420 protein-coding genes, 4 tRNA genes, 4 pseudogenes and 3 riboswitches (2 of these 431 running past the window's edge) are annotated in these 453,502 nt (G+C 61.2%); of the genes and pseudogenes, 222 read left to right on the top strand and 206 right to left on the bottom strand.

Annotation, left to right across the window (positions count from 1 at the left end; all coding sequences use genetic code 11):
- Positions 1-790, bottom strand: partial view of a D-xylose ABC transporter substrate-binding protein gene (gene xylF / locus RC54_RS23290; RefSeq protein ID WP_017449923.1) — the 5' portion only. The gene continues 227 nt to the left of window position 1, outside the view; only the first 790 of its 1,017 coding nucleotides appear in the window; the start codon lies at positions 788-790; the stop codon falls past the left edge of the window.
- A 332-nt stretch (positions 791-1,122) separates the two neighbouring features.
- Between xylF and RC54_RS23285 the strand changes: the two genes are divergently transcribed.
- The 6 genes from RC54_RS23285 (at position 1,123) to RC54_RS23255 (ending at position 8,192) form a co-directional block, all read left to right on the top strand.
- The gene (locus RC54_RS23285; protein ID WP_058897173.1) at positions 1,123-2,379 is read left to right on the top strand and encodes a XylR family transcriptional regulator; all 1,257 of its coding nucleotides are present in this window, start codon (positions 1,123-1,125) and stop codon (positions 2,377-2,379) included.
- Positions 2,376-3,440: an aldose epimerase family protein gene (locus RC54_RS23280; protein WP_061788507.1), complete on the top strand. Its 1,065-nt coding sequence runs from the start codon at positions 2,376-2,378 to the stop codon at positions 3,438-3,440. Before RC54_RS23285 ends, RC54_RS23280 begins: the two co-directional genes overlap by 4 nt.
- A 239-nt stretch (positions 3,441-3,679) precedes the next feature.
- Positions 3,680-4,081, top strand: coding sequence for a DUF4160 domain-containing protein (locus RC54_RS23275; RefSeq protein ID WP_244216498.1), 402 nt, complete (start codon positions 3,680-3,682; stop codon positions 4,079-4,081).
- Positions 4,078-4,560, top strand: a complete 483-nt coding sequence (locus RC54_RS23270; protein ID WP_061788506.1) for a DUF2442 domain-containing protein — start codon at positions 4,078-4,080, stop codon at positions 4,558-4,560. The genes RC54_RS23275 and RC54_RS23270 overlap by 4 nt, the downstream gene beginning before the upstream one ends.
- 290 nt (positions 4,561-4,850) lie before the next feature.
- Positions 4,851-5,900, top strand: a complete 1,050-nt coding sequence (locus RC54_RS23260) for an NAD(P)-dependent alcohol dehydrogenase (protein WP_058897169.1) — start codon at positions 4,851-4,853, stop codon at positions 5,898-5,900.
- Between the two features lie 216 nt (positions 5,901-6,116).
- Complete coding sequence (locus tag RC54_RS23255; RefSeq protein WP_231738826.1) at positions 6,117-8,192, top strand: TonB-dependent receptor; 2,076 nt, start codon at positions 6,117-6,119, stop codon at positions 8,190-8,192.
- Positions 8,193-8,286: 94 nt separating this feature from the next.
- On the opposite strand, the gene RC54_RS23250 is transcribed toward RC54_RS23255, so the two are convergent.
- Positions 8,287-9,867 carry a methyl-accepting chemotaxis protein gene (locus tag RC54_RS23250; protein ID WP_058897168.1) on the bottom strand — a complete coding sequence of 527 codons (1,581 nt, stop codon included), beginning with the start codon at positions 9,865-9,867 and terminating at the stop codon, positions 8,287-8,289.
- A gap of 101 nt (positions 9,868-9,968) precedes the next feature.
- Positions 9,969-10,880 carry a SphA family protein gene (locus RC54_RS23245; protein WP_061788505.1) on the bottom strand — a complete coding sequence of 304 codons (912 nt, stop codon included), beginning with the start codon at positions 10,878-10,880 and terminating at the stop codon, positions 9,969-9,971.
- Between the two features lie 421 nt (positions 10,881-11,301).
- Between RC54_RS23245 and RC54_RS23240 the strand changes: the two genes are divergently transcribed.
- The 5 genes from RC54_RS23240 (at position 11,302) to RC54_RS23220 (ending at position 16,413) form a co-directional block, all read left to right on the top strand.
- Positions 11,302-12,090, top strand: coding sequence for an SDR family oxidoreductase (locus tag RC54_RS23240; protein ID WP_058897166.1), 789 nt, complete (start codon positions 11,302-11,304; stop codon positions 12,088-12,090).
- 63 nt (positions 12,091-12,153) lie between these two features.
- Positions 12,154-13,404, top strand: a complete 1,251-nt coding sequence (locus RC54_RS23235) for a styrene monooxygenase/indole monooxygenase family protein (protein WP_058897165.1) — start codon at positions 12,154-12,156, stop codon at positions 13,402-13,404.
- Between the two features lie 9 nt (positions 13,405-13,413).
- Positions 13,414-13,962, top strand: a complete 549-nt coding sequence (locus RC54_RS23230) for a flavin reductase family protein (RefSeq protein ID WP_058897164.1) — start codon at positions 13,414-13,416, stop codon at positions 13,960-13,962.
- Between the two features lie 23 nt (positions 13,963-13,985).
- Positions 13,986-14,783: a cyclase family protein gene (locus RC54_RS23225; protein ID WP_082803042.1), complete on the top strand. Its 798-nt coding sequence runs from the start codon at positions 13,986-13,988 to the stop codon at positions 14,781-14,783.
- A gap of 4 nt (positions 14,784-14,787) precedes the next feature.
- Positions 14,788-16,413: a phytoene desaturase family protein gene (locus tag RC54_RS23220; protein WP_061788504.1), complete on the top strand. Its 1,626-nt coding sequence runs from the start codon at positions 14,788-14,790 to the stop codon at positions 16,411-16,413.
- A 78-nt stretch (positions 16,414-16,491) separates the two neighbouring features.
- On the opposite strand, the gene RC54_RS23215 is transcribed toward RC54_RS23220, so the two are convergent.
- Positions 16,492-17,517: an AraC family transcriptional regulator gene (locus RC54_RS23215; RefSeq protein ID WP_058897162.1), complete on the bottom strand. Its 1,026-nt coding sequence runs from the start codon at positions 17,515-17,517 to the stop codon at positions 16,492-16,494.
- A 470-nt stretch (positions 17,518-17,987) separates the two neighbouring features.
- On the opposite strand from RC54_RS23215, the gene RC54_RS23210 reads away from it, so the two are divergent.
- The 9 genes from RC54_RS23210 to RC54_RS23170 all read left to right on the top strand — a co-directional run bounded on the left by RC54_RS23210 (position 17,988) and on the right by RC54_RS23170 (position 29,136).
- On the top strand, positions 17,988-20,186 hold the full coding sequence (locus RC54_RS23210) for a thiamine pyrophosphate-dependent enzyme (RefSeq protein ID WP_061788503.1): 2,199 nt from the start codon (positions 17,988-17,990) through the stop codon (positions 20,184-20,186).
- Positions 20,187-20,244: 58 nt separating this feature from the next.
- Positions 20,245-21,762, top strand: coding sequence for an indolepyruvate oxidoreductase subunit beta family protein (locus RC54_RS23205; protein ID WP_061788502.1), 1,518 nt, complete (start codon positions 20,245-20,247; stop codon positions 21,760-21,762).
- Positions 21,763-21,772: 10 nt separating this feature from the next.
- Positions 21,773-22,216, top strand: a complete 444-nt coding sequence (locus RC54_RS23200; RefSeq protein WP_058897159.1) for an acyl-CoA thioesterase — start codon at positions 21,773-21,775, stop codon at positions 22,214-22,216.
- The gene (locus RC54_RS23195; protein ID WP_061788501.1) at positions 22,213-24,534 is read left to right on the top strand and encodes a bifunctional salicylyl-CoA 5-hydroxylase/oxidoreductase; all 2,322 of its coding nucleotides are present in this window, start codon (positions 22,213-22,215) and stop codon (positions 24,532-24,534) included. The genes RC54_RS23200 and RC54_RS23195 overlap by 4 nt, the downstream gene beginning before the upstream one ends.
- 34 nt (positions 24,535-24,568) lie before the next feature.
- Complete coding sequence (locus RC54_RS23190; protein ID WP_061788500.1) at positions 24,569-25,714, top strand: cupin domain-containing protein; 1,146 nt, start codon at positions 24,569-24,571, stop codon at positions 25,712-25,714.
- Between the two features lie 121 nt (positions 25,715-25,835).
- Positions 25,836-26,771, top strand: a complete 936-nt coding sequence (locus RC54_RS23185; protein WP_058897156.1) for a fumarylacetoacetate hydrolase family protein — start codon at positions 25,836-25,838, stop codon at positions 26,769-26,771.
- 39 nt (positions 26,772-26,810) lie between these two features.
- A complete protein-coding gene (locus tag RC54_RS23180) occupies positions 26,811-27,836 on the top strand; it encodes a carbon-nitrogen hydrolase family protein (protein WP_061788499.1) in 1,026 nt (341 codons plus the stop codon).
- Entirely contained in the window at positions 27,833-28,591 is a 759-nt protein-coding gene (locus RC54_RS23175; protein ID WP_058897154.1) for a maleate cis-trans isomerase family protein, read from the top strand. Before RC54_RS23180 ends, RC54_RS23175 begins: the two co-directional genes overlap by 4 nt.
- A gap of 101 nt (positions 28,592-28,692) precedes the next feature.
- A complete protein-coding gene (locus tag RC54_RS23170; RefSeq protein WP_058897153.1) occupies positions 28,693-29,136 on the top strand; it encodes a MarR family winged helix-turn-helix transcriptional regulator in 444 nt (147 codons plus the stop codon).
- Positions 29,137-29,146: 10 nt separating this feature from the next.
- On the opposite strand, the gene RC54_RS23165 is transcribed toward RC54_RS23170, so the two are convergent.
- From RC54_RS23165 to RC54_RS25530, 4 genes are all read right to left on the bottom strand, one after another.
- Entirely contained in the window at positions 29,147-29,764 is a 618-nt protein-coding gene (locus tag RC54_RS23165; RefSeq protein ID WP_058897152.1) for a flavin reductase family protein, read from the bottom strand.
- A 155-nt stretch (positions 29,765-29,919) separates the two neighbouring features.
- Positions 29,920-30,855 carry a TorF family putative porin gene (locus RC54_RS23160; RefSeq protein WP_061788498.1) on the bottom strand — a complete coding sequence of 312 codons (936 nt, stop codon included), beginning with the start codon at positions 30,853-30,855 and terminating at the stop codon, positions 29,920-29,922.
- 155 nt (positions 30,856-31,010) lie between these two features.
- Positions 31,011-32,087, bottom strand: coding sequence for a putative urea ABC transporter substrate-binding protein (locus tag RC54_RS23155; RefSeq protein WP_061788497.1), 1,077 nt, complete (start codon positions 32,085-32,087; stop codon positions 31,011-31,013).
- Positions 32,088-32,155: 68 nt separating this feature from the next.
- A riboswitch (guanidine-I (ykkC/yxkD leader) is annotated at positions 32,156-32,255 on the bottom strand.
- Between the two features lie 109 nt (positions 32,256-32,364).
- Positions 32,365-32,532 (bottom strand): hypothetical protein, encoded by a 168-nt coding sequence (locus RC54_RS25530; protein ID WP_164471237.1) that lies wholly within the window; start codon positions 32,530-32,532, stop codon positions 32,365-32,367.
- 151 nt (positions 32,533-32,683) lie between these two features.
- Between RC54_RS25530 and RC54_RS25525 the strand changes: the two genes are divergently transcribed.
- The 8 genes from RC54_RS25525 to RC54_RS23120 all read left to right on the top strand — a co-directional run bounded on the left by RC54_RS25525 (position 32,684) and on the right by RC54_RS23120 (position 42,986).
- The gene (locus RC54_RS25525) at positions 32,684-32,851 is read left to right on the top strand and encodes a hypothetical protein (RefSeq protein WP_164471236.1); all 168 of its coding nucleotides are present in this window, start codon (positions 32,684-32,686) and stop codon (positions 32,849-32,851) included.
- Between the two features lie 87 nt (positions 32,852-32,938).
- Positions 32,939-33,039: riboswitch (guanidine-I (ykkC/yxkD leader) on the top strand.
- A 136-nt stretch (positions 33,040-33,175) separates the two neighbouring features.
- Complete coding sequence (locus RC54_RS23150; RefSeq protein WP_061788496.1) at positions 33,176-33,991, top strand: ABC transporter permease; 816 nt, start codon at positions 33,176-33,178, stop codon at positions 33,989-33,991.
- Positions 33,988-34,764, top strand: coding sequence for an ABC transporter ATP-binding protein (locus RC54_RS23145; protein WP_044531063.1), 777 nt, complete (start codon positions 33,988-33,990; stop codon positions 34,762-34,764). The genes RC54_RS23150 and RC54_RS23145 overlap by 4 nt, the downstream gene beginning before the upstream one ends.
- A 1-nt stretch (position 34,765) precedes the next feature.
- Positions 34,766-35,497 carry an urea amidolyase associated protein UAAP1 gene (locus tag RC54_RS23140; RefSeq protein WP_058897148.1) on the top strand — a complete coding sequence of 244 codons (732 nt, stop codon included), beginning with the start codon at positions 34,766-34,768 and terminating at the stop codon, positions 35,495-35,497.
- Positions 35,498-35,512: 15 nt separating this feature from the next.
- Entirely contained in the window at positions 35,513-36,148 is a 636-nt protein-coding gene (locus tag RC54_RS23135; protein WP_017449888.1) for an urea amidolyase associated protein UAAP2, read from the top strand.
- A 99-nt stretch (positions 36,149-36,247) separates the two neighbouring features.
- Positions 36,248-39,871 carry an urea carboxylase gene (gene uca, locus RC54_RS23130; protein ID WP_061788495.1) on the top strand — a complete coding sequence of 1,208 codons (3,624 nt, stop codon included), beginning with the start codon at positions 36,248-36,250 and terminating at the stop codon, positions 39,869-39,871.
- Complete coding sequence (gene atzF, locus RC54_RS23125; RefSeq protein WP_061788494.1) at positions 39,868-41,259, top strand: allophanate hydrolase; 1,392 nt, start codon at positions 39,868-39,870, stop codon at positions 41,257-41,259. The genes uca and atzF overlap by 4 nt, the downstream gene beginning before the upstream one ends.
- Positions 41,260-41,270: 11 nt before the next feature.
- On the top strand, positions 41,271-42,986 hold the full coding sequence (locus RC54_RS23120; RefSeq protein ID WP_061788493.1) for an alpha/beta hydrolase family protein: 1,716 nt from the start codon (positions 41,271-41,273) through the stop codon (positions 42,984-42,986).
- 17 nt (positions 42,987-43,003) lie between these two features.
- Here RC54_RS23120 and RC54_RS23115 read toward each other — a convergent pair whose 3' ends face one another.
- Positions 43,004-44,263, bottom strand: a complete 1,260-nt coding sequence (locus RC54_RS23115) for a nitrate regulatory protein (RefSeq protein WP_061788492.1) — start codon at positions 44,261-44,263, stop codon at positions 43,004-43,006.
- A gap of 115 nt (positions 44,264-44,378) precedes the next feature.
- Positions 44,379-45,047 (bottom strand): YitT family protein, encoded by a 669-nt coding sequence (locus RC54_RS23110; protein ID WP_244216407.1) that lies wholly within the window; start codon positions 45,045-45,047, stop codon positions 44,379-44,381.
- Positions 45,048-45,511: 464 nt separating this feature from the next.
- On the opposite strand from RC54_RS23110, the gene RC54_RS23105 reads away from it, so the two are divergent.
- The 4 genes from RC54_RS23105 to RC54_RS23090 all read left to right on the top strand — a co-directional run bounded on the left by RC54_RS23105 (position 45,512) and on the right by RC54_RS23090 (position 51,677).
- Positions 45,512-45,865: a hypothetical protein gene (locus RC54_RS23105; protein WP_058897142.1), complete on the top strand. Its 354-nt coding sequence runs from the start codon at positions 45,512-45,514 to the stop codon at positions 45,863-45,865.
- 69 nt (positions 45,866-45,934) lie between these two features.
- A complete protein-coding gene (locus RC54_RS23100; protein ID WP_061788490.1) occupies positions 45,935-47,221 on the top strand; it encodes a TolC family protein in 1,287 nt (428 codons plus the stop codon).
- Positions 47,222-47,229: 8 nt separating this feature from the next.
- Positions 47,230-48,444, top strand: coding sequence for an efflux RND transporter periplasmic adaptor subunit (locus tag RC54_RS23095; RefSeq protein ID WP_061788489.1), 1,215 nt, complete (start codon positions 47,230-47,232; stop codon positions 48,442-48,444).
- Between the two features lie 29 nt (positions 48,445-48,473).
- Positions 48,474-51,677, top strand: a complete 3,204-nt coding sequence (locus RC54_RS23090) for a CusA/CzcA family heavy metal efflux RND transporter (protein WP_061788488.1) — start codon at positions 48,474-48,476, stop codon at positions 51,675-51,677.
- 150 nt (positions 51,678-51,827) lie between these two features.
- On the opposite strand, the gene RC54_RS23085 is transcribed toward RC54_RS23090, so the two are convergent.
- From RC54_RS23085 to RC54_RS23075, 3 genes are all read right to left on the bottom strand, one after another.
- Positions 51,828-52,229 carry a hypothetical protein gene (locus RC54_RS23085; RefSeq protein WP_058897673.1) on the bottom strand — a complete coding sequence of 134 codons (402 nt, stop codon included), beginning with the start codon at positions 52,227-52,229 and terminating at the stop codon, positions 51,828-51,830.
- Positions 52,216-52,671, bottom strand: coding sequence for a hypothetical protein (locus tag RC54_RS23080; protein ID WP_058897138.1), 456 nt, complete (start codon positions 52,669-52,671; stop codon positions 52,216-52,218). Before RC54_RS23080 ends, RC54_RS23085 begins: the two co-directional genes overlap by 14 nt.
- Positions 52,672-52,746: 75 nt before the next feature.
- Positions 52,747-55,059: a TonB-dependent siderophore receptor gene (locus RC54_RS23075; protein WP_061788487.1), complete on the bottom strand. Its 2,313-nt coding sequence runs from the start codon at positions 55,057-55,059 to the stop codon at positions 52,747-52,749.
- A gap of 620 nt (positions 55,060-55,679) precedes the next feature.
- On the opposite strand from RC54_RS23075, the gene RC54_RS23070 reads away from it, so the two are divergent.
- The 4 genes from RC54_RS23070 to RC54_RS23055 all read left to right on the top strand — a co-directional run bounded on the left by RC54_RS23070 (position 55,680) and on the right by RC54_RS23055 (position 62,046).
- The gene (locus RC54_RS23070) at positions 55,680-56,795 is read left to right on the top strand and encodes an efflux RND transporter periplasmic adaptor subunit (protein ID WP_058897136.1); all 1,116 of its coding nucleotides are present in this window, start codon (positions 55,680-55,682) and stop codon (positions 56,793-56,795) included.
- An 11-nt stretch (positions 56,796-56,806) separates the two neighbouring features.
- Positions 56,807-59,899, top strand: coding sequence for an efflux RND transporter permease subunit (locus RC54_RS23065; protein ID WP_058897135.1), 3,093 nt, complete (start codon positions 56,807-56,809; stop codon positions 59,897-59,899).
- 13 nt (positions 59,900-59,912) lie between these two features.
- The gene (locus tag RC54_RS23060; RefSeq protein WP_061788486.1) at positions 59,913-61,340 is read left to right on the top strand and encodes an efflux transporter outer membrane subunit; all 1,428 of its coding nucleotides are present in this window, start codon (positions 59,913-59,915) and stop codon (positions 61,338-61,340) included.
- Between the two features lie 136 nt (positions 61,341-61,476).
- Complete coding sequence (locus RC54_RS23055; RefSeq protein ID WP_058897133.1) at positions 61,477-62,046, top strand: Fur family transcriptional regulator; 570 nt, start codon at positions 61,477-61,479, stop codon at positions 62,044-62,046.
- A gap of 49 nt (positions 62,047-62,095) precedes the next feature.
- On the opposite strand, the gene RC54_RS23050 is transcribed toward RC54_RS23055, so the two are convergent.
- Positions 62,096-62,950 carry an AraC family transcriptional regulator gene (locus tag RC54_RS23050; protein WP_058897132.1) on the bottom strand — a complete coding sequence of 285 codons (855 nt, stop codon included), beginning with the start codon at positions 62,948-62,950 and terminating at the stop codon, positions 62,096-62,098.
- Between the two features lie 178 nt (positions 62,951-63,128).
- Between RC54_RS23050 and mdlC the strand changes: the two are divergent.
- The 3 genes and pseudogenes from mdlC to RC54_RS23035 all read left to right on the top strand — a co-directional run.
- Positions 63,129-64,256 (top strand): annotated as a pseudogene (gene mdlC, locus RC54_RS23045) (benzoylformate decarboxylase); the annotation flags it as partial.
- Positions 64,257-64,341: 85 nt separating this feature from the next.
- Complete coding sequence (locus tag RC54_RS23040; protein WP_061788485.1) at positions 64,342-65,793, top strand: aldehyde dehydrogenase; 1,452 nt, start codon at positions 64,342-64,344, stop codon at positions 65,791-65,793.
- A gap of 202 nt (positions 65,794-65,995) precedes the next feature.
- A pseudogene (locus RC54_RS23035) lies at positions 65,996-66,622 on the top strand (MFS transporter); the annotation flags it as partial.
- Here the strand turns inward: RC54_RS23035 and RC54_RS26025 are convergent.
- Both RC54_RS26025 and glmS read right to left on the bottom strand, forming a co-directional pair.
- A complete protein-coding gene (locus RC54_RS26025; protein ID WP_164471235.1) occupies positions 66,593-67,936 on the bottom strand; it encodes a TniQ family protein in 1,344 nt (447 codons plus the stop codon). The pseudogene RC54_RS23035 and the gene RC54_RS26025 overlap by 30 nt on opposite strands.
- A gap of 221 nt (positions 67,937-68,157) precedes the next feature.
- Complete coding sequence (glmS, locus tag RC54_RS23025) at positions 68,158-69,975, bottom strand: glutamine--fructose-6-phosphate transaminase (isomerizing) (protein ID WP_061788484.1); 1,818 nt, start codon at positions 69,973-69,975, stop codon at positions 68,158-68,160.
- Positions 69,976-70,174: 199 nt separating this feature from the next.
- On the opposite strand from glmS, the gene RC54_RS23020 reads away from it, so the two are divergent.
- Complete coding sequence (locus tag RC54_RS23020; protein ID WP_058897086.1) at positions 70,175-70,663, top strand: Lrp/AsnC family transcriptional regulator; 489 nt, start codon at positions 70,175-70,177, stop codon at positions 70,661-70,663.
- 84 nt (positions 70,664-70,747) lie between these two features.
- A complete protein-coding gene (locus RC54_RS23015) occupies positions 70,748-72,214 on the top strand; it encodes an IS1182 family transposase (RefSeq protein WP_244216356.1) in 1,467 nt (488 codons plus the stop codon).
- 185 nt (positions 72,215-72,399) lie between these two features.
- Here RC54_RS23015 and glmU read toward each other — a convergent pair whose 3' ends face one another.
- Complete coding sequence (gene glmU / locus RC54_RS23010) at positions 72,400-73,758, bottom strand: bifunctional UDP-N-acetylglucosamine diphosphorylase/glucosamine-1-phosphate N-acetyltransferase GlmU (RefSeq protein WP_061789383.1); 1,359 nt, start codon at positions 73,756-73,758, stop codon at positions 72,400-72,402.
- 224 nt (positions 73,759-73,982) lie between these two features.
- Between glmU and RC54_RS23005 the strand changes: the two genes are divergently transcribed.
- Entirely contained in the window at positions 73,983-75,032 is a 1,050-nt protein-coding gene (locus RC54_RS23005) for a glycosyltransferase family 4 protein (protein ID WP_058897084.1), read from the top strand.
- Between the two features lie 54 nt (positions 75,033-75,086).
- Here the strand turns inward: RC54_RS23005 and rfbG (RC54_RS23000) are convergent, their stop codons facing one another.
- The gene (gene rfbG, locus RC54_RS23000) at positions 75,087-76,163 is read right to left on the bottom strand and encodes a CDP-glucose 4,6-dehydratase (protein ID WP_174526088.1); all 1,077 of its coding nucleotides are present in this window, start codon (positions 76,161-76,163) and stop codon (positions 75,087-75,089) included.
- Positions 76,164-76,599: 436 nt separating this feature from the next.
- Positions 76,600-77,556: a tRNA 2-thiocytidine(32) synthetase TtcA gene (gene ttcA / locus RC54_RS22995; RefSeq protein WP_123020492.1), complete on the bottom strand. Its 957-nt coding sequence runs from the start codon at positions 77,554-77,556 to the stop codon at positions 76,600-76,602.
- A 325-nt stretch (positions 77,557-77,881) separates the two neighbouring features.
- On the opposite strand from ttcA, the gene RC54_RS22990 reads away from it, so the two are divergent.
- Both RC54_RS22990 and RC54_RS22985 read left to right on the top strand, forming a co-directional pair.
- Positions 77,882-79,072 carry an amino acid aminotransferase gene (locus RC54_RS22990; RefSeq protein WP_061789384.1) on the top strand — a complete coding sequence of 397 codons (1,191 nt, stop codon included), beginning with the start codon at positions 77,882-77,884 and terminating at the stop codon, positions 79,070-79,072.
- Complete coding sequence (locus RC54_RS22985; RefSeq protein ID WP_058897081.1) at positions 79,065-79,697, top strand: YitT family protein; 633 nt, start codon at positions 79,065-79,067, stop codon at positions 79,695-79,697. Before RC54_RS22990 ends, RC54_RS22985 begins: the two co-directional genes overlap by 8 nt.
- A 75-nt stretch (positions 79,698-79,772) precedes the next feature.
- Here the strand turns inward: RC54_RS22985 and RC54_RS22980 are convergent, their stop codons facing one another.
- From RC54_RS22980 to RC54_RS22965, 4 genes are all read right to left on the bottom strand, one after another.
- Complete coding sequence (locus tag RC54_RS22980) at positions 79,773-80,165, bottom strand: helix-turn-helix domain-containing protein (protein WP_017449861.1); 393 nt, start codon at positions 80,163-80,165, stop codon at positions 79,773-79,775.
- A gap of 11 nt (positions 80,166-80,176) precedes the next feature.
- Complete coding sequence (locus RC54_RS22975) at positions 80,177-80,470, bottom strand: type II toxin-antitoxin system HigB family toxin (RefSeq protein ID WP_017449860.1); 294 nt, start codon at positions 80,468-80,470, stop codon at positions 80,177-80,179.
- A 126-nt stretch (positions 80,471-80,596) separates the two neighbouring features.
- Positions 80,597-80,986 (bottom strand): dihydroneopterin aldolase, encoded by a 390-nt coding sequence (locus RC54_RS22970; RefSeq protein ID WP_008333021.1) that lies wholly within the window; start codon positions 80,984-80,986, stop codon positions 80,597-80,599.
- 17 nt (positions 80,987-81,003) lie between these two features.
- A complete protein-coding gene (locus RC54_RS22965; RefSeq protein ID WP_061789385.1) occupies positions 81,004-81,771 on the bottom strand; it encodes an SDR family oxidoreductase in 768 nt (255 codons plus the stop codon).
- 36 nt (positions 81,772-81,807) lie between these two features.
- Here RC54_RS22965 and RC54_RS22960 point away from each other — a divergent pair, with 36 nt between their 5' ends.
- From RC54_RS22960 to RC54_RS22940, 5 genes are all read left to right on the top strand, one after another.
- Complete coding sequence (locus RC54_RS22960; protein ID WP_061789386.1) at positions 81,808-82,968, top strand: class I SAM-dependent methyltransferase; 1,161 nt, start codon at positions 81,808-81,810, stop codon at positions 82,966-82,968.
- 10 nt (positions 82,969-82,978) lie between these two features.
- Positions 82,979-83,173: a DUF2905 domain-containing protein gene (locus tag RC54_RS22955; RefSeq protein WP_017449856.1), complete on the top strand. Its 195-nt coding sequence runs from the start codon at positions 82,979-82,981 to the stop codon at positions 83,171-83,173.
- Positions 83,174-83,194: 21 nt separating this feature from the next.
- Complete coding sequence (locus RC54_RS22950) at positions 83,195-83,851, top strand: response regulator (RefSeq protein ID WP_017449855.1); 657 nt, start codon at positions 83,195-83,197, stop codon at positions 83,849-83,851.
- Positions 83,848-85,203, top strand: a complete 1,356-nt coding sequence (locus RC54_RS22945; RefSeq protein WP_061789387.1) for an ATP-binding protein — start codon at positions 83,848-83,850, stop codon at positions 85,201-85,203. Before RC54_RS22950 ends, RC54_RS22945 begins: the two co-directional genes overlap by 4 nt.
- A 147-nt stretch (positions 85,204-85,350) precedes the next feature.
- On the top strand, positions 85,351-86,835 hold the full coding sequence (locus RC54_RS22940; RefSeq protein WP_058897076.1) for a DegQ family serine endoprotease: 1,485 nt from the start codon (positions 85,351-85,353) through the stop codon (positions 86,833-86,835).
- Between the two features lie 142 nt (positions 86,836-86,977).
- On the opposite strand, the gene kefC is transcribed toward RC54_RS22940, so the two are convergent.
- Positions 86,978-88,828 (bottom strand): glutathione-regulated potassium-efflux system protein KefC, encoded by a 1,851-nt coding sequence (gene kefC, locus RC54_RS22935; protein WP_061789388.1) that lies wholly within the window; start codon positions 88,826-88,828, stop codon positions 86,978-86,980.
- Between the two features lie 54 nt (positions 88,829-88,882).
- Positions 88,883-89,404: a glutathione-regulated potassium-efflux system oxidoreductase KefF gene (kefF, locus tag RC54_RS22930; protein WP_058897074.1), complete on the bottom strand. Its 522-nt coding sequence runs from the start codon at positions 89,402-89,404 to the stop codon at positions 88,883-88,885.
- 309 nt (positions 89,405-89,713) lie between these two features.
- Between kefF and RC54_RS22925 the strand changes: the two genes are divergently transcribed.
- The 5 genes from RC54_RS22925 to RC54_RS22905 all read left to right on the top strand — a co-directional run bounded on the left by RC54_RS22925 (position 89,714) and on the right by RC54_RS22905 (position 93,162).
- Positions 89,714-90,859 (top strand): gamma-glutamyl-gamma-aminobutyrate hydrolase family protein, encoded by a 1,146-nt coding sequence (locus tag RC54_RS22925; RefSeq protein ID WP_061789389.1) that lies wholly within the window; start codon positions 89,714-89,716, stop codon positions 90,857-90,859.
- Between the two features lie 226 nt (positions 90,860-91,085).
- Positions 91,086-91,394 carry an ElaB/YgaM/YqjD family protein gene (locus RC54_RS22920; protein WP_013236311.1) on the top strand — a complete coding sequence of 103 codons (309 nt, stop codon included), beginning with the start codon at positions 91,086-91,088 and terminating at the stop codon, positions 91,392-91,394.
- Positions 91,395-91,405: 11 nt separating this feature from the next.
- A complete protein-coding gene (locus RC54_RS22915) occupies positions 91,406-91,813 on the top strand; it encodes a phage holin family protein (RefSeq protein ID WP_044529420.1) in 408 nt (135 codons plus the stop codon).
- 23 nt (positions 91,814-91,836) lie between these two features.
- Positions 91,837-92,262 carry a hypothetical protein gene (locus RC54_RS22910; protein ID WP_231738816.1) on the top strand — a complete coding sequence of 142 codons (426 nt, stop codon included), beginning with the start codon at positions 91,837-91,839 and terminating at the stop codon, positions 92,260-92,262.
- Positions 92,263-92,442: 180 nt separating this feature from the next.
- On the top strand, positions 92,443-93,162 hold the full coding sequence (locus RC54_RS22905; RefSeq protein WP_058897071.1) for a YiaD family glycine zipper/OmpA-like lipoprotein: 720 nt from the start codon (positions 92,443-92,445) through the stop codon (positions 93,160-93,162).
- A 91-nt stretch (positions 93,163-93,253) separates the two neighbouring features.
- Here RC54_RS22905 and RC54_RS22900 read toward each other — a convergent pair whose 3' ends face one another.
- Entirely contained in the window at positions 93,254-93,790 is a 537-nt protein-coding gene (locus RC54_RS22900) for a c-type cytochrome (protein ID WP_017449845.1), read from the bottom strand.
- Between the two features lie 240 nt (positions 93,791-94,030).
- Here RC54_RS22900 and RC54_RS22895 point away from each other — a divergent pair.
- Positions 94,031-94,106 (top strand) — tRNA-Arg (locus RC54_RS22895).
- Positions 94,107-94,434: 328 nt separating this feature from the next.
- Here the strand turns inward: RC54_RS22895 and RC54_RS22890 are convergent.
- The 16 genes from RC54_RS22890 to RC54_RS22815 form a co-directional block, all read right to left on the bottom strand.
- Positions 94,435-95,880, bottom strand: a complete 1,446-nt coding sequence (locus RC54_RS22890) for a PfkB family carbohydrate kinase (RefSeq protein ID WP_231738814.1) — start codon at positions 95,878-95,880, stop codon at positions 94,435-94,437.
- Positions 95,881-95,997: 117 nt separating this feature from the next.
- A complete protein-coding gene (locus RC54_RS22885; protein WP_058897069.1) occupies positions 95,998-96,747 on the bottom strand; it encodes an SDR family NAD(P)-dependent oxidoreductase in 750 nt (249 codons plus the stop codon).
- Position 96,748: 1 nt separating this feature from the next.
- A complete protein-coding gene (locus tag RC54_RS22880; protein ID WP_058897068.1) occupies positions 96,749-97,990 on the bottom strand; it encodes a class I SAM-dependent methyltransferase in 1,242 nt (413 codons plus the stop codon).
- Positions 97,987-98,538 (bottom strand): WbuC family cupin fold metalloprotein, encoded by a 552-nt coding sequence (locus RC54_RS22875; protein ID WP_044530486.1) that lies wholly within the window; start codon positions 98,536-98,538, stop codon positions 97,987-97,989. The genes RC54_RS22880 and RC54_RS22875 overlap by 4 nt, the downstream gene beginning before the upstream one ends.
- A 161-nt stretch (positions 98,539-98,699) precedes the next feature.
- Positions 98,700-99,494, bottom strand: a complete 795-nt coding sequence (locus RC54_RS22870) for a nucleotidyltransferase family protein (protein ID WP_058897067.1) — start codon at positions 99,492-99,494, stop codon at positions 98,700-98,702.
- A 7-nt stretch (positions 99,495-99,501) separates the two neighbouring features.
- Complete coding sequence (locus RC54_RS22865) at positions 99,502-100,557, bottom strand: zinc-binding dehydrogenase (RefSeq protein WP_058897066.1); 1,056 nt, start codon at positions 100,555-100,557, stop codon at positions 99,502-99,504.
- Positions 100,558-100,562: 5 nt separating this feature from the next.
- Positions 100,563-101,231 carry a class I SAM-dependent methyltransferase gene (locus RC54_RS22860; protein WP_058897065.1) on the bottom strand — a complete coding sequence of 223 codons (669 nt, stop codon included), beginning with the start codon at positions 101,229-101,231 and terminating at the stop codon, positions 100,563-100,565.
- A gap of 3 nt (positions 101,232-101,234) precedes the next feature.
- Positions 101,235-102,233 (bottom strand): aminoglycoside phosphotransferase family protein, encoded by a 999-nt coding sequence (locus RC54_RS22855; protein WP_058897064.1) that lies wholly within the window; start codon positions 102,231-102,233, stop codon positions 101,235-101,237.
- Positions 102,227-102,832, bottom strand: coding sequence for an HAD family hydrolase (locus RC54_RS22850; RefSeq protein WP_061789390.1), 606 nt, complete (start codon positions 102,830-102,832; stop codon positions 102,227-102,229). The genes RC54_RS22855 and RC54_RS22850 overlap by 7 nt, the downstream gene beginning before the upstream one ends.
- A 1-nt stretch (position 102,833) precedes the next feature.
- Positions 102,834-103,766 (bottom strand): transketolase family protein, encoded by a 933-nt coding sequence (locus RC54_RS22845; RefSeq protein ID WP_017454923.1) that lies wholly within the window; start codon positions 103,764-103,766, stop codon positions 102,834-102,836.
- Complete coding sequence (locus RC54_RS22840; protein WP_044530483.1) at positions 103,763-104,590, bottom strand: transketolase; 828 nt, start codon at positions 104,588-104,590, stop codon at positions 103,763-103,765. The genes RC54_RS22845 and RC54_RS22840 overlap by 4 nt, the downstream gene beginning before the upstream one ends.
- Before the next feature lie 95 nt (positions 104,591-104,685).
- Positions 104,686-105,678 (bottom strand): GDP-mannose 4,6-dehydratase, encoded by a 993-nt coding sequence (locus RC54_RS22835; RefSeq protein ID WP_082803093.1) that lies wholly within the window; start codon positions 105,676-105,678, stop codon positions 104,686-104,688.
- 2 nt (positions 105,679-105,680) lie between these two features.
- Positions 105,681-106,268 (bottom strand): SIS domain-containing protein, encoded by a 588-nt coding sequence (locus RC54_RS22830; protein ID WP_017449831.1) that lies wholly within the window; start codon positions 106,266-106,268, stop codon positions 105,681-105,683.
- Positions 106,265-107,215, bottom strand: a complete 951-nt coding sequence (locus tag RC54_RS22825; protein ID WP_017449830.1) for an NAD-dependent epimerase/dehydratase family protein — start codon at positions 107,213-107,215, stop codon at positions 106,265-106,267. The genes RC54_RS22830 and RC54_RS22825 overlap by 4 nt, the downstream gene beginning before the upstream one ends.
- Before the next feature lie 360 nt (positions 107,216-107,575).
- On the bottom strand, positions 107,576-108,418 hold the full coding sequence (locus tag RC54_RS22820; RefSeq protein ID WP_058897059.1) for a hypothetical protein: 843 nt from the start codon (positions 108,416-108,418) through the stop codon (positions 107,576-107,578).
- A gap of 5 nt (positions 108,419-108,423) precedes the next feature.
- Entirely contained in the window at positions 108,424-109,986 is a 1,563-nt protein-coding gene (locus RC54_RS22815) for a glycosyltransferase family 4 protein (protein ID WP_244216404.1), read from the bottom strand.
- Between the two features lie 363 nt (positions 109,987-110,349).
- Between RC54_RS22815 and rfbF the strand changes: the two genes are divergently transcribed.
- Genes rfbF through RC54_RS22795 form a run of 4 tightly spaced genes read left to right on the top strand, consistent with a single transcriptional unit; the run spans position 110,350 to position 114,658 of the window.
- On the top strand, positions 110,350-111,129 hold the full coding sequence (gene rfbF / locus RC54_RS22810; RefSeq protein WP_061789393.1) for a glucose-1-phosphate cytidylyltransferase: 780 nt from the start codon (positions 110,350-110,352) through the stop codon (positions 111,127-111,129).
- Between the two features lie 28 nt (positions 111,130-111,157).
- Entirely contained in the window at positions 111,158-111,715 is a 558-nt protein-coding gene (locus RC54_RS22805; protein WP_058897055.1) for a dTDP-4-dehydrorhamnose 3,5-epimerase family protein, read from the top strand.
- Entirely contained in the window at positions 111,712-112,935 is a 1,224-nt protein-coding gene (locus RC54_RS22800; protein ID WP_061789394.1) for a class I SAM-dependent methyltransferase, read from the top strand. The genes RC54_RS22805 and RC54_RS22800 overlap by 4 nt, the downstream gene beginning before the upstream one ends.
- Before the next feature lie 10 nt (positions 112,936-112,945).
- Positions 112,946-114,658: a hypothetical protein gene (locus tag RC54_RS22795; RefSeq protein WP_058897053.1), complete on the top strand. Its 1,713-nt coding sequence runs from the start codon at positions 112,946-112,948 to the stop codon at positions 114,656-114,658.
- 28 nt (positions 114,659-114,686) lie between these two features.
- Here the strand turns inward: RC54_RS22795 and rfbD are convergent, their stop codons facing one another.
- The 5 genes from rfbD to rfbG (RC54_RS22770) all read right to left on the bottom strand — a co-directional run bounded on the left by rfbD (position 114,687) and on the right by rfbG (RC54_RS22770) (position 119,384).
- Positions 114,687-115,637: a dTDP-4-dehydrorhamnose reductase gene (rfbD, locus tag RC54_RS22790; protein WP_061789395.1), complete on the bottom strand. Its 951-nt coding sequence runs from the start codon at positions 115,635-115,637 to the stop codon at positions 114,687-114,689.
- A 28-nt stretch (positions 115,638-115,665) separates the two neighbouring features.
- Complete coding sequence (gene rfbC, locus RC54_RS22785; RefSeq protein ID WP_061789396.1) at positions 115,666-116,217, bottom strand: dTDP-4-dehydrorhamnose 3,5-epimerase; 552 nt, start codon at positions 116,215-116,217, stop codon at positions 115,666-115,668.
- A gap of 43 nt (positions 116,218-116,260) precedes the next feature.
- The gene (rfbA, locus tag RC54_RS22780; protein ID WP_061789397.1) at positions 116,261-117,163 is read right to left on the bottom strand and encodes a glucose-1-phosphate thymidylyltransferase RfbA; all 903 of its coding nucleotides are present in this window, start codon (positions 117,161-117,163) and stop codon (positions 116,261-116,263) included.
- A gap of 99 nt (positions 117,164-117,262) precedes the next feature.
- Positions 117,263-118,273, bottom strand: a complete 1,011-nt coding sequence (gene galE, locus RC54_RS22775) for a UDP-glucose 4-epimerase GalE (RefSeq protein ID WP_061789398.1) — start codon at positions 118,271-118,273, stop codon at positions 117,263-117,265.
- A gap of 34 nt (positions 118,274-118,307) precedes the next feature.
- Complete coding sequence (rfbG, locus tag RC54_RS22770; protein WP_174526092.1) at positions 118,308-119,384, bottom strand: CDP-glucose 4,6-dehydratase; 1,077 nt, start codon at positions 119,382-119,384, stop codon at positions 118,308-118,310.
- 693 nt (positions 119,385-120,077) lie between these two features.
- Between rfbG (RC54_RS22770) and RC54_RS22765 the strand changes: the two genes are divergently transcribed.
- The 12 genes from RC54_RS22765 (at position 120,078) to RC54_RS22715 (ending at position 128,933) form a co-directional block, all read left to right on the top strand.
- Positions 120,078-120,422 carry an ATP synthase subunit I gene (locus RC54_RS22765; RefSeq protein ID WP_044528640.1) on the top strand — a complete coding sequence of 115 codons (345 nt, stop codon included), beginning with the start codon at positions 120,078-120,080 and terminating at the stop codon, positions 120,420-120,422.
- On the top strand, positions 120,419-121,240 hold the full coding sequence (gene atpB / locus RC54_RS22760) for a F0F1 ATP synthase subunit A (protein WP_044528639.1): 822 nt from the start codon (positions 120,419-120,421) through the stop codon (positions 121,238-121,240). The genes RC54_RS22765 and atpB overlap by 4 nt, the downstream gene beginning before the upstream one ends.
- Before the next feature lie 76 nt (positions 121,241-121,316).
- On the top strand, positions 121,317-121,562 hold the full coding sequence (gene atpE, locus RC54_RS22755; protein ID WP_006461334.1) for a F0F1 ATP synthase subunit C: 246 nt from the start codon (positions 121,317-121,319) through the stop codon (positions 121,560-121,562).
- A 74-nt stretch (positions 121,563-121,636) separates the two neighbouring features.
- Positions 121,637-122,107 (top strand): F0F1 ATP synthase subunit B, encoded by a 471-nt coding sequence (locus RC54_RS22750; protein WP_008332985.1) that lies wholly within the window; start codon positions 121,637-121,639, stop codon positions 122,105-122,107.
- A gap of 1 nt (position 122,108) precedes the next feature.
- Positions 122,109-122,642, top strand: coding sequence for a F0F1 ATP synthase subunit delta (locus RC54_RS22745; protein ID WP_017449814.1), 534 nt, complete (start codon positions 122,109-122,111; stop codon positions 122,640-122,642).
- 45 nt (positions 122,643-122,687) lie between these two features.
- Positions 122,688-124,229, top strand: a complete 1,542-nt coding sequence (atpA, locus tag RC54_RS22740; RefSeq protein ID WP_008332982.1) for a F0F1 ATP synthase subunit alpha — start codon at positions 122,688-122,690, stop codon at positions 124,227-124,229.
- Positions 124,230-124,259: 30 nt separating this feature from the next.
- A complete protein-coding gene (atpG, locus tag RC54_RS22735; protein WP_017449812.1) occupies positions 124,260-125,132 on the top strand; it encodes a F0F1 ATP synthase subunit gamma in 873 nt (290 codons plus the stop codon).
- Between the two features lie 57 nt (positions 125,133-125,189).
- Positions 125,190-126,590, top strand: a complete 1,401-nt coding sequence (gene atpD, locus RC54_RS22730) for a F0F1 ATP synthase subunit beta (protein WP_008332979.1) — start codon at positions 125,190-125,192, stop codon at positions 126,588-126,590.
- A gap of 121 nt (positions 126,591-126,711) precedes the next feature.
- The gene (locus RC54_RS22725) at positions 126,712-127,134 is read left to right on the top strand and encodes a F0F1 ATP synthase subunit epsilon (RefSeq protein ID WP_058897046.1); all 423 of its coding nucleotides are present in this window, start codon (positions 126,712-126,714) and stop codon (positions 127,132-127,134) included.
- 105 nt (positions 127,135-127,239) lie between these two features.
- Entirely contained in the window at positions 127,240-127,404 is a 165-nt protein-coding gene (locus RC54_RS25520; RefSeq protein WP_156481282.1) for a hypothetical protein, read from the top strand.
- A gap of 186 nt (positions 127,405-127,590) precedes the next feature.
- The gene (locus RC54_RS22720) at positions 127,591-128,052 is read left to right on the top strand and encodes a CoA-binding protein (protein WP_058897045.1); all 462 of its coding nucleotides are present in this window, start codon (positions 127,591-127,593) and stop codon (positions 128,050-128,052) included.
- Between the two features lie 68 nt (positions 128,053-128,120).
- Positions 128,121-128,933, top strand: a complete 813-nt coding sequence (locus RC54_RS22715; RefSeq protein WP_058897044.1) for a polyphosphate kinase 2 family protein — start codon at positions 128,121-128,123, stop codon at positions 128,931-128,933.
- A gap of 36 nt (positions 128,934-128,969) precedes the next feature.
- Here RC54_RS22715 and RC54_RS22710 read toward each other — a convergent pair whose 3' ends face one another.
- Complete coding sequence (locus tag RC54_RS22710) at positions 128,970-129,767, bottom strand: transporter substrate-binding domain-containing protein (RefSeq protein ID WP_058897043.1); 798 nt, start codon at positions 129,765-129,767, stop codon at positions 128,970-128,972.
- 229 nt (positions 129,768-129,996) lie between these two features.
- Here RC54_RS22710 and hemE point away from each other — a divergent pair, with 229 nt between their 5' ends.
- The 7 genes from hemE to fmt all read left to right on the top strand — a co-directional run bounded on the left by hemE (position 129,997) and on the right by fmt (position 139,367).
- Complete coding sequence (gene hemE / locus RC54_RS22705; protein ID WP_061789400.1) at positions 129,997-131,094, top strand: uroporphyrinogen decarboxylase; 1,098 nt, start codon at positions 129,997-129,999, stop codon at positions 131,092-131,094.
- 716 nt (positions 131,095-131,810) lie between these two features.
- Positions 131,811-133,952, top strand: a complete 2,142-nt coding sequence (locus RC54_RS22700) for a primosomal protein N' (protein ID WP_061789401.1) — start codon at positions 131,811-131,813, stop codon at positions 133,950-133,952.
- A 277-nt stretch (positions 133,953-134,229) separates the two neighbouring features.
- The gene (gene argS, locus RC54_RS22695; RefSeq protein ID WP_061789402.1) at positions 134,230-135,963 is read left to right on the top strand and encodes an arginine--tRNA ligase; all 1,734 of its coding nucleotides are present in this window, start codon (positions 134,230-134,232) and stop codon (positions 135,961-135,963) included.
- Between the two features lie 31 nt (positions 135,964-135,994).
- On the top strand, positions 135,995-136,660 hold the full coding sequence (locus RC54_RS22690) for an SPOR domain-containing protein (protein WP_061789403.1): 666 nt from the start codon (positions 135,995-135,997) through the stop codon (positions 136,658-136,660).
- Positions 136,661-136,768: 108 nt separating this feature from the next.
- Positions 136,769-137,476, top strand: a complete 708-nt coding sequence (locus RC54_RS22685) for a thiol:disulfide interchange protein DsbA/DsbL (RefSeq protein ID WP_058897039.1) — start codon at positions 136,769-136,771, stop codon at positions 137,474-137,476.
- A gap of 97 nt (positions 137,477-137,573) precedes the next feature.
- Positions 137,574-138,380 carry an SDR family oxidoreductase gene (locus RC54_RS22680; protein ID WP_058897038.1) on the top strand — a complete coding sequence of 269 codons (807 nt, stop codon included), beginning with the start codon at positions 137,574-137,576 and terminating at the stop codon, positions 138,378-138,380.
- Positions 138,381-138,413: 33 nt separating this feature from the next.
- Positions 138,414-139,367: a methionyl-tRNA formyltransferase gene (fmt, locus tag RC54_RS22675; RefSeq protein WP_061789404.1), complete on the top strand. Its 954-nt coding sequence runs from the start codon at positions 138,414-138,416 to the stop codon at positions 139,365-139,367.
- 19 nt (positions 139,368-139,386) lie between these two features.
- Here the strand turns inward: fmt and RC54_RS22670 are convergent, their stop codons facing one another.
- The gene (locus tag RC54_RS22670) at positions 139,387-139,971 is read right to left on the bottom strand and encodes a phosphorylase family protein (protein ID WP_061789405.1); all 585 of its coding nucleotides are present in this window, start codon (positions 139,969-139,971) and stop codon (positions 139,387-139,389) included.
- A gap of 202 nt (positions 139,972-140,173) precedes the next feature.
- Here RC54_RS22670 and metH point away from each other — a divergent pair, with 202 nt between their 5' ends.
- The 4 genes from metH (at position 140,174) to RC54_RS22655 (ending at position 145,945) form a co-directional block, all read left to right on the top strand.
- Complete coding sequence (gene metH / locus RC54_RS22665) at positions 140,174-143,917, top strand: methionine synthase (RefSeq protein ID WP_061789406.1); 3,744 nt, start codon at positions 140,174-140,176, stop codon at positions 143,915-143,917.
- 144 nt (positions 143,918-144,061) lie between these two features.
- Positions 144,062-144,358, top strand: a complete 297-nt coding sequence (locus RC54_RS22660) for a hypothetical protein (protein WP_061789407.1) — start codon at positions 144,062-144,064, stop codon at positions 144,356-144,358.
- 138 nt (positions 144,359-144,496) lie between these two features.
- Positions 144,497-145,057 carry a hypothetical protein gene (locus RC54_RS25515; RefSeq protein WP_156481283.1) on the top strand — a complete coding sequence of 187 codons (561 nt, stop codon included), beginning with the start codon at positions 144,497-144,499 and terminating at the stop codon, positions 145,055-145,057.
- 198 nt (positions 145,058-145,255) lie between these two features.
- Positions 145,256-145,945 (top strand): MarC family protein, encoded by a 690-nt coding sequence (locus tag RC54_RS22655; RefSeq protein WP_044530983.1) that lies wholly within the window; start codon positions 145,256-145,258, stop codon positions 145,943-145,945.
- 59 nt (positions 145,946-146,004) lie between these two features.
- Here the strand turns inward: RC54_RS22655 and RC54_RS22650 are convergent, their stop codons facing one another.
- The 5 genes from RC54_RS22650 to RC54_RS25510 all read right to left on the bottom strand — a co-directional run bounded on the left by RC54_RS22650 (position 146,005) and on the right by RC54_RS25510 (position 152,228).
- Positions 146,005-146,658 (bottom strand): LON peptidase substrate-binding domain-containing protein, encoded by a 654-nt coding sequence (locus RC54_RS22650; protein WP_061789408.1) that lies wholly within the window; start codon positions 146,656-146,658, stop codon positions 146,005-146,007.
- A gap of 22 nt (positions 146,659-146,680) precedes the next feature.
- The gene (locus RC54_RS22645) at positions 146,681-148,210 is read right to left on the bottom strand and encodes a SpoVR family protein (protein ID WP_061789409.1); all 1,530 of its coding nucleotides are present in this window, start codon (positions 148,208-148,210) and stop codon (positions 146,681-146,683) included.
- On the bottom strand, positions 148,207-149,475 hold the full coding sequence (locus RC54_RS22640; protein WP_061789410.1) for a YeaH/YhbH family protein: 1,269 nt from the start codon (positions 149,473-149,475) through the stop codon (positions 148,207-148,209). The genes RC54_RS22645 and RC54_RS22640 overlap by 4 nt, the downstream gene beginning before the upstream one ends.
- A 102-nt stretch (positions 149,476-149,577) precedes the next feature.
- Positions 149,578-151,500, bottom strand: coding sequence for a PrkA family serine protein kinase (locus RC54_RS22635; protein WP_008332931.1), 1,923 nt, complete (start codon positions 151,498-151,500; stop codon positions 149,578-149,580).
- Positions 151,501-151,856: 356 nt separating this feature from the next.
- The gene (locus RC54_RS25510) at positions 151,857-152,228 is read right to left on the bottom strand and encodes a hypothetical protein (protein WP_156481284.1); all 372 of its coding nucleotides are present in this window, start codon (positions 152,226-152,228) and stop codon (positions 151,857-151,859) included.
- A gap of 492 nt (positions 152,229-152,720) precedes the next feature.
- Here RC54_RS25510 and rpmH point away from each other — a divergent pair, with 492 nt between their 5' ends.
- From rpmH to RC54_RS22600, 7 genes and pseudogenes are all read left to right on the top strand, one after another.
- Positions 152,721-152,858 carry a 50S ribosomal protein L34 gene (gene rpmH / locus RC54_RS22630; RefSeq protein WP_006461360.1) on the top strand — a complete coding sequence of 46 codons (138 nt, stop codon included), beginning with the start codon at positions 152,721-152,723 and terminating at the stop codon, positions 152,856-152,858.
- 26 nt (positions 152,859-152,884) lie between these two features.
- Positions 152,885-153,298: a ribonuclease P protein component gene (gene rnpA, locus RC54_RS22625; protein WP_082686117.1), complete on the top strand. Its 414-nt coding sequence runs from the start codon at positions 152,885-152,887 to the stop codon at positions 153,296-153,298.
- 18 nt (positions 153,299-153,316) lie between these two features.
- Positions 153,317-153,550 (top strand): annotated as a pseudogene (gene yidD, locus RC54_RS26020) (membrane protein insertion efficiency factor YidD); the annotation flags it as partial.
- A gap of 148 nt (positions 153,551-153,698) precedes the next feature.
- A complete protein-coding gene (yidC, locus tag RC54_RS22615; protein WP_058897023.1) occupies positions 153,699-155,399 on the top strand; it encodes a membrane protein insertase YidC in 1,701 nt (566 codons plus the stop codon).
- Positions 155,400-155,548: 149 nt separating this feature from the next.
- Positions 155,549-156,949, top strand: coding sequence for a tRNA uridine-5-carboxymethylaminomethyl(34) synthesis GTPase MnmE (gene mnmE, locus RC54_RS22610; RefSeq protein ID WP_058897022.1), 1,401 nt, complete (start codon positions 155,549-155,551; stop codon positions 156,947-156,949).
- 306 nt (positions 156,950-157,255) lie between these two features.
- A complete protein-coding gene (locus RC54_RS22605) occupies positions 157,256-157,849 on the top strand; it encodes a nitroreductase family protein (RefSeq protein ID WP_058897019.1) in 594 nt (197 codons plus the stop codon).
- A 110-nt stretch (positions 157,850-157,959) separates the two neighbouring features.
- Positions 157,960-158,036 (top strand) — tRNA-Asp (locus RC54_RS22600).
- A gap of 130 nt (positions 158,037-158,166) precedes the next feature.
- On the opposite strand, the gene fusA is transcribed toward RC54_RS22600, so the two are convergent.
- Positions 158,167-160,272 (bottom strand): elongation factor G, encoded by a 2,106-nt coding sequence (gene fusA / locus RC54_RS22595; RefSeq protein WP_061789411.1) that lies wholly within the window; start codon positions 160,270-160,272, stop codon positions 158,167-158,169.
- 230 nt (positions 160,273-160,502) lie between these two features.
- Here fusA and RC54_RS22590 point away from each other — a divergent pair, with 230 nt between their 5' ends.
- Entirely contained in the window at positions 160,503-161,144 is a 642-nt protein-coding gene (locus tag RC54_RS22590; protein WP_058897017.1) for a TetR/AcrR family transcriptional regulator, read from the top strand.
- The gene (gene lhgO / locus RC54_RS22585; protein ID WP_061789412.1) at positions 161,141-162,349 is read left to right on the top strand and encodes an L-2-hydroxyglutarate oxidase; all 1,209 of its coding nucleotides are present in this window, start codon (positions 161,141-161,143) and stop codon (positions 162,347-162,349) included. Before RC54_RS22590 ends, lhgO begins: the two co-directional genes overlap by 4 nt.
- A gap of 67 nt (positions 162,350-162,416) precedes the next feature.
- On the opposite strand, the gene RC54_RS22580 is transcribed toward lhgO, so the two are convergent.
- A complete protein-coding gene (locus tag RC54_RS22580; protein ID WP_058897015.1) occupies positions 162,417-163,343 on the bottom strand; it encodes a recombination-associated protein RdgC in 927 nt (308 codons plus the stop codon).
- Between the two features lie 129 nt (positions 163,344-163,472).
- Positions 163,473-164,228 (bottom strand): FadR/GntR family transcriptional regulator, encoded by a 756-nt coding sequence (locus RC54_RS22575; protein WP_061789413.1) that lies wholly within the window; start codon positions 164,226-164,228, stop codon positions 163,473-163,475.
- Between the two features lie 438 nt (positions 164,229-164,666).
- Between RC54_RS22575 and RC54_RS22570 the strand changes: the two genes are divergently transcribed.
- From RC54_RS22570 to RC54_RS22555, 4 genes are all read left to right on the top strand, one after another.
- Positions 164,667-165,359 (top strand): hypothetical protein, encoded by a 693-nt coding sequence (locus RC54_RS22570; protein WP_058897013.1) that lies wholly within the window; start codon positions 164,667-164,669, stop codon positions 165,357-165,359.
- Positions 165,360-165,454: 95 nt separating this feature from the next.
- Positions 165,455-166,156 (top strand): translesion DNA synthesis-associated protein ImuA, encoded by a 702-nt coding sequence (gene imuA / locus RC54_RS22565; RefSeq protein ID WP_061789414.1) that lies wholly within the window; start codon positions 165,455-165,457, stop codon positions 166,154-166,156.
- The gene (locus RC54_RS22560) at positions 166,086-167,561 is read left to right on the top strand and encodes a Y-family DNA polymerase (protein ID WP_061789415.1); all 1,476 of its coding nucleotides are present in this window, start codon (positions 166,086-166,088) and stop codon (positions 167,559-167,561) included. Before imuA ends, RC54_RS22560 begins: the two co-directional genes overlap by 71 nt.
- A 17-nt stretch (positions 167,562-167,578) precedes the next feature.
- Positions 167,579-170,746, top strand: coding sequence for an error-prone DNA polymerase (locus tag RC54_RS22555; protein ID WP_061789416.1), 3,168 nt, complete (start codon positions 167,579-167,581; stop codon positions 170,744-170,746).
- A gap of 4 nt (positions 170,747-170,750) precedes the next feature.
- Here the strand turns inward: RC54_RS22555 and dinB are convergent, their stop codons facing one another.
- From dinB to RC54_RS22530, 5 genes are all read right to left on the bottom strand, one after another.
- Positions 170,751-171,905, bottom strand: coding sequence for a DNA polymerase IV (gene dinB / locus RC54_RS22550; RefSeq protein ID WP_061789417.1), 1,155 nt, complete (start codon positions 171,903-171,905; stop codon positions 170,751-170,753).
- 31 nt (positions 171,906-171,936) lie between these two features.
- Entirely contained in the window at positions 171,937-172,146 is a 210-nt protein-coding gene (locus RC54_RS22545; RefSeq protein WP_017449764.1) for a SlyX family protein, read from the bottom strand.
- On the bottom strand, positions 172,143-173,441 hold the full coding sequence (locus RC54_RS22540) for a TIGR03862 family flavoprotein (protein ID WP_061789418.1): 1,299 nt from the start codon (positions 173,439-173,441) through the stop codon (positions 172,143-172,145). Before RC54_RS22540 ends, RC54_RS22545 begins: the two co-directional genes overlap by 4 nt.
- An 87-nt stretch (positions 173,442-173,528) precedes the next feature.
- Entirely contained in the window at positions 173,529-174,272 is a 744-nt protein-coding gene (locus RC54_RS22535) for an amino acid ABC transporter permease (protein WP_017449762.1), read from the bottom strand.
- A 136-nt stretch (positions 174,273-174,408) separates the two neighbouring features.
- Positions 174,409-175,215: a basic amino acid ABC transporter substrate-binding protein gene (locus tag RC54_RS22530; protein WP_061789419.1), complete on the bottom strand. Its 807-nt coding sequence runs from the start codon at positions 175,213-175,215 to the stop codon at positions 174,409-174,411.
- A gap of 502 nt (positions 175,216-175,717) precedes the next feature.
- On the opposite strand from RC54_RS22530, the gene RC54_RS22520 reads away from it, so the two are divergent.
- From RC54_RS22520 to RC54_RS22495, 6 genes are all read left to right on the top strand, one after another.
- Positions 175,718-176,695 (top strand): DUF4123 domain-containing protein, encoded by a 978-nt coding sequence (locus RC54_RS22520; protein WP_174526089.1) that lies wholly within the window; start codon positions 175,718-175,720, stop codon positions 176,693-176,695.
- A 9-nt stretch (positions 176,696-176,704) separates the two neighbouring features.
- Positions 176,705-179,512 (top strand): T6SS effector BTH_I2691 family protein, encoded by a 2,808-nt coding sequence (locus tag RC54_RS22515; protein ID WP_061789421.1) that lies wholly within the window; start codon positions 176,705-176,707, stop codon positions 179,510-179,512.
- Entirely contained in the window at positions 179,509-180,246 is a 738-nt protein-coding gene (locus RC54_RS22510; RefSeq protein WP_061789422.1) for a putative type VI secretion system effector, read from the top strand. The genes RC54_RS22515 and RC54_RS22510 overlap by 4 nt, the downstream gene beginning before the upstream one ends.
- Before the next feature lie 20 nt (positions 180,247-180,266).
- Positions 180,267-181,016: a putative type VI secretion system effector gene (locus RC54_RS22505; protein WP_061789423.1), complete on the top strand. Its 750-nt coding sequence runs from the start codon at positions 180,267-180,269 to the stop codon at positions 181,014-181,016.
- A gap of 161 nt (positions 181,017-181,177) precedes the next feature.
- Entirely contained in the window at positions 181,178-181,915 is a 738-nt protein-coding gene (locus RC54_RS22500) for a putative type VI secretion system effector (RefSeq protein WP_061789424.1), read from the top strand.
- A gap of 11 nt (positions 181,916-181,926) precedes the next feature.
- Positions 181,927-182,685, top strand: coding sequence for a putative type VI secretion system effector (locus RC54_RS22495; protein ID WP_244216403.1), 759 nt, complete (start codon positions 181,927-181,929; stop codon positions 182,683-182,685).
- An 86-nt stretch (positions 182,686-182,771) separates the two neighbouring features.
- Here the strand turns inward: RC54_RS22495 and RC54_RS22490 are convergent, their stop codons facing one another.
- Positions 182,772-184,844 (bottom strand): UvrD-helicase domain-containing protein, encoded by a 2,073-nt coding sequence (locus RC54_RS22490; protein WP_061789425.1) that lies wholly within the window; start codon positions 184,842-184,844, stop codon positions 182,772-182,774.
- Between the two features lie 125 nt (positions 184,845-184,969).
- Here RC54_RS22490 and RC54_RS22485 point away from each other — a divergent pair, with 125 nt between their 5' ends.
- Entirely contained in the window at positions 184,970-185,440 is a 471-nt protein-coding gene (locus RC54_RS22485; protein WP_061789426.1) for an SRPBCC family protein, read from the top strand.
- A gap of 106 nt (positions 185,441-185,546) precedes the next feature.
- On the opposite strand, the gene RC54_RS22480 is transcribed toward RC54_RS22485, so the two are convergent.
- Complete coding sequence (locus RC54_RS22480; protein WP_044530783.1) at positions 185,547-186,596, bottom strand: YeiH family protein; 1,050 nt, start codon at positions 186,594-186,596, stop codon at positions 185,547-185,549.
- 162 nt (positions 186,597-186,758) lie between these two features.
- On the opposite strand from RC54_RS22480, the gene RC54_RS22475 reads away from it, so the two are divergent.
- Positions 186,759-187,664: a LysR family transcriptional regulator gene (locus RC54_RS22475; protein ID WP_058897004.1), complete on the top strand. Its 906-nt coding sequence runs from the start codon at positions 186,759-186,761 to the stop codon at positions 187,662-187,664.
- 7 nt (positions 187,665-187,671) lie between these two features.
- On the opposite strand, the gene RC54_RS22470 is transcribed toward RC54_RS22475, so the two are convergent.
- Positions 187,672-188,157: an asparaginase domain-containing protein gene (locus RC54_RS22470; RefSeq protein ID WP_017449749.1), complete on the bottom strand. Its 486-nt coding sequence runs from the start codon at positions 188,155-188,157 to the stop codon at positions 187,672-187,674.
- 184 nt (positions 188,158-188,341) lie between these two features.
- Between RC54_RS22470 and RC54_RS22465 the strand changes: the two genes are divergently transcribed.
- Positions 188,342-189,106: a hypothetical protein gene (locus RC54_RS22465; RefSeq protein WP_017449748.1), complete on the top strand. Its 765-nt coding sequence runs from the start codon at positions 188,342-188,344 to the stop codon at positions 189,104-189,106.
- Here the strand turns inward: RC54_RS22465 and RC54_RS22460 are convergent.
- Positions 189,084-190,070 carry a D-2-hydroxyacid dehydrogenase family protein gene (locus RC54_RS22460; protein WP_058897002.1) on the bottom strand — a complete coding sequence of 329 codons (987 nt, stop codon included), beginning with the start codon at positions 190,068-190,070 and terminating at the stop codon, positions 189,084-189,086. The two genes, RC54_RS22465 and RC54_RS22460, sit on opposite strands and share 23 nt — an antisense overlap.
- Before the next feature lie 190 nt (positions 190,071-190,260).
- A complete protein-coding gene (locus RC54_RS25505; protein WP_156481285.1) occupies positions 190,261-190,707 on the bottom strand; it encodes a hypothetical protein in 447 nt (148 codons plus the stop codon).
- 25 nt (positions 190,708-190,732) lie between these two features.
- On the opposite strand from RC54_RS25505, the gene RC54_RS22455 reads away from it, so the two are divergent.
- A complete protein-coding gene (locus RC54_RS22455; RefSeq protein ID WP_061789427.1) occupies positions 190,733-192,601 on the top strand; it encodes a phosphoenolpyruvate carboxykinase (GTP) in 1,869 nt (622 codons plus the stop codon).
- Positions 192,602-192,691: 90 nt separating this feature from the next.
- Here RC54_RS22455 and RC54_RS22450 read toward each other — a convergent pair whose 3' ends face one another.
- The gene (locus RC54_RS22450; protein ID WP_061789428.1) at positions 192,692-193,144 is read right to left on the bottom strand and encodes an acyl-CoA thioesterase; all 453 of its coding nucleotides are present in this window, start codon (positions 193,142-193,144) and stop codon (positions 192,692-192,694) included.
- Between the two features lie 354 nt (positions 193,145-193,498).
- Here RC54_RS22450 and ahpC point away from each other — a divergent pair, with 354 nt between their 5' ends.
- A complete protein-coding gene (gene ahpC / locus RC54_RS22445) occupies positions 193,499-194,062 on the top strand; it encodes an alkyl hydroperoxide reductase subunit C (protein ID WP_008332872.1) in 564 nt (187 codons plus the stop codon).
- A gap of 146 nt (positions 194,063-194,208) precedes the next feature.
- Positions 194,209-195,810 (top strand): alkyl hydroperoxide reductase subunit F, encoded by a 1,602-nt coding sequence (ahpF, locus tag RC54_RS22440; RefSeq protein WP_058896999.1) that lies wholly within the window; start codon positions 194,209-194,211, stop codon positions 195,808-195,810.
- 106 nt (positions 195,811-195,916) lie between these two features.
- On the opposite strand, the gene RC54_RS22435 is transcribed toward ahpF, so the two are convergent.
- The 4 genes from RC54_RS22435 to RC54_RS22420 all read right to left on the bottom strand — a co-directional run bounded on the left by RC54_RS22435 (position 195,917) and on the right by RC54_RS22420 (position 199,665).
- Positions 195,917-197,071, bottom strand: a complete 1,155-nt coding sequence (locus RC54_RS22435; RefSeq protein WP_017449738.1) for a D-alanyl-D-alanine carboxypeptidase family protein — start codon at positions 197,069-197,071, stop codon at positions 195,917-195,919.
- A 298-nt stretch (positions 197,072-197,369) separates the two neighbouring features.
- On the bottom strand, positions 197,370-198,032 hold the full coding sequence (locus RC54_RS22430; RefSeq protein WP_058896998.1) for an alpha/beta hydrolase: 663 nt from the start codon (positions 198,030-198,032) through the stop codon (positions 197,370-197,372).
- A 77-nt stretch (positions 198,033-198,109) separates the two neighbouring features.
- A complete protein-coding gene (locus tag RC54_RS22425) occupies positions 198,110-198,436 on the bottom strand; it encodes a (2Fe-2S) ferredoxin domain-containing protein (protein ID WP_017449736.1) in 327 nt (108 codons plus the stop codon).
- A 77-nt stretch (positions 198,437-198,513) separates the two neighbouring features.
- Positions 198,514-199,665, bottom strand: a complete 1,152-nt coding sequence (locus RC54_RS22420; RefSeq protein WP_061789429.1) for a VanZ family protein — start codon at positions 199,663-199,665, stop codon at positions 198,514-198,516.
- 83 nt (positions 199,666-199,748) lie between these two features.
- On the opposite strand from RC54_RS22420, the gene RC54_RS22415 reads away from it, so the two are divergent.
- The 4 genes from RC54_RS22415 to argB all read left to right on the top strand — a co-directional run bounded on the left by RC54_RS22415 (position 199,749) and on the right by argB (position 203,259).
- The gene (locus tag RC54_RS22415) at positions 199,749-200,600 is read left to right on the top strand and encodes a biotin--[acetyl-CoA-carboxylase] ligase (protein WP_058896996.1); all 852 of its coding nucleotides are present in this window, start codon (positions 199,749-199,751) and stop codon (positions 200,598-200,600) included.
- Entirely contained in the window at positions 200,597-201,382 is a 786-nt protein-coding gene (locus RC54_RS22410) for a type III pantothenate kinase (RefSeq protein ID WP_061789430.1), read from the top strand. Before RC54_RS22415 ends, RC54_RS22410 begins: the two co-directional genes overlap by 4 nt.
- A 58-nt stretch (positions 201,383-201,440) precedes the next feature.
- Positions 201,441-202,244, top strand: a complete 804-nt coding sequence (locus RC54_RS22405) for an SPOR domain-containing protein (RefSeq protein ID WP_058896994.1) — start codon at positions 201,441-201,443, stop codon at positions 202,242-202,244.
- A gap of 121 nt (positions 202,245-202,365) precedes the next feature.
- Positions 202,366-203,259, top strand: coding sequence for an acetylglutamate kinase (gene argB / locus RC54_RS22400; RefSeq protein WP_017449731.1), 894 nt, complete (start codon positions 202,366-202,368; stop codon positions 203,257-203,259).
- A 96-nt stretch (positions 203,260-203,355) separates the two neighbouring features.
- Here argB and RC54_RS22395 read toward each other — a convergent pair whose 3' ends face one another.
- Positions 203,356-204,276, bottom strand: coding sequence for a TraB/GumN family protein (locus RC54_RS22395; RefSeq protein ID WP_058896993.1), 921 nt, complete (start codon positions 204,274-204,276; stop codon positions 203,356-203,358).
- A gap of 80 nt (positions 204,277-204,356) precedes the next feature.
- Between RC54_RS22395 and RC54_RS22390 the strand changes: the two genes are divergently transcribed.
- A complete protein-coding gene (locus RC54_RS22390; protein WP_061789446.1) occupies positions 204,357-205,094 on the top strand; it encodes an HAD-IA family hydrolase in 738 nt (245 codons plus the stop codon).
- 20 nt (positions 205,095-205,114) lie between these two features.
- Here RC54_RS22390 and RC54_RS22385 read toward each other — a convergent pair whose 3' ends face one another.
- The 4 genes from RC54_RS22385 to RC54_RS22370 form a co-directional block, all read right to left on the bottom strand.
- Positions 205,115-205,687: a Fur family transcriptional regulator gene (locus RC54_RS22385; RefSeq protein WP_058897665.1), complete on the bottom strand. Its 573-nt coding sequence runs from the start codon at positions 205,685-205,687 to the stop codon at positions 205,115-205,117.
- 117 nt (positions 205,688-205,804) lie between these two features.
- Positions 205,805-206,806, bottom strand: coding sequence for a tyrosine recombinase XerC (locus RC54_RS22380; RefSeq protein ID WP_061789431.1), 1,002 nt, complete (start codon positions 206,804-206,806; stop codon positions 205,805-205,807).
- A 51-nt stretch (positions 206,807-206,857) separates the two neighbouring features.
- Positions 206,858-207,526 carry a DUF484 family protein gene (locus RC54_RS22375; protein WP_058896991.1) on the bottom strand — a complete coding sequence of 223 codons (669 nt, stop codon included), beginning with the start codon at positions 207,524-207,526 and terminating at the stop codon, positions 206,858-206,860.
- A gap of 222 nt (positions 207,527-207,748) precedes the next feature.
- Entirely contained in the window at positions 207,749-209,011 is a 1,263-nt protein-coding gene (locus tag RC54_RS22370) for a porin (RefSeq protein WP_061789432.1), read from the bottom strand.
- A gap of 367 nt (positions 209,012-209,378) precedes the next feature.
- Between RC54_RS22370 and RC54_RS22365 the strand changes: the two genes are divergently transcribed.
- On the top strand, positions 209,379-210,983 hold the full coding sequence (locus RC54_RS22365) for a tetratricopeptide repeat protein (RefSeq protein WP_061789433.1): 1,605 nt from the start codon (positions 209,379-209,381) through the stop codon (positions 210,981-210,983).
- A 141-nt stretch (positions 210,984-211,124) separates the two neighbouring features.
- Here RC54_RS22365 and dapF read toward each other — a convergent pair whose 3' ends face one another.
- The 3 genes from dapF to RC54_RS22350 are packed head-to-tail and all read right to left on the bottom strand — an operon-like array spanning position 211,125 to position 213,763.
- Positions 211,125-211,988, bottom strand: coding sequence for a diaminopimelate epimerase (gene dapF / locus RC54_RS22360; RefSeq protein ID WP_058896988.1), 864 nt, complete (start codon positions 211,986-211,988; stop codon positions 211,125-211,127).
- A gap of 48 nt (positions 211,989-212,036) precedes the next feature.
- Positions 212,037-212,921 carry an LpxL/LpxP family acyltransferase gene (locus tag RC54_RS22355; protein WP_061789434.1) on the bottom strand — a complete coding sequence of 295 codons (885 nt, stop codon included), beginning with the start codon at positions 212,919-212,921 and terminating at the stop codon, positions 212,037-212,039.
- Positions 212,918-213,763, bottom strand: a complete 846-nt coding sequence (locus RC54_RS22350) for a lysophospholipid acyltransferase family protein (protein ID WP_058896986.1) — start codon at positions 213,761-213,763, stop codon at positions 212,918-212,920. The genes RC54_RS22355 and RC54_RS22350 overlap by 4 nt, the downstream gene beginning before the upstream one ends.
- 190 nt (positions 213,764-213,953) lie before the next feature.
- Between RC54_RS22350 and metK the strand changes: the two genes are divergently transcribed.
- The 4 genes from metK to metF all read left to right on the top strand — a co-directional run bounded on the left by metK (position 213,954) and on the right by metF (position 218,170).
- Positions 213,954-215,117, top strand: a complete 1,164-nt coding sequence (gene metK / locus RC54_RS22345; RefSeq protein WP_044529591.1) for a methionine adenosyltransferase — start codon at positions 213,954-213,956, stop codon at positions 215,115-215,117.
- 162 nt (positions 215,118-215,279) lie between these two features.
- Positions 215,280-215,368, top strand: a riboswitch (S-adenosyl-L-homocysteine riboswitch).
- Between the two features lie 49 nt (positions 215,369-215,417).
- Complete coding sequence (ahcY, locus tag RC54_RS22340; protein ID WP_373281441.1) at positions 215,418-216,827, top strand: adenosylhomocysteinase; 1,410 nt, start codon at positions 215,418-215,420, stop codon at positions 216,825-216,827.
- A 150-nt stretch (positions 216,828-216,977) separates the two neighbouring features.
- Positions 216,978-217,331, top strand: coding sequence for a phage holin family protein (locus RC54_RS22335; RefSeq protein WP_017449718.1), 354 nt, complete (start codon positions 216,978-216,980; stop codon positions 217,329-217,331).
- The gene (metF, locus tag RC54_RS22330; RefSeq protein ID WP_058896984.1) at positions 217,328-218,170 is read left to right on the top strand and encodes a methylenetetrahydrofolate reductase [NAD(P)H]; all 843 of its coding nucleotides are present in this window, start codon (positions 217,328-217,330) and stop codon (positions 218,168-218,170) included. Before RC54_RS22335 ends, metF begins: the two co-directional genes overlap by 4 nt.
- Positions 218,171-218,217: 47 nt before the next feature.
- On the opposite strand, the gene RC54_RS22325 is transcribed toward metF, so the two are convergent.
- Complete coding sequence (locus RC54_RS22325) at positions 218,218-218,850, bottom strand: 5-formyltetrahydrofolate cyclo-ligase (protein WP_061789436.1); 633 nt, start codon at positions 218,848-218,850, stop codon at positions 218,218-218,220.
- Between RC54_RS22325 and RC54_RS22320 the strand changes: the two genes are divergently transcribed.
- From RC54_RS22320 to RC54_RS22290, 7 genes are all read left to right on the top strand, one after another.
- Entirely contained in the window at positions 218,849-220,846 is a 1,998-nt protein-coding gene (locus RC54_RS22320) for a lytic transglycosylase domain-containing protein (protein WP_061789437.1), read from the top strand. The genes RC54_RS22325 and RC54_RS22320 overlap by 2 nt on opposite strands.
- Positions 220,847-220,905: 59 nt before the next feature.
- Positions 220,906-221,874: a complex I NDUFA9 subunit family protein gene (locus tag RC54_RS22315; protein ID WP_058896981.1), complete on the top strand. Its 969-nt coding sequence runs from the start codon at positions 220,906-220,908 to the stop codon at positions 221,872-221,874.
- 44 nt (positions 221,875-221,918) lie between these two features.
- Positions 221,919-222,620 (top strand): glutathione S-transferase family protein, encoded by a 702-nt coding sequence (locus RC54_RS22310; RefSeq protein ID WP_058896980.1) that lies wholly within the window; start codon positions 221,919-221,921, stop codon positions 222,618-222,620.
- Positions 222,621-222,630: 10 nt separating this feature from the next.
- Positions 222,631-223,863, top strand: a complete 1,233-nt coding sequence (locus RC54_RS22305; protein WP_061789438.1) for a multifunctional CCA addition/repair protein — start codon at positions 222,631-222,633, stop codon at positions 223,861-223,863.
- Positions 223,864-223,873: 10 nt separating this feature from the next.
- Positions 223,874-224,617: a GNAT family N-acetyltransferase gene (locus RC54_RS22300; protein ID WP_058896978.1), complete on the top strand. Its 744-nt coding sequence runs from the start codon at positions 223,874-223,876 to the stop codon at positions 224,615-224,617.
- An 80-nt stretch (positions 224,618-224,697) separates the two neighbouring features.
- Positions 224,698-225,579, top strand: a complete 882-nt coding sequence (gene phhA, locus RC54_RS22295; protein WP_058896977.1) for a phenylalanine 4-monooxygenase — start codon at positions 224,698-224,700, stop codon at positions 225,577-225,579.
- Positions 225,580-226,139: 560 nt separating this feature from the next.
- Complete coding sequence (locus tag RC54_RS22290; protein WP_061789439.1) at positions 226,140-229,727, top strand: indolepyruvate ferredoxin oxidoreductase family protein; 3,588 nt, start codon at positions 226,140-226,142, stop codon at positions 229,725-229,727.
- A 25-nt stretch (positions 229,728-229,752) separates the two neighbouring features.
- Here RC54_RS22290 and prmC read toward each other — a convergent pair whose 3' ends face one another.
- From prmC to minC, 8 genes are all read right to left on the bottom strand, one after another.
- On the bottom strand, positions 229,753-230,586 hold the full coding sequence (prmC, locus tag RC54_RS22285) for a peptide chain release factor N(5)-glutamine methyltransferase (RefSeq protein WP_058896975.1): 834 nt from the start codon (positions 230,584-230,586) through the stop codon (positions 229,753-229,755).
- Positions 230,586-231,080 (bottom strand): disulfide bond formation protein B, encoded by a 495-nt coding sequence (locus RC54_RS22280; RefSeq protein WP_058896974.1) that lies wholly within the window; start codon positions 231,078-231,080, stop codon positions 230,586-230,588. Before RC54_RS22280 ends, prmC begins: the two co-directional genes overlap by 1 nt.
- Positions 231,081-231,265: 185 nt before the next feature.
- On the bottom strand, positions 231,266-232,345 hold the full coding sequence (prfA, locus tag RC54_RS22275; protein ID WP_082686115.1) for a peptide chain release factor 1: 1,080 nt from the start codon (positions 232,343-232,345) through the stop codon (positions 231,266-231,268).
- Positions 232,346-232,443: 98 nt separating this feature from the next.
- Positions 232,444-233,736 (bottom strand): glutamyl-tRNA reductase, encoded by a 1,293-nt coding sequence (gene hemA / locus RC54_RS22270; protein WP_058896972.1) that lies wholly within the window; start codon positions 233,734-233,736, stop codon positions 232,444-232,446.
- 254 nt (positions 233,737-233,990) lie between these two features.
- Positions 233,991-234,692: a response regulator transcription factor gene (locus RC54_RS22265; RefSeq protein ID WP_058896971.1), complete on the bottom strand. Its 702-nt coding sequence runs from the start codon at positions 234,690-234,692 to the stop codon at positions 233,991-233,993.
- Between the two features lie 86 nt (positions 234,693-234,778).
- Positions 234,779-235,048 (bottom strand): cell division topological specificity factor MinE, encoded by a 270-nt coding sequence (minE, locus tag RC54_RS22260; RefSeq protein ID WP_017449702.1) that lies wholly within the window; start codon positions 235,046-235,048, stop codon positions 234,779-234,781.
- A gap of 1 nt (position 235,049) precedes the next feature.
- Positions 235,050-235,865, bottom strand: coding sequence for a septum site-determining protein MinD (gene minD, locus RC54_RS22255; protein ID WP_058896970.1), 816 nt, complete (start codon positions 235,863-235,865; stop codon positions 235,050-235,052).
- Positions 235,866-235,938: 73 nt separating this feature from the next.
- Complete coding sequence (gene minC, locus RC54_RS22250; RefSeq protein ID WP_061789440.1) at positions 235,939-236,724, bottom strand: septum site-determining protein MinC; 786 nt, start codon at positions 236,722-236,724, stop codon at positions 235,939-235,941.
- Between the two features lie 158 nt (positions 236,725-236,882).
- Here minC and RC54_RS22245 point away from each other — a divergent pair, with 158 nt between their 5' ends.
- From RC54_RS22245 to RC54_RS22230, 4 genes are all read left to right on the top strand, one after another.
- On the top strand, positions 236,883-237,287 hold the full coding sequence (locus RC54_RS22245) for a HigA family addiction module antitoxin (RefSeq protein ID WP_425269510.1): 405 nt from the start codon (positions 236,883-236,885) through the stop codon (positions 237,285-237,287).
- A gap of 176 nt (positions 237,288-237,463) precedes the next feature.
- A complete protein-coding gene (locus RC54_RS22240; RefSeq protein WP_123020512.1) occupies positions 237,464-237,667 on the top strand; it encodes a ribbon-helix-helix domain-containing protein in 204 nt (67 codons plus the stop codon).
- Positions 237,664-240,336: a TrlF family AAA-like ATPase gene (locus RC54_RS22235; RefSeq protein WP_061789443.1), complete on the top strand. Its 2,673-nt coding sequence runs from the start codon at positions 237,664-237,666 to the stop codon at positions 240,334-240,336. The genes RC54_RS22240 and RC54_RS22235 overlap by 4 nt, the downstream gene beginning before the upstream one ends.
- Before the next feature lie 12 nt (positions 240,337-240,348).
- The gene (locus tag RC54_RS22230; protein WP_123020491.1) at positions 240,349-241,590 is read left to right on the top strand and encodes an RNA-binding domain-containing protein; all 1,242 of its coding nucleotides are present in this window, start codon (positions 240,349-240,351) and stop codon (positions 241,588-241,590) included.
- A gap of 231 nt (positions 241,591-241,821) precedes the next feature.
- Here the strand turns inward: RC54_RS22230 and RC54_RS22225 are convergent, their stop codons facing one another.
- The 7 genes from RC54_RS22225 to RC54_RS22195 form a co-directional block, all read right to left on the bottom strand.
- Positions 241,822-242,961 (bottom strand): BMP family ABC transporter substrate-binding protein, encoded by a 1,140-nt coding sequence (locus RC54_RS22225; RefSeq protein WP_058896968.1) that lies wholly within the window; start codon positions 242,959-242,961, stop codon positions 241,822-241,824.
- A gap of 62 nt (positions 242,962-243,023) precedes the next feature.
- Positions 243,024-243,944 carry an ABC transporter permease gene (locus tag RC54_RS22220; protein WP_058896967.1) on the bottom strand — a complete coding sequence of 307 codons (921 nt, stop codon included), beginning with the start codon at positions 243,942-243,944 and terminating at the stop codon, positions 243,024-243,026.
- Between the two features lie 16 nt (positions 243,945-243,960).
- The gene (locus tag RC54_RS22215) at positions 243,961-245,055 is read right to left on the bottom strand and encodes an ABC transporter permease (protein ID WP_061790670.1); all 1,095 of its coding nucleotides are present in this window, start codon (positions 245,053-245,055) and stop codon (positions 243,961-243,963) included.
- A complete protein-coding gene (locus RC54_RS22210) occupies positions 245,048-246,598 on the bottom strand; it encodes an ABC transporter ATP-binding protein (RefSeq protein WP_061790669.1) in 1,551 nt (516 codons plus the stop codon). The genes RC54_RS22215 and RC54_RS22210 overlap by 8 nt, the downstream gene beginning before the upstream one ends.
- 148 nt (positions 246,599-246,746) lie before the next feature.
- Entirely contained in the window at positions 246,747-247,526 is a 780-nt protein-coding gene (locus RC54_RS22205; RefSeq protein WP_058896964.1) for an ABC transporter permease, read from the bottom strand.
- 28 nt (positions 247,527-247,554) lie between these two features.
- Positions 247,555-248,340 carry an ABC transporter ATP-binding protein gene (locus RC54_RS22200; RefSeq protein ID WP_017449693.1) on the bottom strand — a complete coding sequence of 262 codons (786 nt, stop codon included), beginning with the start codon at positions 248,338-248,340 and terminating at the stop codon, positions 247,555-247,557.
- A gap of 82 nt (positions 248,341-248,422) precedes the next feature.
- A complete protein-coding gene (locus tag RC54_RS22195; RefSeq protein WP_058897664.1) occupies positions 248,423-249,454 on the bottom strand; it encodes an ABC transporter substrate-binding protein in 1,032 nt (343 codons plus the stop codon).
- A 727-nt stretch (positions 249,455-250,181) separates the two neighbouring features.
- Here RC54_RS22195 and RC54_RS22190 point away from each other — a divergent pair.
- Positions 250,182-251,006, top strand: coding sequence for a hypothetical protein (locus tag RC54_RS22190; protein WP_058896962.1), 825 nt, complete (start codon positions 250,182-250,184; stop codon positions 251,004-251,006).
- A 159-nt stretch (positions 251,007-251,165) separates the two neighbouring features.
- Positions 251,166-252,392, top strand: a complete 1,227-nt coding sequence (locus RC54_RS22185) for a urate hydroxylase PuuD (RefSeq protein ID WP_061790668.1) — start codon at positions 251,166-251,168, stop codon at positions 252,390-252,392.
- A 911-nt stretch (positions 252,393-253,303) separates the two neighbouring features.
- Here the strand turns inward: RC54_RS22185 and puuE are convergent.
- The 5 genes from puuE to RC54_RS22160 all read right to left on the bottom strand — a co-directional run bounded on the left by puuE (position 253,304) and on the right by RC54_RS22160 (position 258,985).
- Positions 253,304-254,236 carry an allantoinase PuuE gene (gene puuE, locus RC54_RS22180; RefSeq protein WP_017449689.1) on the bottom strand — a complete coding sequence of 311 codons (933 nt, stop codon included), beginning with the start codon at positions 254,234-254,236 and terminating at the stop codon, positions 253,304-253,306.
- A 70-nt stretch (positions 254,237-254,306) separates the two neighbouring features.
- The gene (locus tag RC54_RS22175) at positions 254,307-255,041 is read right to left on the bottom strand and encodes an aspartate/glutamate racemase family protein (protein WP_044529911.1); all 735 of its coding nucleotides are present in this window, start codon (positions 255,039-255,041) and stop codon (positions 254,307-254,309) included.
- A gap of 38 nt (positions 255,042-255,079) precedes the next feature.
- Positions 255,080-256,525 carry an NCS1 family nucleobase:cation symporter-1 gene (locus tag RC54_RS22170; protein WP_061790358.1) on the bottom strand — a complete coding sequence of 482 codons (1,446 nt, stop codon included), beginning with the start codon at positions 256,523-256,525 and terminating at the stop codon, positions 255,080-255,082.
- Positions 256,526-256,742: 217 nt separating this feature from the next.
- Positions 256,743-257,483, bottom strand: a complete 741-nt coding sequence (locus RC54_RS22165) for a GntR family transcriptional regulator (protein WP_058896959.1) — start codon at positions 257,481-257,483, stop codon at positions 256,743-256,745.
- A 443-nt stretch (positions 257,484-257,926) separates the two neighbouring features.
- Positions 257,927-258,985 (bottom strand): adenosine deaminase, encoded by a 1,059-nt coding sequence (locus RC54_RS22160; RefSeq protein ID WP_061790359.1) that lies wholly within the window; start codon positions 258,983-258,985, stop codon positions 257,927-257,929.
- 300 nt (positions 258,986-259,285) lie between these two features.
- On the opposite strand from RC54_RS22160, the gene RC54_RS22155 reads away from it, so the two are divergent.
- The 4 genes from RC54_RS22155 (at position 259,286) to RC54_RS22140 (ending at position 262,745) form a co-directional block, all read left to right on the top strand.
- Positions 259,286-259,831, top strand: a complete 546-nt coding sequence (locus tag RC54_RS22155) for a hypothetical protein (RefSeq protein ID WP_058896957.1) — start codon at positions 259,286-259,288, stop codon at positions 259,829-259,831.
- Between the two features lie 242 nt (positions 259,832-260,073).
- Positions 260,074-260,889 carry an AraC family transcriptional regulator gene (locus RC54_RS22150; RefSeq protein ID WP_373281458.1) on the top strand — a complete coding sequence of 272 codons (816 nt, stop codon included), beginning with the start codon at positions 260,074-260,076 and terminating at the stop codon, positions 260,887-260,889.
- Positions 260,874-261,566, top strand: a complete 693-nt coding sequence (locus RC54_RS22145) for a LysE family translocator (RefSeq protein ID WP_231738809.1) — start codon at positions 260,874-260,876, stop codon at positions 261,564-261,566. The genes RC54_RS22150 and RC54_RS22145 overlap by 16 nt, the downstream gene beginning before the upstream one ends.
- Positions 261,567-261,614: 48 nt before the next feature.
- Positions 261,615-262,745, top strand: coding sequence for an alpha/beta hydrolase (locus RC54_RS22140; RefSeq protein ID WP_061790360.1), 1,131 nt, complete (start codon positions 261,615-261,617; stop codon positions 262,743-262,745).
- A gap of 110 nt (positions 262,746-262,855) precedes the next feature.
- On the opposite strand, the gene RC54_RS22135 is transcribed toward RC54_RS22140, so the two are convergent.
- The 7 genes from RC54_RS22135 to RC54_RS22105 form a co-directional block, all read right to left on the bottom strand.
- Positions 262,856-263,590 (bottom strand): amino acid ABC transporter ATP-binding protein, encoded by a 735-nt coding sequence (locus RC54_RS22135; RefSeq protein WP_058896954.1) that lies wholly within the window; start codon positions 263,588-263,590, stop codon positions 262,856-262,858.
- Positions 263,571-264,227 carry an amino acid ABC transporter permease gene (locus RC54_RS22130; protein WP_017449677.1) on the bottom strand — a complete coding sequence of 219 codons (657 nt, stop codon included), beginning with the start codon at positions 264,225-264,227 and terminating at the stop codon, positions 263,571-263,573. The genes RC54_RS22135 and RC54_RS22130 overlap by 20 nt, the downstream gene beginning before the upstream one ends.
- Positions 264,224-264,895 (bottom strand): amino acid ABC transporter permease, encoded by a 672-nt coding sequence (locus RC54_RS22125; RefSeq protein ID WP_044529904.1) that lies wholly within the window; start codon positions 264,893-264,895, stop codon positions 264,224-264,226. Before RC54_RS22125 ends, RC54_RS22130 begins: the two co-directional genes overlap by 4 nt.
- A gap of 169 nt (positions 264,896-265,064) precedes the next feature.
- Positions 265,065-265,847, bottom strand: coding sequence for a transporter substrate-binding domain-containing protein (locus RC54_RS22120; protein ID WP_061790361.1), 783 nt, complete (start codon positions 265,845-265,847; stop codon positions 265,065-265,067).
- 56 nt (positions 265,848-265,903) lie between these two features.
- Positions 265,904-266,653 (bottom strand): GntR family transcriptional regulator, encoded by a 750-nt coding sequence (locus tag RC54_RS22115; RefSeq protein WP_061790362.1) that lies wholly within the window; start codon positions 266,651-266,653, stop codon positions 265,904-265,906.
- Positions 266,654-267,005: 352 nt separating this feature from the next.
- The gene (locus RC54_RS22110; RefSeq protein ID WP_061790363.1) at positions 267,006-268,556 is read right to left on the bottom strand and encodes a CYTH and CHAD domain-containing protein; all 1,551 of its coding nucleotides are present in this window, start codon (positions 268,554-268,556) and stop codon (positions 267,006-267,008) included.
- On the bottom strand, positions 268,541-269,413 hold the full coding sequence (locus RC54_RS22105) for an AraC family transcriptional regulator (RefSeq protein WP_058896950.1): 873 nt from the start codon (positions 269,411-269,413) through the stop codon (positions 268,541-268,543). The genes RC54_RS22110 and RC54_RS22105 overlap by 16 nt, the downstream gene beginning before the upstream one ends.
- A 117-nt stretch (positions 269,414-269,530) precedes the next feature.
- Between RC54_RS22105 and RC54_RS22100 the strand changes: the two genes are divergently transcribed.
- Together RC54_RS22100 and RC54_RS22095 are read left to right on the top strand one after the other, a co-directional pair.
- Positions 269,531-270,748 carry an MFS transporter gene (locus RC54_RS22100; protein WP_061790364.1) on the top strand — a complete coding sequence of 406 codons (1,218 nt, stop codon included), beginning with the start codon at positions 269,531-269,533 and terminating at the stop codon, positions 270,746-270,748.
- A 70-nt stretch (positions 270,749-270,818) separates the two neighbouring features.
- Positions 270,819-271,535 (top strand): ceramidase domain-containing protein, encoded by a 717-nt coding sequence (locus RC54_RS22095; RefSeq protein ID WP_058896948.1) that lies wholly within the window; start codon positions 270,819-270,821, stop codon positions 271,533-271,535.
- Here the strand turns inward: RC54_RS22095 and RC54_RS22090 are convergent.
- On the bottom strand, positions 271,492-272,247 hold the full coding sequence (locus RC54_RS22090) for a hypothetical protein (RefSeq protein ID WP_244216402.1): 756 nt from the start codon (positions 272,245-272,247) through the stop codon (positions 271,492-271,494). The genes RC54_RS22095 and RC54_RS22090 overlap by 44 nt on opposite strands.
- 12 nt (positions 272,248-272,259) lie before the next feature.
- Positions 272,260-273,204, bottom strand: coding sequence for a 5'-nucleotidase (locus RC54_RS22085; RefSeq protein WP_058896946.1), 945 nt, complete (start codon positions 273,202-273,204; stop codon positions 272,260-272,262).
- 262 nt (positions 273,205-273,466) lie between these two features.
- Here RC54_RS22085 and RC54_RS22080 point away from each other — a divergent pair, with 262 nt between their 5' ends.
- The 6 genes from RC54_RS22080 to otnI all read left to right on the top strand — a co-directional run bounded on the left by RC54_RS22080 (position 273,467) and on the right by otnI (position 279,700).
- Positions 273,467-274,168: a FadR/GntR family transcriptional regulator gene (locus tag RC54_RS22080; RefSeq protein ID WP_058896945.1), complete on the top strand. Its 702-nt coding sequence runs from the start codon at positions 273,467-273,469 to the stop codon at positions 274,166-274,168.
- 117 nt (positions 274,169-274,285) lie between these two features.
- Positions 274,286-275,233: an L-threonate dehydrogenase gene (gene ltnD / locus RC54_RS22075; RefSeq protein ID WP_082803184.1), complete on the top strand. Its 948-nt coding sequence runs from the start codon at positions 274,286-274,288 to the stop codon at positions 275,231-275,233.
- A 32-nt stretch (positions 275,234-275,265) separates the two neighbouring features.
- Positions 275,266-276,552, top strand: a complete 1,287-nt coding sequence (gene otnK, locus RC54_RS22070; protein ID WP_058896943.1) for a 3-oxo-tetronate kinase — start codon at positions 275,266-275,268, stop codon at positions 276,550-276,552.
- Entirely contained in the window at positions 276,549-277,196 is a 648-nt protein-coding gene (gene otnC, locus RC54_RS22065) for a 3-oxo-tetronate 4-phosphate decarboxylase (RefSeq protein ID WP_061790366.1), read from the top strand. The genes otnK and otnC overlap by 4 nt, the downstream gene beginning before the upstream one ends.
- Positions 277,197-277,464: 268 nt before the next feature.
- Entirely contained in the window at positions 277,465-278,778 is a 1,314-nt protein-coding gene (locus RC54_RS22060; protein ID WP_058896941.1) for an MFS transporter, read from the top strand.
- A gap of 118 nt (positions 278,779-278,896) precedes the next feature.
- Entirely contained in the window at positions 278,897-279,700 is an 804-nt protein-coding gene (gene otnI, locus RC54_RS22055; protein WP_058896940.1) for a 2-oxo-tetronate isomerase, read from the top strand.
- A gap of 91 nt (positions 279,701-279,791) precedes the next feature.
- Here the strand turns inward: otnI and cheD are convergent, their stop codons facing one another.
- Positions 279,792-280,403 (bottom strand): chemoreceptor glutamine deamidase CheD, encoded by a 612-nt coding sequence (gene cheD, locus RC54_RS22050; protein WP_058896939.1) that lies wholly within the window; start codon positions 280,401-280,403, stop codon positions 279,792-279,794.
- A gap of 517 nt (positions 280,404-280,920) precedes the next feature.
- Here cheD and mqo point away from each other — a divergent pair.
- Positions 280,921-282,543 (top strand): malate dehydrogenase (quinone), encoded by a 1,623-nt coding sequence (mqo, locus tag RC54_RS22045; protein WP_373281459.1) that lies wholly within the window; start codon positions 280,921-280,923, stop codon positions 282,541-282,543.
- Positions 282,544-282,617: 74 nt separating this feature from the next.
- Here the strand turns inward: mqo and RC54_RS22040 are convergent, their stop codons facing one another.
- The gene (locus tag RC54_RS22040; RefSeq protein WP_061790368.1) at positions 282,618-283,475 is read right to left on the bottom strand and encodes an alpha/beta hydrolase family protein; all 858 of its coding nucleotides are present in this window, start codon (positions 283,473-283,475) and stop codon (positions 282,618-282,620) included.
- A gap of 220 nt (positions 283,476-283,695) precedes the next feature.
- Here RC54_RS22040 and RC54_RS22035 point away from each other — a divergent pair, with 220 nt between their 5' ends.
- Positions 283,696-284,379, top strand: a complete 684-nt coding sequence (locus tag RC54_RS22035) for a hypothetical protein (protein WP_061790369.1) — start codon at positions 283,696-283,698, stop codon at positions 284,377-284,379.
- A complete protein-coding gene (locus RC54_RS22030; RefSeq protein WP_244216401.1) occupies positions 284,345-285,082 on the top strand; it encodes an OmpA/MotB family protein in 738 nt (245 codons plus the stop codon). The genes RC54_RS22035 and RC54_RS22030 overlap by 35 nt, the downstream gene beginning before the upstream one ends.
- A gap of 10 nt (positions 285,083-285,092) precedes the next feature.
- On the opposite strand, the gene RC54_RS22025 is transcribed toward RC54_RS22030, so the two are convergent.
- The 28 genes from RC54_RS22025 to RC54_RS25490 form a co-directional block, all read right to left on the bottom strand.
- Complete coding sequence (locus RC54_RS22025) at positions 285,093-286,886, bottom strand: methyl-accepting chemotaxis protein (RefSeq protein ID WP_061790371.1); 1,794 nt, start codon at positions 286,884-286,886, stop codon at positions 285,093-285,095.
- Positions 286,887-287,222: 336 nt separating this feature from the next.
- Positions 287,223-288,752 (bottom strand): LTA synthase family protein, encoded by a 1,530-nt coding sequence (locus RC54_RS22020; protein WP_244216400.1) that lies wholly within the window; start codon positions 288,750-288,752, stop codon positions 287,223-287,225.
- Entirely contained in the window at positions 288,733-289,509 is a 777-nt protein-coding gene (locus RC54_RS22015; RefSeq protein ID WP_058896932.1) for an SDR family NAD(P)-dependent oxidoreductase, read from the bottom strand. Before RC54_RS22015 ends, RC54_RS22020 begins: the two co-directional genes overlap by 20 nt.
- The gene (locus RC54_RS22010) at positions 289,506-290,729 is read right to left on the bottom strand and encodes a capsule biosynthesis protein (RefSeq protein ID WP_174526143.1); all 1,224 of its coding nucleotides are present in this window, start codon (positions 290,727-290,729) and stop codon (positions 289,506-289,508) included. Before RC54_RS22010 ends, RC54_RS22015 begins: the two co-directional genes overlap by 4 nt.
- Positions 290,726-291,742 carry a capsular polysaccharide export protein, LipB/KpsS family gene (locus tag RC54_RS22005; RefSeq protein ID WP_058896931.1) on the bottom strand — a complete coding sequence of 339 codons (1,017 nt, stop codon included), beginning with the start codon at positions 291,740-291,742 and terminating at the stop codon, positions 290,726-290,728. Before RC54_RS22005 ends, RC54_RS22010 begins: the two co-directional genes overlap by 4 nt.
- 8 nt (positions 291,743-291,750) lie before the next feature.
- Positions 291,751-292,950 (bottom strand): polysaccharide biosynthesis/export family protein, encoded by a 1,200-nt coding sequence (locus RC54_RS22000; protein WP_061790373.1) that lies wholly within the window; start codon positions 292,948-292,950, stop codon positions 291,751-291,753.
- Positions 292,951-292,973: 23 nt separating this feature from the next.
- Positions 292,974-293,813 carry a UTP--glucose-1-phosphate uridylyltransferase GalU gene (galU, locus tag RC54_RS21995; RefSeq protein ID WP_058896929.1) on the bottom strand — a complete coding sequence of 280 codons (840 nt, stop codon included), beginning with the start codon at positions 293,811-293,813 and terminating at the stop codon, positions 292,974-292,976.
- Positions 293,797-294,924, bottom strand: coding sequence for a UDP-galactopyranose mutase (gene glf / locus RC54_RS21990; protein WP_061790374.1), 1,128 nt, complete (start codon positions 294,922-294,924; stop codon positions 293,797-293,799). Before glf ends, galU begins: the two co-directional genes overlap by 17 nt.
- A gap of 10 nt (positions 294,925-294,934) precedes the next feature.
- The gene (locus RC54_RS21985; protein ID WP_058896927.1) at positions 294,935-295,807 is read right to left on the bottom strand and encodes a DUF707 domain-containing protein; all 873 of its coding nucleotides are present in this window, start codon (positions 295,805-295,807) and stop codon (positions 294,935-294,937) included.
- Entirely contained in the window at positions 295,804-297,657 is a 1,854-nt protein-coding gene (locus RC54_RS21980) for a glycosyltransferase (RefSeq protein WP_164471233.1), read from the bottom strand. Before RC54_RS21980 ends, RC54_RS21985 begins: the two co-directional genes overlap by 4 nt.
- A gap of 15 nt (positions 297,658-297,672) precedes the next feature.
- The gene (locus RC54_RS21975) at positions 297,673-298,323 is read right to left on the bottom strand and encodes an ABC transporter ATP-binding protein (RefSeq protein ID WP_058896925.1); all 651 of its coding nucleotides are present in this window, start codon (positions 298,321-298,323) and stop codon (positions 297,673-297,675) included.
- On the bottom strand, positions 298,320-298,763 hold the full coding sequence (locus RC54_RS25580) for an ABC transporter permease (RefSeq protein WP_341867355.1): 444 nt from the start codon (positions 298,761-298,763) through the stop codon (positions 298,320-298,322). The genes RC54_RS21975 and RC54_RS25580 overlap by 4 nt, the downstream gene beginning before the upstream one ends.
- A 14-nt stretch (positions 298,764-298,777) precedes the next feature.
- Positions 298,778-301,921, bottom strand: coding sequence for a type I polyketide synthase (locus RC54_RS21965; protein ID WP_061790376.1), 3,144 nt, complete (start codon positions 301,919-301,921; stop codon positions 298,778-298,780).
- Between the two features lie 806 nt (positions 301,922-302,727).
- Entirely contained in the window at positions 302,728-302,949 is a 222-nt protein-coding gene (locus RC54_RS25500) for a hypothetical protein (RefSeq protein ID WP_156425878.1), read from the bottom strand.
- A 560-nt stretch (positions 302,950-303,509) separates the two neighbouring features.
- Positions 303,510-304,232: an immunity 52 family protein gene (locus RC54_RS21955; protein WP_061790377.1), complete on the bottom strand. Its 723-nt coding sequence runs from the start codon at positions 304,230-304,232 to the stop codon at positions 303,510-303,512.
- A gap of 5 nt (positions 304,233-304,237) precedes the next feature.
- The gene (locus RC54_RS25820) at positions 304,238-304,816 is read right to left on the bottom strand and encodes a Tox-REase-5 domain-containing protein (protein WP_244216399.1); all 579 of its coding nucleotides are present in this window, start codon (positions 304,814-304,816) and stop codon (positions 304,238-304,240) included.
- On the bottom strand, positions 304,810-305,184 hold the full coding sequence (locus RC54_RS21945) for a hypothetical protein (RefSeq protein ID WP_241821224.1): 375 nt from the start codon (positions 305,182-305,184) through the stop codon (positions 304,810-304,812). Before RC54_RS21945 ends, RC54_RS25820 begins: the two co-directional genes overlap by 7 nt.
- Positions 305,168-305,671 carry a DUF4123 domain-containing protein gene (locus tag RC54_RS21940; RefSeq protein WP_061790380.1) on the bottom strand — a complete coding sequence of 168 codons (504 nt, stop codon included), beginning with the start codon at positions 305,669-305,671 and terminating at the stop codon, positions 305,168-305,170. The genes RC54_RS21945 and RC54_RS21940 overlap by 17 nt, the downstream gene beginning before the upstream one ends.
- Positions 305,668-306,075, bottom strand: a complete 408-nt coding sequence (locus tag RC54_RS21935; protein WP_082803186.1) for a PAAR domain-containing protein — start codon at positions 306,073-306,075, stop codon at positions 305,668-305,670. Before RC54_RS21935 ends, RC54_RS21940 begins: the two co-directional genes overlap by 4 nt.
- Positions 306,076-306,422: 347 nt before the next feature.
- Positions 306,423-306,965, bottom strand: coding sequence for an RloB family protein (locus tag RC54_RS21930; protein WP_123020489.1), 543 nt, complete (start codon positions 306,963-306,965; stop codon positions 306,423-306,425).
- A 2-nt stretch (positions 306,966-306,967) separates the two neighbouring features.
- Positions 306,968-308,202 (bottom strand): IS3 family transposase gene (locus RC54_RS21925; RefSeq protein ID WP_123020437.1). Its coding sequence is split into 2 segments (ribosomal slippage): positions 306,968-307,842 and positions 307,842-308,202, totalling 1,236 coding nucleotides; the frame shifts between segments, so codons are not numbered across the junction.
- Positions 308,203-308,371: 169 nt separating this feature from the next.
- A complete protein-coding gene (locus RC54_RS21920) occupies positions 308,372-309,619 on the bottom strand; it encodes an AAA family ATPase (protein ID WP_061790576.1) in 1,248 nt (415 codons plus the stop codon).
- Positions 309,620-310,717: 1,098 nt separating this feature from the next.
- Positions 310,718-311,383 (bottom strand): hypothetical protein, encoded by a 666-nt coding sequence (locus RC54_RS25495; RefSeq protein WP_156481348.1) that lies wholly within the window; start codon positions 311,381-311,383, stop codon positions 310,718-310,720.
- Between the two features lies 1 nt (position 311,384).
- A complete protein-coding gene (locus RC54_RS21910; protein WP_255221016.1) occupies positions 311,385-312,170 on the bottom strand; it encodes a caspase family protein in 786 nt (261 codons plus the stop codon).
- A complete protein-coding gene (locus RC54_RS25930; protein ID WP_255221015.1) occupies positions 312,094-312,375 on the bottom strand; it encodes a caspase family protein in 282 nt (93 codons plus the stop codon). The genes RC54_RS21910 and RC54_RS25930 overlap by 77 nt, the downstream gene beginning before the upstream one ends.
- Before the next feature lie 2 nt (positions 312,376-312,377).
- On the bottom strand, positions 312,378-312,767 hold the full coding sequence (locus RC54_RS21905; RefSeq protein WP_061790574.1) for a TIR domain-containing protein: 390 nt from the start codon (positions 312,765-312,767) through the stop codon (positions 312,378-312,380).
- 186 nt (positions 312,768-312,953) lie between these two features.
- The gene (locus tag RC54_RS21900) at positions 312,954-313,823 is read right to left on the bottom strand and encodes a tyrosine-type recombinase/integrase (RefSeq protein ID WP_082803207.1); all 870 of its coding nucleotides are present in this window, start codon (positions 313,821-313,823) and stop codon (positions 312,954-312,956) included.
- A gap of 132 nt (positions 313,824-313,955) precedes the next feature.
- Positions 313,956-314,819, bottom strand: coding sequence for a rolling circle replication-associated protein (locus RC54_RS25490; RefSeq protein WP_061790573.1), 864 nt, complete (start codon positions 314,817-314,819; stop codon positions 313,956-313,958).
- 610 nt (positions 314,820-315,429) lie between these two features.
- On the opposite strand from RC54_RS25490, the gene RC54_RS21890 reads away from it, so the two are divergent.
- Positions 315,430-315,729: a hypothetical protein gene (locus RC54_RS21890; protein WP_061790572.1), complete on the top strand. Its 300-nt coding sequence runs from the start codon at positions 315,430-315,432 to the stop codon at positions 315,727-315,729.
- Between the two features lies 1 nt (position 315,730).
- On the opposite strand, the gene RC54_RS21885 is transcribed toward RC54_RS21890, so the two are convergent.
- The 7 genes from RC54_RS21885 to RC54_RS21865 all read right to left on the bottom strand — a co-directional run bounded on the left by RC54_RS21885 (position 315,731) and on the right by RC54_RS21865 (position 320,950).
- The gene (locus RC54_RS21885; RefSeq protein WP_244216398.1) at positions 315,731-317,038 is read right to left on the bottom strand and encodes a type II secretion system protein GspD; all 1,308 of its coding nucleotides are present in this window, start codon (positions 317,036-317,038) and stop codon (positions 315,731-315,733) included.
- Positions 317,035-318,102, bottom strand: a complete 1,068-nt coding sequence (locus RC54_RS21880) for a zonular occludens toxin domain-containing protein (RefSeq protein ID WP_061790571.1) — start codon at positions 318,100-318,102, stop codon at positions 317,035-317,037. Before RC54_RS21880 ends, RC54_RS21885 begins: the two co-directional genes overlap by 4 nt.
- Positions 318,103-318,104: 2 nt before the next feature.
- The gene (locus RC54_RS21875; protein WP_017453338.1) at positions 318,105-318,392 is read right to left on the bottom strand and encodes a DUF2523 family protein; all 288 of its coding nucleotides are present in this window, start codon (positions 318,390-318,392) and stop codon (positions 318,105-318,107) included.
- 12 nt (positions 318,393-318,404) lie between these two features.
- Positions 318,405-319,853, bottom strand: a complete 1,449-nt coding sequence (locus RC54_RS25485; RefSeq protein ID WP_156481347.1) for a hypothetical protein — start codon at positions 319,851-319,853, stop codon at positions 318,405-318,407.
- Positions 319,854-319,862: 9 nt separating this feature from the next.
- Positions 319,863-320,066: a hypothetical protein gene (locus RC54_RS25480; protein WP_156481346.1), complete on the bottom strand. Its 204-nt coding sequence runs from the start codon at positions 320,064-320,066 to the stop codon at positions 319,863-319,865.
- 2 nt (positions 320,067-320,068) lie between these two features.
- Complete coding sequence (locus RC54_RS21870) at positions 320,069-320,392, bottom strand: hypothetical protein (protein ID WP_061790570.1); 324 nt, start codon at positions 320,390-320,392, stop codon at positions 320,069-320,071.
- Positions 320,393-320,874: 482 nt separating this feature from the next.
- A tRNA-Phe gene (locus RC54_RS21865) sits at positions 320,875-320,950 on the bottom strand.
- Positions 320,951-321,035: 85 nt separating this feature from the next.
- Here RC54_RS21865 and RC54_RS21860 point away from each other — a divergent pair.
- Positions 321,036-322,268 carry a UbiH/UbiF family hydroxylase gene (locus tag RC54_RS21860; protein WP_061790569.1) on the top strand — a complete coding sequence of 411 codons (1,233 nt, stop codon included), beginning with the start codon at positions 321,036-321,038 and terminating at the stop codon, positions 322,266-322,268.
- A 182-nt stretch (positions 322,269-322,450) separates the two neighbouring features.
- Positions 322,451-323,218, top strand: a complete 768-nt coding sequence (locus RC54_RS21855; RefSeq protein WP_058896914.1) for a DsbC family protein — start codon at positions 322,451-322,453, stop codon at positions 323,216-323,218.
- Between the two features lie 63 nt (positions 323,219-323,281).
- On the opposite strand, the gene pth is transcribed toward RC54_RS21855, so the two are convergent.
- The gene (gene pth, locus RC54_RS21850; protein ID WP_017453680.1) at positions 323,282-323,860 is read right to left on the bottom strand and encodes an aminoacyl-tRNA hydrolase; all 579 of its coding nucleotides are present in this window, start codon (positions 323,858-323,860) and stop codon (positions 323,282-323,284) included.
- 225 nt (positions 323,861-324,085) lie between these two features.
- Here pth and RC54_RS21845 point away from each other — a divergent pair, with 225 nt between their 5' ends.
- Positions 324,086-326,437, top strand: coding sequence for a Tex family protein (locus tag RC54_RS21845; RefSeq protein WP_061790568.1), 2,352 nt, complete (start codon positions 324,086-324,088; stop codon positions 326,435-326,437).
- 140 nt (positions 326,438-326,577) lie between these two features.
- Here RC54_RS21845 and RC54_RS21840 read toward each other — a convergent pair whose 3' ends face one another.
- The 8 genes from RC54_RS21840 to pilM all read right to left on the bottom strand — a co-directional run bounded on the left by RC54_RS21840 (position 326,578) and on the right by pilM (position 335,680).
- On the bottom strand, positions 326,578-327,330 hold the full coding sequence (locus RC54_RS21840) for a DUF5610 domain-containing protein (protein ID WP_058896912.1): 753 nt from the start codon (positions 327,328-327,330) through the stop codon (positions 326,578-326,580).
- A gap of 422 nt (positions 327,331-327,752) precedes the next feature.
- Positions 327,753-328,904: a deoxyguanosinetriphosphate triphosphohydrolase gene (locus tag RC54_RS21835; RefSeq protein ID WP_061790567.1), complete on the bottom strand. Its 1,152-nt coding sequence runs from the start codon at positions 328,902-328,904 to the stop codon at positions 327,753-327,755.
- Between the two features lie 2 nt (positions 328,905-328,906).
- Entirely contained in the window at positions 328,907-330,697 is a 1,791-nt protein-coding gene (aroKB, locus tag RC54_RS21830) for a bifunctional shikimate kinase/3-dehydroquinate synthase AroKB (protein ID WP_061790566.1), read from the bottom strand.
- Positions 330,698-330,896: 199 nt separating this feature from the next.
- Complete coding sequence (locus RC54_RS21825) at positions 330,897-332,963, bottom strand: type IV pilus secretin PilQ (protein WP_061790565.1); 2,067 nt, start codon at positions 332,961-332,963, stop codon at positions 330,897-330,899.
- Positions 332,960-333,634, bottom strand: coding sequence for a hypothetical protein (locus RC54_RS21820; RefSeq protein ID WP_061790564.1), 675 nt, complete (start codon positions 333,632-333,634; stop codon positions 332,960-332,962). Before RC54_RS21820 ends, RC54_RS21825 begins: the two co-directional genes overlap by 4 nt.
- Entirely contained in the window at positions 333,631-334,221 is a 591-nt protein-coding gene (gene pilO, locus RC54_RS21815) for a type 4a pilus biogenesis protein PilO (RefSeq protein WP_061790563.1), read from the bottom strand. The genes RC54_RS21820 and pilO overlap by 4 nt, the downstream gene beginning before the upstream one ends.
- A complete protein-coding gene (locus tag RC54_RS21810; RefSeq protein ID WP_061790562.1) occupies positions 334,218-334,784 on the bottom strand; it encodes a hypothetical protein in 567 nt (188 codons plus the stop codon). Before RC54_RS21810 ends, pilO begins: the two co-directional genes overlap by 4 nt.
- A complete protein-coding gene (gene pilM / locus RC54_RS21805) occupies positions 334,781-335,680 on the bottom strand; it encodes a pilus assembly protein PilM (protein ID WP_061790561.1) in 900 nt (299 codons plus the stop codon). Before pilM ends, RC54_RS21810 begins: the two co-directional genes overlap by 4 nt.
- Before the next feature lie 366 nt (positions 335,681-336,046).
- Here pilM and RC54_RS21800 point away from each other — a divergent pair, with 366 nt between their 5' ends.
- Positions 336,047-338,362, top strand: a complete 2,316-nt coding sequence (locus tag RC54_RS21800; protein ID WP_082686110.1) for a penicillin-binding protein 1A — start codon at positions 336,047-336,049, stop codon at positions 338,360-338,362.
- 148 nt (positions 338,363-338,510) lie between these two features.
- The gene (locus RC54_RS21795) at positions 338,511-339,977 is read left to right on the top strand and encodes an IS1182 family transposase (protein ID WP_244216397.1); all 1,467 of its coding nucleotides are present in this window, start codon (positions 338,511-338,513) and stop codon (positions 339,975-339,977) included.
- A 105-nt stretch (positions 339,978-340,082) separates the two neighbouring features.
- Here the strand turns inward: RC54_RS21795 and RC54_RS21790 are convergent, their stop codons facing one another.
- The 4 genes from RC54_RS21790 to RC54_RS21775 form a co-directional block, all read right to left on the bottom strand.
- Entirely contained in the window at positions 340,083-341,267 is a 1,185-nt protein-coding gene (locus RC54_RS21790; protein WP_061789959.1) for a serine hydrolase domain-containing protein, read from the bottom strand.
- A 38-nt stretch (positions 341,268-341,305) separates the two neighbouring features.
- Entirely contained in the window at positions 341,306-342,046 is a 741-nt protein-coding gene (gene queC / locus RC54_RS21785; protein WP_061789958.1) for a 7-cyano-7-deazaguanine synthase QueC, read from the bottom strand.
- Positions 342,047-342,142: 96 nt separating this feature from the next.
- Positions 342,143-342,925 (bottom strand): DUF3108 domain-containing protein, encoded by a 783-nt coding sequence (locus RC54_RS21780; RefSeq protein ID WP_058896902.1) that lies wholly within the window; start codon positions 342,923-342,925, stop codon positions 342,143-342,145.
- A gap of 163 nt (positions 342,926-343,088) precedes the next feature.
- Complete coding sequence (locus RC54_RS21775; protein ID WP_061789957.1) at positions 343,089-344,231, bottom strand: DUF3108 domain-containing protein; 1,143 nt, start codon at positions 344,229-344,231, stop codon at positions 343,089-343,091.
- Between the two features lie 97 nt (positions 344,232-344,328).
- Between RC54_RS21775 and RC54_RS21770 the strand changes: the two genes are divergently transcribed.
- The 4 genes from RC54_RS21770 to rfaE2 all read left to right on the top strand — a co-directional run bounded on the left by RC54_RS21770 (position 344,329) and on the right by rfaE2 (position 348,128).
- The gene (locus RC54_RS21770; RefSeq protein WP_082686109.1) at positions 344,329-345,624 is read left to right on the top strand and encodes a branched-chain amino acid ABC transporter substrate-binding protein; all 1,296 of its coding nucleotides are present in this window, start codon (positions 344,329-344,331) and stop codon (positions 345,622-345,624) included.
- A gap of 48 nt (positions 345,625-345,672) precedes the next feature.
- Positions 345,673-346,530, top strand: a complete 858-nt coding sequence (locus RC54_RS21765) for a PhaM family polyhydroxyalkanoate granule multifunctional regulatory protein (protein WP_061789956.1) — start codon at positions 345,673-345,675, stop codon at positions 346,528-346,530.
- Positions 346,531-346,667: 137 nt separating this feature from the next.
- Positions 346,668-347,522: a ferritin family protein gene (locus RC54_RS21760; RefSeq protein ID WP_058896899.1), complete on the top strand. Its 855-nt coding sequence runs from the start codon at positions 346,668-346,670 to the stop codon at positions 347,520-347,522.
- 123 nt (positions 347,523-347,645) lie between these two features.
- Positions 347,646-348,128, top strand: a complete 483-nt coding sequence (gene rfaE2, locus RC54_RS21755; protein ID WP_017453698.1) for a D-glycero-beta-D-manno-heptose 1-phosphate adenylyltransferase — start codon at positions 347,646-347,648, stop codon at positions 348,126-348,128.
- Between the two features lie 94 nt (positions 348,129-348,222).
- On the opposite strand, the gene RC54_RS21750 is transcribed toward rfaE2, so the two are convergent.
- Together RC54_RS21750 and RC54_RS21745 are read right to left on the bottom strand one after the other, a co-directional pair.
- Entirely contained in the window at positions 348,223-348,759 is a 537-nt protein-coding gene (locus tag RC54_RS21750) for a copper chaperone PCu(A)C (RefSeq protein WP_061789955.1), read from the bottom strand.
- 89 nt (positions 348,760-348,848) lie between these two features.
- The gene (locus RC54_RS21745) at positions 348,849-349,229 is read right to left on the bottom strand and encodes a DUF2946 family protein (protein ID WP_058896897.1); all 381 of its coding nucleotides are present in this window, start codon (positions 349,227-349,229) and stop codon (positions 348,849-348,851) included.
- 222 nt (positions 349,230-349,451) lie between these two features.
- On the opposite strand from RC54_RS21745, the gene RC54_RS21740 reads away from it, so the two are divergent.
- The 4 genes from RC54_RS21740 (at position 349,452) to RC54_RS21725 (ending at position 353,379) form a co-directional block, all read left to right on the top strand.
- Positions 349,452-350,432: an ABC transporter substrate-binding protein gene (locus RC54_RS21740; protein ID WP_058896896.1), complete on the top strand. Its 981-nt coding sequence runs from the start codon at positions 349,452-349,454 to the stop codon at positions 350,430-350,432.
- 144 nt (positions 350,433-350,576) lie between these two features.
- Positions 350,577-351,548 carry an ABC transporter substrate-binding protein gene (locus tag RC54_RS21735; RefSeq protein ID WP_174526112.1) on the top strand — a complete coding sequence of 324 codons (972 nt, stop codon included), beginning with the start codon at positions 350,577-350,579 and terminating at the stop codon, positions 351,546-351,548.
- A gap of 141 nt (positions 351,549-351,689) precedes the next feature.
- Positions 351,690-352,583 carry an ABC transporter permease gene (locus RC54_RS21730; RefSeq protein WP_058896894.1) on the top strand — a complete coding sequence of 298 codons (894 nt, stop codon included), beginning with the start codon at positions 351,690-351,692 and terminating at the stop codon, positions 352,581-352,583.
- A gap of 1 nt (position 352,584) precedes the next feature.
- Positions 352,585-353,379, top strand: coding sequence for an ABC transporter ATP-binding protein (locus RC54_RS21725; RefSeq protein WP_061789953.1), 795 nt, complete (start codon positions 352,585-352,587; stop codon positions 353,377-353,379).
- A gap of 70 nt (positions 353,380-353,449) precedes the next feature.
- On the opposite strand, the gene RC54_RS21720 is transcribed toward RC54_RS21725, so the two are convergent.
- Both RC54_RS21720 and RC54_RS21715 read right to left on the bottom strand, forming a co-directional pair.
- Entirely contained in the window at positions 353,450-353,932 is a 483-nt protein-coding gene (locus tag RC54_RS21720; protein WP_061789952.1) for a tRNA (cytidine(34)-2'-O)-methyltransferase, read from the bottom strand.
- A 36-nt stretch (positions 353,933-353,968) separates the two neighbouring features.
- Complete coding sequence (locus RC54_RS21715; protein ID WP_058896891.1) at positions 353,969-354,820, bottom strand: ComF family protein; 852 nt, start codon at positions 354,818-354,820, stop codon at positions 353,969-353,971.
- A 115-nt stretch (positions 354,821-354,935) separates the two neighbouring features.
- Between RC54_RS21715 and RC54_RS21710 the strand changes: the two genes are divergently transcribed.
- Positions 354,936-355,880 (top strand): methyltransferase domain-containing protein, encoded by a 945-nt coding sequence (locus RC54_RS21710; protein WP_061789951.1) that lies wholly within the window; start codon positions 354,936-354,938, stop codon positions 355,878-355,880.
- A 221-nt stretch (positions 355,881-356,101) separates the two neighbouring features.
- Here RC54_RS21710 and RC54_RS26015 read toward each other — a convergent pair whose 3' ends face one another.
- Positions 356,102-356,485, bottom strand: coding sequence for a hypothetical protein (locus RC54_RS26015; RefSeq protein ID WP_373281450.1), 384 nt, complete (start codon positions 356,483-356,485; stop codon positions 356,102-356,104).
- On the opposite strand from RC54_RS26015, the gene RC54_RS21705 reads away from it, so the two are divergent.
- From RC54_RS21705 to RC54_RS21680, 7 genes are all read left to right on the top strand, one after another.
- Positions 356,388-356,690, top strand: a complete 303-nt coding sequence (locus tag RC54_RS21705) for a DUF2244 domain-containing protein (protein ID WP_373281449.1) — start codon at positions 356,388-356,390, stop codon at positions 356,688-356,690. The two genes, RC54_RS26015 and RC54_RS21705, sit on opposite strands and share 98 nt — an antisense overlap.
- A complete protein-coding gene (gene coxB, locus RC54_RS21700; RefSeq protein WP_058896888.1) occupies positions 356,687-357,847 on the top strand; it encodes a cytochrome c oxidase subunit II in 1,161 nt (386 codons plus the stop codon). Before RC54_RS21705 ends, coxB begins: the two co-directional genes overlap by 4 nt.
- Positions 357,848-357,865: 18 nt before the next feature.
- Positions 357,866-359,485, top strand: coding sequence for a cytochrome c oxidase subunit I (ctaD, locus tag RC54_RS21695; RefSeq protein ID WP_058896887.1), 1,620 nt, complete (start codon positions 357,866-357,868; stop codon positions 359,483-359,485).
- 6 nt (positions 359,486-359,491) lie between these two features.
- Positions 359,492-359,641, top strand: a complete 150-nt coding sequence (locus RC54_RS25475) for a cytochrome oxidase small assembly protein (protein WP_156425875.1) — start codon at positions 359,492-359,494, stop codon at positions 359,639-359,641.
- Positions 359,638-360,237, top strand: a complete 600-nt coding sequence (locus tag RC54_RS21690; RefSeq protein ID WP_061789949.1) for a cytochrome c oxidase assembly protein — start codon at positions 359,638-359,640, stop codon at positions 360,235-360,237. Before RC54_RS25475 ends, RC54_RS21690 begins: the two co-directional genes overlap by 4 nt.
- 9 nt (positions 360,238-360,246) lie before the next feature.
- Positions 360,247-360,480 (top strand): DUF2970 domain-containing protein, encoded by a 234-nt coding sequence (locus RC54_RS21685; protein ID WP_058896885.1) that lies wholly within the window; start codon positions 360,247-360,249, stop codon positions 360,478-360,480.
- A gap of 128 nt (positions 360,481-360,608) precedes the next feature.
- Positions 360,609-361,469 (top strand): cytochrome c oxidase subunit 3, encoded by an 861-nt coding sequence (locus RC54_RS21680; RefSeq protein ID WP_061789948.1) that lies wholly within the window; start codon positions 360,609-360,611, stop codon positions 361,467-361,469.
- Positions 361,470-361,557: 88 nt separating this feature from the next.
- Here RC54_RS21680 and RC54_RS21675 read toward each other — a convergent pair whose 3' ends face one another.
- Positions 361,558-361,758, bottom strand: coding sequence for a twin transmembrane helix small protein (locus RC54_RS21675; RefSeq protein WP_017453715.1), 201 nt, complete (start codon positions 361,756-361,758; stop codon positions 361,558-361,560).
- Between the two features lie 105 nt (positions 361,759-361,863).
- On the opposite strand from RC54_RS21675, the gene RC54_RS21670 reads away from it, so the two are divergent.
- From RC54_RS21670 to RC54_RS21650, 5 genes are read left to right on the top strand one after another with little or no spacing between them, the layout of a single operon-like run.
- Positions 361,864-362,583: an SURF1 family protein gene (locus RC54_RS21670; RefSeq protein WP_061789947.1), complete on the top strand. Its 720-nt coding sequence runs from the start codon at positions 361,864-361,866 to the stop codon at positions 362,581-362,583.
- Positions 362,570-363,196 carry an SCO family protein gene (locus tag RC54_RS21665; RefSeq protein ID WP_058896882.1) on the top strand — a complete coding sequence of 209 codons (627 nt, stop codon included), beginning with the start codon at positions 362,570-362,572 and terminating at the stop codon, positions 363,194-363,196. The genes RC54_RS21670 and RC54_RS21665 overlap by 14 nt, the downstream gene beginning before the upstream one ends.
- A 42-nt stretch (positions 363,197-363,238) precedes the next feature.
- Positions 363,239-364,375, top strand: coding sequence for a COX15/CtaA family protein (locus RC54_RS21660; RefSeq protein ID WP_058896881.1), 1,137 nt, complete (start codon positions 363,239-363,241; stop codon positions 364,373-364,375).
- Positions 364,372-365,265, top strand: a complete 894-nt coding sequence (gene cyoE / locus RC54_RS21655) for a heme o synthase (protein WP_058896880.1) — start codon at positions 364,372-364,374, stop codon at positions 365,263-365,265. Before RC54_RS21660 ends, cyoE begins: the two co-directional genes overlap by 4 nt.
- Positions 365,266-365,269: 4 nt before the next feature.
- Entirely contained in the window at positions 365,270-365,860 is a 591-nt protein-coding gene (locus RC54_RS21650) for an SCO family protein (protein WP_061789946.1), read from the top strand.
- 103 nt (positions 365,861-365,963) lie between these two features.
- Here RC54_RS21650 and rpoH read toward each other — a convergent pair whose 3' ends face one another.
- Positions 365,964-366,863, bottom strand: coding sequence for an RNA polymerase sigma factor RpoH (gene rpoH / locus RC54_RS21645; protein ID WP_061789945.1), 900 nt, complete (start codon positions 366,861-366,863; stop codon positions 365,964-365,966).
- Between the two features lie 620 nt (positions 366,864-367,483).
- Between rpoH and RC54_RS21640 the strand changes: the two genes are divergently transcribed.
- A complete protein-coding gene (locus RC54_RS21640) occupies positions 367,484-368,425 on the top strand; it encodes an Abi family protein (protein WP_231738802.1) in 942 nt (313 codons plus the stop codon).
- Positions 368,426-368,456: 31 nt separating this feature from the next.
- On the opposite strand, the gene ftsX is transcribed toward RC54_RS21640, so the two are convergent.
- The 3 genes from ftsX to ftsY are packed head-to-tail and all read right to left on the bottom strand — an operon-like array spanning position 368,457 to position 371,234.
- Positions 368,457-369,380 (bottom strand): permease-like cell division protein FtsX, encoded by a 924-nt coding sequence (gene ftsX, locus RC54_RS21635; RefSeq protein WP_058896876.1) that lies wholly within the window; start codon positions 369,378-369,380, stop codon positions 368,457-368,459.
- Positions 369,377-370,069, bottom strand: a complete 693-nt coding sequence (locus RC54_RS21630; protein ID WP_017453724.1) for a cell division ATP-binding protein FtsE — start codon at positions 370,067-370,069, stop codon at positions 369,377-369,379. Before RC54_RS21630 ends, ftsX begins: the two co-directional genes overlap by 4 nt.
- Before the next feature lie 4 nt (positions 370,070-370,073).
- Positions 370,074-371,234, bottom strand: coding sequence for a signal recognition particle-docking protein FtsY (gene ftsY / locus RC54_RS21625; protein ID WP_082803155.1), 1,161 nt, complete (start codon positions 371,232-371,234; stop codon positions 370,074-370,076).
- Between the two features lie 183 nt (positions 371,235-371,417).
- Here ftsY and RC54_RS21620 point away from each other — a divergent pair, with 183 nt between their 5' ends.
- The 7 genes from RC54_RS21620 to RC54_RS21590 all read left to right on the top strand — a co-directional run bounded on the left by RC54_RS21620 (position 371,418) and on the right by RC54_RS21590 (position 377,553).
- Entirely contained in the window at positions 371,418-372,797 is a 1,380-nt protein-coding gene (locus tag RC54_RS21620; RefSeq protein WP_061789943.1) for a M16 family metallopeptidase, read from the top strand.
- A 76-nt stretch (positions 372,798-372,873) separates the two neighbouring features.
- Complete coding sequence (locus RC54_RS21615) at positions 372,874-373,533, top strand: ParA family protein (protein ID WP_061789942.1); 660 nt, start codon at positions 372,874-372,876, stop codon at positions 373,531-373,533.
- Positions 373,530-374,894, top strand: a complete 1,365-nt coding sequence (locus tag RC54_RS21610) for a M16 family metallopeptidase (protein ID WP_061789941.1) — start codon at positions 373,530-373,532, stop codon at positions 374,892-374,894. The genes RC54_RS21615 and RC54_RS21610 overlap by 4 nt, the downstream gene beginning before the upstream one ends.
- A gap of 76 nt (positions 374,895-374,970) precedes the next feature.
- Positions 374,971-375,648: a 16S rRNA (guanine(966)-N(2))-methyltransferase RsmD gene (gene rsmD / locus RC54_RS21605; protein WP_058896872.1), complete on the top strand. Its 678-nt coding sequence runs from the start codon at positions 374,971-374,973 to the stop codon at positions 375,646-375,648.
- 36 nt (positions 375,649-375,684) lie between these two features.
- On the top strand, positions 375,685-376,167 hold the full coding sequence (gene coaD, locus RC54_RS21600) for a pantetheine-phosphate adenylyltransferase (protein WP_006461533.1): 483 nt from the start codon (positions 375,685-375,687) through the stop codon (positions 376,165-376,167).
- A gap of 62 nt (positions 376,168-376,229) precedes the next feature.
- Complete coding sequence (locus RC54_RS21595) at positions 376,230-376,490, top strand: YfhL family 4Fe-4S dicluster ferredoxin (RefSeq protein WP_058896871.1); 261 nt, start codon at positions 376,230-376,232, stop codon at positions 376,488-376,490.
- A gap of 172 nt (positions 376,491-376,662) precedes the next feature.
- Complete coding sequence (locus tag RC54_RS21590; protein ID WP_058896870.1) at positions 376,663-377,553, top strand: DMT family transporter; 891 nt, start codon at positions 376,663-376,665, stop codon at positions 377,551-377,553.
- A 19-nt stretch (positions 377,554-377,572) separates the two neighbouring features.
- Here RC54_RS21590 and RC54_RS21585 read toward each other — a convergent pair whose 3' ends face one another.
- The 14 genes from RC54_RS21585 to RC54_RS21520 all read right to left on the bottom strand — a co-directional run bounded on the left by RC54_RS21585 (position 377,573) and on the right by RC54_RS21520 (position 390,795).
- Positions 377,573-378,691 carry a sensor domain-containing diguanylate cyclase gene (locus RC54_RS21585; protein ID WP_058896869.1) on the bottom strand — a complete coding sequence of 373 codons (1,119 nt, stop codon included), beginning with the start codon at positions 378,689-378,691 and terminating at the stop codon, positions 377,573-377,575.
- Positions 378,692-378,913: 222 nt separating this feature from the next.
- Positions 378,914-379,813, bottom strand: coding sequence for a class I SAM-dependent methyltransferase (locus tag RC54_RS21580; RefSeq protein WP_061789940.1), 900 nt, complete (start codon positions 379,811-379,813; stop codon positions 378,914-378,916).
- 246 nt (positions 379,814-380,059) lie between these two features.
- Entirely contained in the window at positions 380,060-380,848 is a 789-nt protein-coding gene (locus tag RC54_RS21575; RefSeq protein WP_123020488.1) for an enoyl-CoA hydratase-related protein, read from the bottom strand.
- The gene (gene pcaF / locus RC54_RS21570) at positions 380,848-382,053 is read right to left on the bottom strand and encodes a 3-oxoadipyl-CoA thiolase (protein ID WP_061789939.1); all 1,206 of its coding nucleotides are present in this window, start codon (positions 382,051-382,053) and stop codon (positions 380,848-380,850) included. Before pcaF ends, RC54_RS21575 begins: the two co-directional genes overlap by 1 nt.
- Positions 382,054-382,094: 41 nt before the next feature.
- A complete protein-coding gene (paaK, locus tag RC54_RS21565) occupies positions 382,095-383,435 on the bottom strand; it encodes a phenylacetate--CoA ligase PaaK (RefSeq protein ID WP_061789938.1) in 1,341 nt (446 codons plus the stop codon).
- Between the two features lie 49 nt (positions 383,436-383,484).
- Entirely contained in the window at positions 383,485-383,961 is a 477-nt protein-coding gene (gene paaI / locus RC54_RS21560) for a hydroxyphenylacetyl-CoA thioesterase PaaI (protein WP_061789937.1), read from the bottom strand.
- A complete protein-coding gene (locus tag RC54_RS21555; RefSeq protein ID WP_061789936.1) occupies positions 383,954-385,492 on the bottom strand; it encodes a 3-hydroxyacyl-CoA dehydrogenase in 1,539 nt (512 codons plus the stop codon). Before RC54_RS21555 ends, paaI begins: the two co-directional genes overlap by 8 nt.
- A gap of 1 nt (position 385,493) precedes the next feature.
- Positions 385,494-386,285, bottom strand: a complete 792-nt coding sequence (gene paaG / locus RC54_RS21550; protein ID WP_061789935.1) for a 2-(1,2-epoxy-1,2-dihydrophenyl)acetyl-CoA isomerase PaaG — start codon at positions 386,283-386,285, stop codon at positions 385,494-385,496.
- Between the two features lie 2 nt (positions 386,286-386,287).
- On the bottom strand, positions 386,288-387,358 hold the full coding sequence (gene paaE / locus RC54_RS21545; protein WP_061789934.1) for a 1,2-phenylacetyl-CoA epoxidase subunit PaaE: 1,071 nt from the start codon (positions 387,356-387,358) through the stop codon (positions 386,288-386,290).
- 50 nt (positions 387,359-387,408) lie between these two features.
- Positions 387,409-388,044 (bottom strand): 1,2-phenylacetyl-CoA epoxidase subunit PaaD, encoded by a 636-nt coding sequence (gene paaD / locus RC54_RS21540; RefSeq protein WP_373281448.1) that lies wholly within the window; start codon positions 388,042-388,044, stop codon positions 387,409-387,411.
- Positions 387,939-388,691 (bottom strand): 1,2-phenylacetyl-CoA epoxidase subunit PaaC, encoded by a 753-nt coding sequence (gene paaC / locus RC54_RS21535; RefSeq protein WP_044527982.1) that lies wholly within the window; start codon positions 388,689-388,691, stop codon positions 387,939-387,941. Before paaC ends, paaD begins: the two co-directional genes overlap by 106 nt.
- 10 nt (positions 388,692-388,701) lie before the next feature.
- Complete coding sequence (gene paaB, locus RC54_RS21530; protein ID WP_006461548.1) at positions 388,702-388,986, bottom strand: 1,2-phenylacetyl-CoA epoxidase subunit PaaB; 285 nt, start codon at positions 388,984-388,986, stop codon at positions 388,702-388,704.
- Between the two features lie 95 nt (positions 388,987-389,081).
- Positions 389,082-390,068, bottom strand: a complete 987-nt coding sequence (gene paaA / locus RC54_RS21525) for a 1,2-phenylacetyl-CoA epoxidase subunit PaaA (RefSeq protein WP_017453743.1) — start codon at positions 390,066-390,068, stop codon at positions 389,082-389,084.
- Between the two features lie 124 nt (positions 390,069-390,192).
- Complete coding sequence (locus RC54_RS21520; protein ID WP_061789932.1) at positions 390,193-390,795, bottom strand: phenylacetic acid degradation protein PaaY; 603 nt, start codon at positions 390,793-390,795, stop codon at positions 390,193-390,195.
- 252 nt (positions 390,796-391,047) lie between these two features.
- Between RC54_RS21520 and RC54_RS21515 the strand changes: the two genes are divergently transcribed.
- From RC54_RS21515 to RC54_RS21490, 6 genes are all read left to right on the top strand, one after another.
- Positions 391,048-391,668: a TetR/AcrR family transcriptional regulator gene (locus RC54_RS21515; protein ID WP_061789931.1), complete on the top strand. Its 621-nt coding sequence runs from the start codon at positions 391,048-391,050 to the stop codon at positions 391,666-391,668.
- A gap of 71 nt (positions 391,669-391,739) precedes the next feature.
- Positions 391,740-392,885: an ABC transporter substrate-binding protein gene (locus tag RC54_RS21510; protein WP_061789930.1), complete on the top strand. Its 1,146-nt coding sequence runs from the start codon at positions 391,740-391,742 to the stop codon at positions 392,883-392,885.
- 113 nt (positions 392,886-392,998) lie between these two features.
- The gene (gene paaZ / locus RC54_RS21505) at positions 392,999-395,056 is read left to right on the top strand and encodes a phenylacetic acid degradation bifunctional protein PaaZ (protein ID WP_061789929.1); all 2,058 of its coding nucleotides are present in this window, start codon (positions 392,999-393,001) and stop codon (positions 395,054-395,056) included.
- Positions 395,057-395,204: 148 nt separating this feature from the next.
- Entirely contained in the window at positions 395,205-396,257 is a 1,053-nt protein-coding gene (locus tag RC54_RS21500; RefSeq protein ID WP_061789928.1) for a branched-chain amino acid ABC transporter permease, read from the top strand.
- Positions 396,258-396,267: 10 nt separating this feature from the next.
- On the top strand, positions 396,268-398,058 hold the full coding sequence (locus tag RC54_RS21495) for a branched-chain amino acid ABC transporter ATP-binding protein/permease (RefSeq protein ID WP_058896855.1): 1,791 nt from the start codon (positions 396,268-396,270) through the stop codon (positions 398,056-398,058).
- Positions 398,058-398,891: an ABC transporter ATP-binding protein gene (locus RC54_RS21490; RefSeq protein WP_082803154.1), complete on the top strand. Its 834-nt coding sequence runs from the start codon at positions 398,058-398,060 to the stop codon at positions 398,889-398,891. Before RC54_RS21495 ends, RC54_RS21490 begins: the two co-directional genes overlap by 1 nt.
- A 115-nt stretch (positions 398,892-399,006) precedes the next feature.
- Here the strand turns inward: RC54_RS21490 and RC54_RS21485 are convergent, their stop codons facing one another.
- The 9 genes from RC54_RS21485 to RC54_RS21445 all read right to left on the bottom strand — a co-directional run bounded on the left by RC54_RS21485 (position 399,007) and on the right by RC54_RS21445 (position 407,762).
- Complete coding sequence (locus RC54_RS21485; protein ID WP_061789927.1) at positions 399,007-400,158, bottom strand: type VI immunity family protein; 1,152 nt, start codon at positions 400,156-400,158, stop codon at positions 399,007-399,009.
- 50 nt (positions 400,159-400,208) lie between these two features.
- The gene (locus RC54_RS21480) at positions 400,209-401,126 is read right to left on the bottom strand and encodes a VRR-NUC domain-containing protein (RefSeq protein WP_156481314.1); all 918 of its coding nucleotides are present in this window, start codon (positions 401,124-401,126) and stop codon (positions 400,209-400,211) included.
- A gap of 71 nt (positions 401,127-401,197) precedes the next feature.
- The gene (locus RC54_RS21475) at positions 401,198-401,767 is read right to left on the bottom strand and encodes a PAAR domain-containing protein (protein WP_058896852.1); all 570 of its coding nucleotides are present in this window, start codon (positions 401,765-401,767) and stop codon (positions 401,198-401,200) included.
- A 213-nt stretch (positions 401,768-401,980) separates the two neighbouring features.
- Entirely contained in the window at positions 401,981-403,312 is a 1,332-nt protein-coding gene (locus RC54_RS21470; RefSeq protein ID WP_061789925.1) for a purine-cytosine permease family protein, read from the bottom strand.
- A 122-nt stretch (positions 403,313-403,434) separates the two neighbouring features.
- The gene (locus RC54_RS21465) at positions 403,435-404,415 is read right to left on the bottom strand and encodes a 5-oxoprolinase subunit C family protein (protein WP_061789924.1); all 981 of its coding nucleotides are present in this window, start codon (positions 404,413-404,415) and stop codon (positions 403,435-403,437) included.
- Complete coding sequence (locus tag RC54_RS21460; RefSeq protein ID WP_061789923.1) at positions 404,405-405,304, bottom strand: 5-oxoprolinase subunit B family protein; 900 nt, start codon at positions 405,302-405,304, stop codon at positions 404,405-404,407. The genes RC54_RS21465 and RC54_RS21460 overlap by 11 nt, the downstream gene beginning before the upstream one ends.
- 1 nt (position 405,305) lies before the next feature.
- A complete protein-coding gene (locus RC54_RS21455) occupies positions 405,306-406,694 on the bottom strand; it encodes an acetyl-CoA carboxylase biotin carboxylase subunit (RefSeq protein WP_061789922.1) in 1,389 nt (462 codons plus the stop codon).
- 10 nt (positions 406,695-406,704) lie between these two features.
- A complete protein-coding gene (locus tag RC54_RS21450; RefSeq protein WP_017453755.1) occupies positions 406,705-406,953 on the bottom strand; it encodes an acetyl-CoA carboxylase in 249 nt (82 codons plus the stop codon).
- Positions 406,954-407,003: 50 nt separating this feature from the next.
- The gene (locus RC54_RS21445; RefSeq protein ID WP_061789921.1) at positions 407,004-407,762 is read right to left on the bottom strand and encodes a 5-oxoprolinase subunit PxpA; all 759 of its coding nucleotides are present in this window, start codon (positions 407,760-407,762) and stop codon (positions 407,004-407,006) included.
- 130 nt (positions 407,763-407,892) lie between these two features.
- Here RC54_RS21445 and RC54_RS21440 point away from each other — a divergent pair, with 130 nt between their 5' ends.
- A complete protein-coding gene (locus RC54_RS21440; protein ID WP_058896846.1) occupies positions 407,893-408,810 on the top strand; it encodes a LysR family transcriptional regulator in 918 nt (305 codons plus the stop codon).
- A 40-nt stretch (positions 408,811-408,850) separates the two neighbouring features.
- Here RC54_RS21440 and RC54_RS21435 read toward each other — a convergent pair whose 3' ends face one another.
- The 3 genes from RC54_RS21435 to ychF form a co-directional block, all read right to left on the bottom strand.
- Entirely contained in the window at positions 408,851-409,450 is a 600-nt protein-coding gene (locus RC54_RS21435; protein WP_082803153.1) for a DUF4276 family protein, read from the bottom strand.
- Positions 409,447-410,658, bottom strand: a complete 1,212-nt coding sequence (locus tag RC54_RS21430; protein WP_061789920.1) for an AAA family ATPase — start codon at positions 410,656-410,658, stop codon at positions 409,447-409,449. Before RC54_RS21430 ends, RC54_RS21435 begins: the two co-directional genes overlap by 4 nt.
- A 278-nt stretch (positions 410,659-410,936) precedes the next feature.
- Entirely contained in the window at positions 410,937-412,028 is a 1,092-nt protein-coding gene (gene ychF / locus RC54_RS21425; RefSeq protein WP_017453759.1) for a redox-regulated ATPase YchF, read from the bottom strand.
- A 399-nt stretch (positions 412,029-412,427) separates the two neighbouring features.
- On the opposite strand from ychF, the gene RC54_RS21420 reads away from it, so the two are divergent.
- The 24 genes and pseudogenes from RC54_RS21420 to tatC all read left to right on the top strand — a co-directional run bounded on the left by RC54_RS21420 (position 412,428) and on the right by tatC (position 430,022).
- A complete protein-coding gene (locus RC54_RS21420; RefSeq protein ID WP_026052193.1) occupies positions 412,428-413,231 on the top strand; it encodes an ABC transporter ATP-binding protein in 804 nt (267 codons plus the stop codon).
- The gene (gene mlaE / locus RC54_RS21415; RefSeq protein WP_061789919.1) at positions 413,228-414,007 is read left to right on the top strand and encodes a lipid asymmetry maintenance ABC transporter permease subunit MlaE; all 780 of its coding nucleotides are present in this window, start codon (positions 413,228-413,230) and stop codon (positions 414,005-414,007) included. Before RC54_RS21420 ends, mlaE begins: the two co-directional genes overlap by 4 nt.
- Before the next feature lie 63 nt (positions 414,008-414,070).
- Positions 414,071-414,547: an outer membrane lipid asymmetry maintenance protein MlaD gene (gene mlaD, locus RC54_RS21410; protein WP_017453762.1), complete on the top strand. Its 477-nt coding sequence runs from the start codon at positions 414,071-414,073 to the stop codon at positions 414,545-414,547.
- A 5-nt stretch (positions 414,548-414,552) separates the two neighbouring features.
- A complete protein-coding gene (locus tag RC54_RS21405) occupies positions 414,553-415,293 on the top strand; it encodes an MlaA family lipoprotein (RefSeq protein ID WP_058896842.1) in 741 nt (246 codons plus the stop codon).
- A 251-nt stretch (positions 415,294-415,544) separates the two neighbouring features.
- Entirely contained in the window at positions 415,545-416,186 is a 642-nt protein-coding gene (locus RC54_RS21400) for an MlaC/ttg2D family ABC transporter substrate-binding protein (RefSeq protein WP_058896841.1), read from the top strand.
- Between the two features lie 33 nt (positions 416,187-416,219).
- Positions 416,220-416,513, top strand: a complete 294-nt coding sequence (locus RC54_RS21395) for an STAS domain-containing protein (protein ID WP_058896840.1) — start codon at positions 416,220-416,222, stop codon at positions 416,511-416,513.
- 317 nt (positions 416,514-416,830) lie between these two features.
- Entirely contained in the window at positions 416,831-417,742 is a 912-nt protein-coding gene (locus RC54_RS21390) for an ABC transporter ATP-binding protein (RefSeq protein WP_061789918.1), read from the top strand.
- Complete coding sequence (locus tag RC54_RS21385; protein ID WP_058896838.1) at positions 417,739-418,503, top strand: ABC transporter permease; 765 nt, start codon at positions 417,739-417,741, stop codon at positions 418,501-418,503. Before RC54_RS21390 ends, RC54_RS21385 begins: the two co-directional genes overlap by 4 nt.
- 55 nt (positions 418,504-418,558) lie before the next feature.
- Positions 418,559-418,795 (top strand): BolA family protein, encoded by a 237-nt coding sequence (locus tag RC54_RS21380; protein WP_017453768.1) that lies wholly within the window; start codon positions 418,559-418,561, stop codon positions 418,793-418,795.
- A 9-nt stretch (positions 418,796-418,804) separates the two neighbouring features.
- Complete coding sequence (gene murA, locus RC54_RS21375; protein WP_061789917.1) at positions 418,805-420,055, top strand: UDP-N-acetylglucosamine 1-carboxyvinyltransferase; 1,251 nt, start codon at positions 418,805-418,807, stop codon at positions 420,053-420,055.
- A gap of 30 nt (positions 420,056-420,085) precedes the next feature.
- Complete coding sequence (gene hisG, locus RC54_RS21370; protein ID WP_058896836.1) at positions 420,086-420,736, top strand: ATP phosphoribosyltransferase; 651 nt, start codon at positions 420,086-420,088, stop codon at positions 420,734-420,736.
- Between the two features lie 39 nt (positions 420,737-420,775).
- A complete protein-coding gene (hisD, locus tag RC54_RS21365; protein ID WP_061789916.1) occupies positions 420,776-422,092 on the top strand; it encodes a histidinol dehydrogenase in 1,317 nt (438 codons plus the stop codon).
- Between the two features lies 1 nt (position 422,093).
- Positions 422,094-422,930 (top strand): DNA-methyltransferase, encoded by an 837-nt coding sequence (locus tag RC54_RS21360; RefSeq protein ID WP_061789915.1) that lies wholly within the window; start codon positions 422,094-422,096, stop codon positions 422,928-422,930.
- The gene (hisC, locus tag RC54_RS21355; RefSeq protein ID WP_061789914.1) at positions 422,911-424,017 is read left to right on the top strand and encodes a histidinol-phosphate transaminase; all 1,107 of its coding nucleotides are present in this window, start codon (positions 422,911-422,913) and stop codon (positions 424,015-424,017) included. The genes RC54_RS21360 and hisC overlap by 20 nt, the downstream gene beginning before the upstream one ends.
- A 67-nt stretch (positions 424,018-424,084) precedes the next feature.
- Positions 424,085-424,681 carry an imidazoleglycerol-phosphate dehydratase HisB gene (hisB, locus tag RC54_RS21350; RefSeq protein WP_017453774.1) on the top strand — a complete coding sequence of 199 codons (597 nt, stop codon included), beginning with the start codon at positions 424,085-424,087 and terminating at the stop codon, positions 424,679-424,681.
- Positions 424,682-424,740: 59 nt separating this feature from the next.
- Positions 424,741-425,379, top strand: coding sequence for an imidazole glycerol phosphate synthase subunit HisH (hisH, locus tag RC54_RS21345; protein WP_058896832.1), 639 nt, complete (start codon positions 424,741-424,743; stop codon positions 425,377-425,379).
- A gap of 78 nt (positions 425,380-425,457) precedes the next feature.
- Entirely contained in the window at positions 425,458-426,255 is a 798-nt protein-coding gene (gene hisA, locus RC54_RS21340; protein ID WP_008332447.1) for a 1-(5-phosphoribosyl)-5-[(5-phosphoribosylamino)methylideneamino]imidazole-4-carboxamide isomerase, read from the top strand.
- 1 nt (position 426,256) lies between these two features.
- A complete protein-coding gene (gene hisF / locus RC54_RS21335) occupies positions 426,257-427,021 on the top strand; it encodes an imidazole glycerol phosphate synthase subunit HisF (RefSeq protein ID WP_017453776.1) in 765 nt (254 codons plus the stop codon).
- Positions 427,018-427,401: pseudogene (gene hisI, locus RC54_RS21330) on the top strand (phosphoribosyl-AMP cyclohydrolase); the annotation flags it as partial. The gene hisF and the pseudogene hisI, both read left to right, overlap by 4 nt.
- A gap of 116 nt (positions 427,402-427,517) precedes the next feature.
- A complete protein-coding gene (locus RC54_RS21325) occupies positions 427,518-427,856 on the top strand; it encodes a phosphoribosyl-ATP diphosphatase (protein WP_017453778.1) in 339 nt (112 codons plus the stop codon).
- 47 nt (positions 427,857-427,903) lie between these two features.
- A complete protein-coding gene (locus RC54_RS21320) occupies positions 427,904-428,284 on the top strand; it encodes a histidine triad nucleotide-binding protein (protein ID WP_058896831.1) in 381 nt (126 codons plus the stop codon).
- Positions 428,285-428,355: 71 nt separating this feature from the next.
- A complete protein-coding gene (gene tatA / locus RC54_RS21315) occupies positions 428,356-428,559 on the top strand; it encodes a Sec-independent protein translocase subunit TatA (protein WP_017453780.1) in 204 nt (67 codons plus the stop codon).
- 124 nt (positions 428,560-428,683) lie between these two features.
- Complete coding sequence (gene tatB, locus RC54_RS21310; RefSeq protein WP_017453781.1) at positions 428,684-429,208, top strand: Sec-independent protein translocase protein TatB; 525 nt, start codon at positions 428,684-428,686, stop codon at positions 429,206-429,208.
- Positions 429,209-429,248: 40 nt separating this feature from the next.
- A complete protein-coding gene (gene tatC, locus RC54_RS21305) occupies positions 429,249-430,022 on the top strand; it encodes a twin-arginine translocase subunit TatC (protein WP_058896830.1) in 774 nt (257 codons plus the stop codon).
- A gap of 87 nt (positions 430,023-430,109) precedes the next feature.
- Here tatC and RC54_RS21300 read toward each other — a convergent pair whose 3' ends face one another.
- Positions 430,110-430,799, bottom strand: coding sequence for a DUF2461 domain-containing protein (locus RC54_RS21300; protein WP_058896829.1), 690 nt, complete (start codon positions 430,797-430,799; stop codon positions 430,110-430,112).
- A gap of 17 nt (positions 430,800-430,816) precedes the next feature.
- Complete coding sequence (locus tag RC54_RS21295) at positions 430,817-431,998, bottom strand: Do family serine endopeptidase (RefSeq protein ID WP_058896828.1); 1,182 nt, start codon at positions 431,996-431,998, stop codon at positions 430,817-430,819.
- Positions 431,999-432,040: 42 nt separating this feature from the next.
- Here RC54_RS21295 and RC54_RS21290 point away from each other — a divergent pair, with 42 nt between their 5' ends.
- On the top strand, positions 432,041-432,805 hold the full coding sequence (locus RC54_RS21290) for a Nif3-like dinuclear metal center hexameric protein (protein WP_061789913.1): 765 nt from the start codon (positions 432,041-432,043) through the stop codon (positions 432,803-432,805).
- A 71-nt stretch (positions 432,806-432,876) separates the two neighbouring features.
- On the opposite strand, the gene mscL is transcribed toward RC54_RS21290, so the two are convergent.
- On the bottom strand, positions 432,877-433,317 hold the full coding sequence (gene mscL, locus RC54_RS21285; RefSeq protein ID WP_061789912.1) for a large conductance mechanosensitive channel protein MscL: 441 nt from the start codon (positions 433,315-433,317) through the stop codon (positions 432,877-432,879).
- A 292-nt stretch (positions 433,318-433,609) separates the two neighbouring features.
- Between mscL and petA the strand changes: the two genes are divergently transcribed.
- From petA to RC54_RS21235, 10 genes are all read left to right on the top strand, one after another.
- Complete coding sequence (petA, locus tag RC54_RS21280; RefSeq protein WP_017453787.1) at positions 433,610-434,218, top strand: ubiquinol-cytochrome c reductase iron-sulfur subunit; 609 nt, start codon at positions 433,610-433,612, stop codon at positions 434,216-434,218.
- 2 nt (positions 434,219-434,220) lie between these two features.
- Complete coding sequence (locus RC54_RS21275; RefSeq protein WP_058896826.1) at positions 434,221-435,627, top strand: cytochrome b; 1,407 nt, start codon at positions 434,221-434,223, stop codon at positions 435,625-435,627.
- 23 nt (positions 435,628-435,650) lie between these two features.
- Positions 435,651-436,415, top strand: a complete 765-nt coding sequence (locus RC54_RS21270; RefSeq protein ID WP_058896825.1) for a cytochrome c1 — start codon at positions 435,651-435,653, stop codon at positions 436,413-436,415.
- Positions 436,416-436,513: 98 nt separating this feature from the next.
- Positions 436,514-437,125: a glutathione S-transferase N-terminal domain-containing protein gene (locus RC54_RS21265; protein ID WP_017453790.1), complete on the top strand. Its 612-nt coding sequence runs from the start codon at positions 436,514-436,516 to the stop codon at positions 437,123-437,125.
- Positions 437,126-437,245: 120 nt separating this feature from the next.
- A complete protein-coding gene (locus RC54_RS21260; RefSeq protein WP_061789911.1) occupies positions 437,246-437,734 on the top strand; it encodes a ClpXP protease specificity-enhancing factor in 489 nt (162 codons plus the stop codon).
- A 24-nt stretch (positions 437,735-437,758) separates the two neighbouring features.
- Positions 437,759-437,834 (top strand) — tRNA-Thr (locus RC54_RS21255).
- Positions 437,835-438,331: 497 nt separating this feature from the next.
- Complete coding sequence (locus RC54_RS21250; protein WP_061789910.1) at positions 438,332-439,954, top strand: ABC transporter substrate-binding protein; 1,623 nt, start codon at positions 438,332-438,334, stop codon at positions 439,952-439,954.
- Positions 439,955-440,067: 113 nt separating this feature from the next.
- Positions 440,068-441,060 (top strand): ornithine cyclodeaminase family protein, encoded by a 993-nt coding sequence (locus RC54_RS21245; RefSeq protein ID WP_058896822.1) that lies wholly within the window; start codon positions 440,068-440,070, stop codon positions 441,058-441,060.
- A 45-nt stretch (positions 441,061-441,105) separates the two neighbouring features.
- Positions 441,106-442,077 (top strand): threonine/serine dehydratase family protein, encoded by a 972-nt coding sequence (locus RC54_RS21240; protein WP_058896821.1) that lies wholly within the window; start codon positions 441,106-441,108, stop codon positions 442,075-442,077.
- Positions 442,078-442,365: 288 nt separating this feature from the next.
- Positions 442,366-444,576 (top strand): OsmC domain/YcaO domain-containing protein, encoded by a 2,211-nt coding sequence (locus tag RC54_RS21235; RefSeq protein WP_061789909.1) that lies wholly within the window; start codon positions 442,366-442,368, stop codon positions 444,574-444,576.
- 271 nt (positions 444,577-444,847) lie between these two features.
- Here the strand turns inward: RC54_RS21235 and RC54_RS21230 are convergent, their stop codons facing one another.
- From RC54_RS21230 to tssK, 7 genes are all read right to left on the bottom strand, one after another.
- Positions 444,848-445,426, bottom strand: a complete 579-nt coding sequence (locus tag RC54_RS21230) for a hypothetical protein (RefSeq protein WP_244216395.1) — start codon at positions 445,424-445,426, stop codon at positions 444,848-444,850.
- Between the two features lie 5 nt (positions 445,427-445,431).
- Positions 445,432-446,142: a hypothetical protein gene (locus RC54_RS25815; protein WP_244216394.1), complete on the bottom strand. Its 711-nt coding sequence runs from the start codon at positions 446,140-446,142 to the stop codon at positions 445,432-445,434.
- Between the two features lie 64 nt (positions 446,143-446,206).
- A complete protein-coding gene (locus tag RC54_RS21225) occupies positions 446,207-446,680 on the bottom strand; it encodes a YncE family protein (RefSeq protein ID WP_061789908.1) in 474 nt (157 codons plus the stop codon).
- Positions 446,670-448,856: a peptidoglycan DD-metalloendopeptidase family protein gene (locus tag RC54_RS21220; protein WP_123020487.1), complete on the bottom strand. Its 2,187-nt coding sequence runs from the start codon at positions 448,854-448,856 to the stop codon at positions 446,670-446,672. The genes RC54_RS21225 and RC54_RS21220 overlap by 11 nt, the downstream gene beginning before the upstream one ends.
- A 9-nt stretch (positions 448,857-448,865) precedes the next feature.
- Positions 448,866-451,580 carry a type VI secretion system Vgr family protein gene (locus RC54_RS21215; protein ID WP_123020486.1) on the bottom strand — a complete coding sequence of 905 codons (2,715 nt, stop codon included), beginning with the start codon at positions 451,578-451,580 and terminating at the stop codon, positions 448,866-448,868.
- 30 nt (positions 451,581-451,610) lie between these two features.
- On the bottom strand, positions 451,611-452,390 hold the full coding sequence (icmH, locus tag RC54_RS21210; RefSeq protein ID WP_058896814.1) for a type IVB secretion system protein IcmH/DotU: 780 nt from the start codon (positions 452,388-452,390) through the stop codon (positions 451,611-451,613).
- Positions 452,387-453,502, bottom strand: partial view of a type VI secretion system baseplate subunit TssK gene (gene tssK / locus RC54_RS21205; protein ID WP_061789962.1) — the 3' portion only. Its footprint extends 231 nt past the window's final position; only the last 1,116 of its 1,347 coding nucleotides appear in the window; its start codon lies off the right edge, out of view; its stop codon occupies positions 452,387-452,389. Before tssK ends, icmH begins: the two co-directional genes overlap by 4 nt.

The following is a 453,502-nucleotide window of genomic DNA, read 5'->3' as shown; positions in this document are numbered from 1 at the left end:
TACCGGCCACCACACGCTTGACTGCGGCCAGGTCGGCATCCTGACCCGAGACCGGCACCTTGCCGGCCAGCTTCTGTGCGGCCAGGGCCTGGATGGCGCCACCGGCGGTGCCATCGTTTGAGGCGACGATGGCGTCGATCTTGTTGTTGTTGGCCGTCAACGCATTCTCAACGATGGACAGCGCTTCGGTCGGGTTCCATTCCTTGACCCATTGCTGGCCGACGATCTTGATGTCGCCCTTGTCGATGTAGGGCTTCAAGGCCTTCATCTGGCCTTCGCGGAACATCTTGGCGTTGTTGTCGGTGGGCGAGCCGCCCAAGAGGAAGAAGTTGCCCTTGTTCTTGACCTTGAGGATGCCCTCGGCCTGCATTTCACCGACCTTCTCGTTATCGAAGGAGATGTAGGCATCCACATCGGCGTTCAGAATCAGGCGGTCATAGGACAGCACCTTGATGCCAGCCTTCTTGGCTTCCTTGATGGTGTTGGTCAGGACCGTGGCATTGAAGGGGACGATCACGATCACGTCCACGCCGCGCGAGATCAGGTTTTCGATCTGCGAGATCTGACGTTGCTCGCTGGCATCGGCCGATTGCACGTAGACCTTGGCGCCCAGCTTTTCGGCGGCGGCGGTGAAGAAATCGCGGTCGCGCGCCCAGCGCTCCACGCGCAGGTCATCGATGGAAAAACCGATCTTGGGGTTCTTGGCGTCGGCCATGGCGCTGCCAGCCACCATGGACAGGGTGGTCACAGTCATGAGCGCCAGCACGGTCTTCTTCAGGATTGCCTTCATAGTCCAGTCTCCGAATGAAATTTGAATTGATTATGATTTTTGAAGCGGCATGGTCCGGTGGAAAGGGTGGCCCGTTTTGGGGCATTCGCTGCCGGGGGCGCGTGGGGCCGAGCTTGTCAGGATATGTCCACGCCGCATGATGGTGCGAGGGGGATACTAGCCCCGCGTCAATCCACTCTACAATTACGAAATTGACCAAATGGCTTAGTGATTCTTTTTATTGCAACAGCACATATCGGTCAGGGCGGGCATGGCTCGCTACAATCGTTCACCAGATAAAAAACGGCGCGCTAGCGAAGTCAGCATCGACGCCGCCAGACAGGAGACACAGCGTGGCAAAAGCACCCACGGTGCACCGGATTGCGTTGCTCTTCAACGGCAACAAGATATTCGACCGCGAAATCATTGCCGGCATCGGCGAATACATCAGCAGCACCCGCGCCTCCTGGGACCTGTACCTGGAGGAGGACTTCCGTTGCCGTCCGCAAGGCATCGAGCGCTGGGCCGGGCATGGCATCATTGCCGACTTCGACGATCCCGTTACCACGGCCGCGCTGGAAGGCGTGCAACTGCCGGTGGTGGCCATCGGTGGCTCTTACGCCGATCCCTCGCAATATCCGGCCAACCGGCCTTATGTGGCCACCGACAACTACAAGATGGTCAAGCTGGCCTACGACCACCTGATCGAGGCCGGTCTGCAGCATTTCGCCCTGTTCAGCTTGCCGGAGTCGCCCTGCAACCGCTGGGCCCAGGAGCGCGAGCGCATCTTCACCGACCTGACCGGCGCTGACGGCATCACCGGCCACATCTATCGCGGCGTGGGCACCAGTGCGCAGTCCTGGGATACCGCCGTGGAGCAGCAGATTGCCTGGGTGCGCAGCCTGCCCAAGCCGGTGGGCATCATCGCCGTGACCGACGCGCGGGCGCGCCAGTTGCTGCAGGCCTGTCTGTTTGCCGGCATTGCGGTGCCGGAGCAGGTGGCCTTGATCGGCATCGACAACGATCCGCTGGCGCGGGTGTTGACGCGCATCCCATTGAGTTCGGTGATCCAGGGCAGCGTCGAGATGGGGCGCACCGCCGCCCACCTGTTGCACCAGATGCTGCATGGGGCGCGCTTTCCCGATACCCGCATCATGGTGCCGCCGGTGGGCATCAACGTGCTGGCTTCCAGCCGCCACGAGGTGCGCAACCACCCGCACGTGATGCAGGCGCTGCACTTCATTCGCCAGTATGCCTGCCAGGGCATCAAGACCGATCAGGTGGCCGATTACGTGGGCATCTCGCGCTCCTCGCTGGAGTGGTATTTCCGGCGCGAGCTGGGCCGTAGCGTCCATGACGAAATCCTGCGTTTCAAGCTCGATGCCGCCAAGCGCATGTTGGAACAGGCCGGTAGCCACGCGGCCGAGATCGCGGTGAGCTGTGGCTTTACCACCGTGCAATACCTGCACGCTGTCTTCAAACGCGAACTGGGCTGCACCCCCAGGGAGTACCAGGAACAATTCGCCGCCGGGCTGGAGCGTTCGCCCGCCCCCGCGCCGCGGCCCAAAAAGAAAACCGCAGGGCCATCCCTCCTCACCACGACAAAATGACGCACTTCACCCTCTCCCACACCACTGCCGCCGACGGCATCCGTCTCTACACCCTGCGCAACCACACCGGAATGCGCGTGACCATCAGTGACCTGGGCGCCACCCTGGTCAATTGGTGGGCGCCCGACCGTTATGGTCGTCAGGCCGATATCCTGCTGGGCTTGGACCGCGTCGAGCAGTACCAGCACAATCCGGCCTACTTCGGCGCCATCGTCGGCCGCTGGGGCAACCGCATCGCGGCAGGGCGCTTCGAGCTCGATGGCGTGGCGCACCAGCTCGACTGCAACGAAGGCCAGAACCACCTGCACGGTGGCAGCGCGGGCTTCCACACCCAGCGCTGGCAGGTCCAGCCGGACCCGGAAGGCTTGCGCCTGATGCTGGTCTCGCCGGCCGGGCAAGCCGGGTTTCCCGGCACGGTGATGGCTTCGGTGCTGTATCGCCTGGATGATGACGGCCAGTTGCGCATCGACTACACCGCCACCAGCGACGCCGCCACCCCGATCAACCTGACCTCGCACGCCTACTTCAATCTCAACGGTGGCGCCGGTGACATTCGCGACCACATCATCGCCATCGATGCCGATGCCTATCTGCAGGTCGATGCCAAGCTTATTCCGCAAGGTCGCGCCGAGGTCGCCGGCAGCGCCTTCGACTTCCGCCAGCCGGCCCCCATCGGCCCGCGCCTGGATTGGCCGGACCCGCAACTGAAGTTGGCCGGGGGCTTCGACCACTGCTATTGCCTGCGCAGCGAGCATGAGCCGGCTCCCGGCCAGAGCCGCGTGGCGCAGAGCTTGCGCGAGGTGGCCAGTGTCTACGAACCGGCCTCCGGGCGCGAGCTGCGCGTCTCGACTACCGAGATCGGCCTGCAGTTCTACAGCGGCAATTTCCTCTCCGGCGTGCAGGGGCGGGGCGAGCAGCCTTATGCCATCCATGATGGCTTCTGCCTGGAGGCCCAGTCCTATCCAGACCAGGTCAACAGCCCCTTGCGCGAGGCGGTGATCCTGCGACCCGGGCAGGTGTATCGGCAGACCACGGCGTATCGCCTAGGTGTGCGTGACTGAAAAAATTGAATAAAACAGCGCTATATGCGTAGCGCTGCTGACATCTCCCTGTTCCCTCCTTAGCCTGCTCCGAATGCGGTCCGTCCCGTCTGGCACGGTGCCGCATTCGCTCCCCCTTGCCCATCCCTCTGTTTGTTGTATCGGCGCGCCAGCTTGCCTACGCGCAGGACTTGCATCGGGGCCTTTGTTCCAATAACCTAACGGTTAGGTTTATGAGAATTTGCACGCATCAAGGCTTGGTGGTTTCCGTGTTTACTCGGAATGAGCATTGCCCGCCGCATGTCCATGTCGGCAACGAGCGCTGGGATGCACGTTACCGGTTCAGCTTCTGGCATGGCGGCGTGGCCCTGTGGGATGTCACGCCGATACGCCACTGCCCCGGCAGCGCGCTGCTGGAGGAGTTGCGGCAAGTGATCGAGCAGCCGGTCAACTTGCGGTACGCCCGTCAATGCTGGTGGCAAAGTCGCCGCTCGGTCTGCATGGATCACCAGCATTGGGATCCGCATCGTGAAGAGGTGGTCCGCCCGAGCGTATTCAGAAGCCACACCATTGAGATCGAATGGGCGCGCTACATCCCCTGGCGCGACCGAACGATAGTCCAACTCGCAGGGCAATCCAGCCAACTGGAGATCGAGCTATGAGCACCATCAAAGCGAAAAAACGGGACAATGCGCCCGTCACCGAGGAAGTCCTTGAGCAGGCCCTGGAACTTGGGCGCAAGCGTCGCAATACGACGCCGCAAGCTACACAGGTCAGCTATCTTGCCAAGCTGGGCGCCCTGGCAGTGGGCTTTGCCGACAAGACGGCAATCCTGCTACCCATCGGCAATTACCCCGAACTGGCCGAACTGAGCGCGACCGAACTGGCGCGCATCAAGCTCGGCTACGCCGGCAGTGCCTTGTGCCTGGAAGAGCGTGACTGGCATGTGTCCATCGTGGGGCTGGTCGCGGCCAGCCCATCGTTGATGAAACTGGCTTCCACGCTTGTGGCCAAGCGCAACGGCAGCCGCAGCAGCGCCGCCAAGGTGCTGGCCGTGCGCGAAAATGGCAAGAAGGGCGGCCGTCCGCGCAAGCCGATCAGCGCGGATATGGATCGCAGTCCGTCATCGAAGAAACGGTGAATCATCCCCAGAGCTCTGATGTCAGAGGTAAGAGCTCTGCGGTGTCTTGCATTGTCCAGCCGTCGCTCTGCCAATGCGTCGATGGCGGAACCAATCGTCCACTCCGATAGCCCAATGAAGCCCGGGCTCGTCACGGAAATGCAGCATTTCTCCCCGGAATTTTAGGCAAGAATCGTAGTGGAATAGGTCTGTTTTCCCCTGTTGCTTCACGCCACAATGTCCTATTTTCATAGCAGGCTTCCTACCCCCCAGCCTGTGCATCTCAACGCCAGCCTACTCAAGGAGATCCCATGCAAGTACACGCATATGGCGCCCACGCGGCCGACAAGCCGCTCGAACACCTGCACATTACCCGCCGCGCTACCGGTGCACACGACGTCCAGATCGACATCGCCTACTGCGGCATCTGCCACTCCGACCTGCACCAGGTCCGTTCCGAATGGGCCGGGACCCAATATCCCTGCGTGCCCGGCCACGAGATCGTCGGCCGCGTAGCCGCCGTGGGCGCGCACGTCAGCAAGTTCAAGGTTGGTGACCTGGTCGGCGTGGGCTGTATCGTCGATAGCTGCCAGAGCTGCCCCGACTGTGAAGAAGGTCTGGAAAACTATTGCGACAACATGGTCGGCACCTATAACGGCAAGACCGACGACGCTCCCGGCTGGACCATGGGTGGCTACTCGCAGCAGATCGTGGTGCATGAGCGCTACGTGTTGACCATCCGCCACCCCGAAGCCGACCTGGCGGCCGTCGCGCCGCTGCTGTGCGCCGGCATCACCACCTATTCGCCGCTGCGCCACTGGGGCGCCGGTCCCGGCAAGAAGGTCGGCGTGGTCGGCATCGGTGGCCTCGGCCATATGGGGATCAAGATCGCCCACGCCATGGGCGCGCACGTGGTGGCCTTCACCACCTCGGATTCCAAGCGCGCCGCTGCCAAGGCCCTGGGCGCCGATGAAGTGGTGGTCTCGCGCAATGCCGAGGAGATGGCTGCGCACGCCAAGAGCTTCGACTTCATCCTCAACACGGTCGCCGCCCCGCACGACCTCGACGCTTTCCTTTCGCTGTTGAAGCGCGAAGGCACCATGACCCTGGTCGGTGCTCCGGCCACGCCGCACCCGTCGCCGAATGTCTTCAACCTCATCCTGAAGCGGCGCTCGCTGGCCGGCTCCCTGATCGGCGGCATCCCCGAGACGCAAGAGATGCTGGACTTCTGCGCCCAGCACGGCATCGTCGCCGACATCGAACTGATCCGTGCCGAGGAGATCAACAGCGCCTACGAGCGTATGCTCAAGGGTGATATCAAGTATCGCTTCGTGATCGACAACGCCAGCCTGGCGGCCTAAAAGCGGCACGCGAAAACAGAAGAACCGGATCGGTGCGATATACACCGATCCGGTTTTTTATTGGCGGCGTTGCTCCAGGCCTGCGACAAATTGCCACATTCTCCTGGTCGTCACCCCAGCTTATCCTTGCCGCTCCTGATTTTTCCACGCGGCTTCCAGGGGACAGCAGCCTATGCTGCTGGGCGAGGCCGTGTGTCCTTTACGACTACAAGACCAATGAGCAAACTTTCCGGCCGCAGGCCCAGGCATCTGCATCGCGTTCGTCCCATCGTCAAACTCACCGCCCTGTCCGGCTTGCTGGCACTGGGTGCAGCACCCTGGGCGCTGGCCCAGTCGGCCAGCGCGGCCGAGGATTCCTCGCTCTCGCTGGGCACGGTGGAAGTCAATGCGCGCCGCAGCGGCCCGCTACAACTCAACAATGTGCTGACCTCGGTGGACCTGATCGGTGCCGATCACATCCAGCAACAACAGGTGCAATACAACTGGGAACTGTTTGCGCAATCGCCGGGCGTGATGCTGACCCAGTTCCGCCAGGGCAACGAGTCGGGCAAGCTATCCTTGCGTGGCTTCAATGGCGAAGGTGAGGTCAATGCGGTCAAGCTGCTCATCGATGGCGTCCCCAGCAATGACAATGCGGGCGGAATGCCCTTCCTGGGGACGCTGCTTCCGCTGAACATAGAACGCATCGAAGTCGTGCGCGGCACTAATGATGCGCGCTACGGCCTGCACAACATCGCCGGCAACATCAACATCCTGACCCGCGAGGGTGGCAACTATGATGAGGCCAGGCTGACCTATGGCAGCTTCAACACGCGCCAGCTGCAGGTGGTCAAGGGCGTGGAGAACGGTAACTGGTCGCAGAACTATTTCCTCGGTTATGAAAAGTCCGATGGCTATCGCCAGCACGCGCAAGGCGAGAACATCGCCTTTTCCGGCAAGTGGTTCTACACCAGCGACGACGGACGTTACCGCACCGGTCTGAGCATCCGCCACGCCAATGGCTATGCTCAGGAACCGGGTTACCTGACCGCCCAGGATGCACGCCGTGATCCCACTGCGTCCTATGCCTATGCCCAGTCCGACGGCGGCAACCGCCAGATGGACCAGGTCAGCCTGCATTTCGATGCCGAGGTCGATGCGCAATTGTCGCTGGCCACCAAGCTCTACCTGAACCGCGTGCGTGACCAGCGCTGGCTGCGCTATTCCTCCACCACCTCGCAGCAGGAACGCATCATCGATGAAACCCACTATGGTCTGTTGAGCACGGCCACCTATCGTCCCCAGTGGAAGGCACTGGCGGGCCTGAACGACCTGGCGCTGGAGGGTGGCTTCAACCTGGAGCGCCAGGAGGACCAGAGCCCACGCTACAGCACCGTCAACAAGGTCCGCGTGGTGCAGACGCGTGATCATCATTTCGTCTTCGATACCGTGGGCGCGTATGTGCAGGCGGTGATCACGCCAGTCTCCTCCCTGCGTATCATTCCCGGCTATCGGGTCGATCATGTGGGGGGCCGCTTCAACGATCCTTCGCGCGGGGTGAGCTATGGTATCCAGGACTACGGCATCATCAAGCAACCCAAGCTGAGCTTGGTGTATTCCCCCTTCCAGCAAGCCAGCCTGTATGCCAACTGGGGGCGTACCTTCCAGGTCGGTGCCGGCGCGGCCGCCTACAAGTCCAATAACAATGACCTGCGTCCTTCCATCAATGATGGCTGGGAAACCGGTATCAAGTTCACGCCCGCCGACTGGCTGGATGGGCGCGTGGCCGTTTGGGAGCAACGCGCCTCCGATGAAGTCAAGCGACGTCTCAACGACCCCACCGGCGACTCCGAAAACGTCGGTCGCACCAAGCGCAGTGGCGTCGATCTGCAACTCAACCTGCGCGCCGGCAAGCGCACCACCGTATGGTTGGCCTATTCACGCCAGAAGTCCGAGATCGTCACGCCCGACCCCAGCGCCCCCGATACCATGGGCAAGGAAATCGACCACGTGCCGCGTGCCGTCTATTCCGGTGGCGTCGATTACCAGGCCAGCGCCGCTCTGAAGCTCTCAGCCTCGGTCAATGGACAGGGCAGTTACTACCTCACCACCGCCAACACAGGCGGCAAGTTCGGCGGCTATACGCTGTTCAATGCGAGCGCCACCTATCAGGTCACGCCTAGCTTGAGCCTGGAGTTGCAGCTCAAGAACCTGGCTAATCGCTACTATGAATATGTGTGGATCAATGACCAGACCCGTCATGCTCCCGGGGATGGTCGGGCGGTGTATGTCTCGGCCAATGTGAAGTATTGAGTCAGCCGAGGGCTACCATGACAAGCTCTCTTGCCAGCGGTGGCGGTAGCTCAGATTGAACACAGCACCGGTTGCGGCCCGCTTGCAGCGCGCTTCAGACGATGAGCGGTAACTGGAAAGTCAATACCGAACGTTTCAGTTCACTCGCCTTGTCCTTGAGGAAGATCGAGGCCGCCGTCGCTTCTTCCACCAGGGCGGCATTCTTCTGCGTGAGATCGTCGAGCTGGATCAGCGCCTGGTTCACTTCGCCAATACCGGTACTCTGTTCCTGGTTGGCCGAGGAAATATCGTTCATCACCGCACTCACGCGGTCGATGCTCTGCACCACCTGCTGCATGGCCGCGCCCGCTTCGCGCGAGAGCTTGCTGGCCGCAGCACTGCTGTCCACCGAGGCCAGGATCAGTTGCTTGATCTCGCGCGAGGCTGCCGCCGACCGTTGCGCCAACGTGCGCACTTCGGTGGCCACCACCGCAAAGCCGCGGCCCTGCTCGCCGGCACGGGCTGCTTCCACGGCTGCATTGAGCGCTAGTATATTGGTCTGGAAGGCTAGGCCTTCGATCACCGAGATGATGTCCACGATCTTGCCCGAACTGGTATCGATATCCTGCATCTGCGTGATGACCCGTTCCACCACTTCACGCCCGCTGCGGGTGGCATCGGCGGCTTGCTCCGAGAGCCGGCAGGCCAGCGCCGATTGCTCGGCCGTGTAGCGCACCTTGCTGCTCAATTCCCCCATCGAAGCGGTGGTCTGCTGCAGCGAACTGGCCTGGATCTCGGTGCGCTCGGACAGATCATGGTGGCCATGTGCAATTTCCTGGCTGGCCGCGGCCACTGCCTGTGCGTTGTGGTTGACTACGCCGACCACCTCGATCAACTTGTCGCGCATCTCGCGCATGGCCGCCATCATGCTGGCCTGGTCGTGACCGGCTACCGGCACGCGCACCATCAGATTGCCATCGGCGATCTCGCGCGCCACCTGCAGTGCATCGTGCGGCTCGCCACCCAGGCTCTTGCGCATGGTGCGCATCAGGCCATACCCGGCGCCACCTGCAAAGAGGATGCACGCCAAGAAGCAGGCCGCCATCAGCCAGCGCCCACGCGTGCTGTCGCGCTGGCTTTGTTGCTGCAGTTGCTGGTTGCGCGCGGTCTGGAAATCGATCAACGCCTTGATGGCCGCCTGCAATTGCGACAACGCCGGATTCAATTGCGTGGCCAGCCAGGCACCGGCCTCTTCACGCTGGCCCGTCATGCTCAGTTGCACGAAGCGACCAAAGGCCGGTTCGGCCCGCTGGTCATTGATGGCGAAGATGGTCTCCACCAGGCCTCGGGTCTGTTGGTCGGAAACGGCTTCCAGCAAGGCCTTGCGCTGGGTGATGAAACGTTCATGTGCGGCGCCGCCGCGTTGCATGGCTGCCTCGGCGGCCGCCTTGTCGCTGATGATGATGACGCTCTGAAAGGATTCCACACCGATGTGTACCTGCTGTGAAAGATCCTGCGCCAGTGCCAGATTGCGGTTGCCGTCATTGACCACGGCATCGAGCTTGCTGCCGACCAGGTGCAACTGCCACAGGCCGATGGCGCCGGCCAGCACGCACAGTAGCAACAAAGTGCCGAAGGTCAGCGCAATGCGCAGCGCCAGGGGGAGCGGTCGGGATGCGGAGTGGTGAGTCTTCATGGGCCAGGTCTCCAGAGCGAAGCATCCCGGCCGCAGCCGGGAGCAGGAAGCGCCATCGGCAAGCAGCGTCGATGGCGGGGTGAGCCAGGGCGGCGGTTGCTTTAGAACGGCAGTATGGCCTTGACGTAGAACTGCTTGCCTTCGGGACGATTGCGGGCGTCGTATTCCTGCTGGAACTTGGCGGTGATGATGAAGTCCTTGCCGTTGTCGTACTTCAGGTTGGGGCCGATAGCCAGCGCCTGTGACTTGCCGGCAGCGGCATTGGCGCCGCTGTCGTTGGTCACTTGCTGGTAGAGGTAACCGCCGACCCCGGCCACCAAGCCATTGCCAAAGCCCCAGCCCAGCGCATAGTCGGCGTGGATGGCCTGGCCCGAGCGGGTCTGGGTGGCGCCATTGCGGCCGTTGAAGTCATACATCAACTTGATGTCGGCGTTGACGCCTTCGGGCTGGATGTAGCTCAAGGCTACCAAGGGCTGGTAGACCCAGATGTTCTTGCCCAGGCTGGAGGGATTGGTGAGGCTGTACTGGCCGCTGGGCATGGTGATGTCCAAGCCCAGCGCATAGTGCAGGGCTGGCGAGGCGTGATAGGCCAGGGCCGGGCCGACCGTGATGTCGCCCAGGCCACGGCTATGGAAGCTGCGGCCTGCCACAGGCGCATCCACATCCAGTAGCGGCGCCAGCGCATGGAAGGCCAACTGGCCGCCCAGGATGCTCTGCTGCGTCACCCATACCACGCGCGGCGCCAGCACGCCCACCTTCACGCGGAAGTCCGGCGGGCCGATGTCCTGGCCGTGGTCGCCGCGGATCTTGTCGTATTGCGCATAGCCGGTATAGACCATGCCATAGATGCCCGGCGGCGGTAGGGCGCCCGAGCCGAAGTTTTCCAGACCATCTGGATAGGACGGCAGGCCGCTGCCTTCGGTGGCGTGGGCCGGCACACAGGCGATGGCCAGGCCCAGGCTGCAGCCCAGTCCCAGGGCGCGTGCCAGGGTGTTGCGTTTGGCTTTCTTCATGATTTCCCTCTGTGTATGAAATGGTGGGTGTCAGGTCAGACGTCAACGACGCGCTCGCTTCAGCACTTGCCGGTCCGCCGTGCGCGACATCCCGCATGGCTGGTGGAGTGGCCTGGCGTGTTGGTGAATTGAGGCAGATCAATCATCAAGCTATCGATGCCAAAGCGATGATCCAGATCCGGTCATCGCTATCCCCTGGCTGCAAAAAGTTGCGGCTGCGCTGAACTCCTGCTTGCCCTGTGGCAAGCAGGCAGCCACCGCAGCGCGCCATCCTCAAATTGCCGCAAATGATGGATAGCCCGTGCGCGTGGCGGATAGGGTGTTGCGCCGTGCTGCGTCCATTATTCATTGCAGGCGCAGCGACGGCGTAGCAACAAGCTCCGTCCTGCTTCACCACAACAGACAACAGAGGGTTAGCGCAATGAAAGATCTCGAAGGCAAAGTGGCTGTCGTCACCGGCGGCGCCACCCTGATCGGTGCAGGCGTGGTTGCGCGCCTGCGCAGTTATGGCGTCAAGGTCGCGCTGTTCGACATCGATGCCGATGGCGGCCAGCGGGTTGCGGGCGAAGACCGCAGCGCCTGTCGCTTCTGGCGCGTGGACATCACCGATGACGCCCAGGTGAGCCACGCCGTGGAAGAAGTGGCCGCGCATTTCGGCCGGCTCGACTTCCTGGTCAACCTGGCGGCGTCCTACCTGGACGATGGCGCCGCCTCTTCGCGTCAGGACTGGCTCAAGACCCTGGACGTGAACCTGGTCAGCGCGGTGATGGCCGCCCATGCTGTGCGGCCCTACCTGGTCAAGGGTGGGGGCGGCGCCATCGTCAACTTCACCAGCATCTCTTCCAAGGTGGCACAGACCGGGCGCTGGCTCTACCCGGTTTCCAAGGCGGCGCTGGTGCAGGTCACGCGCAACATGGCCATGGACTTTGCTGGCGATGCCATCCGCGTCAATTCGGTCTCGCCCGGTTGGACCTGGTCGCGCGTGATGGATGAGTTGACCGGTGGCGACCGCGCCAAGACCGACCGCGTGGCTGCGGACTTCCATCTGCTCAAGCGCGTGGGCAATCCCGAAGAGGTGGCCGACGTGGTGGCCTTCCTGCTCTCCGGCCATGCGTCCTTCGTCACCGGCGCCGACTATGCAGTCGATGGCGGCTATTCGGCGATGGGGCCGGAGCAGGCGGTGCCAGCCATTCCACGTTTGGCGCAATGAAACGATAAATGATTTATACGATTTATAACAATTTAGTCGATTGACATCGAGAGGAGAAATATCATGCGTAGCATCGCTATCGTAGGTGGTGGTCAAGCCGGTCTACCGCTGGCTTTTGGTTTGCTCAAGCAAGGTTACCAGGTCACCGTGGTGACCAATCGCACGCCTGATGACCTGCGCGGTGGCAAGGTCATGTCCAGCCAGTGTATGTTCGATCCATCGCTGCAGATTGAACGCGACCTGGGTATCAATGACTGGGAAGCCCTGTGTCCGCCGGTGCAGGGCATCAGCTTTGCCGTGCCACATCCCGAAGTGGCCGGTGCCAAGGCCATCGATTGGAGCGCACGCCTGGACCGCCCGGCCCAGGCGGTGGATCAGCGTCTGAAGATGTCGTCCTGGCTGGAGCAGGTCGAGGTGCGCGGCGGCAAGGTCTTGATCCAGGATGCCGGCGTGGCCGAACTGGAAACCCTGGCCGAGCAACATGACCTGGTGATCCTGGCCGCCGGCAAGGGCGAAGTGGTCAAGCTGTTCGAACGCGATGCCACCCGTTCTCCCTTCGACAAGCCGCAGCGTTCGCTGGCGCTGACCTACGTGCATGGCCTTAAGCCCCAGCCGGAGTATTCCAGCGTGGCCTTCAACCTGATCCCCGGCGTGGGCGAATATTTCGTCTTCCCGGCCCTGACCCTCTCCGGTCCCTGCGACATCATGGTCTTCGAAGGCATCCCCGGCGGCCCGCTGGATTGCTGGCGCGAAGTGCGCACGCCGCAGGAGCACCTGGAAACCTCCAAGCGTTTCTTGCAGACCTACCTGCCCTGGGAAGCCTCGCGCGCAGAACAGATCGAACTGACCGACGACAAGGGCATCCTCGCAGGTTCCTTTGCGCCCACCGTGCGCAAGCCGGTGTTGACGCTACCATCGGGCCGCCTGGTGTTCGGCCTGGGCGATGCCGTGGCCACCAACGACCCCATCACGGGGCAGGGTGCCAACAATGCCACCAAGGCCGCCAAGGTCTACCTGGATGCGATCCTGGCCCACGGCGACAAGCCCTATACCCGCGATTGGATGGAACAGACCTTCGAACAATTCTGGGACTACGCCCAGTGGGTGGTGCAATGGACCAATTCGCTGCTGACCCCGCCGCCGCCGCATATCCTGGGTTTACTGGGCGCCGCCGGCCAGATGCCGTCGCTGGCCAAGCAAATCGCCGAAGGCTTCAATCACCCGCCGCGCTACTTCCCCTGGTGGGCCGATGCCCAGGCCTGTGATGAACTGGTGGCCGGCCACCAGGCCAAGGCCCTTGCGGTTGCGGCTTGAGGAGCGATCATGTCCACCACCGCCACCCTGCTCGCCGCCGACCCCGCTCCGGTCCTGGCTCCCTGGGGCCAGACCGACCTCGCCCCACGCACCCTGCGCAACCTGATGGGCGCCTATCCCACAGGCGTGGCCATCGTGACCATGCGCACCGCCAGCGGACGCCCGGTGGGCTTGACCATCAATTCCTTTGCCTCGCTCTCGCTGGATCCGCCACTGGTGCTGTGGAGCCTGGTCAATCACTCGCCCAACCTGGAAGCCTTCCGCGACTGTTCGCACTTCGCCATCAACGTCTTGGCTGATGGTCAGGAAGAACTGGCGCGCCGCTTTGCCAGCCCGGCCATCGTCGACAAGTTCGAGGGTGTGTCCCTGGCGCACGCACCGGAAGGCTTACCCGTCGTTGAGGATGCTTTGACGGTGCTGGTGTGCGAGCATGACCATTGCCGTACCGTAGGTGACCACCTGCTGATGGTCGGGCGCATCGTGCGCACCAACCACCAGCCGGCCGCACCGCTGGTATTCCATGCCGGGCGCTTTACGGCGCTGCAGGCCTCGTCCTGACCGATCCCCACAAGGAGCCCTCCATGGCATCCCCCGCCACATCCACTGCACTGTTGCCCGCCCTGGCTGCCGGTCTGTCCGATGGCCGCCTGCGCGTGGTCGACCTGACCCAGACCCTCTCGCCGTCCTTCCCCGCGCTGCAACTGCCGCCGCAATTCGGTCAGGTGCAGGGCTTCAAGATCGAACGCATCTCGCACTACGATGAAGCCGGCCCGGCCTGGTACTGGAACAACTTCTCCTGCGGCGAGCACACCGGAACCCACTTCGATGCGCCGGTACACTGGATCAGCGGGCGCGACCATCCCGGCAACAGTGTAGACACCATCGCCCCCGGCAACTTCGTCGCGCCAGCGGTGGTGATCGATGCCAGCGCCGCAGTGGCGGCCAATGAAGACTGGCTGCTCGATGTGCCTTTCCTGGAGCAATGGGAAGCGCGCCACGGCGCCATTGCCGCCGGTGCCTGGGTCTTGTTGCGCACCGACTGGTCGCACCGTGTGAATGATGCTGCTGCCTTCCTCAACCTGCGTGAAGATGGCGCCCACACTCCAGGCCCCACCCAGGCTGCGGTAGAGTGGCTGATCCACCAGCGCCGTGTGCATGGCTTCGGCGTGGAAACCATCAATACCGATGCCGGCCAGTCCTATGCCTGGCCGCTGCCCTATCCCTGCCATACCCTGATGCATGGCGCCAATCGCTATGGCCTGCAATGCCTGTGCAACCTGGACCAGTTGCCGCCGCAAGGCGCGCTGATCTTCTCGGCGCCGCTGAAGATCGAAGGCGGCTCTGGCAGTCCCTTGCGCGTGCTGGCGCTGGTGGAGTGAGGGTATGACCAGCGTACCTTCCTCTTCTGCTGTGGATGCGGCCGATGTGATCTTCGTCGGCAGCGGCATCAATTCGCTGGTCGGCGCGGCCTTGCTGGCCAAGCGCGGCAAGCGCGTGCTGGTGCTGGAACGCAATGACCGCGCCGGTGGCTGCATCCGCACCGAGACCTTGTTTTCCGGCTATACCCACGAGGTCTTGTCGTCCTGGTATCCGCTCTTCATGGGCAGTCCCGGCTATGCCGAACTGGCCGATGACCTCAAGACAGCCGGCCTGGAATTCTTGCAGTCGGCCTATGCCACCGGCCTGGTCACCCCCGATGGTCAAGGTCTGGCACTGCGTCAGGACCTGGCCGACGCCGCCGCGCGCATCGATGCGCTGGCGCCGGGCGATGGCGCGGCCCTGCTGGCCATGGCCAATCGCCTGTTCGGCCAGGACGCGGCCTTGACTTTCGGCTTGCTGGGCAGCGACCCGTATGGCTGGAAGCTGCTGCGGCTATTGTTTTCCCAGTGGCGCCAGCGTGGGCTGGATGGCTTGCTGGCCTTCGGCGGCGAGTCGATGGAAAGTTTCCGGCGTTGGGCGCAGCGTAACCTGAAGTCCGACCTGGCGCGCGCCATGATTGCGCCCTGGGTACTGCATTCGGGCCTGGGCCCGGATGACGCCACCTCGGCCCTGATCGGCAAGCTCACCTTTGCTGCCGTGGTCAGTGGCGGAATGCCGGTGGTCAAGGGCGGCGGCAGCCAGTTGGTGGCGGCGCTGTCACAGGTGATCACCGCGCATGGCGGCACCTTGCGCACCCAGGCCGAGGTGGCGCGCATTCTCACTACCGGCCAGGGTCGCCAGCAGCGCGCGACCGGTGTGCAATTGGCCGATGGCACGCAGCTCCAAGCGCGTCAGGCCGTGGTGTGCAATGTCACGCCGCCCCAGTTATATGGCCGTCTGCTGCAAGACGTGCCGGCCCAGCTGCGCCAGCGCGCCGAGGGCTACCAGTTCGGGCGTGGAGCCATGCAGATTCACTTCGCGCTCAATGCGCCTCCGGCCTGGCGCACGCCGGAACTGCTGCAGGTGCCGCTGGTACACCTCACCGAAAGCATAGAGCAGGTCTGCGCCAATGTCACAGAAGCCTGCAATGGTTGGCTGCCGGCCCGCCCGACCCTGGCCATCGGTCAGCCGACTGTGGTCGATCCGGGACGGGCGCCAGCGGGCGGCTGGATCCTGTGGATACAGATGCAGGAACTGCCCAGCCGCATCAAGGGCGATGGCGCCGGCCAGATTGCCGTTCCTGCCGATGGGCGCTGGAACGAGGCCGTGCGTGAAGCCTTCGCCGACCGCGTGCAGGCGCGGCTGGAACAGGTCATGCCGGGACTGGGGCAGCGCGTCGTGGGCCGGCGCGCGTATTCACCTGCGGATCTTGAAGCGCTCAATTGCAATCTGGTCGGTGGCGACCCCTATTCGGGGGTGTGTTCGCCGGACCAGTTCTTCTGGCTGCGGCCCTTCGCCGGCAGTCACGGTGCGCGCGGGCATCAGACCAGCGTGGCCAATGTCTTCCAGATTGGTGCCAGTACCCATCCGGGGCCGGGCCTGGGAGCCGGGTCCGGGTATCTGGTGGCGCAACGGCTGGCGCCGCGCTGAAAACGGTCTTCTCTCTGGTCTGGAGGGTTTGGGGCGCCGGTTTTTTTCGGCGTCCTTTTTTATGTGCGCAGAGTCGGTTTAGTGGGTGCGCAGCGTCTTGCTGGGCGACTCGCCATAGCGCTGCTTGTATTCATTGCTGAAGCGTCCCATATGCGCGAAACCCCAGCGCAAGGCCACCCCGGCTACGTGATTGGCGTCGCCACTCATGAGCTCGGCACGCGCCCGTTCCATGCGCAGGTCGCGCAGGTAATGCATGGGGCTCACGCCGAGGAAGTCCTTGAAGCCGGCATAGAGGCTGCGCACGCTCACCCCCGCTGCCTGCGCCAGTTGCTCGGCCGAGACCGGTTCGTGGGCATGGGCTTCCAGATAATCCTGGGCGCGCCGCACGTGGCGCGGCAGGATGGTGCTGCGCCGCGCCGGCGTGTCCTGGCAATGGTTGTGACGATGCGAGGTGACCAGGATCGAGGCGGCCAGTTGCTCGATCTGCGAGACCACGATCTTGTGCATGGCCAGGTCGGGATGCTGGATGGTGCAATCGAGCAGGTAGGACAACATACATTGCCAGGGTGCACAGTCGCGCCAGCGAAAGCCCAGTTCGAAGCGTAGCGGTTCGTTCAGCGGATGGCCCAGGTAACCCACCAGGGTGCGCTCCACCAACGAGCGCGACAGTCGCAGCATCAACTGGTCGGTACCGGCCATCCAGGTCATGCGGGTGGTTTCTTCGGGGCTGAGCACCGAGGCCAGTTCGACCGAGGAATCGATGCGCTGCGCACCGCTTTCGATGCTGGCCATCCCAAAAAGAGGCATCTGCACCAGAAAGAAGCTATCCAGTGCGCCCGGTTCGATCTGCACCGCCGAGCCATAGCGCAGGCGGCTCACTGACAGGTCGCCCAGGGCGGTGTAGTGCATCCGGGCGTCCAGCCGTTCACCGTGTCCGGTCAGGTCCAGTCGATGTGGTTTCATCACGCGGCCGACCATGGAGCGGACTTCGTCCAGGTCGGAGGAGGCAAACAACAGCTTGTTGGAGCCGTTGAGCAGGCGTTCGACCGAAGTCGGCATGGCCATGCGCGGCGCGCGGGATTCGGAGTGGAGTGCATTCATCATGGCTGCTACCTCTGCAGAGCTAGTCTGGCGATCGTGTCTCTTGTCGTAATGGCGGAAGGCAAGAGGGCGGAATGACTTCCTTTCCCTAACAAGTTCCGTGCCAATGTGCATGAATAATCATGCTTTAGTTCTTGTATTGCCTTTATCTCATTGCCAGGCCCATGGGCGCAATATGCGCTGCAACATGAAGTCACTGGATCTCCACAGAAAAGTTGTCGGGCAACAATCAACTGGAATAAACCATTTACTTTCCGCTCTGTTAAAGGCCAGTAGGGAAACTGACAGAACCCCATAGGCGACGGTGGCAGACAGGCAACTTCCTGCATTTCTATCCCCGTAATGCGCCTTTTATCCAGCCTCTGCCAAAACTCATAATGCATGATTAATCATGTATTGACGCAAGCGTCCCGAGAAACGAAAGTGCAATCCATAGACGTTTCATGCCGTATTCACTGCACACGGGGACCACGATGGCCGAGCGATCATTCGTAGAAGAAGTCAAGAAACTGCGCCTGGGCGCAGGAGAAGTATTCAGTGGCGAGGGCATTCTCGCCGTCACCAAGGCTTTGCTGGAATCCGGCGTGGCCTACGTGGCCGGTTACCAGGGCGCGCCGATTTCGCACCTGATGGATGTGCTGGCCGATGCCCAGGACATCCTGGCCGAACATGGCATCCGTTTCGAAAACAGCGCCAGCGAAGCCACTGCTGCGGCCACCCTGGCCGCCTCGGTCAACTATCCGCTGCGCGGCGCGGTCACCTTCAAGGCCACCGTGGGCACCAACGTGGCGTCGGACGCCCTGGCCAACCTGGCCTCGGGCGGGGTGCTGGGCGGCGCGCTCATCATCGTCGGCGAGGACTATGGCGAGGGTTCCTCCATCATGCAGGAACGCAGCCATGCCTTTGCCATGAAGTCGCAGATGTGGCTGCTCGATCCGCGTCCCAACCTGCCTTGCATCGTGCAGGCGGTCAAGGATGGCTTCGATCTGTCCGAAGCCAGCAGCACGCCGGTGATGTTGCAGATGCGTATCCGCTCCTGCCACGTACATGGCCAGTTCGTCACCTCGGCCAACCGCCGTCCGGCCTTCACCGTCAAGGATGCGCTGGAAAACCCGACGCGCGACCTGAGTCGCATCGTCTTGCCACCGGCCAGCTTCCTGCATGAAAAGGAAAAGGTGGAACAGCGCTGGCCGGCTGCCATCGAGTTCATTCGCTCCCGCCAGCTCAACGAGTTCTTCTCGGAAGATGCCGCCGACGTCGGCATCGCCTTGCAGGGTGGCAACTACAACACCCTGATCCGCGCCCTGGAACAGCTGGGCCTGGCCGACGTGTTCGGTGAATCGAAGATCCCGCTGTATGTGATGAACGTGGCCTATCCCCTGGTGGATGCTGAGTTCGAGCGTTTCTGCCAGAGCAAGCGCGCCATCCTGGTCCTGGAAGAAGGCCAGCCCAACTTCGTCGAGCAGAACGTGGCCAACATCCTGCGCCAGCTTGGTTCCAGTACGCTGCTGCACGGCAAGGACCTGCTGCCCCTGGCCGGTGAATACAACACCGCCACCGTGCTGGCCGGGGTGCGCGAATTCCTGGAGCGTTACCAGATCATCGCGGCGCAGCCGGCATCGGTACCGGCCACCGTGGCCGCCGCCGCGCGCGTCATTCCCATCGCCGATGCAAATGCCACCAGCAAGACCATCACCGAGGCCAAGCTGCCCACGCTGGACCAGTCGGTCCATGCGCGGCCACCGGGATTTTGCACCGGCTGTCCCGAGCGTCCCATCTTCACCGCCATGAAACTGGTGGAGCGCGAACTGGGCGAGCACCACATCAGCGCCGACATCGGTTGCCACCTGTTCTCCATCCTGCCGCCCTTCAACCTGGGCAACACCACCATGGGTTACGGCCTGGGTGGCGCCGGTGCGGCTGCGCTCAATGCGCCGGCGGGCAAGCGCGCCATCTCGGTGATGGGCGATGGCGGTTTCTGGCACAACGGTTTGACCAGTGGCGTGGCCAACGCGGTCTTCAACCAGAGCGACAACCTCACCATCATCATCGACAACAACTACACCTCGGCCACGGGCGGCCAGGACATCCTGTCCTCGCGCGCCCTCAACGCGACCCGCAGCACCGGTCACGAGATCGAGGCTGCAGTCAAGGGCGTGGGGGTGAAGTGGGTACGCACCATCAAGCGCACCTATGACTTGAAACGCATGACCAGCACCCTGCGCGAAGCTCTTACCACCAGCGAGAAGGGCCCCAAGGTCTTGGTGGCGCAAAGCGAATGTATGCTCAACCTGCAGCGCCGCGAAAAACCCAAGGTGCGCAAGGCCATCGCCGCCGGTCAGCGCGTGGTGCGTGAACGTTTCGGCGTCGATCCCGAGACTTGCACCGGCGACCATTCCTGCATCCGTCTCTCCGGCTGTCCCTCGCTGTCCATCAAGAGCAATCCCGATCCGCTGCGGCGCGACCCGGTGGCCACCGTGGTCGATAGTTGCGTCGGTTGCGGCCTGTGCGGCGAGGTCTCGCACGCGGCAGTGCTGTGCCCCTCTTTCTTCCGCGCCGAGATCATCAGCAACCCGAGCCGTATGGATCGCCTGCGCCAACGCGTGCGCACGCTGGTCATCGGCTGGTTGCAAGACCGCGATGCCAAGCGCCGCGCCCGTTACGCCTTTTGATGCATGTCCACTGCCATGACCCTGATGAACAAGAACCCACCCATGATGGAGCTGCGCCATGTCCCTTAAGCCGATCAAGATTGCCATTCTCGCCATGGGCGGCGAGGGCGGCGGCGTACTGGCCGACTGGATCGTCGATCTGGGCGAAGCCAACGGTTATTTTGCCCAGACCACCTCCGTGCCCGGCGTGGCCCAGCGTACCGGAGCCACCATCTATTACGTGGAGCTGTTCCCCGGCGCCGGCCAAGCCGATGCACGCAGCCCGGTGCTGGCGCTCATGCCCATGCCTGGCGACGTCGATGTGGTGCTGGCCTCCGAACTGATGGAAGCCGGCCGCGCCGTGCAACGTGGACTGGTCACGCCGGATCGCACCAACTTGCTGTGTTCCACCCACCGCGTCTATTCCATCGGCGAACGTACCGCCATGGGTGATGGCCGGGTCGATAGCAGCGCGCTGGTGGAACATGCGCGCAAGGCTGCCAAGCGCTTTGTCAGCTTCGACATGGCCGAGGCCGCCGAACGTGCGGGCAGCGTGATCAGCGCGGTGCTCTTCGGTAGCCTGTGCGGCATTGGCGTGCTGCCCTTCAGTCGCGCCCAGTTCGAAGCCACCATCGAGCGTGGTGGTGTGGGCGTCAAGCCCAGCCTCAAAGCCTTTGCCGTGGGCCACGATCAGGCGCGTCAGGCCGAGCGTGCGGCGCCGGGCACGGCCCAGGACGCGCCGCTGTTCAAGCCAGTCGATGTGGCCGCCATCGCAGACCAGCAAGTGGCGCAACTGGTACGCAAGGCACGAGCCTATCCCCCGGCAGTGGCGCCCATTGCGGTGGAAGGTGTGCGCCGCCTGATCGACTATCAGGATCCCGATTACGCCGCCCTCTATCTGCAGCGCCTGGATGCCTTGGCAGCAGTGGCTGTAGTGCCCGGTGGCCGGGATGACGAACTGCTGGCGGAATCAGCACGCTACCTGGCGCTGTGGATGTCCTATGAAGACACCATCCGCGTGGCCGACATCAAGACCCGTAGCAGCCGTTTTGCCCGGGTGCGCGGCGATGTGCGGGCCAAGCAGGAGCAACTGGTCGATATCAACGAATTCATGCACCCGCGCCTGGAAGAAATCTGCGAAACCCTGCCGGCCGCTCTGGGCCGCTGGCTGGCGCGCCCGCATTGGGCGCATCGCCTGGTGCGTCGCTATACCCAGGAGGGGCGCGTCATCAAGACCAGTTCGCTGCCGGGCTTCCTGTTGCTGTACGGCCTGTCGCGCTGGCGGCGTTGCCGTCGCCTCACCTTGCGCTATGCCCAGGAAACCGAGCGCATCGAACGCTGGTGGCAGCGTGTGGCCAGCATCGCCGCCCTCAACCCCGCCCTGGCGCTGGAAGTGGCGCAGTGCCAGCGATTGGTCAAGGGGTATAGCGATACCCATGCGCGCGGCCTGCGCAACTACGACACCCTGATGCAGGTGGTGGACCGCCATGCCCATACCCTGGCCCCGGCCGTGCTGCGTGAACTGCGCGAGGCAGCCCTGGCCGATGAACACGGCCACAAGCTGCGCGCCAGCCTGCAACAGCACGCCCTGCAATGAGGAAGCTGCCATGACCCTGACTCGATTTGAACGTCCCCACCGCATCCGTTTTTCCGAATGCGATCCGGCCGGCATTGTCTTCTATCCGCAGTACTTCGTGCTCTTCAACGATCTGCTGGAAGCCTGGATCGACAGCCTGTTACCCGAAGTCGGCTTCGCCGGCTACATCGGCCAGTTGCAGTACGGCCTGCCCACCGTGGAGCTGCACGCGCAGTTCGAGGCGGTCAGCCGCATGGGCGACCAGGTCACGCTGGCGCTGGAGGTGGAGCGTCTGGGCGGCAAGTCGATCACGCTGCAACTGTCCTGTACCGGAGCCGATGGGCAACTGCGCATGAAGGTGCGGCAGGTGCTGGTGTGTACCTCGCTGCAGACGCATCGCTCTATCGATATACCCGGCCTGCTGCGCAATGCCCTGGAGACGGGGGCCAACCAACAACCAAGGAGTGCGACATGAACATCGTCTGTATCGGCGGCGGTCCCGCCGGCTTGTATTTCGGTTTGCTGATGAAACTGCAGGACCCGTCTCATCGTGTAGTGGTGGTCGAACGCAACCGCCCCTATGACACCTTCGGCTGGGGAGTGGTGTTCTCGGATGCCACGCTGGACAACCTGCGCGAGGCCGATCCGGTATCGGCCGCCACCATCACCGGCGAGTTCAGCCGCTGGGATGACATCGATGTGCATTTCAAGGGCAGCGTCATCAGCAGCGGCGGTCACGGTTTCATCGGTATCGGCCGCAAGCGCCTGCTCAACATCCTGCAAGCGCGCTGCGAAGAGCTCGGTGTGGAACTGGTCTTTGAAACCCAGGTGCAGGATGACCAGGAGATCGCGCGCCAGTACCAGGCCGACCTGCTTATCGCCAGCGACGGCATCAACAGCGCCGTGCGTACCCGTTATGCCGATACCTTCCGTCCCGACATCGACCAGCGTAACTGTCGCTTCGTCTGGCTGGGCACGCGCAAGGTGTTCGATGCCTTTACCTTCATCTTCGTCCCCACCGAATACGGCTGGTTCCAGGCCCATGCCTACCGCTTCGAAAATGGTCTTTCCACCTTCATCGTCGAGACCACCGATGCCGCCTGGCAAGCCGCTGGCATCGACCAGATGTCGCAGGAAGATGGCGTGGCCTTCTGCGAAAAACTGTTTTCCCCCTGGCTGGATGGCGAACAGCTCATCTCCAACGCCACCCACCTGCGCGGCTCGGCCATTTGGATCCGCTTCCCGCGCGTGATCTGCGACAAGTGGGTGCACTGGACTCGTCCGCATGGCGAGGCGGGTGCAGAAGTGCCGGTGGTGTTGATGGGCGACGCCGCCCACACCGCCCACTTCTCCATCGGCTCCGGTACCAAGCTGGCGCTGGAAGATGCTATCGAACTGTCCAACATGTTCAAGCAGCCGGGCAGCCTGCGCCCGGCTTTGGAGCGATATGAACAAGTGCGAGCAGTGGAAGTGCTGAAGATCCAGAATGCGGCGCGCAACTCCACCGAATGGTTCGAGAACGTGGCCCGCTATGAAGATCTTGAACCGGAACAGTTTGCCTATTCGCTGCTGACCCGCTCGCAGCGCATCTCGCATGAAAACCTGCGCCTGCGTGATCCGCAATGGCTGGAGGGCTACGAGCGCTGGCTGGCGCAGCGCGCCGGCCTGGCCACCGATGGGGCGCGTCCGACGCCGCCGCTGCTGACGCCCTTCCAGGTGCGTGAGATCAAACTGGAGAACCGCGTGGTGGTGTCGCCGACCCTGCTGTATGCAGCCCGCGAGGGCGTGCCGGGCGACTTCCATCTGGTCCATTTGGGCGCACGCGCTCTGGGTGGGGCTGGCCTGCTGCTGACCGAAGCCACCGCCGTCTCGCCCGAGGCCCGCATGACGCCCGGCTGTCCGGGCCTATGGAATGAAGAACAGCAACAGGCCTGGGCCAAGGTGGTTGACTTTGTCCACCGCAACAGTCAAGCGCGCATCGGCATCCAGTTCAATCATGCCGGTCGGCGCGGTTCCACCCAGCTCGGTTGGGAACAGCCCGACCGACCGCTGGCCAGCGGCAACTGGCCGCTGGTCTCGGCCAGCGCACTGCCTTACCTGGAGGGCGTCTCGCAGGTGCCGACCGCCGCCAGCATCGAACAACTGGCGCAGATCCGGGAAGACTTCGTGGCCGCCGCCCGGCGCGCCGCTGCTGCCGGTTTCGATTGGCTGGAATTGCAGGCCGGCCATGGCTGCCTGCTCTCCAGCTTCCTCTCGCCCTTGACCAATGCGCGCCAGGACCAGTACGGCGGGTCGCTGCCAAACCGTCTGCGCTACGTGCTGGAAGTGGTGCAGGCCGTGCGCGCCGTATGGCCGGCGCAGCTGCCGCTGTCGGTACGTATCTCGGCCACCGACTGGGCCGCCGGCGGCACCACCGTCGATGAAGCCGTCGAGATCGCACGCCAGCTCCATGCGCAGGGCGCCGATGTGATCGACGTGTCTTCGGGCGAAGTCACGCCGGCGCAGAAGCCGGTGTATGGCCGCATGTTCCAGACCCCCTTCGCCGATCGCATCCGCAACGAAGCCGGCGTACCCACCATCGCCGTGGGCGCCATCACCGAGGCTGACCAGGTCAATGGCATCGTCGCCTCCGGTCGTGCCGACCTGTGCGCACTGTCGCGGCCCTTCCTGGCCGACCCTGCCTGGTTGCTGCATGAGAGTGCGCGCCAGGGCTGGCGCCAGGTGAGTTGGCCTGCGGCCTACCAGTGGGGCCGTGATCAGCTCGAACGCAGTTTCGCCCCGGCGCGCCAGTAAGCCGGTCGCCGTCATCCAGGAAAGGGAAAGCATCGTGAGCAAGGAAAACTACGATCAGTACCGCGAAAGCGTGGCCGGCCGTGCCGATGTCTCGGACACGCCGGAACTGCTGGCCTACTACCGCCAGTTGGAACAATTGAAGACCGGCGCCCTGTGGACGGTAGCCAACAAGATCGAACCCTGGCAGCCGAAATCGCAATCGGTGCCGGTGCTGTGGCGCTATGCCGAGCTGCGTGAACACGTACTGCGCTCAGTGGCGCTGGTCTCGCCGGAGAAGGCGGGCCGGCGCGTGATCTATCTGGACAATCCAGGGCGGCGCGAGGTCTCGGCGGCGGTCGGCTGGCTGTATTCGGGCCTGCAGGTGATGCATCCGGGCGAGGTCGCCAGCGCCCATGCGCACTCGTCCTCGGCGCTGCGCTTCATCATGGAAGGGCGCGGCGCCTACACCATCGTCGATGGCCACAAGATGACGCTGGAAGCCAACGACTTCGTGCTCACCCCCAATGGCACCTGGCATGAGCATGGGGTGGAAGCCGATGGTCTGCCCTGCATTTGGCAGGATGGCCTGGACATCCCGCTGGTCAATGCCCTGGAAGCTGGCTTCTATGCCGTGCATCCTGAGCTGCACCAAGCCGTGGCCCATGCGGTGGATGATGCCGTAGCTCTGTGGGGCGCGCCGGGCTTGCGTCCGCATGACGTGGGCTGGAACAAGCCTTACTCGCCGCTCTTCAAGTACCAGTGGGGCCCCACCTACGAAGCCCTGCAACGCTATGCACGCGCCGCCGAAGGCAGCCCCTATGATGGCCTGCTGATGCACTACACCAACCCGGTCCACGGCGGCCATGTCATGGCCACCATCGGCGCCAGTATGCAGTTGCTGCGCCCCGGATTTGCCGGCCGCGCCCATCGCCACACCGGCAGCTTCATCTACCAGGTCGCCAAGGGGCAGGGATATTCCATCATCGATGGCCAGCGCTTGGACTGGAAGGAACGCGACATCTTCTGCGTTCCCTCCTGGGCCTGGCACGAGCACGTCAACGGCAGCGCCAGCGAAGACGCCTGCCTGTTCTGCTTCAGCGACCTGCCGGTCATGGAAAAGCTGGGCCTGTATCGCGAAGAAGCCTATGCCGAGCATCACGGACACCAGCCGCTGACTCCAGTCGTTGATCCCAGTCGTTGATCCTAGTCGTTGATCCATTAACGGGCCATTAATCTCCACTTCACATCCATTAATGTCCCATTAACGCCCCATTAGCCCGACCCCGAAACAACCCGTCACAATCGAACAGGAGTGAGATGCAATGAAACTGGTTACCTACCGCGCCAACGTGAGCGCCGCTGCCCGTCTGGGCGCCATCGTCGATGAGCTGGTCGTCGACCTGCAACAACTGGGCCTGCACGCCGGGGAAGCACTGCCCGACAACATGCTGGACTTCATCGATCTGGGCCCGTGTGCCCTCGCCAGCACCACTGCACTGCTGGAACGCTATCGCGGGCAGTGGCCGGTGGGCGTGGCGCGTCCGCTGGTCAACGTCAAGCTGCTGGCGCCCATCCCGCGTCCGCGCAAGAACATCTTCGGCATCGGCCTGAACTACGTGGAACACGTGGAAGAGTCCAGCCGCACCCTGGATACCTCCAAGGACTTGCCCAAGCAGCCGGTGATCTTCTCCAAGCCGCCCACCACCGTGATCGGCCAGGGCGACGCCATCGAGCATAACCAGGCCATTACCCGCCAGATGGACTGGGAAGTGGAACTGGCCGTCATCATCGGCAAGCAGGCCAAGGGCGTGAGCCAGGCTAGCGCCCTGGACTACGTATTCGGCTACAGCGTCATGAACGACATCAGCGCTCGCGACAATCGCCGCGCCGGCCAGTGGATCTATTCCAAGGGCCAGGATACCTACGCGCCCTTCGGCCCGGTCATCGTCACCGCCGATGAGATCCCCGATCCGCACAATCTCGATTTGAGCCTGACCGTCAATGGCGTGACCAAGCAAAGCTCCAATACCCGCCACATGCTCTTCAAGGTCGATACCCTGATCGCCGACATCAGCGCCGGCATCACCCTGGAACCGGGCGACATCATCGCCACCGGCACCCCCGCTGGCGTGGGCGCAGGCCGCTCGCCGCAAGAATGGATGTGGCCGGGCGACGTGGTGGTGGCCACCGTGGAGAAGATCGGCAGCCTGCGCAACCCCATCGTGGCGGTCGGCGAACTGCCGCCGGGCAAGGCCTGAACCCACGCCCATCTGGCTGTTCAATCACAAGGAACTGACATGCTCGAACTTCAACGTTTCAAGGCTGCGGCGGTCCAGGCGGCCCCGGTCTTTCTGAACACCGACGCCACCGTCGACAAGGTGGTGGCGTTGATCGCCGAGGCGGCCAGCCATGGCGCCAGGCTGGTGGCCTTCCCGGAAGTGTTCGTGGCCGGCTATCCCTACTGGAGCTGGATCATGAACCCCATCGAGGGCAGCAGTTGGTTCGAGCGCCTGGCGCGCTCGGCCATTGAGATTCCCGGCCCCGAGATCAGCAAGATCGCGCAAGCCGCTGCGCGCCACCAGGTCAACGTGGTGGTCGGCGTGAACGAGCGCAATCGTCACGGCATTGGCACGATCTATAACACCGTGGTCACCATTGCCGACGATGGCCGTATCATCGGCCGCCATCGCAAGCTGGTGCCGACCTGGGCCGAGAAGCTGACCTGGGCGCCGGGCGACGCCTCCGGCCTGCGCGTGCACCAGACCAGCGTCGGTCCGCTGGGGGCGCTGGCCTGTGGAGAAAACACCAATACTCTGGCGCGCTTCTCGCTGCTGGCGCAAGGTGAGCTGGTCCACGTGGCCAGCTACATTGCGCTGCCGGTGGCGCCGGCCGACTACGACATGGCCGAAGCCATCAAGGTGCGCGCCGCCGCCCACTGCTTCGAGGGCAAGGTGTTCACCATCGTGTCCTGCTCCACCGTCTCGGAAGAAATCATCCAGGCCATGGAAGCCAGCCATCCGCAGGCGCGGGCGCTGCTGTCCCGTCGCAACAGTGCCTTTTCTGGCGTGCTGGGCCCCGATGGCCGCGTGATCGGCACGCCGCTGATCGATGAAGAAGGCATCGTCTATGCCGACATCGACCTCTCGCGCTGCATTCAACCGCGCCAGATGCATGACATCACCGGCCACTACAACCGCTTCGACGTCTTCAATCTCAGCGTCAACCGCAAGCCCTTGCAGGCCGCCCATTTCGCCGGCGGTGAAGGCTATGCGGAAGAGGCCCCGGCCCCGACGCTGACCGACCTGATGGAGGATCACCCATGAGCAGCACCCGCAGTTATCGCATCGGCCAGATCGTGCCGTCCTCCAACACCACGATGGAAACCGAGATCCCGGCCATCCTGCGCGCGCGCGAACTGAACCTGCCGGAACGCTTTACCTTCCACTCCAGCCGGATGCGCATGAAGCATGTCACCAAGGAAGAGCTGGCCGCCATGGATGGCGACAGCGACCGCTGCGCGCTGGAGTTGTCGGACGCGCGGGTGGATGTGCTGGGCTATGCCTGCCTGGTGGCCATCATGAGCATGGGACGTGGTTACCATCGGGTCTCCGAACAGCGCCTGCACCAGCGCACCGTGGACAATGGCGGCGCGGCCCCGGTGGTCACCAGCGCCGGCGCCCTGGTCGATGGCTTGCACGCCATCGGTGCCAGGAAGGTATCCATCCTCACACCCTATATGAAGCCGCTTACGCAATTGGTGATCGACTACATCGAGAACGAGGGCATCGAAGTGGTGGATAGTATCTCGCTGGAAATCCCGGACAACCTGGAAGTCGGTCGCCAGGATCCGCGTGCTCCCATCGAGATCACCAAGCGCCTCAACACTAGCGGGGTCGATGCCATCGTCGCCTCGGCCTGCGTGCAGATGCCTTCGCTGGCCTCGGTGCAGGCCATCGAGGATCGTACCGGGCTGCCGGTCTTGTCCTCTTCGGTGGCGACCACCTACATGATGCTCAAGCGACTGGAATTGGACACTACCGTGCCCGGTTTCGGTTCGCTGCTGTCGGGGCGATATTGAGCGTGGTCAATAAAGGGGCGCCTAAGGAGCCCTCGGGGCTCCCCATCGCGCCCGGGGACGGAGTATCCTTGCTGCTTTCGGAAGAAGAGGCGGCGAGGGGAATGGCAAAGTCCAAGGCATTCGTCGACAACTACCTGCCAGCACTGCTGGGCCAGGCCTGGCAATTGTTGTCGACCCAGTTTCATGCAGTGGTGGAAGCACATGGTCTGTCGGTGCTGGAGTGGCGCGTGCTGTCTATCCTGGCCAGCAATGGCGGCATGAGCATCTCGGCCCTGGCCGATGCCGCCGTGAGCAAGCAGCCCACCGTGACGCGCCTGCTGCTGCGCCTGGAAGCGCAAGGGCATGTGGAACGCACCACCAGCCAGGATGATCGTCGCTTCACGCTGGTGAAGGTCACGCGCAATGGCCGCCGCCTGGTATCGGGCCTGATCGAACTGGCCGAAGCGCATGAGCGCGAAGTGCTGGCGTCGATGAATCCGCAGAAGGTGGAGATGCTCAAGGAGCTATTGCAGGAAATCATCACCCGCTATCGTCCGTTGCGCTAGCCAGTCCTTCTTATTTGGGCCGGCGCATCTGGAACAAGCCTTCCTGCAAGACCTGGAAATAATCCGCCGGGCCGCCGCCGCGCAGGATGGGTTGCGCCGCGGCAGTGGCATAGACGCCATCGACCAGCAGCGTCTGGTCGATATGCACGGCCACCACTTCCCCGAACACCATCCAGGTCTCCAGTGTGCGGCCATCGAGGGCCGTGAGTTGCTGGATCTGGGTCACCTTGCATTCCATCGCCACCGGGCTTTCGCCCACGCGCGGCGCGGCCACGACCATGCCCGGTGCCGGCGTGAGCCGCGCCAGCGCGAACTCATCCACCTCGCTTTGCTCCAGGCTGCTCAGGTTGACTTGCTCAGCCAGTGGCCGGGTGGCCAGGTTGTAGACGAATTCCCCGGTCGCTTCGGCATTGCGCACGCTATCTTTCTTGCCCACGCTGGCAAAGGCCACGATGGGCGGACGATAGTTGAAGATGTTGAAGAAGCTATAGGGCGCGACGTTGGCCCGGCCATTGGCGTTGCAGGTGGAGATCCAGCCGATGGGACGCGGCCCCAGGATGGCGGGAATGGGATCATGCGCCAGGCCGTGGCCGTGGCGTGGTTCATAGCGATGGAAAGACTGGCTCATGGCGACGATGCGGCAGTGAGGTTGGCTCGGGCAGCCATTATGCCGTGCATATGGAGCGTGCGCCGTGCTGCTCGCCGCTCGCGCCATCAATCCTGCAGGATGTGGAGCTTCAATGCGCAGCCTGGATGGTCCGGCTGCGCACCTCTACCCCTTGATCAGAAGCCCCAGCTCAACATGCCCACCAGCTGGTTGCCCTGCTTGACGTCAAAGCGGTTGTAGCCGCCGAGGATGGCTTGCAGCGACCAGGTGATGGAGGAGTTGGGGAAGGGGGCCGACAGACCCAGCGTCAAGTGACGCAAGGCGCCGCTGCTGGGGCCGTTGCCGGCGAAGCAGCCGTTGACCACGAAGGCCTGGCCGGCGCCGCAGGCAGTGCCGGTGGCAGTATCGCGCGTGCCCAGGTACTTGCCTTCGCGGCTATAGGTATAGGCGCCCAGGGTACTGGTGAAGGTGAGGTCATACGGCAGCGGCTTGGTGTAGACCAGGGTCCAGTAGGTGTCGCCCTTGTTGCCCCAGATGACGTCGTTCAACAGCGTCTGCGCATTGAGCGAGAAGGCGCCCCAGGTCAGGCCGGCCTTGGTTTCCAGTGCGTTGGCATGACTGCCGTTGGCATAGTAGTAGCCGGTCATGCCCAGGGTATATCCCAGGTCGCCGCTGATGTTGCCGGCATAGGCGAAGTAGAGATCGTTTTCCACCGAACGCGGTTTCTGGAATTCGGTGATGCTGCGGTCGCTGTAGGAACGGCCCAGCTGCTTGTAGGAATAATTGATGGTGGAGGCCCAGTAGCCGAAGCTCCAGCCGCTGCTGTGCACGAAGTCGATGCCCCACTGCAGCGCCGGCTGGTCGGACTCGGGTGCATCTGCGCCGGCATTGCCCAGCGGCTGGCCATTGCCATAGGTGGTGGTGGCGCCGCGCAGTACATAGCGCGAGGCCAGGTCGATATGCTTGGTAATGGTCCAGGGGCCGGCGGGAGTGGCGCCAGGGGCGGCATCGTCGGCCAGGGCCAGGCCCGGGGCGCCAGCCAGCAGGGCTGTGAGCGAAACGGCGCAGGCCGCCAGGGTAGTGCGCGCACGGGTGGGGATGTGAGTAGTCAAGGTTCTCTCCGTGTTGGTGATTGTTGAGGTCAGCAGGGTGGGGCAAATAAAGCGGTGGGCAGACAGAGGCCCTGCGGGTCCGTTGCCGGACCCGCAAAAAATAAGACTTCTGATATCTGAGCTGTTAGTGTCGGTCGTGTCGGGTGACGAGGAAATCAGAGTTTTCCATCGGCGGCCATCTTCATGTAGCTCGGGTCAAAGCGCAGCTTGACGTTCTTCTTGTCGCCCACGATCACATTGCCGTCGAAGGCGATACCGATGCCATCGGCACTCTTGACGTTGGGGCCGAGGATGCCGTGATCGAAGCTGAACTTGGCGATGCGGCCCATGATGGTAGGCAAGTCCTTCTTGGTGGCGAACTCCAGCGCGGCCTTGGGCTGGTAGAACATGGCGGTGGCCGCCAGTTGCGACTGGAAGCCGGCCAGGTCGGTGCCGGAGGCCTTGCCCATGGCGCTCAGTGCCCGGGTGGCGCGCTCATCCTTGGCGGTCATGATGGACATCATCTCGTACCAGGCACCGGTGAGCGCCTTGCCGAAGGCCGGATTGTCCTGCAGGGTCTTGGTGTTGACCACCATCAGGTCCATGATCTCGCCGGGCAGTTGCTTGGAGGTGTAGACCAGCGAGACATCGGGGGCCGCGGCAATCGACGACAGCATGGGGTTCCAGGTCACGGTGCTGGTCACGGCCGGGGTGGCAAAGGCGGCGGTGATGTCGGCGTCGCTGGTGTTGACCACCTTGACGTCACGCTCGCGCAGGCCGACCGATTCCAGTGCGCGCGCCAGCAGGTAGTGCGATACCGAGAACTCCACCAGTTGCACCGACTGCCCCTTGATGTCGGCCAGCTTCTTGTTCTTCCCCTTGAGCACGATGCCATCGTTGCCGTTGGAATAGTCGCCCACGATGAGGGCGGTGGAGTCCACGCCACCGGCCGCGGGAATGGTCAGCGCATCCATGTTGGTCATGGTGCAGCCGTCGAACTTACCGGCGGTGTACTGGTTGATCGATTCGACGTAGTCGTTCAATTGCACGGCGCTGATGGTGATGCCGTACTTCTTGCCCCACTTGGCCAGGATGCCCTGGGCCTGCGCTTCGCCCCACGGCATCCAGCCGGCATAGATGGAAGTACAGACCTTGAAGTCGGTGCGCGGGGCAGCGTGAGCGGATGAGAGTGCGCCTGCGAAGGCGGCCAGGGCGATGGCGGCGCCACCAAGGATGCGGGAAATGTTGTACACGGCGGATGGTCCTCGAAGGGTTTATTAGGGAAAAAGCCCGGGAGCGGCGCGGTCGTTGCGAACGCGTCATCTCCCGGGCTTTTCTCCCGCCGTGTAACCCCTTGCGAGGTCGACTGCTCTCGGACCAGACATCCGCAACAGCGAACCGGAACCCTAGCTGTCCATTGCAAATTGTGCTTACTCAAGACCGGTATCACCGGCTCCCACTCGCTTTTCAGCAAGGTTCGTGCCAATCCTCACAGAGATCGTGGAGACGCTTTTCGCTATTAATAGCGAATCATCGCCAGCGCATCAGGCGCTCATACATCCAGATGTGCATGAGCAGCGATGGCGCAGTGCGCACGCGCCAAATCGGTGCCACGCTGCACCACACTTGCGCCTGGCTTGCCTGGGCATTGCCGGTGTTGGTACTCACACCCAGTGGTGGCGCGGGTTTGCGCGGCATGGATGGGACGAGAGCGCTTGGCCTGGAACTTGCATACAAGATCGTCGTTCTCGCATAGGGCGAGCCAAGACGACTTGGGTCGGAGCACGGACAGTAGCGCAGGCTTCGACAACCATCCTGGACGGCCAGGCCATGCTCGCAGGAGAAGACCATGCCCATGACCCGATCAACCGACGCCGCCATTTTTTCTATCGCTTTTTCTGCCGATGCCGCACAAGCATTACCGCTGTGCGGACGGATGCGCACTTCGCTGCTGCTCATCGAGGCCCTGATGCTGGCCTGGACGCAGGCCCTGCATTGGCTGCGGCGCAGTCGATGATGGTATGGAATTTGCTGAAATCGTCTTACACGCAGAGCAGTCCGCATCGATGATCTGATTCATCAAAAACGGCTGCACGGAGAAGTTCAAATAGCTGGCTAGGGTTCCGGTCTGCCGCAGGCAGATGACTGGTCCGAGAGCCGGCGACCTCGGTCGAGGTTACACGGCGGGACAAAAGCCCGGGAGAGAGTTGCACTCAAGGTGCCGCGCTGCTCCTGCTTTTGTTCAACCCCGACCGGAGTCTCACGTGATCGCTGCTTGCATCCCCAGGTCCCACCGCCCAGCGTTGCCGCTGGGTCCGTCTCTCGTTCAGGGAGGCGCACCATGCGTTTCCTGAACCGTCATCCGGGCCGCTCCGGGCAATGGCTGCTGACCTTGTTGCCCTTCCTTATCCTGATACTGCTCTATGCCGTGGGCTCGGCCACGCGCCTGGCCGACAATCCCAATGACAAGCTGCTGCCCAGCCTTGCGCAGATGGTCGATGCGATCCGTCACATGGCCTTCATGGAAGACCCGCGTACCGGCGACTACCTGCTCTGGGCCGACACCCTGGCCAGCCTGCAGCGGGTGTTGCTGGGCCTGGGCATCGCCGCGTTGGCCGGGCTGGTGCTGGGCATCGCCAATGGCATCTTCCCGGTACTGCGCGCCGGTTTCTCACCGCTCTTGACGGTGATCTCGATGGTGCCGCCGCTGGCCATCCTGCCGATTCTGTTCATCGTGCTGGGGCTGGATGAATTATCCAAGGTGATGCTCATCGTCATTGGCGTGACCCCCTTGCTGGCGCGCGACCTGGAACATACCGGCCGCGCCATTCCCGCCGAACTACTGATCAAGGCACAGACCCTGGGCGCCAATAGCTGGACCCTGGTATTGCGGGTGGCGCTGCCGCAGATGCTGGCGCGCTTGCTGGTCTCGCTGCGGCTGTCGCTGGGGGCGGCGTGGTTGTTCCTGATTTCCGCAGAAGCGATCTCGGCCACGGCGGGTCTCGGCTATCGCATCTTCCTGGTGCGCCGCTACCTGGCCATGGACGTGATCCTGCCTTACGTGGTCTGGATCACGCTGCTGGCCTGGTTGATGGACTGGCTGCTGCGCGCCGTGCACCGGCGCTTCTTCCCCTGGGCCGAAGGAGGTCGCGCATGAGCTACATCGATATCCGCAACGTCTGGCAACAGTATGACCAGAACGTGGTGCTGGAGCGTCTGAACCTGCGCGTGGAAGAAGGGCAGTTCTGCACCCTGGTGGGCGCTTCCGGTTGTGGCAAGTCCACTTTTCTGCGCTTGCTGCTGGGGCAGGAGCGGCCCAGCAAGGGCCAGTTGCTGCTGCAGGGCCAGCCTTTTCCGGCCGAGCCCGATGCCACGCGCGGCGTGGTGTTCCAGCGCTATTCGGTGTTCCCTCACCTGAATGTGCTGGATAACGTGGCCATCGGCCTGGAGCTTCCGCAAGCCCCGCTGCTGGGGCGCTTGTTCGGCGGTTCCAAGCGCCGCGCGCGCGAGCAGGCGGCGCAACTGCTGCATCGCGTCGGGCTGGGTCATGCACTGAACCTGTATCCCAGCAGCCTCTCGGGCGGAATGCAGCAGCGGCTGGCGATTGCCCAGGCGCTCATTGTGCGCCCGCGCGTGTTGCTGTTGGACGAACCCTTCGGTGCGCTTGACCCCGGCATTCGCAAGGAGATGCATACCCTGCTGCTGGACCTGTGGCAAGACAGCGGCCTGACTGTCTTCATGGTCACGCATGACCTCTCCGAAGGATTCACCCTGGGCACCCGCCTGCTGGTGTTCGACAAGGTGCGCGTCGATCCGCAATACCCGCAGGCCTATGGCGCCCACATCACCTATGACATCGCCCTCAACGAGGCACGCGCCCGCGAACAGGCCGGCAAGCTGGCCTCCCTCATCACTGCAAAGGAAAGCTGACATGAGCAAGCAAGCCTTGGCCCTTCAGGCCAGACTCTACGAAGAACTGCTGCCCGGCGGCGGCCATACGTCCTTCATCCTCAAGCGCGGCCAATCGCTGCGCATCACCGACATCGAAGGCGGGGCCAACGTCAGCATGATGATGTTGAATGCCCAGCAGCCCAGCGAACGCCTGAACCTGCCCGATACCCTGAAGGGCCAGCACACCGCGCGTCTGCAGGCCGGGCATTGCCTGTACTCCGACATGGGACGGGTGCTGGCGGCCATCACCGAAGATACCTGCGGCTGGCATGACAGCTTCGGCGGCGTGCTCAATGCCGAGGAAGTGCAAGAGAAATATGGCCAGGGCCGCTACCAGGAATTGCGCAATGGCTTCTATCGCAATGGCGTGGACAACCTGCTGGTGGAAATGGGCAAGTGGAACCTCGACCTGCAAGACCTGCTGATGGTGGTGAACCTGTTCTCGCGCGTGGCCGTGGATGAGCAGGGCGTGTTCCACTTCGTGCCCGGCAACGCCAAGGCTGGTGACTACATCGAGTTGGCCGCCCCGATGGAAACCCTCATCATCCTGACCGCCCTGCAGCATCCCATGGACCCGCACCCGCACTACGCACCGCGCCCGGTCAGGCTGGAGTGGTTGGACACGCACAGCGACGACAGCACCCATGCCTGCCGCCATTCGCGCCCCGAAAATGAGCGCGCCTTCCACAACACCGAACGCTTCTATCTCTGACATCAGGACCATCCCATGCACATCATCGAAAGCCAGCGCGCACCTGCAGATGCCGTGTTGCGTCACGTGATTCCGGCCGGCGAGCCTTACCTGTTCAATCTCAAGGCCGGCCAGACCGTGCGCCTGCTGGACCTGGAAGGCAACCAGGCCATCGACACCCTGTTCTACAGCGCCGCCAATCCGCGCGAGCGCTACGACCCGCAACGCACCCTGCGACGCCAGAACCGCGCCTACCTGGGGGCGGGCAGCGTGCTCTATTCCAATCTGGGGCGTGCGCTGGCCACCATCGTGGCCGATACCTGCGGTCGCCATGACACCCTGGGCGGGGCCTGCGCGCAGGAGAGCAATACGGTGCGCTATGCGCTGGAGAAGCGTTACATGCATAGCTGCCGCGATAACTTCCTGTGTGCCTGCCTGCATGATGGCCGACTCACCAAGCGCGACATTGGCGCCAACATCAATTTCTTCATGAACGTGCCGGTCACGCCCGAGGGCGGCTTGACCTTCGAGGATGGCATTTCGGCGCCGGGCAAGTACGTGGAGCTGCACGCCGAACAGGACTTGATCGTGCTGATCTCCAACTGTCCGCAATTGAACAACCCCTGCAACGGCTGGAATCCAACCGCTGCTGAAGTGCTGGTGTGGGACTGATCCTGCCTGCTAGCTCCCTGCTTTGCGCTACAACCCTCGCGGACGACCGCGAGCCGGTTTTCCGAATCACGGGACGACCCGGATTTCAAGGCCAACTCAATGTTTGACCATCTGCTCATTGCCAATCGCGGCGCCATCGCCTGCCGCATCCTGCGCACCTTGCGCACGCTGGAGGTGACCGGCGTGTGCGTCTATTCCGAAGCCGATCTCGGCAGCCTGCACGTGTTGCAGGCGGACCGTGCCATCTCGCTGGGGGAAGGCGCGGCCGCCCAGACCTACCTGGCGGTGGACAAGATCCTGGCGGCCGCCCGCGACAGTGGTGCCCAGGCCATCCATCCCGGCTATGGCTTCCTGTCCGAAAATGCCGCTTTTGCCGAAGCCTGCGAAGCAGCCGGGATTGCCTTCGTCGGCCCCACTCCCGCGCAGTTGCGCCTGTTCGGCCTGAAGCATACGGCCCGCGCCCTGGCGCGCGAGCAGGGCGTGCCAATGCTGGAAGGAACGGGCCTGCTGGAGAACCTGCAAGAAGCGCTGGCCGCTGCCGCCCAGGTCGCTTATCCGGTGATGTTGAAGAGCACGGCGGGCGGCGGCGGCATCGGTATGCGCGTCTGTCGCAGCGATGAAGAACTGGTCGATGCCTTCGAGTCGGTGCGCCGACTGGGGCAGAACAATTTCAGCGATGCTGGCGTGTTCATCGAAAAATATATCGAACGCGCGCGTCATCTGGAAGTGCAAGTCTTCGGTGATGGCCAGGGCGAGGTGATCGCACTGGGGGTACGCGACTGCTCGGTGCAGCGGCGCAACCAGAAGGTACTGGAAGAAACGCCCGCCCCCAACCTGCCCGCGGGCATGGCCGATGCCTTGTGCGCAGCGGCCATCAAGCTGGCGCGGGCGGTGAATTATCGTAGCGCCGGCACGGTGGAATTCGTCTACGACAGCCAGGCAGGACAGTTCTACTTCCTGGAGGTCAACACCCGCCTGCAAGTGGAACACGGCGTGACCGAGCAAGTCTGGGGCGTGGACCTGGTGCGCTGGATGATCGAACTGGCGGCCGGCGAACTGCCACCGCTGGCGCAATTGGCCGCCACCCTGCAACCCAGTGGTCATGCGATCCAGGCGCGCCTGTACGCGGAAGATCCGGGCCGTCAGTTCCAGCCTTGCCCGGGACTGTTGACGGCAGTAGCCTTTCCACCCGCCGATGGCCGGGCCTTGCGCATCGATACCTGGGTCGAAGCCGGTTGCGAGATCCCGCCTTACTTCGACCCCATGATCGCCAAGCTGATCAGTTGGCAACCCACCCGCGAAGCCGCCCGGTTGGCGCTCGATGCTGCGCTCGAAGCGACACAACTCTACGGGGTGGAAACCAACCAGCACTACCTGCGCCAGATCCTGGCCGATGCACCTTTCGCCAGCGGCCAGCCATGGACGCGCTGCCTGGAGCACCTGACCTATCATGCCGACACGGTGGAGGTGCTCGCGCCCGGCACCCAAACCACGGTGCAGGACCATCCCGGCCGCATCGGCTATTGGGCGGTGGGAGTACCACCTTCGGGCCCGATGGATGAGCGCGCGCTGCGGCTGGGCAATCGCCTGCTGGGCAACGCGAGCGACGCGGCGGGACTGGAAGTGACCATGAGCGGCCCGACGCTGCGCTTCAACACCGCTGCGGTGGTGGCCGTGACCGGTGCCGACATCGTGGTGCAGATCGACGGCGTGGTCCAGCCCATGCACACCGTCCTGCACATTGCCGCGGGCAGTACGCTCAAGCTCGGTGTCATCCGCGGAGCCGGGGCGCGCAGCTATCTGGCCGTGCGCGGCGGCCTCCAAGTGCCGACCTACCTGGGCAGCCGCAGTACCTTTACGCTGGGACAGTTCGGCGGCCATGGTGGCCGGGCGCTGGCCACCGGCGATATCCTGCACCTGGCGCCGCTGGCCGAGGCGGCTGCGACCAAGGTCGGGCAGGCGCTACCGCCAGGACTGTATCCGCCGCTGGAACCGGTACGCAAAGTGCGCGTGATCTATGGGCCGCATGGCGCACCGGAATATTTCACGCCGGCCTATATCGATACCTTCTTCGCCACCGATTGGGAAGTGCACTTCAATTCCAGTCGTACCGGCGTGCGCCTGATCGGCCCCAAGCCGGAATGGGTACGCGACAGTGGCGGCGAAGCCGGCTTGCATCCCTCCAACATCCATGACAATCCCTATGCCGTGGGTGCGGTCGATTTCACGGGCGACATGCCGGTCATTCTCGGACCGGACGGTCCCAGCCTGGGCGGTTTTGTCTGCCCGGTGACCGTGATCGAAGCCGACCTGTGGCAGATCGGCCAGCTCAAGGCCGGTGACAAGGTCCGCTTCGTGCCGGTGGATGTGGCCGCCGCGCGCCGCATCGCCCTGGCCGCGCACCAGGAAATCACCGCGTTGCAGGTACAGGCGGTGGCGTGGGCGCCGGTCGCGTTGGCCTCGCCCATCGTGCTGGACCTGGGCCACGACGACCGGCGCCTGGTAGCGCGCCTGTCGGGGGATGCCAATCTGCTGCTGGAAGTGGGCAGTCCGCAACTGGATCTGGTGCTGCGTTTCCGCGTCCATGCCCTGATCGCCGCATTGGAAGAACAGGCGTTGCCCGGCGTGATCGACCTCACCCCCGGCATCCGCTCGCTGCAGGTGCATTACCAGCCTGAGGCGCTGCCCTTGCAGCGGTTGCTCGATACCGTAGCCGGGTTGTGGGATGCGGTCTGCGCTCGCCAAAACCTGACGGTTTCGTCGCGTATCGTGCATCTGCCTCTGTCCTGGGACGACCCGGCCTGTCAGCTCGCCATCGAGAAATACATGACCACCGTGCGCAAGGATGCACCCTGGTGTCCCAGCAATCTCGAATTCATCCGCCGCATCAATGATCTCAAGGATCTCGGTGCCGTGCGCCAGACCGTGTTCGATGCCAGTTATCTGGTCATGGGCCTGGGCGATGTCTACCTGGGGGCACCGGTGGCCACGCCGCTGGACCCGCGCCATCGCCTGGTGACCACCAAGTACAACCCGGCGCGCACCTGGACGGCCGAAAATTCGGTGGGCATCGGTGGCGCCTATCTGTGCGTCTATGGCATGGAAGGTCCGGGCGGTTACCAGTTCGTCGGTCGCACCCTGCAGATGTGGAACCGCTATCGCGAGGTCGCGGCCTTTGGTGGCAAGCCCTGGCTGCTGCGCTTCTTTGACCAGATCCGTTTCTACCCGGTCACAGCCGAGGAGTTGCTGACCATCCGCCGCGATTTTCCCTTGGGTCGCTTCGATCTGCAGATCGAACAGACCCAATTGAGTCTCTCGGATTACCAGGCTTTCCTGCAGCAGGAGGCCGCGGGCATCGCCGCCTTCCGCGAGCACCAGCAAGCCGCCTTCGATGCCGAGCGGCAGCGCTGGATCGCCAGTGGCCAGGCCAACTTCGAGATTGAGGAAGCCAGCGCCGCCAGTGATCAGGGGCCGCCTCTGCAAGCGGGGCAGATGGCAGTGGATGCGCCGATTGCCGGCAACCTGTGGCAGGTCAAGGTCAGTCCGGGGCAGCGCGTGGCGCAGGGGGAATTGTTGATGATCCTGGAATCGATGAAGATGGAAATCAATATTGCCGCGCCCGAGGCCGGTATTGTTGCCGAGGTGCGCGTGCAGCCCGGCAGCCCGGTGCGCGCGGGGCAATGCGTGTTGGTGATGGAAGCCAGCGGGCAGGAGCGCGCATGATCCATTCCTTTGACCTGCGCATCGATGCGCTCATCGCCGCCTATCGCGAAGCACGCTTGACGCCGCGCCAGGTGGTCAGTCGTTTGCGCGAGAGCGCCAGCGCCCTCAATGCGCAATATCGGCTCTACATCCACCTGTTGAACGAGCAGGAGAGCGAGCCTTATCTGCAAGCGCTGGAGGCCTGTTCCCCGCACAGCCTGCCTTTGTATGGCGTGCCCTTTTCCATCAAGGACAACATCGATCTGGCAGGCATTGCCACTACTGCTGCCTGCCCGGCCTTCAGTTATGTGCCGCGCGAGAGTGCCACGCTGGTGGAGCGCTTGATCGCGCTGGGCGCCATTCCCATCGGCAAGTGCAACCTCGACCAGTTCGCCACCGGCCTCAATGGTACGCGCTCACCCTATGGCGCGTGCCGCAACAGTGTGCACCCGGACTATCCCTCAGGCGGTTCTTCTTCCGGTTCGTCGTTGGCGGTGGCGCTGGGCCTGAGCAGCTTTGCGCTGGGGACTGACACGGCCGGCAGCGGACGCGTGCCGGCGGCGCTCAACAACCTGGTCGGGCTGAAGGCGACCAAGGGCTTGCTCTCCACGGCCGGGGTGGTGCCGGCCTGTCGCACGCTGGATTGCGTCACGTTCTTCACCGCCACGGCGGCTGAAGCCAGCCAGCTACTGGCACTGTGTGCCCGGCCTGATGAGCGTGATGAATACAGCCGCGGCAATCTGCCGCATAACGATGCCTCGGCCTTCCAGCCACCGCGTCGGGGCTTTCGTTTCGGAGTGCCGCGTCAACTGGAGTTTCTCGGCTGCGCCGAAAGTCCGGTCCTGTTCGTGGAGGCACTGGAACAGATGGAAGCCATCGGCGGCGTGGCCGTGCCCATCGATTTCACACCCTTCCTGGAAGCCGCCCGCCTGCTCTATGAGGGACCGTGGGTCGCCGAGCGTTACAGCACCGTCGAAGCCCTGCTCAAGGAACAGCCCGAAGAAGTCTTGCCGGTCATTCGCGACGTCTTGCGCAAGGCCCCGCAGTACAGCGCCGTCGATACCTTCCGCGCCCAGTATCGGCTGCAGCAGTTGAAGGCCGACTGCGACCGCATCCTGGCTGGACTGGATTGCGTGGTGACCCCGGCCTATCCGCGCCCGGTGACGCTGGAGGAATTGCGCGAGCAGCCCGTGCAGCGCAATTCCGACCTGGGCTGGTACACCAACTTCATGAACATGCTGGACTACGCAGCCGTGGCCACGCCCATGAATTTCATGAAGAATGGCCTGCCCTGGGGCATCACCGTGTTCGGCCCGGCCTTTGCCGACCAGGCCTTGCTGGGCATGGCCGATGCCTTGCAGCGCGCACATGGACGGCCTCTGGTGGGGCGGCGCTCTATCGCGAGCTAGCCGGGCACAGTATGATGCCGGTCACGCCGATCCTGGCGTGGGCCGGCCGGCATGTCGCCTGCACGGTGTTGCTGATGGAGGAGAGTGCAGTGCGCCGTCTGTTCATTGGTCTGATGCATCCCATGCGGGTGATCCTGTGTGCCACGCTGGCCTTGCTGCTGATTTCACCGGCCTCGGGCCAGAGCAGCGACGCGCCTGCGGCGGCTTGGTCAATGCAGACCTTGTCCTATCGCGCCAGCGACGGGCGTGCGGTAAGCCTGACCCTGGCACTGTCGGTGGGCGTGCCTGCGCCGGCTTCGGTGGTACTGGTGGCCGGTTCGGCGGATCAACCCAATATCGTCGCCGGCAAGCTCAATAGTTTCTCGCCCTGGGTACGTGCCGCCGGTCTGCTGGCACAACGGGGTATCGAGGTGGTGTACATGGATGCGGCCAGCGATGCCAATGGCCGCAGTACCATCCAGCGCAGCCAGGAGCTGGCGCGCGATCTGCGCCAGGCCGCAGGCTACCTGCATGAGCGCTTTGCCGGCGTGCCGCTGGCCTACGGCAGCTATGGCAACGCCGGCCAGCCGCTGTTGGATTTTCTTAAGTCCGAATCCGGCACGCCGCAGGCCATCGTCGTCTCGGGCGACTTCCAGAAGGCACGGACCACGAACTGGAGTGCCCTGTCCGGGCGCGTCACGCTGGTGGCCGTGCCCAGCGCCAAATGCACGGCCATTCCCTTCTACGAGCAGCAGTGGGTCGCCAGCCAGCAGCATCTGCGCCTGATCCAAGCCAATTATCCCGAGCCCGAGAAAACCATAGGCTGCGGCAAGGGCAGACAGGCCAGCCTGACTGGATTGGAAGTCCCCTTTGCCGACCTGGTAGCGGACTTGCTGGCCGGACGCACGGTCGCCGATTTCATCGGTAGTCCGACCGCGCAGGTGGCCTGGCGCGAACAGGTGATGCGCTATGCGATCCCGGGCGAAGATATCCACCTGGAGATGACGCTGTTGCTGCCGGATGGGGCGGGGCCGTTTCCGGTGATGATCTTCAGTCATGGTGATGTGGAAATGGACTCTTCTTCCATCCGCTACAAGCAGCGCTTGCGCGACATGACGGTGGCTGCCGAATTCTTGCGCAATGGCGTGGCGGTGGCGTTTCCAGCTCGGCGCGGGGTGGGCATGTCCGAAGGGCTGTACCAGCAGTCGTGGAGTCGGGCCGATGGTGACGCGCTCTATGCGGCACGGCGACACGCGGCCGATGTCCTGCCAGCCATCGAGATGCTGCGCACGCTGCCCCAACTGGATGGCTCGCGCATGATCATCGCCGGTCAATCCGCGGGCGGTTATACCACGATGTACCTGGCCAGCCTGAATCTGCCCGGTGTCATCGGGGCCATCAATTTTTCCGGGGGGCGCAACGACAATGGCGGCTTTGGCTCAAGCGCCCTCATCCCGACCATGATCCGCGGCTTCGGAGAGAGCGGCAAGACCACCCGCACACCCATGCTGTGGATCTTTGCCGAGCAGGATAGTCGTTACCCGGTCACCACGATCAAGGCCTGTCATGACGCCTTCACCGCGGCCGGGGGCCGTGCCACACTGGTCATCGTGCCCTATAACGGCCATGATGGTCATTTCATCTACCACTATCCGGCCGCTTGGCGCGCCAGCCTGGATACGTACCTGGGACAGATCGGCTTGCCCGCGCCGACCGCCACGCCAGCCCGGGCAGCCACGTCTGGCTGAGTCGCCAGCGCAGTGGTTCAGGCCTGCGGCAGGATCTCGGTCAGCGACAGAATGGCCTGGGCCACTTCGGCGATACGCCGGTTCTGGTTCATGGCGTGCTTGCGCAGCAGGCGGTAGGCGTTTTCTTCGTTCAGGCCCTGCTTCATCATCAGCACGCCCTTGGCGCGTTCGATGAGCTTGCGCTCTTCCAGGCTCTCGCGCACGGTGGCCAATTCCTGGGTCAGGTTCTGCAGACGTTCGGACTGGGCGCGCAGGATATCGACGATGGAGTGCGTCAGGTGCGGTCCCACGCCCGAGTGCATCGGTTCGTCCTGTAGCGCCTGGCCCTCCAGGCTGGAAGAAAAGGCGGTCAGTGGTGCTAGCGGGTCCAGTCCCTCGGATTGACTGAAGAGTTGGCCCTGGTCATCCAGTTCCTTTTGCAGCTCGACGATCTTGTCGCGGCATTGTGCCTGCACGTATTGCGCCAGATGGATCTCGACCCGGTGCAGGCCGTCGATGCGCATGGAGCAGCACTGGTACCAAGTCTCGGCCAGTTGCGGATCGAGTGGCCGCTCGTGGGCAGTCAGCAGCTTGCGGCGCAGCCGTTCCAGATCGGCCAGCGGCAGCGTGGCCTGCATGGCGCTCCATTCGTTGCGAAAACCCTCGGCGAAGGATTCGAAACGGCGCAGCGCCTGTTCCTGCATTTCGATCTGGTATTCGATGCTCTGTTCCTGTTCGCGCGTGATCTTGCCCATGGCAAAGGCGGCGGCCCCGGTGGCGCGCTCGCGGCCGGCGAATTCCTTGCCCTGCATCAGATTGAACAAGGCCACCAGCAGGCGCGAGATCTGCGGGTCGACCGCCACGTCGGCGGCCTCGAACACCAGCGCCAGCAATGCGCCCACCAGGGTCTTGAAGCGTTCATAGCTGGTCGCGGGCGAGCAGGCCAGGGCCGCAATGTCCGCACGCAGGCGCGGCAGGCCATCCAGTGCGTGCAGGGCGAAGGCGATGCGGGTGTACAGACGCGCGCCATTGGAGAGCGCGTTGTCGTGCTCGGTCGAATCCAGCCAGGCCGTGAATTCGCGCTGCGCCGCCTGGCTGGCGGCCACACGCGCCTGCCAGGCCTGCGCGTCGCGTTCCCCGCGCGAGCCCAGGTAGAGATTGGAAATGCCGCGCTCCTGCTGCAGGCAATGCACCAGCTTGCCCACGGTCAAGACCAGTTGGCAGGTGCGGGCCAGGCGTTGCAGCTCTTCCACTTCGCAGCGGCGGGCGGTGATCAGGTAGTTGAGGACGTTGCTCATGGGAAGTACATAAAAATCGCAGGGCTAGTCGTATTCACAGGATGCATGAATTTCCCGCGATTGTAATGGAATCGTCCAGGCAGACGGCAGCGCCCTGCGCGCTTTTATGCGGCGCTCATCTGGCGATATACCACTCGTAGCGATGATTCCAGGCCACGAATAGATTCATGGTGATGGCCCCCACCAGCGAATACAGGACCCGCTCCGCCGGCAGGAAGAAGGCGGCCGTGGCAAACAGCACCAGATCGAAACCCATCAGCAGCCAGCCAGCCTTGAAACCGGTGCGCTCCTGGACATATGAGGCCAGGATGCTCATGCCACCGCAACTGGCCTGGTGGCGGAACAGGCCGATCAGGCCGATGCCCACGCACAGGCCTGCCAGCACGGCACCGACGATGGGATCGAGATGGCGGTAGCTGATGTAGTTGCCGGCGATATTGGTCAGCACCGACACCGCCGTGACGGCTGCCAGCGTGCGCCAGGTGAAGGCCGCGCCCATGCGCAGCGCCGCCAGCAGGTAGAAGGGCAGGTTGATGAGGGTGAAGGCCATGCCGAAGCTCATGCCAGTGACATAGGTCACCAGGAAGGCGACCCCTGCTATCTGACCGATGATCAGCCCCAGGCTGTGCAGCATGGACATGCCGAAGGCGATCATGACGACGCCGAAGAGCTGGCCCTGCAGATTGTCGATCCAGTTGTGGCGCACGGTGGTGGCCGGGGTGCTGCGTTCGCCTGCTGACGCAATGGGGGAAGAGGTCGCGGAAGGGGCGGTGGAAGTGGTCATGGCAATACCAATCATCGATCGTGGATAACGAATGCGTCACGTCAATGGCCAGGCCAGCGGGTAAGCCGGTGCAGCCAATGCATTGCGGCTGCCTTCTGTCGTCGACAACCGCTGCTGGGGCGCATGGTAAAGGATTTGTTGCACTGCCGCGACGACTGGTTGAGGCGGCGCGGCAGGAGTGCAACACCTTTCTCTTCTAGCAGGAAATATGCCAATAGTGCGCAGGATGCCGAAATGCCCATGTGATCGTTATTCCGGCGTTGCCGGGTAGGCCTTGGTGGAGCCTATGCTGATGCGCCTGACAGACGCTGCCCGCACTCAGTACGGCATTTCGGCATGACGGCATCGTCCAGATCGGGAATGCCGACAAGACGCAGACCGAGTCAACTCCGGCATTCATTACAAATCAGTAATCACCAGGCAATCTTTTTGTTCGCACCTCTGCCGTAGCATTCGTCCCAACCATGCGCACTCTGATCCTCTTGCTTGCTTTCCTGTTGCCGGTGCAGCTCTCCTGGGCGGCAGTGGGCTCATATTGCCAAGCGGAAAATGATAGGGTTCCGATGCATCTGGGGCATCACGATCATCCTTCCTTGAAGGGGGATGAACAGGCTGATTACCAAAAATCAAAGCCCGGTGACCGCGACATGGACTGTTCCCTGTGCCACTTTTGTGCCATGAAGTCGGTCCAGGCCGGTAGCACCATCGTCATCATTGCACCAGCCACGGCGCAGGCCTCGTCTCCAGCCCACCTTCCCCATCCTGCCTCGCATATCGCCGACGGGCCTGACAAGCCCAATTGGCCGCTCGCCGCTTGACTCGGCGAGGACAATCCCCACACACCAACTGCTCTCGCCGAATTCCCCTTTTCATTACCGGAGAATTCGATGTATCGGCACAGCTTCTTGCTGGGGCTCGCGCTGCTCGCGGCCGGCTCCAGCCAAGCGCAATCCATTGCGCCTTCAACTACGCAATACAATCCGCCCTCCACGGCGTCAGCGTTAGATAAAGAAACTCGACTGCTGTCGCTGCCGGCTGCGATCAGCCTGGCATTCGAGCAGAACAAGACGCTCGCCGCCGCCAGAAAAGAGATCGAGGCGGTCGAGGCGACGATCCTCCAGGCCGGCGCCAGACCCAATCCAGAGTTTTCGGCGTTGATCGAGGATTTCCGCAAGTCCAGCCGGACTACCACCTACCAGATCACGCAGCCCATCGAACTTGGCGGCAAGCGCAGCGTGCGTATTGACGCTGCCCAGCGTGCGCGCGATATGGCATTGCTGGATTATGCCGTCAAGCGTACCGAAATACGCGCCGGCGTAGTGGCTGCGTACTACGACGTCATGGTGGCCGCCGAGCGCCAGCGTCTGGCCAGCGAACTGCTGGGTCTGGCCAACACCTCGGCGCAGATGACGGGACGGCGCGTCATGGCAGGAAAGATTTCTCCCGTCGAGCAAACCAAGGCGCAGGTAGCGCAATCCAGTGCGCGGCTGGAGCTCAATGAAGCCAATAGCGATCTCACTGTCGCGCAGAAGAAATTGGCGACCTTATGGGGCAGCGTCGGCAATGGCTTTGAACTGACCGACCATGGCGTCGAGTCGCTGCCGCCCTTGCCGGCCATTGCGCAACTGACCGAGAAGGTCGCTAGCGGTCCCACCGTCAGGCTGGCCCAGCTGGAAGTGGAGCGTCGGCGTGCGCTGGCCAGTATCGAGACCAGCAAACGCACGCCCGATGTGAGCCTGACCCTGGGCAACAAGCGCGATGAATCAAACGCTCGGAACATGTGGGTGGTCGGCTTTTCGGTTCCCATTCCTGTCTTTGACAGCAACAAAGGCAATGAGCTCGAAGCCCTCAAACGTGTCGATATCGCGCGGGACACGCTGTCAGTCATCGAAGTGCAGATGCAGAGCGAGGCCGCGCAGAGCTTCGAGCGCCTGCGCAATGCCAGGGAAGAGGCCACCGCCTTGCGCGATGAGATCGTCCCCGCAGCGCAATCGGCCTACCAGGCAGCACGCACAGGATTCGAACTGGGGAAGTTCGGATATCTGGATGTCCTTGACGCCCAACGCGCCTATTTCCAAGCCAAAGCGCAGTACTGGAAAGCGCTTTCTACTGCATTCCAAGCAGCCGCAGACCTGGATCGTCTGGCCGGCATCGAGACCTCTCCAGCCGAGTGAGATAAAACATGAGCCAGAAACAGACATTCACCATCGCGACCATCATCGTCATGGCAGCGCTTGTCGCGGGGATCACCCTGATGAAGGGCAACGGTTCGCAAGGGGAGAACGCAAAGCCATCTGCCCATCAGGAAGAGGGCGGCCATCAGGACAACGAACATCCCGGCGAGGACCAGGGCAGCGATCACAAGGAAGAGGGAAAGATCGCACTGGACCAGGAGCAGATGGCCGCTGCTGCCATCGAGCTCAAGACGGCCGGCGCCATGCAGATCACTTCCAGCCTGCAGTTGCCGGGCGAGATTCGCTTCAATGAAGATCGCACCGCCCATGTCGTGCCGCAGGTGGCCGGCATCGTCGAGTCGGTATCGGCCACTCTGGGGCAGAAGGTGAAGAAGGGACAGGTGCTGGCCGTCATCAACAGCAGCGCCATCTCGGAGCTGCGTTCCGAACTGCTCAATGCCGAGCAGCGTCTGTCCCTCGCCCGCACGGCCTATCAGCGCGAAAAGAAGCTGTGGGAACAAAAGATTTCTGCCGAGCAGGATTATCTGCAAGCCCAGAGCGCCTTGCGTGAAGCCGAGGTGGCGGTGCGCAATGCACAGCAGAAGTTGCGCGCCATTGGGGCCAGCGGGTCTTCTGGCAGCCTGAACCGTTATGAAATCCGCGCACCCTTCGATGGGACCGTGGTCGAGAAACATCTCGGCCTGGGCGAGGCCGTGCGTGAAGACGTCAACGCCTTCCTGATTTCCGATCTCTCCAGCGTGTGGGCCGAGATCATTGTGTCGCCCAAGGACATGCAGGTCGTTCGCGTCGGCGAGAAAGTCGTGGTCCAGGCCACCGCGTTGAGCGCTAGTGCCCAAGGCAATATCTCGTATGTGGGTTCCCTGATTGGTGAACAGAGCCGCACGGCCAAGGCCCATGTGGTGTTGCCCAATACCGGCGAGATCTGGCGCCCGGGTCTGTTCGTCAATGTCGAGGTGGTCTCCGATGAGGCGCAGGTGCCGGTCGCGGTGGCAGCCGATGCGATCCAGACCGTTGATGGCAAGAACGTGGTCTTCGTGCGCGTGCCCGGCGGTTTCGCGGCCCAGGAGGTGACCCTCGGGCGCGCCAGTGGAAAGTTCGTTGAAATCAAGTCCGGCATCGATGCCGGTACCGAATATGCCGCTACCGGCAGCTTCGCCATCAAGGCGGAACTGGGTAAGGGTTCCGCCGAGCACAGCCACTGAGAGCGGCGACTTCAAGAGAGACGACAATCATGTTTGAACGCATCATTCGCTTTGCCATCGAGCATCGATGGTTGGTCCTGCTGGCGGTGCTGGGGATGGGCGCATATGGGCTCTACAGCTACCAGAAGCTGCCTATCGACGCCGTCCCCGACATTACCAACGTGCAGGTGCAGATCAATACGGCAGCGCCGGGCTACTCGCCGCTGGAGACCGAACAACGCATCAGTTATCCGATCGAGACGGTCATGTCCGGCTTGCCCCATCTGGAACAGGTGCGCTCGCTGTCGCGCTACGGCCTGTCGCAGGTGACCGTGATCTTCCAGGATGGCACCGATATCTATTTCGCCCGGCAGTTGGTCAATGAGCGCATCCAGCAAGCCAGAAGTCAACTGCCGCCCGGCATCGACCCCGGTATGGGGCCGATATCGACCGGGCTGGGCGAGATCTATCTCTGGACCGTCGAGGCCAAAGACGATGCGCGCAAAGCCGATGGCACACCCTATACCCCGACCGACCTGCGCGAAATCCAGGATTGGGTCATCAAGCCGCAGTTGCGCCTGGTGCCAGGCGTGACCGAGATCAATACCATCGGCGGCTTCGCCAAGGAATATCTGGTGGCGCCGTCCCCGGAAAAGCTGGCTTCCTACGGCATGACGATGGATACGGTCATCAAGGCGCTGGAAAAGAACAACAACAATGTCGGCGCGGGCTATATCGAGCGCCGCGGCGAGCAATACCTCATCCGCGCTCCCGGCCAGGTCGGCTCGACCGAGGATATCGGCAATATCGTGCTGGCCAATGTGAAGGGCGTGCCCATTCGCGTGCGCGACGTCGCGCAAGTCGACATCGGCCGCGAACTGCGCACCGGTGCGGCCACCGAAAATGGTCGCGAAGTGGTGCTGGGCACCGTGTTCATGCTGATCGGCGAAAACAGCCGCAAGGTCTCGCAGGCGGTGGACAAGAAGATGCGCGAGATCAATCGTACCTTGCCCAAGGGAGTGGAGGCGGTCACCGTCTATGACCGCACGGTACTGGTCGACAAGGCCATCGCCACGGTCAAGAAAAACCTGGTCGAAGGCGCATTGCTGGTGGTGGCAGTGCTGTTTGTCTTCCTCGGCAACATCCGTGCTGCCATCATCACGGCGACCGTCATTCCGCTGGCCATGCTCTTTACCTTCACCGGGATGGTGACCAACAAGGTCAGTGCCAACCTGCTCAGTCTTGGTGCGCTCGATTTCGGCATCATCATCGATGGCGCCGTGGTGATCGTGGAAAACTGCGTGCGCCGCCTGGCCCACGCACAGCAGCATCACGGCAGAACGCTAACCCGCAGCGAACGCTTCCATGAAGTATTTGCCGCCGCCAAGGAGGCGCGCCGTCCCCTGCTGTTCGGCCAGTTGATCATCATGATCGTGTATCTGCCGATGTTTGCCTTGACCGGGGTCGAAGGCAAGATGTTTACGCCGATGGCATTTACCGTGGTGGCGGCCCTGATGGGGGCCATGATCCTGTCGGTCACGTTCATTCCGGCGGCCATTGCCCTGTTCATTGGCGAGAAGGTGGCCGAGAAAGAAAACTTCATGGTGGTGTGGGCCAAGCGCATGTATGAGCCCATGCTCAAGCGCATCATGGACAACAAGGCCGTCGTGCTGACCTTTGCTGGCGCGCTTATCGTCGTCTGCGGCGCCGTCGCCACGCGCTTGGGTACCGAATTCGTCCCCAGCCTGAACGAAGGCGACATGGCGATCCAGGCGCTGCGGATTCCGGGCACCAGCCTGAGCCAGTCTCTCGAAATGCAAAAGCAGCTCGAAAAGACGCTGAAACAGAAATTCCCCGAAGTGGAACGGGTGTTCGCCCGTACCGGTACGGCAGAAGTGGCGTCCGATCCGATGCCGCCGAACATCTCCGATGGCTACATCATGCTCAAGCCGCAAGAGCAGTGGCCCAAGCCCAGGAAGACGCATGAGGAGTTGCTGGCAGCGATTCAGGCAGAAGTGGCCAAGATCCCGGGGAATAACTACGAATTCTCGCAGCCCATTCAACTGCGCTTCAACGAGTTGATCTCAGGCGTGCGCAGTGACGTCGCGGTGAAGGTCTTCGGCGATGATATGGACGTGCTCAATGAGACTGCTGGCAAGATTTCGGCCGTGCTGGAGAAGATCCCTGGCGCCACCGAAGTCAAGATTGAGCAGACCACGGGCTTGCCGATGCTGACGGTGGACATCGATCACCAGAAGACGGCGCGTTATGGGCTCAACGTCTCGGACATCCAGGATACGATTGCCACCGCCATCGGCGGCAAGCAAGCTGGCACCCTGTTCCAGGGCGACCGCCGCTTCGGTATCGTGGTGCGCCTGCCCGACGATGCACGTACCGATCTGGAGGCGATCCGTCGCCTGCCGCTCGCATTGCCTTTGCAAGAGGACGCCGCGCGCACCAGCTATATCCCGCTCAGCGAGGTGGCCACGCTCAACATTGCTCCCGGTCCCAATCAGATCAGCCGGGAAGATGGCAAGCGTCGCATCGTGGTCAGTGCCAACGTGCGTGGCCGCGACCTGGGGGGCTTTGTGGCCGATGCCGAGCGCCAGTTGCAGTCCGAAGTGAAGATTCCTTCCGGCTACTGGACTACGTGGGGCGGCCAGTTTGAAAACCTGCAATCGGCGACACAGCGTCTGCAGATCGTCATTCCGGTTGCCTTGTTGATGGTTTTCGTCCTGTTGTTTGCGATGTTTGGCAACGTCAAGGATGGGATGCTGGTGTTTACCGGTATTCCGTTTGCACTGACCGGCGGCATTCTCGCGCTGGCCATGCGCGGCATTCCCATGTCGATCTCGGCCGCTGTGGGTTTCATCGCCTTGTCAGGCGTGGCGGTGCTTAATGGATTGGTGATGATCTCCTTCATCCGTAGTTTGCGCGAGGAAGGGCGTTCGTTGGATGACGCCATTGACGAGGGAGCCATGACCCGTTTGCGTCCGGTCTTGATGACGGCATTGGTGGCCTCCCTCGGTTTTGTCCCCATGGCTCTTGCCACCGGAACCGGTGCGGAAGTCCAGCGCCCCCTGGCGACCGTGGTCATCGGCGGCATCCTGTCCTCGACGGCGCTGACCTTGCTGGTGTTGCCGCTGTTGTACAAGCTGGCGCATGACAAGGACGAAGGGGAAGCGCCAGCGGTTCAGGGGGCAGGTCCGGCCTTCTGGAAGTTCTGGTCGAAGCGGTCATCCATGACGGATTGAGCGCGCGATATGAGACAAGGACACAGGCTGTGGCGAGTGTTCTGATCCAGAACCGGGCGCTGATCGCCGATGCTGCACACGCTGACCGATAGCGTCGCTTCGGCGATCACGTTATTTGCAATCTGGATGATTCCACACGGGCCTGAGTCATCAGGCCGATGATTTCACATTCTCCGCGAGGAGTTCTCTGGCCATCTGCTCGGCCTGCTCACGTGAGCTGGCCAGCAGTAGAGGGTAGCCCCAGAACTTGGCGAAAACTACAGAAAAAGCCTTGAAGCCAAGACGTTTCGCCGAGTTGGGTTCGACCACGACCATTGCCAGAACCAGCTTTCGCAATTGATCCTTGTGCTTTTTCATCCAGAGCGCAGTGCGTTTCTTTTCTTCCGGTGAATGCTCATGGTTTTCTTCAGGGACGGTATCGGTCAGGATGACGAAGGCTTCCTCGCGCTGCAAATTGGCCTCGAAGTCGGCGTAGTCCTGCTCGTGATCATGCCCAGGCTCTCGCGTAAAGCTCATCCATACCAGGGGGAAATCTGAATTATTCATCGACATGGCTGTTTCCTTTGTTGTTGATGTTGCGCCAGGTGACCGCAATGGCGAACACACCGGGCAATGAAATGAAGAATATTGCGGAGAAGGCGACGTGCCAGCCATCGCGCAAGCCGTCGGAGATTCCGCCTAGGGTATTGAGAACGACAAGCAGGGCACCCAGGACCAGGGTAAGCCACTGCGCCTTGCGGGTTCCGGTCAGTGCCAGAAGCACCGTGACGATCCAGCAGCCGTAGTACGCAGAAAACATCCACAGGACATTGGTCTCGAATGTGATGGCCGGTGTTGCTCCATGCGCCCTGACAAAGTCATTGACGTAGAAGAACAACTGGAAGGTCACGAAAAGCACGGCGCCAACGGCTGTGGTCAACCAGAATAAGGCGGTCTTGTTTGGGGGGCTCATGGCCCGGTTGGAGGCGGAGGAAGGTGAGGGCTGTTGGGACATGGAAGTGTTCTCGATAATGAAGAATTCAATGTTGGCGCTTGTCCGATGGGCGACAAGCGCGTGTCTGCGGGAAGATCAATATTTGTAGGCAAGCGTCACCATCGCGTTGCGTGGTGCGCCATACGTCACGGTATCGAAATCACCCTTTTGCAACGCGTATTTCTTGTCGAACAGGTTGTTGACGTTGACCGTCACGGTGGTCTTCGTCGAGACTGCGTAACGCGCCATCAGTGATGCCAGGGCGTAAGCCCCCTGCTCTCCACCCAGCGTACTGGTGCCAGTATTGGCCGCTTCGTAGAAGCGGCTCTGCCATTTGACACCGCCGCCCAGCGTCAGCTTGCTCCACTGTCCGGGCAGTCGGTAAGTAGTGAAAAGTTGCGCCGTGGTGCGCGGGATTTGCGAATTCAAGCGCACGCCATTGCCATCTTGCGCCGCGAAGTGAGAGAGGCCGGCATAAATGTTCCAGTCGCGTGTCAGTTCACCCTGCAGATCCACTTCTATACCGCGCGACTTGGTGCCATCTACGCCTGTGTAGGCTTGGGCGCCACTCGGTGTAAAGGCGCCGGCCACGATTTGGGCCGCGTTGTCCAGCTTGGTCTCGAACACGGCCACCGATGCATTCAGACGCCCGTCCAGATAAGCGCCTTTGAGGCCGATTTCGGTGGTTTTCCCGGTGGCCGGCGTGAGCACGTTGCCCTTGCTATCCTGATAGTCGGTTTGCGGGTTGAAGATGCGCGTGTAGCTGACGTAGGTCGAATAGATGTTGTTGATGTCGTAGACCAATCCCGCATAGGGAGTGAAGACACTGTTCTTCTTGTAGTGCATTGCCGAGCCGCTGACGCTATCGTCGATTTCATAGTTGCTCAAGCGACCGCCAACGATGAGTTTCAAGGGTTGGGCCAGCGAGAACCGGGCTGCGCTATAGACACCGCTCTGTTTGATTTCGGTGCGGGTCGGCGCCCAGTTCATCGCCGCGAAGTCAGGGCGGGCAAAGGGGGTGCTCAGGTCATAGATATTGACTGGGCTAAAACCAGCATAGAACGGTGCAACGTCGTTCTGGTTGGAAGTGCGGCGCGAAGTCGTGGCGCCCACCACCAGCTCATGTTGACGGCCCAGCAGTTCAAAGGGACCGCTGGCCATCACATCGAAGGTATTTTGACGACTGCTACCGTTGGAGGCGAGCCCGACCGGATACGCGCCGTTGGGGAAGAAGCCCAATCCGGTGCTGGCATCGGGACGGCCGACCAGACCGAGCAGTTCGGCGTTGTATTCGGTGCGGTACTGGTTGGCGATGGCACGCAGTTTCCAGCCATTGTCGAATCGGTGATCAATTGCGGCAAACGCCGTCTTGTAGGTGTTGTCCCAATGGCTCCAGTCCTGCGCGTAGCTTTGGGACGGGGAGTAACTGGCTTGCGTACCGTTGCTGAACCACAGCGGCAAACCGCCCCAGGTAGAACCCGTGGACGTCAAGTCCTGGTAGTCAAAGCCCAGGCTCGCCGTCGTTCTCGGGCTCAGATCGGCCTCGACGATGCCGTAAAACGATTTTTTCTCCGGCTTGTAGCCATTGATGTAAGAGTGTCCTTCTTGATCGGTTGCGACCACGCGCGCGCGGATGCGACCGTCCGCAGTCAAGGGCGTCGAGATGTCGGCCGTTGCGCGGTGAGTATCCCAGCTCCCTGCACTGAGCGAGGCCGATGCCGAGAAGTCTTGGGTCGGTCTTTTACGCACAAGATTGATGGCTGCCGAGGGATTGCCGGTTCCGGTGAGTAAGCCAGAACCGCCACGCACCACCTCGACACGGTCATAGAACGAGGTATCGATGGCGCTGATGCCGCTGCCGTTGACGGTGTTGCCGACGACAGTGGGAATGCCATCGTACTGAACGTTGTTGATCAAGAACCCGCGTGAATAGAAACTCGTCCTCTCGCTATCGGACTGGTAAGACGAGATCCCCGGCGTGTTATCCAGTACACCCTGCACCGAATTCAATTGCTGGTCGTCCATGCGCTGGCGCGTGACTACCGTCACCGACTGAGGTGTTTCCTGCAGCGATAGTGGCAGGTGCGTGGCGGCCGCTGTGGTGCCTGTGGTGTAGGAGCCGCTACCTTCGGTGGTTGCCGTATCGGAGCGCCCCGAGACGGTGACGGTCGGCAAGGCTGTCTGCTCTTGAGGCGCCGCATCAGACTTGTTCTGTGTCGGTGACGAGTCGGCGGCGAAGGCGCCCTGCGCGCTCATGAGAACTGCAGCGGCGACGGCCGAGTTCAATACCGTGCGAGGCATATCCCTGACTATGCCCAGGTAGGGCCTATCGACAACAGGATAGGTGAGGAGATTTGCGCGCAGGTCGACTGATCGACGGGATTTCGAAACAGCTTTGAGAGAGGACATAAACGATAATCATTGTTATTTGGACACAGCATTTAACAATGGGGGAAAGAGGGGGGAGTAGCGAAACCAGGCCAGATTGTTATCCGATTAGGCCAATCGTGACGATTGCCGTCGGATGGCCGTATTGAAAAGTATTCTGACCTGATTTCGCAATGCGGAAGTTCCTTGGTATGGGTACGCTATGCGTCATTGTGGTTAGAACTTATTTCATAAATAGGCGTGAGATGCGTTCTGCCCAGAAAGGGCGCTGGCAAGGCGCGCGACGCGTCGTGTGGCGGTGCCACACGCAAGGAGCGCAACGCGGCCAGCGCCCTTTCTGAGCAGAACCCGAAGGGAGCGGCCCGTTTGGGCGAATTGCTGCGTTACGAATTTGGGTCAAGACGCCCAGTCTTGACCCAAATTCGCGCCTTGCACTTCATCCCAAACGGGACGCGCTCGCACTCACGCCTATCTATGAAATGAGTTCTAGTCATGCCTCAACCCGGCGCGCCAAGCCGGTCGCACAAGCACTTTGTTCTATCCCCAGGAAACCAACTGATGCCCCTACCTTGCCTTCGTCTATCGACTCTCCACAGTCGATTCCACTCGTCCTTATCAATGATGGCCGCTTGGGGAGCCATATGATTGCTGCCTCCAGCTTCCGAGCCAAGCCCATTGCCATAAGCGTCGTCGGCCTCGTGGTGGTCTTCGGCGCGCTCTATGCCGTGCGTTCCTTGCGCAGCGGTGGTGCTGAACACTACGCCATGCCCCCGCTGCCGGTTTCGACGATCCGCGCCGAAGCTCGTGCCGTGCCCGAAAACTTGCAGGTCGTCGCCAGTTTGCAAGCCGTGCGGGAAGTGCAGTTGGCTCCGGACACATCCGGCCGTGTGACCGCCATCCATTTCGAGTCCGGCCAGACGGTCAAGCAGGGCGGCTTGCTGGTCGAGCTCTATGACGCTCCCGAACAGGCGGATCGCGCCGCGGCAGTGGCCAAGGCCGATTTCGCCCAGCTCCAGTTGAGACGCTCGCGAGAACTGTCTCCTGCCGGCGCCGAGTCGCGTGAATTGCTGGAGCAACGCCAGGCAGACGCTGATCAGGCCGTCGCCGCCGTCCGGCAGCTGGACGCGCGTATCGAGCAGAAGAACATACGGGCACCGTTCTCCGGCCAGATCGGCATCCGGCATGTCAATCCAGGCCAGTATCTCAATGCCGGTGATGCGATCGCCACGCTGACCCAGGCCGACCCGCTTTACGTGAACTTCCAGCTCCCCCAGCAGGACTTGTCCAGGCTCACGGTAGGCGCATCGGTGCAGGTCTCCGTGGACGCTGTGCCGGGTCGGGTATTCACCGGCAAGATCAGCAGTATCGAACCGCGCATCGACGGTGAAACCCGTAACGTGGCCGTGCAGGCCATCTTGCCCAATGCCGACCGGCTCCTGAAGTCCGGCATGTACGCGACTGCACGCTTGGACTTGCCTGCTGTGGAGGATGGCATCGTGTTGCCCTTGACGGCGATCCAGACATCGGCATCGGGTGACAGCGTGGTGCTCGTGCGCGGGGCTGACGCGCAGGGCATCGGCAAGGCGGTCGCGGTACCGGTCGTGACCGGTCAGCGGCTCAATGAGGAAGTCCTGGTGACGCAGGGCGTCAAGGCCGGCGACATCGTGGTGATGGCCGGTCAGAACCGCCTGCCTCCCGGGGCCGTGGTGAAGATCAATGCCCCCGCGGCGGCCGCGCCCACCGCTGGCGCAAAGTAAGGGACGGCACCATGTATTTCACCGACATCTTCATTCGACGACCCATCCTGGCACTGGTGGTGAGCCTTTTGATCTTGCTGATGGGCGCCACCGCGGTATTCCTGTTGCCCGTACGTCAGTATCCCTATCTGGAAAACGCCACCATCACGATCAGCACCATGCTTCCTGGTGCGACCCAGGACGTGATGCAGGGCTTTGTCACCACGCCGATTTCGCAGTCCATCGCGACGGCCAGTGGTATCGAATACCTCAGTTCGACCACCAAGCAGGGCAGAAGCGAGATCAAGGCACGCCTCGTACTCAATGCCAATGCCGATCGAACGATGACCGAAATCCTCGCGAAGGTGCAGCAGGTCAAGTATCAGTTGCCTGCGGGAGTGACCGATCCCGTCATCAGCAAATCCACCGAAGGTGGCACGGCGGTCCAGTACATCGCGTTCTACAGCAATACCCTGTCTATCCCGCAGGTGACGGATTTCGCCTCACGGGTGGCACAACCCCTGCTGACGAGCATTCCCGGCGTGGCCTCGGCCGATGTATTCGGAGGGCAAGCCCTGGCCATGCGTATATGGATCGACCCGGTGCGATTGGCCGCGCATGGCCTCTCGGCCGGGGAGATATCGGCCGCGCTGCGTGCCAACAACGTCCAGTCGGCACCGGGCCAGCTCAAGAGCTCCTTGACGGTGACCAATATCAGCGCCGCCACCGACCTGCGCGGCGTTGACGATTTCCGTCAAATGGTCGTCAAGTCCAGCCCCGCAGGCGGCATTGTGCGGCTGTCGGATGTAGCCACCATCGAGGTCGGCGGCCAGAACTACAACAACCTGTCTTTCGCAAGCGGAGTGCCCGCCATCTTCGTTGCCCTTCAGCCTACGCCTGATGGCAATCCTCTTGAGATCGTCAAGCGCGCCAATGCACTGCTTCCCAAGATCCGGGCGATGGCGCCGCCGGGACTCACGGTGGCTCCCAATTACGACGTGGCACGTTTCGTCAATGCATCCATCGAGGAAGTGCAGCACACACTGGTCGAAGCCATCGCGATCGTTATCGTGGTGATATTCCTGTTCCTTGGCACATTCCGAGCTGTCATCATTCCGGTGGTCACCATCCCCTTGTCCCTGGTCGGCACGGCGGCATTGATGCTGGCCTGCGGGTTCTCGATCAACTTGCTGACACTGCTGGCCATGGTTCTGGCCATCGGGCTGGTGGTGGACGATGCCATCGTCGTGGTGGAGAACATCCATCGCCACATCGAGGAAGGTCTTTCACCTGTGCGTGCGGCATTGCTCGGTGCGCGCGAAATCGTCGGACCGGTGATTGCCATGACCATCACGCTGGCAGCGGTTTACGCCCCCATCGGTATGATGGGCGGGCTCACCGGAGCACTGTTCAAGGAGTTTGCCTTCACCCTGGCAGGCTCGGTAATCGTCTCGGGAGTCGTCGCACTGACGCTCTCGCCGGTCATGAGCTCGATGCTGCTCAGTTCCAGGCAAGGTGAGGGTCGGCTAGCCAAGCGGATCGAACACTCCATGGAAGCGCTGACGGCAATCTATCAGCGCATCCTTGCCCACACACTGGCCGCTCGCGGCGCGGTCCTTCTGGTCGGTGCAGTCGTGCTGGCCGCCATCGTGGTGTTGTTTGCCGGTACGCGTCGCGAATTGGCGCCCACCGAAGACCAGGGTGCCATCATCGTCGTCACCAAGGCACCGCAATATGCCGGAGTAGGCTACACGGCCCGCTACGCCCAACAGATCGAGAAGCTGTTCGAGTCGATCCCGGAATTCGACAGCAGCTTCATGAACATCGGTGACTATGCCGGTGGCCAGAACATGATGATCGGGGGCGCGATCCTGAAGGATTGGTCGGAACGCAAGCGATCGGCGACTGACATCCAGAGCCAGATTCAGGCGGCCGGCGGCGCCATCGACGGCGAGACCCTGACTGCCGTGCAATTGCCCCCGCTGCCCGGCTCCAGCGGGGGCTTGCCGGTGCAGATGGTGTTGCGTTCACCCGATGACTTCAAGATGCTCTATGAAACCGGTGAGAAGATCAAGAATGCGGCCTATGCCAGTGGCTTGTTCCTCTACGCCCAGAACGACCTGTCTTACGACAGCCCGCAGGCCCATATCACCATCGACAACGCCAAAGCCAGCCAGATGGGCCTGAGCATGCAGTCTATCGCTGACACACTGGCAGTGCTGGTCGGAGAAAACTACGTCAACCGCTTTAATTTCCATGACCGCTCCTACGACGTCATTCCGCAGGTACGTGGTAGCGAACGCATGACGCCGGAAGATATCGGTCGTTTCTACGTAAAGGCAAGCTCCGGTGCAATGGTGCCGCTGTCCACCGTGATCCAGGTGGAAATGCGGCCGCAGGCGAACCAGCTCGCGCAATTCAATCAGATGAACTCGACAACGCTGGAACTGCTACCGGCACCCGGCGTGAGCATGGGCGAAGCGGTTGCCTTCTTGCAATCGCAGCCACTACCGCCTGGCACCAGCGTGGACTGGCTCAGCGACAGCCGCCAGTTCGTGCAGGAAGGCAACCGCCTGCTGGTGTCGTTCTGCTTCGCGCTGGTGGTCATCTTCCTGGTGCTAGCGGCGCAGTTTGAAAGCTTGCGTGATCCGCTGGTGATCCTGGTGACAGTTCCGCTGGCGGTCTGCGGAGCACTCGTGCCGCTCTGGCTAGGCTATGCCACGCTCAACATCTATACCCAGATCGGATTGGTCACGTTGATCGGGCTCATTTCCAAGCACGGCATTCTGATGGTCACGTTTGCGAACCATATCCAGCATCACGAAAACCTGAGCCGCATCGATGCAATCGAGAAGGCTGCCGCCGTGCGGATGCGCCCGGTGTTGATGACCACCGCGGCGATGGTCGCAGGCCTGGTGCCCTTGCTGTTCGCAAACGGCGCGGGCTCGGCCAGCCGCTTCTCCATTGGCATCGTGGTGGTGATGGGCATGATGATCGGTACCTTCTTCACGCTGTTCGTGCTGCCTACCATCTACAGCTTTATCGCCAAAGATCACCGTGCATTAGCGCAAAGCGCCCGTGCCCGCGAACTGGCTACTGCGGAGGCACCTGATGTCGCACTCTAAACTGACCCCTACCATGTCCAATGCTTCCGGTGCGTCGCTGTTCATCTCTCGCCGCGTTGCTTTGATTGTGATTGTCACTGCCATCGCTAACACGGGTTGCGCCAGCGGCCCAGACTATCATCTGCCGGCTTCGCCGAGGGTTGCGGTCGGAACCTTCGTCAGCAAGCCAGCCAATACCGACACCGCTGCACCACTTCCTGCGCACTGGTGGAAGCTGTACAACGATCCCGCGCTCGACCAACTGGTGCAAGAAGCACTGACGGCCAACACCAATCTGCGCGTAACGCTGGCCAACCTCGACCGTGCAAGGGCCGTTTACAAGGAGGCACGTGGCGGCCTCTACCCTTCGAGCAACTTGTCCATCAGCCCCAGCTATGGCCGAGACCAGACCACCTGGACGGGGACCGGTCAAGCACCTACGCAGTTGAGTTACAACGGCGGCATCGACATATCTTACGAAGTCGACCTGTTTGGTCGGGTCAAACGCGATATCGAGGCTGCCCGGGATGATACCGAGGCAGTAGCGGCTGCCCATGATGCTGCCAAGGTGGTCGTCGTCGCCGACACCACAAAGGCCTACCTGGATGCCTGCACGTATGGCGAATCCATTGAGGTTGCTCAGTCCTCCATCGAACTGGCCCAGCGCAGTCTGGATCTGATAAGACGCCAGGAACACGCAGGGGCGGCTTCGCTTCTGGACGTGGAGCGGGCCGGCGTGACCCTGGCCCAGGCCCAGGCGGCGTTGCCGCCGTTGCAAAACCAGAAGGAGGCCGCGCTGTTCGAACTGGCTGCTCTGCTGGGACGCACGCCATCGCAGGTGCCCACGTCTGCGCGCGCCTGCACCAAGGCTCCCGAGGTCGCAGGCGCACTGCCTATCGGTGAAGGCACCGCGCTGCTGCGCCGCCGCCCGGACTTGCGCCAGGCCGAGCGCCAACTGGCCGCCGATACTGCTCGCATTGGCGTGGCGGTGGCCGACCTCTATCCACGGGTCACACTGGGTGCTTCGGCAAGTTACCTGCGCAATGACTTTCTGAATGGCAATCGCACCTGGTCGTTTTCCTTGGGGCCGTTGATTTCCTGGAGCTTTCCCAACACGATGGTTGTACGCAGCCGTATCGTGCAGGCCAAGGCACAAGCCGCAGCATCACTGGCCAGCTTCGATGGCGTAGTACTCAATGCGCTAAAAGAGTCCGAACAATCCTTGAGCGCTTATGGCGCGGCCATGCAGCAGCGGCAGGCACTGATCCAAGCACGTGACCGGGCGGACAAAGCTTTTCAGTTGGCAGGCCAGCGCTACCGTGCCGGATCGATCAGTTACCTTGACGTGATCGTTGCGCAGTCCAGCCTGGTCGATGCGAGATCGCAAGTGGCCGCTGCCGATCAACGGCTAAATTCTGCACAGGTCAGCGTATTCAAGGCGCTGGGTGGCGGATGGGAATAGGCTGTGGTGCGCCCGCGGTGACGGATGCCAGCCAGGTGGTGACAGCACCTCGCGCCGGCAGCAGGACCGCCCATGCGCCATGCTGCTTCGTGTTGCGACCGGCAACCGAGGTCCGGCATCGCTAAGGAACGACAATATGAAGCAATACGATGACTCGGGTGGGATGGTTGACTCGATTGCGCCATTCGGCAGCAAGAAGCTTCCGTCAGTCAAACACAAGCGAAAGTCTGTTGTGACAAGCCGTGCCGAGACGGGATTGCCGACATCGTCACAGCAACAACGTTTGGAAACGAATGGACTGCGGCCGACGAATGCTCGTGCCGGGGTGTTAAGCACCTTGGAAAAGGCTGCTCCCAGCTGTCTTGATGCCAGCCAGATATATCTCCTCCTCAGCACGCAGTTCGACAGCCTTGCGCAAGGATCGGTCTACCGAGCGCTCAACGATCTTTGGGCGGCCGGCCTGCTGGTTCGCACGGCAGGCGCGCGTGGGCGCGCCTTCTATGCGATCAAACCGGAGACGCCAGAGCACCAATACGTCACATTGCGTTGTCATTGTGGTGCGCGTCTGGTTTTCATTGAAGACCTTGCATTCCGCAAACGCCTGCAGTTGCTGGTATTCCAGGAGGGCTTCGTTCCTGATACGGAGCCGGTTTTCATCATTACCACCACGTGTTCCAAATGTCGCAAACTCCGCAAAGGAGCATGATGGAGGATAGAAGCCAGTGGCCGCTTTGGGCCGAGACAGCCTGCTCCATTCAGGTGGAGAATTCATCCGGGAGCATGATTCCGGGCACCGACGTATGCTCCGCGCCGCTCGTGCGATCCGAAAGGTAGCGTGCGGGAGACTTGCCGGTTGCCTTGCGAAACATGGTGATGAACCCACTGGCGTTTTCGTACCCCAGTTCCAATGCCACGCTTTGCACGCTTTCACCCTTGGTCAAACGTTGCAGTGCAAGGATCACATGCAGCTGTCGTCGCCAGCGCCCGAAGCTCATTCCGATTTCCTGCAGCAAGAGGCGACTCATGCTGCGTTCGCTCATGCCAATGCGCATCGCCCAATCGGCTTTCGAGGTCTTGTCCGAGGGATCTGCCAGAATCATTTCTGCGAGCCGGCGTAGTCGGAGGTCGCGCGGCATGGGCAGGTGCAGGTCTTCCACCGGCGCGGTTGCCAATTCATCGAGCAAGGCGGCAATCAAACGGTCTTCCCTTCCCCCCAGCGGATATAACTCAGCAAAGCCAGCCACCTTCAGTATCAGTTCGCGTAGCAATGGCGATACCGAAATCGTGCAACAGGTCTTGGGCAGGTCTGGTGCGGCATCTGGCTCGACGAACAGGCAATAGCATTCGGTTTCGCCGGCACCCCGTGCAGCGTGCGGCAAGTCGCCCGGTATCCATACGGCGCACTGTGGCGGCACGATCCACACACCTTCTTCGATTTCGCAGTTGAGGATGCCGCGTACCGAGTAGATCAGTTGCGCCTTGCGATGCTGATGCCGGGCGTTTTCCCAATCCTTTGCGACAGATGTAGCGCTCAGGGCTAGGACGGGGCGCGAGACGCCATCGACGTCCTTGGGTGCAACAGTTGGATCGGAGATTGCAATGCGTGACATATCGTCTTGTAAAGCCTTGCGAAAGGCGAGGTAAATTGGCCATATTGGAAAATATTATGACCAAATTGCTCAATATCGTCGATCGTCGTCCATGTACTCCGATTTCATGAGCAGCGCGCCTTTCTTCAATTGATATGTTCTGGACTTGAGAAGGCGGGATATCAGGGGAGTATGACAGCGTGGCAGCCTGTTCGTTTCCATTCCCGTGGATGACTGGGATCAGCCTGGGGAGTTGCTCGAGGCCACCGAAGTCACCACGCGCAGCCGCCCCGAGCCGGACGCCATCGCTGCCCTTGCCACCGCCCTACACCGCAGTGAGCGTCCGGCCATCGTCGTCGGTTCGGAACTGGACCGTGCCGGGGCTTGGGATGAGGTGCTTCGTCTGGCCGAGGTCTCCAACGCACGCGTATTTGTTGCGCCCATGTCCTCGCGTTGCAGCTTCCCTGAAGACCATCACCTGTTCGCTGGATTCCTGCCGGCTATGCGCGAGAAGATCGTTCAATTGCTCAATGGCCACGACCTGATTTTCGTAGCCGGCGCTCCGGCCTTCACCTATCACGTCGAAGGCAGTGGGCCGCATCTGCCATCCGGTGCGCAGCTGTACCAATTGATTGATGATCCGGTGACGGCTTCCTGGACGCCGTCCGGGACCGCCATCGTCGGCAATATCCAGCTGGGATTGCAAGACCTGTTGGCGCAGCTGCTGAAGCATCCGCCCGCCGCTCGTCCGCTGCCACCTGCGCGTGCTGCGCGTCCCCGCGCCGAGCCGGAGACACCGATGTCAGCGGCCTTTGCCATGCAGACCCTCGCAGAAGTGCGCGCAGCAGAGGATATCGTCGTCGAGGAAGCGCCAGGATCTCGTCCGACCATGCAGGCCTATCTGCCCTTTACACGCCCGGGAACCTTCTACACCATGGCCAGCGGCGGTCTTGGCTATGGCATGCCGGCGGCGGTGGGGGTTGCCCTGGCCAGGCCGCAGCAACGCGTCATCGGGCTGATCGGGGATGGTTCTGCCATGTACTCGCCGCAAGCCATCTACAGCGCAGTGCAGCTGCGTCTTCCCCTCACCTTCGTGATCATCAACAACAGGCGCTACGCCGCCCTGCAGGACTTCGCGCCGGTTTTCGGCTTCGGTGCCGGCGACGTGGTCCAAGGGACTGATCTTCCCGGCCTCGACTTCGTTGCACTGGCGCAGTCGATGGGATGCCAAGGGGTGCGTGTGAGTGAGCCCGGCGAGCTGGCCGCGGCACTGCAGACGGCGATATCGTCGAATGAACCCCGTCTGGTAGAAGTCGTGGTGCGCTGATTGTTTTCGTTAGGATTCTGCTTGGTTGCAAATGATACTAATGGCCTGGCAGCGAGATAGAAGCTAGAAACAACAGGAGGAGACTATGAAAGAAGTTGACATGCTGATCAACGGCCAGCGCCGTTCAGCCACTGGCGGTGCTTGCTTTGAGCGGCGCAATCCGCTCGATGAGAGCGTTGCCTCGCGAGCACCGGCGGCGACCGTCGCGGATGCACAGTCGGCCGTTCGCGCTGCTGCTGAGGCTTTCCCTGCCTGGGCAGCGATGGGCCCCGGAGAACGCCGCAGCCTGCTTACCCGTGCGGCTGATGCGCTGCAAGCCCGCGCAGACGCCTTTGCGGAGGCCATGGCATCCGAGACTGGTGCGTCTCATCACTGGGCGGCTTTCAACGTGCATCTGGCCGCCGACGGCCTGCGCGAAGCCGCAGCGATGACGACCCAGATCGCGGGGCAGCTCATTCCCTCCGATGTCCCAGGCAACCTCGCCATGGGTGTTCGCCAGGCCGCTGGCGTCGTGTTGGGCATCGCACCCTGGAATGCACCTGTCATCCTGGGCGTGCGTGCCGTCGCACTTCCGCTGGCCTGCGGCAATACCGTGATCTTCAAGGGCTCTGAAATCTGCCCGGCCACGCATGGCCTCATCATTGACGCATTTCAGGATGCCGGATTGCCACCCGGCGTGGTGAACTTCATCACCAATGCGCCGGAAGATGCAGGAAAAATTGTTGAAGCCATCATCGCCGATCCGGCAGTGCGACGTGTCAATTTCACCGGCTCGACCCGTGTAGGCCGCATCATCGCAGGCCAATGCGCCAAGTACCTCAAGCCTTCGGTGCTGGAGCTGGGGGGCAAGGCACCTTTCATCGTCCTGCACGATGCAGACATCGAGGCTGCGGTGCAGGCAGCGGCCTTCGGCGCCTTCGCCAATTCAGGGCAGATCTGCATGTCCACCGAGCGCATTATCGTTGACGAACGTGTGGCGGATGACTTCGTGGCACGCCTGGTGGCCAAAGCTCGTAGCCTGCCGCTGGGTGATCCACGCCAAGGGCCGGTGGTACTGGGTTCGGTCGTCGACCTGGCAACCGTGCAGCGTTGTAACGCGTTGATCGATGATGCCCTTGCCAAGGGCGCACGCCTGGTGTGCGGCGGCAAGGCCGAGAGCACGCTCATGCCAGCGACCCTGCTGGACCATGTCACAGCGCAGATGGACATCTATCACGAGGAGTCTTTCGGCCCGGTCAAGCCCATCGTGCGGGTCAAGGATGACGATGCCGCCATTGCATGTGCCAACGACAATGAATATGGTCTTTCGGCCGCACTGTTCAGCCGTGATATCGCCCGCGCACTGAACCTGGTACGCCGTATCGAGTCCGGGATCTGCCACATCAACGGAGCGACCGTGCATGACGAGGCGCATATGCCCTTCGGCGGAGTGAAGTCCAGTGGCTTCGGTCATTTTGGCGGTAGCGCCGGGGTGGCGGAATTCACTGATCTGCGTTGGATCACGGTTCAAACCTCGCAGCGCCAGTACCCGTTCTGAGGGAGTTCGCTGCACGCGGGGCGGTACGCCGTCCCGCTATAAAAACAATCGCCAATGCGGGCCGGCAATGACCGGACCCGTGCGATACAACCAAGGAGACAGCCATGAAAATGACATCCTGGCACCTGCATCACAAGCACGATCCAATCCGCATCAATGCGTTCGCCCCGGCCATCATCGAAGACACGATCCGGGAGCGCACATGAGCACCTACGGGATCGATCAAGCAAAGGTCGTCGACATCGGGCGCGTGCTGGATGAAGGGACGTTTACCGGCTTCCAGAAGATGGTGGTCATCCTGGCAGCGCTGTCGATCGTCATGGACGGATTCGACGGGCAGCTGATTGGCTTTGCCATTCCCAGCCTGATCAAGGAGTGGGGCGTCACACGCAATGCGTTTGCTCCGGCTGTGGCCGCGGGCCTGGTCGGCATGGGCTTGGGAAGCGCCTTTGCCGGCTTGTTCGCAGATCGCTTCGGTCGCCGCCTGGCCATCATTGGCAGTGTCTTCGTGTTCGGGATCGCTACCAGCCTGATCTCGCTTTCTCCGGATATCACCACGATTGCAATCCTGCGCTTTTTCGCCGGCCTCGGAATCGGCGGTGCCCTGCCTGTCTCTACCACGATTACGGCAGAATTCAGTCCGGCCCGGATACGAACCTTTGCCGTCACCGCGACCATCGTCTGCGTTCCCCTGGGAGGAATGTTGGCCGGTCTCTTCGCCAACCTGGTGCTGCCCCACTATGGCTGGCGTGGCCTCTTCTTGCTGGGTGGCATGCTGCCGGTGGCATTTTCGCTACTGTTATGGTTCTGCATTCCAGAGTCGCCACGATAAGGTACGTGTAGTTATCTTTCTCGGGCGCGTAGAAAGAGTTTCAGACAGGCGGATAGCTTCGATAAGTTCGCTCACCCTGCTTTGAGACTTTTCTTCATACGTTTCATCTTTGGGGCCACTTTTCTTTTTAGCCTTAGCTCGGTAGGCATCAAGCCAAGCAGAATCACGGATTTGCGCTCTAATGTGTTCGGGATAGGTCGTAATGAAGTGCGGTTTTCCAGACTCTGCGCAGCGCTGTATCGTTGAGTGGATTGATTGGCGATCAGAATGAATCGAGGGCAAGCGCCGTGGTCGCTCTGATGGAAAGACTCGGTTAAGCCAATCAAGATCGTGAATGAGCAAGTATTCGTACGCAACCTTATTCATTGCTAAGCGTTTCCCCGGGAAGCGTTCTGAGAAATCACACATAGACCTTTTGGCGTCGTCCAGAGTGGCGGGCATCTTGTTTCGCCTCTTTTCGCCCTGGGTGAGGTATCCATGTGTTGCGGGCGAGGTAATTTTTCCAATTGCCTCATCGTATTTGAGGCCTAGAGCTACTAATGCGGCGGCAATATCGGAGGCGCGCATGTTAGTCAGTGCATGGTCTGTGCTCCAGAATATTTCTACTTCGGGATGTCGCCCCCAAACGTGTTGGAGTAGTTGATGAAGTCCCTGCGCAGATTTGGTTTTCTTCAGAAGAAATGCGATGATTTGGCGCAGATCTAAGGAGCCGCCCTTTTCGCTAAGCGCGTGATAGCTGATCTCTGAGAGTGCGTAGAGCTTATGAGTCGTCGATATCTTCCGCCGCGGCAATGCACGAAGATCAGCTCCACATATGCAGTTATGAGTAAGGGGCTCGACTAGAAACTTATTTTTGGTGGCTAGGATTTTGTCACAGGCGGGACATCTGTCACGTAGGAGAACTGCATGTAGACGGCAGACCAATACGTTGGGTAATTGATGCTCGGTATGCCAGTAGGGCTCTCCGTGTGACTCGATGTCATCTGCGATACATAGGGAGCAGAATCTCGGGAGATGATGGCGCCGGCTAGGCGTCGCTGCGTCAAACGTCCGGCTATATGGCACCGTAGACATGCTCGCCATCGCGTCGTGCAATGTCGTCCCCAAATAGTGAAGTACTAAGCTAAGCGCAACGGGTGGCTGATGTAAGTCAAAAACTCGAAACCGCAGTTCCTGAAAGATGCCGAGACTAGCAAGTACGGAATTCCATATGCCTAGTGTGTTGTGGAATTTGATGCGTGAAAGCCAGGAGCCACAAATTTCGCCAGGGTAAACGGCAGGGTAATACGGTAAATAAACGGGTCTCTTCAACTGGGTATCGACATGATAGATACTCAGCTGAGGTTTTAGCTGAGCATGTATTACGGGGCGGCCGTGGTCTAAAGCATTTGGCCGTTAATATAAAGAGTGCAACGGGCTCTAATTGTAATTAGAAGCCGTAATGTATTTTTATAGTAACAATTGAAAATTACGGCTCAATTTAAGCCGTAATTTTAGTCATAACATGATCATCAACCACCCCTCCCCATCCCTCACTCCACCGTCACCGACTTAGCCAAATTACGCGGCTTATCCACATCCGTCCCCCGCGCCAATGCCGTGTGATAAGACAGCAACTGCAACGGCACCACATGCAGGATCGGTGACAGCGCGCCATAGTGTTCCGGCATCCGGATCACATGCACGCCCTCTGCCGAGGTGATGCGTGAATCGCCATCGGCAAACACATACAACTGGCCACCACGCGCACGCACTTCCTGCATGTTGGACTTGAGCTTTTCCACCAGCGCGTCATTGGGCGCGATGGTGACCACCGGCATCTGCTCGGTCACCAGCGCCAGCGGGCCGTGCTTGAGTTCGCCTGCGGCATAGGCTTCGGCGTGGATGTAGGTGATTTCCTTGAGCTTGAGCGCACCCTCCAGTGCGATCGGGTAGTGCAGGCCGCGGCCCAGGAACAGCGCATTCTCGCGTCGGGCAAAGGCTTCGGCCCAGGCTACGATGGAAGGCTCCAGCGCCAGCACGCCTTGTAGCGCCGCCGGCAGGTGGCGCATGGCCTTGAGGTGTTCGGCTTCCTGTTCTTCGGTCAGCAGGCCGCGGCTCTGCGCCAGAACCAGCGTGAGCAGGAAGAGGGCGGTCAACTGGGTCGTGAAGGCCTTGGTCGAGGCCACGCCCACTTCCACTCCAGCGCGGGTGATGTAGGCCAGTTCGCATTCGCGCACCATGGCGCTGGTGGCGACGTTGCAGATGGTCAGCGTGTGCAACATGCCCAAGCTACGGGCGTGCTTGAGGGCGGCCAGGGTGTCGGCAGTCTCGCCGCTTTGCGAGATGGTGACCACCAGCGACTTGGGATTGGGGACGCTGTCGCGGTAACGGTATTCGCTGGCGATCTCGACGTTGACCGGGATGCGGGCAATCGATTCGAGCCAGTACTTGGCCGTTAGGCCGGCGTAGTAGCTGGTGCCGCAGGCCAGGATCAGGATCGAGTCGATTCCCTTGAAGACCTTGTAGGCCTTGTCGCCGAAGAGCTCGGGCATGATGCCGACCACGCCTTCCAGGGTGTCGGCAATGGCGCGCGGCTGCTCGAAGATTTCCTTTTGCATGTAGTGCTGGTAGGGGCCCAGTTCGACGGCGCTGGTGTAGGCCTGTACGGTGCGCACCTCACGCACGGCGGGCTTGCCGGCGGCGTCGACGATCCAAACTTTCTGTATCTGCAGGTCGACCACGTCGCCTTCTTCCAGATAGATGATCTGGTCGGTGGTGCCGGCCAGGGCCATGGCGTCGGAGGCGACGAAGTTCTGGCCTTCGCCCACGCCCACGATCAGCGGCGAACCCTGGCGTGCGGCCACCACGCGGTGCGGTTCATCGGCGCAGAAGACGGCGATGGCGTAGGCGCCGGTGAGGTGGCGCACGGCTTGCTGTACGGTGTGGAAGAGGTCGCCGTCATACATGTGGTCGATCAGGTGGGCGATCACTTCGGTGTCGGTCTGGCTTTCGAAGACGTAGCCGGCCGCTTGCAGTTCGGCACGCAGTTCGTCGTGGTTCTCGATGATGCCGTTGTGGACTAAGGCGATGCGTTCGCGCGAGAAGTGCGGGTGCGCGTTGTGGGTGGCCGGGGCGCCATGCGTGGCCCAGCGGGTGTGGGCAATGCCGGTGAAACCGGACAGACCGGTCTGCGCCACCTGTTGCTGCAGGTCGGCTACGCGCGAGGTGCTGCGCGAGCGCTGCAATTTGCCATCCACGTGCAGCGCTACGCCGCAGGAATCGTAGCCGCGGTATTCAAGGCGCTTGAGGCCTTCGAGCAGGATGGGGGTGACGTTTTGTTGCGCTACTGCGCCGACGATGCCGCACATGGAATGCCTCACTGGAAAAGATGTGTGAGCATATTAGGGGAGGCGATGTGAAATATGATTTCTAAAAATATGTACTTATGAACTATTATTACTTATATGATAGATTGTGAAATAAAATTTAATAATATGAAGATATTTGATTTTTAATGACAATGCTGCTTGAGCAGATTCAAGCGCTGCCACCTCCCCCTTGCTACCCATGAAACCTTCCATCGCACTGGACGACCTCGATCGTCGCATCCTGCAAGCCTTGCAGACCGATGCCAGTCAGACCAACCAGGAACTGGCCGCACAGGTCCATGCTTCGCCGCCGACCTGTCTGCGGCGGGTCAAGCGGCTGGTGGAGGCGGGCGTGATCGCGCGCCAGGTGGCCTTGCTGGATGCGGCACAGTTGGCGTCGACCTTGACGGCGATTGTCGAGATCACGCTGGATCGGCAAGGGGAAGAAGAGCAGCAGCACTTCGAGGCGCTGGTGGCCGGGGAGGCGGCGGTGCAGCAGTGCTATCGCGTCTCGCCAGGGCCGGATTTCGTGCTGGTGGTGCTGGTGCGGGATATGCCGGCCTATCATGCGTTGGCGCATCGGCTCTTTGCTTCCCAGCGCAATGTGCGCAATGTGCGCAGCTATTTTTCCATCCATCGCAGCAAGTTCGAGACCGCGATCCTTCTCGACACCGACGAAGCCTCATGAAAAACGGCCGATATATTCATATATCGGCCGCCAGATTGATGACAAAGCCTTGGCGAAAGCCAAGGCTTTGTTGTTTAATCGGTCATGCTCAAAAAACCGACAGCCGCCCAGCACGAGTTAGAGATGGTGACCATCGAGATGCTCGTGCCCAAGGACCACCTGCTGCGCAAGATCGACGCGGCGGTGGATTTCGAGTTCATCCGAGAGAAGGTGGCGCATCTGTATTGCGCCGACAATGGCCGCCCGGCACTGGACCCGGTGGTACTCTTCAAGCTCTTGTTCATCGGTTACCTCTTCGGTATCCGCAGCGAGCGCCAGCTCATCCGCGAGGTCCAGGTCAATGTGGCCTATCGCTGGTTTGCCGGATTCCGTCTGACCGACAAGGTACCGGACTCATCCACCTTCTCCCAGAACCGGCGCCGCCGCTTCATTGATACCACCGTCTATCAAGAGATCTTCGACGAGATCGTGCGCCAGGCCATTGGACGCGGCATGGTCGATGGCCGTGTGCTCTACAGCGACAGCACCCACCTCAAGGCCAACGCCAACAAGAACAAGTTCGACTACGTTCAAGTTACCCAGACCCCCTCGGCCTATCTGGCCGAACTGGATGCCGCTGTGGATATCGACCGTGCCGAGCATGGCAAGAAACCGCTCAAGCGTGACGACGATGATGAGCCGCCCACCAAAGAGATCAAGGTCAGTCGCACCGATCCCGAGAGCGGCTACATGGTGCGCGACGACAAGCCCAAGGGCTTCTTCTACCTGGATCACCGCACCGTCGATGCCAAGCATTCCATCATTACCGATACCCATGTCACGCCCGCCTCAGTCCATGACAGTCAGCCTTATCTGGCACGCCTGGATCGTCAGCGCCAGACGTTCGGATTTGATGTACAGGCCGTTGGCCTGGATGCGGGCTACTTCACACCGGCCGTCTGCCAGGGACTGGAGAATCGCGAGATCAGCGGCGTGATGGGCTACCGCACACCCAACCACAAGCCGGGGACATTCTTTAAACGGGCGTATGAGTACGATGCCTACCGTGACGAATACATCTGCCCGCAGGGTCAACCCTTGCGCTACAGCACGACCAATCGACTCGGGTATCGGGAATACAAATCCAACCCTGAGCAATGCCGAGGCTGCAAGGTACGCGAGCAATGCACCAATAGCGCCAATGCGGTCAAGGTGGTGACGCGCCATGTGTGGGAGCGTTCCAAGGAGAAGGTGGATGATCGGCGTCGTACCGAATGGGGCAAGCGCATCTATGCCCGACGCAAGGAAACGGTAGAACGCAGCTTCGCCGACGCCAAGCAATTGCACGGACATCGTTATGCCCGTATGCGGGGATTGCGCAAGGTCGCCGAGCAGTGCTTGTTGGCGGCGGCGGCCCAGAACATGAAGAAGATTGCCCTGTTGGTGGCGCGCTTGCGCGCGCTTTTACACGGTTTGAGCGCCTCTGCCAGCGTACAAAAGTGGCTACAGCGAAAAATGCGCGCCTTGCTTGGCTTCTGCGCCATCGACCATCTGCAAATTACCTGCGCCTGAAAAACAAAACCCCGTGTTCGAAAACACGGGGTTCGTCATCAACCTGACGGCCGATATATTCATATATCGGCCGCTCATGTCTGTGGGTAAGTCGATTGGTAGCGGTAGTAGGTGCTTTTTACTTCATATCACCTCAGAACCACCCCTCCAAGGACTTAAGTTGTCCACAGGGGAAATCCCCATACCTACTTCTTGATCTTGACCGGCCGTTGCCACCCCGGTAGCGACAATTGCTTGGCCCGCGAGAGTGTCAACTGGCCCGCCGGTGCATCCTTGGTCAGCGTGGTACCGGCGCCGATGGTGGCGCCCTTGCCCACGCGCACCGGGGCTACCAGTTGGCTGTCGCTGCCGATGAAGACCTCATCCTCGATGATGGTGCGGAATTTGTTGGCGCCATCGTAGTTGCAGGTGATCACGCCCGCGCCGACGTTGACGCCGCTGCCCACATCCGCATCCCCCACATAGGCCAGGTGGTTGGCCTTGCTGCCCACGCCGACGATGCTGTTCTTGACCTCGACGAAGTTGCCGATGTGGACGTCCTGCGCCAGTTCGGTGCCGGGGCGCAGACGCGCGTAGGGGCCGATCTTGCCGCCGGCACCGACCACCGCGTCGTCGATGTGGGTGAAGGGCTTGATCTCCACGCCGGCAGCGATGCGGGCATTGCGGATGACGCAATGGGCGCCGATGGTGCTGCCTTCGCCGATGCTGACCTGGCCTTCGAAGACGCAGTTGACGTCGATGCTGACGTCGCGTGCGCATTCCAGGCTGCCGCGCACGTCGATGCGGGCCGGGTCGGCCAGGGTGACGCCGGCTTCCAGCAGGCGATGGGCGATGTTGCGCTGGTGGACGCGTTCCAGCTCGGCCAGTTGCACCTTGCTGTTCACGCCCAGGGTTTCGGCCACATCGTCGGGCTGGGCCGAGACCACTTCCACGCCATCGGCGACTGCTGCGGCGATCACATCGGTGAGGTAGTACTCGCCCTGGGCATTGTGGTTGGAGAGCTTGGCCAGCCATTGGCGCAGGCGCGCGGTGGGGGCCACGATGATGCCGGTGTTGACTTCGTCGATGGCCAGCTCGGCCTGGCTGGCGTCCTTCTGTTCGACGATGCGCTTGATCCGCCCGTCTTCGCGCACGATGCGACCATAGCCGGTGGGGTTGTCCAGGGTCACGGTGAGCACGCCCAGCTTGTCCTGGCCGGCGGCCACCAGCAGGCGTTGCAGCGAACTCGCGCTGGTCAGGGGCACGTCGCCGTACAGCACCAGGGTGGGCGCCGCATCGTCCAGGTGCGGCAGGGCTTGCATGACGGCGTGGCCGGTGCCCAGTTGCGGTTCCTGCAGGGCGAAGGACAGACCCTGGCCGGCGAAGGCCTTGGGCACGGCATCACCACCATGGCCATAGATCACGCACAGTTGCGTGGGGGCGAGTTCGCGCGCGGTATCGATGACGTGGCCCAGCAGGGGCTTGCCGGCCAGGGGGTGCAAGACCTTGGGCAGCGAGGATTGCATACGTTTGCCCATGCCGGCAGCGAGGATGACGATGTTCATGAGGTGATGAAGGAATGGATCAGCCAAAGAACAAAAGTCTAGCATGGCGCATCTCCCGATTTGTCTGCTCGCCTGCTCTCGCTGCCAAAATATGAAGCTGAAGGGCCTTTGCCGCTGTAATCCGGTTTTTATGCGCGGCGCCGGCCTTTACCATGAGAAGCTACCGGGACTTTGTCCCATGACAACCACTGCTGCGGCTGTGGCCCAACCCGCTTGGAAAGTGCATGAAGATTCTTCTGTTGAACGATGAGTTCTATACCACCGGCGCCAGCATCGCGATGCTGCGCCTGGCCGAACGTCTGGTGCAGAACCATGAGGTGTCGGTGCTGCCGCGTATCGATGGTCAGGGCGAGGTGCGCAAGCAATTCGAGGCGATGGGCATTCCCATCGTCAGGGATCTGCCTGCGGGGACCGATGTGGTGATCTCCAACTGTATTCTCTCGGGTTCGCTGGTGGGCGAGCTGGGGGCGCGCTGCCCGGTGATCTGGTGGGTCCACGAGGCCGAGATCGGGCGCGATCTGCTGCTGCGTTATCCGCAGATGGCACAGGGTTTCAAGAGCGCTTCGCACATCGTGTTCCAGACCGAATTCCAGCGCCTGGTCTATGGCAGCTTCCTGTTCGACAGCCCGGCCATGGTGCATGTGCTGCCGTTCTGGAATGACGCCATCTATCGCCAGCAGGATCTGCAGGCCAAGCCCAAGGACAAGAAACGTATTGTCTGCATCGGCACCATCGAGCCGCGCAAGCGCATGGAAGATACCATCATGGCCGTCAACGCCATGAGCGCCGAGCAGCGTGCCAACACCGAATGCCTGTTCATCGGCAAGTACCTGCAACTGGGCGAGGGTGCGCGCAAGCTCTCCGAGGCGCTGCCGGAGCGCTATCGCTTCCTGGGCGAGCTGCCCAATGAGGAAGTCCTGCGTTACCTGGCCTCGGCCGATGCCTATGTGCTGGCCAGTTCCAGCGAATCACAGCCGCTGACGATCTGGGAAGCCTTCGAGCTGGATGTGCCGGTCTGCCTGTCGGACCTGGAGACCTATCGCCACATCGGCCTGAAGAATGGGGTCAATGCCCTGATGCACCCGGTGGGCAATATCGAGCTGCTGGCCTCGAACCTGCAGATGGTGCTGCACAACGAAGACGTGCGCCGCCGCGTGACCCGTGCCGGCAAGAGTCTGCTGTTGAAAAATCTCACGCGAGAGTGGTCAGAGGAGTTCGAACGCCTGGTGCTGCGTACCCAGACCATGGCCGAGATCCGCAAGATGGGCTATTGAGCGCTGCAGACCGCCCGTGTGCGTATGCGCCGGGCGGCAATGCAGTGGGCGGCTTCAGTTCAGGCTCTGGTAGAACGCGATCTGGTTTTCCGAGAGCGCGCGCAGATCCTCGTTGTTCAGGTAGCCTGCATACCATTGCGCGGTCAGTTCCAGGGCGGTGTAGAGCTCCATCTTTGGAATCCAGTCCAGGCGCTGGCGGACCTTGGAGATATCCAGGCGCAGCAGTGCCGCTTCGTGCGGGCCGCGGGCCTGGCCTTCCAGGCGTACTTCCACTTGCCCCACATCGTTCTTCTGCAAGGAGTGGTTGAAGGTGGCGCATAGCTGGCTCACGGTCTGCAGGTCGGTATCGGCCGGCCCGAAGTTCCAGCCTTCGGCATAGGCGCCGCCCTGTTCATAGAGCAGTTGCGCGATCTGCAGATAGCCTGACAGCGGCTCCAGGACGAATTGCCAGGGACGGACCGCGTGCGGATTGCGGATCACCACCGGCTCCTCTTTTTCGAGGGCACGGATGAAGTCGGGGATGAGACGGTCAGCGGCGAAGTCGCCCCCGCCGATCACATTACCGGCGCGCACGCTGGCAATGCCCACCTGGTTGTCCGGTTGGTTGGCGAAGAAGGAGCGGCGATAGGCCGAGGTCACCAGTTCGGCGGCGCCCTTGCTGCTGCTGTAGGGGTCGTGCCCGCCCATCGGGTCATCTTCCCGATAGCCCCACAGCCACTCGCGGTTTTCATAGCATTTGTCGCTGGTCACCACCACGACCGAACGCACGCTGGGCGTATGACGCACGGCTTCGAGCAGGTGTACGGTGCCCATCACGTTGGTGGCGTAGGTATCCACGGGCGTGGCATAGGAGTCGCGCACCAACGGCTGGGCCGCCAGGTGGAACACGATGTCCGGTTGCACTGCCGCCAGCGTTTCGGCCAGGTGGCGCGGATCGCGCACGTCGCCCGTGGTGGTCTGCACGCAGTTGTGCAGCCGTGCCAGGTGGAACAGGCTGGGATTGGTCGGAGCCGGCAAGGCGTAGCCGCTCACCCTGGCACCCATCAGGTGCAGCCACAGGGTCAGCCAGCTCCCCTTGAAGCCGGTATGACCGGTGATGAAAACGCGCTTGTCGCGCCAAAAGTTAGCCATCAGGCAGCCTCATACACGTATGGCAGAGAGTCGTTCGGGGGCAGAGGCGCGAAGTCGATCATTGACTCACATGGCGTTACCAGGCGGCCCAACTGATTGATGTTCCTGTCGGGATCACGCTTCCCTGCGAAACCACGACTGCATGGTTATGTTTTTTCTTTCCTGGCGGTGTGGCCTCGCGGCGCTTCACTGCGATGGGACAGATTAGAACATGCGTGTTTTCGCCTTCAAGCGTGGAAGAGGAGGGTATTTGATGCCCAATCCCAGACTATAGCCGTATGACAACAAAAATTTACTTTTGCATCAGTGTTTGAAGACTATCCAGGGCCGCGAAAGCCCCGCTGTAAGCGGGCTTTCGGACTGCTGAGGTGAAACGATGTGTCTCGCCAGACTTAGTTTTTTGAACTGGCGAGAATATGGCATCCGGTTTCGGGAATCAGAGCAGGTTGATTACCGACTGACCCTGGTCCAGCTTGTCATCCCGGTCGAACAGGGTGTCGCCGGTGGCTTCCTTGCCGGCACCCGGCTTGAAGCTGCTGAAGTCGAACAGGCTGCGGTCCAGCATGTGCGAGGGCGCGATGTTGGCCATGGCGGTGAACATGCTCTTGATCCACAGGGGATTGGTCTTTTCCCATTGGTTGAGCATTTCGCGCATGGCCTGACGCTGCAGGTTGGGCTGCGAGCCGCACAGGTTGCAGGGGATGATGGGGAATTGCATGGCCGCCGCGTACTTCTTGATGTCGGGTTCGCGCACGTAGGCCAACGGGCGGATCACCACGTTCTGGCCATCGTCGGCGATCAGCTTGGGCGGCATGGTCTTGATCTTGCCGCCGTAGAACATGTTGAGCATGAAGGTATGCAGGATGTCGTCGCGATGGTGACCCAGGGCGATCTTGGTGGCACCCAGTTCCTTGGCCACCCGGTACAGGATGCCGCGCCGCAGGCGCGAGCACAGCGAGCAGGTGGTCTTGCCGGGGGCGATCTTTTCCTTGACGATGCTGTAGGTGTCTTCCTCGACGATGCGATAGCGCACCCCGATGCGCTCGAAATACTCCGGCAGGATGTGCTCGGGGAAGCCCGGCTGCTTCTGGTCGAGGTTCACGGCGATGATCTCGAACTTCACCGGCGCCACCGTCTGCAGGTAGCGCAGGGTGTCGAGCATGGTGTAGCTGTCGGCGCCGCCCGACATGCAGGCCATGATGACGTCGCCGTCGCGGATCATGTCGAAGTCGGCGATGGCGCGGCCGGTCAGGCGGCGGATGCCTTTTTCCAGGATATCGAAGCGGCGCGAACCGCGGGCGCTCACTTCGGGTTGGCCGCTCTCGCCCTGGGTGGGCAGGTCGTCGAGTTCGGCGAGGTCGGACAGTTGCACTGTGGCCGCAATGTCGTTCATGGGGAATTCCTTCAATCGGTATGCTGTTGCTGCCGGATCAGCAATATTGCCGTGCATCAACAAAAAATAGTTGATGGACGGGAGGCTGCGTGCGGGCGGAGGAGCGGCATTTTCTCATGCAGCGCCGGTTCCCGCCATTTTCGCGTGGGCTGACGGCCTGTCAGCGTGGCATCGACGCCTCATGGTATGGCTCTTCAATCCCCCGTAAAATCCGCGTGCGTGCGCACAGAACAGGAATTTTTCCTCGCGCCGCGCTACCATGGCGGTTTTGCCGGCAAAGCGCGACTGCGCCGGCAGCGGCGTTTCTCCATCCTAAGAGGTCCACATGTTTTCGCATCTCCCGCCGTATGCCGGCGATCCCATCCTGAGCCTGATGGAACAATTCCAGCGCGATGAGCGCAGCAACAAGGTCAACCTGAGCATCGGCATCTACACCGATGGTCGGGGCGTGGTGCCGGTATTGCCCACGGTGCGCACAGCCGCGGCGGCAGTGGCCGAAGCCGGCGCGCCCTATGTCTACCTGCCCATGGAAGGCCATGCCGCCTATCGCCAGGCGGTGGCCAAGCTGCTCTTCGGCGCCGATCTGCCGTCGACCGAGCACCTGGCCATCGTCCAGACCCTGGGTGGTTCGGGGGCCTTGAAGGTGGGCGCCGACCTGATCGCGCGCTTCTTCCCGCAACCCACCATCTGGCTGCCGGATCCGACCTGGGACAACCACGTCGGCATCTTCGAAGGCGCTGGCTTCAAGACCGAGCGTTATCCTTACTACGATGCCCAGACCAAGGGCCTGGACTTCCCGGCCATGCTGGCCAAGCTCGACTCCCTGTCCAAGGGCGCAGTAGTGTTGCTGCACCCGTGCTGCCACAACCCGACCGGGGTCGATCCGACCCGCGCGCAGTGGGAAGAGATCATCGCCGTGGTCGAAAAGCGCGGCCTGTTGCCCTTCTTCGACTTGGCCTACCAGGGCTTTGCCGAAAGCCTGGATGAAGATATCTGGCCGGTGCGTGAAGCGGTGCGTCGCCAGATCCCGTTCTTCCTCTCCAATTCCTTCTCCAAGATCTTCTCGCTCTACAGCGAGCGCATCGGTGCCTTGTCGGTGTTCTGCCCGCAGTCGGGCCAGGCCGCCAACGTACTGGGCCAGTTGAAGCTGACCGTGCGTCGCAACTATTCCAGCCCGGCCCGCAATGGCGCATTGCTGGTGGCGCATGTGCTGGGCGACGACAAGCTGGCCACGCAATGGCGCGCCGAAGTCGAAGAGATGCGCGTGCGGGTGCGCGACATGCGCGTCAAGCTGGCCTCGCAATTGAAGAGCGCGGTGCCGGACCAAGACTTCTCCTTCCTGCTGCGTCAGAACGGCATGTTCGGCTACACCGGCCTGTCCTCGGCCCAGGTGGATCGTCTGCGTGAAGAGTTCGGCGTCTATGCCGTGGGCACCGGTCGCATCTGCGTGGCCGGCCTCAACGACAGCAACGTCGCACGCGTGGCCGAAACCATGGCCGAGGTACTGCGTGGCTGAAGTGGCAAGCAAGGCCGCCGTTTCCGTGGCCGACCTGCGCCACAAGAGCTATGAAGACGTGCTGGCCCTGGTGGCCGGCACGCTCTTCGTCTCGCTGGCGGTGAACATGTATAGCCAGGTGGGGCTATTGACCGGCAGCACCGCCGGTCTGGCCTTCCTGACGCATTACCTCACCGGCCTGCCGTTTGGCGTGGTGTTTTTCACCATCAACATCCCGTTCTACTACTTCGCCTTTCGCCGCATGGGCTTGCGCTTCACCGGCAAGACCTTCTGCGCGGTGGCGTTGGTATCGGGCTTTTCGCTGATGCATCCGCATTTCATCGGCTATGCCAAGCTGGACCTGTTCTACAGCGCCGTGCTGGGCGGCTTGCTGATGGGAGTAGGCTTTGTGATGCTGTTCCGTCACGGCGCCAGCCTGGGCGGCATCAACGTGGTCACGCTGTTCCTGCAGGACCGCTACGGCCTGCGCGCCGGCAAGCTGCAGATGGGCGTGGATGTGGTGATCGTGCTGTGTTCGCTGTTCGTGGTGACGCCGCGCGTGTTGCTGGCCTCGATCCTGGGGGCAGTGACGGCCAATCTGGTGATTGCCTTGAATCACCGGGCCGGAAGGTATATGGGGATGTAGCAGGAGAGACGCTGGGGCGTCTTGGAGAAATGAATGCCGTTCGGTGCAGACTGAACGGCATTTTTCTTGGGGGCTTCAGGCGCTCAGAAGTTCGCTGCTGGCCGTTCTCACGGGATAGGGCTGGATCAGCAGGTCAGCAGGTAGATTCAGGCCTGCACTGAGCTTGCGGATCATGTCGAGGGTCAGCGGACGCACCCGATTGAGGATGTCGGAGACGCGGCTACGTGGGCCCAGATAGGGTTCCAGGTCTTTGCGCGTCATGCCGCGCGCTTGCATCACGTGCAGCAGGAAGTCGATGGGGTCAGGATCATCGATGGCAAAGTGTGCGCGCTCGTAGTGCGCGATCAGCAGGGTGAGTACATCCAGTTGATCGGCTTGCTCCGAGCGGGCAGGGGCATCCCACAGTCTTTCTGCTTCGGCCAGTGCGGCGCGGTAATCCTTGCGGGTGCGTATCAGTTTGAGTTGCATATGAACTTCCTTCAAATCGTTTCCACATCGATGGCGTCGTATTGGCGATGCGTGCCGACGAAGCGGATGTAGATCAATTCCTTGTCGTAGCGCACGGCGACCACCAGCCGGTAGTCGTTGCCTTTGATGTTGAACACCACACGGTTGTTTCTGATGAAACTGGCATTGCGATAGGCCGCCTTGATATCGGCCGGCGTTTTCCAGTTCACCCGGCTGGCCAGCGCGTGCCAGGCACGCAGGGGAGTCTCCGCGGCAGGATGGGCGGTCCAGAAAGTCCGTAGTGTGGAGAGGGCAATGATGCGCATCAACACACCGTAACATGCTACCACCTTGGTAGCAGGATGGAAGGGGAAAACTTCGGCCAGATCTCGAAAAAAGAAAGCCCCGCATGAAGCGGGGCCAGTCGGGCAGAGTGATCTGTCGAATGGAGATCAAGCCTTGATCCGGAAAGTCTCCACCCCCACCGAATCACAATCTGGGTACACATCCGGCTTCTCGGTCGACACCCGCACCGCGCGCACCTTGGGGTGGGCCAGCATGGCCGTCATCACGTCGTCGCACAGGGTTTCCTGCAGATGGATGTGGCCGCGGGCCATGCGTTCGGCGATGGTGGAGCGGATGAAGTCGTAGTCCACCACTTCGTCCAGGTGGTCGGCGGTGGGCGTGGTCTCGGCCAGCGGGACGTAAAGATCGACGTTGATCAGGATGCGCTGCTCACCCTTCTTTTCGAATTCGTGCACGCCGATGTTGATGAACACCTCGTAGTTGCGCAGGAACAGGCGGCGGCAATCTTGCAGGGAAGGATGGGACAGGAAGAGCATGATCAAAAGAGTAAAGGTTATTTCGCCACGAACATGACGTCGCGCGAAAGGGGAAGCAAATGCTGGCCGCCATCGACCAGCAGGGTGGTGCCCGTCACGGCTCGCGCCGAAGCGACGTAGCAGACCGCAGCGGCGATGTCCTCGGGCGTACTGCCACGGCCCAGAGGCGTGACAGTGTGGGCTTTGCCGAACTGTTCCTCGGTCTGGTCGCCCGAGACCATGGTCAGCCCGGGCGCCACGCCCACCACCCGCACCTTGGGCGCCAATGCCTGCGCCAGCAGGGTGGTGGCACTGTGCAGGGCAGCCTTGGAAAGGGTGTAGGACAGGAAGTCGGGATTGGGATTGTACAGTTTCTGGTCCAGCAGGTTCACTACCACCGCTTGCTCACCTGCCGGCGTGATCTCGAAGAGGGCCTGCGCCAGCAGCACCGGGGCGCCAACATTGGCGCTCATGTGGCGCAGCAGGCGGTCGTTGCCGAAGCTGGCGGCGTCATCGTAATCGAACAGCGAAGCGTTGTTGACCACGCAGGAAATGCGTCCCAGCGGCGCGGCTTGCGGCAGCAGCGCACGTACCTGAGCTTGATCGCCCAGCTCGCCCTGCACCGCCAGGGCGCGCCGGCCCAGGGCTGCGATCTCGCGTACCAGCTCTTCGGCCTCCTGGCGCGAGCGGTTGTAGTGGACCGCCACGTCCCAGCCCGCTTGCGCCAGGGCCAGTGCGATGTGACGACCGATACGGCGTGCCGCGCCGGTGACCAGCGCAACGCCTGCAGAAGAGGGTGATGTCATATTCCTGGTTTCCAATACTCCAATACAATACGGCCCATGCAACTGCAACTACCCGAACCAGGCGAGGACGCACAGGCCGCCTCGCAGACCCTCCAGCACCTGATCGCCGGCGAGATCGCCGCGGCCGGCGGCTGGATCTCCTTCGAACGTTACATGGAACTGGCCCTGTATGCGCCGCAAGTGGGCTACTACAGCGGCGGTTCGGCCAAACTGGGCAAAGAGGGGGATTTTACAACCGCGCCGGAAATCTCGCCCTTGTATGGCGCCACGCTGGCCCATCTGGCGGCCGAAGTGATCGCCGCCAGTCCCCAGGTGGCCAACGTATTGCTGGAGTTTGGCGCCGGCACCGGCAAGTTGGCGCATGACATCCTCACCGAATTGCAGGCGCGCGATGCCTTGCCCGAGACTTATTTCATCGTGGAAATCTCGGCGCAACTGCGCGCGCGGCAACAGGAAACCCTGGTGGCCTTCGCACCGAAAGTGCAGTGGCTCGATGCTTTGCCGGAAACTTTTTCCGGCGTGGTGGTGGGCAATGAAGTGCTGGACGCCATGCCGGTGCGCTTGGCCGTGAAGGCCGCCGAGGGCTGGCTGGAACGCGGCGTGGCGCTGGATGGCGCAGGGCAGCTGCGTTTCGAGGATCGCGCCGTGGCCGGGCTGCCACTGGCGCAGATTCCCGATGCCGAGGACTTGCCGTCGGGCTATCTCACCGAACTATCGCCGGTGGCCATCGGTTTCATGCGCACGCTGGGTCGCATGGTGGCCAATGGGCCGGGGGCGCTGGCGATCCTTCCAGATTACGGATTCCCCGCTGCGGAATACTATCTGTACGACCGCGACCAGGGCACGCTGATGTGCCACTACCGTCATCACGCCCATACCGATCCCTTCTACTGGCCGGGGTTGCAGGACATCACCGCCCACGTCGATTTCACGGCCATGGCCGTGGCCGCGGTGGAGCAGGGCGCCGAGGTGCTGGCCTATACCAGCCAGGGCGCCTTCCTGCTCAATGCTGGTATCGGCGAGCTGCTTCTGCGCACCTCGCCCGAGGACAGCGCACGTTACCTGCCGCTGGCCAACGGGATGCAGAAACTGATTTCTCCGGCTGAGATGGGCGAGCTCTTCAAGGTGCTGGCCATCGGCAAGCATGTCCAATGGCCAGCCCGGATGCTGCGCCACGACCGCACCCACAGGCTCTGAGGAGACGCCCTTGATACGCTGGATCATCGTCATCTTCCTGGCCGTCATCGTGTTCTCGACGCTGCTGCCCTGGCTGGAAAAGCTGGGCATCGGTCGCCTGCCGGGAGACTTGCGCTTCCGCCTGTTCGGCCGCATCTTTTCGCTGCCCTTCGCCTCGACCATCCTGATCTCGGTGGTGGTGTTCCTGCTGGCGAAGATTCTCTGAGTCCCACTAGGAGCCTGTGACATGCGCGTATTGCTGGTAGAAGACGATCCCATGGTGGGTGAAGCGGTGCGCAAGGGTTTGCGCCAGGATGGCTTTACCATCGATTGGGTGCAGGATGGCAAGTCGGCCGACGTGGCCTTGCGCACCGAGGACTATGCCATGCTGCTGCTGGACCTGGGCCTACCGCAGAAGGATGGACTGGCGGTGTTGCGCACCTTGCGCGAACGCGGCAACACCATCCCGGTGCTCATCACCACTGCCCGCGATGCGGTGGCAGATCGCGTGGCCGGGCTGGATGCGGGGGCTGACGATTACCTCATCAAGCCGTTCGACCTGGAGGAACTCTCGGCCCGGATGCGTGCCCTCTCGCGGCGCCAGGCCGGGCGTGCGGAAAGCCTGGTGCAGGTGCGCGAGGTGGTGTTGAATCCGGCCACCCATGAGGTCACCGTGGGCGGCAATCCGGTCAACCTGTCGGCGCGCGAGTTCGCCTTGCTGCAGGCCTTCATGGATCGACCTGGGGTAGTGCTCTCGCGCGCGCAACTGGAGGAAAAACTCTACGGTTGGGATGACAGCATCGAGAGCAATGCCGTCGAAGTCCACATCCATGCCCTGCGCAAGAAGGTCGGCAGCGACTTCATCAAGAACGTGCGCGGCGTCGGTTACCTGGTGCCGGCATGAAATCGATCCGCAACAAGCTGCTGTTGTGGCTGGGCCTGGGCTTGTTTTCCATCATCGTGCTGGCCGGTGTGGCGCTGTACTTCCAGGCACGTGGCGAGGCCAACCAGATCTTCGATTACCAGATGCGCCAGATCGCGGCTTCATTGCCACGCCAGGCTTTCTCGCCGATCTCGCCGGGGCAGCAATTCCCGGAACTGGAAGACGAGATCATGATGCAGATCTGGGATAGCCGCGGTGCGGTCATCTATCACTCGCACGCGCGCGGCGCCATGCCGCGCCAGGCTGAACTGGGCTTTGCCAATGTGAGTGGCCCCAATGGCATGTGGCGCGTCTACAGCGCCCAGATCGGCAGTACCGTGGTGCAGGTGGCGCAGCCGCAAAGCGCGCGCGATGAAATTGCGGCGCAGATGGCGGTCAAGACGGTGGTGCCTTTGCTGCTGCTGTTCCCCCTGATCGGCGTGCTGTCCTGGGTGGCCGTCAGCCGTGGCCTGGCGCCGGTGCGCAAGGCCGCCGCCGAAGTGGCCGCGCGTGACATGAATTCGCTGCAACCCCTGTCGGATGTGGGAATGCCGCAGGAAATCCAGCCCCTTACCCACGCCTTGAATGACCTGCTGGCGCGCCTGAAGCATTCCACCGAAACCCAGCGCGCCTTCGTGGCCGATGCTGCGCATGAATTGCGTACGCCGCTCACTGCATTGCGGTTGCAGGCGCAACTGGCCGAACGCGCCACCGATGAAGTCGAGCGCCGAGCCGCCTTTGCCGATCTCAAGAGCGGGCTGGAACGCGCCACTCACCTGGTGCACCAACTGCTCACGCTGGCCCGTCAGGAACCCGATGCCATGAACTTTGCCGAGGTCGATCTGCGTGCGCTGCTGGGCAGCGTGGTCGGCGATCTGTCCTCGGTGGCCGAGCATGGAAGTATCGATCTGGGTCTGTCGGACCAGGGCGACGATGGTCGCCCGCTGCGCGTGCAGGGCAATGCCGATGCCCTGCGCATCCTCTTCAACAACCTGGTGGACAATGCTTTGCGCTATACGCCGGCAGGCGGCGTGGTCGATGTGGGATTCGATTTATCCACACCCGGTGCTTGCACGGTGGTAATCCAGGACAGTGGGCCGGGCATTGCCGAGAGCGAGTTGCCGCGGGTGTTCGACCGCTTCTATCGGGCCCAGCGTGGGCACGACCAGGGCGGCTCGCGCGCCGCCTTCGGCAGCGGCCTGGGGCTGGCCATCGTGCGCCAGATCGCCGACCTGCATCGGGTGCCGGTGGGCTTGCGCAATACCGGTCATGGCTTGCAGGCCAGGGTGGAATTCCCCTTGCTGGCCGCCTCACGCCAGTCTGGACGGGATTAATCCTGGCTAAGTGCTTCTTTTTTTTGCCTTAAGTTTGTCTTAATTTTCACTGCTTAATCTTCACTCCAACGGTTGAGGCCAACAAGCCGCGCAAGCGCTGCAGCAGGGCCCCGACTATCGATATCCCGTTCGATCAAGGAGAAAAAGATGAGCCGTCGCATCATTTTTGTTCGTAACACTTTGGCCGTCATGATTGCCGCAGTGGTCGGCGGCAGCTATGTCTATTTTCGCGGTGCCGACCTGCCGTCGGCGCACGCGGCCGCGCTCAACGCCCCGCTGGTGGCGTCCAACTCCGCGCCCACTGCCCCGGCCGGACCGGTGGTGGCGGCGGCGACCGATTTCTCGGGCATCGTGCAGCGCTACGGCCCGGCCGTGGTCAACATCAGCGTCACCGGCAAGGCCCGCAAGGTGGCCGATGACGACGACAACGGCATGGATCCCAACGATCCCTTCTTCGAATTCTTCAAGCATTTCGGTCCGCAACTGCAGATGCCGCAGCAGCCGCGCATCATGCATGGTCTCGGTTCCGGTTTCATCATCTCCTCCGATGGCCTGATCCTGACCAACGCCCACGTGGTTGATGGCGCCCAGGAAGTGGTGGTCAAGCTGACCGACCGCCGCGAGTTCAAGGCCAAGGTGCTGGGTATCGACAAGCAGAGTGACATCGCCGTCATCCGCATCGATGCCAAGAACCTGCCGACGGTGCAGATTGGCGATCCTTCCAAGGTCAAGGTCGGCCAGCCGGTACTGGCCATCGGTTCGCCCTACGGCTTCGACAACACGGCCACGGCCGGTATCGTCAGCGCCAAGTCGCGCAGCCTGCCGGACGACAACTATGTGCCCTTCATCCAGACCGACGTGGCGGTCAACCCCGGTAACTCCGGTGGTCCGCTGTTCGATCTGAATGGTCAGGTGATCGGCATCAATTCGCAGATCTATAGCCAGACCGGTGGCTTCCAGGGCCTGTCGTTCTCGATCCCGATCGATGTGGCCATGAAGGTGGAGCAGCAACTGGTCACGCATGGCAAGGTGACCCGCGGTCGCCTGGGTGTCTCGGTGCAGGACTTGAACCAGGCCTTGTCCGAATCCTTCGGGTTGAAGAAGGCCGAAGGTGCGCTCGTCAGTTCGGTGGAAAAGGGCAGCCCGGCGGACAAGGCTGGCCTGGAAGCCGGTGACGTGATCCTGAGCTTCGATGGCCACGCCATCGACCATTCGGTCGACCTGCCCACGCTGGTGGGTGATACGGCACCGGGCAGTACCAAGCCGATGCAAGTCATGCGCGCTGGCAAGGTCCGCACCATCAATGTCACCGTGGGTGAGATGAAGCAGGCCAAGAGTGATGCCAAGACGGGCAAGTCCGATGACCAGGGCCGTCTGGGGCTGGCAGTGCGCCCGCTGAACAAGGATGAACAAGCCCAGTTGGGTGGTCAGAAAGGCTTGCTGGTGGAAGACGCCAGTGGTCCGGCAGCCGTGGCTGGCATCCAGAGCGGCGATGTGATCCTGGCACTCAATGGCACACCCGTGACCAGCGTGGCCCAGTTGCGCAAGCTGGCCAGCGAGGCCGGCAAGAACGTGGCGCTGCTGGTGGAACGTGGTGACGAAAAGATCTTCGTGCCGTTGGCGCTGAATTGAGATGCATGATCGACGCCTCAGTACCGTTGAGCAAGGTTTAGCAGTGAGTAGTACCGGTGAGCAGTAAGCAGTGAGTAGTAAGTGGTAAGCAGTAAGCAGTGAGGGATTTGGCCGGATATGCGCAAGCGTGTCCGGCCTTTTTTTATTCTGTCGTGGGTGGTGCAGATGTGGGTGAGGACGGTGGTGGCTCGCCACGCCACTGGTCATGGGCATGATCGCGTTGCATGGCTTCGCGGTCGCCGGCGAACATGGCCTGCAATTCTTCGCGTGCCTGCACGGCCATCGATACCATCTGCGCCTGGTCCTTGTAGTGCGGGTAGAGCGCGGCCAGCGTCTTGAGATTGTGGGCGCGGAATTTCATGGCCGCCTCGCGCGCCCGATAGGCGCCGAAGTCCAGTTGCTGCAAGACCTGGCGCCCCATGTGCAGGGCGCTTTCGAAGGTCTCGCGTTCCAATATCGTCACGCCACGGTCCATCAGGTCGTAGTAGTGCGTGACATTGCGGGCACGCGCGGCGATCTGCAGGTGCGGGAATTCCTCGCGCACCTTGTCCACCATCTCCAGGGCGGCTTGCGCATCATCGATGGCGATCACCAGCACGCGGGCCTTGTCAGCCCCGGCCGTGCGCAACAGATCGATGCGGGTGGCGTCGCCATAGAACACCTTGAAGCCGAACTTGCGCAGGAAATCGATCTGGTCAGGATCGTGATCCAGCACGGTGGCACTGATGTCGTTGGCCGCCAGCAGGCGCCCGATGATCTGGCCGAAGCGGCCGAAGCCGGCGATGATCACGGCATTGTCCTGCGGGCCGATCCGGTCTTCCGGCCGGCGCTTGCCGCCTTCCAGCCAGCGCACCAGCAGGCGGTCATGCACCAGCAACAGCAGCGGCGTGACCAGCATCGACAGGGCCACGACCACCACCAGCAGGGAAGAGATTTCGGGCGTCAAGACCTTGGCCGTGACCGCCGCGCCGAAGACGATGAAGGCGAATTCTCCGCCCTGGGAGAGCAGGAAGGCGAAGAACAATTGCTGCCCGCGCGGGATGCCGAAGCAGCGGCCGAGGAACCACATCACGGTGGTCTTGATGGCCAAAAATCCGATCACCAGCCCGATGATGCGCCACGGCTGCGCCAGGAATACGCCGAAGTCCACCGACATGCCCACGGCAATGAAGAACAATCCCAGCAGCAGGCCCTTGAAGGGTTCCAGGTCGCTTTCCAGGGCGTGGCGATATTCGGAATCGGCCAGCAGTACCCCGGCCAGGAAGGTGCCCAGGGCCATCGACATGCCTACCGATTGCATCAGCAGGCAGGTGGAAATGACCAGCAGCAGCGCGAAGGCGGTGAAGATTTCGCGCATGTCGGTCTTGGCGATGATGCGCAGGATGGGGCGCATCAGTACGCGGCCACCGAAGATCAGCAAGGCGATCACCAGCGCTACCTGGCCCGCATGGAGCCAGCCCTGGCCGCTGCCCTGGCTGGCGGCCACGCCCAGTAGCGGTACGGCGGCCATCATCGGGATGGCGGCAATGTCCTGGAACAGCAGGATGGAGAAGCCCGCCGCCCCGGCCGGGGTGGCCGTGAGCTTGCGCTCGCCCAGTGTGGCCAGGGCGATGGCGGTGGAGGACAGCGACATGCCCAGCGCGGCAATCAAACCGATGCGCCAGGGTACGCCCGCTGCCAGTGCGGCAGCAAACAGTGCCAGCGAGACCGCGCCGACCTGCACGCTGCCCCAGCCGAAGATGGAGCGGCGCAAGGCCCACAGGCGCTTGGGGTCCAGTTCCAGGCCGATCAGGAACAGCAGCAGCACCACGCCGAATTCCGAAAATTCGAGGATGTGCTTGACCTCGGTAATGAGGCCCAGTCCCCACGGCCCGATGACGATGCCGGCCAGCAGGTAGCCCAGCACCGCGCCCAGTCCCAGGCGTTTGGCGAGGGGGACTGCCGCCACTGCGGCGAGCAGGTAGACCAGGGCGATCAGCAGTTGTTCATCCATGGCTCAGTCCAGTGGTGAAGGGGAGACGCGCGGCGCGCTGGTGGAAGTCATGCCTCATGCCTGCAAGCCCTCCAGGTAGCGTTGTACGTGGTGCTGGAACTCCACCGGTGGCACATGATGGGCGCCATGCAGGATCAGTGGTTCCACCCAGCTCATGCCGCACAGGCGCGCGGTCTGCTGGTAGGGTGGCAGGAAGTCGGCGAAGGGATGGCCGTGGCGACCGTCGCTACGGTAGGAGGCATCCTCGCCACCGGTGGAGGCCACCAGCCAGAAGCGCTTGCCGTGCAAGGCATGACCGTCGTGGCCGAAGGCCCAGCCGCGCGCCAGCACCTGATCCAGCCATTGCTTTTGCAGGGCCGGCATGGAGTACCAGTGGATGGGATGCTGCATCACGATCAGTTCGGCCTGGGTGAGCAATTGCTGTTCGTGTTCGACGTCGATGTGGAAATCCGGGTAGCGTTCGTAGAGATCGTGGATCTGCACCTCGGGCAGGCGGGCCGCAGCTTGCAGCATCAGGCGATTGGTGCGCGAGAGCTCGGCGGCGGGATGGGCGTAGAGGATCAAGACCTTGGGCATGGTGGCGGCACGGTTGATGGTGGTGATGGCGGCGCAGGCCGTCGCACGGTCCCGGTGAAATTGCGCGGAACATGCGCGGCATTTGCGTTGTCTGCCTATGCAAGGCAAGGGAGTGTGCCACGAAAGCATCCTGGCGGCTTGGATGAAACTGCTCGCCATCGAGCTACTTGCATGGCCCTGCGGCGGGTGTCCAAAGCTGGGCAATACGCTTATACTCAGCCACTCCCTGGGCCCGTCGCGTCATTGTCGAGTTGCGTGCCGACGCTCACACTCGCCGCAGTTCATCCATCCTCTTCACTTATTGCAGCCATGTCCGACATCCAAGATTCCGAAGCCAACCTGCCGCCAGACCGCACCTCGACGAGTACCGCCTCGGGCGCGGCCAAGCCCGTATCGGCCGACGCCTCCGGGGCAGCGGCGGCCTCCCAGAATCCGGTGCAGCCGCAGGTCAGTACTGACCATGCTGTGACCCCGGTGCAGCCTGGTCCCGGCGCCCAGCCGGCTGGCGAAGCCACCCAGGCACAGGCCCATGCACAGGCCTCCCCTCAGGCACAGCAAAGCCCGTATTCCTCGCTGCCCCCGCCGCCGCATCATGCCGGCGACGCCCCCTGGGCGCAGACCTGGCGCTTCCTCGCTGCGCGCTTACGTCAGATGTCTGACAAGGCCGGGCGTCGGGTCATGCAACGCACCCTGAAGATCGGTGTGTCGGCCCGCATCTTCCACCCGGAAAGCGGGGCCAAGGGCTTGCGCAGCAAGACCCTGCAATACCTGGAAGAATCGATTGCGCAATGGGTCATGTCGCGCGACGTGCTGGTGTTCATGATCCCCACCGTCAATACCAATGGTCTGGTCCACCCCAGCAATATCCGTCTGCGCGACTATGCCAAGCATCTCGATGGCCTGGTGCTGCAGGGTGGGGCCGACGTTTCCCCGCAGAGCTATGCGCAGGCCGCCACCCGTCCCGAATGGAGCGGCGACCGCGTGCGCGACATGTATGAACTGGAACTGCTGCATGAATTCATCGAGGCCGGCAAGCCGGTGCTGGGCATCTGCCGCGGTTGCCAACTGATCAACGTGGCCTTCGGTGGTACGCTCTATCAGGACATCGCCAGCGATGTGCCCACCGCCATCCCGCACGTCAACGAGCAATACGACAGCAATTACCACGCGCTGCATTTCCCGCAGGGTTCGTCGCTGGCGGGCATGGTCAAGACTGAGAATGCCATGGTCAATTCCATCCACCACCAGGCCGTGCGCGACCTGGGGCGGGACTTGTCGGTGGAGGCGGTGTCGGGCCCGGACCAGATCGTGGAAGCCATTCGCTATCGCAAGGCGCCCTTCGTGATGGGCCTGCAATGGCACCCGGAATTCCACCGCGCCGGCGGCGCCGAGCTGCTCGATTGCACGCCCATTCTCGACAGTTTCCTGAGGGCAGCGCGCGAAACCCGCTTCTGATTGGCTGGAACCTAAGGCCGGGAGCGTCATCGAACCCTCTTTGCGCTGGCGCAAGCCAGCTGCAAAGCCCTTGCAGCACGGCTGTATTGCGCTATCCGCCTGGCGGCGGACTCTGTAGAATCAAAAAGTCGTCGCAACGCAGCAAAGACCAGCCCGCACGCTGGGCTGCGTTCAGGGAGCGGCGACTTGCTTGTCTTTTCCATCATCGGCAAAAAGGAGAATTTAAATGCCCCAATCCCCCGCACTGAAGACCGTTCGCAACGATATGAAGACTCTGGTCAAGGACGCCCAGGCATTGTTCGCCGAAGCCGCCGCTGCCACCGGTGAAAAGGCCGATGAGCTGCGCGCACGCGGCCTGACCCTGCTGGAAGCCGCGGCCGAAGCCGCCCAGAGCGCCCAGGCTGCCGCCATCGAAAAGGGCAAGGAAGTGGCCGCCAAGACCGACGACTACGTCCACGAAAACCCGTGGCGCGCCGTGGCCATCTCGGCCGGCCTGGGCCTGCTGGTGGGCCTGGTCATCGGCCGCAGCAAGTAAGCGCCGCGTCGATGGCGACTTCCCGCAAGCAAGACCAGGCCGCGCCTGCCGCCCACGCCAATCCGGGCTTGACGGCGGGCCTGCTGGGCCTGGCCAAGAACCTGCTGGGCTTAATCATCAGCCGCATCGAGCTGGCCTCGCTGGAGATGTCGGAAATCGGTGCCAACCTGGTCCGATTTGCCGTCATCTTCGTGCTGGCGGCGGTGGCGCTGTGGTTTGCCATCGCCTTCTGGTCGGTGTTGATCGTCATGCTGGCCTGGGATACCTGGGGCTGGAAGATCCTGGCCTTGCTGGGTTTCATCTTCAGCGTGGCCACGGCAGGACTGGTGTGGTACGCCCGCTCGGTACTGTTGCAAGGCAAGCTGTCGCTGCCGCAGACCATGGGTGAGCTGCGCAAGGACCGCGATGCGCTGTTGTGATGGACAATTTCAGTGAGGATCGCATGACAGACCCGGATCACGGCATGACCCACGAGGAACGCAAGCGCAAGGTGCTGGCGCAAGGTGCGCTGTACCGGCTGGGCGTGATGGAAGCGCGCGAAGTGGTGCGCGAAAACCTCAGTGCCGAGTCGCTGGCCAAGGGCGCCTTGAGCCGCGTGGGCCATTTTGCGGTCTCGCTGTTCGGTGGCGGCAAGACGGTGCAGTCGATCAAATCCCTCAGCGCCGGCGGCCTGGGCAGCGTCAATCTGCAGACGGTCATGCCGCTGCTGATGACGGGCGCCTCGCTGCTGTCGCGCCGCTGGTTGCGCAAGCCCATGCTGTTGGGTGGCGTGATGGCGGCGGTGGGTGGGTTGGCGTACTACTTCAGCCAGCGTGGTAACGCGCCGGAAGAGGTGGATATGAAGGAAAATTCGCTGCCCCCCGACTGATGGGGGCTGGCGCGGCCGCCGATGGGATCGTATGAAGTTTTCTGCAAAGGCATCCGGGTTCCGGGTGCCTTTGTTGCATATAGACCAAGCGCGACAGGAACATATTGGCCAGATCGCGTTCTCAAGGACACCGGCCCATGGCCTGGACAACAAGACTGACAAGGCAAGAAAGGACATGACATGAAAAAACTCTCCATTGCAGCAATCGCCGGCGTACTGGCGCTCTCCGGCTGTGCCGACATGAGCCCGACGCAACGTGGCACGGCCACCGGCGCCGGTATCGGTGCCGGTATCGGCGGCATCATCGGCGCGGCCACCGGTGGCGGCGGTGGCGGCCGCGCACTGGGAGGTGCGGCCATCGGCGGCGCCATTGGCGCGGTGGCCGGCAACATCTGGTCCAACCGTATGGAAAACCAGAAGCGCGCCATGGAACAGGCGACCCAAGGCACGGGCGTGCAAGTCACCCAGACCGCCGACAACCGCCTGAAGCTGGAAATCCCCAGCGACATTTCCTTCGATACGGGGCGTGCCGACATCAAGCCTGAAATGCGACCGGTGCTGGACCGCTTCGCTGCCACCCTGGTGGAGAATCCGGCCACCACCGTCACCATCGTCGGCCACACCGACAATACCGGCAGCGATGCCATCAACGACCCGCTGTCGCAAGAGCGTGCCGCCCGCACTCGCGATTACCTGACCTCGCGCGGCGTGGCCGCCAACCGCTTCACCATCATGGGTCGTGGCTCGCATGAACCGCTGGTGCCCAACACCAGCGACGCCAACCGCGCCAAGAACCGTCGCGTGGAAATCTTCGTGGCCGAGCAACAGGCAGCAGCGCCGGCCCAGCAGCCTCCGGGTGGCTATGCGCCGGGCGGTTATCCCCCGCCGCAGCGTTATTGAGTTGCGTGTCGCCAGAAATGAAAAAATCCCCGAATCCGATTCGGGGATTTTTTTGTCTGTGCCGCAACAACCGGCCCAGCAATGGCAGCGATTACTTGGCTGCGGCGTCGGCGGCAGGAGCCTTGGCTTCCGGTTCCTTGAAGGAGGCGCCGGACTGGTTGGCCATGTAGGCCACGGTACGCTGGATCTCCACATCGTCCAGGTCAGGGTTGCCGCCCTTGGCCGGCATGGCGCGCAGGCCGTTGATGGCGTGCGAGACCAGGGTGTCATAGCCTTGCGCGATGCGCGCCTGCCAGGCAGCAGCGTCGCCCACCTTGGGGGCGCCGGCTACGCCAGCGCCATGGCAGGCGGCACAGGTGGTCTTGTAGACTTCTTCACCGGAGAGCAGTTGTTTGGGACCGGCGGCATCACGGAAGGTGAAGCCTTCGTCGGAGACGGGTTTGATGCGGGCCGCGATCATCTCGGGCGTCTGGCTATCGGAGCCGGCCCCGGTTTTCTGGCCATTGGTCACGTACTGCACCAGCAGCACGATGCACACGATGGGGACCATAAAACCTGCGACCACGGCTGCGATCAATTGTTTGGGAGTCCTGATTGCTGACTCGTGTTCATGCTGAGCTGAGCTCATTGGCGTCCCTCCGTAATGATTCCTCGAAATTGGGGCGGAAAACGTCGGTTCCCTTTGTATCGCCTTATCGCCTGGCATTGCGTGGACTAGGATCAGGCAGGGCTTTCATTGCGCTCTCTCGCCGAACTCTTGATTATAGTCACAATGCTTTCCGTTTGACACGGAAAAACCGCCGCCACCATGGACGTCCCGCTGGAAAGACGGTATCCTTCAGGCCTTTCCGGGGTTCTCCCCATCAGCGCGGCTGTAGCTCAGTGGATAGAGTATTGGCCTCCGAAGCCAAGGGTCGTGGGTTCGATCCCCGCCAGCCGCGCCACTTCTTACCGACCTACCAATCCAGCGCCACGCCAGATACAAAATTGTAAAAACAGCAACGTATTCTGCTGGGAAACAGTATGGGGGCGTTGTGAGATGGATACTTTGCGCGATATCAATTACGGACGATGGATAGGGTCTTTTGTTCGTGATTCTCTAGGTTCACGACAATGACGAAGGGTCCTATGACCGTGTGGCGGCCTTCAGCCGGCTGTGGAAGGCGGCTCAGTTGGAGAGGGACAAATTAACATTGGTCTAGGCTGCACGTCGAAACAGTGGCTCAGCGGCGCCGACAAACATCCCCTCTGCTGCCCTTGCCACCCGAGGCATCAAATCTGATCAGCCAACTCCTGCATCAGATCACTTGCCGACAAAGGAATATTGCCGACGCGACTGACCTGGCAGGCAGCGGCAATCGATCCCAGATACATGCTTTGCCAGATGTCTGCGCCCACCGTCATGGCCATCGAGGTGCAGGTGAGGAAGCTGTCGCCGGCCCCGGCGGTGTCCTTGGGCGAACTATTGAAGGCCGGCAAGCGGTCGGTGAGCCAAGCCAATTCTCCTTCCGACTGGGCGTGCGCCAGGATACCTTCTGCCCCCAGAGTCAGAATGATGTTTTCTGCCTGCGAACGTTGGCGCAGTTTCTCGGCCAGGACGACCAGGCCGGAACTGTAGTCCCGTACGGCCAATCGTGCTTCGCGTTCGGTTGGGGTGAGCAGCATGGCGCCCTTGAAGCGGGAGACATCGCCCATCTGCGACGATGACTGGCTGTCGGCAACAAAGGGAATCCCGCGTTCGGTGCAGGCAGCAACCAGTTGGTCCACCACCACCTGTGGCAGACAGCCGTAATTGAAATCGGAAAAAATCACCAGGTCGCAGGCATCCAGCTTGGCCTTGACCGCATCGACGAAGCGTTGGGCCAGACGCTGTTCAATGTCGTGCTGGCGCAGGTGACTCACGCGCAGCAGGGTTTTGCCGGCAGCGCGGAAGCGTTGCTTGAGCGTAGTTGGCCGACTCTCATCCTCGAAGATGGTGGCAGTGACCTTATATTCACTGAGTTTTTCGCGAGCGAAGTCGGCGGCGGCATCCTTGCCTGCTACCGAGAAGTAATTGACCTGCGCCCCGAGCGTGCGGGCATGTGAGGCCACGATACCGGCACCGCCGATGAAGCGTTCCAGCAGAATCGGGGTAACCACCAGGGTCGGATCTTCCTGCGACATGCCCAGCGCTTCGCAACTGACATATTCATCCACGATCAGGTCGCCCAGCACCGCCACCCGCAGGCCTTTGAATTTTTCCATGGTCTGGCGCAAATCCTTCATCGTCAACGCATGACGTTCAGGATAATCGCGCGGCAACACGATGGAAGACAGGTTGGGCTCCAGGATGTCGCGCTTGAGCAGATCAATCGAGGAAAAGCGCATCTCGCCGGAACTGAACATGAGCTTGCCGCCATATTCATCCACGGCAGCTTGTTCCGGATTGAATCGGGTTTCATGTTCGTCACCCTTGACCACGATGCTGGGTTTGAGCGCACGAATGATCTCTTCGGGCGACGAGGTCATCACGAAGGCATGATCGACGAAACTGATTGCGGTAATGCCGTCAAAACGTAGTTGGGCCGGAAGCAGAGCACCGGGGACATGGTCGCCCGCTACGCCGACGACCAGGAAATCACCGCACTCGGAGGCGAACTTGAGCAAGCGCAAGTGGCCGGGGTGCACGGTATTGAAGTTGCCCGCAACGAAGACGATGCGCGCGTCCTTGCCTGCCAAGGCCCTGGCCTTATTGATTTCTGCGATGTCAGTGGTAGACGAACTGTCCAATTGATCCTCCGATGCCTTGCCTCATCCGGTCCATTGCCGGGCGGCTTCTGTGTGCTGATGATGCTGTCAGTGTTGAGGGAAATCCCTGATGATCGATTCATGGCTGCGCAAGGTCAGGCCGCCATCGACCACGATGTTCTGGCCGGTGATATAGCTACTCTGCGCCCCGGTCAGGAACAGGATGGCGTTGATGATGTCTTGCGAGGAGCCAGCACGACGTAACGGTATGAAGTGTTCGAAGCGGTCCGTGATCCAGCTGTTCTGGCGGTAATACTCCTGGGCTGCTTCCTTGATGACCACGCAGGGCGACACGACATTGACACGCAACCCCAGCGGCCCCAACTGCAAGGCATAAAAGCGCGCCAGTTGTACCAGTCCGGCCTTGCTGACGTGATAGCCCAGATCCTGCTCGGGGGCGATGTAGTGGTCCGCAATCGAACTGACCATGACGATGCCATTGCCCTGCGCGCTACCGCTGAAATGTTTCCGTGCAACCAGATGGTCAATGGTGGCGCGGGTGGCTGTGAGTGCCACTGCAAGGTCGGTTTCGAAGGCATCGTCACTGGCCCGGTGGCGCTGCATGAAGACGGCACTATCGATCTTGCCCTGGCCGGCTACGCACGCGTCCAGAGCTGTATGCAAGGCGACGGTATCGGTCACATCCACCGGCAGCCATGTCAGCAGCGGTGACGGCGGCAGTGCGCAAGCGCTGCGCGCCAGCACCGAGACGCGCTGCCCGTCTGCCAGCAGATGTTCTACCAATGCCAGGCCGGTCCCTTTGCTGCCGCCGACGACCAGGTAATGTGATTCACCCATTTCAGACGATTCTGAAGGTGGGGACGGGCACGATGAAATGCCCTCCCTGGTCGAGGTAAGCCTGATGTTTCTGGATGAAAGGATCGGCGAAACGCCATGCCAGCACCAGCACGTAATCTGGCTTGCGCTCATAGATCGCTGAGGACGGCAGCACCGGCAGATGCCAGCCAGGGCTATATCGTCCCTGCTTGGCCTGGTTGTCATCGACCAGATAGTCGAGGTATTGCCCCAGCTCGAAATGGTAGATCAGCGTGGTGCCGGTGATGGAGGCGCCGAAGCCCGCCACGGTCTTGTTCTCGGCCTTGGCCTGGCGCAGGAAGGAGAGGGTCTGCTGCTTCAAGCTGTCGATCTTGGCCGCGTAGGCAACATAAGTTTCCTTGCGGTAGATGCCCTTGCTTTGTTCCTCATCCAGCAACTGCTGAACCGAGCCGTCTTTTTGTATCGGGCCATTGGGACGCTGGACGAAATAGCGTAGCGAACCACCCTTGGTGGCCACGCGTTCGATGGCGGTCAGTTCCAGCCCGACCCGTTCGAACAGCGCCTGGATCGGGCGTACCGAGAACGATGACAGATGTTCGTGATAGAGGAAATCGAACACCATGTTCTCGATCAGGTCGGCCAGGTAATAGCTCTCGAAGATGAATACCCCATCCTCGGCCAGCAAGGTGTTGATGCCGTCGACCCAGGAGCCCAGATCATCAATATTGGCAAACACATTGTTGGCCGTAATCACGCGTGCCGGCCCCTGCGAGGCCAGGATCTCCTTGGCCAGATCTCGTTCGAAGAACTTGCCGATGGTCGGGATGCCGCTGGCCGTGGCTTGTTGCGCGATATGCGCGGCAAATTCCACCCCCAGCACATCCATGCCCAGTGCCTGGAACGAGCGCAGCAGGGTGCCGTCATTGGAACCCAGGTCCATCACCCGCGAACCTGGTGCGAGCTTGCAACGCTGCACCACGCTTTGTGCATAGGCGTGGAAGTGGCTATTGAGGCCCACGGAACTTTGGGTCACATAGATATAGTTGTTATAGAGGATTTCCGGATCGATGATGTCGGTAATCTGCGCCAGGCCGCACTGGCCACACATGAACAGATCGATGGGATAGCTGGGCTGAGTCTGGCCCACACGCTCCTGGGTGACATAGTCGTCGCCGATAGGCGTAGGCTTCAAGGCGAACACCAGATCAAGATCGTGGCTGCCGCAGGCACGGCAGGTAGTGCGGCGATGGATGATTTGTTTCATTGCTTTTCCGTGGCAGATTTGATTCTTTGTTCCAGTTCCCCAACGTAACGCTCGGCCAGCGCGGCATCACTGCCATCCGGCGCCCAATCGGGGAAGACAGTGGCATTCGGGAGGAAGGGGCCATTGGTGACTTCGTGGAAGACCAGGACGTCGGAGCGGATGATCAGGGTGTGGAAGATGGGGCGGTCCACGCGCTCATAGAATGGCAGTCCCGAAGCGTAATCGCCCATTTCTATGATCTGCGTGACCGCACCTGCATCGTCCATCATGACCAGATCGACGCGACCGGAGATCACGTGCATCGATTCCGACTTGCCTGGATGCTTGTGGGGGCGCACATAGGCACTGGGCCCCTGGATGACGATGAGCATCTCATGCAGGCTATCCTCAAGACTGTCATGCGCACACAGGCGTACCCGCTGGCGCGCATTGCTGGCAGATAGCTGCTCCAGGTGGAGTATGTCCGCGCGAGAGGCGGTCACGACTTCCATGTCCGAATAGATGACTTCGGGATTCTGGAAGCGATATTGGCGCAGATCCGGATTCATGTCCCTTTCAATACAGCAAAAATGACAGCAAGAAGAGGTGGCTACCCGCCTGCCGGTGTGGCAGGCAATTGGGCAAGAATATCACCCGTTTTTGCCTCGCCATCCGCGAAACGGCCCCGCAAATACCCGCCAAATATTCGTTTTGCAGCACCTGCCTGCGTTCAGGAGGCCGATAGCTGCGCCATCAAGCTGGGCAGGTCTGGCCCCAGTGAGGCGAGCAGTTGCGTCCATGCTTGCTGGTTTTGGGGCTGCGCCGGTGGCATGGCAAAGTCCCGCTGCGCCTGGGCCCAGCTCTGCACGGTACCGATGTCCCGGTGATAGGAAGTGTTGGCAAACGTGGCAATGTGACCAAGGTAGCGCGGAATGACTTCGGTGCTGAAGTCGATCTCGTGCCGGCCCAGACTCGCCAGCCAGGTCAGTACCTCAGGCTCCACGACATAGACGGCGGCATTGGCCAGATTGCCAGGGGGATTGGGCTGCTTTTCGTGGAAGACCTGCACTACGCCGCTGGTATCGAGCTCGACAATGCCGCAGGATTGGGGATCCGGGGTTTCGAAGAGCATCATGGTCAGGGCTGTGCCGTGGGGCCTGTTCCGATGGGTGCTCAGGAAATCGCGACAATCGAAGCGGGTCAGGTTATCGGCGTGGGCCAGCAGGAATGGCTGCTCGCCAAAGAATTGCCGGTGGGTCAGCGCCGTGCCGGCCGTGCCCAGCAATTGCGGTTCATGAACCAGCGTTACGCGGTCGCACCAGGTACTGGCGGCAATATAGCGCTCTACCAGATCGGCACGATAATGGGTGTTGATCAGGATATCCTCCACCCCTTGGCGCAGCAGCGTTTCGATCCAGTAGTCCAGCAATGGCCGACCTGCGATCGGGACCAGGCATTTGGGCAGGAAATCAGTCAGGGGACGCAGCCTGGTTCCCAGGCCGGCAGCCAGCAGAAGTGCGCGCATGGCAGAGTCAGTGGTCCATGCGGATCAGGCAGCGACCGGACATCGCACCGCTACGCATACGCTCGATGGCAACGTTGATGTCGTCCAGCTTGAAGTGTTCGGTAATGAGCGGCTTGAGCTGGATGAGGCCGGCGTCGAGCAGCTTGGTATAGCGTGGGATATCGACGTGCGGCACGGTCTCGCCGCCATGCGAGCCACTGATGGTCTTTTCGAAATGCAGCGGCAGCGAATAGATGCTGATATTGCGCCCCGCACGCGGTACGCCCACCAGTACCACTCGCCCCTGGGCCTTGGTCAGTTCATAGCCCATCTCGATGATGGGAGGCTGCCCGGTGTTGTCGATGAAGACGTCGATGCCCTGCTTGCCCATCAGCTCCACCAGCGCGGTCCTGGCGTCCACCTTGCTGGCATTGATCAGGTGCGTGGCACCGACCTGCTTGGCCAGCTCCAAGCGACCTTCGTGCAGATCCACTGCGATGATGGGATAGGCCGAGCGCAGCGAGGCTGCCTGGATGATGTTGAGGCCCACTCCGCCAGCACCGAAGACCACGACCGATTCACCCAGTCGGATATCGGCATTGTTCTCGGCCACGCCAAAACCGGTGGTGACGGCGCAGCCAAACAGCGCGGCCACATCCATGTCACTGGAGGGATCGATCCGGGTGACGCGGTTCTCCGAAACGATGGCGTACTCGTTGAAGGTGGCAATCAGGCCGGCGTTGAGGGTTTTGCCGCGCCAGGTGTACTTGGGGGGCAGCGACTCGATGCCCTGGCTCTTGCGCCAATGCAGTACCACATGGTCGCCTGGCTTGACGAAACGCACGCCGGGGCCCACTTCCTGCACGATGCCCGAGGCCTCGTGACCCAGCAGGTGTGGCAGGTATTTGTCCTCGCCTTTGGCGCCGTCGATTTCACCCAATTGCGAGCCGCAGACACCGCTCACGCCGATCTTCACCAGTACCTGGCCGACTTCCAGTTGCGGCGGCAATTCGACTTCGTCCACGATCAGGGGCTGTTGCAGTTGCGCCAGGATGGCGGCGCGCATGGTCTTGGGGATGCTCATGGGCTTTACTCGAAATAGATCAGGGAATGGTCGCCGGTGTAACCGGTCTGGCGGAACCACCAGTCCCACTCTTCGGGGGTGCAGAAGGCTTCGCAGGTGACTTGCCAGTACAGCAGGTTAGCCTTTTCGGTTTCGTTGCGATATGACTCGACGCAAACATACTTCTTCTTGCCGACCCGCTCCATCTCACGCAAGGCCTTGTCGAGATCGTAGTTGTGCAGGTTGTGCAGCGTGGTGATGGAAAAGACGAAATCGAAATATTGATCCGGGAACGGCAGGCTGGTGGCGCTGCCCAGTTGCAGGCGGTCGCGGATCTCTTCCTTGGCGTGTTCCAGTGCGTAGGATGAGATATCGATACCATGGATCTCCAGGCCAGGCACCAGCAGCGACATTTCGTAAAGCAGGAAACCCTTGCCGCAGCCGACATCGAGCACCTTGTCGCCGGCCTTGAGGCCATAGTGGTCGATCATGGCCTGCGCCACCGGTGCCCAACGGCCCGGCATGTAACGGTAGCCGCCATAGCAGATGCGACGGTCGCCGTCCCAGTAGTCAACGCCCCATTGCTTGGCCAGTTCGGCCGCCTTGGGCTTGGGGAACTCGGGATCGTTCACGCGCGCCAGGTAGTCGCGCTGGGTGCTTTTGTGAACGGAACTGAGGAAATCGATATAGGCCATGTCTTATACCAGTCTGGATTGGAAAAATTGGCGTGCCTTGTCAAGCTGGCTTCGCTTGCGCTGGGTCACAGAGATCGAGGCGTCGGCAAACTGCCGACGGCGCGCTGCCTCGGGCAGGAATTCATTGAGCATGATGCAGCACCATTTGGCCTGCATGACCGGCAATAGCAAGCTGGCGCGTTCGCGCAAGGCGGCTGCATGATCGGACCAGGCCAGTGCCTGTGCGGCAAATGCGTCAAACTCACTGGCCGGTACCGGGACGGCAGGCTGGCAGAAGAAGTCACCGATCATCTTGGCCGGATCGTCCCAGCCGGCATATTCAAAATCGATGAAGCACAACGTGCCGTCCGGCTTGAGCAGGGCATTGTGAAAGCCGAAGTCCGAGGGGGAGAGGCAACGATCGGCCACCGATAGCGCCGGCAGCCCGCTTGCGGCCAGTCGCCCGCGATGCTGCTGCCAGACTGCCGCGATATCGGCAATGAGCACGCCTGCTTCGGTGGCCAGCGCATCGTCGGGCGTGATGGCCTGCAGACGCGCGATGCGGCGATCTACGGTGGTGAGATGTTGCGTCAGGTCGAAGCAGGCCTCTGACGCCGCTGGCAGGCTGCTGCCGTCACGGGGCGCGGCATTGAGCGCTTGCAGGAAGCTGGCCGCCGCCAGAATGTGGGCAGACTGCAGCTGTGCGGCATCGATCTTTACGCCGTCGATGAATTCGTACAGCCCCACGCGCTGTCCTTGATCGCAGGCAAGGGCGCGCGGCACGCAGCGCAGCCCTAGCGCGCTGGCGTAGCGCAGGAAACCATATTCCGCACCCAAGCGGTCGCGGGTATCGGCGCTATCGCTGAAATAGGCCTTGGCCAGATAACGTCCGGTGGCCGTATCGACGGCATAGACGCGGTTGTTGCCACCGCCGCCGATGGCCGTCAGTGTCAGGCCGCGGGCATCCAGCCCGGCCTGCATCAGCAAGCCTGAGAGGGTGGCGTCCAACCCGGCGTTCACCATCTGCCCTCGAAGAAGGCCTGGATCTCGGCCCATCCTGTTAGCCGGGTAAGATCCGGCGCGGCAGCATGGTTGTTTTCGGGATCGAACAACAGGCGGGTGGTCTGCGGCGGGAAACCAGGCAGACGCAAAATCTCGGGCAGGTCGTCGATGAAGTAATCGCACTGGCACTCTGCGATGCGGGCGATCTTGGCTTCTTTGGTCGGTTCGAAATACACCGCCTGCAGCGCATCGCTACCCGTGGCCGCACGCAGCGTGGCATCAATCCAGCCAGTGGCGGCCGCGTGCAGATCGTATTGCGGTCCCTTGAAGGGGTGGCGCGTCTTGTGGCTCACGATCAGCAGTTCGGCCCCTTGAGCATGGGCGTGGCGGATGAATTCGAAGACGCCCGGATAGGCTTGGGCCTCGCCCATGCGCGCCCCATAGACATAGCCTTGCATTTCGGTGAAGGCGGCATCGTTGCCGGCCTCGCGCAGGTAGTCGCGCACCGCCACCTTGGACACCGGCAGACTGGCCGGTACCAGCCCCTGTTCGCTGGCGACCTTGTGGAACAGCGAGTCGTAGGTGACGATGGTGTTATCGAAATCCAGACCGATGCGCATTTCAGCCCGCCGCTTTCCGGTACGCAGCCTCCACCTTGGCAGCAATGTTGTCGGCAGTCAGACCATACTTGGCACGGGCGTATTCCTGCGAGCCGATTTCGTGCATGAAGCTGTCTTCCACGCCGAAGCCCAGCAGGCGTCCCTTCATCGGCTCCTGCTGTGCCAGCCATTCTGCGATGGCACCGCCGAGGCCGCCGATACGGCTGTGCTCTTCCACGACCGCCACCACTGCGTACCCGGCAAAGGCCTGTTGCAAGTTCGCTTCATCGAGCGGTTTGACGGTATGGAAACTCTCGACGCGCGCCGAGATGCCGCGCGCCTGCAACAATTCGGCGGCGGCCATCACGGTCGGCAGCAAGGTGCCGGCGCCGATCAGGCAGACATCGTCACCGGCGCGCACGTTGATGGCGCGGCCGATCTCGAAGTGCTCATCTTTCTTGGGAACGATCTGCTCCCCCTTCTTGCCGATGCGAATATAGACCGGACCGTTGAGCTTGAGGGCGGCGCGCAGGCACTGGCGCAGCTCGACCTCGTCGGCCGGCGCCAGCACCGTCATGTTGGGCAGCACGCGCATGATGGCCAGGTCTTCGCAGGAATGATGGGTCGGGCCGAGTTCGGCATACGACAGGCCCGAGCCGGTGCCCACGATGATTACCGGCACGTTGTGATAGCAGGCGTCCACCCGGATCTGTTCGAAGCAGCGGGTGGTGGTGAACGGGGTGATGGTATAGATCACCGGGCGCAAGCCGGACAGCGCCATGCCGGCCGCCACTCCCATCATGTTGGCTTCGGCGATGCCGCAGTTGAGGAAGCGCCCGGTATTGGCCGCCTTGAACTTGTCGAACAGCTTGTTGCCGATATCGCCCGACAGCAGTACCACGCGTGGGTCGCTGCTGCCCAGTTTGGTGATTTCGTCTGCAAACGCGTTTCTCATGCCTGTACTCCCAGTTCCTGATAGGCGGCGGCCACTTCGTCTGCGTTGGGAATCCGGTAGTGCCAGTTGTTGTCATCTTCCATGAAGGAGACACCCTTGCCCTTGATGGTATGCGCTACCACGGCGATGGGTTTGCTGTCGGCGGCGCGCGGACGTCCCATGAGCTCGACCAGTGTGCTCATGTCGTGGCCATCGATTTCGGTAGCGTCCCAGCCGAAGGCGCGCCACTTGTCCACCAGGGGATTCAAGGCCAGCACCTCTTCGCTGCGACCGGTGGCTTGCCATTTGTTGAAATCGACCAGCACCATCAGGTTGCCCACGCGTTGGGCTGCTGCCATCATGGCCGCCTCCCATACGGAGCCTTCGTTGCATTCGCCATCGCCGAGCAGCACCGTGACGTCATAGCGCCGTTGCTGAATGCGCCCGGCCAGTGCCATGCCCAGGCCGATCGGCAGGCCATGTCCGAGCGAGCCGGTCGCCGCCTCGATGCCGGGCAGATGGTCGGGCGTCGGCGGGTGTTCGGCGAAGATGCCGCCATCCTTGCCATAGTCATCCAGCAGGGACTGGGGGTAGAAGCCACGCAGCGCCAATACCTGGAACAGGGCCGCAGCACCGTGGCCCTTGCTGAGGATGAAGCGGTCGCGTAACGGGTCAGCCGGCTGCGAGGGATCAATGCGCAGCGTGCTGAAATAGGCGGCGGTGAGGATGTCCACGCAGGAAAGGCAGGAGCCCAGGTGCGGGGTCTGCGTGCGGTGGGCGTTGTCGATGATGCGGCCACGCAACTGGCTGGCGATGGTCTTCAACGAGGTGATGTCTGGAGCCATAAGGATCTATCCAAAAGCAATGCCCGTTTTCTCAAACGGGCAGCAAAAACGATGTGGCATTTGCCGTGGCTGCAACTGAAGGGCGATCAGGGCTATCAGGGCTTATGGACGTAATTCCATTCCATGGCCTTCATCGCGTCCAGGTTCTGCTGCACCCAGTTGACGCATTCATCCAGTCCTTCGTCGAGCGAGATCTTCACGCTCCAGTCCAAGGTCTGGCGCAACTTGCTACTGTCGAGCATGTAGGCGGCATCCTTGCCCAGGCGTTCGCCGACGATCTCGACGTTGGCGGAAAAATCCACTCCCAGCTTGGCGCAGATGCGCTCGACCAGCTCGCGCACACTGACGATTTCGTCGGTGGAGATATGGTAGGTCTGGCCATTGACGCCACGGCTTGCGATGGCATGGGTCGCGCTGGAGACATCACGCATGTGGATGAAGGAGCGACGTGACAGACCGCCGCCGTGCAATTGCAGTTTCTTGCCGGTCAGTACCGACAGGATGGTGCGCGGAATGATGCGGTACAACTGTTGGCCCGGGCCGTAGACGTTGGCGGCCCGGGTGAAGACCACCGGGAAACCGTAGGCCTCGAAATAGGTCTTCAGGCTCATGTCCGCCGCCGCTCGCGACACCGCATAGGGTGTGCTGGGGTTGAAGGGCGTGTCTTCCTTGATGAAACCGTCGGTGCTGCCATAGACCTCGGGCGTGGTGATGTGCACGTACTTGTCCAGGAAGTCGCACTGGCGCAGCACTTCATGCAGGCGGATGGTGGCCATCACATTGGTTTCGAACCAGTGCTCCGGGTTCTTCCAGCTTTCAGCCACCATGCTCTGGGCGGCGAAGTTGACCACGCAGGCGGGCTTTTCGCGATGGATCAACTCGGTGAGGGCCGCCAGATCCTTGTTCAGGTCATAGGGGTAGAACTTGAACGCGGCCTGATGCTCCGACCAGCGATAGGGCAGGAAGGCCTGGTGCGGCTCCTGCGAGCGGCTCGCGCCGATGACGTCATGACCCTGGCGCAGCAGGTAATCGACGAAGCTGGCACCGGAGAAAGAGTTGCTGCCGATGACGAGATATTTTTCCGACATGTTCATTCCACTGCGGGTTTGTTTTCGTAGAGCCACTGCATGACCATATGCCCCACGATCACCTGCATGTCTTCGGCGATCTGCATGTCGTCCACGGCAAAGTGGATGGGGATGTCGCACAGAGCCTTGGCCTTGCCACCACTGTAGCCGAGGATGGCGCAGGAGATCACATCCATTTTCCTGGCCTGTTCCAGCGCGCGCAGGATGTTGGCCGAGTTGCCGCTGCCCGAGAGCGCGATGAGCAAATCCCCCGGCTGTGCCTGTACGGCCAGTTGTTCCGAGTAGATGTGGTCGTAACCGATGTCGTTGGCCAGGCAGGTCAGCACGGCGGCGTTGGCCGACAGTGCCGAGACCCGCATACCGCCGCCGGTACGCTTGGCGATGCCATAAAGGAAATCGTTGGCCAGGTGGATGGCATTGCCGGCACTGCCGCCATTGCCGCACAAGAATACCTGGCGGCCCTGCAGCCAGCATTGCTGCATGTGCTGGGCCAGTCGGCCCACGCCGCTCCAATCCGAACCCGCCAGCACCGCCTGCAGGCGGGCAGCGTAGTCCTGAAAGGCGGTCACCGACAACTGCGCGGAGCTCATGCGGCCTTGGGAGCCAGCACGGTCTGCTCCATCCACTTCAGGTTGTAGTAACGGTCTTCATCCTTGAGCACGCCGCTCTGGAATTTCTCGATGATTTCGGTGATGGCAGTCTCGACCGACTTGGAGGGCTTGAAACCGGTGGCCAGCAGCTTGTCGGAGTTCACGCGGTAGGAGCGCGGGTCGTTGGATTCGGTGACCACGATATCCACCGGAATATGCTTGGCCACCATCTTGGCGATGTCCAGGATGGAGATGTTCTCGAAACCGGCGTTGTAGACACCGGTGATTTCCGGGTGATCGATCAGGTGCAGGTAGACGTCGGTGATGTCGTCGATATGGATATTGGGGCGCACCTGGGTGCCGCCGAATACAGTGATCTTGCCCTTGGCCAAGGCCTGCATGGTCAGCAGATTGACCGATACGTCCAGGCGCATACGCGGTGAGTAACCGCACACGGTGGCCGGGCGCACGATCTGCACGATCATGCGGTCCTTGTAGCTCAGTAGCACCGGCTCGGAGACCATCTTGGTCTTGTTGTATTCGGAAATGGGCTTCAGTTCCAGGTCTTCGGTGACCTGCAGTTCTTCCTTGACGCCATAGACGCTGCCCGAAGATGCGTAGATGAATTGCTTGACGCCCTTGCGCACGGCCTTGTCGGCCAGTTGCATCGTGGCCAGTGCACTGACTTCCCAGGTCAGCTTGGGATCGAGATCGCCACAAGGATCGTTGGCCACCGAGGACAGGTGAATGATGGTGTCCACGCCATCCAGGTTGATCTGGTCGATGTTGCGCACATCGCCGGCGGTCACGGTCAGGTTGGGGTGCGGCGCCAGGTAGTTGCCGAACCACATGATGTCCAGCACATGCACCTTGTAGCCGCGTGCCAGCAGTTTGGGGACGAGAACGCTGCCTTTGTAGCCGCAGCCGCCAGTGACCAGAATATTCATATCTACGCGTGATTCCCTAATATTGAAGACTTGCAGCCTGGATTGTGCTGCGCTCGCCATTGCTGATGCGGTCGGAATGTTCAGAGGCATCTGCATCCACCCCGATCGCTTGCATTAGCACGGATGTTGCTTGGGTGAAATGTCACAGAGAGTCTTGCCCATGCTTGCATCTTGACAGCTTGGGCCGGCCGATGACGGCCACATTAGCGATGCAACTTGCCCCTTATTTCTCGCATGGGCAGCGTTGCCGGAACGCCAACGCGCAGGTGTGCCAGCCCGCACTGATGTGTTCATCTACGGAAAGAAAAGGCAAAACTTGAATTGCCGCCGGGGGGAGTAGGTGCCGACGACCAGTCCTGCTCAGAAGAAGGGACTCGGCCGGTCGCGCCGGTATTCCGGGTCGCAACGGCGCAGCAGGTCGTGGCGCAAGGCGTAGAAACGGTCGAGGTAGGCCTGGTCGGTCGAATGCAGGTAGGCGGTCTTGAGCGCATCCAGCATCACCATCTCATCGCGGCAGGGATAGAACATGGGGTCGCCGAAGCGCATGGCCGCAATGTTCAGATTATTCACCTGCAGTTCAGGCATGAGCGCCATCACCAGCGAACCAATGCGCTCCATGATGAAAACCTTCATCTGGACCGTACTTTTGCCGTAGTCGGTGACCTCGTTGAGCTTGCGCGCCAGGGGCGTGGCATTGGCTTCGGCCAGCGCGAACATGTGCTCGTTGATGGCAAACCATTTGTCCCAGAACACCGGCTTGGCGATGATGTAATTGCAATAGGCGGTGGTGCGGAAATCGTTGACCAGCGATTGCAGATTGACCTCCAGCCCGATGTCGGCCATCAGTGCCTGCGCCACCTGCACGATGCCGGGATGGCGTCGCGCACCCTGTTCGAACACACTCAGGTAGGCCGAGGCGTCCGACATCGAGGGCGAGAAGGTGTAGACATCCGCACCAGGCCGGCTATCCATGAAGTCGCGCACCTGCTGCGCGTTCATCCGGGTCTTGTCGAAGAACAGCGGGGAGAGGAAGCCGTAGTAATGGTCCTCGTTGAGCGAGTTGTTCAGGAAGTAGTTGCGGATGCCCCAGTATTCCCGCCAATCGGGCCGGGGGTTGCCGGTGATCTCAAGCGGGGTGAAGCCGGGGTCGAGCATACGGCGGCTGGCTTCGTCATAGTGGATCTGCAGGATGTGCTTGTTCATGGTCTTCAGGCTTTCAGGCAGCGACTATAGACCTCGTTGTAATGCACCGCCTTGGCGGCCAGGTCGAAACCTTCGCGCACTTCCTGCTGGCCGGCTGCAGCCAGGGCGTGGCGTTTCTCGGGCGACTCGATCAGTTGCGTGATGGCGTCCAGCCATGCCTGGCTGGAATTGGGCATGAGCAGGCCGGTGACATCATGGGTGACGACCTGGTTGTAGACCGAGACATCGCTGAAGATCGAAGCGATGCCGGCGGCCGAGTAATCGAGCCACTTGATGTAGCTCTTGCATTGATTGTATTGGTCGCTGGCCAGCGGGATGAGTGCAATATCCCAGTTCCACTGGCGCAGTTGGGCGGCGTAGTCCACGTACTGATGCACGAAGGTATGGAAGGTGGTCAGCGGATGGCCGGCCCAGCCCTGCGGGCATTCCCAGCCAACGAAGTCGATGTGCAGGCGCGCGCCGTAGCGCTCCACCAGGGCGCGCAGAGCCTGATCGACCAGCGCGAAGTTGGAGGGCTGGATCGAGGAGCCCAGCAGGCCGATGTTGATGCGGCCATCCGGGTTCTGGTGCTGCGGCACCGGGCGGTAGAACAAGTCGAAGTCGATGTAGTTGGGCAGCACGTGGACCTGGGCATTGAGTTCGCGGTACTTGGCTGCCAGGAATTCGGTGGAGACCACTACCGCCTTGGCGTGCTTGACCGAGAATTCGATGCCGCTCTTCCAGGCCGCGCCCTGCTGGGCCTCCGGGTGGTCGGCCGGAATGTCGTTGAGCAGGTCGTCGGACTCATAGATGATGGGGATGCTGGAACTGAAGATGGTGCGCAGCACATCCAGCGACATCAGTCCCGGGGTGTAGCGATGCAGCAGGATCAGGTCGGCGTCGGCCAGGTAGTCGCTTTGCAGCTTGCCGTTCTGGATCCCCCAGACCAGCTCCCATTCATCCTTGAGGTGCGCGAAGGGCCGGATCAGGCGGATCTGCGGGCAGGGGCTCCAGGTCGATTCGACCGAATACACCACCAGTCGCTTCTTGCGCTTGGCAGCTGCGGCAGCAGGTGCAGCAAGAGGCGCCGCCGCAGTCGTCATCGCTGCGGCGGGAGCATTGAAGCGACGCTGGCTGGCCAGGATGAAATCGTCGAGCTGGCGCGCCAACTGATCACGGCGGGCAGCAAAGGTGGCGTCGGGCACCAGCGGCAATTCCAATAGGGGCACGCCGGCATCGGCCAGGTCGGCCCGCCAGGCCAGCGGGAACTCGCCCGCCCGCGCGGTTTGGCCGGGTTGGAGCTGATAGCGCACCACGTTGAGGGCCGATAGCGGATTGCCGTCTACGCTGCCGGCATAGATCACGATGGGATTACGCCCAGCGGCCAGGTGGGCATTGATCAGTTCCTGCGTCAGGCGCGGCGTGCGCAGGGCAGTACTGCCTTCATCGGTCACATAGGCTTCTTCCCCCCACAGGTTCAACGCATGGCACAGCCGGTGCAGCAGCAGGGCTTCTTCCGTGTGGGTGGCGTAGGCGGGAGCGAAGATGTAATACGGGGAGTGAAGCCGGGCGAACAAATCTGGTCTCATATGCTACTCGGTGGTCTGTCTCTGGGGTCTCGATGATCTGCGCAAGTGACAGCGCCGCGTCGTCTTGCTCCCGGCCGTGCGGCTCTTGCCGCACTGTCTGCACGGCCGGCCTTATGCAATCGGGGCAGTATAGCAGCGCCCTTTTTGGCGGAATGAGCTGAATTGGCGGCAAAGAGGGTGACAAATCCTCGAATGAACGGGTCGCCAGGACGCTGCAAAAAGCCAAATTGGCGCCGATAAACCGCCCAGACCCACGGTTGTTCCCAATGGCAAAGCCGGTAACATAGGCATCTTTGGTGAAAACCTTGCTTTCATTGCAATGTTTTCCTGGCTCACGGAACATCAATCAGCTAGGGGTAGAAATTGAAAGTCGTCATTCTCGCCGGCGGCCTGGGTACGCGGCTTGGGGAAGAAACCGATGTGCGCCCGAAACCCATGGTGGAGATCGGCGGCAAGCCCATCCTGTGGCACATCATGAAGGGTTATTCACAGCACGGCTTCAATGAATTCGTGATCCTGCTGGGCTACAAGGGTTACCTGATCAAGGAATTCTTCGCCAATTATTTCCTGCACCAGGGCGATGTCACCATCGATCTGGCTGACAACCGGGTGGAGGTCCACCGCAACAAGTCCGAGCCTTGGAAGGTCACTCTGGTGGAGACCGGCCTGCACACCCAGACCGGTGGTCGGCTGTTGGCCGCGCGTGACTATCTCAAGGAAGACGATTTCATGCTGACCTACGGGGATGGCGTCTCCGATGTCGATGTGAGCGCACTGGTGGCCCACCACCAAGCTCATCCGCAGACCCTGGTGACCATGACCACGGTGCAGCCTGAAGCGCGTTTCGGCATGGTGCAGACCGATGAGGCCGGCTTCATTCGCGATTTCCGCGAAAAGCCGCCCGGTGACCTGGGCTGGATCAACGGTGGCTTCATGGTCTGCCGCCAGGGCGTGTTCGACTATCTGCAGGATGGCGAAGCCACCATCTTCGAGCGCGCACCGCTGGAACAGATCGCCGGCGATGGCAGGCTGCTGAACTGGCCGCATCACGGCTTCTGGAAATGCATGGATACCCTGCGCGACAAGATCCAGCTCAACCAGATGTGGGAGCAGGGCCAGGCACGATGGAAGACCTGGAACTGAGGCCGCCGTCGCAGCGTCGGGAGCGCAGATGAACCTGCAGATCATGCCAACCGGCATCGACGGGGCGGTGCTGATATCGAGCCGGCGTCGGGGCGACGCGCGTGGCAGTTTCGCGCGCTGGTTCTGCGAGGAAGAGTTGGCACCGGTACTGGGCACCAGTCACATCGTGCAGATCAATCATTCCTTTACCGAAGAAGTCGGTAGCGTGCGCGGAATGCATTTCCAGTACGCGCCCATGGCAGAGAAGAAATTGATCCGCTGCCTGGCCGGACGTGTCTTCGATGTAGTGCTGGACCTGCGCGCCGGCTCGCCCACCTTCCTGCAATGGCGCGGTATCGAGCTGGCTGCCGGGGATGACCGCGCGCTGCTGATCCCGGAGGGCTGCGCGCACGGCTTCCAGGTGCTGCAAGGCGGTGCCGCGCTGCTGTACCTGCATACTGCTCCCTATGCACCGCACGCCGAAGGCGGCGTGCGCCATGATGATCCGCGCGTGGCCATCGCCTGGCCGCTGCCGCCGTGCAACCTGTCGCCGCGCGACCTCCAGCATCCCTTGCTGGCTCCCGATTTCGATGGAATCAAGCTATGAAATGCCGCCACTGCCAGACTGAACTGCATGACACCTTCATCGACCTGGGCTTCTCGCCGCCCTCCAACGCCTATCTCAAGGCCGAGGATCTGCGCCGCCCTGAGACTACCTATCCGCTCAAGGTGATGGTGTGCCGCCAATGCTGGCTGGTGCAGACCGAGGATTACACGCATTACGACCAGCTCTTTGCCAACGACTACGCTTATTTCTCCTCGACTTCCAGCACCTGGTTGCAACATGCCGCGCGCTATGTGGACATGATTGCCGCACGTCTGGCCTTGGGCAGCCAATCCCTGGTTGTGGAACTGGCGGCCAATGACGGTTACCTGCTGCAATACGTGCAGCAGAAGGGGATACCCTGCCTGGGGGTGGAGCCCACCACCAGCACGGCCAATGCGGCGCGTGCCAAGGGCATTCCCATCGTCGAGGAATTCTTCGGTGTGGCGCTGGGCCAGCGCCTGCGCGCCAGCCACGGCGCGGCCGATTTGATCGCGGCCAATAACGTGCTGGCCCACGTGCCGGACATCAATGATTTCGTCGGCGGCATGACCGCCCTGCTGGCACCGCAAGGTACCGTCACGGTGGAATGCCCGCACCTGTTGAACCTGATCGAACAATCGCAGTTCGATACCATTTACCACGAGCATTTTTCCTACCTCTCGCTGGTGGCCGTGCAGCGCGTGATGCAGGCCCAGGGGCTGCGCGTGTATGACGTGGAGGCATTGCCGACCCATGGCGGCAGCCTGCGCATCTACGCCTGTCACGCCGATGCGGCCATCGCCACCACGCCAGCGGTAGCGGCCATGCTGGCGCGCGAGCGTGACTTCGGGCTGGAGCGCATCGAGGGCTATGCCGGTTTCCAGGCGCGTGCCGAAGAGATCAAGCTGCAGTTGCTGTCCTTCCTGCTGGAACAGAAACGCGCCGGCAAGAAGGTGCTGGCCTATGGGGCGGCGGCCAAGGGCAATACGCTGCTCAATTATTCGGGTGTGCATCCCGACCTGTTGCCCATGGTCGCCGATGCCGCTCTTTCCAAGCAGGGAAAATACATGCCAGGCAGCCATATCCCCATTGTTTCGCCGCAGCGCCTGCTGGAGGAAAAGCCGGACGTAGTGCTGATCCTGCCCTGGAACATCAAGGATGAAGTCGCCCAGCAACTGGCGCAGATCCGTACCTGGGGCGCTCGCTTTGCCATCGCCGTGCCGCAGTTGCAGGTTTGGTGAGGGGGCTACGATGAACATCCATCTCTTGCAGATCGTTTCCCCTGGCGGTTCGGCCGCTCCCGGTTTCCTGCCAGTGCTCGGCACCACGCCGGGGGCCTGGGGCGATCTGGAGGCCATGCGTCGTTTCTTCCGCGAACAGGACATCGATACGGCCTCCTGCTACGGCTTCGTCGGAACGGATTTCCTGAATCAGACCGGACTGGATGCGGCAGGCCTGCGCGCGTTGATCCAGTCTCATCCCGAAGTCCATGCCTGGACCTTCTTCCCCACGCCGCTGGAGGCTTGCGGCAACCTCAACCTGCTGCTGCAGGGGGAGCGCATGTTGAGCGGGTTCGCCCGTACGGCGCAGGATTTCCTGCAATCTCTGGGTCTGCAACTGGACCCCGCTCACTTCTTGCCGCAGTGGCAGAACAATGTGCCCAATGGCTTCATCGTGGCCAAGCCGGCTTTCTGGCAGACCTGGTTCGATCTGGCTGAACGCCTGCATCTGGCTGCCGAGCAAGCGGATAGCCCGTTGCGCGTAGCGCTGCAAGCCCAGGCCGCGTCAGGCGCGACCGCCAAGTCCCTGCTGGCCGAGCGCCTGGCTTCGCTGGTGCTGGCGCTGGATCAACAATTACAGGTCTGGCATTGCCCGAGCACGCTGATGCCGGCGGCCAAGGCCCTGCCTGCCGCAGACATGGCCGAACTCGATGCCTTGCGCTCGGCCTATGCCGCCAGCGGCGAGGCGGTCGACTTGCAGCGTTTCGAGGCCCACAGCGCGCACCTGCGTCAAGCGCGGCGCCTGCCATCATCGCCGCCCAGCGCCGCGGCGGTGGCCACTGAGCGGCTGCGCTCGGTCTCGCAGCTCGGCGGTGCCCTGACTTTGGCGCAAGTGCCCGATACGGCAGCCACCCAGGCCGCGCGCGGCGAACTGGTGTTCGGTTGTATGACCCACGTACCACTGCCGGTGAAGTTTCCCGATTACGTTCTGCCCATCTATCTCGGCCAGGCCCAGCATGAGGGGGCGCTCAACCTGCGCGATCTGGCCCCGCAGTGGGTGCCGTATCACCCCATCGTGGCCGGCATGTTGGGTAACTTCGCCTTGCGCAATCTGATCCTGCGTGACTATCCCAAGGTCAAGCGTGTGGGCGTGTGCTTGTATCGCAAGTTCGTTTCGCGCGAGCGCATCAGTGGCGTACCGGCTGAGGACAACTGGATGATGGATGTGGTGTCGGACAAGGAATTGGCCCGGCAGTCCCTGGAACAGATGCTGGAACCGGGCAGCCAGGACTTCCTGGTCGGCAAGACCTGCGGCTTCAACGTCGGCGGTCAGAGCGCCGGCTATCTGTCGCACTACGCGGTCTCGCACCATGCCGAAGACCTGCTGCGCTATGCCGCTGCCGCGACCGAACTGGGGGTGTTCGGCCGCAGTGAGGCCGAACTGTTCTTCAATGAAAAGACCTTCTTCATGGGCGGCATCGAGATGGGGGTGTTCCCGGCCGATTTCTGGCTGCGCACAGTCGAACAGATCGAGGCCGTCACCTGGTATTGCGTGCAGCATTACGAGACCCGCCGCGAGGGGTACCAATCCCGTGCCTGGGCCTTTTGTGCCGAGCGCCTGGGGAGTTACCTGCTTCTGCGTGAATTGCGTAGCCGTTATGGCGACCCCGGCTACATGCGCTTCTTCGGCCAGTTGAACCTGCTTACCCGCGGCGACCAGACCAAGTACGTACCTAGTCACTGAGCCTCCGGCATCAGGCCTCGTATGGGCGTCAATCAGGCAGCAGACGCCCCTGGTCGAGCTGGTAGTGCGCGATGATCTGCTGCAGGCAAGCCAGTGCGTCCTCATCCCAGGCGGGCAGGGTCAGGCCGAAGCTGCGCTCCAGCTTGCTGCAATCCAGGCGCGAGTTCAGCGGGCGTTCGGGTGGCGTGGGGTAGGAGGAAGTCGGCACCGGCGTGATCTGCTCCAGCCCCTTGAGCTTGAGCGTGACACCGCGTGCCATCAGTTCGCTTGCGATCAATGAGGCATAGCCATGCCAGGAAGTCGCACCAGCGGCGGTGAGATGATAGATGCCGCTGGTGGCCGCCACTTTCTCGCGTCCGCCACCGGCTCCGGCCAACATCCGACAGCAGACTGCCGCGATGGTAGAAGCCCAGGTGGGCGCGCCAAACTGGTCGCCGACGATGGTATAGCTTTCTTTCTGTTGTGCCAGGCGGATGGCGGTCTTCATGAAATTGTTGCCAGCCAGGTTGTAGACCCAACTGGTCCGCAGAATCCAGTACGCCGCGCCACTGGCGGCAATGGCCAGCTCTCCCTCGCGCTTGGTCGCACCGTACACGTTGAGCGGGTTGGTCGGCATGTCTTCTGTGTAGCGTCCGTCATGGCGGCCGTCGAACACGTAGTCGGTCGAAAAATGCACCAGTGCCGCCCCCAATCGCGCGGCTTCTTCGGCCAGCACGGCGGGGGCCTCGGCATTGAGGCGACGCGCCAGTTCTGGTTCGGATTCGGCTTTGACCACGGCGGTGTAGGCTGCCGGGTGCAGGATCAGATCGGGTTGGGCGTGGCGCACAGCCGCACGCAGGGCGTCCAGGTCCGCCAGGTCGAGTTGCGCGCGCGTGGGGGCGATCACCTCGACGCCGGCCGGCATGGCACGCAAGCGCCGCAGCAATTCTCCCCCGATCTGGCCGCTGGCGCCGGTGAGCAGGATACGCGTGGATTTCATGATCCGGCTTTCATCAACGTGGGCGAGTTCATGGTGTCTCGAATACCTCAGCATTGAGGAAAGGCGTGCCGTGTTTATCCTTCTCCGACATGATCGGTTCGCCCTGCAATTGCCAGTCGATCGCCAGAGCCGGGTCGTTCCACAGGATGCAGCGTTCGTACTCGGGCATCCAGTAGTCAGTCGTCTTGTAGAGAAACTCGGTGTCGTCTTCCAAGACCGAGAATCCATGCGCAAAGCCTGGCGGGATCCACATTTGTCGTTTGTTCTCTTCGCTCAGGATCGAACTGAACCACTGGCCAAAGGTCGGTGAAGTGCGGCGGATGTCGAGTACCACGTCCAGCACCGCGCCACGTACCACGCGCACCAGCTTGCCTTGCGGGTGACGGATCTGGTAGTGCAGTCCACGCAGTACGCCACGCGCGGAACGGGAATGATTGTCCTGGACGAAGTGCACATCCATACCCGTCTGATCGCGAAAGACGCGTTCGTTGAAGCTTTCGTAAAAGAAGCCGCGGCTGTCCCCGAAGACACGAGGTTCAATCTGCAGTACGCCGTCCAAGGGAGTGGTTTTAACCAGCATAGGGTAAGGGAGCAAATACAGGAGGGTTCATGGGCCAACTGCCTCAGTAACTATTGTCGTTGAGTAATTGGATTAAATACTTGCCATAGGCATTTTTTTTCAACGGCACAGCCAGCTGTTCCAACTGGGCCGCGTCGATGTAGCCCCGCCGATAGGCAATTTCTTCCGGGCAGGCTACCTTGAGTCCCTGGCGCTTCTCGATGGTGGCGATGAATTGCCCTGCATCCAGCAGTGATTCATGGGTTCCTGTGTCGAGCCAGGCAATGCCGCGCCCCATCAATTCCACTTGCAGTTGCCCGCGCTCCAGATAGGCGCGGTTGACGTCGGTAATCTCCAGTTCGCCGCGTGCCGAAGGCTTGATCTCGCGGGCGATGTCAATGACCTGGTTGTCGTAGAAATACAGGCCCGTCACGGCGAAATTGGATTTGGGCTGGAGCGGCTTTTCTTCAATGCCGATCACGCGGCGCTGGCTATCGAATTCGACCACGCCGTAACGCTCGGGATCCTGGACATGGTAGGCGAAGATGGTGGCACCCTCCAGCCGTGCATTAGCCTGGCGCATGGGAAGTTCCAGATCGCGACCGTAGAAGATGTTGTCGCCCAGAATCAGCGCCGAGGGATCAGCGCCGATGAAGTCGCGGCCGATCAGGAAGGCTTGCGCCAGGCCATCGGGCGAAGGCTGTACCGCATAGCTGATGTTGAGCCCCCACTGTTGGCCATCGCCCAGCAACTCGGCAAACCGCGGTGTGTCTTGCGGTGTGGAGATGAGCAGGATGTCGCGAATGCCCGCCAGCATCAGACTCGACAGCGGGTAATACACCATCGGCTTGTCGTAGATGGGCATGAGCTGTTTCGATACCACGGTGGTAGCTGGATACAACCTGGTGCCGGAGCCGCCGGCCAGGATGATGCCTTTGCGCCGGCTTGCTTGCGATGCCGCTGTCATCTCAATGTTCTCCTTGGATTATCGCCATATTGTTGCCGTGGCCAGTCATTATTGGTGAGGCGGGCAGTGCCCTGTCTGGTAGCCACGGTGTGGGACAAATCAGGACTTGAACCCATTGGGATTCATTTGCTGCCAGCGCCAGGAGTCGGCGCACATGGCATCCAGCCCGCGCTTGGCTTCCCAGCCCAGCTTGCGTCGCGCCTCGGCAGGGTCGGCATAGCAGGAGGCAATGTCGCCCGGACGGCGCGCCGCGATGGTGTAGGGGATGGCTTTGCCGGCCGCCTTTTCGTAGGCATTGACCACATCCAGCACACTGTAGCCGATGCCGGTGCCAAGATTGACGGCAAAGCATTCAGGTGCGGTCAGCGCCTGTAGTGCGGCGACGTGGCCGATAGCCAGGTCCACTACGTGGATGAAATCACGCACGCCAGTACCGTCGGGTGTGGCATAGTCGCCGCCCCAGATGCTGAGTCGTTCGCGGCGTCCCACCGCAACCTGGGCGACATAGGGCATGAGATTGTTGGGGATGCCGCTTGGATCTTCGCCGATCAGGCCGCTCTCGTGGGCACCGACCGGGTTGAAGTAGCGCAGCAGGGCGATCTTCCAGTCGGGATGGGCGCGGTAGTAGTCGCGCAGCATGTCCTCGATGATGATCTTGCTGCGGCCATAGGGGTTGCTGGCCGACAGCGGGTGCGATTCGGTCAGTGGCAGATACTGCGGGTCGCCATACACCGTGGCCGACGAGGAGAAGACAAAGGTCTTCACCCCGGCCGCTTCCATCGCCTCCAGCAGACGCACCGTGCCGACCACGTTGTTGTCGTAATACTTCAGCGGCTGTTCGACCGATTCACCGACCGCCTTGAGACCGGCGAAATGGATCACGGCCTCGCATTTGAATTCACGCAGCACGCTCTCCAACTGATCGCGATTGCGGATGTCTCCCTTGACCAGCGATAGCGAGCGACCAGTGATCTGCTGCACCCGCTTCACCGATTCCGGGCTGCTGTTGCAGAAGTTGTCGAAGACGATCACCTCGTGGCCTGCATTGAGCAGTTCCACGCAGGTATGAGAACCGATGTAGCCGGCACCGCCAGTAACTAGGATGTTCATATCAGATTCGCTTGGTAAGTTGGCAACAGCGCGATTATGTCAGACTCTGGTAAAAGTGAATCTGCTCTTCGCTCAGTGCGCGCAAATCTTCATTGTTGAGGTGGCCGGCATACCACTGCGCGGTCAGCTCCAGCGCCGCGCTCAGTTCCATTCGAGGTTCCCAGCCCAGGCGCTGGCGTGCCTTGGAGATGTCCAGGCGCAGCAGATGGGCTTCGTGCGGAGCGTTTGCCTGGGGTTCTAGCACTACTCGTGCCGGCGCGACCTGATGCTGTTGCAGTGCCTGGTTGAAGGTGGTGCAGAGCTGGCCGACCGTTTTCGGGTCGGTTTCGGCGGGGCCGAAGTTCCAGCCTTCCGCATATTGGCTGCCGTGTTCGTAGAGCAACTGTGCGATCTGCAGATATCCCGATAGCGGCTCCAGAACGAATTGCCAGGGACGTACCGCAGTGGGGTTGCGAATGCTGACCGGGGCATCTTTTTCCAGGGCGCGAATGAAATCGGGAATCAGCCGATCGGCGGCAAAGTCACCGCCGCCGATGACATTGCCGGCCCGCACGCTGGCAATGCCGACCTGCTCGTTGCCAGCTTTGCCAAAGAAGGAGCGCCGATACGCCGCGGTCACCAGTTCGGCCACGCCCTTGCTGCTGCTGTAAGGGTCATGACCACCCATGGGCTCGTCTTCACGATAGCCCCACAGCCATTCACGGTTTTCATAGCATTTGTCGCTGGTGACCACGACCACTGAGCGCACGCTGGGGGTTTGGCGCACCGCCTCCAGCACATGTACGGTGCCCATCACATTGGTGGCGTAGGTATCGACGGGCGTGAGATAGGAGTCGCGCACCAGTGCCTGGGCCGCCAGATGAAAGACCACATCGGCTTGCGCTGCGGCCATGCTCTGCGCCAGGTGCAGTGGATCACGTACGTCGCCCGTGGTGGTGTGCAGGCAATTGTGCAGGCGGGCGAGATGGAACAGGCTGGGGTTGGTCGGTGCCGGCAGGGAATAGCCGCTGACCCTGGCGCCCATCATGTGCAGCCACAGGCTTAGCCAGCCACCCTTGAAACCGGTATGCCCGGTAATGAAAACGCGCTTGCCGCGCCAGAAGTTCGACATCATGCAGCCTCGGATACGGGTTGGCGGGGTGACGATCATGAGATTAGAGCACGCGTGACAAGCTAGGCAAGCGAGGATCAGGCAGGGGTTTTTATTCCTTTCATGCAATTGCAGCTTGGCGCGGCAATGCCACCGTCCGCCAGAGTCCATCGGGCTCACTTTTCCAAGAAGCTTGCGCTGTACTGCAACATATGAAGGAAAAAGCGAGCTTGGTCGTCTGACAACTCCCATTTTCCTGACAAAATGTCAGTCCAGTCTGTGGACGATTGCGAGCGTCTGGCAATTTGCTCTAAATCATTGAATTTGTGGGATATTTCACTAGCGTCTGAGAGCTTTTTTGATTAAATTGAGCGCTGTTTCAAAAACCGGGCTCATTTCCGGGCTTTTGTGCGCGTTATTCCTGCATATTCCTGCGGGATACGCAAAACTGAATAAAAGAACAGTCAGGCGATGCCCTTGCGTGGTGAAAAAAGGCTAGCCAGGGAAGAGAAATGGCGCCATCTATTTTTGTTGCGCCGCAAAAAATTGAAGTGGCTGCTTATTTGCCACAACTCACCGCGAAGTGCCCCAGATAAGCCCCTGATCTGGCAGCAAAAGGTTTGACTTACCAGAAAACGAACCTTTATAATCGCCGGGCTTTTAAGATGCCGTCTGCTCGTAAAGAGTGCGGCGCACGCACGATATTGGATAGATATGCTGCGCATCATTCTCATGCAGCTCGTAACCACGGTCGTCGCTGCCCTGGTGGCGGGTATGTTGGGCGGAGTTTCGGCGCTTTGGTCCGCATTGCTGGGGGGAGTCTGCTGTGTCGTCCCCAACGCCCTGTTTGCCCTGCGACTTCACGTCAGTGCACAGAAACCCGGTGGTACCAACCCGATGACGTTTTTCTTCGGGGAATTTATCAAGATTGCTACGACTTTTGCGCTCATGGGCGCGATCGTTTGGTTGTACCACGGTGTTCATTGGCTCGCATTTGTGCTGAGCTTCATCGTGGTGCTTAAGAGTTATTTCATTTTACTGTTTAGACACCGACCATGACCGTAGAAGCCGCAGAGCACGCGCTGACAGCCTCTGAATATATCGTCCACCACCTCGGACACTTCTCCACCCATCATCAGACCAAGATCGTCGATTTCTCCATCCTCAACGTGGACACCATCTTCTGGTCCGTGTTCTGTGGTGTGGTGGGCTGCCTGTTCATGTTCCTGGCCGCCCGCAAGGCGACCTCGGGTGTGCCGGGCCGTTTCCAGGCCTTCGTCGAGATGGTCGTGGAAATGGTGGAAGACCAGTCCAAGGCCATCGTCCACGGTGACCGCACCTTCATCGCTCCGGTGGCCCTGACCGTGTTCGTCTGGGTGGCCCTGATGAACTCGCTGGACTTCCTGCCGGTGGACCTGGCTTCCAGCATCCTGGGCGTGTTCGGCCTGGGTGAAATGCATCATCGTATCGTTCCCACCGCCGACCTCAACGGCACCCTGGGCATCGCCCTGGGCGTGCTGGCCCTGATGCTGTACTACAGCGTCAAGATCAAGGGCGCCGGCGGCTTCATCCATGAACTGTTTGCAGCACCTTTCGGCATCTGGCTGGCGCCGTTCAACCTGCTGCTGAACATCATCGAATTCGCCGCCAAGACCGTCTCCCTGGGGATGCGACTGTTCGGCAACATGTATGCAGGCGAACTGTTGTTCCTGCTGATCGCATTGCTGGGATCGACCGCGACCGCATTCGGCTTCATCGGCCATGTGATCGCCGGTTCTATCTGGGCAATTTTCCACATCCTGATCGTGTTGCTCCAAGCATTCATCTTCATGATGTTGACACTGGTTTACCTGGGCCAGGCGCACGAAGCGCACTAACACAAGGCTTGCAGTACCTGTTTTTCAGTTTGTTTTTTTGGTTTTGTATTTAATTAACTTTTCTTAAGGAATTGTCATGACTGATGTCTCTTTCGTTGCTCTGGCTTGCGGTTTGATCATTGGCCTGGGTGCTATCGGCGCTTGTATCGGTATCGCGATCATGGGCGGTAAGTACCTCGAAGCATCCGCACGTCAGCCTGAACTGATGAACACCCTGCAAACCAAGATGTTCCTGCTGGCTGGCCTGATCGACGCCGCCTTCCTGATCGGCGTTGGTATCGCCATGCTGTTCGCCTTCGCAAATCCGTTCATCGCCAAGTAATTCGCGCTTCATAGCCGATTCTCATCTGCCGGACGATTGGTTCCGGCACTCGTTATTCTGAGAAGGAAATTACCGTGAACTTAAATGCAACATTGATTGCACAGTTCGTGGTCTTCTTCATCCTCGCCGGCTTCACGATGAAATTCGTGTGGCCGCCGTTGATTAAGGCGCTCGACGAACGCGCCAAGAAGATTGCGGACGGGCTGGCAGCCGCTGACCGCGGTCGCGCCGATCTGGCCGCCGCCGAAAAGCGCATCCAGGGCGAACTGGCATCGGCACGTGATGAAGGCCAGAAGCGTATCGGCGAAGCCGAGAAGCGCGCTCAGCTGATCATCGAAGAAGCCAAGAAGACGGCTGCTGAAGAAGCTGCCCGCATCATCGCCAACGCCCGTGCAGACGCTCAACAGCAAGTGAACCAGGCGCGTGAAGAACTGCGCGGCCAGGTTGCGACGCTCGCCGTCAAGGGCGCGGAACAGATCCTCAAGCGCGAAGTGAATGCGGCGGCTCATGCCGACTTGCTGAATCAACTGAAGACAGAGCTGTAATATGGCCGAACTCGCAACGATCGCTCGTCCTTACGCCGAAGCCTTGTTCCGTGTGGCCAAGGCAGGCAGCCTGGCAGCCTGGTCCGATCTCATCGACGAGATGGCCCAGGTGGCAGCGCATCCCGAGGTGCAGGCCCTGGCGCAGAATCCTTCCGTAACGCACGACAAGCTGGCTGAAGTGTTTGCCGCCGCCGTGAAGACCCCGTTGTCCGTCGAGGCGACCAATTTCGTCAAGACGCTGGTGGACAACGGCCGCCTGGTGCTGCTGCCGCAGATCGCCGAACAATTCCACGTGCTCAAGAACACGGCGGAAGGTTCGGCCGATGCCAACATCGTGAGCGCCTTTGAGCTCAGCGATGCCCAGGTCAAGGATGTGGTCTCGGCACTGGAGAAGAAGTTCGGCCGCAAGCTGAACCCCTCCGTGACGGTCGACAGCAGCCTCATCGGCGGTGTGCGCGTCGTGGTCGGCGACGAAGTGTTCGATACCTCCGTGCGCGCGAAGCTGCAGCAGCTGCAAGCTGCTCTGGCCGCGTAAGTGCCTCTGGCTGGCTAAGCGAAAGAACAATTTTTAGGAGTTAGTATGCAACTCAACGCATCTGAAATCAGCGAGCTGATCAAGAGCCGGATCCAAGGCCTTGGCGATACCGCTGAGATTCGCAATCAGGGCACGGTCATCTCCGTGTCCGACGGTATCTGCCGTATCCATGGTCTGTCCGACGTGATGCAAGGTGAGATGCTGGAATTCCCGGGCAACACCTTCGGCCTGGCGCTGAACCTGGAGCGTGACTCGGTGGGCGCCGTTATCCTGGGCGAGTACGAACACATTTCCGAAGGCGACCTGGTCAAGTGCACCGGCCGCATCCTGGAAGTGCCCATCGGTCCCGAACTGAAGGGCCGCGTGGTCAACGCACTGGGCCAGCCGATCGACGGCAAGGGTCCGATCAACGCCAAGCTGACCGCCCCGATCGAAAAGATCGCTCCGGGCGTGATCGCCCGTCAGTCCGTGTCGCAGCCGATGCAGACCGGCCTGAAGTCGATCGACTCCATGGTGCCCGTCGGCCGTGGCCAGCGCGAGCTGATCATCGGTGACCGCCAGACCGGCAAGACCGCCGTTGCGATCGACGCCATCATCAATCAAAAGGGTCAGAACATGACCTGCATCTACGTTGCGATCGGCCAGAAGGCTTCGTCGGTCAAGAACGTGGTGCGCGCACTGGAAGCGCACGGCGCGATGGAATACACCATCGTCGTGGCAGCGACCGCCTCCGAATCGGCAGCGATGCAATACGTGTCGGCCTACTCGGGTTGCGCCATGGGCGAATACTTCCGCGATCGCGGTCAAGACGCCCTGATCGTCTATGACGACCTGTCCAAGCAAGCCGTGGCCTACCGTCAGGTCTCGCTGCTGCTGCGCCGTCCGCCGGGCCGTGAAGCCTATCCTGGCGACGTGTTCTACCTGCACAGCCGCCTCTTGGAACGTGCTGCCCGCGTGAACGCCGACTACGTCGAGAAGTTCACCAACGGCGAAGTCAAGGGCCAGACCGGTTCCCTGACCGCACTGCCGATCATCGAAACCCAGGCAGGTGACGTGTCGGCCTTCGTTCCGACCAACGTGATCTCGATCACCGACGGCCAGATCTTCCTGGAAACTTCGCTGTTCAACGCCGGTATCCGTCCTGCGATCAACGCCGGTATCTCGGTGTCGCGCGTCGGTGGCGCTGCCCAGACCAAGGTCATCAAGGGCCTGTCCGGCGGTATCCGTACCGACCTGGCACAGTACCGTGAGTTGGCGGCCTTCGCGCAGTTCGCTTCTGACCTGGACGAAGCCACTCGCAAGCAGCTGGACCGCGGTGCGCGCGTGACCGAACTGCTGAAGCAGGCTCAGTACACCCCGCAATCGATCTCGATCATGGCCGTCACCCTGTTCGCCGTCAACAAGGGCTACATGGACGACGTCGAAGTGAAGAAGATCCTGGCCTTCGAGTCGGCTCTGCACAACTTCATGAAGACCAGCCACGCTGAGCTGTTGAAGAAGATCGAAGACACCAAGCAACTGGATAAGGATGCTGAGGCAGCCCTGGCAGCCGCCATCGCTGACTTCAAGAAATCCGGCGCGTACTAATTCTTACTGAAGCTATAAGGAGTCTTACTCATGGCTACAGGTAAAGAGATACGTGGCAAGATCAAGAGCGTAGAAAATACGAAGAAGATCACCAAGGCGATGGAAATGGTCGCGGCATCCAAAATGCGCAAGGCGCAGGACCGGATGCACGCAGCCCGCCCGTACAGCGACAAGATCCGCAACATTGCGGCCAACCTGTCGCAGGCCAATCCGGAGTACGTGCACCCGTTCATGGTCCAGCAAGACACGGCCAAGCGCGTTGGTTTCATCGTCGTCACGACCGACAAGGGTCTGTGCGGCGGCATGAACACCAACTCGCTGCGCCTGTTGACCAACAAGTTCCGTGAACTGGAAGGCCAGGGCAAGTCCATCGAATCCGTCGCCATTGGCAACAAGGGTTTGGGTTTTCTGAATCGCATCGGCGCCCGCGTGGCCGCCAACGTGACGCAACTGGGTGATACGCCGCACCTGGAAAAGCTGATCGGCCCCGTCAAGGTGCTGCTCGACGCTTACCAGGAAGGCAAGCTGGACGCGGTGTACCTGGTGTACACCAAGTTCATCAACACGATGAAGCAGGAAGCCACCCTGCAACAGCTGCTGCCGCTGACCAGCGACAAGCTCAAGGCTGACGAGGGTGCGCACTCCTGGGACTACATCTATGAGCCCGATGTGCAATCCGTGGTGGACGAACTGCTGGTGCGTTACGTCGAAGCGCTGATCTATCAAGCCGTCGCCGAGAACATGGCCTCCGAGCAATCGGCGCGCATGGTCGCGATGAAGGCCGCCAGCGACAACGCAGGTAGCGTGATCGGTGAGTTGAAGTTGGTCTACAACAAGACTCGCCAGGCCGCCATTACCAAAGAGCTGTCGGAAATCGTCGCCGGTGCGGCTGCGGTCGGCTGATCAGCTGGCGTAGCGTAGCGAAACAGAATTTAAATTTTATCTATTGAAGGAACGAAAATGGCTGATGGCAAAATCGTTCAGTGTATCGGCGCTGTGGTGGACGTGGAGTTTCCGCGCGATGCGATGCCCAAGGTTTACGATGCCTTGAAATTGGAAGGTTCGGATCTGACCCTGGAAGTCCAGCAACAGCTGGGCGACGGCGTGGTTCGTACCATTGCGCTCGGTTCGTCGGACGGTCTGCGCCGCGGCCTGACCATCTCGAACACCGGCAAGCCCATCACGGTGCCGGTCGGTACCGCGACCCTGGGTCGCATCATGGACGTGCTGGGCAACCCGATCGACGAATGCGGTCCGGTCTCGCACGAGCAAACCGCGTCGATCCACCGCAAGGCTCCCGCGTACGACGAACTGTCGCCCTCGCAAGAGCTGCTGGAAACCGGCATCAAGGTGATTGACCTGGTCTGCCCGTTCGCCAAGGGTGGTAAGGTCGGTCTGTTCGGTGGCGCCGGTGTGGGCAAGACCGTGAACATGATGGAACTGATCAACAACATCGCCAAGGCGCACAGCGGTCTGTCCGTGTTCGCCGGTGTTGGTGAGCGTACCCGTGAAGGTAACGACTTCTACCATGAAATGGCAGAAGCCAAGGTGGTGGACCTGGAAAACCCGACCAACTCCAAGGTCGCCATGGTCTACGGCCAGATGAACGAACCGCCGGGCAACCGTCTGCGCGTGGCGCTGACCGGCCTGACGATTGCGGAAGGTTTCCGTGACGAAGGCAAGGACGTGCTGTTCTTCGTCGACAACATCTACCGTTACACCCTGGCCGGTACCGAAGTGTCCGCGCTGCTGGGCCGTATGCCGTCCGCCGTGGGCTACCAGCCGACGCTGGCCGAAGAAATGGGCCGCCTGCAAGAGCGTATCACCTCGACCAAGACTGGCTCGATCACCTCGATCCAGGCCGTGTACGTCCCTGCGGATGACTTGACCGACCCGTCGCCGGCAACCACCTTCGCCCACTTGGACTCGACCGTCGTTCTGTCGCGTGACATCGCCTCGCTGGGTATCTACCCCGCCGTCGATCCGCTGGACTCGACCTCGCGCCAGCTGGACCCGCAAGTGGTCGGCCAGGAGCACTACGAGACCGCCCGCGCGGTCCAGGGTACCCTGCAGCGCTACAAGGAACTGCGCGACATCATCGCCATTCTGGGCATGGACGAACTGGCACCGGAAGACAAGCTGATCGTCGCACGTGCTCGCAAGATGCAACGTTTCCTGTCGCAGCCCTTCCACGTCGCCGAAGTGTTCACCGGTTCCCCGGGCAAGTACGTTTCGTTGAAGGACACGATCAAGGGCTTCAAGATGATCGCCAGCGGCGAACTGGACCACCTGCCGGAACAAGCGTTCTACATGGTCGGTACCATCGACGAAGCAATCGAAAAGGCCAAGAAGATCAACTAAGACTGACCATGCCGTGGTCGACCTCCGGTGTAGCACCGGAGCTGACCACAGCAGGTAAGTAATCATTGATTCATTGGCGCCGCCCCTGTTCGCAGGGGCGGTCAATCGACTAGGAAACGACATGGCACATACTATTCACGTGGACGTGGTCTCGGCGGAAGAGGAAATCTTCTCCGGCGAGGCTGAATTCGTCGCGTTGCCGGGCGAAGCGGGTGAGCTGGGTATCTATCCCCGTCACACCCCGCTGATCACGCGCATCAAGCCAGGTGCTGTCCGTATCAAGATCCCGGGTCAGGCGCACGAGGAATTCGTGTTCGTGGCCGGTGGCCTCTTGGAAGTGCAGCCCGACGCCGTGACCGTGCTGGCCGACACCGCCATCCGTGGTGCCGACCTGGACGAAGCCAAGGCCGCCGAAGCCAAGCGTCTGGCCGAAGAAGCGCTGGTCAATCGCGACTCCAAGATCGACCACGCTGCAGCCCAGGCCGAACTGGCTGCCGCTGTGGCACAGTTGGCCGCGATCCAGAAGTTGCGTCAGAAGCGCTGATCGGTCGGCGCGGTTTCTTCGGATTTTTCCCAGGAAGAACACCGCGGCACGGCAGCACAGCAGTACCTCGAAAGGCAGCTTCGGCTGCCTTTTTTCTTGGCCTCCATGTTTGACCTCATCGCGCCGCTTCAGGCGCAACTGGCCGGTGAGCTGTCTTCTCTTTTCCTTCACCTCTCTTCAATTCACCATCGCCCTGTGCCGCTTGCAGAGGGGTGGGGTGACAGCATTGTTCATCTACGCCTGTTCCAAGCCTTAGCCGGGCGGAAATGACCGCGTCTGACCGCGCCAACCAGGGCCCATTAATCTGCATCAAGTCTGGCGCCAATGCCGCTGCGGCAACTGCCTCGATCAGGTAAAGTCTTCCGTTCGCGCAACAGGGCATCGAACCAATCCGGTTCGCGTCAATCATTTAAAGAGTTTTCCTCCATTTCTTCATCCACCCAGACAGGAGCCGCAATGTCTTCAGTCGCATCCCCCGCCAGCCAGGCGCCGCTCGCCTCGCACGCCAACGGCAAGCCCATCATTGCCGTGGTCGGCCTGTCCAATCGCCCCGAGCGCGCCAGCTTTGACGTGGCGGCGTATATGCAGTCAGCGGGATACCGCATCGTTGCCGTCAATCCGATGTATGCGGGGCAGACCATCCTCGGCGAGCACTGCCACGCCAGCCTGCGGGAGGCCAGCGCGGCCTTGGCCAAGGAAGGCTTGCGCATTTCCATCGTGGATTGCTTCCGCAAGTCGGCCGACATTCCGCCGGTGGTGGAGGAGGCCATTGCCATCGGCGCCCACTGCGTATGGATGCAGCTAGCCATCGTCCATGAAGAAGCAGCAGAGCGCGCCCGCGCAGCAGGTCTGCAGGTCATCATGGACAAGTGCATCAAGATCGAACATGCCATGGGTCAGTTCCACGGCGTGTTGTAATTTCAATGGTAATTTCAATTCCGAACCGGTGAAATCCGGAAAATATTTATAACGAACAGCGAGACAGCATGGCAAAGAAAATCGGCCCGCAATTCATGGTCCATCCCAAGTACCTCCTCAAGGAGAGCGACGCCACCACCAAGCCGCTCTCCAGCGGCAACAAGGAAGCCGACCGCGCCACCGTGCAGCGCCTGGCCGCAGAGATCGGCTTGCAACAGCAGATGCTCTATGCCGGCCACAAGCACAAGGTGCTAGTGGTCCTGCAGGGTATGGACACCAGCGGCAAGGACGGCACCGTCAATGACGTCTTCGCCGCCGTCAATCCGCAGGGCATCCGCATCGCCAACTTCAAGGGGCCCACTGCCATCGAGCTGGCGCACGACTACCTGTGGCGGGTCCATGCGCAGGTGCCGGTGGCGGGGGAGATCGCGGTGTTCAATCGCAGCCATTACGAGGACGTGCTCATTACCCGCGTGCACGACTGGATCGATGACAAGGAATGCAAGCGCCGCTATCGCCAGATCAACGATTTCGAACGCATGTTATGGGAGACCGGGACGGTGGTGCTGAAGTTCTTCCTGCACATCTCCAAGGCCGAGCAGAAGGCGCGCCTGCAATCGCGCATCGATGATCCCAACAAGCACTGGAAATTCGATCCCCAGGACCTGGCCGAGCGCAAGTACTGGGATGCCTACCAGTTGCGCTACCAGGAAGTGCTGCGCGCGACCAGCACCCTGCACGCACCCTGGTATGTGGTGCCGGCCGACTCCAAGACCCATCGCAACCTGTTGGTGGCCAATGTGATCCTGGAGACCTTGCAGAAGCTCAAGCTGAAGTTCCCCGACCCCAAGCCCGAACTGAAGAATCTCAAGTTCGACTGATCCCGCGCACGGCGCCGGGCCAGGGTCAGGGGCGCATTACTTGAGCCACTTGTCGAAGATGCGTTGGTACTCGCCCGTGGCCTTGGCCAGATGCAGCCAGGTATCGACATAGGCCTTGAAGGCGACATCGCCGCGTGGCAGCAGGTAGGCCTTCTCGGCGAACTGCAGGGGCTGGTCCGGGTTGACCGGGCACAGCTCCGGGTGCAGCTTGGATTGCCACAGGGTTTCGCTGGCGTCGGTCACCATCACATCGGCCTTGCCATCGACGATCTGCTGGAAGATGGTCACGTTGTCTGGGTGCAGCAGCAGCGTGGCGTGCTTGTAGCCGCTGCGGGCGAAGCGCTCGTTGGTGCCGCCCGGATTGACGATGGCACGCGTGCCGGGGCGGTCGATCATGTCGAAATTGCGGAACTTGTCCTTGTCGGCACAGCGGATGATGGGTGCCTTGCCATCGACCATGGTGACATCGGAAAAGGCGGCCTTGCGCGCGCGCTCCAGCGTGACCGAAATGCCACCCATGCCGATGTCGCATTGGGCGATGAAGTCATTCATCAGCGTGCTCCAGGTAGTCTTGATGAATTGGGCTTCGACTCCCAGCGACTTGGCCAGTGATTGGCCCAGCTCCACGTCCATGCCCTCGAAGCTTTGGTCGGGGCGATAGTAGGTAAAGGGCTTGTAGTCGCCGGTCATGCAGATGCGCAGCTTGCCGGCCTTGAGCACCTGGTCCAGGCGCGAGCCCGGCGGGTTGTCATCGGCGCGGGCGGCCGACAGCGAGAGCGTGAGCGAAAGGCCAGCCAGGGCTAGCAGCAGGGCTGTGCGGATGATGTGTTTCATGCGATGTCCTCGTGCAGGTTGGGCGGAGCGGCCCGTTTTTTCTTGGTGGAAAGGGCCGGCTGCTGGCAGGGTGATGCGCTCTGCGCAGACAGCCGCCCGATCATAGCAAAACCCGTCGCCACGACCTGCATCAATTGCAGCGCACGCCGATGACGACAATTAGCCCGGAACAGCGGCGCTTGGGATGAGATAATGGCGGATTGTCGTCAGATCGCATTGCAGGCCGACCATGTCCTCCACTTCTTCCATGTCCACCTTCGCTCCGCTCACCAACGATACCTTCCTGCGTGCGCTGCTGCGCCAGCCCACCGACTACACGCCACTGTGGCTGATGCGCCAGGCTGGTCGTTACCTGCCAGAATACCGCGCCACGCGCGCCCGCGCCGGCTCCTTCATGGGCCTGGCGACCAACCCGGACTACGCCACCGAAGTGACGTTGCAGCCGCTGGAGCGTTATCCGCTGGATGCCGCCATCCTGTTTTCCGACATCTTGACCGTGCCCGACGCCATGGGCCTGGGCCTGTACTTCGCCGATGGCGAGGGGCCCAAGTTCGAGCGCCCGCTGCGCGACGAAGCTGCGGTCAAGGCGTTGCAGGCGCCCGACCTGGGCAAGCTGGATTACGTCTTCAAGGCGGTCACCCAGATCCGCCGCGAACTCCATGGTCGGGTGCCGCTGATCGGCTTCTCCGGCAGCCCCTGGACGCTGGCCTGCTACATGGTCGAAGGCGGCGGCTCGGATGATTTCCGCCTGGTCAAGAGTATGCTCTACGGTCGCCCCGACCTGATGCATCACATCCTCAAGACCAATGCCGATGCCGTGGCCGCCTATCTGAACGCCCAGATCGCCGCCGGTGCGCAGGCTGTGATGATCTTCGACACCTGGGGCGGCGCCCTGGCCGATGGCATCTACCAGCAATTTTCGCTGGCCTACATGCAGCAGGTGGTGAGCCACTTGCAACGCCAGCAGGATGGCCAGCCGATCCCGGTGATCGTCTTCACCAAGGGCGGCGGCCTGTGGCTGGAGCAAATTGCCGCCATCGGCGCCGATGCCGTGGGCCTGGACTGGACCGTCAACCTGGGTGAAGCCCGGCACCGCGTCGGCGACAAGGTGGCGTTGCAAGGCAACCTGGACCCCAATGTGCTCTTTGCCGGTGACGCTGCCATCCGCGCCGAAGTGCGCAAGCTGCTGGAATCCTTCGGCCGTCCCGGTGCCGGCAGCGGCCATGTCTTCAACCTGGGCCATGGCATCTCTCAGCACACCCCGCCGGACGCAGTCGCCACCCTGGCGCAGGCAGTGCATGAAATCAGCCGTGAGATGCGTGCCTGATCGGCGCGAATCTGTCCTTATTCGTTCATATTTGTGTGGACTGGCAAGGCTATATGCACATCCTTGCCAGTCCAGATGGACTTATGCACATTTGTCCAGGATTTTTTGCTGATCATAAAATTTATTGAAATATGAAGGTTTGTGCTTGAGGGTGTTTGACAAGTCGTTGATTTGATTGGAGTTATTTTTCTCCACATCAGGACGGTCTGGTCTGGAAACCGCCGTGGTCGTGGCTTGTGGACTTGTCAAGAGCCACTTGTCAACAAAGTTATCCACAACGTCTGTGCATAAGACGCAAAAGTGTTTACAAAACCGCCGTTTACCGGTTTTTTTGAAGGTTTACGTTAAGTTTGTAGGATAGCGAGTGAACAGTTTGCCAGCTAAAGCTGGCGAATTTTTGTCGGTGAGGACTTGACAAACGCCCTTGCCATGTTCCCCGGACTTGGACTTATGCACACCAAAAGCATTTTGCACATGCACAAAGCTTCCTAGCAAAAATATTTTTCGCGCTTGATGTGTTCAACGCAAGTTATTGATTTTATTGAGTTAATTTTTTGCCCCGCATTTGGGCATGGCGTCGCAAGCCGCATCCAGTCTGCGCGGGGACATGTCAAGAGGCACTTGTCCCCAAAGTTATCCACAGTATTTGTGGATAGGTTCAAAAATGGCGATTAAACCGAGGCTTAGCCCGGTTTCTGAGGATTTACATTAAGTTCGTGGAACAACGTCTGCTCCAGGTCGCGCTCGATACGCCCCTGCATACCGTCTTCGATTACCGCTGGCAGGCCGCCACTGAGGATGAGTCGATACCGGCCATCGGCCAGTTGGTGGTGGTGCCGTTCGGTCGTCGCGAGGCGGTGGGGGTAGTGGTGGGGCATGTGGCGCAGACCGAACTGGAGGCCGGCAAGATCAAGGATGTGATTGCCGTGCGCCACCAGTTGCCGCCGCTGTCGGCACATTGGCTGGCGCTGTGTGGCTTCGCGGCGGACTACTACCAGCGCCCGCTGGGCGAGGTGATGCTGCCGGGCTTGCCCAAGAACCTGCGTGCGTTGACCACGGTGGCGCTGGACAAGGCCCTCAAGGCCCTGGGCCGCCTCACGGCTCCCAAGAAATCCAAGGCCAGGCGCAAGACCGACGTGCACAGCGAGGTCCAGGCCGACGCGCCAGCGAGCATCCCCCCGCCTGACCCGCTGCAACTGGGCGCAGCGCCGCCCTTGAATGCCGCCCAGCAAGAGGCGGTGCAGGCCATCGCCGGCGCCCAGGGGTTCGCGCCCCTGTTGCTGTACGGTGTGACCGGCAGCGGCAAGACCGAGGTCTACTTGCAAGCCGCTGCCGCCATTCTCCAGCGTGCTGCACAGGAGGCTGGCCAGTCGCAGCCCGGTCAGGCGGCGCCGGCGCAGATCCTGGTACTGGTGCCGGAAATCAATCTCACGCCCCAGCTGGAAGGCAACATCCGCGCCCGTTTCCCGCATCTCAACGTGGTGGCCTTGCACAGCGGCCTGGCCGAGGGCGAGCGCGCCCGCAACTGGCTGGCCGCGCACCTGGGCCAGGCGCACATCGTGCTGGGCACGCGGCTGGCGATCCTGGCCTCGCTGCCGACCCTGAAGCTCATCGTCATCGACGAAGAGCACGATCCGTCCTACAAGCAGCAGGAAGGCTTGCGTTATTCGGCGCGCGACCTGGCCGTGTGGCGCGCGCACCAGTTGGGCATTCCGGTCGTGCTGGGCTCGGCCACGCCTTCGCTGGAAACCTGGCAGCACGCCCAGGCCGGCCGCTACCGCCGCCTGGAACTGCGCCAGCGCGCCGCCCAGCAGGCGGTGCTGCCCAGCGTCAAGGTGATCGACATGGAGCGCGACAAGCCCGTCGATGGCCTCACCTCGACCCTGGTTGCCGCCGTGCGCAAGCGCCTGGAGCAGGGCGAGCAGTCGCTGCTGTTCCTCAATCGCCGCGGTTACGCGCCGGTGCTGGCCTGCGACGCCTGCGGCTGGATCAGCAACTGTATGCGTTGCGACGCCTTCATGGTGGTGCATCGCCCCGAGCGCCGCCTGCGTTGCCACCATTGCAGCTTGGAACTGCAGATTCCCCGCGCTTGCCCGACCTGCGGCAACGTCGACCTGCAGCCGCTGGGGCGCGGCACCCAGCGGGTGGAAGAGGGCTTGCAAGCGATCTTCCCTGAAGCCCGCGTCTTGCGCATCGATGCCGACTCCACCCGCCTCAAAGGCTCGGCCCAGAGCGCCTTTGACAGCGTGCACCGGGGCGAAGTCGATATCCTGATCGGCACCCAGATGGTGGCCAAGGGGCATGACTTCAAAAAACTGACGCTGGTCGGTGTGCTCAATCCCGATACCGCGCTGTTCTCGCACGACTACCGCGCCAGTGAACGGCTCTTTGCGCAGCTGATGCAGGTGGCCGGCCGGGCCGGCCGGGCCGGCCTGTCGGCCGATGGTAGTTCGGGCGAGGTGCTCATCCAGACCCGTTATCCGCATCACCCGCTGTACCAGGCGGTGATGCGTCATGACTACGATGGCTTTGCCGGCGACTTGCTGCAAGAGCGGCGCCAGGCATATTTCCCTCCCTTCATGTACCAGGCGCTGCTGCGCGCCGAGGCGCGCGAGCTGGAGACGGCCATGGACTTCCTGAAGGAGGCCGCCCACTTGCTGGAGGCGCCCGCCATCACCATCAACGAACCCATCCCCATGACCCTGGTACGGGTGGCCAACGTGGAACGTGCGCAATTGCTGCTCGAATGCCCCTCGCGCCCGGCCTTGCAGGGCTTCCTCAAGCAATGGCTAGCCCTGTTGCGCCAGGTGAAGACGCGCGTGCGCTGGTCGCTGGAAGTCGATCCGGTCGATATCTGAACTCAGAGCTCTGAGTTCAGATATCTGAGTTCTGAAGTCTGAGCTGATGAGGCGGCTGGCCTGCTTTTTGTTGTGATTCCGGCATCTTTGAGCGCTCTTTATGTGTGCTTTGGCTTAATGCCCAGCTTGCCATTGCGCAAGCCGCTTGTTCGGGCAGCCAACACGGTGCGCCTAGCCGGTATAATCTCGGCTGCTCAACCAATTGCAAGCGATCCCTCCGCGCGGCGCAGCACGTCAGATCAGCGCCCCGGCCGCTTCCGCTTTACCCCTCATTCCCATGCTCGCACAACAGAAACAACGCATCTCCGACCTGTTCTCGACCGCCTTGCAGCCGCTGCTGGCCGGCAGCGACCTGACGCCGACCATCACCCTGGAGCGTCCGCGCGACGCCTCGCATGGCGACATCGCCTGCAACATCGCCATGCAACTGGCCAAGCCGCTCAAGAAGAATCCGCGCGAACTGGCGCAAGCCATCGTGACCGCCGTCATGGCCGACCCGGCCCGTGAAGGCTTGGTGGAGTCGGTCGAGATCGCCGGCCCCGGCTTCATCAACCTGCGCGTGGCCGCCGCGGCCAAGCAGGCGGTGGTCAAGGTGATCCACGAACAGGGCGAGGCTTTCGGCCGTGGCACTGCCGGTGCCGGGCAGAAGGTGTTGGTCGAGTTCGTCTCCGCCAACCCCACCGGTCCGCTGCACGTGGGCCATGGTCGCCAGGGGGCGCTGGGCGATGCGCTGTCGTCACTGTTGGAAGTGCAGGGCTTTGAGGTGCTGCGCGAGTTCTACTACAACGATGCCGGCGTGCAGATCGCTACGCTGGCCACCTCGGTGCAGGCGCGTGCGCGCGGCTTCAAGCCGGGGGACGCCGAGTGGCCCGAGTCGGCCTACAACGGCGACTACATCGCCGATATCGCACGCGACTTCCTGGACCAGAAGACCGTTTCGGCCAGCGATGGCGAACCGGTGACCGGCAGCGGCAACGTCGAAGACATGGAATCGATCCGCCGCTTCGCCGTGGCCTATCTGCGCCACGAGCAAGACCTCGACCTGCAGGCCTTCGGCGTGAAGTTCGACAATTACTATCTGGAGTCCTCGCTCTACGCCGACGGCAAGGTGGCCGCCGCCGTCGACGCCTTGGTCGCCGCCGGCAAGACCTACGAGCAGGATGGCGCGCTCTGGCTGCGCACCACCGACTATGGCGACGACAAGGATCGCGTCATGAAGAAGACCGATGGCACCTATACCTACTTCGTGCCCGACGTCGCCTATCACATCAACAAGTGGCAACGTGGCTACGGCAAGGTCATCAATATCCAGGGCAGCGACCACCACGGCACCATCGCCCGCGTGCGCGCCGGCCTGCAGGCCGTGGGCGTGGGCATCCCGCAGGGTTATCCCGACTACGTGCTGCACAAGATGGTCACCGTCATGCGCAATGGCGAAGAGGTCAAGATCTCCAAGCGCGCTGGTTCCTACGTCACCCTGCGCGACCTGATCGAATGGTCGGCCGGCGAACCGGTCGAAGGCCAGGAACGCGACTTGACGCGCGGCCGCGATGCGGTGCGCTTCTTCCTCATCTCGCGCAAGGCCGATACCGAGTTCGTCTTCGACGTCGACCTGGCGCTGGCGCAGTCCGATGAAAACCCGGTCTACTACGTCCAGTATGCGCACGCCCGCATCTGCACCGTGCTAGGCAAGTCGGGGGTGGATGAAGAGGCGCTCAAGACCAGCGCCGACCTGTCGCTCCTGACCGCCCCGCGCGAAGCCTCGCTCTTGGCCAAGCTGGCCGAGTACCCGGACATGCTGGCGCACGCCCTGCAGGAGCTGGGACCGCACCAGGTCGCCTTCTACCTGCGCGATCTGGCAGGCGAACTGCATAGCTACTACAATGCGGAACGCGTGCTGGTCGACGATGTCCCAACCAGGTCCGCACGTCTGGCGCTGTTGTCCGCCACCCGCCAGGTGCTGCGCAATGGCCTTGCACTGTTGGGCGTATCGGCTCCGGCCAGAATGTAAAACAAGCTAAAACAAGCAGCTAAAGAGAAACGTGAAACCGTTGAACGCGAAATATCACAAGCAGGCCGGCGGTACGCTGCTCGGCCTGATCCTGGGTTTGATCGTCGGCCTGGGGATTGCCGTGGGTGTGGCGCTGATGATTACCAAGTCGCCCATCCCCTTCGTCAACAAGGTCGCGCGCCCCGAGCGCACCGACCCGACTCCGGCCCAGGCGGCCGACCCCAATCGTCCGCTCTACGGTAACCGCGATATCGCCCGTGAGGCCGCGCGCGACCAGCAGCAGTCGCAGACGCCGGTCCCGCCCAACACCGCCACTGCCCAGCCGGTGCCACCGGTGGCGCCGGCCCCGCAAGCCAGCACACCCGCGGCCACCGCGCCGAGCAAGCCCACCGAGACCGCTAGCAAGCCTGCGGCCGCCATGCCATCGGCCTCGGCCGCCAAGAACGACACCAACGACGACAAGTGGACCTACTTCCTGCAGACCGGCGCCTTCCGCGACCAGGCCGATGCCGAAAGCGCCCGCGCCAAGCTGGCCCTGCTGGGCTTCGAGGCCAAGGTCACCGAACGCAGCGCCGACAGTGGCGTGCTGTACCGGGTGCGCATCGGTCCCTTCGAACATGCCGAGGCGATGAACCGCACGCGCAGCAAGTTGTCCGATAACGGGGTCGATGCTGCCATCGTGCGCATTCCCAAATAAACCAGATTGCACCGTAGATGCCGGCGGCAGGGGATAACCGACCGGCACGACGGGCGCGGAACGGCCAGTGGCCGCTCCCACCGACTATCCATCAGAGAGGGTAATACCATGCGTTTTCATCAAAAGTTGCTGGCTGCGGTCAGTTTCGGCCTGCTGGCCATGACTGCCAGTGTCGGCGCCTCGGCCTCGCCGGCCAATCCGCAAGTGGGCAGCGACTACCGTGTGCTGGAGCAGGCTCAGCCCACCGACTCCGGCAACAAGGTCGAAGTCACCGAGTTCTTCTGGTTCGACTGCCCGCACTGCGCGGCCTGGGATCCGTCGCTGACGGCCTGGGTCAAGAAGCAGGGCGACAAGATCAACTTCAAGAAGGTGCCGGTGGCCTTCCGCGATACCTTCGTGCCGCAGCAGAAGCTCTACTACACCCTGGAAGCCATGGGCAAAGCCGAAGAGCTGACCCCCAAGATCTTCCGCGCCATCCACGTTGATGGTGAACGCATCAACACCGACAAGACCATCCTGGCCTATATCGAAAAGATCGGCCTGGACAAGCAGAAATTCCTCGACCTGTACAACTCCTTCGGCATCCAGACCAAGGCCCGCCGCGCCGCCCAGCTGCAGGAAGCCTACAAGGTCGATGGCGTGCCGATGATCGCCATCGATGGCCGCTACGTGACTTCGCCGGCCGTGGTCGGCGTGGCCCTGGCCAACCAGCCGGAATCGATGCAGCAAGCCGCCGCCTTGCAGGTGATGGATCACCTCGTTGCCAAGGTCGCCGCCGAGAAGGCCGCTGGCAGCACTGCCGCTAAAAAGAAATAAGCTTCACCTGTCTTGAACGGCCCGCGTCCGCAAGGCCGCGGGCCGTTTTCGTTGGCGCCCGGATGTTCTAATTGTTCATATCCTCTCAGGAGCAGGCATGTCCACCCTCCCCGTCGTTGCAGCCCAGGAACGCGTCTTCCTGACCGGTGCCTCCAGTGGCATCGGCATGGCCCTGGCCTCGGCCTACGCCCGGCGCGGCGCCGTGCTGGGCCTGGTGGCGCGCCGCGCCGCCGAACTGGAAGCCTTGCGCGCCAGCCTGCCGCATCCTGAGCGCCATCGCATCTATGTGCTGGACGTCACTGATCATGCCGCCCTGGCGGCCGCCGCCGAGGCCTTCATGGCCGAGTTCGGTATGGCCGATGTGGTCATCGCCAACGCTGGCATCTCGCAGGGCACGCTGACCGAATACCAGGAAGACCTGGCCGCCTTCGAACGCATCCTGGCGGTCAATGTCACGGCCACCTTCGCCACCTTCACGCCCTTCGTGGCGCGCATGAAGGCGCAACCGGAGGCCCAGCGCCGTCGCTGCCGGCTGGTCGGTATCGGCAGCGTAGCCGGCATCCGCGGACTGCCGGGCGCCGGCGCCTACAGTGCCTCCAAGGCCGCCGTCATCAGCTATTGCGAATCGCTGCGGGTGGAGTTGAACGCTTCCGGCATCAAGGTGGTGACCATCGCCCCCGGCTACATCGACACCCCCATGACCCGCGTGAACAGCTATCGGATGCCGTTCCTGATGCCGGTCGAACGCTTTGCCCAGCGTGCGGTACAGAGCATCGCCGAGGGCGTCAGCTATCGCGTCATTCCCTGGCAGATGGGCGTGGTGGCCAAGCTGCTCAGGCTGCTGCCGAACTGGCTGTACGATATGGCCTTCGCCCGCGCCCCGCACAAGAAACGCAATCTCTAACCGTGGCGGCTCGCGCCGCATCTGGAGTTTTTCATGAAGATCATTTTTGCCGGCACGCCGGAATTCGCCGCCGTGGCGCTCGAAGCACTGTACGCTGCCGGCCACCAGATCACCCTGGTGCTGACCCAGCCGGATCGCCCCGCCGGACGCGGGATGCAGCTACAGGCCTCGCCCGTGAAGCAATGCGCCCTCAAGTACGGCACCCCGGTGGCGCAACCGGTATCCCTGCGCCTGAACGGCAAATACCCGGACGTGGCGCAAGAAGCCCACGCGCTGTTGCAATCGACCCCGCATGACGTGATGGTGGTGGCCGCCTATGGCTTGATCCTGCCGCGCAGTGTGCTGGACATTCCGCGCTACGGCTGCATCAACATCCACGGCTCGCTCTTGCCGCGCTGGCGCGGCGCTGCGCCCATCCATCGCGCCATCGAAGCGGGCGATGCCGAGACCGGCATCACCATCATGCAGATGGAAGAGGGCCTCGACACCGGCCCCATGATGTTGATCGAAAGCCTGCCCATCCAGGAGGACGACACCACCGGCAGCCTGCATGACAAGCTGGCCGCGCTGGGCGGCAAGATGATCGTGGAGGCGCTGGACAAGTTGGAGCGCGGCGAGCTGCCAGCCACACCGCAGCCGGAACAGGGCGCCAACTACGCCGCCAAGATCGCCAAGGAAGAAGCGGCGCTGGACTTCAGCCAGAGCGCCGAACAACTGGCGCGCCGCATCCGCGCCTTCAATCCCTTCCCCGGTGCCACTGGCCGCTTCGGCGACACCGTGGTCAAGCTGTGGCAGGCGCGTCCGGTCAAGGTCGCCCAGCAGGGCGAGCCCGGCCAGGTGCTCTCAGCCGATGCCCAGGCCGGCATCGTGGTGGCCTGTGGCGAGGGCGCGCTGCTGCTGACCGAATTGCAGAAGCCCGGCGGCAAGCGCCTGCCGGCGGCGCAGTTCCTGACGGGATTCCCGATGGAAGGTGGGCGTCTGGACTGAACCGTTGCGCTGGCCGGCCTCAGCCGATCTGCTTGAGCACATGCGGCAGATGGCGCCAGAACAATTCCTCGCCCAGGTGCACGCGTGCCTGCCAGTCATCCGCGGCATCGTCATTGGCGCCGTCGGTGATGAACTTGAAGGCGCGCCACGGCACGCCGAAGTGACGGCACACGCGGGCGATGGCAAACAATTCCATATCCACCAGATCGACCTTTTGCTCCAGCAGCCAGTCATCGGCCGCCGTCACGAAGCTGTCGCCGGTGCCGCACAGCACGCCCGGATAGCCCGATTCCAGCCGCACCGGCTGTTGTACCTGGTCCATCAGCGGCGTCACGCCACGCGGCGCCAGGGGCGTGGCGTCCATGTCGCGCTGGAGCACGGCGGCCACTTCCAGCAAGCCATCATGCTGGGGATCGATCTTGCCGGCCGTGCCGAAATTGATGATCGCGCGCGGGCTGTGGGTCAGGATGGCCTGGGTAGTGTGCAGCGCGGCATTGACCTTGCCGACGCCGCAATAGCGCACCTGTACGCCCGCCGGAGCAGCGGCGGCATTGAGTTCACTTTCCAGGGCGGTCAGGATCAGGATGGGAGCGTGGTCTGGCATCGATATGAATAAATAGTTAACGGATTGCAACGAGAGCCGCTTGGCAAGGCCGTCCGCCGCGGGGTGGTGGGGGCTTTCGCGTATAATTTGTGTCACTTTTTGCCTGCCAAACCGGTCTTTGCCTGACCGGTTTTTTTGTCGCAGCTTGCCGGTTGCGACATCCCAGGCCCGCATTGTTGCCGTAACCAGAGAAAAACGCCAGATGAAGCCGAACGAACTGTGCCAGACCGAATTGCTGCTGCGCGACCTGATGTCGCAGCGCATCCTCATCCTCGATGGCGCCATGGGCACCATGATCCAGCGCTACAAGCTGACTGAAGAGGATTATCGCGGCCAGCGTTTTGCGGACTTCAGCGTTCCCGGCAAGGAGCTCTTCGTCAAGGGCAACAATGAACTGCTCTCGCTGACCCAGCCGCACATCATCCAGGAAATCCACGAGCAATACCTGGCTGCCGGTGCCGACCTGATCGAGACCAATACCTTCGGCGCCACCAGCGTGGCCCAGGACGACTACCACATGGCGCATCTGGTCTACGAGATGAACCTGGAGTCGGCCCGCCTGGCACGCGCCGCCTGCGACAAGTACGCGACCCCGGACAAGCCGCGCTTCGTCGCCGGCGCCCTCGGCCCCACGCCCAAGACCGCCTCGATCTCGCCGGACGTCAACGACCCGGCCGCCCGCAACGTCACTTTCGATCAACTGGTTACGGCCTACCTGGAGCAGACCCGCGCGCTGGTCGAAGGCGGTGCCGACGTGCTGTTAGTCGAGACCATCTTCGACACGCTCAACTGCAAGGCCGCGCTGTTCGCCATCGATACCTTCTTCGAGGAAAGCGGCAAGCGCCTGCCCATCATGATCTCGGGCACCGTCACCGACGCCTCCGGCCGCATCCTCTCGGGCCAGACCGTGACCGCCTTCTGGAACTCCATCCGCCATGCCCGTCCATTGACCGTGGGCCTGAATTGCGCCCTCGGTGCGGCCCTGATGCGTCCCTATGCGGAAGAGCTCTCCAAGATCGCCGACACCTACGTCTGCATCTATCCCAACGCCGGCCTGCCCAATCCGATGAGCGATACCGGCTTCGATGAAACCCCGGATGTCACCTCGGCCCTGTTGAAGGAATTCGCCGAGAGCGGTTTTGTCAACGTCGCCGGCGGCTGCTGCGGTACCACGCCACCGCACATCAAGGCCATTGCCGAGACGGTCGCCAAGATCGCCCCGCGCAAGGTTCCCGAGCCCACGCATGAGATGCGCCTGTCGGGCCTGGAGCCCTTCACCATCAATGACGATTCGCTGTATGTGAACGTCGGCGAGCGCACCAACGTCACCGGTTCCAAGGCCTTCGCCCGCCTGATCCTCAACGAACAGTACGACGAAGCCCTGGCAGTGGCGCGCCAGCAGGTCGAGAACGGCGCCCAGATCATCGACATCAACATGGATGAAGCGATGCTCGATTCGGTTGCCGCCATGACGCGCTTCCTCAACCTGATCGCTTCCGAACCCGACATCGCCCGCGTGCCCATCATGATCGATTCTTCCAAGTGGGAAGTGATCGAGGCCGGCCTGAAATGCGTGCAGGGCAAGTCCATCGTCAACTCCATCTCGATGAAGGAAGGCGAAGAGAAATTCCTGCGCGAAGCCAAGCTGTGCCGCCGCTATGGCGCCGCCGTGATCGTCATGGCTTTCGACGAAGTGGGCCAGGCCGACACCTTCGCCCGCAAGATCGAGATCTGCGAACGCGCCTATCGCCTCTTGGTGGACAAGCTGGATTTCCCGCCCGAAGACATCATCTTCGACCCCAACATCTTCGCGGTCGCAACAGGCATCGAGGAACACAACAACTACGCGGTCGACTTCATCGAAGCCACCCGCTGGATCCACCAGAACCTGCCCTACGCCAAGATCAGCGGTGGTGTCTCCAACGTCTCTTTCAGCTTCCGCGGCAATGACCCGGCGCGCGAAGCGATCCATACCGTCTTCCTGTATCACGCCATCAAGGCCGGCATGACCATGGGCATCGTCAATGCCGGCATGATCGGCGTGTATGACGACCTGCCGGCCGAGTTGCGCGAGCGTGTGGAAGACGTGGTCCTGAACCGCCGTGAAGATGCCACCGAGCGCATGATCGAATACGCCGCGACGCTCAAGGCCGGCGACAAGAAGGAAGAAGCCACCCTCGAATGGCGCAACCTGCCGGTGGCCAAGCGCCTCTCGCACGCGCTGGTGCACGGCATCACGCAATGGATCGTGGAAGACACCGAAGAGGTGCGCCAGCAGATCGCCGCCGATGGTGGCCGCCCCATCCACGTCATCGAAGGTCCGCTGATGGATGGCATGAACGTGGTCGGTGATCTGTTCGGCCAGGGCAAGATGTTCCTGCCGCAGGTGGTCAAGTCGGCGCGCGTGATGAAGCAGGCGGTGGCGCATCTGATTCCCTTCATCGAAGAAGAAAAGCGCCAGCTCGAAATCGCCACCGGCGAAGTGGCCAAGCCCAAGGGCAAGATCGTCATCGCCACCGTCAAGGGCGACGTCCACGACATCGGCAAGAACATCGTCACCGTGGTCCTCCAGTGCAACAACTTCGAAGTGGTCAACATGGGCGTGATGGTGCCCTGCGCCGAGATCCTGGCCAAGGCCAAGGAAGAGAAGGCCGACATCATCGGCCTCTCCGGCCTGATCACCCCGTCGCTGGAAGAGATGGCCTACGTGGCCAAGGAAATGCAGCGCGATCCGTATTTCGCGGGTCTCAAGATGCCGCTGATGATCGGCGGCGCCACCACCTCGCGTGCGCACACGGCGGTCAAGATCGCGCCCAATTACGAAGGCCCGGTGGTCTACGTGCCGGACGCCTCGCGCGCCGTCTCGGTGGCGCAATCGTTGCTGGCCGACGAGCAGAAGACCCAGTACGTGGCTGAACTGAACGCCGACTACGACCGCATCCGCGAACAGCACGCCAGCAAGAAGGCCGCGCCCATGCTGTCGCTGGCCGCTGCCCGCGCCAACAAGACCAAGCTGGAATTCGCCCCGGTCAAGCCCAAGTTCATCGGCCGCCGCCTGTTCAAGAATGTGGACCTGGGTTTGCTGGCCAACTACATCGACTGGGGCCCGTTCTTCCAGACCTGGGATCTGGCCGGTCCTTATCCTGCGATCCTCACCGATGAAGTCGTGGGCGAAGCCGCCACCAAGGTGTTCCAGGAAGCCCAGGCCATGTTGAAGAAGATCATCGATGGCCGCTGGCTCACCGCCAATGGCGTCATCTCGCTCTTGCCGGCCAATACCGTCAATGAAGACGACATCGAGATCTACACTGACGACAGCCGCAGCCAGGTGGCCTTCACCTACTATGGCTTGCGCCAGCAGACCGAAAAGCCGGTGGTCGATGGCGTGGCCCGTCCCAACCAGTGCCTGTCGGACTTCATCGCACCCAAGGACTCGGGCGTGCCGGATTACATTGGCATGTTTGCCGTGACCGCGGGTCTGGGCATCGAGAAATACGAAAAGCGCTTCGAGGATGCGCATGACGATTACTCTTCCATCATGCTCAAGGCCCTGGCCGACCGCTTGGCCGAAGCCTTCGCCGAATACCTGCATGAGCGCGTGCGCAAGGACTTGTGGGGCTATGCGGCTGATGAGAACTTGAACAGCGCTGAGCTCATCAAGGAAAAATACCTCGGCATCCGTCCCGCACCCGGCTATCCGGCCTGCCCCGAGCACACCGTCAAGGCTGATGCCTTCCGCGTCATGCAGTGCGACGAGATCGGGATGCAGTTGACCGAGTCCTATGCCATGTTCCCCGGTGCTTCGGTGTCCGGCTTCTACTTCGCCCATCCGCAATCGAAGTATTTCGTGGTCGGCAAGATCGGCGAAGATCAGGTGGTCGACATGGCCGAACGCCGCCATGTGCCCAGGGAAGAACTGGAGCGCTGGCTGGCACCCAACCTGTAAATCATTTAAATATTTACGGAGATAACCGTCCGGCCTCGCGCCGGACGGTTTGCTTCAGGCCCTTGCCCCTTGCCGTTGGTCCTTGTATTCCGCCGCCGTCCTGCTATCATCCACGCCCGCCGTTCTGTAGCCCCGCTTTTTGCCATGATTGATTCCGCTGACCACGTCACCCATGCACTGCCCGTGACCGTGGCCACGCGCCTGCACTTCACCGATGGCAAGACGCGCGCCATCTTCACGGTGGACCTGGTGCAGGACCTGCTGGGCGACTGGGTGCTCACCCAAGCCTGGGATGGCATCGAAGGACGCAGCGCAGTACGCAGCGCAGTACGCCGCGTGGTGGTGGCCGGGCATGAAGAGGGTTTGCTGATGCTGCAGAAGATTGCCCGTCACAAGGAGCGCTTGGGGTTCCGGCCTGTGCATCTGTATCACGTGGGCTGAGGCTGCCGGCTTTCCTTGCCGAACGCCGTTCGCGCCCTGGTGGCCCGGATGGCGTTTTTCTATGTAGGTTATCTGCATCGCAGATCTACGCTCAAGTTTCAACGTGTTTAACTTTAATCCGCGAGCGTCTTGAAAAGTATGAATGTCACGCCCCCATTTGACGAACTCGCCAAAGAATACGGCGTGAGAATCGTACGCGATAAAGGCAATTCCGTCATTTCGATACCGAGCATCTCAGAGGTGTCGTTGGATATCGGCTTTATATTGCATCGGGCACCCTTGCAATTCGAGAAATGGAAATTGATACGTATTGTGACTATCGCCGATGACTTATGCTGTTATGGCCGTGGCGTAGAGTCTTTGGCAAGGTCTATACGGCGTGACGGGGAATTGCTGGCCTCTCTGCGGCTTCTTTTAGAGCACTTTCGAAGCGAAATTGTATGGTCGAATTCGCTCGTCTATACGCGATTAAGTCCTTATGTTGCAGAAAGCGATGTAACCGGTGGTAGACGATTTTTATCAAACTTCTCACTGATAGCGGCACGTCTTCAAAAATACGCGAGCCTGGGAATTGTCGTTAATACAGATGCAGACGGCTATGGTCCCAGGCACATTCGCCGCCTGGTCTCTTTGCTAATGACCCTGTTGGGGGTAGTTGTCGGGGGCGGTATTTTGTACGTTCAAAATGTCCGCCACTAAAGTGGCGGCCCATCGTCCAGCATTTCGTCGACAACTACGGCTGGCAAGAAACCTTGGGGTGCGCGGAATGTGCCTGCGGGCTGCCTGAGAGAGCAACGCGCTACGCCGCAACGGCAGATGCGGCCGTGGTTGGCAGCGTAGCGGCTTTCAGCTACGCTGCCGGGTCAACGTTCAATGCCGTTTTTTTCTGATTGCGCCATGCTCATCCTCTTTCTCAAGGCCGTCCTGCTGATCCCGGTCACGCTGCTGCCCATCCTCAATCCCCTGGGCATCGCGCCGGTGTTCGCCAACCTCCTGGGCAATGTCAGTCGCAGCACCGAAAAGCGCATCGCGCGCCAGGTCGCCATCAATTGCTGGTTCATGCTGGTGGCGGCGATCTTCATCGGCTCGCACGTGCTGACCTTCTTCGGCATCTCGCTGCCCATCGTGCGGGTGGGCGGTGGCCTGCTGGTGGCGGTGTCGGGCTGGAAGCTGCTGAACGACAATAGCCAGGACAGCGCTATTCCCACCCAGGTGGCCAAGTCCTATGACGAAGACCTGCCCGATGAAGAAATCAAGGCGCGCAGCTTCTATCCGATGAGCTTCCCCTTGACCGTCGGCCCTGGCACCATCGCCGCCTCCATCACCCTGGGCGCCAACACGCCCACGCGCCTGCTGGATTGGGTGATTTCGGTAGGTAGCGCCGCCCTGGGCGCTGCACTGACCGCGCTGGTGATCTTCCTTTGCTACAACTATGCGCACAAGCTGGTCAACCTGATGGGCCGCCTGGGCACCATGGTGGTGCTGCGGCTATCGGCCTTCATCCTGCTGTGTATCGGGATCCAGATCTTCTGGTCGGGCATGGCGGCCTTGCTGGCCGAGGCGGGAATCAGTGGCGTGGCGCCGTGAGGGAAGAAAAACTAAGAATCGCAAATCCGAAGTGTCAGTTTCCGCAAGGAAAAAACTAACTATTTCAACCAACCCAGCTCATCCAAGGCATCCTGCACCAGTTCCAGCCGCAGCAGCGGATTGTCCAGCGCCAGCAGGCTCTGCTTGAGGTTCACGGAAATGGGCATCATCTCGGCCCAGCGGTTGGCGACCCAGCCGCAGTCATCGAGCTGGTAAGGCGCGGCGATGGGCACTTCGCTGTCCGGCAAGCCTTGGCGCAGTACCGATTGCAGCAGGTTCTCCAGCGCCTGTGCGGTATTGCGCAATTCATCGGGCACCGTCACGGCGCGGTCGGCTTCCATCATCTCCACCTGTGCCGTCCACAGCCCGTGCTTTTGCTGCTCGGCCTGCAGGATACGGAAACGTTCACTGCCGAGACAGGCAATGCGCATCAGGCCGGGGGAGGGCGTGCTCCATTCCTGGATGCGCGCCACCGTGCCCACGCCGACGAAGCGCTCGGTCTGGCCGGGCCGCCGTACTTCCGATCCATCCGTCAGGGCCACCACGCCAAAGCTGCTGCCCTCGGCGATGCACTTGCGGATCATGTCCAGGTAGCGCACCTCGAAGATCTGCAGCGGCAGCCGCCCTTGCGGAAAGAGCGTGCTGGCCAGCGGGAACAGCGGGATGGTCTGGGCCGAGATCGGTGGGCGCGGCGTGGCGGGGGCAGCAGGCATGATTACTCCTCAAGGAAGTCACTCATGAACGCAGCGCATAGCGGTTCTCGGCCACGCATTCATAGCGCTGCACAATGTAGCCATTGTCGTCCACGCTTTCGAGATAGACGTCGAACTGCCACAACCGCGCCATGTGACGCAGCACCTCGTTGGTGCTGTCGCCCAGCGAGCGGCCATCGCTGCGGAAATGGCGCAGCGTCAGGCTGCGGTTGCCGCGTGTGTTGACCGACCAGACCTGGATATTGGGTTCGCGATGGTTGATGTCGTACTGCCGCGAGAGCGCCTGGCGCACGTACTGGAAGCCGCGCTCATTGTGGATGGCCGAGACTTCGATCTCGCTGCGTGCCTCATCGTCCAGCACGGCAAACATGCGCATGTCGCGCATGAGCTTGGGCGAGAGATATTGCGCAATGAAGCTCTCATCCTTGTAGTTGCGCATCACATGCTGCAGGGTATCGAGCCAGTTGCTGCCGGCTATGTCGGGGAACCACTCGCGGTCTTCGTCGCTGGGGTGTTCGCAGATGCGGCGGATGTCGCTCATCATCGAGAAACCCAGAGCATAGGGATTGATGCCGTTGTAATACGGTTTGGTAATGGGCGGCTGGAACACCACGTTGCTATGCGAATGCAGGAATTCCATCATGAAGCCATCGGTCAGGCGGCCCTGGTCGTAGAGCGTATTCAACAGGGTGTAATGCCAGAAGGTGGCCCAGCCTTCGTTCATCACCTGGGTCTGGCGCTGCGGATAGAAGTACTGGCCGACCTTGCGCACGATGCGGATGACCTCGCGCTCCCACGGCTCCAGCAGGGGCGCATTCTTCTCGGCGAAATACAGCAGGTTTTCCTGCGGCTCGGACGGGAAGCGGCCTTCCACAGCGGCGGCCGCCGTTTCCTTCTTGGCCGGCAAGGTGCGCCACAGCTCGTTGACCTGCGATTGCATATAGGCTTCGCGTTCGCGCTGGCGCGCCTTTTCCTGCGCCAGCGAGAGACGTTGCGGACGTTTGTAGCGGTCCACGCCGTAGTTCATCAGCGCATGGCAGGAGTCCAGCAATTCTTCCACGCGTTCGAAGCCGTGCCGTTCTTCGCACTCGGCGATGTAATTGCGGGCATACACCAGGTAATCGATGATGGCGCTGGCGTCGGTCCACAACTGGAACAGGTAGTTGCCCTTGAAGAAAGAGTTGTGGCCGTAGGCGGCGTGGGCGATGACCAGGGCTTGCATGGTCATCGTGTTCTCTTCCATCAGGTAGGCGATGCAGGGGTCCGAGTTGATCACGATCTCGTAGGCCAGGCCCATCTGGCCGCGCTTGTAGTCGCGTTCGGTCAACATGAAATGCTTGCCGTAGGACCAGTGCCGATAATTGACCGGCATCCCGTGCGAGGCATAGGCATCCATCATCTGCTCGGCCGAGATGATCTCCAGCTGGATGGGGTAGATGTCCAGCGCGTAACCCTTGGCCACCCTGGCGATTTCCTCGTTGTAGCGCTCGATGAGCTCGAAGCTCCAGTCCGAGGGGCAAGGCAGCGGGTCATGCTTGAAGCGGCTGTTCATGCGTGCACCTGCTTTTCAAAGAGTTCGCGGAAGACCGGATAGATCTCGGCGGCCGATTGCACCTTCTTCATGGCGAAGTGCGGATGCGATTCGATCAACTGCATGTACTCGGTCCACAGGTTCTGTTCCGGCTCGGCCACCTGGATGTAGGCGAAATAGCGTGTCAGCGGCAGGATGGAGGACTCCAGCAGTTCACGGCACTTGGGTGAATCGTCGTTCCAGTTGTCGCCATCCGAGGCTTGCGCACCATAGATATTCCATTCGCTGGGCGAGTAGCGCTTGGTGATGATGTCGTGCATCAGCTCCAGGGCGCTGGAGACTACGGTGCCGCCGCTTTCCTGCGAATGGAAGAAGGTGTTTTCATCGACTTCATCGGCACGCGTGTGATGGCGGATGAAGACCACTTCGATGTGCTCGTAGTTACGCGTCAGGAATAGATAGAGCAGGATGAAGAAGCGCTTGGACAAATCCTTGCGCTGCTCATCCATCGAGCCCGACACGTCCATGACGCAGAACATCACCGCGCGGCTGGACGGTTGCGGTTGACGCACCCGGTTCACATAGCGCAGGTCGAAGGGGTCGATGAAGGGGATGCGCAGGATGCGGGCGCGCAGGTGCTTCACCTCTTCTTCCAGCAGCGGGATATCGGCGCTGTGCTCCCCGGGCTTGCGCTTCATCTCGGCCAGCGCTTCTTCGGCCGCATCGAGCTGCCGCTGCAGCGGCCCGCCCAGGGCGATGCGGCGGCCCAGGGAGGAACGCAGCGAGCGCACCACGTCGATGTTGTTGGGCGAGCCGTCGACCGAATAACCGGCGCGCTGGTTTTTCCAGTTGGGTACTTGCAGCAGATTGGTTTCCACCAGGCGCGGCAGTTCCAGATCCTCGAAGAAGTAATGCATGAATTCTTCGCGGGTCAGCTCGAAGGTGAAATCATCCTGGCCTTCGCCCTCATTGCTGGCACTGCTGCCACCCCCGCCACCGCTGCCACCGTTCTGGCGCGGGATACGGTCACCCTGCAGGTAATCCTGGTTGCCCGGATGCACGGCTTCGCGCTTGCCTCCCTTGCCGTGATGGAAGAAGGGCTCCGAGACATCCTTGCGCGGGATGCTGATGCTCTTCGATTTTTCCAGATCGGTAATGCTCCGGTCGCGCACGGCGTCGGCCACCGAACGTTGGATATGTCCCTTGAAGCGCCGCAGGAAGCGCTCCCGATTGGCGATGCTCTTGTTCTTGCCAGCCAGCCTGCGGTCGATGATCTGATGCAGCACTCGGTTCTCCTGCTAGTGGTCGGCGGTGCGCCAGGCGCACGGCGCCGAAGGGTCGCCGCGCGCATCGCCATGCATGGAGCGGGCGATGCGCAACAGCGGCGCTTACGAGGACTTGCGCACGCGCAGGTACCATTCGCACAGCAGGCGCACCTGCTTGGGCGTGTATCCCTTGCTGACCATGCGATTGACGAAGTCTTCGTGTTTCTGCATTTCTTCGGTGGAGCCCTTGGCGTTGAAGGAAATCACCGGCAACAGGTCTTCGGTGTTGGAGAACATCTTCTTCTCGATCACCACGCGCAGTTTTTCATAGCTGGTCCACAGCGGATTCTTGCCACCGTTGTTGACCCTTGCACGCAGCACGAAGTTGACGATCTCGTTGCGGAAGTCCTTGGGGTTGCTGATGCCGGCCGGCTTCTCGATCTTTTCCAGCTCGGCATTCAAGGCTGCGCGGTCGAAGCTCTCGCCAGTATCATGATCGCGGTATTCCTGATCCTGGATCCAGAAATCGGCATAGGTGACGTAACGGTCAAAGACGTTCTGGCCATATTCCGAATACGACTCCAGATACGCGGTCTGGATTTCCTTGCCGATGAATTCGGCATAGCGCGAGGCCAGCGTGTCCTTCACGAAGGACAGGTATTTCTGCTCGACTTCCTGCGGGAATTGCTCGCGCTCGATCTGCTGTTCCAGCACGTACATCAGGTGCACTGGATTGGCCGCTACCTCGGTGGTATCAAAGTTGAACACGCGCGAGAGGATCTTGAAGGCGAAGCGCGTGGAGATGCCGTTCATGCCTTCATCGACACCGGCATAGTCGCGATACTCCTGATAGGACTTGGCCTTGGGGTCGGTATCCTTCAGATTCTCGCCGTCATAGACCTGCATCTTGGAGAAGAGGCTGGAATTTTCCGGCTCCTTCAGGCGCGTCAGTACCGAGAACTGCGCCATCATCTTCAGCGTGCCGGGGGCGCACGTCGCCTTGCCCAGCGACGAGCTGCGGATCAGCTTTTCGTAGATCTTGATTTCTTCGGACACGCGCAGGCAGTAAGGCACCTTGACGATGAAGATGCGGTCCAGCAGCGCTTCATTGTTCTTGTTGTTGCGGAAGGCCTTCCATTCCGATTCGTTGGAGTGGGCCAGGATGACGCCATCGAAGGGGATCGCACCGAAACCTTCAGTGCCCTTGAAGTTGCCTTCCTGGGTGGCCGTCAACAGCGGGTGCAGCACCTTGATGGGGGCCTTGAACATTTCCACGAATTCCAGCAGGCCCTGGTTGGACAGGCACAGACCACCCGAATAGCTGTAGGCGTCGGCATCGTCCTGCGAATATTGTTCCAGCTTGCGGATGTCGACCTTGCCGACCAGGGTGGAAATGTCCTGGTTATTTTCATCGCCCGGCTCGGTCTTGGAAATGCCGATCTGGCGCAGGATGGACGGGTAGCGCTTGACCACGCGGAACTGGCGGATGTCGCCGTTGTACTCGTGCAGGCGCTTGACCGCCCAGGGGCTCAGGATGGGTTTGAGATAGCGGCGCGGGATGCCGTATTGCTCTTCGAGGATGGGGCCGTCTTCGTCATAGTCGAACAAGCCCAGCGGCGATTCGTTGACCGGCGAGCCCTTGATGGAATAGAAGGGCACTTGCTCCATGAGCTGCTTCAAGCGCTCGGCAATGGAGGACTTGCCGCCACCGACCGGGCCCAGCAGATAAAGGATCTGCTTCTTCTCTTCCAGGCCTTGCGCGGCATGGCGGAAATACGAAACAACCTGCTCGATCACTTCTTCCGCGCCATAGAATTCCTTGAAGGCGGGATAGACCTTGATGACCTTGTTGGCAAAGATGCGCGAGAGGCGCGGATCTTCCCGGGTGTCGACCTTCTCCGGTTCGCCGATGGCCATCAGCATCCGTTCGGCAGCCGATGCATAGACTGCCGGGTCGTTCTTGCAAAGATTCAGATACTCTTCAAGCGATAATTCTTCTTCTCTGGTCTTGTCGAACCGGCTTGCAAAGCTGCTGTAGATATCCATACCACCTCCGTCGCTCTCAAAAAAGTACGAAACAGATTCATATGTCTGGACTTGCCATCTGCGGTTATCAAAGAACGCGTCGGTGACTCTGTGTTGCGTCATTGCCGGTGTGTTCTTTGAAAGCCGTAGCATCAACAGCGCGATGTGAAGATTTTTTTAGATCGCGTTTTTATTCTAGTCCTTTTTTTGCTTCTGCTTGATGATCCCTATAGTGCAGCTTTGTTCATCAGAGCCAGATTTTTTTGCGCTTTCCCGTCTATTGAGGTGATGCTTCGATCTCCTCGCCTGCGCGGAGAGGCCTGAAGGGAATTTCACTTCATGCTCTTTCAATGTGCGGATCGCTTCAGCGGTTGACCTCACGGTGCGCTATTTTCGCGCAGCGTGCCATCATGAAAAACCTGATGGCCGGCGGGAGAAAACAGGCGGACAATGCCTGTCGGGCGGTTGAGCAGGCCAGAAAGACTGGTCTTGCCAATGCTGCCGTTCTCCTCCTGCCGGTGCAATTCGCGTGTCCCGCGCACCGATCTCTTTACTTCATATCCCCTTATAGCTGGAATCGTGCCAGCCATGGTTGACATATTGCAGGGTACAGCCAAGGTAAAGCATCTTTTTTGTAACCGGGGCGATTGCGCTGCCTCTCTGTTGCTGATCCGCCTCACCCCGACTGGCGTGCAAGGACGTTCAGCAGCGCTGCAAAAATGCTTTAGATGATTTACGGATTTGTTCATGCGTGGCGCGCATGGGTTGTCCCGTTTTTTTGCATACCGGAATAGCATGATGTGAAGGCTTGTGCTGAATCCCGAGTGATGTCCTGCAAGCAACTTCATAGGGGCTGTTTCCGCCCATTTTTGCAATTCCGCCACGCTCCCGGTACAAACTCGGCCGTCAGCCTCTCGGCGTGGGGGGTAAAAGCGCATAAGTCATTGACAGCTAAGTAGAAAATGCAGTCTAATTCAGGGTTCACCATCTGAAGAATTGCGCGCGGTGCCGTCGCAGTGCTGTTTCAGTTGCCCACCGGACGATTACCCAGGGTATTGCCCAGGTTGTCCACCGGGAGGCGGCAGAGGCCAACAGAGTTAATGGTGTCAGCGATGCAGGGGCTGCCGGCTTGGTGGGCGGCAGGGCATCGGTGATGCGGAACAGGCACACCGAAAGCGGTTCCAGAATTCCGATTTATTTTTGCTGTTTGCTCCAAGGCAGCCCAACTTAGCGAGTCCAACATGAAACGTACTTACCAACCTTCCGTCGTGCGTCGCAAGCGTACCCATGGTTTCCGTGCCCGTATGGCCACCCGTGGCGGCCGTGCCGTGATCAACGCCCGTCGCGCCAAGGGCCGCAAGCGTCTGGCTGCAGTTTAAGCCGGGGCTTTGCGCTGCCGTTTCGTGTGACGGACGTCCGTTCACCGCTTCCAGCACGTCAAGCAGGCGACTTCCCACGCGATCGGCGAATCGTTAAAACGGATGAGTTTTCATCCGTTTTTCGTTTGCGCCCCGTGTATCGTACCGAGCATTTCGTGTTGTACGCCCGCCGCAACAGTCTGTCGCAAGCCCGTCTGGGCGTGGTGGCGGCCAAGCGGCTGGCGCCGCGTGCGGTGACCCGCAACACGATCAAACGGGCCACGCGCGAGCTGTTTCGTCAGGCGCAACTGCCTGCCGTGGACTGCATCGTGCGCCTGTCGCGCCCGGTCAATACCAGGAAAGATCCGGCCCGCAGTGCGGTCGTCAAGGCCATGCTGCGTGCCGAACTGACGCAATTGTTCGCCTTCCTGCCGAGCGCGGCTGCGTTCGCCAGGAAATAGCCAGGAAAACCGGAAGTGATGAAGACGCCTCTGCTCCTGCTGTTACGTGCCTACAAGCTGGGAGTGAGCCCTTTCCTGGGGCAGAATTGCCGTTTCTATCCCAGCTGTTCCGACTACGCTGCCGAGGCGGTGCGCCTGCATGGCGCGCTCAAGGGCAGCCTGTTGGCCGGCAAGCGCCTGTGCAAGTGTCATCCCTGGCATCCCGGTGGCCTGGACTTCGTGCCCGGCTCGGAGCAGGCGCGTGCGCAGGCGATGCAAGCGTCTTCATCTACCTCTGCCGGGTCCGCTTCCGGGTGTGTATCTGACTCCCCCTCTACTTCGCCGCAGCCCTCGGCTGCGCGGGTTTCTCCCCCTGTGGCCGCTGACGGTTGCAGCCACTCCTGAACTCATCAATACGCATATGGATATCAAACGTACCGTCCTGTGGGTTGTATTCTCCTTCTCCCTGCTGCTGCTCTGGGATAGCTGGATGCGCCATAACGGACATCAGTCGATGTTCTTCCCGTCGGCCACTTCGACTCAGGAGCAAGCCGCCGCCAATCCGGCCTCGCCCACCGCCAGCCCGACCGGTTCCCCGGTCCCGCAGGCTGGCACGCCGGCGCCGGCCCCTGGCGCCGTGCCGGGTGCTGAGGTTGCCGCTGCCACCAAGGGCGAAACCATCACCATCACCACCGACCTGGTCAAGGCCAGCATCGATACCGTGGGCGGTGAATTGAAGCGCCTGGAACTGTTGAAGGAACCCGACGTGGTCGATCCGACCAAGAACGTTGTGCTGTTCGACTCCGAACCGGGCCACATGTACCTGGCCGAATCGGGCTTGATCGGCGGTCCCTTCCCCAACCACAAGACCATCTTCACCGCCCAGCCGGGTCCGCGCACGCTGGACAACGGCAATGAAGTGCAACTGGTGCTGGTGGCCGAGCAGGGCGGCGTGAAGCTGACCAAGACCTACACCTTCAAGCGCGACAGCTACCTGATTGACGTCAAGCACACGGTGACCAACACCACCGGTGCGCCGATCAATCCTTCGCTGTACCTGCAACTGGTGCGCGACGGCAACAAGCCCGGTGGCGAATCGCACTTCTACAGCACCTTCACCGGCCCGGCCGTCTATAGCGATGCCGAACACTTCGAAAAGCTGGACTTCGAAAAGATCGCCAACGGCAAGCAGCAGCACGTGAACAAGGCCGACAACGGCTGGATCGCCATGGTGCAGCACTACTTCGTGTCGGCCTTTATCCCGCCCCAGAAGGCCGAGCGCGACATCTTCAGCAAGAAGGTTGGCGACAACCTGTATGCGATCGGTTCCATTCTGCCGCTGGGCACGGTGGCGCCCAACGCCAGCGTGACCATGGACAGCCAGCTGTATTCCGGTCCCACCGTCTCCAAGACCCTGCAAGCGATTGCCCCGGGCCTGGACTTGGTGCGTGACTACGGCCACCTGACCGTGATCGCCGAGCCCATCTTCTGGCTGATGACCCACATCCACAACCTGGTGGGCAACTGGGGCTGGACCATCATCCTGCTGACTGTGCTGATCAAGCTGGTGTTCTTCCCGTTGTCGGCCGCCAGCTACCGCAGCATGGCCAAGATGAAGGCGGTCTCGCCCAAGATGCAAGCCATCCGCGAACGCCACAAGAACGATCCGCAGGCCATGAATCGCGAGATGATGGCGCTCTACAAGACCGAGAAGATCAACCCGCTGGGCGGCTGTCTGCCTATCGTGATCCAGATCCCGGTGTTCATCTCGCTGTACTCGGTGCTGCTGGCTTCGGTGGAAATGCGCGGCGCACCGTGGCTGGGCTGGGTGCATGACCTGACGGCACCGGATCGTCTGTTCGGCACGCTGCCTTACTTCAACATGCCTATCGGCTTGCTGCCCATCATCATGGCGGCCTCGATGTTCCTGCAGACCAAGCTCAACCCGACCCCGCCCGATCCGGTGCAGGCCAAGGTGATGATGTTCATGCCGCTGGTGTTCTCGGTGATGTTCTTCTTCTTCCCGTCCGGCCTGGTGCTGTACTGGGTGACCAACAACATCCTGTCTATCGCCCAGCAATGGGTGATCACCCGCAACATCGAGAGCGGCAAGACCAAGTAAGTGATTCTGGTCAGCTATCCAAGAAAAAACCCGTGGAATCCACGGGTTTTTTTTCGGTCCTACTGTGCCAGCGGGGTTAACATTGTCAAAGCCGTTGCTCCGAGGGGGATGCCGCGGGCTCAGTTCAACACAACAACAAGTATTCGCAGATGACTTTAGATTCTTCTCCTATCGCCGCCATCGCCACCGCACCCGGACGCGGCGGCATTGGTGTGGTGCGCATTTCCGGCCGCAACCTGACGCCGGTGATGCGTGCCGTATGCGGGCGTGAGAGCCTCGCGCCGCGCCATGCCACCTACCTGCCGTTCCAGAATGAAGACGGCAGCGTCATCGACCAGGGCCTGGCCATCTATTTCCCTGGTCCGCATTCCTACACCGGCGAAGACGTGCTGGAACTGCAGGGCCATGGTGGCCCGGTGGTGATGCAGATGCTGCTGGCGCGCTGCGTGCAGGCCGGTAGCGAGATCGGCTTGCGCCTGGCCGAGCCGGGTGAATTCACCCAGCGTGCCTTCTTGAACGACAAGATCGACCTGGCCCAGGCCGAGGCCGTGGCCGACCTGATCGAAGCCACCACTGAGGCGGCGGCCAAGTCGGCTTCCGAATCGCTCTCGGGGGCCTTCTCCAAGGTGATCCATGAACTGGTGGACCAGGTCACGCGCCTGCGTATGTTGGTGGAAGCCACGCTGGACTTCCCCGAAGAGGAAATCGATTTCTTGCAGCAGAGCGATGCCCGTGGCCAGCTCGCCACCATCCGCAGTACGCTGGAAGACGTCTTCAAGCACGCCGCGCAAGGTGCGCTGCTGCGCGACGGCCTCAATGCCGTGCTGGCCGGCAAGCCCAACGTAGGCAAGTCTTCGCTGCTGAACGTGCTGGCCGGCTCGGACGTGGCCATCGTCACCCCCATTGCCGGCACCACCCGCGACAAGGTCACCCAGACCATCCAGATCGAAGGGATGCCCCTGAACATCATCGACACCGCCGGCATTCGCGAAGCGGGCGAGGATGGTAGTGGCCCGGATGAAGTCGAACGCATCGGCATCGAGCGTACCTGGGCCGAGGTGGCCAAGGCCGACGTCATCCTGCATATGCTGGACGCTGATCGCGGCCCGACCCTGGAAGATGAAAAGATCACCGCGCGCTTCCCCGATGGCGTGCCCATCATCCGCATCTGGAACAAGATCGACCGTTCCGGGCACAAGCCGGCCGTGGACAAGATGTCCGACGCCACCCATGTCTATCTGTCGGCGGCCGAAGGGCAGGGCGTGGACCTGCTGCGTGCCGAGCTGTTGCGCATCGCCGGTTGGCAGCAGACGGTGGAGTCGCGCTATCTTGCCCGCGAGCGGCACCTGCTGGCATTGAAGGCGGCCGATGAGCATCTGGCCCATGCTGCTGCTCATGCCGCGCTGGACAATGAAGCCGGCGACCATGCACTGGATCTGTTTGCCGAAGAGCTGCGCCTGGCGCAGGAGCGGCTCTCCAGCATCACCGGCAAGTTCACGTCGGATGATTTGCTGGGGGTGATCTTCTCGCGCTTCTGTATCGGCAAGTAAGCTCGGCAGTGAGGTGAAGACGGCGTGGCTGCGTGGTCTTCATTCCTGACAGATTCCCTAAGTTCCACTGCTCAATTGCAACGGATGTTACAGCGTGTAAAAAGCTTGGAGGTGAAAGAGGAGCATCGTTATTCTGAAGTTCCTCCCCCTCCAATTCATCACCCCTGAGAATTGGATTTAACCCGCCGCCGCAAGGTGCGCGGGTTTTTTTATGGCTGTGTGCCACTGCTCTGCAGGAAAAAGAGGGCGCTGCTAAGATGCCGGCTGTCTGAATCGTCCTTCAACCCTCTGCAAAGGAACAAGAACATGTCTGCCAATCCACGCAATGCCGACTATCCCATCGATCCGCAATTCCTGAACCGCTGGTCCCCGCGCGCCTACAGCGCCGCCGAGATTTCCGAAGAGACCGTGCTGACCTTCCTGGAAGCCGCCCGCTGGGCGCCTTCGGCCTACAATGCCCAACCCTGGCGCTTCGTCTATGCGCGTCGCGGCACCCCGGCCTGGGATAGCCTGCTGGGCCTGTTGAATGAATTCAACCGCAGCTGGTGCGCCAACGCCTCGGCCCTGATCGTGGTGCTCTCGCGCACCGTGATGGTCCCCCCGGGCGCCACGGAAGCCGTGCCGGCCCCGACCCATTCCTTCGACACCGGCTCGGCCTGGGGCTACCTGGCCCTGCAAGCTTCGCTGTCCGGTTGGCACGCCCACGGCATGGCCGGCTTCGACAAGGAGCGCGCCCGTACCGAACTGAATGTGCCGGCCGAATTCTCGGTGGAAGCCATGGTGGTGGTAGGCAAGCTGGGCGACAAGTCGACCCTGCCCGAAGGCCTGCAGGCGCGTGAAGTACCGAGCCCGCGCGAGCCGCTGTCCAAGCTGGCGTTCGAGGGCAAATTCAAGGCCTGAAGCCGGGTCGTAAAAAATTTCGCAATTTTCTAAAAAAGGCCTGGCTTTTTGAAAAAGTCTCTCCTATAATAGCGATCTTTCAGCAAGCAAGGACGGCTGAAACGGTTTTAGGAGTGGTAGTTCAGTTGGTTAGAATACCGGCCTGTCACGCCGGGGGTCGCGGGTTCGAGCCCCGTCCGCTCCGCCAAATAAAACGCCTCATTCGAAAGAATGGGGCGTTTTTGTTTTTGCGCTTTGTTTTCTCTCATCTGCCTAGCTGAAAAAAAGCCGATGCATCGCAAGATACATCGGCTTCGTCACGCTGAGGCCAGCGAAGGTCAACCCTTCGCCTTACTCCCCGACAACTGCTCCACCACCTGCCGCGGTGCCTCGGCATAGTGCTTGAACTCCATCGAGTAGGTCGCCCGCCCCTGTGACAGCGAGCGCAGCGTGGTCGAGTAGCCGAACATTTCCGACAGCGGCACTTCGGCGCGCACCAGCTTGCCGCCGCCCACCATGTCTTCCATGCCCTGCACCATCCCGCGCCGCGAGGACAGGTCGCCCATCACGTTGCCCATGAATTCCTCGGGCGTTTCCACCTCGACCTGCATCATCGGCTCCAAGAGCATCGGGCCGGCACGCTTCATCGCTTCCTTGAAGGCCATCGAGCCGGCCATGCGGAAGGCGTTTTCGTTGGAGTCCACGTCGTGGTATGAACCGAAGGTCAACGTCGCCTTCACATCGACCACCGGGTAACCGGCCAGCACGCCCGCCTTGAGCGATTCCTGGATGCCCTTGTCCACGGCCGGGATGAATTCGCGCGGTACCACGCCACCCTTGATGGCATCGACGAATTCATAGCCCTTGCCGGCCGGTTGCGGTTCCAGCTTGATCACCACGTGACCATACTGCCCACGCCCGCCAGACTGCTTGACGAACTTGCCTTCCACATCTTCCACGGCCTTGCGGATCGCTTCACGATAGGCCACCTGCGGCTTGCCGACCGTGGCCTCGACGTTGAACTCGCGCTTCATCCGGTCGACCAGAATTTCCAGGTGCAGCTCGCCCATGCCCGACATGATGGTCTGGCCTGATTCCTCATCGGTATGTACGCGGAAGGACGGATCTTCCTGTGCCAGGCGATTCAAGGCGATGCCCATCTTTTCCTGGTCGGCCTTGGTCTTGGGCTCCACTGCCTGCGAGATCACCGGCTCGGGGAAGATCATGCGTTCCAGGATAATGGGATGCTCCGGGTCCGACAGCGTGTCGCCAGTAGTCACATCCTTCAGACCCACGGCCGCAGCGATGTCGCCAGCGAACACTTCCTTGATCTCCTTGCGCTCGTTGGCGTGCATCTGCAGGATGCGGCCCAGGCGTTCCTTCTTGCCCTTGACCGGGTTGTAGACCGTGTCGCCCGAATTGACGATGCCGGAATACACGCGGAAGAAGGTCAACTGACCCACGAAGGGATCGGTCATGATCTTGAAGGCCAGCGCCGAGAACGGTTCTTCATCCGAAGGATGGCGCTCGATCTCGCTATCGTCCTCGCCATGCCCGGCAATGGCTGGCACGTCCACGGGTGACGGCAGGTAATCGATCACCGCATCCAGCATGGCTTGCACGCCCTTGTTCTTGAAGGCGGAACCGGCCAGCATCGGCACGATCTCGTTGGCCACCGTGCGCAGGCGCAGGCCGCGCTTGATGTCGTCTTCGGTCAGGGGATTGCCGGAGAGATATTTCTCCAGCAGTTCCTCATTGGCTTCGGCGGCCTGCTCGACCATGTGGTCGCGCCATTGGCGTGCGGTGTCCTCCAGCTCCAGCGGGATGTCTTCGTACTTGAACAGCACGCCCTGGCTGGCCTCATCCCAGATGATGGCCTTCATCTTGACCAGGTCGATCACGCCCGAGAAATGGTCTTCCGCGCCCACCGGAATCTGGATGGGAACGGCACGACCCTTGAGGCGTTCCTCGATCTGCTTCTGCACGCGGAAGAAGTCGGCGCCGACGCGGTCCATCTTGTTGACGAAGGCAATGCGCGGCACCTTGTACTTGTTGGCCTGGCGCCAGACGGTCTCGGACTGCGGCTGCACGCCGCCCACCGAGTCATACACCATCACCGCGCCATCGAGCACGCGCATGGAGCGCTCCACCTCGATGGTGAAGTCCACGTGACCGGGGGTGTCGATGATGTTGATGCGATGCTCGGGATAATTGCCGGCCATGCCTTTCCAGAAGGCCGTGGTGGCCGCCGAGGTGATGGTGATGCCGCGTTCCTGCTCCTGCTCCATCCAGTCCATGGTGGCCGCACCGTTATGCACTTCACCGATCTTGTGGTTCACACCCGTATAAAAAAGAATGCGCTCGGTGGTCGTGGTCTTGCCCGCGTCGATATGCGCGCTGATACCGATGTTGCGGTAGTTTTCTATTCGGGTCTTGCGGCTCATGGCATGTCCTTTCGATGGTGCCGTCAAATGCTGGGTTCTGTATTGCCGGGTTAATCTTTGATGAATGATGTGGCTCGTCACCATTTATTTATGTAACGAGCATTAGATAATAGGAACGTCGCGACCAAAGTTCAAGGGCTGGTGATTTATTTTTGTAACGCTGATTAAAATAAACTACACTGCCAGGCAATACCATTACCGCCAGGGGTAATACCCTGCAAAGGAAACCGATGATAAAAACCCGCGGCCGCCCGCGCAGCTTCGACCGTGAACAGGCGCTGCATCAGGCCATGCAAGTGTTCTGGAGCAAGGGCTACGAAGGCACCACCATGGCCGACCTGACTGCGGCCATCGGGGTGAAGGCGCCCAGTCTCTATGCCGCCTTTGGCGACAAGGATGCGCTCTTTCGTGAAGTCGTGGAGGTCTATGCGCGCACCGTCAGCGCCGAGCCCTTGCGCCTGTTGCAGGCAGGCAAAGGCATTTACCAGGATCTGCTGGCCATGCTGCGCGCCAGCGTGCGCATGTATTCCGGCAAGACCACGCTGCCCGGCTTGCCGGTCGGCAAGGGTTGCATGGTGGTGGTCTCGGCCATCAACTGTGCGCCCGAGAACAGCGAGCACAGTGATGCGCTCTCGCAACGTCGCCACAAGCGCCGCAACGAAATCCGCGCGCGCCTGCTGCAGGCCCAGCGCGAAGGCGAGATCCGGGCCGATGCCGATGTCACCGCCCTGGGGGATTTCTACACCAGCTTTCTCAATGGCTTGGCGCTGGGCGCACGCGATGGCGTCTCCAGCGCGCGCCTGGCCGCGACCCTGCAGCCCGCGATGCTACCGTTGGAAAGCGTACTTTCAGGATCAATACCAAGCTCATGAGACCCCTGCGCTATGCCATCATCGGTGGCGGCATCAACGGCCTGGCCGTGGCCCGTCAGTTGTTGCTGGATCGTCCCGATGTCGAGGTCACCGTCTTCGAGAAGGAAGATGCGGTGGCCCGCCACCAATCCAGCCATAATTCCGGCGTGGTCCATGCCGGGCTCTACTATGAACCGGGCGGCCTGAAAGCCACACTGTGCCGGCGCGGAGTGCAACTGGTCCAGTCCTATTGCCAACAGAACGCGCTGCCCTATGACGAATGCGGCAAGGTGGTGGTGGCGCTCACCCAAGAGGAGTTGCCGCGGCTGGAAGCCATCTACCGCAAGGCCTTGGCCAATGGCGTGCCGGATGTGGAAATGATCGATGCCGGTCGCCTGCGCGAGATCGAACCCAACTGCGTCGGCCTGCGGGCTCTGTATTCGCCGCGCACGGCCATCGTCAGCTATGGCCGCATTGCCCAGCGCATGGCGCAGGAGATCGAGGAGCGCGGTGGCACTATCCGCCTCAATGCCGCGGTGCGCCGCATTGTCGAACGGGGTGAGCAGGTGCATATTGAACTGCAGTCCGGCGAGCTGCACGCGCAGGCCTTCGACGCGGCCATCGCCTGCAGTGGCCTGCAATCAGACCGCCTGGCACAGCACTCGGGCGACAGCGCCACCCCGCGCATCGTGCCTTTCTTCGGGCAGTACTACGTCATCGACGAAGCCTTCAAGACACACGTCAAGGGCCTGATCTATCCCGTGCCCGATCCGCGTTTCCCCTTCCTGGGGGTGCATTTCACCAAGCGCATTGATGGCCAGATGACGATCGGTCCCAATGCCTTCATCTCGCTGGGCCGCGAAAACTACCTGGGCGATTGTTTCAGCCTGCGTGATATTGCCGACTACCTGGGTTATCCGGGTTTCTGGAAATTCGCCGGCCGCAATGTGCCGGCGACGCTGCGCGAGCTCAAGACCGTCCTCAGCGCCAAGGTATTCGTGCGCGAAGCGGCGCGCTACGTGCCCTCGCTGGCCGAGGTGAGCGTTACCCCGGCGGTACGCGGCATTCGCGCGCAGGCCATGGAGCGCGATGGGCGTCTGGTGGACGACTTCGTGATCCGCCAGAGCCGCCGCGTCACCCACATCCGTAACGCACCCTCACCGGGGGCGACCTCCTCGCTGGCCATTGGTGAGCACATCGTGCGCCAACTGGTCAGTCCAGCGTAGCGCAATATGAAAAAAACGCCGCGATGGATTGCCCATCGCGGCGTTTTTCTTCATACGGCAGTGCCAGTTACGCCGCGCGCGCCAGCGTGCCGTCGTTTTCCTTCAGTTGACCACCCAATGCATCGACCAGCGCCGAGAGCAGCTTGGCCAGTTCGCCGGCCATGAGCATGAAGTCGCCATCGAAGCGTTCATCATCGTTCTTGCCGGCGATCTCGCTGTCTTCCTTGAGCACGTCCAGCGGCGCGATGCGTTTGACCGACAGGTTCTCGGTCAGCACGAAGGACACCTTGTCGGCCCAGGTCAGCGCCAGACGCGTGCATTGCTTGCCGGATTCGATGTGGCGGCGGATGTCTTCGGCCTCCAGCGTGTGGCGCACGTAGCGCACCGTGGCCTTGCTCTCGGCGGTGGAGCGCAGCTCGGTATCCTGGTCCACGGTGAAGCCGTTGGGGGCTTCGTCGCTGGCCAGCCAGTCGGTCATGGCCGCAGCCGGCGACATGACGGTACGCAGCGTTTCCAGCGGGAACTTGGGGATGGCCTTGAACAGCAGCTTCAAGACTTCCTCGGCCTTGGCCGGCGAGCCGGCATCGACCAGCAGCCAGCCATTGACCGGGTCGATCCAGACCCAGGTGCTACGCACCACCGAGAAGGCGCGCGGCAGCAGTTCATCGGTGACTTGTTCCTTCAATTCCTTGGTCTGCTTGCGACCGGGCGGGAAACCTTGCTGTTCTTCCAGTTCGGCGGCACGGGCCTTGGTGACCTGGTTGATGACGGTGGAGGGCAAGAGTTTCTTCTCGGTATCGAGCTTCATCAGCAGCTGGCGATTGACCACGTGCACCAGCTTGTCATTGTTGCGCGGCGGCACCCAGCCCTGGCTTTGCATGTCCAGGCTGGAGCAGGCGGTGAAGGCCTGCGGTGCGAGATGGGATTCGAGTTCGTCGGCGGTGATCGCCCACGGTGCGGGCAGACGATAGATCTGTAGATTCTTAAACCACATAAGCTTCCGGGGCAGGGGGCAAAAAGGGAGATTCTACACGTCCGACCTGGGACAAGCGATGTCGGATTGTTCATCTCCTGCTGTAAATCCTGCGAAGCTTGCTGCCAATGATGAGCTTGCTTGAGTGCCTCAGTTTTGCTGTTGGCCGCTGCTGGCGCTTGCCGCGCGCTTGCCGGCTTTGCCTGGCTTGTCACCGGGCTGCGCTGGCGACACCTCCAGCTGGGCCAGCAGACGCTGGAAGTGTTTCTCGCAGGCTTGCAATAGCCCCTCCAGATCCTTGGCCTCGATCATATTGGCGAGCTGGATGCGATCCCGTGCGGTGGCTTCGGCCAGGCGGCCATCGAGCGCCAGGCGGGCTTCGCCCATGCGATGGAACATGCGCCAGAGCAGGTCGGTGAGTGTGCTCAGGAAGGCGTTGTCCAGGCAGCCATACAGGGTGGCCTGGAACTGGCGGTCTTCTTCGCCGACCTCTTCCCCCGAGCGCGCCAGCACCAGCATGTGATCGGCCTGCTGGCGCAGGGTCTTGAGCTGGGCCGCCGACATGTGCTGCAGGATGGCCGGCGCGGCGCCGGTCTCGATGGCGGCGCGTACCTGCAACAGTTCGCGCAATTGCTTGCCATCAGCGGCGAAGGCGTAGGGCAGGTTGTCGAGGATGGTGTCGAAGGAAAAGCCTTTGACATAGATGCCTTCGCCGTGGCGCGATTCCAGGATGCCCAGCGACTCCAGACTCTTGACCGCCTCCCGCAGCGAGGGGCGGCTCATGCCGAGTTCCTCGGCCAGCATTCCCTCGGGCGGCAGGGCGTCGCCCAGCGTGAGGCCGCGTTCTTCGATGAAGCGTTTGATTTGTGCCTGGGCGAGTCGATAGGCTGGAATGCGGGCTGTCATTGTTGTTCTTCCTTGCTATCGAAAGCCGGGCGGATCGGCTCGGCCTGGAGGGGAGAGGTCAGATATCAGGGCGCGATTCTAGCATGTCATTTTTCGTTTGAATGGCGTGGCGAGGCGCATAGAAAAATCTGTGAGATTACTTAAAAAAATTCGATGAAGAATCTTTTTGCAGGGTGCTAAAGATGGCCTCCAAGGTGTTTTTTATTTTTTGAAAACCTAGTCTGGAAGCGCCTTTTAGGAGATGGGTGGAGATAAGGATGGAAATTTTTTCTTCACACCACCTGGATTTTATTTTCGCTAAAACTAAGTTGTTGCGTTTCTCCTAAAACCTGCACTTTAGTACATTTGTAGTCAAAAAAATCGACAGATAAGATCAGACCTCAGATGTAAGAGGTAAGAGGTCAGATATATGAGCAATCCAAAGGGAGGGGCGAATTCATGAACACGCATACCAGGGCCGCTGCGGCAATGCTGCTCATCGGCCTGTCGGCCGGCAATGTACAGGCGCAATCCGAGGCCGGGTTGGCGCCGGGCAGCGATGTCGCACTGGGTTACCTGAACCCGGTGCCGGCATCCGAAGACAAGCTTGCCAGTCCGATGCCGCAGGATAGCGGCGCAGACGGCACCGGCTTTCTCAACCTCACCGAAGCCGAGGATCTGGCCGCTGACAACCGGGGCGTGTTCTACCAGTCGCAATCCTTCAAGGGCCGGGCCGACCAGTTGGGGGCGCAGATCCGCAGGTTCTGGATCGGCCTGACTTCCTTGAACTGGAGCGGCTTGCTGGGCGGCCGTGATCTGCTGGCCGGCAAGGGCAGCGTCGATACCGAGCACGCGCTGGCGCCGCTGTCGGGCAGGTCTGCCCTGGAGCGCAGGCATGGCGCGCTACTGACGGACAGTGCGCTGACTTACCTGAATCCGCTCTCCAATGGCAGGGGCGGGATGGTGCAATACACGCTGTTCAAGCACACGCAGTGGTTTGGTCATATCGGTTCCCTGCGCCATCGGTCCGACCCCAGCTCGCTCACGCAGGCGGCGAGCACGCCCGGCCTCAAGAGCGTCCGCCCGGAACAACATCTGCTGCCCGGCCGGGTCCAGGCCGGGCTCCACACGGGCATCCTGCACAACTTCTAAGCTCATTGCCAAACATCGGTCAGCAGCCAGCAGAACAATGGGCTTTTGTTGACGAACACAACAAGTCATTTATACTGTACATATATACAGTATTGATGATCATGTTGCGCCCTTCACCCCAAAGTATCCATCACTCGCTCTGGCGCGCTTCCCAGTTGGCCCAGGGAGGCGCGCGCTGTATCGACACCGGCTTTGCCGAGTTGGCGCAAGAGTTGCCGGGACGGGGGTGGCCGACCGGGTCGCTGATCGATTTCCTGTTGCAACAACCCGGCGTGGGCGAGCTGCGCTTGCTGGGCCCGGCCTTGCAATCCCTGGCGCCGCGCCGGATTGCCCTGGTGCAGACACCCCATGCTCCCCACCTCATCGGCTGGCAACAGATCGGGGTGGAAGCTGCGCGCTTATTGGCGGTGCGTACCACCACCAGCGCCGACGCGGCCTGGGCGGCGGAACAGATCCTCAAATCCGATAGTTGCGCCGCCCTGCTGCTGTGGCAGCGGCACCTGCGCCCGGAGAGTGTGCGGCGCCTGCATCTGGCGGCACAAAGCGGCCAGACGCTGTTCGTCATGCTGCGCCCAGGCAGTTGCGCGCAGGATGCCTCGCCGGCGCCGTTGCGACTGGCATTGACAGCGGCACCAGGGGGCATCGCGATCGATTTCATCAAGCGACGCGGACCGTTGCGCGCCGCCCCCCTGTTTGTTTCCTTACCTTCTCTGAATCTCTTGCCTCATGCGCCTGTGGATCGCCGTACACCTGCCTTTGCTGCCGCTGGAGGTGTTTTATCCGAACTGGCTGGATGACGCTGCGGCCGTCGTGCTGGAGCACGCGCGCGTCATCGCCGCTTCCCCCGGCGCGCGGGAGGCCGGGGTGCGCGTGGGCATGACGCGCGGTGGCGTGCTGGCCTTGTTGCCGCAAGCGCCGCTGCACGATCGCGCCCCCGAGCGCGAAGCGCAACAACGCTTCGCGGTGGCCACCGCCTTGCTGCAATACACGCCGCAAGCCAGTGTCAGCGACCATGCCACCCTGGTGCTGGATATCGGCGCCAGCCTCCGTCTGTTCGGCGGGATCCGGGCCTTGCGGCGGCGGGTGTGCCAGACGGTGAAGCAACTCGGGCTGACGGCGCGTGTCAGTTGCGCACCGACTGCGGCTGGCGCAGCCCTGCTGGCGCGCTACGGCGCCGGCAATGTTCTCCAGATGGCTCATCTGCATCGCAAACTGGATCGACTGCCGGTGGCCGCCTTGCCGCCAGCCGGCCCTTATCTCGACTGGCTGGACGGCATCGGTTGCCGTACCCTGTCCGACTTGCGCCGCTTGCCGCGCGCCGGTGTGCAGCGGCGCGCGGATGCGCGGATGCTGGAGTTGCTGGATCGCGCCTATGGCACGGCCCCGGAGTTGCATACCTGGATCGAGATGCCGCCGAGTTTCCGGCAACGCATCGAATTCAATGCGCGCATCGAGTCTGCCGAGGCTGCGCAACATGCCATCCAGGCCTTGCTGGTGCAACTCTGCGGCTGGCTCAGTGCGCGCCAGTTGGCCGTCACCCAGGTGCAGGTCGCGCTGGAGCATGAACGCGGTCGGCAAGCCGTGGCACCGACCATGATCCAGCTCTCGCTGGCCGAACCCACCTGGGTGGATACGCATCTGATGCGCTTGCTCAAGGAGCGCCTGGCGCAGCTCGAACTGTGCGCGCCGGTCATTGCTGCGGTACTGGAAGCCACCCAAACCGAGGCCATGGCCCCGGCCAGCGAGGATCTCTTTCCCGAACCGGGCGGCTCGCCGGCGGACTACCAGCGGCTGGTCGAATTGCTGATCGCCCGCCTGGGCCCGGAGCAGGTGAGGCAAGCCTCGCCACTGGCCGACTATCGCCCGGAACAGGCCAACCGCTGGGTATCCGTGATGACGCCGGCGGGCCGGCTTGATGAGCATCCGTTTGATGCACATCCCTTTGCACCGCGTCCGACCTGGCTGCTGGAGCAGCCCATCGCATTAAGTCTGCGTCAACACCGTCCCTATTACGGCTCGCGCCTGCGCCCGATCTCGCCGCCCGAACGGATCGAAGCCGGTTGGTGGAACGGCCAGTTGGTGACCCGCGACTATTACATCGCCGAGGATGTGAAGCATTGTCAGTACTGGATCTACCGTGAGCGCATCGGCGATGTCGAGGGGATTGAGCCACAGTGGTATCTGCACGGCCTATTCGGCTAGGCAAGGAGCGACGCATCATGAGCCACACCTTGCCCCTGGGCGGCCCAGCGGCGTCAGCCATTCCGGATTACGCCGAATTGTTCTGCCTGTCCAACTTCAGCTTTCTGGAAGGCGCGTCCCATGCCGAAGAACTGGCCGCCCGCGCAGTCCAGCTCGGCTATACGGCGCTGGCCGTGACCGATGAATGTTCCCTGGCCGGGGTGGTACGCGCCCACGTGGAAACCCGGGATGCTGGCATCAAACTGATCATCGGCTCCTTTTTCCGCATCGAATGGGAAGCGGGAAAACCCCCGCTCACCCTCATTGCCCTGGCGCAGAACCGTGAGGGCTACGGCAATCTATCCGAATTGATTACGCTGGGGCGCACCCGTGTCGAGAAAGGGAGCTACCACCTCAGCCTCGATGACCTGGCCGCACCACCCGCCTCGCATCGCCATTTGCGCGGGCTGCCTGATTGCCTCTTGATCCTGGCGCCGCATTATCCGGCCGATGCGGCCACCCTGGAGCGTCAGGCCCGGTGGCTGCAAGAGACTTTTCCACAGCGTGCCTGGCTGGGCTTGACGCAACTGTATCGCCCGTTCGACGCCCTGCATCGCAGCGTGATTGACACTGTCGCCCGGCGTCATGGCCTGCCCGTCACAGCGCTCGGCCAAGTCAATATGCATGTGCGTTCACGCAAGCCATTGCAGGATACCTTGACTGCGATTCGCCTTGGCAAGGCGGTCAGCGAGTGCGGTTACGATCTGGCCCCCAATGCCGAACAGCACTTGCGCTCGCGCTTGCGGCTAGCCAATGTCTTCCCCGCTTCTGCCTTGCAGGAAAGCTTGCGCATCGCCTCGCTATGCCATTTCAAGTTGAGCGAATTGCGCTATGAATATCCCGAAGAACTGGTACCGGACGGGCAGACACCCGCCGGCTATCTACGCCAGGAAGTCTATCTGGGCGCCCATCTGCGCTACCCCGCAGGCATCCCGCAAAAAGTCATCGATCAGATCGAACATGAACTGACTCTGATTAACGACATGGCCTATGAAGCTTATTTTCTGACGGTCTATGACATCGTCCGCTTCGCCAAGGACCAGGGCATCCTGCGCCAGGGCAGAGGTTCCGCCGCCAACTCGGTGGTCTGCTACTGTCTCGGTGTCACCGAGGTGGACCCGACCTGTTCGGTCATGCTCTTCGAGCGCTTCATCAGCAAGGAGCGCGGCGAGCCGCCCGACATCGATGTCGATTTCGAACACCAGCGGCGCGAAGAGGTGATCCAGTACATCTATCGCAAATATGGCCGGATGCGCGCCGCCATTGCAGCCGCCGTCCATACCTATCGGCCACGCGGTGTCCTGCGGGACGTCGGCAAGGCGCTCGGGGTGGATGCCTCCATCGTCGACAAGGTGGCCAAATCGCAGCAGTGGTTCGACAGTCGCGACAACATGCTGGAACGCTTTGCCGAATGCGGCCTGGATGCCAGCTCGCCGATCGCCCAGCAATGGGCCATGCTGGCCTTGCAATTGATCAAGTTCCCGCGTCATCTATCGCAGCATACGGGCGGCTTCGTGATTGCACGCCACAAGCTCTCGCGCCTGGTGCCCATCGAAAACGCCGCCATGCCCGAGCGTTCCGTCATCCAGTGGGACAAGGATGATCTTGAATCGCTGGGCTTGCTGAAGGTCGATATCCTGGCGCTGGGAATGCTGTCGGCCTTGCGGCGCGCACTGGAGCTGGTGGGCCAGCGGCGCGGCGCACCCTTCACCATGCAGGACATCCCGCGCGAAGACCCCGCCACCTACGACATGATTTGCCAGGCCGACACCGTCGGCGTGTTCCAGATCGAAAGCCGGGCGCAGATGAGCATGTTGCCGCGCTTGCAGCCGCGGCGTTTCTACGATCTGGTGGTGCAGGTGGCGATCGTGCGGCCGGGGCCGATCCAGGGCGGCATGGTGCATCCCTTCCTGCGCCGGCGTGCCGGTGAAGAGGCCGAGACCTATCCCAAGGAAATCCTGCGCCAGGCCCTGGAGCGCACCCGAGGCGTTCCCATTTTCCAGGAGCAGGTGATGCAGATTGCGGTGCTGGCCGCCGGATTCACCCCCGGCGAAGCCGATGGACTGCGGCGCGCCATGGCAGCCTGGAAGCGCAAAGGCGGCATGGACAAATATCAGATCAAGCTGATCGATGGAATGCTCGCACGCGGTTACGACAAGTCATTTGCCGAAGCCATCTTTCGCCAGATCCAGGGCTTCGGTGAATACGGTTTCCCGGAGAGTCACGCGGCCAGTTTCGCGCTCTTGGCCTATGCCAGCAGCTGGATCAAATGCCATGAACCGGAAGCCTTCCTGTGCTCCTTGCTCAATAGCCAGCCCATGGGTTTCTACTCGCCCTCGCAGTTGATCCAGGATGCGCGCCGTCATGGCGTGCAGGTGTTGCCTGCGGATGTGATGTGCAGCCACTGGGAAAGTACGCTGGAAGAAATCCAGGCGCCACGACCTGCGGTGCGACTGGGATTATCCCTGCTGGGCAGCATGAGAGAGGAGGCTGCGCAGCGTATCGCACAAGCGCGGCGCAGCGCGCCCTTCACCGATCTGCCAGACCTGGCCCTGCGCGCCCATCTCGATAAACGCGACCTGCAGGCGCTGGCCGCCGGCAACGCCCTGCACGCACTGAGCGGGAACCGGCGCGAAGCCCTGTGGCAGGCACTCGACGCCGCACCGACCAGCGATCTGCTGCGCAGCGCACCCTCACGTGAAGCCACACTGCGCTTGCCGCCCCTTTCCGAAGCGCAAGACATCGTGGCCGACTACCGCAGTGCCGGTCTGACGCTGCGACGTCATCCACTGGCCCTGTTGCGGACTCTGCTGAGCAAGCAGAAATTTCTTTCTCACGAGGTCATGGCGAGTTTTCAGGATGGGCAGTTCGCCCGCGGTTGCGGCATCGTCACCGTGCGCCAGCGGCCGGGCACGGCCAAGGGCGTCCTCTTTCTGACCATCGAAGATGAGACCGGCTCGACCAACGTCATCGTCTGGCCTGCGCTGGTGGCAAAACAGCGCAATGAAGTGCTCAATGCCTCGTTGCTGGGGGTCTACGGCATCTGGCAAAGCCATGCCGGCGTCAAGCATCTGGTGGCCAAGCGACTGGTCGACCTGTCTCATTTGCTGGGCGACATCAGTGTGAACAGCCGCGATTTCTGCTAGCGCCTCAGGAAGAGAAGGGCAATTCCCCCTGCACCGCCTGGGGCAGCGCGGCCAGCGCCTCCTTCTTGGACAGCGTACCCACGCGCACGCCCAGCAGGCGCAGCTTCTTTTCCAGCGGCACGCGCTTCAAACACTCCCCGGCCGCCTGGCGGATGAGCGCCGCCTCGCCGGTGGGCGCCGGCAAGGTCACGTCGCGGGTCACGCCCCGGAAATCGGCATACTTGAGCTTGATGCCGATGGTGCGCCCGACATAACCCTTGCGCTCCAGGTCGCCTGCCAGCTTGACGCACAGCGCAGTGAAGATTTCTGACAGTTGCGCGCGGTCGGCCCGGGCGTGCAGGTCGCGTTCGAAGGTGGTCTCGCGACTGATGGACTTGGGTTCTGAATAAGTCTGCAGCGGTCGCTCATCGATGCCCTGGGCCACCCGCCCCAGCCACTCCGAATAACTGCGACCGAAATGGGCGCGCAGCAGCTCCGGGGCTGCACCGGCCAGATCGGCCACGGTCTCCAGGCCCAAAGCGGCGAGCTTCTCGGCGGCTTTGGGGCCGATGCCATTGATCTTGCGCACCGGCAGCGGCCAGATGCGGCGCTGGATATCTTCCGGCATGAGGATGGTCAGCCCATCGGGTTTGTCCAGCTCGGAAGAAATCTTGGCCAGCATCTTGTTGGGCGCCACGCCGATGGAACAGGTCAGCGCGGTGGCCGCATGGACGGCCTGCTTGATCTGGCGCGCCACCTCATGGGCGGTATCGGGCCAGGCCGACAGATCGATATAGATTTCATCGATACCGCGGTCTTCGATCAACGGCGCGATGTTGCGCACGGCGTCCTTGAACAGCCGTGAATACTTGCGATAGGCCTCGAAGTCGGTTGGCAGCAGGATCGCCTCTGGCGCCAGTTGCGCCGCCTTCATGATGCCCATGGCCGAGAACACCCCCAGCGCACGCGCCTCGTAGGTGGAGGTGGTGACCACGCCGCGCCCGGCATAGTCGCGCAGACGGAAATACTGGCGCGTGCCATCGGGCAACTCCACCGGACGCGTGGCCGAACCGCCGCCGATGACCACCGCCTGGCCGCGCAGGTCGGGATAGCGCAGCAATTCCACCGAGGCATAGAAGGCATCCATGTCGAGGTGGGCGATGCGGCGTGACGGGTTCATGAGCGTGCGCTCCAAACGAGGAAGAACCGGATCAGTAATGCGGCGGCTTCTCGTTGGCCGCGGCGCGATCCTGGCTGGTATCGGACAATTCCTTGAAGCGCTTGGCCAGGGCGTGCAGCAGCATTTCCAGTTCTTCTATCTTCTTTTGCTGGCGATAGACGGTCTGGTTGAGCTCATCGACCAGGTCTTCCTGGTGGGCGATCTTCATCTCGATATCGATCAGGCGGTCGTCGTGGTTCACTTGTGTTGTTCCTCATGGGATGCGCTCAGGCCCGCGGCGCGGTCGGCGCTGATGAGCCAGTGCAGTACGCCGGCCCCGGCGGCGCGGCCGGTGGCAAAGCAGGCGGTGAGCAGGTAGCCGCCGGTGGGGGCTTCCCAGTCCAGCATCTCGCCGGCGCAGAACACGCCCGGCAGCGCGCGCAGCATCAGCGCATCATCGAGCGCCTCGAAGCTGACGCCACCGGCGCTGCTGATGGCTTCGGCCAGCGGTCGGGTTCGCCATACCGTCAGCGGCAGCGCCTTGATGGCGCGCGCCAGCTTGCCCATGTCGGCGAAATCTTCCTTGCTCAGCAATTCACGCAGCAGGCCGGCCTTGACCCCCTTCAGGTGCAGGCGGCTTTGCAGATGGCTGGAGAGCGAGCGCGCACCGCGTGGGTGGGCCAGTTCGGCTTCCACCTTTTCCAGCGGCCAGTCCGGCAGCAGGTCCAGATAGAGCCGGGCCGAACCTTCGGCGGCAATGGTATCGCGCAGCGCCGCCGACATCGCATAGACCAGGCTGCCTTCGATGCCCTCGGCGGTGACGATGAATTCGCCGCGCCGGTTCTGCACACCGCCGCTGGCGTGCGCCGTGCTGGCCACCACCGGCTTGACCGGCTCGCCGGCAAAACGCTCGCGGAAATGCGCGCTCCAGTCCAGCTCGAAGCCGCAATTGGATGGCAGCAAGGGCGCCACTTCCACCTGGCGCGCCTGCAACAGCGGCACCCAGCTACCGTCCGAGCCCAGGCGCGGCCAACTGCCGCCGCCCAGCGCCAAGACCACGGCGTCCGGTCGCACGGCGATCTCGCCCTCGGGATGGGCCAGGCGCAGCGCGCCATCTTCCTGCCAGCCCAGCCAGCGATGGCGCATATGGAACTGCACCCCGGCTTGGCGCAGGCGATGCAGCCAGGCGCGCAGCAGCGGTGCGGCCTTCATCTCGCGCGGGAAGACCCGGCCGGAACTGCCCACGAAGGTCTCGATGCCCAGTTCGTGGATCCAGGCGCGCAACTGCTCGCCATCGAAGCGGCGCACGAAAGGCGCCACCTGTTCGCGACGCGTGCCATAGCGCGGCAGGAAATCCGGTTGCGCTTCGGAGTGCGTGATATTCATGCCGCCACGTCCGGCCAGGAGGAATTTGCGGCCGGCCGAGGGCATGGCGTCATAGACGTCCACGGCAACGCCATGGGCGGCCAGCACTTCGGCCGCCATCAGTCCGGCCGGGCCGGCGCCGATCACGGCCACGCGGCTACTGCCGGGGGCCAGGGTAGGGAGGGTCTGCATCGGTGTCATGCGCGGCATGATACCGCCGGGCTGCGGTGAGCGCACGCGATTGATGTGATGGCGTCGATCAGCAGGAACGCGTCGCCATCAGCGGCGATGTGGTGCGCGGTACTTGTTTTCCAGTCGTGCCACCAGCAGCGCCAGGCAGATGGTCATGGAAAAATACAGCACGGAAATGGTGATATACGGTTCCCAGTAGCGCGCATAGGTGCCGGCCACGGTGCGCGCGGCATAGGCCAGTTCGGCCAGGCCGATGGCCGAGACCAGCGAGGAATCCTTCAACAGCGTGATGGCCTCGTTGCCCAGCGGCGGCAACATGCGGCGAAACGCCTGCGGCAGCACCACGTAGCGCATCGTCAGGCCATAGTTCATGCCCAGGCTGGCGGCGGCATAGGACTGGCCGCGCTCGATGGACTGGATGCCGGCGCGGAAGATTTCCGAGATGTAGGCCCCCGCATTCAGGGACAAAGCCACCGTCCCCGACAGGAAGGCGCCGTAGTCCTGCTTGATGGTGCGCGCCAGCTCGCCCGTGATCAACAGGCCATGTTCCTGCTGCACCAGCAGCGGCATCACCGCGAAGTGGATCAGCATGATCTGCACGAACAGCGGCGTGCCACGGAAGAAGGCCACGTACAAGCCGGCCAGCCAGCGCATGAGCCGGGTCGGCCATTTCCACGGGCCGTGCTGCACCTCGGCCAGGCGCAGCATCCCCACCAGCAAGCCGATCACGGTGCCGATCAGGATACTGACCAGCGACACCTGCAAGGTCATGAGAACGCCCTTGGCGAACAACGGCGCATAGCCTTGGATGATGCTCCAGCGGAAATCCATGTCGGACTCGATTGGTGGGTGGAAAAAGGAGGATGGAAGGAAAGTTCACGCTGCCCAGAGCGGATGGCCGCCTGGCGGCGCCGTCCGGGCATGGCGCCTGAGGCTTACCTGTTCAGGCTGAACTTGTTGACTACCATCATTTACCGAAGTACTGCGCGCTGATGGCGGCAAAGCTGCCATCGGCCTTCATCTCGGCCAAGCCCTTGTTGATCTTTGCCAGCAGTTCAGGATCATCCTTGCGCACGGCGATGCCATAGTCTTCCTTGGGGAACTTCGGATCGGTGACGGTACGCAGCTTGCTGTTGGGGTTGTTGGCGATGTAGTTCTTGACCACCGGTTCATCGGCTACGACCGCATCGACGCCGCCGCTTTCCAGTTCCTTCAGGGCCAGCGGAGTGGAGTCGAAGCGCTTGATCTTGGCGCTGTTCTTGCCCAGCACCTGCTGCACCAGTTCGTCGCCGGAGGTGGCGCTCTGGGTGCCCACGGTCAGGGGCTTGAGGTCTTCCATCTTGTTGACCTTGGTATCGGCTGCCGGCAGGGCGATGGTCTGGGTCGCCACGAAGTAGGGATCCGAGAAGGCCACCGATTTCTTGCGTTCATCGGTGATGGTGATGGCCGAGATCAGCAGATCGCGGTCGCCCTGGGCCAGGAAGTTGAAGAAGCCTTCGAAGGGCGTGGGCACGAACTTGACCTGGATGCCGATCTTCTTGGCCAGTGCCTTCATGACGTCGATGTCGAAGCCGACCACGTCCTTCTGTTCGTTTTCGGAAGAGAAGGGCGCATAGGCCGACTCGACGCCGACCACGTAGACGCGCGCCGCAGCAGCCTGCGGGGCGGCGGCCGACTGGTCTTCCTGCTTGCCGCAGGCGGCCAGGCCCAGCATACCGACGAAGCCGGCGGTCAGCGCCAGCGCGCGGACGTGGCGGGAGAACATCTTGATCATCTTGTGGATTTCCTTGTCTGGAATGGTTGCGTGCAACAGGGCAGTGAGCGCGGGTGGCGCAAGGGGCTGTGTTGCTTTAGGGTAATTTTGGATTTTTTTGCAGGCGGCATTGTAAACCGCTCTGGGCGGATGGCGGGACATGGCGCGTCAAAAAGGCGCAGAAAATCGGCTGAAACGTGGCATCGTTGCAATGTTCAGGCAGGGCCGGCGGAGGTAGATTTTTCATCATCGTTAGTTCTTGCAATGCGGGAACTAAGTCCAATCGCCCCTCTCAAAAACGCGCGCGCCATCTCCTCGCAGCGCGCAAGAAATAATTAAAAGCAACCCTTCGAATAACTCAGCCGTCATGACATGGGCCTGCGCAGGGATGACATGTGTTCCGCATCCATCGGGATATTTGCCATGCCATGCCGCGACGCGACGATTTTGCCAAAGAGAATTCGGCACGTAAGTCGGGAGGCAAGCGCCGTATCAGCGTGCCGATGCCGTATTGGAGACCAACTTGGATGACCAACTTTCGACCGAGCAGATCACGGGCCGCGCCGCACCAGCGTCTCCGCCATGGGATGGCGTATTGCAGCAGTTGCATCGCGAGATCGATCAGCATGGCGACGGCAGGTGTTTCGTCTGGGTTGACCCGGCCCAAGGAGAGCCTGACCTGGGAGAGACCGACCCTGGTCTGCGCGTCAGCATACCCATCGTGCATCCGAATTACGACCGCCGTTTCGCCCCCTATCTAGTCCCCTTGAATCTCAGTCGCTTCAGCGACGATTGCGTTCTCGCGGCCAGCATCGAGCTCGCGTGGACTGCCTGGAGCACACCTTTTCTCCTGGCTCGCAGAGGGCAGCCGATCAGTGGCTGGATCATCAGTGAGCGCAGTGCGCGCGAGGTGGCCGCGTATTGGGGGAGGCACTGCTATTTGCATTTCGTGCAAGGACGAACCCGCCTGCTGCGGTTCCATGATCCCGGTGTGCGAGGGATGCTATGGCAGGATCTCGATGCCGGGCAGCGCGCCTTGCTGCTACGCCCGGTGAAAGCCGTCTTCTCGCTGAACCGGCATCAGGCGCTGGCGTCCTTCAGCGCGCCATCGACGTCAGCCACTGGCCCAGATGCGATCGCCCCCCACCGCCTTGATGAACAGTTGCGGCTCAGCGAGCAGCAATGGCAACAGGTCAATGATTACGCCACCGTACATGCCGCCTGGAGCTATCTGTTGGGCGAAGACCTGATCAGCCGCGATACCCCGGTGACCGAAGCCTTGCGACACAGCTTGGGCGTGGCGTCGTCCTATGGCGTGACGTCAGCGGACGACCGCATGTTGTTCCTGGTCTGTGGCTTGCGCCATGGCATCGGCTTTCACACTCATGCACGCATGGCCGAGGTCTGGCGCCGCACCACCGGCGGCGAGCCATTCGTAGATGCCGTCGAAGCCGTGTCGGGTCTTCCCTTCGAGCAATTGTCCACCTACCTGATGGATTGAATTCTTGTTATGGCTTGCACTAACCCCCAAAATCCTGACTGCAGAAATTGCAACAAGGACGGACTGGCGATTCTGCTGGCGCGTTACGCTGTTGTGCCGCTCAACATTCCGGGCGACGTCCCGGCCCCCCTGGGCAACAAGGTCACTGGCACCGCGCTGACCAACTACAAGTATGTATTGCGTACGCTGCGTGCAGGTTTCGTCTACCTGTTCTATGAGCGCCACCCCTCCAACATCACCATCAAATGGGAAGCCTATGCTGTCTCCCCCGAGGGCCGGCTGTGGAAGCGACCTTCGCACCTCTATCCCGAACCGGTGCCCGTGGAGCCGGTGTGCACGCGCAGCGGCGACAATATTCCGACATCAGTGATCCACATCGAACATCCTGCCAAGTGCGGTCGTGTCTGGATAGCATTTTCGCAGCATGCCTGGAGTGAAGCCACCTTCAAGGCTTTCGCCAGCGACATCAAACTGCGCGATCAGCGTATGCAGACCTTTATCCCCAAGCTGTGGATCAGCGCGGGCGGTTATCGTCACGGCATGGTCGCCACCGAGGGCAACGTACAGAAGGTGCTCGAATACAACCCGGCCTATTCCCCCGACCTGCTCAATGAAAGGACCACCACCGGGGTATTCGGCAGCCCGAGCGGCAGGTATAACCGCACCAAGCTTCAAGCCAACACCACGATCCATCGATCCTTCAGCCGCAAGGACGAGGTCAAGCCTCTCGTGGCCAAGATGGAAGAAATCTGCACCCATGGCAAGGGCGAGAAATACAAGCCCATGGTCATGGGCGTGTGGGACGCGCTGGGCATTGGTATCGAACTCAATAACTTCCGTAACGAACCAGCGGGGTGGATGCATCGCTATAACACCGAGTTGCCGTTTCAGATCGATGGCATGCTGACCATCAGCAGCCTCAAGGATCTGCTGGAAAATCACGCCGGTGCCGTCGTTGATCGCAATGCGGATCTAGCCAAGCAGCGCGCGCAGCAGTACGACTTCGTCAAGGAGCGGGCGGAGGCGCAAAAACTGCCCGCCGATACGAGGGAAAAACTCCTCAAGGCGATCGAGGTGCAGGAGTACGTACAGTCCAAAGGCGTCGAGGTGGACAACGTCTACCAGAACCGCATCACGCGCGCCGCCATGCTGCCCGACGCCGCGCGTGACAAGGAGTATGCCCAGATCAAGGCCGATGCCGACACGGTGGTCACGTCACGCGCCGCCTACCGGAAAGGCCGTGTTGAAAAAGCCTGGCCACCGTATGCGGAGAAACTCGACATGAAGGCCTACGAGACCTTCAAGAAGAATTTCGAAAGCCTGCAGGATGAAGCGACGGCCCTGATCGAAAAGCGCACCGCCGACATGCTCGCCTGGATGCAGTCCCGGCATTTCCTGGATGGACTGCGGGAGTACCACGGCGACGATATCCAGGATGCCGTCGCCTTCGAATCGCATGTCAGCGAAGTCACCTTCCTGTTGAACACGACCAAGAGCGGTCGCGGCAAGATCGACGAATGGGTCAATGATCTGCAGATCGCGGAATCCAACCTGATGTACCGCCTGTTGAGCATGAATCAGGATGCGGCGCGAACCGAAGTTTCGCAATTCCTGATCCAGGCCGAGACGTTCAGGAGCGATCAGACCGCAGCCACGGTCTGGAACTGGTATGCGTATATCCAGAAGTCGATGAAAGCCATCGCGGATTTATACAAGAAAGCGGCAGGCGTCTACAACGCCAACGAAAAGGCAAAGGCCGGGACCAACGTCGCCTTCAATGTGAAGCTTGAACCCTACCGGCAGTTCGGCATCGACAAGACGGCATCGACCTTCGGTGATTTCATCTTCAAGAAATTCAGACTCGACGGCAAGATGGCCGACATGGCCTGCGAAAAGATCATCCAGACCTGGTTTGGCTTGCGTGCCGGTGTGGAAGTGGCAGCGGCGGGTGCGCTGGCCGATGCGCAGGCCCGTTATGCCATGACTGGACGGCTTGACATACTGGAGCGCGTGCGAGCATCCAAGAACCCGCTCGCGCCGGAAGTCCCCGAAAAGGAAACGGTGTCGTCCAGGACGCTCAAGCGTGACTGGGCCGCCTTCCGTGATTCAGAGAAGAGCGCCAGTGCCATGCGGGATGCGCGCATGGCACTGGTGGTGCTGCTGATCGAGAGCGGCAATTTTGCGAAGATGATGCATGACTGCATTGAGAAAGGGGATAGCAAGAGTCGGGCTGGATTGGCGGCATCTGCGATGACGATCGCTAGCGGCGTCATTGATATCTGGGGTGTGGCGGTCAAGGAAATGCAGACGGCGAATGCGACTTCTTATCAAGTCATGAAGTTGGGTGGGGCGGGCTTAAGTGTTGCTGCGGGGATTATCGGGATTGTGTTTGATGCTCAGGATTTGACTAAAGCGCGTAGTAAAGGTCAGGGTGGAATTTATGTGCTCTATTCGTTGAAAATCGGCTTCGGCGTGGTCAATATTCTGGCGACCGGTGCCTCGACATTTACCTACGCAGCGCCAATTCTCCTGCGCCTGACTGGACGTGTAGCAGCCGCGCAGGCACTGGATTTGGTGGGTACTCGAGTGGCTGCGGCAATTGCGTGCCGGATTCTCTTTATGTCTGCGGGGATGTGGATTGGCGTGCTGCTATTTATTGTGCAGGTGGCTATTTGGACATTGAGCGATGATGACTTGGAAATTTGGTGCACGCTCTGCGTTTTTGGTACGAAAAAGGGAGCTGAGGCGGCATACAAGGATGCGGCCAAGCAGCGTGAAGAACTGGGCAAAGCGTTGATCGCGGTAGGAGTCGGATGATGGATCAGTACTTAGAAACACCAGGCCAAGCGAATGGCCTGATGAAGATCAGTGGCAAAATAAAAAATTATGTCAGTAAAAGGGACGAAGCTAGCTTTGTCTTGACCAAGAAAGACAAGACAGGAATGGGCATGGTCTCCGTTGCCTTGGCTGCGGTAGGCATGGGAGGGCAGGCGATTGCGACTGCCTCAAATGCGGCCAGTCTGCAGGAGGAGGCTGACTATGTGGAGTTCGATCTGGAAGGCAAGAAAGTCAAAGGCTGGCTATGGCGAAGCCCTTTTAATGATGGCGATCAAGTCGATGCGGTGGTCGCCTGGCAGGGGGACTATTTTGAATTAGTCGCACTCGCAAAGCCCTCTGACCGAATGATTGCACTGTATCCACATTGTGTACGAGGGAGGCGTGCTTTTTACACGCTTGTATTCCGTTGGTGGATAGTTTTTGCAGGAATATTTCCACCTACTTGCACGTCTTTGATCATCTGGGCGTCAGGAGCTAATGATTTCTTTTTTGAGTTTCCGTTCTGGGCAACGTGGGCCGGTTTTTCGATAGGTTGGACTTTTATTATCTTCATGCTGATGCGGCAATGGATCCCGTTTGGTAAAGCTGCACAACGCGTATTTTCCGTGCTGGGATTAAAAGATCCATCAGGCGTGGATCTCAAGAAGACGACCAAGGCACAACGCAAGCCGGACGATCCGCCAGAGATGGGCGCATTCTTCTTCCGTTATTAAGTGAATTTGAAATACCCACTATGGAAACAAACGCCCCATGTCAGGTAGCGCTTGGCGAGGTTGAAACCGGCGCGCTGATCAAGATCAGCGGCACGATCCGGCATTACACCTGCGAGCGAGATGAGGTGAGCTTCGTTTTGGCCAAAAAAGATAAATACAGAATGGGCATGGTCGCGGTTGCCCTGGCAGCCACCGGTATGGGGGGCCAGGCTATAGGGACAGCAACGAACGCGTCACAGATAAATGAAGAGGCTGATTTTGTTAGCTTCGAACTAAATGGACAGCGGGTGAAAGGCTGGTTGTGGAGAAGTCCATTTTCTGAAGCTGATGATGTGGATGTAGTGGCCGTCTGGCAAGGAGACTATTACGAACTCATGGCCATGGCAAAGCCCTCCGAAAGGCTTATTGCTTTGTATCCGCATTGCGTGCGTGGAAGAGGCGCTTTCTATTCGTCGGTGTTGAAATGGTGGTTTGCGTTTGCGGTATTGTTCGGGCTTGCCTCAACGGCAGTAGCGCTTTGGGCAGTCGGACGACCGGAATTTATCTTTGGTGAAGATTTTTGGATAACCGGGGCAGGTGTTGTCGCTGGTCTAAGCTTCGTCACTGTTATGCTGGCGAGACAATGGGCACCATTTGCTAAGACATCGCAGCGAATATTTCAGATACTTGGATTGCCCAGTCCGGCCTCTATTGATTTGAAGAAGACAAGCAAAGCACAACGTAAGCAGGGCGATCCACCGGAAATGGGGGCATTCTTCTTCCGGTATTGAGCAAATCAGCATCTCGCCGGACACCATTCACATGGTGGCCGAAATCCGAGTCTGGAAGCTTCTGCCTTCCTGAACTTGAGGTTTTCTATTTCAAGTACTAAAGGATCAGAAAATAGCGACTGATAAAAACTGGGAAAAGAGTTGATCGCGGTAGGAGTCGGATGATGGATCAGTACTTGGAAACACCAGGCCAGGTAAATGGCCTGATAAAGATCAGTGGTGAAATAAAAAATTATGTCAGTAAAAGAGACGAAGCTAGCTTTGTCTTGACCAAGAAAGACAAGACAGGAATGGGCATGGTCTCTGTAGCCCTTGCTGCCGCAGGAATGGGGGGGCAGGCAATCGCGACTGCCTCGAACGTGGCCAGTCTACAGGAAGAAGCCGACTACGTTGAATTCGATCTGGATGGCAAGGAAGTCAAAGGCTGGCTATGGCGTAGCCCGTTCAAAGAGGGCGATGTCGTCGATGCGGCGGTTGTTTGGCAAGGAGAGTATTTCGAGCTAGTCGCACTGGCGAAGCCTGCTGATCGGACGATTGCGTTATATCCGCATTGCGTGCGAGGGCGGCGTGCCTTCTATGCGCTGGTTTTTCGCTGGTGGTTTATTTTTGCTGGAGTAATCACGCCAGTCAGCACATCTCTTCTTATCTGGTTGACCGGTTCTTACAGATATTTTTTTGAGCTGCCTTTCTGGGGGGCGTGGGCTGTAATAGCGTTAGGGTGGACCTTCGTAATTTTCATGCTGATGCTGCAATGGACCCCATTCGGTAAAGCGGCACAACGCGTATTTTCCGTGCTGGGATTAAAAGATCCATCAGGCGTGGATCTCAAAAAGACCACCAAGGCACAACGCAAGTCGGGCGATCCACCAGAAATGGGCGCATTCTTCTTCCGTTATTAAATGAATTTGAAATGCCCTCTATGGAAACAAACGCCCTATGTCAGATAACGCTTGGCCAGGTTGAAACCGGCGAGCTAATCAAGATCAGCGGCACGATCCGACATTACACCTGCGAGCGCGGCGAGGCGAGCTTTGTTCTCACGCGCAAAGACAAAGCCAGGATGGGCATGGTCTCCGTTGCCCTGGCTGCGGCAGGCATGGGAGGACAGGCAATCGCGACTGCCTCAAATGCGGCCAGTCTGCAGGAAGAAGCCGACTACGTCGAATTCGATCTGGGTGGAAAAAAAGTTAAAGGCTGGCTATGGCGGAGCCCATTCAAAGAGGGCGATGTCGTCGATGCGGCGGTTGTTTGGCAGGGAGAGTATTTCGAACTGGTCGCACTTGCCAATCCTGCTGACCGGACAATTGCGTTATATCCGCATTGCGTGCGAGGGCGGCGTGCCTTCTATACGTTGGTTTTCCGCTGGTGGTTTATTTTTTCTGGAATATTTCCTCCTGCGGTCACCTACTTCGGTTTTCTAGCTTTTGGTTTTAACCGCGTTATTTTTGAGTTTCCGTTTTGGATTGCGTGGGGGGGGATTGCATTTGGTTGGACCTTTGTCATTTTCATGCTGATGCTGCAATGGACCCCATTCGCTAAAGCGGCACAACGCGTATTTTCCGTGCTTGGATTAAAAGATCCATCAGGCGTGGACCTCAAAAAGACCACCAAGGCGCAACGCAAGCCGGGCGATCCACCAGAGATGGGTGCATTCTTTTTCCGTTATTGAATGTAAGAAGAGCTTGTCTGGATTGTCACAGTCGCAGTATCTCGACCAGGCGACCTATCGCTGCCTTTAAAATTCTGAAGGCTGCCCTAGCTTTGTTTTGGTGTATTCCTGGGCTTCTGCAGCAAGGCCTTCAAATTGGCCAGCCGTGCCTGCGGCGTGATCTTCTCGCTTTCCTGCGGCACCGCTTCGCCTTCATCCAGGCGCATCTCCTTGACGAAGCGCGAGATCTGGCATTCGATCACTTCCTTGGCGCGCTTGCGGCGCTTGCACCAGGACAGGTGCAGCGAACGCTGGGCACGGGTGATGCCCACGTACATCAGACGCCGCTCTTCTTCCACACGCGCGGCGGCTGCTTCGGGCGGGGTGTCGGGGTCGCCCTTGTGCGGCAGGATGCCTTCTTCCACGCCGACCAGGAACACATGCGGAAACTCCAATCCCTTGGAGGCATGGAGCGTGGACATGCGCACTGCATCCTGCTCTTCGTCGCGGCCTTCGAGCATACTCATGAGGGCCACCATCTGGGTGATTTCCAGCAGGTTCTTTTCTTCGCCTTCACCATCGCGTCCGCCGCAGGCGCGTTCCTTCAGCCAGTTGATGAAGTCCACCACGTTCTGCCAGCGCGCCTGCGCGGCCCGTTCTTCGAAGCTGTCGTAGAGATAGAACTCGTAGTTGATGGCTTCCATCATGTCGTCCAGCACGCGGCCGGCCTCGGCGCCGCTGCCGGAGGGGCCGGGGCGGGTGGCGCGCGACTCCAGCGCATTGATGAAGTCGCAGAACTTGCGCAGCGGCAGCAACTGGCGGTCGGTCAGCTTGTCTTCCAGGCCGCCCTTGTAGACCGCTTCGAACAAGGAACACTGCCATTGCCCGGCCAGCGTGCCCAGCACTTCCAGCGTGGCCTGGCCGACGCCCCGGCGCGGGGTGGTGACGGCGCGGATGAAGGCGGGGTCGTCGTCCTGGTTGGCGATCAGGCGCAGGTAGGCAATGATGTCCTTGATCTCGGCACGGTCGAAGTAACTCTGGCCGCCCGACATCACGTAGGGAATGCGTTCGCGCCGCAGCGATTTTTCCAGGATGCGCGCCTGGTGGTTGCCGCGATAGAGGATGGCGTAATCGGCAAACTTGGCGCGTCGCTCGAAGCGGTGTGCCGAGAGCGTGATGGCGATCTGGTCGGCTTCGGCTTCTTCGTCATCCATGGCCATGACCGTGATCGGATCACCCAGGCCGTGCTCGGACCACAGGGTCTTGTCGAACAGCTTGGGGTTGTTGGAGATGACCGCGTTGGCCGCCTGCAGGATGCGCGTGCTGGAGCGGTAGTTCTGTTCCAGCTTGATCAGGTGCAGGTTGGGAAAGTCCACGCCCAGCAGTTTCAGGTTCTCGATGGTGGCGCCGCGCCAGGCATAGATGGCCTGGTCGTCGTCGCCTACGGCGGTAAACATCGGCTTCTTGCCCACGCCGGTGACCAGCAGCTTGACCAGTTCGTATTGGCAGGTATTGGTGTCCTGGTATTCGTCGATCAACAGATAGCGCAGCTTGCGCTGCCAGCGGTCGCGCACTTCCTCGTTGCTGCGGAACAGTTCCACCGGCAGGCGGATCAGGTCATCGAAATCGACCGCCTGGTAAGCCTTCAGGGTCGCCACATAGCTGCGGTAGATACGGGCAGCCTGGGCTTCGTCTTCGGTGCGGGCATTCTTTTCGGCCAGGTCGGGATCGACCAGACCGTTCTTCCACAGCGAAATCGAATTCTGGATGCCGCGGATGATGGCCTTGTCGGTGGTCACCGCCAGTTCTTGTACCAGGGAAAAACAATCGTCGCTGTCCATGATGGAAAAGCGGTCCTTCAACCCCAGATGCTTGGACTCCTGGCGCAGGATCTTCACCCCCAGTGAATGGAAGGTCGAGACCGTCAGGTGCTTGGCTTGCTTGGGATCCTTGAGCAGCTTGGCGATGCGTTCCTGCATTTCCAGCGCGGCCTTGTTGGTGAAGGTCAGCGCGGCGATGTTGCGCGATTCGTAGCCACAGTTTTCGATCAGGTGCGCGATCTTCTGCGTGATCACGCGGGTCTTGCCCGAGCCGGCGCCGGCCAGCACCAGGCAGGGCCCGGCCATGTAGTGGACGGCTTCGCTTTGCGGCTTGTTCAGGCCGAAGGAGGGGGCAGACATACGGAGGCGATCGGCGTGGGCAGGAGAAGAAACGAGGTGCCATTGTAGCAGCCCGCCCGCACCGTCTCGGTACGCCTGTGGGACAATGCCGCATTGCCGGCGGCAACAACATCACGAGAGCTACCATGAAATTCAACCACCTCATCCAGATCAACGATCCGCTCAACCCGCTGATCGATCCCCTGACCCGCGAACAGTTGTGGCGCGGCCTGGTCATGCGCGCCGAGTCGCCGCAGTTGTTCATGCCGCACCTGGACGATTGCCGCCTGCTGGAGAAAAGCCTGGACCGCGTGCGCCGCGAGCTGCGCTATGGCGAGCTGGTGATCATCGACCAGGTGAGCTACCTGCCGCAGATCCAGGTGCTCTACGACGTGCCGGCCCAGGGCGATATCCCGGCCTCGCGCATGAGCATGACCATCGAGGAACCACAGGCCGAGGTGCTCTTCGTGCGCTTCGAATATGACGATGGCCAGCCCGAGGATGTCAGCGGGGAAGCCGCCTTCTACGACAACTTCCGCCGCTCGGCCTACCAGGAAGCCGATATCGATACGGTGCGCATCATCCGCGAGCTGATCCAGCGCGGGGAGCTGCATTGAAGAAACTGAACCTGGTGTGCCCTTGAATCAGTTTTCCTGATGCACAAGAAAAAGGCGCGGTCCTTGCGGATCGCGCCTTTCTTGCTTTGATGTAGTCCGATCAGGATCAGGCCAGCAAGCGTCCCAGTGCGCCGTTGACCAGTGCGCCACCGATGACCAGCCAGGCGAACAGCACGGCGCCCAGGATCATCGGCTTCATGCCGGCGCTGCGCAGGGCCGAGAGGTGGGTGGACAAGCCCAGGGCGGCCATGGCCATGGCCAGCATCAGGGTATCGGCCTGCAGCACCAGCTGGTTGAGGTGGGCCGGCAGCGGGAAGAAGGAATTGAACACCACCACACCGATGAAGGCAAAGGCGAACCAGGGAATGGACAGCTTCTTTTGCTGGTGCTGGTGACCCGAGACGCTCGGTGCGGCCTTCATCGACAGCATCAGCAGGAAGGGCGCCAGCATCATCACGCGGACCATCTTGGTGATCACGGCCACATCGGCGGTGTGCTGGTCGATGGAGCGGGCCGCCGCCAGGACCTGGGCTACTTCATGAACGGTGGAGCCGATGTAGACACCGAAGTCCGGCAGGCGCATTCCCCACATCGGTTCGGCCTGCAGCGTATAGAGCAGGGGATAGAGGAAGATCGCCAGCGAGCCGAAGATCACCACGGTAGAGACCGCCACAGTCACCTGTTCGCTGCGCGCACGCAGTACCGGTTCGGTGGCCATCACCGCGGCGGCGCCGCAGATGGAGCTGCCGGCGCCGATCAACAGTGCCGCATCGCGATCCAGCTTCAACAGCTTGGTACCCACCAGCCAGGCCAGGCCGAAGGTGGACAAGAGCATGGCGGCATCGATCACCACCCCGGCCAGGCCGACGTGGGCGATGTCCTGGAAGGTCAGGCGAAAACCGTAGAGGATGATGCCGGCGCGCAGCAAGGTCTGCTTGGAAAAGCGCACGCCTTCGCCGCAATAGGCGCCCATGCGCGCATAGACGGTGTTGCCGATCAGGATGCCCAGCACGATGGCTACCGTCAGCGCCGAGAAGCCATGGCTTTGTAGCCAGCCGATATTGCCCAGGTTGATGGCGGCCCAGGCCACGGCGCCGGAGAGCGCCATGCCGGCTATGGCCGGATGCAGGGGGGAAGTTTGGGTTGCGCTACGCATGATGCTCTCCACGAAGGATGATGCTGTCGATGGAGTGCACTTTACGCGTCGGGCTGATAAAAGAAAAACGCGTTATTTTGCTAATATCTACCTGTTTTATAGGTAAATTTGAGGTGGCGTTTTCTGCACACCACTATGTCAGAAATGCATAAAGGAGGATCAATGAGGATCACGCTTCGGCAATTGCAGATTTTCCTGGCGGTGGCGCAGTCTGGCTCGACCACGGCGGCGGCGGGCATGGTGGCCTTGTCGCAGTCGGCCGCCAGTGCCTCCTTGAATGAACTGGAAAGCCTGCTCGGGGTGCAGTTGTTCGACCGCGTCGGCAAGCGCCTGGTCTTGAACGACAGTGGCCGTCAATTGCTGCCACAGGCGCGCCACATGCTGGATGCGGCACAGACCATCGAGCGTCAGTTCAGCGATCCGGCCGCCGGCAGCGAGTTACACCTGGGGGCCTCCACCACCATCGGCAGCTATCTGCTGCCGGCCATGATCGCGGCGTATCGGCGCATCCATGCCGGCGCCCGGGTGCGGGCGCTGGTGGCCAATACGGCCGACATCGTGGAGGCGGTGGTCAATTTCGAGGTGGATGCGGGCTTGATCGAAGGGCCGTGCCATGCCGATGACGTCAGGGTCGAGCCGTGGATGACCGATGAATTGATCGTGGTGGCTGCACCCACTCACCCCATCGTTGCGCAGGCGCGCAAGATCACGCTGAAGATGCTGCGCCAGGCCGACTGGCTCTTGCGCGAGGCCGGCTCCGGTACGCGCGAGGCGGTCGAGCACGCCTTGATTCCCTACCTGCATCACCTGCCGTCCTCCTTCGAGTTCGGCAACTCCGAGGCGATCAAGCGCGCCACGGCCGAAGGGCTGGGCATCAGTTGCCTGTCGCGCTCGGTGGTGGAAGACCTGATCGAATCGGGCAAGCTGGTCGAACTGGAGACGCCACTGCCGACCCTGCGCCGCCATTTCTACATGGTGGTCAGCCGCCACCGCGCACCTTCGCCCAGCCTGGCGGCGCTGCTGTCGTTCTGCCGCCAGTGGGCGCAGCAGCAAGCGCACCAGGCGTAAGATTTTTTCAGATGGGTTCGAACACGCCGGCGCTGCGGTTCTTGGCGACCTTGTTCCAGGCGAAGATGCGGCCATTCATGGCCACATACACGCCCGGCGGCAGCACCTGGGCCACGCCGCAGGCAAAGCCGAAATTGAAGAGAGCGTCCGAATTGGCGATCTCGTAGGGGATCATGGCGCCGGTCAGCACCACGGTTTTGTCGCTCAGCGCCGGGCCCAGTACCTGGGCGGTCTGCTGCATGGTGTCGGTGCCGTGGACGATGACGATGGCTTGCTGGGGCGAGGCCTGGCAGGCTTGCAGCACGCGCTGGCGGTCGGCATCCTGCATCTCCAGCGAATCCAGCAGGCGCAGGGTTTCCAGGCAGACTTCGGTAGTGATGCGGGCGCGGGCGATGACGTCCGGCAGGTGGCTTTGGCCAAAGCCTAGCTGGCCGGCGATTTCGTCGTAGTGCTTGTCGAAGGTGCCGCCGGTGGCGATGATGCGCAGGCTCATGGGTTTCCTATCTTCCAACTGGTCAAAAAATTCATCAAACGGGATAAGCAAGATGCGGTCCCGGGCCCTGGAGAAGGGCGCTGCGCCCGGGCCAGGCGCTATCTTACACGCAGCAAGCTTCATTTTCGTGTGTCGGCGCCGGCCTTGGGAGCGATTTTGCCAAGCCATTTATAATGGCCCGGATATGAAACCTCTGGCACCCGGCACCGTCATCTTCCACCGCCATCGCGGCTATGGCGTGATCGTGCTCGTCAACCTGTTGACGGGCTGGATTTCTGCGCGCTTCGGCAGCGAAGTGCGCACCCTGGACCTGAACCTGTCCTCCGACGAAGTGCAGCACGCCGATGGTACGCCCATCCTGTTTCGCCGCGCGCCCCCCGATCGGATGCCCCATGCACGGCTCATGGCCATGGTGCGCGAACTGCACCGGGCCGGTTACCAGCGGCTTTACTTGTACAGTTGGCCGAAGCCTTCCGGGCTGCATTGGCGCTGGCATCTCTTCAGCGGCCCGCGCAACTGGATCGAACGGCCCCGGCGCGAGGGTTGGTATGGCTCGGGCGCGGATTACAACTTCAATCCGGTGCTGGGCTGGGGCGATGGGCCCTCTTCTTCGCCCGAGGAACTGGCACGTCTGCTGGCGCAATTCGATCCGCAAGGGCTGGCGCGCGCCTTGGGGGAGGATCAGGAACACGCCAACTGGTTCGAGCAGGTATGTGCCACGCTGCTGCCGGACTATGCCTTCAGCCTGGGCTGGCATGACCACAACGCCATGCCCGAGCATCTGCCGGTGATCCCGGTGCGGCGCAACGTCCCCGACTATGCGGGAGCCCCCTTACCTTGGCCACCGGGCTGGCGGCACTTGTGGAAGCGTGGCGGGCCGATGCCGCAACTGGCCTATGACCCGCCGGTAAGAACCATTCACCGTATTACCCCAGAACCTCAGGATTGAGAACGTTGGCAGGCCGTCCAGCGGCGTAGTCGACGATGTTCTGGAAGGCCGCACGGAAGTAAAGTTCATATCCATCTTTTTCCACGTAGCCCAGGTGCGGCGCGGCCACCACGTTGTCCATCTGCAGCAGGGGCGACTCCACCGGCAACGGTTCGCGCTCGTAGACATCGAGTGCGGCCAGGCCAGGGCGACCTGCCTGGAGCGCCGCTTCCAGGGCCTCGGGCTCGACCAGTTCGGCGCGGCTGGTGTTGACCAAGCAGGCGGTCGGTTTCATCCGGGCCAGGTCAGCGGCCTTGACGATGGCGCGGGTGGCGTCGTTGAGGCGCAGGTGCAGGCTCAGAACATCGGCCTGGGCAAAGAACTCTTCCTTGCTGGCCGCGGCCTGGTAACCATCCTTGACGGCCTGTTCGCGGCTGGCCTCACGTCCCCAGATCAGCACCGACATGCCAAAGGCGCGACCGTAGCCGGCCACCAGCTTGCCGATCTTGCCGTAGCCCCAGATGCCCAGCGTGCGTCCCTTCAGGGCGGTGCCGATCATATTGTGATGCGGCGTAGGCGAGACCTGTTGCCAGGCGCCGGCGCGCAGGGCGCTGCAATACTGCGGCACGCGGCGCATGGCGGCCATGATCAGGGCCCAGGTCAGTTCAGCCGGTGCGGTCGGGTCGCCCACGCCTTCGACGATGGCAATGCCACGCTCGGTGGCGGCGGCCACATCGACGTGGCCGCTGACCTTGCCGGTCTGGGAGATGAGTTTCAACAGCGGCAGTTTTTCCAGCAGCGGCCTGGTCAACGCCGTGCGCTCGCGAATCAGGACCACGGCATCGAAGGGCGACAGGCGCGCCGTCAACTGGCCGATGCCGCGCACGGTGTTGTTGAATACCTTGACATCGTGACCCGCCAGCAGGCTGAAGCAATCGAGGTGGCGCACGGCATCCTGGTAGTCGTCGAGGATGGCGATTTTCATGAGGGTCTCCTGGTAGACATGCGTGAATGGTGGGGTAGCAGCCCCTCGCGCGAGCGGGCCGATGACCTCTGGCCGACATCATAAAGGGATTGCTCCGATCCGGTGTGATACCTGTCAGGATGACGGACCGCTCGCATCTGTAGGCGCTGTGGAAGAGTGCATTGCCCTGTACGCTGACAAGGTCTGTCAGTCATTGTCCGGCTATGCGTTGCCAAAGAGCGAAAATGAAATAATCGTCCCATTTTTGGGGAGTGATATTCATATGGTGAATGGTTGGATCGGCTGTATCCCGCGAAAATCCAGTATTGAAGCGGTTTTTCGGAAAATTGCTGTTATACGCCATGGTAATGAAAAAACAGATTTCTTCCGATTTGTAATTACCTACTACATAAGTCGGGTATTTTCCGCTACAAATTTGCGTAAATTCTGTTTTATCGGGGTACAATCGCAGCCACTTTCTTCCACTCTCGACTGTCGAAGAGTGAACAAGGCCCGCCGCCAACACGGGTGTCGGGCCCGGTAGCCAGACCCGGACAGGGCGGCTGCCATCGACAAGATCGCCGTATTGTCGAGCTGGCGCGTGGATTTTGCGCCGCTTCCCGGACCACGACGATCCTGCCGTGCCTACCGAATTCATCAACTTGTGGCATTGGAGGTAGCATATGAACCAACCCCTCATGGCAGGCATTCCCGCAATCAATGCGCCCGCCTACGTCAAACACCAGAAACTGATCAACTGGGTCGCCGAAATCGCTGCGCTGACCAAGCCGGCTCGCATTTACTGGTGCGATGGTTCGCAGGAAGAATATGACCGCCTGTGCGCCGAGATGGTCGCTGCCGGCACCATGAAGAAGCTCAACCAGGAAAAGCGTCCCAACAGCTACCTGGCCTGCTCCGACCCGTCGGATGTGGCGCGCGTGGAAGACCGCACCTTCATCTGCTCGCAGAACAAGGAAGACGCCGGCCCGACCAACAACTGGACCGATCCGGTCGAGATGCGCCAGACCTTGCATGGTCTGTTCGACGGCTGCATGGCTGGCCGCACCCTGTACGTGGTGCCGTTCTCGATGGGGCCGCTGGGTTCGCCCATCGCTCACATCGGCGTGGAACTGTCGGATTCGGCCTATGTGGCGGTCAACATGCGCATCATGACCCGCATGGGCCGTGCGGTGTATGACGTGCTGGGCGCCGATGGCGAGTTCGTGCCTTGCGTGCACTCGGTGGGCGCACCGCTGGCGGCTGGTCAGAAGGATGTGGCCTGGCCGTGCAACGCCACCAAGTACATCGTGCATTACCCGGAAACCCGCGAGATCTGGTCCTACGGTTCGGGCTACGGCGGCAACGCGCTCTTGGGCAAGAAGTGCTTCGCCCTGCGCATCGCCTCCAACATGGGCCGCGCTCAGGGCTGGCTGGCCGAGCACATGCTGATCCTGGGCGTGGAGTCGCCCCAAGGCAAGAAGCATTATGTGGCAGCGGCCTTCCCCTCGGCCTGCGGCAAGACCAACTTCGCCATGCTGATCCCGCCCAAGGCCTTCGGCGGCTGGAAGGTCACCACCATCGGCGACGACATCGCCTGGATCAAGCCGGGTGCCGATGGTCGCCTGTACGCGATCAACCCAGAAGCCGGCTACTTCGGCGTGGCCCCCGGCACCAACGAAAAGAGCAACTACAACTGCATGGCCTCGGTCGCGGCCAACACCATCTTCACCAACGTCGCGCTGACCGATGATGGCGACGTCTGGTGGGAAGGCATGACCAAGGAAGCCCCGGCGCACCTGATCGACTGGCAGGGCAAGGACTGGACCCCGGCAATCGGCAAGGAAACCGGTCGCAAGGCCGCGCACCCGAACGCCCGCTTCACCGTGGCGGCCACCCAGAACCCGGTGATCGACCCGGCCTGGGACGATCCGGCCGGCGTGCCGATCTCGGCCTTCATCTTCGGTGGCCGTCGTTCCACCACCGTGCCGCTGGTGACCGAAGCCCGCAACTGGGTCGAAGGCGTCTACATGGCTGCCACCATGGGTTCGGAAACCACCGCTGCGGCTGTCGGCCAGCAGGGCGTGGTGCGCCGCGATCCGTTCGCCATGCTGCCCTTCGCTGGCTACAACATGAGCGAATACTTCCAGCACTGGCTGGACATCGGCAAGAAGATCGCCGCCTCGCCGGCCGAGCTGCCCAAGATCTATTGCGTCAACTGGTTCCGTACCGATGCCGATGGCAAGTTCGTCTGGCCGGGCTTCGGCGACAACATGCGCGTGCTGAAGTGGATGCTGGACCGCATCGAAGACCCGCAAGGCGTCAAGACCGGCGGTGTCGAGCACCTGTTCGGCATCACCCCGCGTTTCGAGGATCTGCAGTGGGAAGGCCTGGACTTCAGCGCCGAACAATTCACCACCATCACCTCCATCGACAAGGCTGCCTGGTTGAAGGAACTGGAGCTGCACGCAGAACTGTTTGACAAGCTCAAGCACAAGCTGCCGGTCGAACTGAAAGGCGTGAAGGACAAGCTGGAGAAGAAGCTGGCAGCCTAAGCTGACCGGTTCGGAGAAGACAGGAAGCGCCTGCCGCAGGGATGCGGTGGGCGTTTTCTTTTTGAGCGCCGCTGGCCGGTAGTTCCGGCCTCAACCGGGCATGAACGCGGTCAGGGGCATGAGCGCGCTGCGCAGCGCTTCAGGTAGTGCCACCGGGCGGCGGCTGGCACGATCCACGTACACATGCACGAAGTGACCCTGCGCGGCGGCAGTCTCTTGCCCCGCCTTGAAGATACCCAGCTCATAACGCACGCTGCTGCGCCCCAGATGCGCCACCCGCACGCCGACCTCGACCTGGTCGGGGAAGGCCACCGAGGCGAAATAGTTGCACTGCGTCTCGATGACCAGGCCGATCACCGCTCCCCGTTCGATGTCCAGTACGCCGCGCTCCACCAGGTAGTGGTTCACCGCCGTATCGAACCAGCTGTAATAGACCACATTGTTGACGTGGCCATAGACATCGTTGTCCATCCAGCGCGTCTGAATCGCGTGAAAATGAAGGAAATCGGCGCGGCGGCCAGGTTGGGGACGGTGCTCGCTCATCGGTATGAAGGATCAGGATTGGTCGGCTTGTGCGCTCGCACAAGAACGGCGTGCTTGCAGTAACATTGCTCCCACTTCCGCTTGCCCCGCTCCGGGGCGAGCACGGAAGTGCTCCATCTTAAGCGATCAGTCTCGCCATGGGGCCAGCGTCGTGCTTGCATCGGCGCTGGCTGTCGCCATGTAGTCCGGGCGAGGGTGCCGTTTGCGCTCGCCCAGTCCGATGATAGGCTGATCCTCAAGATCGATAGTTAAATCCAATCAAAAGTATTGATTAAATAAAATTGATCTATTTTGTTTGGCGTTCTACTATTCAATCCATCGCTTCACTCAACCCCCCTTTAAAAGGAAATCGACATGTCCCTGATCAACACCACTATCAAGCCGTTCAAGGCAACCGCTTACCACGATGGCAAGTTCGTCGACATCACCGAAGCTACCCTGAAGGGCAAGTGGTCCGTGTTCGTGTTCTACCCGGCCGACTTCACTTTCGTGTGCCCGACCGAGCTGGAAGATCTGGCCGACAACTACGCTGAATTCAAGAAGCTGGGCGTTGAAATCTACGGCGTGTCCACCGACACCCACTTCGCCCACAAGGCCTGGCACGACACTTCCGAAGCCATCAAGAAGGTGCAATACCCGCTGGTTGGCGACCCCACCGCTACCCTGGCACGCAACTTCGAAGTGCTGATCGAAGAAGAAGGCCTGGCACTGCGCGGTACCTTCGTGATCAATCCAGAAGGCGAAATCAAGGTCATGGAAGTGCATGACAACGGCATCGGCCGTGACGCTTCGGAACTGCTGCGCAAGGTCAAGGCTGCCCAGTACGTCGCTTCGCACCCGGGTGAAGTCTGCCCCGCCAAGTGGGAAGAAGGCGCCGCTACCCTGAAGCCTTCCCTGGACCTGGTCGGCAAGATCTAATTAGCCCACTCGGCAATTAAATGCTCTGAAGAACATCCCTGCAGTACCCGTCCTGGCCCGCTCCCCCCGGGCAAGCGGTCGACCCCCACAAGGGCGAGGCCGTGGTCAGGGCGACTTTGAATCTCTCAACGAGGAAGTGAATCATCATGCTTGATGCCAATCTCAAGACCCAATTGAAGGCCTATCTGGAAAAGGTCAGCCACCCGATCGAGATCGTCGCGTCGCTCGATGATGGCGCCAAATCCCGTGAGATGCAGGAACTCCTGCAAGAAATCGTGCTGCTGTCCGACCGTATCAGCCTGGTCGAACATCGCGGTACCAGCAAGGACGCGCGTACTCCGTCCTTCAAGTTGCATCGCCCCGGGACCAACATCAGCGTCGAATTTGCCGCGATCCCGATGGGCCACGAATTTACCTCTCTGGTGCTGGCCCTGTTGCAAGTGGGCGGCCACCCGATCAAGCTCGACGACAAGGTCATCGAGCAGATCCGTAACCTGGACGGCGACTACCGCTTCGAGACCTATGTCTCGCTGACCTGCCAGAACTGCCCGGAAGTGGTGCAGGCCTTGAACGTGATGTCCATCATCAACCCGCGCATCCAGTCGGTGACCATCGACGGCGCGCTGTTCCAGGGTGAAGTCGAGCAGCGCCAGATCATGGCCGTGCCGACCGTCTATATGAACGGCGAAGTCTTCGGCCAGGGCCGTACCGGCGTCGAAGAGATCCTCGCCAAGCTCGACACTGGCGCTGCCGCCCGCAAGGGTGAAGAATTGAGCGCACAGGCGCCGTATGACGTGTTGATCGTCGGCGGTGGCCCGGCCGGTGCCGCCGCTGCCATCTATGCAGCGCGCAAGGGTATCCGTACCGGTGTGGTGGCCGAGCGTTTCGGCGGCCAGGTGCTCGATACCCTGGCCATCGAGAACTTCGTCTCGGTGCAGGAAACCGAAGGTCCGCAATTCGCCACCGCCCTGGAACAGCACGTCAGGGCCTATGACGTCGACATCATGAACGTGCAGCGCGCCGAGGCGCTGGTGCCGGGCGACAAGTTGATCGAAGTGAAGCTGGCCAATGGCGGCGTGTTGAAGGGCAAGACCGTGATCCTGTCCACCGGTGCACGCTGGCGCAACGTCAACGTGCCGGGCGAGCAGGAATACAAGAACAAGGGCGTGGCCTATTGCCCGCACTGCGATGGTCCGCTGTTCAAGGGCAAGCGCGTGTCGGTGATCGGTGGCGGCAACTCGGGCGTGGAAGCGGCCATCGACCTGGCCGGCATCGTCGCCCATGTGACCTTGATCGAATTCGCTGCCGAACTGAAGGCCGATGCGGTGCTGGTGCGCAAGTTGAAGAGCCTGCCCAACGTCACCATCGTGACCTCGGCGCAGACCACCGAGATCACCGGCGACGGTCAGCGTGTCAATGGCATCAGCTACAAGGAACGGGATACCGGCGAGATCAAGCACGTGGCGCTGGAAGGCGTGTTCGTCCAGATCGGCCTGGTGCCCAACACCGAATGGCTGAAGGGGACCCTGGCCTTGTCCAAGCACGGCGAGATCGAGATCGATGCCAAGGGCCAGACCTCGATTCCGGGTGTCTTCGCCGCTGGCGACGTGACCACCGTGCCGTACAAGCAGATCGTCATCGCCGTGGGTGCTGGTGCGACGGCGGCCCTGTCGGCCTTCGATCACCTGATCCGCTCCTCGGCCGATGACGTGGCCCCGGCGGCGACCAAGGAAGCAGTGGCTGCCTGAGTGATACGCCAGCCGCACTCGCACTAGCAAGAAACAAAAAACGCCACCGGTTGAATCAGCCGGTGGCGTTTTTGTTGAAGCAGTACCGAGCAGTACCGCTGGCAGCTTACTTGAACATCAAGCGCAGCGAATCCCAGGCGCGGCCCAGGAAGCCTGCCGGGCCCACCGATTCCAGCGCCACCACCGGCAGCTCGGCCACGGTCTTGTCATCGATGGTCACCTTCAGGGTGCCAACCTTGGCATTTTCCGAGATCGGGGCGATCAGCGGATCATTGCGATCCAGCTTGGTCTTGACCTTGTCAGCCGTACCCTTGGGGATGGTGATGTAGACGTCGTTCTTGAAGCCGACCTTGATCTTGCTCTGCGAACCCTTCCACACATCAGGCGTATCGACCGGTTGGCCCTTGGCATAGAGCTTGACGGCGTCGAAGTTCTGGAAGCCCCAGTTCAGCAGCTTCTGGCTTTCCTGGGTGCGCACCGCATCGGAGACGGTACCGATCACCACCGAGATCAGGCGACGTTCGCCATTGGGCACCGGGCGGTGCGCCGAGGTGATCAGCGAATAGCCGGCGCTGGAGGTGTGGCCGGTCTTCATGCCATCGACCGTCGGGTCCAGCCACAGCAGGCGGTTGCGGTTGGGTTGGGTGATGTTGTTGTAGGTGAACTTCTTCACCGAGTAATAACGCTTGTAGTACTCGGGGAAGTCGTTGATCAGGTTGCGGCACAGGATCGACAGGTCGCGCGCGGTGGTATAGGTGTCCGGGCTGGGCAGGCCGTGCGGGTTGCTGAAGTGGGTATTGGTCAGGCCCTGGCGCTGCGCTTCGCGGTTCATCAATTGCACGAAGGCGTCTTCGGTGCCGGACACGGCTTCGGCCACGGCCACGGCGGCGTCATTGCCGGAGACCGAGATCAGGCCGTAGAGCAGATTGTCGATGGAGACCGGCTTATTGGGCTCGATGAACATCTTGGAGCTGCTCGGATCGACCTTCCAGGCGTTGACCGAGACGTTGACTTCCTGCTCCAGGCTCAGGCGCTTGTCGCGCAGGGCGGCAAAGGCCAGGTAGGCAGTCATGAGCTTGGTCAGCGAGGCCGGTTCCACGCGCATGTCGGGTTCGCTGGAGGCGATCACCTGGTTGGCCGAGGCATCCAGCAGCAGCCAGCTCTTGGCAGCCACGGTGGGCGGCGGCAGGGTCTGGGCGGAAGCGGTGAGTGCGGAAAAGGATAGGACGGTTGCGGCGAGCGCCGCGAGAAGCTTTTTCATCGGTGCCTAAGAAAAATTGCCAGCACGGGGGAACATCGTAGCTGTTGGTTTGAAAAGAGGGTGAGGCAGGGCGGGTCAGTCTGGTTCCATCGGTGACGGCAGCATGGCGGCGACACGGGGAAGTGCCGGGCTGGCTGCACGCACTGAATTATAAAACGTCACGCGGCTTCGTTCCCAATTGAATGGATCTTCATCCCCGAAAATCCCCTCACGAAACCGGCATGGCGCCCTTTGCTGCATCGTGCGGCGCCGTCCGGCCTCATGCCTGGGTGCGTTGCGTAAAAAAACGTAAAGACACTCAAGCCTGAAGCTGCGCCGGGCGGCGATGCCAGCTTTCGACCACCACGTTCTTGATATGTTGCAGCTTGCGGTGAAAAAAGTGGTCCGATCCGGGAATCACCACCACCGGCAGCTCCTGCGGGCGCGCCCAGTCCAGCACGGCCGACAGCGGGATGGTGTCGTCCTGCTCGCCGTGGATCAGGATGGTATTGGCCGGAGCCGGCGGCATGGGCCACTTGCCGGCGGCGGTACCCACCAGTACCAGGCGTTCGGCCGCCGTGGCTGCGTCCTGTTGCAGCAGGCGCTGCTGCAATTGCGCCTGGACGAAGGTACCGAAGGAAAAACCACCCAGCGCCAGCGGCAGGTCGGGATATTGCGTGCGCATGTGCTGCAGCAGCAGCGCCATGTCGTCGGTTTCGCCGGCGCCGTGGTCATGCACGCCTTCGGACTTGCCTACGCCACGGAAATTCATGCGCACCGCCACGTAGCCCAGCGCCAGGAAGGTGCGGGCCAGGGTTTGCGCGACCTTGTTGTCCATGCTGCCGCCATACAGCGGATGCGGGTGGGCTACCAGGGCCAGGCCGACCGGGGCGGCGAATTGCTCGGGGTCCGGCAGGTCCAGCGCGCATTCGAGCTGGCCGACCGCGCCGGGGATCATGAAATGCTGGGTGTATACGTTCATGGCTTGCTAAAAACGGATGAGGGGAAGCTTGCTGCAAGCGGCTTGCAGGGCAGGTCGGTGTTCAAACCTTCATATCTTCAGATTTTCAGGCGATCCACCACTTTGCCGCCGACGATGTGGCTGTCGATGATTTCATCGATGTCTTCCTGGTCCACATAGGTGTACCAGGTGCCTTGCGGGTAGATCACCACCACCGGACCTTCCTCGCAACGCTCCAGGCAGCCGGCCTTGTTGATGCGCACCTTGCCGGGCGCGGCCAGGCCCAGTTGCTTGATGCGTTTCTTGGCATGTTCCTGGGCCGCCTGCGCACCCTTGTCGGCACAGCAGGTACGCTCGCCCGGCTGGCGTTGGTTCAGGCAGAAGAAGACGTGGTGTTCGTAGTAGGGTTGATCTTGATCGCTCATGGAAGGGCCTGTGGAGAGTGGCGACAGTGCCGGCGCTGGTCGTCAACGCCTGGCAAAGCGTCAATGATACACCCCGCTCAGCCTGGCCTGCGGTGCACCGGATGCAACAGGAACCAGATCGCCAGGAAGGGCCACAGCACCGACAGGAATTGCGCAGCGCCGTCGAAATTGAGGAATTTGCCCTGGACCCAGGTCTCCAGCGTGGAGAGGTAATAGGGATTGGCCGGCACCGCATTGGTCACCACCAGGGCGAGGATCAGCGCCAGCGCCGCCACCCGGCGCTGCGCCGCGGGCGGTGCCCAGGTCAGTCCGGCAATCATCATGGTGCCCAGCATGATGCCGCCCACGGCGCTGGGCGAGATCCAGACGAAGGCATTCTGCGGCGCGAAGAAGAGCGCGCAGGCCAGCGATTTGGCGGCGATGCAGCCCAGCAGGTAGAGCGTGACCAGGCGTCGGCGCGGCGCCTGGCGGCCCAGCAGCAGCAACATCAACAGGGCCGCGCCGGTCAGCCCGCAGGCAGTGACGATGACGTCGGCCAGCCAGTATTGCTCGGCGCTCAGTTGCGCACTGTTGAGCCAGGTGGTGGCCAGGTCGATGGGAGTGTCGAGCAGGTCGGAAAAGAAGGCCGATACGGGCGGCACCAGGTGGCCCAGGCCGAACAGGTGGTTCTGCGGATAGATCAGCGCCAGTGGCCATAGCCCGGCGACCACCAGCCCGCGGCTGGCTTGGCTGGAGAACCAGCGTCGCCGCAGCAGCAAAAAACGGCTCTCCTGCAGGAAGTAGCGGCTGCAGGCCGCGCCCAGCAAGGCCCCGAGAGTCACGCCGATGGAATTGGTCAACAGATCCAGATTGGAGGGCACGCGGGTGGGGAGGTAGGTCTGGACCGCTTCCATGCAGGCCGACAGCAGCACCCCGGCCAGTGCAGCAGGCCAGACTGCCCACCACGGGCGCAACAGCGGATACAGGGACAGCACCAGCAGCAGGCCCAACGGGGCATAGCCGGCGACATTGGTCCAGACGTCGAAGCCGGTCCAGTAATAGGGCAGGCGCGCGCCCAGGTAATCGAAGGGCTTGATGCCGATGTCGCGCCAGCCGGAGAAGGGGTACCAGCTGGCATAGACGATCAAGAGCGTATAGACCAGCAGGCTCACGCGGGCGAACGACGAGGCCACCGGAGCGCTGGCCGGGGTGGCGGGAAGCACGGGGGCGTGGTCGGGCGGGGCGGGCATGGGCCAGAGGGTAACCGATTTCGGTGGCCTCGGGCTGACCGAGAGCAGGCTTTACATTCGCGCACAGGCCCACTGCCGTTACAATGCGCAGCATGACCCTGACTTTTCCCTTGTCCGCCGAACCCGATTCGGCACCGCTGGTGCGCCCCGAGCGCATCGGCATGTTGCTGGCCGGTTCCGATCCGCAAGGCCAGCAGCGTATCGACGTCGAGGCGGTAGCCCAGACCGGTTCCACCAACATCGACCTGATGCAACGTCTTTCCAGCCTGCAGCGCCCCTTGCTGCTGGTGGCCGACCGCCAGACCGCCGGCCGTGGCCGCGCTGGTCGGCCCTGGCGCGCCCAGCCGCAGGATTCGCTGACCTTTTCGCTGGCCTGGCGCCTGCAGCGGCCCACACACGCGCTCCTGGGCTTGCCGTTGGCCGTCGGCGTGGCCCTGGCCGAGGCGCTGGAGGTGTTCGGCATACGACCGCAATTGAAATGGCCCAATGACGTGCTGCGCGATGGCGCCAAGCTGGCCGGCATCCTGATCGAGACTGCTGCCGAGGGCGGCCGTGCCGATGCGACCTGGGCCGTCATCGGCATCGGCCTGAACCTGGGGGTGCCGTCGGGGCTGGAAGATGAATTGCAACGCGCGGTGGGATCGGCGCCCGAATTGCAGAAGCCGCCGCGCGAAACGGTGCTGGCCATCATCGTCAGCGCCTTGTCAGAGGTGCTGACCGAATTCGAACAGCGCGGCTTCGGCGCCTTCGTCAAGCGTTGGGAAACCTTCCACGCCTATGCCGGGCAGTCGGTCAAGATCGTCGATAACGGCCGTGTGGTCCATGAGGGGATTGCGCTGGGAGTGGACATGATGGGCCGCTTCCTGATCGATACCGAGGCCGGGCAGATCGAGGTGCTGGCCGGTGATGTCTCCTTGCGTCTGCAGGACGGATGATGCTGCTGGTTGACGCAGGCAATACCCGCATCAAGTGGGCCGTGGCCGACCCGGTCGCTCCGGCGCTGGGCTGCTGGCACCAGCAGGGGGCCGTGGATCGCGCCGACTTCTCGGCACTGGTGCCGCAGTGGGCCGGCCTGGCCAGGTCCGGCAGCGACTTGCAGGTGTGCATCTCCAATGTCGCCGGCGCGGCCTTGCATGAGAGTCTGCAGGCCATCCTGCTACAGGCGTTCGGCCCCCGCGTGATCGTCGAGTGGTTTGCCTCCACCCCGCAACGGGCCGGGCTGCGCAATGGCTACCGCCATCCCGGCCAGCTGGGATGCGATCGCTTTGCCGCTGCCATCGGTGCGCGCGCGCTGTTTGCCGGCGAGGAATTATTGGTGGCCACCTGCGGTACGGCCACCACCATCGACGTGGTCAGTGCCGAGGGCGTCTTCGAGGGCGGCATGATCCTGCCGGGGTTTGGCACCATGGCGACCTCGCTGGCCTTGAATACCGCCCAGTTGCCGCGCATCGATGGCGCCGCCCCGCCTGAGCGGGTGTTCGCCGACAATACGGTGGAGGCCATCGTCTCCGGTTGCATCGCCGCCCAGGTCGGGGCGATCGAGCACGCGTTGGCCGAACGTCGTCGCCAGCGTCCGCAGGCCAGCCTGCGCTGCCTGCTGGCCGGGGGCGCGGGCTTGCTGCTGGCACCTTACCTGGCGCTGGGCGAGACGCCGCTGGAAAAGGTGGATAATCTGGTGCTCATCGGCCTGCAGGTAGCGATGAACCAGGAATGCTGAGCGCCGGTCCATCCAGGCAATCGAAGAATCAACCAGGGCAAGGAAAGACAAGGCAAGGATGAAGCTGAAACTGCTTTTTTGGCTATTGCTGGCAGGTAACGTGGTCCTGTTCGGATTGACGCGTGGCTATTTCGGCGCCAGCGCCACCGAGCGCCGCGAACCCCAGCGCCTGGCCCAGCAATTGCATCCTGAACTGTTGAGCGTGTTGCCGGCCAATAGCGAAAAGCTGGCCTCGCAACTGCGCGCCCAGCCGTCCACAGCCCAGGTGGCCAGTGCGGATGCCACAGCGACGGCGCCGGCCGCTGCGGCCACGCTCACGCCCGCTACATCCACCACCTCCACCACTGCGACTCAGCCGGCTCCGACTGCCGCCACCCAGACAGTCGCCGTCACCCCCTCCTGTACCGAAGTGGGCAACTTCACCGCTGCGGATGCGCGCCGCTTCTCGGAGCAACTGGCCAGCCTGAACCTGGGTGACAAGGTGGTCCAGAAGCTGACCCAGGACGTGACCAGTCACATGGTCTATATCGCCCCCGAGGGAGGGCGCGAGGGCGCTGATCGCCGCGTTGCCGAGCTGCGCCGGTTAGGCATTGGCGACTTCTACGTCATTCCCGACAGTTTTCCCAATCCGGCGCTGCGCTATGGCGTCTCGCTGGGCATCTTCCGTACCGAGGAGGCAGCCAAGGCTTATGTCGGCCAGTTGATCTCGCGCGGGGTGCGCAGCGCACGTATCATTGCGCGTCGTTCCGGGGCCGGCAAGCAGGTGTTCCAGTTGCGTGACCTGACACCGGAAGCTCGCACTGCCCTGGAGAACATCAAGAGTGCGTTCCCCGACCAGGAAATCCGCGCCTGCAGCGCCTGAGCACGGCAACGTTGCCTGGATCGGACAGGCTGCATGTTGCGCTGCGAAGTCGGCCTGCTTTCCATGTAAAATCCCGTCCCTAAACGCATCCCCATCCCCATCCCATCCACAGGACCATGCCATGACCACCGACCTGACCCACGTAGCCCCCCAGATCAAAGCCGAAATCCTGGCCGAGGCGCTGCCGTACATCCGCAAATTCCATGGCAAGACCATCGTGGTCAAGTACGGTGGCAATGCCATGACCGAGGAAAGCCTCAAGCACGGCTTTGCCCGCGACGTGATCCTGTTGAAGCTGGTGGGCATGAACCCGGTGGTGGTCCACGGTGGTGGTCCGCAGATCGATGCAGCGCTCAAGAAGATCGGCAAGCAAGGTACCTTCGTGCAGGGTATGCGCATTACCGACGAAGAAACCATGGAAGTGGTGGAATGGGTGCTGGGCGGCGAGGTGCAGCAGGACATCGTGATGCTGATCAATCACTATGGCGGCCAGGCGGTGGGCCTGACCGGCAAGGATGGCGGCCTGATCCGTGCGCGCAAGATGCAGATGCCGGACAAGGAGCATCCGGGCGCCTACCTCGACATCGGTTACGTGGGCGAGATCGAGGCGATCAACCCGGCCGTGGTCAAGGCGCTGCAGGATGACGCCTTCATCCCCATCATCTCGCCTATCGGCTTTGGTGACGATGGCCAGGCCTACAACATCAACGCCGACGTGGTGGCCGGCAAGATCGCCGAGATCCTGCACGCCGAAAAGCTGATCATGATGACCAACATCGCTGGCGTCCAGGACAAGGCCGGTAAGCTGCTCACCGACCTGTCGGCGCGCGAGATCGATGAGATGTTCGCCGATGGCACCATCTCCGGCGGCATGTTGCCCAAGATTTCCTCGGCGCTGGATGCGGCCAAGTCGGGCGTGAACACGGTGCACATCATCGATGGTCGCATTGAGCACTCGCTGCTGCTGGAAGTGCTGACCGAACAGGCCTTCGGGACCATGATCCGTTCCCATTGATCCGTAGGCGTCAGCCCGCAAGCAAAAGGGATGAGCCAGGGATGAGCCTATACCTCATCCCTTTTTTGTTCGCCGCGCGGACAGTCGCCGATGGGCTCAATAAAGTTGTTTTACCTGCAAGCCTCGCTTGCCCAGCAATACCGGCACACTGTCCGGCCCCACCAGGTGCAGGATGCCGATGGCCGCCACGGCCTGATCCTGCCGCTGCAGTAGCTCGGCGATGCCGGCGGCCAGGCCCGGGTTGCGCTCGCGCAGCAGGGCCTGGACCGTGAAGTGGCTGGAGAAGCTGCCGTCCTCTTGCAGTTCCTTGAGCGCATTGGCAAAGCCGGCACTGTCGGCGTGGCGCCAGGCATCGACCAGGAAATCGAGCTTGCGGGTGAGGTTGGCATCGTCCAGCTCCTGCAGGGTATCGGCCAGGAACTGGATCTGTTGCGCCTGCCCCAGCTTGCTGAAGATGGCCATCTGGCGCTCGGCGCTTTCCAGTTCGACCACCTTGCCGCCATGGGCGCGCACGGTTGCGGCCAGGTGGCTGTCCACGGCCAGGTCGGTGCGGTAGCCGTGGCGCACGTATTGCTGCACGGACAAGACCATGGCCAGCATCCAGGGGCGCAGTTGCTGTACCGATGCCGGCACCATGCCCAGACCTTGCAAGGCTGACTCGGTGCGCTCGCGCAAGGGGGCGTCGAGCTGGTCCAGCAGGTGTTCGCCGGCAGGGTACAGGCCATGGCGCTGCACTGCGCTTTGCATGGCGCCGGTGTTCGCTGGGTCAAGCTCCAGCGCCAGGACGGGGGCGGCGGCCAGGGCGCGGGTCAGGCGCGGTTCCAGCGGATAGAAGTCGGGGGCGCCTACGTGGATGGTGCCGAACAGCAGCAGCGTGTGACGGCCATCGGAGACCTGGTAGAGCGCGCCACGCGGTGGCGCCGGCTGGACCGTGTCGGCGGTAGTGGCCGCCCGGGCCGGGGCCAGGAAGTTAAAGCAGGACAGCCAGGTCAAACTCACTATAATCAAACGTTGCATCAATCCGGTCACTGCTGGCCTTTCTTTCCTTGCTTGTTCAAGGCGCGTCCATGGTCGTGGCGGGCGCGCCGGTCTCATTTATGGCGCCCAATACTACACCGCTCTGGCTATTCGATCTCGACAACACCCTGCACAACGCCTCGCACGCTATCTTCCCGGCCATCAATACCAATATGAACCGCATCATCAAGCGGGTGCTGGACCATGATGGCCAGCCCAGCGACGAAGCGGCGGTCAATTATTTGCGGCGGCATTACTGGAAGCTGTACGGCGCCACCCTGCTGGGCCTGGTGCGCCATCACGGCCTGGGGGTGGATGAATTCCTGCACGAGGCGCATCTCTTCGACGACCTGCCCGGCATGGTGCGCGCCGAGCGTGGCATCGGTCGCTGGCTGTCGCAGTTGCCGGGGCAAAAGATCCTGCTGACCAATGCGCCGCGTCGTTATTCGCGCGAGCTGGTGCGTCATCTGGGGCTGCAGCGGCATTTCTCGCATCACATTTCCATCGAATCCATGCACGTGCATCGGCAATTACGGCCCAAGCCCTCGCGCCTCCTGCTGCGCAAGCTGCTGGCACGACACAAGGTGGCGCCGCGGCGCTGCATCCTGGTCGAGGATACGGTGGACAATCTGCGCAGCGCCCGCGAACTGGGCGTGCGCACGGCCTGGGTGACCCAGTACCTGCGCGGCAGTCAGGCGCTGCTGGGGCCTATCGGCGGGCAGCGGGTGCTGAGTCGCTTGCCGGCTTATGTCGATGTGAAGGTTCGTTCAGTGCGGCAGTTGCCGCGACGGCTTGTGGCGCTAGGAGCGCTGCGTTGAAGTGAAGAAGTCTACCGAAATCAGTCGGCGCAATCGGCGCACCAGCCCTTGATGGTCAGTTCCACTTCGTGACTCTGGAAACCCTTGCCCAGGGTCTTGCGCAGTGCCGATTGCAATTGCGCGGCGGTGGACTGGTGGCGTTCGGCCTCGGGCAGGACGGTGGCCAGGAAGTCGGTGCCATCGCTGGCATCCAGGCAAAATACCCGGTTGCAGCGGGTGCACTTGAAGTGGCCATGCTGGTGCTGCTTGCCTTGGGAATGGTCGTGCAGGCCATGCTCGGGGTGATCGGCCCCAGCGCTGTAGCGGAAGATGCGGTCATCGCTGGAGATCTTGTGGGCCAGGCCGGCTTCGGTGAGGCAATCCAGAGCACGGTAGAGGGTGACCCGGTCCATGTCGGCAAAGCGGTCCTGGATATCCTGGTGTGACGCCGCGCTGCGGGTTTCCAGCAACGCCCCCAGCACATTGACCCGGGCTTGCGTCACGCGCACCCCGGCCTCGCGCAACTGCGCCTCGGCCAGCGCGGTCACCGTGGCGGCTTGCGCGGCGGTGTCTGCGGAAGGAGGAAGGGCGGCTTTGGCTTTCATGGTCGGCATGGGCAGGATCACAGGTCGCCAGGATGACTGGCTGAAGAAAACGTCAGCACCAAGTGTGCGGATAGCCCTATTTTAGCCCATGCAGGCAAGGCCTTCGCCAGCGTGACGGCGGGTTGGCTATTTGTTGTCGCCTTTGCCGCCTTTATGGGCGCGCGGATGGGCCTGGTCATAGACCTGGGCCAGGCGCTGGAAGTCCAGTGCGGTATAGACCTGGGTGGCGCTGATGGAGGCGTGGCCCAGCATTTCCTGGACCGCCCGCAGGTCGCCTGAGCTTTGCAGCACGTGCGAGGCAAACGAGTGGCGCAGCATGTGCGGATGCACGTCGGTGGCCATTTCCACACCTTTGCCATGGGCCTTGAGGCGCAACTGGGTGACCCGGGGCGACATGCGTGCCCCGCGTTCATTGAGAAACAGCGCGTGCCCATCCGGCCCGCCATCGGCCCTGACCAGGCCGGCGCGCAAGGGCAGCCAATCCTGGATGGCCTGCAGGGCGGCTTTTCCTACCGGCACCTTGCGCTTCTTGCCGCCCTTGCCGGTGACCGTGACCTCGGCTTCGGCCAGGTCGATCCAGCCGGCTGATTCATAACGGCCTTCACGGACATCGGCCAGGTCGATACCCACCAGTTCGGAAACCCGCAAACCGCTGGAATAGAGCAGCTCGAACATGGCGCGGTTGCAGGCCGCTAGCGTAGAGGCGGGATCGCGCGCCGGATCGGCGTGCGACACCAGGCGGATGGCATCATCGGCAGCCAGCGCCTTGGGCAGGGGTTTGCTTTTCTTGGGCGGCTTGACGCCGTCGACCGGGTTGGCCGGCAATGCCATTCCCTCTTCCAGCGCCAGCCAGGCAAAGAATCCGCGCCAGGCCGACAGCTTGCGCGAGATCGAGCGGGCGTTGAGGCCGCGTGCGTGCAGGCGGGCGGCGCATTTGCGGATCTGGGGCTGGCTGACGTGTGGCAGGGTGGTGTCGGCAACACCGTCGTGGTCGTCCGCTGGCGCCAGCAGGGCACGCAGTTCCTGCAGGTCGCGCCCGTAGTTTTCCAGCGTATGCGGCGAGAGCTTGCGCTGGCTGCGCAGGAAGCAAAGATAGCGTCCGATCAGGGAAGAGGCCGCAGCATCCATGGGTCGACTCCTAGTGCTGGCAGCGCTGACCGGATCAGCGCAGGCGATGGATCAGCGTAGCAGGCAGGCCAGGGCGGCACTGCCAGTTTCGCCGATGCGGGTCAGGAAATCGGTGCCCATATCGATGGTGAAGCGGTTCGGGTCGGGCGAACCCAGCACCAGCAAACCGAAGGCTTCGGGCGCTGCACCCACGCGCAGCGGCAACATCGCCACCGACTTCACCGAGGCGGCATCATCCAGCCAGGAAGCGGCTTCGAACTCCTTGTTGGGACCGCAGAAGGGGGTGGACAAGCCATTGGCGAAGATGCGGGCATCCTCCGAGACTTCCTGGGTCGCCCAGTTGTCCATGTGCGTGTCAGTCAGGTTCCACAGGCGCACCGTCACTTGCGGCACGTGGAAGATCTCCTGCAACTGCGTCACCAGCACGCGCGGCAGGTCGGCGGCATCGCGCGTCAACAGCAGGGCGCGGCTCCAGGCCTGGAACTTGTTGGTGATTTCATCGTTTTCCTGGGCGATGCGCATCAACTCGGCCATGCGCAGCTCCTGCACGCGGATCTTCTCGCGCAGGATTTCCATCTGACGCTCCTGCAAGGACACGGCACGGCCCATGACCGGGCTGGTCAGCTTGACCGTGGAAAGCAGTTCCGCGTGCTCTTCGAAGAAATGCGGGTGATCGAGCAGGTAGTCGGCAATCAGGCTGGAATCCAGTTCGGTGGTCATCGTCGCGAGGTCTGTGTTGGTGTGCCGGCCGCACAAGACGTAGCGTACCGGAAATATCGCGAGATTATCCTCGCTATCGGACACCCTGACAATCATCGGCGCCGTTGGGGTGGAGCAAAATGAAAGAGGCCTGCATGATTGCTCACGCAGGCCTCTTTCGGTACGACTCAAATTTAACTCAGGTTCGAACCGATGTTTTCACATCGGTTTTGAATCCATGAATTAGAACTTGTGACGAACGCCAACGGTAACAGCGGTTTGGCTAGCATCGTTGCCGGTGGAGTCACCATACACGCCCGGGTTCTTCATGTCCTTGGCACGCAGGTTCGACACGAAAGCGTACAGGTCGGTACGCTTGGACAGCCAGTAGTCAGCACCCAGGTTGTACTGAGTCAGCTTGCCCTTGCCGTTCAGACCGTCGAAGCTAGCGGTGGTGTATTCCACAGCAGCCAGCAGCTTCAGGGACGGGCTCAGCGAGTAAGCAGTACCGAGTTCGTAGATGTCAGCCTTGTTAGCCAGGCCCAGGGTTGCGGCAGCGGCACGGTTAGCTGCGGTCAGCGGGTTCAGGGTAACAGTGGTGCCCGAGATGGTGGCACGCAGACCAGAAACGTTCAGTGCGGTGTTCAGGTCTTGCTTGACGCGCGACCAGTTACCGTACACACGTGCCGGGCCAAACTGGTAGCTGGCAACCAGGTTGAACACCTTCAGTGCGGTGTTACCTGCATTGGCGGTATTCAGACCGGTAGCGACACCGTATTGAAGTTGCGTGTTGGCGCTTGCAGTTGTTGCCGGAGCCACACCTTGGATCAGCGAAGTGTCGCTAGGAGTAGTGCCTTGCTTGGATTGGTAGTAGTTGGCACCCAGACCCAGCGGGCCGTTGTCGTACTTCGCGCCCAGGCCGAACGATTGGCCAGCCGAAGTCTTGCCAGCGGTTTCGCCGAAGCCGTAGATCAGGTTACCGGTGAAACCGTTCAGGTTAGCGGTGGTGTAGCTGATCGAGTTGTTGGTGCGGGTACCTTCCAGACGGTTCAGGTTGTGGCCGACGTTGCCGGTCACGCCACCGAAGTCGTTGACGGAGGTGTAGGCGGAGATGGTGTCAGCGAAGTCGGTTTGACGACCCAGCAGCACGGTACCGAAGCCACCCGACAGACCAACCACGGACTTGCGACGGAACAGGTTGGAGGAGGTCACGGAGTCGGAGCCTTGCAGGCCGCCGTTGTCGTTGGTGAAGCCGGTTTCCAGTTGGAACACGGCCGACAGACCGCCGCCCAGATCTTCAACGCCCTTGAAGCCGATACGCGAACCTTGGATGTTGCCGGAGTTCACTGCAAACTTGCTGCCGGTGTTGGTGCCGGTGCCGGTAGCAACCTTGCTGGTGTAGGTGATACCAGTATCAACGATACCGTAGATAGTAACGGAGCTTTGTGCTTGAGCAGCACCTGCGAACGCGCCGAGGACGGCCAGTGCCAGCAGAGATTTTTTCATTTGACATCCTTCTATAAAAATAGTCTTGAGGATCCGTACTTCTGGTCGGATGGTGAGACATTAAGGGTTCTCATTTGGCGTGGCCGTAGATTGGTCACGTGGAGGGCGGAATTTTGGTTGAAAGCGTCAATCCGCTGGAGGAGTGTTGTTTTTTTCAAACGCTTTCCTGCCCGTCAATGCCTGACAGACAAATTTAGGCTTGCAGCCTCTCCCTTCTTAACGGCATGGCAGCGCGAAACTTGATCCGTTGCGTATCGCCCGTAGTGATGTTGTTAAAACGATGCATTTCGAATCTTTTCGAGTGTTTTTTAAAAAAAATTCGATTGTGGGGCATAATTTTGGCTTTCTGACCTGATGTGGAGGGTGGATGGCCACTCGCGAGGATCTTGCAATCATCCGCGCAGCGCGTGCCGGACAGGCCCAGGCGCAGTTGACCCTGGGCAAGCGTTACCTCTTTGGCGGCAACGGTTTGCCGCAAAGTGCGGGCACCGCCTTGCACTGGCTGGAGCGGGCAGCCCGCCAAGGGTTGGCCGATGCCTGGATGCTCATTGCCCAGCATATTCCCTATGAAGTCGTGACCTCGTTGGCCCAGCCGCACGAGGCCGCACAGTGGTATGAACGCGCCTTTGATGCCGGCCTCACCCCAGCCGGCCTGGTCTATGCCCGCCTGGTGCTGGAGCACCCGGCCGGTGCGGCGGTGGCTAGCGCCGATATGAAGGAAAAAGCCATCCGCGCGCTGGAAGCCGTCGCCCGCGAGGGCGACCCGGATGCCCAGTGGCTGCTGGCGCGCCAAGCTGAACGAATGTTCAAACATGCCCCCGTCGCCTCGGCCAGCGAACCGGCGCCCGCGCGGGTGGTTGCGGCCGACGCCTTGCAGCAATGGACCCAGAAGGCTGCCGACGCCGGCATCGAGCAAGCCCAACATGCGCTGGCCGATCGTGCCTGGCAGCAGTCCGACTTCGCCGCGTTTGGTCAGCGCGCCCAGCCGCTGGCCGATGCCATGTTGCGCCAGCACGAAGCCCTGGTGGCCCAGCTCAATGCGCCCTCCGAGGCGCTGGCCGCGGCCTTGGGCGCGCAGAATATCCAGTTGCTGCGGCGCCTGGCCGAGGTGCAACTGGCCGACAAGCGCCCCGACCTGTTGTACGCCCAGCAATTGCTGGAGCTGGCCGCGCTGGCCTGCGACCGCGATGCGCAACTGGCGCTGGGCCTGCTCTATGGCAGGGTCGATGCTTCCGGTACGCGGCGCTTTGCCGGCCAAGGTTCGGCCAATTACAAGAAGGCCATCCGCTGGCTGACCCTGGCCGGCGAGCAGGGGATGGCTGCGGCTTGGTACGTGCTGTCGCGGATCTACCTCAAGCCGGAATTTTCCCAGCGCAATCTTGCCGATGTGCAGCATTACCTGGAGCGCGCCGCCGAGATGGGGCATGTGGAAGCACAACTGGAATGCGGGGTGGGTGCCTGGCGCAATCGGCGCGATGATCCGGCCAATGACGTGCGCGCCCTGTACTGGCTGCAAAAGGCTGCCACGCAAGGCGCCTCACAGGCGCAAGCCTTGTTGGACAAGGTGGCCGACCGCCCCCAGGCCGCCTCCTGGGCAGTGCAGGCGCGGGCCCAACTGAGCCGCGAGCAGATCAATGCTCATCCTTTCCTGGCGGCGCGCATCGAACTGGCAGCGCTGTTCGGCCTGACCCGGCCGGAAGCCCTGCTGATCGACCTCAAGCAGGCCGATTGCGGACATTGTCTGGTGGTCGATATCCGCAGCCAGTACGCCCGCAGCAAGCGGCGCCTGATCATGGTCGAGACCGGCGAGCAGCGCGGCGCGCTCAACCGCATCGGCCGCCTGTTCGAGGATATGGATTGCGGCCCCAGCGGCCCGGAGGGTAATTACCGCCAGCGGCTGTATCGTCTCAAGACCGTGCTGCCGCAGTCGCAAGAAGAGGATGAGGCGCAAGAGCAGGGACTGGCGGCCTGAGTTCCACGGCATCGCTGGCATAGAAACGGACACGGCTTGCTGGAGCTAACCAGCAAGCCGTGTTTTTACATCTGGGTTTTACATCTGAGTCTGATATCAAAACTTAGAGGTCAGAGCTCTGATCTCTAAGTTTTCCTCGCCTCAAAGCTGATCCGGCAATTCGATCTCGCCTTCGAACACCGTCACCGCCGGACCGGTCATCATCACCGGCGCGCCCGGCCCAGCCCAGGCAATGTTGAGCAGGCCGCCATGGGTCTGCACCGCCACCGGCGAATCCAGCAGGCCGCGACGGATGCCCGCCACCACCGCAGCACAGGCACCGGTGCCGCAGGCCAGGGTTTCGCCGGCACCGCGTTCGTAGACGCGCAGACGGATGTGATGACGGTCGAGCACCTGCATGAAGCCGGCATTGACGCGCTTGGGGAAGCGCGCATGGTGTTCGATCAGCGGACCCTCCACCAGCACCGGGGCAGCTTCGCTGTCTTCCACCACCTGCACCGCATGGGGGTTGCCCATCGACACCACCGAGATCCAGGTGGTCTTGCCGGCCACCTCCAGCGGCCACAGCGTGTCATCGGCTTGCTGGCGATGTTGCAGGTTGCGGCTGTCGAAGGGCACCTCGGCCGGGGTCAGGATGGGCGCGCCCATGTCCACGGTGATCTGGCCATCTTCTTCCAGGCGCGGCTCGATCACGCCCGACATGGTTTCCACCCGGATGGCGCGCTTGTCGGTCAAGCCCTTCTCGGTGACGAAGCGCACGAAGGCGCGTGCGCCGTTGCCGCATTGCTCGACTTCGCCGCCATCGGCGTTATAGATGCGGTAACGGAAATCGACTCCGGCACCTTGCGCTTTCTCCACCACCAGCATCTGGTCGGCGCCGATGCCGAAACGGCGGTCGGCGATGAATTGCCACTGGGCGGGGGTGAGCGAAATGGCCTGGTTGACGGCATCGAGCACGACGAAGTCGTTGCCGGCGCCATGCATCTTGGTAAATTTGATTTTCATCACATCATTATAAGTACGCCGCGCCCGATTCACAGGGCGGCGGGGTGGTCATTGCTGGCCCTTGCGATAGACGTCCGGTTGGCCCGGCGGGCGGTTCTTGAAACGCTTGTGCGCCCAGAAATATTCGGTCGGGGCTTCCAGCACGCGTTCTTCGATGAAGGCATTCATGCGGCGGGTGGCGGCCACGATGTCTTGGCCCGGATAGTCGTCCCAGGCCGGATAGAAGGTGGTCTTCCAGCCGCGATAGTCGGGCAGGAAGGTGGTGATCACCGGCACCACCGAGGCGCCGGTGGCCGCAGCGATGCGGGCGGTGGCGGTGAGGGTGGAGGCCGGCACGCCGAAGAAGGGCACGAACTCGGCATCGCGGGTGCCGAAGTCCATGTCGGGCAGCATGATGAAGGGCAGGCCTTCGCGCATGGCGCGGATGATGGGCTTGACGCCCTTTTCGCGCGCCAGCAGCGTTACCGGGCGAAAGCGCGAGCGGCCCTTGAGCAGGGCCTGGTCCACCACCTCGTTCTGCTGGCGGGCGTAGATGGTGCAGACCGAATAGTCCGAATTGAGCACCAGCGCGATGCCGGGGATTTCCAGGCAGACGAAGTGCGGACACAGCAGGATGGTGGGGCCCTTGTCGAGCGTTTCGAAGGGGATGCCGGGCTCGACCTGGATCAGGCGCTTCAAGCGCGACTCCGGCGCCCACCACAGGATGCCGCGTTCCAGGGCGCTGCGGGCATAGGCCTGGAAATGGCGGCGCGCGATCCGGCGGCGTTCCTGTTCGGTCTTTTCGGGAAAGCACAGGCGCAAGTTGATCAGGGTGATGCGCCGGCGCGGCCGCATATACATATAGAGCAGCCAGCCCAGCGCCTCACCCAGCCGCCCCAGGATGGGCAGTGGCAACCAATGCAGCAGCCACATCAGCCCGATCAGCGCCCTCATTGTGCCGCTCCCGGCGGGGTGACGCCGCGCGGCGTCTTGTAGCGGTTGTAGCTCCAGATGTATTGCGCGGGGCAGCGGGCGATCAGCTTTTCCATGGCGGAATTGATGGCGCGCGCTTGTTGCTCGGGCGTGTCGCCCAGCTCGCCCTCGAAGGGTACGAAGTGGATCGCATAGCCACGGCCCCAGGACAGGCGCTCGGCATAGGCCAGGATGATGGGGGCGCCGCTCATCTGTTGCAGCTTGGCCGGCAGGGTCATGGTATAGGCCGGCTTGCCGAAGAAGTCGGCCCATACGCCTTCGCCGTTTTGCGGCACCTGGTCGGGCAAGAGGCCGATGGCCTGGCCATTCTTGAGCGCCTTGAGCAGGATGCGCACACCGGCCAGGTTGGCCGGCGCCAGGTGCAGGTTGGCGCGGGCGCGCGCGCCTTCGATCAAGGGCTTGAGCGCGGCCTTGCGCGGCGGGCGGTATAGCACGCTCAGGCTGCTGTGGCGCGCCACCGACTGCGCCGAGATTTCGAAGCAACCCAGGTGCGGGGTCAGAAAGACGATGCCGGCCTTGGCATCGAGCGCCTGCTGGACCAGCTCCCAGTTGACGATGCGGGCGGTGCGCAGCACCCGCTTGGGGTTGGCGCACCAGATGAAGGGCAGTTCGAACATGCCCTTGCCGGCTTCGCCCACGGCCTTCAACAGACTGCTGCGGTGGCCGGCCAGCGTGATGTTGTCGGTCAGGCGGCGGCGATAGGCGGGCGAGAGCAGGAACACCAGCCAGCCTACCGCCACGCCGATGGCGTGCAAGGCCGGCAACGGCAGGAAGGAGAGCAGGCGGAATAAAGAAACGAGCATACTTGCCGATAACAAAAAGGCGGAGTTGCTCCGCCGTCAAATTGCAGAAAAATGCAAGAGGCGTAAAATAGCACAAGCCGTCGAGTTAATGACAACTTGCGAGACGGGGTACAAATATCGCTAAAGCGTCGCAGGCACGACTAACGATGGGCCGCGACATTTGCTAAATCGTTTACAGTTCGAGGCTTGCATGTCCAATCAATATCTCTTCACTTCCGAATCGGTCTCCGAAGGCCATCCCGACAAGGTCGCCGACCAGATCTCGGACGCCATCCTGGATGCCATCTTCACCCAGGACCCGTATTCCCGCGTGGCCGCCGAAACCCTGTGCAACACCGGTCTGGTGGTGCTGGCCGGTGAAATCACCACGCGCGCCAACGTCGACTACATCGATGTGGCCCGCGAAACCATCAAGCGCATCGGCTACGACAATGCCGACTTCGGCATCGACTACAAGAGCTGCGCCGTGCTGGTGGCCTACGACAAGCAATCGCCCGACATCGCCCAGGGCGTGGATGAAGGCCGTGGCGTGGACCTGGAGCAAGGTGCCGGCGACCAGGGCCTGATGTTCGGCTATGCCTGCAATGAAACCCCGGAACTGATGCCGGCCGCGATCTACTACGCGCACCGCATCGTCGAGCGCCAGTCGCAACTGCGCAAGGATGGTCGCCTGCCCTGGTTGCGCCCGGACGCCAAGTCGCAGGTCACGCTGAAGTACGTGGATGGCAAGCCGGTGGCCATCGATACCGTGGTGCTGTCGACCCAGCATTCGCCCGACATCGAGCAGAAGGACATCCACGAAGCCGCCATCGAGGAAATCATCAAGCCGGTGCTGCCGGCCGAGTGGCTCAAGAACACCCGCTACCTGATCAACCCCACCGGCCGCTTCGTCATCGGTGGCCCGCAAGGCGACTGCGGCCTGACCGGTCGCAAGATCATCGTCGATACCTACGGTGGCGCTGCGCCCCACGGTGGTGGCGCCTTCTCCGGCAAGGACCCGTCCAAGGTCGACCGTTCGGCCGCCTACGCCGGCCGCTACGTGGCCAAGAACATCGTCGCCGCCGGCCTGGCCGAGCGTTGCCAGATCCAGGTGTCGTACGCCATCGGCATCGCCAAGCCGACCTCGGTCATGGTGACCACCTTCGGTACCGGCAAGATCAGCGATGAAAAGCTGGCCGAGCTGGTGCAGGAACACTTCGACCTGCGCCCCAAGGGCATCGTGCAGATGCTGGACCTGCTGCGCCCGATCTACGCCAAGACCGCCGCCTATGGCCACTTCGGCCGCGAAGAGCCGGAATTCACCTGGGAGCGCACCGACAAGGTCGCCGCCCTGCGTGCTTCGGCCGGTCTGTAATCCAGCCCATCCGGCGCGGGCCGGGTGGTGGAAATTCACCGCTTGTTCGGAGGATTGACTAACGCCCGTCCCGCGCTACAATGCTGTTCCCGTGGCTTTCAGGTCACGACCCGTACCGACGTTGGCATTGCGCCTGGTATGCGAAACCTCACAATGCCTCACCGCTGCAAGGAGCGTTGCGACAGGGACATCCCTGCCAGGCTTGAAGCGGTGAACAGGCGCAGGTCGCCTGGCAACCGCGCTCACGTTACTTTTTTTCTGGCTTTTACATGAAAGGAGGGCGTGAACAGCGCCATTGCCATGACTACTCAAACGAATCAACAAGACTACATCGTCGCCGACATCAAGCTGGCCGACTGGGGCCACAAGGAAATCAAGATCGCCGAAACCGAAATGCCGGGCCTGATGGCGATCCGCGAGGAATTCGCCGCATCCCAGCCCCTGAAGGGCGCCCGCATCACCGGTTCGCTGCACATGACCATCCAGACCGCCGTGCTGATCCAGACTCTGGAAGCACTGGGCGCGCAAGTGCGCTGGGCCTCCTGCAATATCTACTCGACCCAGGACCACGCCGCTGCCGCCATCGCTGCCAACGGCACTCCGGTCTTCGCCATCAAGGGCGAAACCCTGGATGAATACTGGGAATATACCCACCGCATCTTCGAATGGACCGACGGCGGCTATTCCAACATGATCCTGGACGATGGCGGCGACGCTACCCTGCTGCTGCACCTGGGCGCCCGCGCCGAGACCGATATCTCGGTGCTGGCCAAGCCCGATTCGGACGAAGCCGTGTGCCTGTTCAACGCCATCAAGCGCTACCTGGCCAAGGACGCCCACTGGTACTCCAAGCGTCTGAAGGAAATCAAGGGCGTCACCGAAGAGACCACCACCGGCGTGCATCGCCTGTACCAGATGCACAAGGAAGGCAAGCTGGCCTTCCCGGCCATCAACGTCAACGACTCGGTCACCAAGTCCAAGTTCGATAACCTCTACGGTTGCCGCGAATCGCTGGTGGACGGCATCAAGCGCGCCACCGACGTGATGATCGCCGGCAAGGTCGCCATCGTGGCCGGCTACGGTGACGTCGGCAAGGGCTCGGCCCAGGCCTTGCGCGCCCTGTCGGCGCAAGTGTGGGTCACCGAGATCGACCCGATCTGTGCCTTGCAGGCCGCCATGGAAGGCTATCGCGTGGTGACCATGGATTACGCTGCCGAACACGGCGACATCTTTGTCACCTGCACCGGCAACTACCATGTGATCACCCATGAGCACATGAAGAAGATGAAGGACCAGGCCATCGTCTGCAACATCGGCCACTTCGACAATGAAATCGAAGTCGCCGCCCTGAAGCAGTACACCTGGGAAAACATCAAGCCGCAGGTCGACCACGTGATCTTCCCCGATGGCAAGCGCATCATCCTCTTGGCCGAAGGCCGCCTGGTCAACCTGGGTTGCGCCACCGGTCACCCGTCCTACGTGATGAGCTCGTCCTTCGCCAACCAGACCATTGCCCAGATCGAATTGTTCGTCAATACCAAGGACTACCCGGTGGGCGTCTACACGTTGCCCAAGCACCTGGATGAAAAGGTCGCCCGTCTGCAGTTGAAGAAGCTCAACGCCCAGTTGAGCGAACTCACGCCCGAACAGGCTGCCTACATCGGTGTGAAGATCGAAGGTCCGTACAAGGCCGATCACTACCGCTACTGATCGCTGCCGAGGCCGGCGCTGCGCCGGCCTGGCATATATCAACCTTGTATCAGCCTTGTTGCAGAGCGCAGCGCTTGCATCGCCCGACCGGGTGGTGCAAGCTCTGCGGCTGTGTCTATTACTGCCCCGACGGGGTCGAAAGGAATTTCCGTGCGCCTGCTGCTGACCTGGCTCATCAATGCCCTGGCCTTGCTGGCCGTTCCCTACCTGATGCACTCGGTCCAGGTCGAGAGCTTGGGCTCGGCGCTGCTGGCCGCGCTCATCCTGGGTTTCGTCAATACCATCGTGCGCCCGGTGCTGGTGGTGCTGACCCTGCCGGTGACGGTAGTGACGCTGGGCCTGTTCATCCTGGTCATCAATGGCCTGATGTTCTGGGTGGTGGCGCAACTGGTGGGCGGCTTCCACGTAGCCGGCTTCTGGTCTGCCGTGGGCGGCGCGCTGCTCTATAGCATCGTCTCCTGGGCGCTCTCGACCCTGTTGCTCAAATCGGGATCGAATCCATGAGCACACCTAATTTCAGTATCGAATTCTTCCCGCCCAAGACCGCTGAAGGCGCGGAAAAACTGCGCGCCACCCGCGCCAAGCTGGCCGCGCTGCAGCCCAAGTATTTCTCGGTGACCTTCGGCGCCGGTGGCTCCACCCAACAAGGCACGCGCGACACCGTGCTGGAGATCGTCGGCGAAGGCCATGAAGCCGCACCGCACCTGTCCTGCATCGGTAGCTCCCGCGCCAGCCTGCGCGCCATCCTGGAAGACTATCGCGCCAACGGCATCAAGCGCCTGGTGGCGTTGCGGGGCGACCTGCCCAGCGGCTATGGGGCCATGGACCAGGCGTCCAGCGAATTCCGCTATGCCAACGAGCTGGTCGAGTTCGTGCGCGCCGAGACCGGTGACTGGTTCCACATCGAAGTGGCGGCCTACCCGGAAATGCATCCGCAAGCCCGCTCGCCGCAGGACGACGTGCAGAACTTCGCGCGCAAGGTCAAGGCCGGCGCCAATTCGGCCATCACCCAGTATTTCTACAATGCGGATGCCTATTTCCGCTTCGTCGATGAAGCCGCCAGGCTGGGTGCGAACGTGCCGGTGATCGCCGGCATCATGCCCATCACCAACTATTCGCAACTGGTGCGCTTCTCCGACATGTGCGGCACCGAAATCCCGCGCTGGATCCGTCTGAAGCTGGCCAGCTATGCCGACGACACGGAATCGATCCGCGCCTTCGGCCTGGAAGTGGTCACCCAGCTATGCGAACGCCTGCTGGCCGGTGGTGCTCCTGGTTTGCATTTTTATTCACTGAACCAGGCCGGACCGACCCAGGCCATCTGGCAGCAGCTGGTGAAGTAGGCGGCGCCTGCCTCCCAAGCCGGACTATGGTCCGGCTTTTTTTTCGTTCATATAGCATCAGTGAGGATGTCATCCAGCGCTATGTCGTGCGTTTGCGCCTCGAATTCCACCAGTCCGAAGCCATGGCAGACACCCACGGCCAGCGGCCTTGGGTTCACCGCCAGGGTACGGTCATAGAAGCCGCCGCCATAACCCAGCCGGAAGCCAGCGGCATTGAAACCCAGGCAGGGGATCAGCAAGGCCTGTGGCTGCACGATGGGCGCGCCGGCCGGGGGCACCAGGGTGCCCAGGGCATCCTTTTCCAGCACATCGCCCGGCTGCCAGGCGCGGAACTCCAGGGGCGCCTCTTGTCCCACTACCACTGGCAGGCACAGGTGCACGCCCTGCGCGGCCAGCGCGTTATAGGCCGCAGACAGATCCGGTTCACCCCGGATCGCCTGGTAGACCGCCAGGCTGGCAATGGCCTGGTGCGCGCACCAGTGCAGTACGCGTTGCCCTATCAGGGCCGCGGCACGTGCCTGGTCCTCGGCCTGCATGGCTTTGCGACGCGCCAGCAATGTCTTGCGCAACAGGGTTTTGTGGTGCGCGGCGCGGGTCGTCTCCGTGTCCGGGGCGAGCGTGTCGCGTGCTATGCTTGGGTTCATTTTCTGTTCCATCAATCTGCATGAAGAAGCTTGCATGAGTATGCGTCCGAAGAATCATCCGTTCAACCAGCGCCTGCGCGCGCTGGCCGCCTCCTTGGCATTGCCCCTGGCGCTGGCCGGTGCCGCCATGCTGACCATGGCGCCCGCCGCCCACGCCCAGAAGCGCCTGGCCCCGGATGCCGCGCCTGACGATATCTTCCTGGCCCTGCGCCAGGCTGCCGCCAGCGACAATGCCGCGCTGGCGCAAGATCTGGCGTCCCGCCTGTCCGGCTACGAGTTGGCCTCCTATGTCGATTACTACCGTTTGAAGCCGCGCGTGCGCGACTACAGCGCCAGCGAACAGGAAATCCGCGATTTCCTGGCGCGCTGGGAGGGTCAGGCCATCGCCGACCGCCTGCGCAACGACTGGCTGCTGGCGCTGGGCAAGACCGGCAACTGGACCGTGTTCGATGAGCAGTATCCCAAGTTCGTGCTCAACGACGATACCCAGGTCAAGTGCTTCGCCCTCAATTCGCGCGCCTTGAAGGGCGCCAACGTGGCCGAGGAAGCGCGCGCCCTGTTGACCAATCCCAAGGATTACGGCCAAGGCTGCAGCGACCTGATCGCCACGCTGGCCCAGAACGGCCAGTTCAGCGACGCCGATGTCTGGTTCCAGATCCGCCAGGCCGCCGAGAATGGTAATGCCACCGTGGCGCGCCGCGCCGCCGTGCTGGTCGATAGCGGCGACGTCAGCGTGACCCAGGTGATGGAGCGCCCGGCGCTGATGCTGGCCAAGGGCCCGGGCCGGGGCGCGGCCAATCATCAGCTCTACATCATCGCGCTGGGGCGCATTGCCAAGAGCAATCCGACCCAGGCCGCGACCTACCTTAGCGAGGCACGCACCCTGACGGCACAGGAAGCCGCCCTGGGCTGGGCCCAGATCGCCCTGGCCGCGTCCTACAAGCTGGTCCCGGAAGCCTCGGACTACTGGCGGCGCGCCAAGGAGGCGCCGCTGTCGCAGGACGCCATGCAATGGAAGGTGCGTATGGCCCTGCGCGACGGCGACTGGAAGACCGTGCGCAAGACCATCGAAGCCATGCCTGCGCCCCTGCGCAGCGACACCACCTGGGTCTACTGGCTGGGCCGCGCCTTGAAGGAAGAAGGCCAGACCGAAGCCGCACGTCGCCTGTTCGAATCGATCGCCCCCAACTTCAGCTTCTATGGCCAACTGGCGCTGGAAGAACTGGGCCAGAAGATCAGCATCCCGCCTGGCCCCACGCCGCCTGGCGCCGGTGAAGTGGCGCTGTATTCGCAGAATGCCGGTTTCCGACGCTCGCTCAAGTTCTACCAGTTGAACCTGCGCTTCGAAGCCATCCGCGAATGGAACTGGGAATTGCGCAACATGAATGACCGCCAGTTGCTGGCCGCGGCCGAATATGCCCGCCAGAATGACGTGCTGGATCGCATGGTCAATACCTCCGACCGCACCAAGAGCGAGTTCGATTTCACCCAGCGCTTCCCGGCTCCGCACCTACCCGAGATGAACGCCGCCACGCGTCCGCTGGGCATGGAGAATGCCTGGGTCTATGGCCTGATTCGCCAGGAGTCGCGCTTCATCAAGTCGGCCCGTTCGCATGTGGGCGCTTCCGGCCTGATGCAATTGATGCCGGCCACCGCCAAGTTCGTCGCCAAGAAGATCGGCATGAGCGAATTCACCGTCGACCAGGTCAACGACATCAATACCAATCTGCTGCTGGGCACCAGTTACCTGGACATGGTCTTGAACAACCTGGATGGTTCCGAAACCCTGGCCACGGCCGGCTACAACGCTGGTCCCGGTCGTCCGCGCACCTGGCGCGCGAGCTTGCCGCGACCGGTGGAGGGCGCGATCTTCGCCGAGATCATTCCTTTCAACGAAACACGGGGCTATGTCAAGAACGTCATGTCCAATGCCACTTACTATGCGGCCATGTTCGAGAACCGCCCGCAATCACTGAAGCAACGCATGGGCACGGTGGCCCCCAATTCCAACGTCGCCACCGACCTGCCCTGATCCCATCGCCCGCGCCGCCCACTACAGTGGGCGGCCAACAGGAAATCGGAGAGTGACAAATGGCAGTCAAGAAGATCCTCGTCATCGGCGGTTCCGGCTTCATCGGTACCCGCTTGATCGAGTTGCTGGGCAGTAGTACCGGCTATCGCGTCATGGTTCCCACGCGTCGTTACGAGCGCGCCAAGCACTTGCTGGTCTCGCCCGTGGTGGGCGTGGTCCAGGCCAACATCCATGACGACGCCGTGCTGGCGCGCCTGGTGGCCGAGGCCGACGTGGTCATCAACCTGGTGGGTATCCTGCAGTCGCGCCCGGCGCGCGGCGGCGCCCCCTATGGCCCGGATTTCGAGCGCCAGCACGTGCTGCTGCCGCGCCGCATCGTGGCCGCCTGCGTGCAGCAGGGCGTGCCGCGCTACTTGCACATGAGCGCGCTGTGCGCCGATGCGCAAGGGCCGTCGATGTACCTCCGCTCCAAGGCGGCGGGCGAGCAGGAAGCCTTGTCCGCTGCCGCGCTGGACGTGGCCATCTTCCGACCCTCGGTGGTGTTCGGCGAGGGCGATCACTTCATCAACATGTTCGCCGGCTTGAACCGCGCGTTCCCCATCATCCCGCTGGGCAGCCCTGATGCGCGTTTCCAGCCGGTCTATGTGGGCGATGTGGCACAAGCCTTCATGGCGGCCCTGCACCTGCCGCGCCTGGGTGGCAAGGTGTTCGAACTGGGCGGCCCGAAACAATATACCTTGCGCGAACTGGTGCGCCTGTCAGGCTGGTACTGCGGCCATCCGCGCCCCATCATCGGTTTGCCTGATGCGCTGGGATGGCTGCAGGCCTTTGTGCTGGAACACCTGCCGGGCAAGCTGATGAGCCGCGACAACGTGGCCTCAATGCGGGTGGACAATGTGCTGCATGGCCCCATCGCGCCCGAGCTGCAACTCACGCCGCGCGCGCTGGAAGAGGTGGTCCCGACCTACCTCGCCCCGCGCAGCCCGCAACAGCAATTCGACTTTTTCCGCAGCACCGCGCGACGCTGAATGGTTCAGTCGTCGCGTCCTTGATCTTCGAGAAACGAGCTCACATGCAAGATACAGAACTGGACCAGGTATTGTCCGAAACGCTGCAAAAAGCTGGTCGTCACATGCCCACGCTGGTCATCGCCAACAAGAATTACTCTTCCTGGTCGATGCGCCCATGGGTGGTGATGGTGGCGTTCGACCTTCCTTTCAAGGAAGTGCGCGTCCTGCTGGACCAGCCCGAGACCGCCGGCGAGATCGCCCGCTACACCGGCTCGGGCCGGGTGCCGGTGCTGCTCGATGGCGACATTGCCATCTGGGATTCGCTCTCCATCTGCGAATATCTGGCCGAGCAATTCCCCGATCGCGCCCTGTGGCCGGTCCGCACCGATGCCCGCGCCATCGCGCGCAGCATCTGTGCCGAGATGCATTCCGGCTTCACCGGCCTGCGCAGCGCCATGAGCATGGACATCCGTGGTCGCTACCCAGGCCAGGGCCGCACTGCCGATGCACAAGCCGACATCGCGCGGGTGTGCGAGATATGGGAAGAATGCCTGTCCCAGTTCGGTCATCACGATTTCCTCTTCGGTGACTTCTCCATTGCCGATGCCTTCTACGCCCCGGTGGTGATGCGTTTCGTGAGCTACCAGGTGCCGCTGGCGCCGGCCCTGCAAGCCTATGCCGAGCGCGTGCGCCAGCACCCGGCGGTGGCGCGCTGGATTGCCGAAGCATTGGCCGAGAAGGAAATCCTTCCGGGCCACAAGTGAGGCCATGCCGATGAAGACCTACACCGTCGGCGGCGCAGTGCGCGACGGCTTGCTGGGCCTGCCGGTGAAGGACCGCGACCACGTGGTGGTGGGGGCTACGCCGCAGGCCTTGCTGGAGCTGGGTTTCCGTCCGGTGGGCAAGGATTTTCCGGTGTTTCTGCATCCCGATACCCACGAGGAATATGCCCTGGCCCGCACCGAGCGCAAGACCGCGCCCGGCTACAAGGGCTTCGCCTTTCATGCTGCGCCTGATGTGACGCTGGAAGACGATCTCGCGCGCCGTGATCTGACCATCAATGCCATTGCGCAGGATGAGGATGGCACCCTGGTCGATCCCTATCACGGTCGCGCCGACCTTGAGGCGCGCGTGTTTCGCCATGTCTCTGAGGCCTTCGTCGAAGACCCGGTGCGCATCCTGCGTGTGGCGCGCTTTGCGGCGCGCTTCGCCGATTTCACGGTGGCCCCGGAAACCAATGCGCTCATGCAGCGCATGGTCGAGGAGGGTGAAGTCGATGCCCTGGTGCCCGAGCGCGTCTGGCAGGAACTGGCGCGCGGCTTGATGGAGCATAAGCCCTCGCGCATGTTCGAGGTGCTGCGCAGTTGTGGCGCCTTGCAGCGCATCCTGCCGGAACTGGCGGCGCTGTGGGGTGTGCCGCAGCCGGAAAAATGGCACCCGGAAATCGATACCGGCGTGCATGTGATGCTGGTGGTGGATTGGGCTGCCGCCCAGGCGTTCAGTTTACCGATCCGCTTTGCGGCGCTGCTGCATGACCTCGGCAAGGGCACCACGCCCCCCGAGATATGGCCGCGTCATCATGGCCATGAAGCGCGCAGTGAACGATTGGCCGAGCAGGTCTGTATGCGCCTGAAGGTGCCAGGTGAATGTCGCGACCTGGCCCTGATGACGGCCCGCGAGCACGGCAATGTGGGACGCGCCTTCGAGATGCGTCCCGATACCCTGGTGAAGTTCTTTGCCCGCTGCGATGCCTTCCGCAAGCCGCAGCGTTTCCTCGATATGCTGCGTGCGTCCGAGTGCGACCATCGCGGCCGTACCGGGCTGGAACAGCAAGCCTTCCCGCAGGCGGCCTACCTGGAAGGCGCGCTGCAGGCTGCGCAGCAGATCGATGCCGGCGCCATTGCCCAGCAGCAGACACAGCCGCAACGCATTGCCGAGGCCATCCTGGCGGCGCGTACCGAGCAGGTCGCGGCCTATGTTCAACAGCAGCGGCCGGCCCAGGAGTGAGGAGCGCACCATGCATCATCCCCTTTCCGGTTTGATCGAACGCCTGCGCGGCAGGCCGCCTGAGCAGGGCGGGCAGCATGAGCAGCACGAGAAACCGCACGTCTTCGTCAAGGCACTCTCGCCGCGCTCGCGCCGCCACCTGCTGCGCCATTTCCTGGCGCTGGAAGAAAAGGACCGCCTGCTGCGCTTCGGCTCCAAGCTTTCCGATGACATGGTCACGCGCTACGTGGAAGGCATCAACTTCGAGCGCGATACCGTCTTCGGCGTTTATGACCGCCGCCTGCGCCTGCTGGGTGTGGGCCACCTGGCTTTTGCACCGAAGGAAGCCACGCGCATCAGTGGCGCCACCATCAAGCCGGTGGTGGCCGAATTCGGTGTTTCCGTCAGTGCGGCTGCGCGTGGACTCGGGGTAGGGACGCGGTTGTTCATGCGGGCCGCCATGCATTGCCGCAATGCCGACGTCGATACGTTGTACATGCACTGCCTCTCTTCCAACAAGGTGATGATGCACATTGCCAAGAAGGCCGGCATGGAAATCCATCGCGACTATGGCGAGGCCGATGCCTACCTCAAGATCAAGCCGGCCAATTCGGCGACCGTCTTCCAGGAAGCCCTGGAAGAGCAGGCTGCCATGCTGGACTACATCGTCAAGGCCAACTTCAAGGCCTTGCTCAAATGGGGCGCACGCGTGACTGGCATCGGCGCCCGCAAGAAGGACGCGCCACCCCCGCCACCTCCATCGCCACCGGCCTGAGGCGCGTCTTGCGCAAGCGCACATGACCATCCCGACAGGGGAGCGCATAATATGCGCCTCACTTTGATCACGGGGCTGCCATGAGCACCAATCCCAATACCGACGATTTCTTCGCCACCGTCGCCACCAAGTCCGATAGCGGAGCCTTGCGCGGCGACTATAGCCAGGCCGACGCCAACTACGTGGTGGCTCAGAACTGGGACGGCTATACGCCGGCCCAGCACGCGCTGTGGCGGCGTCTCTACGAACGCCAGGCCCGGCTCATTCCCGGCCGCGCCTGTGATGTCTTTATCGACAGCCTCAAGGCCCTCGATGTCGCGCAAGGCATCCCCCGCTTTGACCGCACCACCGAAGCGCTCTACCAGGCCACTGGCTGGCAATTGGTGGCGGTGCCCGGCCTGGTGCCGGACCACACCTTCTTCGAACACTTGGCCAATCGCCGCTTCCCGGTCACGGTGTGGCTGCGTGAGGAGCACGAGTTCGACTACATCGTCGAGCCCGACCTGTTCCATGACTTCTTTGGTCATGTGCCGCTGCTGTTCAATCCGGTCTTTGCCAATCACCTGCAGGAGTACGGCAAGGGCGGTCTGAAGGCCTTGAAGCTCGATGGTCTGGCCTACCTGGCGCGGTTGTACTGGTACACCATCGAGTTCGGCCTGATCCAGAGCGAGGCCGGTTTGCGCATCTATGGCGCCGGCATCCTGTCTTCCGGCGGCGAGGTCGAGTATTGCCTCTCCAGCAGCCAGCCGCGGCGCGTTCCCTTCCAGGTGGAGCGCATCATGCGCACGCTCTACAAGATCGACACCTACCAGGAAACCTATTTCGTCATCCGCGATTTCGAGCAACTGTTCAACGATACCGCGCCGGATTTCACGCCTATCTACGAACGGCTGAAACAGCAGGAAGCTTTGCCGGCCAGCACCTTGCTAGCGGGAGAGCAGAATTTTCCGCCCAATCGATGAGCGCAGGAACGCGTTCAGCAAAACCCTGAACCGGACCTTGGTCCGGTTTTTTCATGGGCCGGTGAGGAGCAAAAAAAAAGCGGATCCGACAGGGGGAGGCCGGATCCGCGAGCTAGTGGTGCTTTCAACACTAGAGGGGAGGAACCTTGCACAGTAACGGATACCAATCAATCGCTGTTCAAGTGAGGTCTATTAAACGTCAGTGAGAAAGCACGTCCAATGGCTTTTACTGGTTGTTACATTCGCGTCGTGCTTGTAACACTTGAGGGGCCGCCAGGACTTTTTTTTCAGCCGGAAATATTGTTGTTTTTCTCTTTCCGGCATTTTCTTCTTCGTCCCGGCCTAAATGCCGCAGGACTTGCCAAAACTGTTCCCGATCACCCCAAACTGGCCGGAAACCCTGCTGCGGCGCGCGTAGCGGGGCGCTCACCCTTGTGCTAACTTGAGGCTACAACTTTAAGAAAACCCGGCCCACAAGGCTGAGGTGTTTCCATATCCCGACAGAATTGTTGACGGGACGCATGTGCAGGCAAAAACAAGATTTTTGGCACGGAGACCACATGAACGCACCCCTACCCGCTGGGCAGCGCCTGCTGCTGGACGATGTATCGCTGGACGACAAATTTGCGCTGGAGCGCGGTCGTGTCTTCATGACCGGCATCCAGGCGCTGATCCGCCTGCCGATGTTGCAGCGGCAATACGATGAACGCGCCGGCTTGAATACGGCTGGCTTCATCACCGGCTATCGCGGCTCACCCCTCGGTTCGGTGGACCAGACCGCCGAGAAGGCGCGCCAATACCTGCAAGCCAAGCAGATCAAGTTCCACCCCGGCATGAATGAAGACCTGGCCGCCACCAGCGTGTGGGGTACGCAGCAGGTCAATCTGTTCCCGGGCGCGCAATACGATGGCGTCTTTTCGCTGTGGTATGGCAAGGGGCCGGGCGTGGACCGCTGCGGCGATGTCTTCAAGCACGCCAACATGGCCGGTACCTCTCAACATGGCGGGGTGCTGGTCATTGCGGGCGACGACCATGCCGCCAAGTCCTCCACCGCCGCGCATCAGAGCGAGCACATCCTCAAGGCCTGCGGCATTCCGGTGCTCTATCCGTCTTCGGTGCAGGAGTATCTCGACTATGGGCTGCATGGCTGGGCCATGAGCCGCTATACGGGCCTGTGGGTGGCGATGAAATGCGTGACCGACCTGGTGGAGTCGGGCATGTCGGTGATGATCGATCCCGAGCGGGTGAAGATCCAGATTCCGCAGGACTTCGAACTGCCTCCCGATGGCTTGAATATCCGCCTGCCCGATACCGTGCTGGGCCAGGAAGCGCGGATGATCAACTACAAGTGGTACGCCGCGCTGGCCTATGCGCGCGCCAACAAGTTGAACCGCATCATCTGGGATAGCCCGCGTGCGCGCATCGGCATCATCACCGCCGGCAAGTCCTATCTCGATACGCGCCAGGCGCTGGAAGACCTGGGCATCGATGAACAGGTGGCCGCCGACATCGGCATCCGGCTCTACAAGGTCGGCATGACCTGGCCGCTGGAAGCCGAGGGCGTGCGCGAATTTGCGCAAGGTCTGGATGAAATCCTGGTGGTCGAAGAGAAGCGCCAGATCCTCGAATACCAGTTGAAGGAAGAACTCTACAACTGGCGCGACGATGTACGTCCGCGCGTGGTGGGCAAGTTCGATGACACCGGCGAATGGAGCGGTTCGCAGCGCGAAGGCCACGGCAACTGGTTGCTGCCGGCCAGCTATGAACTCAATCCGGCACAGATCGCCCGCGCCATCGCCACGCGCATTTCGCGCTACTTCGCCGGCCATCCGGTGGAGCAGCGCGTGCGTACTCGCGTGGCCTATCTGGAGGCCAAGGAAGCCGCCCTCAACATCAGCAGCAAGCCCGATCCCAACAAGGATCGCGTGCCGCATTTCTGCTCAGGCTGTCCGCACAATACCTCCACCAAGTTGCCTGAAGGCAGCCGTGGGCTGGCAGGTATCGGCTGCCATTACATGGTGACCTGGATGGACCGCGAAACCCAGCTCTTCACCCACATGGGGGGCGAGGGTGTGACCTGGATCGGGCAGGCCTCCTTCACGACGGAAAAGCACGTCTTCGCCAATCTCGGCGATGGCACCTACTTCCATTCCGGCCTGCTGGCAGTACGCGCCTCGGTGGCGGCCAAGGTCAATATCACCTACAAGATCCTCTACAACGATGCGGTCGCCATGACCGGTGGCCAGGAGTTCGATGGCCCGCTGGACCCGGCCATGATCTCGCGCCAGCTCGCCGCCGAAAACGTGAGCCCCATCATCGTGGTCACCGATGAGCCGGACAAGTATCCGGCCGGCACGCGCTGGGCCGAGGGCGTGACCATCCGCCACCGCAGCGAACTCGATGCCGTGCAGCGCGAACTGCGCGAGCAGCCGGGCGTATCGGCCATGATCTATGACCAGACCTGCGCCTCGGAAAAACGTCGCCGCCGCAAACGCAATGCCTATCCCGACCCGGCCAAGCGCGCCGTCATCAACGAGGCGGTGTGCGAAGCTTGCGGCGATTGCAGCGTGCAATCGAACTGCCTGTCGGTGGAACCGCTGGAGACCGAGTTCGGCCGCAAGCGCCAGATCAACCAGTCGTCCTGCAACAAGGATTATTCCTGTGTCAATGGCTTCTGCCCCAGCTTCGTGACGGTGGAGGGTGGGCAACTGAAGAAGCCGGCACGCAACAAGGCCGCCACGGGGCCGGCCTTGCCTGTGTTGCCCGAGCCGATACTGCCCGGCCTGGCCCAGCCTTACGGCATCCTGGTCACCGGGGTGGGCGGCACCGGCGTCATCACCATCGGCCAGATCATCGCCATGGCTGCGCACGTGGAGGGGCGCGCTTGTTCGGTGCTGGACATGAGCGGCCTGGCGCAGAAGGGCGGGCCGGTGATGTCGCACGTGCGGGTGGCCGAGGCGCCCGATCATATCTACTCCACCCGGGTGGGGACCGGCATGGCAGACCTGGTGATCGGCTGCGACGTGATCGTCACCGCCAATCGTGATGCCTTGTCGCGCATGGGCGAGGGACGCACTCACGCGGCGGTCAATTCGACCCAGCTGCCCACGGCCGCCTTCGTGCGCAATCCGGACTGGCAATTCCCTACCGCCTTCAGCGAAGGGGAGATTGCCAAGGCCTGTGGGCGCGACAATCTCGCGCTCATCGATGCCGGACGCATTGCCACCGCCCTCATGGGCGACGCCATTGCCACCAACATGTTCATGCTGGGCTATGCCTGGCAAAAGGCTTGGGTCCCCTTGTCGGAAGCGGCGCTGCTGCGGGCCATCGAGCTCAATGCCTTGCAGGTGGAATTCAACCGGCAAGCCTTCGCCTGGGGCCGGGTGGCGGCCCATGATCTGGACTTCGTGCTGGCCGCTGCGGGTCGCAATGGCATGACGGCCCAGGTGATCGCGTTCAAGCGCACGCCGACGCTGGAGGAACTGGTGCAGCGCCGGGAAAGCTTCCTCAGTGGCTACCAGAATGCCGCTTACGGTCGCAGCTACCGCGACTTCGTGGAGCAGGTGCGTGCGCGCGAAGCGGCGCTGGGCGAGGCGGGACGCGGACTGAAGTTGAGTCGTGCGGTGGCCACTTACCTGTTCAAGCTCATGGCCTACAAGGATGAGTACGAAGTGGCGCGCCTGCACACCGACCCGGCCTTCCGCGCCAAGATCGCCGGCATGTTCGAGGGGGATTACAAGCTGCGCTTTCATCTGGCACCGCCGCTGCTGGCCCGCCGTGATGAGCAGGGTCATCTGCGCAAGCAATCCTTCGGTAGCTGGATGATGCCGGTCTTTGGCGTGCTGGCCCGCTTGCGCTTTCTGCGTGGCACGGCCTTCGATCCCTTTGGCTATACCCAGGAGCGCAGGCAGGAACGCGCCCTGATTACGGACTATCGCCACACCCTGACGCAGCTGCTGGCGCAGCTCACGCCTGAGAACCTGGAGCAGGTCATCGCCGTGGCACGCATCCCGGAAGAGATCCGCGGCTATGGTCATGTCAAGGAACGTCACCTCAAGGCGGCGCAGCACAAGCAAGCCGCGTTGCTGGCCCAGTTGCAGAAGGAAAGTTCACATTCGCCGCAAGGAGGCGGTAAGCAGGCGGCCTGAACGATCGCCTGGGCGATCAGGCGGGTCAGCCCAGGCGAGCGCCGCTGACGCGCTCGATGCCGGCCAGGTCGCGCCAGCTTTGCACGTCCGTGAAGCCGGTGCCGGCCAGCAGGGCACGCACCGCGGTGGCCTGGTCGTAGCCATGCTCCATCAGCAGCCAGCCGCCGGCTTTGAGGTGGGCCGGGGCACCATCGATGATGGTGCGCAGGTCACAGAGGCCATCGGCATGATCGGTGAGGGCATCGAGCGGTTCGAAACGCAGGTCGCCCTGGGACAGGTGCAGGTCGCCGGCGACGATATAGGGCGGATTGGAGGCGATCACGTCGAATTGTTCTTCGCTGGCGAGGGCGCCATACCAGTCGCTTTCCAGCAAGCGCACCCGCACCTGGTGGGTGCTGGCGTTCTCGCGCGCAATGGCCAGTGCGGCTGCGCTGGCGTCCAGCGCTGTGACGGCGGCGTCAGCCCTGGTGTGGGCGATGGCGATGGCGATGGCGCCCGAGCCGGTGCCCATGTCCAGCAGGCTGCCGGCCTGGGGCAATCTTTCCATGGCCAGTTCCACCAGCAGTTCGGTATCGGGACGCGGGATCAGCACATCCGGCGTGACCCGCAAATCCAGTCCATAGAACTCGCGCCAGCCGACGATGTAGGCAATCGGCTCGCCACGCAAACGGCGGGCGTAGAGGGCGGTCAGTCGCTCCGACTCGGCCGCATCCAGGCGTCGCTCGGATTGGGTGATCAATTGCACGCGCGTGAGGCGCAGCGCGTGGCACAGCAGGATGCGGTTCTCCAGCGGCTCCAGCGGCGCCGTTTTCAGTACGGTCGCCAGCGTGCAGCCGGCGTAGCTGGAGAGCGCTGGCATCACTTCCAGATGGTGGTGCGCGGGGAGCGCTTGAAAGCTTGTACCGCCAGCACGATAGCCAGTAGCGCGAACCAGATCAGCGACCAGGTCGGGATCTGCAGGCCCAGCACCGGCGGCCACGGGGCCGAGCAGAAGCCGTCCGCCGTAAACATGGGTGGCCACAGCTTGACCATGGGCAGATGATTCAAGGTGGTTTCCAGCGGATCGGTGGTGCAGGATACGCCCGGATGCGCCTTCACATACAGATGCCAGATCGCCGTGCCGGCGCCACCGAGCGCTGCCAGCAGGCCCAGGGCTGCGCTCGGGCGGCGGGCCGAGGCCGGCAGCACCACGCCGATCAGCGCGAAGATGCCCACCAGCAGGAACATGTAGCGCTGGATCACGCACAGCGGGCAGGGCTGCATCTCTTCGACGATCTGCAGGTACATGGCAAAGCCCAGCAGGCCGGCGCAGACCAGCGCGACCAGCAGGAAAACCGGTTTGGATGATTTCATGGTTGTGGGTGGATTGTCTTGTTAGTAGGGACGGACAGAGTTGAGGCGCTTGGGCGGGCTAGCGTGGGCGATCCAGCCATCCCGCGATTGTAGAGATATCCCCGCCTCCTTGCACGCTGCCCGCACAGGCAGTGCCGGGCAGACTGTCTTTACACCCGGCCTAAAGGGCAGGGGGTGGGCTGGCCTCAATCGTCGCCCAGTTGCGCCAGCAGCTCGGCCTGGTGCTCGGTGATGAGGGCATTGGTCAGTTCATCCAGGTCGCCATCCATGATGAAGTCCAGTTTGTAGAGCGTCAGATTGATGCGATGGTCGGTCATGCGCCCCTGCGGGAAGTTGTAGGTACGGATGCGTTCGCTGCGGTCGCCCGAGCCGATCAGGGACTTGCGGGTGGCCGCTTCCTTGGATTGCTGTTGGCGCAACTGCACGTCCTTGATGCGCGCGGCCAGCACCTTCATGGCTTGCGCCTTGTTCTTGTGCTGGCTGCGGTCGTCCTGGCATTCCACCACGATGCCGGTGGGCAGGTGGGTGATACGCACGGCCGAGTCGGTCTTGTTGATGTGCTGGCCACCGGCGCCGGAGGCGCGGTAGGTGTCGATGCGGATATCAGCGGGGTTGATGTCGACATCCTCGACTTCATCGGCTTCCGGCATCACCGCCACGGTGCAGGCCGAGGTATGGATGCGGCCCTGGGTCTCGGTGGCCGGCACGCGCTGCACGCGGTGGCCGCCGGACTCGAACTTCAGGCGCGAATAGGCGCCGAAGCCGACGATGCGGGCGATCACTTCCTTGTAGCCGCCCAGTTCGGATTCGGAAGCCGAGACGATCTCGACCTGCCAGCGCTGGCGTTCGGCATAGCGGGTGTACATGCGCAGCAGGTCGCCGGCAAACAGGGCAGATTCGTCACCTCCCGTGCCGGCGCGGATTTCCAGGAAGATGTTTCGTTCATCATTGGGATCCTTGGGCAGCAGCATCTTTTGCAGGTCCAGCTCCAGGGCTTGCATACGGGCTTTGGCGGCATCGATTTCTTCCTGCGCAAAAAGCTTCATATCGGGGTCGGAGAGCAGCTCTTGGGCAGTGCGAATATCTTCATTTGCCTGTACATAGTCGTGGTACAGCGCCACCAGCGGGCCCAGCTCGGCATGTTCGCGCGTCATCTTGCGGAAGTTGTCCATGCTGGCGGTGGCATCTTCCTGGGCCAGCAGGCTGTTGAGCTCTTCCAGCCGTTCGGCGAGCTGGTCGAGTTTGGCAAGCATCGAGGGTTTCATGGGTGTTCGAATCCGGTAAAAAAGGAGGGACAGCGGCAGCCGCCAGAGGGAGCGGCGCGGGCTTGCCGGCCCGGGCAGGCCGACAGGAGAGGGAAACGCTAACGCTTGGCGCGGAACAGTTGCGGCAGCAGCGCAGCCAGTTGGCTGCGTTGTTCGCCCTGGGCGTGGTGCAGGGCCTGTTGCGGGCCATGCAGGAACTTGGCGGTCAGGCCCTTGGAGAGGGCTTCCAGCACCGCTTCCACATCGTCGCCCTTGGCCAGCATCCGGCGGGCGCGGTCCAGTTCGGCTAGGCGCAGGGCTTCGCCGGTTTCTTGCAGATCCTGGATCAGCGGTACCATGGCGCGGCTGTCGATCCAGTGCATGAAGGATTGCACGCGGGTCTCGATGATGGCTTCGGCCTGGGCCACGGCGGCCTGGCGATTTTCCACGCCGCTTTGCACCACCGAGGCCAGGTCGTCCACGGTGTAGAGGAAGACGTCATCCAGGCGACCGACTTCGGCCTCGATATCACGCGGCACGGCCAGGTCGACCATGAAGATGGGTTTGTGACGGCGCGCCTTGACCGCACGCTCCACCAGGCCCAGCCCGATGATGGGCAATTGCGAGGCGGTACAGGAGACCACGATGTCGAAGTTGGCCAGTTGCGCCGGCAGGTCGGCCAGGCGGATGGCGCGGCCGCTGAAGCGATGGGCCAGGGTCTCGCCACGCTCCATGGTGCGGTTGGCCACCGTCAGGGTCTTGGGATTCTGGGCGGCAAAGTGGGTGGCGCACAGCTCAATCATTTCACCGGCGCCGATGAAGAGCACGTTCTGGCCGGTAATCGAATCGAAGATGCGCTGTGACAGCCGCACGGCCGCGGCGGCCATGGACACGCTGTGCGCGCCGATCTCGGTGGTAGTGCGCACTTCCTTGGCCACGGCAAAGGTGCGCTGGAACAACTGGTGCAGATAGGTGCCCAGGCCTCCGGCCGCATCGGCCTGGCGTACTGCATCCTTCATCTGGCCCAGGATCTGCGGCTCGCCCAGCACCATCGAATCCAGCCCGGAGGCGACGCGGAAGGCGTGGCGCACCGCATTGTCCTGCGGCAGCGAATATAGGTAGGGGCGCAGGTCGGCGTAGGCAATCTGGTGATACTCGGCCAGGAATTGCGCGGTGCGGTCGATGGCGAATTCCACACCATCGCGACCGGCGGCAGCCGCCGCATAGAGCTCGGTACGGTTGCAGGTGGAAAGGATGGCAGCCTCGCCGGCGGCGACGATCTTGTCATTGCCGCCAAACCATGCGCGCGCAGACGCCACCGCCTGACCGATCTGGTCAGCGGGGAAGGCCACTTTCTCGCGCAACGAGAGCGGCGCGGTAGTGTGGTTGAGTCCGACGGCGAGCAAATGCATGGAATACGCGGCAGCAGTGCCGATAAGCTGGGAAATTCACTTCTATGGCTGCGAACTGAATGGAAATCGAACGTTGCAATGCAATTCGAACAAAATCAGACAGATTCGGCCCCGGTTTTGGGAATAATTATACTCTTCGCCCAATATCGGGTTGGGTCGCCTCCTGATAATCGGTAGATGTCTCTGATATGGATCAGGATTGGTCTATGCAGGCGGGTGGGGATACAACAGCCACTTTCATCGGCAGCAGCGGCTTACTCCAGCTTTTCCAGCTGGTAGCCATAGCCATAGACCGTGGCCAGTTGATAGCCGTTGCTCGGTTGCAGGCCCAGCTTGGTACGGATACGCGAGACGTGGGTATCGATGGTGCGGGTCGGGGTTTCCTGCTCATTGCCCCAGATGCGTTCCAGCAGGAAGGCGCGCGACAGCGGGCGTCCCAGGTGCTGCATGAACAGCAGTGCCAGTTCGGCTTCCTTGCGGGTGAGCGTGGCGTCCAGGTCGGGGCGCGCCGGGTGGGTCACGCGCAGGCGCGCCAGGTCGACCACGAAACCGGCTGCTTCCACGATGTTGGGCGGGGCCTCATAGGGCTGCGCCGCCAGCAGCAACAGGTCCAGTCGCAGCGCCAGCTCCTGGCGCCGCACCGGCTTGACCAGGAAATCATCGGCGCCGGCCAGGCGCAGGTTACGCAGCCAGTGCTGGTGCGCCGGCGTGCAGATGAGCAGCACCAGCGGCCGCACCTTGCTCCTGACCGGCGGTCGATGGTCATGCACGATGGTGGTGATCGCATGGGGATGACGCTGCAGGTCGTCCAGATCCAGCACCATCAGGTGCGCGCCATCGTCGCAGGCCGCGGCAAAGCCTTCGGCACCGGTATAGACGGTGGTGTCGTGGCGCTCGGCCAGTTGCGTGACCAGGGTGACGGTATCGGCGTCGGAAGAGATGATCCCGATTTTCATCGCGTCAGACTAAAGACATATTGAGGTAAAGGCAAATGAACGAAAGGGCAGCCTGGGCTGCCCTTGTCGGTGACGGCAGGTCTGTTTCAGGTGGCCGGTACATCGCTATCGGGCAGCACCACGTTCACGTCCAGCACCTCCAGGTTGCCCTGGCGGTCCAGCGAGATCTTGATGTCGTCGGCGTTGACCTTGGTGTACTTGGAGATCACCTCGATCAATTCCTTGTGCAGCGCCGGCAGGAAGTCCGGGCCTTGACGGCCGTTGGAGCGTTCGCGGGCGATGATGATCTGCAGCCGCTCCTTCGCCGCCACCGCACTCTTGGGCTTGCTGGGGAACAGGAAAGAAAGCAGAGACATATCACTTACCTCCGAAGATGCGCTGCAGCAGACCCGGCTTTTCGTAGGTGGTGAAACGCAGTTCGACGGTCTCGCCGAGGAAGCGCGAGACCACGTCCTGGTAAGCCTGGGCAACGTCGCTATCCTTCATATGGATCGCCGGCGAACCCTGGTTGGAGGCCTGCAGCACGGTTTCCGACTCGGGGATGATGCCGATCAGGGGAATGCGCAGGATTTCCTGCACATCGGTATAGGACAGCATCTCGCCATCTTCCACGCGCTTGGGCGAATAGCGGGTGATGAGCAGGTGTTCCTTGACCGGCTCGCCGCCCGAGGAGGCACGACGCGACTTGGCCTGGATAATGCCCAGGATGCGGTCTGAGTCGCGCACCGAGGACACTTCCGGGTTGGACACCACGATGGCTTCGTCGGCGAAGGTCAGCGCCATCACCGCGCCGTGCTCGATGCCGGCGGGGGAGTCGCAGATGATGTATTCGAAGTCCATCTTGGACAGGTCGCCCAGCACACGCTCCACCCCCTCTTCGGTCAGGGCGTCCTTGTCGCGGGTTTGCGAGGCCGGCAGGATGAACAGGTTGTCGCAGTGCTTGTCCTTGATCAGGGCCTGGTTCAGGGTGGCTTCCTTGTTGATCACGTTGATCAGGTCGTAGACCACGCGGCGTTCGCAGCCCATGATCAGGTCCAGGTTGCGCAGACCGACGTCGAAGTCGATCACGGCCGTCTTATGGCCGCGCATGGCCAGGCCCGATGCGAAACTGGCGCTGGACGTCGTTTTGCCGACGCCGCCCTTACCCGAAGTCACAACGATGATTTTTGCCACGAAAAACTCCTTAAGAAGAACAGTACGCCGGCTTGCTCCGGCGGGATTCGTTTATATGATTTACACCGCAGTCTTACGACGCCGACATCGGCAGTACGTCGATGCGTTCGCCTTGCAGGCGCACCTGCACCTGCTTGCCTGCCAGCTCCGGTGCATGACCGTTCTCGAAGGTCCGATAGACCCCGGCAATGGAAACCAGTTCCGCTTCCAGTGAGGCCGCGAAGATGCGCGCCTCGGTATTGCCTGAGGCACCGGCCAGGGCCCGGCCGCGCAGCGGGGCATAGACATGGATGCAGCCATCGGCGATGAGCTCGGCGCCGTTGTTGACCACCGCCAACACTACCAGGTCGGCGCCGCGCGCATAGAGGCGCTGGCCGGCCCGCACCGGGGTATCGACGATTATCGTCTTGGCTGCTGGTGCCGCCGGTGCTGTGGCAGCCGCTTGCACTGCCTGCGGCGCAGGGGCTGGTGCAGCAGCCGGAGTCGCTTCCTGGGCTGCGGCTTCCTGAGCCCGCGCATTGGCCGCGCCGGCGCCGGCCACGGCTGAGGTATCGATCGCCAAGCCATGGGATACGATGCCGCTATGCAACTCTTCTGGCGCGTTGCGCACGGCCACCGTATTCAAGCGGAAACGCTTGAACAAGGCCACCACCGCCGTCCAGTCGATGGCCGCAGCGGCTGCCGCATCCAGCGTGCCCACATCGAGCACGGCGAATTCATCTTCGAAGAAATCGGCCACGCCGCCGGTCATTTCCTTCAGGGCTTTTTCCAGCGAAGTTGGATCGGTTTCGTGCAGGATTGCCGAAATGGCAACCACAGTGGAAATCTTGATCTCGATCGGTTTGCGCGTTTTTTGCATAAATCCTGTAGTTCAATGCGGCGGAAAGTGAAGGAAAAAGCCAGCATTCCGCCCGGTTTGGCTGTGCATTATACAGGCAGGATGCGGCGGCGATAGCGCTGGAGCGGGGGTTTTCAGAGTGGCGAGGCAGAAGTTTTGAGGCGTAGCTGGAGTGTTTAATGATGTTGTCTTTAGGAAAATATCGATGCATCCTGAGCCAGGTCAGCGGGAGGGACAACTGCATGATTTTTTTGTCACCGATACGGACAACACCCCGTTTCGATGCAAAGCATGAGAGGAGCGCAACCATGCGACGCATGTTCAATCAACCCCATCCGGGTTCTGTGTTGAGAGCTTATTTCGAAGGCCGCTCAATTGCGGCATTGGCCAGGCATATAGGCATGAGCCGCGTCACCCTGCAACGGATAGTCAATGGCGCTGCCGGCATCTCGCCGGACATGGCCTATCGCCTGGCTGCTGCTTTCGGGACCAGCCCGGAGCTGTGGGCCGGAATGCAGTTGCAGTACGACCTGCATGAAGCCGGCAAGCTGGAACGTCCCGTGATCGAGCGCATCACGGCGTGAGTACAACAAAAACACCGGGATCAAATAGCAGGACAGTAAGTATTAGATTTTTACTGGGGCTTTGCCGAATTGGATTCGAGGGTGACCTTTGCAACTGTGCCCCGTCTCCGTTTTATGTCAGTTGAATCAAGATGCAGTATTATTAAGCAACCTGATGCAAGTTGATGCCCATTCCCATGAGTCGCCCTGTAGACGCCGAAATTAAACGAGTGACCGTCACGCTGCCGCAGCGGCAACTGGATGCATTGCAAATGATCGCCTCACGCGAAGATGTGAGTGTGGCATGGCTGGTGCGTAAAGCAGTCGACAAATTGCTGCGTGAAGGCGCTGATGTACCCGTAGCGAATCTCTCGCAGCCATCCATGAGGCGCAAGGAATGAACAACACATTGAGCCAGCCAAGTTATACCGTTGCCCGCTTTTGGCGCTGCGCTCTTCAGGTAAATCCTTCGGGCTACCAATCGAAATATCGCGGCACCGAACACGGGCTTGATGAAGACTCCTACAACCAGCAGTTGCTCGACCACTGCCTGACACAGGGCATTAAGGTCGTAGGCATTGCCGATCACGGAAGCGTCGACGCGATAGATGGTTTACGCCGTTTTTTGGAGCCGCATGGCATCGTCGTGTTTCCAGGGTTTGAGATTGCCTCCAGCGAGAAAATTCATATGGTGTGCTTGTTTCCTGAGGGCACCAGTAAAGACCAACTGAATCGCTATCTGGGAAAGCTTGATCTGACGGACTTGCATGACACAGTATTGCCCTCGCAAAAGACTTGTCTCGACTTGGCGAAAATCATCTTCGATCTCGGTGGCTTCTGGTATGCGGCGCACATGACTGGCTCCAATGGATTGCTGCGCCTCAATCAGGATGGGGGGGGATTGGTACACATCTGGAAGAGCGACGAACTGGTGAAGGCTGGCCAGATTCCGGGGCCTCCGGAGGATTTGCCACCCAACTACAAAGACATCGTCTTCAACAAGAATCCTGCCTATCTGCGTGAGCGTCGTCGCATCGCGTTACTCAATGCAAAGGACGTCGCCAAGCCGGAGGACATCGCTGATTCTCGCGCCAGTTGCTGGATCAAGATGACGCGTCCGAGTTTTGAAAGCTTCGTAACTGCTTTCAAAGACCCCGAGTCGCGCATCCGTCTTGGTCCCCTGGCAGATGCGCATTACTCCCGACTGCAGAACTTGCGCTTTCATGGAGGCTATCTGGATGGCATCAGTATTGAGCTATCAGCGCACCTGAACGCAGTCGTTGGTGGACGCGGCACCGGGAAATCGACCTTGGTCGAGTCTCTGCGTTACGTGCTGGACGTTCCACCACGTGCGGCGTCTGCTCGTCGGCAACATGATGAAATCGTCAAAGCCAATCTCGGTGCAGGTGGTCGTATCGAATTGGAGGTGATCTCCCGAACGTTGCATGGTAGACGCTATCTGGTTTCCCGTCGCTATGGCGAACCGCCCATCGTAAAGGATGAGCAGGGGCAGGTCTCCACACTGCACCCACGCGACTTGTTGCCTCGCATCGAAATCTATGGTCAGAACGAAATTTTTGAGCTGGCCCGCGATTCTGCAAGCCAGACTGCGATTCTAAATCGGTTCCTTCCTAGTGGTAGCTCATTGGCCACCGAGTTGGTAGCCATCGCCAAACGACTGACTGAGAATCGCGATAAGCTGCTGGCTGCAACGCGGCAGAAGGACGAATTGCAAATCCAAGTTGGACGATTGCCTAAGTTGACCGAACAGGTGCAACAGTTCAAATCGCTAGGTCTGGAAAGTAAGCTTGCGCTCGTGCCGCTGCTTGAACGTGAGCGCCAGCTTTCAAGGCGGATCAGTGAAGAGATGGGGCGTGTCGGCGAAGGATTGTCGGTGCTGGAGGATAGCTTGCCGGACACGACATTTCTGAGTGAGAAGGCGCTGGAAGGGCTGCCACATGCGCCGCTTCTGGCATCCATACGTAGCACGCTGGACATGCTTGGCAAGGACTTCACTACACATCTTTTCGCTCTGCGCAAGTTGCTCGCTGAAGCTGACGTGGTAGCTGAGGCTCATCAAGCGCAGTTGAAGAGCCATCTCAGCGCGGAATCCGAGTCTTTGGAAAAAGTTTTTTCCAGCCTGCCGGTGTTTTCCGGAAAACCTGGCCGCGACGTCGGTCGCGCGTATCAGGAACTGTTGCGTGAGATTGAGTCGATTCGGCCCAGCGAGACGCGTGTGGAAACCGTAAATAAGTTTTTGGCCGAGTTAGAGGCCCAGCGCAGAAATCTTCTGGATGAGTTCTATCGTATTAGAAACCAGCGCAGTGACGAACTTCGGACGGCAGTCAAGGCGCTCAATCGCAAGCTCGACGGAAAGCTTAGATTAAATCTGAAAATCGGTGGGCAGCGAAACACATTGAAAGAGTTTCTGCTACAGGTGCCGGGGCTTGGCGAGAAAAAACTTGCTTGGATAGAACAGGTTGGAGATGAGCTGACCGTGCCCGCACTGGTAAAGGCCATTCGTGACGGCGAAGATGCCATTAGGAGATTGACCTGGGATTGGGGTATGCAGAATTCCGTCGTCGAAGCCCTGGCACGGCTAGATCGGAGCTTAGTTCTCGAGCTCGAAGAAATCGACCTTCAGGATCGCATTCTGATCGAACTCAATATTGCACATCAAAGCGATGTTTACAAACCGTTGACGCATTTGTCAACTGGTCAGCAATGCACAGCCATTCTGCACCTACTCCTGTTGGAGAATGACGACCCGCTGATCATGGATCAACCTGAGGATAATCTGGACAACGCTTTTATCGCCGAGCGAATCGTCACGCAACTACGTAGCGCCAAGACGGAGCGGCAGTTCTTATTCGCCACGCACAACGCAAACATCCCGGTTTTCGGTGATGCAGAGTGGATCGGTATTTTCTCAGCTTCCGACTCCCACGCCGAGATGCCCACGCAAGCTCAGGGTTCCATTGACATACCGGAGATACGTGAGCGTGTCGCAGAGATTCTCGAAGGGGGGAGGGAGGCATTCTCCCAGCGCAAGGAAAAGTATGGCTTCTAGTGAGAACAGGATATGTTGAGAACAGAGCTTCTGGAGATCATTGCGAATGGAGAAAACTCGGGCGTGGAGTTCAAACGGGATGACGTTCGTCCAGAACAACTCGCCAAAGAAATCGTGGCGTTGGCGAATCTGCGAGGGGGCATGATTCTGCTCGGGGTCGAAGACGATGGCGTTATATCCGGTATTCAACGTGGCGACCTCGAAACCTGGGTCATGGACACCGTTTTCGGTCGCTATGTTCATCCTCTGCTGTTGCCGTTCTACGAGGTCGTCACCTTTGATGATGGCAATCGAGTCGCCGTGATCTCGATTGCTACGGGTACGTCCAAGCCCTACGTGCTCCGACACAATGGACGTGAAGATATCTATGTGCGGGTCGGCAGCACATCACGCCTAGCCACCCGTGAGCAGCAAGCCCGACTGTTTGAAAGCGGCGGAATGCTGCATAGCGAAATGCTACCTGTCTCTGGCGCGGCCTTCGAGGCACTCGATCGAGAGCGCCTGCAGGACTACCTGTTGACACTGGCAGGAGACCGCGAGTTGCCTGAGACGGATGATGCATGGCTCAGACGCATGGTTGGCTTGGGATTCATGACTGATACGGGCGTCGCCACCCCTGTATGTACGATTGCGGGCCTAGTCTTGTTTGGTCGCACGCCGCGTCGCTTCCTGCGGCAGGCAGGTGTGCGTTGGATGGCGTTCGATGGGGATGACAAGACCTACAGGGCGCTAGATGACACTATCCTGGACGCTCCTCTCGTTGGTCGCTTCGGTTCGCAAGGGGGCTCCAGAGAGTTGATCGAACGCGGGTTGATCGAAGACCTGATGAACAGGATGCAACCATTCGTCAGTGTGGAACACGACGAGTTGGCAGACGGGTTGAGGCGCCAACGGACTTGGCACTATCCGCCTGGAGCGCTACGCGAGTCGATCATCAACGCGTTGGCTCACCGCGACTGGACCCGAGCGTTGGAGGTAGAAGTCGTGTCATATGCCGACAGGCTTGAGGTTGTAAGCCCCGGTGCGCTACAGAACTCCATGACGGTTGAGAAAGTACTTGCGGGTCAGAGGTCACCACGCAACCCGATCATCGTAGAGGTACTGCGTGATTATGGTTATGTGGATGCTCGTGGAATGGGCGTGCGCAACAAGATCGTGCCGCTAATGTTAGAAGATAACGGTGTCCGTCCCGACTTTGACGCTACTGAGGACCACGTAATGCTTTTGCTTCCGAGGTCTGCAGCAAATCCATAAGAGTTGCCATCTGTGACGACAACCAGATTGAGATACTGAGATACCCTTCGAAATTCTGGATATAGGTGATTGTTCAACTTGCCATGTCGAGCCTTGGCATATACCTGCGACTTCATTACTGGACGTAGCCTACCCAAAAAAAACCGCCAACACCTCACGGTGCCAGCGGTCTTCACGAACCTTCATAAAGTACAGGCGCGACCTCAACCGCGCCTGTCGGCAAGCCAGGAATCAGCCCGGTACCTTGCCATCCACGCCTTCGACGTAGAACTTGATGCCGTGCAGGAAGCCATCATCGGCCACGGCGTCCTTGCCCAGCACTTCCTTGCCGGTATTGTCCTTGATCGGACCCTTCCAGATCGGCGCGCTGCCGTCGATGATGGCCTTCTTGCGCTCTTCGACCAGGGTCTTCACCTCGGCCGGCAGTTCAGGATTGAAGGCGGCCAGGTCGATGCCGTTGTCCTTCAGACCGATCCAGCTGGTGCTGCTCTTCCAGGTGCCATCCAGTACGGCCTGCACGCGGGCGGTGTAGTACACGCCCCAGTTGATCATGGAGGCCGCCAGGTGGGCCTTGGGGCCGAAGCTGGTCATGTCGCTGTCCCAACCGAAGGCATACACACCCTTTTCCTGCGCGGTCTGCACCACGGCCGCCGAGTCGGTGTTCTGCATCAGCACGTCCACGCCCTGGCCGATCAGGGTGGTGGCGGCTTCACGTTCCTTGCCCGGATCGAACCACTTGTTGACCCACACCACGGCGGTGGTGGCCTTCGGATTGACCGAACGCGCACCCAGGGTGAAGGAGTCGATGTTGCGGATCACTTCAGGAATCGGCACCGAGGCCACCACGCCCAGCTTGCCGGACTTGCTCATCTTGCCCGCGACCACGCCGGCCAGGTAGGCGCCTTCATAGGTGCGCACGTCGTATTGCGCCAAGTTGTCGGCGGTCTTGAAGCCGGTGGCGTGTTCGAATTTGACGTCCGGGAATTCCTTGGCAACCTTCAGCATGGCTTCCATGTAGCCGAAGGTGGTGCCGAAGATCAGCTTGTTGCCATCGGTAGCCAACTGGCGGAAGACGCGCTCGGCGTCCGCTGCGGATTCGGGAATGTTTTCTACGAAGGTGGTCTTGACCTTGTCGCCGAACTTTTCTTCGACCGCCTTGCGGCCCTTGTCATGCGCGAAGGTCCAGCCGGCGTCACCGACCGGGCCGATATAGACGAAGGCCACCTTCAACGGATCGGTCGCCGGTGCGGCTGCGGCCGGCGCAGCAGCAGGCGCGGCGGCAGCGGGTTCTTCCTTCTTGCCGCAACCGATCAGGGTTGCGGCCGCCAGGGTGGCGAGCATCGTCAAGGATGCCCTGCGCGAAATCTTCATTGTGTTCTCCCTCAAGGTCAGTGGATAAATGCAGGTGCTGCTACAAAAACGTTATAAACAATTCAGGAAGCGCCCGGGCGGAACGGCTTGCCCAGCGAGGCAGGCATGTTCAGGCGGATCCAGTCGGGGTTGCGCGAGATCAGCGCCAGCACCACGATAGTGGCCAGGTAAGGCGCCATCGACAGGATCTGCGAAGGAACGGTCACGCCCATGCCCTGCAGGTAGAACTGGGCAATGGTGACGCCGCCGAACAGCAGCGAGCCCAGCAAGACACGTGCCGGACGCCAGGTGGCAAAGGCGGTCAAGGCCAGCGCGATCCAGCCGCGTCCGGCCACCAGTCCCTCCACCCACATCGGCGTATAGACCAGCGACATGTAGGCGCCGGCCAGGCCGCAGCAGGCGCCTCCGAACAGCAGCGCCAGATAGCGGATGCCCCGTACCGAATACCCCAGCGCGTGCGCCGACTCCGGCGACTCGCCCACCGCGCGCAACACCAGCCCGGCCCGCGTGCGGTAGAGGAACCAGATGCTGGCCAGGCACAGCGCAAAGGCCAGGTAACTCATCCAATGCTGGTGGAACAAGGCCGTGCCCAGGAAGGGAATGTCGCCCAGCAGCGGAATCGAATTGGGTTGCGCCGGCAAGGCCAGCCCCACGAAGCGCTGGCCGACGAAGGCCGACAGACCCGCGCCGAAGATCGACAGCGCCAGTCCGGTGGCGACCTGGTTGGTGGCCAGTTGCAGTGCCAGCCAGGCAAACAGCGAGGCCATCAACATGCCGCACACGGCGCCGGCCAAAAAGCCCAGCAGCGGACTCTTGGTGGTATAGCCCACGGCGAAGCCGGCGATGGCCGAGACCAGCATCATGCCCTCGGCGCCCAGGTTGAGCACGCCGGAGCGTTCATTGATCAACAGTCCGATGGCCGCCAGCAGCAGCGGCGTGCCGGCATTGATGGAGGCTGCGATGAGAGGAGCGAGTTGTTCCATGTCCGGTCCTGAATCCTTAGACTTTCTTGTGCCACACGAGGCGGTAATCGATGAGCGTATCGCAGGCCAGCAGCAGGAACAGCAACATGCCCTGGAACACCCCGGTAATGGCCGAAGGTAGCCCCAGGCGCGACTGCGCCAGCTCGCCGCCCAGGTACAGCAGCGACATGATGAGCCCGCCCAGGATGGCGCCGATCGGATGCAGGCGGCCGATGAAGGCCACGATGATGGCCGCAAAGCCATAGCCGGGCGATACCGAGGGCAGCAACTGACCGATCGGGCCGGCAATTTCAAAGGCGCCGGCCAGCCCGGCAAAGGCACCCGAGATCAACAGCGACACCCACAGGGCCGAGCGCGCCGAGAAACCCGCATAGCGCGCCGCATGAGGCGCCACGCCTCCCACCATCAGCGAAAAACCGCGCAGGCTGCGCATCATGAAGATGGCCATCAGCACGGCCGCCACCAGGGTCACCGCAAAGCCCACGTGCAGTCGTGTTCCCGACATCAGCATGGGCAACATGAATTCGCTGGAGAACACCTTGGACTGCGGGAAGTTCATGCCATTGGGATCCTTCAAGGGACCATTGACGGCCCACATCAACAGCAACTGCGCCACATAGGTCAGCATCAGCGAGACCAGGATTTCATTGGCATTGAACTGGTCGCGCAGGAAGGCCGTGATGGCCGCCCACAGCGCACCGCCGACAATGCCGGCCAGCACCATCAGCACCAGTCCCATGCCACCCGAGATGCCATGTCCCGGCACGTCCAGCCACACCAGCATGGCGCCCGAACATAAGGCCCCGACCGTGAACTGACCCTCGGCGCCGATGTTCCAGATACTGGCGCGGAAGCACACCACCAGCCCCAGCGCGCACAGGATCAGCGGCACCGATTTCAACAGCAGCTCACTGATGGCGCGCTTGCCATTGAAGGGATCGACCAGGAAGACCTTCAACCCGGCCAGCGGATCCTTGCCCAGCGCCAGGAACAGCAGCGCCCCCAGCAACAGGGTGGCGATGATGGCAATCACCGGCGAGAGATAGGTCATCGTTTGCGACGGCGCGCCGCGCAATTCCAGACGCAGCGGGAAGCTCATGCGATCAGCCATGCTGCACCTCCGCACCGGCTGCCTTGGGCTCATCCCACAAGCCGCTCATCCACACGCCGACCTGCTCGCGCGTGGCCTGTTCGATGGGAATGGAGGGCGACAGACGGCCCTTGGCGATGACATGCAGGCGATCACATAATGCGAATAATTCGTCAAGTTCTTCCGAGATCACCAGCACGGCACAACCTTCCTGTTTCAGTTTCAATATTTCGCCGTGGATCTGCGCGGCCGCACCCACGTCCACCCCCCAGGTCGGCTGGGCCACCACGAAGACCGCGGGTTTGCGTTCCATCTCGCGGCCCACGATGAACTTCTGCAGGTTGCCACCCGAGAGGCTCTTGGCCGGCGCATCGGGGCCGGCTGCCTTGACCTTGAAGCGCTCGATGATGGAGGCGGCGGCGCGTCGCGTAAAACCGAAATCGATCATGCCGCGTTTCACATAGGGCGCCTTCTGGTGAGACAGCAGCATATTGGCCGTCAACGACAGCGTGGGCACGGCGCCGCGTCCCAGCCGCTCTTCCGGTACCAGGCCCAGGCCGGCGGCGCGGCGCGGATTGGGCGAGAGGTCGCCTACCGCCTTGCCGCTCAACATGATCATGTTGGGCGCGGCGCGCTGGTCTTCGCCGGACAGCGCCGCCAGCAATTCCTGCTGGCCATTGCCCGAGACCCCGGCGATGCCGACGATCTCACCGGCCCGCACTTCGCATTCGATGTCCTTCAGTTCGGTGGCAAACAGGTGCGCCTTGGGCAGCGACAGGCGATTGACGTGCAGCTTGCGCTCGTTGCGCATCGACTCTGGATTGCGCTCGCGCTGCAGCCGTACCAGTTCATCGCCGATCATCATGCGCGAGAGGCTGGAGCTGCTCTCATTGCGTGGATCGCAGTTACCGGTCACGCGACCACCGCGCATGACGGTGGCGCTGTGGCACAGCGCGCGGATTTCATCGAGCTTGTGGCTGATATAGAGAATGCTGCAACCCTCATCGGCCAGGCGGCGCAGGGTCACGAACAGTTTTTCCACTGCCTGCGGGGTCAGCACCGAGGTCGGCTCATCCAGGATCAGCAATTGCGGCTCGGTCAGCAGCGCCCGCACGATTTCCACGCGCTGGCGCTCGCCCACCGAGAGGGTATGCACGTGGCGCTGCGGTTCCAGTTCCAGGCCGTATTTCTCGCCGGTGCGGGTGATGCGCTCGGCCAGTTCCTTCAGATCGGTCTTGGCGTCCAGGCCCAGGGCGATGTTCTCGGTCACGGTCAGCGTGTCGAACAGCGAGAAATGCTGGAACACCATGGCAATGCCCAGCTTACGCGCCACCTGTGGATTGGCGATCTGCACCGCCGCGCCATTCCAGCGAATCTCGCCGGCATCGGGCTTGACCGCGCCGAAGATGATCTTCATCAGGGTGGACTTGCCCGCGCCGTTCTCCCCGAGCACGGCGTGGATCTCGCCGGGCGCCACCGCCAGGCTGACATCGTCGTTGGCCAGCACGCCCGGATAGGCCTTGCGCACATGGCTGATTTCAAGACGGAGTGGAACTGCGCTCACGTGATTTTCCCTGTGGTGTTGTATGTGTTCATGTCGTATGGCAGCGGGCAGGCGGCGCGCACGCGCGACATCATAGACAAATTGGGCCGCGCCGCATACCGCTTTTGCAGCCTTTTCCTTCACCTCGTGCTGCCCGACCCGCTTTATCTCATTTTCCGCGATGCGCCCAGCCGGTGGTGCGCTTCTCGATGATGGCAAACAATTCATACATGGCCATGGCCATGGCACCGATCACCACCAGCCCGGCAAAGGCCAGCGGCATCTTCATGGAGGAACCGGCCGACACCAGCAGGTAGCCGATACCCTGGTTGGAGGCATTCATCTCAGACACGGTCGAGCCCACGAAGGCGAGCGTGATGGCGACCTTGAGCGAGGCGAAGAAATACGGCAGGGCGCGTGGCAGGCCGACTTTCCAGAGGATATCCAGACGACGCGCACCCAGTACCCGCAGCACGTCTTCCAGTTCCGGCTCCAGCGTGGCCAGGCCGGTGGCGATGTTGACCATGATGGGGAAGAAGGAAATCAGGAAAGCGGTCAGGATCGCCGGCCCCGCGCCGATGCCGAACCAGACCACCAGCACCGGTACGAAAGCCGCCTTGGGCAAGGCATTGAAGGCCGTCATCAGCGGATAGGCGGCGGCATAGAGCATAGGTGAAGAACCGATCACCAGACCCAGCGTCACACCGACCCCGACGGCGATGGCAAAACCCACCATGGTGACCCAAAAGGTCGACAGCGCGTGCTGGGTAATGGGGCCGGCATACTCCACCATGGCCTGGAGGATGGAAGCCGGGCTGGGGAAGATGAAGTCGGAGACCTCCCACACGCTGCAGATGAATTGCCACACGCCCAGGATGGCGATGAGCAGGAACCAAGGCGCCAGCGTGGTGGCTGCCCGGTTGAGTTTGCCGTTCGATGATGTCTGCATGGCTGCTGATCCTTGGTTGGGGTGAGCCTCAGGTGTTGCGCACCTGGCCGATGTGCTCGCGCAGTTCATGCACCAGCGCATTGAAGCCATCGGTATAGGTGGTTTCCAGGTCACACGGGCGCGGTAGTGGATTATCGCGCTTGACCACGATGCGCCCGGGGCGCTTGCTCATCACGTAGATGGTATCGGCCAGGAAGGCCGCCTCGCGCAGGTCGTGGGTGACCAGGATGACGTTGAAGCGACGCTCGGCCCACAGGTCGCGCAGCACGCACCATAGTTCCTCGCGGGTGAAGGCATCGAGCGCGCCGAAGGGTTCGTCCAGCAGCAGCATCTTGGGTTCATGGATCAGCGCGCGGCAGATCGACGCACGTTGCTGCATCCCGCCCGAGAGTTGCCAGGGAAACTTGTCGGCATAGCCGTCCAGGCCGACGGTCTTCAACAGGGCCAGGGCGCGTTCGGTGTACTGGGCCTTCTTTTGCTTGAAGTCACGACGATAGGGTTCGACGATTTCCAGCGGCAGCAGCACGTTCTCCAGCGTAGTGCGCCAGGGCAACAGGGTCGGGGCCTGGAAGGCCATGCCGACGAACTTCAACGGACCGGTCACCGGCTGGCCGTTGATGACGACGCTGCCGCGATTGGGCTGCTTCAAGCCCGTGGCCAGCTTCATGAAGGTGGACTTGCCGCAGCCAGACGGCCCGACGATGGCGATGAATTCGCCTGCGCGGGTCTGCAGGTCGATGTCTTCCACCGCAAATTCGGTAGCGCCATCATAGGCCAGGTAGACGTGGCGGAAATCGACGAAGGGTTCGCTCATGAATGCAATCTGGTGGGGCTCGCCGGCCTGCTGGCATCGTGCGACCAGTCAGGTCCGGTAATCCGAAAATGATATAAATGATTTACTTGGGGAAGACGTCCAGCTCGGCCTTGGAGGGCAGGAAGCTGCCATTCCAGATCTTGTCCGCATTGACGCGGGTCTTGGTGCCATAGGCATCCGAGACCTGCGAGGCCATCAATGTCAGGCGCGGGCTGTTGACCTGGCCATAGCCTTCGGCCTTGGCGTGCGGGGTGGCAATGGCGCTGGCAATAGCCAATTTCAGGCGGCGCAGTTCCAGCTTCTCATCGATTAGGCCATCACGTTCCTTCAAGACCTTGATGGCCGCTTCCGGGTTGGCCATCACGTCGCGGCTGGCCTTGGCGAAGGCGCGCAGGAAGCCCTTGATGGCCTCCGGCTTGTTCTTGATCATGGCTTCGGAGGCGATGATGGTATTGCCGTACAGGCGCACCCCATAGTCCGGGTACATCATCACGTTGATGTCTTCATCCTTGATGCCGCGCGCGTTCAGGTTCAACAGCGACGTGAAATAGAAACCGGTGATGGCATCCACGTCACCACGCGCCAGCATGGTTTCGCGCAGCGGCGGGTCCATGCTGGTCCATTGCGCCTTGCTCGCATCCAGGCCATTGGCCTTGGCGAAGATGGGATAGGCGCGGCGTCCGGCATCGAACACCGGCGCGCCCAGTTTCTTGCCGACCAGGTCGGCAGGTTTCTTGATGCCGGATTTCTTGAGCGAGAACACCGCTGCCGGCGTGTCGTTGTAGACCATCATCACCGCCACCGGCTTGCCCGGTGCATCGGGATTATTGGCCGTGAATTCCATCAGGGCTGCCATGTCGGCAAAGCCCATGTCATAGGTGCCCGAGGCCACTCGGTTGACGGCGTTGCCTGAGCCATTGCCGGCATCGATGGTGACGTCCAGTTTTTCCTGGGCGAAGTAACCCTTGGACTTGGCCACCAGGAACAGCGCTGCCGGTCCCTCGAAACGCCAGTCCAACTGGAACTTGATCTTGGTTTCCTGTGCCACGGCGAGCGAGCAGCTTGCACTGAGCAAAAGGCTCATGCCGATCTTGAAGAACTTGCTGGAATACACGGTGGACTTCCCTTCCTTGTTCGTTTGAAATGCCAGATCCCACCGCTGCAAAAGCATTTAATGTGCCATGCACTTGCGCGCAGGCGGCTCGCACGGCGCTGGACGGGCTCTGCCGGCTCACCTCGGGGGCGGGTAGTCGGCAAGCACGGCCCGGGATGATCAACAGCGCCAGTATTTTTTGTCGACAATAAAAAAATTCATTTGCGACAATTTGGTGCTTCGCTGCACCTTCGTAGAAAAAAATGCACTAAAAAAATTTACCTTGCAGCGCTGTAAGGCAGATGTAGAGCGGCTTCAGGCGTTTTTTGTCGTGATGCGACTGGTGTTTTGAATTGTCGACAATGATTTCCTACATCGTGTCGAACTGCGCACAAGCCCTTGGGATTACGCCTTGACTCGGCTAGGATTGCGCCCCTGCGTGGGCGGCGTGTTGCCTTTTTCGAGGTGTAGAGCTCGCGTTAAAGGCTCGCGTTAAAGCCTGCGCTGGCCAGCAATGGTACGCAAGATGGGCTAGCCGGGAAGGCTGGCACGGGCTTTGCGTAAACGGTCCGGTCGGTTTGGGCGTCGGCAGTACTGTCAGCCATGTGCCAGGCCGTATATGACGGAGTAAATCCACGCAGATCTTCGGTTGTACCCGACGGCGGGGAGAGTGCAAGGCGCCGACGGGAGGCAGGCGGGGATCCGCTTCAACAGCAATTTTTTAGACAAGCAACACAGGGAGAAACTTATGAAGAAGGGTATCAAGGGGAAGTACTGGATGATGGCAGCCGTTGTCGCCTCGGCGGCAAGCAGCATGTCGGCTCATGCCTTGGACTGGGCGGACAACTCGATCGGCTACCGTTACGGTACCCGTTTCGCCGAGCCCTTCAACTCGCAGGACATCAGCAAGAACATCATCAACTTCCAGCACGCCAGCGGCTACCAGTACGGCACCAACTTCCTCAACATCGACATGCTGCTGTCGGACCACAAGGATGACAATGCCCGCGAATTCTACGTCGTCTATCGCAATACCCTGGATATCGGCAAGATCAGTGGCAAGGACCTGTCCTTCGGTCCGGCGCGCGGCGTGGGCCTGACCCTGGGCTTTGACTGGAACACCAAGAACGACAACAGCTACGCTTCCAAGAAGCGCATGTGGGTGGTCGGCCCGACCCTGATGATGGACGTCCCAGGTTTCCTGAACGTGAGCGTGCTGGCCCTGTTCGAAAGCAACAAGCCCATTGGCGTGACCGGCCGTTATACCTATGACACCCACCCGATGCTGAACCTGTCCTGGGGTATTCCGCTGGGCGGTTCCGGTTGGGCCTTCGAAGGCTACATGAACTACATCGCCTCCAAGGGCAAGAACGAGTTCGGTGGCCCTACCAGTCCTGAAGTTAACTTCGACGGTGAGCTCATGTATGACCTGGGTACCACGATGGGGATGACCAAGAACAAGCTGCGCGTGGGTCTGGAATACCAATACTGGCGCAACAAGTTCGGCAACCCCAACACCGTTCCGGGTTCGCTGGCCAAGACCCCGATGGTGCGCGCCGAGTATCACTTCTAAGCCGTCCGGTCGATCCGACTGCTTGCAGCACCAAGGCGATGCCGGATCCCTGGATCCGGCATTTTTGTTGGGTGCTTCGGGCTGGAGCGCAATTGGCTACACTGTGGCTGGAACTGAATTTGTTGAGATTTAAGATTGAAGATTTGAGAGCGGAGCATCATGGAAGCATACCTACTCGATTGGCTGAACCTGCTGCTGCGCTGGCTGCACGTGATCACGGCCATTGCCTGGATCGGTTCGTCGTTCTATTTCGTCTGGCTGGACAACAGTCTGGTGGCGCCTGCTGATGCTGAGCTGAAGGAGAAGGGGGTGGGTGGCGAGTTGTGGGCCGTGCATGGTGGCGGTTTCTACAATCCGCAGAAGTACCTGCTGGCGCCGAAGGTGTTGCCGGAGCATCTGCACTGGTTCTATTGGGAGTCGTACAGCACCTGGCTGTCGGGCTTTGCCTTGTTCTCGCTGTTGTATCTGTTCAATGCCAGCGTGTTTCTGGTGGACCCCAATGTGTTCGAGATGTCGGCTTCGATGGCGGGGGGTACGGCGATTGCCTTCCTGGTGTTCAACTGGCTGATCTATGACGCCATCTGCAGCACCATCGGGGATCGGCCGGGGGCGGATCGCTTGGTCAATCTATTGGTGGGGCTGCAGGTGGTGGTGTCGGTGTGGGCGGCGTGCCATCTGTTTTCGGGGCGGGCGGCGTTCTTGATCAGCGGGGCGTCGTTGGCGACTATCATGAGTGCCAATGTGCTGGTGTGGATCATTCCGGGGCAGCGCAAGATGGTGGCTTCGATGCGGGCCGGGCAGGTGCCTGATCCGATTCATGGCAAGCGGGGTAAGCAGCGCAGTGTGCATAACACTTACTTTACCTTGCCGGTGTTGTTTGCGATGCTGTCCAATCACTACAGCATGACTTATTCGGCGCCGCATAACTGGCTGGTGTTGTTGTGCATCATGGCGGCGGGGGCGTTGATTCGGCAGTTCTTCGTGTTGCGGCACAAGGGGGTTTATAACTGGTGGTATCCGGGGATTGCTGTGGGCTTGTTGCTGGCGGTGATTGTCTGGATGAGTCCTGCTATGCAGGCTAAGCCGGTTGTTGCTTCTGCTGCTTCGTCTGCTCCTGTTGCTGAGGCCGGTGGGGCGTTTGCTCAGGTGCAGCAGGTGATTCAGGCGCGGTGCATTCAGTGTCATTCGTCTCAACCTACCCTTATGCCGGTGCCTGGCAAGGGCGTTCTGCTCGACTCGCCTGAACATATTTCCCAACATGCGCAGCAGATTTATCAACAGGCCGTGGTGCAGAAGTCTATGCCGCTTGGGAATTTGACCCATATTACTGATGATGAGCGGGCTGTTATCGGGAAATGGTTTGAGAGTGGGGCTCCTGTCAAATGAGGTTTTGATGGGGGTTGTCTTGGCGTGTGGCTTTTCTGGTTTTTATGTCTGGCGTAGTCTGCACGGATTGCTGTCCTGCGCTCTAGCTTAATTCTTATCTTTCTCCGGTCGGAGCGGAGCGCCGGGGGGCAGAAGCACTGCTTCTGCCGGCAGCCGCTCACTTTCTTTGGCCCGCCAAAGAAAGTAAGCAAAGAAAGCGGCCCCCTAAGAGCCAGCCCTCCTTCGGAGGGTTCCCGCCGCAGCGAAGCGAAAAGTGGGAAAAATAGAGTCGCTGCGCTCCCACTATTTTTCTGATCCACTTTTCACTTCGCTGCGGCGGCTGGCCCCCAAGGGGGAAAGCATAACCGGCTCGCCTGCGGCATCGAATTTTTCTTCGGGCAATGTTCTGTTTTTGTATAAATAATTTACCGTTCGGACTGTGGTCGCGCACCGACGTATCGAAGTTGAAGAACCCCAACCCGAAGCCGCAGGCGAGTCGGAGACTGGGCGAGGCCGAAGGCGAGCCGTTTAGGTCGTCCGCTTCTGCCCCGCCGCGTCAGCGCGCATCAAAACGGATCAGAAAAATAGTCGGAGCGAAGCGACTCTATTTTTCCCGTTTTGATGCGCGCTGACGCGGGGACCCTCCGAAGGAGGGCGGGGTAGTAGCGGTCGCCTTCTTTTGCTTACTTTTCTTGGCGAGACAAGAAAAGTGAGCGGCTGCCGGCAGAAGCAGTGCTTCTGCCCCCCGGCGCTCCGCTCTGACCGGAGAAAGAACACAATTAAGCTAGAGCGCACATAAGTTTTCCGTGCAGACTACCCAAAACCCAAAACCCAAAACCCAAAACCCAAAATACCGCCCCAAAAAACCAAGGCGGTATTATTTATTTAAAAAAAACAGAAAACTAAGTATCAACAACCAAAACCCTTAGTGTTCAGCGCTCCGCAAAAGGGTGCGTCTTCTTCCAATGCTCGGCAATATCAATGCGCCGGCAAATCCAGACCTTGTCATGCGACTGCACATAGTCAAGGAATCGCTGCAAGGCCCGGAACCGCCCCGGCCGTCCCAGCAAGCGGCAATGCATCCCGATGGAAAGCATCTTCGGCGCCTCCTCGCCCTCCTCATAGAGCACATCGAAGCTATCCTTCAGATACTGATAGAAATGCTCACTGGTATTGAACCCCTGTGGCGTCGCAAACCGCATATCGTTCGAATCCAACGTATAAGGCACCACCAGATGCGGCGCCTTCACCCCATCACCGGTCTCGACCTCCGTCCAGAACGGCAGGTCATCCCCGTAATAGTCCGAGTCATAGGCAAAGCCTCCATGCTCCACCACCAGCTGCCGCGTATTGGGCGAATCCCGACCCGTATACCAGCCCAACGGCGCGCTCCCCGTCAGCTCCCGGAAAATCTGCACCGCCTCACGCATATGCGCCCGCTCGGTCTCGATATCGATGTTCTGGTAGTGGATCCAGCGCAAACCATGGCACGCAATCTCATGCCCCAGATCCAGGAAAGCCTGCGTCACATCCGGTGAACGCTGCAAGGCCATGGCAATGCCAAACACCGTCATCGGCAGACCGCGCTTCTCGAACTCGCGCAAAATGCGCCACACGCCTACCCGCGAGCCATATTCATAGATCGACTCCATCGACATGTGCCGCGCCGGATAAGCCGCCGCACCGACGATCTCGGAGAGGAATTGTTCGGAGGCCGCATCGCCGTGCAGCACGCAATTCTCGCCGCCTTCTTCATAGTTCAGCACGAATTGCAGCGCCACGCGCGCCTGGCCAGGCCAGCGCGCGTGCGGCGGGTTGCGGCCGTAGCCGGCCAGGTCGCGGGGATAGGTGGATTGCTGTGACATAAGATATTCGATGAGCTGTCAAGAAAGAGAATCGCAGCGCCACCAGCAGCGCTGCCTTGGAAATCCGGTATCAGGAGCGCGCAAAGCCGCTCAACAAGCCATGATAAGCCTTGGGCAAGGGCTGCGCCCACTCGCCACGCTTGGCCGTGCCCAGGCCCAGCGCCACCAGCGATTCTGCCAGCTTCACGGCGGCAGTGACGCCGTCGATGACCGGCGCGCCGATGTCGCGCCCGATGGCCGCGCACAGCTCAGCCATGCCGGCACACCCCAGGACGATGGCTTGGGCATCATCCTCGGCCAGCGCGCGACGGCATTCTTCGGTGATGCGCGCGCGGGCGTCGGAGGCAGGGTTTTCCAGTTCCAGCACGGCAATCTCGCAGGCGCGCACGTTGCGGCAGAAACGCTGCATTCCGTAACGTTCGGCCAGATGCCAGGCCATGCCGCTGGTGCGGCCCAGGGTGGTGACGACCGAGAAGGCGGGAGCGATCAGGCTGGCCATGTGCATGGCAGCTTCGGCAATCCCGATCACCGGGCCACGGGCCAGTTCGCGTGCCGCTGCCAAGCCCGGGTCACCGAAGCAGGCGATGACGTAGGCGTCGTACCCGTCACGCTCGCCCTGGTCGATTTCCTGTAGCAGGCCGGGGACGGCCAGCGCTTCGTCGTAATGGCTTTCGATGGAGGCCGGGCCCATCTGCGGGCTGACGCCCGTGATCTCGGTGCCGGGTGCGGCCACCGTACGGGCGCAGGCGGTCATGGCCGCCGTCATGCTCATGGTGGTGTTGGGATTGATCAGCTTGATGCGCATGGGATTTCCTTGGTGACGCTGTTTCTTTGCATGAATGCTTAACGCTTGCGCACGAACATCAGGTAGAACACCGCGCCCAGACCAGCGCCAATGAACCACGAGAAGTCGGCCGCCTTGCGCAGTTGCGGCAGCATCACGCAGGCTACGCAGACGGCGGCGGCCAGGATCAGGGCCTTGACCGCGTTGCGGTTGACGCCATTGGTGTACCAGTAGCGGCCTTCAGGACGCAGGGTGTAGAGATCCTCGACCTTGACCTGGCGTTGCTTGACCAGGTAGTAGTCGGCCAGCAGGATGCCGTACAGCGGGCCGATAAAGCCGCCCAGCACGTCCAGCGTGTAGTGGATCACTTCGGGATTGCCGAACAGGTTCCAGGGCGTGATGAAGATCGAGGCCGTGGCAGCGATCATGCCGCCGGCGCGCCAGCTGATGCGGCTGGGCGAGAGGTTGGAGAAGTCGAACGCGGCCGAGACGAAATTGGCGACGATGTTGATGCCGATGGTGGCCACCAGGAAGGTCAGCGCGCCGATCACGGCCGCGGTGGTGCTGTCGATGCGGGAGACGGTTTCCACCGGGTCGGTGATGAGTTCGCCGAAGACGGCGATGGTGGCAGAAGTCGTCACTACGGTGACAATCGAGAACGCCAGGAAGTTGACGGGAAGGCCCCAGAAGTTACCGCGCTTCACATCGGCGAAGGTATGGCAGTAGCGGGAGAAGTCGCCGAAGTTGAGCATCGGCCCGGAGAAGTAGGAGACCACCAGCGAGATGGCCGTGATCATCACCGACACCGCCGCCCAGCCGCTGTACTTGATCTCGCCCAGGTTCAGGCCGACGTTCTGCCAGCCAGCCTTGTAGATCATCCAGCCGGCCAGGATGAACATCACCACATAGACGGCGGGGCCGGCGAAGTCGATGAACTTCTTGATGGTTTCCATGCCGTTCCAGAACACCAGCGCCTGCATCACCCACAGCAGCAGGAAGCCGCCCCAGCCCAGCGTCGAGAGGCCGGCGAAGGAATGGACGTGGACGTCGGCATAGGGTTTGAGTTCGGGGAAGAACTTCAGCACCACCACCACGAAGGCGGCCGAGGCCAGGTAGGTCTGGATGCCGTACCAGGCCACGGCGATCAAGCCACGGATCATGGCCGGCACGTTGGCGCCCAAGACGCCGAAGGACAGCCGGCTCATCACCGGATAGGGCACGCCATGCGCCTGGCTGGGACGCGCCACCAGGTTGCACAGCAGATAGACGATGCTGATGCCGATCAGCAGCGAGATGAGCACCTGCCAACTGGTCAGGCCCAGCGCGAACAGGCTGCCGGCGAACACGTAGCCGCCCACGCTGTGGACGTCGGACATCCAGAAGGCAAAGATGTTGTAGGAGCCCCAGGTTTGCTTCTTCAGCGGGGCCAGGTCTTCATTGGTCAGGCGCGCATCGTCGGCGCCGCTGTGGTAGCTGCTGGCTGCGGGGGAAGAGTCGGTCGTCATGCGGATCTCCATCAGAGAGAAAGCTTTGAGGGAACGAATCACGCCCGGCGATGGCCGGGCAGTTCGATGGACTTCCTGTATGCTCTTGTCGGCATAGTGGTGGTCACACGGTCATTACTGCCATGAGCCGCGCGACGGGGCCCTTTTCTAAGTTCTTTCTTCCAATTCCCTAACTTTTCGTCATGTCAAAAGTTAGTTTTGCGCGCCGGCCTGTGGGTTACAGTCCCTTGCCCAGTACGGCGCGCAGATCGAATTGATCATCCGCATCCGGCCGTACCCGGTCCTCGCACAAATGCAAATGGTGTGCCATATGCTCTTGGGCGGCTTCGATGTCGCCTTTTTCCAGGGCTTCCAGCACGGTCTCGTGTTCGTCGAAGGAGCAGGCGTTGTGGCCCGGCGCCTCCGTTTTGGCAATCATCAGCGTGGTGCGCGAGACCAGCTTGCGCAGGGTTTCTACCAGCAGGGCATTGCCGGTCAGTTCCGCCAGCGCCAGGTGGAATTGGGCGGAAAGCCTGATCCAGCGCGGCCGGTCGCCGTTGAGGTAGCAATCCCTTTCTTCTTCCACCATGCGCCGCAGACCGGCGATCTGGCGCGTGCCGGCCTGGCGCCCGACCTTTTCCAGCACCGCGTGTTCGAGGATGTTGCGCAGCTCGAACATGTCGCGCACCTCGGCGTGCGAGGGGCTGGCGATGAAGGCGCCGCGATTGGCTTCCAGGTCCACCATGCCCTCCGAGGCCAGGCGCGAAAGCACCTTGCGCACCGTGTGGCGGGCCGTGTCGTAGATCTGGCACAGGGTCTGCTCGGTCAGCTTGGTACGCGGCGGCAGGCGATGTTCCATGATCGCGTCGTAGATATCCTGGTACATCCTTTCCTCGACCGCTCCCGTGCTTTCACGCTCGCGCGTACTGGCGCGCGCCGGGGCGGCGGGGGAGCGGGCAGTCTTGTTGGCTTTGTTCATGATGCTCGTGCTCTGGCTGGGGTTGATCTCTGGAGGGGTTTGCCGGTCAACAACGAGGCGCATTGATCGTCAACAATATGGGTGGTGATTTGCAACAAAATGGGGCTCATTCTGCACCAAAAAGAAAAGCATGTGTCCTTCTTTGGGTCAGCAATGATCCGGATTTCGATGCTGCGACGCAGTGCTGTTCCGCTTTCCTGCCCCACGGGCCAATGGTGGAACCGATGCTGCATGGCATAATCTCCGCTCCAAAAATTGTTGTCAATTTGTGCCGGGATTGCGGAAAAAACGAAGGAGATGGGCACCGACCGGATACGACAATTTGCGTACAACAGCGTCGCCAATCCCGCTGGACACCTATGCAAGAAGCGTGCTTGACCGGTGTACAGACAAAAACGCCCGGCGCGAGGCCGGGCGGACGGTGTGATGCAGGACGGGCGCAATCAGTGCGCAGCGGCGTACTGTTCCAGTTCCTGATGCAGCGTGGCTTTGTCTTCATCGCTGAGGAAGCAGGCATCGATGCCATTGCGCGCCAGTTGCAGCACCTGCTCGCGCGAGAGGTTCAGCGAACGGGCTACGGCCTGGTAGTTGGCATTCATATAGCCACCGAAGTAGGCCGGATCGTCGGAATTGACGGTCACCGCCAGGCCGGCTTGCAGCAGGCGCGCCAGGTTGTGCTCGGCCATGTCCTTGACCACGCACAGCTTCAGGTTCGACAGCGGGCACACCGTCAGCGGCGTGCGCTGTTGCGCCAGGCGTTGCATCAGGGCCGGGTCTTCCTCGCTGCGCACGCCATGGTCGATGCGTTCCACATGCAGTACGTCCAGCGCACCGATGACGTAGGCGGCCGGACCTTCTTCACCGGCATGGGCCACCAGGCGCAAGCCCAGTTCGCGGCAACGGGCATAGACGCGTTCGAATTTCTCCGGCGGGTTGCCGCGCTCGGAAGAGTCCAGGCCGATGCCCAGCCACAGGTCGGCATATTGCTCGCGCAGCGGCAGTGCGGCTTCCAGTGTGGCAAAGGCGTCTTCTTCGGAAAGGTGGCGCAGGAAGGACATGATCATGACGCTGCCAAAGCCGTCGCGGCGGCGCGCATCGCGCAAGGCGCGAGCGATGCCGGCGAACACGGTGGCCATCGCAATGCCGCGTTCGGTGTGGGTCTGCGGGTCGAAGAAGATTTCGGCATGACGCACATTATCGGCTTGGGCACGGGCAATGTAGGCGGCCGTCATGTCGTAGAAGTCCTGCTCGGTGCGCAGCACGTTGGCACCGGCGTAATACAGGTCGAGGAAGGATTGCAGATCGCTGAAGTTGTAGGCTGCGCGCAGCTCTTCCACCGAGGCGTAGGGCAGCGCGACACCGTTGCGCTGGGCCAGGGCGAACATCAGCTCGGGTTCCAGCGTGCCTTCGATGTGCAGGTGCAGTTCGGTTTTCGGCATGGCGGCGATGAAGCCGTCCAGGGCGATGCCGCTGGCGGAGGGAGAAATGACTGCTGAGCTCATGGAAACGATCCTTCAAAAATGGCGGAAACAGGGAAGGCGGGGTCCGAGGCTATCCCCGGCAGGTGGTGCGACACGTCATGGCGCCGATGTGGCCGCCTTCCAGACTCCGCATTATCACGCAAATCTGTACCTGCCTCTACAAAGGTAAAGACGAGTAGCCGGCTGAACCAATGCTGTGCGGCAGGCTCTGAGCAGCAGCGCACATGGGTCCTGCGGGGCGGGACTTGGGCAGAGATACAAGGAAATCTCGCCAGCAATGGGCAAGACATGATTAAATGCTAAGCTTCTTGGGGAAAACGAATGCGCAAGATGATCAGGGGTACCATGCAGTGGGTGTTGGGTGGCACGATGCTGGCGACCACGGCCGGCTGTTCGATGATGCCATGGACCGAAGCGGAAGACCCGACGGTGGTGCCGTACAAGACCATCCTGAGCGGCTCTTATCAGGGCTTCCTTAGGAACTGGGATGAGCAGCGCCAGCCGGTCTTCTGCGCCCTGATCCGCAGTCGTGCCGAATGGGACCACTGGATGCTGCCGGCTCCGGTCATGAACGACAAGCGCCCCTTCGGCCCCTCGCCCGATCATTTCGAACGCAAGCAATACCTGGTGGTGGCCCGCACCATGAGCGCCCCCGATGCGGCCGAACGTCCGCATGTCTTCACGCCCCTGTCGGTGCGCCTGCGCGATGGGACTTTGCGCCTGAACTACCTCTATCGCACTCCGGCTTCGGGCGCATCCTATCGCATCAAGGATTACTTGATGGTGTCTATTCCCAAGGAACGGTTCACCACGGGGCCGGTGGTGTTTTATGAGAATGACCGGAAAGTATGTGAAGTGGAGCGCTGACGCTCCCATGCTGCCTCGCGTCATGCAAGGCCCCGGTTTCAATCGCGGCTTTGCATTGGCAAGGGCGCTTGCGGCAGGGCGTTCGCCAAGAGCTCTCGATTCGTTGCTTGAAGAGAATGTTTGCTAAGGTTTTCGGCGGAAAACTAAAATAATTCTCTTCCCATTTTCTTCTCTGTGCATGAGAGGCCTTCTTGCAGGAAGCTCCATTCAGAATTCTGACGTGCGCCAGACAGGACATGCAGATGGTGTTTGCGGACACCGACCACCATTTTGGCAAGCACACCCATGAGCAGTTCGGTGTGGGACTCATCTTGCGGGGTGCTCAGAAATCGGCGAGTCAATGTGGCGTGGTGGAAGCTACCGCGGGCGATATCATCACAGTCAACCCGGAAGAAGTGCATGACGGTACCCCTCTGGGAGAGGGGGGCCGCGCATGGCAGATGCTCTATCTTGACGTGGCAGTGGTGCAAGCGACTGTCGCCGATCTGAACGAAACCGGCCCTCGTACGTGCATGGAGTTCCCGCAACCACGCAGACGCGATCCCGCGCTGACCAGGATTTTTCGGCACCATGTCCAGGCCGTCACCCGATCGTCCTCAGATTGGACTTTGCCAGGCGATGAAAGCCTGCTGTTGCTGCTCCAGGCCCTCTTACGGCCGGCTTGTCCCAAGCCAGGTTACGCAGACTTGAGGGCCATCACGCGGGCCAAATCCTGGATCAATGAACAGCCTGCCCATGCCTGGACGCTGGCCGAACTGGCCCGCGAGGCAGATCTCAGCCGGTTTCAATTCATCAGGCATTTCGACCGCGCCACCGGTCTGACCCCTCATGCCTACATCGTGCAAAGACGCATCCATCTAGCGCGGCAGATGATCCGGCAGGGTTGCAGCTTGCGGGACGTTGCGGCCTCCTGCGGCTTTGCCGATCAAAGTCACATGACACGTCAATTCGTCCGCAGCTTCGGGCTGTCGCCAGGGGCCTATGCAAGGGCGGTATCAGGCGCTCGGCAAAGCCTGCAATTTCCTTCAAGACTTGGCCGTGCGTGCAGGTCATCATGATCCTTCCACGGGCTGCTGCCGGCCATCGCCCGCAGCAGCCTTCATCTACCTTGGGAGGCGCTGGCATGCACACGGAATTCCTGATCACATCGCTCATCGTCGTGGCTTCTCCCGGAACCGGGGCGCTGGTGACCTTGAACGCCGGGCTTTCCCATGGCACGCGGGCGGCCATGGTGGCGGCAACGGGCTGCACCCTGGGTATCATTCCCCACATGTTGCTGGCCATCACCGGGCTGGCCACGGTCTTGCACAGTAGCCCCTTCTGTTTCGAGTTGATCCAGTATGCGGGCGTACTGTATTTGCTTCGCATGGCCTGGTTGGTCATGAAGGAAAAGAATCTGCTGAGCGTCGAGCGCGTGCAGCGGCCGCAGACCTATTACGAGATCATCCAGAATGCGGTGCTGGTCAACTTTCTCAACCCAAAGCTCTCGATCTTTTTCCTCGCTTTTCTGCCGCAGTTCATCCGTAGCGACGATATCTCTCCCATGTGGTCCATGCTGTCCATGTCGCTGGTGTTCATGGCCATGACCCTGGCGATCTTCGCCCTCTACGGATGGTTCGCTGCCGCCGTGCGCGACCGCGTTCTGCGCAGTCACAGAGCAATGCTTTGGTTGCGCCGCACTTTCGCCGCCGCCTTTGTCGTCCTGGGCGTGAGGCTGGCGCTGGCGCAGCGATGAAGGCTCAGCTCAGCGCCCCGATTGAATGTGAACAGGTTTTAGCCACGTATGCTGACTTTCGAACTTGATCCCCATCTGCTGTTCGCCGAACGCAGCCGGCAATTTGCCGGTTGGGGCATCCCATGGCCGGTGATCCGGCGTGTACGGTCGCGCATCACCGATTGCTGGCATGAAGGACCTGGCGGATGGTGCCGTGAATGGATTCAGGAGGCCGAGGCGGCGGAGCGCAAAGGACGTTTTCTGCTGGCATCGATGCTGTATGGCGCAGCCCGTTTTCCCTGCGTGGCCACACCGTTGCGGGCGTATGCCCTCCAGCGGCAGGTGGCGTGTTTCGAGCGCGCGGCACCGGGATTTCCAGTGCACTTCGAGCGCCGATACCTGACGTGCAGCGACAGCAACGCATTGACCGCGCCGGTCCATCTCTACACGCCACGGCGCGCAGAAGAGCTGCCACTGGTGCTGCTCTCGGGAGGTGTCGATACCGGCAAGATGGAATTGCACCGCCTCGCCTGCCTGCTGTGCCGGGCAGGCCGCTTCCGTGTCGCCGCCATGGACATGCCTGGCACCGCAGAGAGCGGCGTCGCCCTCACTGCCGACTCCCATCAGCTGTACCAACACTGGCTCGACGCACTCGCCCCATCAGGACGCAAAGCCGTGCTGGGCGTCAGCTTCGGCGGACACTGGGCGGCCAAACTGGCGCTGCTGGAGGCCATGGACGCCGCCGTCGATCTCGGCGGCCCTACCGTGGTCTTCGACTCGGGCAGTGCATTCGTCCACACGCTGCCCAATGGCATGCCGGGCATCATCGCCAGCGCGCTCGGGTTCACCCGGATGCCCGACGAACAGAGCCTGGCCGCGCTGATGCGGCCGTTCTCGCTGCGCCGCCAGGGCTTGCTGGAGCGCTCGGGAAGCATTCCGACCCTGGTGATCAACGGGGAGCGCGACCAATATATTCCTCAGGAAGACAGCACCGTGCTGGCACATCGCCCCGGTCACCAGGTCTGGCTCATGCGCGGCATGAGCCACTGCGCTGCCGAAGGCTTGCCCCGCATCCTGCCGGCCATGGTGGCCTGGCTCAGGCTGCAGCTATACGGCAGTACCCGCACCACGCGCGCCCTCATGTCTCTCGCCGAGCTGGTATTGCCGCCCCGCATAGCGCCGGACGCGCTTCGGCGATGACAGCCGATACTGCCGGAAGCACATCCATCGTACAAATAAAAAAACCAGGCCCGGAAAAGCTTCCGGACCTGGGGTGTCATCCAGCCACAGCGCCGCAGCCAGCGCAGGCTTCAGGCCCCCTGCGTCATCCCGATGAACTGCTGCAGTTCAGGCGTCTTGGGATTGCCGAACAATTCTTCCGGCGGGCCGATCTCATGGACCTTGCCCTGGTGCATGAACACCAGCCGGTTGCAGACTTCGCGGGCGAAGCGCATTTCGTGCGTGACCATCAACAGCGTCATGCCTTCCTTGGCCAGGCCGCGCATGACGGTCAGTACTTCATTGACCAGTTCCGGGTCCAGCGCCGAGGTGATTTCGTCGCACAGCAGGGCCTGCGGGCTCATCGACAGCGCGCGCGCAATGGCCACGCGTTGCTGCTGGCCGCCGGAGAGCTGGTCGGGATAAGCGTCGAACTTGTGACCCAGGCCGACCTTCTCCAGGTTGGCCTTGGCAGTAGCCATGGCCTCGGCTTCGGACGTGCCCTTGACGATCATGGGCGCAATCATTACGTTGCGGCCCACCGAGAGGTGCGGGAACAGGTTGAACTGCTGGAAGATCATGCCGACCTTCAGGCGCAGGTTGCGCAATTCCAGTTCGCTTGCTCCCAGCTTGGCGCCGGCCACGCTGATGTTGCCTTCGTCGATGCTTTCCAGTCCGTTGATGCAGCGCAGGAGGGTGGACTTGCCCGAGCCGCTCTTGCCGATGATGGCGATCACTTCACCCGGTTCGACGTCCAGGTTGATGCCCTTGAGGACTTCGTTGTCGCCGAAGCGTTTCTTGACGTTGTCAATGGCGATGAGCGGCATTGTATTTCCTTTCTAAAGACTGGCTGTACTTGGACAGCGGCCAGCACAGCACGAAGTAGAGGGCACCCACGATGGCAAATACCGTGAAGGGGCGGAAGGTGGCATTGGTGATGACGGTACCGGCCTTGGACAACTCGATGAAGCCGATGATCGAAGTCACTGCGGTGGACTTGATGATCTGCACGCCAAATCCCACCGTCGGTGCAATGGCAATACGAAAGGCCTGCGGTAGCACGATGTAGCGCATCTGTTGGAAGTAGCCCATGGCCAGTACCGAGGAGGCTTCCCACTGCCCCTTGGGAATGGCTTCCACGCAGCCGCGCCAGATCTCGGCCAGATACGAAGCGGCCCAGCATGTCAGCGCCAGACCGGCCGCCAGCCAGGCCGGCACTTCGATGCCGAACAGGGCGATGCCGAAGAAGACCAGGAACAACTGCATCAGCAGCGGCGTGCCCTGGAACAGTTCGATGTAGAGCCGAGCAATCTGGCGTATCCAGTTCTGGCGCGAGGTCCGCATGAACAAGATCACCAGGCCCAGCGTGCCGCCGAGCAGGAAGGTGACCAGCGACAGGAGAATGGTCCAGCGCCATGCCAGCATGAGGTTGCGGACGATGTCCCAGGTGGTAAAGGAAATCATGCATTCCTCCGGGCGGTGATGAAGTAGTGGCCGATCAGGCGCAGCAACTGACGCAGCAGGATGGACAGCACCAGGTAGATGGCGGTGGCCACGATATAGGCTTCGAAGGCGCGGAAGTTGCGGCCCTGGATGTAGTTGGCCGCGAAGGACAACTCTTCCACCGCGATCTGCGAACACACCGCCGAGCCCAGCATGACGATGACCACCTGCGAGGATAGCGCCGGCCAGATCTTCTGCAATGCCGGGCGCAGGATGATGTGACGGAAGATCTGCGAACGCGACATCGACAGTGATTGCGCCGCCTCGATCTGGCCGCGCGGGATGGCCTGCACGCCGGCCCGGATGATTTCGGTGCTGTAGGCGCCCAGGTTGATCACCATGGCCAGGATCGCGGCTTGCATTTCGCTGATGTGGATGTCCAGCGAAGGCAGGCCGAAGAAGATGAAGAACAATTGCACCAGGAAGGGCGTATTGCGGATGATCTCCACATAGCCGCTGACGATGGGCTTGAGCCAGCCCGGTCCCTGCGTGCGCGCCCAGGCACCGAAGATGCCCACGGCCACACCCAGCACTCCGCCGATGGCGATGAGCTCGATGGTGGTGGCCACACCCTTGACGATGACGTCGCTGTAGTCAAGGGTGGAAAGGAAGTCGAATTGATAAGCCATGATGTCGTGTCTGCCCTGCCTTTATTTGCCTGTGCCGCGTGCTGCCGGGTGGTGCGCCTGCGCTGCGTGGTGATGCCGGGTGAAGCTGGATGAAACGGGTACTGCTGGCATCGCCGGTGCCGGGCGCAATCGCACCGGCGATGCATCGATACGGCTCGACTATTGCAAATTACAGGCCAGCCGGCAGCGGCAGGCCCAGCCACTTCTGCGAGATGGCGTTGAGGCTGCCATCCTTCTTGGCCTCGGCCAGGATGGCGTCGACCTTGTCCTGCAGCTTCTTCTCACCCTTGTTCAAGCCGATGAAGCAAGGCGAATCCTTGATCAGGAACTTGGTTTCCGGCTTCTTGGGCGGGTTCTTGGCGATGATGGCTGCGGCCACCACGTTGCCGGTAGCTACCAGTTGCACCTGGCCGGAGAGGAAGGAGCTGATGGTGCTGTTGTTGTCTTCGTAGCGCTTCACGGTGGCCGAGGCCGGTACGATCTTGCTCAGTTCCAGATCTTCCACGGAGCCACGGGTCACCGCAATGGTCTTGCCGGCCAGGTCGGCCGCGCTCTTGACCGGCAGGTCGGCTGGGCCGAACACGCCATTGAAGAAGGGGGCATAAGCGGCGGTGAAATCGATCACCTTTTCACGCTCGGCGTTCTTGCCCATGCTGGAGATGACCAGGTCGACCTTCCTGGTGGTCAGGTAGGGAATGCGGTTGGCGCTGGAGACCGGGACCAGTTCGACCTTCACGCCCAGCTTCTTGGCAATCAGGCCGGCCACGTCGATGTCCAGGCCCTGCGGTTTGAGGTCGCTATCGACCGAGCCGAACGGCGGGAAATCCGCCGGCACCGCCACGCGCAGCGTGCCGTGCTTCTGGATATCGTCCAGAGCGTCGGCGTGGGCCACCGAAGCAGAGAACATCATGGCGCCGGCCAGCAGGCCGAGCAGGAGTTTGGTCAGTTTCATAGCAGTTTCCCTAGGTTGACGACGTTGATGAGTGGCCCTGCGCGCAATGCCGGCGCTTACTGCGGCCCTTTGCTTGCCTGGCGCTTGGTTTCGGTCCCGACCGCAGCCCCCTGCCGCGTGACCGAAGCCAGCGCCTGCCGCAGCGGTTCCAGCGGATCGCTGCTGCGCACCTGGTTGAGCCCTGATTCCACATGTTGCAGGTGGGTGTGCATCAGTTGCTCAGCCTGTTCCAGATCGCCGCGTTCCAGCGCCTCGACGATCAATACATGTTCCGAACACGAATCCTCAGCCTGTTCCGACGACTGGTGCAGCATCGCAGTGAGCGTGGTGCGGGCGGTCAGGTCGCGCAGGGTTTCCGAAAGCAGCGAGTTGCCCAGGCATTCGCACAGGCAGACATGAAAGTCACCCAGCAGGTAACTGCGTACCCCCACGTCAGCTCCGGCGATGGCCGCTTCTTCGCGGGCGATGTGCTCGCGCAACTGGCGGATCGCCTCGCTGCCGATGGGCCGCACGCGCGCCTGGCGCAGCAGACCCAGTTCGATCACGCGGCGCGCCTCGAAGGCTTCGCGCGCCTGTTCGGGCGTGGGTTCGATGACATACCAGCCGCGTCGCGCACTGACGGTGACGATGCCGCGCGCCATCAAGTGCGTCAGCGCTTCGCGCACCTGGGTACGCGAGACGCCGAACAGGTCGGCCAGTTGCTGCTCGCCCAGGCGCGTCCCCGGTGCCAATTGCTTGGCGAGGATGGCCTCGGTGATGCGGATCGCAATCTGCGACGACGACTTGACGGAAGAATTGGTGCTCATGACCCCTCATCAGCAAGTTGTGTGCCACGCTGATATACAAGATTGGCATACAACATCCGGCGACGATTATTGGCAGCGAAGTCCTTGTGTGGCAAGGGCTTTCGGTGGCTGAGCGGAGCTCGAGAGAGCGGCGGTAGCGACGTGGCCAAGTCGCAGGAGGGCGCAGAAGCGCGCACGATCCTGATGTGCGCGCCACCTTTTGGTGCAAGATGAGGGGAGTACGGCACAACCGGAATGCCCCGGTTTTGTGCGCCGTGTTGTCAGGAAAGAATGGGAATGTTCACGGGCTCGTGTTTGCTCCTTGCAACACCAAGTCAAGAGAGAGGCGCCAGAGCAGCTTGGCCTGTTCGCTTCATTGTGGCAATTCCTGCGCCTTCCATTTTTTCCACAGGCGCCGCGTGCGCTCGTGACCATCGCGCATCTGCCCGGCCAGATAGCCGCGCGCATAACCGATGCTGGGGGCGAGCCTGGTGTGCTTGTGCTGCAGTTGTTGCAACAAGGCATCGGCTACCACCAGGTCATTTTGCAGGCCCAGTTGGTCCTGCAGGCGGGACAAGGCCTTCAGATAGGGGCGGCTGCTCTTCTCGCCATACAGGGCCAGGAAGAACTCGATGTCATAGCGCATCTTCTTGGCGGCGATGCGGGTGCGGTGGCGGGCGCGGTCGCTGTCTTCCAGATGTTCGCCGCGCTTGTTGAGCCGCTTTTCATCCCGACGCAGCATCTGGTGTGCAAAGCGCGACAACGGTTGCGTCAGCGTTTGCAATCCGTGCTCATCGAGTCCCTCGCGCCAGCCCGCCTGCAACAGCCAGCGGCTGAACTGCAGCACCAGTGCGGTGTAGCGCGGCGAGGCCACGGCCTGCACTGCCTGCGCGTGTTCCTTGCCGGCTTCGATCAAGGCTGCCTTGCGCACCCGTTCCAGGTCGATCGAATCGATCTCGGCCGCCGGCAATGCCGACAGGGTTTGCGTGGCCAGCACATCCCAGTCGCGCGCCACGCCGATCGCCTCCGCCGCCCAGTCGAATTGGGCCGACAGTGCGGCAGGCAGGGCGATCACCTCATGGAACAGCGTGAAGGCCGAGCGCAGCCGGCGCAGGCCGACCCGCATCTGGTGCAGGCGCTCGATGTCGCCGCTGTCCTGATCGGCGATGTCATTGGCCTGGATCTGCTCCAGGCAATTGCTGACCACCGCCAGGAACGCCTGCTCCAGCGGCATCTTGCGGGTGAGCAGCAAGGGCTTGGCGCGGCTGGCCGAGGAGCTGGCGGCGGCGTCGCCACGGCGCGCTTGGTGGAACAGGGCATAGCCACGCTGCGCCTTGCTTTGGATGCCGATGCGCAGTGGCAGGTCTTGCAGCAGTTGCAGGGCGAAGTCGAACAAGGAAGCGGCCTGGCCACTCTTGAGTTCCAGCTCGATTTCGCACACCTCTACCTGCAGTGCGCCATGTTCGACCAGGCCCTGATCGAGGACGCATTCCACTTCTGTGCCATCGTCCAGTTTCAGATCCCACACCATGCGCTGGATGCGGGTGCTGAAAATGGCTGTCAAGCGGGCCGCGGTGGCATCCGAAAATACTTTCTTGGCCCAGGCTTCATCGCTGGCGGCCAGCTCGCGCAGTACCGGCAGGTCGGGCTGTTCGCCCGCCACCAGCGACTCCCATTCATTGCGCTGGTGCAGCCCGCCGCTCACCCCGCCGCCGGCCTTGAGGGTCTGGATGTATTCATTGCCGGTGCGCCGTACGCGCAGGCCGGCCTCATGACGCCGCAGCAGCAGCTCGGGTGTGTCGAAGTAGGTGCCGGTCTGGTCCTTGATGCGCGGCGCCGCCAAGGCGTGGCGCTTGAGCAGGGGATGACGGATGAAGGCCTTGGTATGCTCGGGGGCGAGCAGCAGTTTCAGTTCGGTTTCCATGAGGTGGGCCGTAGCGGTTGGAAGTAGGGTGCCGCGCTGCGGGCGGCGGGCGTGGGCGCGGGAGGGGCCTGGCGCTGCGCCATGTAGCGCGCCGGCGGTTTGCCCAGGGTTTTCTTGAACATGGTGATAAAGGCGCTGACCGAGTCGTAACCCAGGTCTTGCGACACGCGCTGCACCGAGCTGCCCGAGGCCAGTCGCTGCAGGGCCAGCATCAGATGGATCTGGCGTCGCCAGCGACCGAAGCTCATGCCGGTTTCGGCTTGCACGAAGCGTGCAAAACTACGCTCGCTCATGGCATGACGCTGGCCCCACTCGGCCACCGTGCTGCGGTCAGCCGGATGCTCGCTGAGATGCCGGGCGATCTCGCGCAGGCGCCAATGTTGCGGCATGGGCAGGTGCAAGGGCAGGACGTGACGCTGGCTGCTTTCCAGTTCTTCCACCAGCACCGCTGCCAGGCGCGCGGTGCGCTCATGCGGTGCATAGTCCTGCGGCAGCTCGGCCAGGTGGCAGATCATCTGCACCAACAGCGGCGTCAGGGCCAGGGTGCAGCAGTGGTCGGGCAGGCTGGTCGCGTGCGGGGCGATGAACAGGAAACACAACTGACCATCGGGCGTGACCCGGTTGCTGTGCGGCACGCCCGGCGGAATCCATACCGCCGATTGCGGCGGCACGATCCACATGCCTTGGGTCGTCTCGCAGGTAACCGCGCCATGCAGCGCCACCACCAACTGGCCCTTGCGATGGCTGTGCAGCGGTGTCTCGCGCTCGTTATGGTTGGTGTAGACGCGCAGGGCAGTCACCGCCGCGCTCAGGCGATCCGGGTCGTGCTCGATCAGGCTGGCATAGAGGGTGGTCATATGCGGTTGGGGTGGGCCGTGGAGTTGACCGTTTTTAGCAATATGCTGGCATTGTAGCCAAATACATGCGCAGTGCGATTGACTAAGCTTGGCGCTCGACCTTCTTATCTGCCCTCCATGCACGCCACCGACACCCGTCCCCACTCCGTGAGCCCCGCCAGCCGCAGCCTGTGGTTGATCGCCGGCATCCTGCTGATTGCAGCCAACCTGCGCGCCCCGGTGACGGCGGTGGGGCCGGTCATCGGCCTCTTGCAGCGGAGCTTCGCGCTGTCGGCGGGGGCAGCCGGCCTGATGCTGACCCTGCCGCTGCTCTGCTTCGCCCTGGTCTCGCCGCTGGCGGCTCGGTTGGCGCGTGGCCTAGGGCTGGAGCGCACGCTGCTGCTGGCCTTGCTGTTGATTGCGGGCGGCATCGCGCTGCGTTCTGCCGGCTCGGTGGCAGCTTTGCTGCTGGGCACGTGCGTGATCGGTTGCGGCATCGCGGGCGGCAACGTGCTCTTGCCCAGTTTGCTCAAGCGCGATTTTCCCGATGATTTGACCCGCATGACCGCCATCTATGCCCTCACCATGGGCGGCGCCTCCGCCCTGGGTTCGGTCTGTGCCGTACCACTGGCCGCAGCACTGGGTTGGGCCTGGGCCTTGGCGGCCTTCATCGCATTGCCGTTGGTGGCGCTGCTGGCGTGGCTGCCGCAATTGCGGCGCGACACCCGTCCCGCTGCGCCACCGCCGCGCGCCGCATCGATGTGGCGCCAGCCGCTGGCCTGGCAGGTGACTTTCTTCCTCGGCACCAATTCGCTGGTGTATTACGTGGTCACGGCCTGGTTGCCTTCCATTCTCGCCGCCAATGGCGATAGCCCGCTGCAGGCCGGCAACCTGCATGGGCTGATGCAACTGGCCTCGGCCTTGCCGGGCCTGCTGCTGGTACCACTGGGTCCGCGCCTGCGCGATCATCGACCGGTCGCAGTCGGTATGTCGGCGGCCACTGTCCTGAGTCTGATCGGTCTGATTGCCTGGCCGCAGGCTTCCATCGTGTGGGTACCGCTGTTCGGATTTGGCACGGGCGCGGTGCTGATCCTTGGGCTGGCCTTCGTCGGCACGCGGGTCTCGACTCCGCCGCAGGCAGCGGCCTTGTCGGCCATGGCGCAAAGCGTGGGATACCTGCTGGCCGCAACTGGCCCTATCGTGATGGGTCGCCTGCATGATGCCAGCGGCGGCTGGACTGCGGTGCTTGCCTTGTGTGCGGGCGGGGCGGCGTTGATGGGGCTGTTGGGATGGTTGGCGGGTCGGCCGGGCAGAGTGATCAAGGCGGACGCACTGGCAAGCACAAAGTCGACCTGACCAAGCGCTTGGAGCCGTCTGGAATCAATGCATGAGACAGTGCTGGTAAAAAAGGCGGGGCTGGCCGATCATGGCAGCGTTTTCTTTCTTGCCCCTCTTTGCGCACACCATGAATGCCTCGCTGTTTGCCCCGGTGGATCTGTACTGTGAACGACTCAGCCCCGCATTCTGGGCCGAGCCTGTCAATGCCTTGTCGAACCTGGGTTTCTTCGTCGCCGCCTTTTGTGCGTGGCGCTTGCTCAAGTCATACAGTGCGCCCACTTCCCGCAGCGCATGGATATTGACGCTGATGATCGCCGTGATCGGCATCGGCAGTTTCCTCTTCCATACCGTTGCCGAGCGCTGGGCCTTGCTGGCCGATGTCATTCCCATCTCGTTCTACCAGCTACTGTTCCTGGCGTTCTATTTGCGCCAGGTGGCGCGGCTTTCCTTGCCGGGGGTGGGGGCGTGGGTGATCGCTTTCTTCGCCATTTCCTACGGGGTCAGCACCTTGCCTGATCAATGGCTCAATGGCTCGCTGTCCTCGTATGGTTCGGCCTGGCTGTTCATTGCCGGCCTCGGTGTGTATCACTGGCGCAGCGGCAAGCAGGAACCGCAGGCATTGTTGCTGGCCGTGGCGGTGTTCAGTCTGTCCCTGTTGTTCCGCTCGGCCGATATGGCGGTGTGCAAATATCTCAGCATCGGTACACACATGTTCTGGCATCTCTCCAACAGTATCGTGCTGTACCTCACCACCCGCGCTTTCATTGTGAATCTGCGTCCTTCGCAGCGGCCTGGCCCGGTGTGATCTGTGCGTCTGGTCCCCGGTCTGGACTGTGGATACGTTGCAGGTCGGTGATCACGCCGCGCTGCAAGGCATCGGTGGGGATCGGTTCGCAATGGGTGATCTTCTGGCGCTGCAGGCCATCGCAGAAGAACACGCTGCTGCCCAGGGTGGCGGCCAGGTCGGGGTGAAAGAAGTTGGCCGCGCCCTTGTTTTTCTTGATGGCAATCCAGCGCCTGACCAGTTCCGGGTCGGCCTTGCCATCGGAATACTTGATGATCCAGTCAAACAGTCCATCGCGGATGACCGCCGCACCGTTCAGGTTGCCTTGTGCGTCGTAGTGGCCGTGGAAGCCCACGCGGGTCTGGTCCAAGGGATAGTCGTCGGTGAAGACGCGCTGTCTGCCGCCCAGGAACATCCTGGAGCAGGATGAAATGCAATAGCCGGAGACTGCCGTGGTCACGCCTTTCTGTCGGAAGAATTCGCCGACTTCATATCCGGTGCCGGCGTCCCCGCCGTGCGAGTTGCGCAGGATGACCAGATTGATGGCGGGATTGGCGGCAAAGGCATCCTTGATCATGGCCGGCTCCCCACCGTTGACCGGGCCGGAGAGGATGATGGCGTTGCCGACCTTGACCAGTTCCATGGCCCATGCCTGGCTCGAGAGCAGGGCCAGGATCAGCGCGCAGGCATAGCGCAGGGCCGTGCGCGACAATGTCAGTGGCTGTAGTGTCATGGAGCGTCCACGTCATCCACTCTTGGCGATCCGCCCTCGGGTTGGCCGCCCTCCCTCCAGCGTGCCGCCTTTGTAAGGCACTCGACCCGACGGCACCACCACCGCCGCCTTTTGCACATGCCCCTCCTGGTCGTCAAAGAACATATGTGCGCCAAAGGCCTGCAGGACTTCGGCCTTGTTGAGGCCTCCCAGGAAGAAAGCTTCATCTACCGTCACATTCCAGGTCCGCAAGGTATGGATCACGCGCTGGTGCGCCGGACTGTTGCGGGCGGTGACGATGGCGATGCGTACCGGACACTGCTTGGGCGGGAACTGCTTCTGGATCGCCGACAAGGCCAGCAGCAGCTTGGCGAACGGTCCTTCTTTCATGGCCTTCTTGCGATGCCGCTGTTCATGGCGAGCAAAGGCTTCCAGGCCCTTTTCGGCGAAGATGCGCTCGGACTCCGCCGAGAACAGCACGGCGTCACCATCGAAGGCGATGCGGATCTGGTTGTCCGGCGCGCTGTAGTCCAGCGGGGCGGCATAGAGCTGAGCAGCGGCGACACCGGCATCGATGGCTTCCTGCACGTCGCCGGTATCGCGCGAGAGGAACAGGTCGATCTTGAAGGCTTGCAGGTAGGGTGCGGTGGCGCCGCCACCGGTAAAGGCGGCACGGCTGATGTCGAGCTTGTGGGCGGCGATGGCATTGAAGGCGCGCAGGCCGGTGTCGGGCGTATTGCGCGAGATCACCACCACCTCCACCAGGCGCCGCTCGGGGATCAGGTCATTCAAGCGCAGCAGCGCCTTGACCAAGGGAAAGGCCGTGCCCGGCTGCAGCGGATCATTTTCATGGGCGCGCTGGTACTCGGCATAGGCATCCACGCCTTGCTCATCGTAGATGGCGTTTTCGGCTTCCAGGTCGAACAGGGCACGAGAGGAGATTCCGATCACCAGCTTGTCCGAAAGATCGTAGGGCATTGCAGCGCATCCATAGCGGGAAAGCCCTGATTGTAGAGCGGCCTGCCGCTGGGCGCAGTAGGTGGCAGCGATAGGTGGCTTTATTCGTATTCTTGATGTCTGAGGTGAAATGCCGCGTATATCACTCCAAATTTCGCTATCTTCTGACATCCTTCGCTAAACGAGTGTGTTACTCCGGGTAAAGAGAAAAAATCGGATTGCCGCGTTCAAAATAAATTTGTATGATGACCGGATAACCTGACTAAAACGACCGCGAGACACCATGTTTCAGAAGATCCCCGCACAGGCGCTCAGCGACACTGTTGCCAGGCAATTGCTGGAAAACATCGACGCCGGCGCCTTCCCCCGCGGCAGCAAGCTTCCCACGGAAGCGGTGCTGGCACAGCAGTTCGGTGTGAGTCGCACGGTGGTGCGCGAGGCCATTGCACGCCTGAAACATGAGGGCGTGGTCGAGCCGCGCCAGGGCAGTGGTGTGTTCGTGACCGAGCAGGCGGGCATCAAGCCGCTGCGCATCGATTACACCGAGGTCAGCTCGCCCCAGGCGGTGTTGCAGATCGTCGAGCTGCGTCGGGCCATTGAGGCCGAAGTGGCGGCCCAGGCGGCCAAGCGCCGCAGCGACGAGGACTTGCAGGCCATCGAGGCGGCGCTGGCGCAGATCGGTGTGGATGTGGCAGCAGGCGGGGATGGGGTGGCGGCTGATGTGGCCTTCCACCGCGCACTGGCGCAAGCCACGCGCAATCCCTACTTCATCAAGACACTGGAATTCCTGTCCCAGTATCTGGAAGCCGCCACCGCCATCACGCGCGGCAATGAAGCGCGTTACGAAGATTTCTCGCGCCAGGTGCGCGAAGAGCATGAGGCCATCGTCGCGGCCATCCGTGCCGGCGATGAAATGGCTGCACGCAATGCCGCGCAGACGCACATGTTCAATGCGGCAAGACGTCTGAGCCAGGGGCAGTCCTGAAGCAGGGATGGTCCAGGTTCAAAAGGCTGTAAATCATATAAATGATCTAAATGATTTAAATGTTTTATTGAAATTCGAACGCCGGCCAGAGCCGGCGTTGCATCATCAACCCGGCGCATGGGACTGCCCACCGACATCGGCAGCGGCGCCATCAACACGGAGTCAATTATGTCCAGGAATGTAGGTGTGATCGGTTTGGGTGCCATGGGTTATGGCGTGGCCAGCTCGTTGTTGCGTGCTGGCTTCAACGTCCACGCCTGCGATGTGCGCAAGGAAGTCCTGGACAAGTTCGCCGCTGCCGGTGGCGTAGCCTGTGCCAATCCGGCTGAACTGGCCGCCAAGGTGGACGTGGTCATCACCCTGGTGGTCAATGCCGCCCAGACCGAGCTGGTGCTCTTCGGCGAGAACGGCGCCGTCTGCGCGATGAAGCCGGGCAGCGTGGTCATCTCCAGCGCCACCGTGGCGCCCGACTTCGCCGTCGAACTGGGTCAGCGCCTGGCCGAGAAGGGCCTGCTGCTGCTGGACGCACCGGTTTCCGGGGGCGCCGCGCGCGCTGCTTCTGGCGAGATGACCATGATGACTTCCGGCCCCGCCGAGGTCTATGCCAAGATCGAAGACGTGCTGGCCGGCATGGCCGGCAAGGTCTATCGCCTGGGCGATACGCACGGCATCGGCTCCAAGGTCAAGATCATCAACCAGCTGCTGGCCGGCGTGCACATCGCTGCCTCCGCCGAAGCGATGGCCCTGGGCCTGCGCGAAGGCGTCAATGCGGATGCGCTGTATGACGTCATCACCCACAGCGCCGGCAACTCCTGGATGTTCGAGAACCGCGTGCCGCACATCCTGAACGGCGACTACACCCCGCTGTCGGCCGTGGACATCTTCGTCAAGGACCTGGGCCTGGTGCTCGATACCGCCCGCCGCAGCAAGTTCCCGCTGCCGCTGTCGGCTGCGGCCCACCAGATGTTCATGATGGCGTCCACCGCCGGCCATGGCGGCGAGGATGATTCGGCCGTCATCAAGATCTTCCCCGGCATCGACCTGCCGCCGGCCAAGGCCAAGTAAGTCGCAGCGACCGTATCGATAAGGAGTCCGACATGTCCCCATCCCGTCCCCTGCTCGGTTGTATCGCCGACGACTTCACTGGCGCCACCGACCTGGCCAACATGCTGGTGCGCGGTGGTATGCGTACCGTGCAGACCATCGGCGTACCCGCCGAGCTGCCGGCCGTCGCCGCCGATGCGCTGGTGATCGCGCTGAAGTCGCGCACCATTGCTCCCGCTGACGCCATCGAGCAATCGCTGGCCGCACTGCGCTGGTTGCAGCAGCAGGGTTGCACGCAGTTCTTCTTCAAGTATTGCTCCACCTTTGACTCCACCGACGAAGGCAACATCGGTCCGGTCACCGATGCGCTGATGCAGGCGCTGGGCGTGGACTTCACCATCGCCTGCCCGGCCTTCCCGGAAAACGGCCGTACCATCTACCGTGGTTACCTGTTCGTGGCCGATACGTTGTTGAACGAGTCGGGCATGGAAAACCATCCGCTCACCCCCATGACCGATGCCAACCTGGTGCGCGTACTGCAACGCCAGACTAAATCCAAGGTCGGCCTGGTGCGCTACGACACCGTGGCGCGCGGTGCTGCCGCCACGCAAGAGCGCTTCACCGCGCTGCGCAATGAAGGCGTGAAGATGGCCATCGCCGATGCGGTATCGGACAAGGACTTGTTCACGCTGGGCGAAGCCTGCGCTGAATTGAAACTCATCACCGGTGGTTCCGGCGTGGCCCTGGGCCTGCCCGAAAACTTCCGTCGCGCCGGTCTGTTGACGGCCGCCGGCCAAGCCGCGCAACTGCCCAAGGTCGATGGCCTGTCGGTGGTGCTGGCCGGTTCCGCCTCCAAGGCCACCAATGCCCAGGTGGCCGAATGGAAGGCCAAGCGTCCATCCTTCCGTATCGACCCGCTGGCTCTGGCTCGTGGCGAGGACGTGGTGGCGCAGGCACTGGCCTTTGCCGATGAACGTATCAAGAGCGAACCGGTGCTGATCTACGCCACCGCCACCCCCGATGAAGTCAAGGCGGTGCAGAAGGAACTGGGCGTGGCCAAGGCCGGCCACCTGGTCGAGCAGGCACTGGCTGCGATTGCCGCAGGTCTCAAGCAACGCGGCGTGCGCCAGTTCGTGGTGGCCGGCGGCGAGACCTCCGGTGCCGTGGTACAGGCACTGGACGTGCGCGCCCTGCGCATCGGCCCGCAGATCGATCCGGGCGTGCCGGCCACGGCCACCCTGGATGAGCAACCGGTGGCCCTGGCGCTGAAGTCGGGCAACTTCGGCAGCGTCGATTTCTTCGAGAAGGCCCTGCGCTACCTCGACGGGAAGACAGCATGAGCCGCACCACCAACGAAAGCGCACTGCGCGAAGAGATCTGCCGCATCGGTGCCTCGCTCTATCAGCGCGGCTACACCGTGGGTTCGGCCGGCAACATCAGCGCCCGTCTGGATGATGGCTGGCTGATCACGCCCACCGACGCCTGCCTGGGCTTTCTCGATCCGGCCGCCATTGCCAAGGTCAATGCGGCCGGTGAATGGGTCTCGGGCGACAAGCCCTCCAAGACCCTGGTCCTGCATCGCGCCATCTACGACAACAACCCTGAGATGCACGCCGTGGTGCATACGCATTCCACGCATCTGGTGTCGCTGACCATCAATGGCGTCTACAGCGAAGCGGACGTGCTGCCGCCGATCACGCCGTATTACGTGATGAAGGTCGGTCACATCCCGCTGATCCGCTATGCCCGTCCCGGCGCTCCCGAAGTGGCCGAGCAGGTAGCGAAGATCGCCACTCAGGTACGCGGCGTGCTGCTGGAACGTCTCGGTCCGGTGGTGTGGGAAAGCTCGGTCTCCAAGGCCGCGTTCGCCCTGGAAGAACTGGAAGAAACCGCCAAGCTGTGGCACTTGGCCGGTGGCCGGGCGACGCCGCTGGAAGAACCTGCTCTGCAGGAATTGCGCGCCACTTTCAAGGCGCGTTGGTAAGACCCGGGCAGCCTTCGCAACCCATTTGCAACAACGTTTCGTGGTGGTCGTCTCCGACCGCCATGCCCTGCTTGCGCCCAACGGAAGGCGGTGGGTCGCCAGCAGGAGCCAAGCCGGCACCAGACCGGCCAATCAATGCCCGCCATCCGCATCTCGCCCAAGGGATGCGGATGGCCCGATTGAATCCATAAATTGCCCGTCAACGCGCGGGCTCCAAGCAACCAGCGGCTGTTCTGCAGCCGCCACACTCTGAGGGAGATGTAACACCATGACTACCGCAAGCACTACCGGCGTCGGCCTCGACGTCAATGACAAATCCAAGGATGGGCTGTACAAGAAAGTCTTCTGGCGCATCATGCCATTCCTGATGCTGTGCTACGTGATCGCTTACCTGGATCGCGTCAATGTCGGCTTCGCCAAATTGCAGATGTCGCAGGATCTGGGCTTTTCGGAGACCGTCTTCGGTCTGGGTGCAGGTCTGTTCTTCATCGGCTACTTCCTCTTCGAAGTGCCCAGCAACATCCTGATGCACAAGGTCGGCGCCCGCATCTGGATCGCCCGCATCATGATTACCTGGGGCATCCTGTCGGCCGCCTTCATGTTCGTGCAGAACGCGACCCAGTTCTACATCCTGCGCTTTCTGCTGGGTCTGGCCGAAGCCGGTTTCTATCCCGGCATCATCCTGTACCTGACCTACTGGTTCCCTTCGCATCGTCGCGCCAAGGTGATTGCGGTCTTCATGTCCGGCATCCCGGTGGCCGGCATCCTGGGCAACCCGCTGTCGGGCTGGATCATGGATGCGTTCCACAACAATGGTGGCCTGGAAGGCTGGCAGTGGATGTTCCTGATCGAAGCCATTCCCGCCGTGCTGATCGGTGTGGCAACCGTCTTGTACCTGGACAATGACGTCAAGAGCGCCAAGTGGTTGACTGACGAAGAAAAGGCCAGCCTGCAAGCCGACATCGATGGTGATGCCAAGGGCAAGGAAAGCAAGCATGGCTTCGGCGCCATCGTCAAGGATGCGCGTGTCTGGCTGATGTGCCTGATCTACTTCTCCTTTGTCATGGGACAATATGGTCTCACGCTGTGGATGCCGACCCTGGTCAAGGCCACCGGCGTGAAGGGTAACCTGGAAATCGGTCTGCTCTCGGCCATTCCGTTCGGTTGCGCCATCGTTGCCATGAACCTGATCGGCCGCAGCGCCGACCGTCTGCGTGAACGTCGCTGGCACCTGGTGGTGCCGGCCCTGATGGGTGGCGTAGGCTTCGTCGGTGCGGCTCTGTTTGCCGACAACACCGCTGTCTCGATCGCCTCGCTGTCGTTGGCCGCGGCCGGCGTGCTGACCTGCGCACCGCTGTTCTGGTCGCTGCCGACCGCGTTCCTGTCGGGTGCGGCGGCTGCCGTTGGTATTGCCGCCATCAACTCGGTGGGCAACCTGGCCGGTTTCGTCAGCCCCTACCTGATCGGTTACCTCAAGGATCTCACCCACAACAACGCCACCGGCATGTACATGCTGGCCGTGATGCTGGTGGTGGGTTCGATTGCCACCCTGGCCACCAAGCCTGATGTGGTCAACAAGTAAGCTCTTCATCCGTTCAAAGCCCGCACGCACTGCCTGCGGGCTTTGATGTTTTTTGCACCGTCGGTGTTGGCGCGCTGTGCGCGCTACACTGGCACCCTTCGTTACCAAGGAGAACCCGATGCTGCGTTTTGCCGCCAACCTGAGCATGATGTACGTGGAACACGATTTTCTGGACCGCTTCGCCGCCGCCGCCAAGGATGGCTTCTCCGGCGTCGAGTTCCTGTTTCCCTACGACTACCAGCCTGAAGAGATCAAGTCGCGTCTGGAGGCCAACGGCCTGACCCAGGCTCTGTTCAACGCGCCGCCGGGCGACTGGGCCGCTGGTGAGCGTGGCATCGCTTCGCTGCCGGGCCGCGAAGACGAATTCAAGCGCAGCATCGACAACGCGCTGAAGTATGCCGCGGTGATTGGTAACAAGACGCTTCACGTCATGGCCGGTCTGATCCAGCCGGGGCAAGACCGCGCGCGCCATCGCGCGGTGTACCTGGACAATCTTTCATATGCCGCCCACCAGGCCGAAGCCGCCGGCCTGACCGTGGTCATCGAGCCGATCAACACCCGCAACATCCCCGGCTTCTTCCTGAACCGCCAGGATGATGCCCAAGCCATCTGTGCCGAAGTGGGTGCGCCCAACCTGAAGGTGCAATTCGACTGCTACCACTGCCAGATCGTCGAAGGCGACGTGGCCGTGAAGTTGAAGCGCGACATGCCCGGCATCGGTCACATCCAGATCGCCGGCGTGCCCGAGCGTCATGAGCCGGACGTGGGCGAACTGAACTATCCGTATCTGTTGAAGCTGATCGATACTCTGGGCTACCAGGGTTGGATCGGTTGCGAGTACAACCCCGCCGGGGCAACTTCGGCCGGGCTGGGTTGGCTGAAGGATTTGGCGGAACAGGGGCTGACCACGCTCAGGGTTTGATGGACTCAGAGCTGTATCGCTCATTCAGTCAAGAAAAGAAAAACGGAGCAGATTTAATGTGCTCCGTTTTTTTGTAAACGTATTTCCCAGTTCAGAACAGATCAATCTCCCCACCCACCGGCTTGGCCTGCAGCTTGGAAGCATATTCGCGCTCGCGGCTGACCAGGTCGGCGCCGGCATCCTTGATCTTCTTGACCAGCACCTTGCCGGTACGGGGGAAGAAATGTACCTTGCGCGGCCAGACATCGTTGAGGTCTTCGGCCACCACGCGGATCTTCTCCGCCGACAGGTAGTTCTTGACGAAGGCGGCATTGCGCTCGCCTACGTTCATCGCAGTCATGCCGCGCAATACAGCGCCGCCGCCGAAGACCTTGCATTCCAGGTTCTCGCGCCGGGCACCGGCCTTCAGGACGTCGTTGATAAGGACTTCCATGGCATAGGTGCCATAGCGCATGGAGGCCGAGACCGGGCTGTCGGCTTCGCCGCCGCCATCGGGCAGCATGAAGTGGTTCATCCCACCGACGCCTGTGACGCGGTCGCGCAGGCAGGCCGAGACACAGGAACCGAGGACGGTGACGATCATCATGTCTTCACCGGTATAGAAATATTCCCCCGGCAGGATCTTGGCGGTCGCGCAGTCGAAGGCCTTGTCATGGTAGACATAGGACGCGAAATTTTCCGGCTTGTTGATGACGGTCTGCATGGGGGCCCCTGATGATTCTTGTAGTCGTCCCGGTGAGGAACGGTGAATATGTGCTGGCATTGTCAGCCATGCATCCTCTCACAGATATAGGGAATTTTCCTAGCGTGCAACAGGCTTATGACCCGGCGTGAATGAGGGATATCCGCAATCGCTGCATATTCCCGCTCATGGTACCCTGCCGCCCCTCGACATGACCCGATCCCGGTCCGCTCTGACGGAGACGATATACAGGCATTCCCCAAATGCCGGAGAAAGGAATCGGACAGGCAGTTGAACCCGGCAGGCAGGCTCCAGGCACAGACCTGGTGCGTGCGTCGTGGCCCAGCGCAGCCATGCCCGGATGGCGTTTTGCTCACAGGCAACGCCCGTGACGCATCCCGGCGCACTTGCCCTCCACGGCAGGCGCGGCTCGATACGTCCCGTACCGGTTGTCCGACTCCCCAGCCCTGGGCCGGGGAGGCAGCCCCTCTCTCCATCACAAACGGATTAGACAATGTTGAAAAAATCCTTCCTGGCCATGCTGGGATTTGTCGTCGCGCTGGTCGTGACGCCCGCCTCGCAGGCGGCCGATATCAAGAAGGTCGATGTGCTGCTGGTCGGCGGCGGCATCATGAGCACCACGCTGGCCGTCTGGCTCAATGAGCTGGAACCGGGCTGGTCGATGGAAATGGTCGAGCGCCTCGATGGCGTGGCTGAGGAAAGCTCCAACGGCTGGAACAATGCCGGTACCGGCCACTCGGCCCTGGCCGAACTGAACTACACCCCTGAAGACAAGGATGGCAAGGTCCAGATTGCCAAGGCCATCGAGATCAATGAATCCTTCCAGATCTCGCGCCAGTTCTGGTCCTGGCAGGTCAAGAACGGCGTGTTGAAGAACCCGCGCTCCTTCATCAACTCCACCCCGCACATGAGCTTCATCTGGGGCGAGGACAACGTGACCTTCCTGAAGAAGCGCTACCAAGCCCTGCAAGCCAGCCCGCTGTTTGCCGGGATGCAGTATTCGGAAGACCACGAGCAGATCAAGAAATGGGTGCCGCTGATGATGGAAGGGCGCGATCCCAACCAGAAGCTGGCCGCTACCTGGAGCCCGCTGGGCACCGACGTCAACTTCGGCGAGATCACCCGCCAGTTTGCCGCCTACCTGCAAAGCCGTCCCAACTTCGCCCTGAAGCTCTCCAGCGAAGTGCGCGACATCACCCGCAACGCCGATGGCACCTGGCGCATCAGCTACAAGAACCTCAAGGATGGCAGCCTCACCGAGACCGATGCCAAGTTCGTCTTCATCGGTGCCGGTGGTGGCGCCCTGAAGTTGCTGCAGAAGTCCGGCATCCCCGAGGCGTGTGATTACGCCGCCTTCCCGGTGGGCGGTTCCTTCCTCATTACCGACAACCCGGCCATTGCCGAGCGTCACCTGGCCAAGGCCTATGGCAAGGCCTCCGTGGGCGCACCGCCCATGTCGGTGCCGCACCTGGATACCCGTGTGCTCGATGGCAAGCGAGTGATCCTGTTTGGCCCCTTCGCCACCTTCTCGACCAAGTTCTTGAAGCAAGGATCGTTGTGGGACCTGTTCTCGGCCACCACCACCCACAACGTCTGGCCCATGGCCCGCGTCGGTATCGATGAATACCCGCTGGTGGAATACCTGGCCGGCCAGTTGATGCTCTCCGACGACCAGCGCTTTGCGGCCCTGAAGGAATACTTCCCCAATGCCAAGAAGGAAGACTGGCGCCTGTGGCAAGCCGGCCAGCGCGTGCAGATCATCAAGCGCGACGACCAGAAGGGCGGAGTGTTGAAGCTGGGCACCGAGATCGTGGCGTCGGCCGATGGCAGCATGGCCGGCCTGCTGGGTGCTTCGCCGGGCGCCTCGACGGCGGCACCGATCATGCTGAGCGTGTTGCAGAAGGTCTTCAAGGACAAGCTGGCCACGCCCGAATGGCAGCAGAAGGTGCGCCAGATCGTGCCCAGCTATGGCATCAAGTTGAACGACCACCCGGATCAGGTCGCCAAGGAGTGGGCCTATACCGCCGAGGTGCTGCAACTGGCCCCGCCGCCGGTGATCGCTCCCAAGGCGGCCAAGGATGCGGTCAATGGCAGCATGGAAAAGCCCAAGGCCAATGCAGCGGCTGACATGGCGCTGTAAATGCTGGTAGGGCAGGATTGAGCAGGATTGAGCTGAGCAGGATTGAAAAAGGGTAGCCCGGTGGCTACCCTTTTTTATTGTCCTCTGGTATCAGAGGAGTTCGCCGCGCAAGGCAGTGGCACCTGCAGCAGCTCCGGCCACAGCGCACCCCAGTCGCTTTCATGCTTCATGCCCGGCACCACTTTGAGCGCGGCGCAGGGCGCGGCGCGCGCCACGAATGTGCGGGTGATGGCGGTGGGGATGACCTTGTCTTCGCTACCACTCACGTGCAGTTGCGGGATGTGCGCCACCTGCGCGGCGAAGTCGATGGGATTGAGTGAGCGCGGCATCTGTGACACCTCATGCCAGCGGTTCATGGCGACGTGGTCGAGGTTGCCGGCCACGGTGCGGATGGCGCTGACGTCCTTGCGGCGCGCCGCCAGCAACACCGCGATCGAACCACCTCCAGAGTAACCCACCAGCTCCAGCCTATCGGGCTGCAGGCGCGCCACATAGTAGCTCAAGGCTTCATCCATGGACGTCACCACCTCTGAGCCATAGCGCAGGCCGGTCCAGTAGGCGGGCTGGCAATCGGGATTGCGTGTCATTGACGTGAACTGGCAGGGCCGCGCCAGGTACACCACGTCGCCGCCGTCGTTGGCCGCCAGCCGCAGGCCCATGGCGGTGATCGGGGTGGGGTCCAGCGAGTGCTGGCTGCGCGTGATCCAGGCGCGGCCATCGCCTTCGATATAGACCCGCAGCAGTGGCGCGCGCTTCCTGGCGTGGACATAGCTGGTCAACAGGAAGCGGCCGCCGCGCACTTCCTCGCGCTGCAGGTCGCTCCTGTCGGAGATGGCATCGGCATGGCGCAAGGGATCGCTGGTACAGCCGGCCAGCAGGGCCGCCAGCATGACAGAGGGCAGCAAGGAGTGGAAAAAGGGAGGCAGACGCATGGCCGGATTGTCGCCGGAGTGGAAACGGCCCGCAAGCGCACGGTATGAAGATCTGAACGTTCCTGCCCCATGTTTGGCCCATGAGGCGGGCGCGTGATGGCGGTATATGAACTTTTGTGTAGTGTTTCTGATAATCTTCCAGGCTGGTCGTCAATCAACATGACAACAGACGAAGGGGGAGCGATGAACTTGTTCGACACCGCTGCGGGGGCAGATCAGCATGGATAAGGCCTTGTGGAATTTTCTCTTGCCGCACTGGGATGGCTCGGCCTATGGCGGCCTGCAATGTTTGCTGGCGCTGCTGGCATTGGCCCCGGTGATAGCCTTGCCGCTGCTGCTGGCACGCACGGCGCAACCCGCGCAGTGGCAGGCGCGCCTGATTCGCATCGCTGACCAGCCGGCCAGCTTGCCTCTTACCACCACTCCTGAACAACTGAGCCAGGCGGTGGCCACGGCCGCCGAACGGTGGGCCGTCGTGCTGCCCGGCCTGATGCTGATGCTGGGACTGCTCGGCACCTTCATCGGCCTGGGCCTGGCCTTGAGCGCAGTGGGCGTGCCTGATGCACAAGCTGCGCTGGGGTCCGTCATTGATGCACTGGGCAGCCAATTCAAGAGCGCCGTCTGGGGCCTGCTCGCCTTTCTGATCCTGAAGAGTTGGAACACCGTCCGTCCACATGAACAGGCGCGCCTGGCCTGGAGTCTGGCGACGCTCCAGGCACTCACCGACGCCGCCGTGCAGCGTCAGTCACAGCAGCAAGCCCAGCAGCAGCAGCGCCTGGTCGAGGCCATCACCCAGAGCGGCAATGCCCTGCTGGTGGCGCAACAGGCCGAAGCCCAGCGCGCGCACCTGCGCCACGGCGAATTGCTGGATGCGTTGCAGCAGACCGCTGCGCGTGCTTCCTGAGGTGGCGATGAAGGAATCGGACCATGTATGGGTGGCCGCCAGCGGCCTGATGGCTGCACTGGCGGCGGTACTGATGGTGCTATTGGTCGCTACCCGCGCGGGTGTCACGCACGTAGTGCAGGCCGCCCTGCCGATACAGCCGCCGCCTGCGCCAGCAGCAACACCAGCGCCAGCCGCCGCACCGACAAGCACGGCCCGCCGGGAAGCGGACGGTCCCGGGTTGACGGGCGTGTTGCGAGAGGTACAGACGGTCTTTGCGCAGCAGGGCGCTGCTAACCTGGTCGCCGTCGATACCGAGGCCGGCAAGATCACCTTGAAGGAAGGCGCTTTCCGCCGTGGCAGTGCCTGCATCGAACCGGAGGCACGCGCGGCCTTCGCCCAGGTCGAGGAGCGTATCGCTGACTACCTGACCCGCAACCCGGCCGGCCGCATCTATGTAGAAGGGCACACCGATGACAAGCCGGTCAAGGCGCCGGTCACCGACGTGCGTGCCTATTGCACCGTCTATGACGACAATTTCACGCTCTCTGCTGCTCGCGCCCGCCAAGCACGTCTGCTGCTGGTCGGCCACAGCGCCCCGCAAGCGGCGCGCCGGGTGATCGTGGCCGGCTATGGCGATTCACAACCGCTGCCGGGATTGGCCGCCAGTGACGAACGCAATCGCCGGGTGGAGGTCAGGTTCGTCAACGGCGCAAGCAACTGATAACTGATGCTCAGGATATCCTGAAGCGGCCGATGGTGGAGGCCAGGGTATTGGCCTGCGTCTGCAAGGTGGCCGACGCGGCGGCCGATTGCTCCACCAGGGCGGCGTTCTGCTGCACCATGGAATCGAGTTGGATCACTGCGCGATTGACTTCCTGGATGCCGCGCGTCTGTTCGCCCGTGGCGCGGGCGATCCCCGAAATGAGCGATTGCACATCGGCCGACTGGGTCACGATCTCGCCCATGGTCTTGCCGGCCTGGCGCACTTGTACCGATCCCGCAGAGACTCGCGACACCGTGGTTTCGACCAGTTCCTTGACCTCGCGCGCGGCCTCGGCGCTACGCTGGGCCAGGCTGCGCACTTCATGTGCCACCACTGCGAAGCCGCGCCCCTGTTCACCGGCACGTGCGGCTTCCACCGCGGCATTCAAGGCCAGGATATTGGTCTGGAAAGCGATGCCATCGATGACGCTGATGATGGCGCCGATCTGGCCGGATACCTTTTCGATCTCGCCCATGGTGGAGACGGCGTCGGAGACCACCTTGCCACCTTGCGAGGCAATCTCGGTGGCAGTGCTGGAACGCTGATCAGCCTCTTGCGCTGCGGCCGTGGAACGACCCACCGTCTCCGAAATCTCGGCCATCGATGCCGCTGTCTGCTCCAGGCTGGCCGCGGCCGATTCGGTGCGCGATGACAGATCCTGGTTGGCCGTGGCAATTTCATTGGAGGCGGTGCGCACCGCTTCGCTGGCTTCGTGGATATCGAGCATCACGTTTTGCAACTGGCCGACGAACTGGTTGAAGGAGCGCGAGATGATGGCCACTTCGTCCTTGCCCTGATCGGGCAGGCGTTGCGTGAGGTCGCCGCTGCCCGAGCCGATGGCCGTCATGGCCTGGCTGACCTGACCGAGGCGACGGAACGCCTTCGTGGTCACGGCTACGCCGATCATCGAGGCGATGCCGACGATGAGCAGCAGGGCCAGCAGCGAGGCATTGAGCAGAGAGCGCGCACCGGCCATTGCTTCGGCTTCATCGATGGCGATTACGATGCTCCAGTCGGTGCCGCGGATTTTCTGGGCGCGAACCAGCTTGGTGCGACCGTCGACCACGATCTTCATAGGGGCGGCCGTATTGCCTTCAGCAGAGGAGATCAACTGGCTGAATTCCGGGGCGATATCGGTGACTTGCTTGAAGCGCAGGTCGGCGTTGGGGTGAGCGATGATGCGACCGTTCTGGTCGATCAGCATCCCGAAACTCTCGGGCGTAGGGTGGATCGACTTGATCGTGTCCACCACGCTATCGAGTGCGACGTCACCCACCAGTACCGCCTTGAGAGTGCCTTCGCGCATCACCGGAATGGCCAGCGCTACCAGCAAGAGCTTGCTGGTGCTGATATAGGGAATGGCTGCCGGCTTGCCGGCCTGCACTGCGCCCTTGTACCAGGGACGGCTGGTGGGATCATAGGTGGCGGGGATATTGGGCCAGTCGGTAAACTTGGTCTTCTTGTCGGGGTAGCCCACGCCCACATCGTAGAAGCCACCGGCGACCTGGATCTGCTTGAGCATGGCGTCGGGGGAGTCGGTCAGCACGACGTCCTGCAAGGAGTCGACCAGGTGTGTCTTTTCAGCTACCCAGTCGCCGATCACGCGGGCATGGTCGCTCACGGATGTGGAGAGATTGCTGTCAGTGGCGTCCCACATACTATCCCGGGCGATCAGGTAATTGGTGGCGGTGCTGACCACCACGGAAAAGACAACCAGCGCAACGAAGGCGCAGACTACGCGAGCGCGAATGGAAGTGAGCATGTGGATGTGTAATTTTGAGTGGAGTCAGGTCAGGCTAGCAAAGGCCCTGTGGGCTGTCCACGAATAGTCGAGATAGGTGTCGCCAGGCCGCAGATTGTGCTGTTTGGAGGGGGCAAACAGTGCGCTTATGTTGTTCCGAGGTGGTTTCTGACGGTGGGCTGACAATATGGTTTCGCTGCGATGACAGGACGGCTGTTCCGGGCGCTTGTCAGGCTTGAAGGGCGCACTGAAATGCTATCGATGCCGGTGTCGTTTGGATGGCATCGATGATGCAATTGCGAGGGAATTCTTATTTTTGGTGATCGCATGTCTGCGTCCGAAGGCTGATATCAGAGGTCAGAGGACTATCAACCCCAGCTCACGCAACCATGTCAGCGCCAGGTTCTCGATCTGCATCATGCCGGGTGCTTGCCTATTGCGACGATCCTTACTCCAGTAGACGTAGTCGACTTCACCGGGCGGGCGGCCATGATGTCGATAGACCTCGGGCATGATCGGCACATGGTCGCCGTACCAGCACAGGCTGGCGCCCCGCGGGGTTTGTTCCAGGCTCTGGCGGAGTCGGCCTATCATCTGGTCTGCGTGTCGCAGATGGCGTAAATAGACCGTCAGGTCGGTGCAGCCTGGCTCGGGCGCACTGTCATACAGCGCCTGCACGTCACTGGCGTCGCACTGTTCCAGATGCAAGGGGCCATGGTTTTCCATCGTGATGACATGGATGAACAGCGGGGTGTGAGCCTCTTTCAGCCAGGCCGCAACCTTGTCGGCCAAGGCAAGATCGCCGATGTAGGGACCGCTGCGGTCGGCGTCGCTGAAGGCGGTAATGTCATGAAATTCGTCGAATCCAAGTATCGTGTGTACGCGGTCACGTCGATAGAACTGCCGATGATAAGGATGGAGCAGGATGGTCCGATAGCCCAACTGCTTGAGGTAGCTCGCCAGGCCGAGCTGTTGTGAGTGTGCGGCCAATGCCGCATATGGGTTGAAGCGATGAATGCCCAATGCTGCATTGGGGATTCCGGTCAGGAATGCGCACTCACTGCGGACCGTGTTGGCTCCCCAGGCAGGCACTTGCAGTTTCCCGCTGGCCAGGCCCTCCTGGCGCAACAGATCGAACTGACTGAGGATCTCCGGGCGGATGCCAGGAAAGTAGGGGCGGGGATCGAAGAAGGATTCGCTTTGTATGGCGACCAGATGTGGTAATGGCCCGGTCGCCGCAGGTGCCTTGAGTTGCGCGAAGGGTGACGCGGCGTGCCAGGGCTGTCGTGAGTGTCGTCCGTAGCTCCACAGGCAAGCCAGCAAGCCGAGGGCTTTCACATCCTGCTCGGGTTGGAGATGTATCGTCGGCAGTCGAACTGTGCCCAGTGCGATGAGCAGGGTCGCCGTCAATAGTATTGCTGACTGTATGCCCGCCAGTCCGCTACCATCCCACTGACCGGGTGATGGTATTTCCCCGAACAGACCCAGTGCAATGGCGATAGCTGCTGCTGCCGTGGCACCGGCCACTTTTGCCCAACCCAGGAAGGGCAGGTAAAGACGCGGGTAGCGAAGGGCGTCGAGAAAGTATTCATGATCCTGAAACACGAAGGGTTCATGCAAAGCACGCAACTTGGCGTTGTTGACAAGGACCAGCAGCAATAGCAGGGCCATGGTGATCGTCAGGGCGAACCAGGGCCGGCCTAGCAGCAGTGTCAGCAGTGCTTGCACACCCAGACAGAGGCCGCTATGCAAGGACCAGGCGCTGGCCGGTCGGCGTAAGCAGGGGCGCGGTCGCATCATCTGTTCCAGCAGAACACTCAGTAGCAGTCCAGCCAGGCTGGCTGCGCTGGCGTCCATCAGGATAGTCTCAATGGCCATGGCGTTCATACCCTAGCCAACCCAGAATGCGCAGCGATAACGCCGTCGGTAGTATCTGCAACCACCAGGCGCCCCAGTTCAGCGGAAAGGGGAAGCTGATACTGGCCCGGTTGCGAGCCAGACCGTGTTGGATATACTGCGCCGCCCTGCGCGCGCTCCAAAGAAAAGGCTTGGGTCCCGGCATGTCGTGACACATGGGGGAGTTCACATAGCCTGGAAGAATGACGTTGACTTCAATTCCCCGCGGGGAGAGCCAGCCGCGCAGCGCTTGGCCGTAGGCTTTCAGGCCAGCCTTGGTGGCGCAATAAGCGGGTGTGACCGGCAACCCGAAGCAGGCGGCCAGCGAACTCATCAGGGCCAGTTGCCCATACCCGCGTGCGAGCATACCGGGCAGCAGGCGTTGGGCGATGAAGATGCTGGCTCTCAGGTTGACTTCCATCACCGCCTCTACCTGCGCCCATGGTTCAGGTTCGCCACGCGGTCCGATATGGGTGTTGAGGCCGGCATTGAGAATGACCAGTTCTGGAAGAGGCGCTTGGCAGATCTGGTCCAGCCAGGCTGCCAGCTCCTGCCGGTCGCACAGGTCGAGCGTTACCGTTTCCACTGCGGCGCCGCGTTCAAGGCACTGCCATTGCAGACCCGCCAGCAGTTCGCTCCGGCGTCCCTGCAACAGCAGGTGTATGCCGGGTGCCGCATACCGAATGGCCAGTGCGCTACCGATGGCGCCGGTAGCCCCGGTGATGAGAATGCGTCGGGGATGTTTCATTGCAGTTCCTCCAGCGGTGAGCGTGCTGCACATACCACGTGCGCCGCGTGTTCTACCGCCATGGCGATACCCGCTGCGCAATGAAAGCCACCGTTGAGCTGGGTGGTATGCAGCACGCAGCGCCGAAATGCATCGAACAGGAGCGGATCGGGGGGCTGGGGCTCTTGCCAGAAGTGGTCCAGTGTTGTCATATGGGTCAAGCCAGGCAGTCGGTAGATCGCCGTACTCAGGGCATGGGTGGGCAGCTTGTTTTGCAGCGCGACCAAGCCCGCGGTACTGTTGACGGTGACCATCCCTGCTGCGCCCGCCAGTAAAGTGGATAGGTCTGCTTGTTCCAGGTAATACACGCGCCCATCCAGTCCCAATCGTTCCTGGCAACGCGCTACCAAGCGCGCATGATCCATGCAGCCAGGATCCAGCGGGTGATTCTTGATCACCAGAATGGCTTGTGGCGCAGCGTGTCGCGCAAACGAGGTCATGACAAGGTCGATTACCTGCCCCATGTGGGCGAAGGTGGAATGAGCCTGGATCTGGGCATCGGTATTGAGTTGCAGAGGCAATACGAAGCGCGGTTGGGACGATGCCAGGATTTGGTCCAGCAGGTGTTCTTCGCGTTGACGCATCAGCCACAGCTTGCTGAAGCGCCGCACGTAGGCAGCGTATTCGGTGGCTGCCGTGATGCCGGCGTGATTGCGGTACGCGGGGAATAGCAGCGGATTGGCCGCGCCGGCTGCGTGATAGGTGATGTCATGCAGGGCGCGATGCGAGAAGGGCGAGTTAAAGGTGGTCGGTACTGGCAACTCCGGCAGCCTGGCGGCGGTAGCGAGATACCAGCGTGGATCGCGCGGCAGCAGTGAGCAGGCGTTCACGCCTTCGCGTTCCAGCGTAATCCAGTAGGGGCGGAAGTAGCCTTCTTCGAAGACATGATTGCGCACGCCGGCTTTGCGCGCCTGTTCTACGGCCAGGCGGTGCAGGGGACGCTGGTCACCGAAAAGCAGTTGATCGCTGATGTGATGGCGTGCGTACTGTTGCGCCAGGAAGGCCGGCAGCGTGTCTGGCTTGCCACGAAAGGCGACCGTACTGCTGGCACCGGTATGGAGGGCATCCCCCGCACAGAAATGGATGCGGTGGACGTGATGACCATCTTGGCGCAGGCGCTGCGCCAGCCGGGCGAAGAATGGACTCGCCGGTCCCTGCAGCATCAGGAAGTTGCGCTTCACGTCATGCCCTTGTGCCAGCGCAGTGCCAGCCGGAAGACCTTGCGCCAGACCGGGGTGCCGGGAGCGCTCTGGTCACGCCGCGTCATTAGCTGCTCCAGTGCTTCTTCCGGGGGGACCAGCCGATTTCGTTCCCAATCCAGGTAACGCGGATAGAGAATCAATGCCGCCGCTACCAGTTCGTCCAAGGCCAGTCGCCGCTGTCGTCGGGGGATGGCAAGCATGTCTGTGGTCAGGCCCCAGCCGGCGTAGAAGGGCAATCCGTAGCAACTGACGGGTTTGTCGCGCAGCAAGGCTTCGAAGCCGGTCAGCGAGGTCAGGCAGTGTACCTCGTCGACCTGATCCAGCAACTCGGCCATGCAGGCCTCGGTGACCAGTTGATCGTAAAGGTCGCTGGCAGCCACTTCTTCACGGGCTGAGCCACGCAGCCCGGCGAGCACATCGGGATGCGGCTTGTAGATCACGTGGGCGCTCGGATGGGCGTGGCGTACCGCGCGCAGGAGTTCCTGGTTGGTCTTGATGCCCGGTGCACCAAACAACAGCGAGGCATCGCTTTGCACCTGGCCTGGAACCAGAATGACGCGCGTGGCGTGCGCCGGCCGTTGCCAGCCGGTTCCGCCGATGTTGTACTTGGTGAGCCGGTTGGCTACGATCCGTTTGCGCAGAGCTGCAGCGCGCTGCAGCAGTGGGGTGGAAAACACGGTCTGTGCCAGCAGCATTTCCAGTTCGGAAGGGTGACTTGGGTCGAAATGCATCCCCAGACGATCTACTACCCAGGACACTGGCCTGATCAGGTCGGCGCCCAGACCGACCGAGCGCAAGAAGCCATCTTCGATACGCAACACGCTCAAGTGGCGCGCGCTAGCTGCGGGCACATTGCGCATCCCCCATACGGCCAAGGTTGCGCGTTGCGGGACTTGCGCAATGTGGTTGACGAACTTGACGTTGGCCGGCGCCAGGAAGCGTCGCAGTGACGAACGTTTCCAGTGAGAGAAATCGAGCGCATGGATCATCATCGGATTGACTAGCGGAGGTTGAGCAGATTGCTCACCGAAAACAACGAGGAGGTCACGATGCCCAGGAACTTCTGCAGTTCGGCAGCGGGAGCATTGGCCACGTAGAGCACATCCTGGTTCTTCAGCGGGAAATGCTGTGCCAGCAGGAAAGCACGCGGATCGCTAAGGTCGATCCGGTAGACCACCGGGATTCGATCTGACGCGTTTGCCTGCGGCTGTGCCGCCACCACGGTCGCTTCTTCGAAGCGGAAGATGAAGATTCCGCGCGCATCGGCTTGGTTGTCGCGCAACCCGGCAATACGGCCCAGGGCTTGTGCCAGACTGATGCCATGCGCTTCGAAGCTGATTTCCTCGTTCTTGCCGATGGCTCCCAGGGCGGTAAAGCTCAAGGGTTGGAACAGCAGGGTCAATACATCACCTGGCTGCAGCAGGACGTTCTCTTGCGGTTCGCGGACCACCCGTTCCAACGGCATGGACAGTACATTGCCCTTGCGGCTTAGCTGGACCGTCATTTTATTGACCTGCTGGCGCACGCCACCAGCGGCGGCGATGGCGTCGAGCATCCGCTCGCCTTTTGCCGTCAAGGGCATACGCAGGCTCTGGGTCACTTCGCCGACCACCGTGACGTTGCGTGTGGCATTGTGGGCCACGCGTACCAACACTTGAGGCTGGTTGGCTTTGCCAGCCAGACGTTGACGGATATCCTGCTCGATCTGTTGCGCCGTCTTGCCAGCCACCAAAATCGCGCCGCCGAAGGGAATGTTGATCATGCCATCGGCGTGAATGATCTGCTGCGGCAAGGTAACCTGGCGGGCACCCGATAGTGTGCTGCGGGGATCGCTGCCCGTGGTGCCGAACAAGGTGGCTGGTGGCGCCTCCCACAGCGAGATCTCCAGCACGTCGCCGGGTCCCACGGTGTGCGCAATGGCTGACGGGCTGGCCAGTGACGCCGAAAAGGAGTCGACGCGTTGCGCCGCCAGCAGGCGCCGGGTGACTGCGTCGTTGACATCGATCACGGCAACTTGTGCGTGGCGCATATCTTGTGTGACCACCTGCGTGGCCGCCGGGCCGGCCGAGGGTAGCCAGTGACCGCCCGATGCACAAGCGCACAGCATCATCGGCAGCGCGATGGCTACCACGGAGGAGGCTAGGGTAGTGACCGGACGGCGCGTCGCCTTGGGGAGGGACGTGGGTGCAATAAATCTCATCGCAATATTCCTCGGCCGTGCACCTATTGCTGCTGCGCAGCCTGTTTTAGGCTGAAGTGCAGGTTGGCCTCGATAAAACCCTCCTTGTTGCCGCAATCGAAGCGACGGCCATGCAAGGGATGACCGAGGAATTTTTCCGCCGGCAGGCAACTGGCAATGGCATCGGTGAGCTGGATCTCGCCGCCCACGCTGGGCGCTTGTGTGGCCAGGGCGCGCATGACCTGGGGCGGCAGAATGTAGCGCCCCACCACGCTCCAGTTGGAAGGAGCCGTGGCCGGCGAGGGTTTCTCAACGATAGCGTCGATGACGGCCGCTCCGGCTTGGCTCGTGGAGGAAGCGATGATGCCGTATTGGTGGACCTTGTCGCGCGGCACTTCCTCGATGGCCAGCACCGAGGCACTGGTCTGCCGATGCAATTGCGCCAGTTGTGCCAGCGCACCTTGCGAGGTGCCATCGATCAGGTCGTCTGGAAGCAGGACGGCAAAGGGTTCATCGTCGATCATTTCGGCCGCACACAATACTGCATGTCCCAGGCCGAGCGGACGGGCCTGGTGAATGAAAACACAGCTCACGTGCGGGGGAATGATGTTGCGCACGCTCGCCAATACCTCCAGTTTTCCCTTGGCTTGTAGTTCGGCTTCCAGTTCGGGGTGGTAATCGAAGTAGTCGGCAATGGCGCGCTTGCCGCGACTGGTGACAAAGATCAGTACCTCGATTCCGGCTTCGATGGCTTCGCTCACCGCGTAATGGATGAGTGGCCGATCGACGATGGTCAGCATTTCCTTGGGAATGGATTTGGTGGCGGGAAGCAGGCGCGTACCCAGTCCTGCCACCGGGAAGATCGCCTTACGCAGCGGCTTCATGGCAGTCTCCTTGCAGTAGCTTACGGGCCTTGGCCATGGCCGATCCGATCACCTGGTGCATATCGTAGTAGCGATACTCGGCCAGGCGGCCGCCGAAGCTGACATGGGTTTCATGCGCGGCCAGCGCTTGGTAGCGTCGGAACAGCGCCATGTTGGTGTCATCGCCGATGGGGTAGTAAGGGGTTTTGTCGCGTTGCCACTGGTCGGGGATTTCGCGTGTGATGATGGTACGCGGCATCTGCAGCGTAGCGTCTGCCTGAAAGTGCTTGTGCTCGATGATGCGTGTCCAGGGGAGCTCCGGCTGTGGATAGTTGACCACCGCTACACCCTGGAAATTGTCGATTTCCAGCCACTGCGAATCGAAGCGCAGGGTGCGGTACTCCAGTTCGCCGAAGCGATAGTCGTAGAAGGCATCGATGCGCCCGGTAAAGATGGTGTGGTTGGCCAGCGTGGCCAGCGCGCTGCGTTGCTCCAGATAATCGATGCCCAGGCGAACTTCTACGCCTTCCAGCATGTGCTCGAACATGGCGGTATAGCCGCCCACAGGAATACCCTGGTAACGGTCATTGAAGTAATTGTTGTCCCAGCTAAAGCGCAGTGGTAGTCGTTTGATGATGGCGGCGGGCAGTTCGCGCGGATCCTTCTGCCATTGCTTGCGGGTGTAGTCGCGAATCAAGGTGTGATAGATGTCGCTGCCAACCAGGGCCAGTGCCTGCTCTTCCAGGTTGGCCGGTTCGCGCTCCAGCTTCAGGCGCTGTTCCTCGATGATGGCGCGTGCTGCTTGGGGACTGGTCACACCCCACAACTGGTTGAAGGTGTACATGCTGAAGGGCAGTGAATAGACCTTCTCTGCGCACATGGCCAGGGGCGAATTGCGGAAATGGTTGAATTCGGCGAAGCGATTGACGAAGTTCCATATCCGACTGTCGTTGCAATGGAAGATGTGCGGACCATAGGCATGGATATGGATGCCTTCGCGTTCTTCGGTGTAGCAGTTGCCGGCCAAGTGGCGGCGTTGGTCGATGACCAGGCAGCGCTTTCCCGCGTCGGTTGCCAGGCGCGCGAATGTGGCACCGAACAGGCCGGCACCGACTATCAGGTAGTCATACATGTCAATGTCCTTATGAAGGATGGTGATAACCCAGGGGGGAAAACAATTGGCGATAGATCAGTATCACTGTCTGGGCGGCAGTCCAAGGACGTCGGGTAATGTCCTGGCGTATGCTCCAATAGCCGCGCGCCATGTACAGCGCCAGCCGCAGCCGCGATCGGATGCACTGGCCGTCGCTGGTCAGTGCCGCGATTGCGACGCCGTGCAGGCGCCGCAATCCATGGGCCTTGCTTAGCCTGCTGCGTTCTTGTTCCGGTGTCGCGCCCTTGCTGGCCATGGCGTTACGCAAGTGCTGCCTGAGTGGCCTGGCGTGGCGTACCGGAGCGAGGTCGATGATGGCGATCTGACGATGCGGCTCAGGGACCATGCGCTGCCATAGCCAGTCCAGCCCAAAGCCGCTGTCGGTATCTCGTATCAGTGGCAGGATGCGGCCAAGCAGAGCCGCCGACAGCAGCGGTGCCATGATCTCGACCAAGTTGGTATGCCGGTGCCGCAGGCCTGGGCATGCCAGGGTCAGACGGTGCGAGTAGTAGCTGTCCGGCGTCAGTGCAGGCTGGGCCAGTTCGAAACGGTGGTGGCGAACATGTGCCAGTAGCCGCTCCAGGCCAGGGGTATCGATCTCGACATCGTCATCGACCAGCCAGTAGTAGTCGTAACCATTGAGGGCGGCGCCATGCTCGGTAAAGAACTGCCAGATACCGCTCCACTTGCCACCTGGATATCGATGTACCCATTCGACCTGTGTACCACATGGAACAGGCGTATCGTCATAGATGCTCAGAGCCAGATCCCAGGAACGGTTCGTTCTTGGTGTGCGGGTCAGCGCCGAAAAGCAGTGATCCTTGCCTGCGCGGATCAGGACCAGGCAACGCGCCTGACTCATCCGCGTGCGCCGGGCTGCTTCATGCTCCCAGGCTGTTGTGGCGCATTGGTGTGGAAGATCGTCTGCCAGGTGGTGATGCTGCGCAAGCGCGCGATATCGTTCTTCCATTGCTGTGCGGCTTCCTTGCGGCGGCGCCGATAAGCCAGCCAGACCGAAAACGAGGTGTGCAAGGCCTGCAGCAAGCGCATACGGTGGGGCAAGTAGCGCAGGCGGTAACTGCGGATACCGTTGGTCTTGACGTAGGCACCAGTGTGGATGTTGGCCAGGCTGGCCTCGTGATCCATTAGTAGGCGCGGTCGGCTCCATCCGGCCAGCAGTAACGTGCTGGCGATGCGCCAGGTCAACAACAGTGCCAGCCCCCAGTCGGAACGCGGCAGACGGCGCAGGCGTTGTGGAGCTGGCGGCAGATCGTGTTCGCTGGTGGATGGTTGCGCCAGCGATTTGGTCAGGCGGGAAACGCTCGCATGGATCGCTTCGGAGTTCTGTTCCATGAGCGTCGGTCCTGCCAGAAAGTCGTTGACTGCCTTGGCCAGCAATGCTGCCGAGAGATAGTCGTGGGAAGCCGCCGACTTGAGCATCCACCACAGTACGTCCAGGGGGGACTCCATGCGGAAGCGATGCGGATAGCTGGCGGCCAGGATCAGACGGTTGCGCAGGTCGTAGTACAACTGCCAGCTGCCGACCTTGACGTAAAAGGGTTCATGCCAGACCGCGATGCCGGGCATGGCGACGGTCCGGTTACCCTGTTCTTGCAGGCGCAATCCGTATTCCATGTCATCGCCGCGGATGAAGATGGGGGCGGGGAATTGCGCCATGCGGATTTGTTCGATAGGCACGGTGCAGAACCACCAGGCGTTGTAGTCGACTGCCTGGAAAGCATTGAAGCGGTGCAGTGCATCGATTGAGCGCAGGTCGACGTTGTGATGCAGAGGGATGATCCTGGTGTTGTCGCGGACCTGCGCTCCTGCCTCGTACAGGAACTGTGGTCGCAGCATATCCAGCATGTGCCCGCCGATGACCACATCGTCATCAACAAAACTCAGCAGCGAGATCAGGTTTTGCAGCAATCGCGTGTCGAGCACAGCATCATCGTCCATCAAAACGTGATGGGTCACCTCACCTATCTTCAGGGCCTCATGCATGGTGCGCGTAAAGCCACCGCATCCTCCCAGATTGCCTTGCTGAATCAATAGGACACGTGCGGAAGAATCGATCAGACGTTGCAGTTCGGGGAGCTTTAACGTGCCGCCCTGGTTGACCAGAATGATGCGCGCCAAGCCCGGCTGCAATGCCGTCATGCCCAGCAGTGATTTCAGATTGCGCAGCACGAACTTTTCACGCTGAAAGGTACAGATGCCCAGGCTGATCCTGGCCTTGCGCCTGACCGCTGAACTGGTTGCGAAGCGCAGGCTGACGAGCCGACTGTTCTTGCGTGACATGACATCGACGAACAGGCGGCCGGTGACGCCGATGGATGAACCCAGAGCGTTTAGCGGGATGCTGCGTTGCTCCTGGCGGTCGGCATCCAGGCGGAGATGGGTGATGCGCTGACAGCCTTGGTGATGCGTATCTCGGAACACTTCGATGATCAGCGAACCAGAGAATTCGATGTCCAGGAAGAGATCATCCAGGCTGGAAATCTGGGACCAGTAGCTCTCATAAAAGCTATTGAAGTAGGTATTGAAAGAGAGCTTGGTATCCTGTTCCAGGCACAGCACGTCGTCCACCAGTTCCGCATGGCCATGCAGGGTGCGCAGGTACAACGCCTCGATTGTGGCATTCGTGGAAAAGAAGATTTCCTGCACCGTATTGTTATTGCTCGTCTTGATGGTATTGCCGGTTTTTTTCATGGACAGCATTCCTATTCAACAATGTTCCTGATAAAAATCGATGGCCGCGTCGACTTCGGAAAAGGCCAGCAGCTTCCGGTCGTGCAGGACCAAAACACGCTCGCAGTAATCGCGGATGTTGTGTACCTCGTGCGAGACGATGACAAAACTGCGGTCCCGCCGTTTCTCGAACAGCTCATGCCGGCACTTGGTCTGGAAACGCGCGTCTCCGACCGTGATGACTTCATCGATCAGGAAGCAGTCGAACTCCACGGCCATCGAGATGGCAAATGCCAGCCTTGCACGCATCCCGGTCGAGTAAGTTTTCACCGGCTCGCGCAGGTAGTGGCCCAATTCGGCAAAGTCTTCCACCTGCGCCAGCCTGTCGTGGTGAGAGAGGCCATAGATGCGGCAAATAAAGCGGAAGTTATCCAGTCCCGACAGGCTGCCCTGGAAGGCACCGCCGAAGGCCAGGGGCCAGGAGATGTTCATGCGCCGCACGATGCTGCCGGAAGAAGGATGCTCGACGCCCCCCAGAAGTCGGATCAGGGTTGACTTGCCAGCGCCGTTGCGGCCCAGTACGCCGACTTTTTCACCGCGCTGCACAGTGGCCTCTACCGAGTCCAGGATCAGGCGCTCGCCGTGTCGCGTGAAGTAGGATTTGCTGACTTGGTTGAGCTTGATCATTCCAGTTCGACCTTGTTTTCCGAGGCTCGGACCAGCGCCAGTCCCATCAATGTCAACACCAGATTGCAAGCGACCAGGTAGGCCGGGTTCTCGTGGGTAGGCAACAGACCGCCCCAATATCCATGACGAATCATCTCGACCCCATGGACCATGGGCAGCAGCAGCACGACCTCTTGCAGGAAGCGTGGTAGCCAGTCGACCATGTAGACGGCACCGGAGATAGGAAACAGCAGATAATTGGCGACCTGCCAGATCCTTTCGAAGGTATCTGAGCGCTCCGACAGGGCACCCACGATGAAGCCCAGTGCCAGCGCCAGCCATCCCAGTAACAGCCAGCCCAGCAGGACCGTCAGCAGGTCTTCCGGCAGAGGCATGGTGTCGACCAGGAAGAAGATCAAGGCAAGCAGGACGAAGGAGGTTGTACCTCCTACCAGCTCCAGCAGGACTCGGGTGATCAGCAGATCGATGATCTTGACGTTGCGATGATGTAGTAGTCCGAGGTTGGGTTCGATCGCCTTGGCGCAGCGATTGGTTCGCTCAGCCGAGGTCGGCTTTTTATCTGGAAGCTGCCATCGTGTTCGTCCAGTTCGAAGCGAAGCGTGCGCGCGTGGTTGCCGTCGAAGACCATCGGCGCGAGGATGTCGATCTGCTCGCAGCTCAGGCATTGGCCGGGTGACCATTGGCTGGCGGCGGCCAGCGCCATTTCCAGGTAGGCCGCACCAGGAAAGACGATGGCGCCGCCGACGCGGTGGTCGGCCAGCCAGGGTAAGGTACAGGGATCGACTACGTTTTCCCAGCAATGGCTACTACGCGGCAGGGACCAGCCCAGCAAGGGGTGGGTACGCCGGGACGTGATCGCACGCCCAGATTCATTGGTGCTTGGATGCCAGAATGACTCGCGCTGCCACGGATAGTTGGGCAGATTCACGGGCCGGCCCGGCATTGGAAAGTGGGCAGAGAGGTCGGGCTGCTCGGCGAGCAACTGTATGCGCAATACGGTGTCGGTGAGTGCCGTGATGCCGTCCGCATGACGGCGCAGGGTAGGCAATATCCTGCCCTTGATGTCGTTACTTTGGAGGCAGTCGCGCAGATAGCGCTGCAGGATGGCATGGGGGCCGATTTCGACCAAGATGTGGCAGCCTTGCCGGGCCATTTCGCTCACAGCGTCGCTCAAACGTACCGGCTCGCGCACGTTGCGCCACCAGTAATGGGCATCCAGTTCAGGGCCAAGGCTGCGCGTGCCGCTGACTGTGGAAATGAACATGGCTCGCGTGGCAGTACCTGATGTCCAGTCGCCAAGCTGAGTCAACAACGCCTCGCGTGCGGGCTCCATGTATCGACTGTGGAAGGCATAGTCCAGGTCTAGCAGGCGGAAGAATTGATTGCGCTCGTTTAGACGTGCTTGTAGACGTTCCAGATCGGCGAGCCGGCCAGAGACCGTCAGATTGTCAGCGCTGTTGATTGCTGCAATTTCCAGGTCAAGCGGCTCCACCATCTCTCCCAGCAGTTGCTCCAACGCAGTGACTGACAAACCAACCGCTGCCATCCGACCGCTGCCACGTGTCATGCCCTGGGCTCGGCTACGCGCGACGATGAGGCGAATCGCCGCATCCATATCGAGCATCCCGCAGGCCCAGGCCGCGGCTACCTCGCCGACGCTGTGACCGCATACCACATCGGGGATGACGTGCTGCGCGGCCAGCCACTGCGTGAGCGCCACCTGGATGGCGAAGATCAATGGCTGTGCGACTTCGGTATCGTCCAGGCGTGACGAGTGCGCGTCAGCCTGTAATTGCTCCAGTATGGAAAATCCGGCGACGGCTGCCATCCGGGCATCGAGATCGGCCATGGATACGGCGAATCGGGAGGACTCGTGCATCAGGCGCAGTGCCATTCCTGTCCATTGGGCGCCGTTGCCGGTATAGACGAAGGCGACTCTGCCTTTCTGCGGCAGACCTTGTTCTTGCACTATCGCCTCATGCGGCTGACCCTGTGCAAACGCCGCCAGTGCTGTGGCCGCCTTCTTTCCATCCTCGCAGTACAGCGCCAGTCGGGATGGCAGGCGGTTGCGCCGATAGGCTGCGCTCCAGGCCAGATCGTAGAAGTCCAGCCCGGCAGTATGCTTGTCCAGTAGACGCTGGTAGCGTCCTGCCAAGGCGCGCAAGGCGGCTTCATTGGCGGCGCTCAAGAACAAGGGGGGAGGTGATGCGGGAGTCGTGCGGCAATCCGTAGACACGTCTGCGTGATATTCACACAACAGGACATGTGCGTTTGCTCCACCGAAGCCGAAAGAATTGACGCCTGCCAACAATGGCCCTTCCTTGGACAGCGGGAAAGGGCTGGTATGGCAGCGCAGATTCAACGCCTCCAGATCGATGCTTGGATGCGCCTCGTGCAATTGGATCTGCGGTGGCAAGGCACGTCGTTTGAGTGCCAGTACGGTCTTGACCAGACTCGCCATGCCGGAGGCTGCCTCCAGATGCCCCAGGTTGGCCTTGATCGAACCGATGGGCAGAGGAGCCGCCCGCTGGCCACCGTAGACTTCGCCGATGGCGGCAGCTTCGACGGGATCGCCGACCATGGTGCCGGTGCCATGTGCCTCAATGAAGTCGATGTCCGCGCCGCGCAAGCCACTTTGCTTTAATACCGATCGCATCAGCTCTGCTTGTCCTGCTTGGCTCGGGATGGTGATGCCGGTCTTGCGCTTGCCATCTGAATTGATACCGCTTGCCAGGATCACGGCGTGGATGCAGTCACCGTCGCGCTGCGCCTGACGCAGCGGCTTGAGCAGCAATACCGCGCCGCCTTCGGCGCGCACGTAGCCGTTTCCCGCGGCATCGAAAACCTTGCAGCGACCGTCAGCGGACAACATCGATGCCTTGGTGAAGCCGACGAAAGGATAGGGATGCAGCAGCAGATTGACACCGCCGACCAGGGCGACCTTGGCCTCGCCATGCTGCAAGCAGCGGCAGGCGTGATGCAGGGCGAACAGTGAAGACGAACAGGCGGTATCGACTGCCAACGATGGGCCACGCAGGTCAAAGAAATAGGACAGTCGGTTGGCCGCCAGACTGAGGGTATTGCCCGTCATCGTATGGGCCGACAACGAGGCCAGGTCATCCAGGCCTCGCGTGCCATAGTCCAGGCTGGAGATGCCAACATAGACAGCGCAGTCGGTTCCAGCCAGGCTGGACGGTGGCTTGCCGGCATTTTCCATGGCTTCCCAGGAGAGCTCTAGCAGCAGGCGCTGCTGGGGATCGAGCCAAGCCGCCTCGCGTGGCGAGATACCAAAGAATGCCGCATCGAATTGATCGATGCCCGAGAGTACCCCGGCAGAGAAGTTCACACTGCGGCCAGCCTCGGGACGCTCAGGGTGTGCCAGTTCATCCGTTGCAAAGCGCTCGGCGGGTAGGTGCGTCACCATATCCCGTCCCTCGCTCAAGGCGGACCACAGGCTATCTTCGTCGGCCAGATCGCCGGGAAAGCGAAATGCCAGGCCGATGATTGCTATTGCCTGTCGTTCTTGGTCTTTCCCTGTGGGCTGCGTAGGTGCTGCATCGCGGGGAATATGCTGGGTGTCGTTTTCGGCCGGAATCATATCGTCGTCATGCGTCCGCCCCACACGCGCAAAGCGAGATGCGCGACGCAGTGATCGGCGTCAGGCATGTTCATTTTCTTGCGGGAGGGAACACCGGTTCCATTCAGGAAACGATTGTTTTGCTGGACTTGCTTTTTGTTGTGCCGGATTATGGATTGGCTTTGGTATATGAGGAGAGATAGGGGAAAAGTTGTGATGGATATTCGTTTTTTTTCGGTAGTAGCTGAATGTCTCGAAAATTTTTTAGTGAATTTTCTGATCCTGTGCGCCTAGTCAGCAGTAGCGCTGCGAAGCTGTGGAAATGCTTCGGAGGAAGTGAAGAAAAAGGTGGCAATGCCTATTGCCAACCTTATTCGAGGCAGAAGTGATGTTCATATAAGTGTTGTCCAGAGATATAGTTATCGCCTGTTTGCAGGGCGATATCATTCATGTAATCCGCAATCAGACTGATTAAAAAACTGAGTTCTCATACCTGCGCTTAGAGGTAATTCGAGATTTGCGTGGTCGATTTTTTTGTTTGCGCAGTTTCTTTGCGTCATGTGCAGCAGGGGCTGTTGAGGTGCGGCAGGGAGAGGTAGCGCCGGGAATAGATCGGAGCCAAAGAATTTCGGCGTTGAAATGAAAAACGCCAACCATCACCGGTTGGCGTTTTTCTTGGGACATTATTGGTAGACCTAGGCGAAATTGAGCCACCGACATGACCATTAAGGCGTGCATCTATTTTTCACAAAAAAAAAGCATCACTTCCGGGGGGGGGGGGCTAAATCGTACTTGGCCTTATTCAAAAAGAGGTGAGCTGTATGAGCCTAACCATTCGAAATTTCGCCTAGAGCTTCTTTTTTGTGCCGATTCTCCCGTTCGTGTAGTGCGTCCTTGATGTCGCTAAGGGTGGCACCATTTTTTACTGCATCATCAACATCTTTCGGCCTTACGCCATCTCTAGTTATTTCTCGTTCCAACTTCCAAAGCTCCTTATTCGAGGCTCCACTTTGATGCAACGTATTCCATGAATAGTTATCGATCGGCATAGTAAATCTCCTTGAAATCAAGTTGAAATGAATTTACTGCTGAATTAAGTGGAAAGAAAATAGAATCGGTTCCACTCCATGTTTCGTCGAGATTCGGGATGCAACAGATCCACCGCGAATTTATTCGCCGCCTGCTTCATGCTCAGGCAGGTACACCGAACGTTGCATGGGTACGTAAAACAAGGGCGCATTCCAGACGCGAAGACAGCGTTAAAGATTGCAGATGAGGCGGGGATTGAGCCTGGGGAAATGCTCGCCTTGATGGCACGAGCAGCAGAGGAAATAAAAAAGCACCAACACTCGAAAGTGTGGCTGCTAATTCTGCTGAATCTTTGGTGGCCCGTGGCGGAATCGAACCACCGACACAAGGATTTTCAATCCGATCTTCTACTACCTTATCGGAATAGCAGAAAAAAGAATTGGAAGACCAGATATGCCCACTAGCCTTTCCACTGATGTTTCCAGAAAAGAAAAGCCCCGAATTTTCATCGGGGCATTTTTTTTATTTTTGAGAACGCACACTGCTTAAAGCCGAAAGCAAGTGAGTACGTTGCCGAGAATTACATTTCACTACGGCGAGGGAGCAAATCCTGCTCAACGAGCCTTATTTCAATGGAGGTAGCAACCTTGATGTGCTCCTCGTTTTGAACTGAAAAGGGCTCGTCCAAGATACTAACGACGATAGTCCCTTTTTGCTTCCCAGTGCTGTCCTCAACGTGAATCAACTCCTGCGCTTCAGGAAGCTGAGAAGCATTAATTACTTTGGGAAGATAGAGCATCCAGCCAACGCCCGGTCGGTCATCAAATACTTTATGTATGACATCGTAGCGAGGATCGCTGACTGAAATAAAGGGCGCAGGCCAAATCTCTAACAACCCCTTGATCACCGTAATCATTCGTGACTTTTCTGTTAGCGCTGGAACAGACTTAAAACGCAGGCTAAACGAAGATTTAGAGGGATAGTCACGTACGACCAAAGTGTGACTCATCAAAATGGAGCCTTCCTCTAGAAGCCCGTTCCAAATGACCATCGAGCGAACATCCATCTCGTCGCGGTCTTTGTCTTTCTCTTTGAAAATGGCTAATGCAGCTTTAGATGGACCATGGTCCTCGAATGCTTTGTTTCGCAATGAATTTTCCGGGGTGTCTGCGGGCGGGCACCAATCGGCAATAGGTACGCCTACTTGATCTAACAAAACTGCCGTGCGCCATAGTGATTGCAACTGAGTAGCGACATCCGGAAGAATATTTTGGTCGTAGCGATAAGAAAAATGGATGTCCATAGGTATTAGGGCATATAAATTGAATTGATGCGGATTAGCTCATCCCGTGCAAATGCACCCTTCATAACAAGGTACATAGTTTTTTCCATGAAATACCAGTTCAGCGCAGCCGGAAAACTCATACTGACAATGCGATGCTGTGCTCTAGCTTGATTCATCAATTTTTCGTATTTGCCACTAAGTACGTACCAGAGTTTGGGCTCTAGTGCCTCATCATCAAAAAAGTTTGTGTACTGCGATTTGGCCTCTTGAAGCAAGCATTTTTCTGGTTGAAAGCCATCAAAATCCCGGTTCTCGTAATTCCATTCAGTTCCCGGTGCATAACCGGTAACGCGCGCCTGATAAGCTCGAGAGATATCAGACATACTGTGATTAGGATGTGAAAGGAAACCATTTATTGGCGGACAGTCTCTGCACTTCTCTTTCGACAGCGTTGTAACCTCCGCTTTTGATAATTCCGAGTTTTGAGCTTGCTCTGCGCGGTTATTGCGTTCTAGGATGGCAGCGGTTCCAACACCAGCCGCACCCAGACCGAGCCACGTGAGAACTTCCCCAACTAATGGAATCGCTGGTAAGGCTACCATTCTCGGCTCCTCTCTTCTCGTTGCTTAACCGTACTGCCTAAATGCCGCAACACGGATTTCATTTCATCCAGACGCTGTTCAGGGGAGCCGCCGGATTTATTCAGATAGCGTTGTGTCTCTGGGCGTTCAAATAACTTTGGGTAGTCAGCAGACATGTACATCATGTAAATGAGGTGTCCTGTAGACGTGAATCCGAGATTAAGGCCATTGTCGTATGCAGATTGCATACGCAAGATAACCTCGCTACGCCCTGGATTGCCGAGCATATCTTCACGTTCAGAAAGAAATTCATCGGCAACAGCAGCGATGAAATTCTGAATATCGCTAGCGAGGAATTTTTTATATTGATCTTCAGTGAGTGTCAGCATGATGACGGCCGATGTGGACGCGGCGACCATTGAGCAGAAAATGCCACTCAACGATATCGTTAAAGAATTGACGGCGCTGGTTATCATCCATGGTTTGTGCAATGGTGGCCAGAACACGCGGGTCCCAAAACCTTAGCATGGCCGTACGCCCGTCGGGAAGCTGCACATCAAGACGAAGTCTGAGCCTTGCAGCAAGGGCTTCAGTGCCTAGTGGTGAGATGATCCATGTCACCGCATGGGCAATATATTCAAGCTGTTCAATACCCTTGAGCAGATTTAAATTCGCTGTTTCGACATCAATCAGCCAAGGTCCAGCATCTGCCAATGCCTCGTCCACGGTTCCACGGAATAGAGCAAGTGTTCCCTGGCAATTTTCCAGCGCTTCACCCTCGACGAACTCCTGATACTGCAAGCCGTCAACAAGGGCATGCAAACGCATACTAGGGAAACCCAATTTTATTAAACGGGCGTGAAGCTCGGAAATCATTCGCGCACGATCATAGTCGCTCCGGACTTCGCAGAATTCATCAGGCAGCTCAAGCAGATACCTGATTCGTCGGCGGCAGGGGATTTAAATGAGCCGAAAAAAGAGGAGACGGCACTTGCTTCGGAAGTGTCATGTTTTTCTACAGCATGAGTAGTAACCGACTGTGAAGAAAGCAGGATAGCCCCGCATGCAGTTCGATCTCCCTCACGCGCAGGGGCCTTACCGTTGCTGCTCATGTCTTCAGCGCCGGAGGTAATGGCGAAAAAACCTTTACAACGAGGGCAGAAGGTCATGTCTCCTACACAAGCGACGGCCTTGCCATGAATTACGAAAGACAAATCACCACTGATCACGGTGCCGCCGTGACTAGTCCTGTCTCCCACGGTAATGAATGGACGGCTCATTATCCCCTCTGCAGCGTTAGTGACGACTCAAGGAGCGAGCGTCATATTGAGTCAGATTTGAACAGAAATGATCGTCTTTGTTCCCATTTAGCGGGAAGGCCGTAAGGACTTTATTTAAAACTTAGCGGAATTTATAGTTAGCAATTTTTCGCATCAGTAAGAGCGCAACAGCACCGACAGTAAGCTTTTCAATCCGACTATCGATTGCCTTACCGGAATAGTATTGGAAGACCAGATATACCCAATAGCGCACATCAATTTTTTAAACAAAAGCCCCGGATTTTTACCAGGGCTTTTGTTTAAAAGAATCACATTCAATTACCCACTAATGGATCACGAAAACTAAGTTAACTCTTTGCCAGCTCCTCAAAAAAGTCCATTAAAAGATGAACTTGTGTGCTTGGATTTAATTCATCAATTTCCAGCGCATTTTTTAAAACCCTCTCCGCGTTTTTTCTTGCATCTGGAAATAGAGGCAAAAGAAGAGTGAACAAGTCTACGTTGCTCCCCTTGTCGTATGCAGCCATTTCCTTGAACGAACGAAGATGCTCTAACAGAAAGTCGCCGGATGACTTCTTTCCGGCGCTTTTATACGGCCGGTTAGAAAGCTCATGATGAAGTAAATACCAGAACTCAAAGCAAGGAAAGGAAGCAATTACGCTTAATGTCTTATGCCCTTCAGCCTCCCTAATAGCCTCATTGAAGGTCTCGTGACTATCGCGGTCGATCACACAAAATATCCGATCGTATTTCGCAACATTCTTCAGACCAAAGCGAATAATACCAATTGGATCTGTATGGCCCGAATGCACCACCTGAACACGAACATTTACGCGAAAATATAGGGTCGCCGAATGTAGTTGCCCCCGCAATTCAGGACACTCAGACATCGTTAAGTTAGTGATGCTGCAGCCCGTCTGAACTCGCGAGGCGAGCGGTATTTCAGGGCCTTGTGCGGATGGTGCTCATTGTATTGCTCGAAGGCAGAGGCCAGATGTGTGAGCGCCGTGGGCACATCGGGCTTGTCCATGAAGGCGATGTAATCATGTTTCATCGTTTTTACGAACCGCTCCGCCATGCCGTTACTCTGTGGCGAGCGCACGGGCGTGGTCAAGGGCTCCAGTCCCAGCTCGCGCGCGAAGCTGCGTGTGCGATGGTCGATGTAGGCAGAGCCGTTGTCGCTGAGCCATTCAATCACCTCTGGAGTCTGCGTGCTCCCAAACCGCTGCTCTACGGCAGCCAGCATCACGTCGCGCACGACATCCCCGCTATGCCCACCGGTAGTGGCCGCCCAGCTGATGGCCTCACGGTCACAACAATCCAGCGCAAACGTCACTCGCAATGCAGACCCGTCATCGCAACGGAATTCGAAGCCGTCCGAACACCAGCGCGCATTACTTTGCTTGACCGCTACGCTACCATCGTGGCGTCGATTGTCACGTCTCACACCAGGGCGGCGCAGCAGCAACTCGTGCTCTCGCATGACGCGATAGACCCGCTTATGGTTCACGCACGCCTGGCCCAGGGATTCCCGGCTACGTCGCAGCAAAGCCCAGATGCGGCGATAGCCATAGCTCGGCAAGCTCGCAACATGCAGTTCAATCTCTTCGAGCAAGCCGCTGTCGTCGACTTTGCGAACACTGCGGCCATCTCGCCATTCCGGGCTCCGGGCTCGTTTTACTGCCACTGCAGAGCGCGCCACACCGAGAACGTCACAAACCACTTTCATTGGTCGTCCTCCGGCAGCAAGGGCGAGCGCGCAATCAGGTTTTTTGACCGGCCCCATTCGACGGCCTCGCGCAGAATCTCGTTCTCCATGCTCTTCTTGCCCAACAGCCGCTGCAGTTCTTTGATTTCCTTGATGGCCGCGGCCAGCTCCGAGGCCGGCACTACCGTCTCGCCAGCCTTGACGGCGGTCAGACTGCCTTCCTGGTACTGCTTGCGCCAACCAAACACCTGGTTCGCGTTCACCCCGTGTCGCCTGGCAACGGCTGATACGGAAGCTCCAGGAGCCAAGGTCTCCTGGACGATGGCTATTTTCTCTTGGGGCGTGCGTCTTCTGCGACGCTCCGGCTCGGTCAGAATCTCGATATGGTCCACGGTTTGCCTAGTCGTAAAACTGGTCATAAGACTGTCCTCTATTTTAAGAGAGTCTTCGTGTCCTGAGATTCAAGGGGCTATTCCACCGAATCAAGGTACCTCTTTGCGGACTTACTATCCTCGCATATGACCAGTACAGTTGGAAGTGGCTTTCTATTTGGCCCTTTTCTAGTAAACGAGCTTGCTGAGGGCATGTTTAATCCCGTGAAATGATAGGTAGGGAGCGATACCTGCCGGCAAAGTATCTTTTCTCTATGTCTTCAGAATCCCGACCTTCAAATTCATGAATTGAAGACAAGAGCGTCGCCCCATTATGGTCACGTTCTGTCAGCCAAAATTGGTCTCGGCGCAGCAATTTTGTATCCATCAGATGAGTATCATGAGTTGTAAAAATAAGCTGTGCCGGATTATCAGACTTTATGTGTTGCTCAATCAAAGATCTAACAATTTCCGGGTGCAAGCTCCTATCCAATTCGTCTACTAGCAGAGCGCTGAAAACTGCTTCAGAGGGAGCTGCCTTCATTACACGCCATGGTAAATAAAAGCCGATAAGGCTTCTAGTGCCATCTGACTCTTCTGACAAATCAAAATCGGCATCCCCGAGCCGAGTGGTGTGGGTTAGGGTAGTTTTAACCTCGTGACTCAAAGATTTAGTCATTTTTTGAATCGTGGAGAAGTCGAACTCTTCATCTCCACCTTCAAACCTTATCTGCTTCACAGGTATATCTAACGAACGCAAGAAGTTCGATACATCCCCGTTATACGACGCCTTTTGCCGAGCAATCGCCTGTGACGCCTTTATAAACATGCTTAGATCGCTTCCCAAAGAGAACAATCCTCTACGCAGCCATATGAAAGGCTCGCTTAGCTGCTGAAGCTCAGTATTACTATTCGCCGCAGCGCGGGAAATGAATAGCGTTTTTGGGCCAGTTAATTGCTGCCACAGTGAGTGAAGAGCTGCTTCGCCCTCCAGTTCACCAAGCCGGTAAATATCCCTATGCCCATCATATCGACGATCATATAACAGCTTCTCTTTACCGCCAGGGTAGGCGGTCAAGCTTTCTCGAATGATACGTTCACCAGTTGCCGCTAAAGTGAAGTGGTAGCGAAGACGATTTTTAATGAAGTGAACTTCAAACTCACTTGGGTCATTCGACAATTGCCCGTCAAACCTAAACGGCTTTACTGGCAGTGGAGGAGGTTCGGCCTCAGGCTCCCTACCTGCAATGACGCCAATGCAGAGCATCGCGGCAAGAAGGTTACTCTTGCCAGAAGCATTAGGGCCATAAATGGCCGCGACCTTCAACAGGCGCGGAAATTTTTCCCCAGCCAAATCGGGCGCAAAAGTATTTTCCCGCTTCTGAAGTCGGGGAGCTGCGACCATAGAAAAGGTCTGCTTCTCCCGAAAAGACAAGAAGTTTTTTACGGAGAATTCTATCAACATGTCAAAAACCTGCAGGTCAAGGGAGTTAGATGTAACGTTGAGCAATATTTTATACTTTAAATGCAGAATTTCTGCATTTAATTCGGTGCTGCGTTACGCTAGGTACGATTTTGATACAGGGAGTTCCCTTTGCTCTTTACGCACCGTCTAAATAGTGATCTTTTTGCAATCTCACGGGAGTAGATTTGCCAATCGCAGCCTCGATAAAGACTGCGGTAGCCGTACAGTTCATTACTATTCCGGTACATACTTTCACGGTGAGCAAGCCTGTTTGCCTTCATACAATACGCAGATCAAAAAAGCCCCGGAGTTACCGGGGCTTATTTGTCGTCGACGTCTAAAAAGAACTATCTAACGAAGAAACAATGAACAAGCGACTGACCGGATAGCCGACACTCAGCACCTTTATCCCATTGTGGTTGAATGAAGCTTCCAGCAAGAAATCCTATCACTGCAAAAATTGCCATAATGGCAAATATACGATCCGTAGGCTGAGGTTTTCCCATCAGCCAACTACCTGCGCAACGCACCAAATAGCCGAGATAACACGCCACAGTTAGAAGCAACGCACAACCCAACGAAATTAATCCGACTGCGAAATGGTTCATTTTCCCGCTCCTTACGAAAATTAACTGTGGGAAATATCATGCAAGGCTGCGTGAAAAATGTCAACGGATTGACCAACTACAGATTGCCCTGAGCATGTACAAGCACACACGCCCATTAAAGATTGCGGGAGCCTTATGCAAGAAAAAATGCCCCCAATATCTGGGGGCACTTTCACATAGTTAAGATCACTTCCTCTGCACGGGGTAAACCAATAGTTGCCACTTAATCTGCCCCTGCGATGGGCTGTGCTGAGCGTGATTTTGCGGAGGCAAAACGTGGCCCCCTGCGATAGCAATCTCATCCCCACATGCAATACATCGGTAAATTCCGGGGTGAGGAGCAGCATGTCCCGGATTATGTAGAGCGTCAAAAGCCTTATCGTCGGTCTGTTTCAATAGACTACCGTTTTTATACAATGCCATGGTCTATTTCCCCCTTATTGATACTCGTTGTTAAAAAGACGTGCAACGCTTCGATTTCTCACCACCCCTAGGCTGGTGCCTTGCTGGCACCTCCATTTCCAGATGATGGAAGAGCTGGCGTCGAGCTGGGAACTGATGGCATTGACGCGGGAGGCATGCCGCGATCATTTCCTCCGGTACTAGGTACTTTCTGCATTGACGCACTCGGCATCCCGTCTTGGGTGAATCTACCTTTAGTAGCCATATCTTTTCCCTGATGTAAATTTAACGTCACGAACCCTGCTGTCGCGACAAGTGCTAAAACAAACGATACTCCTGAAATAATATTCGAATATTTAATAAAGGTACTTCTCCAAGTAGCCCTATTTCGGCATTCCTCTCGACCCAATAAAAAATATTGCTCTGCAAACTCCACACAAATTTCTTGTTCCCTATAGCTGATCAAAAAAGATGAGATAGTCAGGCTAGTAGCTAAAACGAATAACAACCAAGAAAAATAAAGTAGCGCCGGAAAAATAGCAGTGCTGACACTTACAAAATCCTTCAAAAATGCAAGCGATACAGCTAATCCGCTACTCGAATAAGTCAAAATCGATTTATCAAAATTGTCTGAACTTGACCTCAATCTAGTCTGCGCTTCAGACCAATATTTATCGTAGTAAGCCTTAGCGTCCTCACTAGGAACGAATTCGATTCCGGAGCTTACGAACCTTTTTGCTTTCCATCGCCGCATATCAGATTCGCTTCATTTCTGCGAGCTTACGGTAGTGCGCGCCCAAAGCCGTTAACCTGCAACCAGTTGAGTTAATTGCGGCGTAGTACATATGCTCCGCATCGACCGGCGTAACTAAACCGAAGCGATTGCAAAGCTGAAGTTCTTTAAAGATACGCACATGTTCCTGATTAACCGGAATTTCATGATATTCCGCAGGAACATTCTGGCGATCAGGCTCAAAAGACGGGTCAAGCGAAAACACACTCGTTGGATCGGGAAAATAATCAACTAACCGTCTCAGGGTTTCTAAAGGGATCTTTGGGTCTACCTGGCGCAAGCTGACAAAACTCTGCACATTAGCTTTATAAATAGGCCTTTGTTCCCAAGGACCAAGCGTCTGATCTACATGTGAATATAGCGATGCCGGCGTTATCCGTCCGCATATATCAGCTGAACTGCCACTTAGACCATCTAGCAATATATCCGTGAAGACCCCTCTGCCTCCAGACTCCGCCGCAAACTGTTCTCTATGGCAAGCAGTAAGAATAGTAACTCCGCTACCAATGGCAGACACTTGCGAGTGTCCAAGTGCAGATACCTCGCCTACAAAACCTGAATGACAACTATCAAGAATAATCACGGTCGAGCGGATTCGAGGATAAGCCGCATTCGCCAACCCCAAAACCTCACCCAGTGAAAGGCCCCAAGCGCCGCTGATACCATTCTGGCTAACAATATAACCAGCGTTGGTATCTGGGTTGATTATTCCGTGCCCTGCGAAAAAAAAATAGAGCAGTGTCAGCATCGCCCGTAAACAACGAACGAACCTCGCGACTTAACAGGGAAGAGGAAACCTCAGTATCGTTACTGGTCAATAATCGAATAGAAAAGTTAGGTGACCCGTCGCCATTTTTCTCCAAAGTGCTTGCAAATGAAACGGCATCATTGACACAACCCGACAAAGGCGAAGTGGGATAGGCATCAATACCGACAACAAGCGCCTTCTTCATGCTTAGCGCCCGCCCCCAATAAGTGTTTTTAAGTTAGGCCATGTCCAGTTGTACATCTTATCGCTTGAAGACGCAGATTTCGGACGCACGTTTTGCTTATCGGCGTAACCCGCGAGAAGGAAATAAGGCACGCCTTCCTCTTTTGCAATAGTAAGTTCAGCGCTAACCCCTGTAGCCGAATCAGTATGTTGTCCGCACATTACAGCCACAACGTCAACTGATCTAATGCGCGTCCGAGCCTTTTCTTTCCAGTTGCCATCGATATGTTCCTTTATTGACCAGTCAGCTAATTCGAATGGGCTATCCTGAAGTTTCGACTGGCCAACCAAAAAGTTTTTCAACACTTCGTCATGATCATAATCAAAGCTTATGAAGACCTTTTTCTTTGTCATTTTTTGTTTTCCTTATTGTCTTTAGGCCTCAAAACATTAGCATATTTCAGAAAATTTATGGCTATATAGTTAAGCTGTAAAAACCGTTGCCATAGGAAAACTAGTTACGTTAGGAAACTGGGGTGTTTAGTATTTTCTGAGCGTTGGCTTAAAGCTCAGGTTGCAGGCGTCCGCATCAAAGTGTGCTCACGGAATCCCCGTATTAACCACCCCAGCACTATCCAATTGCCGTGATGGCGACGGAGCAGGATCAACCAAACGCGGACTACTGACTAAAGCGCGTAAGTTTCTTGCGTAGGGAGCTAGATGCTCCGCAGAAAAATGAGCGTAGCGCAAAACCATATTGTAAGTTCGCCAGCCCCCTAGCTCTTGGAGGACATGCAGCGGCGTCCCGCCTTGTACGTGCCAGCTAGCCCATGTATGACGCAAGTCATGCCATCTGAAATTTTCTATGCGACAGCGCTTGAGGGCCTTGTACCATGCAGCGGTGGAAGTCTGTTGGATGCGCTCGCCATGGTACGTGAAGACGAATCTTGGATGCCGCTTAAGCCGTGATGCGAGAATCGCTAGCGCATCTTGATTTAGTGGTACGGCCAGAGCGCGTCGATTCTTCATTTCATCATGGTGAACCCATGCAACCTTCCGTCGCATATCAACCTGCGACCATTCGAGACAGGTGACGTTCGTTTTACGCAGCCCAGTTGCAAGGCTAAAGGCGGCCATATCGGACAGATGTTCGGGAAGTTCATGGAGCAGCTTCACTGCCTCATCGCGGGACAAAAATCGAATGCGCGAACGTGGCTCGGAAAGCAATCGAATAAAGGGCGGCTCCTCTATCCATCCCCATTCACGATGAGCGGCATTCAGAACGGCGCGCAATAGCGAGAGCATACGATTGATCGTGGCGGGACGTACACCAGTACGCGATTTCCGATCTCGTAACGCCCCCACTACGTCGATGTCGATATCAACTAAAGGCACATGAGCCAGATTAGGGCGCAACCATCGGAAAATAGATTCATCAGAAAACATCGATGCTTTATGAGAGCGTTCCATCTTCCAACGCTCCTCCGCATCTCCCCATGTAACCGGCGTAGCCACCACATATTTCCTCTCTGTGTAAAGAAGCGTCGAATATTAATCTCACTTGGCGAGAAATATTTCTCAAAATTTCTCAAAAAAGGAACCTTAGATTTTTCCGGCTGCAAACCAGTAGAACGAGTTGAGGCGGTCGTGATACTGAGTGATGTCGTCAAAGCAGCGCATCGCAAACTCTTGCGCAACGAGAACCACGATGTCAAAGCTCTCAGTATCGGCTTTGAAATAAATTTTGTATTGCTTAGGAATTGGAATCCCACGCGAAGCCCAATAGCTTTTCTTGTTGAAGCGCGACTCTTCTAGATTTTTGGATACATATTTGCTGATGTAGCTGGCAATGCGATGCGCCGAGTTACGGCCGCGCGGTCTAGTGAAATCGACATTGCCATTGTCCTTTCCAACCACACGCCGCCACATAGAGCGGATCAGGTTCCAACTGCGAACACGGACGCCATGTTCATTCTGGAGCCACGCCGGAAACTGCTGGCAAGCGATATGCACGTGCAGCGCCCCACGTTTTTGCATTTCAAGTGTTGCCACATAGTGGAAATCACCAACAGCTCGTAGACGTTCCCGGAAGGCTTTAAAATCAGCCTCAACGCGTGCGTAATCGGTCACGCATTCTCGATAGGTCAATGTCAGCAAACAATCTGCCTGCAGCATCTTCGCCAGTCTGCGCACCTTCGTCTTTGCCCGCCGTGCGGCCACAATCCGAGCCCTCTCGTGATCGCCTTCGCCTCGCTTAGTCGGCTCTTCGCATTCGGTTGAATAATCAAAAATTTGCCCATCGCTATAAGTCTCGTGGTTCTCATCGAGAAATACCTCGATCCCGTTCGGAAATTCGGTCACTGTCAGCGTTTTCCAACGCTGCACATCTGTTCCAGCAAAATATGAACCCAATGAAGCCTTCAGATTGGCGTTAGCCGCAACCTTATCTATACTCGCTGTAAGCACAATTTTTCCTTGGTAGCGTTGTGTGAGCCCGGCAGCGTTGGCGCGCTGATCCGGGTATTTCTACGTCCATCAAAAACCACTTTTCCAACTCGCCGAAAAGGCTGTTCTTTCTCTGTTTTCCTTAAGTGTTCTAGGTACAAGTCTAGGCGCTCGCTTCGCTCGCGCCGTCCTCGCAAGCTGCGGGCGGCGCGATCTTGCTACGCCTCTTTTCCGTTACGCATAACGGGAATTCCCTGCCTCATCGAGCGCCGCAGCGCCCTTGATCAACCGCATAAAGCCTGGCTTGTGAGTGCTGCGCACTCATGGGCAGTTGAGGCCGTTTCTCCGATCAACCCACCACCGTTTTCCAGAGTTCTCCGCCTTTTCGATGAACGATAGCCGGCGCGTCTTTTGCCGCAAGGGGGCATTCATAAAAGCGCCAGCAACCGCGCTTTTACAAACCTTCCCCCTTGCGGCAAAAGCCTCATGCGCCGTCTATTCGATCATCGGGCGAAGAACTCAGGAAAACGGCGGCAGGCGGTGGAGTCGAAACGACCGAAACCGCCGGTCTTACGGAGGGCTCCGAATCTAGGAACCCGGTCAGCTTTAACACCACCTGGAAGGCGCGATCATGGAACAACCAGAACTGCCCCTGCTGCATTTCCCGTATCAACCTTACTTCGCCCATTTCAAGCGCACGCGTAAGACGCTGGCCCCGTCCAACTTTGTCCCGCCGTGGAAGCAACTGCGTCTGACGCTTTATGTCCGCAATCTGATGCGCAAGGGCGCGGCATTCATCTGGACGCGCCCGGATGGCCGTCAATTCTTCTGCAAGACCATGCGCCAACTGGTGGCGCGGATCATGGACTACGATGGATATATCCTGCATACGATTTTCCAGTACAAGAACGGGCGTTTGATCCGCACCTGAGTTACAAGCGCGATACCTGTAGTACCAAGAGAATTTCCGTCTTGCTGTTCTGGCCGGTGTTGGAGCGCATCCAATCAGGCAGGAACGAGAAGCCAATGCGGCCGGAGCTTTCCCGGTTCTCTGCAAGACCACCGATGATGACGATATCGCCATCTGCGACCGACAATGAAGTGCTCACTTCACGCTTGGTTAAGGTGGGCGAATTGTTGACGCCGGTTTGCGTGACGATGAAATTTGACAGCTGCTGGCCAACTGTCAGATCTACTACTGACTCTCGCACGATCGGTTTCAAATCGAAAATGACGCCCGAACTCCGATACTCAACCGACTGCACCGGAGCGCTTCCATTCCCCGGATAGCTGATTGCGCCCAGCACAGGCACATCTTGCCCGACCGCGAAGCGACCAGCCGCACCAGAGCGCACACGTAGCGATGGCGCGGAAATCGTCTTGAAGCGGCTGTCACTGGAGAGCGCTGCAAATACGGCATCAATGGATGCATTCTTGATCCGCACGAAACCATCAAGCGTGGAAGGTGTAGAGACGCCAGCAGAGACAGTGCCGCCGAGCAAATGCAGCGCGAGAGAAAAGGCTGAGCCTTCCGCGCCATTGGATGCGACCTCAAACACCTGACCGCGTACCATCACTTCCCCCTGCCGCGTATCCAGTTGCGCAAGCAGCGCGGAGAGCTTCTTGATATCTGTTTCCGTCCCATTGAATACCAGCGCGTCCGGATCGGTATCGAGCAGCGAGGCGGCAGATCCTGCAGGAGCAGGCAGTTTCGATTGGCCGGTAGCGGCGTCTGCCGTGATGGCTTGTGGCGCGCCATGAATAGATCGGGTGGAAGTAAATTCACCTTTCGGGAAGAGGCCGCGTAGTAGCTCCACCAGATATGTCACATCGCGATACTTCGGTCGATATACGAACGGCTCTTTATCCGGCTCCATCTCTTTCTGTCTGTCGACGATATCAACCCCGTTCACCGTGCGCACCGACAGTCCAAGCAGATTCATGAATCGCGAAACTTCTGATCGAGCAGAAACGCCCGTGCCGAATCGGAATGAGACGAGCCGCTCATCGGCTACGACTTCAGGCTGTATCAGGTAGGGCGTTTTAAGAATCTGCGTATACATCGCTTCGACCGCTTCCGCCACACGGACCCGAGAGAACTCCATTGCGCTATCAGACTGTGGAGGCGCGCCAGCAGGAAGCGGCATAGACAAAGGCATGATCGGCAGCAGAGGCCCATTCGGGGCAGCGACCGCGAACGCGCTGTATGCCATTAGTAACGCGACAATCGTGCGCTTCATTTCTTTCCCTCGATATGAACTGGATGAACGACTGCGCCGGAATAGCGCGTCACTTTGGCACCATCAATTTCCCCAATGGTCTGCGGCCCCATCTGCACAAACATCGAGGGAGACTCATAGCGCAGACGGCCAGCCTCATCTGCAATGACAACATAGCTTGTCGTACCGAACCGAGCGGTTCCAACAATGCGCCACGCATCGGAAAATGCAGGCTTTGCGGGCTGCGCAGTAGATTGCTTTCCGTTGTTAGCGGTTGTGTCTTGCTTCCCTGCCTGAGTCGATTCCGCAGATGGCTTCGGATGAAAGAAACGATTGATGCTGTACAGGCCAGTTACCAAGGCCACCAGCAGAACCCCGGCTGTCATCCAGATCTTTTTGCGCGCCAACATGTTTTGACGCTTATCGACATTGACGATTTTCCCGTCAGCGCCCCCCTTGAAGGAGGAATACAGCGGAAAAATATCTTTGCGGTACTTGCGCAGTTCAACGCTGATCCGTGCTGCCTTGCTCTGCTTATTTCCCTCAAAAATCGACACGCTGTAATGCGTAGGCATCCCTAGCGATATCTTCTTGTGTGTACGGATGTGAAACGCCACCACGTTTTTTACAAAGCGGTTCAGCGTGGACATGTCCTGAATCATCAGCACCAAATCGCAGGCCACGCCCGTTTGCTCATGGGTGAAATGCCGGTGCTCAAGGAAGAAGCTCTTATGCTCTTGCAAGAGATTCGCACCAGTTGCAGGCCAGAAGCGCCACGCCTCATCGATGCACACCAAATCCCCAGGCTGAACGATGGTATCGGTGTGCGCACCTTTCTTTTCGTCGTAATAGGGGAAGAAGTTGGCGAGCGCGACATCGCCATTTGTGACATGGACCACCTCGCCTAATTGCTCAGGAACTGGCTTGTAATTCTTTTCGATGTAGGTGCGGATCTTCTCTCCATCGATCCCGTCCACATTGGTGACGACGCGCCGCCCTTTAGCGATGGCAGGGACAATGACCTCTGCCACCACCTCATAACTTTTTCCGGAGCCCATCAGGCCGGTATAGACATTGATGCCCATGATTAGCCAATCAGCGGGATGCGGCGAATCGTGAAGCGCGTCACGTAGGCCGAGAGCAGAAGCGGTATCCCGGCCTTGATATTGAATAGGTTCAGGAAATACCAGACCGCATTAGGAATGCCGCCGAAGGCATTCGTCAACTGATCGCCAGTCGGAAGGAATTGCACGATGACGGCCATAAATTCAGTCGTCACAAAGAACAGTGCGAAGAAGACGACGAACTTAACAATAATCGACCGCAGGACGAATGCAAGGACGGCATTGAGTGCGGATAGAACGATGCCAAACATGTCTTGTTCCCCTTATGAGCGAAGGACAATGAACAGCGCGAGGAGCGCATAGACCACAGCCATTGCAGCATAGAGAGAAGACCTCGATTGCTCCAGGAGCGGGCAATGATCCTTGAACGCGATGTCCTTGCCGAAGACTGGAACAGTCCAAGTCGGGCATTGCACATCCACACTAGGAACAACGAAGGATTTCAGCGTCGGAAAAATATTGCGCGTTGGCGCAATAATTTGCGTGGCCGTTGGAATGGGCTCCAAGGAGGGGGCGCCAATGCCGGGATCAGGTCCGAGGTTTTCCAGCGGCTGCGTACTGGGATTGCTGCCTGTATTCGGTGCCGAACTGGACGGATCAACCGAGGATTGCGGACTGCTGGAAGTCGGTAATCCAAAGGGCGACGAACTAGCAGGCGAACTAGAAACCGGGCCGGTGCTCGGAATCGGATTGGTCACATTGCCGGTGCCGGGATCTACTGGAGTGGCCTGCTGTGGCGTTGCAAAGTCCCCTACTGTCGGCCAGTAATCAGGGTGCGAAGATTGCCAGTTGGAGACATCCCCCGTTGTGATCGGATTGGAGGCGTCATAAGGCAAGCCATCATAGCCGGACGAACTCGCAGCACTTCGCCACGCTGCATTAGCGATATCGGCAATGGGTTGCGTTGGCAAAGGCGCTGCCAGATCAGAGGAGGACAGTGACTTGGCCGCGTCAGCAGCGCTCATCGAAGGGGCAGCAGCTAACTCTTTGAAATTGGAAGCGGGACAGACGCCGTTTGAAGCCGTTAGCTTGATACCGGGACAGAGTGTTTTATTGTTGGACGATTTTTGAGGTGCGCCCAGCGAGCCATTGTCTTCCGTATAGGAGCCGCCCGTATCAGAAACAACGGTGCGTATCAGGTGGCAGAAACCGTCTGAGTTCAAGACAGCGCGTTGCGTACCATGTCCACCGGAAATCGTGAAGTCAGTATACGAAGCGCCTAAACAAGCGGTGGCCGGGGAAGTGGCAACCGCATTAGAAAAGATATAAATGGTATCCGGAGGTGCGAGCCCCGCAGGCGTATTGATTGAGCTAGGATTATCCCCAACTTGCACACTGCCGTTCTTGCTGTAGTACCACTTCGCTCCAAGATAGCCGATAGCCCAACCGACAGCGGCAGCTACTGCAATGGTCCCAACAACAATAGCGCCGACCGTTCCCCACGCTACCAGCGTGCTAGAAGCGGCAGCAGCTCCACCGGCAGCAGCTTGGGCTTGCGTCGCCTTCACCACAGCATCCGTCAGCGGATAGGAAGAACGCACCAACGTATTTGCCAAGCGGGGATCAGAAGCGGAAATGCCGTTGGAAACGGCTTTAGCTTGAATCACACCGGCCAATGCATTCTGCACTTTCGAGACCGGTACGTTAGCGCTATGCGCATCCAGCCAGACGGTCCACAGCGCTACGAGCAAGAGGAAATGAGCGCGCTTCATTTTGAAACCTCAAGGCCGACGACCACCGCCCACGCGCAAACCATAGGCATCGGATTTATCGTTACGCGTGACGGAAATTAGAAAATCAAACTTGCGCCGCTGGCGAAACTCGCGCTGACGTTGTGCATTTGTTTTTGGGGCGAGCTTCGGCGGGCGGCCACGGCGGCGACTACTAAACAGATCTGCCGTGAATTTATCCGCCGCCTGTTTCATGGTCAGGCTGGTACAGCGGCAGAAGCCGCAGGCTTGGCTTGCGGACGGGCAGCGCCACCACCGTGCGGATGAAGCGCAGTGATGCGAGGAACAACGAGGCGTTCAAAGCTCACATCGAGTTGGAATTCTGCAAGGTACTTGCCGGGGATTGTGTCCTTCAGCGAGTCAGGCAACAGCAGTTCGCCAACCTTCGCGCCGTTATCGCCGCCAGTGACGACGCATTGAGCCCGGTACATCTTCCAGGGATTGCCGGTCTTGCGGCTGACGCCGGAGGACTCTTGGACGGAGACGATTTCAATCAGGTGCTTGTTATCGATTGCAGACATGGTTTTTCCTTTGAACAGTTTTGGACCCACGCAGGGCGAATGAACCGCGGGAGAACGCATGTGCCATAATGCGTTCCAAATGAGTTATAAAACTTTTGAGTTTGCAACTCAATCGAGTCATAACGCAGGGTAAGTATAACTCAAACGAGTTTTATCGACGCGTGATAACGCGGCTTAGCCGTTGAATTTATTTAATTGATTTTGTGATTTTGATAGGAGAGGGTGCCATGACATTGCAAGACGCAATTAACAAAGCAATCAAAGACCGAACGCTTTATCGCGTCGCAAAAGACTGGGATATGAGCTACACCACGCTGCATCAGTATGTGAAGAAGGGACGTACGCCAGATGCGGAGACCGCGTTGCGAATTGCAGATGAGGCCGGAATCGACCGTGGAGATATGCTCGTCCTCATGGCGGAGGCCGAGAAAGCAAAAAAGGCAGCGACGCCGATCAGCGCTGCTGCCTCTTCCGAAAAATCTTGGTGGCCCGGGGCGGAATCGAACCACCGACACAAGGATTTTCAATCCTCTGCTCTACCAACTGAGCTACCAGGCCAAGACGGACAAGTATAGACGCTTTAAAAAATTATGCAAGTCCTTTTTGAAAAATAGTTTCCGCCACCCCGTTTATAATCGCCAGCATGAATACCAATGCACACCCCCATTCTTCCTCGCCGGCCGCGGCTGGTACTGATATCTGCATCGTCGGCGACGGTGCGGTCGGCAAGACGGCCGCGCTGGGGCTGGCCCAGGCGGGCTTCAAGGTGATGGTGCTGGCGCCGCCGCCCAAGGACAGCGCGCCCGATCCGGCCAGCTGGGACGTGCGGGTCTATGCGCTGAACCATACCGCGCACCGCCTGCTGTCCTCGGTGCGGGTCTGGGATGCCATGGATACCGCGCGCATCGCCCCGGTGGATAACATGACCGTGCACGGTGACGGGGTGCCGGAAAAGGCCAGGCCCGGCTTGCTCAGTTTCGATGCCTACGCCGCCCGCACCGATGCGCTGGCCTGGATCGTCGAGGGCCGCAACCTGGATCAGGCGCTGGATGCCGCCCTGCGCTTCGCGCCCAATGTGCGCGTGGTCCAGGGCCGTGCCACCGCGTTGACGGTGGCAGGTGAAACTGCCACCCTGACGCTGGAGTCCGGCCAGTCGCTGAGCGCCTCCCTGGTGATCGGGGCCGATGGTGCCAACTCCTGGGTGCGCGGGCAATGCGATATCGGGCTGGATTACCGCTCTTACGGCCAGAACGCCATCGTCACCAATTTCTCCTGCGAACTGCCGCATCGCGGCGTGGCCTATCAGTGGTTCAGCCCGTCCGAGGGCGTGATCGCGCTGCTGCCGCTGCCGGGCAATCGCGTCTCGCTGGTCTGGTCCGCGCCCCAGGCGCTGGCCGATCAACTGCTCCAACTGCCACTGTCGGCCCTGGCCGAGCGCCTGGCGCAGTGGGCCGCGCCGGTCCTGGGTGCCTTGACGCCGTTGCAGCCGGAGGTGGCCAAGGCCTTCCCGCTGCGATTGATCAAGCCCCACGCGATGATCGCGCCCCGCGTGGCGCTGATCGGCGATGCCGCCCACGTGGTGCACCCCATGGCTGGCCATGGGATGAACCTGGGCTTCGGCGACGTGGCTGCGCTGATCGATATCCTGCTCAAGCGCGAGCCGCAGTACGATTGCGGTGATGAGCGCGTGCTGCGCCGTTACGCCCGCGCCCGCAAGGAAGAAGTGTTGCTGATGCAGATCGCCACCGATGGCCTGCATCGGATCTTCTCCACCGAGGCCGAGCCGGTGCGTCTGGTGCGCAATCTCGGTATGAGCCTGGTCAATCGCCTGCCCATCCTGAAGCGTCGCCTGATTGCCCATGCGTTGGGGCAGTAAGCGATGGCGATTTCAGGTAAGGTAGGGCCTTTGGCGAAGAAGAAGGCTTCATGCTGCCGTCTTCGCCATGAAAAAACCTTCCCTCCTACATTGTGGAACGACTTGCGCAAGCCAGTCTTGGCGCGGCTTTGCAGCCGATGTGACCAAGATTGGGGGCGCGTTTGATTTGAATCAGGATGAGTATGAAAATTTTTTTGACCGCAGGTGCGAGCTCTTTGCGCCATCTGAGCATGGCAGCCGTGCTGCTGGTGTCGGCCGTCGTCGGCGTGAGCGCTCACGCGCAAGCCGAGGCGGCTGACAGTACCGAGGCCACCATCAAGAAGCTCATCGAGCCGCGCCTGGGCAAGGATGCCAAGGTCGATTCGGTGACCAAGACGCCCTATGCCGGCCTCTATGAAATCCAGATCGATGGCGACGTCATCTATACCGACGCCAAGGCCCAGTATCTCTTCATCGGCCGCGTGGTCGATTCGCAGACCTATCGCGACTACACCAAGGAAAAGATCGATTCGCTGAACCAGGTGCCGTTCTCGGCGCTGCCGCTGGACAAGGCGATCAAGACCGTCAAGGGCAATGGCAAGCGCGTCATCGCCATCTTCGAAGATCCCAACTGCATTTACTGCAAGCGCCTGCACAAGACCTTGCAGGACGTGGACAACATCACCTACTACACCTTCCAGTACAACATCCTCTCGCCGGACTCCATCGTGAAGTCGCGCAACATCTGGTGCGCCCCCAATCCGAGCAAGGCCTGGAACGAATGGATGGTGAGCGGCAAGGAAGCGCCGACCGCCCCGGCTTCCTGCAATGCGCCGCACGAAGACGTGCTGGCCCTGGGCAAGAAGCTCAAGGTCACCGGTACGCCGACCATTTTCTTTGCCGACGGCTCGCGCATCCCCGGTGCGGTCGATGCCAAGGGACTGGAGCAGAAGCTGTCCTCGCTGAAGTAAGCGGATAAAGAAAAGGGCGCTCGCATGGCGGGCGCCCTTGGTTCATCTGTGCTCTGCGGGGGCTTACTTCCCGGTATGCAATTCCATCATGGCCTGTTCGAACTTGCCCTGCACCAGCAGGGGAATGACGTTGAGGCTCTTGTCCAGCGCTTCGTTGATCAGGTTCTGTTCTTCCTTGCGCGGCCGATGCAGCACGAAGTCGGCCACCGGCTGCTGCAAGCCCAGCGTGCGCGGGTGGCCGATGCCCAGGCGCAGGCGCCAGTAGTCCTGGGTGCCGAGGGCGGCGGTGATGTCCTTCAAGCCATTGTGTCCGCCCGAGGAACCGCCTTTCTTGATCTTGGCCGCGCCCGGCGGCAGGTCCAGTTCGTCGTGTACCACCAGCACTTCATCGGGATTGATCTTGAAGAAACGCGCCAGTGCCCCCACCGACTGGCCAGAGCGGTTCATGTAGGTCTGTGGTTCCAAGAGCCACACTTCATTGCCGGCGATGCTGGTCTTGCCGGCCAAGGCATTGAAGCGCTGCTCGCGTGTCAGGCGTACCGGACCGGCGAGGTTGTCGACCAGCCAGAAGCCGGCGTTGTGGCGGGTTTGTTCGTATTCGGGACCGGGGTTGCCGAGACCGACGATGAGACGGATGGACATGGTGCAAAAAGACGAGGACGCGCGATGCGAAAGCGCCGATTATCCCGGCTTTGTGGCTTGCCGTCCAATCCCGCCAGATCGAGGGGCCGGCCCGACAGGCCCGTAGCGCCGCGCTTTGCGTGCAATCGGCCAATGTCAAGATTGGCGTGGCTGCCTGAATTGCGTATCATCCAACGCTTGTTTTTCCTCACTGCATAATTGCTTAACTGTTGACTGGGTTTCACCATGCTGCCTTCTATCGAACAACGACTCGCCCTTGAACTCGCCGCCAAGCCGGTTCAGGTCGCTGCCGCCATCGCCTTGCTGGACGAAGGTGCCACCGTTCCCTTCATCGCCCGCTACCGCAAGGAAGTCACCGGCGGCCTGGACGATGTCCAACTGCGTCTGCTGGAAGAACGCCTGCGTTACCTGCGCGAGCTGGAAAGCCGCCGCGCCGCGATCATCGCCTCCATCGAAGAGCAGGGCAAGATGACGCCCGTGCTGCTGGACGCCATCACCCACGCGGAAGACAAGACCCGCCTGGAAGACCTCTACTTGCCCTACAAGCCCAAGCGCCGTACCAAGGCCCAGATCGCCGCCGAAGCCGGTCTGACCGAACTGGCCGATGCGCTCCTGAATGACCCGAGCCTGAACCCGGAAGAGGAAGCGGCCAAGTTCATCAAGCCTGCCTTCACCACCGACAATGGCGACAATCCCGGCGTGCCCGATACCAAGGCCGCTCTGGATGGCGCACGCCAGATCCTGATGGAGCGTTTCTCGGAAGATGCCGAACTGCTGCAAAGCCTGCGCGAATACATCACCGAGCATGGCGTGGTCGAATCCAAGGTGGTCGAGGGCAAGCAGGATGCCGGTGAAAAATTCGCCGACTACTTCGATTACTCCGAAACCTATTCCACCATTCCCTCGCACCGTGCGCTGGCGCTGTTCCGTGGCCGTCGCGAAGAAATGTTGAACGTGGTGCTGCGCCTGGATACCGAAGAAGAAAAACCGAAGTGGGATGCTCCACACAATCCCTGCGAAGGTCGCATTGCTTCACGTTTTGGCGTCTCCAACAAGGGCCGTCCGGCCGACAAGTGGCTCTCCGACACGGTACGCTGGGCCTGGCGCGTGAAAGTCTTCATGCACCTGGAAACCGAGCTGATGACCAACCTGCGCGAGAAAGCCGAGGCCGAGGCCATCAACGTCTTCGCCCGCAACCTGAAGGACCTGCTGCTGGCCGCGCCGGCCGGCCCGCGCGCCACCATGGGTCTGGACCCGGGCCTGCGTACCGGTGTGAAGGTCGCTATCGTGGACGCCACCGGCAAGGTCGTGGCCACCGACACCATCTATCCGCACCAGCCGCGCAATGACTGGAACGGTTCGCTGCACACCCTGTCGCAACTGGCTGAGAAGCACAATGTCTCGCTGATCTCGATTGGCAACGGCACCGCCTCGCGTGAAACCGACAAGCTGGCGCAGGATCTCATCAAGCTGCGCCCGGAACTGAAGCTCACCAAGATCGTGGTTTCCGAAGCGGGTGCATCGGTGTATTCGGCATCCGAATTCGCCTCCAAGGAATTGCCGGATCTGGATGTGTCGCTGCGTGGCGCCGTCTCGATTGCGCGCCGCCTGCAGGATCCGCTGGCCGAACTGGTCAAGATCGATCCCAAGTCGATTGGCGTGGGCCAGTACCAGCACGATGTGAGCCAGTCCCAATTGGCGCGCTCGCTGGATGCCGTGGTCGAGGACTGCGTCAACGCGGTTGGAGTCGATGTGAACACTGCTTCAGCTCCGCTGCTGGCACGCGTCTCGGGGCTCAATGCCAGCGTAGCGCAGAGTATCGTGTCCTACCGGGATATGAAGGGTATGTTCAATTCTCGTGCAGCGCTGCGCGAGGTGCCGCGCCTGGGTGACAAGACCTTCGAACAGGCCGCCGGCTTCCTGCGCGTGATGAATGGCGAGAACCCGCTGGATGCTTCGGCGGTCCACCCGGAATCCTATCCGCTGGTGGAAAAGATCCTGGCCGACATCAAGAAGGATGTGAAGAGCGTGCTGGGTCAGACCTCGTTGTTGAAGGGCCTGTCGCCGGCCAAGTATGCCGATGAGAAATTCGGCGTGCCCACCGTGACCGACATCCTGAAGGAACTCGACAAGCCGGGTCGCGACCCGCGTCCTGAATTCACCACCGCCACCTTCAAGGACGGCGTGGAAGAGATCAAGGATTTGCGCGTGGACATGATCCTGGAAGGCGTGGTCACCAACGTGGCGGCCTTCGGTGCCTTCGTCGATATCGGCGTGCATCAGGATGGCCTGGTCCACATCTCGGCGCTGTCCAACAGCTACGTGAAGGATCCGCATACCGTGGTCAAGGCGGGCCAGGTGGTCAAGGTCAAGGTGCTGGAAGTGGACGAGAAGCGCAAGCGCATCGCCCTGACCATGCGTCTGAACGACACTGCGCCGGCTCCGGGTGCGCGCAACGAACAGCGCGGCGACCGCACCGATTCGCGTCGCCTGTCGCAGCACCAGAACCAGCGCGGCCGCGAGCAGGCGCCGGCCAACAATGCGATGGCGGCGGCGTTTGCCAAGTTGAAGGGCTGATGTGTTCCTGATGTGTCGAGAATGACTGGTTTGTGGCGCTCGACACGATGTAATGGAAGTTAGTAAAAAGAGGCTGATTACTTAGGGAGTCAGCCTCTTTTTCATTAGTTTTCGAGAAATGTCTTGCGTGGCTTATGTGATCACGCAGTGGTACTGATCCGCGTCTGACTCACCGACACCGAAATGCTCACCGTTGTCTCGCTGGCCACCAGCGTGCCGCCCTGGCCATCACCGTTATCAGTGCTGCCCTCGCCATCGCCACCTTCCGGCTTGCCACCTTTGACCTTGTTGATGAAGTCGTTGAGCGACTTCTGTACCAGGTCATAGGTCTTGTCGATGTTGCTGGCGATATCGCCTTGCAGGACCTGCAGGCTTTCCAGGATGCCACGTGCCTCCTTGAAGCCTTGGTCGACGCCCTTGAAGATGAGGTTCATGTAGTCATCGACGTTGCTGGCGTCTTCCTTGTCCGGGTTGTTCTTCTTGTACAGCTCGAACATGTTGGTGATGAAGGAAACGATGCGACCAGCCGTCGCTTCGGGCGAGTTGTCCTGAGAAGAAGCCGCCTGTACGGCGTTGTCGCCCAGTTGCGGGCGCAGGATGTCGTTGATGTTTTCTATGGCGGTCTTGTAGACCAGCGACAGCGGGTCGTTCTGGGTCTGCAGCGACACTTCCAGCGAGGATTGCACGATGGATAGGTTGAACTGTGTCTTGGCGCCGCTCACGGTGAGCAGATTGGCCTTGCGGGCGTCGGCGATCTTGTCGCCGCCTGCGGCATCGGCGGTGTTGGCGGGCAGCTTGTCGGTGTCGCCGGTGGCGTTGGAATTGCTGGTGGAAGTGGTGGTGCTGGGCAGCAGGGACTTGGTGTCCACACCGCTGGTGTTGCCAATGGCCATGACGGTCTCCTCAAGAGAAAGGGGATCCGGGCATCGAGGGGGAAGACGGATCCATGGAAGCAAGGCCGCGCGGGATGCGGTGCCGCTCCATTCGTGCATAACGGCCCGATCAGTGCGGACTTGATGTTGACAGAAATTTACACCTGTCAGTTTCAGTGGCCAGCGGATTGTCGAACCTGAATTGCTCTTGCGAAATGTGCTGGAGATCCTTGTCTGGCAAGGCTTTGCGGCGATCCGTTGCGTACTGTCGAGCGGATGCGGGACTGGAAATAATTTTCAGGAAAAATGTAACTAAATGTGGGCGGGATAATACTCGCCGAATTTCCATTGCGGGTATGCAATGAACAGGTGATGACTGCACACCCAAGGATGAGCTGAGAAAAAACGCAGCGTATCGAAACGCTGCGGTCAGTGCTGCGCATTCATTCCATCACGAACAGACGGCGGTGTTCACGGATGGCATAGCGGTCGGTCATGCCGGCGATGTAGTCGGCTACCTTGCGCGCCTGCTTGTCCAGGCGCTGGGTATCGTCGGCGATGCCCTTGACCTGGTAGTCCGGTGGCAAGAGGTTGGGTTGTCCCATGAAGGCTTGGAACATCTCGGCGATGATGCGGCGCGCCTTGGCGGTCATGCGATTGACCTGGTAGTGACGGTAGAGCTTTTCGCGCAGGAATTTCTTGAGCTCCGCCGCTTCGCTGGCCATCGCATTGGAAAAGGCGATCAATGGCGGCGCATTGCGCACTTCTTCGATGTCGCGCGGGGCGATCTCGGCAATGTGGGCGCGCGAGGTCTGGATCAGATCGACGATCAGGGCATTGATCATGCGGCGTACCGTCTCATGGATCACGCGGCGCCCGGTGATGCCGGGATAGGCTTGCGTCACCTCGCGCAGATGGCGTCCGAAGAAATCGACTTCGCTCATCAATTCCATCGTCAGTAAGCCCGAACGTAGGCCATCGTCGATGTCATGGTTGTTGTAGGCGATTTCATCGGCCAGGTTGGCCAGCTGCGCTTCCAGTGAAGGTTGCTTCCTTTCCAGGAAGCGCACGCCGATCTCGCCCAACTGACGGGCGTTGTGCAGCGAGCAGTGCTTGAGTATGCCTTCGCGTGTCTCGAAGGTGAGGTTCAGACCATCGAAGGCGCCATAGTGCTGCTCCAGCTCATCGACTACGCGCAGGCTTTGCAGGTTGTGTTCGAAACCGCCGTGATGCTTCATGCAGTGGTTCAGCTCATCCTGGCCGGCGTGGCCGAAAGGCGTGTGGCCGAGGTCGTGGGCCAGCGAGATGGCTTCCACCAGGTCTTCGTTCAGTTGCAGGTTGCGTGCGCAGGAGCGGGCGATCTGTGCGACTTCGATGCTGTGGGTCAGGCGGGTACGGAACAGGTCGCCTTCATGATTGACGAAGACTTGCGTCTTGTATTCGAGGCGACGAAAAGCGGTGGAATGGACGATGCGGTCACGGTCGCGCTGGAACTCGCTGCGCGATCCGGGCGGGGTCTCACTGTAGCGCCGGCCCCGCGAACTTGCCGAGTGGGCGGCATAGGGGGCGAGGTGGTCGGGCGCTTCAGTGTGCATGTTTATTCTCCGGTGCAGGCCGCCAGGGTTTGCAAGAGCAAGTCCTGCGGCGCGTTGGTGATCAGGGGACTGCCCAGCGGCTTGATCAGGATGAACTTGATCGCGCCGCCTTCATTCTTCTTGTCCACTTCCATCAGGTCCAGCCAGCGCTCAGTGCCCAGGTTCGGGGCCACCGTCGGCAGGCCGGCGGCAGCGGTCACGGCGCGGATGCGCTCGCGCGTGGCGTGGTCGATATAGCCCAGGCGCTGCGACAGGTCGGCCGCCATCACCATGCCGCAACCGACCGCTTCGCCATGCAGCCACTGGCCGTAGCCGAGGCCATTCTCAATCGCATGGCCAAATGTGTGGCCGAAGTTGAGGATGGCGCGCAGGCCGCCTTCGCGTTCATCCTGGCGCACCACCTCGGCCTTGATCTCGCAGGAACGCTGGATGGCATAGGCCAGGGCGGCGTCATCCTTGGAGACCAGGCGCGCCATATTGGTTTCAATCCAGTCGAAGAAGGGCGCATCGATGATGGCGCCGTGCTTGATGACTTCGGCAATGCCAGCCGCCAGTTCGCGCGGCGGCAGGGTGTGCAGCGTGGCGGTATCGGCGATGACGGCCTGCGGCTGGTAGAAGGCACCGATCATGTTCTTGCCCAGCGGGTGGTTGATGCCGGTCTTGCCGCCGACCGACGAATCCACTTGCGACAGCAGCGTGGTAGGCACTTGCACGAAGGGCACGCCACGCATGTAGGAAGCTGCCGCAAAGCCGGTCAGGTCGCCGATCACGCCGCCACCGAGGGCGATGAGGGTAGTCTTGCGATCACACTTGTCGGCCAGCAGGCGATCGAAGATCTTCATCAGGCTGGCCCAGTTCTTTTCTTCCTCGCCATCGGGCAGCACGATCTCGGTGACCTGCTTGCCGGCCGCGCGCAGGGCATTGCCGACCTTGTCCAGGTAGAGCGGGCCGACCTTGTCGTTGGTGACGATGGCGACGCGCTTGCCCTTGACGTACTGCGGCAGCAGCTTGGCATCGTCCAGCAGGCCATGGCCGATATGGATGGGGTAGCTGCGTTCGCCCAGTTCGACTTGCAGGGCGAGGGGAGCGGCGCTGGAGGCGTGGTTCTGGTTCATGCGATGAGGCTCGGATTGGGCGCTGGCAGCGCCATGGAAGATCTGGGTGGAGTGATGGTGTGACACCGTGCTGGAACCGTCGGCGGCCTGGGTGAGCACGGCGCTGCTGGTTTCCAATACGACGGTTTCGTCAGGTTCCGGGCTGACCAGCCAGTCCTCTTGCTTGGGTGACAGTTCCAGATGGCTGATGATGGTCTGCACCAGGAATTGCACATTGGGACGGTTGGTTTCGACCACGAAATCGGCTACCTCGCGGTACAGCGGGTCGCGCTGGCGCGAGAGTTCTTCCAGCTTGCGACGCGGGTCGGCGATCTGCAGCAGCGGGCGGTTCTTGTCGCGTCCGGTGCGCTGCAGGATCTGGTTGATGCTGGCGCGCAGGTAGACGACGGTGCCGCCCTTCTTGAGGTTTTCGCGGTTCTCGGCGCGCAGGACCGCGCCGCCGCCGGTGGCCAGCACGATGTCGGGCAGGGCCGCCAGTTCGCGGATCACCTCGGCTTCGCGGCGGCGGAAGTTCTCCTCGCCCTCGATCTCGAAGATCACCGGGATGGTGGCACCGGTCCGCGCCTCGATTTCGTGATCCGAATCGATGAAGCGCTTGTTCAGCTTTTTGGCCAGGGCCCGGCCTATGGTGGTCTTGCCGGCTCCCATCAGGCCGACAAGGAAGATGCTTCCAGTCATATCTAAGAATTCTGCGCTCTGCGCTACTGGCCAATGTCATGGCGCCGCACGTCTGTTGGCACGGTCGCCTGCCGCCCGGTGGACGGCTACCAGGGCCGCCGCTGGCGGGCTGGCGCCCGGCGCCACGGGCCTGGAACAGCGATTTTACCGTCCTTTGCCCTGCCACCGGGGAAAAATCCCGCAGCCCGTGGCGTGGCGCTCAATACGGGCGCGGCGTGGCGACGATGCGGGGCGTGAGGAAAATCAGCAATTCGGTCTTGTCGCGCACCTTGCTCTGGCTGCGAAACAGCGCTCCCAGCACCGGGATCTCGCCCAGCAGCGGTACCCGGGTTTCCTGGTCGTTGTCGGTCTGGGTATAGATGCCGCCGATGACTACCGTGCCGCCGTCTTCCACCTGGACCTTGGTCTTGATGTGCTTGGTATTGATCGCCAGGCCGCCCGGCGTGACGCTGCCGCGGCTGTCCTTGTTGACGTCCACGTCCAGGATCACATTACCGTCCGGGGTGATCTGGGGCGTGACTTCCAGTTTCAGGTTGGCCTTCTTGAAGGCGGTCGAGGTGGTGCCGTTGCCGGCGGCTTGCTGGTAGGGAATTTCTTCGCCCTGCTCGATCAGGGCGGTCTGCTGGTCGGCCGTGACCAGGCGCGGGCTGGAGACGATCTTGCCGCGCCCATCGGCTTCCAGCGCCGACAGTTCGACGTTGAGGAAGCGCTGGGCGGCAGCATTGAAGAGGGTGAAGGCGAAGCTGCCCGGGGTGGCGCCGCTGAGGGCTTCGGCGCGCAGGTTCAGGGCTGGATCGCGCAGGGTGGGGCCAGCAGGAGCCTGGCCGGTCGGAGCGGCCTGTGGGTTCTGGCTGCTCGGGCTGCCTTGGCCGCTTTGCTCGCCGACGGCCGCATAGCTATTGCCCAGCGCGGAGCCGCGTGTGGTCACTGCCAGGCCCAGCTTGACGCCCAGGTTGCGGGCGAAGCTGTCATCGGCCTCGACGATGCGCGCTTCGATGAGCACCTGGCGCGAAGCCACGTCGATGCGCTCGATGAGCTTGCGCACGTTGGCCAGCACGGCCAGGGTATCGGTCACCAGCAACTGGTTGGTGTGGCTGTCGATCATGGCACTGCCGCGGCGTGACAGCAGGCTGTTGCGGCGATTGGCCTGGGTGTTGCCGTCTTCGCCGATGCCCAGCGCCTTGCGCAAGGTATCGGCGCGCTGGTAGTTGAGCTGGAAGCTTTCGGCGTGCAGCGGTTCGAGGTCGGCGATCATGGCCTTCTGCTCCAGCTCCTGGCGTTCGCGCGCCAGCATTTCCTCGCGCGGGGCGATCCACAGCACCTCGCCGCTGCGTCGCATCTCCAGGCCCCGCGCCTGCAGGATCATGTCCAGCGCCTGGTCCCAGGGCAGGTCTTTCAGGCGCAGGCTCAACTGGCCGGTGACCGCGTCACTGGCCACCAGGTTGACGCCGCTGAAGTCGGCCAGCACCTGCAAGGCAGTGCGCACGTCGATATTCTGGAAGTTCAGCGACAGCCGGTCGCCGGCATAGGTCTTGCCGTCCTGCAATCCTGGCGATGTGCTGCCGGCGAGCACCGGCAGCACATCGATCATCAAGCGCTGTCCGCTCTGGTAGGCCTGGTAGCGCCATTGGCCTTGCGCCTCCAGCACCAGGCGCACGCCGCCTTCGTGGGGGTAGGCGCTGTAGTGCGTGAGCGGCGTGGCGAAGCGACCGACCTCCACCTGTCGCCGCAGCGCGGGCGGCAGGCTGGCACCGGCGATATCGGCAATCAGGCGGCGGCCCAGTTGGCGGACCTGCACGGTATGGCTGCTGCTGCCCAGTTCCACTGTCATCCGCGCTTCGCCTAGCGGCCCGCGCTGCAACTCGATGGCGTGTAGTTCAGCTGGATCAGCCGCGGGGCGCAGTTCCAGGTCCACCAGCAAGCTGTCACCCTCGGTGCGCAGGCGATGGATGACGGCCTGCTTCAGTTGTAACTGCAGGCGCAGGCGTTCGTCGTCGGAGGCCAGCAGGATGCGCTTGAGCAGGCCGCTGCCGGCAATGCTGCGCGCCAGATGTGCAGCCGCGGTGGTCCGGGGCAGATCCAGCACCAGTTGCGGCGGATCGATCAACTGGAAGTTGCCCACCAGCGCCGCATCGACCGGATGCAGCAGTCGCAGTTCCAGGGTGACGCCATCTGGGCGGTGGTGCAGGTCGATGGCGTGCAGGCGGTTTTCGGCGCTGGCACTCTGGGTCAGCAGGGCAGCCAGCATCAGCAGCAGGATCTTCATGGCGTGACTCCCGGCCTGATCAGGCGGCGTTTGGTCTTGCGTGCTGTAAAGCGCGATGCCCGGCTGGTTTTCATGGAAAAAGCAGGGACGGGCGGCACCCACGCAGGGGGAGCCGCTCCCTGGTAGCTCGCCATCGAGATGGTCCTGGTGTTGCCGGCATGAGCGATGTCGATCTGTTCTTCGCGCACGGCCATCACTTGCCCCAGGCCGCCCGGCAACATGTCGCCGACCTGCAGGCGATGGGTGGCGCCATCCAGTTCGGCGATGGCGATCCAGTGCTGGTCGCGTCGCAAAGTGCCTAGCAGGCGCAGCGTGGCAGGTGCGGGGGCGGCGCTTGCTACGCTTGTTGCGGTTGGGGAGAAGGTGTGGCTGGGGCTGGCTTCATCGTCGTCCTCATCGGCGCTGGGAGGGGCGCGCTTGGGTTGGCTGGCGGGCGCGTCTTGCTGAGGATGGAAGGGATCGGCCAATTCGCTGTCGTCGCTCTCGGTCGGCGCGCTGGTCGGGGCCCGGCCAGCGGGGACGGTGGGCGGTGGCGGCGGTGACAGTGGTCGCGTACTCTCCATCCAGACGCGGGTGGCGGCGGCTTCATCGGGATGCTGCACCGCCTGCAGCGTGCCATAGACAGCCGCGGCCAGCAGCAGCGGCGAGAGCGTCAACGACAGCAGTTTCATGACCTGGGCTCCTGGATGGGGTGGGCGGTAGTCGCAGGGCTGGCGGCGGGTGCGCTGACACTGGCGTTCATCTGCAGCATGGCCCGGCCGTGATGCTCGACCGCGCTGATGTCCAGGCTTTCGAACAGCACCGGCAGTGGCGCGCTGCTGACCAGTTCGATGAAACGCAGCATCCCGGCATGACTGCCGCGCAGCACGATGGCCGCCCCCAGCTTGCCGCTCAGGGGTTTGAAGGATTCCAGCGTCAGTCCACATTCGTTGGCCCTGCGCGCCAGCTTGGCCTGCAGCAGTTCGGCTTGCAGTTGGTCCGGTGGCCAGAGCTGGTTCTGATGCTCGGCCAGTTGCAGCTCCAGCGCGTTCTGGCGCGATTGCAGCGTGGCCTGCTGCGCCACCTGCGTCAGTGCCGCCTGGTATTGCGCACGCAAGTCCTGTTGTTGCTGGCGTGCCGCCTGGCGCTGGTCGTCCAGCTCATCGACCGCCAATAACAGGCCGCTGAGTGCGCACAGGGCGATGGTCAGCAGCCCCAGCGCCAGGCGTGCGGGCAGCGGCCAGTGAGCGGGATGGGTATGCAAAGGGGTGGTCTTCATGGTGTCGCTCCACGCGCTGCTGCCGGGGGCGGCGCCAGCGGGATGATCAGGCTGAAGGCATAGGCGCCGTCCTCGGCCAGCAGGTCATTGAGCGTGGCGCCTTCCAGGCCGGCGCCGGCCAGCGCGTTGGTGAAGTCGCGCAGCTCCTGGGCGCTGGCGGCCTGGCCGCGCAACTCGGCGCGATCGGCTTGCAGCAGGATGCGTTGCAGGCGCAGTGGGCTGTTCGCCGCCTGGGCCGCCTGCGCGGCACTGCGTAGCAGCAGGCTGGCTTGCTGGCGGCGCAGGGTCAATTGTTGCTGGGCCGCCAGTTGTTTTTCCAAGGCCTCGATGCGCTGGCGCAGTGCCGCGGTTTGCTGTACCTGCGGTGCCAAGCTGTGCAGCGCCTGGCGCAATAGCGCGTTGGCCTCCTGGAAAGAGCGTGTATGAAGGAAAATGCGCGCACCCGGCAGGACGGCCAGCAAACAGCCCAGCAGCGTGGCGGCGGCCAGCGCGCGATAGAAGTTTCGTTCCAGTGTGCGCCGCCGCTGCGCCGGGGAGCGGGAGAAATCGAATCCGCAACTCATGCCAATCCCTCCCAGGCCAGGGCCAGCGCCAGTTGGTAGTCGGTGGGAATCTGCGCGGCGATCTGGGGCGAGAGCATCAGCGAGCTGGGCGGGGTGGCCACTTGTGCATCCAGCCCGGCATACTTGCTGAAGGCACGCGCCATGGCCCCCAGCGCTGGATGATCGCCGCTCAACAGCAGCCGTCGCGGCAGGGGCCGCAGGATCGGCGCGGCGCGGGCCAGCAGGGCCAGGTATCCGCCCGAGGCGGTCTGCGGCGGCAGGGGATGGCCGGGGCCGGCACCCAGCAGCAGCCAGTTGCCGCCGCGATCCAGGCGCAGCACGGCATGTTCTCCACTGCGCTGGTCGGCACGCAGCCACGCTGCCAGGCACAGGTCTTCCGGCGCCAGCGTGGCCAGCGGCCGGCTCAGCGCCGCAGCCAGCGCCAGCCGGTCTTCGACAGCCAGCGTGGGGGCGGCCAGGGCCAGCACCTGAGTATCGGCGGGCGAGGCGGGTTGCGGGCCGAGTTCCAGGTAATCCAGCGCATGATCATCCGCACCCACGCCGTGCGCCGCCATTTCGGCGCGTACTTGCACCAGCCTTTGTACGGGCGTGGCGCCGGCCGGCAGCACCAGGCGCCGACCGATGAGGGCGCTGGCCGGCAAGGCCAGCGCCAGGGCCGCGCCGTGGCAGAGCGGATCGTCCAGCAGCGAACGGCACATTAGCAGCAGCGCGTCGAAGTCGCTGATCTGCCCATCGGTACAGATCACGCCACCGGTCAGGCGTTGTGTAAGCCGCAGCAGTTGGGCGCGCCGTCCGCAGCGGCGCAGCAAGGCCAGGCGCACGCGGTCGGGGGTGATGTCCAGGCCGGCGCACAGGCGCGTGCTGCGGTGGTCGGAAAAAAGGGGGAAGCCAGTCATGCCGAAGCTCTCATGCCAAGGGAAGCATGGATTGTCCAGCGGCGCCCGAACGACGGGAATAGAGGAAACTTGAGGAATGCCGCGCAATTTGCGGCAATTTGCGTCATTTGCTGCGCTTTCCTTCATATTCCAATGATGCGCATTGGAACCGGCTTCTTGCCCTTTGGTCTATTTGCAACACCTGGCTGCGCGGCCGGTCGGGGCGAGCCGCTATAATGCGGGCTTGTTTCTTCCAATCCGGCTTTGGCCTGCTGTTTTGGCCTGCTTTAACGCTTATCTCGAATGTCTTCATCTTCCAACGGCGGCGATCAATCCAAACCGGCATCGGCGACGGGTGCTCCCGCAGAAAAGGCCCCGCGCAAGCGGATGCACTGGTCATTGCGCATCCTGCTGGGCTTGTTCGGTACCCTCTTTGGCCTGATCGTGATGGCGCTTTTGGGCGTGGCCTTCATCGTCGCCCTGACCTATCCCAAGCTGCCCGACCTCGATACCTTGACCGACTATCGTCCCAAGATCCCGCTGCGCATCTTCTCGGCCGATGGCGTGCTGATCGGCGAATTCGGCGAGGAACGGCGCAACCTGGTGCACTTCAAGGACATCCCGGACATCATGAAGAAGGCCGTGCTGGCCATCGAGGATGACCGTTTCTATGAACACGGCGGGGTGGACTACCAGGGTATCCTGCGGGCTACCTTCTCCAACCTCTCCGGCGGCGGTGGCGGTGCCTCGACCATCACCCAGCAGGTGGCGCGCAACTTCTTCCTGACCAGCAACGAGCCGACCTTCCTGCAGAAGGCCACGCGCAAGTTCTTCTATGAAATCCCGCTGGCCTGGAAGATCGAGAACAACCTGACCAAGGACCAGATCCTCGAGGTCTACATGAACCAGATCTATCTGGGCCAGCGCGCCTATGGCTTTGCCTCGGCCGCCCAGATCTATTTCGGCAAGCAGTTGAAGGACATCACCATCGCCGAAGCCGCGATGCTGGCCGGCCTGCCCAAGGCGCCTTCGGCCTACAACCCGGTGGTCAACCCCAAGCGCGCGCACGCGCGCCAGCAGTACATCCTGTTGCGGATGCGCCAGCTGGGCTACATCACCGAGGCGCAATATCAGGAGGCCAAGGATGAGGAATTGCGCGTCAAGGGCGACAGCTCGGCCTTCGGGATGCACGCCGAATACGTGGCCGAAATGGCGCGTCAACTGATCTATGCGCAATACAAGGATGAAACCTACACGCGCGGCCTGAACGTCTTCACCACCATCACCAAGGCGGACCAGGACGCGGCCTACATCGCCTTGCGTCGCGGCATCATCGACTACGAGCGCCGCCACGGCTATCGCGGCCCGGAAGGCTACATGGACTTGCCGGAAAACGCCTCCAAGGAAGTGGTGGAAGATGCGGTCGAAGTGGAGCTGGCCGACCACCCCGACAGCGACGACATGGTCGCGGCCGTGGTGCTGGAAGCCAAGCCCAAGGAAATCACCGCCATGCTGGCCACCGGCGAAGAGATCAGTATTTCCGGTGCCGGTCTGGGCTTTGGCGCCAACCTGCTGTCGGACAAGGCACCGCCGCAGAAGAAGATCCGCCGCGGCGCCATCATCCGGGTGTTCCAGGATGGCAGCAACTGGATCATCACCCAGATGCCGGAAGTGGAATCGGCCTTCGTCTCGGTGAACTCGCACGATGGCGCGATCCGTTCGCTGGTGGGCGGCTTCGACTTCAACCGCAACAAGTTCAACCACGTCACCCAGGCCTGGCGTCAACCGGGTTCGTCCTTCAAGCCCTTCATCTATTCGTCTTCGCTGGAAAAGGGTTTGTCGCCGGCCACCATCATCAATGATGCGCCGCTGACCTTCACCCAGACTGGTGGCCAGGTGTGGCAACCCAAGAACTACGGTGGCAAGTTCGAAGGCCCGATCTCGATGCGCCGCGCCTTGCAGAAGTCGATCAACCTGGTTTCCATCCGCATCCTGGAGCGTGTGGGCGTGAAGTATGCGCAGGAATACATCACCCGCTTCGGCTTCGATGCCGACAAGAACCCGCCCTACCTGACCCTGGCGCTGGGAGCGGGCAACGTCACGCCCTTGCAGATGGTGGGTGCGTACTCGGTGTTTGCCAACGGCGGCTACAAGATCAATCCCTACCTGATCACCAAGGTCACCGACAACAATGGCGAAGTGCTCTCGCAGGCCAAGCCGGCTACGGCCGACGATGAATCCAACCGCGTCATCGATGCCCGCAATGCCTTCATCATGGACAGCATGTTGCGCGACGTGGTGCGCCATGGCACGGCGGTCAAGGCACTGTCGTTGAAGCGTACCGACCTGGCCGGCAAGACCGGTACCACCAACGACTCCATGGATGCCTGGTTCGCCGGCTACCAGCCCGGCCTGACCGCCATCGCCTGGATCGGCTACGACCAACCCAAGAGCCTGGGCGACCGTGAAACCGGTGGCGGCCTGGCCTTGCCGGTGTGGATTAGCTACATGTCCAAGGCGCTCAAGGATGTGCCCAATGTGGACCGCAAGGTACCGGATGGCGTGATCGAATCGGGCGGTGAATACTATTACGCCGAGTTCCCGCCCAGCGCCATGGTGCGCGACCTGGGCATGGGCGACCACGGCGGGATGACGCCGGAAGAAGAAAAGGCCAAGACGCAGATGAAGAACGAATTGTTCTGAGGCGAACTGCAAAAACTGGTATCGAAAAAAACTATTTATATCGTTTATATATTTTTAGTTTTCATCAACAACCGCCTGTTGCAAGACAGGCGGTTCAGATTGATGACAAAGCCTTGGCGAAAGCCAAGGCTTTGTTGTTTAATCGGTCATGCTCAAAAAACCGACAGCCGCCCAGCACGAGTTAGAGATGGTGACCATCGAGATGCTCGTGCCCAAGGACCACCTGCTGCGCAAGATCGACGCGGCGGTGGATTTCGAGTTCATCCGAGAGAAGGTGGCGCATCTGTATTGCGCCGACAATGGCCGCCCGGCACTGGACCCGGTGGTACTCTTCAAGCTCTTGTTCATCGGTTACCTCTTCGGTATCCGCAGCGAGCGCCAGCTCATCCGCGAGGTCCAGGTCAATGTGGCCTATCGCTGGTTTGCCGGATTCCGTTTGACCGACAAGGTACCGGACTCCTCCACCTTCTCCCAGAACCGGCGCCGCCGCTTCATTGATACCACCGTCTATCAAGAGATCTTCGACGAGATCGTGCGCCAGGCCATTGGACGCGGCATGGTCGATGGCCGTGTGCTCTACAGCGACAGCACCCACCTCAAGGCCAACGCCAACAAGAACAAGTTCGACTACGTTCAAGTTACCCAGACCCCCTCGGCCTATCTGGCCGAATTGGATGCCGCTGTGGATATCGACCGTGCCGAGCATGGCAAGAAACCGCTCAAGCGTGACGACGATGATGAGCCGCCCACCAAAGAGATCAAGGTCAGTCGCACCGATCCCGAGAGCGGCTACATGGTGCGCGACGACAAGCCCAAGGGCTTCTTCTACCTGGATCACCGCACCGTCGATGCTAAGCATTCCATCATTACCGATACCCATGTCACGCCCGCCTCAGTCCATGACAGTCAGCCTTATCTGGCGCGCCTGGATCGTCAGCGCCAGACGTTCGGATTTGATGTACAGGCCGTTGGCCTGGATGCGGGCTACTTCACACCGGCCGTCTGCCAGGGACTGGAGAATCGCGAGATCAGCGGCGTGATGGGCTACCGCACACCCAACCACAAGCCGGGGACATTCTTTAAACGGGCGTATGAGTACGATGCCTACCGTGACGAATACATCTGCCCGCAGGGTCAACCCTTGCACTACAGCACCACCAATCGGCAGGGGTATCGGGAATACAAATCCAACCCTGAGCAATGCCGGGGCTGCAAGGTACGCGAGCAATGCACCAATAGCGCCAATGCGGTCAAGGTGGTGACGCGCCATGTGTGGGAGCGTTCCAAGGAGAAGGTGGATGATCGGCGTCGTACCGAATGGGGCAAGCGCATCTATGCCCGACGCAAGGAAACGGTAGAACGCAGCTTCGCCGACGCCAAGCAATTGCACGGACATCGTTATGCCCGTATGCGGGGATTGCGCAAGGTCGCCGAGCAGTGCTTGTTGGCGGCGGCGGCCCAGAACATGAAGAAGATTGCCCTGTTGGTGGCGCGCTTGCGCGCGCTTTTACACGGCTTGAGCGCCTCTGCCAGCGTACAAAAGTGGCTACAGAGAAAAATGAGCGCCTTGCTTGGCTTCTGCGCCATCGACCATCTGCAAATTACCTGCGCCTGAAAAACAAAACCCCGTGTTCGAAAACACGGGGTTCGTCATCAACCTGAACCGCCTGTTGCAAGACAGGCGGTTTTTTATTGTCCGGGCCAATGAAGCGGCGCCAATTCAATCCTTCCCCGCCAAGTAATGGCCGATCCTGCGCATGGCCAGCAGGGTCAGCACTTCATCCTGTTCCACCCCGTAGTCGCTCAACTTGACGATGACCGTACGCGTGGCGGGGTTGATGTAGAGGTATTGGCCGAACACGCCGATGGCCGAGAAGTCGCGGTCCACCGCATTGCCGGGCGGGATCCACCAGCCGTTGCGGTAGTCCAGCGTATTGCTGTTGTTGAGCGGCTGGCGTGGTTCGGCGGCCCAGGTAGGGCTGACGATCTGCTGCTGGCCGACGCGGCCGCCATCGAGATAGAGCAAGCCCAATCGGGAAAAGTCACGGGCAGTGGTGTTGAGGCAGCAGAAAGCCTTTTCCACGCCATGCTCTTGGCTATCCACGCTCCAGGTAGCGTCCTGTTCCATGCCCAGCGGTTCCCACAGGGCTTGCTGGGCGAAGTCGGACAGGCGCATCCCGGTGGCACGGGCCAGCACGCGTGAGAGCACCAGGGTATCGATGCTGCGGTATTCAAAGCGCGAACCGGGCGTAAAGCGCAGGCCGTCACGGCGCGCGATGAAGCGTTGCAGGTCGGTGCTGACGAACATGCGCACCACCGGCGAGACCAGCGAGCCGCCATAGTTTTCCTGCACATCGATGCCCGAACGCATGTCCAGCAACTGGCCGATGGTGATGTTGGCGTAGGCCGGGGCGATCTCAGTGCGGTTGAGATAACGGCCTATGGGTTCATTGAGCGACTTGATCTTGCCTTGCTGCAAGGCCACGCCGGTCAGCGCCGAGACGAAGGACTTGGCCACCGAGAACGAGGCGAAGCGGGTATTGGCGTCGTCGCCATCGATGTAGCGTTCGTAGACCACGCGGCCATCCTGCACCACCACGAAGGCCTGGGTCGCCGTGCTCTTGAGAAAATCGCTTACCGACAGGCTGCTGCCATCCTTCCACGGCACCTGGATGTCCAGCGCGCGCAGCGCCGTGGGTAGCGGCTGTGGATGGCTGGAGCGCGCAATCGGGTTGGCCTGGAACACCTTGTAGCTCTGGCTGCGCGGGGTCAGGTCGAATTGCAGGTCGACCAGCGTCGGCAGGCTGGGCAGGTCGGCCAGGCGGCGGCCGATCTCGGCACCGGCCAGCACCACCAGCAGGGCGGCGGTACTCCGGGCGATGAGCTGGGAGGGTGTGATGGGCATGAGGCTCGGGCGTGGAGAAGTGAGCCTATTGTGCCTGATCAGCCGGTCGTTTTGCGTGCCGCGTACTGCTGGTAGCCGCGTGCGCGCAACTCGCAGGCCGGGCACTTGCCACAGCCATGACCCCAGTCATGCAACTGGCCGCGCTCGCCCAGGTAGCAGGTATGGGTATCGGCGCGGATCAGGTCCACCAGCGCGCTGCCTCCCAGCGATTCGGCCAGCGACCAGGTGTCGGCCTTGTCGATCCACATCAGCGGCGTTTCCACTTTCAGCTGCGTGGCCATGCCCAGGTTCAGGGCCACCTGCAGCGCCTTCATGGTGTCGTCGCGGCAATCGGGATAGCCCGAGAAATCGGTTTCGCACATCCCGCCCACCAGCACGTTCAAGCCACGGCGATAGGCCAGCGTGGCGGCCACCGTCATGAACAACAGGTTGCGACCGGGCACGAAGGTATTGGGCAGACCATTGTCCTGCATGGCGATGGCGACATCGCGGGTCAATGCCGTGTCGGAAATCTTGCCGATCAGCGACAGGTCGATCATGTGGTCTTCGCCCAGGCGCGCTTGCCAGTCAGGCGAGAAGGTCTTCATCTTTTGCAGCAGGGCCGGACGCACTTGCAGTTCGATGGCGTGGCGCTGGCCGTAGTCGAAGCCGATGGTTTCCACCCGCGCATAGCGCGACAGCGCCCAGGCCAGGCAGGTGGTGGAATCCTGGCCACCGGAAAAGAGCACCAGGGCGCTTTGGGTGTTGAGGGTGGGGGCGATGGGAGGCGTAGCGGACATGTTCTTGCTCAAGGCTGGAAGGGAGACGGGGACAAGCACGCGGGGCCTGACGGCATCGCTGCCAGCCCAGGCCCCGCGTGTTCAACAGCGGCTAGCTTAGTGGGTTTTGTTGACCGAATCCAGCACCTGCTCGATATAGTCGCCATTGGGATCGGTGAACTTCAGGCGCACCGGATACCACTCCATCTTGGGTGCGAGCCAGATATCGAGCTTCTGGGCCTGGTCGTCCGGTGGTGGATTGCGGAACAGGTGCAGTGCTTCGGTCTCGCCCTGGGCGGTCTTGACCTTTTCGCGACCGACCACCTTGAAGGTCCATTGCTCGGCATCGCGCGGGCCGGCCACGAAGAACTTCCATTCCGAGCCCGGTTTCATCTTGGCGGCGTTGGCGCGGGCAATGGCCACGAATTGCCAGGTGATGCCGGTGCGATCCTGCTCGCCCCCTTGCAGCGGGAAGCTCTCGGCCGATTCGGTGAAGGTGATCTTGTTCTGCTCGCGGTTGAAGGTGGTGGTGGTCGGTTCGCGGCGCAGGCGTTTTTCGATGAAGCGCGACGGCGCCAGACCGTAGGCGTCGATGGCGCCTTCGCTGCTGGTTTCCAGGATCTTGCCCAGCAGCATGGCGCGGGTTTCGGTGGTGACGCTGTAGGCGGTCTTGTTTTGGCTCCACTTCACCAGGCCTTCGCCCTTGAGGTCGATGCCGCTTTGCTTGGCGCTGATGGCGTAATGCAGCTCGGCCGAGGGCGGCAGGTTGAAGGGACGTTTCTCGACCGGGTGCGGTCCTTCGGCGGCCTGCGCCGGGGCGCTGGCCAGCAGCGCAGCCAGTGGCAGGGCGGCCAGGGTGCGTAGGGTGGTGGTTAGGAGGCGATGTGAAAGTTTGTTCATGGCGAGCTCTTCGTCTTGGTCTCTATAGGGCTTTGGGGGAGGGGCATGTAGGTGTCATATGAACAAATACGACCAGAATACCCGGTGACGGTTCTGCCGTCTGGCAGCGCAATTGTGCGCAATTGTTTCCGATTTTGACAGGGCTGGCCGGATCGGGCAGGCCTTAGGGTTCCGGTGGCTTGAGTTCTGACAAGTCCAGTTGGGTGTAGTCGCCAGGGGGCCGCAGGTCGGTATAGCGCACCCGCACCGGATACCACTCGTGCTGTGGCGCCAGCCAGATATCGACTCGGTCGTCATAGGAGCCGGGCTTGGGCATCCGCACCAGGTGCCAGGTCTGCAGATGGCCGATGGGCAGGTCGAGGGCTTCCTGGCCCAGCACCTGTACGCGCCAGAGTTCGCCATCGCGCACCCCGGCCACGAACAGGTCGATCACCGCCCCCGGCTGGATCTGCGTGGCGTCGCCACGGCCGATGGCGGCCAGTTGCCAGATCAGGCTGGCCCGGTCCTGCTCGCCGCCACGGCGCGGGTAGCTGGTGGTGGAGGCGGAAAAGCTGACCAGGTTGCGCGCGCGGTTGAAGTGGGTGTTGGTGGCCGACTTGAAGCCTTTCTGCTCGGTGTAGAGCTCCGGCGAGACGCCCCAGGCATCCAGTTCGCCCACGCTGGTGAAATTGAGCAGGGTGAAGAACAGCGCCTTGGCCTTGCCCTCTACCCGGTAGTGGTTGCCTTCGTTGTGCCAGTCTATGCTGCCCCGGCCATAGGCGGGCTGCTGGTCCTTGGTGCCGGTGACGTCGTATTGGAGCAGCGCGCTGGGCGGGGCGCTGGTGTGGTACTGCTTGCCCGTGGCCGGTGCCTGGCTGTCGTCGGGGCTGGCATCTACCGTGGCCGTGCCATTGCCTGTGCCGCCCTGTGCCTGGCCATCACCGGATACGTCGGATACGCCGGTGCTCGCCGCTGGCATGGCGTGCGCGGCCTGCGGGGCGGGCGTGTAGATCGGTTCTACCGTTTCCCGGATCGGTTCGTCGGGGGGCTCGATGGATGGTTCGGCATGGCGCGTCGGTGCTGGCGCGGCTTGGCGAGCGGGCTTGCTGCGCTTGGGCTGCGCCGGTGCGGGGGCCGGCAGGACCACCGGCTGCTCCGGTGGCGGCACCGGCCGCAGTTCCACCGTCATGACCGGTTCCTGTGCCGCGCCGGGTGGGACGATGTGGTGCCGAGCCCAGTCCACCACCACCCCATGCAGCGCCAGGCTCAATGCGATCAGGATCAACAGGCGCGGCCAGCGCCGGGGTGGAAGGGAAACTTCGCTCATGCCCGCCAGTTTATCGGATCGCGTGGCCGTCGTCCTGGGCAAGAGGCCAGGTCAAACCACGTACAATGCGGCTTTTGGTCGTTGTCCCTGTCAATTGATGAACCTGTCCCTGTCTTCCCGCCTGCCTTTGCGTGTGTGCTCGGCCGCCCTCTTGGCGCTGGCCAGTGTCTGCGCCGCCGTTGCTGCCCCCTTGCCGCCGATCCGCATCGGCATGATCGATGGCCTCTCCGGTCCCTTCGCCAATGCCGGTGAGGCCGTGGTGCGCAACATCAGCTATGCCATCGAGCGCATCAATGCCCGCGGTGGCGTGAGCCTGCCCGATGGCAAGCACCTGTTACAGCTCTCCACCTTCGACAACAAGCTGGGGGTGGAAGACTCGCTGGTGCAGTTGCGCCAGTTGACCGATGAACGCATCCCCTTCCTGATCGAGGGCAACAGTTCGGCGGTGGCTGCGGCCTTGATCGACGCGGTCAACAAGCACAACCAGCGCGAGCCGGATCATCGGGTGCTGTTCCTGAATTACTCGGCGGTCGATCCCACCCTGACCAACGAGAAATGCAGCTTCTGGCACTTCCGTTTCGACGCCAGCGCCGACATGCGGATGCAAGCCCTGACCGAAGCCATCAAGGCCGACCCCGCGACCAAGAAGGTCTATCTGATTGGCCAGGACTACAGCTTTGGTCGCCAGGTGGCCAAGGCGGCGCGTGAGCAATTGGCGCTCAAGCGACCCGACATCGCCATCGTCGGCGATGAGCTGCACCCGATCGGCAAGATCAAGGATTTCTCTCCCTACATCGCCAAGATGCGCAGCGCCGGAGCGGATGCGGTCATCACCGGCAACTGGGGCAATGACCTGACGCTCTTGGTCAAGGCGGCGCGCGACGCCGGCTTCAAGGCCAAGTTCTATACCTTCTATGCCAACAGCCTCGGGGCCCCGGCTGCCATCGGCGAGGCCGGCGTGGGGGTGGTGCGGGCGGTGGCTGAGTGGCATCCCAACGCGGGCGGCAATCCGGGCTCGCCTAGCGACGCCTACTATCTGGAATTCCGCAAGCGCTACCCGCAACCCAAGGATGACTATCTCTATCTGCGGATGCAGGTGATGATCGACATGCTGGTCAAGGCCATCGAAAAGGCCGGGACCACCGATCCCAAGGCGGTTGCATATGCCCTGGAAGGCGCGCATTATCAGAACGCCTTCCACCAGGCGACCATGCGGGCCGAGGATCATCAACTGATCCAGCCGCTCTACCTGATGCAGATGCAGCGCGCCGACAGCGGCGGCATCCGTTTCGACAACGAGGGCAGCGGCTTTGGATTCCGTACCGAGCGTTTCATCCCGGCCGAGCAGACGGCGCTGCCCAGTAGCTGCCGGATGCAGCGCCCGCCACGCTGACACGTACAGACGTAGCACCAGGTAGCACACAACAACAGGAGCGAACTCATGCTGAACCAGGAGCAGATGCCGGGCGCAGGCTCGGTGGCCGATACCATCGAATTCATGAAGAAGATGTGGAGCAGCATGGGCGCGCCCGCCATGGCCACGCCCTCGCTGTCGGTGGAAGACATCAACAAGAAGATCGCAGACCTCAAGACCGTGGCCTCCTGGCTGGAACTGAACCTGAACATGTTGAAGGCCACCATCCAGACCCTGGAAGTGCAAAGCGCCACGCTCTCCACCTTGCAGGCCATGAGCGCCATCATGGCGTCGCGTCAGGCCCCGGCCGATGAGACGGCTGCTGATGAAGAGGCCAGCACGCCGCCGCCTTTCCCCTTCGGTTTCCCGATGTGGCCGGGCGCCGGGGCGGCCCCGCAAGAAACGCCGGAAGAAGAGCCGGCGCAAGCCGCTGCGCAAGATGTTGCTGAAGAGCAAGTATCTCAAGCCGAGCCGCCGCCACCCGTCGAAGAGGAAGCCGTGGTTCCGCCGGCCCCCGATTTCCAGTCCGCCATTGCCAACCCCAATGCTTGGTGGAATGTGTTGCAGGAGCAATTCAAGCACGCCGTCGGCAATGCCCTGGCCGGCAGCACGCCCGACCAGGAGCCCTTGCTGAAGCCGGCCAAGCCGCCCAAGGCTGCCAAGCGTAGCGAAAATAAGACAGTTGCGGCCAAGCCCAAGGCCCCCCCCAAAGGCAAGCCGGCTGGCGCTTCCAAGCCAGTCAAAGGGGCCAAGCCGCCGCCCGGGAAGCCAGCAGTCAAGAAAGCCCCCAAGCGCGCCGCAAATACGAGCGCGCCGGCCCGGACGGCTGTTGTACAATCGCGGCAAAACAAGAAGCCAGCCTCCCGCAAGCCAACATCCCCCTGATCCGCGCCCGGTCGGCGTCGGCCTGGGCGCATGAAGCGTCCGGGCCTTTGTCATATTGCTGAAACCTGACCGTTTTAGTATGGATCGGGAAAATCTTGTTAAAATCAAACACTTAACGCATATAGGCCCCTACTGAGATGCTGTACCCAGAATTGTTCAAATCGCTAGAGCAGGTCCGTTGGAATATGGATAAGGATATTCCCTGGGACAAGTTCGATGCTTCCTTGCTCACCGACGAACAGGCGCAGACCATCCGCATGAACGCGATCACGGAATGGTCGGCGCTGCCGGCGACCGAGATGTTCCTGCGCGACAATCGCGGGGACAGCGATTTTTCGGCATTCATGTCGGTATGGTTCTTCGAAGAACAGAAGCACTCGCTGGTGCTGATGGAATACCTGCGCCGCTTCCGCCCGGACCTGTGCCCGACCGAAGAAGAGCTGCACAACGTGCGCTTCGAGTTCGATCCCGCCCCGCCGCTGGAAACCCTGATGCTGCACTTCTGCGGCGAGATCCGCCTGAACCACTGGTACCGCTGTGCTGCCGACTGGCACACCGAGCCGGTCATCAAGCAGATCTACAAGATCATCAGCCAGGATGAAGCCCGCCACGGCGGCGCCTACCTGCGCTACATGAAGAAGGCCTTGAACGAAGTGGGCGACAAGGCCCGTGCGGCCTTCGCCAAGATCGGTGTGTTGATGGCCTCGGCCCGTCGCACCGAAAAGCCGCTGCACCCGACCAACCTGCACGTGAACCAGGCACTGTTCCCCAACGACACCGTGCAAAGCCGCCTGCCCGACCCGGAATGGCTGGAGCGCTGGCTGGACAGCCAGATCAAGTTCGACGGCGAATGGGAAAAGAAGGTCGTGGACCGCATCCTGCACAACATGTCGCTGCTGTTCGAACGTACCTTCAGCAACGTCCAGGAGCTGAACCGCTACCGCAAGGAAGTGACCCAGCGTATCCTGCCGTCCGGCGCCGCCGCAGCCTGAGCAGGAAAAATCCTTCACAGGCAGCAAGGCAGTACAATCGCAAAAGCCGCAACTAAGCCGCAACTGAGGTTGCGGCTTTTTTTATCCTTCACCCCAAGCCCACCCGAACCGATCCCGCTCAAGATGGCCGACTTCGAATCCAAACTCTGCACCCGCGACCAACTCCAGCAGCGCGTGGCCCAATTGCCCAAGCCGGTGGTGATGACCAATGGCGTGTTCGACATCCTGCATCGCGGCCACGTTACCTACCTGGCGCAGGCCCGCGCCCAGGGGGCATCGCTGGTGGTGGCGGTCAACACTGACGCCTCCGTCAAGCGCCTGGGCAAGGGCGATGACCGTCCCATCAACACCTGCGAAGACCGCATGGCGGTGCTGGCCGCCCTGGAGTCGGTGGCGCTGGTGGTCCCCTTCGATGAAGATACCGCCCTGGAAGCGGTGCAGCAGGCGCACCCGGAGATCTACGTCAAGGGCGGCGACTACGATATGCACGCTATTCCCGAAGGCCAGGCCGTGGCGGCCTATGGTGGCCAGGTGCTGGCCATTGCCTTCGAGCATGACCGCTCCACCACCAAGCTGCTGGCCAAGGTGCGCAAGCTGGCCGGCTGAGCGCGCCACGCAGTCAAAAAGAACAAGGCCGGCAGGAGCATTGCTCGCTGCCGGCCTTGCCATGTCAGGAACCGGCTGTGTCAGCCGGGCCGGTTCAGTGGTGCATGTGACCCTTCATGTCCTTCATGTCCTTCATATCCTTCATATCGTCCTTGCCGGCCGTGGTGGCCGCACGGTCTTCGACATTGAAGCTCACCTCGACCTTGCCGGCCTTCTCGAAGGTCAGCGTGACCGGTACCTTGTCACCCGCCTGCAGCGGCTTGGACAGGCCCATCAACATGATGTGGTAGCCATTGCCCGGCTGCATGGTGATCTTCTGACCGGGTTTGACTTCCAGCCCGCCATCGAGCTCGCGCATCTTCATCACATTGCCTTCCATGGCCATGGTATGGATCTCACCCGACTTGGCCACCGGCGAAGACACCGCCACCAGGCGGTCCGGCGTGCTGCCCTTGTTTTCGATGCTCACATAGGCACCAGCAGCCGGCTGGCCCGGCACGGTGGCGCGGGCGTAGGGGTGGCCGATGTCGAGCTGACCCAGCTTGTAGTCATGCGCTTGCGACAGTGGAGCGGCCGCCAGCAGGGCAGCGGTGATGGCCAGGGTGGCCGTGCGTTGGAAAAAATGTTTCATATCGTTGAGTCCTGGTTGTCGTTTCGATTCCTGATAAGCGGGCCAGCGGCCAGCAAGGGTGGGCGCAAAGGCCCAAGGGACGGCGCTGATCAGGCAGGCGGCGCACGCGCCTGGGGCGAACCCGGCGCCAGGCTGGCCGAGCGCAGCGGCGGCAGCGCGCGCGCCAGCGGATAGCTCATTGCCGACACGGGAGCGCTATCCCAGCCCGAACTCGGCGCAGGCGTGGCCGCCTGGTGGCCGCAGCACAAGGGGCAATGGCCGGCTGTCACATGCGCCGGGGCATTGCCGCTGTTACCACCCCCGACGCTGCAAATGGCCATGGCCGGCACGTCCCCCAGGCTGCGCGCAGCGGCCTGCTGCCACCAGGGGGCGGCCACCAGGGCCAGCACCAGCCACAGGCAAGCCCATGCCGGCCACCGCAGCCAGCGGCGGCGGGGAGCGGGATGGAGGAAGGCGTGGCGGGAAGACATGGGCAGGGATTATAGCAACCGTCCCCTGGGTTGCCCGGGCGCACGGTTGATGCCGATCATGCCCCGCCGCTTGATGGCGCAGAATGGCGCAGAACGCGAGTGCCCTGTGCGCCCGCCACCGGCGCGGCCCGCCCGTCTTCATGCAAATTGATTGTTCACATCCGCTAGGCTAGACTTACCCTCTTTTTCGGGTATTCCATCCATTTTTCCAAGGGAGACTGCATGTCCTATCACCACAAGCTGACGCTGCGCGCGCTGGTCGCCGCCCTGTCCCTGGCCGCCGTCTGTGCCGCCCCGGCCATGGCCGCCGAGAAGTCCGTCGCGGTGACCGCCATCGTCGAGCACCCGGCCCTGGACGCCATCCGTGACGGTGTGAAGGACGAGTTGAAGGAAGAAGGCTTCGACGCCGGCAAGAACCTGAAGTGGGAATACCAGAGCGCCCAAGGCAACACCGGCACCGCCGCCCAGATCGCCCGCAAGTTCATCGGCGACAAGCCTGATGTGATCGTGGCCATCGCCACCCCCTCGGCCCAGGCCGTGGTGGCCGCCACCAAGAGCATCCCGGTGGTCTATTCGGGCGTCACCGATCCGGTGGCGGCACAACTGGTGAAGGACTGGAAACCTTCCGGCACCAACGTCACTGGCGTGTCCGACCTGCTGGAACTGGACAAGCAAGTCGATCTGATCAAGCGCGTGGTGCCCAAGGCCAAGCGCGTGGGCATGGTCTACAACCCCGGCGAAGCCAATTCCGCCGTGGTGGTCAAGGCCTTGAAGGAACTGCTGGCCAAGTCCGGCATGACCCTGGTGGAAGCCGCCGCCCCGCGTTCGGTGGACGTCGGTTCGGCCGCCAAGAGCCTGATCGGCAAGGTCGATGTGATCTACACCAACACCGACAACAATGTGGTCTCGGCCTATGAAGCGCTGGTCAAGGTCGGCGACGATGCCAAGATCCCGCTGGTGGCGTCCGACACCGACAGCGTCAAGCGTGGCGCCATCGCCGCCCTGGGCGTGAACTACTACGATCTGGGCCGCCAGACCGGCAAGGTGGTCGGCCGCATCCTCAAGGGTGAAAAGCCGGGCGACATCGCCTCGGCCACCAGCAGCAAGCTGGAACTGTTCGTCAACACGGCCGCCGCCCAGAAGCAGGGCGTGACCCTGTCGCCGGAACTGGTGAATTCGGCCAAGACCGTCATCAAGCAATAAACCGAGCCAGGTATGGAAGATCCCGCTGCGACGCGGGATCTTCTTTATTCGGCGGCAGCACCGTAGCGATTGTTTGCCCATACTCATAACGGGCCCGGTCGAGAGGAACGCCGAGGCCTGATCACCATGAACGAGGAGAGGACCATGTTTGCAGTATCGAAGTCATTGCGCGCCATTGCCGGTGCGCTGGCCTTAAGCGCCATCTGTGCCTCGGCCCTGGCGGCCGAGAAGGTGGTGGCCATCACTTCCTTCGTCGAACACCCGGCGCTGGACGCCGTGCGTGACGGTACCAAGGACGAACTGATCGCCGAAGGCTTCGAGCCCGGCAAGAACCTGAAGTGGGATTTCCAGAGCGCCCAGGCCAATGCCGGTACCGCCGGCCAGATCGCCAAGAAGTTCGTGGGTGACAACCCGGACGTGATCGTGGCCATCGGCACCCCCTCGGCGCAGCCGCTGGTGGCCGCGACCAAGACCATTCCCATCGTCTACTCGGCCATCGCCGACCCCATGGCGGCGCAACTGGTCAAGGACTGGAAGCCCTCCGGCACCAACGTCACGGGCCTGTCGCACATGCTGGACCCGGTCAAGCAGGTCGAGATCATCAAGCGCGTGGTGCCTGAGGCCAAACGCGTGGGCGTGGTTTACAATCCGGGCGAAGCCAATTCCGTGTCGGCCCTGAACAACCTCAAGGGCGAGTTGCAGAAGGCCGGCCTGACCCTGGTGGAAGCCGCCGCCCCCCGTTCGGTGGATGTGGCGCCAGCCGCCAAGAGCCTGATCGGCAAGATCGATGTGATGTACACCACCACCGACAACAACGTGGTGTCGGTCTTCGAATCGCTGGCCAAGGTCTGCAACGACGCCAGGATCCCGCTAATCGCGTCGGACACCGGCAGCGTCAAGCGTGGCGCGATCGCCGCCCTGGGCGTGAATTTCTACGACATGGGGCGCCAGACCGGTAAGGTCGTGGCCCGTATCCTGAAGGGGGAAAAGGCTGGCGACATCGCCTCTTCGCCGGTCAAGAACCTGGAGCTGTACGTCAATACTTCGGCGGCGCAAAAGCAGGGCGTGACCCTGTCGCCGGAGTTCGTGAAGTCGGCCACCAAGGTGCTTAACTAAGTACTCAACCCCGCGTGACCTGATTTGTCGGCCATGCACCGCTGGCGCCGCACCACCCGTGCTGTGCCAGCGCCACGCAGAAGACATTCGGCATGGGCGTACCGCGCCTGGCCGAATGTGTTTTTTTAAGAAAGTCCTTTTATGTCGCTGTATACCCTCCTGGGCGCCTTGGAGATCGGCCTGATCTTCAGTCTGGTCGCCCTCGGCGTGCTCATTTCCTTCCGCATCCTGGTATTCCCTGACCTGACCGTCGATGGCAGCTTCCCGCTGGGCGGCGCCGTGGCGGCCACCATGATCGCCGCCGGCTACAATCCCTTCCTGGCCACCTTCGTGGCCCTGCTGGCCGGTGCGCTGGCCGGTTTCATTACCGCCTGGCTCAACGTGCGCTTGAAGATCATGGATCTGCTGGCCAGTATCCTGATGATGATCGCGCTGTATTCGATCAACCTGCGCGTGATGGGTAAGCCCAACGTGCCCTTGATTTCCGAGCCGACCATCTTCACCATCCTGCAGCCGGGCTGGATCCCCGACTATGTGGGCCGCCCGCTGATCCTGCTGGTGGTGGTGACCGCCGCCAAGCTGCTGCTGGACTGGTTCTTCTCTTCCGAGATCGGCCTGGCCATGCGCGCCACCGGCGCCAACGCCCGCATGGCGCGCGCCCAGGGCATCGCCACCGGTCGCGCCACGCTGGCCGGCATGGCGCTGGCCAATTCGCTGGTGGCGCTGGCCGGTGCGCTGTTTGCCCAGACCCAGGGTGGTTCGGACATCTCCATGGGCATCGGTACCATCGTCATCGGCCTGGCGGCCGTCATCATCGGCGAGAACATCCTGCCGGCACGCCGCCTGGTGTGGACCACGCTGGCGGTGATCCTGGGGGCGATCCTGTATCGCTTCTTCATCGCGCTGGCGCTCAATAGCGACTTCATCGGCCTGCAGGCGCAAGACCTGAACCTGGTCACCGCCGTGCTGGTGATGCTGGCCCTGGTGCTGCCCATGGGCAAGCGCAAGTTGAAACTGCTGAGAAAGGGAGCCTGAGATGTTGAAAGCCACCGATCTCAAGATCACCTTCAATCCCGGTACCCCCATCGAGAACCCGGCCCTGCGCGGCCTCTCGCTGGAAATCCCGACCGGCCAGTTCGTGGCCGTGATCGGCTCCAATGGCGCCGGCAAGTCCACCTTCCTCAATGCCATCTCCGGTGACCTGCTGGTCGATAGCGGCAAGATCGAAATCGACGGCACCGACGTCACCCGCAAGCAGGCCTGGGATCGCGCCGGCATGGTGGCGCGCGTGTTCCAGGACCCGATGGCCGGTACCTGTGAAGCGCTGACCATCGAAGAGAACATGGCCCTGGCCATGGCCCGTGGCCGCCGCCGCGGCTTCCAGTTCGCCATTCGCGGCAAGATGCGCGAGCTGTTCCGCGAAAAGCTGGCGATCCTGAACCTGGGTCTGGAAAACCGCCTGACCGACCGCATCGGCCTGCTCTCCGGCGGCCAGCGCCAGGCGGTGAGTCTGTTGATGGCTTCGTTGCAGCCTTCGCGCATCCTGCTGCTCGATGAGCATACGGCAGCGCTCGACCCCAAGACCGCCGCCTTCGTGCTGGAGCTGACGGCCAAGATCGTGGCCGAGGGCAAGCTCACCACCATGATGGTGACCCACAGTATGCGTCAGGCACTGGACTATGGTGACCGCACCGTGATGCTGCACCAGGGCCGCGTGGTGCTGGATGTGTCGGGCCCGGAACGCGCCGGGCTGGACGTGCCGGACCTGCTGAAGATGTTCGAGCAGACGCGCGGGGAGAAGCTTTCGGATGATGCGCTGTTGCTGGGCTGATTTCAGCCTGGATGGCGCTGCCAACGAAAAAGGCTCCCCTCGGGGAGCCTTTTTTCATGGTCGCAGCAGCTTAACTGCCGCCCTCATAGCCATTCTGGCGCCAGGCTTCATAGACCACCACCGCCACCGTATTGGACAGGTTGATGCTGCGATTGCCCGGCCGCATCGGCAAGCGGATGCGTTGCGCGGTGGGGAAGGATTCGCGCCGCTCGGGGGCCAGGCCGCGCGTCTCGGAGCCGAACACGAAGGTGTCGCCCGGCTGGAACGCCAGGCCCGCAAAGGGCGTGGAGCCATGCGTGGTCATGGCGAACATGCGCCTTGCATCGAATTGCGGATCTTGCCGGCGCTGGGCCAGGAAGCTATCCCAGTCGGGATGCACCTGCATGTTGGCGTATTCGTGGTAGTCCAGTCCGGCGCGCCGCATCTTGGCATCATCGAGCGGGAAGCCGAGCGGCTCTACCAAGTGCAGTTGGGCGCCGGTATTGGCGCACAGGCGGATGATGTTGCCGGTATTGGGAGGGATCTCCGGCTCGACCAGGACGACGTGGAACAAAAAACTCTCCTGCAATAAAAAGATCGCCGACCCGGTTCAGGTCGGCAGGGTGCGCGCAAAGACCAGGTTGGTCACGCGCCGGGCGCCGTGCCGCTTGAGCACGATGGCCACTTCATTCAAGGTGGCGCCGGTGGTCATCACATCATCCACGATGCCCACGTGCAGCCCGCGCACCTGGTCCATGGCGGCGAAGGGCAGGGCGAAGGCCGAGCGCACGTTGCGGGCCCGCGCGCCCACCGGCAGCGCCGATTGCGCCTGGGTTTCCTTCTTGCGTTCGAGCAGGCGCGCCTGCACCGGAATATCCAGCAACTGGCCCAGCGGGCGGGCAATTTCCAGCGCTTGGTTGAAGCCGCGTTCCTGCAGCCGCGCCAGGCCCAGCGGTACCGGCGCCAGCACGGTGGGCAGCGGCAACTGCACGTCGCTGCCCGGTACCGGGTTGCGGCGGGTGGCGTCGTAGATCAGCCGGGCCAGCAGCGGCGCCAGTCGCAGGTCGCCGCCGAATTTCAGGGCCAGGGCCAACTGGTCGGAAGGGGCAAAATAATCGGTAGCGACGATGGTGGCATCGAAGGCCGGGCGGTCTTTGAGGCAGGCGCCGCAGCGCAGTTCCTTGCCGGTCACCGGCATGGGCATGGCGCACTGGATACAGCGCCGGTGCTGGCGGGTATAGAAGCGCTTGTGGCAGGGGGCGCACAGGGTCTCGCGCCCGGCCGCACCGCACAGCGCGCAGGAAGAGGGCAGCAGTTGCGGCAATTGCGCCAAGAGGCGCTGCAGCCAGCCGGGGCCGGTCGCTTTGCCTGGCCGCGCGGGTTTGCCGCCGACGGCGCGGTAAGCGCTGCCCGGCTTGGCCTGGGGCGTTGCGGTGGCGGGTTTTGCGGGTTTGACATCCATGTTAGCTGCGCCCGGGAAAAATGGATTTCGACTAAACTACGCGCATTATCGCATCAGCCCCCGTGGATCTGCTGCTTACCTGTTTCCCTATTGCGTTTGCTCACGCCCTCACCCGATGTCCCTGCCGCCTCCTTCTGCCAGCGCCAAGCTGAGCGCTCCCATTGACCTGCCCCTGGTGCGCCGTCGCTTCGGCCAGCCACAACGGGTGGCCGAGTCCGATTTCCTGCGGCGTGAAGTCTCGGCACGGATGCAGGAGCGCCTGGCGCTGGTGAAGATCGACCCGCGTGAAGTGTTGGACGCCGGGTGCGGCGAGGGCGCCGACCTGCCGGTGTTGCAGAAGCGCTACCCGCAAGCCCAGGTGATCGGTCTGGATGGCGCCTATGCCATGTTGGCCAAGGCGGCCGACCACCAGCGCGGCGCGCAGACGGCGATGAATCGCCTGTTCGGCTCCATCAACAAGTGGCTGGGTTCGCCCCCTAGCGGCAACGGCCCGCAACTGGCCTGCGCCGATTTCGCCCGCTTGCCGCTGGCCCCCAATGCGCTGGACCTGGTCTGGTCCAACCTGGCCCTGCACTGGCATCCCCAGCCTGATCGGGTGTTCGCCGAATGGCGGCGCGTGCTGCGGGTGGAGGGCTTGCTGATGTTTTCCTGCTTCGGCCCCGATACCCTGCGCGAGGTGCGCAGCGCCTTCGAGCAGATCGATCTGGCGCCGCACACCTTGCCCTTCGTCGATATGCACGACTTCGGCGACATGCTGGTCAATGCCGGCTTTTCCACGCCGGTGATGGACATGGAAACCATCACCGTCACCTACGAGACACCGCAGCGCCTGCTGGAAGACGTGCGCGCCTGGGGCGGCAACCCGCTGGAGTCGCGGCGCCGCAGCATGATGAGTCGCGCCCAGTATCAGCGCCTGCTGGCGGCCTTCGAGGCCATGCGCAAGCCCGATGGCAAGATCCCGCTGAGCTTCGAGATCGTCTACGGCCATGCCTTCCGCCCGGTGCCCAAGACCACCGCGGCCGGCGAGAGCATCATTCGCTTCGAACGCCCGCCGCGATAGTCACCATTTCATATAAGGCTTGGTTGCACAGCACTATCTGGCAGCCGGCATCGTTGCTGTGAGGTGACGCCCAGTGTTCCATCGGGATCGGCGCATCCTGCGCAAAGTCGCGTCCATGCTGGTTTTGCGGGATGTGTCGTGACTCGCCGTAACAGCGCAAAAACCCATTGCCGACAATGCCGCGGTGCGTGCTTGATCCATGGCGAGGTTAGCCCTTATACTCAAATCGGCAAAAAAATATTCACATAAAGAAATCCCAGCAAGAACAAATAGCAAGAATAAATAAAGACCGCAAAACGGATAGCCACGGATAGCGCCAGTAACAGGCCGGCCACCCAGCAACACCGGGCCGCCGCCATCCAGTGAGGCTTCCCAGCGGTGCGAAACAGAGACACGCTCGACTGCCCATCATGCTGGCGAGGTGCTATGGAGACGCGGGAATGGATACTGAAGCGCAATTGTTCGATTGCGCCACGCCAGCTGGCGTGGGTCTTCGCAATCCTTTGTATGGTTTCACTCACGGTCGCGCTGGGCTTTACGCTCCATGGCGCTTGGACCATCCTGTTTTTTTCAGTCATTGAATTATTGGCAGTGGGCGCGGCCATGCTGGTCTACGCCCGTCATGCCACGGATTGCGAAGTGGTGGCGCTGGAAAGCGGGGGGGGCAGTGCGTGCATGTGGGGCGGTTCACGAACCAGTGGCAACGACGCGCCTTCGCGCAGGAGCTGGAACGTGAACTGGCCGCCAGGTTTGGCGGGACGGCAGCACTCTCATTCTTATAAATTGTTGGGCTCTAGAGGAAATCCATGAAACTTGCGAAGCGCCTTCAAACCTTGTCCCTCGGTGCCTCGCTGCTGGCGGCCGGCTTGCCGGCCTGGGCAGTGGTGGACAGTCCGGGGGGACCGGCCGTGCTGCAGACCAACTTCCAGCCGCCGGTGACCAAGATCGCCGAGCAGATCTACGACCTGCACATCATGATGCTGGTGATCTGCCTGCTCATCTTCGTGGCCGTGTTCGGGGTGATGTTCTATTCCATCATCAAGCACCGCAAGTCGGTCGGCCACAAGGCCGCCTCCTTCCACGAAAGCACCACCGTGGAAATCGCCTGGACCGTGGTGCCCTTCCTGATCGTCATCGGCATGGCCCTGCCGGCCACCAAGACGGTGGTGGCGATGAAGGACACCTCCAACGCCGACCTCACCATCAAGGTCACCGGGATGCAGTGGAAGTGGGGGTATGACTATTTGAAGGGCGAAGGTGAAGGAATCTCCTTCCTCTCCAGTCTGGCAACGCCGCGCGAGCAGATCACCGATCCGGCACTGAAGAAAAACGACAACTACCTCATCGAGGTCGATAACCCTGTGGTGGTGCCGGTCAACAAGAAGGTGCGCCTGGTCACCACTGCCAATGACGTGATCCACTCCTGGACCATTCCGGCCTTCGGCGTGAAGCAGGATGCCATTCCCGGCTTCGTGCGCGACACCTGGTTCCGTGCCGAGAAGATCGGTACCTATCGCGGCCAGTGCGTGGAATTGTGCGGCAAGGATCACGCCTTCATGCCCATCGTGGTCAACGTGGTCAGCGATGACGACTACAAGAAATGGGTCGAGGGCAAGAAGAAGGAAATGGCCGCCAAGGCCGACGACCCCAGCAAGGTCTGGACGGTGGATGAGCTGAAGCAGCGCGGCGAGAAGGTCTATGCGGCCAACTGCGTGGTTTGCCACCAGGCCAATGGCAAGGGTGTGCCAGGGGCCTTCCCGGCGCTCGATGGCAGCGCCGTGGTCAACGGCCCCAAGGATGGCCAGATTCACATCCTGCTCAACGGCAAGAACGCCATGCCGGCCTGGAAGGGCATCTTGAACGACACCGAAATCGCCGCCGTGATCACTTATACGCGCAACAACTGGTCCAACAAGGCCCAGGAAAACATCGTGCAGCCCGCCGAAGTGCTGGCCGCCCGCAAGTAATTGTTTGGAGAACCGGACATGACTACCACCGTCGATCACGCCCCCGATCATTCCCACGATCACGCGCATGGGCATGGGCACGATGACCATTCACACGACCATCCGCACGGCTGGCGGCGCTGGCTGTTGGCCACCAACCACAAGGACATCGGCACGCTCTACCTGTGGTTCTCGTTCACCATGCTGCTCTCGGGAGGCGTGCTGGCCTTGCTGATCCGGGCCGAACTGTTCCAGCCGGGCCTGCAATTCTTCCGGCCTGAATTCTTCAACCAGTTGACCACCATGCACGGCCTGGTGATGGTGTTCGGTGCGATCATGCCGGCCTTCGTGGGCTTCGCCAACTGGATGATTCCACTGCAGATCGGCGCTTCCGACATGGCCTTTGCGCGCATGAACAACTTCTCGTTCTGGCTGCTGCCACCGGCCGCGCTGCTGCTAGCCGGTTCCTTCCTGGTGCCGGGTGGCGCCACGGCGGCCGGCTGGACGCTCTATGCGCCGCTATCGACCCAGATGGGCCCCGGCATGGACATGGGCATCTTCGCCATGCACATCATGGGCGCCTCTTCCATCATGGGCTCGATCAACATCATCGTCACCATCCTCAACATGCGCGCCCCCGGCATGACGCTGATGAAGATGCCCATGTTCTGCTGGACCTGGCTCATCACGGCCTATCTGCTGATCGCCGTGATGCCGGTGCTGGCCGGCGCCATCACCATGACCTTGACCGACCGTCACTTCGGTACCTCCTTCTTCAACGCCGCCGGCGGTGGTGACCCGGTGATGTACCAGCACATCTTCTGGTTCTTCGGTCATCCCGAGGTCTACATCATGATCCTGCCGGCCTTCGGCATCGTCTCGCAGATCATCCCGGCCTTCGCGCGCAAGCCGTTGTTCGGCTATGCCTCGATGGTGTATGCCACCGCCTCGATTGCGATCCTGTCCTTCATCGTCTGGGCGCACCACATGTTCACCACCGGGATGCCGGTCACCGCGCAATTGTTCTTCATGTACGCCACCATGTTGATTGCCGTGCCCACCGGCGTGAAGATCTTCAACTGGATCGCCACCATGTGGCGCGGCTCCATGACCTTCGAGACACCGATGCTGTTCTCGGTGGGCTTCATCTTCGTCTTCACCATGGGCGGCTTCACCGGCCTGATCCTGGCGGTCACGCCGATCGACATCCAGATGCAGGATACCTATTACGTGGTGGCGCACTTCCACTACGTGCTGGTGGCCGGTTCGCTCTTCGCGCTCTTCGCCGGCTACTACTACTGGGGCCCCAAGTGGACCGGCTTCATGTACAACGAATGGCGCGGCAAGTTCCACTTCTGGGCTTCGCTGATCACCTTCAATATCACCTTCTTCCCCATGCACTTCCTGGGCCTGGCCGGGATGCCGCGTCGCTATGCGGACTACCCGGCGCAGTTCACCGACTTCAACATGATTGCCTCCATCGGCGCCTTCGGCTTCGGTTTGTCGCAGGTGTACTTCCTGTTCTTCGTGGTGATCCCCTCCATCAAGGGCGGCAAGAAGGCCGAGGCCAAGCCCTGGGAAGGGGCCGAAGGCCTGGAGTGGACCGTGCCCAGCCCGGCGCCGTTCCATACCTTCGAAGAACCACCGGTGGTGAAATGATCCGCTGTGGATAAGACCATTCACGCCGTCACGCAAGGGAGCACCATGACCACCCGCAAGCAACCCAACAACCTGCGCACCGGCCTGCTGCTGGCTCTGGTGGCGCTGGCCTTCTTCGTGGGCATCTTCGTCAACCGCATCTGGTTTGCGCAATGAAGCGAACCTCTGAACCGGACCAGGAGCAGCCAGAGCGCGGCCTGAACCGCGTGATGCTGCGCAAGCTGGTGGTGGTGGCCGTGCTCATGTTCGGCTTCGGCTATGCCTTGATTCCGGTCTACCGCAAGATCTGCGAAGTGACCGGGGTGAACTTCCTCACGCCCAAGGATGCCACGGTCGAAGCGCCGGCCAATAGCCAGGTCGACAAGTCGCGCGTGGTCACGGTGGAGTTCGATGGCAATGCCCAGGGACCGTGGCGCTTCCGCCCTACGGTGGCCAGCTTGCAGGTGCATCCGGGCGAGATGACGCAGGTCACCTATGAAGTGGTCAACACCCAGGCGCGCAATGTGGATGCCCAGGCCATCCCCAGCTATGCGCCGCAGCAGTCGGCGGCCTTCTTCAAGAAGGTGGAGTGCTTCTGCTTCACCCAGCAGACGCTGGGGCCGAACCAGGCCAAGCAGATGCCGGTGGTGTTCTACATCGATCCCAAGCTGCCCAAGGATGTGACCACGATCACGCTGTCCTATACCTTCTTCGAGATCAATGGCAAGGACAAGACGGCGGGTTCGACAGTACCGACGGGGTCAGCAGGATGAGGAGAACACTTGAACGATGAGCTCAAACAGGCCGCCCAGCGCAAGGCCTCGTTCGGCTTGACCATGAAGGCGGTGTTCTGGTCCTTCTTCGGGGTGCGCAAGCGTAAGGATTACGAATCGGATGCCGCCAAGCTCAATCCGGTCCATGTGATCATCGCCGGCATCCTGGGCGCGGCCATCTTCGTGGCGGTACTGGTGATCATCGTCAAGCTGGTGGTGGCCAGTGCCACAGGTGGTGGATAAGCCAAAGGCAAGGAGCCTAGTGCATTAGCAAAAAATGAATCTGGAATGCAAGGGCATTGCATAGCGCTTAATGCCCGGCAAGACCAGCCAATCGCAATCGCAATCGGATTTCGTACCGGGAGAAGAACATGAGTTCTCAACAAGCCAAGGCGCCCCATTACTTCGTTCCAGGCCCGTCGCGCTGGCCGATGATGGCCGGCATTTCCATGCTCATCACCATGATCGGGGCCTCGGCCTGGGTCAATGGCGTGGCTTGGGCGCCCTACGTCAATATCTTGGGCATCCTGATGGTGTTGGTGGTGCTGTACTACTGGTTCGGCGACGCCATCCGCGAATCCGAGTCCGGCCTCTACAGCGAACGCATCGACCTGTCCTATCGCTGGAGCATGAGCTGGTTCATCTTCTCGGAGGTGATGTTCTTCGCCGCCTTCTTCGGTGCGCTGTTCTATGCCCGCAGCATCACCATGCCGTGGCTGGCCGACCTGGACCACAAGCTGCTCTGGCCCGACTTCACCGGCCAGTGGGGCAATGTCGGTCCGGCCGGCACGGTGGAAAACTTCACCACCATGGGCCCGTTCCCCATCCCCACCATCAATACCTTGCTGCTGCTGTCCTCAGGTGTGACGCTGACCATCTCGCACCACGCCATGCGCGCCGGCCATCGCACCCAGACGGCGGTGTGGCTGTTCCTGACCATCCTGCTGGGGGCGGTCTTCATGGGCTTCCAGGCCTATGAATACATCCATGCCTACAGCGAACTGAACCTCAAGCTCTCCTCGGGCATCTACGGTTCGACCTTCTTCATGCTGACCGGCTTCCATGGGTTCCACGTCACCATGGGCGCGATCATGCTCTCGGTGGTGCTGTATCGCTTGCTGCGCGGGCACTTCACGCCCACCCACCACTTCGCCTTCGAAGGCGCGGCCTGGTACTGGCACTTCGTCGACGTGGTGTGGCTGGGCCTGTATGTGGTGGTGTACTGGCTGTAAGTGCAGGCCGTCTCCGGGAAAAAACAAAGCCGCACTTCGATGCGGCTTTTTCTTGGAACGGGTAGTGCTTAACGGAGTGGTGCGGGCCTCAGCGGATACCGGTCGGCTGTATCCAGCCCAGCTTGTAGCTCAGGAGGATGAAAAGGAATAGTGCCACCGAGAAGCCGACCCGCAAGGTCAGCGCCTGCACGGTGCGGTTGCTCTTGCCCTTGTCGCGCATCAGGAAGATCAATGCCGAAGCCAGGCTGGCCAGGATCAGGACGAAGGCGATGGCGACGATGATTTTCATGACGGTAGAATTCCTGTCTCCATTGGCAAGCTTGCGGTATGCTGCCCTGATTGAATGGGTGTTGTGTTCCAGTGTGTGAATCCATTGTAAGGCCAAACTTCATCGATGCCGACCCGCTTCGTTTTCCGCATCATTCCCTTCTGTGCCACCGTGATCGTGGCCGCCGCCGGCATCGCACTGGGCCAATGGCAGACCCATCGCGCTGAAGAAAAACAAGCCCTGCAACAGCGCCTGCAGATGCGTGCCAGTGAAGCGCCGTTGTCGAGCCTGCCCGCTGCGGATGCTGCTGATGTGGAGTTCGTCCGTATCAAGCTGCGCGGGCAGTTTGTCCCGCAGTGGACGCTCTATCTGGAAAACCGCCCCTACCAGGGCAGCGTCGGCTTTTATGTGCTCACGCTGTTCCAGCCCGAGGGCAGTGCGCAAGCGGTGATGGTGGCGCGCGGCTGGGCTCCGCGTGATGCGCTTGAGCGCACCCGGGTGCCGCAGGTGGCGCCACCTGTCGGCGTGGTCGAGGTAGAGGGCGTGCTGCGTCGGGATGCCGGTCATGTGCTGCAGCTGGGTCAGGCCGATGCGCCGCGACCGCAGGCCATCCTGCAGAACCTGGATATGCCAGCGCTGGCGCAGGCCAGTGGTGTGGCTCTCTCGCCCTTCGTGATCGAACAGGGTGGGGCGGCCGGCGATACGCTGGTGCGTGACTGGCCTGCGCCCGCGCTGGGCATTGATCGTCATCGTGGCTATGCGGTGCAGTGGTATGCACTGGCGGCGATGGCCCTGATTTTTTTCATCGTCACAGGATTCAAACGTGGTCGTCATGACAAAGCCTGAAGTCCCCCCGCAGACAAGCGCTGCCGACGCCGCGCGGCGCCGTCGCCTCGGCCGTTGGAAGATGCTGGCGGTGGTCGCGGTGTGCGCTGCGCCCTTGATCGCTTCCTATCTCACCTATTACGTCATCAAGCCGCAGAGTCGCAACAACTATGGCGCACTGATCGATCCACGCCAGTATCCGATTCCTGATCTCGGCAGCACCGCCATCGATGGCGCGCCCGCCAAGCTGCAGGATTACCGCGGCAAGTGGGTGATGCTGCAGGTCGACGGCGGTGACTGTGGCGAGACTTGCCAGAACAAACTGCTGACCATGCGCCAGTTGCGGCTGATGCAGGGCAAGGAAATGGAGCGCATCGAACGGGTCTGGCTGGTGACCGACCGGGAGCCCATTGCCACCCTCTTGCTGCGCGAATACGACGGAACCGATATCCTTCGGGTTGACGCCGGCAAATTGCAGTCCTGGTTGCCGGTCGATGCCGGGACTTCGGTCCAGGACCACATCTATCTGATCGACCCGCTGGGTAACCTGATGATGCGCTTCCCCAAGGATCCCGATCCCGGCAAGATGAAGAAGGACATTTCCAAGTTGCTGCGCGCCTCGTCCATCGGTTGATACCCATGGCGCAGGCGCACCGTGACGCAAGCTTGACTCAAGATGAATGCAACGACGCTGATACAACTGGGCCTGACCGGGCTCGTGGTGGCCCTCATTCCGCTGGCGCTGGTGTGGCGAGCCCAGGGCGTGGCCAACAAATACCGCAAGCTGGTGTGGGTGACGCTGTTCTTTACCTTCGACCTGATCATGTTCGGCGCCTTCACGCGCCTGACCGACTCGGGCCTGGGTTGTCCTGACTGGCCGGGTTGCTACAGTCATGCCAATCCGCTCCTGGCGCATGAGCACATCAATGCCGCCGAAGAGGCCATGCCCTTTGGCCCCGTGACCTGGGCCAAGGCGTGGATCGAGATGATCCACCGCTATTTCGCCATGGCCGTGGGTTTCCTCATCATCGTGCTGATGGTGGTGGCGTGGCGGCGCTGGCTCAAGTCGGGCAAGACCGAACTGCAGTTCCGCCCCTGGTTCCCGACGGCGCTGCTGGGCTTTGTCTGCCTGCAGGGCGCCTTCGGTGCCTGGACCGTGACCATGAAGCTGCAACCCATCATCGTCACCACCCACCTGCTGCTGGCCTTGACGCTGCTGGCCATGCTGGTGTGGCTGGCGGCGCGGCAGGAGACGCATGTGCCGGTCTCGGCGGCGGGCCGCGCCCTGATCGTGCCGGCCACCTGCGGTGCGGCGCTGCTGGCCTTGCAGATCGCGCTGGGCGGCTGGGTCAGCACCAATTACGCGGCGCTGGCCTGTTCCGACTTCCCGCTGTGCAATGGCAAGCTGGTGCCGGACATGGATTTCCAACACGGCTTCACGCTTTGGCGTCATCTCGGCATGACCGCCTCCGGCGACTACCTGCCGGTCGAAGCGCTGACCGCGATCCACTGGGTGCATCGCAGTTTTGCCTTTGTCGTCATCTTGTATGTTGTATGGCTGGCACAGCGCGCCTTGCATGATGAAGGCTTGCGCAAGACTGCCCGCTGGCTGTTGACGGTGCTGGGTTTGCAGCTCTGTACTGGGCTGGCGACCATCTATCTGAACTGGCCGTTGGCCATCGCCGTGCTGCATAACGGCGGTGCGGCGCTGCTGGTGATCCTGATGGTCATGTTAAACTACAAGGTCCGTTACGCACCCTCCAGCCTGGCCACCGCTGCTCCACCAGTGCACGCCCGGCCCGTCACGCCATGACCACATTGACCGCCCAACCCAACCGCATCGCCCAGTACTGGGCACTGACCAAGCCGCGTGTGACGCAGCTGGCGGTGTTCTGTGCCGTGATCGGCATGTTCCTCTCCACGCCTGAGCTGCCCGACTGGCACAAGGTCATCTTCGGCACGCTGGGCATCTGGCTCCTGGCCGGTGCCGCCTTCGCCATCAATTGCCTGGTCGAGCGCGAAATCGATTCGCGCATGGCCCGCACCGCGCGCCGTCCGATGGCGCGCGGCGAAATCACGGTGGGCCAGACCCTGGTGTTCTCGGGTGTGCTGGGCGGCCTGGGCATGTGGGTGCTGTACAACCTGGTCAATCCGCTGACGATGTGGCTGACCTTCGCCACCTTCGTCGGCTACGCCATCATCTACACCATCATCCTGAAACCGGCCACCTCGCAGAACATCGTCATCGGTGGCCTGGCCGGCGCCATGCCGCCCGCGCTGGGCTGGGCTGCGATGGCCAATGACGTGCCGATGCAGGCCTGGGTGCTGGTGATGATCATCTTCATCTGGACCCCGCCGCACTTCTGGGCGCTGGCCATGTACCGCCGCGACGACTACGCCAAGTCGGGCCTGCCCATGCTGCCCATCACGCATGGCATGGAGGTGACCAAGCTGCACATCCTGATGTACACCATTGCGCTCTTGGCGGTGAGCATGTTGCCCTTTGCCATCGGCATGAGCGGCCTGATCTACCTGGGCGCGGCCGTCTTGCTGGGCGCGATCTTCTTCTGGTATTCGTGGCAGATCTATCGTCACTACACCGACCTGATCGCGCGCAAGGCCTTTGCCTATTCCATCATCTACCTGTCGATCCTGTTCGCGGTGCTGCTGGTGGACCACTATTTCCTGTTCCGCAGTTTCTGAACTCATGAAAAGATTTCTCTCGGCGCTGTTGCTGGCCGCTTGCGCAACGCTGCTGGCGGCCTGCGGCCAGTCCAAGCCTGAACTGAAGTTCAACAACACCGACGTCACCGGCCTGGATTATGCCAAGGACTTCGCCCTGACCGACCACAACGGACAGCCGCGCACCCTGGCCGATTTCAAGGGCAAGGTGGTGGTGATGTTCTTCGGCTATACGCAATGCCCGGACGTGTGCCCCACCACCATGGTGGAGATGTCCAACGTCATGAAGGAACTGGGCCCGGATGCCGATCGGGTGCAGGTCCTGTTCGTCACTGTGGATCCCGAACGCGATACCCAGCAGGTGCTGGCGCAATACGTGCCGGCCTTCGACAAGCGCTTCCTGGGCCTGCGCGGCGATCTGCAGCAGACCGAGAAAGTGGCCAAGGAATTCAAGGTGTTCTACCAGAAGGTGCCGGGCAAGCAGCCGGGCAGCTATGCCATGGACCACACTGCGGGCAGCTATGTGTTCGATCCGCAAGGGCATATTCGTCTCTTCGTCAAGCATGGCCAGGGGCCGCAGACGCTGGCGCATGACATCAAGCTGTTGCTGTCTTGATGGCGTAGGAAAAGAGATAAACGATATAAATCGTTTGGATGAAAAGAAAGGCGCCCGCGGGCGCCTTTCTTGTTGGTGCTGCTGAAGCGGTCTGAAGAACCGATCAGGAATAAGCCTGCAACGCAGTCTTCATCTTCTTCAGCGCCACTGCCTCGATCTGGCGGATACGTTCGGCCGAGACGCCGAATTCGTCGGCCAGCTCATGCAGGGTCGCACCCGAGCCATCGTCATTGGCCAGCCAGCGGGCTTCGACGATACGGCGCGAGCGGTCGTCCAGCTTGGACAGGGCGGCTTCCAGGCCTTCGGATTGCAGGCGGTCGTACTGCTTGGCCTCGATCACGCGGGTCGGCTCCGAGTTGTCAGAGGACAGATAAGCGATCGGCGCGAACTTGTCATCATCGTCATCGGTGGGCGATTCCAGGGCGATGTCGCGACCGGACAGACGGGTTTCCATCTCGATCACTTCTTCGCGCTTGACGTCCAGGGTCTTGGCCAGGGCCTCGACCTGGGCCGGCGTCATCGCGTCCAGGCCTTCCTTGTGGCTGCGCAGGTTGAAGAACAGCTTGCGCTGGGCCTTGGTGGTAGCCACCTTGACCAGGCGCCAGTTCTTCAGGATGTACTCGTGGATCTCGGCCTTGATCCAGTGCATGGCATAGGACACCAGGCGCACGTTCTGGGCCGGGTCGAAGCGTTTGACCGCCTTCATCAGGCCGATATTGCCTTCCTGGATCAGGTCGGCGTGCGGCAGGCCATAGCCCAGGTAGCCACGGGCGATCGACACCACCAGGCGCAGGTGCGACAACACCATCTTCTGGGCGGCGCCCAGGTCATTCTTTTCGCGCAGGTCGCGCGCCAGCTTGACCTCTTCTTCCTGGGTCAGCATGGGCAGGCGGTTCACTGCCGAGATATACGCGTCGATATTTCCCAGGCTGCCGGAAAAACCCAGCGCGAGTGCATTGGACTCGGCAGGCATGAGTGCAGTGTGTGCAGACGCAGTTTTCATGGATTCTCCTTGGTTCCTCACGGAAACAGTATGAAGCGGTAGGTTCGGGTGCCGGGGGCAATGTGGCCAACTTCCCCGGCTTGGCCAACGTGGCCAGATGCTGTTTGGTGCAGTGCTCGACTAAAACTGGAGCAATTCGATAAGGTATTCTAGCACTCGACACCCAAGAGTGCTAATAGCATGATAGTGAAGCTCTGATAGATACCCTCTATTGCTGTCCAGCTAGTCATTGCATTGTTTCCCCTTCATATTAGTCGCCTTTGGACGACAAAAGTTGCGATTGGGGTCAAAACGGGGCGAGAAACTTGTAACAATTTTTGCAGCGCGCCAATGGCGGTTGGAGAGGGGGCGTGCCGAAGCAAAACAAGGGTAGAACGACGCGCTATCTCGACACGCGGGCTCGATATCGAACGAGGACTGCGTATTAAGAAGACGGGGAACCGAGCGATTTATTGTTGTGAGGCCGCATGATCGCTAGAATTTCCCGCCAGAAAGTCCAAAGCCCGCTGGTGCGGGCTTTGTCCTCAATTTACAGGGGCACGACCAATGGTTTGGAAAACCCCTGTCTCTATTCAATCGAGTATAGCACCCGGTCTCTCCCGCGTTCAATAGGTATGCCCATGCTGAAACACATCACGGCGCCCCGACTATCGACCCTGCAGCGCTTCTTCATGACGACGTCGCAGCGCGATGCGCTGGGGTGTTATGCCTGGAATCAAGCCATCGGTGCCGGGATGCTGCCAATTCTTGGTGATTTCGAAGTAGCACTGCGCAATGCCTTGCATCGGGCGCTGTCGCAATATTTCGGAGCGGTGGACTCGTTCGGCTGGATGATGCCCAGGCCCAATCCCGCTCATGCCATCAACCCGGCTGCGCCGGCGTTGTTGCCGCCCATTCACAAGTTGACGCCCAAGTCCCGGGATGACGTGGTGTCAGCCATGGAAAAAGTCAAAGCCAAGAAACCGATGGCTTACATGGTCAGCCCGGATGATGTGGTGGCAGCATTGCCATTCGGATTCTGGGAGGTCTTGATCGGCGGCCTTGCTCATCACTCCCAGCCCAGGGGATTGCAGAGCGCTATCCTTGCCTCGGTCTTTCCTCATGCGCCCGATATTGCCGCTATTCCCTACGGCAGCCAGGTCTTCAAGAAGCGGGTGGTCGATCTGCTCAAGAGAATCCGGGACGTTCGTAATCGTATCGGTCACCATGATGCATTGTGGAGCACGCCGGAGTTCAACCATTTCGGTGTCCTTGGCCATATCCCGCGCCGACCTCGGCATACCATCAACAGCCTGCGTCGCTTTGTGGACAACATATCCTGGTTCGGGGGCTGGATCGACCCGGCTATCACGACTTACCTGCACAACAGCGATCACTGGTGGTCCTTGCAGGTGCTGCTGGACCGGCGAGCGCTGGCGATCTACCGCCACTCAGGTGGCGTGGCTGGCACCTACCGTTCTATCCTTGATGCCGCCGAGCTTCCTGTGACGCGCTTGACATTACGCCGCAAACCGTGGAGCCGGCAGCCAGAGCGCGCGTGCAGGGATCGCTATTTCTATTGACCCCACCGTCTGGTTTTCGGAAGCGGTCGATTCAAGCCTTGCGCGCCAACTGCCTGCGCACCGACAGCATCGCCCCGAACAAGCCCAGCAAGCCGCTCACTGCCAGCAGCAGGCCGATGGCCATGGGGCTGGGCAGGGCCAGCTGGAATTCCGATGCATATAAGTGGGCAAAATCCAGAATGGCTTCGTTCAGCGGTTGTTGCGCCGCCACCACCAGCCCCAGCGCCACCAGCCCGGCACACAGTCCCAGCAACGCACCGGTGTAATAGAAGGGCCGATAGATGAAGGAATTGGTCGCACCGAACAGGCGCGAGACCTCGATTTCATCGCGCTGCGTCATCACCTGCAGGCGTATGGTGTTGAACACCACCGCCACCACCACCGCCCCCAGCGTGATCCCCAGGAACAGCAGCACCAGCCGCAGGATGCGCAGCAATGCCGCCAGCCGCTTGACCCACTCGGAATCGATCTGCACCGTATCCACGCCCGCTTCCTTCTTCAGTTGCTGGGCGATGTCATCCACCCGGCCGGCGTTCATGGCGTTCTCAAAGCCCGGCAGGCGCACCACGTAGCTGTCCGGCAGCGGGTTGCTGCCCAGCGTGTTGAGCACGTCGGCTAGGCCGGTCTTGCTCTTCAAGGCGTCGAAGGCCTTCTCGCGCGGGATGAACTCGACCTTGCCATTGGTCTTGCTGTCCTTCAACACCTGGCTGATGGTCTTGCCCACCGCCTGGGCCGCCTCGCGGCTGGCGTCGGGCTTCATGAAGATGCTGATCTCGGGCTCTACCGACATCTGGTCCGAGATCGGCCGCACGTTTTCCAGCGCCGACAGGCCGGCAAAGGGCAGTGCCAGCGCAATCGACACCACCAGCACGTTCAAGACGAAATTGCCCGGTGAGCGCAGCAGGTGGCGCAGGGCGTCCGCAATCGCGGCGCAATGCTGTCGCAGCCAGTTCATGGCGATACCTCCACGGGATTGGCTACGCCGTTGTGCCAGCCATCGACGATGCGGCCCCGGTCCAGGTAGATGATGCGGTCGGCACCGGTGAGGAATTGTTCGTCGTGGGTCGAGATCAGGCAGGTCACGCCCACGCCGTGGAAGGATTTCAGCGCCGCCAGCACCTTGTTGGCATTGGCCCGGTCCAGGTTGGCGGTGGGTTCGTCGGCCAGGATGATCTGCGGCCGGTTGACGATGGCGCGCGCGATGGCCACGCGCTGCTGTTCGCCACCGGAGAGTTCCAGCGGCTCGCACATGGCCTTGCCCAGCAGGTCGACCTTGTCCAGCGCGGCGCGGGCGCGCTTTTCGGCATCCGGGCGGGAGGAGCCGGTCACGATCAGCGGCAGCATCACGTTGGCCAGCAGGTTGCGGTCCAGCAAGAGTTTCTGCTGCTGGAAGATCAGTCCCAGGTTGCGCCGCAGATACGGCAGGCCGGACGCCTTGAGCCCGACGATGTCGGTGCCGCTGACGGTGAGCTTGCCCGAGGTGGGGCGCTCGATGGCCGCGATCATCTTCAGCAGCGTCGATTTGCCGGCGCCGGAAGGGCCGGCCAGAAAGATCAATTCGCCCTTCTTCACCGACAACGTGATGTCGCGCAGGGCATAGACCTCGCGCGCGTATTGCTTGGAAACCCGGGTAAATTCAATCATCGGTTCAACTCAGGAGGGCGTCGACGAATTCAGTGGCATTGAAGGGTTGCAGGTCTTCGATCTTTTCACCCACGCCGATGAAGTACAGCGGCACCGGGCGGGTCTTGGCGATGGCAGCCAGGATGCCGCCCTTGGCCGTGCCATCCAGCTTGGTCACCACCAGGCCGGTCAACCCCAGCGCATCATCGAAGGCCTTCACTTGCGCCAGCGCATTCTGGCCGGTGTTGCCATCGATGACCAGCAGCACTTCGTGCGGCGCCGAGGCCATCGCCTTGGCAATGACCCGCTTGATCTTCTTGAGTTCATCCATCAGGTGCAATTGCGTGGGCAGACGGCCCGCAGTATCGACCATCACCACATGGGTGCCGCGCGCCTGCGCCGAATGCACCGAGTCATAGGCCACCGCCGCCGGGTCGCCCGACTCCTGCGCGATCACCTGGACGTTGTTGCGTTCGCCCCAGACCGCCAGTTGCTCGCGGGCGGCGGCGCGGAAGGTGTCGCCGGCCGCCAGCAGCACCGACTGGCCGTGCGCCTGCAGGTGCAGCGCCAGCTTGCCGATGGTGGTGGTCTTGCCGGCGCCGTTGACGCCGGCAATCATCATCACCAACGGCTTGGCGCGATCCAGGACCAGCGGGCGCTGCAGCGGCTGCAGCAGGTCGATCAACAAGGTACGCAGGGCGGTGCGCACCTGGGCGGCTTCAGTGAGGCGCTCGTTCTTGACCTTTTTCTTCAGTTCGGCCAGCAGCCACTGGGTGGCTTCGACCCCGGCGTCCGATACCAGCAGGGCCGACTCCAGCTCCTCGTACAAATCTTCATCAATGCGCGCACCGACGAAGAGCGTGGTCAGGTTGCTGGAGGTCTTGGACAGGCCGGCCTTGAGGCGCGAGAGCCAGGAGCGCTTGGCCTCGGGCGCAGGTTCGGGGGCGGCCACGATCTCGACCTCTTCCTCGCTGGCGGCCACCGGCTCGGGCGGCGGTGCCGGCTGGCTTGCGGGTGCCGCAGCGACCGGGGCGGCGGGGATATCGGCAGTGGCAGCAGGCGCTACAGGCGCCGTAGCAGCAGGAACGACAGGTGCAGGGACGGCAGGAGCAGGCGCCGGTTCGGCCTGGGGTGGCAGCGCGGGTTGCGCTTCCGGTTTGGGTTTTCTCTTGAAGAAACTGAACATCGGATGGCGGATAGGCTGGATTGTGCTGCGGCCAGGCGGCAGGAGGGGAGGGTGGGAAGACAGGCGCCTGGCTGCCCTGAGCACCGCAGTGGACAGGTGACACAGGTTACAATTGCCCCCTCCACAAGACCCGCGCATGGCCGCCAGGGTCAATGAATCCTGCATTTTATCAGAGCACAGCCCATGAAATCGAAGATCAAAGCCTTCCTGGCCAGCGCCCTGTTGAGCCTGTTGGCCAGCACCGCGCCCCAGGTGCAGGCCGAGCCGGCGCAGGCATTCGTGCTGGGCAATGGCTTGAAGCTCATCGTCAAGCAAGACCGGCGCGCGCCCACGGCGGTGCAGATGGTCTGGTACAAGGTGGGTGGCATCGATGAACTCAATGGCACCACAGGGGTGTCGCACGCGCTGGAACACATGATGTTCAAGGGCACGAAGCAGCACAAGGTCGGCGAATTCAGCCGCCTGGTAGCCGAACTGGGCGGCCAGGAAAATGCCTTCACCGCCAACGATTTCACTGCCTATTTCCAGCAGATCGAAAAGAGTCACCTCGAAAAAGTGATGGCGCTGGAAGCCGACCGCATGGCCAATCTGCAATTCGATGCCAACGAGTTCGCCAAGGAAATCCGCGTCATCATGGAAGAGCGCCGCTGGCGCACCGATGACCAGCCCATGGGCCTGTTGAACGAAGCCTTGAATGCCGCTGCCTGGACCGCCCATCCCTATCATCATCCGGTCGTAGGCTGGATGGACGACCTGCAGCACATGACGGTACAGGACATCGCCCACTGGTACCGCCAATGGTATGCCCCCAACAACGCCACCCTGGTGGTGGCCGGTGATGTCGAGCCGCAGCGCGTGCTGGCGCTGGCCAGGAAATATTTCGGCAAGATTCCCGCCCACCCCCTGCCGCAGGGCAAGCCGCAGAACGAGCCCGAGCAACGCGGGATGCGCCGCGTCACCGTCAAGGCCCCGGCCGAGAATCCCTATGTGGTGATGGCCTGGAAGGTGCCGGCCTTGCGCCAGGTCGAAGCCGACCAGGATGCCTACGCCCTGGACGTGCTCTCGGCGGTGCTCGATGGCTATGACAATGCGCGCCTGAGCGCCCAACTGGTGCGCACCGCCAGCAAGGCCACGGCAGTGGGCGCCAGCTATAGCGGCGTGGCGCGCGGCCCGGTGCTGTTCACGCTGGAAGGCAGCCCGGCTGATGGTGTCAGCACCGAAGAACTGGAAGGCCTGCTGCGCGCCGAGGTCGAGCGCATCGCCCGCGAAGGCGTATCCGAACAGGAATTGCAGCGCGTGAAGAGGCAATTGATCGCCTCCCAGATCTACAAGCGTGATTCGGTCTTCGGCCAGGCCATGGAAATGGGCATGATGGAAACCATCGGCCTGGGCCAGCAGAACATCGACCGTCTCATCGAACGCCTCAAGAGCGTGAGCGCGGCCCAGGTGCAGGCGGTGGCGCAGAAATATTTCAAGGACGATACCCTGACCGTGGCCACGCTGGTGCCGCTGCCGCTGGAGGGCAAGAAGCCCGCCGCGCCCCCGGCCGGGCTGTTGCACTGAAGCCTTGATCTACCACACCCCAATCCGATAGCCGATCGGCTTTATTGTTCTGTTGCTGTTCTTCTCGGAGGAAAACATGCCTGTCATCGTCGTTGCCAATCCCAAGGGAGGCGTAGGCAAGACCACCCTGGCCACCAACCTGGCCGGCTATTTCGCCAGCCAGGGCCATGGCGTGCTGCTGGGCGACATCGACCGCCAGCAGTCCTCGCGCGCCTGGCTGGCGATCCGTCCTGAGCAGGCGCGCCCCATCGCTACCTGGGACGTGAGCGAAGACAACGTCGCCAAGCCCCCCAAAGGCACCAGCCACGTGGTGCTCGACACCCCTGCCGGACTGCACGGCTGGCGCCTCAACGACACCCTCAAACTGGCCCACAAGATCCTGGTGCCGCTGCAACCCTCGATCTTCGACATCCTGGCCACCCAGGATTTCCTGCGTCGCCTGGCCAATGAAAAGGCGGTGCGCGATGGCGAGATCGATGTCGGCATCATCGGCATGAGGGTGGATGCGCGCACCCGCTCGGCCGAGCAACTGCAGCGCTTCATCGAAGGCCTGAAGCTGCCGGTGCTGGGCTATCTGCGCGATACCCAGAACTACGTCCAACTGGCGGCCCACGGCCTGACCCTGTGGGATATCGCCCCTTCGCGCGTACAGCGCGACCTGGAGCAATGGGAACCGATCCTGCACTGGCTGGACCGGCGCCCGGCCCATGACAGTGGCAAGGAAGAGGGCCAATGATGGGCCACTTCCGCTTCGGCTCGATCTTCCCGTCTTCCATGAAAAAGACCTTCACCCTGCTCCTGCTCGCGCCGGCCCTGCTGCTCAGTGCCTCGGCCCAGGCCGCCCTGGCCATCCAGTCCTGGACCCAGCCCGATGGCGCACGCGTGCTGCTGGTGAGCAATCACGCCATTCCCATGCTGGACGTGAGCGTGCAGTTCGACGCCGGTCGTCGCCGTGATCCGGCCGCCAAGGCTGGCCTGGCCGAACTGACGGTGGCCAGCCTCACACGCGGCGTGGAGGCCGCCGATGGCAAACCGGCCCTGAACGAAGCGCAGATCCTGGATGGCTTTGCCGACGTCGCGGCCCAGCAGCAAGGCGGCGCCGGCCAGGACCGGGCCGGCGTGAGCCTGCGCACCCTGTCTTCGCCGGCCGAGCGCGATGCCGCGCTGGGCCTGCTGGCGCGCATCCTGGCCCAGCCCAGCTTCCCGCAGGCGGCGCTGGAGCGTGACCGCGCCCTGACCATCGCCAACCTCAAGGAGGAACTGACCAAGCCTGAAGCCATCGCCGAAAAAGCCTTCATGCAGGCCGCCTACGGTCATCACCCGTATGCCATCGAGGCCAGCCCCGCCACCCTGCAAGCCATCACCCGCGACGACCTGCTGGCCTTCCACCGCAGCCATTACGTGGCCAACCGCGCCGTCATCGCCATGATCGGCGACATCACCCCGGAGCAGGCGCGCACCATGGCCAGCGCCCTCACGCGCGCACTGCCGCAAGGCGCCGCCCTGCCGGCGCTGCCACCGGTGCCCGCGCCCCAGGGTAGCGAGCAGCGCATCGCCCATCCGGCCTCGCAATCGCACATCTTGATCGGCGCGCCGGCCCTGCAGCGTGGCGACCCGGATTTCTTCGCCCTCACGGTGGGTAATTACGTGCTGGGCGGTGGCGGTTTCGTCTCGCGCCTGACCGATGAGGTGCGCGAAAAGCGCGGCTTGAGCTACAGCGTCTATAGCGGTTTTTCGCCGCTGGCCCAGCCGGGCCCGTTCCAGATTGGCTTGCAGACCAAGAAGGAACAGACCGCCGAAGCCCTGCGCGTGACCCGCGCCACGCTCGACAGGTTCCTGCAGGAAGGCCCCACCTCCGCCGAGCTCAAGGCCGCCAAGGACAACCTGACCGGCGGCTTCGCCCTGCGCATCGACAGCAATGCCAAGCTGCTGGAAAACCTGGCCGTGATCGGCTTCTACGGCTTGCCGCTGGATTACCTGGACCACTGGATAGAACGCGTCCGCGCAGTCAGCGTGCAGGATGTGCGCGCTGCCTTCGGCAAGCATGTGCATCCGCAGGCGTTGTCCACCGTCATCGTCGGCGAAGGCGTGCAGTAAATCATTTGAATCATTTAAATCATTTCAGTCATTCATCTCACTTCGACGGCCAAGCCCGTTTGCAGCAAGGAAATTCATGCGCAAGAGCAGTTCCCCCAAATCCAGCCCCCGCCCTGCCGGTCAAGGCAGCAAGCCGGCCCGACCGGTCAACCGTGGCCCGCACCAGGTGCGCATCATCGGTGGCCAGTGGAAGCGCACGCCGCTGCCGGTGCTGGAGGCCGAGGGCCTGCGCCCCACGCCTGACCGTGTGCGCGAGACCGTCTTCAACTGGATCACCCACCTGATCGATGCCAACTGGGAGCAGGTGGCTTGCCTGGACCTGTTTGCCGGCTCCGGTGCGCTCGGTTTCGAAGCCGCCAGCCGTGGCGCCCGGCGTGTGGTGATGGTGGAAAACAATGGCCCGGCGGTGCGCCAGCTGGAAGCCAACCGCACCAAGCTCAAGGCCGAGAGCATCGCCATCGTGCGCGGCGACGCCCTGGCCGCGGTACAGAACGCCGCCCAGCGCGAGCCGGGCGGCTTCAGCCTGGTCTTTATCGACCCGCCGTACCACCAGGGCTGGTTGGAAAAAGTGTTGCCCGCGTGCATGTCTTTGCTCACGCCTTCCGGCCTGGTCTATGTCGAGGCCGAATATGCGCTGCACGGCGAGCAGGCACCGGCCTGGATGCAAGCCTGGGAAGTGGTGCGCGCCGACCAGGCCGGCATGGTCTTCTATCATTTATTGCAACGCAAAAGCAGCACCCAAATTGAGGCATAATGCGCCTTCTGATTCAATAGCCGGTGAGGAGACACCATGGTCACAGCTGTATATCCGGGGACCTTCGATCCGTTGACGCGTGGGCATGAGGACTTGGTCCGCCGCGCTTCCGGACTGTTCGACAAGCTGGTCGTGGGCGTAGCCGACAGCAAGAACAAGAAGCCTTTCTTTTCGCTCGAAGAGCGTCTGTCGATTGCCAATGAAGTACTGGGCCACTATCCCAACGTCCAGGTCGAGAGTTTTTCAGGCTTGTTGAAGGATTTCGTGCGCCAGAACAATGCCCGCGTCATCGTGCGCGGCCTGCGCGCGGTCTCGGACTTCGAATATGAATTCCAGATGGCCGGCATGAACCGCTATCTGCTGCCGGACGTGGAAACCCTGTTCCTGACGCCGTCTGACCAGTACCAGTTCATCTCCGGCACCATCGTGCGGGAAATCGCCCAGTTGGGTGGCGATGTGTCCAAGTTCGTGTTCCCTTCGGTCGAAAAATGGCTGAAGGAAAAGATCGCCAAGCAATAAGGCTGGGCGTTCCCAAGAGGTAAAGGTAGGGCAATGATGTTTCAAGCAAGCGAGGTGCAGCCATGGCACTGATGATTACCGACGATTGCATCAACTGCGACGTGTGCGAACCGGAATGCCCCAATGAGGCCATCTACATGGGGCCGCAGATCTACGAGATCGATCCGGGCAAATGCACCGAGTGCGTCGGCCACTTCGAGGAGCCGCAGTGCCAGCAGGTCTGCCCGGTCGCCTGCATCCCCTTCAACCCGGCCTGGCGCGAAAGCCGCGAGCAGTTGATGGACAAGTACGAACGCCTGCAGGCCGAGGCCAAGGGCAGTTGAGTCTGCTCATCTGGTCCTGCTAGCCCTGCGGTGGTCTGCCGAGATGCCGTTCAGTGTTGCACTGAACGGCATTTTGGTTTTCTTAATGCACTCTCGGTGAGTCATAAGCCAGCCTTAATGCCCGCTAGTTGCTCCCTAGTTGCTCGCTAGCGCTGTCATCCCAAGGAACAACATGCAACACCTGCCCAAGCCCGCCGTCGCGGCGCTGCTGCTCAACACCACCATCTGGGGCCTGTCCTGGACCGGCACGCGTGCGCTCGAAGGCATGGGCCTGCACCCGGTCTGGGCCACGGCCGCCATCTTCGGCCTCTGCGCCTTGCTGCTGCTGACCCTGCGCTACCGCGACCTGCCGCAACTGTGGCGCCATCCGGCCCTGCTATGCGTGGGCCTGGCCACGGGCCTGACCAATTGCGCCTTCAACGTTGCCGTGGCCTATGGCGACGTGGTGCGGGTGGTCTTGCTGTTCTACCTGATGCCGGTCTGGACCGTGATCCTGGCGCGCCTGGTGCTGCACGAAGCCATCACCCCGCGCTCCCTGGCCCGCGTGGCGCTGGGCCTGGGCGGCGCCTTCATCGTGCTGTACCAGCCGCGGCTGGGCATTCCGCTGCCGCGCAGCCTGCCGGACTGGATGGCGCTGGCAGCCGGCCTGCTGTTTGCCTTCACCAATGTCTTGCTGCGGCGGATGCACGGGCTGTCCTCCGATGGTGCGCGCGCTGTCGCCATGCTGGCCGGCAGTGGTCTGTTGGCTACCTTGTTGGGGCTGCTGCTGTCGCTCTTGGGGATGATCGCCTGGCCGTTGCAGGTGTCGGCTGCAGCCGCGCCGGTGGTGGGGGTGTGGGCGTTGTTGTTCCTGTTCTCCAACCTGTGCCTGCAATATGGCGTCTCGCGCCTGCCGGCCAATATCACGGCGGTGGTGATGTTAACCGAGATCCTGGTGGCCAGCCTCTCCTCCTGGGCCCTGGGGGCGGCTGAACTGCGTGTGCAGGATCTGGTGGGCGGCATCCTCATCATCGCCGCCCCGTGGATCGTACGCGAGCGCCAAGTGAGCGCGCAGGCGGCCTGATCAGTCGCAGGCGGCCTGACTAGTCGCTGGCGGCCTGCACCACGCGATTGCGGCCGGCTTCCTTGGCCTGGTACAGGGCCTGGTCGGCGGCCTTGAGCATGGCTTGCTTGACGTCCACCGCCGGACGCCCGCGATCCGGTGGCGACAACGACGCCGCACCGATGGAGGCGGTGATCTTCAAGGGATCGCGCGAGCCCTCGATCATCACGCCGCGGCTGCAGATACCGGCGCGGATACGTTCGGCAATGCGCACCGCATCGTCGCGCGTGGCGTGCGTCAACAGCACCACGAACTCTTCCCCGCCGTAGCGGCCCAGCGCATCCGACAGGCGCAGTTCCTTCTTGATGCGCGCGGCCACTTCGCGCAGCACATCATCGCCGCTCTGGTGGCCGAACTGGTCGTTGACGCGCTTGAAGTGGTCGATGTCGATGAACAGGCAAGACAAGGCCGAACGATCCCGTTGGCTGCGCGCCACCTCTTCGGCCATGCGCTGCTCGATGTAGCGGCGGTTGTTGACCCCGGTCAGCGGATCGGTCAGGCCGATGTGCTTGAGGCGCTCATTGTTGATGACGTTTTCCAGGCAGATCGCCGCCACCGTGGCCAGGCGCTCGATGAAGTCGGTGGCCAGGGTACGGGTAAAGCGCTCCTGGTAGGCGCTGCCCAGCGATAGATAGCCCAGCAGCCGATGCTGGCGCACCAGCGGCAGCACCGCCACGCTCACCGGCTCGTAATGCGGGAACAGCGGGCCGTGCAGCGCCGAGACATATTCGCCCAGGCGCGGCTTCTCGCTTTCCAGCGCATCTTCGTCGTCGATGAAGTGCAGCGGATCCTTCAGGAACAGCAGCTTGGGGAATTCGTTCACGCCGATCTGCAGGTCGCGCAGGATGTGCTGGATACCATGGTCGTGATCGATCAGCGACAAGGTCACGGTCTCCAGGCTGAACACGCCCGGCATCACGGTCAGCATCACCTCGATCAGTTCGCGGAACTGGCTGGCGCCGATCAGTTTCAGGTCGAAGGCCTGGTGGCGCTCGATGATGGATTGATTGATGTGCGCCTGCTGCAGCAGATCCTGCAGTTCGCTTCTCAGTTGTTCGTTGTCGGCAATCAGCGATTCCATCTCGATGGTCGATCTCATGTGTTCATCTGCATTTTCCGGCGCATCGCCGGCCCTCGCCCAAACCGGTTGCCCGGTCCCCCTGCGGCCTGCCACGCTCGTGACGTGCGGCCTACTGCATGTGACGCGATCTGACACAATCCAACTATATCGGCAGTGAAGGCCGCAGCTTGAGAGCTGCGCGCCGTTCCTGTCATGGCCAGCAAGAAGCGTTCCCGTCCTTGCCCAGGCTGGCGGCCCGGCTTATGCGGTCGCAGACGCAAAAAAGCGCGTCTGCATCTCTTCCAGCCCCAGCGTACGCAATACCTCCTGCAGGCGCTCGGCCGGACGGCGGCGCGGCAGGTCGCGGTATTGCGCAATGATTAACTCGTTCTTCATCGAATGTTCCCAGCCCACCAGCTCGGTCACGCTGACCTTGTAGCCATGCGCCTCCAGTTGCAGGCAGCGCAGCACATTGGTCACCTGGCTGCCGAATTCGCGGGTATGCAGCGGATGGCGCCAGATCTCGGTGAGCGAATTGGCCAGCGACTTGCCCTTGTTGCGGTTCAGTACCGAGGCCACCTCGGCCTGGCAGCAGGGCACCAGGACGATGAAGCGGGCCTGTTTGGCCAGGGCGAAATGGATGGCGTCGTCGGTGGCGGTGTCGCAGGCGTGCAGCGCGGTGACCACGTCGATGTTGTCGGGCAGGCTGGGCGAGCTGATCGAATCGGCCACCGACAGGTTGAGGAAGGACATGCCGCCAAAGCCCAGGCGTGCCGCCAGCTCTTCGGACTTGCGCACCAGTTCTTCGCGGGTCTCGATGCCGTAGATGTGGGGCGCGCCGGCCAGACCCTTGAAGAACAGGTCGTAGAGGATGAAACCGAGATAGGACTTGCCCGCCCCGTGGTCCACCAGGGACACGTCCGGGTGGTCGGCCAGCACTTCCTGCAGCAGCGGTTCGATGAACTGGTAGAGGTGATAGACCTGCTTCAACTTGCGGCGGCTGTCCTGGTTGAGCTTGCCGTCGCGGGTCAGGATGTGCAGTTCCTTCAACAGTTCGATGGACTGCCCAGGGCGGATCTCATGCGCCTGCGGCGCGCTCTCTGCGACGGGTTTGGCGCGGCTCTGCGATCGGCCGGAGGCGGGGGAGGATGGCTTGCTCATGGTGCTGCACTGGCGAAGGGCCGGCGCGTGAGCCGGCGGGTTGGTATGGGGGCAGGATCGGTATCCCGTCATTCGGAACTGTCCAGTCCGAACGGTCTCCTGAAGCGGATATGAAGAAGGGGAACCGAATTGCGCCGTGGCCGGGCATTTTACCCGATCCGGCTACCAAGCTCCTGAAGTAACGCGCCCTAGTCTTGTTGCCAGGCTGCAAACATCCGGGCGTGCGGCCCGGATGCCGCGAGTTTGTCAGCGACCGCTGAAGACGGCTGCGCGTTTTTCCTGGAAGGCGGCGATGCCTTCCTGGCGGTCGGCGCTGGCGGCCATCAGGGAAAAGGATTTGCGTTCCAGCAGCAGGCCCGCCTCCAGCCCCAGCTCGAAGGATTGCAGCATGGCTTCCTTGGCCAGGCGTACTGCCAGTGGCGACTTCTGGGCGATGCGGGTGGCCAGCGCCAGGCTGCGCTCCAGGGTGGCCTCATCCTCCACCACCTCGGCTACCAGCCCGGCCTGCAAGGCTTGTTCGGCGGTGATGAATTCACCGGACAGCACCATCTTCATCGCCAGTGGCTTGCCCACCGTGCGGATCAGGCGCTGTGTGCCGCCTGCGCCGGGGAGGGTGCCGACATTGATTTCCGGTTGGCCGATGCGGGCGCTGCGTCCGGCGATGGCGATGTCGGCGTGCATCAACAGCTCGCAGCCGGCACCCAGCGCATATCCGTTCACGGCCGCCAGCAGCGGCTTGGGGAAACGGGCGATGGCGCGCCAGTACTGGGCGCGCACGTCGAGCTGGGTGGCGATGGCATCCTTGTGGATCATCTCGTTGAGATCGGCGCCGGCGGCAAAGGCCTGGTCGTTGCCGCTGATGACTACCACCCGCACGCTGTCATCCTGCTCGGCGCGCGCCAGTTCCTGCACGATTTCCTGCAGGCTCTGATTGCGCAGGGCATTGCGCACGGCGGGCCGGTTCAAGGTCAGATGCAGCACCTGCTCACCGTGGCGCGTCACCAGGATATCGTCGTGAGGCAATGGCTCCTGCATCACGCCACCCGCTCGATCACCAGCGCAATGCCCTGGCCCACGCCGATGCACATGGTGCATAGCGCATAGCGCCCACCGCTGCGCTCCAGCTGGTTGAGGGCGGTGGTCACCAGGCGCGCACCGGAGGCCCCCAGCGGATGGCCGATGGCAATCGCACCGCCATTCGGATTGACATGCGCCGCGTCGTCCGGCAGGCCGAGCTCGCGGGTGACCGCCAGCCCTTGTGCGGCAAAGGCTTCGTTCAATTCGATCACGTCCATCTGCGCCAGCGTCAGCCCGACCTGGGCCAGCACCTTGCGCGCCGCTGGTGCCGGGCCGAAGCCCATGATGCGCGGCGCCACCCCGGCCGTGGCCATGCCCAGCACGCGCGCCCGCGGTTGCAGGCGATACCGGTCAGCGGCCTGGGGCGAGGCCAGCAGCAGGGCGCAGGCGCCATCGTTGACGCCGGAGGCATTGCCGGCCGTGACCGTTCCATCGGGACGCACCACGCCCTTGAGCTTGGAGAGCGTGGCCAGGGTGGTATCGGGGCGGGGATGTTCGTCGGTAGTGATGATGAGCGGGTCGCCCTTCTTCTGCGGGATCGCCAGCGGCGCGATCTCGCCCGCAAAGAAGCCGGCCTCCTGTGCCGCCGCCCAGCGCTGCTGGCTGCGCAGGGCAAATGCATCCTGGTCGGCGCGGTTGATGTGGAAATCAGTGGCTACGTTCTCGGCCGTCTCGGGCATGGAGTCGATGCCGTATTGCGCCTTCATCAGCGGATTGACGAAGCGCCAGCCGATGGTGGTATCGAAGATCGCCGCGCTGCGCGAGAAAGCCGATTCCGCCTTGCCCATCACGAAGGGCGCGCGCGTCATGCTTTCCACGCCACCGGCGATCATCAGCTCCACTTCGCCCGACTTGATGGCGCGCGCCGCCAGGCCCACCGCATCCAGGCTGGAACCGCATAGACGGTTGATGGTGGTGCCCGGCACCTCGATGGGCAGGCCCGCCAGCAGGCCCGCCATGCGCGCCACGTTGCGGTTGTCTTCGCCGGCCTGGTTGGCGCAGCCGTAGAGGATGTCATCGACGCGGCTCCAGTCCACGCCGGGGTTGCGCTCCATCAGGCTGCGAATCGGCGCGGCCGCCAGGTCGTCGGCGCGCATGGTGCCCAAGGCCCCACCGTAGCGACCGAAGGGCGTGCGAATGGCGTCACAAATCAATGCTTGCATAGGTCTCTTTCTTCCAGGATAGGGTGTTTGCGGGCCGGGCATCAGGCCGGCAGCGCCGATGGGGCGGCGGCTTCAGCCTTCTTGCGATGGTCGATCACGCGCTTGGCCTTGCCCACCGAGCTGCGTTCGATCATCCCGGCCGGCACCACCGTCACCTTGGTGGAAATGCCGACGTAGGTCTTGATGCTGTGCTGCAGTTCCTTCTCCAGCGCCTCCACATGTTCGTTGGACGCATCCTCGCGCAGCTCGGCGAAGACGCACATGCTATCCATGTGACCGTGACGTTCGATCTGCAATTGATATTGCGGCGCCAGTTGCGGCAGCTTCAGGATCAGTTCCTCAATCTGGGTCGGGAACACGTTCACACCGCGGATGATGAGCATGTCGTCCGAACGTCCGGTGATCTTGCCGATGCGGCGCATGGAGCGCGAGGTCGGCGGCAAAAGACGCGTCAGGTCGCGGGTGCGGTAGCGGATCATCGGCAAGGCTTCCTTGGAGAGCGAAGTGAAGACCAGCTCGCCCTCCGAACCATCGGGCAGCACTTCGCCGGTATCGGGATCGATGATCTCGGGATAGAAATGGTCTTCCCAGATCACCGGGCCATCCTTGCTCTCGATGCATTCGCTGGCCACGCCCGGCCCCATCACCTCCGACAGGCCATAGATATCCACCGCATCGATGCCGGCGCGCTGCTGGATCTCCAGACGCATGGCATCGGTCCAGGGTTCGGCGCCGAAGATGCCGACCTTCAGCGAACTGGCCGCCGCATCCAATCCCTGGCGCTGGAATTCCTCAATCACGTTGAGCATGTAGGAGGGCGTGACCATGATGATGCTGGGCTTGAAATCTCGGATCAGTTGCACCTGCTTTTCGGTCTGGCCGCCCGACATGGGGATGACGGTGCAGCCCAGTTTCTCGGCGCCATAGTGCGCACCCAGGCCACCGGTGAACAGGCCATAACCATAGGAAATCTGCACGATGTCGCCGCGTCGGCCACCGGCGGCGCGAATGGAGCGCGCCACTACCGTGGCCCAGGTGTCGATGTCATTTTGTGTATAGCCCACCACGGTGGGCTTGCCGGTGGTGCCGCTGGAAGCGTGCACCCGCACCACCTGTTCGCGCGGCACGGCAAACAGACCAAAGGGATAGTGGTCGCGCAAGTCCTGCTTGGTGGTGAAGGGGAATTTGGCGAGGTCAGACAAACTCTTCAGATCGTCCGGGTGCACCCCGGCCTGGTCGAAGGCATTGCGGTAGTGCGGCACGTTGTCGTAGGCGTGCTGCAAGGACCATTTCAGGCGTTGCAGTTGCAGCGCCTGCAATTCATCGCGGCTGGCGGTTTCGATGGCTTCCAGGTCGCCGGGTTGGGGAGTGCGGGTGGTCATGGTGTCTCCAGTCTCTGTTGAAATCGGTCTTGTTGTTGTCTTGTTGCCGTCAAGCGGTGGCCGGCAGGCCGGTGATCACCTCGCCCCGGATGCGATAGGACTTGCCCCGGAACAGCGCGATGGTCTTGCCGTCCTGGTTGTTCACGGTGATGTCATAGACGCCGGTGCGTCCGGCCAGCGTGCGCTCCTGGGCCTGGGCAGTGAGGACGTCGTTGCGCAGGGCCGGGGCCACGTACTCGATGCTGCAACCCGATGCCACGGTGTTGAGATTACGGCTGTTGCAGGCAAATGCAAAGGTACTGTCGGCCAGGGCGAAGATGAAACCGCCATGGCAGGTCTGGTGGCCATTGAGCATGTCGCTGCGCACCAACATGCTCATGCGCGCATGACCCGGGCCGACCTCGAGGATCTTCATGCCCAGTCCCTGGGACGCGTTGTCGCGCGGATACATGGCTTGCACGGTGGCCTCGGCCAGGGCTTGCGGGTCCATCTCGCTGCTTGGCAATGACAGGGCGGTCTCACTCATAGAATCTCCTCATGGAAGCTTGCAGACGTTGCAGCAGGGGCGAGACCCGGTAACGGTCTTCGCCATAGGTGGCACTGAGCTGGCGCAGCACGCTGGCTACCGTCTCGGTACCGAGGACATCGGCCCAAGCCAGCGGGCCGCGTGGATAGTTGACGCCCTTCTGCATGGCCAGGTCGGCGTCGGCCACGCTGCAGACGCCCTGGTTGACGGCGTCGGCGGCCTCGTTGACCAACATGCAGACGGTACGCATGACCACCATGCCGGGCACGTCGGCCAGCGGCGAGAGCGCATAGCCGCAGTTCTGCAGCACGCCCGCCACCGCTTCATAGGCGCGGTCGCGGCATTGATCGGCGCGGGTGATGGCCAGGCGGGCGGCCTTGGCATAGTCCAGCGCCAGGTCCACCAGCACCACATCGGGCATGTTGTAGTCATAGGATTGCTGGGTGGCGCTGCGGCCTTCGGTGACGTAGAGCCGGCCAGGGCCAGCCTTGATCAACAGATTGTCGGCGCGCGGCGGGTGGTATTCCACGCGCCCCTTGTAGCGCGCGCGGATCACCTCCACCAGTGGATGGGTACCGAACAGTTGCAGCGGCACCGTGGGCGGGCAGCACGGTTCCAGGCTCACCACCTGGGGCGGCTCGGCATCGGCACCGTAGCGATAGAAACCGCGCCCGCTCTTGCGGCCCAGGTAGCCGGCATGGACCAGTTCCTGCTGGATCAGCGAGGGCGTAAAGCGTGGATCGTTGAAGTAGGCCTGGAACACCGACTGCGTCACCGCAAAGTTGACGTCATGCCCGATCAGGTCCATCAACTCGAACGGCCCCATGCGAAAGCCCCCGGACTCGCGCATGATGGCGTCGATGGTGGCCGGTTGCGCGCCGCGCTCGTGCAGCACGCGCAAGCCTTCGGCATAGTAAGGCCGGGCCAGGCGATTGACGATGAAGCCTGGCGTGGAGCTGGCAAACACCGGCAGCTTGCCCCAGGCCTGCGCGGTGTCATACACGCATTGCGCTACGGTGGCGTCGCTGGCCAGGCCGCGGATGATTTCCACCAGCGCCATCTGCGGCACCGGATTGAAGAAGTGCATCCCCACCAGGCGCTCGGGGTGGCGCAGCGTGGCGCCGATATGGGTGATCGAGAGCGAAGAGGTATTGCTGGCCAGGATGCACTGCGCATCGACCAGGGCTTCCAGCTTGCCGAACAATTCCTGCTTGGCCGCCAGTTGTTCGACGATGGCCTCCACCACCAGGCGCGCCCCGCGCAGCTCCTGCAGCGAGGACGCCACGCGCAGTCGTTCGCTGGCCGCCTGCGCCACCTCTGCACTGATCTTTTCCTTGTTGGCCAGCTTGTCGAGGCTGGTGCGGATGTCGCCGATGGCCTTGGTGGCCGCGCCTTCGCGGCTGTCATAGAGCAGCACCGGATGACCAGCCACTGCCGCCACCTGGGCGATGCCGGCGCCCATGGTGCCACTGCCGATCACGGCTACCGTGGCCGACGCCGGCAGGGCGTGCGGATGTTCGTGGGTGCTCATGTCATTGTCCCGTGAAGTGCGGTGCGCGCTTTTCCAGGAAGGCGCTCACGCCTTCGCGGTAATCGCGGCTATGGCCGAGCTCGCGCATGGTGTCGCGTTCCAGGTCCAGTTGCTGCGCCAGGGTATTGGCCGGGCTGGCATACAGCGTGGCCTTGGTGGCGGCCAGGCCGCGGGTGGGCGCCTTGGCGAACTGGGCGGCCATGGCGCGCGCCTGCGGCATCAATTGATCGTCATCGATGCACTTCCAGATCAGCCCCCATTGCTCGGCCTGTTCGGCGCTGATCTTTTCCCCCAGCAATGCCATGCCCATGGCACGTGCCGTGCCTACCAGGCGTGGCAGGAAGTAGGTGCCGCCGGTGTCGGGGATCAGTCCCAGCTTGCAGAACACTTCCACGAAACTGGCCGAACGCGCCGCCAGCACGATGTCGCAGGCCAGCGGCAGGTTGGCGCCGGCGCCTGCGGCCACGCCATTGACCGCGCAGATCACCGGGAAGGGCAGCGCGCGCAGCGACTTCACCAGCGGGCCGTAATACTGGTCGATGGAGTGGCCCAGGTCGACCGCCTCGTCGCCCGGGTTGACGGCGCGGTCGCCCAGGTCCTGGCCGGCGCAAAAACCACGTCCGGCGCCGGTCAGCAGCAGCACGCGCACGCCGGGGTCGGCCTGCAGCTTGGCGATGGCCTCGCGCAGTTCCAGGTGCATGGCGACCGTGAAGCTGTTGAGCTTGTCGGGGCGATTGAGCGTGATGACGGCCACGCCGTCCTGGTTCTCGAAGAGGATGGAGGGGGCGCTCATGGTCAGTTGTCCTGGTCGAAGTCCAGCAGCAGCTTGTCGCTGACCGGGAAGGATTGGCAGCTCAACACGAAGCCGCGGGCGATCTCATAGTCTTCCAGCGCATAGTTGGCATCCATATCGACCTTGCCTTCGACCACCTTGCAGCGGCAGGTGGCGCAGACACCGCCCTTGCAGGAATAGCGCAGGTCGATGCCGTGCTTCAAGCCGGCATCGAGCACCGATTCCTGTTCCTTGTCCATGGTGAAGACGTTGTGATAGCCATCGACGATCACGGTCACTTCGCATTCCGTCTTGCCCACCACCGGCCGCGCGGCGTGCTCGCGTGCGCTGGTGCCGGCGCTGAACAATTCGGTCTTGATCTGCGCCTTGCTCGTGCCATGCGCCTGCAGCGAATCGGCGACCGCCTGCACCATCTCTTGCGGGCCACACAGGAAGGCGGTATCGATGTCTTGCAACTTGATCCAGGAGGCGAAGAAGGCATCGCACTTGGCGCGGTCGATGCGACCGTTGAACAATTCCACATCCTGCTGTTCGCGGCTCATCACATAGACCACGTTGAAGCGTTCCAGGTAGGCATCCTTGAGGTCGCTCAGTTCTTCCTTGAAGATCACCGAGGAAGACGCGCGGTTGGCATAGACCAGCGTGAACTGGCTGTGCGGCTCGGCCAGGAGCGTGGTCTTGATGATCGACAGCATGGGCGTGATGCCGCTGCCGGCGGCAAAGGCCAGATAATGCTTGCGGTTGGCCGCATCCAGCGGCACGTTGAACTGGCCCATGGGCGGCATGGCCTCGATGCTTTGTCCCGGGACAAAGGATTCATTGGCCCAGTTCGAAAACAGACCGCCGGGTACACGCTTGATGGCCACCCGCAACTGCCGGTCCTGGCGCGCCGAGCAGATCGAATAGGAGCGCCGCAGTTCCTCGCCGTTGAGGTGCGAGCGCAGCGTCAGGTGCTGGCCCTGCTGGTAGGCGAAGGTGTCCTGCAACTCGGCTGGCAGGGCGAAGGAGACCACGATGGTGTCGCGCGTTTCCTGCTTCACGCCCGAGATGGTCAATGGATAGAATTTGCTCATGATGTTGTGCCTTCTGTTCTGGTGGCCCGAGCGCGGGCTCGATGTCAATGTCAATGGGCCTTGAAGTAGTCGAACGGCTCGCGGCAGTCCTTGCACTGGTACAGCGCCTTGCAGGAGGTGGAGCCGAACTGGCTCACGCAGACCGTGTGCATTGAGCCGCAGCGCGGGCAGGGCACCTGCGGCGCGGCGTGGCGCTTGAGATGGATGCTGCTGATGTCGATCACCTGCTGGGCCGGGGGCGCGATGCCGTATTGCTTGAGGTTGCGGCGACCTTTCTCGCTCATCCAGTCGGTGTTCCAGGCCGGCGCCAGCTGGGTGCGGATGGTCACCTGCACCAGCCCTTGCTGCTTGAGCGCCACGCCAATGTCCTGGGCGATCACGCCCATGGCCGGGCAACCGGAATAGGTCGGCGTGATCACCACCGTGCAGCGTGCCGCGGCGGCATCTTCATCCGAGACCTCGACGGCGCGCACGATGCCCAGGTCCACCACCGAGATCACCGGGATCTCGGGATCGGGGATGGCTTCCAGCCACACCCAGATCTGCGCCTGGAGCACCTCGGCACGGGTGGTGATCTGGTTCACCAGTTGGCTCCCGGATAGCTGCGCTGCAGGAACTGCATCTCTGCCAGCAGATAGCCCAGGTGCTCGGTATGCCGCCCTTGCTTGCCGCCGCTTTGCATCCACAGGCCCGCCGCCGGCAGGCGCAGGGTGGCCTCAGCGATGACCTCGGTGATGTGCTGCTGCCATTTCTGGCGCAATTCGTCCAGCGCCGGGGCCACGCCTGCGGCGTGCATGGCGTGATCGAGCGCGTCGGCGGCGAACAGTTCACCGGTGTACATCCACAGCGCATCGATGGCTTCCTGCATCCGCCGATGGCTTTCCTCGGTGCCGTCACCCAGGCGGATGATGAGGTCGGTACTACGACGCACGTGGTAGGTCACTTCCTTGAAGCACTTCTGGGCGATCTCGGCGATGCGCGCGTCGCTCGATGCGCACAGGCCTTCGAGCAGGAAGTAATGCCACACGTCGAAGAGGAACTGGCGCGCCAGCGTATCGGCATAGCTGCCGTTGGGCAGTTCCACCAGCAGCAGGTTGTGGAACTGGTGGGCGTCGCGCAGGAAGGCCAACTGGTCTTCGCTGCGGCCGGCGCCTTCCAGCTCGCCGGCATAGGCCAGCCACAAACGGGCCTGGCCGATCAGGTCCAGCGAGACGTTGATCAAGGCCATGTCCTCTTCCAGCGCCGGGCCCTTGCCGCACCATTCGGACAGACGTTGCGAGAGCACCAGGACGTTGTCGCCCAGGCGTCGCACGTAATCGGTTTTGCTTGTCATGGTCGGCCCCTTACAGATTCTTCAATTCGGCCGGCATGGGGAAGAAGGTCGGATGACGATAGACCTTGCTGTTGGACGGCTCGAACAGCGGCGCCTTGTCGCCGGGGCTAGAGGAGACGATGTCGGCGGCGCGCACCACCCAGATGCCCACGCCTTCGTTGCGGCGTGTATAGACGTCGCGCGCATTGTTGATGGCCATCTCGCCATCGGGGGCGTGCAGGCTGCCGACGTGTTTATGGGCCAGACCGTGCTGGCTGCGGATGAAGACTTCCCAGAGAGGCCATTCCTTGCTCATGATGCGGTTCCTTGTTGGCGGGCCGCCGTCCTTGGTCGGGCGGCCACTGGCAGGGTTGTGAGATGAAGCGATTCAGAAAAATGAGTACTGACGGCTCAGGCCGCCTTGCGCGCCGCGCGCTTGTCGGCGTGCGCCACCAGCGCATCGCGGAACCAGGCGCCGTCGTCGTAGGCTTTCTTGCGGGTGGCCAGGCGTTCGCGGTTGCAGGGGCCGTTGCCGCGCACCACGTTGTTGAATTCGTCCCAGTCGATGGCGCCGAAGTCATAGCGGCCGCGTTCGGCATTCCACTTCAGGTCGGGGTCGGGCACGGTCAGGCCCAGGTATTCGATCTGCGGGATGGTCTGGTCGACCATGCGCTGGCGCAGTTCATCGTTGGAGAACAGCTTGATGCGCCATTGCATCGATTGGGCACTGTTGACCGAATCGGCATCCGATGGCCCGAACATCATCAGCGCCGGCCACCACCAGCGGTTCAGGGCATCCTGCGCCATCTGCTTTTGCTCGGGCGTGCCGCGGCACAGCGCCAGCATGATGTCGTAGCCCTGGCGGGCGTGGAAGGATTCTTCCTTGCACACCCGCACCATGGCGCGCGAGTAGGGGCCGAAGGAACAGCGGCACAGCGGGATCTGGTTGATGATGGCCGAGCCATCCACCAGCCAGCCGATGGCGCCCATGTCGGCCCAGCTGATGGCGGGGTAGTTGAAGATGCTGGAATACTTGGCACGCCCGGCGTGCAGTTCGGCCAGCAGATCGTCGCGCGACACGCCCAGGGTTTCGGCGGCGCTGTAGAGATACAGGCCATGGCCGGCCTCATCCTGGATCTTGGCCAGCAGGATGGCCTTGCGTTCCAGCGTGGGGGCGCGCGTGACCCAGTTGCCCTCGGGCAGCTGGCCGACGATTTCCGAGTGGGCGTGCTGCGAGATCTGGCGCACCAGGGTCTTGCGATAGGCCTCCGGCATCCAGTCCTTGGGCTCGATCTTCACACCGGCATCGATGCGCGCCTGGAAGGCCTGTTCTTCGGGGGACATGTCCTCGATGCTGCGCACCTTGGTCAATCCGGTTTCTACGAGTTGTGCATACATGGTGCTTCTCCATGAAAAGGGGCAGCCCTGACGATGGACGTAAAGGGTCCTGGCCGCCTTGGCCGCTTGAAACTGAAAACGGAAAACTGGTAACGTCGATTACTAAGCCGCTACTACACCGCTACTAAGCCCGCTTGGCCGCAATCAGCGGCTCGACCAGGGGCGCGGCCAGCGCTGGCCGGTTGGCGTCGAGCTCGCGCAAGGGGCTGACCTCGCGCAGGCTTTCCAGGCTGCGCCGGGCCAGGTCGTGATAGGTGCGGGTACCGGCCTGTTTCCAGGCCAGCTCTTCTACCGACAGTTCGCGCACCACCTTGGCCGGCACGCCCGCCACCAGGCTGCGCGGGGCAATCTGCATCCCGGCGCGCACGAAGGCGCAGGCCGCCACGATGGCTTGTTCACCCACGATCGCTTCATCCATCACCACCGCATTCATGCCCACCAGCGCATCGCGCTTGACGGTGCAACTGTGCAGCACGGCGCCATGGCCGATGTGGCCGTTTTCTTCCACTACCGTCTCGTGGGCGGGAAAACCGTGGATCACGCAGGTGTCCTGCACGTTGGCACCTCGCTGCAGCACGATGCGGCCAAAGTCGCCGCGCAGGCAGGCGGCCGGGCCGACATAGCAGTCCGGCCCGACGATGACGTCGCCGATCAGCACCGCTGTGGGATGCACGTAGGCGCTCGCATCGACTACCGGGATCACGCCTTCGATCGAATAACAAGGCATTGCCGTCTCCTTTTTCGGTTTTCCCGATGAGGCGGAAAAACCATTTGCCTGTGGCTGTTTTTTGAGGAATAATAATTTCGACCGACCGGTTGGTCAATAATGTTTTGAAGATTTTTTCTGACCGTCTCGGGGATGCATCGCAATGTTGGGCAGGGCAGGGTGGCTGGTGCAGGCAGAACGCAGATGTTTCGCCAGAGTTTTGATTTACGGCACAATCATGACTTTTGCAGAAATATCGAAGAGGACGCACTTATGCCACGCAAGCGTGCAGCGGGATATGACAACCAGCGCGAGACCATCGTCGAACAGGCAGCCGCCCTGTTTGCGCGCAACGGTTTCGTGGGCACATCGATGAATGAAGTGGCGCTGGCCTGCGGCCTGTCCAAGGCCTCGCTGTATCACTACTTTGCCGACAAGCATCAATTGCTCATGCACATCTGCGAGGGCCACATCGATCGCCTGTGCGCCCTGGTCGATGAAGTGGCCGAGCAGGATCTGCCCCCCGAGCCGCGTCTGCGCCTGCTGATCCAGCGCTTCGTGGAGGAATACAGCGATGCGCAGAACGAGCATCGGGTACTGACCGAGGATGTGCGTTTCCTGGAGCCGGGAGACCAGAAGCGCATCCTCAACGGCGAGCGCAAGGTCGTCAAGGCGGTCGCCGAGGCCATGTGCGCGGTACGGCCGGAACTGGATCGCAGTCGCATGGCCAAGCCGTTGGCCATGTTGTTGTTCGGCATGATCAACTGGATGTTCATGTGGTTGAAGCCCGATGGCGCGCTGACCCATGAACGCATGGCCGTGGTCGTGGCCGACCTGTTGTTTGGCGGGATCGGCGCCGTGAGCCTGGACGGCGCAGGAAAGAAGAAACGATGACGTGAGCCCTTGATCGCGAGCGTCATTGCAGGCGTGCAGCACCACAATGACAACACATCAAGGAGACCTCCATGCAGTTTGCTCGCCCTTTGCTGGCGCTGGCCCTGGCCGGCTGCGCGCTGGCCGCACACGCCGACATCAACGTCGGCGTCACCGTATCGACCACCGGCCCGGCCGCTTCGCTGGGTATCCCCGAAAAGAACACCATCGCGCTCTTGCCCACCACGATCGCCGGGCAGAAGATCAACTACATCGTCCTCGATGACGCCTCCGACACCACGCAGGCGGTCAAGAATGCGCGCCGCTTCGTCACTGAAAACAATGTGGACGTCATCGTCGGCTCCTCGATCAGCCCCAATTCGATCTCGATGACCGAAGTGGCCGCCGAGGCGCAGACCCCGATGATCTCGCTGGCGGCCGCCGCGCGCATCGTCGAGCCCATGGACGCCAAGAAGAAATGGGTCTTCAAGACCCCGCAGAACGACATCATGATGTCGCTGGCCATCGCCAAGGACATGGTGGCCCGCGGCTACCAGCGCATCGCCTTCATCGGCTATGCCAATGCCTATGGCGAAGGCTGGTATGAAGAATTCAAGAAGGCCGCTGGCATCAAGAAGCTGGAACTGGTGGCCAATGAGCGCTTCGCCCCCAACGATACATCGGCCACCGCGCAAGCTCTGAAGCTGGTGGCGGCCAAGCCCGATGCGATCCTCATTGCCGCCTCCGGCACCCCGGCTGTGGTGCCGCAGCGGGCCTTGAAGGAGCGTGGCTTCAAGGGCCAGATCTACCAGACCCACGGCGTGGCCAATGCCGACTTCCTGCGCGTGGGCGGCAAGATGCTCGACGGCACCTTGTTGCCGGCCGGCCCGGTGCTGGTGGCGGCGCAACTGCCGGCCAGCAACCCCATCCGCAAGGTAGCGCTGGACTATACCGGCAAGTATGAAGCCGCCCATGGCAAGGGCAGCGTCTCGCTCTTCGGTGGTTATGCCTGGGATGCCGGCGTCTTGCTGCAGGCGGCCATTCCGGCGGCCTTGAAACGTGCCAAGCCAGGCACGCCGGAATTCCGTGCGGCCCTGCGTGATGCGCTGGAAGCCACCAAGGAGGTCACGGGCGTGCATGGCGTCTACAACATGTCGGCCACCGATCACCTGGGCCTGGACCAGCGCGCTACGGTGATGGTCAAGATCGTCGATGGCGCCTGGCAATACCAGCCCTGATTCCGATTCCAGCATCCGTAGTTCACCCTTTTTCACCCTTCGCACCCGGGCCTCCATCGCCCGCGTGCGGGCTTGCCATCACTGACCTGCAATTCGTCTACAGGAGTCCTCCCATGACTACCCGTCCCCCTCTGCTACAGAGTTTCATCGCCGGCCGCTGGTTTGGCGAAAGCCCGGCCCAGGCGCTGCACAGTGCCGTCAACGGTCACACCGTGGCCAGCACCCATGCCGAGTCCATCGATTTCGGCGAGGCGCTGGACCATGCCCGCAGGCAAGGCTTGCCGGGCTTGATGGCGCTGGACTTCCAGCAGCGCGCAGCGATCCTCAAGGCGCTGGGCAAGTACCTGATGGAGCACAAGGAGACGCTGTATGCCGTCTCGGCGCACACGGGCGCCACCCGCAACGATAGCTGGATCGATATCGAAGGCGGCAGCGGCACGCTGTTTGCCTACGCCAGCATCGGCACCAATGAATTCCCTTCCTCCAACCTGGTGCACGAAGGCCCGGCCCTGGCGCTGGGCAAGCAGGGACGTTTTTCCGGTACCCACATCCTGGTGCCGCGCGGCGGGGTGGCGGTCCACATCAATGCCTTCAACTTCCCCATCTGGGGAATGCTGGAAAAATTCGCCCCCAGCTTCCTGGCCGGGATGCCCTGCATCGTCAAACCGGCCACCGCCACCAGCTACCTGACCGAAGCCGCGGTGCGCCTGATCCAGCAATCGGGGCTGCTGCCGGCGGGCAGTCTGCAACTGGTCATCGGCGCCACCGGCGACCTGCTGGAGCGCCTGCAGGCACAGGATGTGGTCACCTTCACCGGCTCGGCCGATACCGCCGCCAAGCTGCGCGCCCATCCCAACCTGATCACCAATGCCATCCCCTTCAATGCCGAAGCCGATTCGTTGAACTGCGCCATCCTCGGCCCCGATGTCACCGCCGACGATGAAGAGTTCGAGCTCTTCGTCAAGGAAGTGGCGCGCGAGATGAGCACCAAGGCCGGCCAGAAATGCACGGCCATTCGCCGCGCCATCGTGCCGCGTCAGCACGTCGATGCGGTGGCCGAACGGCTGGCTGCGCGTCTGTCCAAGATCGTGGTGGGCGACCCGGCGCTGGAGTCGGTGCGCATGGGGCCGCTGGCTTCCAAGGCCCAGCAGCGCGATGTCGAAGAACGGGTGGCCTTATTGAAGCAGAGCGCCGAGGTGATTCTGGGCGCGGGCGGAAGCTTCCAGCCGCAAGGCGAGGGCGTGGCCGCGGGCGCGTTCTTCGCGCCTACCTTGCTGCTGGCGCGCGACACCGGCGCCGGCAGCCCGGTGCATGAAGTGGAAGCCTTCGGCCCGGTCAGCACCCTGATGCCCTACGACGATCTGGATGAAGCCCTGGCCCTGGCCGCCCGTGGCCGCGGCAGCCTGGTAGCCAGCCTGGTCACGCGCAGCCCGGCCGTGGCGGCGCGCGCCATTCCGGTGGCGGCGGCTTGGCATGGCCGCCTGCTGGTACTGGACCGCGAAGCCGCCACCGAATCCACCGGCCACGGCTCGCCGCTGCCGCAGCTCAAGCATGGCGGTCCTGGTCGCGCCGGTGGTGGCGAGGAGCTGGGCGGCGCACGCGCCGTCAAGCACTACCTGCAACGTACTGCCGTGCAAGGCTCGCCCACCATGCTGTCCGCGGTGGTGGGAGAACACGTGCGCGGCGCCCAGGTGCGCGACTCGGGCATCCATCCCTTCCGTCATTACTTCGAAGACCTGCAGATCGGCGATTCGCACACCACGCACCGCCGCACCGTTACCGAAGCCGACATCGTCAATTTCGGCTGTCTCTCGGGCGACCATTTCTACATGCACTTCGACGACATTTCGGCCCGCCAGTCGCCCTTCGGCAAGCGCATCGCGCACGGTTACTTCGTGCTCTCGGCGGCCGCCGGCCTGTTCGTCTCGCCGGCTCCCGGTCCGGTGCTGGCCAACTATGGGTTGGATACGCTGCGCTTCGTCAAGCCGGTGGGCATCGGCGACACCATCTCGGCGCGCCTGACCTGCAAGCGCAAGATCGACCGCAACAAGAAGGACGCCAACGGCCAGGGTCAGGGCGTGGTGGCCTGGGATGTGGAGGTGAGCAACCAGGACGGCGAGCTGGTGGCTTCCTACGACATCCTGACCCTGGTGGCCAAGAAACCGGCCTAGGGTTGCTGGAAGAAAGCTTCATGTACCAAGTGGTATCCGCGCCAGAGACCAGAAAAAAAGCCTAAAAGGTTCATATAGACAAGAACCAGGCATCTACCGGCCAGTCGCAGCCCGAACTGCGGCGGCCGGCATCAACAGGAGGAGACAAGTGGATACGAGCATTCTGACCGTGCTGATCCAGGACGGCATCACGACCGGCGCCATCTATGCGCTGCTGTCGCTGGCGCTGGTGCTGGTGTTTTCAGTGACACGGGTGATTTTCCTGCCGCAGGGCGAGTTCGTCGCCTTCGGCGCCTTGACGCTGGCGGCCATCCAGAACGGCCAGGCGCCCGGCACGGCGCTGCTGCTGGTGGCGCTGGGCGGCGTGACCCTGGCAGTGGAAGCCGGCGCCGCCCTGCGCCTGGCCGCTACCCGCACGCGCTTGCTGCGGCGCCTGCCGTTGCTGCTGGCGACCCATGTCGCGCTGCCGGTGGCGCTCTATGCCGTCACGCGCTACCTCGATCTGCAAGCCCTGGCCATGCCTTGGCAGATCTTGCTGGCGCTCTTGATCGTGGTACCGATGGGGCCGATGATCTATCGCGTGGCCTACCAGCCGCTGGCGCACTCCAGCGTGCTGGTGCTGCTGATCGTCTCGCTGGGTGTGCACCTGGCCATGGTCGGCCTGGGCTTGCTGATGTTCGGACCGGAAGGGACCAATACGCGGCCCTTCACCGAGCTGCAGTTCAACCTGGGTGAGAGCCCGGTGTCGGGCCAGAGCGTGATCGTGCTGGTCACGGTGGCGGCGCTGATCGCAGTGATCTATGTCTTCTTCGAACGCACCCTGACCGGCAAGGCCTTGCGCGCCACTGCCGTCAATCGTCTGGGGGCGCGCCTGGTGGGGGTGGGCATCAACCAGGCCGGCAAGCTGTCCTTTGCGATGGCCGCTGGCATCGGCGCGCTGTGCGGCATCCTGATTGCACCTTTCACCATCGTCAACTACGAGTCCGGTTTCATCATCGCCTTGAAGGGTTTCGTCGGCGCCATCTTCGGTGGCCTGGCCAGTTATCCGATTGCGGCGCTGGGTTCGGTGGCGGTGGGGCTGATCGAGAGTTTTTCTTCCTTCTGGGCCAGCTCCTACAAGGAATTGATCGTCTTCACGGTCATCATCCCCATCCTGCTGTGGCGCTCGCTGACCAGCCACCACATCGACGAAGAAGCCTGAGGAGGCCGCCATGAATGCTTTCACATCGCATCGCGCCGCGCTGCCGGTGCTGTTTTTCGCCATCGTGCTGGCTTTGCCGCTACTGGGGTTGCCGCCATTCTGGGTGACTCTGCTGTCCTACGTCGGCCTGTACGCCATCGTCGCCCTGGGTCTGGTGCTGCTGACCGGCGTGGCCGGCCTGATCTCCTTCGGCCAGGCTGCCTTCGTCGGCATCGGCGCCTACACCACGGCCTACCTCACTACGCAGTTTGGACTTTCGCCCTGGATCGGCCTGCTGGCCGGCATTGCGCTGACCGCCTTGTCGGCCTTCCTGATCGGTGCGCTGACCATGCGCATCTCCGGCCACTACCTGCCGTTGTCCACCATTGCCTGGGGGCTGTCGCTGTACTACCTGTTCGGCAATCTGGAGATGCTGGGCAAGCATGACGGCATCAACGGTATTCCCGCCATCGCCATCGGCAGTGTCGAGTTCGGCAATGGCCCCTCGATGTACCTGCTGATCTGGGTGGTGGTGATCCTGGCGCTGGTATCGGTGCTCAATTTCCTCGACTCGCGCGCCGGTCGTGCCGTGCGTGCGCTTCGCTTCGGCACCGTGATGCCGGAGGCGATGGGAGTGGACACGGCGCGGCTGAAGATCGTCATCTTCGTCTATGCGGCGGTGCTGGCGGGGATTTCGGGCTGGTTGTATGCGCACCTGCAACAGGCGGTCAATCCCACGCCCTTCGGTCTGAAGTACGGCATCGATTACCTGCTGATGGTGGTGGTGGGCGGCGCCGGCTACGTGTGGGGCGCGCTGCTGGGAGCGGGTTTGCTGGCGGTGTTGAGCAACTTCCTGCAGGAGTGGTTGCCCGGTGTGCTGGGAACCGGCGGCAACTTCGAGGCCATCGTCTTTGGCATTGCCCTGGTGATCTTCCTGCAGTTCGCCAATGAAGGTCTATGGCCGCGCCTGCAAGCGCGCTTCGGACGGCGCCTGGCGCCGCGCCTGCCGGCCGATGCAGCGGCCTTGGCGCAGCTCCCCAAGCCCACGCGCGGCGAAGTGATCCTGGACGTGCAGGCTGCCCGCAAGCAGTTCGGCGGATTGGTGGCGGTCAACGATGTGAGCTTCTCGGTCAAGGCGGGCGAGATCGTCGGTCTGATCGGCCCCAATGGCGCCGGCAAGTCGACCACCTTCAACCTGGTGACCGGGGTGCTGTCGATCACCAGCGGCAAGCTCGATTATCGCGGGCAATCGCTGGCGGGCTTGTCCTCGCGCGACATCGCCAGCCGTGGCATTGCCCGCACCTTCCAGCATGTGCGACTGGTGCCGGGCATGAGTGTGCTGGAAAACGCCGCCATGGGCGCTTTCCGGCGCGGTGAATTCGCGCCCCAGCGCGGCATCCTGGCCAGCCTGGTGCGGGGCAATCGACGGGAAGAAGCGCGCATCTTGAGCGAAGCGCGGCGCCAACTGGAACGCGTCGGCCTGGGCGAGCTGATGCACCGGCCTGCCGGCAGCCTGGCGCTGGGCCAGCAGCGCATCCTGGAAATCGCCCGCGCGCTGTGCTGCGACCCGGCCCTGCTATTGCTGGATGAACCGGCCGCCGGCCTGCGCCTGAAAGAAAAACAAGCCCTGGCGGCCTTGCTGGACAAGCTGCGCGGCGAAGGCATGGCGGTGCTGCTGGTGGAGCACGACATGGACTTCGTGATGCAATTGACCGACCACATCGTGGTCATGGAATTCGGCAGCAAGATTGCCGAGGGCACGCCGGCCCAGATCCAGGTCCACCCGGCCGTGCTGGAAGCCTACCTGGGAGGAGCCCAATGATGACCGCTGCCACCGTGATGAACCCCGCCCCCAGCCAGGCCGAAGTGCGCGCCACTACTGCCCCGGTGCTGCTGCAAGTGACGGGTCTGTCGGCCCGCTACGGCAAGGTCGCTGCGCTCACCGATGCGGCGCTGTCGCTGCGTGCCGGCCAGATCGTCACCGTCATCGGCCCCAATGGCGCGGGCAAGTCCACCCTGCTCAATGCCATGATGGGCGCCATGCCGGCCGGAGCGGAGGCCAGTGGCCGTATCCTGTTTCAGGGTGAGGATGTGAGCCAGATGGAAGTGGAAGAGCGCGTGGCCCGCGGGCTGTCGCTGGTACCGGAAAAGCGCGAATTATTTACCAGCATGACGGTGGAAGACAATCTGCTGCTGGGCGCCTACAAGCGGCGGCGCAATGGGGAATCGGGTTACCTGGACCAGCAGGATTTCGTCTATACGCTCTTTCCGCGTCTGAAGGAACGCCGCAAGCAGGCGGCCGGCACGCTCTCCGGCGGCGAGCGCCAGATGCTGGCGGTGGGCCGCGCGCTCATGGCCAAGCCGCAGGTGCTGATGCTCGATGAACCCAGCCTGGGACTGGCGCCGTTGATCACCAAGGAAATTCTGTCCATCATCAGCCAGTTGCGCAGCACCGGCGTGGCCACCTTGCTGGTGGAACAGAATGCGCGGGCCGCCTTGCAGGTGGCCGATCATGGCTATGTGCTGGAGATGGGCGAGATGGTCTGCGAGGGACCGGCCGGGGTGTTGGCGGCGGATCGCAAGATCGTGGAGAGTTATCTGGGGGTGGCGCGCGAGACGGCGAGCCTGGTTCCGCGCAGCGTGAGTTCTAATTGATCCTGCTGCCCGTGGCATGTTAAACAACGCGCATCCTGCGGTGATTCGGGGCTGTTCACCGCAGAGATGCCTTGTATTTTCGACGTTGAGGACAGATTCCTTTTTGGGTGTTGCTTCAAAGGGGGAGGATAGTTAGGGCCTGTTCCCAGGTGATGGCCTCGCGTCCGAGGAATTCGCCGTGCGGTCCCAGGTTCAGCCAGTAGGGGGCGATGTCGCCGGGCATCAGGATCACGCCGAATTTTTCTGTGCCGGGGCGGTGGAAGCGGCCATAGCAGGGGCTGGGCTGGCCTGTTTTCAATCTGATTTTCTTTTTGGGAGTGCTTCCTGCAAGCAGGTCTGCGGGATCAAGCGGGAAAACGGGCGGCCACGCGTCACTTTGATCAAAGCGTCGAATCCACAGATCGGAGGTGCAATAATTGAAGCGCAGCTCGCCCCAATTGGATGCGCTGCCCATGGAATTGTAGGCACCGTCGCGCAAGGGGCGCAGCGCTGCATTGACTCTGGCATAGGCCTCCGATATCGCCTCTTCCACTGGTCCGATTTCCGGCGTCTCTCCTGCGCGCATTACCAGAGAATTTCCGTGACGAATGGATGTGATGCCAAGCTGGTGACAATGATTCGTATAGGCATCGATCCCGCCGCAACGCTCGGCCAGAACGTCACCGATGATCGTGATCCAGTCAACGCTCTTCGGGCCATAGGGCGCACGCATGAAGTCGCCGGCACCGGGAATGTAGAGCGTGCGGTAGCGGGTCGCCAGATCAAAAGCTTCCGGCTCGTAGGGAATAGTTTGCTCGGGCAGGACGGCGGCCAGTCCCACTCGGCCATGGAAGGGATTGAGCGTTTCGATCGCGCGCAAGAGCAAGCTGTCAAGCGTCTTGCGATGATGGGGATCGAAAGCGTGACTGCGTGGCAGCTGGAAGTAAAGTTCTGATATGCGGCCCTTGTGCCAGCCTCGTTCGGTCAGGCAGAAGATCGCATATTCCGTGGACTGCTCGCGATGCTCCCCGGAAGAAAGGTACCACTCGATGCAGTCATCTTCATCGAGTTTGGCGGCGTAGTCGCGTAGCTTGGGAAACTTTTTGCCGGCAAGTTTTCTGGTCTGCCAGCTCTCGGGATCGCAACCCCACTTCAATTCGCTCCCGTAGGCTTCTTCGTACGCCTCGAATAATTCAATGATTGCTTGGCGTTTCTCCGGTGTATGGCCGCCCCAGAAATAAAGAGAGGCGGTCAGCCCGACGCTTGTGATGATCCGGTCATCGTCCACATATTAAAAATCCGGAAGCAGGGCTTCGATTTTCTCCAAACCATGTTTCATCAGTGTTTATCCTTGTCGTCTTTTTGATTCGCATTGGCCGTTCTTGTCCCGGCTACCAGTACGACCAACGCCGCAGCGGCAGCACCTGCAGCCTCAAGAGGAAGGGCTGCAATGGCGATGGCGCCCACCAGAATCGTGCCGCCGACCACTGCGGCACCTTTGAGATAGTCGGCAAGCGGCATACCTTCGTCTTGTGATGCGATTGGACCGTAGCGCGGCTTGACCGGCTGTGGGGCTGGTATGGGAGCAGGGAGAGGTGGCGTCCGGCTATACCAGTGATCTTTTGCCTTGCGTTCCTGTTCCATTGGTGTGGTGACCGGGGCACGGATGGGGTCTTGCACAGGCGCAGATGTATCGCGTTGACAATCGCACTCTGCGATCGTGAGCAAGCGAAACTTATCCGGATCCCCTGCGATCGTTTGATAGTCGCTCATTTGTTCTTTGCCCAGTTTGTCGCCTTCAAACTTGATCTCCACCACCTGCTCAATATTTGCCTGCACCGGCATCAGCCGCTTCCAATCAATCTTCCCTGAGGCCCGCATGGCGGCCAGCTCTTCGCCCGTAGTCGCAAGAATGATGCAGTCAGGAATCCGCAACAGGCCCTTCTGCGGCTTGCCATCCAGCTGCCATTTGAGCAGTCCATCGGCCATGGCTCTTCCTAGCGGAAACCGACTGGGACGATTGGGTTGTTCCCGACTCATCAGCGGCGCAGGCGGATGGCTTGCCATGCTGTATCCGACTTCGGCCTTGTAGCGCCAGACCAGTTGGTTGCGCTCTTCGTCATTCCAGATGCTGGCGGTGGTGCAGCGCTGCTTCAAGGCCCGCCCGAGGCTATCCTTGAGTTTGGTCCCCTGATTGCACATGCACATCACCGCGCACAGGTAACTACGATCCATGGGATTGTCGAGCGACAACACGCGGCCTCTGGGCCCTTGGTGCGTACCTGATCGGCCAATTGGGCGGGACGATGGCGAGATACCTTCTCCCATCAGAGATCCTCGCAACGCCGATCCGGCACATGGTAGGGATCATCACCGCCCATCGGTTTGGGACGCGCGATCACTTGCAGAGGCAGGGGTGAATCAGTCCAGACCACAGCGGTGCGGCCTTGGGCATCGGTCTCGCCTTCCACCGTCCGGCCATCGCCTGTCTTGATCAGGTAGGGAACGCCTGCGAGCAATTCGCCGGTGGTGTTGTTGCTCAGGACAAAGTGCTCCTGAAAGCGCGGTGCTTGGCGCGGCGCGGTCTGTTCCGGCGGCTCGTTCGTGATGCTGTCTTCGTCTGGCGAGCCCCAGCCAGCGTGATTGTTGTGCCGTGAGTAGAGGATTGCGCCGCAGTCGGTGACGTCCTGGTCATAGACCACCGGCTGGCCGTGATCCATGATTGTCGGAAAGCGGCTGCTGTTGATGGTCGCCACGCGTTTGCAGCGCGGACAGATCACCTTGTCGCCGATGCGGGCGATGGGCTGGCCGTCCACTGTCCAGGTCGGATCGCCCGACATCACTACCCCGCCGTGTGACGTGCGGTCGCCCATCACGATGAAACCGATGATTGCCATGCCTAGCTCCTGATCGCTGTCAAAGCGGTCGAGACTATCAATCTCTTTTTGGCGGGATAAGTTGCCTCTACGGGCAAATCAGGTCAATCGGCGCTAACGCTTGGCGATCCTCGAAAATCTTTGGTGGCCGGTGTCGCACGGTGACCGACTGCAGGTCGTTGAGCCATCAAAAAAGGGCACCCATGGGTGCCCTCGTGTTGCGTTGGAATGAAATCAATCTGCCGTCTGCCAGGTCTTGCCCGCGCGCCCCCGCTGCTGCAACAAGGCATACACCCCCATCGACACCACAAAGGTCAACGGCGCCGACAGCGACTGCCAGAAGCCCGCCATCTCCATCAGCACGAAGCCCAGCAATACGCCGCAGAACCACGCCCCCAGCCCCACGCGGTTGATGCCCGGCGCGCCATCGGCCACCACGCCGTGGTCGCTGGCAGTGAGGATATGCGCCAGCGCCACGCCCACCCAGGCCACCACGAACACGCCCTGGTAGGCCAGCGCCTTGAGCAGGTAAGAAAACACGTCAGCCAGCATCAGCCCATACACCACCGCGCCCACCACCACCGCCCATACCAGCCGTGAGGCGCGCAGCCCCAGCAGGTTGCCGAAGAAGGCTTGCATGTTCACCGTGGCCAGGTAGTAGTTGGCCGTGTTGATGCGGGTCTGCGTAACCCATACGAAGAGCAGGCCCCAGACGCCCATCAGCTTCAGGATCGCCATCACCACCGACACTTCCGAGAGCGCGCCCTCCTGCGGGATGCTGCTGGCCAGGTAGATGCCGGCGGCGCCATTGAGCAGAATGGTGACCAGGTAGAAGGGCATCCCGAAATTGAAGCGGCCATGGTAGGTCGCATCTTCGGGCTTGCCGAAGCGGGCATAGTCGAAGGTGAACATCATCAGCACCCACACCCCCATGTAATAGGTGAAGCAGCTCCACCAGCCATCGGCAGGCGGCACCGCCGGGCCGAAGTCGAGCCACTGCGGCTGATAGCCATACTGGCTCACCGCCAGCACCAGCGCCATCAATAGCCCCAGCAGGTAGAACGGCAGCAGCACGCCGTTGAACTTGTCCAGCCAGTGCTGCACGCTGCCAAACACCAGCGGCACGCTATAGAGCACCACGATGAGCGCGGCCACCGGATAGAGCAGCGAGGGATACAGATGATGCAGGGCCACGGCGATCACTGAGCCCTCGAATACAGCGTAATAGATCGCCGTGGAAAAGAAGATCAGCGTGGCCAGCGAAGCGCCCAGCCGGCCGAACAGGACGCGCGAGAACAGCGCCACCGACAGCCCGGTGCGCATGGCGTAGCGGCTGATGCAGGCATTGATGAGCCCGTAGCTGATGACTGACAGCACCATGCCGATCAAGGCATTGCGCGCGCCATAGGTGAGCGCCAGCGAAGCCCCCACCACGATGTAGAAGATCGCGCTGCAGACGGCCCACCAGGCCATCGTCAGCGAGAGCTTGCCCATGCGGGCGCTGGCGGGAATGCTTTGGGTGGAGAGGTCGATTTCCTTGTTCTGCGTTTGTGATAAGCCGGCCATATCAGTTCTCCAGGAGAGATGAAAGAGTGGTAACGATGAGGCTGAGAGGAAAGCAAGCTGCAGGCAAGCCGCTCCCCCCACCAGGCGGGTGGGCCTGGTGTTGGGGGGAGAGCGGGATACGCCTAGAGGTGGTGCAACAGACTGCCCAGGCGCTGCAAGCGCTGCTGGTAATGGCGTCGGGCCTCCAGCGCCTGTTCCAGCGTGACGCGTTCGAACTGCGCCTGGTGATTGGGTTGCAGTTGTCCGATCAGGTCGAGGTCGGCGCTGATGACGGTGCCGATGGTGGCGTAGCCGCCGCCGGAGACCGCATCGCGCAGCAGCACGATGGGTTCCAGGCCGCCCGGGATCTGGATCGAGCCGATGGGATAGCAGGCATCGACGATGTTGGAGGGATCCGAGCCGGCGCCGAAGGGTTGCTCGCGCGGCCTGAATTGCATGGGCTGGCCGCCCTTGAAGCGGTAGCCGATGCGGTCGGCTTCGGAACCGACGGTCCAGGTGTCGGCGAAGAAGCGCTCCACGGCGTCATCGGTGAGGCGATGTATATACAGGCCGGGCACCACGCGCAGCGTCGTCTGGCGCGCATACACCGGCACCAGCGACAAGGGCAGGGCGCGACCTTCCAGTGCCTGCGCGCTGGGACGGCCCAGCGGGATTTCATCGTCCTTGGCCAGCTTGCGTCCCTGCCATCCACCCAATGCCCCCAGGCCATAAGTGGAGCGGCTTTCCAGCACCACCGGCACATCGATGCCGCCGCCGATGGCGATATAGCTGCGCGCACCGGACTTGGGGTAATCGAAGCTCAACACCTGCCCGCTGCGCACCTTGAAGGCGGTATCCAGCGGCTGTTCCAGTCCATCCACGCGCGGCTGCATCCGGGCGCCGGTGACCGCGACCAGGGCGTCGCGCTGGAACTGCAGTTGCGGGCCCAGGAGCGTGCATTCCAGTGCCGAGGTGGTGGCGGCATTGCCCACCAGCAGGTTGGCGGCGCGCAGGGCATATTGGTCCAGTGCGCCCGAGGGCGGAATGCCGAGGTGGTAATAACCTTCGCGCCCGCCATCCTGCACCGAGGTGGCCAGGCCGGGCTGTTTGACCTTAATCGTCATGGAGGGCCTCCTTGAGGGCTTGGATGCAGGCCTTGGGGTCGGCCTGGAAGGCGTCGAGGTCGAAGCTGGCGGGGCGGATGCGCAAGTCGAAGCGCCCCGCTTCTACCGCCGCGATGGCGGCATCGTAGTCGGTGCGGGTGATCGGTTTGAATTGCACGATGTCGCCGGCGCGGAAGAACACCATCGATTCCTGCAGGTAGGGCAGGGCCTGTTGCGGGTCATAGATGGGTGCGGGCGTGACCCCGAACATCTGGTAACCACCGGCCCCGCGCACCGAGTAGATGCAGCCGAAGCAGCCGCCGTGACCCAGCGTCAGCTTGGGCGTGTCGGTGCGCGGACGCAGGTACTTGGGCACCTGCAATTGCTGGTGTTGCTCCACCATCTGGAACATGAAGGGCAAGCCGGCCACGAAGCCCACCATGGAGACGAACCAGGGGCTGCCGCTGTGGGCTGCGATGAAGGCGGCGACATCGGCATGACCATTGATGCGCGCCGCGTATTGCAGGTCGGTCGAGCTCGGGTCCTGGTGACGGTCCCGAAAACGCGCCTGGGTTTCATTGGTCCAGGGATCATCGTAGAGCACCGGGATTTCGATGATGCGGGTCTGGATGCGACGCTCGGCGGTGGTGCTGGCTTCGAGTGCCTTGACCTGTTCCAGCAGCTCCAGCGGATGGATCAGGTCGGGGTTGAAGCGGATCTGGAACGAGGCATTGGCCAGGCAGACATCCAGCACGCCCGGCAGCGCCAACTGCTCGACGGCGCGAGTGATGGCCATGGCGCGGAAGAAGGCCTCCAGCGACATCGCCTCCGACACCTCGGCAAAGAGGTGTTCATCGCCGGCGATGCTGTAACGGATGGCGGGGTTTGCGGTAGCTAAGCGGGTGGACATCTCATGCCTCCTCTAGTTGCGCGCTACGCTGGGCGGCGCGTTCGGCCAGCCAGCTTTCCAGCGCACCGGTATCGAAGCGGGCGTGGCGCACGCGTTCATCGGCCAGCAGCCACTGGTGCAGCGGCAGCGTGGTCGCCATGCCGGTCAACTGCGTGGCGGCCAGCGCGGCCTGGGCGCGGGCGATGGCTTGCACGCGGTCGGCGCCGTGCACCACCAGCTTGGCCAGCAGCGAATCGTAATAGGGCGGCACGCGGTAACCGGGGTACAGGTGGCTTTCCACACGGATGCCTGGACCTTGCGGCCAGCGCAGTTCGGCCACGGTGCCAGGGCAGGGGAAGAAGTTGCGTGCCGGGTCTTCGGCATTGATGCGCATCTCCAGCGCCGCGCCTTCCATCTGGATCTCGGATTGCTGCCATGGCAGCGGCTCGCCGCCGGCAATGCGCAACATGGCTTGCACCAGGTCGATGCCGGTGATCATCTCGGTGACCGGATGTTCGACCTGGATGCGGGTATTCATCTCGATGAAGAAGAACTCGCCGCTGTGGGCATCGAACAGGTATTCCAGCGTACCCGCACCGCGATAGCGCAAGCCCTCGGCCAAGCGCACCGCGCTGTCGCACAGGGCGCTGCGCTGGGCCGGAGTCAGCGCCGGCGAAGGGGCTTCCTCGAAGACCTTCTGGCGGCGACGTTGCAGCGAGCATTCGCGCTCGAACAGGTGCACGGCGCGCTGGCCATCACCCAGGATCTGCACTTCGATATGACGCGCCTGGCCGATGAAGCGCTCCAGGTAGACCGCACCGGACCCGAAGGCGGCCTTGGCTTCGCCTTGCGCCACCGGAAATTCACGTGCCAGCTCGGCCGCATCGTGGGCGATGCGGATGCCGCGCCCACCGCCCCCGGCCGAGGCCTTGATCAGCAGGGGATAGCCGATCTGTTCGGCGCAAGCCAGGGCCGATGGTAGATCCTCCAGTTCCCCCGGCGAGCCCGGCACCACCGGCACCCCCGCTGCGGCAGCGGTGCGCCGCGCCTCGGCCTTGTCGCCCATGCGGCGGATGGTCTCGGCTTGCGGCCCCACGAAGATCAAGCCGGCCGCCGTCACCGCCTCGGCAAAGTCCGCATTCTCGGACAGGAAACCATAACCCGGATGGATGGCATTGGCGCCGCTGGCCTTCGCGGCGTGCAGCAGCGCCTCGCCATTCAGATAGCTGCGGTCGGCGCGGGCCGGGCCGATGATCTGGACTTCATCGGCCATGCGCGCGGCCAGGGAATCCTGATCGGCCTCGCTGCAGGCGGCCACCGTCGGGATGCCCAGCGCTTGCGCGGCGCGGATGATGCGCACCGCGATCTCGCCGCGATTGGCCACCAGCAGCTTGTGGATGGAAGAATTCATCACCTGCTCCTCAGGCGGCACTGTCGATGGAGGCGACCAGTTGGCCCGGTTCGACCGGATCGCCGTTCTCGATATGGAAGCCGATCAGCTTGCCGCCTTGCTCGGCCTGCAATTCCGTAAATTGTTTCATCACTTCGATCAGGCCAATGACCGCACCGGCCTGGACCTCATCGCCGATCTCGGCATAGGGCGGCGCCTCCGGGCTGGACCGGCGATAGAAGGTGCCGGGCAAAGGTGAGTGCACTTCGTGGACTGCCATGACTTTTCTCCTTTGTGATGATGCGTGATGATGCGTGACGATGTACTGACTTAGCGCGGTGCGGCCACTGCGATATCGGCCGCCTCCAGGCTGGCGCGCGTGGCCTGGACCAGGGCCAGCGCCCCGGGGGTGTCGCTGTGGATGCAGACCGAGTCGAAGCGGATCGGAATATCCTGCCCGTCGACGGTGCGCACCACGCCCTCGCGGCAGGCCCGCAATACCTTGGCGGCCACCTGGTCGGGGTCGAGTGCGCCCACGCGGCGGGTGAAGACGATCGAGCCGCTGTGGTCGTAATCGCGATCGGCATAGAACTCGCAGACCACCGCCTGCCCCAGTTCCTGCGCCACGCGCCAGATGGCCGAGCCGTTCATGCAGAACAGAAGCAAGTTCGAGTCCAGCTGGCGCAGGGTCTGCACGAACACCCGCGCCGCCTCTTCGTCGCGGGCCAGGTGCATGTAGAGCGCACCATGGGGCTTGATGTGTTGCAGGTTCATGCCGTTGAGGCGGGCGAACTCGCGCAGCGCGCCCAACTGGTAGAGCATGTCGTTGACCAGTTCGGTGGCGGGGGCATTGAGATGGCGGCGACCGAAGCCGACCAGATCCCGGAAACCCGGATGCGCACCGATGGCCACGCCGTGGCGCCGAGCCTGTTCCACCGTGCGCCGCATGATGTTGGGATCGCCCGCATGAAAACCCGTGGCGATATTGGCTGAACTGATCAGGGGCATGATGGCTTCATCGACGCCATCGCCGATGGTCCAGGGACCGAAGCCTTCGCCCATGTCCGAATTCAGATCGATTTTTCTCATCTCGTGCTCTCCTGCGCTGCCGGAATCAGCGCGTGAAAATGAGTATAGAAATCGAGGCTGGTATTGGATAGATGTATTATCAGAGGGCTTGATATCGAAAAATCCGATAGCTTATGAAGGGCGTCACAACATGGCCATTACCCTCCGGCAGATCCGCTATTTCGTTGCCACAGCGGAAGTGGGACAGATTTCGCAGGCCGCGATCCATCTGCATATTTCGCAATCCTCGGTCACCAGCGCCATCCAGGAGCTGGAGGCGCTGCTGGGCGCACCGCTGTTCATCCGCTCGCCGCAGGGGATGATCCTGACCGATAGCGGCCGGCATTTTCTCAATCACGCGTATTCGATTCTGCGCAGCGTAGACGACGCGATGAAGAGTCCGCTGCCCGACAACACCGCCAGCGGCAGCTTGCGGGTGGCGGCCAGTTATACGGTGCTGGGATATTTTTTGCCGCACCATTTGCAGCGCTTGTCGCAGTCCTATCCGGGCATCAAGCTGCATGTCCACGAAAAGGAGCGCGCCGAGATCGAGCAGAGCCTGGTGGAGGGCGATATCGATATGGCGGTGGTGCTCACATCCAACCTGCGCCATCGTGACATTGCCTATGAGACCTTGTTCGGTTCGGTGCGGCGGCTATGGCTACCAGCGCGCCATCGGCTGGGCGAGCGCTCGGTGGTGAATCTTTCCGAGGTGGTCAATGAACCCTTCATCCTGCTGACGGTGGATGAGGCCGACAAGACGGCATTGCGCTACTGGAACCAGAGCGGACGCAAGCCCAACATCCTCATGCGCACCAGTTCCATCGAGGCGGTGCGCAGCATGGTGGCCAATGGGTCAGGGGTGGCGATCCTGTCGGACCTGGTGTATCGGCCCTGGTCGCTGGAGGGGTTGCGGATTGAGACGGTGCTGCTGATGGATCATGTGCCGGCCATGAATGTGGGGCTGGCCTGGCGCAAGGGGGTGAAGTTTACGCCGGCGATGGAGGCGGTGCGGGAGTATTTCAGGCAGTCGTTTTTGACGCCGCAGTTGAGTAGTGGAAGGAGGTGAAATCTGTAAGCCACAAACGTAGTTACATAGGTACGATGCTTCAGCCTGGATGTTGATCTGCGATGTTGACTTGCCACTCTTTGCATAGTTTGCGGAACGAACGACTATTGTCGAAAGCTTGTTGCAGATCGAAGTGCGCCGTGAATGCTGGTTGATCAAGCACTTCGCTGTAGGTGCCACTTTCCATATTTCGACGTAGCCAGCCTTTGGCATCTCTGGGTGTTTCGGCATCGATGCATTTTTCATCTGGACAACGGAATCCTCGTTGTCCGTCAAGTGACCGAGCCGACGCAATGAACCAGGCCTCGTATTCGCGATTGGCTAACACCACCGACACGCGCCGATGGGGTACATGTTTCATGGCGCGTAGATATACCTGCTGCGACAGGTTTGCTGGGCAGTCGTCATCAGCATCCAAGACCACTAAAATCCAACCTCCATCGCCGCACTTGGCGGCAGCTAGTAGCAGTTGTTTTCGGAATTCGTCGTCACGATTGAGGAAGCGGTCTCTATGCACTCGAATGGGCGGCAGTATTCGCGCATAGTCTGTACCAGGGCGCCATTCATTTAGGCGCCTCAAAAGCACTGGTAAAGCGGCCACTTCACCATCCCCTTCGACAATGCTGGCTACAGAAATCATAACGAGTCGATCTCGCTGAAAAGGTCTCCAGCGCTGCCTTTATCTTGATGTTCAATGCTGGCTCGGTCCGGTGCAAGTTGATTCATGCGCAGCAGTTCACCAGCCGAGAAGAGATGGTCCCGCATCACTTGTCGCGAGGCATCGTCAAGCGGTGCAACTTTCGTCTCTCCTGCTTCAGATACCACTGCCAGTACAGCGTCGGCGTCGATGTTCCTATCGTCAAGCAGATCCGGGCTATGGCTTGTCACCAGCACTTGTGTGTTTTTTGAGGCACGTACTAGTGCCTCGCGTAACGCACCACTTGCTGCTGGATGTAACGCTGTTTCAGGTTCTTCGATGCCGATTAAAGTTGGGGAATAATCTACGTTGCTTTGTAGTAATGCCGTAAGCACACCCAATGCGCGTAGTGTGCCGTCGGACATATTTTGTGCAAGGAAGCGCCACGGATGTTTGGAGCCAGCCATTTCCTGGCGAAACTCAAGTGTTTCCATCGGACCGATGGACTCTCGCTCGACGCCATGAACCATGGGTGCCACTGAGTGAAGATATTCCTGAATCAGCGTGATCTGGTCAGGTGCGACCTTTTCCAGATGTCCAATTACGCTAACGATATTTTCTCCGGCTGGCCGCAGCAGACGACCGTCCTGCGGTTTCTGTAATTCACGCATCAGCTTTGGATTTAGGTTGTAGAAACCCATCGCTGTTAGCGCATCGAATACAGGGCGGAAAGCTGTCAGGCCGGATGCCGCAACTAATGCCAACCTGTCTGCTGTGACTGACGGAAAAGTGGGCTCGCTGCTATCACGCAACTTTCCTTTTTGTATGCGAAAGAAAGGCCCTTTGCCAATACCGGATACAACGCACTCTTCTTTTTGGACTTCGTAGGCTCCGTTTTTCAATGCACCGATGACGAAGCCATAGTGCCCTCGTTGACCACCAAGCAAAACGAATTCAATCCGGATCGCAAAATGGGTAGGATGGCCACCACTGCGGCGCCGTACCTCATTTATACCGCCTCGTTCATTGAGCGCACTGTCCAGTGAGTTGAAAAGCGCATCGCGCACGAAATGGAGCGCATCCATGAAATTGCTTTTGCCCGCGCCATTATGTCCGACGAGATAAGTCAGCGGGTTTAAACGCACATCACAATAGCCGATGCTCTTATAGTTTCGGAGAGCCACGCGGTCAATGAAAGGGGCCTGTGTCATGCTTTTCTCTTTTCCTCAGACTTGGTAAGCCTTCATGACTTCAGTGGAGATGGCGTAATACGAAAAGCTGGCATCTTGAGATAGTCTGCGATCGGTATTCTGGCGTAGCCGTCCTTGAATGCTGCAGCGCATTGATGGGAGCGCGAAGATCGGAAATTGAAGAACTGCTCAAGAATTGCCTGTGCTAGATCACCTTAATAATCGCAGCCAGGTAAGCAATTCCGCGCACGGGCGCGGGGGCGCGGAATTCCTACTAGACAAATTTCGTATGATCAGTTTTAGACATTGAACAAGAAATTCATCACATCCCCATCCTTGACCACATACTCCTTGCCTTCCGCGCGCATCTTGCCCGCTTCCTTGGCCCCGGCCTCACCCTTGAAGGCGATGAAGTCTTCAAAGGCAATGGTCTGCGCACGGATGAAGCCGCGTTCGAAGTCGGTGTGGATCACGCCAGCCGCCTGCGGGCCGGTGGCGCCGACCGGAATCGTCCAGGCGCGCACTTCCTTGACGCCTGCGGTGAAGTAGGTTTGCAGGCCCAAGAGCTTGAAGGCGGCGCGGATCAGGCGGTCCAGGCCGGGTTCTTCCATGCCCATGTCGGCCAGGAAGTCAGCCTTGTCGGCGTCGTCCAGGTCGGCGATCTCGGCTTCGATGGCCGCGCAGATGGCCACGATGGGGGCGTTCTGTTCCTGAGCATAGGCGGTCAACTGGTCCAGCAGCGGGTTGTTGGTGAAGCCGCTATCGGACACGTTGGCCACGTACATGGCCGGCTTGGCGGTGATCAGGCACAGCGGCTTGATCAGCAGCATTTCTTCGGCATCCAGGCCCAGGGCGCGTACCGGCTTGGCTTCGTCCAGCGCCGGCATGATGCGTTCCAGCAGGGCCACCAGCTTGGCGGCATCCTTGTCGCCGGAGCGGGCCTTCTTCTGTTCGCGGTGGATGGCTTTCTCGACCGTGCCCATGTCGGCCAGGGCCAGTTCGGTCTGGATCACGGCGATGTCGTCCAGCGGGCTTACGCGGCCGGCGACGTGGATCACGTTGGGGTCTTCGAAGCAGCGCACCACGTTGACGATGGCGTCGGTCTCGCGGATGTGCGAGAGGAATTGGTTGCCCAGGCCTTCACCCTTGGAGGCGCCCGCCACCAGGCCGGCGATGTCGACGAATTCGACTGCGGCCGGCAGGATGCGCTCGGGCTTGACGATTTCGGCCAGCGCCTTCAAGCGCGGATCGGGCACTTCGACGATGCCGACATTGGGCTCGATGGTGCAGAACGGGTAGTTCTCGGCGGCGATGCCAGCCTTGGTCAGCGCGTTGAAAAGAGTGGACTTACCGACGTTGGGCAGACCCACGATGCCGCATTTGAGGCTCATGACAGATTCTTCCGAAAGCAAAACCGTCATTGTAGCAAGCCGCGCGCCCCAACCCACAGCTTTGCGTTGCAGCATCGGCCTTCGGTGCAGGCTGTGGCATTGCGCCATCATTGCTACTATATGAACGATACGTCACGTCTCGCACATTGTCGAAATTGCACTATTTCGTTGCATACATACCACGTAATGGGAATTTACGGTGGGATGCAATATTTTACTGACCCAGCCGTCAACAAGTTGGTTGATGGCAAGAGTTGTCATCTGTCGTGAAGTTGTAGGTAACTTGTTAAGAACGGGGCTTTTCCGCGTTGGCCATTTACACGGTGTATTGCCTTCTTGAAAGCGATTTGTAAAATTTGCTCTACAATGTCGGTTTTCCAAAGCACACAAAGAATCCCTTTGCCTAATATCGTTGAAATCCGCGATCTGCATTTCCGTTATGGCGACCGGCCTATTCTGACCGGTCTGCATATGGACTTCCCGCGCGGCAAGGTGGTGGCGGTCATGGGCGGTTCCGGGTCGGGCAAGACCACCATCCTGCGTCTGATCGGCGGGCAGTTGCAGCCGCAGCAGGGCAGGGTGGAAGTGGATGGCGAAAACGTGCCGTCGCTGGCGACCAAGCAACTGTATCTGCTGCGTCGCAAGATGGGCATGTTGTTCCAGAACGGGGCGCTCTTTACCGATATGACGGTGTTCGACAACGTAGCCTTTCCGCTGCGCGAACATACCGATCTGGATGACACGCTGATCCGCGACCTGGTGCTCATGAAGTTGAACGCCGTGGGCCTGCGCAATGCGGCCGCCTTGAAGCCGGCCGAGATTTCCGGCGGCATGGCACGGCGCGTGGCGTTGGCGCGGGCCATCGCCCTGGATCCGGCGCTGATCATGTATGACGAACCGTTTGCCGGTCTCGATCCGATTTCCATGGGCGTGACCGCCAACCTGATCCGGCGTCTCAATGATGCCCTGGGTTCGACGTCCATCCTGGTCTCGCACGACGTCAATGAATCCTTTGCCATTGCCGACTATGTGTATTTCCTGTCGGCCGGCAAGATCGTGGCACAGGGTACGCCGCAAGAAATGCGTGAATCGACCGACCCCTATGTGAAGCAATTTGTCCATGCCCAGGCCGATGGCCCGGTGCCTTTCCACTATCCCGGCAAGTCGTTGGCCGAGGATCTGGGTCTGGGAGGTGGCGCATGATCGTCAATGCTGTCAGTGCCCTGGGCCGCAGCGTGCGTGAGTTCGTCGTCGGCGTGGGTTTTGCCGCGCGCATGTTCATCAACATGCTGGGTGCTTCACTGGGCTTACTGCGCCGGCCGCGTCTGATTACCGACCAGATCCATTTCATCGGTAACTATTCGCTGGTGATCATTACGGTGTCGGGCCTGTTCGTGGGCTTCGTGCTGGGTTTGCAGGGTTATTACACGCTCAATAAATATGGTTCCGAGCAGGCGCTGGGCTTGCTGGTGGCCTTGTCGCTGACCCGTGAACTGGGGCCGGTGGTGACCGCACTGCTCTTTGCCGGCCGTGCCGGTACTTCGCTGACCGCGGAAATCGGCCTGATGAAGGCCGGCGAGCAATTGTCGGCGATGGAAATGATGGCTGTGAACCCGCTGCAACGCGTGGTGGCGCCCCGTTTCTGGGCGGGCGTGATTTCCATGCCGGTGCTGGCGGCAATCTTCAGTGCCGTGGGTGTCATGGGCGGTTACGTGGTGGGCGTGCTCTTGATCGGTGTCGATGACGGGGCGTTCTGGTCGCAGATGCAGGGCGGGGTGGATGTCTGGAATGACGTCGCCAACGGCGTGTTGAAGAGCGTCGTCTTCGGCGTGGCCGTCACCTTCGTGGCCCTGTTCCAGGGCTATGAAGCGCAACCCACGCCCGAGGGCGTGGCCCGCGCCACCACCCGCACGGTGGTGATCGCTTCGCTGACGGTGCTGGGGCTGGATTTCCTGCTGACTGCATTAATGTTCAGCTAAGTACCGCAAGCAATGGATAAAGCGCCCGTGCAGGGTGCAACGATGTGAATAAAAGGGTTGACTATGCAACGTAAATCACTGGATGCCTGGGTTGGAATCTTCGTGCTGCTGGGTGTGGCGGCACTGGCTTTCCTGGCACTGAAGGTCGGCAACATGAGCTCCATGTCCTTCGGCCAGAAGACCTATGCCCTCAAGGCAAACTTCGACAACATCGGCGGCCTGAAGTCGCGTGCGGCCGTCAAGAGTGCCGGCGTGGTGGTGGGTCGAGTGGATTCGATCCGTTTCGATGACCAGACCTTCCGCGCCGTGGTCACGTTGAACATGGATGAGAGCTACAAATTCCCCAAGGACAGCTCGGCCAAGATCCTGACCTCGGGCCTGTTGGGCGAACAATACATCGGCATCGAGCCGGGGGGCGACACGGCCAATCTGGCCGCAGGCGATACGATTAAGATGACACAATCCGCCATCGTGCTGGAAAACCTGATCGGTCAATTCCTGTACAGCAAGGCGGCAGAGGGAAAGGATGATTCCAAATGAATCAAATGAATAAAAAAGCCATCAACACCGCCTACGCGGGCCGCCTGGGCGCCTTCGCCTTGGCTGCCGCTGCCCTGAGCGGCTGTGCCAGCACCAGCAATAATCCCAACGATCCGCTGGAAGGCTTCAACCGCACCATGTTCAGCTTCAACGACACGGTCGACAAGGTGGCCTTGAAGCCGGCCGCACAAGCCTATGACACCGTGGTGCCGACGCCGGTCCAGCATGGCGTGGGTAATTTCTTTGGCAACATCGGCGATGTCTGGTCGTCCATCAACCAACTGCTGCAGGGGCGTATCGAGCAGGGTGTCTCGACCTTCATGCGCGTGGCCATCAACACCACCTTCGGTCTGGGTGGCGTGCTGGACGTGGCAACCGAAGCGCGCCTGCCGCGTGAGAAGTCCGATTTCGGCCAGACCTTGGGCAAGTGGGGCGTAGGCTCCGGTCCTTACGTGGTGCTGCCGTTCTTTGGACCCTCCACCGTGCGTGATACCGCCGGGATGCCGGTGGACCTGTACGGTGACCTGTGGACCTACAAGCGTCCGGCGCGCTGGCGCAACGTCGGTGCGGTGGTGCGCATCGTTGACCGCCGTGCCCAGTTGCTGGATGCCTCGACCCTGCTGGAAGATGCCGCGCTGGACAAGTACGACTTCGTGCGCGATGCCTACCTGCAACGTCGCCAGAGCCAGATCAATGGCGCCTCCTCCAGTGGCGGTGAACAGAAGGAAGAAACCATCAAGCCCTAAGGGTTGGATGCGCAGGATGTACTGAGTGTTACAAGGCCACGTGGCGCAGCCGCTTGCCGTGGTCTTGAAATCCAGATCAATCGCTCAATCTGTAACATCCGTGCCGATCTGTGACGGCACGGGAACCCCGCTCTCGGGCGGGTTTCGAAGGAGTTGCCGGCCTGCTGCCGCAAGCTGTTGCCTCGCAGGGGGGCACAGTCGTGCGGGGGAGGTGACTGGCTTCTTCTGCTGACTCGAATGGAAAACAACTTATGAAGATGCTCACCAAACTTTTCGCCATCGCGGCCTTTGCGATTCCCGCGCTGTCCTTCTCCGGCGTGGCCGCAGCCCAGGAAGCCCCGGACGCACTGGTCAAGCGCATCAGCTCGGAAGTGCTGGATACCGCCAAGAACGACAAGGACATCCAGGCCGGCGACAACTCCCGCATCATGCAACTGGTGGAACAGAAGATCCTGCCCTACGTGGACTTCGAACGCATGACCCAGCTGGCGGCCGGCCGCTACTGGCGCCAGGCGACGCCGGACCAGCAAAAGCAGCTGATCACCCAGTTCCGCAGCCTGCTGGTGTTCACCTATTCGGGGGCACTGTCGCAGGTGCGTGACCAGAAGATCGTCTTCAAGCCGCTGCGCGCAGCGCCCGGCGACACCGAAGTGGAAGTCAATTCGCAGGTGATCTCCGATCGCGGCGGCGAGCCCATCCAGTTGAGCTATCGCCTGGAAAAGAAGGGCGATGGCTGGAAGCTGTATGACGTCAACGTGCTGGGCGCCTGGCTGGTGGAAGCCTATCGCGGCACCTTCGCCAGCGAGATCAACAAGGGCGGCATCGACGGCCTGATCAAAGCGCTGACCGACAAGAACCAGCAGTTGGCCTCGCGCGGCAACGGCAAGAAGTAATCTGTACCGATCCCTGATCCGAAAGAGCGCACCATGTTCAAGCCCGGCACCTCGCTGACCTTCACCAATGCCAGCGCTGTCCTGCGCGAGGGCCTCTCGGCCATCGCCGCGGGTCAGGCCAGCATCGATGTCAGCGGCGTGAGCGTGGTCGACTCTTCGGCCGTGGCCACGCTGCTGGCCTGGCGTCGCGCCGCAGCCGGTCGTGGCGCCGCACTGGACTTCGGCATCCTGCCGGCCAACCTGCAAAGCCTGGCCGACCTCTACGGCGTGACCGCCCTGCTGCAAGGCGCGGCTGCACCCACCTCCGCCACCGATCGACATCACTGATCCGTCCCCCCCCTTGCGGCCCCCTGACGCTCTGCGGCGGCCCGGAAAATCGAATTCCCCTATAATCGAAGGTTTTTGCAGGCGCATTGGCGACTGGTACAGCGGATTCCCTTCCCTTGGACACGGCGTCTCACCTGCCGGGCAAAACCGAAATACTACGCCATTGTTAATGGCATAACGACAATATGGTCGCGTCGCACAGGCCTCTTCCCACGGAGAGCGATGGCGCGGCCAGGGCGAGGCGTGCAGCCAATTCCGTATGGGATGGGCTGCTCCTCATTTCTTTCTTGCAAGTAACGTATTGAACGGGCGAGGCCATGGCCGCTCTCCAAATCACTGACATCAAGAAGCGTTACCAGTCGCTGCAGGCCCTGGGCGGCGTGTCGCTGGCGGTCGAAGAAGGTGAATTCTTCGGCTTGCTCGGCCCCAACGGCGCTGGCAAGACCACGCTCATTTCCATCATCGCCGGCCTGAACCGGGCTGATTCCGGCTCGGTCACCCTCCATGGCCACGACGTGGTCAGCGACTACCGTGCCGCCCGCATGAAGCTGGGTGTGGTGCCGCAGGAACTGGTGTTCGATCCCTTCTTCACGGTGCGCGAGACCTTGCGGATGCAGTCCGGCTACTTTGGCCTGAGCAACAACGACAAGTGGATCGATGAGGTCATGGAAAACCTGGACCTCACCAACAAGGCTGATACCAACATGCGCGCGCTCTCCGGTGGCATGAAGCGGCGCGTGCTGGTGGCCCAGGCGCTGGTGCACAAGCCGCCCGTGATCGTGCTGGATGAGCCCACTGCCGGGGTCGACGTGGAATTGCGCCAGACCCTGTGGCACTTCATCGGGCGCCTGAATCGCGAGGGCCATACCATCGTGTTGACCACGCACTACCTGGAAGAAGCCCAGGCCCTGTGCAATCGCATCGCCATGTTGAAGTTCGGCAAGGTGGTGGCGCTGGACTCTACCGAAGGGCTGATCCGCCGCATCTCCGGTTCGCAGATGGTGTTGCGCTTGAAGCGCGGTAGCCTGCCCGATGGCTTGAAGGCGCTGGTCATGCGTCCTGAAGAGCTGTTGGCGGGCAATAAATTCACGCTGCGCGTGACGGACTACAAGGAATTCGAACCGATCCTGGCCACGCTGCGGACCTCGGGCGTGGAGATCGACGACCTGCAATTGCAGCAGGCTGACCTGGAAGATGTCTTCATCCAGATCATGGGAGATGAAAAATGATCGGTTTCCGTACCTTGTTCTACAAGGAAATCCTGCGTTTCTGGAAGGTCGCTACCCAGACCATCACTGCCCCGGTGGTCACGGCGCTGCTGTACCTGCTGATCTTCGGCCACGTGCTGCAGGATCGCGTGCAGGTCTATCCGGGCGTGAACTACACTGGCTTCCTGGTGCCGGGACTGGTGATGATGAGCGTGTTGCAGAATGCCTTCGCCAATAGCTCTTCTTCGCTGATCCAGTCCAAGATCACCGGCAACCTGGTGTTCGTGCTGTTGACGCCGCTGTCGCACTGGGAAATGTTCGGCGGCTATGTGCTGGCGGCCGTGGTGCGCGGGCTGGTGGTAGGCGCGGGGGTGTTCGTGGTGACCGTCTGGTTCGGCCACATCGATTTCGTGGCGCCGCTGTGGATTCTGGTCTTCGCGCTCTTGGGCGCGGGCATCCTGGGCAGCTTGGGCTTGATCGCCGGCATCTGGGCCGAGAAATTCGACCAGTTGGCGGCGTTTCAGAATTTCCTGATCGTCCCGCTGACCTTCCTGGCCGGCGTGTTCTATTCGATACACTCGCTGCCTCCGTTCTGGCAGGCGGTATCGCATTTCAACCCGTTTTTTTATATGATCGATGGCTTTCGCTACGGCTTCTTCGGCCAGTCCGACATTGCTCCCATGACCAGCCTCGGTATCGTCGTCGTGTTCTTCTTGGCGCTCTCTACCCTGGCCGTCCATATGCTCAAGAGCGGCTACAAGCTGCGCGCAGGTTCCCATTGAATCCCCGGGACCACCTGCCCCGCCATCTCCCCCTATTCCCGTGAAGAGCCTCAACATGCTACCCACACCCGAACTCGTCAAAAGCTATATCGCCGCCGGCCTCGATTGCCAGCACCTGGAAGTGGAAGGCGACGGCCAGCACTTCACCGCCGTCATCGTTGCCGAGGCCTTCGCCGGCAAGCGCCTGATCCAGCGCCACCAATTGGTCTATGCCGCGCTGGGCGACCGGATGCGCGAGGAAATCCACGCGCTGTCGATGAAGACCCTGACCCCCGAAGAATTCCAGAAATAAGGCAATACGATGGACAAGCTCCTGATCCGTGGCGGCCAGCGCCTCTCCGGTGACCTCACCATTTCTGGTGCCAAGAACGCCGCCCTGCCCATCCTGTGCGCAGGCCTGCTCACCGATGGCGACCTGGTGCTCTCCAATGTGCCGCACCTGCAGGACGTGGTCACCATTACCAAGCTGATGAGCCAGATGGGCCTGCGCGTGCGCGAGAACGGCGAGCAGCTGGTCCTGAACGGCAACGACATCACCCGCCCGGAAGCGCCCTATGAGCTGGTCAAGACCATGCGCGCCTCGATCCTGGTGCTGGGCCCCTTGCTGGCGCGCTTCGGCCAGGCCAAGGTATCGTTGCCGGGTGGTTGTGCCATTGGTTCACGTCCGGTGGACCAGCACATCAAGGGACTGCAGGCGATGGGCGCAGAAATTCATATCGAGGCCGGTTACATCCATGCCAGGGCCAAGCGCTTGAAGGGCGCGCGCATCGTCACCGATATGATCACCGTCACCGGTACCGAAAACCTGCTGATGGCCGCTGCCTTGGCCGAAGGCGAAACCGTGCTGGAAAATGCCGCACGCGAGCCGGAAGTGGGCGACCTGGCCAACCTGCTGGTAAAGATGGGCGCGAAGATCGAAGGCATCGGCACCGACCGCCTGGTGATCCAGGGCGTGGACAAGCTGCACGGCGCCGAACATGAAGTCATCGCCGACCGTATCGAGACCGGCACCTTCCTGTGCGCGGTGGCGGCCACCGGGGGCGACGTGACCCTGCACCGCACCCGCGCCGGCTTGCTCGATGCCGCGCTGGACAAGCTGCGCGAAGCCGGCGCCATCCTCACTTCGGGTGAGGACTGGATCCGCATCCAGATGGCGCGTCGTCCCAAGGCGGTGAGCTTCCGTACCACTGAATATCCGGGCTTCCCCACCGATATGCAGGCGCAGTTCATGGCCTTGAACTGTCTGGCCGAAGGCACCAGCCACGTCACCGAGACCATCTTCGAGAACCGCTTCATGCACGTGCAGGAATTGAATCGCCTGGGCGCGGCCATTGATGTGGAAGGCAATACCGCCATCGTCACCGGCGTGGAAAAATTCCTCGGTGCACCCGTGATGGCGACCGACCTGCGCGCTTCGGCTTCGCTGGTCATCGCCGGCTTGGCCGCGCAAGGCGAGACGGTGGTGGAGCGCATCTACCACCTTGACCGTGGCTACGACCGCATGGAAGCCAAGCTCTCGGCCATCGGTGCCGATATCGAACGCATCAAGTAAGTTTTCCGGATTCCAGAAAAGCACACCATCATGACCCAACAACTGACGCTGGCGCTCTCCAAGGGCCGCATTTTCGAAGAGACCCTGCCGCTGCTCCAAGCCGCCGGCATCACCGTGGCCGAGGATCCAGAATCCTCGCGCAAGCTGATCCTGCCCACCAATGATCCCAACGTGCGCGTGATCATCGTGCGCGCTTCGGACGTGCCGACCTATGTGCAATACGGTGCCGCCGATTTCGGCGTGGCCGGCAAGGATGTGCTGATGGAACATGGCGGTGAAGGCCTGTACCAGCCCATCGACCTGAACATCGCCAAGTGCCGCCTGTCGGTGGCGGTGCAGGAAGGATTCGACTACGCCAACGCGGTGCGCCAGGGTGCGCGCCTGCGCGTGGTGACCAAGTACGTCAACACCGCGCGCGAGCACTTCGCCTCCAAGGGCGTGCACGTCGACCTGATCAAGTTGTATGGCTCGATGGAACTGGGCCCGCTGGTGGGCCTGTCGGACGCCATCGTCGACCTGGTCAGCACCGGTGGCACGTTGCGTGCCAACAAGCTGGTGGAAGTCGAGCACATCATCGACATTTCTTCACGCCTGGTGGTGAACCAGGCCGCGCTGAAATTGAAGCGCGAGCGCTTGCAGCCGATTCTCGATGCCTTCGAGAAGGCATCCAAGGCCAAGTAATTCCACGACCCCAGATATCTTCGCAGAGCAGGTGAGACCATGAGCATTGCCATCCGAAAACTCGATTCCGCCGAAGCCGGCTTCCGTGACAAGCTGTCGGCCGTGCTGGCCTTCGAAGCCAGCGAGGACGAAGCCATCGATCGCGCTGCGGCGACCATCCTGGCCGATGTGAAGGCGCGCGGTGACGCCGCCGTGCTGGAATACACCCAGCGCTTCGACCGCCTGCAGGCTGCTTCCGTGGCCGGCCTGGAGATCGGCAAGGAGGCGCTGCAAGCCGCGCTGGCCGGACTGCCCGAGGCACGCCGCCATGCGTTGCAGACCGCTGCTGACCGCGTGCGCGCCTATCATGAGCGCCAGAAGAAGGAATGCGGCTCCGATGGTTTTCTCTATCGCGAAGCCGATGGCACCGAACTGGGCCAGAAGGTCACGCCGCTGGATCGCGTGGGCATCTACGTGCCGGGCGGCAAGGCGGCTTATCCGTCGTCGGTACTGATGAATGCGATCCCGGCCAAGGTGGCCGGTGTGCAGGAAGTCATCATGGTGGTGCCGACACCGGACGGCGTGAAGAATGAACTGGTGCTGGCCGCTGCCGCCATCGCTGGTGTGGATCGCGTCTTCACCATCGGTGGTGCGCAAGCCGTGGGCGCACTGGCCTATGGCACCGCGACCATCCCGCAGGTGGACAAGATCGTCGGCCCCGGCAACGCCTATGTGGCCGCAGCCAAGCGGCGCGTCTTCGGCGTGGTCGGCATCGACATGATCGCCGGTCCCTCCGAGATCCTGGTGATCTGCGATGGCGCCACCGATCCCGACTGGATCGCCATGGACCTGTTCTCGCAAGCCGAGCACGATGAACTGGCGCAATCCATCCTGCTGTGCCCGGACGCGGACTACATCGCCCAGGTGGAAGCCTCGATCAACCGCCTGCTGGAGGACATGCCGCGCAAGGACGTGATCCGCACCTCGCTGACCGACCGTGGCGCGCTGGTCAAGGTGCGCGATATGGAACAAGCCTGCGAGATCGCCAACATGATCGCCGCCGAGCACCTGGAAATTTCCGCACAGGAACCGCAGCAGTGGGCTGACCAGATCCGTCATGCCGGTGCCATGTTCCTGGGGCGTTTCTCGTCCGAATCGTTGGGCGATTATTGCGCCGGTCCCAATCACGTGCTGCCGACTTCTCGCACGGCGCGCTTCTCCTCACCGCTGGGTGTGTATGACTTCCAGAAGCGTTCCAGCGTGATCCGCGTGTCGGAACAGGGCGCCCAGACGCTGGGCAAGATTGCCGCCGAACTGGCCTATGGCGAAGGCTTGCAGGCGCACGCCCGCTCGGCCGAATTGCGGCTCAAGAAGTGACATGATGACGTCCGCCACCGACTCCCTCGCAGGCGCCGGCTGGCTGGACCGCGTGTATTGCGAGGATGCGCTGGATGTCAGCGGTGGGCTGGCGCGCATTCCCGATGGCAGTGTCGACCTGTTGATCGCCGACCCGCCTTATGGCCTGGGCAAGGATTACGGCAATGATTCCGACAAGCTCGATACCGCTGCGTATCTGGCCTGGACCGAGCAGTGGGTCGACGCCGTGCTGCCCAAGTTGAAGCCCAATGGCAGCCTCTACATCTTCCTGACCTGGCGCAATTCGCCGGAGATCTTCGTGATGTTGAAGCAGCGCATGACCATGATCAACGAGATCATCTGGGACCGTCGCGTGCCCTCCATGGGAGGGAGCGTGCGGCGTTATTCCTCGGTGCATGACACTATCGGCTTCTTTGCCCGCGCCAAGGATTATTTCTTTGATCTCGATGCCATCCGCATTCCCTATGACGCCCAGACCAAGAAAGCGCGTTCGCGCTCCATCTTTGTTGGGGCCAAGTGGCTGGAGATGGGCTACAACCCCAAGGATGTGTGGAGCGTCTCGCGCCTGCATCGCGAGCACAAGGAGCGCGCCGATCACCCTACGCAAAAACCGCTGGAAGTGGTGGAGCGCATGGTCAAGGCCTCTTGTCCGCCGGGCGGCGTGGTGCTCGATCCCTTCATGGGCAGCGGCACTACGGCCGTGGCGGCACGCCGTTGCGGGCGGCACTTTACCGGTTTCGAACTCAACCCCGATTATTGCGAACTGATCCGCCAGCGCCTCGATGCCCTCGATGCGCCGGCCCCTGCGAGCCAAGATGATGAATCCCTCCAAGCCTGAGATCGTGGACCAACTGGTCGCCAACGTGATCCGCCCCGTAGTGCGCGGCTGGCACTCCTATCACGTGCCCTCGGCAGCAGGGCTGGTCAAGCTCGATGCGATGGAAAATCCCTATGTGTTGCCGGTGGCGCTGCGTGAGGAACTGGCGCAGCGACTGGCTGCGCTGGAGCTGAACCGTTATCCGGTACCGTCCTATACGCAGCTCAAGGCGGCCATCTGCGAGCGCCTGGGGGTGCCGGCAGGGTATGAGGTATTGCTGGGCAATGGTTCGGATGAGTTGATCACCATGCTCTCGGTGGCTTGCGCCATGCCCGGTCGCACCATCGTGGCGCCGGAGCCGGGCTTCGTCATGTATGGCATCTCGGCCCAGATGGCCGGGCTGGACTACGTGGGCGTGCCGCTGCGCGCCGACCTGAGCCTGGACCTGCCAGCCATGCTGGCGGCCATCGAGACGCACAAGCCGGTCATCACCTGGCTTGGCTACCCCAACAATCCCACCGGCACGCTCTACGAGATGGCCGACGTGCTGCGCATCATCGAAGCCGCCGCACCCTACGGCCTGGTGGTGGTCGATGAAGCCTACCAGCCCTTTGCCACCTCTACGCTCATGCCGGCATTGCCGCGACACAACAACCTGGTGGTCATGCGCACCGTTTCCAAGCTGGGGCTGGCGGGCGTGCGCCTGGGCTACCTGTCGGCGGCGCCGGCGCTGTTGCGGGAATTGGACAAGGTGCGCCCGCCCTATAACGTCAATGTGTTGACCGAAGCGGCCGTCCTGTTCGTGCTGGATCACCTGCACGTACTGGAGTCCCAGGCCGCCCGGCTGCGTGCGGCGCGCAGCGATCTGGCCAGCGCGCTGGCGGCGCTGGACGGGGTGCAGGTGTTCTCGTCGGCGGCCAATTTCATCTTGATCCGCGTCCCGGATGCCGATAAAGTCTTCGCCGGTTTACTGGCGCGCAAGGTACTTGTCAAAAATGCCGGTAGAATGCACATGTTGCTGCAAAACTGTTTGCGTATTACCGTCAGTTCGGATGAAGAAAACGCCATCTTCCTGACGGCCCTGACAGCAGCACTGCGCGAACTGTGATGGTAAAGATCGCGCCCAGGCAAGCTCCCAGCATTACCCAACGATAGAAGCCCGTCTAACCCTGACCATGTCTACACCGAGAACCGCGGAAGTCGTCCGCAACACCAACGAGACGCAGATCCGCGTTGCCATCAACCTGGATGGCACCGGCCAGCAGAAGCTGGATACCGGCGTGCCCTTCCTGGACCATATGCTGGACCAGATCGCCCGCCATGGCCTCATCGACCTGGATATCCAGGCCAAGGGCGACCTGCACATCGATGCGCACCATACGGTGGAAGACGTGGGCATCACCCTCGGGATGGCCTTTGCCAAGGCCATCGGCGACAAGAAGGGCATCCGCCGCTACGGCCACGCCTACGTGCCGCTGGATGAAGCCCTGTCGCGCGTGGTGATCGATTTCTCCGGCCGTCCCGGCCTGGAATACCACATTCCCTTTACCCGCTCGATGATCGGTTCCTTCGATGTGGACCTGACCAGCGAGTTCTTCCACGGTTTCGTCAATCATGCGCAGGTGACCCTGCACGTGGACAACCTGCGTGGCGTGAATGCCCACCACCAGGCCGAGACCGTGTTCAAGGCCTTCGGCCGTGCGCTGCGCATGGCCGTCGAGCTTGATGCACGCGCTGCGGGTACGATTCCCTCGACCAAGGGCAGCCTGTAAACGCAGGGTATCGCTAAATCATCTGGTTTTCCGGTGCGTGAGCACCGTTCAATTTCACCATGAATAAAATTGTTGTAGTCGATTACGGCATGGGCAACCTGCGCTCGGTGGCGCAGGCGCTGCGCCATGTCGCGCCTGAAGCCGATGTGCGCATCTCCGGTGAAGTCGCCGATATCCGCGCTGCTGACCGCGTGGTCCTGCCCGGCCAGGGTGCCATGCCCGACTGTATGCGCAGCCTGCGTGAATCGGGCGTGGAGGACGCCGTCATCGAAGCCTCGCGCACCAAGCCGCTGTTCGGCGTATGCGTGGGCGAGCAGATGCTGTTCGACTGGAGTGAAGAAGGCGACACTCCCGGCCTGGGCCTGCTGCCCGGCAAGGTGGTGCGCTTCGAACTCGAAGGCCTGCGCCAGGATGATGGATCGCTGTTCAAGGTGCCGCAGATGGGCTGGAACCATGTGCACCAGACCCGCACTCATCCGCTGTGGGAAGGGATTGCGGATGACGCCTTCTTCTATTTCGTCCACAGCTACTATGCCGTGCCGGCCGAGACCGCCCATGTGGTCGGCCAGACGCCGTATGGCCGTGACTTCGCCTGTGCCGTGGCCCGCGATAATATCTTTGCAACTCAGTTCCACCCGGAAAAAAGTGCCTCGGCGGGTTTGCAGCTGTATCGGAATTTCGTACACTGGAAACCTTGATTTTTGTCTTTCCAGCAAGAAGCACACTGCTGAGCTTCGATAACCCCTCTTTTTTTACTGACTAGTCATCCCCTAGCCATGCTGCTCATACCCGCCATCGACCTGAAAGACGGTCATTGCGTACGCCTCAAACAAGGTGATATGGAACAAGCCACCGTTTTCTCCGAAGATCCGGCGGAAATGGCCCTGCACTGGCTCAAGCAGGGCGCGCGCCGCCTGCACCTGGTGGACCTCAACGGTGCCTTTGCCGGCAAGCCCAAGAACGAGGCGGCGGTGAAGTCCATCCTGCAGGTGGTCGCCCGTTTCGCCGAGGAAAACGAGGTCGAGGAAATCCCGGTGCAACTGGGTGGCGGCATCCGCGACCTGGACACCATCGAGCGCTACCTGGACGATGGCCTGTCCTACATCATCATCGGTACCGCCGCGGTGAAGAACCCCGGTTTCCTGCATGACGCCTGCAGCGCCTTCCCCGGCCAGATCATCGTCGGCCTGGATGCCAAGGATGGCAAGGTCGCCACCGATGGCTGGAGCAAGCTGTCCGGCCACGAAGTGGTGGACCTGGCGCAGAAGTTCGAAGGCTATGGCTGCGAAGCCATCGTCTACACCGACATCGGCCGCGACGGCATGATGGGCGGGGTCAACATCGAGGCTACCGTGCGCCTGGCGCAGGCGGTGACCATTCCCATCATCGCTTCGGGCGGCGTGCACAATGTGGGCGACGTCGAGGCGCTGTGCCGGGTCGAGGATGAAGGCATCGAAGCCGTCATCTGCGGCCGTTCCATCTATGAAGGTACGCTGGACCTGCGCAGCGGCCAGGATCGTGCGGATGAACTGACGCGCGAACTGGAAGCCAACCGCCTGTCCGGCAGCAAATAACATGGCCCTTGCAAAACGTATCATCCCTTGCCTGGACGTGACCGCTGGTCGCGTGGTCAAGGGCGTCAACTTCCTGGAGCTGCGCGATGCCGGCGATCCGGTCGAAATCGCACGTCGTTACGATGAGCAGGGCGCCGATGAGCTGACCTTCCTCGACATCACCGCTTCCTCCGATGGTCGCGACCTGATCCTGGACATCATCGAAGCCGTGGCCTCGCAGGTCTTCATCCCCCTGACCGTGGGTGGCGGTGTGCGCGCGGTGGAAGATGTGCGCCGCCTGCTCAATGCCGGCGCCGACAAGGTCGGCATCAATACCTCGGCCGTGACCAATCCGCAACTGGTAGCCGACGCTGCCAACAAGTACGGCTCGCAATGTATCGTGGTGGCCATCGACGCCAAGCGCGCCGGTGACGGCAAGTGGGAGGTCTACACCCACGGCGGCCGCAATGCTACCGGCCTGGATGCGGTCGAATGGGCGCGCAAGATGGCGCAACTGGGCGCGGGCGAGATCCTGCTGACCAGCATGGACCGCGACGGTACCAAGAGCGGCTTCGACCTCGACCTGACCCGTGCAGTCTCGGAAGCAGTCAGCATTCCCGTGATCGCCTCCGGTGGCGTGGGCGGCCTGCAGGACCTGGCTGACGGTATCACCAAGGGCAAGGCCGACGCGGTGCTGGCGGCCAGCATCTTCCACTATGGCCAGCACACCGTGCAGGAAGCCAAGCGCTTCATGGCCGACCAGAACATTTCCATGAGGCTGGCATGAGCATCAGCGCCAAATGGCTCAACAAGGTCAAATGGGACGAAGTCGGCCTGGTGCCGGTGATCGCCCAGGAAGTAGGCAGCAATGACGTGCTGATGTTCGCCTGGATGAACCGCGAGGCGCTGGCGCGCACCGTGGAGATCGGTCAGGCGGTCTATTGGAGCCGCTCGCGCAAGAAGCTGTGGCACAAAGGTGAAGAATCAGGTCACTTCCAGAAGGTGCATGAAATCCGCTTGGACTGCGACGAAGACGTGGTCCTGCTCAAGGTCGAGCAGGTGGCCGGTATTGCCTGCCACACCGGTCGTCATTCCTGCTTCTTCCAGAAATTCGAAGGCAGCGCCGACAGCGGCGAATGGGTCACGGTCGAGCCGGTCCTCAAGGACCTGGCCCCCGGCGCGGGTGGCGGCCCTGTTGCGGCCACGGCCAGCGAGCCGGCAGCCAAGCCCAAGCGCGTGCGCAAGAGCATCCCCAAGCCCGTCGATAGCGACAAGACCCCATCATGAGCGAAACCCTGAAGCGCCTGGCCGAAGTCATCGAGTCGCGCAAGCTGGCCAATGGCGGCAATCCCGAGAAATCCTATGTCGCCAAGCTGTTCTCCAAGGGCGACGATGCCATCCTGAAGAAGATCGGCGAGGAAGCCACCGAGACCGTCATGGCGGCCAAGGATGCCCGCGTCTCGGGCGACAAGTCCAAGGTGCTCTACGAATGTGCCGACCTGTGGTTCCATTCCATGGTGATGTTGGCCCAGTTCGAGTTGAGCCCGCAGGATGTGCTCGATGAACTGGCGCGCCGCGAAGGGCTCTCCGGCCTGGAAGAAAAGGCCGCGCGCAAGGACTGATCGGCTGGATCGCTTCTCTTATCCCCTTGTTTCCCAGGAGTACGGACTTGGATAATTGCATTTTCTGTAAGATCGCGGCTGGCCAGATTCCCTCGAAGAAGATCTACGAGGATGAAGACCTGATCGCCTTCCACGACATCAACCCGGCCGCGCCGGTGCATTTCCTGATCGTGCCGCGCCAGCATGTGGCGACCCTGGCCGATTGCACCGACGAACATACCGCCATGCTGGGCAAGATGCTGGCGCTGGCGCCGCGCCTGGCGGCCGAGCAGGGTTGCGGTTATGGTCTGGATGCGCAAGGCCAGCCTACTGGCGGGTTCAAGATCCTGATCAACACCGGGCCGGACGGCCGCCAGGAGGTGTACCATCTGCACATGCACGTGATTGGCGGTCCGCATCCCTGGCGGGTACAGTTCGTGCAACAATAAGCATTCGCCGGCCCGGGGGCTGGCAGGTTTCACTTGTACACAGGGCAGGGATGTCCGCTTAGGAGAAGAGAATGGGTTCGTTCAGTATTTGGCATTGGCTGATTGTTCTGGTGATCGTGATGCTGGTCTTCGGCACCAAGAAGCTCGGCAACATGGGTTCCGACCTGGGCAAGGCAGTCAAGGGCTTCAAGGATGGCGTCAAGGGCGCCGACGAGGAAAAGAAGGATGTGGCCATCGACGTGCAGGCCAAGGAAAAGGACAAGTCCGGTAGCTGACCAGGCCGCACCCGCCAGTTCCGACTGGCGGGCCGCATGAGCCCGCAGCCTGCATGGGCCGGGCACTCCAGTCTTGATGCGCTTGCCGCGCCATCGCTGTCCTCCTTAATGTCCACACAGACTCATGATTGATATCGGCCTTACCAAGCTGGCCTTGATCGGCGTGGTCGCGCTGGTCGTGATCGGCCCCGAGCGCCTGCCCAAGGTGGCGCGCATGGCCGGCACCCTGTTCGGCCGCGCCCAGCGCTACATCAACGACGTCAAGTCCGAAGTCAGCCGCGAGATGGAACTCGATGAGCTGCGCAAGATGCAGAAGGACGTCCAGGACGCTGCCAGCGACGTCAGTAATAGCATTCACAAAAGCATGTCAGAAACTGAAGCTTCGATCAACGATGCCTGGAATGGCGGCGATGATTCCTCCAGTTCCGACAGCGCCAGCGCCGGCGGCAGCTGGACCCGCACGCCGGATGCTTCGCTGCTGGCGATCAAGGCCAAGGCCTTCCGTCGCAAGAAGCTCTCGCGCACCACCGGCGTGCCGGCTTGGTACAAGCACCAGAGCGGTCACAAGACCCGTGTCATCTCGGCTTCAGCCCGCGTGGCCAAGTACCGCCGTCCGGTCGGCACCGGCAAGTCGGCCGGTTTCTTCTAATTTGGCGCAGCGCGTCTCACTTCATCAGAATTCCGACCCCATGGCTGAAGAAAACACCCAGGCCGAAGATACCTTCATCTCGCACCTGATCGAATTGCGCAGCCGCATCGTCAAGGCGGCTGCGGTGGTGCTGGTGGTGTTCCTGTGCCTGATGCCGTTCGCGGCCCACATCTTCGACGTGCTGGCCGCGCCGATGATCCATGCGTTGCCCGCCGGCAGCAAGATGATCGCCACTGGCGTGATCACGCCCTTCCTCATTCCCATCAAGGTCACCATGCTGGTGGCCGTGCTGATTTCGCTGCCTTGGGTGCTCTACCAGCTGTGGGCCTTCGTCGCGCCGGGCCTCTATGCGCACGAGAAGCGCCTGATCGCACCGCTGGTGATCTCGTCTTCCGTGCTGTTCGTCACCGGGGTGGCGTTCTGCTACTTCTTCGTCTTCGGCGTGGTGTTCCCCTTCATCAACAACTTCGCGCCCAAGTCGGTCTCGGTGGCCCCGGATATCGATAGCTATGTCGATTTCGTGCTGACCATGTTCGTAGCCTTCGGCGTGACCTTCGAAGTCCCGGTGATCGTGATCGTGCTGGTGCGCATGGGCCTGGTGCCGCTGGCCAAGTTGAAGCAGATTCGTCCCTACGTCATCGTCGGCGCCTTCATCGTCGCTGCCGTGGTTACTCCCCCTGACGTGATGAGCCAGTTGATGCTGGCCGTGCCGCTGGTGCTGTTGTATGAAATCGGCCTGCTGGTGGCGCCCATCTTCGAGCGCGCCACGCGGGCCCCGGATGCCGAGCCCAGCAGTTCGGCTTCTTCCGACTAGGTATCGTCGCTCATCCAAAGACAAAGCCCGCTTCGAGCGGGCTTTGTCTTTATCGCGTTCAGCGATGGATGGCACCAGGTGGCGGGCTTATTCCTCGGCGCTCACCAGTGGGATCTCGCGCAACCACTGCACCAGCGGATAGGCATCCTTGAAGCCTTCCAGCACCCGCTTGCCGAGGTCGGCCGGAATCTTCTTGCGGATATCTTCTTCGGTCCAGACGATGAAGCTCTTGAGCTTCACATAGTCGATGTTGGGTGTGTCCGGATCGAAACCCTTGGGTGGGCGCTGCAGCTTGCCTTCTTCCTGCAGGTCGCCATATGTCGCAACAAGCTTCTTGTTCTTGCGCATCTTGGTGAAGCCCGCTGCGTCCTCCACCACGCGGTTGCGGATGGCGCGCAGGCGCGGCGTGGGTGGTAGATATTCACCACCAGCGATGAGCAACTGACCGGTTTCGTTGATGTGGAAGTAATAGGCCGGACCACCGCCCTGACTGGGCTTTTTCAGGCCGCTGGCGGTGATGGCTGCCGAGAAGTGCGTCTTGTAGGGGCGCTTGTCATGCGAAAAGCGCATGTCGCGGTTGATACGAAACAGCGCCTTCTTCGGATTGCAACCGGCGATGGCCGGATCGAACTTGCTGATCTCGGCGATGAGCTTGATGGTCAGCGCCAGGAATTCCTCGCGCAGGATGTCGTAGCGCGGCTTGTTCATGACGAACCAGGCGCGGTTGTTGTTCTCGGACAGCTCGCCCAGGAACTGGATCAGGTCACGCACATGCATGGGGTGGCTCTCCTGGCTTATTCTTCGTCGTTGTCATCGGTCTTGGGTGGCGGCGGACGCTTGCCCACCGTGATGTTGAGCTTGGTTTCCTGTGACTTGCGCAGCACCGTCATGGCGATCTCCTGGCCGGGCGTCAGTTGGGCGATGACGTTGAGCATCTCGGTGGTATCGGCCACCGGCTTGTCGGCGATGCTCACCAGGATGTCGCCCGGACGCATCCCGGCACGGTCGGCCGGGCCGCCCTTGAGCACGCCGGCGATGATGGCGCCAGTCTTCTTGCCCAGGCCGAAGCTCTCGGCCAGTTCCGGGGTGATGTCCTGCGGTTCCACACCGATCCAGCCGCGCACCACCTGACCATGGTTGATGATGGCTTCCATCACGGTCTTGGCGGTGGACATCGGGATGGCAAAGCCGATGCCGAGGTTGCCGCCGGTGCGCGAATAGATAGCCGTGTTGATGCCCAGCAGGTTGCCGTTGGTGTCCACCAGCGCGCCACCGGAGTTGCCGGGGTTGATGGCGGCGTCGGTCTGGATGAAGTTCTCGAAGGTATTGATGCCCAGGTGATTGCGGCCCAGTGCCGAGACGATGCCCATGGTCACCGTCTGGCCCACGCCGAAGGGGTTGCCGATGGCCAGCACGACGTCGCCCACCGAGCTGTTTTCCGGGTGGCCGAGCGTGATGGCCGGCAGGTTGGGCAGGTCGATCTTGATGACGGCCAGGTCAGTCTCGGGATCGATGCCGACCACCTTGGCGCTGGCCTTGCGGCCATCGGCCAGGGCCACTTCGATCTTGTCGGCCGCTTCCACCACGTGGTTGTTGGTGAGGATGTAGCCCTGCGGGCTGACGATCACGCCCGAGCCCAGGCTGGATTGCTTGTCATCCTGCTGCTGTTCGTCGAACTGGTCGCCGAAGAACTTGCGGAAGAACGGGTCGTTCTGGAAGGGGCTCTTCTGTGGCCGGGCTTCGGTCGTTGTGAAGATATTGACCACCGAGGGCATGGCCTGGCGTGCGGCATGGCGGTAGGAGTCCAGGGCGGGCGCGTTGGGGGCGGCTTCCTGCATCTGCACCGTGGACTGGGCCGGCCGGGCGCGCGATGTGAAGGAACCGGACAGCCAGTCCGGCTTCAAGGTCGCTACAATGAACCACAGCGCCAGACCTACTGTCACCGTCTGTGCAAACAACAGCCATAAACGTCGCATAAAAGAATTCTTGATTTTGATTTGAAATCGGATGAGGAAGAAATGACCCGCCACATTAACAGAGACGAGCTCTCAGCATATCTGGGACGCGCCCTTAACACTGCGCAGTATCGCGATTATTGCCCAAACGGCTTGCAGGTGGAAGGGCGCACCACCATTGGGCGCGTGGTGAGCGGCGTGACTGCCAGCCTGGCCTTGATCGAGGCGGCGCTGGCCTGGCAGGCCGATGCCATCTTGGTCCATCACGGTTATTTCTGGCGCGGTGAAGACATGCGCGTGATCGGGCAGAAGCAACGTCGCCTGAAGCTTTTGCTGTCCAATGACATCAATCTGTTCGGCTACCACCTGCCGCTGGATTCCCATCCTGAGCTGGGCAACAACGCTCAACTGGCCAAGCGACTGGATCTGGACGCGACGGGCCGCTTCGGCGAAAACGATATCGGCTGGATCGGTCGTTGCCATTCTACTGCCGTCAGGACCGCCGCCGACTTGGTGCTGCTGATCGAAAAGCGCCTGGGCCGTAGGCCGCTGTTGATCGGTGATCCGCAGCAAGCCATCGGTCAGGTAGCCTGGTGCACGGGGGCGGCGCAAGGGATGCTGGGGGAGGCCATCGATGCTGGCGCCACGGTCTACATCAGTGGCGAGATTTCGGAACCGACCGTGCACCTGGCCCGCGAGAGCGGCACGGTCTATCTCGCTGCCGGCCACCATGCCACCGAGCGCTACGGCATCCAGGCGCTGGGTGAACATGTGGCGGCGCATTTCGGCATCGAGCACCGGTTCATTGATATCGACAATCCGGTGTGAGAGCCGACTGTGATGCGTCAAGCTTCACTTTAAGAATTGAAAATGTGAAGCCGATAAATTGAGGAAGCGCTTCAGGCCTGCTTCTTGAGCGAATCACGGATTTCGCGCAGCAGCAGCAGCACGTCTTCCGGCGTGGGGGCGGGCGCTGCCGGAGCGGCTTCTTCATTCTTGGTGGCCAGGTCGCGGGCCTTGTTGATGGCGCGCACCATCTGGAAGATGATGAAGGCCAGAATCAGGAAGTTGATGAAGATGGTCAGGAAGTTGCCGTAAGCGAACACTGCGCCGGCCTTCTTGGCCTCGGCCAGCGGCAGGCCATAGGCCTGGCCGTTCAGGGGCAGGTAGTAATTGGCGAAGTCCAGGCCACCGAAGATCTTGCCGACGATGGGCATGATGATATCCTCGACCAGGGAACTGACGATCTTGCCGAAGGCGCCACCGATGATGACACCCACGGCCAGGTCGATCACGTTTCCTTTGATCGCGAAGGCGCGAAAATCCTTGAGCATACTCATCCCTGGTTTCTCCTTTGAAAGTTGCTGTTTAAACATGAGGCGGGCTTACAACGGGTTATATCCTGCCTGCCAGGAAAAGTAAATCGGACAAGAACTGACGCTGCACTGCCAGAAAACGGATAAAAAGAGCAGATTGACAATGGGTTGCGCTGCGTCAAATGTTGATTTTCGCGAGCAGGTACCATACCGGCCGTTAGCTACAAAACCCTATTCAGCTTATATATAATCAAAAAGTTGCATGAGGGTCACTTAGAAGGTCCACGCTAACTTACATTTGGAGATTGGGGTGTTTATGACTGACGAGAATCAGGTCGACGCAAGTCGACGAGGTTTGCTTGTTGCGACTTGTGCGGCCGGAGGTGTAGCGGGTTTGGCCACCGCTGGAGCGTTCGTCTCCACCCTGCAACCTTCTGAACGCGCCAAGGCAGCCGGTGCACCGGTGGAAGTGGATATTTCTTCACTGGCTCCCGGCGAAATGCGCACCGTCGAATGGCGCGGCAAACCGGTCTGGATTCTCAAGCGCACGCCCGAGATGATCGCTTCCCTCAAGCAGACCGATGGCGAAGTGGCCGATCCTAATTCCAAGCGCACCGATTTCTCCCAGACGCCCGATTACGCGCTCAACGAGTGGCGTTCCGTGCGCAAGGATATTCTGGTCGTGGTCGGCATCTGTCCGCACCTCGGCTGCTCGCCCAGCTCTCGCTTCCAGACCGGCCCGCAGACCTCGCTGCCGGACGACTGGCATGGCGGCTTCCTGTGCCCCTGCCACGGCTCCACCTTCGACCTCGCCGGTCGCGTCTACAAGAACAAACCGTCGCCGGACAACCTGCAAGTCCCGCGTTACATGTTTGAAGGCGAAAACAAGCTCGTTATCGGCAAGGACGAGAAAGGGGAGGCCTGATCATGGGAGCATTTCACGAAAAGAAGCTGCCTGATGACGCGCCCGCCGCGGCCAAGGCACTGAACTGGATTGATGCACGCTTTCCGCTGACGGCGACCTGGAAAGCCCATCTTTCCGAATACTACGCCCCGAAGAACTTCAACTTCTGGTACATCTTCGGCTCGCTGGCCTTGCTGGTGCTGGTGATCCAGATCGTCACCGGCATCTTCCTGGTGATGCACTACAAGCCCGATGCCAACCTGGCCTTCGCCTCGGTCGAGTACATCATGCGCGACGTGCCCTGGGGCTGGCTGGTGCGCTACATGCATTCCACCGGCGCTTCGGCCTTCTTCATCGTGGTCTACCTGCACATGCTGCGGGGCCTGCTGTATGGCTCCTACCGCAAGCCGCGCGAGCTGGTCTGGCTGTTCGGCGTGGGCATCTTCCTGTGCCTGATGGGTGAAGCTTTCTTCGGTTACCTGCTGCCCTGGGGCCAGATGTCCTATTGGGGTGCACAGGTGATCGTGAACCTGTTCGGCGCCATCCCCTTCATCGGCCCCGACCTGTCGCTGCTCATTCGCGGCGACTACGTCGTTTCCGACGCCACCCTGAACCGCTTCTTCTCCTTCCACGTGATCGCCATTCCGCTGGTGCTGATCGGCCTGGTGGCGGCGCACATCATCGCGCTGCACGAAGTGGGTTCGAACAACCCGGACGGCGTGGAAATCAAGGAAAAGACCGATGAGAACGGCGTGCCCTTGGATGGCGTGCCATTCCACCCGTATTACACGGTGCATGACATCTTTGGTGTCTCGATCTTCCTGCTGGTGTTCTCGGCGGTGATCTTCTTCGCGCCGGAAATGGGCGGCTACTTCCTGGAGTACAACAACTTCATCCCGGCCGATTCGCTCAAGACGCCGTTGCACATTGCGCCGGTGTGGTACTTCACCCCGTTCTACTCGATCCTGCGTGCCACCACGGCCGACTTCATGGGTTGGCTCATCGCCGGCGTGGCGGCCTATGTGGCGTTGCTGGTGTTCAAGTCGCGCCTGACGGCCAAGCTGAAGATGGCCTCCATCGTCATCGGCCTGGTCATCATCGCCGGGATGCTGGTCTTCGACGCCAAGTTCTGGGGCGTGGTGCTGATGGGCCTGTCGGTGGTGATTCTGGGCGGCCTGCCTTGGCTGGACCAGTCGCAGGTCAAGTCCATCCGCTATCGCCCGAGCTGGCACAAGTACATCTATCTGGTCTTTGGCATCGCCTTCGTCATCCTCGGCTACCTCGGCGTGCAACCGCCGACGGCCATCGGCACCACCGTCTCGCAGGTGTGCAGCTTCATTTACCTCGGCTTCTTCCTGCTGATGCCGTGGTGGAGTGCTGCCGGCACCTTCAAGCCGGTCCCCGAGCGCGTCGTCTACCACCCGCACTAAGCCAGCCGCCAAAGGACAAGAACATGACATTGCTCAAGAAAGTGATTGCCGCGCTGGCCCTGCTGCCGGCGCTGGCCTGCGCCAACGAGGGGGGCTATCCGCTGGATCGCGCCCCGGATCGCACCAAGGATGTTGCTTCGCTGCAAAATGGCGCCAAGCTGTTCGTCAACTACTGCCTGAACTGCCACTCGGCCTCGTCCATGCGCTACAACCGCCTGCGCGACATCGGCCTGACCGAAGAGCAGATCAAGGAAAACCTGATGTTTTCCGGGGAAAAGGTCGGCGATCTGATGAAGATCTCGATGACACCGCAAGATGCCAAGGCCTGGTTCGGTGCCACACCGCCCGACCTGTCGGTGATCGCGCGGGCCCGCGCATCGGAAGCGGGCAGTGGCCCGGACTGGATTTATACCTACCTGCGCAGTTATTATACGGACGACAGTCGTCCCACCGGCTGGAACAACATGCTCTTCCCCAACGTTGGGATGCCGCATGTGTTGTGGGAATTGCAAGGTATTCGCAAAGCCAAGTTCGTCGAAGAGAAGGATCCTCATGACGCGAACAAGACCATCCACAAGTTTGCCGGCTTCGAACAAGTCAAGCCTGGCAAGATGAGTACGGCGGAATATGACAACAATGTCGCCGATCTCGTTGCTTATTTGCAATGGATGGGTGAGCCGGCGCAGAATACGCGCAAGCGGTTGGGTGTCTGGGTGCTGTTGTTCCTGGGTCTCTTCTCGGTATTGGCGTGGCGTTTGAACGCGTCCTATTGGAAGAACATCAAGTAAAAACGTACAATCACGTATCCGCGCAGTTTTTGCGGAATTGCGTATCGGGGTGAGCGTTATGCGTCTCGCCCCCCTTTTGTTTTTAGGGCTCTGAAAAAATGATGGTTCTCTACTCGGGCACGACCTGCCCATTTTCGCAACGTTGCCGCCTTGTCCTGTTCGAAAAGGGCATGGATTTCGAGATCCGCGACGTTGACCTGTTCAACAAGCCGGAAGACATCTCGGTCATGAACCCGTATGGCCAGGTACCCATCCTGGTGGAGCGTGACCTGGTGCTGTATGAATCGAACATCATCAATGAATACATCGATGAGCGTTTCCCGCACCCGCAGCTGATGCCGGCCGACCCGCTCATGCGCGCCCGTGCTCGCCTGATGCTGTTCAACTTCGAGAAGGAACTGTTCGTCCACGTGCACACCTTGGAAAATGAAAAGTCCAAGGCGGCCGAAAAGAACCAGGAAAAGGCCCGTCACGAGATCCGTGACCGCCTGACCCAGTTGGCACCGCTGTTCCTGAAGAACAAGTACATGCTGGGCGACGAGTTCTCCATGCTGGACGTGGCCCTGGCGCCGCTGCTGTGGCGCCTGGATCACTATGGCATCGAGCTGTCGAAGACCGCCGCTCCGCTGATGAAGTATGCCGAACGCATCTTCTCGCGTCCGGCCTACATCGAAGCGCTGACCCCGTCCGAAAAGGTCATGCGCCGTTAAGCTGGTCCGGCTGCACTGCCGCTCAGGCGGCGGTGCAGTTCACAGAAGTTCATATTGCTTTCCACCCCGGCTTTGCCGGCAGATGCGGTTCTAACCGGCGCATCGCACACCACATCAGTCATGCCAGAAGTCTCCACCAAGCCCTATTTGCTGCGCGCCATCTACGAATGGTGTACCGACAATGGCTACACGCCGCACATTGCGGTGGTCGTCGACAGCCGCACGCGGGTGCCGATGCAATTCGTCAAGAATGGCGAAATCGTCCTCAACATCAGCTTCGAGGCCACCAGCGGCCTGAAGATGGAGAACGACAACATACATTTCAGCGCCCGTTTTGGTGGCGTTTCGCGCGATATCCTGATTCCTGTGGAAAATGTGATCGCCATCTATGCCCGTGAGAACGGCCAGGGCATGGCCTTCGAAGCGCCGACACCGGCCACCGCTGGAGAGGCAGAGCAGGCTCCTGAGCAGGAAAGCAGCGCACCGGTTTTGTCATCGGTGCCTGTCTCCGAGCCCGAAAAGAAGCCTGCCGAAGGCAGCGACAAGGGCGATGACGATCCAGAACCACCGAAAAAGGGTGGCCGTCCTGTACTGACCCGCATCAAGTAGGCTATAATCGCCGGCTGAAGTTTTGCTGGCTTAGCTCATCTGGTAGAGCACCTGACTTGTAATCAGGGGGTGGCGGGTTCAAGTCCTGCAGCCAGCACCAGTATTTAAAAGGGTTTGCGACCATAAGGCGCAAGCCCTTTTTCGTTTATAGCGGCATTAGTCGCCGCAATTAGTCGAATATCAATAATAAGGCCCGCAACTGCGGGCTTTATTGTTTATTTTCAGCGACTGTCCACCGCTTGCCGAATAGTCGTCTAGATGCGGACTTGAGAGTAATTCGTAGCAAGGGAAATGAGCAGAAGCGTGTCCAATTTGGGGAGGATGCCCCACTCTGGGGCTATCAAGAAGGCTTGCTGCATTGCTCCGCAAGTTGTGCTGATGAGCGCTTTCTAAACACTTATTCCTGCCTCTTCTAGCACATAAATCGACATAAATTATAAGTTCCTCCGTGTTGTAATCCTGAGCATCAGGACGCGGATCCAATTGAAACAATTGATGTTGTACGGGAGAGATAGTTGTCCATGGGCGTTACGCCGGACCAATAGCAGCAAGATCCAATCAGTATTTTCATAGTTCAACTTTGATGACGGGGGTTTCATGAGTAATCAAGAAAACGAGCGGTTCTTCTCCGATGAATTTACTGGCGCTGCTGAGTCTGGAAGCGACATTCGCGAGGGCTTCACGCGTCGCGATATGATGCGCACCCTGATGGCCGGCAGTCTCTTGACGCTGGGTTCGACCAGCCTTATGGCGGTGAGCAGTAGCGCCATGGCACAGACACCCAAGCGTGGCGGCAAACTCCGTATGGCCACCCAAACCAGTTCCACTGCCGATACGCTCGATCCCGCCAAAGCGGCACACGCCACTGACTACACGCGAGTAAACCTGTTCTATAACGGCCTGACCAAACTCGATAGCAAGCTCGGCCCGCAGATGGTGCTGGCCGAAGAATTGCTGACCACGGATGCCATTACCTGGACCGTCAAGTTACGTAAGGATGTCATTTTTCACGATGGAAAGCCGTTCACCCCGGCCGACGTCGTGTACTCACTGATGCGCCACAAAGATCCGGCTGTCGCCTCCAAGGTCAAGGTCGTGGCAGATCAGATCGAGTCAGTCAAAGCCACTGGCCCCAATGAGGTGCAGATCAAACTGGCCGGTGCCAATGCCGACCTGCCTGTGATCTTGTCCACGGCGCAATTCCTGATCATCCGAGACGGTACGACCGAATTCCGCACGCCCAATGGAACTGGGGCATTCAAGTGTAAGGAGTTCACTCCAGGAGTGCGAACCATTGGCGTGCGTAATGAAAACTACTGGAAATCGGGAATGCCTTATCTCGATGAGGTTGAAGTCTTTGGTATTCCCGATGAAGCTGCCCGGGTCAATGCCTTGCTATCGGGCGATGTGCATTGGATCAATGACGTGAATGCCCGTTCGACCGAGCGCGTCAGGACGAGCGCAGGCTATACCGTGATAGAAACCAGAACGGGTCTCTATACCGATCTGGTCATCCGTCAGGATGTGGCACCTGGCAATAGCATGGATTTCACCCTGGGAATGAAGTATTTGATGGACCGGGAGCAAATCAAGAACGCTGCCTTCCGTGGTTATGCCGTGACCGCCAATGATCAACCTATCGATCCGACCAATCGTTTCTACTTCCCCGGTTTGCCGCAGCGTCCTTACGACCCGGACAAGGCCAAGTTTCACCTGCAAAAGGCCGGCGTCTTAGGCAGCACTATCCCGCTCGTGGCGTCGGCAGCGGCTACCGGTTCGGTCGACATCGCCGTGCTGATGCAGCAGAGTGCTCAAAAGATAGGGTTGAAACTGGATGTGAAACGCGTCCCCCCTGATGGCTATTGGTCGAACCAGTGGATGAAGGTGCCGTTGGGCTTCGGCAATATCAATCCGCGTCCAAGTGCAGACATTCTGTTTACGCAGTTGTTCAAGTCCGATGCGCAATGGAATGAATCGGGATGGAAAAATGCACAGTTTGATCAATTACTGGTCGCCGCACGTGGGGAGACCGATTTCAACAAGCGCAAACAAATGTATGCCGATATGCAGACTCTCGTGCATGAGAAATGCGGCATCGGCATCCCCGTCTTCATCATTAACCTGGAAGGCGTCAATACCAAGGTGAAGGGCATCACTCCCGTTCCACTGGGAGCATTCATGAACTACACCTGCGCAGAATATGTTTGGTTGGATGCCTGAGTGAGATCGCGTCGTTGAGTAAAAAAGCGGTGCAGTATTTTTATGCTGCACCGTTCTCTGGCTGATCACTCCAATGCTGTGACACGAATCGGTAGTTATTTAAGAAAGTATTGATGCGCACCTTATTGCTGAAAAAAGAGGAAGTTCGCAAGTTGATCTCCATGAAGGAGGTGATTGGTACCGTCGAAGAGGCTTATCGGGCATTCAGTGCAAACAGCGTCATGCAGCCTCCTTATACCGGCATACATCTTCCTGAACCGAGAGGAGAAATCGACTTCAAGCTGAGCTATTACAAGGGCAACGAAATTATTTCCATGAAGAGTTCTTCGGGGGCATTTCCCGATAATCCCAAACTCTATGGTGTGCCCAGCAGCATGGGGACCATCCTTCTGTTTGATGCCAGATCGTGCGCCCTGATCTGCGTCATGGATGGCAGCTTGGTCACTGGACTCAGAACAGGCGCTGCCGGGGCGGTCTCGGCCAAGGTGCTGGCAAGAAAGGACGCCAAGATAATTGGCGCAATTGGTACTGGGCAGCAGGCCCGGATGCAGATTCGCGCTCTGCGCGAAGTCATGGATATTCAGGGCATCAAAGCATGGAGTAGAACCGCTGAAAAAATGGCCAGCTTCAAGGCCGATATCGAGCGCGATGTTGGTCTTCCTGTGGTACTGGCCACCTCGGCACAGGATGTGGTCGCCAGTTCGGACATTCTTATTACCACCACGCGTGGTACCGGCCCGGTCGTGAAAGCCGAGTGGGTCAAGCCGGGCACACACATCATTGCCATCGGCGCTGATCAGCAGGGAAAACAGGAACTGGACCCCGCGTTATTCAAGCACGCCAAGATCGTGCATGACTCCACTGCACAGTGCTGTGAAAAAGGGGAGAGCTGGCATCCACTGACACAACAGATCATTACCATGAATGATATTCATGGTGAGCTCGGAGAGATTCTGTTGGGTAAGAAGCCAGGCCGGGAGAACGATGAGGAAATCACGATTTTCGATTCCACCGGGATGGCCATTCAAGACAATACGACTGCTACGAAAATCTACCAAAACGCCGTCGCTCAAAAGATCGGTGAGTTCTTTGAATTCATTGAGTAAGTTCGCTTCGCATTTCCTTTGGAGCGAAAAAAAGGAATCCACTTCATGCATGAATACCCAACCCTCCAAGACATTCACCAAGCGCGCGAACGGCTCTTGCCCCATATCAGACATACGCCCTTGCTTCGCGCAGAAAAAATCGAAAAACAGCTTGGTTGCGAACTCTATCTGAAACCCGAAACACTTCAGATCACGGGTGCTTTCAAGATTCGAGGTGCGCTGAACAAATCCTTATCGCTACCGAAGGAGGCGATTGCCAACGGGATCATTGCGACCTCTTCCGGCAACCACGCGCAAGGTCTGGCTTATGCCGCCAGGATGCTCGGAGTGAAGGCGCTCTTGGTGTTGCCGGTGACTACTCCGAAAATCAAGATCGCCAACACGCAAGCACTGGGTGCGGAGGTTATCTTGTTCGACGGTGATACCGCAGCCCGTTGGAAAAGGGTCGCCGAGATCGCCGAGGAAAATCACTATGTGATGGTTCACGCCTTCGAAGATCCCGTGGTGATGGCCGGCCAAGGTACCATAGGGTGCGAAATCATCGATGATTTGCCAGATGTGGATACCGTCATCATTCCCATCGGTGGGGGCGGCTTGATTTCCGGGATTGCGACTGCGCTTAAGGAAACCCGCCCCTCCATCAGGGTGGTCGGGGCAGAGCCTGCCCTCACACCCAAGTACTATCAGAGCCGCATCAACAAGCAAAGAACTTCATTGCCGCTGAAAAATACCATCGCGGATGGGCTCAGAATCAGTGTTCCGGGACAAAATCCCTATCCCATCATAGAAAAGTATGTAGACGAGATCGTTCTCGTCGAGGACGAGCACATTATCGAGGGGATGCGTATCCTGGCAAAAGATGCCAAGCTCATTGCGGAGCCGGCAGCTTCGATTGGTATAGGGGCGTTGCTGGCGGGCGGTCTCAGCGTGCGGCCGGATGAGAAAGTCTGTGCGGTATTGACCGGTGGCAATTGGGACTTGTTCGACTTGGCTGACGTATATAAACCCGTCGCATAAAAAAATTGAGGTAAGTATTTGATATAATCAACATTCACGCCGGAATGGCAGTCAGGAGGGCGGGTTCAAGCCCTGCAGCCAGCACCAATACCGAAGCGGCTCACAGTGATGTGAGCCGTTTTTCTTTGGCCCTCCTGTTCTGCTTTTGCTCCGCAATTTCTGCAATGATGGGAAATCGCTGCCGTTGCAGTACTCCCTCCGGCCGCTGTAGCATCCTGCGCGCGACGCGGGATAATAACGCCGTCAGTCGTTTCAGCCTCCTTTTCAGCTCATTATCGGAATGCCGCCATGGAAATCAAAGTCAACTTCCTCGACAAGCTGCGTCTTGAAGCCAAGTTCGACGACTTCACCGTCATCGCCGATCAGCCCATCCGCTACAAGGGAGACGGCTCGGCGCCTGGCCCCTTCGATTACTTCCTGGCCTCATCGGCGCTGTGCGCGGCGTACTTCGTGAAGCTGTACTGCAATACGCGCAATATCTCGACCGAGAACATCCGGCTGTCCCAGAACAATATCGTCGACCCGGAAAACCGCTACCAGCAGACCTTCAAGATCCAGGTCGAACTGCCGGCCGACATCGAAGAGGCAGACCGCCGGGGCATCCTGCGCTCGATCGAGCGCTGTACCGTCAAGAAGGTAGTGCAGCAGGGGCCGGAATTCGTCATCGAGGAAGTGGAAAGCCTGGACGCCGATGCGCAATCCTTGCTGACCCTCAAGCCCGAAGCCGGCGTGAGCTCCCACATCCTGGGCAAGGACTTGCCACTGGAGCAGACCATCGCCAACATGTCTGGCTTGCTGGCCGAACTGGGCATCAAGATCGAGATCGCTTCCTGGCGCAACATCATTCCCAATGTGTGGTCGCTGCATATCCGCGACGCGCATTCGCCGATGTGCTTCACCAACGGCAAGGGCGCCACCAAGGAAAGCGCGCTGGCCTCGGCTCTGGGCGAGTACATCGAACGCATCAGCAACAACCACTTCTACGCCGGTTCCTACTGGGGCGAGGAGATCGCCCATGCCGAGTTCGTGCATTACCCCAACGAGCGCTGGTTCAAGCCCGCTCGTGCAGACAAGCTGCCCAAGGAAATCCTGGATGCGTATTGCCTGGAGATCTACAACGCGGACGGCGAGCTGCGCGCCTCGCACCTGATCGATACCAATTCCGGCAACGCCGAGCGCGGCATCTGCGCGCTGCCTTATGTACGTCAGTCGGACGGCGAAGTGGTGTATTTCCCCTCCAACCTGGTAGAAAACCTCTTCGTCAGCAACGGCATGAGTGCCGGCAATACCCTGCCCGAAGCCCAGGTGCAGTGCCTGTCGGAGATCTTCGAACGCGCGGTCAAGCGTGAAATCCTGGAAGGCGAGATCTGCCTGCCCGACGTCCCCCAGGAAGTCCTGGCGAAATACCCCGGCATCGTGGCGGGCATTCAGGGGCTGGAAGAGCAGGGCTTCCCGGTGCTGGTCAAGGATGCGTCGCTGGGAGGTGTCTATCCGGTGATGTGCGTGACCTTGATGAACCCGCGCACAGGCGGGGTCTTTGCCTCGTTTGGCGCGCACCCGAGCTTTGAGGTGGCGCTGGAGCGCAGCCTGACTGAACTGCTGCAAGGGCGCAGCTTCGAAGGCCTCAACGATCTGCCGCAGCCGACCTTCGAGAGCAATGCGGTGACCGAGCCCAACAATTTCGTCGAGCACTTCATCGATTCTTCCGGCATCGTGTCGTGGCGCTTCTTCAGCGCCAAGTCGGACTACGAATTCGTCGAATGGGATTTCTCCAGCCAGGGCGAGGATTCCAACGCGGAAGAGGCGGCTACCTTGTTCGGTATTCTGGAGCAGATGGGCAAGCAAGCCTACGTCGCCGTGTACGACCAACTGGGTGCCACGGCCTGCCGCATTCTGGTGCCGGGCTATTCCGAGGTCTATCCGGTGGAAGACCTGATCTGGGACAACACCAACAAGGCGCTGCTGTTCCGTGAGGACATCCTGAACCTGCATCGTCTGGACGATGAGGCGCTGGCCGCCTTGCTTGACCGTCTGGAGAACAACGAGCTGGATGAGTACTCGGACATCGCCACCCTGATCGGTATCGACTTCGATGAAAACACCGTATGGGGCCAGCTCACCGTGCTTGAACTGAAGCTGCTGATCCATCTGGCCCTGCAGCAGTTCGAAGAGGCGCATGAACTGGTCGGAGCCTTCCTGCAGTACAACGACAACTCGGTCGAACGCGGTCTGTTCTACCAGGCCTTGAACGTCGTGCTGGAAGTGGAACTGGACGATGCGCTGGAACTGGCTGACTACGAGACCAATTTCCGCCGCATGTTCGGCAACGAGCGCATGGATGCCGCCATCGGTTCGGTGACGGGCAGCGTGCGCTTCTTTGGATTGACTCCGACCAGCATGAAGCTCGAAGGACTGGATCGTCATCAACGCTTGCTCGATAGCTACCGCAAGCTGCACAAGGCGCGCGCCAGGTTTGCGCAAGCTGCCGCTGCGGCTTGATGCGACTCATCTTCTCCCGGACCGACAACCTACCAAAGGCTGCCACGAAAATCCTGAGCATTCAGGTCATGACTTGGGGGGAGATAGTCCAAGTGTCCGGCGCAGCAAGTGAACCTCGGGCTCCTGCATGTCTTGCCAGCTGTCGCGCAACTGGCCGAGATAGGTGGCAGAGGTATAGCGCTCCAGAAGGTAGATTTCTTGTGGATCGATGTGCCCGGGGAAATGGATCGTGTCTTGGATTCAGTCCTGTCGAGCCACCATATTTGCCTGATCAAGAGGAGCTATCTTCGGAGAAGTCGATAGGCTGTCCGTGAAGTTGTTCTACGTAAATCCAATCGCAGGGACGTGACGTGAAAGCGTGTTCGGCGACTAGACTTGCAGCCAGCTTGGGTTTATTTACACAGTCCTTGAAGTCTGGATCTGCCGTCAAACGAGGATCTTGACGGTGACTTTGCACGAACTGATACATGCGGTAATCGTCGAGCCACAGAGCTTGACGACCGACACTTGCCAGCACCTCCAGTCCAAGATCGTTAAACGTACTGCACTGTTTGAGTTCCCCAGACGGATTTCCGGTCCAGCAAAATTGTGGAGTGTCATGAGGGTCGTCGAGCGGCAAATAAACGCCGGTCCGCGGCGGCGTTGTCCCGCTACGGGCGACGATGTCGCTTCGAAGTCTTAATGCGGTGGCGTCTCTGAGTGCCTCGGGGTGGTCGGCCAGACATAGCGTCAAACTTAAATCGTCCCATCGTCCAGCGACATTGAATTTTGTCAATGTGTTGTCGATATTGTGTGCGTACAGGTATAGATCATCGAAGCGGGATTGGAATTCCTCCTCCTCCGGTGTCATCCAGTTCAGGGAGTACTCCGACAAGCCGCGCCCACAATTGTACGCATCGGTAAACGAATAGACTTCGAATGCCCGCTGTGCGATTTGCTTGGCGACAGACAGTTCGAAGTCGGCAAGAAATGGCCAGCCATTATTGGCCCAGTTCTCGGAGGTGTCCCGCTACGGGCGACGATGTCGCTTCGAAGTCTTAATGCGGTGGCGTCTCTGAGTGCCTCGGGGTGGTCGGCCAGACATAGCGTCAAACTTAAATCGTCCCATCGTCCAGCGACATTGAATTTTGTCAATGTGTTGTCGATATTGTGTGCGTACAGGTATAGATCATCGAAGCGGGATTGGAATTCATCCTCCTCCTCCGGTGTCATCCAGTTCAGGGAGTACTCCGACAAGCCGCGCCCACAATTGTACGCATCGGTAAATGAATAGACTTCGAATGCACGCTGTGCGATTTGCCTGGAGACAGACAGTTCGAAGTCGGCAAGAAATGGCCAGCCATTATTGGCCCAGTTCTGCGAGGTGTCACGTGTTCCCCAGCGACTATTGGTCAGCAGTGCGTCGCGGCCTTGAAGCTTGGCCTTGGCTAACATCGGATCGATGAATTGCATGAGTTCGTGCAGGTGTACTTGAAGGCCTTTCAGATATTCGAGCGAGGCGAAATTGTAAAGCAGCGAGACGTGTCTTTTTTGCGTAAGGCTTAATTGAATTGGAGATTGGAGCATCGGATATTTAATGCCTGCAAAAAATTGAAATTCTTGGCTGCGTTCTTTCTGGCGTTAGCTACCTCTAGTTCGACTGCTTTCCTGGAAAGGATGGGCAAGTCTCAACATCAAGTTTCATTTCATCAATCACGTCGACCAATTTTCCTGTCGCCAGGTCCACCACATCGTCGTCTACGATCGCCGTTTTTTGATCTCTGCTGAAGGCCGCTTCATAGGGGCCACGGGTTCCCGTGTAGTGATTGATAGGCTTGCCCCGTTTGAGATCAATGATATAAACCTTAGTAACGGGTGGAGCGCCTATTCGAGCTTGGCTCAGGTCTTGGCCCCATATGATTGCACGGTCTCTATGGCAGTTGACGGTCCAGTGATTGACGGGGATATCGAGTTTTATCTTGATAGTACGTCTCCCAACGTCGTACACGAATTGGTTCGCTATTCCTCGGAACGATCTGCGAAGTTCAGGGTTTTCGGCACCGACCGTACCTGAGAAAAATAGCGCTGTTAGAAAAAAGAAAGTAATGGGGAATTTAGATTTCATCGCCGAGTATTAGGTAGGAAGATATCGTTTGTGTTGCTCGCGTACTTCTTGGTGGGCGTTCATAAGGATTAACCAATCGGCTTACTGCGGCGGAAGCTTGTGTAGTAGCCCCACCATCAGCTGCTTTGATAATAACGGTTTTTGAGCAGTAGAAACCTGCTGTGTCCACAGCGTTGTAAGGTACGTCGGCTACAATTTGCGGATTGTTAATGACCGGCCCTCGCCCCTTATTGTTGAACCAACCTGCATCGTAAGAGCTTCGATCAAGCCAGCCACGAAATACCCAGTACTCTGAATAGTTATAGCGTCCTGTCAATTGCTTCATCCCTCTGCCGCGAAATTTCATTCCGTCACCCGGATCCGTATTGCCCAAATCGACACGGCCTTCGTAGTAACCGTTATTGCCGGACTCAGCGAAATACAGAAGTTGATCCCGATTGATCGCTGTAATCTGAAGATAGCCGTCTTCTTCCCCTTGAACTGAAATATGGTTTTCCTTGATTGCCTTGGCGACTCCTATGGCAGCCTCGCGTGTCAGCATAAAAAAATAGCTCTCTTGAGCGGCTTGACCGAAAAAATGCGCCATCCTGAGGGGCTTATTGAGGAGATATTTCCGAAAAACGAGATTGAGACTGAGCCGAAATTTTTCCTTGACGGTATCCCCTGACTGACCAACATCTTTATAGGTGCTCTCCTTGTCCGCATAAATGCGCTTCATCTCCTCGATGCTTAGCCAGCCGCATTTTCTGAAGTGTTCAATGAATTTCCTGGGATGAAAGTGCCAATGCACGGCCCCAATATCGTCCAGCGCAGCAAGTTCCCAGAATGCTAGCGCCTCAACATGACGCTGAAATTCGGGAAAGTCCGCTTGAGACAAGTAGGTGCTGTCGTTCAGGCTGGGCGTCGCGCTGGTTTCCCTATCAGGCCCTTCTTGGGTCAGCCAATTCCAGCGCTCCGCAATGCCACTTCGTTGCCATTCAGTCGGAAATTTACACACCATGCCACGCATGGTCCGCTGAACCTCTGCATCTTTCAGTCGATTTTCTGCCTCGGATCGGGTGGTGATCCCGTCGCCGTCTTCGTCCAGCATTTTTCGAAGGGCATCGATATCGCAGCGGCTATCCTGATCATCGTAGTCCATCAATAGTTGCCAGCCAGCCCAATGGGGCGCATCGGCATCGCTGTACTTGAAAACCCCTGTGGCGTTCAGATTCACCCATCCTTGGCCATTCGCCGTGGCTATCTGTCGCCAGTGTGGCGTGTCACCTGGCGTCAAGCGATCCGGTCCCAAGATCCGCCCGAAGCGCAGCAATTCATAGACTGCACTATGCGCCGGTACTTGGCTGGCACGTGCGGCTCTGTATGCCTGAACGACTTTTTCTGCCTGTCGGTAAAGTTCATATTCGGCATCGCTTTCCGTCAGCGTTGCACCCACCCGAGTCCCATCGGCACGGTAGGTACTGACATAAGCGTTTCCTCCTCCAAAACGTACACCGACGAACAGCGATTCGTTCAATACCGTTTCATTGGATCCTGATTTTTCAGTGAGAGGAGGACGCCGCGGGTAGAGCCGGGTATCGGCGGGCAATCTAAAGTAGATTTCACCAAAGACAGCATCGGTACGACCGTTTGCCGTGATATTGAGGTCACCCGTATTTCGGCCGATCAGTCTTTTAAGGTTGTCGTCATCGCAGATGATCTCAAAGTGGAGGATGTTGGCGTGCCCCTCAAAGGAGCCTGCACTGCCCAACTCGGCCTTGCGATAAATTGTTTGGCCAGCTTTGACGCCGCGTATCGTCTGCAGATGCATGTAGATGGAGTAGAAACGTACTTGCGTTTCTTTATCGTTTTGGGCTCCGATCGTGGAGTCGTGTCGCATGATGACGCAACCGTCATCTGTCCATCCCATATAGCCAAGTACATGCTGTTCATCTTCAGCAGCAGTCGCTGGACGTGCCGTCGGTTGTCGAACATAGGCGACGATGCCATCGGCAATGGCGCGCACGGGTTCTCGTCCTTTGTCGCGTGCCGGAGCTTCCAGATGCAAGCCCCCGTGCCACGATAATTTATGGCTGACGGGGAAGTTTCCATGCTCCGGGCTACGCATGGCTGTCTCTAGATAAGCATCATCGTCCTCGGCAAGACGAGGAGGAAGAAAAGGTGGGCTGATGAGCATAAAACTTCCTTACCGTGAGAAGGAGAATCTCCGCGAATTTTTAACGTTCACAACGCTGTTCGGTAAAGGTGGCAGGCTTGCCGCAGCGCTCGCCCCACCCGGAAACGCATGTGCCGCTCCCTTCACCGAAAACGTCCCCGGACAAGCAAACGTGATGTTCCCGTCCTCCAGCGTCACGCAAGACTGCCCCGCCTGTACCACGATCTTGTGGCGCGCCTTGATCTCGATGCTGTCATTGACGCTGGTCACGCTCACCTGCTGGTCGGCCAGGATCTCCAGCGCATCGGTATGCGACTGGAGCGAGACCGGTCCGTTGCCGGCAAAGACCTGGATGCCGCCCTCATGCGCAAACAGAGTGGCGGCCTTGCCGGCGGCCAGGCTGGCGGTGTCGGCTGCGGTCCAGTGGGTGTCGCCCTGGCTGGTCCAGTGCAGGCTCTCGCCCGCATAGAGCAGCGTGGAGGCGGCGCTGGCCCAGTTGATGTTGGTCGGGGACTCCATCAGCACGGCGGCCTTGGCGAATTTCTCGACCGGTTGTGCGGCGTCGGTCTGGCGCGATTCGCCCTTGGTTTTGAAGGCTTCCTGGCCATTGACGCTGGCCGGATGCTTGCCCTGGTCGGCCGGGTCGATGGCGGCGATGAAGTCGGACTTGGCCTGGAAAGCTGCCGCACTATGCAGCGCCTGCTGCTGGGTGGCGGCGTTGCCCATGTTGTTGGTCAGTTCACTGGCGCCTTTCAGTTGGGCAATCGCTTCGGTGGCGTCCATCTGCGTGCTGGTGACACTGGCCCCGGCAGCCGGGCGCGCGGTGGCGGAAAGCAGCAAGCCGTTTTCACCGCGCACCACGCCCCAGGCATCGCTGCGCAGCTCGAAGCCCTGGCCGCGGTAGTTGCCGCGCTGGGCGCCGGTGTCGGCCTGGTCGATCAGGTGGCCCAGATTGAGTTGCGATCTGGCCTGGCTGGAGGCCAGCCGCATCCGCAACTGCGATTGCGTGTCGTCCACCACCCATTGGTTGAAGCCGCTGCCATCGTGGGACAGGCTGTGCCAGCCGGAAATCGTGCCGGCATGATTGACGCCCGAATCGGCGCCGGCCGGGAAGGGGGGAGTGTCATTGCCGTTGTAGAGCTGGGCTACCACCACGGGGCGGTCGATGTCGCCTTCGATGAAGTCGATCAAGACTTCGCTGCCGATGCGTGGCGTGAACTGGCTGCCCCAGTTGGGGCCGGACTGCGCTTCGGCCACGCGCACCCAGGTGCCGGAGGCATCGTTGCCGGGGGCATTGCCTTGTTTGTCATCCAGATTGCCGGTTTCGCGCAGGCCGCCCGGATTGGGCGACTGGCCGCGTTGCCAATGGAATTGCACCTTGACCCGGTGATTGCGGTCGGTCGTGACGGCAGTGCCAGGCAAGCCGGTCACCAGCGCAGTCTGGGTGCCGCGGGAGGTGGGCTTGAGGCGTTGCGTGATGGCGGTGGGCAGGATGGGAACGGCGTCGCGCACGACCGTGAAACGGTTGCGGTAGGTGCCGGCCTTCAGTTCGTCGTCGGCGCTGATATCTGATATCTGGGCACTGTCCGGCAGGATGTCGTCGAGGATGCGCGCGATATTGTGCTCGAAGTTGTTGCGTGCGCTGTGCTTGACCGAGAGTACCTTGAAGCGGTTTTCTCCTGCGGGATAGTGGTCGTGCTGGCGCAATGAGAACTGTGTGCCGGCGGCGAGTTGACGCGCCGCGCCGGCGCCTTCGAAGCGTTTGTTCTGCATCTCCAGCGCTTGCAGCATCAGCAAGGCGTGGGTGGCGGCGGCATCCTGGTCGGCGAAGTCCTGCTGGCCGGTGCCGTCATAGATAGGTAAGAGCGGCAGGTCACCAGCATCCAGGCTGGAGTTTTCTTCGGCCGATGGCGAGGAGATCTTTTCCGGGTGCCAACTGGCCAGCGCCACGCCATTGGATTGCACGCTGCGCACGGCGCTGAAGTCGGTGATGGCATCGCTGGCCTCCATGGCGGCCACGCGGTGGAAGCGGATGGTGTCGTCGGCACCGGGGATGGCTGGCATCTTCGCTTGGCGGTCGAAGATGATGAGTTTGTGGCGTGCTTGTTGTTGCCCCTGTTGCCCCTGTTGTCCTTGCTGACCGGCGTCATCGCTTTCCTGCTGGTGCTCGAAGCGGAAGTTCAAGCCTTCCGAGGCCAGGATGCGGCGCAGGAAATGAAAGTCGCTTTCTCGGTACTGGGTGCAGATATCGCGCTTGATGAGTGTCTGGGTGACGTTCAGGGCGAAATTGGCCTGAGGGTATTCCTTGAAGAGGGCGCTGGCGATCTCGGTGACATCCATGTCCTGGAACAGGAAACTGTCGTGTCGTCGCTCCAGGAAGGCGAGGAAGGATTCCAGCCGCAGGCGATAGCGCGCCAGGCCACCATCCGCACCCAGCCAGGAGGCTTGCGTGCAGTAGCCATGCCAGGCACGCCGGCTGCCGTCGGCTTGCAGCAGGCGCAGGGTGAGCTCGGTGCCGATGAATTGCTTCAGGTCGAGATCGGTGGAGACCGAGAGCGCATCGATGTCGAAATGAAAGTTGTCATTGACGCTTTCCTGGCCGTGGAAGCGTTCCACCACCAGGGATTCGGGCAAGCCATCGGGCTGTGCGCTGTCCAGGGTGATGAGGCGCGCATGTTGCGACAGGCCGGGGCCGAACAGGGCGGAGATGACGGGGGAGAGAGAATCGGGAAACGGCAGATTCATCTGAGTCGCCTTCTGATGAGGGAATCCTGCTCAGGGCAGCGTAATGGTGAGGTTGGCCGTGCGCGGCGCCAGCTTGACGATGTCGGCATAACCGGCCAGGCCGTTTTCGGTGCCGCTGGTCAGCATCCAGTTCAGCCCCAGGTAGGCAAACATGGCGATGAAGGCAAACAGCGAGGCCACCACCCACAGCGGTACATCATTGCGCAGCTTGTTGACGATGGCGTCCGGTCTTGCCCAATGCGGCGCGAAGCCGGCGCTCTTGCCCTTGAGGTGGGCAATTTCGTCACCCAGGCGGGCGGTCAGATAATTCAGTTTTTCTGGTCCTTCCAATGCGTACTTGCCCTGGAAACCCAGCAGCAGGCACATGTGAAACACCTCCAGCGCCTGGATGTGCGCGTTGCCACGGATGCGCAGGTCTTCCAGCTGCTTGAAGAAATTTTCACCTGCCAGTTGATCCCCGAACATGGTCAGTTGCAGGGGGCGGCGTTCCCAGGCATCGCGGATGCCGAAATTGGAGCGCAGGATGATTTCATCGACCGAGGCGCAGAAGGCATATTTGGCGGCATAGACATCCTCCGGCGAGACATCGAGCTTCTTGGCATTGCGCTCGACGTCGCCCAGGAATTTCTGCATCTTCATGGAGAAGGAGGCTTCATCCACCGGCGCACTGCCGTTCTTGAGCATGAACAAGGCATAGAAGCCGTCGTACATCAGGTCTAGCAGCGAGCGCGCGTTGACTGGCGCGCTGGCCGCCTGGGTGGGTGGCCGGTGGTCGGGGTCGAGCAGGGAGGGGGCCGAGGTCATGTTCATTGTGTCACCGCCAGGAGTTCAAGTTTGAGGTCGCGGATGCCAGAGGGTACGTAGATGCAGATCGACTGCGCCTGCAACATGCGTTCGTACATCGCCCCCTTGCTTTCCAGCGTGAAGTAATAGGTATCGGGCCGCACCGGCAGGGCGGCTGGTACTTGCGGTGAGTGCACCAGCTTCACGCCCGGTAGCGCCGCCAGCACGAATTTCTCGACGTCCTCGGGGGCGCCGATCTTGAAGCGCAGCGGCACCACGTCGACCAGTTCGATGGCCGGCAGGTCGGCATTGACGGCCAGGTAGAAGCTGGTCTTGTCGTCGATCTTGCCGGAGTCGAGCATCCCCATGTGATAGGACGGCTTGTTCTCGTGCAGGGCGATGGCGAAGTAGCGGGACGAAATGACGGTGTCGAGCAGCTCGCGGATGATGCTGTCCAGGCGTGCGAACGGTGGCCCCGGATCGCGGTGCTCGTAGGGCGGCAGATCGGCCAGGGCCAGGCTGCGCGAGAACGTCATGAGCGAGCCGGCCAGGGCCAGCAATTGTTCGTAGAGGCGCTCGGGGTGCAACTGGGGATGGTTCAGGTAGTGCGACAGGTTGGCATAGGCGGTACTGGCCGTGTGTAGTAGCCAGAACGAGGTGATGTCGCCGGAACGGAATTCCACCACACTCTTGCTCGGTTCGCGATGATGGCCATAGAGCGCGCTGACCTTGGCCTGCAAGGCGTCGAGCAGCCGGCGCAGACGCTGGAACAGCAAGGGTGATGCATGGACCGACAGGCTCGGGGCCACGAAATCCGGATCCATTTCAAAGCCGGAGGAACTGGCGCGGCGCAGACGCACGATGGGAATGCAGACCAGCGAATCGCGTGGCTCGTTTTCGGAAACCAGCCGCACCGCCTTCTTCAGAAAGCTCATTTCCGCCTTGGCGGCTTCGGTGAACAGGTCCGGGGTTTCGACGTTGTCCTGGATGTAGCGGCTGGACTGGTGATTGCCGGTCCCGGTGGCGAAATTGCTGCCGAAGCTCTTCAGTGCCGGCAGCGCCGCATAGAAAGTGACGGATTGTTGAGACAAGGGGATTTCGGCCAGTTCGATCGGGTCCGGCAGGTCGTCGCCGTCGGG

The organism is Herbaspirillum rubrisubalbicans (genome assembly GCF_003719195.1).
Taxonomy (GTDB): Bacteria; Pseudomonadota; Gammaproteobacteria; order Burkholderiales; family Burkholderiaceae_D; genus Herbaspirillum; species Herbaspirillum rubrisubalbicans.
This window is presented reverse-complemented; position numbering and strand designations above follow the sequence as displayed.

Excerpts from the sequence above, each read along its gene's own strand:
- RC54_RS23280 (WP_061788507.1), top strand. The coding sequence starts at position 2,376 with ATGACGCACTTCACCCTCTCCCACACCACTGCCGCCGACGGCATCCGT.
- RC54_RS23270 (WP_061788506.1), top strand. The coding sequence starts at position 4,078 with ATGAGCACCATCAAAGCGAAAAAACGGGACAATGCGCCCGTCACCGAG.
- RC54_RS23260 (WP_058897169.1), top strand. The coding sequence starts at position 4,851 with ATGCAAGTACACGCATATGGCGCCCACGCGGCCGACAAGCCGCTCGAA.
- RC54_RS23255 (WP_231738826.1), top strand. The coding sequence starts at position 6,117 with ATGAGCAAACTTTCCGGCCGCAGGCCCAGGCATCTGCATCGCGTTCGT.
- RC54_RS23250 (WP_058897168.1), bottom strand. The coding sequence starts at position 9,867 with ATGAAGACTCACCACTCCGCATCCCGACCGCTCCCCCTGGCGCTGCGC.
- RC54_RS23245 (WP_061788505.1), bottom strand. The coding sequence starts at position 10,880 with ATGAAGAAAGCCAAACGCAACACCCTGGCACGCGCCCTGGGACTGGGC.
- RC54_RS23240 (WP_058897166.1), top strand. The coding sequence starts at position 11,302 with ATGAAAGATCTCGAAGGCAAAGTGGCTGTCGTCACCGGCGGCGCCACC.
- RC54_RS23235 (WP_058897165.1), top strand. The coding sequence starts at position 12,154 with ATGCGTAGCATCGCTATCGTAGGTGGTGGTCAAGCCGGTCTACCGCTG.
- RC54_RS23230 (WP_058897164.1), top strand. The coding sequence starts at position 13,414 with ATGTCCACCACCGCCACCCTGCTCGCCGCCGACCCCGCTCCGGTCCTG.
- RC54_RS23225 (WP_082803042.1), top strand. The coding sequence starts at position 13,986 with ATGGCATCCCCCGCCACATCCACTGCACTGTTGCCCGCCCTGGCTGCC.
- RC54_RS23220 (WP_061788504.1), top strand. The coding sequence starts at position 14,788 with ATGACCAGCGTACCTTCCTCTTCTGCTGTGGATGCGGCCGATGTGATC.
- RC54_RS23215 (WP_058897162.1), bottom strand. The coding sequence starts at position 17,517 with ATGATGAATGCACTCCACTCCGAATCCCGCGCGCCGCGCATGGCCATG.
- RC54_RS23210 (WP_061788503.1), top strand. The coding sequence starts at position 17,988 with ATGGCCGAGCGATCATTCGTAGAAGAAGTCAAGAAACTGCGCCTGGGC.
- RC54_RS23205 (WP_061788502.1), top strand. The coding sequence starts at position 20,245 with ATGTCCCTTAAGCCGATCAAGATTGCCATTCTCGCCATGGGCGGCGAG.
- RC54_RS23200 (WP_058897159.1), top strand. The coding sequence starts at position 21,773 with ATGACCCTGACTCGATTTGAACGTCCCCACCGCATCCGTTTTTCCGAA.
- RC54_RS23195 (WP_061788501.1), top strand. The coding sequence starts at position 22,213 with ATGAACATCGTCTGTATCGGCGGCGGTCCCGCCGGCTTGTATTTCGGT.
- RC54_RS23185 (WP_058897156.1), top strand. The coding sequence starts at position 25,836 with ATGAAACTGGTTACCTACCGCGCCAACGTGAGCGCCGCTGCCCGTCTG.
- RC54_RS23180 (WP_061788499.1), top strand. The coding sequence starts at position 26,811 with ATGCTCGAACTTCAACGTTTCAAGGCTGCGGCGGTCCAGGCGGCCCCG.
- RC54_RS23175 (WP_058897154.1), top strand. The coding sequence starts at position 27,833 with ATGAGCAGCACCCGCAGTTATCGCATCGGCCAGATCGTGCCGTCCTCC.
- RC54_RS23170 (WP_058897153.1), top strand. The coding sequence starts at position 28,693 with ATGGCAAAGTCCAAGGCATTCGTCGACAACTACCTGCCAGCACTGCTG.
- RC54_RS23165 (WP_058897152.1), bottom strand. The coding sequence starts at position 29,764 with ATGAGCCAGTCTTTCCATCGCTATGAACCACGCCACGGCCACGGCCTG.
- RC54_RS25530 (WP_164471237.1), bottom strand. The coding sequence starts at position 32,532 with ATGCCGCGCAAACCCGCGCCACCACTGGGTGTGAGTACCAACACCGGC.
- RC54_RS25525 (WP_164471236.1), top strand. The coding sequence starts at position 32,684 with ATGCCCATGACCCGATCAACCGACGCCGCCATTTTTTCTATCGCTTTT.
- RC54_RS23150 (WP_061788496.1), top strand. The coding sequence starts at position 33,176 with ATGCGTTTCCTGAACCGTCATCCGGGCCGCTCCGGGCAATGGCTGCTG.
- RC54_RS23145 (WP_044531063.1), top strand. The coding sequence starts at position 33,988 with ATGAGCTACATCGATATCCGCAACGTCTGGCAACAGTATGACCAGAAC.
- RC54_RS23140 (WP_058897148.1), top strand. The coding sequence starts at position 34,766 with ATGAGCAAGCAAGCCTTGGCCCTTCAGGCCAGACTCTACGAAGAACTG.
- RC54_RS23135 (WP_017449888.1), top strand. The coding sequence starts at position 35,513 with ATGCACATCATCGAAAGCCAGCGCGCACCTGCAGATGCCGTGTTGCGT.
- uca (WP_061788495.1), top strand. The coding sequence starts at position 36,248 with ATGTTTGACCATCTGCTCATTGCCAATCGCGGCGCCATCGCCTGCCGC.
- atzF (WP_061788494.1), top strand. The coding sequence starts at position 39,868 with ATGATCCATTCCTTTGACCTGCGCATCGATGCGCTCATCGCCGCCTAT.
- RC54_RS23120 (WP_061788493.1), top strand. The coding sequence starts at position 41,271 with ATGATGCCGGTCACGCCGATCCTGGCGTGGGCCGGCCGGCATGTCGCC.
- RC54_RS23115 (WP_061788492.1), bottom strand. The coding sequence starts at position 44,263 with ATGAGCAACGTCCTCAACTACCTGATCACCGCCCGCCGCTGCGAAGTG.
- RC54_RS23110 (WP_244216407.1), bottom strand. The coding sequence starts at position 45,047 with ATGACCACTTCCACCGCCCCTTCCGCGACCTCTTCCCCCATTGCGTCA.
- RC54_RS23105 (WP_058897142.1), top strand. The coding sequence starts at position 45,512 with ATGCGCACTCTGATCCTCTTGCTTGCTTTCCTGTTGCCGGTGCAGCTC.
- RC54_RS23100 (WP_061788490.1), top strand. The coding sequence starts at position 45,935 with ATGTATCGGCACAGCTTCTTGCTGGGGCTCGCGCTGCTCGCGGCCGGC.
- RC54_RS23095 (WP_061788489.1), top strand. The coding sequence starts at position 47,230 with ATGAGCCAGAAACAGACATTCACCATCGCGACCATCATCGTCATGGCA.
- RC54_RS23090 (WP_061788488.1), top strand. The coding sequence starts at position 48,474 with ATGTTTGAACGCATCATTCGCTTTGCCATCGAGCATCGATGGTTGGTC.
- RC54_RS23085 (WP_058897673.1), bottom strand. The coding sequence starts at position 52,229 with ATGTCGATGAATAATTCAGATTTCCCCCTGGTATGGATGAGCTTTACG.
- RC54_RS23080 (WP_058897138.1), bottom strand. The coding sequence starts at position 52,671 with ATGTCCCAACAGCCCTCACCTTCCTCCGCCTCCAACCGGGCCATGAGC.
- RC54_RS23075 (WP_061788487.1), bottom strand. The coding sequence starts at position 55,059 with ATGTCCTCTCTCAAAGCTGTTTCGAAATCCCGTCGATCAGTCGACCTG.
- RC54_RS23070 (WP_058897136.1), top strand. The coding sequence starts at position 55,680 with ATGATTGCTGCCTCCAGCTTCCGAGCCAAGCCCATTGCCATAAGCGTC.
- RC54_RS23065 (WP_058897135.1), top strand. The coding sequence starts at position 56,807 with ATGTATTTCACCGACATCTTCATTCGACGACCCATCCTGGCACTGGTG.
- RC54_RS23060 (WP_061788486.1), top strand. The coding sequence starts at position 59,913 with ATGTCCAATGCTTCCGGTGCGTCGCTGTTCATCTCTCGCCGCGTTGCT.
- RC54_RS23055 (WP_058897133.1), top strand. The coding sequence starts at position 61,477 with ATGAAGCAATACGATGACTCGGGTGGGATGGTTGACTCGATTGCGCCA.
- RC54_RS23050 (WP_058897132.1), bottom strand. The coding sequence starts at position 62,950 with ATGTCACGCATTGCAATCTCCGATCCAACTGTTGCACCCAAGGACGTC.
- RC54_RS23040 (WP_061788485.1), top strand. The coding sequence starts at position 64,342 with ATGAAAGAAGTTGACATGCTGATCAACGGCCAGCGCCGTTCAGCCACT.
- glmS (WP_061788484.1), bottom strand. The coding sequence starts at position 69,975 with ATGTGCGGCATCGTCGGCGCAGTAGCGCAACAAAACGTCACCCCCATC.
- RC54_RS23020 (WP_058897086.1), top strand. The coding sequence starts at position 70,175 with ATGAAACCTTCCATCGCACTGGACGACCTCGATCGTCGCATCCTGCAA.
- RC54_RS23015 (WP_244216356.1), top strand. The coding sequence starts at position 70,748 with ATGCTCAAAAAACCGACAGCCGCCCAGCACGAGTTAGAGATGGTGACC.
- glmU (WP_061789383.1), bottom strand. The coding sequence starts at position 73,758 with ATGAACATCGTCATCCTCGCTGCCGGCATGGGCAAACGTATGCAATCC.
- RC54_RS23005 (WP_058897084.1), top strand. The coding sequence starts at position 73,983 with ATGAAGATTCTTCTGTTGAACGATGAGTTCTATACCACCGGCGCCAGC.
- rfbG (WP_174526088.1), bottom strand. The coding sequence starts at position 76,163 with ATGGCTAACTTTTGGCGCGACAAGCGCGTTTTCATCACCGGTCATACC.
- ttcA (WP_123020492.1), bottom strand. The coding sequence starts at position 77,556 with ATGAACGACATTGCGGCCACAGTGCAACTGTCCGACCTCGCCGAACTC.
- RC54_RS22990 (WP_061789384.1), top strand. The coding sequence starts at position 77,882 with ATGTTTTCGCATCTCCCGCCGTATGCCGGCGATCCCATCCTGAGCCTG.
- RC54_RS22980 (WP_017449861.1), bottom strand. The coding sequence starts at position 80,165 with ATGCAACTCAAACTGATACGCACCCGCAAGGATTACCGCGCCGCACTG.
- RC54_RS22975 (WP_017449860.1), bottom strand. The coding sequence starts at position 80,470 with ATGCGCATCATTGCCCTCTCCACACTACGGACTTTCTGGACCGCCCAT.
- RC54_RS22970 (WP_008333021.1), bottom strand. The coding sequence starts at position 80,986 with ATGCTCTTCCTGTCCCATCCTTCCCTGCAAGATTGCCGCCGCCTGTTC.
- RC54_RS22965 (WP_061789385.1), bottom strand. The coding sequence starts at position 81,771 with ATGACATCACCCTCTTCTGCAGGCGTTGCGCTGGTCACCGGCGCGGCA.
- RC54_RS22960 (WP_061789386.1), top strand. The coding sequence starts at position 81,808 with ATGCAACTGCAACTACCCGAACCAGGCGAGGACGCACAGGCCGCCTCG.
- RC54_RS22950 (WP_017449855.1), top strand. The coding sequence starts at position 83,195 with ATGCGCGTATTGCTGGTAGAAGACGATCCCATGGTGGGTGAAGCGGTG.
- RC54_RS22945 (WP_061789387.1), top strand. The coding sequence starts at position 83,848 with ATGAAATCGATCCGCAACAAGCTGCTGTTGTGGCTGGGCCTGGGCTTG.
- RC54_RS22940 (WP_058897076.1), top strand. The coding sequence starts at position 85,351 with ATGAGCCGTCGCATCATTTTTGTTCGTAACACTTTGGCCGTCATGATT.
- kefC (WP_061789388.1), bottom strand. The coding sequence starts at position 88,828 with ATGGATGAACAACTGCTGATCGCCCTGGTCTACCTGCTCGCCGCAGTG.
- kefF (WP_058897074.1), bottom strand. The coding sequence starts at position 89,404 with ATGCCCAAGGTCTTGATCCTCTACGCCCATCCCGCCGCCGAGCTCTCG.
- RC54_RS22925 (WP_061789389.1), top strand. The coding sequence starts at position 89,714 with ATGTCCGACATCCAAGATTCCGAAGCCAACCTGCCGCCAGACCGCACC.
- RC54_RS22920 (WP_013236311.1), top strand. The coding sequence starts at position 91,086 with ATGCCCCAATCCCCCGCACTGAAGACCGTTCGCAACGATATGAAGACT.
- RC54_RS22915 (WP_044529420.1), top strand. The coding sequence starts at position 91,406 with ATGGCGACTTCCCGCAAGCAAGACCAGGCCGCGCCTGCCGCCCACGCC.
- RC54_RS22910 (WP_231738816.1), top strand. The coding sequence starts at position 91,837 with ATGACAGACCCGGATCACGGCATGACCCACGAGGAACGCAAGCGCAAG.
- RC54_RS22905 (WP_058897071.1), top strand. The coding sequence starts at position 92,443 with ATGAAAAAACTCTCCATTGCAGCAATCGCCGGCGTACTGGCGCTCTCC.
- RC54_RS22900 (WP_017449845.1), bottom strand. The coding sequence starts at position 93,790 with ATGAGCTCAGCTCAGCATGAACACGAGTCAGCAATCAGGACTCCCAAA.
- RC54_RS22885 (WP_058897069.1), bottom strand. The coding sequence starts at position 96,747 with ATGGGTGAATCACATTACCTGGTCGTCGGCGGCAGCAAAGGGACCGGC.
- RC54_RS22880 (WP_058897068.1), bottom strand. The coding sequence starts at position 97,990 with ATGAAACAAATCATCCATCGCCGCACTACCTGCCGTGCCTGCGGCAGC.
- RC54_RS22875 (WP_044530486.1), bottom strand. The coding sequence starts at position 98,538 with ATGAATCCGGATCTGCGCCAATATCGCTTCCAGAATCCCGAAGTCATC.
- RC54_RS22870 (WP_058897067.1), bottom strand. The coding sequence starts at position 99,494 with ATGCGCGCACTTCTGCTGGCTGCCGGCCTGGGAACCAGGCTGCGTCCC.
- RC54_RS22865 (WP_058897066.1), bottom strand. The coding sequence starts at position 100,557 with ATGAGCATCCCCAAGACCATGCGCGCCGCCATCCTGGCGCAACTGCAA.
- RC54_RS22860 (WP_058897065.1), bottom strand. The coding sequence starts at position 101,231 with ATGGCCTATATCGATTTCCTCAGTTCCGTTCACAAAAGCACCCAGCGC.
- RC54_RS22855 (WP_058897064.1), bottom strand. The coding sequence starts at position 102,233 with ATGGTGAACGCCGGGTTGGACGCCACCCTCTCAGGCTTGCTGATGCAG.
- RC54_RS22850 (WP_061789390.1), bottom strand. The coding sequence starts at position 102,832 with ATGCGCATCGGTCTGGATTTCGATAACACCATCGTCACCTACGACTCG.
- RC54_RS22845 (WP_017454923.1), bottom strand. The coding sequence starts at position 103,766 with ATGAGAAACGCGTTTGCAGACGAAATCACCAAACTGGGCAGCAGCGAC.
- RC54_RS22840 (WP_044530483.1), bottom strand. The coding sequence starts at position 104,590 with ATGGCTCCAGACATCACCTCGTTGAAGACCATCGCCAGCCAGTTGCGT.
- RC54_RS22835 (WP_082803093.1), bottom strand. The coding sequence starts at position 105,678 with ATGTCGGAAAAATATCTCGTCATCGGCAGCAACTCTTTCTCCGGTGCC.
- RC54_RS22830 (WP_017449831.1), bottom strand. The coding sequence starts at position 106,268 with ATGAGCTCCGCGCAGTTGTCGGTGACCGCCTTTCAGGACTACGCTGCC.
- RC54_RS22825 (WP_017449830.1), bottom strand. The coding sequence starts at position 107,215 with ATGAATATTCTGGTCACTGGCGGCTGCGGCTACAAAGGCAGCGTTCTC.
- RC54_RS22820 (WP_058897059.1), bottom strand. The coding sequence starts at position 108,418 with ATGAACAAGCACATCCTGCAGATCCACTATGACGAAGCCAGCCGCCGT.
- RC54_RS22815 (WP_244216404.1), bottom strand. The coding sequence starts at position 109,986 with ATGAGACCAGATTTGTTCGCCCGGCTTCACTCCCCGTATTACATCTTC.
- RC54_RS22805 (WP_058897055.1), top strand. The coding sequence starts at position 111,158 with ATGAACCTGCAGATCATGCCAACCGGCATCGACGGGGCGGTGCTGATA.
- RC54_RS22800 (WP_061789394.1), top strand. The coding sequence starts at position 111,712 with ATGAAATGCCGCCACTGCCAGACTGAACTGCATGACACCTTCATCGAC.
- RC54_RS22795 (WP_058897053.1), top strand. The coding sequence starts at position 112,946 with ATGAACATCCATCTCTTGCAGATCGTTTCCCCTGGCGGTTCGGCCGCT.
- rfbD (WP_061789395.1), bottom strand. The coding sequence starts at position 115,637 with ATGAAATCCACGCGTATCCTGCTCACCGGCGCCAGCGGCCAGATCGGG.
- rfbC (WP_061789396.1), bottom strand. The coding sequence starts at position 116,217 with ATGCTGGTTAAAACCACTCCCTTGGACGGCGTACTGCAGATTGAACCT.
- rfbA (WP_061789397.1), bottom strand. The coding sequence starts at position 117,163 with ATGACAGCGGCATCGCAAGCAAGCCGGCGCAAAGGCATCATCCTGGCC.
- galE (WP_061789398.1), bottom strand. The coding sequence starts at position 118,273 with ATGAACATCCTAGTTACTGGCGGTGCCGGCTACATCGGTTCTCATACC.
- rfbG (WP_174526092.1), bottom strand. The coding sequence starts at position 119,384 with ATGTCGAACTTCTGGCGCGGCAAGCGCGTTTTCATTACCGGGCATACC.
- RC54_RS22765 (WP_044528640.1), top strand. The coding sequence starts at position 120,078 with ATGCTGCGCATCATTCTCATGCAGCTCGTAACCACGGTCGTCGCTGCC.
- atpB (WP_044528639.1), top strand. The coding sequence starts at position 120,419 with ATGACCGTAGAAGCCGCAGAGCACGCGCTGACAGCCTCTGAATATATC.
- atpE (WP_006461334.1), top strand. The coding sequence starts at position 121,317 with ATGACTGATGTCTCTTTCGTTGCTCTGGCTTGCGGTTTGATCATTGGC.
- RC54_RS22745 (WP_017449814.1), top strand. The coding sequence starts at position 122,109 with ATGGCCGAACTCGCAACGATCGCTCGTCCTTACGCCGAAGCCTTGTTC.
- atpA (WP_008332982.1), top strand. The coding sequence starts at position 122,688 with ATGCAACTCAACGCATCTGAAATCAGCGAGCTGATCAAGAGCCGGATC.
- atpG (WP_017449812.1), top strand. The coding sequence starts at position 124,260 with ATGGCTACAGGTAAAGAGATACGTGGCAAGATCAAGAGCGTAGAAAAT.
- atpD (WP_008332979.1), top strand. The coding sequence starts at position 125,190 with ATGGCTGATGGCAAAATCGTTCAGTGTATCGGCGCTGTGGTGGACGTG.
- RC54_RS22725 (WP_058897046.1), top strand. The coding sequence starts at position 126,712 with ATGGCACATACTATTCACGTGGACGTGGTCTCGGCGGAAGAGGAAATC.
- RC54_RS25520 (WP_156481282.1), top strand. The coding sequence starts at position 127,240 with ATGTTTGACCTCATCGCGCCGCTTCAGGCGCAACTGGCCGGTGAGCTG.
- RC54_RS22720 (WP_058897045.1), top strand. The coding sequence starts at position 127,591 with ATGTCTTCAGTCGCATCCCCCGCCAGCCAGGCGCCGCTCGCCTCGCAC.
- RC54_RS22715 (WP_058897044.1), top strand. The coding sequence starts at position 128,121 with ATGGCAAAGAAAATCGGCCCGCAATTCATGGTCCATCCCAAGTACCTC.
- RC54_RS22710 (WP_058897043.1), bottom strand. The coding sequence starts at position 129,767 with ATGAAACACATCATCCGCACAGCCCTGCTGCTAGCCCTGGCTGGCCTT.
- hemE (WP_061789400.1), top strand. The coding sequence starts at position 129,997 with ATGTCCTCCACTTCTTCCATGTCCACCTTCGCTCCGCTCACCAACGAT.
- argS (WP_061789402.1), top strand. The coding sequence starts at position 134,230 with ATGCTCGCACAACAGAAACAACGCATCTCCGACCTGTTCTCGACCGCC.
- RC54_RS22685 (WP_058897039.1), top strand. The coding sequence starts at position 136,769 with ATGCGTTTTCATCAAAAGTTGCTGGCTGCGGTCAGTTTCGGCCTGCTG.
- RC54_RS22680 (WP_058897038.1), top strand. The coding sequence starts at position 137,574 with ATGTCCACCCTCCCCGTCGTTGCAGCCCAGGAACGCGTCTTCCTGACC.
- fmt (WP_061789404.1), top strand. The coding sequence starts at position 138,414 with ATGAAGATCATTTTTGCCGGCACGCCGGAATTCGCCGCCGTGGCGCTC.
- RC54_RS22670 (WP_061789405.1), bottom strand. The coding sequence starts at position 139,971 with ATGCCAGACCACGCTCCCATCCTGATCCTGACCGCCCTGGAAAGTGAA.
- metH (WP_061789406.1), top strand. The coding sequence starts at position 140,174 with ATGAAGCCGAACGAACTGTGCCAGACCGAATTGCTGCTGCGCGACCTG.
- RC54_RS22660 (WP_061789407.1), top strand. The coding sequence starts at position 144,062 with ATGATTGATTCCGCTGACCACGTCACCCATGCACTGCCCGTGACCGTG.
- RC54_RS25515 (WP_156481283.1), top strand. The coding sequence starts at position 144,497 with ATGAATGTCACGCCCCCATTTGACGAACTCGCCAAAGAATACGGCGTG.
- RC54_RS22655 (WP_044530983.1), top strand. The coding sequence starts at position 145,256 with ATGCTCATCCTCTTTCTCAAGGCCGTCCTGCTGATCCCGGTCACGCTG.
- RC54_RS22650 (WP_061789408.1), bottom strand. The coding sequence starts at position 146,658 with ATGCCTGCTGCCCCCGCCACGCCGCGCCCACCGATCTCGGCCCAGACC.
- RC54_RS22645 (WP_061789409.1), bottom strand. The coding sequence starts at position 148,210 with ATGAACAGCCGCTTCAAGCATGACCCGCTGCCTTGCCCCTCGGACTGG.
- RC54_RS22635 (WP_008332931.1), bottom strand. The coding sequence starts at position 151,500 with ATGGATATCTACAGCAGCTTTGCAAGCCGGTTCGACAAGACCAGAGAA.
- RC54_RS25510 (WP_156481284.1), bottom strand. The coding sequence starts at position 152,228 with ATGAACAAATCCGTAAATCATCTAAAGCATTTTTGCAGCGCTGCTGAA.
- rpmH (WP_006461360.1), top strand. The coding sequence starts at position 152,721 with ATGAAACGTACTTACCAACCTTCCGTCGTGCGTCGCAAGCGTACCCAT.
- yidC (WP_058897023.1), top strand. The coding sequence starts at position 153,699 with ATGGATATCAAACGTACCGTCCTGTGGGTTGTATTCTCCTTCTCCCTG.
- mnmE (WP_058897022.1), top strand. The coding sequence starts at position 155,549 with ATGACTTTAGATTCTTCTCCTATCGCCGCCATCGCCACCGCACCCGGA.
- RC54_RS22605 (WP_058897019.1), top strand. The coding sequence starts at position 157,256 with ATGTCTGCCAATCCACGCAATGCCGACTATCCCATCGATCCGCAATTC.
- fusA (WP_061789411.1), bottom strand. The coding sequence starts at position 160,272 with ATGAGCCGCAAGACCCGAATAGAAAACTACCGCAACATCGGTATCAGC.
- RC54_RS22590 (WP_058897017.1), top strand. The coding sequence starts at position 160,503 with ATGATAAAAACCCGCGGCCGCCCGCGCAGCTTCGACCGTGAACAGGCG.
- lhgO (WP_061789412.1), top strand. The coding sequence starts at position 161,141 with ATGAGACCCCTGCGCTATGCCATCATCGGTGGCGGCATCAACGGCCTG.
- RC54_RS22580 (WP_058897015.1), bottom strand. The coding sequence starts at position 163,343 with ATGTGGTTTAAGAATCTACAGATCTATCGTCTGCCCGCACCGTGGGCG.
- RC54_RS22575 (WP_061789413.1), bottom strand. The coding sequence starts at position 164,228 with ATGACAGCCCGCATTCCAGCCTATCGACTCGCCCAGGCACAAATCAAA.
- RC54_RS22570 (WP_058897013.1), top strand. The coding sequence starts at position 164,667 with ATGAACACGCATACCAGGGCCGCTGCGGCAATGCTGCTCATCGGCCTG.
- imuA (WP_061789414.1), top strand. The coding sequence starts at position 165,455 with ATGATCATGTTGCGCCCTTCACCCCAAAGTATCCATCACTCGCTCTGG.
- RC54_RS22560 (WP_061789415.1), top strand. The coding sequence starts at position 166,086 with ATGCGCCTGTGGATCGCCGTACACCTGCCTTTGCTGCCGCTGGAGGTG.
- RC54_RS22555 (WP_061789416.1), top strand. The coding sequence starts at position 167,579 with ATGAGCCACACCTTGCCCCTGGGCGGCCCAGCGGCGTCAGCCATTCCG.
- dinB (WP_061789417.1), bottom strand. The coding sequence starts at position 171,905 with ATGAACCCGTCACGCCGCATCGCCCACCTCGACATGGATGCCTTCTAT.
- RC54_RS22540 (WP_061789418.1), bottom strand. The coding sequence starts at position 173,441 with ATGCAGACCCTCCCTACCCTGGCCCCCGGCAGTAGCCGCGTGGCCGTG.
- RC54_RS22535 (WP_017449762.1), bottom strand. The coding sequence starts at position 174,272 with ATGGATTTCCGCTGGAGCATCATCCAAGGCTATGCGCCGTTGTTCGCC.
- RC54_RS22530 (WP_061789419.1), bottom strand. The coding sequence starts at position 175,215 with ATGATCAAGATGTTCTCCCGCCACGTCCGCGCGCTGGCGCTGACCGCC.
- RC54_RS22515 (WP_061789421.1), top strand. The coding sequence starts at position 176,705 with ATGGCTTGCACTAACCCCCAAAATCCTGACTGCAGAAATTGCAACAAG.
- RC54_RS22510 (WP_061789422.1), top strand. The coding sequence starts at position 179,509 with ATGATGGATCAGTACTTAGAAACACCAGGCCAAGCGAATGGCCTGATG.
- RC54_RS22505 (WP_061789423.1), top strand. The coding sequence starts at position 180,267 with ATGGAAACAAACGCCCCATGTCAGGTAGCGCTTGGCGAGGTTGAAACC.
- RC54_RS22500 (WP_061789424.1), top strand. The coding sequence starts at position 181,178 with ATGATGGATCAGTACTTGGAAACACCAGGCCAGGTAAATGGCCTGATA.
- RC54_RS22495 (WP_244216403.1), top strand. The coding sequence starts at position 181,927 with ATGCCCTCTATGGAAACAAACGCCCTATGTCAGATAACGCTTGGCCAG.
- RC54_RS22490 (WP_061789425.1), bottom strand. The coding sequence starts at position 184,844 with ATGTCTGCCCCCTCCTTCGGCCTGAACAAGCCGCAAAGCGAAGCCGTC.
- RC54_RS22485 (WP_061789426.1), top strand. The coding sequence starts at position 184,970 with ATGAAATTCAACCACCTCATCCAGATCAACGATCCGCTCAACCCGCTG.
- RC54_RS22480 (WP_044530783.1), bottom strand. The coding sequence starts at position 186,596 with ATGCGTAGCGCAACCCAAACTTCCCCCCTGCATCCGGCCATAGCCGGC.
- RC54_RS22475 (WP_058897004.1), top strand. The coding sequence starts at position 186,759 with ATGAGGATCACGCTTCGGCAATTGCAGATTTTCCTGGCGGTGGCGCAG.
- RC54_RS22470 (WP_017449749.1), bottom strand. The coding sequence starts at position 188,157 with ATGAGCCTGCGCATCATCGCCACCGGCGGCACCTTCGACAAGCACTAC.
- RC54_RS22465 (WP_017449748.1), top strand. The coding sequence starts at position 188,342 with ATGAAACCTCTGGCACCCGGCACCGTCATCTTCCACCGCCATCGCGGC.
- RC54_RS22460 (WP_058897002.1), bottom strand. The coding sequence starts at position 190,070 with ATGAAAATCGCCATCCTCGACGACTACCAGGATGCCGTGCGCCACCTC.
- RC54_RS25505 (WP_156481285.1), bottom strand. The coding sequence starts at position 190,707 with ATGAATTCGGTAGGCACGGCAGGATCGTCGTGGTCCGGGAAGCGGCGC.
- RC54_RS22455 (WP_061789427.1), top strand. The coding sequence starts at position 190,733 with ATGAACCAACCCCTCATGGCAGGCATTCCCGCAATCAATGCGCCCGCC.
- RC54_RS22450 (WP_061789428.1), bottom strand. The coding sequence starts at position 193,144 with ATGAGCGAGCACCGTCCCCAACCTGGCCGCCGCGCCGATTTCCTTCAT.
- ahpC (WP_008332872.1), top strand. The coding sequence starts at position 193,499 with ATGTCCCTGATCAACACCACTATCAAGCCGTTCAAGGCAACCGCTTAC.
- ahpF (WP_058896999.1), top strand. The coding sequence starts at position 194,209 with ATGCTTGATGCCAATCTCAAGACCCAATTGAAGGCCTATCTGGAAAAG.
- RC54_RS22435 (WP_017449738.1), bottom strand. The coding sequence starts at position 197,071 with ATGAAAAAGCTTCTCGCGGCGCTCGCCGCAACCGTCCTATCCTTTTCC.
- RC54_RS22430 (WP_058896998.1), bottom strand. The coding sequence starts at position 198,032 with ATGAACGTATACACCCAGCATTTCATGATCCCCGGCGCGGTCGGCCAG.
- RC54_RS22425 (WP_017449736.1), bottom strand. The coding sequence starts at position 198,436 with ATGAGCGATCAAGATCAACCCTACTACGAACACCACGTCTTCTTCTGC.
- RC54_RS22420 (WP_061789429.1), bottom strand. The coding sequence starts at position 199,665 with ATGCCCGCCCCGCCCGACCACGCCCCCGTGCTTCCCGCCACCCCGGCC.
- RC54_RS22415 (WP_058896996.1), top strand. The coding sequence starts at position 199,749 with ATGCGCAGCATGACCCTGACTTTTCCCTTGTCCGCCGAACCCGATTCG.
- RC54_RS22410 (WP_061789430.1), top strand. The coding sequence starts at position 200,597 with ATGATGCTGCTGGTTGACGCAGGCAATACCCGCATCAAGTGGGCCGTG.
- RC54_RS22405 (WP_058896994.1), top strand. The coding sequence starts at position 201,441 with ATGAAGCTGAAACTGCTTTTTTGGCTATTGCTGGCAGGTAACGTGGTC.
- argB (WP_017449731.1), top strand. The coding sequence starts at position 202,366 with ATGACCACCGACCTGACCCACGTAGCCCCCCAGATCAAAGCCGAAATC.
- RC54_RS22395 (WP_058896993.1), bottom strand. The coding sequence starts at position 204,276 with ATGCAACGTTTGATTATAGTGAGTTTGACCTGGCTGTCCTGCTTTAAC.
- RC54_RS22390 (WP_061789446.1), top strand. The coding sequence starts at position 204,357 with ATGGCGCCCAATACTACACCGCTCTGGCTATTCGATCTCGACAACACC.
- RC54_RS22385 (WP_058897665.1), bottom strand. The coding sequence starts at position 205,687 with ATGCCGACCATGAAAGCCAAAGCCGCCCTTCCTCCTTCCGCAGACACC.
- RC54_RS22380 (WP_061789431.1), bottom strand. The coding sequence starts at position 206,806 with ATGGATGCTGCGGCCTCTTCCCTGATCGGACGCTATCTTTGCTTCCTG.
- RC54_RS22375 (WP_058896991.1), bottom strand. The coding sequence starts at position 207,526 with ATGACCACCGAACTGGATTCCAGCCTGATTGCCGACTACCTGCTCGAT.
- RC54_RS22370 (WP_061789432.1), bottom strand. The coding sequence starts at position 209,011 with ATGAAAAAATCTCTGCTGGCACTGGCCGTCCTCGGCGCGTTCGCAGGT.
- RC54_RS22365 (WP_061789433.1), top strand. The coding sequence starts at position 209,379 with ATGGCCACTCGCGAGGATCTTGCAATCATCCGCGCAGCGCGTGCCGGA.
- dapF (WP_058896988.1), bottom strand. The coding sequence starts at position 211,988 with ATGAAAATCAAATTTACCAAGATGCATGGCGCCGGCAACGACTTCGTC.
- RC54_RS22355 (WP_061789434.1), bottom strand. The coding sequence starts at position 212,921 with ATGAGGGCGCTGATCGGGCTGATGTGGCTGCTGCATTGGTTGCCACTG.
- RC54_RS22350 (WP_058896986.1), bottom strand. The coding sequence starts at position 213,763 with ATGCTCGTTTCTTTATTCCGCCTGCTCTCCTTCCTGCCGTTGCCGGCC.
- metK (WP_044529591.1), top strand. The coding sequence starts at position 213,954 with ATGTCCAATCAATATCTCTTCACTTCCGAATCGGTCTCCGAAGGCCAT.
- ahcY (WP_373281441.1), top strand. The coding sequence starts at position 215,418 with ATGACTACTCAAACGAATCAACAAGACTACATCGTCGCCGACATCAAG.
- metF (WP_058896984.1), top strand. The coding sequence starts at position 217,328 with ATGAGCACACCTAATTTCAGTATCGAATTCTTCCCGCCCAAGACCGCT.
- RC54_RS22320 (WP_061789437.1), top strand. The coding sequence starts at position 218,849 with ATGAGTATGCGTCCGAAGAATCATCCGTTCAACCAGCGCCTGCGCGCG.
- RC54_RS22325 (WP_061789436.1), bottom strand. The coding sequence starts at position 218,850 with ATGCAAGCTTCTTCATGCAGATTGATGGAACAGAAAATGAACCCAAGC.
- RC54_RS22315 (WP_058896981.1), top strand. The coding sequence starts at position 220,906 with ATGGCAGTCAAGAAGATCCTCGTCATCGGCGGTTCCGGCTTCATCGGT.
- RC54_RS22310 (WP_058896980.1), top strand. The coding sequence starts at position 221,919 with ATGCAAGATACAGAACTGGACCAGGTATTGTCCGAAACGCTGCAAAAA.
- RC54_RS22305 (WP_061789438.1), top strand. The coding sequence starts at position 222,631 with ATGAAGACCTACACCGTCGGCGGCGCAGTGCGCGACGGCTTGCTGGGC.
- RC54_RS22300 (WP_058896978.1), top strand. The coding sequence starts at position 223,874 with ATGCATCATCCCCTTTCCGGTTTGATCGAACGCCTGCGCGGCAGGCCG.
- phhA (WP_058896977.1), top strand. The coding sequence starts at position 224,698 with ATGAGCACCAATCCCAATACCGACGATTTCTTCGCCACCGTCGCCACC.
- RC54_RS22290 (WP_061789439.1), top strand. The coding sequence starts at position 226,140 with ATGAACGCACCCCTACCCGCTGGGCAGCGCCTGCTGCTGGACGATGTA.
- prmC (WP_058896975.1), bottom strand. The coding sequence starts at position 230,586 with ATGCCAGCGCTCTCCAGCTACGCCGGCTGCACGCTGGCGACCGTACTG.
- RC54_RS22280 (WP_058896974.1), bottom strand. The coding sequence starts at position 231,080 with ATGAAATCATCCAAACCGGTTTTCCTGCTGGTCGCGCTGGTCTGCGCC.
- prfA (WP_082686115.1), bottom strand. The coding sequence starts at position 232,345 with ATGAAACCCTCGATGCTTGCCAAACTCGACCAGCTCGCCGAACGGCTG.
- hemA (WP_058896972.1), bottom strand. The coding sequence starts at position 233,736 with ATGCATTTGCTCGCCGTCGGACTCAACCACACTACCGCGCCGCTCTCG.
- RC54_RS22265 (WP_058896971.1), bottom strand. The coding sequence starts at position 234,692 with ATGAAAATCGGGATCATCTCTTCCGACGCCGATACCGTCACCCTGGTC.
- minE (WP_017449702.1), bottom strand. The coding sequence starts at position 235,048 with ATGTCTCTGCTTTCTTTCCTGTTCCCCAGCAAGCCCAAGAGTGCGGTG.
- minC (WP_061789440.1), bottom strand. The coding sequence starts at position 236,724 with ATGCAAAAAACGCGCAAACCGATCGAGATCAAGATTTCCACTGTGGTT.
- RC54_RS22245 (WP_425269510.1), top strand. The coding sequence starts at position 236,883 with ATGATGTTGTCTTTAGGAAAATATCGATGCATCCTGAGCCAGGTCAGC.
- RC54_RS22240 (WP_123020512.1), top strand. The coding sequence starts at position 237,464 with ATGAGTCGCCCTGTAGACGCCGAAATTAAACGAGTGACCGTCACGCTG.
- RC54_RS22235 (WP_061789443.1), top strand. The coding sequence starts at position 237,664 with ATGAACAACACATTGAGCCAGCCAAGTTATACCGTTGCCCGCTTTTGG.
- RC54_RS22230 (WP_123020491.1), top strand. The coding sequence starts at position 240,349 with ATGTTGAGAACAGAGCTTCTGGAGATCATTGCGAATGGAGAAAACTCG.
- RC54_RS22225 (WP_058896968.1), bottom strand. The coding sequence starts at position 242,961 with ATGAAGATTTCGCGCAGGGCATCCTTGACGATGCTCGCCACCCTGGCG.
- RC54_RS22220 (WP_058896967.1), bottom strand. The coding sequence starts at position 243,944 with ATGGAACAACTCGCTCCTCTCATCGCAGCCTCCATCAATGCCGGCACG.
- RC54_RS22215 (WP_061790670.1), bottom strand. The coding sequence starts at position 245,055 with ATGGCTGATCGCATGAGCTTCCCGCTGCGTCTGGAATTGCGCGGCGCG.
- RC54_RS22205 (WP_058896964.1), bottom strand. The coding sequence starts at position 247,526 with ATGCAGACATCATCGAACGGCAAACTCAACCGGGCAGCCACCACGCTG.
- RC54_RS22200 (WP_017449693.1), bottom strand. The coding sequence starts at position 248,340 with ATGAGCGAACCCTTCGTCGATTTCCGCCACGTCTACCTGGCCTATGAT.
- RC54_RS22190 (WP_058896962.1), top strand. The coding sequence starts at position 250,182 with ATGAAGAAGGGTATCAAGGGGAAGTACTGGATGATGGCAGCCGTTGTC.
- RC54_RS22185 (WP_061790668.1), top strand. The coding sequence starts at position 251,166 with ATGGAAGCATACCTACTCGATTGGCTGAACCTGCTGCTGCGCTGGCTG.
- puuE (WP_017449689.1), bottom strand. The coding sequence starts at position 254,236 with ATGTCACAGCAATCCACCTATCCCCGCGACCTGGCCGGCTACGGCCGC.
- RC54_RS22175 (WP_044529911.1), bottom strand. The coding sequence starts at position 255,041 with ATGCGCATCAAGCTGATCAATCCCAACACCACCATGAGCATGACGGCG.
- RC54_RS22170 (WP_061790358.1), bottom strand. The coding sequence starts at position 256,525 with ATGACGACCGACTCTTCCCCCGCAGCCAGCAGCTACCACAGCGGCGCC.
- RC54_RS22165 (WP_058896959.1), bottom strand. The coding sequence starts at position 257,483 with ATGAACAAAGCCAACAAGACTGCCCGCTCCCCCGCCGCCCCGGCGCGC.
- RC54_RS22160 (WP_061790359.1), bottom strand. The coding sequence starts at position 258,985 with ATGAGCTCAGCAGTCATTTCTCCCTCCGCCAGCGGCATCGCCCTGGAC.
- RC54_RS22155 (WP_058896957.1), top strand. The coding sequence starts at position 259,286 with ATGCGCAAGATGATCAGGGGTACCATGCAGTGGGTGTTGGGTGGCACG.
- RC54_RS22150 (WP_373281458.1), top strand. The coding sequence starts at position 260,074 with ATGGTGTTTGCGGACACCGACCACCATTTTGGCAAGCACACCCATGAG.
- RC54_RS22140 (WP_061790360.1), top strand. The coding sequence starts at position 261,615 with ATGCTGACTTTCGAACTTGATCCCCATCTGCTGTTCGCCGAACGCAGC.
- RC54_RS22135 (WP_058896954.1), bottom strand. The coding sequence starts at position 263,590 with ATGCCGCTCATCGCCATTGACAACGTCAAGAAACGCTTCGGCGACAAC.
- RC54_RS22130 (WP_017449677.1), bottom strand. The coding sequence starts at position 264,227 with ATGATTTCCTTTACCACCTGGGACATCGTCCGCAACCTCATGCTGGCA.
- RC54_RS22125 (WP_044529904.1), bottom strand. The coding sequence starts at position 264,895 with ATGGCTTATCAATTCGACTTCCTTTCCACCCTTGACTACAGCGACGTC.
- RC54_RS22120 (WP_061790361.1), bottom strand. The coding sequence starts at position 265,847 with ATGAAACTGACCAAACTCCTGCTCGGCCTGCTGGCCGGCGCCATGATG.
- RC54_RS22115 (WP_061790362.1), bottom strand. The coding sequence starts at position 266,653 with ATGAGCACCAATTCTTCCGTCAAGTCGTCGTCGCAGATTGCGATCCGC.
- RC54_RS22110 (WP_061790363.1), bottom strand. The coding sequence starts at position 268,556 with ATGGAAACCGAACTGAAACTGCTGCTCGCCCCCGAGCATACCAAGGCC.
- RC54_RS22105 (WP_058896950.1), bottom strand. The coding sequence starts at position 269,413 with ATGACCACCCTCTATGCCAGCCTGATCGAGCACGACCCGGATCGCCTG.
- RC54_RS22100 (WP_061790364.1), top strand. The coding sequence starts at position 269,531 with ATGCACGCCACCGACACCCGTCCCCACTCCGTGAGCCCCGCCAGCCGC.
- RC54_RS22095 (WP_058896948.1), top strand. The coding sequence starts at position 270,819 with ATGGCAGCGTTTTCTTTCTTGCCCCTCTTTGCGCACACCATGAATGCC.
- RC54_RS22090 (WP_244216402.1), bottom strand. The coding sequence starts at position 272,247 with ATGACACTACAGCCACTGACATTGTCGCGCACGGCCCTGCGCTATGCC.
- RC54_RS22085 (WP_058896946.1), bottom strand. The coding sequence starts at position 273,204 with ATGCCCTACGATCTTTCGGACAAGCTGGTGATCGGAATCTCCTCTCGT.
- RC54_RS22080 (WP_058896945.1), top strand. The coding sequence starts at position 273,467 with ATGTTTCAGAAGATCCCCGCACAGGCGCTCAGCGACACTGTTGCCAGG.
- ltnD (WP_082803184.1), top strand. The coding sequence starts at position 274,286 with ATGGGACTGCCCACCGACATCGGCAGCGGCGCCATCAACACGGAGTCA.
- otnK (WP_058896943.1), top strand. The coding sequence starts at position 275,266 with ATGTCCCCATCCCGTCCCCTGCTCGGTTGTATCGCCGACGACTTCACT.
- otnC (WP_061790366.1), top strand. The coding sequence starts at position 276,549 with ATGAGCCGCACCACCAACGAAAGCGCACTGCGCGAAGAGATCTGCCGC.
- RC54_RS22060 (WP_058896941.1), top strand. The coding sequence starts at position 277,465 with ATGACTACCGCAAGCACTACCGGCGTCGGCCTCGACGTCAATGACAAA.
- otnI (WP_058896940.1), top strand. The coding sequence starts at position 278,897 with ATGCTGCGTTTTGCCGCCAACCTGAGCATGATGTACGTGGAACACGAT.
- cheD (WP_058896939.1), bottom strand. The coding sequence starts at position 280,403 with ATGCAGACCGTCATCAACAAGCCGGAAAATTTCGCGTCCTATGTCTAC.
- mqo (WP_373281459.1), top strand. The coding sequence starts at position 280,921 with ATGCTGGGATTTGTCGTCGCGCTGGTCGTGACGCCCGCCTCGCAGGCG.
- RC54_RS22040 (WP_061790368.1), bottom strand. The coding sequence starts at position 283,475 with ATGCGTCTGCCTCCCTTTTTCCACTCCTTGCTGCCCTCTGTCATGCTG.
- RC54_RS22035 (WP_061790369.1), top strand. The coding sequence starts at position 283,696 with ATGGATAAGGCCTTGTGGAATTTTCTCTTGCCGCACTGGGATGGCTCG.
- RC54_RS22030 (WP_244216401.1), top strand. The coding sequence starts at position 284,345 with ATGCGTTGCAGCAGACCGCTGCGCGTGCTTCCTGAGGTGGCGATGAAG.
- RC54_RS22025 (WP_061790371.1), bottom strand. The coding sequence starts at position 286,886 with ATGCTCACTTCCATTCGCGCTCGCGTAGTCTGCGCCTTCGTTGCGCTG.
- RC54_RS22020 (WP_244216400.1), bottom strand. The coding sequence starts at position 288,752 with ATGAACGCCATGGCCATTGAGACTATCCTGATGGACGCCAGCGCAGCC.
- RC54_RS22015 (WP_058896932.1), bottom strand. The coding sequence starts at position 289,509 with ATGAAACATCCCCGACGCATTCTCATCACCGGGGCTACCGGCGCCATC.
- RC54_RS22005 (WP_058896931.1), bottom strand. The coding sequence starts at position 291,742 with ATGATGATCCATGCGCTCGATTTCTCTCACTGGAAACGTTCGTCACTG.
- RC54_RS22000 (WP_061790373.1), bottom strand. The coding sequence starts at position 292,950 with ATGAGATTTATTGCACCCACGTCCCTCCCCAAGGCGACGCGCCGTCCG.
- galU (WP_058896929.1), bottom strand. The coding sequence starts at position 293,813 with ATGAAGCCGCTGCGTAAGGCGATCTTCCCGGTGGCAGGACTGGGTACG.
- glf (WP_061790374.1), bottom strand. The coding sequence starts at position 294,924 with ATGTATGACTACCTGATAGTCGGTGCCGGCCTGTTCGGTGCCACATTC.
- RC54_RS21985 (WP_058896927.1), bottom strand. The coding sequence starts at position 295,807 with ATGAGTCAGGCGCGTTGCCTGGTCCTGATCCGCGCAGGCAAGGATCAC.
- RC54_RS21980 (WP_164471233.1), bottom strand. The coding sequence starts at position 297,657 with ATGAAAAAAACCGGCAATACCATCAAGACGAGCAATAACAATACGGTG.
- RC54_RS21975 (WP_058896925.1), bottom strand. The coding sequence starts at position 298,323 with ATGATCAAGCTCAACCAAGTCAGCAAATCCTACTTCACGCGACACGGC.
- RC54_RS21965 (WP_061790376.1), bottom strand. The coding sequence starts at position 301,921 with ATGATTCCGGCCGAAAACGACACCCAGCATATTCCCCGCGATGCAGCA.
- RC54_RS25500 (WP_156425878.1), bottom strand. The coding sequence starts at position 302,949 with ATGCCGATCGATAACTATTCATGGAATACGTTGCATCAAAGTGGAGCC.
- RC54_RS21955 (WP_061790377.1), bottom strand. The coding sequence starts at position 304,232 with ATGGACATCCATTTTTCTTATCGCTACGACCAAAATATTCTTCCGGAT.
- RC54_RS25820 (WP_244216399.1), bottom strand. The coding sequence starts at position 304,816 with ATGGTAGCCTTACCAGCGATTCCATTAGTTGGGGAAGTTCTCACGTGG.
- RC54_RS21945 (WP_241821224.1), bottom strand. The coding sequence starts at position 305,184 with ATGCTGACACTCACTGAAGATCAATATAAAAAATTCCTCGCTAGCGAT.
- RC54_RS21940 (WP_061790380.1), bottom strand. The coding sequence starts at position 305,671 with ATGATTTCCGAGCTTCACGCCCGTTTAATAAAATTGGGTTTCCCTAGT.
- RC54_RS21935 (WP_082803186.1), bottom strand. The coding sequence starts at position 306,075 with ATGAGCCGTCCATTCATTACCGTGGGAGACAGGACTAGTCACGGCGGC.
- RC54_RS21930 (WP_123020489.1), bottom strand. The coding sequence starts at position 306,965 with ATGTCTGAGTGTCCTGAATTGCGGGGGCAACTACATTCGGCGACCCTA.
- RC54_RS21920 (WP_061790576.1), bottom strand. The coding sequence starts at position 309,619 with ATGTTGATAGAATTCTCCGTAAAAAACTTCTTGTCTTTTCGGGAGAAG.
- RC54_RS25495 (WP_156481348.1), bottom strand. The coding sequence starts at position 311,383 with ATGCGGCGATGGAAAGCAAAAAGGTTCGTAAGCTCCGGAATCGAATTC.
- RC54_RS21910 (WP_255221016.1), bottom strand. The coding sequence starts at position 312,170 with ATGCTGACACTGCTCTATTTTTTTTTCGCAGGGCACGGAATAATCAAC.
- RC54_RS25930 (WP_255221015.1), bottom strand. The coding sequence starts at position 312,375 with ATGAAGAAGGCGCTTGTTGTCGGTATTGATGCCTATCCCACTTCGCCT.
- RC54_RS21905 (WP_061790574.1), bottom strand. The coding sequence starts at position 312,767 with ATGACAAAGAAAAAGGTCTTCATAAGCTTTGATTATGATCATGACGAA.
- RC54_RS21900 (WP_082803207.1), bottom strand. The coding sequence starts at position 313,823 with ATGGAACGCTCTCATAAAGCATCGATGTTTTCTGATGAATCTATTTTC.
- RC54_RS21890 (WP_061790572.1), top strand. The coding sequence starts at position 315,430 with ATGGAACAACCAGAACTGCCCCTGCTGCATTTCCCGTATCAACCTTAC.
- RC54_RS21885 (WP_244216398.1), bottom strand. The coding sequence starts at position 317,038 with ATGAAGCGCACGATTGTCGCGTTACTAATGGCATACAGCGCGTTCGCG.
- RC54_RS21880 (WP_061790571.1), bottom strand. The coding sequence starts at position 318,102 with ATGGGCATCAATGTCTATACCGGCCTGATGGGCTCCGGAAAAAGTTAT.
- RC54_RS21875 (WP_017453338.1), bottom strand. The coding sequence starts at position 318,392 with ATGTTTGGCATCGTTCTATCCGCACTCAATGCCGTCCTTGCATTCGTC.
- RC54_RS25485 (WP_156481347.1), bottom strand. The coding sequence starts at position 319,853 with ATGAAGCGCGCTCATTTCCTCTTGCTCGTAGCGCTGTGGACCGTCTGG.
- RC54_RS25480 (WP_156481346.1), bottom strand. The coding sequence starts at position 320,066 with ATGAAACAGGCGGCGGATAAATTCACGGCAGATCTGTTTAGTAGTCGC.
- RC54_RS21870 (WP_061790570.1), bottom strand. The coding sequence starts at position 320,392 with ATGTCTGCAATCGATAACAAGCACCTGATTGAAATCGTCTCCGTCCAA.
- RC54_RS21860 (WP_061790569.1), top strand. The coding sequence starts at position 321,036 with ATGAATACCAATGCACACCCCCATTCTTCCTCGCCGGCCGCGGCTGGT.
- RC54_RS21855 (WP_058896914.1), top strand. The coding sequence starts at position 322,451 with ATGAAAATTTTTTTGACCGCAGGTGCGAGCTCTTTGCGCCATCTGAGC.
- pth (WP_017453680.1), bottom strand. The coding sequence starts at position 323,860 with ATGTCCATCCGTCTCATCGTCGGTCTCGGCAACCCCGGTCCCGAATAC.
- RC54_RS21845 (WP_061790568.1), top strand. The coding sequence starts at position 324,086 with ATGCTGCCTTCTATCGAACAACGACTCGCCCTTGAACTCGCCGCCAAG.
- RC54_RS21840 (WP_058896912.1), bottom strand. The coding sequence starts at position 327,330 with ATGGCCATTGGCAACACCAGCGGTGTGGACACCAAGTCCCTGCTGCCC.
- RC54_RS21835 (WP_061790567.1), bottom strand. The coding sequence starts at position 328,904 with ATGCACACTGAAGCGCCCGACCACCTCGCCCCCTATGCCGCCCACTCG.
- aroKB (WP_061790566.1), bottom strand. The coding sequence starts at position 330,697 with ATGACTGGAAGCATCTTCCTTGTCGGCCTGATGGGAGCCGGCAAGACC.
- RC54_RS21825 (WP_061790565.1), bottom strand. The coding sequence starts at position 332,963 with ATGAAGATCCTGCTGCTGATGCTGGCTGCCCTGCTGACCCAGAGTGCC.
- RC54_RS21820 (WP_061790564.1), bottom strand. The coding sequence starts at position 333,634 with ATGAAACTGCTGTCGTTGACGCTCTCGCCGCTGCTGCTGGCCGCGGCT.
- pilO (WP_061790563.1), bottom strand. The coding sequence starts at position 334,221 with ATGAAGACCACCCCTTTGCATACCCATCCCGCTCACTGGCCGCTGCCC.
- RC54_RS21810 (WP_061790562.1), bottom strand. The coding sequence starts at position 334,784 with ATGAGTTGCGGATTCGATTTCTCCCGCTCCCCGGCGCAGCGGCGGCGC.
- pilM (WP_061790561.1), bottom strand. The coding sequence starts at position 335,680 with ATGACTGGCTTCCCCCTTTTTTCCGACCACCGCAGCACGCGCCTGTGC.
- RC54_RS21800 (WP_082686110.1), top strand. The coding sequence starts at position 336,047 with ATGCACTGGTCATTGCGCATCCTGCTGGGCTTGTTCGGTACCCTCTTT.
- RC54_RS21795 (WP_244216397.1), top strand. The coding sequence starts at position 338,511 with ATGCTCAAAAAACCGACAGCCGCCCAGCACGAGTTAGAGATGGTGACC.
- RC54_RS21790 (WP_061789959.1), bottom strand. The coding sequence starts at position 341,267 with ATGCCCATCACACCCTCCCAGCTCATCGCCCGGAGTACCGCCGCCCTG.
- queC (WP_061789958.1), bottom strand. The coding sequence starts at position 342,046 with ATGTCCGCTACGCCTCCCATCGCCCCCACCCTCAACACCCAAAGCGCC.
- RC54_RS21780 (WP_058896902.1), bottom strand. The coding sequence starts at position 342,925 with ATGAACAAACTTTCACATCGCCTCCTAACCACCACCCTACGCACCCTG.
- RC54_RS21775 (WP_061789957.1), bottom strand. The coding sequence starts at position 344,231 with ATGAGCGAAGTTTCCCTTCCACCCCGGCGCTGGCCGCGCCTGTTGATC.
- RC54_RS21770 (WP_082686109.1), top strand. The coding sequence starts at position 344,329 with ATGAACCTGTCCCTGTCTTCCCGCCTGCCTTTGCGTGTGTGCTCGGCC.
- RC54_RS21765 (WP_061789956.1), top strand. The coding sequence starts at position 345,673 with ATGCTGAACCAGGAGCAGATGCCGGGCGCAGGCTCGGTGGCCGATACC.
- RC54_RS21760 (WP_058896899.1), top strand. The coding sequence starts at position 346,668 with ATGCTGTACCCAGAATTGTTCAAATCGCTAGAGCAGGTCCGTTGGAAT.
- rfaE2 (WP_017453698.1), top strand. The coding sequence starts at position 347,646 with ATGGCCGACTTCGAATCCAAACTCTGCACCCGCGACCAACTCCAGCAG.
- RC54_RS21750 (WP_061789955.1), bottom strand. The coding sequence starts at position 348,759 with ATGAAACATTTTTTCCAACGCACGGCCACCCTGGCCATCACCGCTGCC.
- RC54_RS21745 (WP_058896897.1), bottom strand. The coding sequence starts at position 349,229 with ATGTCTTCCCGCCACGCCTTCCTCCATCCCGCTCCCCGCCGCCGCTGG.
- RC54_RS21740 (WP_058896896.1), top strand. The coding sequence starts at position 349,452 with ATGTCCTATCACCACAAGCTGACGCTGCGCGCGCTGGTCGCCGCCCTG.
- RC54_RS21735 (WP_174526112.1), top strand. The coding sequence starts at position 350,577 with ATGTTTGCAGTATCGAAGTCATTGCGCGCCATTGCCGGTGCGCTGGCC.
- RC54_RS21730 (WP_058896894.1), top strand. The coding sequence starts at position 351,690 with ATGTCGCTGTATACCCTCCTGGGCGCCTTGGAGATCGGCCTGATCTTC.
- RC54_RS21725 (WP_061789953.1), top strand. The coding sequence starts at position 352,585 with ATGTTGAAAGCCACCGATCTCAAGATCACCTTCAATCCCGGTACCCCC.
- RC54_RS21715 (WP_058896891.1), bottom strand. The coding sequence starts at position 354,820 with ATGGATGTCAAACCCGCAAAACCCGCCACCGCAACGCCCCAGGCCAAG.
- RC54_RS21710 (WP_061789951.1), top strand. The coding sequence starts at position 354,936 with ATGTCCCTGCCGCCTCCTTCTGCCAGCGCCAAGCTGAGCGCTCCCATT.
- RC54_RS21705 (WP_373281449.1), top strand. The coding sequence starts at position 356,388 with ATGGTTTCACTCACGGTCGCGCTGGGCTTTACGCTCCATGGCGCTTGG.
- RC54_RS26015 (WP_373281450.1), bottom strand. The coding sequence starts at position 356,485 with ATGGCCGCGCCCACTGCCAATAATTCAATGACTGAAAAAAACAGGATG.
- coxB (WP_058896888.1), top strand. The coding sequence starts at position 356,687 with ATGAAACTTGCGAAGCGCCTTCAAACCTTGTCCCTCGGTGCCTCGCTG.
- ctaD (WP_058896887.1), top strand. The coding sequence starts at position 357,866 with ATGACTACCACCGTCGATCACGCCCCCGATCATTCCCACGATCACGCG.
- RC54_RS21690 (WP_061789949.1), top strand. The coding sequence starts at position 359,638 with ATGAAGCGAACCTCTGAACCGGACCAGGAGCAGCCAGAGCGCGGCCTG.
- RC54_RS21680 (WP_061789948.1), top strand. The coding sequence starts at position 360,609 with ATGAGTTCTCAACAAGCCAAGGCGCCCCATTACTTCGTTCCAGGCCCG.
- RC54_RS21675 (WP_017453715.1), bottom strand. The coding sequence starts at position 361,758 with ATGAAAATCATCGTCGCCATCGCCTTCGTCCTGATCCTGGCCAGCCTG.
- RC54_RS21670 (WP_061789947.1), top strand. The coding sequence starts at position 361,864 with ATGCCGACCCGCTTCGTTTTCCGCATCATTCCCTTCTGTGCCACCGTG.
- RC54_RS21665 (WP_058896882.1), top strand. The coding sequence starts at position 362,570 with ATGACAAAGCCTGAAGTCCCCCCGCAGACAAGCGCTGCCGACGCCGCG.
- RC54_RS21660 (WP_058896881.1), top strand. The coding sequence starts at position 363,239 with ATGAATGCAACGACGCTGATACAACTGGGCCTGACCGGGCTCGTGGTG.
- cyoE (WP_058896880.1), top strand. The coding sequence starts at position 364,372 with ATGACCACATTGACCGCCCAACCCAACCGCATCGCCCAGTACTGGGCA.
- RC54_RS21650 (WP_061789946.1), top strand. The coding sequence starts at position 365,270 with ATGAAAAGATTTCTCTCGGCGCTGTTGCTGGCCGCTTGCGCAACGCTG.
- rpoH (WP_061789945.1), bottom strand. The coding sequence starts at position 366,863 with ATGAAAACTGCGTCTGCACACACTGCACTCATGCCTGCCGAGTCCAAT.
- RC54_RS21640 (WP_231738802.1), top strand. The coding sequence starts at position 367,484 with ATGCTGAAACACATCACGGCGCCCCGACTATCGACCCTGCAGCGCTTC.
- ftsX (WP_058896876.1), bottom strand. The coding sequence starts at position 369,380 with ATGAACTGGCTGCGACAGCATTGCGCCGCGATTGCGGACGCCCTGCGC.
- RC54_RS21630 (WP_017453724.1), bottom strand. The coding sequence starts at position 370,069 with ATGATTGAATTTACCCGGGTTTCCAAGCAATACGCGCGCGAGGTCTAT.
- ftsY (WP_082803155.1), bottom strand. The coding sequence starts at position 371,234 with ATGTTCAGTTTCTTCAAGAGAAAACCCAAACCGGAAGCGCAACCCGCG.
- RC54_RS21620 (WP_061789943.1), top strand. The coding sequence starts at position 371,418 with ATGAAATCGAAGATCAAAGCCTTCCTGGCCAGCGCCCTGTTGAGCCTG.
- RC54_RS21615 (WP_061789942.1), top strand. The coding sequence starts at position 372,874 with ATGCCTGTCATCGTCGTTGCCAATCCCAAGGGAGGCGTAGGCAAGACC.
- RC54_RS21610 (WP_061789941.1), top strand. The coding sequence starts at position 373,530 with ATGATGGGCCACTTCCGCTTCGGCTCGATCTTCCCGTCTTCCATGAAA.
- rsmD (WP_058896872.1), top strand. The coding sequence starts at position 374,971 with ATGCGCAAGAGCAGTTCCCCCAAATCCAGCCCCCGCCCTGCCGGTCAA.
- coaD (WP_006461533.1), top strand. The coding sequence starts at position 375,685 with ATGGTCACAGCTGTATATCCGGGGACCTTCGATCCGTTGACGCGTGGG.
- RC54_RS21595 (WP_058896871.1), top strand. The coding sequence starts at position 376,230 with ATGGCACTGATGATTACCGACGATTGCATCAACTGCGACGTGTGCGAA.
- RC54_RS21590 (WP_058896870.1), top strand. The coding sequence starts at position 376,663 with ATGCAACACCTGCCCAAGCCCGCCGTCGCGGCGCTGCTGCTCAACACC.
- RC54_RS21585 (WP_058896869.1), bottom strand. The coding sequence starts at position 378,691 with ATGAGATCGACCATCGAGATGGAATCGCTGATTGCCGACAACGAACAA.
- RC54_RS21580 (WP_061789940.1), bottom strand. The coding sequence starts at position 379,813 with ATGAGCAAGCCATCCTCCCCCGCCTCCGGCCGATCGCAGAGCCGCGCC.
- RC54_RS21575 (WP_123020488.1), bottom strand. The coding sequence starts at position 380,848 with ATGCAGGAGCCATTGCCTCACGACGATATCCTGGTGACGCGCCACGGT.
- pcaF (WP_061789939.1), bottom strand. The coding sequence starts at position 382,053 with ATGCAAGCATTGATTTGTGACGCCATTCGCACGCCCTTCGGTCGCTAC.
- paaK (WP_061789938.1), bottom strand. The coding sequence starts at position 383,435 with ATGACCACCCGCACTCCCCAACCCGGCGACCTGGAAGCCATCGAAACC.
- paaI (WP_061789937.1), bottom strand. The coding sequence starts at position 383,961 with ATGAGTGAGACCGCCCTGTCATTGCCAAGCAGCGAGATGGACCCGCAA.
- RC54_RS21555 (WP_061789936.1), bottom strand. The coding sequence starts at position 385,492 with ATGAGCACCCACGAACATCCGCACGCCCTGCCGGCGTCGGCCACGGTA.
- paaG (WP_061789935.1), bottom strand. The coding sequence starts at position 386,285 with ATGAGCGCCCCCTCCATCCTCTTCGAGAACCAGGACGGCGTGGCCGTC.
- paaE (WP_061789934.1), bottom strand. The coding sequence starts at position 387,358 with ATGAGCAAATTCTATCCATTGACCATCTCGGGCGTGAAGCAGGAAACG.
- paaC (WP_044527982.1), bottom strand. The coding sequence starts at position 388,691 with ATGACAAGCAAAACCGATTACGTGCGACGCCTGGGCGACAACGTCCTG.
- paaB (WP_006461548.1), bottom strand. The coding sequence starts at position 388,986 with ATGAGCAAGGAATGGCCTCTCTGGGAAGTCTTCATCCGCAGCCAGCAC.
- paaA (WP_017453743.1), bottom strand. The coding sequence starts at position 390,068 with ATGTATGCACAACTCGTAGAAACCGGATTGACCAAGGTGCGCAGCATC.
- RC54_RS21520 (WP_061789932.1), bottom strand. The coding sequence starts at position 390,795 with ATGCCTTGTTATTCGATCGAAGGCGTGATCCCGGTAGTCGATGCGAGC.
- RC54_RS21515 (WP_061789931.1), top strand. The coding sequence starts at position 391,048 with ATGCCACGCAAGCGTGCAGCGGGATATGACAACCAGCGCGAGACCATC.
- RC54_RS21510 (WP_061789930.1), top strand. The coding sequence starts at position 391,740 with ATGCAGTTTGCTCGCCCTTTGCTGGCGCTGGCCCTGGCCGGCTGCGCG.
- paaZ (WP_061789929.1), top strand. The coding sequence starts at position 392,999 with ATGACTACCCGTCCCCCTCTGCTACAGAGTTTCATCGCCGGCCGCTGG.
- RC54_RS21495 (WP_058896855.1), top strand. The coding sequence starts at position 396,268 with ATGAATGCTTTCACATCGCATCGCGCCGCGCTGCCGGTGCTGTTTTTC.
- RC54_RS21490 (WP_082803154.1), top strand. The coding sequence starts at position 398,058 with ATGACCGCTGCCACCGTGATGAACCCCGCCCCCAGCCAGGCCGAAGTG.
- RC54_RS21475 (WP_058896852.1), bottom strand. The coding sequence starts at position 401,767 with ATGGCAATCATCGGTTTCATCGTGATGGGCGACCGCACGTCACACGGC.
- RC54_RS21470 (WP_061789925.1), bottom strand. The coding sequence starts at position 403,312 with ATGGCCGGCTTATCACAAACGCAGAACAAGGAAATCGACCTCTCCACC.
- RC54_RS21465 (WP_061789924.1), bottom strand. The coding sequence starts at position 404,415 with ATGACGATTAAGGTCAAACAGCCCGGCCTGGCCACCTCGGTGCAGGAT.
- RC54_RS21460 (WP_061789923.1), bottom strand. The coding sequence starts at position 405,304 with ATGTCCACCCGCTTAGCTACCGCAAACCCCGCCATCCGTTACAGCATC.
- RC54_RS21455 (WP_061789922.1), bottom strand. The coding sequence starts at position 406,694 with ATGAATTCTTCCATCCACAAGCTGCTGGTGGCCAATCGCGGCGAGATC.
- RC54_RS21450 (WP_017453755.1), bottom strand. The coding sequence starts at position 406,953 with ATGGCAGTCCACGAAGTGCACTCACCTTTGCCCGGCACCTTCTATCGC.
- RC54_RS21445 (WP_061789921.1), bottom strand. The coding sequence starts at position 407,762 with ATGAGAAAAATCGATCTGAATTCGGACATGGGCGAAGGCTTCGGTCCC.
- RC54_RS21440 (WP_058896846.1), top strand. The coding sequence starts at position 407,893 with ATGGCCATTACCCTCCGGCAGATCCGCTATTTCGTTGCCACAGCGGAA.
- RC54_RS21435 (WP_082803153.1), bottom strand. The coding sequence starts at position 409,450 with ATGATTTCTGTAGCCAGCATTGTCGAAGGGGATGGTGAAGTGGCCGCT.
- RC54_RS21430 (WP_061789920.1), bottom strand. The coding sequence starts at position 410,658 with ATGACACAGGCCCCTTTCATTGACCGCGTGGCTCTCCGAAACTATAAG.
- ychF (WP_017453759.1), bottom strand. The coding sequence starts at position 412,028 with ATGAGCCTCAAATGCGGCATCGTGGGTCTGCCCAACGTCGGTAAGTCC.
- mlaE (WP_061789919.1), top strand. The coding sequence starts at position 413,228 with ATGATCGTCAATGCTGTCAGTGCCCTGGGCCGCAGCGTGCGTGAGTTC.
- mlaD (WP_017453762.1), top strand. The coding sequence starts at position 414,071 with ATGCAACGTAAATCACTGGATGCCTGGGTTGGAATCTTCGTGCTGCTG.
- RC54_RS21405 (WP_058896842.1), top strand. The coding sequence starts at position 414,553 with ATGAATAAAAAAGCCATCAACACCGCCTACGCGGGCCGCCTGGGCGCC.
- RC54_RS21400 (WP_058896841.1), top strand. The coding sequence starts at position 415,545 with ATGAAGATGCTCACCAAACTTTTCGCCATCGCGGCCTTTGCGATTCCC.
- RC54_RS21395 (WP_058896840.1), top strand. The coding sequence starts at position 416,220 with ATGTTCAAGCCCGGCACCTCGCTGACCTTCACCAATGCCAGCGCTGTC.
- RC54_RS21390 (WP_061789918.1), top strand. The coding sequence starts at position 416,831 with ATGGCCGCTCTCCAAATCACTGACATCAAGAAGCGTTACCAGTCGCTG.
- RC54_RS21385 (WP_058896838.1), top strand. The coding sequence starts at position 417,739 with ATGATCGGTTTCCGTACCTTGTTCTACAAGGAAATCCTGCGTTTCTGG.
- RC54_RS21380 (WP_017453768.1), top strand. The coding sequence starts at position 418,559 with ATGCTACCCACACCCGAACTCGTCAAAAGCTATATCGCCGCCGGCCTC.
- murA (WP_061789917.1), top strand. The coding sequence starts at position 418,805 with ATGGACAAGCTCCTGATCCGTGGCGGCCAGCGCCTCTCCGGTGACCTC.
- hisG (WP_058896836.1), top strand. The coding sequence starts at position 420,086 with ATGACCCAACAACTGACGCTGGCGCTCTCCAAGGGCCGCATTTTCGAA.
- hisD (WP_061789916.1), top strand. The coding sequence starts at position 420,776 with ATGAGCATTGCCATCCGAAAACTCGATTCCGCCGAAGCCGGCTTCCGT.
- RC54_RS21360 (WP_061789915.1), top strand. The coding sequence starts at position 422,094 with ATGATGACGTCCGCCACCGACTCCCTCGCAGGCGCCGGCTGGCTGGAC.
- hisC (WP_061789914.1), top strand. The coding sequence starts at position 422,911 with ATGAATCCCTCCAAGCCTGAGATCGTGGACCAACTGGTCGCCAACGTG.
- hisB (WP_017453774.1), top strand. The coding sequence starts at position 424,085 with ATGTCTACACCGAGAACCGCGGAAGTCGTCCGCAACACCAACGAGACG.
- hisH (WP_058896832.1), top strand. The coding sequence starts at position 424,741 with ATGAATAAAATTGTTGTAGTCGATTACGGCATGGGCAACCTGCGCTCG.
- hisA (WP_008332447.1), top strand. The coding sequence starts at position 425,458 with ATGCTGCTCATACCCGCCATCGACCTGAAAGACGGTCATTGCGTACGC.
- hisF (WP_017453776.1), top strand. The coding sequence starts at position 426,257 with ATGGCCCTTGCAAAACGTATCATCCCTTGCCTGGACGTGACCGCTGGT.
- RC54_RS21325 (WP_017453778.1), top strand. The coding sequence starts at position 427,518 with ATGAGCGAAACCCTGAAGCGCCTGGCCGAAGTCATCGAGTCGCGCAAG.
- tatA (WP_017453780.1), top strand. The coding sequence starts at position 428,356 with ATGGGTTCGTTCAGTATTTGGCATTGGCTGATTGTTCTGGTGATCGTG.
- tatB (WP_017453781.1), top strand. The coding sequence starts at position 428,684 with ATGATTGATATCGGCCTTACCAAGCTGGCCTTGATCGGCGTGGTCGCG.
- tatC (WP_058896830.1), top strand. The coding sequence starts at position 429,249 with ATGGCTGAAGAAAACACCCAGGCCGAAGATACCTTCATCTCGCACCTG.
- RC54_RS21300 (WP_058896829.1), bottom strand. The coding sequence starts at position 430,799 with ATGCATGTGCGTGACCTGATCCAGTTCCTGGGCGAGCTGTCCGAGAAC.
- RC54_RS21295 (WP_058896828.1), bottom strand. The coding sequence starts at position 431,998 with ATGCGACGTTTATGGCTGTTGTTTGCACAGACGGTGACAGTAGGTCTG.
- RC54_RS21290 (WP_061789913.1), top strand. The coding sequence starts at position 432,041 with ATGACCCGCCACATTAACAGAGACGAGCTCTCAGCATATCTGGGACGC.
- mscL (WP_061789912.1), bottom strand. The coding sequence starts at position 433,317 with ATGAGTATGCTCAAGGATTTTCGCGCCTTCGCGATCAAAGGAAACGTG.
- petA (WP_017453787.1), top strand. The coding sequence starts at position 433,610 with ATGACTGACGAGAATCAGGTCGACGCAAGTCGACGAGGTTTGCTTGTT.
- RC54_RS21275 (WP_058896826.1), top strand. The coding sequence starts at position 434,221 with ATGGGAGCATTTCACGAAAAGAAGCTGCCTGATGACGCGCCCGCCGCG.
- RC54_RS21270 (WP_058896825.1), top strand. The coding sequence starts at position 435,651 with ATGACATTGCTCAAGAAAGTGATTGCCGCGCTGGCCCTGCTGCCGGCG.
- RC54_RS21265 (WP_017453790.1), top strand. The coding sequence starts at position 436,514 with ATGATGGTTCTCTACTCGGGCACGACCTGCCCATTTTCGCAACGTTGC.
- RC54_RS21260 (WP_061789911.1), top strand. The coding sequence starts at position 437,246 with ATGCCAGAAGTCTCCACCAAGCCCTATTTGCTGCGCGCCATCTACGAA.
- RC54_RS21250 (WP_061789910.1), top strand. The coding sequence starts at position 438,332 with ATGAGTAATCAAGAAAACGAGCGGTTCTTCTCCGATGAATTTACTGGC.
- RC54_RS21245 (WP_058896822.1), top strand. The coding sequence starts at position 440,068 with ATGCGCACCTTATTGCTGAAAAAAGAGGAAGTTCGCAAGTTGATCTCC.
- RC54_RS21240 (WP_058896821.1), top strand. The coding sequence starts at position 441,106 with ATGCATGAATACCCAACCCTCCAAGACATTCACCAAGCGCGCGAACGG.
- RC54_RS21235 (WP_061789909.1), top strand. The coding sequence starts at position 442,366 with ATGGAAATCAAAGTCAACTTCCTCGACAAGCTGCGTCTTGAAGCCAAG.
- RC54_RS21230 (WP_244216395.1), bottom strand. The coding sequence starts at position 445,426 with ATGACACCGGAGGAGGAGGAATTCCAATCCCGCTTCGATGATCTATAC.
- RC54_RS25815 (WP_244216394.1), bottom strand. The coding sequence starts at position 446,142 with ATGCTCCAATCTCCAATTCAATTAAGCCTTACGCAAAAAAGACACGTC.
- RC54_RS21225 (WP_061789908.1), bottom strand. The coding sequence starts at position 446,680 with ATGAAATCTAAATTCCCCATTACTTTCTTTTTTCTAACAGCGCTATTT.
- RC54_RS21220 (WP_123020487.1), bottom strand. The coding sequence starts at position 448,856 with ATGCTCATCAGCCCACCTTTTCTTCCTCCTCGTCTTGCCGAGGACGAT.
- RC54_RS21215 (WP_123020486.1), bottom strand. The coding sequence starts at position 451,580 with ATGAATCTGCCGTTTCCCGATTCTCTCTCCCCCGTCATCTCCGCCCTG.
- icmH (WP_058896814.1), bottom strand. The coding sequence starts at position 452,390 with ATGAACATGACCTCGGCCCCCTCCCTGCTCGACCCCGACCACCGGCCA.